Here is a 461,373-nt window from a genome sequence, read left to right as displayed (position 1 = left end):
GCGGCCCGGCGGTCCAGGAGGCCGAGTACGCGTGAACCCGCCGTCCCGTCCGGTGCCGTACGGGCTCAGAGCCAGCCGCGCCGCTTGAACTGCCGGTACAGGCCGAACACCGCGCAGCCCATCAGCGCGATGACCGCCGGGTAGGTCCACACCCAGTGAAGTTCCGGCATGTGGTCGAAGTTCATGCCGTAGATGCCCGCGACCATCGTCGGGACGGCGGCCATGGCGGCCCAGGCCGAAATCTTGCGCATGTCGTCGTTCTGCCGCACTCCCATCTGCGCCAGATGCGCCGACAGAATGTCCGAGAGCAGCCGGTCCAGACCCTCCACCTGTTCGTTGGCACGCGTCAGGTGGTCGGCGACATCGCGGAAGAACGGCTGCGAGTGCTCGTGCACGAACGGCACTCCGGCGCCCGCGAGCCGGGACATCGGTGCCGCCAGCGGCCCGGTCGCCCGGCGGAACTCCAGCACCTGCCGCTTGAAGGTGTAGATCTGGGCCGCGGTGTTCTTGGAATTGCCGACTCCGGTCGGCGCGAACACCTGGGTCTCCAGCTCCTCCAGGTCGACCTGGAGCTCCGCGGCGACATCGATGTAGTGGTCCACGACCGCGTCGCTGATCGCGTACAGCACGGCCGTGGGGCCGTGCTTGAGCACCTCGCGGTCGGCTTCCAGACGGCGGCGCACGGCCGCCAGCGGGGCGCCCTCGCCGTGCCGGACCGTCACCACGAACGAGTCGCCTATGAAGACCATCAGCTCGTCGGCGGTGACGGTGTCACCCTCGGGCTCGTAGACGACCGGCTTGATGACCGCGAACAACGAGTCGTCGTACACCTCCAGTTTGGGCCGCTGGTGCGCGCTCAGCGCGTCCTCCACGGCCAGTGGGTGCAGCCCGAACTCGTGGCGGACCAGATCGAACTCCTTCTCGGTCGGTTCGTGCAGCCCGATCCAGAGGAACGCGTCCCCGGTGGCCCGCGCCTCGTCGAGCGCATCGGAGAAGTCGGCGGGGCCCTCGGTGCGGCGCCCGTCGCGGTAGATGGCACAGTCCACGATCACGGCGGGCATTCTTCCTTGCCGCGGCCCGCTCCGCACCTTTGCCCGGCCATACCTCTGCCCGGCCCTCTACCCTGGCCCGTATGCCCACGCTGATCCTCGTACGCCACGGACGCTCCACCGCCAACACCGCCGGAGTGCTCGCGGGCCGCACTCCGGGTGTCTCCCTGGACGAGCGCGGCGCCGAGCAGGCCGCCGCCCTCCCCGGACGCCTGTCGGCGCTCACGCTCGCCGCCGCCGTCAGCAGCCCGTTGCAGCGCTGCCGCGAAACGCTCCAGCCCCTGCTCGACGCCCGCCCCGGCCTGCCCCTGCACACCGAGGAGCGGATCAGCGAGTGCGACTACGGGGACTGGTCGGGGCGCAAGCTCGCCGAACTCTCCGACGACCCCCTGATGACCGTCGTGCAGCAGCACCCGTCCGCCGCGGCGTTCCCCGGCGGCGAGTCCATGCGGGCCATGCAGGCCCGCGCGGTCGACGCCGTACGGGACTGGAACGCCCGTATCGAGGCCGAGCACGGTGACGACGCGACCTATGTGATGTGCTCGCACGGCGACATCATCAAGGCCCTCGTCGCCGATGCGCTCGGCATGCACCTGGACCTCTTCCAGCGCGTCCACGCCGACCCCTGCTCGGTCACCGCCATCCGCTACACCCGGCTGCGCCCCTTCCTCCTCCGGCTCGGCGACACCGGTGACCTCGCCTCGCTGGCACCGCGCGAGCAGGGTGTCGGGGCGGACGCCGCGGGGACCCCGGCACAGGACGGATCGGCGGACGCGGCGGTCGGGGGCGGCGCGGGGGCGCCGTGATCGCTTCGCACAGTAGGGTGGACGCGCCGTAGGCGCCCCCTCATCCGCCGTCAATTCTCAAGGGAGACAGGACGTGTCCCGTCAGGTGTTCCTCTACGACCCACCGGACCGATTCGTGGCCGGTACGGTCGGGTTGCCTGGCCGCCGAACGTTTTTCCTTCAGGCGTCCTCAAGTGGCCGGGTCACCAGCGTGTCCCTGGAGAAGACCCAGGTCGCCGCGCTGGCCGAGCGGATCGACGAACTGCTCGACGAGGTCGTGCGGCGGACCGGCGGCAACTCGCCGGTGCCCGCCGTGGCCCCCACGGACGTGGCCGACACCGCGCCTCTCGACGCACCCGTCGAGGAGGAGTTCAGGGTCGGCACGATGGCGCTGGCCTGGGACGGTGACGAACAGCTCATGATCGTCGAGGCGCAGGCCCTGGTCGAGCTGGACGCCGACTCCGAGGACGACCTCGCGGAGGCCGAGGAACGGCTCCTGCAGGACGAGGAGAACGGTCCGCCGATGCTGCGCGTCCGGCTGAGCGGCGCACAGGCGCGCGCCTTCGCCAAACGCGCCCTCGACGTCGTGAACGCCGGCCGCCCGCCGTGCCCGCTGTGCAGCCTGCCGCTCGATCCGGAAGGACACGTATGCCCGCGCCAGAACGGATACCGTCGCAGGGCCTGACGGACGCCGAGCTGCTCACCCTGCTCACCCAGGGGCAGCTCACGGTCCTCGGACAGGTGCGCGGCGCGTCCAACGCGGTGCTCCACTGCACGGTCGCGTACGAGGGCGAGGAACGCACCTGCGCCTACAAACCCGTCGCCGGGGAGCAGCCGCTGTGGGACTTCCCCGACGGGACGCTCGCCCAGCGCGAGGTGGCCGCGTACGAGGTCTCCCGGGCGACCGGCTGGGGACTCGTGCCGCCCACGGTGCTGCGTGACGGGCCCTACGGCGAGGGCATGTGCCAGCTGTGGATCGATTCCCCCGAGGGCGGGGGCGAGCCGTCGCTGCTCGCCCTCGTCGAGTCCGAGGAGCCCGGGGACGGCTGGAAGGCCGTGGGCTTCGCCGAGGTGGGGGAGGGCCGGACGGCGCTCCTGGTGCACGCGGACGACGCCCGGCTGCGACGGCTCGCCGTGCTCGACGCGGTGATCAACAACGGCGACCGGAAGGGCGGCCACCTGCTGTCCGCGCCCGGCGGCCTGCTGTACGGCATCGACCACGGGGTCACGTTCAACGCGGACGACAAGCTGCGGACGCTGCTGTGGGGCTGGGCGGGCGAGCCGCTGACCCCCGAGGCGCTGGAGGTGCTCGGCCTGCTGGCCGCGGAGCTGGCGCCGGGGGCGGGGCTCGCCACCCGTCTGGCGGAACTGATCACCGGGGCGGAGCTGGCGGCGCTGCGGGCCAGGGTCGCGGGTCTCCGGGGGACGGGACGGCATCCCGAGCCGAGCGGTGAGTGGCCGGCGATTCCGTGGCCGCCGGTCTGAGGACCGGGTGCGCGCCGGCGGCTCCGTACGGCGATCGAGCGCGAAGCAGCCGCGGTTGAGCACGGGGCGGCCGCGGTTCGCCGCCGTACGCCGGGGTGGGGCCGACGGCACCCCGGCGTGGGCGGGCATCGGCCCCGGAAGCCGTGGAAACGGGATGCGGACGAGCGCCTAGCCGAACGTCACACATCCGCGCAAGACCGCCTCTTCGGCCACGTTCCCCGATCCGGTTCGTATCCGGAAGCATCGTCCGGTTACGCTCATGACATGCATGCCTGGCCCGCTTCTGAGGTCCCCGCCCTGCCTGGCAAGGGCCGCGACCTTCGGATCCACGACACCGCGACCGGCGGACGGATCACCCTTGACCCCGGTCCCGTCGCCCGCATCTACGTCTGCGGCATCACGCCGTACGACGCGACCCACATGGGTCATGCGGCGACCTACAACGCGTTCGACCTCGTTCAGCGCGTGTGGCTCGACACCAAGCGGCAGGTTCATTACGTCCAGAATGTGACCGACGTGGATGATCCGCTGCTGGAGCGGGCCGTGCGCGACGGTGAGGACTGGACCGAGCTCGCCGAGCGCGAGACGGCGCTGTTCCGGGAGGACATGACCGCCCTGCGCATGCTCCCGCCGCAGCACTACATCGGTGCGGTGGAGGCGATACCCGGCATCGTTCCGCTCGTCGAACGCCTCCGGGACGCGGGCGCCGCCTACGAACTCGACGGAGATGTGTACTTCTCCGTCGAGGCCGACCCGCACTTCGGCGAGGTCTCGAACCTCGACGCCGAGGCGATGCGTCTGCTCTCCGCCGAACGCGGCGGCGACCCGGAGCGCCCCGGCAAGAAGAACCCCCTCGACCCGATGCTCTGGATGGCCGCCCGTCCGGGCGAGCCGAGCTGGGACGGCGCCTCGCTCGGCAGCGGCCGGCCCGGCTGGCACATCGAGTGCGTGGCCATCGCCCTGGAGCATCTGGGGATGGGCTTCGACGTACAGGGCGGCGGTTCCGACCTCGTCTTCCCGCACCACGAGATGGGTGCCTCGCACGCCCAGGCGCTGACCGGCGAGCACCCGTTCGCCCGTGCGTACGTCCACGCCGGCATGGTCGGGCTGGACGGCGAGAAGATGTCCAAGTCCCGCGGCAACCTCGTGTTCGTGTCCGCCCTGCGTCGCGACGGCGTGGACCCGGCGGCCATCCGCCTCTCCCTGCTCGCGCACCACTACCGGTCCGACTGGGAGTGGACCGGCACGGTGCTCACGGATGCGGTGGAGCGTGCCGGACGGTGGCGTGCCGCCGTCTCCCGCCCCGACGGGCCGTCCGCCGACGCCCTGGTCGAGGAGGTCCGCGAGGCCCTCGCGGACGATCTGGACGCCCCCGCGGCGCTGGCCGCGGTGGATCGCTGGGCGGCGCTGGCCAGTTCCGGGGCCGGTACGGACGAGAGCGCGCCGGGTCTCGTCTCGCGCACCGTCGACGCCCTGCTGGGTGTCGCGCTGTAGTCCCTGCGGGCCCCGCTCCGTAACAACCGATCGCCCGTGACAACCGTTCGCCCGTGACAACCGCTCGATCCGTGACAACCGCTCGATCCGTGAGCGACGACCGGCCCCGGACTTCTCCATGAAGTCCGGGGCCGGTCCGCCTTCCCGGGGAGCGAAAGGGGCGAGGGGCGCCGGACGGGACTGTTCGTCCCGTCCGGCGCCCCTCGTTCCGGTTGCTCCGGCGCCGCTCCCGCAGCGCTCCGGGACTCAGTCCTCGGACGAATCCTCGGATGTCTCGTCCGGGCCGCGGTCCTCCTCGGAGGGCGAGTCCGCCGACGAGGGCGGTGGGCCACCGGGCGACGAGGAGCCGGTGGCGTTCCCCGGGCCCGGTTCCGGCCGCGGTGGTCTGGGCGGTCTGGTGCGGCCGCTCGACGGGTCCCGCAGATACGAGACGTCACCGGTCTCCGTCGCATGACCGCCGGGCGCCTGTCCCGGACCGCCGTCCCGGCGCCGCAGATAGCGTTCGAATTCGCGGGCGATGGCCTCGCCGGACGCCTCGGGCAGCTCGGCGGTGTCCCGGGCTTCCTCCAGCGTCTGGACGTACTCCGCGACCTCGCTGTCCTCGGCGGCCAGCTGATCGACGCCGAGCTGCCAGGCGCGGGCGTCCTCCGGCAGTTCGCCGAGCGGGATGCGCAGCCCGATCAGGTCCTCCAGGCGGTTCAGCAGGGCCAGCGTCGCCTTGGGGTTGGGCGGCTGCGACACATAGTGGGGCACCGCCGCCCACAGGCTCACCGCGGGCACGCCCGCGTGGGTGCAGGCTTCCTGGAGGATGCCGACGATGCCCGTCGGCCCCTCGTACCTGGTCTCCTCCAGATCCATGGTCCTGGCCAGATCGGGGTCGGAGGTGACCCCGCTGACCGGTACCGGCCGGGTGTGCGGGGTGTCGCCCAGCAGTGCCCCGAGGATGACCACCATCTCGACGCCCAGCTCATGGGCGTATCCCAGGATCTCGTTGCAGAACGAGCGCCAGCGCATCGACGGTTCGATGCCGCGGACCAGGACCAGGTCGCGGGGTTTCTCCCCGCCGACGCGGACGACGGAGAGGCGGGTGGTGGGCCAGGTGATCTTGCGCACCCCGCCGTCCAGCCACACCGTGGGCCGGTTGACCTGGAAGTCGTAGTAGTCCTCGGCGTCGAGCGCCGCGAACACCTCGCCCTTCCACTCCCTGTCCAGATGTCCGACCGCTGTGGAGGCGGCGTCACCGGCGTCGTTCCAGCCCTCGAACGCGGCCACCATGACCGGGTCGATCAGCTCGGGTACCCCCTCGAGCTCGATCACCCAGGCCTCCTTCCGAAGTCTTCTTGTGTACGGAGCAACCTTACGGCTTCGGCCCCCTCCCGCCGCAGCCCCTTTGCACGGGTGGGTGAACCTTGCCACTGAAGGTGCATCAACGGTCGAAACAGGGCATCAGACTCCGGATTCATCCGAGCTGTGCTGACCGAATTTCCCCTCAACACTGGACGACCGGCCCTGTACGGCGCTATACATCGGATGACCACAACAGAGGTCCGATGTTATTCCCCTGGGGGCGCACATGAGTCAGACCGTCACGGATTTCGAGGTTCACGACATCCGTTTTCCCACCTCGGAACAGCTGGACGGCTCGGACGCCATGAACCCCGATCCCGACTACTCCGCCGCCTACGTCGTCCTGCGCACGGACATCCCCGGCGGCCCCGGCTCCTCCGCCGGTACCGGTACCCCGGACAGCGGCGGCGCCGGCATCGAGGGACATGGCTTCTGTTTCACCATCGGGCGGGGCAACGAGGTCATGGCCGCGGCCATCGAGGCGCTGCGGCCCTACGTGGTGGGGCGGCCGGCGCCCCGTACGGCGGCCGACCTCGGCGCGCTGCACCGCGAGCTCACCCATGACTCGCAACTGCGCTGGCTGGGACCGGAGAAGGGCGTGATGCACATGGCGGCCGGCGCGGTCGTCAACGCCGCCTGGGACCTCGCGGCCAAGGCCGCCGGACTGCCGGTCTGGCAGTTCCTCGCCGCGATGACGCCGGAGGAGCTCGTCTCCCTCGTCGACTTCCGCTATCTCACCGACGCGCTCACCCCCGAGGAGGCCCTCGCGATCCTGCGGGCCGCCGAGCCGGGCCGTGCCGAGCGTACCGAGCGGCTTCTCGCCCGGGGCTATCCCGCGTACACCACCTCGCCCGGCTGGCTGGGCTACTCCGACGAGAAACTCGTCAAGCTCGCCCAGGAAGCGGTCGCGGACGGCTTCGGCCAGATCAAGCTGAAGGTCGGCGGCGACCTGGACGACGACATCCGCAGACTCGCGCTCGCCCGCGAGGCCGTCGGCCCCGGCATCCGGATCGCCGTCGACGCCAACCAGCGCTGGGACGTCGCCGACGCGGTGGCCTGGATGAGCGCGCTCGCGCCCTACGACCCGCACTGGATCGAGGAGCCGACCAGCCCCGACGACATCCTCGGCCACGCCGCCGTGCGTGCCGGACAGTCGGTCAAGGTCGCCACCGGCGAACACGCCGCCAACCGCGTCGTGTTCAAGCAGCTGCTCCAGGCCGGTGCCGTCGACTTCGTCCAGATCGACGCCGCACGCGTCGCGGGCGTCAACGAGAACCTGGCGATCCTGCTGCTCGCCGCCAAGTACCAGGTGCCCGTCTGCCCGCACGCCGGAGGCGTCGGCCTGTGCGAACTGGTCCAGCACCTCTCGATGTTCGACTATGTGGCGGTCTCCGGAACCTGGGAGGACCGCGTGATCGAGTACGTCGACCATCTCCACGAGCACTTCGCCGACCCCACCGTCATCGAGGACGGACGCTACGTCGCGCCGCGCGCCCCCGGCTTCTCGGCCCGGATGCTTCCCGGATCGATCGCCGACCACCGCTACCCCCAGGGCCCCGTCTGGCAGGCCCGCCGCACGCCTCAGGAGGCCGACCGATGACCGGTACACAGGACTTCGACCAGATGTCCGCCCTGGTGACGGGCGGTGCGTCCGGGATCGGAGCCGCCGTGGCGACGATGCTCCTGGAGCGCGGCGCCCGGGTCGCGATCCTGGACCGGGAGACCACGGGCGCGCCCGCGGGTGTGCTCGCGCTCAAGGCCGATGTCAGGGACGACGCGGCCGTACGGGACGCGGTGGACCGGGCCGCCGCCGAGCTGGGTGGCCTGCACACCCTGGTGTCCAACGCGGGGATCGGTTCCATCGGCACCGTGGAGGACAACGACGACGACGAGTGGGCCCGGGTGCTGGACATCAACGTCCTCGGCATGGTCCGTGCCGCCCGCCATGCGCTGCCCCATCTGCGCCGCGCCGCGGCCGGCCGGCCGGGCTCCGCGTCGATCACCCAGACCTGCTCGATCGCCGCCACCGCCGGGCTGCCGCAACGGGCGCTCTACAGCGCGAGCAAGGGTGCGGTGCTCTCGCTGACCCTCGCCATGGCCGCCGACCACGTCCGTGAAGGGGTCCGCGTCAACTGCGTCAACCCGGGCACCGCGGACACTCCGTGGATCGGCAGGCTGCTCGGCCAGGCCGACGATCCGGGCGCCGAACGCGCCGCGCTCAACGCCCGCCAGCCGCTGGGCCGGCTGGTCTCGGCCGACGAGGTCGCCGCCGCCGTCGTCTATCTCGCGAGCCCGGCGGCAGCCTCCGTCACGGGCACCGCCCTCGCCGTCGACGGGGGGATGCAGGGCCTGCGGCTGCGCCCCGCCGACGCCTGAGACCACGTACCGGACGCCTGATACAGCGCACCACCAGCACCACCAGCACCGCCCACCCCACCAGCACCACCGGCGCTGCACGTACCACCAGCACCCCCCGCACCGCAGAATGAGCCGCCCCACCCGCACTGCCCCGCACCGCCGAAATGCTCCGAGCCAGTACTCCACGAAGGACGGGACCCCATGAGAGTGCGTACGACGAGTGCGGCAGCCTGCGCCGTACTGCTGGCCGTCACAGCCCTTGCGGGCTGCAACCGCGACTCCGCCGACAGCGGGGACGGTGGCGGAAAGGTCGGCATCGACCTGCCGCGCAGCGACAGCGATTTCTGGAACTCCTACCAGCAGTACGTGGAGAAGGGCGTCAAGGGCGGAGAGGTCGCGGCCCTTCCGCTGACCAACTCGCAGAACGACATCGGCAAGCTCGTCGCCAACGTCCAGACGTTCACCGACCAGGGCGCCAAGGCCGTCGTGATGGCCCCGCAGGACACCGGTGCGATAGCCGAGACGCTCAACACGCTGAACGAGAAGAAGATCCCGGTCATCAGCGTCGACACCCGCCCCGACAAGGGCAGCATCTACATGGTGGTGCGCGCCGACAACAAGGCGTACGGCGCCAACGCCTGCAAGTACCTCGGTGAGCAGCTCAAGGGCAAGGGCAAGGTCGTCGAGTTCCAGGGCGACCTCTCCTCGATCAACGGGCGCGACCGCTCCCAGGCGTTCAAGGAGTGCATGGACAAGGACTTCCCCGGCATCGAGGTCTTCGAGCTGGCCACGGAGTGGAAGGGCGATGTCGCCTCCGCCAAGCTCCAGTCGACGCTGGCCGCGCACCCCGACATCAACGGGATCTACATGCAGGCGGGCGGGGTGTTCCTCCAGCCCACACTCGCCCTCCTGGAGCAGAAGAAGCTGCTGAAGCCGGCCGGTACGCCGGGCCACATCACGATCATCTCCAACGACGGCATCCCGGAGGAGTTCGACGCCATCAAGGCCGGGAAGATCGACGCGACGATCTCCCAGCCCGCCGACCTCTACGCGAAGTACGCCCTGTACTACGCCAAGGCGGCCCTGGAGGGGAAGACCTTCAAGGAAGGTCCGACCGACCATGACTCGAACATCATCAAGATCCCGGGCGGTTTCGAGGACCAGCTCCCGGCGCCCCTGGTGACCAAGGAGAACGTCGACGACCCGAAGCTGTGGGCCAATCAGCTGGAGAAGAAGAGCTAGCCATGAACCAGGCACCACCACCTGCCGTACAGGCGACAGGCATCGTCAAACGCTTCGGACCCACGGTGGCACTGGACGGCGTCGAGCTCACGGTGCGGCCCGGCGAGTCCCACGCGCTCGTCGGCCGCAACGGCGCGGGCAAGTCCACCCTCGTCAGCGTCCTCACCGGACTCCACCGGGCGGACGAGGGCACCGTGACCTTCGGCGGGGAGCCGTCGCCCGCCTTCGGGGACACCATGGCCTGGCAGTCCAGGATCGCCTGCGTCTACCAGAAGTCCATGGTCGTCCCGGACCTGACCGTCGCCGAGAACCTCTTCCTCAACCGCTTCGACGACAACGCCCGCTGGATCAGCTGGGGCAGGCTCCGCAGACGTGCCGAGGCGCTGCTCGCCGAGTACGGGGTCCAGGTCGACCCCAACGCGCGCGCCCGGGACCTCGCCGTGGAGCAGCGGCAGTTCGTGGAGATCGCCCGCGCGCTGTCCTTCGGCGCCCGGCTGATCGTCCTGGACGAACCGACCGCACAGCTCGACGCCCGCGGGATCGGGCGGCTCTTCGACAAGCTGCGGGAACTCCAGGGCCAGGGAGTGGCGTTCCTGTTCATCTCCCACCATCTCCAGGAGGTGTACGAGCTGTGCACCGCCGTCACCGTCTACCGTGACGCCCGCCATGTGCTGACCGCCCCGGTCGCCGACATCGGCAAGGCCGATCTGGTCGCGGCGATGACGGGGGAGCAGGGCAGCGGCGCGGGCGCCTGGCACGCCACCGGCGCAGGCGCGGTCGACGAGTCCGCCGCCCCCGTGCTGCGTACCGAACAGCTGGCGCTGACGGGCGAGTTCGAGGCGATCGACCTCCAGGTGCGCCCCGGTGAGGTGCTCGGCCTCGCGGGCTCGGCGGCCAGCGGCAACACCGCGCTCGGCGAGACGCTGGCCGGGATGCGCAGGGCGACCGGCGGCACGGTCTCCGTGCACGGCAGCGCCGTACGGCCCGGCAGCGTGCCGCACGCCCTGGACGCCGGGATCGGGTACATCCCCGAGGACCGCCACGACCAGGGGCTCGTGCTGGACCGCAGCGTCGCCGAGAACGCCACCCTCACGGTCACCGACCAGCTCGGCCCGTGGGGGACCGTACTGCCCTCCCGCACCCGGCAGTTCGCCCGGTCCATGATCGCCTCGCTCGACATCAAGACCCAGGGGCCCGAGCAGCCGGTCTCCGGGCTCTCCGGCGGCAACCAGCAGAAGGTGGTGGTCGCCCGTGCGCTGGCCCGCGGACCGAGCGCGCTGGTCGCGGTCCGGCCCACGGCGGGGGTGGACATCAAGTCCAAGGACTCGCTGCTGGGTGTGGTCCGGCGGGTCGCCGACGAAGGAAACGCGGCAGTGATCATCTCGGACGAGCTGGACGATCTACGGGTCTGCGACCGGGTGCTCGCCCTGTTCCACGGGCGGGTCGTCGCGACGTTCGCAAGCGGGTGGACCGACGGGGAACTCGTCGCCGCCATGGAAGGTGTGGGGGAAAGGGAATGACCGGGACGATACCGCCGTCCGTCGCCGACGACGGCATCAAGAGCGGGGCGGGGGACACCGGCCCGCGCAGTCGGCTGGCGCTGATCCGGTGGAGCGACTTCTCGCTGGTGCCGGTGATCCTGGTGCTGATGGTGATCGGGTTCATCGTCTCGCCGGTGTTCCTCACCTCCAACAACCTGATCAGCGTCGTCCAGCAGTCCTCCGAGCTGAGCCTGCTCGTGCTCGGCCAGGCACTGATCCTCATCTGCGGCCGGATGGACCTGTCCCTGGAATCGACGATCGGCATCGCGCCCGTCGTCGCCATGTGGCTGGTGCTCCCCACGGACGGCGGCCGCTTCGCCGGTCTGGAGCTCTTCCCGGCCTGGTCGGCGATTCCGCTCTGCCTGCTCGTCGGCCTGCTCGTGGGCGTGATCAACGGCTTCCTGATCCTCAAGCTCCGGGTCAACGGCTTCATCGCCACGCTCGGCATGCTCACCATGCTGCGCGGCCTCCACATCGGTATCACCGAGGGCAAGTCGATCACCGACGTCCCGGAGTCCTTCCGCTACCTGGGCAAGAGCGAGTGGTTCGGCGCCCCGGCCGCTGTCTGGATCTGCCTGGCGCTGTTCGCGATCGGCGGCGCGGCGCTGGCCTGGCTGCGTCACGGGCGCTCGCTGTACGCCATCGGCGGCAACCCGGAGGCGGCGCGGGCGGCCGGAATCCGGGTCGACCGGATCACCTGGATCGTGCTGGCCGTCGGCGGGCTGCTGGCGGCCTTCGCGGGCATCCTCTACACCGGCCACTACGGATCGGTCGCGGCCACCCAGGGCAACGGCTGGATCTTCCAGGTGTTCGCCGCCGCGGTGATCGGCGGCATCAGCCTCAAGGGCGGGCGCGGCACGCTGTTCGGTGCCCTGACCGGCGTACTGACGCTTCAGCTGGTGGTCAATGTGATGACCCTCGGCGGTGTGCCGGCCCTGTGGAACCAGTTCCTCAACGGCGCGATCATCATCGTCGCGCTGGTCATCTCCCGCTTCGCGAGCGGCGAGAAGCAGGACTGAGCGGACCGCCTCGCGGGAGCGGGCGGGCCGTGCCGTACGGGCCGGTGGGTGAGGTGTCACCCACCGGCCCGTACGTATGTCATGGCGTCCGGAGAGGTTCGATGAGGCGTCCCCGGTGTCATGGACTCCGGGGCGGGCGCGGCCGCCGGGCCCGGACGAGCCTCACAGCGTGGACCTGAGCCACTGCTCCACGCTCGCCACATGCACCGTCGCCCAGGCGCGTGCGGCCTCCGCGTCCCGGTCCCGCAGCGCGGCGAGGATCGCCCGGTGCTCGTGCAGGGTGCGGCTGACGGCGTCCTCCTGCGTCAGACCGCGCCAGACCCGCGCCCGTGTGGTCGGCCCGGAGAGTCCGTCGAGCAGGGAGCAGAGCACCGAATTGCCGGAGGACTGCACGATCCCGCGGTGGAAGTCCAGGTCGGCCGCGACCAGCTCCTCGACCGACGGCTGTCCGCCCAGGGCATCCAACTGGGCCCCGAGCACGTCGAGTTGGGTCTCGCTGATCCGGCCCGCCGCCATCGCGGTCGCGGCCGGCTCCAGGATACGGCGCACCGCGAGGAATTCCAGCACCGTGTCGTCGCGGTGGAAGTCCACCACGAAGCTCAGCGCCTCCAGGAGCAGCTGCGGGTCCAGGCTGGTGACATAGGTGCCGTCGCCCTGCCGCACATCGAGGATCCGGATCAGCGACAGGGCGCGCACCGCCTCCCGCAGGGAGTTGCGCGACAGCCCCAGTTCCGCGGCGAGTTCACTCTCCTTGGGCAGCCGGTCGCCGGGACGTAGCGCACCCGAGACGATCATTCCCTTGATCTTCTCGATCGCCTCGTCGGTGACAGCCATGACGGTCCTCCTGGATTCGGACTGGATTAGACATCCGATGTCTGGCTCCATTATGCGGGTCCGGACACCCGAAAGAGCAGCCTCTGCCCCAGCCGTGGTGCTGGTCACTCCCAGAGGGAGGACGGTGCCTCGCGTCGTACGACGGGGGCGATCTCCTCGGCGAACCTCTCCAGGGTCTCCAGCTGTTCCTCCTGGCTCAGTCCGAAGCCGTCCACGGTGATCGACTGGAGGTCGTGACGGTACACCGCGTGGTAGCCGAGGATCTTGTCGATGATCTGCTGCGGGCTGCCGATCAGCTGAGGTCCGTTCTCCATCGCGTCCTCGATCGTCCGGAACGGGGTGTTGTACCCGGCCCGGCCCGCGAGATGGGGTTTGAACGTCTGCCGCACCCGTGCCTCGTACAGCTCCTTGTACCGTCCGACGGCCTCCCGCGGACTGTTCGCGATCAGCAGCCCGCCCGAGCCCGCCGCCACATGCGCGTCGGCCGGATCGTGCCCGTACGCCTCGAAGCGCTCCCGGTAGTGGTCGATCAGCCGCGCGTACGCCTCGCGCGGCTGGACGGCATTGGCCGTGAACAGCGGATCACCGTGCTTGGCCGCCAGCTCGGGGGAGTTGAGGCTGGTCGCCGAGCCGTGCCAGACGCGGGGCGCCCCGGCGTACGGACGCGGCACCGTCGTCACGTTCTTCAGCGGTGGACGGAACTCGCCCTCCCAGTCCACGCCCTCCTCCGTCCACAGCCGCCGCAGCAGTTCGTACTTCTCCTCCTGGAGGTCCCACTGACGGTCCTCGTCGAGTCCGAAGAGGTCGAAGTGCCCGGCCTCGGCGCCCTTTCCGACGACCAGTTCGAGCCGCCCCCGGGAGAGCTGGTCGAGCGTCGCGAAGTCCTCGGCGACCCGCACCGGGTCCAGGATCGCGACGACCGTGACCCCGGTCAGCAGCCTGATGACGCTCGTACGGGCGGCGATCGCGCCCAGCACCACGCTCGGGCCGGAGGAGAGGAACGGCCCGGCGTGCCGCTCGCCGATCGCGTACGCGTCGAAACCGAGGCGCTCCGCCGCCGCACCGGTTTCGATCACCTCCTCGAACCGGTCGGCGGCCGAGGGGAGTTCACCGGTCAGCGGGTGCGGGGAGTGGCCGATCAGGGAAAGTACGGAGAATTTCATGACCTCCACTGTCCCCGCGGCATATTGCGCGCGTATGGCGGCCGTGTGGCACATACCCGGGCAGGGGTGCGGCGCGGTGTCCCGGATGCGCGGACGGGGGCGCCTCCCCGCCAGTGGGAAGCGCCCCCGTGCACCCGCCCGGTGCCGGTCCGGTGATCAGCCCCGGCCGGCCAGCATGTCCTCGACCCTGCCGCGGATCTCGTCGGTCGCGAGCCCCCGGATCGTCAGCGTCGTACGGCGGCGCAGCACATCGTCCGCCGTCTCGGCCCACTCGTGGTCGCGGGCGTAGGCGACCTGGGCCCAGATCTCCGGCGCGTCCGGGTGGACGCGCTCGGCCAGCGCCGGGTTCTCGTTCGCCAGGCGCGCGATGTCGAAGGACAGCGAACCGTAGTGGGTGGCCAGGTGCCGTGCGGTGTCGGGCGACATCCGGGGACCGGGGGCACCGCCGTCGACCAGGAGCCGGTGCGCGACCGCGGCGGGGTTGGATATCCCGGGCAGCGGAAGCTTCCGCGGCAGCCGTGCCATCGGCTCCATGTCCTCCGCCAGCGGGTGCCCCGGCAGCGCGGCGAGCTTGTTCATCACGGTGCGGCCGATGTGGCGGAACGTCGTCCACTTGCCGCCGGCGACCGAGAGCATGCCGCCGCGGCCCTCCGTCACGACCGTCTCGCGCTTCGCCTTGGACGTGTCGCCGGGGCCGCCGGGCAGCACCCGCAGACCCGCGAAGGAGTACGTGATCAGATCGCGGGACAGTTGCTGGTCCCGGATCGAGAACGCCGCCTCGTCCAGGATCTGCGCCGTGTCCGCCTCGGTCACCGCGACATCGCCCGGGTCGCCCTCGTACTCCTCGTCGGTCGTACCGAGCAGCAGCATGTCCTCCCAGGGCAGGGCGAACGTGATGCGGTACTTGTCGATCGGGGTGGCCAGCGCCGCCTTCCAGGGGCGGGTGCGCTTGAGCACCAGGTGCGCGCCCTTGGACAGACGTATGGAAGGCGCCGCGTTCGGGTCCTCCATCTTCCGCAGGTGATCGACCCACGGTCCCGTCGCGTTCAGCACGAGCCGGGCGGTGATCCCGAACTCCGTGCCGTCCGTGCGGTCCGACAGATCGGCGCCCGTGACCCGGCCCCTGGTGAACCGGAGGCCGGTCACCGCCGCGTGGTTGAGGACGGCCGCACCCGCCTCGACGGCCGCACGGACCGTCATCAGCGCCATGCGGGCGTCGTTCATCTGGTCGTCGCCGTAGACCGCGACGGCCTTCAGGTTGTCCGTACGCAGCTCGGGGACGTCGCGCTGCGCCTTCGCGGGGCTGATCACATGGCCGAGGCCGTCACCGAACGCGGACAGCGCCGAGTACGCGAACACGCCCGCACCGAGCTTCGCCGCGCCGTGCGGCCCGCCCTTGTAGACCGGCAGGTAGAAGGTGAGCGGATTGGCCAGGTGCGGGGCGACCTCGCGGGAGACCGCGCGCCGTTCGAAGTGGTTCTCCGCCACCAGCTTCACCGCGCCGGTCTGCAGGTAGCGCAGACCGCCGTGGAGCAGCTTGGAGGAGGCGGAGGAGGTCGCCCCGGCGAAGTCACCGGCGTCCACCAGCGCCACCCGCAGTCCGGACTGCGCGGCGTGCCAGGCGGTGGAGATGCCCAGGATGCCGCCGCCGATGACCAGGAGGTCGTACGTCGCCTTGGAGAGCTGCTCCCGAGTCTCGGCGCGGCTCGGGAGGGAGCCGGAGGCCGGGTGCGTCCCGAGTGCCGGGACGCTCTGCAGGGTGGTCATGGTGATTACTCCTCGACTGTGCTGTCGTCGAGCCAGCCCATGGTCCGCTGCACGGCCTTGAGCCAGCTCTTGTACTCGCGGTCGCGGGTCTCCGCGTCCATGCGGGGGGTCCACTCCGCGGCCCGGCGCCAGTTGGCGCGCAGGGCATCGGTGTCCGGCCAGAAGCCGACGGCCAGACCGGCGGCGTAGGCGGCGCCGAGGCAGGTGGTCTCGGCGACCATCGGGCGCACCACGGGTGCGTCGAGGAAGTCGGCGAGCGTCTGCATCAGCAGGTTGTTGGAGGTCATGCCGCCGTCGACCTTGAGCGCCGCGAGCTCGACGCCGGAGTCCTTGGTCATGGCGTCGCTGATCTCGCGGGTCTGCCAGGCGGTGGCTTCGAGTACGGCACGGGCGATGTGCGCCTTGGTGACGTAGCGGGTGAGACCGGCGATGATGCCGCGGGCGTCGGGGCGCCAGTACGGGGCGAACAGGCCGGAGAAGGCGGGGACGAAGTAGGCGCCGCCGTTGTCCTCGACCGAGGAGGCCAGCGTCTCGATCTCGGCCGCGGACTTGATCAGGCCCATCTGGTCGCGCATCCACTGCACCAGCGAACCGGTGACCGCGATGGAGCCCTCCAGGGCGTACACCGGGCGCTGGTCACCGATCTGGTAGCCCACCGTGGTGAGCAGACCGTTGTACGAGTTCACCGGGGTGTGGCCGGTGTTCATCAGCATGAAGGTGCCGGTGCCGTACGTGGACTTGGCCTCGCCCTCGGCGAAACACGTCTGGCCGAACAGCGCGGCCTGCTGGTCACCGAGCGCGGAGGCCACCGGGACCCCGTCGAGCACTCCGCCCTTGGCGGAGCCGTACACCTCGGCGGAGGAACGGATCTCGGGGAGCACGGCGGCGGGGATGCCGATGGAGTGGAGGATCTTCTCGTCCCACGCCATCGTGTGCAGGTTCATCAGGAGGGTGCGCGAGGCGTTCGTGACGTCGGTGACATGGACGCCGCCGTCGGTGCCGCCGGTCAGATTCCAGATGACCCAGGAGTCCATGGTGCCGAAGAGGATGTCGCCGCGCTCGGCGCGCTCGCGGAGTCCCTCGACGTTGTCGAGCAGCCAGCGGACCTTGGGCCCGGCGAAGTACGAGGCGAGCGGCAGACCCGTCTCGCGGCGGAAGCGGTCCTGGCCGACGTTGCGGCCCAGCTCCTTGCAGAGCGCGTCCGTGCGGGTGTCCTGCCAGACCAGCGCGTTGTGGACGGGCTCGCCGGTGTTCTTGTCCCAGAGCAGGGTGGTCTCGCGCTGGTTGGTGATGCCGATCGCCTTGACGTCGGCGGAGGTGATGCCCGCCTTGACGATGGCCGAGGCGACGACCTCCTGGACGTTCTCCCAGATCTCGGTCGCGTCGTGCTCGACCCATCCCGGCTTCGGGAAGATCTGCTCGTGCTCCTTCTGGTCGACGGAGACGATCCGGCCGTCCTTGTCGAAGACGATGCAGCGGCTGGAGGTGGTGCCCTGGTCGATGGCCGCGATGAACGGCCCGGTGCCATGGGTCCCGGTGGTGTGTGCGTCGGTCACGGTGTGCTCCCGGAAAGTCTGTGTGTACGGCTCTGAATGGCTCAGGCGAAGGCGAGCTGGTAGATCCCGCCCGCGAGGGCGCCGCCGATCAGCGGACCCGCCACGGGGATCAGGGCATAGCTCCAGTCCGAGCCGCCCTTGTTGGGCAGTGGAAGCAGAGCGTGCACGATTCGGGGGCCGAGGTCACGGACCGGGTTGATCGCGTATCCGGTCGGGCCGCCGAGCGAGAGGCCCAGACCGACGACGACGAACGCGGTGATCATGGCGCCGAGCACGCCCGGACCCTTCGGATCGTCCGGACCGAGGCCGGGGATCGTGCTCTGGGTGAGGATGGCGAGCACCAGGACGGTGGTCGCGATGATCTCGGTCGCCATGTTCTGGCCGACGTTGCGGATCTCCGGCGAGGTGAAGAAGACGCCGTGCACCGGACCCGGGTTCGCCGTCTTCTGCTGCGCGACCTCGGGGTCGTTCAGATGTGCCTTGAAGTGACCGAAGTACGCGGCCCAGACGAGCACCGCGCCGATCATCGCGCCGAGGAGCTGCCCGGCGAAGTAGACCGGGACGTCGCTCCACTCGGTGGCGCCCTTGATCGCGAGGCCGACGGTCACCGCCGGGTTGAGGTGGGCGCCGGAGGTGCCGGCGGATATGTACGCGCCGGTGAGCACGGCGAAGCCCCACCCGAAGGTGATGGCGAGCCAGCCGGCGTTGAACGCCTTGGAGCGCTTCAGCGTGACGGCGGCACAGACGCCGCCGCCCAGCAGGATGAGTACGGCGGTACCTATGGTCTCGCCGATGAAGATGTCGGAGCTGGACACCCGCGACTCCTTTGTCGTTCGTCCAGGGGAAGGCGACTCACCGGGTCCCTCCGGTGAATCGCGCCCCAGGTGGGTACCCACGAAGTGTGGTCACTCCACCTGTAGGGCTTGGCCGGCCCTTGGCACTGTCACACCCTAACGCGGAAATTCCGTTAGGTGTTCGGCAATGCCGACCGTTGAACGGCAGTGTTTCTCCCGAATGAATGAAGCGTCAAGGGTGTGTGGCGTACGACTCGGTACGGGACCCGATCGTTACGGCCTCGGCCGGTGCCGGCGGGTGCGGGTGCGGGAGTCGGTGCGGCGGGTGCGGCGGCCTGCGCGGGAGTCGGCGCGGCGGGGCCGGTCGGATCAGAAGCGGCCGGCGCCCAGGTCCCGGGAGACCGCGCGGGCGCAGTCCCGTACCGCCGCGATCAGCTCGGGGCGCAGCTCGCCGCCCGGGCAGACCCGCTCCACCGCTCCGGTGACGGCCACCGCGCCCACCGGCATCCGCCGCCGGTCGTGGACGGGTGCGGCCACGGCGGCCACCCCTTCCCAGGTCTCCTCCACGTCGGTGGCCCAGCCGCGTGCCCGGATCAGGTCGAGCAGCGACTCGAACTCGTCCGCGGCGGTGACGGTGCGGTTGGTGAAGGACCGCCGCTCCGTCTCCATGACCTCGCTGTGCGCCACCGGGTCGAAGGCCGAGAGCACCTTGCCCAGCGCCGTGGAGTGCAGTGGCTGCATGGCCCCGACCTCCAGGACCTGGCGGCTGTCGTCGGGCCGGAAGACGTGGTGGACGATGAGGACGCCGTGCTGGTGCAGGACGCCCAGATGGACGCTCTCGCCGCTGGAGCGGGCCAGGTCGTCGGTCCACACCAGGGCGCGCGCCCGCAGTTCGTGGACGTCCAGATAGCTGTTGCCGAGCCGCAGCAGTTCGGCGCCGAGCTGATAGCGGCCGGACGCCGCGTCCTGCTCGACGAAGCCCTCCAGCTGGAGCGTGCGCAGAATGCCGTGGGCGGTGCCCTTGGCCAGCCCCAGGGAGGAGGCGATGTCGGAGAGGCCGAGCCGGCGCTCGCCGCCCGCCAGCAGACGCAGCATCGCGGCCGCCCGCTCCAGCGACTGGATGTTCTTGGCCATCGCGCCGTACTCCTCCACCTCGGTTCGACAATGCTGAACACTATCGGTCGATGCCGACCTGTGCTCGACCCCTGGGAAACTCTGCCCCACCACTCGCAACGTGCTGTTCCCCGGGCACAGCATGCAGTCCGCACCTTGAACGCACTGACGGGGCACGGCGGCGTCCGGCTACCCTGGCGGGGTGCGCCTTCCTACAGAGGGTCGCAAAGCCGACAGCCGTCGCATCCCTGGGAGATCATCCATGGCCTCGTTGCCGACATCCGCCGCCGAAAGCCGGACCCGAGTCGACGCCCTCCGAGAGGCGCTCGCCACCCGTGTGGTGGTGGCCGACGGTGCCATGGGCACCATGCTCCAGGCACAGGACCCCACCCTTGAGGACTTCGAGAACCTCGAAGGATGCAACGAGATCCTCAATGTCACCCGCCCCGACATCGTCCGCTCGGTGCACGAGGAGTACTTCGCGGTCGGTGTCGACTGCGTCGAGACGAACACCTTCGGGGCGAACCTCGCGGCCCTCGGCGAGTACGACATCCCCGAGCGCGTCCACGAGCTCTCCGAGTCCGGCGCCCGGATCGCCCGTGAGGTCGCCGACGAGTTCACCGCGTCGACCGGACAGCAGCGCTGGGTGCTGGGCTCCATGGGACCGGGCACCAAGCTGCCGACCCTGGGCCACGCCCCGTACGGCAAGCTCCGCGACGCCTACCAGCAGAACGCCGAAGGCATGATCGCCGGTGGCGCCGACGCCCTCCTGGTGGAGACCACCCAGGACCTGCTGCAGACCAAGGCGTCGATCATCGGTGCCCGGCGGGCCCTGGAGGCCACCGGCAGCAACCTGCCGCTGATCTGCTCCGTCACCGTCGAGACGACCGGCACCATGCTGCTCGGCTCCGAGATCGGCGCCGCGCTCACCGCGCTGGAGCCGCTCGGCATCGACATGATCGGCCTGAACTGCGCCACCGGCCCCGCCGAGATGAGCGAGCACCTGCGCTACCTCGCCCGGCACTCCCGGATCCCGATCTCCTGCATGCCGAACGCGGGACTCCCGGTGCTCGGCAAGGACGGCGCGCACTACCCGCTGGGCCCGTCCGAGCTCGCGGACGCCCAGGAGACCTTCGTACGCGAATACGGCCTCTCCCTGGTCGGCGGCTGCTGCGGTACGACGCCGGAGCACCTGCGCCAGGTCGTCGAGCGGGTCCGCGGCACGGCCCCCACGGTGCGCGAACCGCGCCCCGAGCCCGGTGCCGCCTCGCTCTACCAGACCGTCCCCTTCCGCCAGGACACCTCGTACCTCGCGATCGGTGAGCGTACGAACGCCAACGGCTCGAAGAAGTTCCGCGACGCGATGCTGGAAGCCCGCTGGGACGACTGCGTCGAGATGGCCCGCGACCAGATCCGCGAGGGCGCGCACATGCTCGACCTCTGCGTCGACTATGTGGGCCGCGACGGCGTCGCCGACATGGAGGAGCTGGCGGGCCGCTTCGCGACCGCCTCCACCCTCCCGATCGTGCTGGACTCCACCGAGCTGCCCGTGCTGCGCGCCGGCCTGGAGAAGCTCGGCGGCCGTGCCGTGCTGAACTCCGTCAACTACGAGGACGGCGACGGCCCCGAGTCCCGCTTCGCACTGGTCAGCGCGCTGGCCTCGGAGCACGGTGCCGCACTGATCGCCCTGACCATCGACGAGGAGGGCCAGGCCCGCACCATCGAGCACAAGGTCGCCATCGCCGAGCGGCTCATCGAGGACCTCACCACCAACTGGGGCATCCACGAGTCGGACATCCTCATCGACACCCTCACCTTCACCATCTGCACCGGTCAGGAGGAGTCCCGCGGCGACGGGATCGCCACCATCGGGGCCATCCGCGAGCTGAAGAAGCGCCACCCCGACGTCCAGACCACACTGGGCCTGTCCAACATCTCCTTCGGCCTCAACCCGGCCGCCCGCGTGGTGCTGAACTCCGTCTTCCTCGACGAGTGCGTCAAGGCGGGTCTCGACTCCGCGATCGTGCACGCCTCCAAGATCCTTCCGATCGCGCGCCTGGAGGAGGAGCAGGTCAAGGTCGCCCTCGACCTGATCTACGACCGCCGCGCCGAGGGCTACGACCCCCTGCAGAAGCTCATGGAGCTGTTCGAGGGCGTCAACATGAAGTCCATGAAGGCGGGCAAGGCCGAGGAGCTGCTCGCCCTGCCGCTGGACGAGCGCCTTCAGCGCCGCATCATCGACGGCGAGAAGAACGGTCTGCAGGCCGACCTCGACGAGGCCCTCCAGGACACGCCCGCCCTGGACATCGTCAACAACATCCTGCTCGAAGGCATGAAGGTCGTCGGAGAGCTCTTCGGCTCGGGCCAGATGCAGCTGCCGTTCGTGCTCCAGTCCGCCGAGGTCATGAAGACCGCGGTGGCCCACCTGGAGCCCCACATGGAGAAGTCGGACGCGGACGGCAAGGGCACCATCGTGCTGGCCACCGTCCGCGGCGACGTCCACGACATCGGCAAGAACCTCGTCGACATCATCCTGTCCAACAACGGCTACAACGTCGTCAACCTGGGCATCAAGCAGCCCGTCTCCGCGATCCTGGAAGCCGCCGAGGAGCACCGCGCCGACGTCATCGGCATGTCCGGTCTCCTGGTGAAGTCCACCGTGATCATGAAGGAGAACCTCCAGGAGCTGAACCAGCGCAAGCTGGCCGCCGACTACCCGGTGATCCTCGGCGGTGCCGCCCTCACCCGGGCCTATGTCGAACAGGACCTCCACGAGATCTACGAGGGCGAGGTGCGCTACGCCCGCGACGCCTTCGAGGGCCTGCGGCTGATGGACGCCCTCGTCGCCGTCAAGCGCGGAGTCCCCGGCGCCACGCTCCCCGAGCTGAAGCAGCGCCGGGTGCCCAAGCGGGAGGCGGCCGTCCTGGAGGTGTCGGAGCCGGAGGAGGGCGTCCGCTCCGACGTCGCGACGGACAACCCCATCCCCGAGCCGCCGTTCCGGGGCACCCGGGTCGTCAAGGGCATCCAGCTCAAGGAGTACGCCTCCTGGCTGGACGAGGGCGCGCTCTTCAAGGGTCAGTGGGGCCTCAAGCAGGCCCGTACCGGCGACGGACCGACGTACGAGGAGCTGGTGGAGACCGAGGGCCGCCCGCACCTGCGTGGCTGGCTCGACAAGCTCCACACCGAGAACATGCTGGAGGCGGCCGTCGTCTACGGCTACTTCCCCTGCGTCTCCAAGGGCGACGACCTGATCCTGCTCCACGAGGACGGCTCGGAGCGCACCCGGTTCACCTTCCCGCGCCAGCGCCGCGGCCGGCGCCTGTGTCTCGCCGACTTCTTCCGCCCCGAGGAGTCCGGTGAGGTGGATGTCATCGGCCTCCAGGTCGTCACCGTCGGCTCGAAGATCGGCGAGGCCACCGCCGAGCTCTTCGAGGCCAACTCCTACCGTGACTACCTGGAGCTGCACGGCCTGTCCGTACAGCTCGCCGAGGCCCTGGCGGAGTACTGGCACGCCCGGGTCCGCAGCGAGCTGGGCTTCGCCGGCGAGGACCCCGCCGACGTCGAGGACATGTTCGCGCTGAAGTACCGCGGCGCGCGCTTCTCCCTCGGCTACGGCGCCTGCCCCGATCTGGAGGACCGGGCGAAGATCGCCGAGCTCCTGGAGCCGGAGCGGATCGGGGTCAAGCTCTCCGAGGAGTTCCAGCTGCACCCGGAGCAGTCCACCGACGCGATCGTCATCCACCACCCCGAGGCGAAGTACTTCAACGCCCGGTGAGGCACTGTTCCCCGCGCGGCAGGACGCCGTTCCCCGCGCGGTAGCCGGACGAGTCGTACACTGGTCGGTCCAGTGCAGGCCGGTCGCCCTCCCCACCGGGACGGCGGCCGGCCTTCTCGTCCCTACGGAAGGTGTGCCGGATGACCAGTACGGTTCCCGCGTCCCTGACTCGCACGGCCGAAGGCGCCGCCCTGCAGGCGGTCCTTCTCGACATGGACGGAACCCTCGTCGACACCGAGGGCTTCTGGTGGGACGTCGAGGTGGAGGTCTTCGCCGATCTGGGTCACCGGCTCGACGAGGCATGGCGGGACGTGGTCGTCGGCGGGCCGATGACCCGCAGCGCCGGCTACCTCATCGACTCGACCGGGGCCGACATCACGCTCGACGAACTCACCGGGCTGCTCAACGACCGCTTCGAGAAGCGCATCGGACGCGGGGTGCCGCTGATGCCGGGCGCCGGGCGTCTGCTGGCCGAGCTCGCCGCGTACGACGTGCCGACCGCCCTCGTCTCCGCCTCGCACCGGCGGATCATCGACCGGGTGCTGGACTCGGTCGGCCACCACCACTTCGCCCTCACGGTCGCCGGCGACGAGGTCACCCGGACGAAGCCGCACCCGGAGCCCTACCTCACCGCCGCCGCCGGCTTCGGGGCCGACCCGTGGCGCTGCGCGGTCATCGAGGACACCGCCACGGGTGTCGCCGCGGCGGAGGCCGCGGGGTGCCGGGTGGTCGCCGTACCGTCCGTGGCGCCGATCGCTCCGGCATCGGGCCGGGTGATCGTGAGCTCGCTCGAAGAAGTCGATCTCGCGTTCCTCCAGGGACTGGTCACGGGAACGCGCTGAGAACACGAGCGCGGCGACCGCCCCGTCCACCCGCGCCGGGACCCGTGCCGTCACTGGGCGCCGGGGCGCACCAGACCGCTCTCGTAGGCGTAGACGGCGGCCTGCACGCGGTCCCGCAGGCTCAGCTTCGTCAGCACATGCCCCACGTGCGTCTTGACCGTCGTCTCGCTGACGAACAGGTCCGCGGCGATCTCCGCGTTGGACAGCCCGCGCGCCACCAGCTTCAGCACTTCCACCTCGCGCTCCGTCAGCGTGTGCAGCGCGTCCGGAACCGGGTCCTCGCCCGAGGGAAGGTGATCGGCGTACTTGTCCAGCAGCCGGCGCGTGATGCTCGGCGCCAGCATCGCCTCACCCGCCGCCACCACCCGGATGGCCTGAACCAGCTCATTGGCCGGAGCGTCCTTCAGCAGGAAGCCGCTCGCACCCGCGCGCAGCGCTTCCACCACGTACTCGTCGAGGTCGAACGTCGTCAGGACCAGCACCTTCGCCGGACCGTCCCGGCCCGGACCGGTGATCTGACGGGTGGCCTCCACACCGTCCATCCGAGGCATACGGATGTCCATCAGCACCACATCGGGCTGCAGCGCCCGGACCTGATCGATGGCCTGCAGACCGTCCCCGGCCTCACCGACCACCGCGAGGTCGCCCTCGGCCTCCAGAATCATCCGGAAGCCGGTGCGCAGCAGTGGCTGGTCATCGACCAGCAGGACCCGGATCGCCACGAAAACTCCTTAAGGGCCCTCAAGGGCCACTGGTTGGCCGGCCTCGGCCCGGACCGGTCCCATTCTGCCCTGGACATCCTCGCCGGACTCCGCCGGGCGTACCGACAACGGGTACACCGGGGGAGTCCCGCCGAATTCCGGACAGACCGCTCGGTGGTCGCACCAGCCGCACAGCTTCGTCGGACGCGGCCGCCACTCGCCCGTCTCCGTCGCCAGTGAGATCGCCTCCCACAGCGCCAGCAGCTTGCGCTCCACCCGCTCCAGGTCGGCCACCACCGGGTCGTACGTCAGCACGTCACCGCTGCCCAGATAGACCAGCTGGAGCCGCCGCGGCACGACGTCCTTCAGCCGCCAGATCACCAGGGCGTAGAACTTCATCTGGAACAGGGCACCCTCCGCGTACTCCGGACGCGGTGCCTTGCCCGTCTTGTAGTCGACGATCCGGACCTCACCGGTCGGCGCCACGTCGATCCGGTCGATCACCCCGCGCAGCTTCAGCCCGGACGCCAGCTCCGTCTCGACGAACAGCTCCCGCTCGGCGGGCTCCAGACGGGTCGGGTCCTCCAGCGAGAACCAGCGCTCCACCAGCTGCCCGGCCTCACCCAGCCAGCGCGCCAGCCGCTCGCCCTCCGTGTCCTGCGCGAACAGCTCGGTCAGCTCCGGCTTCGACTCCAGCAGCCGGTCCCACTGGCCGGGAATCAGCGCCCGCGCCCGCGGGGCCGTGCGGTCCGCCGCCGGTGCGTCGAAGAGCCGCTCCAGCACCGCATGCACCAGCGTGCCCCGGGTAGCCGCCTCACTGGGCTTCTCCGGCAGCTTGTCGATGACCCGGAAGCGGTACAGCAAGGGGCACTGCATGAAATCGCTCGCCCGCGACGGCGACAGGGACGAGGGCGGCTGGGGCGGCCGCGGTACGGAGCTCATGGCTCAGACCCTACGACCCGCCACTGACAGCGAGCGGCATACCATCGACCACAGAGCCTCGCACACTGCATGATCGTGGCGGACGCCACCGACCGAAGGGACCACGTGGACGAGAGCGGCGACAGCGGGCGGCCGCAGCCCGGCGCAGGGGGAACGGGCCCCGGCGCCGGACCCGAGAACGGCAAACCGCAACGCCCCGCAGAACCGGGCGGCGGCCTGCTCATGGGCCGCCCCTTCGGAGTGCCCGTATACGTCGCCCCCAGCTGGTTCGTCGTGGCCGCCCTCATCACCTGGGTCTTCGGCGGTCAGCTCGACCGGGTCCTGCCCGAGCTCGGTGGCCTCCGGTACCTGGTCGCGCTCTTCTTCGCGATCGCCTTCTACGCCTCCGTACTCGTCCATGAACTGGCCCACACGGTCGCCGCGCTGCGCTACAAGCTCCCGGTCCGCCGTATCCAGCTGCAGTTCTTCGGCGGCGTCTCGGAGATCGAGAAGGAATCCGAGACCCCCGGCCGCGAATTCGTCCTCGCCTTCGTCGGGCCGCTGCTCTCCCTCGTCCTCGGCGGTGTGTTCTACCTCGCCATGCAGTTCGTCGAGCCCGGCACCGTCCCAGGCGTCCTGCTCGCCGGACTGATGATCTCCAACCTCATCGTGGCCGCCTTCAACCTGCTCCCCGGCCTCCCGCTCGACGGCGGCCGGATGCTGCGCGCCGTCGTCTGGAAGATCACCGGCAAGCCCATGAGCGGCACCATCGCCGCCGCCTGGGTCGGCCGCGGCCTCGCCGTCACCGTCCTCGTCGGCCTCCCGCTCCTCACCCACACCGGAGCCCTCGGCAACGCCACCGACGAGATCAGCGGCATGGAGACCGTCACCGACGCCCTGCTCGCCGCGATCCTCGCCGGAATCATCTGGACCGGCGCCGGAAACAGCCTGCGCATGGCCCGCCTGCGCGAACACCTCCCCGACCTGCGCGCCCGCACCCTCACCCGGCGCGCCGTCCCCGTCGAATCGGCCACCCCGCTCTCCGAGGCACTCCGCCGGGCCAACGAAGCGGGCGCCCGCGCCCTCGTGGTCGTCGACGGACAGGGCAACCCCAAGGGCGTCGTCCGGGAGGCGGCCATCGTCGGCGTCCCCGAACACCGCCGCCCCTGGGTCGCCGTCAGCGGTCTCGCCCAGGACCTCACCGACGGCATGAGGGTCCCCGCCGAACTCGCCGGAGAAGCCCTGCTGGACCGGCTGAAGGCCACCCCGGCCACCGAATACCTCGTGGTCGAGGAGACCGGCGAGATCTACGGAGTCCTCTCCACCGTCGACGTCGAACGCGCATTCGTCGCCGCCATGGCCCGCCCCGGCGCCTGACCCGGCGGCGGGGCCCGGTCACCGCAGCCGCCGGCGCGGTCGGCGCCCCGGGAAACACCGGTACGCTGGTCACATGTCTGAACCGACCGGTGCCGCCCGCCGACGTGGGCCCTTCAAGGTCGGGGACCAGGTCCAGCTCACCGACCCCAAGGGACGCCACTACACCTTCACGCTCGAAGCCGGAAAGAATTTCCACACCCACAAGGGTTCTTTCCCGCACGACGAGCTGATCGGTGCTCCCGAGGGCAGTGTTGTCCGTACCACGGGAAACGTCGCCTATCTCGCGCTGCGCCCCCTGCTCCCCGACTTCGTCCTGTCCATGCCCCGCGGCGCCGCCGTGGTCTACCCCAAGGACGCGGGCCAGATCCTGGCCTTCGCCGACATCTTCCCCGGCGCCCGTGTCGTGGAGGCAGGCGTGGGGTCGGGCGCGCTGAGCACCTTCCTGCTCCGGGCCATCGGCGAGCAGGGCATGCTGCACTCCTACGAGCGCCGCGAAGACTTCGCCGAGATCGCCCAGCAGAACGTCGAGCGCTACTTCGGCTCCCCGCACCCCGCCTGGCAGCTCACCATCGGCGACCTGCAGGACAACCTCTCCGACACCGAGGTCGACCGCGTCGTCCTGGACATGCTCGCCCCCTGGGAGTGCCTGGAGGCCGTGTCCAAGGCGCTCGTGCCCGGCGGCATCCTCTGCGCGTACGTCGCGACCACCACCCAGCTCTCGCGGACCGTCGAGTCCATCCGTGAGATCGGCTGCTTCGCCGAGCCGCAGCCCTGGGAGTCGATGATCCGCAACTGGCACGTCGAGGGTCTGGCCGTCCGCCCCGACCACCGGATGATCGGTCACACCGGCTTCCTCGTCACCGCCCGCCGGCTCGCGGACGGCGTCGAGGCCCCGCTGCGCCGCCGCCGCCCGTCCAAGGGCGCCTACGGCGACGACTACGACGGACCCGGCAGCCAGAGCGGTTCCGCCACCCGCGGCTGACCCCGCACAACGCACCGGCGCCGCCGCGCAGTTGCCCGGACCGACCCGGGAACTGCGCGGCGGCGCCTTTTCGTTGCGGTGGGGGCGGTCGTACACCGGTGGGAACCGGCACCCGCGGGAACCGGCGCCCACCCCGCCGTTCCCACGCCGTGTGAGGTGTGGCACGATGCTGGCCACCCCCGCCAGCCGACGCCCATCCGGCACCGCCCTTCCCCCGGCTCCCCAGGAACCACAGGAGACATACCGCGTGCAGACCTCCGAGCTGCCGGACCTCGCGCACACCGACACCAAGCCGGTGCACTGGCTCGCCACGGCCGCGGCCATGGCCGCCGTCGTCGCCGGGGCGGGACTGCTCCAGCCCGACTCGGCCACCGCCACGGCGTCGGAGCACCGCAGTACCGCCCGGCACGGCACCGCGCCCGTCGCGGCCCCGGACCCGGCGACGGCGTCCTTCCCGCTGGACTGCGGCACTGCCGGGCGCACGGTGGCCAAGCAGGCCCCCGGAGACCTCGACGGGGACGGCAGGCCGGAAACGGTGGCGGTCGTCCACTGCGCGGCCGGCTCCGGCACGCCGCCCAGCGGCGTCTACGTCCTCACACAGGGGAGCGGGGCCGCGTCCAGGGTCGTGGCGACCCTGGTGGACCCCGCTCAGAAGATGACGGTCGGCGACTTCGCCGTGCGTGACGGCATCGTCTCGGCGACCCTGCTCGGCTACTCCTCGATCGATGTCCCGCGCTGCTGCCCGGACCAGCGGGAGAACGTCACCTGGCACTGGAAGGGCAACGCCTTCGTCCGCTCCTCGGGCGATCTCGCACGGAGTGCCTGAGCGGTTACTGCGCGTCCGGTCCGTAGACCTCGACACTGTCCGAAACGCGACGGACATGAATGCAGTCGCCGGGGCACTCCTTGGCCGAGTCCACGATGTCCTGGAGGAGCGGCAGCGGCACCGGCGTTGTGGCGCCCTTGTCCTGCAACAGCTCGTCGTCCCCGCTCTTCACGTACGCCAGACCGTCGATGTCCAGCTCGAAGACCTCAGGTGCGTATTGCACACAGATGCCGTCGCCCGTGCAGAGGTCCTGGTCGATCCAGACCTCCAGGTCCTGGGTGTCACTGTCGCCCGACGCGTCCTGCTGCACGGTCATGTGTCCTGCCGTTCCCTGCGTATCTGAACCAATTGGAGCCAGCCCTGACGGGTGTTGAACGCTTCGACGATACAACCGGCCGCTTTCCGATGCTCAAGGGTGGGTATTCCCTTCTCGTGAGGGAGAGCGCAAGGGTGAAGATCGGACACGTCCCGGAGTCTTTGTGATCTAGGGGTTTCAATCATCACCCACCCAGGTAGGGTCAGGAAGCGTCCAGCTCCCCATGGAGGAGGTGAGGACCGTGGCAGCCCACGACGACGACATCAACCGCGGCAACCGGCCCGGGCGGGGGTCAGAAGACCCAGCCGGCCAGGTCGCCTATCTCGAGCAGGAAATCGCCGTCCTGCGACGTAAGCTCGCCGACTCTCCGCGTCATACGAGGATTCTCGAAGAGCGGATCGTCGAGTTGCAGACGAACCTCGCAGGCGTGTCCGCACAGAACGAGCGGCTCGCCAATACGCTCCGCGAGGCCCGCGACCAGATCGTGGCCCTCAAGGAGGAGGTCGACCGGCTCGCACAGCCGCCGGCCGGCTTCGGGGTCTTCCTGCAAGCGAACGAGGACGGTACGAGCGACATCTTCACCGGGGGCCGCAAGCTCCGGGTGAACGTGAGTCCCAGCGTGGAGCTCGAAGACCTCCGGCGAGGCCAGGAGGTCATGCTCAACGAAGCGCTCAATGTGGTCGAGGCCATGGCGTACGAGCGTGCGGGCGACATCGTCACCCTCAAGGAGATCCTTGAGGACGGCGAACGGGCCCTGGTGGTCGGGCACACCGACGAGGAGCGGGTGGTGCGGCTCGCCGAGCCCTTGCTGGACATCACCATCCGCCCCGGCGACGCCCTTCTGCTGGAGCCGAGGTCCGGCTACGTCTACGAGGTGGTCCCCAAGAGCGAGGTCGAGGAGCTCGTCCTCGAAGAGGTCCCGGACATCGACTACGACAAGATCGGCGGTCTGGGCGACCAGATCGAGCTGATCCGCGACGCGGTCGAGCTTCCGTACCTGCACCCCGACCTCTTCCGGGAGCACGAACTGCGGCCACCGAAGGGCATCCTGCTCTACGGCCCGCCCGGCTGCGGCAAGACTCTTATCGCCAAGGCCGTCGCCAACTCGCTCGCCAAGAAGGTCGCCGAGGTCACCGGACAGCCCACGGGGAAGAGCTACTTCCTCAATATCAAGGGCCCCGAGCTCCTCAACAAGTACGTCGGCGAGACCGAGCGGCACATCCGCCTCGTCTTCCAGCGTGCCCGGGAGAAGGCGAGCGAGGGTACCCCCGTCATCGTCTTCTTCGACGAGATGGAATCCCTCTTCCGCACCCGCGGCAGCGGCGTCAGCTCGGACGTGGAGAACACCATCGTCCCCCAGCTGCTCGCCGAGATCGACGGGGTGGAGGGCCTGGAGAACGTCATCGTCATCGGCGCCTCCAACCGCGAGGACATGATCGACCCCGCCATCCTTCGACCCGGCCGCCTCGATGTGAAGATCAAGATCGAGCGTCCGGACGCCGAGGCCGCGAAGGACATCTTCGCGAAGTACCTGACCCCGTCCCTCCCGCTGCACGCGGACGATCTGGCCGAGCACACCGGCTCCAAGCCGGCCGCCGCCCACGCCATGATCCAGTCCGTCGTGGAGCGGATGTACACGGAGTCCGAGGAGAACCGCTTCCTCGAGGTCACGTACGCCAATGGCGACAAGGAAGTCCTGTACTTCAAGGACTTCAACTCCGGCGCGATGATCCAGAACATCGTCGACCGGGCAAAGAAAATGGCCATCAAGGCATTCCTCGAACAAGGCCAGAAGGGCCTTCGCGTCTCCCATCTCCTCCAGGCATGCGTGGATGAGTTCAAGGAGAACGAGGACCTTCCGAACACCACCAACCCGGACGACTGGGCCAGGATCTCCGGCAAGAAGGGTGAGCGGATCGTCTTCATCCGCACACTCGTCACCGGAAAGCAGGGCGCGGACACCGGCCGGTCCATCGACACGGTGGCGAATACCGGGCAGTACCTGTAGTGAGCGGTCCGGCTGCGGATGCCCGGTTCGGGCGTCCGCAGCCGGTTGCTTTCCGACCGTCACGACCCGGCCGGAACAATGACGTAATTGATCTCCCCACCGGCGCAGAGGCGCTCTAGGCTCTGCGGTACCGCCGAGTCGCGCAGTGCGGTGACGGGCACCGCACACGCACCGCACACGCACCGGACAAGCAGCGGTACTTGAGCGTCGCCCCCGCAGGGGAGCGGCGCCGGGCAAGGAGGGCCGCATGACCGTACGGCGAGTAATGGGCATCGAGACGGAGTACGGAATCTCCGTCCCCGGCCACCCCAACGCCAATGCCATGCTCACCTCGTCCCAGATCGTCAACGCCTACGCGGCGGCGATGCACCGGGCGCGCCGCGCCCGCTGGGACTTCGAGGAGGAGAATCCGCTGCGCGACGCGCGAGGCTTCGACCTCGCCCGTGAAACCGCCGACTCCAGCCAGCTCACCGACGAGGACATCGGCCTCGCCAATGTGATCCTCACCAACGGTGCCCGGCTGTACGTCGACCACGCGCACCCCGAATACAGCTCACCCGAGATCACCAATCCACGCGACGCGGTGCTGTGGGACAAGGCCGGCGAGCGCATCATGGCCGAGGCCGCCGAGCGGGCGGCCGCGATCCCCGGTGCCCAGCCGATCCACCTCTACAAGAACAACACCGACAACAAGGGCGCCTCCTACGGCACCCACGAGAACTACCTGATGCACCGGGAGACCCCGTTCTCGGACATCGTGCGCCACCTGACCCCGTTCTTCGTCTCCCGGCAGGTCGTCACGGGCGCGGGCCGGGTCGGCATCGGCCAGGACGGTCACGAGCACGGCTTCCAGATCAGCCAGCGCTCGGACTACTTCGAGGTCGAGGTGGGCCTGGAGACCACACTCAAGCGCCCCATCATCAACACCCGGGACGAGCCCCATTCGGACGCGGAGAAGTACCGCCGGCTCCATGTGATCATCGGTGACGCGAATCTCTCGGAGATCTCGACCTATCTGAAGCTCGGCACCACGGCCCTGGTCCTCTCCATGATCGAGGACGGCTTCATCAACGTCGACCTCGCCGTCGACCAGCCCGTACGGACCCTGCACCAGGTCTCGCACGACCCCACCCTGAAGCAGCTCGTCACGCTCCGCAGCGGCCGGACACTCACCGCCGTCCAGCTGCAGATGGAGTATTTCGAACTGGGCCGCAAGTACGTCGAGGAACGCTACGGCGCCGACGCGGACGAACAGACCAAGGACGTCCTGCTCCGTTGGGAGGACACCCTCAACCGGCTGGAGAACGATCCGATGAGCCTGGCGGGGGAGCTGGACTGGATCGCGAAGCGGGAACTCATGGAGGGCTACCGCCGGCGCGACGGCCTGGACTGGGACGCGCCGCGCCTGCACCTGGTGGACCTCCAGTACGCCGACGTACGGGCGGACAAGGGGCTCTACAACCGCCTGGCGGCCCGCGGCAGGATGAAGCGCCTGCTGGACGAGGACGAGGTCACCCGGGCCCGCACGAAGCCCCCCGAGGACACCAGGGCCTATTTCCGGGGCCGCTGCCTGGAGCAGTACGCGGACGACGTCGCCGCGGCCTCCTGGGACTCGGTCATCTTCGACCTGCCGGACCGTGACTCGCTGCAACGGGTGCCCACCATGGAGCCGCTGCGCGGCACCCGCGAACACGTCAAGGACCTCCTGGACCGGTGCCGCACGGCGGAGGAGCTGGTCCGGGTGCTGTCGGGCGGCTGAAAGGCCGCTCTGCTGGGAATCAATCAGATGACCTCCGGACGTTGAGACAAGTACCGGGCCAATGTCGGACCCCATGGGTAGGGTCTGATCAAGTGCTTCGAACCGAGCGGGGTGAGCTACATGGCGACCAAGGACACCGGCGGCGGACAGCAGAAGGCGACGCGCTCCACCGAGGAGACCGAGGAGCAGGCGCAGGATGCGCAGGCGTCCGAGGACCTCAAGGAACGCCAGGAGAAGCTGAGCGATGACGTCGACTCGGTACTGGACGAGATCGACGACGTCCTCGAAGAGAACGCCGAGGACTTCGTCAGGTCTTTCGTTCAAAAGGGTGGACAGTAGTTCGCGGATGTGAACGCCCGGAAGTGAACCCGGGCGCTCGCGGTGCACGGGGAGGCGGGGTGACGGGCTTGCGTGACAGAGGTGAGCCGTCGCCCCGCACGCGGCCGCACGATGAATTTCCGCTGCTCCCGCCGAACATGTGGATCACTGTCACGGGGCGGGTAGGGTCCGTGGCGTAATGTGCTTCAACTGCAATTCGGCCATCGGCAAGTTGGGGGATGATCCTGACACCTTGCGCAGGGCCATCGCATACCTGGAGGGAAACGCGTGGAAGCCAACACTCGTAGCACCGGGCGTCTACCAGCTGCCTTCCTGACGCCGGGTTCGTCCTCGTTCATGGACTTCCTGTCCGACCAGTCGCCCCAGATGCTTCCGGGCAACCGGAGTCTGCCGCCCCTGCAGGGGGCCATCGAGGCGCCGCACGGTACGACCATCGTCGCGGCTTCGTTCCCGGGCGGTGTCGTGCTGGCCGGTGACCGGCGCGCCACCATGGGCAACATGATCGCGCAGCGCGACATCGAGAAGGTCTTCCCGGCCGACGAGTACTCGGCGGTGGGCATCGCCGGTACGGCGGGTCTGGCCGTGGAGATGGTCAAGCTCTTCCAGCTGGAGCTGGAGCACTTCGAGAAGGTCGAGGGTGCTCAGCTCTCCCTGGAGGGCAAGGCCAACCGTCTCTCCACCATGATCCGCAGCAATCTGGCCATGGCCATGCAGGGTCTCGCGGTCGTCCCGCTCTTCGCGGGCTTCGACGTGGACCGCGAGAAGGGCCGGATCTTCTCGTACGACGTCACCGGCGGACGTTCCGAGGAGAGCGGGTACGCGGCCACCGGCTCCGGCTCGATCTTCGCCCGCGGGTCGATGAAGAAGCTCTACCGCGAGGACCTGACGGAGCAGCAGGCCCTCACCCTGGTCGTACAGGCGCTGTACGACGCCGCGGACGACGACTCGGCGACCGGTGGCCCGGATGTGGCCCGCCGGATCTACCCGATCATCACCGTCATCACCGACGAAGGCTTCCGGAGGCTGACCGATCAGGAGTCCGCCGAGATCGCGCGCTCGATCCTGGAGCGGCGCCTGGAGCAGCCCGACGGCCCGCGCGCCGCGCTGCTCTGACCGGTCCCTGAGGTTCCTTCGATGCACTCGTCACTGACAGAAAGGGACGGATAGCCGGTGTCGACGCCGTTCTATGTCTCACCTCAGCAGGCCATGGCCGACCGGGCGGAATACGCCCGGAAGGGCATCGCCCGTGGTCGCAGCCTGGTAGTGCTGCAGTACGCCGACGGCATTGTGTTCGTCGGCGAGAACCCGTCCCGTGCGCTGCACAAGTTCAGCGAGATCTATGACCGGATCGGCTTCGCGGCCGCCGGCAAGTACAACGAGTACGAGAACCTCCGCATCGGCGGCGTACGTTACGCGGACCTGCGGGGCTACACCTACGACCGCGACGATGTGACGGCCCGTGGGCTGGCCAACGTCTACGCGCAGACGCTGGGCACCATCTTCTCCAGCGCGGCCGAGAAGCCGTACGAGGTGGAGCTGGTGGTCGCCGAGGTCGGTGCCGCGGCCGAAGGCGACCAGATCTACCGGCTGCCGCACGACGGTTCCATCGTGGACGAGCACGGTTCGGTCGCGGTCGGCGGCAACGCGGAGCAGATCAGCAGCTTCCTGGACCAGCGCCATCGTGATGGCATGACGCTGGCGGAGGCGCTCAAGCTCGCCGTCCAGGCGTTGTCGCGCGAGCCCAACGGTGGCGAGCGGGAGATTCCCGCGGAGCGGCTGGAGGTCGCGGTTCTGGACCGTACGCGGCCGCAGCAGCGCAAGTTCAAGCGGATCGTCGGCCGGCAGCTGACGCGGCTGCTGGACGCGGACGCGGCGGGGACCACTCCGACGGACGCCCCGTCCGACATCGAGGACGCCGATTCCGCCGACGCGCCGGCCGAGTCGGCCGGTGCCAAGGAGGCCGGTGCCGAGGGGACGGGCGCCAAGAAGGCCGGCGCCAAGGGTGCCGGTGGATCCTCCACGGGCAAGGACGCTTCGGAGTCGTCGGAGTCGTCCGGAGCTTCGGAGACGCCGGAGTCGTCGCAGGAGTAGACCCCTGCGGTCAGGCTTGCTCCTGTGCCCCGGCCCGCGGTCCACCGCGTGCCGGGGCACAGTCATGAGCGGGCGGCGACTTCGGAAGGCGGGGCGGTGGAGCCGCGCACCACCAGTTCGACGGGCAGGCTGCCCGGTTCCGCGGGGCGGCCGTCCAGGACGGCGAGCAGCGCTCTCATGCCCCGTTCGCCGACCTGCTCGGCGGGCAGGCTCACCGTGGTGAGCTCCGGTTCCACCGCGGTGGCCAGGGCCAGATCGTCGAACCCGGTGACCGAGACGTCGTCCGGCACCCGCAGCCCGAGCCGGCGGACGGCCTTGCAGGCACCCGCGGCCAGGATGTCGTCGTCGCAGACGATCGCGGTCGGCCGGGGCCCGTCGGTGTCCAGTACCCGCGCGGTGGCCTCCCGCCCAGCGCGTACGTCGAGGGGCGCCCGGACGGTGTCGACTACGGCGTCCGGCACGTCCCGCAGAGCCTTGTGCAGGGCCTGGGCGCGGACCGCGAACGTCCAGGTGTCCACGGCGGACGCGAGGTGCACGAAGCGACGGTGCCCGAGGGACAGCAGATGCTCCACCACCTGCCGCATGCCGTCGGTGATGTCGAGGTTCACATGCGCGGCGGCTTCCGGGCCGGACGGGTCGCTGTCCAGCATGACCAGGGGCAGCTCGGCGCCGTGCAGCGCGCCGAGGGCATCGGCGGCCATGGAGGAGGCGATCACCCCGTCGAGAGCGGCGCGGGCGGAGGCGAAGGGGTCGCGGGCCGGGCCGGTGCCGTCGGGCGAGGGGTAGAGCACGACACCGAAATCGTGCTCGGCGGCGACGGCGGCGGCGCCGGTGTAGACCCGGGCGAAGAACTCGTTGGTCAGGGCGGGGACCACCAGCAGCGCGGTCCGGGTGCGGCCGAGGCGGAGGCTGCGGGCGGCGAGGTTCGGCCGGTAGTCGAGCTCCGTGGCGCGATCGCGTACCCGCTGCGCTGTGGCGTCCGACACCCGGCCGTGCCACTTGTCGCCGAGCACGAGGGAGACGGTGGCCTGGGAGACACCCGCCGCGCGGGCCACGTCGCGGCTGGTGGGCCGTGCCGGGGCGGGTGGCTGTGCGCTGGTCACTCGGGCCTCCGTGCGGGGTGGTGCGGGGTGACCGGGACGGGGCGGTGCGAGATCCCGGGGTGCCGCGAGGTGGACCCGCGGACTGCCGTCATGGTACGTATGTGCCTCGAAGTTATACGTAAAACCTCGGCGGGGCGGGAGTCCGGCCGGGGGTGAGGGGGCGGGAATGGCCGCGGGATATCTGGACATCCTCCGGGCGCGGCATGCCGCCCGGCTGCTGACCGGCACTCTGGTGGGGCGGCTGCCGAGCGGCACCGCGCACATCGCCATCGTGCTGTTCACCCGTGCCGAGGGCGGCAGCTACACACAGGCGGGCGCCCTCGCCGCCGCGTACGGCCTCGCGACGGCGGTCGGACAGCCGCTGCTCGGGCGGGCCGTCGACCTCTACGGGCAGCCGCGCATCCAGTTCCCCGCCGCGGTGCTCTCCGCGCTCGGTATGTCGCTGCTCGCCCTGGTGGGACTCGGCACGCTGCCGCTGGCCTACCTCGCGGTGATCGTCGCCGGACTCTTCACGCCGCCGCTGGAGGGCGGGCTGCGGGCCCTGTGGCCGAGCGTCCTGGGGCGCGAGGACCGGGTGCACCGGGCGTACGCCATGGACGCCGTGGCCCAGGAGGTGATGTTCACCGTCGGCCCGCTCCTGGTGACGGTCCTGGTCTCCCTCTGGTCGCCCGCCGCCGCGCTCCTCGTCATCAACGCGATAGGCGTCCTGGGCGCCCTGTCCGTCGTACTGTCGGAGCCCTCCCGCGCCTGGCGCTCGGCGCCCCGCGAGGCGCACTGGCTGGGTGCCCTGCGCTCGCCCGGACTCCTCGCGCTGCTCGGCGCGTTCTTCTTCGTCGGGCTCGCGCTGGGCTCGATCACCGTGGCGGGTGTCGCCTACGCGGACGACCACGGCAGGGAATCCGTGTACGGCTGGCTGATGGCCGCGCTCGGTCTCGGCGCGCTGATCGGCGGTGCGACCTACGGGGCACGGCAGTGGGCGGGCGCGCCGGAGCGGCGGCTGCGGGTGATCGTCGCTCTGCTGGCGCTGGGCTACCTGCCGTTGATGCTGACCCCCTCGGTGCCCGTGATGACGGCGCTCGCCGCGCTGGCCGGAGTGTTCCTGGCCCCGGCGATCGCCTGCTCCTTCATCGTCGTGGACCGGCATGCCCCGCGGGGCACGGTGACCGAGGCGTTCTCCTGGCTCGTCACCACGTTCGGCGTAGGCGCCGCGGCGGGAACGGCCGCGGCGGGCCCGGCGGTGGAGCTCGGCGGAACGGCGTGGAGCTTCGCGGTCGCGGGGGCCGGTGGGGTGGCCGCCCTGGTGGTTCTGCTGGCCACCGGAAGGGTCCTCGCAGATCCCGGGCGTACGACCGCTGTTGTGACGGGATCGGAAAATGATCGAAACGGTGCCGTCGAACCCGGTTTCAGCTCAGGCCATAAGGCGTAATGTTCAGTCATGGACCGCCGCATTTTCGGGCTGGAGAACGAGTACGGCGTCACGTGCACGTTCAGGGGACAGCGCCGACTGTCACCTGACGAAGTGGCGCGCTACCTCTTCCGCCGTGTTGTGTCATGGGGCCGCAGCAGCAACGTCTTTCTGCGGAACGGCGCCCGCCTCTACCTCGACGTGGGATCGCATCCGGAATATGCCACCCCCGAATGCGACAACGTGACCGAACTGGTCACGCACGACAAGGCCGGCGAACGCATTCTCGAAGGTTTGCTCGTCGACGCCGAACGCCGCCTGCACGAGGAGGGAATCGCGGGCGACGTCTATCTCTTCAAGAACAACACCGACTCGGCGGGGAACTCCTACGGATGCCATGAGAACTACCTCGTGGCCCGGCACGGAGAATTCTCCCGGCTCGCGGACATTCTCATTCCCTTCCTCGTCACCCGGCAGCTGATCTGCGGCGCGGGCAAGGTGCTCCAGACGCCGCGCGGAGCGGTCTACTGCGTCAGCCAGCGCGCCGAGCACATCTGGGAGGGCGTCAGCTCCGCGACGACCCGCTCGCGTCCGATCATCAACACCCGCGACGAACCCCACGCGGACGCGGAGCGGTACCGCCGCCTCCACGTCATCGTCGGTGACTCGAACATGTCCGAGACGACCATGCTCCTCAAGGTGGGCGCGACCGACCTGGTGCTCCGCATGATCGAGGCGGGCACCGTCATGCGGGACCTGACCCTGGAGAACCCGATCCGGGCGATCCGCGAGGTCAGCCACGACATCACCGGTCAGCGCAAGGTGCGCCTGGCCAGCGGCCGTGAGGCCTCGGCCATCGAGGTCCAGCGCGAGTACTACGAGAAGGCCGTCGACTTCGTCGAGCGCCGGGGCATCCGGACCGGCACCGTCGACCAGGTCCTCGAACTGTGGGGCCGCACCCTCGATGCCATCGAGGCCGAGGACCTCGACCGGATCGGCACCGAGATCGACTGGGTGATGAAGTACAAGCTCATCGAGCGGTACCGGGCCAAGCACAACATGACCATGTCGAATCCGCGGGTCGCCCAGATAGACCTCGCGTATCACGACATCCACCGTCGTCGCGGGCTCTACTACCTGCTGGAGCGCAAGGGCCAGGTCGCCCGCATCTGCAACGACATGAAGATCTTCGAGGGCAAATCGGTGCCCCCGCAGACCACCAGGGCGCGCCTGCGCGGTGATTTCATCCGCAGGGCGCAGGAGCAGCGGCGGGACTTCACCGTCGACTGGGTCCATCTCAAGCTCAACGACCAGGCGCAGAGAACGGTGTTGTGCAAGGACCCGTTCCGTTCCGTGGACGACCGAGTGGAGAAGTTGATCGCGGGTATGTGAGCCGACGACAGGACACGCCTCGGCTTCTCACACGACAGGGCCCCGTACGTTCCTCGTACGGGGCCCTGTGCACGGCCTAGAGTGTCCGGGACCCAACTACCGTGCCCCCTGAGATCTGAGGAACCAGTGCGCCGACTTGCCGGCCTTCTCGTCGTCCCCCTCCTGCTGCTGTCGACAGCGGCATGCGGCAGCGACGACAAGGCCTCCGACTCCGCCTCGTCGAAGAACGGAATGCCCGCGATCACCGCGGGTGCGAAGTTCGGCGAGAAGCCCACCCTCGCCAAGGGCAAGGGTGATCCGCCCAAGGAACTGAAGACCGAGGTCATCAGCGAGGGTGACGGCGCGAAGCTCAAGAACGGCGACGCGATCCAGGTCAACTATCTCGGGCAGTCGTGGGACTCCACCAAGCCGTTCGACAACAGTTTCGACCGTAAGCAGCCGTTCGACCTGACGCTCGGCGCCGGCATGGTCATCCAGGGCTGGGACAAGGGTCTCGTCGGGCAGAAGGTCGGCAGCCGTGTCCAGCTGGTCATCCCCCCGGCGCTCGGCTACGGCGAGCAGGGGCAGGGCGACATCAAGCCCAACGCCACCCTCGTCTTCGTCGTCGACGTCCTGAAGGCGACGCAGATCCCCGCCTCCGCCAAGGGCAGTGAGGTCGCCCAGGACAACATCGACCTGCCGAAGGTCGGTACGAAGACCGACGGCAAGGCGCCGACCGTCACGATCCCCAAGAGCGATCCGCCGAAGAAGCTGGTCTCCAACTACATCCTGGAGTCCGACGGTGCGGTCATCAAGGAGAGCGACAGTGTCGTCGTGAACTATGTGGGTCTGGTGTGGAAGGGTGGCAAGCAGTTCGACAGCACCTACGCACAGGGCAAGACCCAGACCTTCCCGCTGGCCCAGATCACCCTCAAGGGGCTCAAGGACGGTCTGATCGACAAGAAGGTCGGCAGCCGGGTGCTGCTCGTCATCCCGCCGGACCAGGCGTTCGGTGACAAGGCCCAGCAGAGCATCCCCGCCAAGTCCACGCTGATCTTCGCCGTGGACATCCTGGCGAAGATGTAAGACTGTCCCGGTTGCCCAGTTCATCATTTAGAGGAGCAGTTCAGTGAACATCGAGAAGCCCGAGATCGACTTCCCGGGTGGCGAGCCGCCGGTCGACCTTCAGATCAAGGACATCTGGGAGGGCGACGGCCCCGTCGCCAAGGCCGGCGACAGCGTCTCCGTCCACTACGTGGGTGTGGCCTTCTCCACCGGCGAGGAGTTCGACGCTTCGTGGAACCGCGGCACCCCGCTGCGTTTCCAGCTCGGTGCCGGTCAGGTCATCTCCGGCTGGGACCAGGGCGTCCAGGGCATGAAGGTCGGCGGCCGTCGCGAGCTGACCATCCCCGCGCACCTCGCGTACGGTGACCGCGGCGCCGGTGGCGGCTCCATCGCCCCGGGCGAGACGCTGATCTTCGTCTGCGACCTGGTCGGAGTCTGACCGGTCCGTCGGACGTGAGTGAGGGCCCATGCCGTACGGCATGGGCCCTCACGCTGTCCGGCGCGGGACCTCGCTTTTTGTTCGGACACCCGGGGGCGGTACGGTCGACGGTCATAGCATGGAGAGAAAGGGCGTCGATGGCGATTGCCAAGGCCGAGCGGCTGATGAACCTGGCGCTGTGTCTGCTGGGAACCCGGCGCCCGCTCAGTAAGCGTGAGCTTCGCGGCTCCATCGAGGCATACCTGGAAGCCGGCTCCGACGACTCCTTCAACCGGATGTTCGAGCGGGACAAGGACGACCTGCGGGAACTCGGACTGATCATCGAGACCGTGGAGAACCTGGACGGCGACACCGGGTATCTGGCACGCCGCGACAGCAACCGGCTGCCGCCCATCACGCTGGACGCCGAGGAGGCCGCCGCGCTCGGGCTCGCCGCCAAGGTGTGGCAGCAGGCCCGGCTCGCCGGGGCGGCCAGCGGCGCGCTGCAGAAGCTGCGGGCCGCGGGCATGCCGGAGGCGGAGGACGCGTACGAGGTCCACAGCGCCCTCGAACCCCGCATTCCGGTGCATGAGGCGGCCTTCGAGCCGCTGATGCTGGCCTGCCGTGACCGCCGCCCGGTCACCTTCGACTACCGCAAGGCGAACTCGGCCCGGCCCGCACAGCGCCAGGTCGAGCCCTGGACCCTGGAGTGCTGGCGCGGGCACTGGTACCTGGCGGGCTGGGACCGGGACCGGGGTGCGGAGCGGGTGTTCCGGCTGTCCCGGATCGCCGGCAAGGTGCGCTCCAGGTCCGGCGCCTTCACCGCCGAGGTGCCCGACGTGGTGACGGTGCGCGAGACCGTCGAGAGCTGGGCGGGGGAGACCGCGACCAGGACCGCGCGGATCAGGCTGCGGTCCGGTTCCGGCTACCCGCTGCGCTCACGCGCGATAGCGGTACGGGAACTCGGCGACGGGTGGGACGAGTTGGAGATCCCGTACGGGCACGGCCTGGACGCCTGGCTCGTCGAGTTCGGCCCGGACGTCGTCGTGGAGGAGCCCGCCGACCTGCGGGCCGATGTGGTGGACCGGCTGCGCGCCGTGGCCAAGGACTAGGGGACCGTACCGATGGCCACGAACGCGATCGACCAGACCCGCCGGATGCTCTCCCTGGTGACGTATCTGCGCGAGCGCCCCGGCGCGCACGTCCAGGACGTGGCCCGCGCCTTCGGGATCACCGAGGACGAGCTGATCTCGGACCTCGATGTGCTCCCCATGTGCGGGACCAGCTTCCGGGGCGGGGACCTGCTGGACATCGACACCGACGGTGACCGCATCTGGTGGCACAACCCCGACGACGTGGCCGAGCCGCTGCGGCTCGCCGCCGACGAGGCCACCGCCCTGCTCGTCGCGGCACGCGCCGTGGCGACCCTGCCCGGACTGCGCGAGAGCGACCGGCTGGCCCTGGTGCGGGCGACCGCCAAGCTGGAGACGGCGGCCGGTGAGGTCGGGGCGGCGAGCTCCCGGCTCTCGGTGACCTTCGAATCGGAGGGCGGGGTCTTCGCCGATGTCGACCGGGCGATCTCCGAGCGGCGCAGGCTCTGGCTGCGTTACTACTCGCCCGCGCGCGACGAGCTGACCGAACGCGAGGTGGACCCGATCCGGCTGTTCGCCGTCGGGCACACCTATATGGAGGGCTGGTGCCGGCTCTCCGAGGCCCGGCGCACCTTCCGGCTGGACCGGGTCGCCGAGATCCGGCTGCTCGACGCCCCGGCCGCGCCCCCTGAACTGGAACTGCGGGACCTGTCGGAAGGGCTGGTGCAGCCCTCGGCGCAGGACCCGGAGGTCGTCATCGAGGTGGGGCCCGGTGGCCGGTGGGTCGCCGAGTACTACCCGCACGACAGCGCGGAGGAGCGCCCCGACGGCGGGCTGCGGATCACGCTGCGGACCCCGGACCCGGCCTCGCTGCGCAGGCTCGCGCTGCGACTGGGCGGCGAAGGCCGCATCGTGTCCCCGCCCGAACTGGCGGAGAGCGCGCGGCGGGCGGCCCGGAACGCGCTGGCGGCCTACGACGGCGTGGCCTGAGCGGCGACCGGAGGAGATATGGATCATATGTCTGTGGTGTCGGGTGTGACGGTGCTGGCGGTGCCGTCCTCCGGGCCCGTTCCCGTCCCGGTCCCCGCCGCCGTTCGGTTCCGGGCCGCCTGCCCGGACTGCCGCGGGCGCTTCGAACTCGCCGCGGACGCCCTGCGCCTCGCGATCGGTGCCGGCCGCCGCACCACGTTCTACTCCTTCACCTGCCCCGAGTGCGGCGCGGCGGTCCGCAAGCCCGCCGGGGAACGCATCATCGAACTCCTCACCGGCGGCGGCGTCTCCACGCTGCGCCTGCACACCGCCCCGTAGGAAGAGGCTCTGCCGCATGTTCTGGCCCATGCTCGCCATCGCCCTGGGATTCCTGGGCATCGCCGTACTCGGTGTCCTCGCCATCAAGGTGTTCGTCGAAGCGCAGCGGCTGGGCCGTCAGGTGTCCGCCACCACGCGGCGCATCAACCGAGCGGCCGAGGACCTCGAACGAGCGGCGACCGACCTCGCCGCCACCGGGGATGCCCTGCGATAGCAGGGCCGCGGCCTGATGTTTCTCCACTTCGGGGGGTACGCTGCTGGGGTCGGCCCAGGCAGGGAGGTGCGGGCCGCAATCGGGAGTACGCACGGGCATTGCCTGACGTTTACCCCTGCGGGTTACGATCGCTGCCAGCGCACAGGTCGGACGTATGTCCTGCCGAACGGGTAGCGAGCCCACCCTCCAGTCGCCTCAGTGAGAAGGAAGTCGCACATGATCGGCAATCTGAAGCCCCTCGAGATCGTTCTGATCATCGCTGTCATCCTGCTGCTCTTCGGTGCCAAGAAGCTTCCCGACATGGCGCGTTCGCTCGGCAAGTCGGCCCGCATCCTCAAGAGCGAGGCCAAGGCCATGAAGAAGGACGACGCCGAGCCGGCGGCGCCCACGACGGAGACCGTCGCGGACCAGACCCCGCCGCAGTCCACCGCCGCACGCACCATCCAGGCCGCTCCGGGAGATGTCACCAGCTCCCGCCCGGTCAACGAGGCCAAGCCCACCACCCAGAGCTGACAGCTGACACGCTCCGCCGACAGCTGCTGCACGAGACGAGGGAAGTGGGTTGCTCAAGTCTGCCCGCAAGCAGGAGAAGGACGACGAGGGGCGCATGCCCCTCCTCGATCACCTGCGTGAGCTGCGTAACCGGCTTCTGAAGGCCGTCCTCGCGATCGTCGTGGTGACGATCGTCGCCGCCTTCTTCCAGAAGGAAATCTACGACTTCCTTCTGCGCCCGCTGCTGACTTCGGTCGGCTGCAAGGACGGCGTGGTCATCGCGATCAACGGGAAACCGTGCGCGCTGCTCAAGACCGACACCCTGATGGCGCCCTTCACCAACGCCCTCAAGGTCGCGCTGATGTCCGGCGTGCTGATCGCCACCCCGGTCTGGCTCTACCAGCTGTGGGCCTTCGTCGCGCCGGGACTGCACAACGGAGAGAAGCGGTACGCGTACGGCTTCGCCGTCGTGGGCGCCCCGCTCTTCCTCGCCGGTGGCTATCTCGCCTACGCGATCCTTCCGCAGACGGCCGAGATCATGCTCGGCTTCAGCCCCGAGAGCGTACAGAACCAGATCGGGCTCGACAGTTATCTGGATCTGCTCACCCGCATGGTGATCGTCTTCGGCCTGGCCTTCGAGCTGCCGCTGCTGCTCATCGCGCTGAACATGACGGGTGTCGTCTCCGGCAAGCGGATGCTCACCTGGTGGCGCGGCATGATCGTGGGGCTCACCGCGTTCGCCGCCATCGCGACCCCCGGCGGAGAGCCGGTGTCCATGCTGCTGCTCGCCGGACCGCTCGCGCTGCTGTACTTCATCGCGGTCGGCTTCTCCCTGCTGAACGACAAGCGGAAGAACCGCAACAACCCCGACGCCGAACTCGACGACGACGAAGCCTCGCAGCTCGACCTCACTCCCGAGGACGTCGGAGGGGTGGAGAACGTGTCCGCCTCGCGCAAGGCCCTTCCGGGACAGGCTTCCGGGGAGTCCGACCGTGCGGACGGGCACCGGCTGAACGGTTACGACGACATCACCTGACCTTGTAGGGTCCGGCGGGTGACCAGCGAGATCACCCTTTTCGTCAATCCCACCGCAGGACGCGGCCGGGGCGCGCACGCCGCGCAGCCGGCCGCTTCCGCGTTGCGGGACGCCGGATTCTCCGTCCGCACGGTTCTCGGTGAGGACGCCGACGACGCCCTGCACCGGGCCCGGCAGGCCGTGGCCGCCGGGACCGGGGCGCTGATAGCCGTGGGCGGGGACGGGCTGATGTCCCTCGCCCTCCAGGCCGTCGCCGGGACCACGACACCCCTCGGTGTCGTCGCCGTCGGCACCGGCAACGACTTCGCCCGTGCGCTGGGCCTGCCGGTCCGGGACCCGGCCGCCGCCGGACGGCTGGCCGCGAGGGCGCTCAAGTCCGGGGGTGTGCGCGACATCGACCTCGGCCGGGCCGGGGAGCGGTGGTTCGGGTCGGTGCTCGCCTCCGGCTTCGACTCGCGGGTGAACGACCGGGGCAACCGGATGCGCTGGGTCGGCGGCCGGTTCAAGTACGACCTCGCGATCCTCGCCGAGCTGGCCGCGTTCCGGCCGATCCCGTACCGGATACGGCTGGACGGCGGCGACGTCCGGGAGATCGAGGCGACACTGATCGCCGTCGGCAACGGGAGCACGTACGGCGGCGGCATGCGGATCTGCGCGGACGCCGTGATGGACGACGGGCTCTTCGACGTCACCGTGGTCGCGGACTGCGGCCGGGCCACGCTGCTCAAGGTGTTCCCGAAGGTCTACCGGGGGACGCACCTGAGCCACCCCAAGGTCACCGTGCACCGGGTCTCCTCGATCGAGCTGGCGGCGGCCGGTGTGACCGCGTACGCGGACGGTGAACCGCTGGGGCCGCTGCCGCTCACCGCCACCTGTGTGCCCGGCGCGGTCAGGGTGCTCACCGGGTGAACCGATCGGCGATTTAAAGATCGGGCTGACTGTCGGAGGTGGCGGGTAGGCTCGTATCAAGATGACAGAGGACCTCTCACCAGCTGAGCGATACCAGGCTTCTCGGGTCCGTGCGGCCGAGCAGGCCACGGCCCTCGGGCCCTTCCGAGACATGTACGAATTCGGACTGGACCCGTTCCAGATCGAGGCCTGCCAGGCACTGGAGGCGGGCAAGGGGGTGCTGGTCGCGGCCCCCACCGGGTCGGGCAAGACGATCGTCGGCGAGTTCGCCGTGCACCTGGCGTTGGCGCAGGGCCGCAAGTGCTTCTACACGACGCCCATCAAGGCCCTGTCCAACCAGAAGTTCGCCGATCTGGTCAAGCGCTACGGCGCGGACAAGGTCGGTCTGCTGACCGGGGACAACAGCGTCAACTCGGAGGCACCGGTGGTCGTCATGACCACCGAGGTCCTGCGGAACATGCTGTACGCGGGCTCCCAGTCCCTGACCGGCCTCGGCTACGTCGTGATGGACGAGGTGCACTACCTCTCCGACCGCTTCCGCGGCGCCGTGTGGGAAGAAGTGATCATTCATCTGCCCGAGTCGGTGACTCTGGTGTCCCTCTCGGCGACCGTGTCCAACGCCGAGGAGTTCGGTGACTGGCTGGACACCGTCCGCGGCGACACCGAAGTGATCGTCTCCGAGCACCGGCCCGTGCCGCTCTGGCAGCACGTCATGGCCGGGCGCAAGATGTACGACCTCTTCGAGGAGGAGACCGACCACGGCGGCCGCGGCGCCGGACGCCGTGAGGTCAACCCCGATCTCGTCCGGCTGGCCCGGATGGAGAATCAGCGTGGGTACAACCCGCGCGAGCGCCGCCGCGGCAAGATGGTGCGCGAGGCGGACCGCGAGCGCGAGCGGCGTCAGCGCAGCCGGATCTGGACGCCGGGCCGCCCCGAGGTCATCGACCGGCTGGACACCGAAGGGCTCCTGCCCGCCATCACGTTCATCTTCAGCCGGGCCGGCTGCGAGGCCGCCGTACAGCAGTGTCTGCACGCCGGGCTGCGGCTCAACGACGAGGCCAAGCGCCGGCTGGTGCGGGAGATCGTCGAGGAGCGGACCGCGTCCATCCCCGGCGAGGACCTCCATGTCCTCGGCTACTACGAATGGCTCGAAGGCCTGGAGCGGGGCATCGCCGCGCACCACGCGGGGATGCTGCCGACGTTCAAGGAGGTCGTCGAGGAGCTGTTCGTGCGCGGCCTCGTCAAGGCCGTCTTCGCCACCGAGACACTGGCACTCGGCATCAACATGCCGGCGCGTTCGGTGGTGCTGGAGAAGCTGGTCAAGTGGAACGGCGAGCAGCACGCCGACATCACGCCCGGCGAGTACACCCAGCTCACCGGCCGGGCCGGACGCCGGGGCATCGACGTCGAGGGCCACGCGGTGGTCCTGTGGCAGCGGGGGATGGACCCGACGGCGCTGGCGGGCCTCGCCGGTACGCGTACCTATCCGCTGCGCTCCAGCTTCCGCCCCTCGTACAACATGGCGGTGAACCTTGTGCAGCAGTTCGGGCGGCACCGTTCGCGTGAGCTGCTGGAGACCTCCTTCGCCCAGTTCCAGGCCGACCGGTCCGTCGTCGGGATCTCCCGGCAGGTCCAGCGGAACGAGGAGGGGCTGGAGGGTTACCGGGAGGGCATGACCTGTCATCTCGGCGACTTCGAGGAGTACGCGCGCATGCGGCGCGACCTCAAGGACCGGGAGACGGAGCTGGCCAAGCAGGGCGCCGCACAGCGGCGGGCCGCGGCCGCGTCGTCCCTGGAGAAGCTGAAGCCCGGTGATGTCATCCATGTGCCGACCGGCAAGTTCGCCGGGCTGGCGCTGGTGCTGGATCCGGGGCTGCCGGCCGGGCGGGCCAACGGGCATCGCGGATTCGACCAGCACGACGGTCCGCGCCCGCTGGTGCTGACCGCCGAGCGGCAGGTCAAGCGGCTGGCGTCGATCGACTTCCCGGTGCCGGTGGAGGCGCTGGAGCGGATGCGTGTCCCGAAGTCGTTCAATCCGCGCTCGCCGCAGTCGCGCCGTGATCTGGCGTCCGCGCTGCGGACCAAGGCGGGGCACATCGAGCCGGAGCGGCACCGCAAGCAGCGGGCCGCGGCGGCCGACGACCGGGAGATCACCAGGCTGCGCACCGAACTGCGCGCGCACCCCTGCCACGGGTGCGACGAGCGGGAGGACCACGCCCGGTGGGCCGAGCGGTACCACCGGCTGCAGCGCGACACCCGGCAGCTGGAGCACCGGATCGAGGGGCGGACGAACACGATCGCCCGGACCTTCGACCGGATCGTCGCGCTGCTCACCGAGCTGGACTACCTCCAGGGCAGCGAGGTCACCGACAACGGCAGACGGCTCGCCCGCCTCTACGGTGAGCTGGACCTGCTCGCCAGCGAGTGCCTGCGGGAGGGTGTCTGGGAAGGGCTGAACCCCGCCGAACTCGCCGCGTGCGTCTCGGCGTTGGTGTACGAGGCGCGGCAGGCGGACGACGCGGTGGCCCCCAAGCTGCCGTCCGGGCCCGCGAAGACCGCCATGGCCGAGATGGTCCGTATCTGGGGCCGGCTCGACGCCCTGGAGGAGGACTTCAAGATCAACCAGACCGAGGGGGTCGGACAGCGCGAGCCCGACCTCGGGTTCGCCTGGGCGGTCTACATGTGGGCCTCCGGGCGCACGCTGGACGAGGTGCTGCGCGAGGCGGAGATGCCGGCGGGGGACTTCGTACGGTGGTGCAAGCAGGTGATCGACGTGCTGGGGCAGGTCGCCGCCGCCGCTCCGCGGGACGGGAGTTCGGTGGCGAAGAACGCGCGCAAGGCCGTGGACGGGGTGCTGCGGGGCGTGGTGGCGTACAGCTCCGTGGGGTGATCGTCGGGCGGGGCGGGCAGGGGGTGTTCCCCCTCTGCCCGCCCCTTCCCGCGGCCGGGTGCGGCGGGGTTGCTCAGGCCGCTTGCCTGGACGCGTCCCGTTTGGCCACTTCCTCGCGGACGAGGGGAATCACGAACCGGCCGAAGTCGATGGCGTCGTCCAGCAGGTCGTAGCCGCGGGCGGAGAGGATGTCCACGCCCAGGTCGTAGTAGTCGAGCAGCGCCTGCGCCACCGTTTCCGGTGTGCCCACCAGCGCCGTCGAGTTGCCCCCGCCGCCCGTCTCGGCCGCGGTGGGTGTCCACAGCGCCCGGTCGTGGCGCTCGCTCTGCGCGGCCACTCTGAGCAGCCGCTGCGAACCGGAGTTCTCGGGGTTCGTCAACGGGTGGCGGCGGGCCGGTGGGGTGCCGGCCCTGCGGGCCTTGATGCGGTCGAGCGTGCGATGTGCCTTCTCCCACGCCAGTTCCTCGGTCGGCGCGATGATCGGGCGGAACGCGACCTGGATCTTCGGGACGTCCGTGCGGCCCGCGGCCTTCGCGGCGGCCTTCACCGACTCGATCTGTTCGGCGGTCTCGGCGAGCGGTTCGCCCCAGAGGCAGTAGATGTCGGCCTCGGCGCCTCCGGCCGCGTAGGCGGCGGCCGACGATCCGCCGAACGAGACGCGCGGATGCGGCTGTTGGACCGGGAAGGTGTCGCTCACGAAGTCGTTGAAGCGGTAGTGCGTACCCTCGTGGTCGAAGGGCTCGTGCGAGGTCCAGGCCTTCTTGATGATCTGGATGGCCTCGCGGGTACGCGCGTACCGCTCGTCCTTCGTGAGGAAGTCGCCCTCGCGCTGCTGCTCGTGGTCGTTCCCGCCGGTGATGAAGTGCACGGCGAGGCGTCCGTCGCTGATCCGGTCCAGGGTCGCGAAGGTCTTGGCCGCGAAGGTGGGGTACGAGACGTTGGGGCGGTGGGCCACCAGGATCTGCAGGGTCTCGGTCCGGGCGGCTATGTACGCGGCGGCGGGGGACGGGTCGGGGGAGCCCGAGCCGTAGGCGAACAGCACCCGGTCCCAGCCGTGGTCCTGGTGGGCGCGGGCCAGCTTGAGCGTGTACTCCTTGTCGAAGGACGCCCCCGAGCGGGCGGTCACTTCGGAACCTTCATTGGTCGCTGCGATGCCGAGGAACTCGACGGGCATGGCGAAGCCTCATCTCGTGCTGCGGTGGAAACCGGTCGTGTCGGGGAATGCCGTGACGTGGAGCGGTCAAGGACGACACGAGGATGACCACACTCGACCGAAGTCGATGTGGTCACGGGTGACCAGCCGCAGCTGAGGGCGCATTCGCCCAGTGGAACAGGCGTGTTGGTGTCTCGTCAACCATGGGCCGGTGGGCGGACCGGGCCGGTGGGCGGACCGGGCCGGTGGGCGGACCGGGCCGGTGGGCGGACCGGGCCGGTGGGCGGACCGGGCCGGTGGCGCCGGACACGCGGCCCGTGGTGCGGGCAGGGGTGGTGGCCGCAGCCCTCGTCCGAGAGCCCGCGGCCACGACGGTCCCCCGCCCGTGGTGCGGCTCGGTCAGATCTTCCTGCGGCTCCTCGCCGCCGTTCCCGCGCAGATCAGTCCCAGCAGGACGGTCAGCCCACCGACGACGACGTTGTTGATGATGACCCCGGTGTCCGGGCTGCTGCCCACGACCCAGGTCGACACGATGATCCAGGCACCCATGGCGCACATGGCCCAGCTCAGGCCGTACATGCGCTCAGGCATGACGGAGAATCCCAGTGCCAGCACGGCGATGGCGATACCCATCACGAGGTTGTGCGTCACGAGCGCGGGCTGGCTCGCGGTGAAGTGGAGCACCCACGGCGAGACGGCGCAGTACAGACCGACGAGGAACGCCGGTCCGTCCACCAGCGCCACGTCGCGGCCACCGAGCATACGGTCGTACCGCTCGCGCATTTCGGGGACATCCGGGTGACCGGCCAGGTCACGCCGGGTGTGTGAGACGTTGCTCATGAGTTTTCGTCTCCTTCGGTCCAACAGGCCCGACCGCTGTGGGGAGTGTGCGGAAAGTGCCTGCAGATACCATTCTGCTCTTATCTCTCCCTTATGCGTAGATTTATCTCACTGTGCGGTCGGCGGATGTACGGTCACGGGCCGTCGGACCCGGCATGGCACGGTCTTCCGGGTCGTCCCGCCGTCCAACGGTTCCGCCGTCCTGCCGTCCCGCCGTCCAGTTGTTCCGCCAGCGACACCAGATCGTCGGTCCTCAGTACCCGGTCCCCGTACCCGGGCAGGGGGACGTGCAGGGGCTCCGTCCAGCGTTCCGGGATCGCAGCGGCCCCGTACACCGCGCCCGCGAGGCCGCCCGTCACCGCCGCGACCGTGTCGGTGTCTCCGCCCACGTCGACGGCCGCCACCAGCGCGTTCTCGAAGCAGTCCGTCGTGCGCAGCGCCCACAGCGCGGTGCCCAGGCACGGCCACACCGCACCGTTGAACTCGGTCGCCCTGTCCGGGTGCCAGCCGGGCGCCAGGTTGGCGGCCCACCGCGCACGGTGATCCTCGTGTACGTGCTCCAGGACGTCGGGTACGGCGGCGAGCGGGTCGCCGCCGGCCAGCGCCACCCGGACCAGTTCGTGGAAGAGGGCGGTGCCTTCCCAGGCCGCCCGGTCACCATGCGTCAGCGCCGCGATCCGGCGGGCCGCGTCCATGGTCGCCGCTCGGCCCGCCCCCGCGAAGTACACCGCCGAGGTGGTGGCCCGCATCAGGCAACCGTTGCCCGCGGCCCGTCCGTTGACCTGGAAGTGCAGCGCGGCGGCCAGGTCCCAGGGATCACCGCTCGTCAGGACGTCCTCGGTCTGCAGACCGATGTCCTTCGGATCGCCCGCCGCCCACCGCCGGAACCGGCCGAACATCTCCGGCAGGTCCAGGGCGCCGCGCTCCAGCAGGGACTCCCCGACGAGAACCGCCATCTGCGTGTCGTCCGTCGCCTCGCCCGGATCCCAGCCGCCGCCCCCGCACATCGTGCCGACGCCGTCCGGGAAGCGGGCCGTGAACGCTCCGGCGGCGCCGAACTCGAACGGCGCCCCCAGCGCGTCACCGGCCGCCGAGCCGACGACGGCTCCCGACACCCGGGCCGTGCGGGATACCTGATCCAGCGGGTTCATCGGGCCAGGGTAGGGCGGGCGGCACGCCCCGCACGCATCGGGGGCCGTCACGGCTCGCACGAACCGCTTCGGGACTACTTCGGCGGCATCAGGACCGTGTCGATGATGTAGACCGTGGCATTGGCGGTCGGCACATTGCCGCAGACGACCTTCGAGGAGTCGTTCACCGTGTAGACCATCCCCGAACCGGACGTCGTCAGCTTGCTCTTCTCCAAGGTGTCGAAGGACCCGTTCTCCAGCTGCTTCGGCGTCAGCTTCTCGCCCACCACGTGATACGTGAGCACCTTGGTCAGCTCGGCCTTGTTCGCCAGCAGCTTGTCCAGGTCGGCCTTCGGGATCTTGGCGAAGGCCTCGTTGGTCGGCGCGAACACCGTGATGTTCTGCGCGTTGTTCAGGGTGTCGACCAGACCCGCCTGCTTGACGGCGGTGACCAGGGTGGAGAGGTCCGGGTTGTTCGACGCGGCCGTGGCGACCGGGTCCTTCGCCATGCCGGAGAACGAGCCCGCGCCGTCCTTCGGCACCGATGCGCACGCCGGGCCGAACGGCTCGTCCATGTTCATCGAGTCGCCGTCCGAGGCGGCCGACGACGCCGCGCTCGGTGTGGAACCGGCTGCGGCGTCCTTGGAGTCGTCGGAGGAACAGGCCGTCAGGGCCAGCGGCAGAACGGCTGCGGCGGACACGGCGACGGCGATGCGACGGAAGTGCAGGGTGTTCATGGTGTTCTCCTGGATGGGGTGGTGATCAATACGCTGGTCATGGGCGATAGGCGATGGGTGACGAGAGGTCAGGGCACCTTGACCACCACCGAATGCCAGCCGGTCGCGCCGTTGGGGACGGTGCCGACCCGTTTGCCGGTCTGGGTGGCGCCGGTGCGGTCCGTCGCACGGACCTCAAGGGTGTGGTTGCCGGACGTGGCCGGCCATTCCCACACCCACTGACGCCAGGTGTCCCGGCTGTCCTCCGTGCCGAGGCGGGCACGGTGCCACTCGCCGCCGTCCACCCGGACCTCCACCCGGTCGATGCCCCGGTGCTGGGCCCAGGCGACACCGGCGACGGGCACCGTGCCCGCCTTGGGGGACGCGAAGGGGCGCGGGGTGTCGATGCGCGACTCGGTCTTGATAGGACCCCGGCGCGACCAACTGCGCTTGACCCAGTAGGCGTCGTAGTCGTCGAACGTCGTCAGCTCGATGTCCTGGATCCATTTGCAGGCCGACACATAGCCGTACAGCCCCGGCACGAGCATCCGGACCGGGAAACCGTGCGCGAAGGGCAGCGGCTCGCCGTTCATACCGAGCGCGAGGAGCGCGTCCCGCCCGTCCATGACGTCCTCGACCGGTGTGCCGATCGTCATGCCGTCCACCGAGCGCGACACGATCTGGTCGGCGGGTCCGCCCCGCGACGGGGGCTTCACTCCGGCCTCGCGCAGCAGGTCGGCCAGTCGCACGCCGATCCAGCGGGCGTTGCCGACGTAGGGCCCGCCGACCTCGTTGGACACACAGGTCAGGGTGATGTCGCGCTCGATGATCTCCCGCGCCAGCAGGTCGCGGAAGGTGACGGTGAGGGGACGGGCGACGCCCTTGCCATGGATGCGCAGCCGCCACCGGTCGGCATCGACCTGGGGCACCACCAGAGCGGTGTCCACCCGGTAGAAGCTCTTGTTCGAGGTGATGAACGAGCTCACACCCCGGATGCCCAGATCGGCGCCGCGCGGGACGGCGGGCGCCGCCGAATCCGGCACCGGGAGGACGATCTCCGCGCGTGAGGCGGAGGCCCCGGCCTGTACGGACGCGGTGAGTCTCCGTCCCACCAGGCCCGCACCTGCCGAGGCCGCCGCGGCCGCGGTCGCCGCGATCACGAAACCGCGGCGGTCGAAGGAGCCCGGCGTCCCCCGGCCCGTCTCCCCAGCCGCGGGAGACGGGCCGGGAACCCGGATGAGCCGCCCGATCAGGAGATACAGCACTCCCGCGGCCACCACGGCTCCCACCACCGAAGGCAGCGCGTCGCCGGGCCCGCCCTCCGGCCGGGTGGTCGCCGCCACCGCCCCGACCACACCGAAGACCAGAACGGCCGCCGAACCGAGCAGCCGGTGCCGCAGCGCGAGCACCCCCACCGCCATGGCGAAGACCGCCAGCAGCACGAGGATTCCCAGCTGGAGCACCAGCTTGTCGTTGGTGCCGAAATTCCGTACGGCGAAGTCCTTCAGCGCCGGGGGAGTGCGGTCGATGACCGCCCCGCCCACCGCTGTGACCGGCCCCGCCTCGGGACGTACGGCGGCAGCGACCAGCTCGGCCACGCACAGGGCGCAGAACCCGGCGATCAGACCGCCGAGCGCGGCGAAGACTGCACGCGCCCAGCGGGACCTGCGGGACCCGGAGGTGCCGTGCGTCCGCGAATCGTTCTGAACTTTCCTCACGCCATGTATTCGGCACGGAACGGTCCGTGGATTGGTTGTTCACCCGATCGGGTCAGAGTCGAAGACCGACCAATCCGCCCCGTCCACGGCGACGAATCAACGGAAAGGGGCTTCGCAGCAGCGCCCCGGTCGGCGAAGAAGGACCCGAGGAGCAGGCAATGGCACGGGAGCGGCGGCGGATGGCCGTGGTGGGCGCCGGAGTGGCGGGACTGACCGCGGCGCACATCCTCCACAAGGCCCACGACGTGACGCTGTACGAGGCGGATGAACGCGTCGGCGGACACGCGCACACCCACGACCTGACCGGGTCGGACGGACGGACGCACCGCGTCGACTCGGGCTTCATCGTCCACAACCGGCGCACCTACCCGCACCTGCTGCGCCTCTTCGACGAACTCGGCGTCCCCACACAGGAGTCCGAGATGAGCATGTCCGTACGGTGCGAGGGGTGCGGCCTCGCCTACGCGGGCGCCCGCGGCCCCGCCGGGCTGTTCGCCCAGCCGGGCGCCGCGCTGCGCGGCCGCTATCTGCGGATGCTCACCGAGGTGCCGCGCTTCCACCGGGCCGCCCGCGCCCTCCTCGCGCGGCCGGACACCGCGGCCCCCGAGATGACGCTGGGCGAATTCACCGCACGCGCCCGCTTCTCGCCGTACTTCCACTCCCACTTCCTGACCCCGATGGTCTCGGCCGTCTGGTCCTGCGACCCGGCGACCGCACTGCGCTACCCGGCCCGCTACCTGTTCAGGTTCCTGGACCACCACGGGATGCTCACGGTCGGCGGCTCCCCGGTCTGGCGCACGGTCACCGGCGGCTCGCGCACCTACGTCGACCGCGTCGCCAAGCAGCTCAACGCCGTGCACACCTCCACACCGGTGCGGTCCCTGCGCCGCCACGCCGACGGCGTGGAACTCCTCACCGAGGACGGCACCACCCACACGTACGCCGCCGTCGTCATCGCCACCCACCCGGACCAGGCGCTGCGGCTGCTGGCCGACCCGACGGAGGAGGAGCGCCGCACCCTCGGCGCGTTCCGCTACTCCCGCAACCCCACCCTGCTCCACACCGACACGACGCTCCTGCCCCGCAACCGCGGCGCGCGGGCCTCATGGAACTACCTGATGCCCTCCTGCACCGCCGACAGCGACCGGGTCACCGTCAGCTACGACATGAACCGGCTCCAGCGGCTGGACGCCCCCGACACCTTCGTCGTCACACTCAACGGCGCCGACCGCGTCGATCCGGACCGGGTCCGGGCCCGCATGGTCTACGAACATCCCGTCTACACCCCGGAATCGGTGGCCGCCCAGGCCCGGCTTCCCGCACTGTCCGGACCCGTCACCGCCTACGCCGGGGCGTACCACGGCTGGGGGTTCCACGAGGACGGCTGCCGTTCGGGGGCCGCGGCGGCCGCGGCGCTGGGGGTGGCGTGGTGAGCGCCCTCTACCCGTGCACGATCACGCATGTGCGGACCATCCCCGGCCGGTACGCGTTCCGCCACCGCACCCATCTGTGGTTCATCGACCCCGATCGGCCGCCCCGGCTGCCGCGCGTCCTGCGCCCGCTGGCCCGTTTCGAGGCCCGCGACCACTTCGGCGGCACCGCGCCCACCATCCGCGCCGGCCTCGAACGCTTCCTGCGCGGCCACGGCGTGGACCTGGCCGACGGCACCGTCACGATGCTCACCCAGGCCCGCGTCCTTGGCCATGTGTTCAACCCGCTGACCGTCTACTGGTGCCGGCGCCGGGACGGGACCCCGCTCTGCGTCGTCGCCGAAGTGCACAACACCTACGGCGAGCGGCACGGGTATCTGCTCCGCCCGGACGCGGCTGACCGGGCGGAGACCCCCAAGGAGTTCTACGTATCGCCGTTCTTCCCCGTCGACGGCAGCTATCGGATGCGGTTGCCGGAGCCCGGCCCCGCCCTTGGCCTGACCATCCGTCTGGAGCGGGACGGAACAAGCCCGTTCACCGCGACCGTACGCGGCACCCGGCGCGAAGCCACTCCCGCCGAGCTGCTCCGGCTGTCCCTGCGTCACCCCTGGTCCACCGTTCTCGTCTCCGCCGCGATCCGGCTGCACGGAATCCGGCTGTATCTGCGGGGGCTGCCCGTGCGGCCCCGCCCCTCCCACCGCACACAGGAAGGCATGCAGTGAACGCGCCCACACCCGCGCTGTCCGCGCACCGCACCCCCGCTCCCGACCCGGAGCGCTGGCCCGACATCGTCACGCCGCCCCGGACCTCCCGGGCACGGACCGCCCTCGCTGAACGGATCGTCCGGAGCGCGCTGGCCCGGCTGCCGCTGCGGGCCCGGCTCGCCGACGGCGAGAGCCTGGGCCTGGGCGGTCCGCTCATGGACATCCGTGAACCGGAGCGGTTCTTCCGCAGGATCGGTGCGCACGGCCTCATCGGCTTCGGCGAGTCCTACATGGCGGGCGAGTGGGACTCGCCCGACCTGGTCGGCGTGCTGACCGTGCTCGCCGCAAACGCGGCCGAACTGGTCCCCCGCCCCCTGCAACGGCTGCGCGGACTGTGGGCGGCGCGCCGGCCCGCCGGACACACCAACACGCCCGAGCACGCCCGCGACAACATCAGCCACCACTACGACCTGTCGAACGACCTCTTCTCCCTCTTCCTCGACGAGACCCTGACGTACTCCGCCGCGTACTTCCGCGGCTTCCCCGCGGAGCGTTCGCTGCTGCCCGCCGCCCAGCACCGCAAGATCGACCGTCTGCTGGACCTGGCCGGTGCCGGCCCCGGCAGCGTTCTGCTGGAGATCGGCACCGGCTGGGGCGAACTCGCCATCAGGGCCGCCGGCCGAGGCGCCCGTGTCGTCACCGTCACGCTCTCCGCCGAACAGCGCGAACTGGCCGAGGCCCGCATCCGTGAGGCCGGGTTCGAGGACCTGGTCGAGGTCCGGCTGTGCGACTACCGCGAGATCACCGGGGAGTACGACGCGATCGTCAGCGTCGAGATGATCGAGGCGGTCGGCGAGGAGTACTGGCCGGTCTACTTCACCACCCTGGAACGGCTCCTGGCCCCTGGCGGGCGTATCGCCCTCCAGGCCATCACCATGCCGGACGACCGGATGCGCGCCAGCCGCACCACGTACACCTGGATCCAGAAGTACATCTTCCCCGGCGGCCTGCTGCCCTCCACCCAGGCCGTGGAACGGGTCACCGCCGACCACACCTGCCTGCGGATACGGCAGCGCACCCCCTTCGGCACGCACTACGCCGAGACCCTGCGCCTGTGGCGGGAACGGTTCACCGAACGGACCGACGAGATCGACGCCCTCGGCTTCGACGCGACCTTCCGCCGGATGTGGACGTTCTACCTCGCCTATTCGGAGGCGGGCTTCCGCTCCGGCTATCTCAATGTGCAGCAACTGCTTCTGACCCGCGAGGAGACCGTGTGACCACCTCCACCGAAACTCCCGGCAGGACCGCCCCGCGCGGCGCCGCCCGGCCGCACTCCGGGCCGCCGCCTGGGCGCCGGGCCGCGGTCCGGCGGATGTCCCGGGGCACGACGGAGCCGGAGCGGTGAGCGGGTTCCCCTGGGCGGCGTTCGCCGGTGGCCTCGCGGCCTCGGCGGCCGCCGCCCTCGCCGTCATGCTGGTCACCTTCCTGATCGCGCTCGGGAAGGGCGTGCACCGCGTCGTGGATGTCGCGTGGGGGATCGCCTTCGCGGCGGTGGCACTCGTCTCGTACGTCCTGTCGGCGGGCGAGGGCGACGACGGGCGGCGGCTGCTGGTGACGGTGCTCACCGTTGTCTGGGGCCTGCGGCTCGCCGCGCACATCGGCCGGCGCGGCCGGGGCCGGGGCGAGGACCCGCGCTACGAGGCGATGCTGGCCAAGGCCCCCGGCCGTCGGGAGCTGTACGCCCTGCGGAAGGTCTACCTCCTCCAGGGCGCTCTGGTCTGGCTGATCTCGCTGCCGGTGCAGGCCGCGCAGTACCTGACGGGGCCGCCGACCTGGTGGACCTGGGCCGGGACGGCGCTGTGGGCGGTGGGTCTCGTCTTCGAGGCCGTCGGGGACCGCCAACTGGCCCGCTTCACCTCCGACCCCGCCAACCGGGGCCGGATCATGGACCGGGGGCTCTGGTCGTGGACCCGTCACCCGAACTACTTCGGTGACTTCTGCGTCTGGTGGGGGCTGTTCCTGCTGGTGTGCGAACAGCCCGCGGTGGCGGGGGCGACGCTCGTGGCGCCGGTGGTGATGAGCTTCCTGTTGATCAAGGGAAGCGGGAAGGCGCTGCTGGAGCGGCACATGGCACAACGGCCCGGTTACGCCGACTACACGGCCCGGACCAGCGGATTCTTCCCATGGCCACCGCGCGGGAACTGAAACTGGCGTGACGGCGAAGGCGGTGGTGGCGGTGCCCCGGTGGTCCGCGTGAGCGTGCGGAGGGGGCACGCGTACCGGCGTCACGCGTACCGGCGTCGCCGCCCCGTCGGGCGGTGACGCCGGTCCCGGTCAGGCGGGGAAGTCCATCAGGGCCACCGGATCCGATGTGGGCCGCTCGGACCCGCCCGCCGGTTCGACGGTGATGCCCATGCCGGACGCCCCGTCGACCGGCCCGTCGAGCAGTACCGCCCCATCGGTCGCGGACGGGTTCATCAGGCCGGCGGAGCGCATCGTTCCGCTGTCGTTGAACCAGAGCTGGTACACCTTGCCGCCCGGCGGCCGGGCCATGCCCGAGGCCAGGAACACCGCGCGGTCCCGGCTCTGCGAGACGACGACAGTGCCCCGGGCGCCCCCGGCCAGCTCGCCCGAACTGGTCCTCGCGTCCGGCGCGGAGAGCACCTGGGCCAGCTGTTCGCTCTGCCGCTGGGCGTGGTCGGCCTCGTGCCGGGCGTCCTGCGCCACCTGGTTCTGCCACACCGCGATGCCGCCGAACGCGGCGGCAGCCGCGACACAGGCGGCGAGCGCGTACGCCGACCAGCGGCCGGTGCGGCCGGATCGCTCGTCGCGGGCGGAGCTGCCGCGGGCGTGGGCGGGCGACTCCTGTCGTACGGCCGTGATCTCCCGCAGTACACGGGCGCGCAGCTCATGGGGTGGCTGCACCGACACCGCGAGACCGAGCCGGGCGGCGGTGGCCGACAGCTCCCGTACCTCCTGGGCGCAGGCCTCGCAGTCGTCCAGATGGCGTTCGAACTCGTGGCGCTCGGAATCGGGCAGCGCGTGCAGGGCGTAGGCCCCGGTCAGCGTGTGCAGTTCGGCCGTGCTCATGTGCTCACCCCCAGGCAGTCGCGCAGCCGGATCAGGCCGTCACGCAGTCGAGTCTTGATGGTGCCCAGGGGTACGGCGAGGAGCTCCGAGACCTCGCGATAGGTCAGGCCCCGGTAATACGCCAGGGTCACCGACTGGCGCTGCAGTTCGGACAGGTTGCGCAGACAGCGCCGTACCTGTTCCCTCTCCAGCCGGGTCTCGACCTGTTCGGAGACCTCGTCGAACGCGGGCGTCCGCTCCAGCAGCGCGGCCCGGTGCTCCCGCGCAGCCGAGGCCTCCGCCGAGCGGACCCGGTCGACCGCGCGGTGGTGGGCGAGGGTCAGCACCCAGTTCACGGCCGATCCGCGGGACGGCTGGAAGCGGGGCGCGGTCCGCCACACCTCGACCCATACCTCCTGCGCGACCTCCTCGGACTGGGCGGGATCGCGGAGCACGCTGCGCACCACCCCGAGCACCGGCCCGCACACGGCGTCGTACACCGAGGCGAAGGCGTCCTGGTCACCCCGGGCGACCAGGACCAGAAGCTCCTGGAGATCGGGGCCCGGCACGGGCACTCCGCTGATCTGTACGGCTTCCTTCACGCGGGTCCTCCCAGGACGCTCATCGGTTCCAGGAGTCATTCGGAGCCGATGGCGGCGCGGATTGGTCAGCTCGCGCGATCCTTCCACGCCGCCGGATCTCCCCGGGGCCGCCCCGGGATCGTGCGCGAGTCGCGCCGGGGCCGCGCCGCCGGGACGGCCCCGGATCGTGCGGGAGTCGCGCCGGGACCGCGCCGCCGGGCGTCGGCCGTCAGCTCACCGCCGTGTCCCCGACCCGGCCGGGAACCCCGTCGCCGGGCCGGGGCGTCGCCACGTCGGCGCTCTTCGCCTTCCGCACCGCGCGAAGGGTGAGGAAGATCAGCAGTCCGAACGGCGACAGCAGGATCGTCAGCACCAGCAGCGGGCCCATCACCAGGGGCGACACCCCGAGCTTCCGCGCTTCGAGGAACATCCACTGACCCAGCAGCAGATCCCAGGCGATCACCTGCGCCCACAGCGCTCCCGCCCCGTTCGCGAGGGCCGCCAGGTCACGGAACGCATCGATGTCGGGGTTGCTCACCGCCGTCCAGAGCTCGGGGAAGACCGGTACGGCCAGCACGAGATAGACCGCCAGCACCGGCAGGACGGTCAGTGGTGAGGCGACGATCCGCGCGGTGGTGGCCCAGTTGGGCGCGAAGATCATGAGCAGCCAGAAGGGGGCCGTCAGATAGAACGTGATCTCGAAGAGTGCACCGGTCATGCCACGAGCTCCTTGTCGTAGGAATCGGAGTTCCGCCGTGCGGGTGCCGGCCGCAGCGCCGCCCAGGCGCCGATCGCGGTGGCGGCCAGGATCATGCCCGCGGCCGCGAGGGTCGACCCGTCCGGGTGAACCAGCGGCTGACCGCGGAGCGCCTGCCAGGTGACCAGGGCCACGACCGCCGCGTACGTGCCGGAGGCGACGACCACGAGCCGGAAGCGCACACGCGGGTCCCGCAGCCGGGCGGCCCGGGGCGCGAGCAGGAGCAGGAGGAGCAGGAAGAGGGGGATCAGCTGGAGTGCGTGCATGCCGACGAAGTGCGGAATGCGCAGATCGCCCCCGGTCGTCGACCAGCCGGTGATCGGCATGGAGGGGCCGCCGTCCGGTACGCCGACGCTGTGCGCGCCGACCACGTCGGCGGTGTCCAGGTCACCTGCCGCGCGCTGCCCCGCGCTCGGCTGCGACATCAGGAAGCCGAACCCCGCGCCCACCAGGGCGAGCAGCACTCCCGAGCGGATCGCCCAGGCGGAGGCGCGGTCGGCGATGCGGGCGCGGAGCAGCAGTATGGCGATCACCAGCGTGGCCGCCCACAGGGTGATGACGGTGTAGGCCATCACGTCGTAGAGCCTCGTATCGAACGGCGTCTCGTGATTGAAGTGGCTGCGCTTCCCGCGGATGACCTGCCCGGTGATGATCGCCATCTCGCCCAGGCTGGCCAGTACGACCACGTTGCCGGCCCACCGTCCTGTGCGACGGCCGTGCGTGAGCAGCGTCAGCATCCAGGCCAGCGCCATGCAGTACGGCACGAACGACACGGCGAACTTGAACGGCTTGGCCCAGATCGGCGCGCCCGCCAGCATCCGGTCGTCGGCCACGAGACCCACCGCGGAGACGACCGCCATCACGGCCATCGCGGCGGAGAACAGGACCAGCGGCCGGTGCCATAAACGCCACGTCGACATAGGTAACCCCCAGGAGAGCAAACGATTATGGATAGTAGGACTCCCCGCTATCCGATAGAGGGACTATCTATGATGAGGGCGGGATTTGGCAAGTACGAAAGGGCGGACACGCGGTGCGCATCGGTGAGTTGAGTCGCAGGTCCGGGGTCCCGGTGCCGACGATCAAGTACTACGTACGCGAGGGGCTGCTGCCCGCCGGGCAGCTGACCAGCCCGAACCAGGCGAGTTACGACGCCGGGCACGAGCGCAGACTGCGGCTGATCCGGGCGCTGCTGGATGTCGGGGGACTCTCGCTGTCCGCCATCGGTGATGTGCTGGAGGCTGTCGACGACCCCGAGCAGCCGGTGCACAAGGTGCTGGGCGCGGCGGCGGAGGGCGTCACGCCGACGGACGGCGAGGAGGCGGGGCCCGAGCTGGAGGACGCCCGCGACGAGGTCGCCGAACTGCTGGAGCGGCGGGGCTGGCACGTGGAGGAGGAGAGCACGGCCGGGGAGTCGCTGGCCGGGGTGCTGGTCGCGCTGCGGCGGGCCGGGCACGGCGGATTCACCGAGCTGCTGGACGTGTACGCGGACGCGGCCGAGCCGGTCGCCCGCGCCGACCTCGACTATGTGGCGCGGCGCGTGGCGCGCGAGGACCTGGTGGAGAGCGTGGTCGTGGGCACCGTGCTCGGTGAGGCGATGTTCGGGGCGCTGCGACGGCTGGCCCATGTCGACGCGTCCGCCCGCCTCTACGAGGAGACGGGGGCGGAGGGCGCGGCGGGAGCGGGTGCTGACGGTGCGGCGGAGGGGCCGGCGGAGGGCGGGGGCGCTGATGCTTCGGCGGAGGACGCGGACGGGGCAGGCGTTGCCGACGAAGCGACGCCGGGCACTCTCGGCGTAGCGCCGGAGGCCACCGGCGGGGCGCCGGAGGTTTCTGACGTGGCGCCGGACGGCATGGACACGGCGCCGGACGGTGCGGGGGAGAAGCGGAACGGCGTGCGCGGGCGGGACGCGGCGGCGCAGAGGTGAGCCCGCGCGCCTGACGGGCGAAGACCCCGGTCACCGCGGGAAACGGCGACCGGGGTCCATGTACGAGCTGTCAGGGGGCACACGCCGTCCTCGGGTCACGCCGCCACTGCCGGGGGGCGGCGTGCGACCGGGGCCGTCCCCGACCGGGGCAGTGCGCGTGACCGCGACCGTGCGTTACGCGGCGCTCTCCTGCTCGCGCTCCACCTGCTCGTTCCACTCGCGCTTGACCGCGCGCCAGGCGTCGTCGTTCTTCCCGAGGCGCCAGTAGCCGGAGATCGACAGCTGCTGGAGCGGGATCTTCCGGTCCAGTCGCAGATAGCGGCGGATCTCCTTCACGAAGCCCGCCTCGCCGTGCACGAACGCCTGTACCTCGCCCTCGGGGAAGTCCAGCGCCTTCACCGCCGCGGTCAGGGCCTCCCCGACCGGACGGTCGCCGCGGTGCAGCCAGGTCACCGCCACCCCGTCGGGCGTCACGATCTTCTGCTCCTCCGAGGCGTCCGGCACCTCGATGAACGCGTGCACCGGGGCGCCCGCGGGCATCTGCTCCAGCGCCGCGGCGATCGCGGGCAGCGCGCTCTCGTCACCGGCCAGCAGGTGCCAGCCCGCCGTGGCCCGCGGCCCGTACCCGCCGCCGGGTCCCAGGAACGTCACCTGCTCGCCCGGCCGCGCACGGGCCGCCCACGGTCCGGCGAGGCCCTCGTCGCCGTGCACCACGAAGTCGATGGCCAGCTCGCGGGTCACCGGGTCCCAGGAGCGCACCGTGTAGGTGCGGGTGGTGGGCCACAGCTCACGGGGATACGCCTCGCGGATCGCTTCCATGTCGAACGGGTGCGCGTAGTCGGCGCCCTCGGGTGCGAAGCACAGCTTGACGTAGTGATCGGTGAACCCGGAGAGCGCGAAGCCGGCCAGTCCGTCACCGCCGAGGATCACCCGCACCATGTGCGGGGTGATCTGCTCGGTACGCAGGACCTGCGCACCCTGGGCCTTGGGTGCCTGCCGCTCTGCCACGAAGTTCTCCCTGATCTGGACGTACGGGGGCCCGGCTACCACCGGGCCGGAGAAGTTAGGTTTACCTAAGCTAGCACCTCATGCCCGAAGTGTGGAGAGCAGCCGCTGCAGAGCGCCGCCCAGACCCCACTGGTCCGAGAGCGCCTCAAGGGCTGCCGGGTCACGCGGCTCGTCGGGCAGGGCCGGATCGAAGTCGGGCAGCGGGACGTCACCGGCGACCCGGACCACCTTCGGCGCGACGGCGACGTAATCGCGCGCCTCGTCCAGCCGCTTGCGCTGCGAAGGAGTGAGCTTCGCGGCGGGGTCGTCCACGGCGGCCATGATCCCGGCCAGATCGCCGAACGTGTCCAGCAGCTTGGCCGCCGTCTTCTCGCCGATGCCGGGAACACCGGGCAGGCCGTCGCTGGGGTCGCCGCGCAGCAGAGCCAGATCCACGTAACCGGAACCGTCCACGCCGTACTTCTCGCGCAGCCAGGCCTCATCCGTCATCTGGAGCATCCCGACACCCTTGAGCGGGTACAGCACCCGCACCTGCCGGGCGTCGTCGACCAGCTGGTAGAGGTCGCGGTCGCCCGTCACGATGTCGACGGGGCCGGTCGCCAGGCCGGTGAGCGTGCCGATCACATCGTCCGCCTCGTACGGCGCGACTCCCACCCGGGCGATCCCGAGCGCGTCCAGCACGTCCTCGATGATCGGCACCTGCGGGGACAGCGTGTCAGGGGTGTCCTCCTCGTCGGCCAGCCACTCCGCCGTCTCCACCGCCACCCGGTGCGCCTTGTACGTGGGGATCAGCTCGACCCGCCAGTGCGGCCGCCAGTCGGCGTCCCAGCAGGCGACCAGGTCGTCCGGCCGGTGGTCGTGCACCAGCCGGGTGATGAAGTCGAGGAGCCCGCGCACGGCGTTGACCGGGGTGCCGTCCGGTGCGCGCACCGAATCCGGAACGCCGAAATAGGCGCGGTAGTAGAGGGAAGCGGTGTCGAGGAGCATCAGGCGTCGCGTCACACCCCCGATGATGCCGCACCCCACTGACACCGGCTCAGAGGTGAGCTGAATCACTCTTGTGTTTGGTGTGCGTAAGTGCGGGCAGGCGCGCCATCGGAGCGGACCACGTCGCATTTTCAACCAATGCGCGTGCAGTGCGGACCGAATCCGCACCGCTCCACGGTCTGCCGGAGGGGGTGGCAGACCGTTTTCGGTTCAACGCGTGAGGTGTATGTGTCAAGGCTGCAAGCCGACCACTTGTACAAAGTGTTCGGCAGACGACCCGATCAAGCCGTGCAGAAACTCGAAAACGGCACCGGCCGCGACGAGCTGCGCGCCGACGGAACGACCGCAGCGGTGATCGATGCCTCGTTCACGGTCGAACCCGGCCAGATCTTCGTCGTGATGGGTCTCTCGGGTTCCGGCAAGTCCACCTTGCTGCGGATGCTCAACGGACTGCTCGACGCCACGGCCGGACGCGTGCTGTTCGACGGCCAGGACCTGACCGCCCTGAGCCCCCGTGAACTGCGCCACGTCCGCTCCTCCAAGATCAGCATGGTGTTCCAGCACTTTGCGCTCTTCCCCCACCGGAGCGTCCTGGAGAACGCCGCCTACGGCCTCGAAGTGCAGGGTGTGCCGCGCGCCGAGCGTGAGCAGCGCGCCGCCCAGGCGCTGGAGCTGACCGGCCTGGCCGGCTGGGAGAAGTCCTGGCCCGACGAACTTTCCGGCGGAATGCAGCAGCGCGTGGGCCTGGCCCGTGCGCTGGCCACCGACGCCGACCTGCTGCTGATGGACGAGTCCTTCAGTGCGCTGGACCCGCTGATCCGCCGCGACATGCAGGATCAGCTGCTCGAACTCCAGAAGCGGCTCAAGAAGACCATCGTCTTCATCACCCACGACCTCAACGAGGCCATGCGCCTCGGCGACCGGATCGCCGTGATGCGCGACGGGCGGATAGTCCAGCAGGGCACCGCCGAGGACATCCTGGTCCGTCCGGCCAACGACTACGTCGCCTCGTTCATCCAGGACGTCGACCGCTCCAGGGTGCTCACCGCCGGTTCGATCATGGAGCAGCCCGAGAAGGGCCGCTCGGACAAGGACCTGATCGCCGGGGCGCCCGCGACCGTGTCCGCCGAGACGCCGATCGCCGAGCTCTTCACGCCCTGTTCCACCAGTGGTGCGGCCGTTGCCGTCACCGGTGACCGGGGTCAGGTGATCGGTGTCGTGCCGCGCGCACGTCTGCTCGCCGCACTCGGCGAGGAACCGCGGGTCGAGCCCGTGGGCCCGTCCCGGTCCGACGTGAGGAAGGTGACCGCCGGTGCCTAGGTTCACCTTCGGTGAATGGGTCGAGGACGCGGTCGACTGGCTCCAGTCGAACCTCACCTGGATCTTCGACGCCATCAAAGCCGTGCTCGGCGGGATGTACGACGGCGTCAACGCCGTCCTCGGCGGCGGTGAGCCGCTGCTGATGGCCGCGATCTTCGCCGTCATCGCGTTCTGGCTGCGCGGTGCGGTTCCGGCCGTTCTCACCTTCGCGGGCTTCGCCCTGATCGACTCCCTCGCCCTGTGGGACGAGGCCATGGCCACGCTCTCGCTGGTCGTCGTGGCAGCCGTCATCACCATCGTGATCGCGGTGCCCACGGGCATCTGGGCCGCGCGGAACAACAAGGTCAGTGCCGCGCTCAGGCCGGTGCTCGACGTCATGCAGACGATGCCGGCCTTCGTCTACCTGATCCCCGGCGTCATGTTCTTCGGCGTCGGCGTCACCCCCGGTGTCATCGCCACCATCGTGTTCGCGATGCCCCCCGGCGTCCGGATGACCGAACTCGGCATCCGCCAGGTGGACAGCGAGCTGGTCGAGGCGGCCGAGGCGTTCGGCACCACACCCCGCGACACCCTGACCCGGGTCCAGCTGCCCCTCGCCCTGCCGACGATCATGGCCGGTATCAACCAGGTCATCATGCTCGCCCTGTCGATGGTGGTCATCGGCGGCATGGCGGGCGCGGGCGGTCTCGGCGAGAAGGTGTACGCCGCGATCACCCAGCTCCAGGTCGGTCTCGCCGCCGAGAGCGGTATCGCCGTCGTCATCCTCGCCATGTACCTGGACCGGATGACCGGGGCGCTCAACGAGCGGGTCTCCCCGCTCGGCCGCCGCGCGGCGGCCAAGATCGCGTCCGGTGCGCGGGGCCTCAAGGTCACCCACTACAAGCCGGGCACCGCGGTCGCGATGATCGGTGTGGTCGTCCTCGCCCTGATCGCCGGCGGGCTCAACATCGCCGGCTCGGACGACGGCAAGAACGCCGAGGCGGGCGACAGCGCGGACGTCGGCAAGGGCCAGAAGATCAACCTGGGCTACATCCCCTGGGACGAGGGCATCGCCTCCACCTTCCTCTGGAAGGAGCTCCTGGAGCAGCGCGGCTACACAACCGACATCAAGCAGCTCGACGCCGGTCCGCTCTACTCCGGCGTCGCCCGCGGGGACATCGACTTCCAGACGGACTCCTGGCTGCCGACCACCCACAAGGACTACTGGGACAAGTACAGCTCCAAGATCGACGACCTCGGTTCGTGGTACGGGCCGACGTCGCTGGAGCTGACCGTTCCCTCGTACGTCAAGGGCATCGACTCGCTCGATGACCTCAAGGGCCAGGGCAAGAAGTTCAACGGCAAGATCATCGGCATCGAGGCCAGTGCCGGGATGATGGGCACCCTCAACAAGAAGGTGCTCAAGGAGTACGGCCTGGAGGGCGAGTACAAGGTCGTCTCCTCCAGCACGTCCTCGATGCTGGCCGAGCTGAACGCCTCCATCAAGAAGAAGGAGCCGGTCGTGGTGACCCTGTGGTCGCCGCACTGGGCCTACGGCAAGCACGACCTGAAGAAGCTCAAGGACCCCAGGGGCGCCTGGGGCAAGGGCGAGAACGTACACACCGTCGCCCACAAGGGCTTCGCCAAGAAGGCGCCGCCGGTCGCCGAGTGGCTGAAGAAGTTCAAGCTCACCGAGGAGCAGCTCACCAGCCTGGAGAACGAGATCCAGACCGCCGGTCAGGGCAAGGAGCAGGACGGCGTACGCGCCTGGCTCAAGAAGTCCCCCGGCCTCGTCGACAAGCTCGCCCCGCTGCCCAAGGGCGCCGGTGGCGCCCAGCAGCAGGGCAAGGACGCGGGCAAGACCGTCAACATGGGCTACTTCCCGTGGGACGAGGCCATCGCGAGCACGTACCTGTGGCAGAACATGCTGGAGGACCGCGGCTACCGGACGACCGTCAAGCAGCTCGACCCCGGACCGCTCTACACGGGGCTCGCGCAGGGCCAGATGGACGTCCAGTTCGACTCCTGGCTGCCGACGACGCACAAGGTCTACTGGGACAAGTACAAGGACAACCTCACCGACCTCGGTTCGTGGTACGGGCCGACGTCGCTGGAGCTGACCGTTCCCTCGTACGTCAAGGGCATCGACTCGCTCGATGACCTCAAGGGCCAGGGCAAGAAGTTCAACGGCAAGATCATCGGCATCGAGTCGAGCGCCGGGATGATGGGCACCCTCAACGACAAGGTGCTCAAGGAGTACGGCCTGGAGGGCGAGTACAAGGTCGTCTCCTCCAGCACGTCCTCGATGCTGGCCGAGCTGAACCGCTCGATCAAGAAGAAGGAGCCGGTCGTGGTGACCCTGTGGTCGCCTCACTGGGCCTACGGCAAGCACGACCTGAAGAAGCTCAAGGACCCCAGGGGCGCCTGGGGCAAGGGCGAGGAGATCCACACGGTCGCCAAGAAGGACTTCGCGAAGGACTTCCCGGAGCTGACCGGCTGGCTGAAGGACTTCAAGCTCAGTGAGGAGCAGCTGGCCTCGCTGGAGGTGGAGATCCAGAAGGGCGGCGCGGGCAAGGAGAAGGAGTCCGCCCGTCGCTGGATGGACGCCAACCCCGACGTGGTGGAGAAGCTGACGCCCGTCGGCAGCTGATCTCGGCGCCTCGTCAACGAGGGGGACGGTCCCGGTGTCGCACCGGGGCCGTCCCCTTCGGCATGGCCGAAAGAACGCCCCGGGGAGGTTTCCCGCTTCTTCGCCCGTGCTCCATCTCGGCAAACGATGTGCGTAGTGTGCTGGCAACCGGGAGGATGGCCAGGCGGGAGGGAGCCCGGACATGGACGAGAAGGAAGCACCGCGAGTGGGTGCCGCGGTCCGCCGACGGCGCAGAACCCTGGGGCTGACGCTGGCCTCGGTCGCCGCGCGCAGCGGACTGTCCGTGCCTTTCCTGAGCCAGATCGAGAACGAGCGCGCCCGCCCCAGTCCCCGGTCCCTGGACCGCGTCGCCGAAGCGCTGGAGACCACGACCGCGCGGCTGCGCGCCGCCGCCGACTCGGCACGCTCGGTGGACGTCGTACGGGCGGGTGAGGGCGACGGGGTACGCCGCGTGGTGCGCGGCCGCCACCAGCTCAGCGCCCTGGAGTTCACCGGCGAGCAGGACCTCGGGCGCGAGTTCCAGCACCGGAACGACGAGGTGATGTACGTCGTCGAGGGCGCCGCCGAAGTGGAGGCCGAGGGGCAGGCGTACCGGCTGGAGCGCGGCGACACGCTCTTCCTGTCCGGCGGCGTACGGCACCGCTGGCGCGCCACCGTGCCGGAGACCCGGCTCCTGTTCGTCGCGGTGGCCGAGAACATCGACGCCACGTACGACTCCCGCCGCTGACCGCCTCGGGCTGCCGACCGAGGACCGCTGCCTGCCGAAGGCCGCCTCGGGCCGCTGACACAGACAGCCCCGGCCGCTGAGAGCCCGGCGCGGAGGGCCGCGAGCCCGCGCCGCCTCCGCAGCTGCCGTACGTCACCGAAAGGCCCGCCCGTGCGTGTCGTCTCCCTGGTCCCCTCGCTCACCGAGGCCGTCGCCGTCACCGCACCCGGGCTGCTGGCCGGGGTCACCGACTGGTGCACCCACCCGCCGGACCTCACCGCCGCCCGGATCGGCGGCACGAAGAACCCCGACGTGGCGGCCGTCGTCGCGCTGCGCCCCGATCTGGTCATCGCCAACGAGGAGGAGAACCGCGCACCGGACCTCGCCGCCCTGCGGGAGGCCGGACTCGATGTCATGGTCACCGAGATCCGCACCCTCGACGCGGCCTTCGCCGAACTGGAACGCGTCCTGGTCACCGGGTGCGGCCTCGCCCGGCCCCGCTGGCTGGACGAGGCCGAGGCCGCCTGGGCGGCGCTCCCGTCGCCGGGGACTCCGCGCCCCGCGATCGTGCCCGTCTGGCGCAGACCGTGGATGGTGCTGGGCCGCGAAACGTTCGCCGGTGATCTGCTGGCCCGACTCGGGGTGCGCAATGTCTACGCGGACCATGCCGAGCGCTATCCCCGTATCCCGCTCGCCGAGCTGAACGCGGCCGGAGCCGAACTGGTCGTGCTGCCCGACGAGCCGTACCGCTTCACCGCCGACGACGGACCCGAGGCGTTCCCCGCGCTGCCCGCCGCACTCGTCGACGGGCGCCACCTCACGTGGTACGGGCCGTCACTGGCAGCGGCGGCTTCGGCGCTGCGAGCAGCGCTCCGCTGACCAGCCCGCGCAGCGTGCGCGTCCCGGCCACGGCCCAGGCCGCCACCAGGAACACATACAGCGCGACGGCCGGCCAGGTGAAGACATCGAGACCGGTGTGCCTGGCCAGTCCCGCGACGCCGGTCACGCACGTACCGACCGGGAAGGTGAAGCCCCACCACGTCATCGTGAACGTCATGCCGCCCCGCACCGCCCGGACCACCATCGCGACGGCCAGCGCCAGCCACAGCAGCGCGAACCCCATCACCGGTACTCCGTACAGCACGGCGAACGCACCGAAGGCGGAGGCGTACGGCGCGGCGACCGCACCCGGCGCCACATCGGCCAGCTGATTGACCGCGGTCGTCGACTGGCCCAGCGGCCCCAGCACCAGGAACAGCGTCGGCGTCAGCGCGAGCGGCAGGGGGCCCTGGTGCACCAGCCGGGCGAAGACGACCGGCAGCACGACCAGCGTCGCCAGCAGCGAAATACCGAACATCCCGTAGCAGGCCATCAGCAGCGCCCCGCGCCACTGCCCCGCGGGCAGTTCGGGCACCAGCAGTGCGCCGAGCGAGGCGGAGACCATCGGCGCCACCAACGGCAGCAGCCAGACGGGTGAGGCCGTACCGGGTTCGAGACGGTGGCGTACGACCATCAGGTACGGGACGGCGACGGCGGCGACGAGCCCGACCACCGTGCCCGCGACGAACAGCACCGTGTGGACCGCGAGCGCGGCCTGCTGCCCGATGACGTCCTTGCCGACCACCATGGTGCCGCCGCCGACGGCGAGCAGCGCCATGGACAGACAGCCGTAGAACGGGGCGACGGCCGGATCGAGGAGGTGGGCGCGGGCCTGGTCGCGGTGGAAGATCCAGTGCCCGGTGCGGGCCGCGAGGACGGCGACGAGCAGAAGCGCGGAGAGCGCCCACACGACGGTGCACAGCGTGCGCAGACCCGGCAGGTGCGCGGGGAGCGCGACACCCGCGCTCGCGACGATCGCGGTCCCCATGACGGAGGCGTACCAATTGGGGCCGATGTGCCGCAGGGACGGCAGCCGGTGGGCGGCCGGGCGGGAGGCGAAGGACGACGGGGACTGCGGCTCGGTCCGGGGCTGGGTCTGCGGAAAGATGGCCATGCCACGATTCTTGGCGGCGGCACCGTCCCCCACCAGGGAGTCCGTCTCTATGAGGTCATAAGCTGGCTTTATGCCCAGCGACGCACATGTGCCCCTGTCCCACCGGGTCCCCGACCTCGGGGCGCTGGAGCTGCTGCTCGCCGTGGCCCGGCACGGCAGCCTCGGGCGGGCGGCCCGTGACGTCGGTGTCACCCAGCCCGCCGCGTCCAGCCGCATCCGGTCGATGGAGCGGCAGCTCGGTGTCGCGCTCCTGGACCGCTCCCCGCGCGGCTCCCGGCTCACCGACGCGGGTGCCCTGGTCACCGACTGGGCGCGCAGGATCATCGAGGCCGCCGAGGCGTTCGACGCGGGTGCCCAGGCGCTGCGCGACCGGCGCGACTCGCGGCTGCGGGTCGCGGCGAGCATGACGATCGCGGAGTACCTGCTGCCGGGCTGGCTCATCGCGCTGCGCGCCCAGCGCCCGGACACCGCCGTGTCGCTGCTCGCGGGCAATTCGGCGGCGGTGGCCCGGCGGCTCCTCGGCGGCGAGGCCGATCTGGGCTTCGTGGAGGGCCTGTCGATACCGGAGGGCCTGGACGGCACGGTGATCGCGCACGACCGCCTGGTCGTCGTGGTCGCCCCGTCCCATCCGTGGGCCCGCCGCCGGACGCCCCTCCTGCCCGGGGAGCTGGCCGCGACCCCGCTGATCCTGCGGGAGCACGGCTCCGGCACCCGGCAGGTCCTGGACGCCGCGCTCGCGGTGCACGGCGGGCTGGCCCAGCCGCTGCTGGAGCTGTCCTCGACCACCGCTGTCAAGGGTGCGGCGGAGAGCGGTGCCGGACCCTGTGTGCTCAGCGAACTGGCACTCGGCGAGGAGCTGTCGGCCCGCCGCCTGGTGAAGATCCCGGTCGCGGGCGTACGCCTGCGCCGCCAGCTGCGCGCCGTATGGCCCTCCGGCCACCGGCCCACCGGCCCCGCCCGCGACCTGCTGTCCCTGACGGCGCGCGACTCCCGCCCGCCGGGCGTCTGAGCGCTCCCCGCCGGGCCGGGGCGTCCGGCTGCCGGTGGGCGGGCCGAGCGTGGGATCCGGCCTGCGGTAGGTGTCCTGGCCGAGTGTGGGGTCCGGCCCGCGGTGGGTGTCCTGGCCGGACGGGGGCTCGTGCCTCGTGGCGTGTCAGGCCCGGGCGAGGGGCGGGACCGGGACGGCCCCGCCCCCGTGCCGGTCGCGCCTTGTGGCCGCGGCCGCCACCAGCGCCCGCGTCACGCGCAGGTCGTCACCCATCTCCGGATGCCACTGCACACCCAGTACCCACTGCGGCCCCGGGAGTTCGACCGCCTCGACGGTGCCGTCGGCCGCGTGGGCGGAGGCCGACAGTGACGGCGCGAGCCGGTCGACGGCCTGGTGGTGATAGGTCGGTACGACGGACGCCTCGGCGACCACCGACGCGTACCGGGTACCGGGCACCGGCGTCACCAAGTGCTCGCCGAGAATCCCGGTCGTACCGGGCGGACCGCAGTGCCCGTCGATGTGCTGGATCAGGGTGCCGCCCAGTGCCACGTTCAGCAGCTGCATGCCCCGGCAGATCCCGAGCACCGGGATGCCGGACGCCAGCGCCGCGTCGAGCAGGGCCTTCTCCCAGGCGTCGCGCTCAGGGGCCGGCGGACCGGTACGGGGGTCGCGCTCCGCCCCGTACAGCTCGGGCGCGACATCGGCGCCGCCCGCGACGACGAGGGCGTCCAGCCGGGCCACGGTGGCGGCGGCCCGCTCCGGCGCGTCCGGCGGGAGCAGCGCGGCCAGGCCGCCGGACCGCTGGACCAGCCGCGGGTACGCGGCGGGGAGGACGGCGGCGGGCAGCTCCCAGACGCCCCAGCGGGTCGTGGGTTCCAGATAGGTGGTGATGCCGACGAGAGGTTCGGGCACGGTGCGTTCCCTCCGGTGGGCCGCTGCGGGCGGGCCGAAGCCAATGGTGTCACCGCATACCTTATGGCTCCGGTGTGGTCGTGCAAGTGTCCGTGGGCCGGGGTCCGTTCAGGACAGGAAGCCACGCAGCAGCGCCGCAGTGCCCGCGCAGTGTTCGCGCGCCACGGCGCGGGCCGCCTCCTCGTCCCCGTCCAGCACCGCCCCGACGAGTGCCGCGTGCTGACGCTGGGAGTGCTCCAGGTTCCGCACGAGCAGCGGTATGCAGTCCAGCAGGTCGTTCACCGTGGCCCGGACCGCCGCGTACTGGGCGGTCAGCGTCGGTGATCCGGAAAGTTCGGCCAGTGTCAGGTGAAACAGGGTGTCGTGCCTGCGGTAGTCGGGCAGAGGTGTCTCGTGTGTCGCCGCCAGTGCCGTACGCAGCCGGTCAGCGCCCTCGCCGGTCAGCCCGTGCGCGGCGCAGAGTCCGGCGGCCCCGGTCTCCAGGACCTCGCGGAAGCGCAGGATGTCCTCCATGTCGACCGCCGCCACCCGGCGGCGCAGCTCGTCCCCGCCGGGCGTGCCGGTGCGTGGCGTCACGAACGTGCCGCCGTAGCGCCCGCGTCTGCTCTCCACCAGGCCCTGCTCCTGGAGCACCTTCAGGACCTCGCGCAGGGTGACCCGGCTGATCCCGAGCAGTTCGGCCAGCTCGCGCTCGGCGGGCAGCCGCTCGCCGTCCGCCACCAGGCCGAGCCGGATCACCTGGAGTATCTGCGCCAGGGCCTCCTCGAAGCCGTTGCCCGCGCGGACGGGGCGCAGCACGGGCCGCAGGCGGGCCGTCGCCGGTCTCCCACCGGATTCCTCGATCACGTTCCGCTTCCCTTTCATTCAATGGTTCCATCCCATACCTTAAGGCTCCCGGCCGGCCGATGGAGGAGTATCCCGTGGCAGAGCGAACACCCCCGCTCGGTACCGACGAACTACGCGTCCTCGTCGCGAGCGGCGAGATCGACACCGTCGTCCTCGCCTTCCCCGACATGCAGGGAAGGCTGCAGGGCAAGCGCTTCGCCGCCGGGTTCTTCCTCGACGAGGTCATGGAACACGGCACCGAGGGCTGCAACTACCTGCTCGCCGTGGACACCGACATGAACACCGTCGACGGATTCGAGATGTCCTCCTGGGACCGCGGATACGGCGACTTCGCCATGCGCCCCGACCTCAGCACCCTGCGCCGGGTGCCGTGGAACGAGGCGACGGCCATGGTCATCGCCGACCTCGCCTGGGAGGACGGATCGCCCGTCGTCGCCGCACCCCGTCAGATCCTGCGCCGCCAACTGGAGCGGCTCGCCGCACTCGGCCTCACCGCCCATGTCGGCACCGAACTCGAATTCATCGTCTTCAAGGACACCTACGAGCAGGCCTGGGACCGCAACTACCGCGATCTGACACCGGTCAACCAGTACAACATCGACTATTCGGTCCTCGGCACCGGACGCGTCGAACCCCTGCTGCGCCGCATCCGCAACGAGATGGCCGCCGCCGGACTCACCGTGGAGTCGGCCAAGGGCGAGTGCAACCCCGGCCAGCACGAGATCGTCTTCCGCTACGACGAGGCCCTGGTCACCTGCGACCAGCACGCCGTCTACAAGACGGGCTCCAAGGAGATCGCCGCGCAGGAAGGTGTCGCGCTCACCTTCATGGCCAAGTACAACGAGCGCGAGGGCAACTCCTGCCACATCCACCTCTCGCTCCAGGACGCCGAGGGCCGCAACGTCATGGCGGGCGACGACGGGGCCATGTCCCCGCTGATGCGCCACTTCCTCGCCGGACAGCTCGCCGCCCTGCGCGACTTCACCCTTCTCCACGCGCCGAACATCAACTCCTACAAACGCTTCCAGCCCGGCTCCTTCGCCCCGACCGCGGTCGCCTGGGGCCACGACAACCGCACCTGTTCCCTGCGCGTCGTGGGCCACGGCCGTTCGATGCGCTTCGAGAACCGGCTGCCGGGCGGCGACGTCAACCCGCACCTCGCGGTCGCCGGTCTCATCGCCGCCGGACTCCACGGCATCGAAGAGAAACTGGAACTCCCCGAGGCGTGCGAGGGCAACGCCTACACCGCCGGGTACGAGCAGGTCCCCACCACCCTCCGGGAAGCCGCCGGCCTCTGGGAACGGAGCGAGGTGGCCCGTGCGGCCTTCGGTGACGAGGTCGTGCGGCATTACCGCAACATGGCGCGCGTCGAACTCGAAGCCTTCGACGCCGCGGTGACCGACTGGGAGCTCCGCCGCTCCTTCGAACGCCTGTGAGGCACCCTGTGACCGCCGACCACCACCCCGCCGATGTCAGCGACCCCGTGAGCGCGGACCGGCCCGTGCACCCCGACGCCCATGACGTGATCAACCCGGCGACCGAGGAACACCTCGCCACCGTCGCGGCCACCACCCCCGCCGAGGTCGACGCCGCCGTGGCCCGCGCCGCGTCGGCCCAGCGCACCTGGGCCGCCCTGGCCCCGGCCGACCGGGCCCGTCTGCTGCGCCGCTTCGCGGCAGCGGTCGACGCCGAGATCGAGTCCCTGGCCCGGCTGGAGACGGCCGAGGCCGGTCACCCGCTCGGCAACGCCCGCTGGGAGGCGGGCAATGTGCGCGATCTGCTCGACTTCGCCGCCGGGGGAGTGGAACGGCTCAGCGGCCGGCAGATCCCGGTCCCCGGCGGAATCGACTTCACCCTCCTGGAACCCCTCGGCGTCATCGGGGTGATCGCCCCGTGGAACTTCCCCATGCCGATCGCCGCCTGGGGCGTCGCCCCCGCGCTCGCCGCGGGCAACGCCGTACTCCTCAAACCGGCCGAGACCACCCCGCTCACCGCCCTGCGACTGGCGCGGATCGGACGGGAGGCGGGTCTTCCCGAAGACCTCTTCCAGGTGCTGCCGGGAGCGGGCGAGGTGACGGGCAACGCCCTGGTCACCCACCCCGGCGTCGCCAAGATCGTCTTCACCGGCTCCACCCGCGTCGGCAAGCGGATCATGGCCCAGTGCGCCGACCGTGTGAAGCGGCTCACCCTCGAACTCGGCGGCAAGAGCCCCAACATCGTCTTCGCCGACGCCGACATCGAGGCCGCCGCGGCCGCCGCCCCCATGTCCTTCCTGGACAACGCGGGGCAGGACTGCTGCGCCCGCACCCGCATCCTCGTCGAGCGGTCCGCGTACGACCGGTTCCTGGAACTGCTCGCCCCCGCACTGGCCTCGGTCGTCGTCGGGGACCCCACCGACGAGAAGACCGCGATGGGACCGCTGATCTCCCGCGCCCACCTGCGCCGGGTCCGCGACTACGTCCCCGAGGGCGCGGCGGCCCTGCGCGGCAGCGCCCCCGAGGGCCCCGGATTCTGGTTCCCGCCGACCGTCCTCACCGATGTCGCTCCCAACGCGCCCGTCGCCACCGAGGAGGTCTTCGGGCCGGTGGCGGTGGTCCTTCCCTTCGAGGACGAGGCCGACGCCGTCCGGCTCGCGAACGCCACCGACTACGGTCTCGCGGGCTCCCTCTGGACCCGCGACGTGGGCCGCGCCCTGCGCGTCGCCCAGGCGGTCCGGGCCGGGAACCTCTCCGTCAACTCCCACTCCGCCGTCCGGTACTGGACCCCGTTCGGCGGCTACAAACAGTCCGGGCTCGGCCGCGAACTGGGCCCCGACGCCCTCACCGCCTTCACCGAAACCAAGAACGTCTTCCTCAGCACGGAGGCCTGAACCCGTATGACCACCGACACCGAGAACATCTGCCGCCGCCTGGTCGGCCGCACCGCCGTGATCACCGGAGCGGGCAGCGGCATCGGCCTGGCCACCGCCCGCAGGCTGGCGTCCGAGGGCGCCCACGTCGTCTGCGCCGACATCGATACGGCGGCGGGCTCGGCCGCCGCCGAGGAGGCCTCAGGCACCTTCGTCCAGGCCGATGTCACCGATCCCGGACAGGTCGAGGCGCTCTTCAAGGCCGCGTACGACACCTACGGGTCCGTCGACATCGCGTTCAACAACGCGGGCATCTCACCGCCCGACGACGACTCCATCCTCACCACCGGCCTGGAGGCGTGGAAACGCGTCCAGGACGTCAACCTCACCTCCGTCTACCTCTGCTGCAAGGCCGCCCTGCCCTACATGCGCCGCCAGGGCCGCGGCTCGATCATCAACACCGCGTCCTTCGTGGCCAGGATGGGGGCGGCGACGTCCCAGATCTCGTACACCGCGTCCAAGGGCGGTGTCCTCGCCATGTCCCGCGAGCTCGGTGTGCAGTTCGCCCGGGAGGGCATCCGGGTCAACGCCCTGTGCCCGGGACCGGTCAACACCCCGCTGCTGCGCGAACTGTTCGCCAAGGACCCGGAGCGCGCGGCCCGCAGGCTCGTCCACATCCCGCTCGGCCGGTTCGCCGAGGCGACCGAGATCGCGGCGGCCGTCGCCTTCCTGGCGAGCGACGACTCCTCGTTCGTCAACGCCACCGACTTCCTCGTCGACGGCGGCATCTCCGGGGCCTATGTGACCCCGCTCTGACGGCCCCGCCGCGGCCCCCGGCCCGGACCCTAGAGTGGGGGCATGAGCTTCGCGACACCGCCCGGCTGGTACCCGGACACGGGTGCGCCCGGCACCGAGCGCTGGTGGGACGGCACGGCCTGGACCGTCCACACCCGCCCGCTCGCTGCCGGGCACCCCGAACCGCGACAGCCGGACACGGCACCGTCGTTCGGGCCGCCCCTGCTTCCCCAGCAGCGCACCGGCAGCGGCATGCCCCGCGGCGGCACGTCCCGCGGCCGGGTCCTGGCGGTCGCGCTGTCCGCACTGGTGGTCGTCGGCGTCGCCGTCACCGGTGCGGTGCTGCTGGGCAGGGACGACGGCGGTACGCGGCCGAGTGCGGACCCCAGCGGTACGGCCGCGTCCCCCACGGCCCCGGCCACCGCCTCCCCGAGCGGTCCCGCCCCCGACGGCTCCCCGGCCCTCCTCACCGATCAGCTCAACGGGATCACCCTTCCGGTCCCCGCCGGCTGGGAGAAGCCCGGCAGCACCGTCGAGGACGTGCCCACCATGCGCACCGCCCCCTCCTACAGCTGCCCCGGCGACTCCGGCGCGTTCTGCTACCACGGCACGGTCACCACCCACACCCCGGCCCGTACCGACGCGGGCACCCCCGAGGCGCTGGCCGAGCGGGACATCGAAGCCGCCGCCGACAACGCGTACGAGGAGAACATCGTCGGCGACCGCATCCACGGCGGCATCGTGTCGCACAAGGTGCTGAAGTCCGAGCCGGTGAGCGTGGACGGGCGGACGGGCTACCTGGTGCGCTGGCAGGTCACCACCGGGAAGGGCCCCGGCGGCGTGGTGCAGTCACTGGCCTTCCCCTCGGCGGTGGGCAGCGAGACACCGGTCCTCGTCAGGTTCGCCTTCGACGCGGGCCGCCGGGAGCTGCCGCTCTCCCTCATGGACACGATCACCCGGGGCATCCGTCCGGTGGGCGACAGCGCGACGAGCGGCGGGGTGGGCAGCTCGGTCGCTCCCTGACACGGCCCGCGTGAAGACACGGCCCGCGTGAAGACAGTGCCCGCGCGAAGGCAGTGCCCGCGCGAACGCCCGGAGCCACACCGGAGCCCTCCGGGGCCGCCGGATCAGAGGAAGGTGCGGCCCTCGCCCCGGTACGTCGGTACCGTCGCCGTGATCCGGTCGCCCTCGATCAGGTGCAACTCGTCGAACCGCTCGCACAGTTCACCGGCCTTGGCGTGCCGGAACCACACCTTGTCGCCGATCAGGAGATCGTCCGCCGGGGCGCCCAGCAGCGGAGTCTGCACCTCGCCCGCGCCCTCCTGAGGGTCGTAGCGCAGTCCCTCCGGCAGATACGGCACGGGCAGCCGGTCCGCACCGGCCGCTCCGGACGCCGGATAGCCGCCGCCCAGCACCGTCACCACGCCCACCCCGGGCCTGCGCACCACGGGCTGCGCGAACAGCGCCGCCGGACGGCCGGTGAACGACGTGTAGTTGTCGAACAGCCGCGGAACGTACAGCCCCGACCCGGCCGCGATCTCCGTCACCGCGTGCTCGGCCGCGGTGTGCTGGACGCTGCCCGTACCGCCGCCGTTCACGAATTCCAGGTCCGGCACCACCGCCCGTACCGCCCGCACCACCTCGGCCCGGCGTGTCGCCAGCTCCTTGCGGGCCGCGGACTGCATCAGCCGGACCGCCCGGGAGCGCAGCGGGCGTCCCGCGATCGAGTCGCCGACCCCGGCGACATGACCCTCGTACGCCATCAGGCCCACCAGCCGGAATCCCGGCCTGCGGGCCACCGAGCGGGCCAGCTCCGCCAGCTGGACGGGGGAGCGCAGCGGGGAACGCAGCGCTCCGATCCTGACCCGGCCGCCCAGCAGCCGCAGCGAGGTGTCCAGCTCCAGGCAGACCCGGATCTCCTCACTCCCACCGGCCCGCGCCGCGTCGATCAGCTCCAACTGCGCCAAGTCGTCGACCATCACCGTCACCGCGGCGGCCAGCTTCGGGTCGGCGGCCAGCTCGGCGAACGCGGCGCGGTCGGCCGACGGGTAGGCCAGCAGCACGTCCTCGAAACCGGCGCGCGCCAGCCACAGCGACTCCGCCATCGTGAACGACATGATCCCGGCGAACCCGGGACGCGCGAGCACCCGTTCCAGCAGGGTCCGGCAGCGCACCGACTTGCTCGCCACCCGGATCGGTTTCCCCGCGGCCCGGCCGACGAGATCGTCGGCGTTGGCGTCGAAGGCCTCCAGATCGACCACGGCGATCGGGGCGTCGAGATGGGCGGTGGCCCGGTTGTAACGGGTCCGGTCAGCGGCGCGGGCAGTCATGGCCGCAGCTTGCCAGACACCCGTACCGCTGGGTAGGGGGACGATCGGGGCAGATCCCCCGGCCGCGGCGGCCCGTTCCCCTCGGCGGCCCCCCAGCCCGTAGAGTAAAGGGCACGCGAGGACCAACGGGCCTGCCTGTGACGCTGATCCGCGGGCGGTACGAGGACGTGAACCAGGGGGCGGGCCGGATGAGTACCGAAGCGCAACGCGCTCCCGTGCCGCCCCGCCCGACCACCCCGCCGCCCCACCCCGCGGGACCGCCGCCCGCCGTGCCTCCCACGCCCCCCGCGACGAAGGCCCCGCACAGACCGCAGCGGCAGCCGCAGACACAGCCGACGCGCACACCGGCCCCGCAGCCGCAGACACAGCCGACGCGCGCACCGGCCCCGCAGCAGCGGCCGACCGGCGCACCGGCCCCGCAGCCCCCGCCCGGCGCACCGAACCACCAGGCCCCTCCCGCACCGGCGGCCCCCGTCGCACCCGCGCGCCAGGCCCCTCCCGCGCCCGTCGCGCCCCCCGCGCCCACCCGCCGGGCCCCCGCCGCGCCCCCGCGCCCTGCCACCCCCGCCGTGAACCCGCCCGCCGGACACACTCCCGCCGAGACGACCGCCCGGCTGCGCCCCGTGCCGCCGTCCGCCCCCGGGACCACCGGCCCGCAGACCCCGCCGCTTCCGTCGTCCACGCAGTCGCCGCAGTACCCGCCGGTCGTGCAGTCCCCGCCGCCCGCGCCGAACGCACCCCCCGCCGTGCCGCCGCCTCCCGCGACCCGGCGCAGACCCGTCGGCGCGGTGGACCTCACGCCCCTCCCCGGTACGGCGCCCCGCCCCGGACCGCAGCCCGCGCCCCCGGGCGCGTACCCCGGCCCCTACCCGGTCCCGCACCGCTACGGCTTCCCCGAGACGCCCGTGGAGACCACCACCCGGCTGCGCCCGGTCCGGCCGCGGCACCGGGGCCGGACCGCGGCGGCCGCCGCCTGCGTCGTCCTCGGTCTCGGGCTGATCGGCGGCGCGGTCACCGGCACCTGGCTCACCGGCGACTCCTCGGCCGAACCCGGCACCCGCAGCACCTACACCACGGGCCGGACCCTCTGGCACAGCGTCCCCGTCGACACCCTCTTCCCGCGCACCCTCAAGGGCGACGGCGCGGGACCCGGCGCCGCGGGCCGGGTATGGACGCGGGTCGCGGTCGCCGCCGACAGCGGCTGCGCCAAGGGCCTCGACCCGCTGCTCCTTCGAACACTCCGCCCGGTCGGCTGCGAACGCATGGTGCGGGCCACCTACACCGACGCGACACGGAGCAGCGTCACCACCGTCGGAATGATCTTCACCGAGGCGGCCGAGGAGGGCATGCGCGCGCTCAGCAGCCGCTTCACCGAGCAGCGCCTCGCCACGCGCAAGGACCTCATGCCGCGCACGTACGCCGTCGAAGGGACGGTCGCCGCGACGTTCGGCGACGCGCAGCGCGCCAGCTGGACGGTCCATGTACTCACCGAGGTCCCGGTCGTCGTGTTCGCCGTCTCCGGCTTCGCCGACGGGCGTACCGTCGCCGACCCGCAGCCCGCCGCCGCGGCCATGGCCGCCGGTGCGACGACGCCCGCCGCCCAGGCCGGGCTCGGCCACGAGGCCGAGGGCATGGCCGACCGGGTGGAGCGCGGCCTGCGCAGGACCGTCACCGACCTCACGGAGAAGCCGGAATGAGCCGCGGACACCGTGCCCTCGCCGCGGTCTGCGCCGCCGCCGTCCTCGCCCTCACCGCCGCCGCCCCCGCCCACGCGGACGCCATCCGGGACCAGCAGTGGGGCCTGGGGGCCCTGCACACCGACCGGGCCTGGCAGACCACCAAGGGCAAGGGCATCATCGTCGCCGTCCTCGACACCGGGGTCGACGACACCCACCCCGACCTGGCCGGCGGAGTGCTCCCCGGCAAGGACCTCATCGGCTTCGGCGCCGGGCGGGGCGATGCGGCCTGGGCCCTGCACGGCACCGCGATGGCCGGGATCATCGCCGGCCGCGGCAGCGGCACGGGACGGGGCGACGGCATCCTCGGCATCGCTCCCGAGGCCAGGATCCTCCCGGTCCGGGTGATCCTGGAGTCCAACGACCCCTCCCGCGCCAAGGCCCGCAAGTCCCGCGGCACCGCGCTCGCCGACGGCATCCGCTGGGCCACCGACCACGGCGCCGACGTCATCAACCTCTCGCTCGGCGACGACAGCAAGTCCGCCCACCCCGAACCGGGCGAGGACGCCGCCATCCAGTACGCCCTGGCCAAGGGCGTGTCCGTCATCGCCTCGGCGGGCAACGGGGGAGAGAAGGGGGACCGGGTCTCCTACCCCGCCGCCTACCCCGGCGTGATCGCGGTCGCCGCCGTGGACAAGCACGGCACACACGCCTCGTTCTCCACCCGCCGCTGGTACGCCACCGTCAGCGCGCCCGGCGTCGACATCGTCGTCGCCAACCCCGACCGCAAGTACTACATCGAGTGGGGCACCTCCGCGGCCTCGGCCTTCGTCTCCGGAGCCGTCGCCCTGGTCCGCGCCGCCCACCCCGGCCTCACCCCCGCCCAGATCAAGAAGCTCCTCGCGGACACCGCCCGCGACGCCCCGGCCGACGGCCGCGACGACTCCCGCGGCTACGGCGTCGTCGACCCGGCCGAGGCCATCGAGACGGGGTCCCGGATGCGCCCGGCCGACCTCGGCGCCCAGTCCGCCGTGACCGGTTACCGCAAGCAGTACTTCGGCCCGGGACCCACCCCGCCGGACAGGGACGAGGCCCCGGCGAACTGGCTGGCCCCGGCGGCGGGCGGCCTCGGCGCCGTCCTGCTGAGCCTGGCCGTCGTCCTGTGGCGGGGCCGGAGGCTCACCGGGCGCCGCTGACCACGCCGACCGCGGCCTTCGCGACGGCCTCGACCAGCGTGATGCCGGCCTCCTTCGTCGGCTGCCCGTCACAGAGCACGGCCATCAGACAGTCGCGCCCGCCGGCCCGTACCCTCCCGATGCTGTTGATGTCCCAGAGCCCCGTCGTGGTGCGCGGCATCCAGCCGTTCTTCAGCGCCCACGCGTCGCCCGCCGCGGAGACCCCCCACTGCTGGTCCGCCTCGACCCGCCCCATCAGCCGCCGCACATAGGCCCGGGACGCCCGCGAGAGCACGGACACCCCGGCGGTCCCCTGTGCGGATTCACTGTCGCCGTTCCCGTCGAACACCGCCCGCAACAGCCGTACCTGATCCGCCGCGGTGGTCTGTGTCAGCCCCCAGGCCCGCGCGGCGGCGGTGCCGGTCAGGCCGAGCCGTACGTTCGCCGCGTCGAGCCCCTCCGCGCCCCCCATCACCCGCCAGAGCCTGGTGGCCGAGGCATTGTCGCTGCGCCCGATCATCGCGGCCGCGTACGTCCGCTCGGCGTCGCTCAGCCCGCGCCCCTCGTCCTGGGCCCGCAGCAGCAGTGCCGCCAGGATGTCCACCTTGACGATGCTCGCGGTGTCGTACGCCGCCCCGTCCCCGTACACCGCACCCGTCCCACTGCCGGTGTCCAGCACCGCGACCGACAGCCGGGCGTCACCGATCAGGGGCGCGACCACCCAGGCCAGCTCCGCGTCGAGATCCACCTCGGCCTCCTTTCCCCGCCGCCGGTGCCCGTGTGGCGGACGGTGAGGCGGACGATACGGAGGCCACGGCACCGCGCGAGGCATCCGGCGCGCGACCCACCTGATGCGCGCCCCCGGCGGTCGAACGGTCCGGCAGCACCGCGGCGGTCACCACGGCCCTCACCGCCGCGGGCGCCGGGCGGACCGGGTGGACCGACGGCACAACCCGTGCCGGCACCCGGTCCGGACGCCGGGAACCCCACCGGGCCGCGGCCTGTGCCCGACCTGTCGCCGGGGCGGGAAGGGGCAGGGACTACGCTCGTCCCGTGGCGCTCAAGAACATTCCGGACCCCGGTTTCTCCGACGACGACGGCACGGCCGATCCCGCACTGACCGAGGCGCTCGCCGCCTGGTCGGCGGACCGGACGGCGGTGGGCCCGGTCCTCGAAGCACTTCGGACCGCCCGGCTGCTCGTTCCGGTGGTCGCCGTTCTCGGCGAGGTCGAGGAGGACGAGAACGGGCTTCGCCGCGAGAAGACCAGTGACATGGCGGTCCCCACGCTCCAGGCCGGTGACCGGCGCGCGCTGCCCGCCTTCACCTCGACCGCTTCGCTGGCCCGCTGGGACCCCGAGGCCCGCCCCGTCGCCGTACCCCTGCACCAGGCACTCCAGGCCGCCGCGCACGAGAAGGCCGACACGGTGGTGCTGGACCTCGCCGGGCCCGTCGCGTTCGAGCTGACCGGTCCGGCCCTGCTGGCGGTGGCCGAGAACCGCACCAGCACGGACCCGCTCCAGGACCCGGCCGTCGTCGCGGCGGTACGGGACACGGTGGCGGCCGAGTCCGCCGTGATCCGGGCCCACCTCGGGCCGGGCCCGGCCGACGGCACGCTGGCACTCGTCCTGGCCCCGGACGCCGTGCCCGCCGAGGCGGCCCGCCGCGTCGCCGAAGCCCTGTCGGCCAGCGAGGTGCTGCGGGCCAGGCTGGTGCGCGGCCTCGATCTGGCGCTGCTGCCCGCCGGGGCGGTCGCTCCGGGTGAACCGCTGTTCACTCGCTGATCGCCGCTCTGCTCGACGCGCGCATCTCGCCTCGCACCATGAGAATGAGCGGGAAATCGGATCAAACCGACTGATCTCCCCAGATCTCGCGAGGTGGTTGTATGCAGACGCGGACAGTGGTGTCGGAATTCCTGGGAACGCTGCTGCTGGTCTTCTTCGCCGTCGGATCGGCGGTGCTCGCCGTCGAGTACATCGGAACGGTGGGCATCGCCCTCACGTTCGGCTTCATGCTGCTCGCGCTCGCCTACGCGCTGGGGCCGGTCTCCGGCTGCCATGTGAACCCGGCGGTCACGCTGGGCATGCTGGTGGCCCGCAGGATCGACCTCCGGACGGCGATCGAGTACTGGGTGGCCCAGTTCCTCGGCGCCATCGTGGGTGCGGCCCTGCTCTTCCTGCTGGCCAAGCAGGTTCCGGGGCTGAAGACGAGCGGAGCGTTCGGGAGCAACGGCTACGACGACCGGTCGGCCGTCGGCATCAACCTGGGCGGAGCGTTCCTCGCCGAGGTGGTGCTGACCTTCCTGCTGGTCTTCGTGGTGCTGGCGGTGACCCACAAGGTCGCGGTCATCGGCTTCGACGGGCTACCCATCGGGCTGTCCCTCGCGGCGATCCACCTGGTGGGCATCCCGCTGACCGGCACCTCGGTCAACCCGGCCCGCTCCCTCGGTCCGGCCCTGTTCGCGGGCGGTGCGGCCCTCTCCCAGCTGTGGCTGTTCATCGTGGCGCCACTGGTCGGCGGCGTGATCGCGGCGTACGCGCACCGGCTGACCCATCCGGTGCCGGCCCTGGAGCCCGCGCAGCTCGACGGAACCGCCTGAACCCGGCGCGGACACCCGGCCCCGGCCGGAACGGAAAGCGCGAGCCCGCCGCCGGTGTCACCGGCGGCGGGCTCGCGGGGTGGGTGCGGGGGAGGCGCGGTCAGCCGTAGACCGGGCCGGTGTACTTCTCGCCGGGGCCCTGGCCGGGCTCGTCCGGTACGAGGGACGCCTCGCGGAAGGCCAGCTGGAGCGACTTCAGGCCGTCCCGCAGCGGAGAGGCGTGGAAGGTGCTGATCTCCGTGGTGCTCGCGTCCAGCAGTCCGGCGAGCGCGTGGACCAGCTTGCGGGCCTCGTCCAGGTCCTTGTGCTCCTCGCCCTCCTCGGTCAGGCCGAGCTTGACGGCGGCCGCGCTCATCAGGTTGACGGCGACCGTCACGATCACCTCGACCGCGGGGACCTCCGCGATGTCGCGGGCCATGTCGTCGAAGCCGGGGGAACCGGCGGAATCGGTGCTGGGGGTCGCGTCGCTCATGTCCCACACGATAAGGCCAGGCCCGTACGCCACTGTCCGCGGGAGCCCGTTGCGCGCACCGGTCGGCGCCACTCCGGAGAAGCTGCTAACCTTGTGTAACGACCGGCCGGACATCTATGTGCCCGGCCCACAAGTGGAGGCTCCGATCTCCCACCTGGCTGTCCCTTGAGGACGGCGGGTCACCGGTCAGGTGGCGACCATCGTTCCGTACGGACGATGGAGCCGCCCGATGCGCCCCGCGGTAGACGCGGCGGTGTTCCGGTAGTTCCAGGAGCCCCGCCTGTGTCCCGTCCGGGGCATTTTTGCCGTTCCGGCTCGGTTGGTCTCACGAAACAGACGTTACGCGGCTGTCCGCCAGGCGGTCGCGTGGTGCTACCGAGGAGGATCCATCAGCGCCGAGCCCCGCATCAACGACCGGATTCGCGTTCCCGAGGTGCGACTTGTCGGTCCCAGCGGCGAGCAGGTCGGGATTGTTCCGCTTGCCAAGGCCCTGGAGCTCGCACAGGAGTACGACCTCGACCTGGTCGAGGTGGCGGCGACCGCCCGTCCGCCCGTGTGCAAGCTCATGGACTACGGGAAGTTCAAGTACGAGTCGGCCATGAAGGCCCGTGAGGCGCGCAAGAACCAGGCGCACACGGTCATCAAGGAGATGAAGCTCCGGCCGAAGATCGACCCGCACGACTATGACACCAAGAAGGGTCACGTCGTCCGGTTCCTCAAGCAGGGCGACAAGGTCAAGATCACGATCATGTTCCGTGGTCGTGAGCAGTCCCGCCCCGAGCTGGGCTTCCGACTGCTCCAGCGTCTCGCTTCGGATGTCGAGGACCTCGGTTTCATCGAGTCCAACCCGAAGCAGGACGGCCGGAACATGATCATGGTTCTGGGCCCGCACAAGAAGAAGACCGAAGCCATGGCCGAGGCCCGCGAGGCCCAGGCCGCCCGCAAGGCGGAGCGTCAGGGCTATGCGCCCGACGCCGAGTCCGAGGGTGAGGCTGCTGAGGCTCCGGCCGCAGCCGCCGAGGCTCCGACCGAGACACCTTCCGAGGCGTGATCCTCGGGGGCTGCCATCCAGGCGCCCCCGGGTCCCCACGGAATCCCATAGAGATCTGACGCCCCTGCAGTCCGGTGCCCGCACCGTGAGGGGCGCCACTGACGAGGAGAGAACGGCGCGATGCCGAAGAACAAGACGCACAGCGGTGCCAGCAAGCGCTTCAAGATCACCGGCTCCGGCAAGGTGCTCCGCGAGAGGGCCGGCAAGCGCCACCTGCTCGAGCACAAGTCGTCCAAGAAGACCCGCTCGCTGACCGGCACGGTCGTCGTGGCTCCGGCCGACGCCAAGAAGATCAAGAAGCTTCTCGGCAAGTGAGGTTCGGCCCCCGGTGACCCCGGGGGCACGACCTCGATCACACCGGGACCAATTCGTTTCCGGGCCGTGTGAGGACAACCACGGCCCCGCTACAAGGAGTTAACAAGTGGCACGCGTCAAGCGGGCAGTAAACGCCCACAAGAAGCGCCGGGCAATTCTCGAGGCCGCCAAGGGCTACCGCGGTCAGCGCTCGCGCCTGTACCGCAAGGCCAAGGAGCAGGTCACCCACTCCCTGGTCTACAACTACAACGACCGCAAGAAGCGCAAGGGCGACTTCCGTCAGCTGTGGATCCAGCGCATCAACGCCGCTGCCCGCCAGAACGGCATGACGTACAACCGCCTCATCCAGGGTCTGAAGGCCGCCAACATCGAGGTGGACCGCAAGATCCTGGCCGAGCTCGCGGTCAACGACGCCAACGCGTTCGCCGCCCTCGTCGAGGTTGCCCAGAAGGCCCTCCCGAGCGACGTCAACGCCCCGAAGGCCGCCTGATCCAGGCCGCTCTTCCAGGTATCTGAGCCGGACCCGCAGGCGCACGCCGTCTGCGGGTCCGGTGCGTTGCGCCACCTGATCCCCACCTCCGTACGCAGAGAGGCTCGCCGCCGACCATGGGCACCCCCGAACTGATCTCCCCGCGATCGCCGCGCGTCACCGCCGCCCGGCGGCTGGCCAAGCGAAACTTCCGCGGCAAGGAGCGCCGGTTCATCGCCGAGGGGCCGCAGGCCGTGCGCGAGGCCGCCGGCCACCGGGGCAGCGACGGTGAGCCGACGCTCATCGAGCTGTTCGCCACCGTCGAGGCCGCCGAGCGGTACGGCGACATCATCGACGCCGCCCACGCGGCGGGCGCCCGGGTGCATCTGGCCGACAGCGAGGTACTGGCCGATGTGTCGCAGACCGTCACTCCACAGGGCCTGATCGGCGTCTGCCGCTTCCTGGACTCGCCGTTCGAACAGATCCTCGCCGCGAAGCCCACGCTGGTGGCCGTGCTCGCCAACGTACGGGACCCGGGGAACGCCGGCACGGTGCTGCGCTGCGCCGACGCGGCGGGTGCCGACGCCGTCGTGCTCACCGATGCCTCGGTGGACCTCTACAACCCCAAGTCCGTGCGGGCGTCGGTCGGTTCGCTGTTCCATCTGCCGGTCGCCGTCGGAGTCCCCGTCGAGCAGGCCGTGCGGGGACTGCGGGACGCCGGGGTACGTATCCTCGCCGCCGACGGCGCCGGCGCCCACGACCTCGACGACGAGCTGGACGCGGGCACCATGGGAGGCCCCACCGCCTGGGTCTTCGGCAACGAGGCGTGGGGACTGCCCGAGGAGACCCGTGCGCTGGCCGACGCCGTGGTCCGCGTCCCCATCCACGGCAAGGCGGAGAGCCTCAACCTCGCGACCGCGGCGGCCGTCTGCCTGTACGCCTCCGCGCGGGCGCAGCGCCCGCGCCGTACCGCCTGATCCACCCCGGTCGGCGTCGCCCTCCGGCAGCCCGTGGACGCGGGGCGCGCCACCGGTCACCGACCGATACCGGCCACCGCGTGAGCCGTCCCACCGGCGCACCGGCGCAGTGCGCCCCCGCAGGGTGTCGCCGGCTCACCGACGACTAGTAGGGTGACGAACTCGGGGGCCCACTGCACCGGTTCGAGAGGTGGGGTACGGGAATATGGCTGTCGGTATGAGCGGTCCGCGTCAGGCACACACGGCCGTCGTACGCACTGCCGCGGACCGGGACGGTACGGGTCCGGACGTCATGGACACGGGCGGGGACGGCGCCGGCCGGCAGCTCGGGGAAGCCGGCCGGCACCTCGGGGGGACCACCGGCCGGGAATCCGCCGGAGACGTCCTCGACGACGTCGGTCCCGGCATCGACGCGGACGACCTTCCCGACGGCCTCGTCATCGCCGACGCGAGCGGCCGGGTCATCTGCTTCAACTCCGCCGCCGCCCGGATCACCGCCACCCCGCGCGCCGCCGCACTCGGCCGTTCCCTGGAGCACGCGCTGCCCCTGGAGGACCTCAAGGGGCAGCGCTGGTGGACCCTGACCGACCCGTACGGCGGGCTCGCCACCCGCGTGGGACAGCCCGAGTGCAACCTCCTGCTGCCCGGCGGCCGCGAGGTCCTGGTCTCCGCGCGGTACGTACGCGAGCGGCCGACCGGGCCGGTGCGCCGTGTCGTGGTCTCGCTGCGCGGCACCGAGGCCAGGCGGCGCACCGAACGCAGCCACGCCGAGCTGATCGCCACCGTCGCCCATGAACTGCGCTCCCCTCTGACCTCGGTCAAGGGCTTCACCGCGACGCTCCTGGCCAAGTGGGAACGCTTCACCGACGACCAGAAGCGGCTGATGCTGGAGACCGTCGACGCCGACGCGGGCCGCGTCACCCGGCTCATCGCCGAACTGCTCGACATCTCCCGGATCGACTCCGGCCGCCTGGAGCTGCGGCGTCAGCCGGTCGACATCTCCGCCGCGGTCGAACGCCACATCCAGGCCCTCACCGCGAACGGGCAGGAGCCCGACCGCTTCCTCGTCCGTACCCGGCAGCCGCTGCCCGACCTGTGGGCCGACCCCGACAAGGTCGACCAGGTGCTCGGCAATCTGCTCGAAAACGCGGTGCGGCACGGTGAGGGAACCGTCACTATTGACATTGCCCCCGCACCCGCGCCGGCGAAGAGTGACGCAACAGGAACGGCAGTCACCGTGAGCGACGAAGGCCCCGGCATCCCCGAGGAGTCGATGGGACGCGTCTTCACCCGCTTCTGGCGGGGGAGCAAGCGCGGCGGGACCGGTCTGGGCCTCTATATCGTCAAGGGAATCGTCGAGGCCCACGGCGGCACGATCACCGTCGACCGCGGACCCGGCGGCGGCGCCGAATTCCGATTTATTCTGCCCGTGAGCGCGCCGGCCTACTTGAACTGAGTGGGTCTGCGGAGCGATCGGGCAGCGTGTCGGTGGGCGACGGGCGGGCCCTGAGCCGCCCACGGCCCCCTCCACCCACCGCGGCCCTTAGACTCGACCTTTGGCACCTTTGTGTCCTCCAGGCGTCGAGCGGGGCCACGGGGGTCCGGGGGTATCCCCCGGTAAGAGCAGTATCAGCCAATCGGAAGCACGGGAAGAGATGTCGGCACCGAACAAGTCGTACGACCCAGTCGAGGTCGAGGCACTGAAACCGGAAGAGATCGAGCGCATGCGGGACGAGGCGTTCGCCGCCTTCGCCGCCGCGGGCGACCTCGACGCGCTCGCCCAGGCGAAGACCGCGCACACCGGAGGTACCTCGCCGCTGTCCCTCGCCAACCGGGAGATCGGCGCTCTGCCGCCGCAGGCCAAGGCCGAGGCGGGCAAGCGCGTGGGCCAGGCCCGCGGCGCCGTCTCCAAGGCCCTCGCCGCCCGTCAGGCGGAACTGGAGGCCGAGCGGGACGCCCGGGTACTGGTCGAGGAGGCGGTGGACGTCACCCTGCCCTACGACCGCACCCCGGCAGGAGCCCGCCACCCCCTCACGACCATCATGGAGCGCGTCGCGGACGTCTTCGTGGCCATGGGCTACGAGATCGCGGAGGGCCCCGAGGTCGAGGCGGAGTGGTTCAACTTCGACGCCCTGAACTTCGTGCCCGACCACCCGGCCCGGCAGACGCAGGACACCTTCTTCGTCCAGGGCACCACGCCCGACGGCAGGACGACCACGGGCGACGAGTCCGGCATCGTGCTGCGCACGCACACCTCGCCGGTCCAGGCCCGCTCCCTGCTGGAGCGCAAGCCGCCCGTCTACGTGGTCTGCCCGGGACGGGTCTACCGCACCGACGAGCTCGACGCCACGCACACCCCGGTCTTCCACCAGATCGAGCTGCTGGCCGTCGACGAGGGCCTCACCATGGCCGACCTCAAGGGCACCCTCGACCACATGGTCCAGGCGCTCTTCGGAGCGGACATGAAGACCCGGCTGCGGCCGAACTTCTTCCCGTTCACCGAGCCGTCCGCCGAGATGGACATGGTCTGCTACGTCTGCCGCGGCGAGTCCGTCGGCAACCCGGACCGCCCCTGCCGCACCTGCGGCAGCGAGGGCTGGATCGAGCTCGGCGGCTGCGGCATGGTCAACCCCAAGGTGCTCATCGCCTGCGGCGTCGACCCCAAGAAGTACAGCGGATTCGCCTTCGGGTTCGGCATCGAACGGATGCTGATGTTCCGCCACAACGTCGAAGACATGCGAGACATGGTCGAGGGTGACGTCCGGTTCACCCGGCCGTTCGGGATGGAGATCTGATGCGCGTCCCGCTTTCCTGGCTGCGGGAGTACGTCGACCTGCCGGCGACGGAGACCGGCCGTGACGTACAGGCCAAGCTCGTCGCCGTCGGCCTCGAGGTCGAGACCGTCGAGCAGATCGGCGCCGGGCTCAAGGGCCCCCTGGTCGTCGGACAGGTCCTGACCATCGAGGAGCTGGAGGGCTTCAAGAAGCCCATCCGCTTCTGCACGGTCGACGTCGGCACCGCCAACGGCACCGGTGAGCCGCAGGAGATCGTCTGCGGAGCCCGTAACTTCTCCGTCGGCGACAAGGTCGTCGTGGTCCTGCCCGGCGCCGTCCTGCCCGGCGACTTCGCGATCGCCGCACGCAAGACGTACGGCCATACCTCGCACGGCATGATCTGCTCCACCGACGAGCTCGGCATGGGCGACGACGGCACGCACGGCATCATCGTGCTGCCGCCGGAGCACGAGGTCGGCACCGACGCGATCGAGCTGCTCCAGCTCGTCGACGAGGTCCTCGACATCGCCGTCACACCGGACCGGGGTTACTGCCTGTCCATGCGCGGCGTCGCCCGCGAGGCGGCCATCGCCTACGGGCTGCCGCTGCGCGACCCGGCCCTCCTCGACGTGCCCGCGCCGAACGCCTACGGCTACCCGGTCAAGGTGGCCGACCCGATCGGCTGCGACCGCTTCACCGCGCGGACCGTCACCGGCCTCCAGCCCGAGGCACGCTCCCCGATCTGGATGCAGCGCCGTCTGCAGAAGGCCGGGATGCGTGCGATCTCGCTGGCCGTCGACATCACGAACTACGTGATGCTGGAGCTCGGCCAGCCGCTGCACGCCTACGACCGCACCCGTGTCGACGGGCCGATCGGGGTGCGCCGCGCCCAGCAGGGCGAGAAGCTGACCACGCTCGACGGCACCGTGCGGGTGCTGGACGCCGAGGACCTGGTCATCACCGACAACCGCGGGCCGATCGGCCTCGCCGGTGTCATGGGCGGTGCCAACACGGAGATCGCCGACGCCCGCAACGGCGAGACGCTCACCACCGAGGTCGTCATCGAGGCCGCGCACTTCGACGCGATCGCGATCGCCCGGACCGCGCGCCGCCACCGGCTGTCCTCCGAGGCGTCCAAGCGCTTCGAGCGCGGCGTCGACCCGCAGGCCGCCGCCGCTGCCGCGCAGCGCACCGTCGACCTGCTGGTGCTCCTCGCGGGCGGCACCGCCGAGGCGGGCGTCACCGAGATCAGCGCGCCCTCCGCGCCCCGCACCATCGCGATGCCCGCCGACCACCCCGACCGGGTCGCCGGTGTGGAGTACGGCCGCGAGACCGTCGTACGCCGCCTCCAGCAGGTCGGCTGCGATGTCTACGGGCAGGACGAACTGATCGTCACGGTGCCGTCCTGGCGCTCCGACCTCGCCGAGCCGAACGACCTGGCCGAAGAGGTCATCCGGCTGGAGGGTTACGAGAACCTCCCGTCCACGCTGCCGACGCCGCCGTCCGGCCGCGGTCTCACCGACCGCCAGCGGCTGCACCGCCGCATCGGCCGGGTGCTGGCCGGGGCGGGCTACGTCGAGGCGCTGAGCTACCCGTTCATCGGCGACGCCGTCCTGGACCAGCTCGGTCTGGACGAGGACGACGCCCGCCGCCGCACGGTCAAGCTCGTCAACCCGCTCTCCGACGAGGAGCCGGCGCTGCGCACCACGCTGCTGCCGGGCCTTCTCGGTGCACTGCGGCGCAACGACGGCCGCGGCAGCCACGATCTCGCGCTCTTCGAGACCGGGCTCGTCTTCCGGCCGACCGGCCATGAGACACAGGCCGTACGGCTGCCCGTCGACCGGCGCCCCTCCGCCGAGGAGATCGCCGGACTCGACGCGGCGCTGCCGCGCCAGCCGCGCCGCGCCGCCGTCGTCCTCGCGGGCGCCCGCGAGCAGGCCGGCTGGTGGGGCAAGGGCCGCCCCGCCGACTGGGCCGACTCCATCGAGGCCGCCCGCGCGATCGCCCGTGAGGCGGGCGTCGAGCTGACCGTCCGCGCCGACCGGCACGAGCCGTGGCACCCAGGCCGCTGCGCCGCGCTGTTCGTCACCGTGAACGGCGAGGAGACCCTCTTCGGTCACGCGGGCGAACTGCACCCGCGGGTCATCAAGGAGCTCCACCTGCCCGAGCGGACCTGTGCCATGGAGGTCGAGCTCGACGTCCTGGAGCGGGCCGTCGACGGCGCGCTCCAGGCGCCCCGGATCTCCACCTTCCCGGTGGCGACCCAGGACGTCGCGCTGATCGTCGCCGAGGACGTACCCGCCGCCGAGGTGGAGCGTTCCCTGCGCGACGGCGCGGGTGAACTCCTCGAATCGCTGCGGCTGTTCGACGTGTTCACCGGTGACCAGATCGGCGAGGGCCGCAAGTCCCTGGCGTACGCGCTGCGGTTCCGCGCCGCGGACCGCACGCTGACCGTCGAGGAGGCGTCGGCCGCCCGCGACAGCGCGGTCGCGCTGGCCGCCGAGCGCACCGGCGCGGTGCTGCGCGGCGCGTAGCACCCAGGCACCCGGCACAGCGGGGAGGGGCGTATCCGGTCACCGGATACGCCCCTCCTCATGTCCCGCCGAACGGCGGAGGGACCGCACGCGGAACCCGGAGACGGAACCGGGAGGAAATCGGTCCCGGACTCCGATCCGCAGCCACCCTCCTCTTCGTTGGGCAGTGGGTCGTGCGATCCGGCGCCGTCCGCCCTGCCTCGGAGCGTCGGGCAGGCCGGCAGGGCGGACGGCGCGGGTGCGGGTCGTCGTCTGTACGAGGGGGAGCCGACGACCCGGCCGCCTCTTGCGAGACGGCCAGTCAACCGATACGCGAACCGGCGCGACAGGGTGCACAGCAGGATGGTTCGGGCATTCCGTTCACACCCCGTGTGAATCGTGCTCCACTAGGGCTGTCCCGCCGCGGATCACGGGACAGCCCTTAGGCTCATCGCGACGCACGACGGGGGGGCCAATGGAGCCCAACATCCTGCTCGAAGCCCTGATCGACGAGGCCGGTGTCTCCCGGGCGGGGCTCGCCGGGCACATCAACCAGGCGGGCCGGGCCCGCGGCCTGTGCCTGCGCTACGAACACACCGCGGTGTCCCGGTGGCTGAAGGGACAGCGCCCGCGCGGCCAGGTGCCCGATCTGATCTGCGAAGTCCTCGGCACCCGCCTGGGACGCCCGGTCGCCCTCGACGACATCGGCATGGGCGCGTCCGGCGGGAACGCCACGGCGCACAGCATGTCGCTCTCCGGATTCGTCGACCGGGCCACCACGCTGTGGCGCTGGGACGAGCAGCGACGCCCGCACCTCGCCACCGCCCCCGCGGTCACCGGAACGACGGCGGTGATGCCGGTCTGGGAGTGGGAGAACCCGCCGGAGGACACCGATGTCTCCCGGCCGGGGCAGACCCGGGTGAGCACGGCCGACATCGTGACGCTCCGGGCGGCCCGCGACCACTACGAGCAGATGTACCGCAAGGCGGGCGGCATCGCGACCCGCTCCCGGGTCGTCGGCTTCCTCAACGCCCGGGCCGCGCCCCTGCTGCGCGGCGGCTGCGGCGACGAGCTGGGCCGGCGGCTGCACCGGGCGACGGCCGGGCTGGTGGCCGTCGCGGGCATCTGCGCGTACGACTCCGACGCCCACGGACTGGCGCAGCGCTACTTCCACCAGGCGCTGCGCCTGGCCAAGGCCGGCGGGGACCGGGGCCTGGGCGCCTATGTGATCGCCCTGCTGGTCAACCAGTCGCTCTTCCTCGCCGACCACCGCCGTGCCGTCGCCTTCGCCGAGGCGGCGCTGCGGGCCGCCGGAGCGCACATCACCCCGGCGCTGGCCGCTGATCTGTACGCCATGCAGGCCAAGGCGTACGCCCGGCTCGGGGACTCCGCCAGCACCCTGGCGTGCATCCGCCGTGCCGAGTCCGAGGCGGACCGCGTCCTGCCCGGCGGGGAGCCGGACGAGACGGGATACGTCCAGCCGGGGCTGGTCGACGTACAGGTGGCGGAGGCGCTGCTCACCCTCGGGGATGTGTCCGCCGCCCGGCAGCACGCGGTCTCGGCGGTGCGCGCCCCGGCGCACGACCGGGGCAGGGTGCACCGGCTGGCGATGCTGACCCAGATCGAACTGCTCCAGGGCGAGGCGGACCGCGCCGCGCGCACGGCCGCCGAAATGGCCGAAGGGGCCCGGGGGATGGACTCCCGGCGGCTGCGCGACCGGCTCCGCTCGGTGCGGGAGCAGCTGACGGCGAGCGGTTGCGCCGAAGCGGCGCGGACGGCCGAAGTCATCGACGGGGCACTGCGCGTGCCTCTGTGAGCTCCCCCGTACACCGCTCCGTGCGTTCCCCCGCGGGACGGACCCTGCTGCCATGTGCCATCGACGTGTCGAAAGGCGGCAGCACTGTGCAGTGGACAAACGCGAGCGAACAGAATGTGTATGAGAATCCCTGGTTCCGGGTGAACCTGGCGGACGTCGTCCTCCCCGACGGCCGTCATCTCGACCACTTCGTCATCCGGCTCAGACCCGTCGCCGCGGCCACCGTCGTCAACGAGGCCGATGAGGTACTGCTGTTGTGGCGGCACCGTTTCATCACCGACAGCTGGGGCTGGGAACTCGCCGCGGGCGTGGTCGAGGACGGCGAGGACATCGCCGCGGCGGCCGCCCGGGAGATGGAGGAGGAGACGGGCTGGCGCCCCGGCGAACTGCACCCGCTGATGACCGTGGAGCCGGCCAACGGGCTCACCGACGCCCGGCACCACCTCTTCTGGTCGCGGGAGGCCCACTACACCGGCCCTCCGCAGGACGGCTTCGAGTCCTCGCGCCGCGAGTGGATACCGCTCAAGCTGATCCCGGACCTGATCGCCCGGGGCGAGGTGCCCGCGGCCAATATGGCCGCCGCGCTGCTGATGCTGCGTCATGTGCGGCTGGGGTGAGAGCCCTGCCGGGATGCGCGCGGGGCCGCGCGGCGGGTGGAGACGGGACCGCGCGGCGGGTGAAGACGGGACCGCGCGGCGGGTACGCCGAGGGTGTGCGAAGGGCCGGTCGGGGGTGCCCGGCCGGCCCTTGGGGTGACAGCTCCGCAGCTCAGGCGTACGGGTAGAAGCCCGAGCCCGTCTTGCGGCCGAGCCGGCCCGCGTCGACCATCCGCTGGAGCAGCGGGGGAGCGGCGTACAGCGGCTCCTTGAACTCGGCGTACATCGAGTCGGCCACCGAGGCCACCGTGTCCAGACCGATCAGGTCGGCGAGCTTCAGCGGGCCCATGGGGTGGGCGCAGCCGAGTTCCATGCCGTTGTCGATGTCCTCGCGGCTGGCGATGCCCGACTCGAACATCCGGATCGCGGAGAGCAGATACGGGATGAGCAGGGCGTTCACGACGAAGCCGGACCGGTCCTGGGCACGGATCGCGTGCTTGCCGAGCACGTCGTGGACCACGGCCTCGGCGCGCGCGATGGTCTCGTCCGAGGTGGTCAGCGCCGGGATCAGCTCCACGAGCTTCTGCACCGGGGCCGGGTTGAAGAAGTGGATACCGATGACCCGGTCCGGGCGCGAGGTCGCGACGGCCAGCTTCACCAGCGGGATGGAGGAGGTGTTGGAGGCCAGGATCGCGTCCTGCCGGGTCACCACCTGGTCGAGCACCTGGAAGATCTCGGTCTTGACCTGCTCGTTCTCCACGACGGCCTCGATGACGAGATCGCGGTCGGCGAACTCACCGAGGTCGGTGGTGAAGCTGAGGCGGCCGAGGGTCTCGTCGCGCTCCTCTTCGGTGATCTTGCCGCGTTCGGCGGCCTTGGAGAGGGAGTTGTGCAGTCGGGTGCGGCCGATCTCCAGCGCCTCGCCGGTGGTTTCGGCGACCTTCACTTCGAGGCCGCTGCGCGCACACACCTCCGCGATACCTGCGCCCATCTGGCCACAGCCCACCACTCCGACGCGTGCAATGTCGGCCATAGAGTCCGTCACCTCGTGCCTTTCGCTGTTCTCCGTATCGCAGGGTCCCGTGTGATTCCGGTGCCCGCCTCGACCCCACGACGTTACTCCGCGATCCGGCCCCGCCGGTCCGCGGGTCATCCGGCCGTGAGCGGGCATGATCAGCGTCACGCACGGCTACCGATGCCGTACACAGAGGAAGCGAAACGGTGGGTGGGTGAAGATGTCGCAGGTGGGTCGAAGAGCTTTTGTGGCGGGCGCGGCCGGGGTGGTGGCCGCGCTGACGGCGGCCGGTGACGCGGTGGCGTCCTCGGGTGCGGCCGCGCGCGGTGCCGACTCCGCGCGGGGCTCCGCGAGGGGTCACGGGAGCGGCCATGGACACGGGCACGGGCACGGGCACGGGAAGGGCCACGGCCACGGTCACGGCTCCGTGGCGCGCGAGCTGCGCGGTATGTGGATCGCCACCGTCGCCAACCTGGACTGGCCCTCGGCGCCGGGCCGTCCGGCGGCGGAGCAGCGGGCGCAGCTGATCGCGTATCTGGACCGGGCGGTGGAGCTCCGGCTGAACGCCGTGGTCCTCCAGGTCCGGCCGACCGCCGACGCGCTGTGGCCCTCGCCGTACGAACCCTGGGCCCAGTGCCTCACCGGCGTCCAGGGGCAGGACCCGGGCTGGGACCCGCTCGGTACGGCCGTGAGCGAGGCGCACCGGAGGGATCTGGAGCTGCACGCCTGGTTCAACCCGTACCGCGTGGCGAACCACACCGACCCCTCCAGGCTCATCGCCACCCATCCGGCCCGGCTGCACCCGGACTGGGTCCTGCCGTACGGCGGGAAGCTCTACTACAACCCGGGTCTGCCCGAGGTCCGCCGTTTCGTCCAGGACGCGATGCTGGACGCCGTGCGCCGGTACGACATCGACGCGGTCCACTGGGACGACTACTTCTACCCGTATCCGGTGGCCGGCCAGGTCTTCGGCGACGACGCCGCGTACGCGCGGTACGGCGCGGGCTTCCCGGACCGGGCCGCCTGGCGGCGTGACAACACCGACCGGCTGGTGCGCGAGACCGCCGAGCTGATCAGGAGCGTCAAGCCGGACGTCCGGTTCGGGATCAGCCCCTTCGGGGTGTGGCGCAACGTCGCGAGCGACCCGCTCGGGTCGGACACCCGTGCCGGGGTGGAGACCTATGACGACCTGTACGCCGACACCCGTAAGTGGATCAAGGAGGGCTGGATCGACTACATCTGCCCGCAGATCTACTGGAACATCGGGTTCGCCGCGGCCGACTACGCGAAGCTGCTGCCCTGGTGGGACGAGGTCGTCCGGGGCACGGGTGTCGATCTGTACGTGGGGGAGGCGCTGTACAAGGCGGGTGACCCGGCCCAGCCCGCCGCCTGGCAGGACCCGGCCGAACTCTCCCGGCACCTCACGTTCGCCCGCGACCACGGCGAGGTGGACGGGCACATCTTCTTCTCGGGCAGGTCCGTGACGGCGGACCGGATCGGCGCCCTGGCGCGGGTGGTGGCCGACCACTACCCCAGCCGGGTACGTGCACCGGACTGAGCGGACGTACGGGGGCCGGGGCCGGAGGAATGTCCCGGCCCCGGCCCCCGGCCGCTCGCTAGTACGGCTCCCGGTCCTTCTGCGCGGTGTGCTGGACGACGCTGTCGGGCCCGGGTGACATCAGTGATTCGTGACCGTCCTCGAAGCGCAGCCGGTAGGGGGGCGCGCCCCCGTCGCCGAGCACTTCGATGATCTCCGCGACGCGGTCGTGCTGCCCCACGGTCCTGCCGTGCGTCAGCAGCCGGTCGCCGGTGTGTGCCTCCATCGGGAGTGACCTCCTCACGGGTGGCGGTCCATGTCGACAAGTCTATGACCGTACGGCGGGTTCGCCTCCTGCCCGGCCCTTCGCCCTGCCTTCGGTCCCGGCTTCCGCGCGGCCCTCCGCCCCGTCCTCTGTTCGCCCCCGCGTTCCCCCCCGGGGCCGGTCTCCCGTGCGCCCGCCCCGTCGGCCGCCCGCCCGCTGGGTGGCCGCGATGCAGACGAGCACGGCCACCGCGGCGACCGGTGCCGCCGCCGAGACCGTCTCGCCGAGGAGGAGGAACGACCACACCAGCGTCAGCAGCGGCTGGGCGAGCTGGAGCTGACTGGCCCGGGGTACGCCGATCTCCGCCATGCCCCGGTACCAGACATACAGGCCGAGGAAGGTCGACACCGCGGCCACCCACATCAGGCCGATGACGCCGTGCGCGGTCAGGTGCACCGGTTCGAAGGGCAGCGCGACCGCTGCGCCCGCCACCGCCAGGGGGAGGCAGAGGATCAGCGCCCAGCCGATCACCTGCCAGCCGGGCATCACCCGGGCCAGCCTGCCTCCCTCGGTGTACCCGGCCGCGCACACCAGCAGCGCGCCGAAGAGGTACAGGTCACCGGACGACACGGCCCCGCCGCTCTCCCGCACCGTGAAGGCGATCACCACGGCCGCCCCGGCCAGCGCGGCGATCCAGAACGTACGGGAAGGGCGTGCCCCGGTACGCAGCGACGCGAACACCGCCGTGGTCAGCGGCAACAGCCCCACCACCACCGCGGCGTGCGACGTGGTGGAGGTCCGCAGGGCAAGGGTGGTCAGCAGCGGGAAGCCCACCACCACACCGCCCGCGACGACCGCGAGCGGACCCCAGTGGCGGCGGTCGGGCAGCGGGACCCGGGCGGCCAGCAGCACGCTGCCCGCGATCAGTGCGGCGAGCACACTGCGCAGCGCGACCAGGGACCAGGGGCCGAAGCTCTCCAGCCCCCAGACGGTGGAGGGGAAGGTCAGCGAGAACGCGACGACGCCGAGCCCGGCGAGCACGGTGCCGCTGCGGGCCTCCGAGGGGTCCGGGGCCGCCGGTATGCCCACCGACGGGTCGGCCGCGGCCGACGGCCGGGTGGCCGCGCCGTCCGGAGCACCCGTCGACATCGAGGGAGCGACCGCTATCGAGGTCGCTCCAGTAGCGCTATCCTGTGCTGTCATGCAAGAGCGTAGCAGCGTCGCCGAACTGGCCGGTTCCCTCCGGGGGGAGCTGAACCGCTACTCACCCGGTGGGAAACTGCCATCCAGTCGTGCCCTCGTGGAGCGCTTCCGGGTCAGCCCCGTCACCGTCTCCCGGGCCATCGCCCAGCTCGCCGCCGAAGGGCTCGTCGTCACCCGGCCCGGCTCCGGAGCCTTCCGGGCGGAGCCCCGCGGTGCCGTCCCCGCCCCCGGCGACACCTCCTGGCAGGAGGTGTCCCTGAGCGGAGACGGCGGCCCGGAGGTGGTGCCGCGCACCGTCGACGCCTCCGGCGTCCTGGTCACCCTCGCCGCCCCGCCGCCCGGCGTCATCGAGTTCAACGGTGGCTATCTCCACTCCTCGCTCCAGCCCGAGCGGGCGCTGTCCGCCGCACTGGCACGGGCCGGGCGCCGGCCGGGCGCCTGGGGGAGGCCGCCCACCGACGGGCTTCCCGAACTGCGCGCCTGGTTCGCCCGCGAGATCGGCCCGGCCGTCTCCGGCGCCGACGTCCTGATCACCTCGGGCGGACAGAGCGCCCTGGCCACCGCCCTGCGCGCCCTCGCCCCGCCCGGCGCCCCGGTCCTCGTCGAATCGCCCACCTACCCCGGGATGCTCGCCGTGGCCCGCGCCACCGGACTGCGCCCCGTGCCCGTGCCCGCGGACTCCGACGGGGTGCGCCCCGATCTGCTCGCCGCCGCGTTCCGGGCCACCGGGGCCCGGGTCTTCGTCTGCCAGCCGCTCTTCCAGAACCCCAGCGGCGCCGTCCTCGCGGCAGGGCGACGCCCCGAGGTCGTCAGGATCGCGCGCGCCGCCGGAGCGTTCGTCATCGAGGACGACTTCGCCCGCCGCCTCGTCCACGAGGACGCGGGGCCGCTCCCGGCGCCGCTGGCCGCCGACGACCCGGACGGGGTCGTCGTCCACGTCTGCTCGCTCACCAAGGCCACCTCGCCCAACCTCCGGGTGGGCGCGCTGGCCGCCCGGGGCCCCGTCCTGGAACGGCTGCGGGCCATTCAGGTCGTCGACAGCTTCTTCGTCCCCCGCCCGCTCCAGGAAGCCGCGCTGGAACTGGTCGGCGCCCCGTCCTGGGGGCGCCATCTGCGGGTGGTGGCGGCCGAGTTGCGGAACCGTCGCACCGCCATGACCACCGCGCTCCTGAAGGTGCTGCCGGAGCTGGCGCTGCCGCTCGTCCCCTCGGGCGGCGGCAGCCTCTGGCTGCGGCTCCCCGGGGACGGCGCGGGTGCCGACGAGCCCGCCGTGATCTCCGCGGCCCTGCGCGCGGGAGTCGCCATCGCTCCGGGCCGGCCGTACTTCTGCGCCGAACCCCCGGCAGGACACGTCCGGTTGAGCTTCGCCGCGGTCTCCGGACCGGCCGAGATCGCGGAGGGCGTACGGCGTCTGCGCGCGGCCTGCGACGAACTCTTCGCCGGGCCGCCCCGGGGCGATAGCCTCCGGGCATGACCGAAACGCCCGAGCACCGTTACGAGATATCGTCCGCCCCGGACCGGCTCGACCCGGCCCGTATCCACAACTGGCTCTCCACCGACGCCTACTGGGCGCTGGGGCGCACCCGCGAACACCAGGACCGGGCCATCGCCGGATCGCTGAACTTCGGCGCGTACGACAGGGCATCGGGCGAACAGGTCGCCTACGCGCGGGTCGTGACCGACCTGGCCACCTTCGCCTGGCTCTGCGATGTGTACGTCGACCGGGCGGCCCGCGGTCACGGGCTCGGCATCCGGATCGTCGAGGCAGTCCGCGACCATCTCGCCCCCACCGGCGTCCATCGGCTCCTGCTGGCCACCGACGATGCCCACGGGGTCTACGAGAAGGTCGGTTTCACCGGACTGGACCACCCGGAGAGGTGGATGTCGCTGCGGCCGGCCTGACCCGGATTCCCGTGCGGCGCCCTCTTGACCGGCGTGACGTTCGGCCCCACGATCGCCGCCATGAGTGTTCGAGTCTCCCTGGTCGCCGCGGCCCGCAGCTCGTCCCTGCTGGCCGAGCGCTTCGACGACGACCGGCCGCTCGACCACGCCGGCTGGCACGAGATACAGCTCGTCGCGCACACCCTGGTGCCGCTCGGCGGGGCCGAACTGCGCTACTGCTCGCCCACCCCGCGCAGCCGGGCCACCAGGGACGCGCTGGGCTACGCCCCGATGGCGCAGCCCGCGCTGCGCGACTGCGACATGGGCCGCTGGCGGGGGCTGACGCTGGCCGAGGTCACCGCCCGTGAACCGGGTGCCGTCGACGCCTGGCTCGCCGATCCGCGCCACGCCCCGCACGGCGGAGAATCGCTGCTCGCCTTCATCTCGCGGATAGGGGGCTGGCTGGACACCCGCCCCGTCCGCGACGGCGCCATCGTCGCGGTCGCCGAACCCGCGGTGATCCGCGCCGCTCTCGTCTACGCGCTCAACGCTCCGCCGTCGGCGTACTGGAACGTGGACGTCCGCCCGCTCTCCACGCTCACGCTGACCGGTCTGCCGGGCTACTGGAGCCTGAACCTCGAAGCGGGCATCCGCTGATACCCCCAGCACCTGCCCACTGCTTCCCCGAGTGCCTCCCCACCGCTGCTCCCGGCGTCGCCCACTGATGCCCCGGCCGACTCCCGCCGCTGCTCCCGGCGTCTTCCCGCCCGTCCGACCAGTCGGTATGTTGCGGGGCGTCAGGGTTCCCACGGGCACGCGCCCGGGACGAGGAGGCCACCGTGCCGCGGATCCACGGTCACTGCGGCGAACGGTTCGCGGGGTGCGTGAGGCGTTCGGGCGGAACGTCACCGAACGCGACGAGCTGGGCGCGGCCGTCACCGTCCTGCTGGACGGCGCACCGGTGGCCGACCTCCGGGGCGGCTGGGCCGACGAGGCCCGGACCCGCCCCCTGGGAGCGGGAGACCCTGGTCCACGCCTGGTCCACGACGAAGGGCCCCACGGCGCTCTGCGCCCACATCCTGGCCGACCGCGGGCTGCTCGACCTCCAGGCACCCGTCGCCCGGTACTGGCCGGGGCGGGCAAGGAGTCCGTCCTCGTACGCCACCTCCTGTCGCACCGTTCCGGCCTGGCCGGTCTCCGGCAGCCGCACAGCCTGGCCGAGCTGTACGACGGGGAGCTGACCTGCACCCGGCCGGCGGCCACCGAACCCTGGTGGGAGCCCGGCACCCGGTCCGGCTACCACGCGATCACCTTCGGATTCCTGGTCGGCGAAGTGGTCCGCCGGATCACCGGCCTGCTGCCGGGGGAGTTCCTGCGGCAGGAGATCACCGGACCGCTCGGCATCGACTTCACGAGCGGCCTCCCGGAGAAGGACACGCACCGCGTCGCCGAACTCGTCCGGGCGAAGCCCGCGAGGGCCGCACAGGCCGCGCTCCTGGCGCACCTGGAGCCGGTGGCCGTCGCCCCGCCGCTCAACCTCGCCACGGGCCGGGCCGTGGCCAATACGCCCGAGTGGCGGGCCGCCGAGATCCCCGCGGCCAACGGCCACGGAACGGCCCGCGCGGTCGCGTCGCTGTACGGAGTCCTGGCCGGGCACGGCAAGCCTGGACGGCCGCCGGATCCTCTCCCGGCAGGCGGCGGAACGCGTCCGCGAGGGCCAGGGCGGCTGCCGGGACCTGGTCGTCGGCGGGGGCTTCGCACACGACGCCGAGATCGCACTCGGCGTGTGGCTGAGCGGCCCGAACCGGTCGTACGGTCCCCATCCCCGGGCTGTCGGCCACGACGGTGCGGGCGGATCCCGCGGCCCGGCCGATCCGGAGTCCGGCATCGCCCTCGGCTATGTCATGAACCGGATGGGTACCGGCATCGCCGACGACCCGCGGAAAATGGCCCTGGTCGAGGCGGCGTGCGCGGCGCTCCGACGCCCGTGAGACCGGCTCGGGCCCCCGGCGCTGTGATTCACCGGGTATCCCCGGGTTTCACCTGTGGTTGTCAGGAGTGTGAGGATGGCTCCATGACAACCAAGGTCTTCTTCGACATCACCATCAATGACGAGCCCGCAGGGCGCATCAACTTCAACCTGTTCGACGACGTCGTGCCCAGGACGGCGGAGAACTTCCGCGCCCTGGCGACCGGCGAGAAGGGCTTCGGCTACAAGGGCTCCTCCTTCCACCGGGTCATCCCGGACTTCATGCTGCAGGGCGGCGACTTCACCCGCGGTGACGGCACGGGCGGCAAGAGCATCTACGGCGAGAAGTTCGCCGACGAGAACTTCAAGCTCACGCACGACCGTCCGGGGCTGCTGTCCATGGCCAACGCCGGACCGAACTCCAACGGTTCGCAGTTCTTCGTCACCACCGTCGTGACCTCGTGGCTGGACGGCAAGCACGTCGTCTTCGGTGAGGTCGACGGCGACGACAGCATGGAGCTCGTCCGCAAGATCGAGAGCCTCGGCACGCCGAACGGCCGCACCCGCGCGAAGGTCACCATCGCCGACTGCGGCGTGCTCTGACCGGTCCAGGACCCTATCGGGCCCACGGCCGAGCCGGCCGGCCGACGGAACACGTCGGCCGGCTCCTCGGCCGGCCCCCCGTGCCCCGCACCACGCACTACCGGTGAGCGAGCACGAGGACTCCGCGTCGCCCGCACCGACGGGCTCGCGGTTCCATGATCCGTAGATCCGTAGATCCGTAGATCCGTAGATCCGTAGATCCGTAGATCCGTACGACCTCGAAGCCCGCGGCCCGCAGCGAGGAGCGGAGCTCGTCCTCGGTCCGGAAGCGGAGCGTCGTCGTACCGGCGAGTTCCGTACCGGCGAGTTCCGTACCGTCGGGGGACGCATAGTGATGCGTGAGGCCGACGCCCGCACCTTCCGCCCCCCGCCCCGGCCCCGGCCAGGACACCGGCCATGTGCCCGCCGCCGCCCCCGCGCCCGCGGTGTTCCGGACGGCCGTCGCTCCCTGTCCGTCCTTGTCCGTCCTTCGCGCGCGGGGGGGCCTTCGCCCCTGCCGTCCGGCGGCGCGCGGCCCGTTGTCGTACCCCCGTGGGAGGGTGCCACAAGGACGCCGAACAGGGCGCCCGCAGCCGTGTACCGGCCGCAGTCGCGCGGCCGTCGAAGGAGTGCGCATCATGTCCGGCACCGACGCCGTCGCCACGTCCCTGGAAGCCATCGCCACCCTGCTCGCGCCCGGCAGCCCGGCAGTCGCCGAACGGGTGCGGCACGCCCACGTCGACCCCGACGGCTATGTGCGTGACCACGCGGACCGGCTGGAGGACCGGGGTATCGAGGAGGCCGTTCCCAACCTCGCCTGGATAGCGCTCATCGACGCGCTCGACGAGCACCGGTTGCTCGCGGAGTTCGACTGGAAGGAGGACCCCACCGAGGTACGGGGCCGGTTGACCGCTCTCGCGTCCCGTCCGTCCGTGGACCCCTGGGTGCTCTTCGACGCCCATGAGATGCTCCTGCCGACCGCCGAGTTCCTGGACGCCTGCGGCCGCCACTACCGGGAGGTCGGCGCTGCGCTGGCCGTCCTCGACATCGAGTCGGACTGCTATCCGGTGGTGTGCCTGCGCGCCGCACGGACCGAGGAGCTGACCGCGCTCGCGGCGCGTGCGGGCTTTCCCGCCCGGAGCCTCGGTGTGTGAGAGGCCGTGCGCGCCGGGAGCGATCCGGGCGCGCTACGCCGGCGGGGGAGCGGCCGGCCCGCCCGGCATCGCGGCGTTGAGTGTGCCGTGGTCGAGGCCGTCCGCCAGCGTCGTGCTCGTCCCGGTGGTGAGGAGTTCGCGCGCACTGCGGTCGACCAGGGCGTAGGCGGCCTCGGCGATCGCCGAGCCCGCACTGACGCGGGCGACGCCGAGCTTCGCCAGCGTGGGGACCGGGAGCGCGCCCGGCCCGGTCAGCAGGTTCAGCGGGCCCGGTACCCCGTCGGCCAGGGCCGAGACGGTCGCCTCGTCGAAGGTCCCCAGGACGAACACCCCGTCCGCGCCCGCCTCGACGTAGACGCGGGCCCGGTCCAGGGTCTCCTTGAGCCAGGAGTCGCGATCCGCGGGGCGCAGCCGGTGGGTGTCGATCCGGGCGTTGAGGAAGAGCGGTACGCCCGCAGCGTCCGCGGCGGACCGTGCGGCCGTGATAGGGGCGGCCTGCTCGGCAGGCCGTCGCAACGGGTGTGCCCCGGAGCGGAGGGAGTCCTCAAGATTGACTCCGACGGCACCGGCGTCGAGCACCCCCCCCCGCACGGTGTCGGCCAGTTCGGCGGGGGTACGGGCGAAGCCGCTCTCGATGTCGGCGGTGACGGGGACGCTCACCGCGGCGGCGATACGGGAGATGAGAGCGAGGGCGGCATCGCGCTCCAGCCGGTCGCCGTCGGCCGATCCCAGCGACCAGGCGACGCCCGCACTGGTCGTGGCGACGGCCGCGGCTCCGGCCGCCTCGACGAGTCGCGCGGAGGCCACGTCCCAGGCGTTGGGCAGTACGAGGGGCCTGCCGGGCACGTGCAGCGAGCGGAGCAGGAGTGCCCGGTCGTGGAGGGACGTCATGGTGATCTCTTTCTCGGCTCAGGGGCCCCGTACCGCACACAGCCGCATGGCCGGACGGCCTGAGGGGAAGGCCGGGGCGATGGTCCGCCGCACGGGAGGGGCCATTTTCCCGCACGGGTCCCGGGAGTGCACCTGATTTCGCCCCCACCGGCGGCAGGGCCGCGGGCGCGCGGGGTCCGGGCGCCGGCGGTACGTGCCGTGTTCCGTCAACTCCGCGTCGGCGTCCGGGTCCGCTCCTACACTCCGGACATGAACGAAGTCGATCTGCTCGAAGGTGTCCTGTCCAAGACCGCCGATGTCATCGGCGGTGTCGCCGCCGACCAGTTGAATCTCCCCACCCCGTGCGACGAGTACGACGTCGGGACGCTGATCCGTCACATCGGCGGATGGATCCTCGTGTTCGAGGCGGGCAGCCACGGGCGTACGTACGAGGGTGACGCCGCGAACCACCGCTGCGGCGCCGACCCGGCGGCCGAGTTCCGTCAGGCCGCGGCGGGTGTGGTGTCCGGATGGAAGAAGTACGGCTTCGACCGCGAGGTCCCCGTCACCGGCCGCGAGATGCCGGCCGGGCAGGTGTTCAACATGACCCTCATGGAGTACCTGACCCACGGCTGGGACCTGGCGGTCGCCACCGGGCAGCCGGTCCCGTACACCGAGCAGGAGGCGACGGCCGGCCTCGCCCGCGCGCAGGCCACGCTGCCGCCGCAGTTCCGGGGCGAGGGCATGGCCTTCGGCGAGATCGTTCCCGTGGCCGAGGACGCGTCGGCGATGGACCGGTTCGTGGCGTTCCTCGGACGGGACCCGGTGCCGCCGACGGTCCGCTAGACCTCCGGAGTCGCCCGCCGCTTCCCCGGCGTGCGCGGGAAGCGGCGGGCGTGGGCGTACAGGGAGGGCGGGAGGGTGAGCGCGTCCCGCCCTCCGGGCCGCGACCGGGCGCTCAGCCGGTGGCGGCGCCGAACCACCGGGGCAGCCGGTCGGTCAGATCCTGCTGGTCGTCACCGGCCCACGCCACATGGCCGTCCGGGCGCAGCAGTACCGCGGGCGCGTCCAGTTCCTCGACGGCGTCGACGACATGGTCGACCCGGTCCGCCCACCCCGCCACCGACAGCCGGCCGGTCCGGTCGAGCAGCAGTCCGCGGCCGTCGCGCATGAGCTCGTAGAGGCGCCCCCGCTTCAGCTCCATGTCCCGCATCCGCCGGCCGAGCAGTTCGTGGCCCTCGCCGAAGTCGTAGCGGACCTCGACCGCGGTGATCATCCCGGTGACGTAGCGGTTCACCTCCTCGAAGTCCATCAGCTTCGAGAACAGCTCCCGCAGTGCGGTGGCACCCGGATCGGTCCCCAGCAGGGTGATCTGTGCCCGGGTGTTGCTCAGCACACGTGCGCCCACCGGGTGGCGTTCGGCGTGGTAGCTGTCGAGCAGCCCCTCCGGCGCCCAGCCGTTGACCTCGGCGGCCAGTTTCCAGCCGAGGTTGAACGCGTCCTGCACACCGAGGTTCATCCCCTGCCCGCCGGTCGGCGGGTGGACGTGCGCCGCGTCGCCGGCCAGCAGCACCCGGCCGACCCGGTAGTGCTCGGCCTGCCGGGTGGCGTCGCCGAACCGGGACAGCCAGCGCGGCGAGTGCGCGCCGAAGTCGGTGCCGGCGACCGCTCGCAGCTGCCGCTTGAACTCTTCGAGGGTCGTCGCGGTCGCACGGTCCTCGGACACCCCGTCGGCGGGCACGACGATGCGGCACACCCCGTCCTCGCCGGGGGCGACACCGAACCGCAGCTGGGTCTTGCGGACTTCCTCGACGACGGCGGCGATCGTCGCCGGGTCCGCGGTCACCTCCATCTCGCCGAGGAGCGTCTCGACCGTCGCGGGCTCGCCGGGGAAGCCGACGCCGAGCTGCTTGCGCACCGTGCTGCGGCCCCCGTCGCACCCGACGAGGTAGCGCGAGCGCAGGTGCGTGCCGTCCGTCAGCCCGACGGTCACTCCCTCCTCGTCCTGGCTCAGCCCGGCCACTTCGTGGCCGCGCCGGATCTCGGCACCGAGTTCGAGGGCCCGTGCGTGGAGCAGCCGCTCGCTGACCGGCTGCGGAGTGGCGAGACCGTACGGGTGCGCGGTGTCCAGCCGGTCGGGCCACGGCTTCATGATGCCGCCGAAGAGACCGCCGACCCGGAACTTCTCACTGACCGCGAGGAACCGGTCCAGGAGGCCGCGCTGGTCCATGATCTCGACGCTGCGCGCGTGGAGGCCCTGCCCGCGGGACTCCTTGGTCGGCTCGGTCAGCTTCTCCAGTACGACCACCCGCACTCCGGCCAACCGCAGCTCACCGGCCAGCATCAAGCCGGTCGGTCCGCCGCCGGCCACGATCACGTCAATCATCAGAACGCCCATTCAACGAAAGTGGAATTCGGCCGGCCGCTCAGCGCGGTCCGGCCGCTCAGCGCGGTCCAGCGGCTCGCAGATCCGCACCGGGGTGCCGAGTGCCCGTGAACGCACGGGGAGTTCCCCGGCGGTCCGATGGACCCATGCAACCCATGCATACATTGACAAAACATTGCATAGCTCGTGGATCTGTCATTTCCGCAGGTTCTGGCCTTGGCCGATCATTCTGCGGTACGACCGGGGCCTTGCCGCAAGCCCCCCGGTGGGCTATACCTTGAGAGTGGCAAGGAGTCCCTACTCCTTGCCCTTTGTCGTTTCCGGCGCGGTTCGGGGCGGGTTCCCCTCCCGGCCGCCGGACATCTTCGGTGGACCGGTGCGCACACCGCTGTGCCGTCCCGCTCCGCCCCGGCCCGGAATTTCGGTCCCCGATGTACGGGCCGTAACGTTCATGCTTCCGGTACAGTCCGCCGGTTCTTTGCATAAAAGTGCAGCGCTGCGTATAGTCATGCCATCGACGAGGAGGATATCGATGGTGGTACGTGCAGCGGTGGCAGGGGCAAGCGGATACGCCGGCGGGGAGCTGCTCCGCCTCCTGCTGGTCCACCCCGAGATCGAGATCGGCGCCCTCACGGGCCACTCCAACGCGGGGCAGTCGCTCGGTTCCCTGCAACCGCACCTGAGGCCGCTCGCCGACCGGGTGCTCCAGCCCACCACCGCCGAGGTGCTCGCCGGACACGACGTGGTCTTCCTGGCCCTGCCGCACGGCCAGTCCGCCGCGGTGGCCGAGCAGCTCGGCGATGACGTCCTCGTGGTCGACATGGGCGCCGACTTCCGGCTGAAGGACGCCGCCGACTGGGAGAAGTTCTACGGTTCCCCGCACGCCGGGACATGGCCCTACGGTCTGCCCGAGCTGCCCGGCGGCCGAGGGGCGCTGGAAGGCGCCAAGCGCATCGCCGTGCCCGGGTGTTACCCGACCGCCGTCTCCCTCGCGCTCTTCCCCGCGTACACGGCCCGGCTCGCCGAGCCCGAGGCGGTCGTCGTCGCCGCGTCCGGCACCTCCGGCGCGGGCAAGGCGGCCAAGCCCCACCTGCTGGGCTCCGAGGTGATGGGCAACATGACCCCGTACGGCGTCGGCGGTGTCCACCGGCACACGCCGGAGATGATCCAGAACCTCGGCGCCGCCGCCGGTGAGCCGGTCACCGTCTCCTTCACCCCGACCCTCGCGCCCATGCCCCGCGGCATCCTCGCCACGTGCAGCGCGAAGGCGAAGCCGGGCGTCGACGCGGGGGCCGTGCGCGATGCCTATGAGAAGGCGTTCGCGGACGAGCCGTTCGTCGACCTCCTCCCCGAGGGCCAGTGGCCCGCCACCGCGTCCGTGTACGGCTCCAACGCCGTGCAGATCCAGGTCGCGTACGACGAGGCGGCCGGCCGGATCATCGTGATCAGCGCCATCGACAACCTCGCCAAGGGCACCGCGGGCGGGGCCCTGCAGAGCATGAACATCGCGCTCGGACTTCCCGAGAGCACAGGTCTTTCCACGATCGGAGTGGCACCGTGAGCGTCACGGCAGCACAGGGATTCACGGCGGCGGGCATCGCCGCCGGAATCAAGGAGAGCGGTAACCCCGACCTGGCCCTGGTGGTCAACAACGGGCCGCGTCGCGCCGCCGCGGGCGTCTTCACCTCCAATCGCGTCAAGGCCGCCCCCGTCCTCTGGTCGGAGCAGGTGCTCAAGGGCGGCGAGGTCACCGCCGTCGTCCTCAACTCCGGCGGGGCCAACGCCTGTACGGGACCCCAGGGCTTCCAGGACACCCACGCCACCGCCGAGAAGGCCGCCGAGGTCCTCGAAGGACACAGCGCGGGCGAGATCGCGGTCGCCTCGACCGGACTCATCGGCCTGCTGCTCCCGATGGACAAGCTCCTGCCGGGCATCGAGAAGGCCGCCGCGTCCTTGAGCGAGCACGGCGGCGAGAAGGCCGCCATCGCCATCAAGACGACCGACACCGTGCACAAGACGGCCGTCGCGGGCGGCGCGGGCTGGACCGTCGGCGGGATGGCCAAGGGCGCGGGCATGCTCGCCCCCGGCCTCGCCACCATGCTGGTCGTCCTCACCACGGACGCCGACGTGGACGCCGCGGGCCTCGACTCCGCGCTGCGCGACGCCACCCGGACCACCTTCGACCGGGTCGACTCCGACGGCTGCATGTCCACCAACGACACCGTGCTGCTGCTCGCCTCGGGGGCGAGCGGAATCGCCCCGGAGCAGGCCGAGTTCGCCGAGGCCGTACGGACCGTCTGCGCCGACCTCGCCCGCCAGCTGATCGGCGACGCCGAGGGAGCCTCCAAGGACATCCGGATCGAGGTGATCAACGCCGCTACCGAGGACGACGCCGTCGAGGTGGGCCGCTCCATCGCCCGTAACAACCTGCTCAAGTGCGCCATCCACGGCGAGGACCCCAACTGGGGCCGTGTCCTGTCCGCGATCGGTACGACGAAGGCCGCCTTCGAGCCCGACCGGCTGAACGTCGCCATCAACGGCGTCTGGGTCTGCCGGGCCGGCGGCGTCGGTGAGGACCGCGACCTCGTCGACATGCGCTACCGGGAGGTCACGATCACCGCCGACCTCGCGGAGGGCACCGAATCGGCCGTCATCTGGGCCAACGACCTCACCGCGGACTACGTCCACGAGAACAGCGCGTACAGCTCATGAGTACGGCCCGCAAGCACACCGCACTGCCGAAGGCACAGATCCTCATCGAGGCGCTGCCCTGGCTGACCCGGCACCACGGCAGGACCGTCGTCATCAAGTTCGGCGGCAACGCCATGATCGACGAGGAGCTGAAGGCCGCCTTCGCCCAGGACGTCGTCTTCCTGCGGCACGCCGGCCTCAAGCCCGTCGTCGTGCACGGCGGCGGCCCGCAGATCAGCGCCCAGCTGGACAAACAGGGTCTGGTCAGCGAGTTCAAGGCCGGTCTGCGCGTCACCACGCCCGAGGCGATGGACGTCGTACGGATGGTCCTGGCCGGACAGGTCCAGCGCGAACTCGTCGGGCTGCTCAACCAGCACGGCCCGCTCGCCGTCGGCATGACCGGCGAGGACGCCCACACCATCACCGCCACCCAGCACCGGCCCACCATCGACGGCGAACTCGTCGACATCGGCCGGGTCGGCGAGATCACCGCGATCGACACCGGGGCCATCCAGGCGCTGCTGGACGACGGCCGCATCCCGGTCGTCTCCTCCATCGCCCGCTCCGCCGACGACAACCACGTCTACAACGTCAACGCCGACACCGCGGCCGCCGCGCTCGCCGCCGCGCTGAACGCCGAGACGCTGATGGTCCTCACCGATGTCGAGGGCCTCTACGAGGACTGGCCGCACAGCGACGACGTGATCAGCCGCCTGACCGCGACCGAGCTGGAGAAGCTGCTGCCGGACCTCTCCAGCGGCATGGTCCCCAAGATGCAGGGCTGCCTGCACGCCGTACGCAACGGTGTCGAGACCGCCCGGGTCATCGACGGCCGGGTCCAGCACTCGATCCTGCTGGAGATCTTCACCGACGAGGGAGTCGGCACGATGGTCGTGCCCGACGCACAGCACGCGACACAGGGGGAAGCATGACCAACGCCGGGCTTTCGCAGCGGTGGCAGGGCGCGCTCATGGACAACTACGGCACCCCCGCGCTGTCCCTGACCCGCGGCTCCGGCGCCCGCCTCTGGGACGCGGACGGCACCGAGTACCTCGACTTCGTCGGCGGCATCGCGGTGAACGCGCTGGGCCACGCCCACCCCGCCGTCGTCGAGGCCGTCTCCGCGCAGGTCGCCGCCCTCGGGCACGTCTCCAACCTCTTCATCGCCGAACCGCCCGTCGCGCTCGCCGAACGGCTGCTCCAGCTCTTCGGCCGGCCCGGCCGCGTCTACTTCGCCAACTCCGGTGCCGAGGCCAACGAGGCCGCCTTCAAGATCGGCCGGCTCACCGGACGCACCCACATGGTCGCCACCGACGGAGGGTTCCACGGCCGGACGATGGGCGCGCTCGCCCTCACCGGCCAGCCGAAGAAGCGCGAGCCCTTCCTGCCGCTGCCCGGCGACGTCACCCATGTCCCGTACGGGGACGTGGCGGCGCTGCGGTCCGCGGTGACCACCGACACGGCCCTGCTGATCATCGAGCCCGTCCAGGGCGAGAACGGTGTGGTCGTGCCGCCCAAGGGCTATCTGGAGGCGGCCCGGGAGATCACCCGGGCCACCGGCACCCTGCTCGTCCTGGACGAGGTGCAGACCGGTATCGGCCGCTGCGGCCACTGGTTCGAGCACCAGGCCCACCAGGGGGTCGAGCCCGATGTCGTCACCCTCGCCAAGGGGCTCGGCGGCGGACTGCCGATCGGCGCCGCCGTCGCCTTCGGACCGGCGGCCGACCTGCTCAAGCCCGGCCAGCACGGCACGACGTTCGGCGGCAACCCGATCGCCTGCGCCGCCGGACTCGCGGTCCTGGACACCCTCGCCGCCGACGGCACCCTGGACCAGGTGAAGCGGCTCGGCGAGCGGATCCGGGTGGGGGTCGAGGGACTCCAACACCCCCTGGTCTCCCATGTCCGCGGCTCGGGACTGCTGCTGGGTATCGTGCTCACCGGACCCCTCGCACCACAGGTGCAGCAGGCGGCCCAGGGAGCCGGGCTCCTGGTGAACGCGCCCGCCCCCGATGTCGTACGGCTCATGCCGCCGCTGATCATCGGTGACGACGAGGTGGACGCGTTCCTGCGGATCCTGCCGGGCGCTCTCGACGCGGCATACGGGGACGGACGATCCGGAGCATGACGATCCGGAGAATGAGGCGACGACGATGACCGAGGCGCAGGAATCCGAGCACGGCGGGCCGTCCGTGCCGCAGACCCGCACGGCCCGCCACCGCCGGATCGTGGACATCCTGAACCGGCAGCCGGTGCGCTCCCAGAGCCAGCTGGCCAAGCTGCTGGCCGACGACGGGCTGAGCGTCACCCAGGCGACGCTCTCCCGGGACCTCGACGAGCTGGGCGCGGTCAAGATCCGCAACACCGGCGGGGAGCTGATCTACGCGGTGCCGAGCGAGGGCGGATTCCGTACCCCGCAGGCGCCGCTGGGCGGCTCCGCCAAGGAGGAGCGGATGCGCAGGCTCTCCTCCGAACTCCTCATCTCGGCGGAGGCGTCGGCCAACCTCGTGGTGCTGCGCACACCGCCGGGCGCGGCCCAGTTCCTCGCCTCGGCCATCGACCAGGCCGAACTCCAGGCCATCCTCGGCACCATCGCGGGTGACGACACCCTGATGCTGATCAGCCGCGACCCGAACGGTGGCCAGGCCCTCGCGGACCATCTGCTGCGGCTGGCCCAGAACGACCGCTGAACCGGGGCCTTCCGTCCGGACCGGGCCGGGCGGAACCGCGTGGACACGGCCCGCGGGACCGCCCTCAGTAGCGGGTGATCGCGGTCGGGCCCGAGGCGGTCCCGATCGCGATGTGCGGGCGGCGGGCCGGGTTCGCCCAGGCCAGGATGCGGTCCATCGCGGCCGCCGGTACGGAGACGCAGCCGGCGGTCGCACCGCGCCCGTTCACATGCAGGAAGATCCCGGCGCCCCGGCCCCGTACCGGGCGGGCGTAGTTGAAGCCGATGACCAGGGCGCGGGCGTACTGGTCGGTGTACGTGACCAGATGCTCGGCCTCGTCCGCCCGGCAGTCCGCGGGCCGCGGTTCCACCCAGCGGTTGTAGGCCCGTGCCGCGTTGTCCTGGCACCACCAGGAGCGGTCGTCGACCCGCCGGTAGGGGTACGCCGTCCCCGGCGCGGGCGCCTTGATCCCGAAGGCGTACGGGAGGTCGTACAGCCCGGTGGGCGTGGTGTTCGTGCCCTGCTCGCGCGTGCGGCCCTCGGCGAGCCCCTTCGCGCCGAACCGGGCCGGCGCCGATCCCGCCGCCAGCCATCCGCCCCGTCGCCGTTCCCACCAGGTCACCGTGCCCGTGGTGGAGCCCGGGTCCGGGGCCTCGGCCGTGATCAGCTGGCTGCCGCCGCCGGTGTCGGCCAGCCGTGCGGGGAGCGGCGGCCCGCCGTCGGGCCGGGCCGCGACCGAGCCCAGCAGGGCGAGCAGTACTCCACCGGTCACCAGAGAGACGCGCATGGTCCGGACCGTACGGCGCCCGGTGCGGCGGCCCCACCGGGCCTGCTCCGTACGGCCCAGTCGCTCACCGCCCGGGAGGCGCTGCCGTCGGCGCCATCGGCGGCAGCGGGAGGGGGAGCCCCGGCAGCCCGTCGATGCTCGTGGCGATGTCCGGCTTCTTCTCGAAGTACGCACTGAGGCTCTCGTCGTCCTCGCGCCGGAACCGGTCGGCGTGCAGCGAGCGGTCCTGGTCGTACGAGAGGTGGGGCACCGCGAATCCGCAGGTGTCCCGGATCAGCTCGGCCCGCACGACGATGACCGCGCGCAGCCCGTGCGGGGTGGGGTCGACACCGGGGAAGTGGTCCAGGAGTCCGGTGAACCGCGGGTCGTCGCGGAAGACCGGCTCACCGCGGCCGTGCACCCGCACGATGTTGGGCGGCCCCTGGAAGGCGCACCACATCAGCGTGATGCGCCCGTTCTCGCGCAGGTGGGCGATGGTCTCCGCGTTGCTCCCGGCGAAGTCCAGGTAGGCCACGGTCCGTTCGTCGACCACGGCGAACGAGCCGCTGACGCCCTTGGGGGAGAGGTTGACCGTGCCGTCGGCGTCCAGGGGAGCGGTCGCCGTGAAGAACAGGGGCTGCTCCTCAATGAAGGTCCTCAGCCGTCCGTCGATGCGTTCATAAGTCTTTCCCATGGCGTCGAGTATCGGCGGCGAAGGCCCCTCTGCCGAGGGGCGAAGGCCCGCCCGCCGAGGGAAGGGGCACGGCACATCATCGCCACACGTCTCTGACCAGCAGTTTTGACAAAGCATACGGAGGACTGCATAGTTATACCCATCAGTGATTGCACCGTAAGGAGAAACCCGTGACCGAGCGCGTCGTACTCGCCTACTCGGGCGGCCTGGACACCTCCGTCGCCATCGGCTGGATCGCCGAGGAGACGGGCGCCGAGGTCATCGCCGTTGCCGTGGACGTCGGCCAGGGCGGCGAGGACCTGGACGTCATCCGCAAGCGCGCGCTCGCCTGCGGTGCCGTCGAAGCCGAGGTCGCGGACGCGAAGGACGAGTTCGCCGAGGAGTACTGCCTCCCCGCGATCAAGGCCAACGCCCTCTACATGGACCGCTACCCGCTGGTCTCCGCCCTCTCCCGGCCCACCATCGTCAAGCACCTCGTCGCCGCCGCGAAGAAGCACAACGCGGGCATCGTCGCCCACGGCTGCACCGGCAAGGGCAACGACCAGGTCCGCTTCGAGGCCGGCATCTCGGCCCTCGGCCCCGACCTGAAGTGCATCGCCCCGGTCCGTGACTACGCGATGACCCGGGACAAGGCGATCGCCTTCTGCGAGGAGAAGAACCTCCCGATCGCGACCACCAAGAAGTCCCCGTACTCCATCGACCAGAACGTCTTCGGACGCGCCGTCGAGACGGGCTTCCTGGAGGACATCTGGAACGCGCCGATCGAGGACATCTACGAGTACACCGAGAACCCGGCCGCCGTGCGCGAGGCCGACGAGGTCGTCATCTCCTTCAAGGAGGGCGTCCCGGTCGCCATCGACGGCAAGCCGGTCACCGTGCTCCAGGCGATCCAGCAGCTCAACGAGCGGGCCGGCGGCCAGGGCGTCGGCCGGATCGACATCGTCGAGGACCGGCTCGTGGGCATCAAGTCCCGCGAGGTGTACGAGGCTCCCGGCGCGATCGCCCTGATCACCGCCCACCAGGAGCTGGAGAACGTCACCGTCGAGCGCGAACTGGCCCGCTACAAGCGGCAGGTCGAGCAGCGCTGGGGCGAGATGGTCTACGACGGCCTGTGGTTCTCCCCGCTCAAGCGCGCCCTGGACGGCTTCATCAACGAGGCCAACCAGCACGTCACCGGTGACATCCGGATGACCCTGCACGCCGGCCGCGCCGTCGTCACGGGCCGCCGGTCCGAGCAGTCGCTGTACGACTTCAACCTCGCCACCTACGACTCGGGCGACACGTTCGACCAGTCCAAGGCGCAGGGCTTCATCGAGATCTTCGGCCTTTCGTCGAAGATCGCCGCCAAGCGTGACCTGGTCTGACCGCCACCTGTTACGTCACCGCCTCCCCGTGCCTTCGCGGCGGGGAGGCGGTCGCACATCCACCCCCTTGTTCTCCGAGGAGCACGCAGTGAGCAACGGCACCGGCAACGGCAACAGCGACGTACGCCTCTGGGGCGCCCGCTTCGCCGACGGCCCGGCCGAGGCGCTGGCCAAGCTGTCCGCGTCCGTCCACTTCGACTGGCGGCTCGCGCCGTACGACATCGCCGGCTCCCGCGCCCACGCGCGTGTCCTCAACAAGGCGGGGCTGCTCACCGAGGACGAGCTGACCCGGATGACCGACGGTCTGGACCGGCTGGAAGCCGATGTCGCCGACGGATCCTTCACCGGCACCATCGCCGACGAGGACGTCCACACCGCGCTGGAGCGCGGCCTGCTGGAGCGGCTCGGCCCCGACCTCGGCGGCAAACTGCGGGCGGGCCGCTCCCGCAACGACCAGATCGCCACGCTCTTCCGGATGTACCTGCGCGACCACGCCCGGCTCATCGGCTCACTGATCGCCGACCTCCAGGACGCCCTGGTCGGTCTCGCCGAGGCACACCCGGACGTGGCCATGCCCGGCCGTACGCACCTCCAGCACGCCCAGCCCGTCCTCTTCGCCCACCATGTGCTGGCCCACGTCCAGTCCCTGACCCGGGACGCCGAGCGGCTGCGCCAGTGGGACGAGCGGACCGCCGTCTCCCCGTACGGCTCCGGAGCCCTCGCCGGGTCCTCGCTCGGCCTCGACCCGGAGGCGGTCGCCGCCGACCTCGGCTTCGAGCACGGCTCGGTGGCCAACTCCATCGACGGCACGGCCTCGCGGGACTTCGTCGCCGAATTCGCCTTCATCACCGCGATGATCGGCGTCAACCTCTCCCGGATCGCGGAGGAGGTCATCATCTGGAACACGAAGGAGTTCTCCTTCGTCACCCTGCACGACGCCTTCTCCACCGGCTCCTCGATCATGCCGCAGAAGAAGAACCCGGACATCGCCGAGCTGGCGCGCGGCAAGTCCGGCCGACTGATCGGCAATCTGACGGGCCTGATGGCCACGCTGAAGGCCCTCCCGCTCGCGTACAACCGTGACCTCCAGGAGGACAAGGAGCCGGTCTTCGACTCCTGCGACCAGCTCGAAGTCCTGCTGCCCGCCTTCACCGGCATGATGGCCACGCTCACCGTCAACCGGGAGCGGATGGAGGAGCTGGCCCCGGCCGGCTTCTCGCTCGCCACCGACATCGCCGAGTGGCTGGTCAAGCAGGGCGTCCCGTTCCGGGTCGCGCACGAGGTCGCGGGCGAGTGCGTCAAGGAATGCGAGCGGCACGGCATCGAGCTGGACCAGCTCACCGACGAGCAGTTCGCGAAGATCTCCGAGCACCTCACCCCGGAGGTCCGCACCGTCCTCAACGTGCGCGGCGCCCTCGCCTCCCGCAACGGCCGGGGCGGTACGGCGCCCTCCGCCGTCGCCGTACAGCTCGCCGAGGTGAAGAGCGACCTGGCGGCCCAGCACGCCTGGGCGGCCGCACAGCGGTAGCGGCACGAGAGGGCGCGGCGCCCGCTCAACAGGTGTACGAACGGCATCGCGGGCTACGTTGGTCGGGAGCAACGGAACCGACCACGAGGAGCCCGCGATGCCCTTCGCCGCCCTGGCCGCCGCGACGACCCCGACCGCTCACATCGGGCTCGGCCTTGCCGCCGTCGGCAGGCCCGGCTACATCAATCTGCACCGCGACCGGGACCTGCCCGCCGACCGGGGGGTCGACGCGCTGCGCGCCCGCACCCATGAGCTCCTGGACGCCGCCTACGCCCAGGGCATCCGCTACTTCGACGCGGCCCGCTCCTACGGCCGCTCCGAGGAGTTCCTGGCCGGCTGGCTGACCGCCCACCCCGAGGTCACGGATGTCGTCATCGGCAGCAAATGGGGCTACACCTACACCGCGGACTGGAGCGTCGACGCCGAGGCGCACGAGGTCAAGGACCACAGCCTGTCCATGTACGAGCGTCAGCGCGCCGAGACCGCCGAGCTGCTGGGGGACCGGCTGGACCTCTACCAGATCCACTCGGTGACCGCCGACAGCCCGGCGCTCGACGACAAGGCACTGCACGAGCGCCTCGCCGCGCTCGCCGCCGAGGGCGTCACCGTCGGCCTCTCCACCAGCGGACCCGGGCAGGCCGACGCCATCCGGGCCGCCCTCACCGTCACGGTGGACGGCGAGCCCCTGTTCCGCACCGTCCAGGCCACGTACAACGCGCTGGAGACCTCGGCCGGACCGGCGCTCGCCGAGGCCCATGACGCCGGGCTCACCGTGATCGTCAAGGAGGGCATGGCCAACGGGCGCCTGGCCGGTTCCGAGGCCCCCGCCGTCGTCCAGGAGATCGCCGCCCGAGCCGACGTCGGCAGCGACGCGGTCGCCCTCGCGTTCGTCCTGCGACGGCCCTGGGCCGGTGTCGTCCTCTCCGGTGCGGCCACCGTGAACCAGCTCTCCGGCAATCTGCACGCCGCCGTCGTCGATCTCGACGAGGAAGGGCGCGACCGGCTCGACGCGCTGGTGGAGGAGCCGGAGGCGTACTGGCGCCACCGTTCCGCACTGCCGTGGAGCTGACCCGGCCCCGTCGTACCGGCCCTGCCCGCGGGGCCTGGACCCGACACTCCTGAAGGGCCGATCCCGCAACGGAGCAACCCGCCAAGGAGTGATTCCGCCCGGACCGGTCCCGCACGGACCATCCGTCAGGGGCCGGTGGCCCCGGCTCCCGCGGCCCAGCCGGCGAGCGCGTCGAAGTCGCCGCGCTCCAGACCGACGCGCGGATCGATCTGCCGCAGCAGCGCTCGCCCCGGGTGGTGGGCGGCGACCCACTCCCGGTCCCGGCCGGTGATCTCGTCGTCGACCCAGGCGAACGGCCTTCCGGCCGCGTACTCGACGACGTACCGCGTCTTCCAGTACGTCCCGTCGGGCGCGCTGCCGTGCATCTCGGGCCAGTCGATGTACGGCAGCGCGGGCAGCCCGAGGTGCGGGCCGATCCACTCGTTGGCCTCGTCCTTCCAGGTGGTGGCCCAGATCAGCTCGTACCGTCCGGCCAGGTTCAGCAGTTCGTCGCCGTGTCCCGGGTTGAGCAGGACGGGAAGGGGAGGGCCGTCGGTCCACCCCGTCGGGCGCATCCGGTGTCTGCGGTACCCGTCCGGTGCCTTGCGGCGGGACAGCGCCGCGTACGGATTGAGCGGACCGTCGATGTCGATCAGCAGCAGCGGCTTCATGCCCTTATGCTGCCCACTTCGCCGCCGCGGCGGCACCGGATATCGCCCAGGGGCATCTGTGGCGGTCTCCGCCGCCGCCAGGTCCGGACGTGGTGTGCGGGCAGGACGGCCCTCCCTCCCCCCTGGTGAGACGTTGATGTCTCACATGGGTTAAGGTCGTCTCATGACTCTCGACCGTGAGCAGGTGCTGCGCAGTGCCGCCGCCCTGCTGACCCATAAATCCACGGCCACCATGGATGAGGTCGCCAGGGCCGCGGGCATCGGCCGCGCCACCCTTCACCGTCATTTCGCCGGGCGGGACGCCCTGGTGAAGGCGCTGGAGGAGCTCGGCATCCGGGAATTCGAAGCGGCCCTGGATGCCGCCGCACTCGACGAGGGCACCGCCGAGGAAGGGCTGCGGCGCCTCGTCGAGGCCGTCGAGCCCGGTGCCGGACTGCTGTCCTTCCTCGTCACCGAGAACCAGCTCTTCGAAGGCGATGAGGTGAACGAGGGCTGGAACCGGCTCGATGCCAGGGTCTCCGCCTTTTTCCGGCGCGGCCAGGAGCGCGGCGAGTTCCGTATCGACCTCACCCCCGCCTGGCTGACCGAGGCCCTGTACGGGCTCATCGGCACCGGCGCCTGGTCCGTCCAGGTGGGACGGGTCGCCGCACAGGACTTCCAGTACATGATCGTCGAGTTGCTGCTCGGCGGAGCACGGCGGAGCGTGGAGCAATGACCAGCATCGACCAGCACCAGCACACCGCGGACGCCGTACGCCGCCCTGGGCGGTGGATCGCCCTGGCCGTACTCGTGCTCGCCGTGCTGCTGGTGGCCGTCGACGCGACCGTCCTCGGCCTCGCGACCCCGTTCCTCAGCGAGGACCTCGAACCGACCGGCACCCAGCTGCTCTGGATCGGCGATGTCTACTCCTTCGTCATCGCCGGACTCCTCGTCTCCATGGGCAGCCTCGGTGACCGTATCGGCCGCAAGAAGCTGCTGCTCATCGGCGCCGTCGCGTTCGGCGCGGTCTCCGTGCTCAACGCGTACGCGCAGACCCCGGAGATGATGATCCTGGCCCGAGCGCTGCTCGGTGTCGCGGGCGCCACCCTGATGCCGTCCACGCTGGCCCTGATCCGCAACCTCTTCCACGACCCGCGCGAACGCAGCCTCGCCATCGGCATCTGGGGCGCCATGGCCTCCGCGGGCGCGGCCGTCGGACCCGTCGTCGGCGGATTCCTCCTCGAACACTTCTGGTGGGGATCGGTCTTCCTCATCAACCTGCCCGTCATGGCGGTCCTCGTGGTCGTCGGCATCAAGCTGATCCCCGAGTCGAAGAACCCGGCACCGGGCCCCTGGGACCTGGTCAGTGTCGCGCTCTCCCTGATCGGCATGATCGCGGTCGTGTACGCCATCAAGGAGGTGGCCGCACACGGGGCGAGCTGGGAGGTCGCCGCCTCGGCCGTCATCGGCGTGGCCGCGCTCACCTGGTTCATCCGCAGGCAGCTCAAGCTGCCCGCGCCCCTGCTGGACATGCGGCTCTTCCACCACCGGGGCTTCTCGGGCGCGGTCCTCGCCGACCTCCTGACCATCCTCGGCCTGTCCGGACTGGTCTTCTTCCTCTCCCAGTTCCTGCAACTGGTCCAGGGCCGCGGCCCGCTGGAAGCCGGGCTCGCCGAACTGCCCGCGGCCGTCGGCGCGGTCACCGCGGGTCTGCTGGCCGGATTCGCGGCCCGCCGTTTCTCGGTCCGCTCCGTGGTCTCCGGCGGACTCGCGGCGGTCGGCCTGGCCCTGGCGTCCGTGACCGTGCTCAGCAAGGACACCGGATACCCGCTGCTCGGCGGCATGCTGCTGGTCGTCGGCGTCGGCGCCGGGTTCGCCTTCACCGTCACCGCCGATGTCATCCTCTCCAGCGTGCCGAAGGAGCAGGCGGGCTCCGCGTCCGCCGTCTCCGAAACGGCGTACGAACTCGGCGCCGCCCTCGGTATCGCCCTGCTCGGATCCATCGTCACCGGCGTCTACCAGGACTTCGTGACTCCGCCGGGCACCCCATCCGACACGGCTGCGGCCGCCCATGAATCCCTCGGCGGCGCCGTCGAAGCGGCCACCGACCTGCCGGCGGGGCAGGCGGATCCCCTGATCTCGGTGGCCCAGGAGGCGTTCGTCGACGGGCTTCAGCTCGCCGCGGGCGTCGGTGCCTCGGTACTCCTGGCGACCGCCGTCGCCGCCTGGTTCCTGCTGCGGGGCCAGAAGCTGGAGGAGGGCATCGAGCACCCGTAGAACCGCCCGTACGCGCAAGGGCCCGCACCCCCGAGGGGTGCGGGCCCTTCCGTCGCCGGGTTCAGGCGGCCTTGGCCTTCGTCGCGTAGATGTCCACGTACTCCTGGCCGGACAGCCGCATCACCTCGGCCATCACCGAGTCCGTCACCGCCCGCAGTACATAGCGGTCGCGGTCCATGCCCTCGTAGCGCGAGAACTCCATCGGCTCACCGAAGCGCACCGTGACCTTGCCCGGCCGGGGCAGTCCGGCGCCGCCCGGCTGGAGCTTGTCCGTGCCGATCATCGCGAACGGGATCACCGGCGCGCCCGTCATCAGCGTCAGCCGGGCGATACCCGTACGGCCCCGGTAGAGCCGGCCGTCGGGGGAGCGGGTGCCCTCCGGGTAGATCGCGAAGGCATGGCCCTCGTCCAGCACCCGGCGGCCCGTCATCAGCGCCGCCACACCACCGCGTCCGCCGTCCCGGTCCACCGGGATCATGCCGCAGCCGGTGAAGAACCAGGCCATCAGGCGGCCCTTGAGCCCCTTGCCCGTGACGTACTCGTCCTTGCCGATGTAGAACACCGGCCGGTCGCAGCAGATCGGCATGATCATCGAGTCGATGAACGTGAGGTGGTTGCCCGCGAGGATCACCGGCCCGGACCCGGGGATGTTCTTCGCGCCTTCCACCTGCGGGCGGAACATCAGGCGCAGGATCGGTCCGAGCACTGCCTTGATGACCGTGAGTCGGGACAACGGTTCCTCCGGTGTCGTGGCCGGGCCGGCCGAGGTGCGGTGAGGGTCTGTGCGGGTGAGGGTCTGTGCAGGTGAGGACGATACTCGCGGGTACCGCCTGATCGCACATCGGGTTCACGAAGTGGATACGCAGTGTTGACGCGTGTTTGCGCCATGTTCGCCCCGGGGCTGCCGGGCGGACGGCCCGGCTGCCTACGATCGGCCCTCGCTCGACAGGTGCCAGACACTACAGCGAGGAGCACTCATGACAGAGCGTGCGCAGACGAGCCCCGGCCGGCGAACCCTTCTGGGGGCGGCCGTCCTCGGTACGGCGGCCCTGGGACTGCCCGCCGCGGCGCAGGCCGCCGAGCGTGGCCGCGGCGGCCACGGCAACGGCCACGGCTCCCTCCGGGACCTGCCCGTACCGACCGTCATAGGCCACCGGGGCGCCAGCGGCTACCGCCCCGAGCACACCCTCGGCTCCTACCAGCTGGCCCTGGACATGGGCGCACACATCGTCGAGCAGGACCTCGTGCCGACGAAGGACGGTCACCTCGTGTGCCGCCACGAGAACGACATCACCGCCACCACCGATGTCGCCGACCACCCCGAGTTCGCGAGCCGCAGGGCCACCAAGAAGGTCGACGGGATTCCCCTCACCGGCTGGTTCACCGAGGACTTCACGCTGGCCGAGCTGAAGACGCTGCGGGCCAAGGAACGCATCCCCGGCAACCGCCAGAAGAACACCCTCTACGACGGCCGCTGGGAGATCCCCACCTTCGAGGAGGTCCTGCGCTGGGCCGACAAGGAGGGCCGCAGGCGCGGCAGGCCGGTCTGGCTGTACGTCGAGACCAAGCACCCCACGTACTTCCGCGGACTGGGCCTCGGCCTGGAGGAGCCGCTGGCCCGGCTGCTGCGCCGCTACCACCGCCACCGCGCGAACGCTCCGCTCATACTCCAGTCCTTCGAGCCGGGCTCCATCCAGCGGCTGTCCAGGCTCGTCGCCACCCCGCGCGTCGTCCTGCTGTCCGGACCCAAGGAGCGCCCCTGGGACTTCGTGGAGGCCAATGACCCCCGTACGGTCGCCGACCTCGTCAAGCCGGCCGGCCTGAAGTGGATGGCGTCGTTCGCGCAGGGCATCGGCCCCACCCTGGACCTGATCATTCCCAAGGACGCCTCGGGCCGGCTGACCACGCCGACCACGCTGGTGAAGGACGCGCACGCGCAGGGCCTGCTCCTCCACCCGTACACGATGCGCAACGAGAACACCTTCCTGCCCGCCGACTTCCGCCGGGGCACCGACCCCAACGCGTACGGAGACGCGTTCGGCGCCTTCCGGGCCTACTTCGCCACCGGTATCGACGGAGTGTTCTCCGACAACCCGGACACCGCGCTGCTCGCGGCGGCGGACTTCGCCCGGAACTGACGTACCCCGCCGGCCCGTCGGGTGCCGCACGCCGTCGGGCGCCACCGTCAGCGTGCGGTGCCGTCAGCCACCCGACCGTGCATGCCCCGGTCGGGTGGTGCTCCCGGCACACGGCAACCGGCCGCCCGCGGGGCACGTCCGCTGGGGCATGACCCTTCTCGATCATGCTCCGGCCGCCGCCACCACCGCCTCCGGGACCGCCGCCCCCGCCCTCGTCGTCCGCGCCCTGCGCCCCCTGGTGCGCGCGGAGGTCTCGGCCGAGGCGCCCGCCGCCGCCCTCGACCCCGCCGACCTCGAACAGGCCGTATGGCTGCGGCTGCTGGAACGTCTCGCGACGGCCGGACCACCGGACGACTCGGCGCGCTGGGTGCGCGACTCCGTACGGGCAGAGGCCCGCCGAGGCCGCCGCACGGCCCGGCACGAACACCCGTACGCCCGGGTGGAACCCCGCGCCGACCCGGCCGGCTGCCCGGAGCGGGCCGCCCTGGGCGCGGCCGAACGCCGGGCGCTGCGCGCGGCCGTGGCCCGGCTGCCCCGGCGCTGCTCCCGGCTGCTGGAGGCGATGCTCGCCCCCGGCGATCCGACCTACCGGGAAATCGCAGGGGAGTTGGGTATGTCACAGGGCAGTTTGGGTCCGATGCGTTCCCGTTGCCTTGGATGTCTGCGCAGAATGCTGGCGGCGGAGGTTGTTGCTCCTGAACCGCGGGGATAGGAGCGGTAGACAACCGGCGGACAGGTGAGCGGGAGGCATGCACACATGGGCATGAGTGTGACCATCTCGGCGGCGACGGCACAGGACGTCGAGCAGATCTTCAGGCTCCAGTACCTCTGCTTCCAGAGCGAGGCGGAGCTCTACGACAACTACCGGATAGACCCTCTCGTCCAGAGTCTCGAATCGGTGCGCGGTGAAGTCGCCGCGGATCTGGTGTTCGTGGCCAGGCTGGGTGAGGAAGTGGTCGGCTCGGTACGCGGATTCATCGACCGGGACGGTACGGGCCAGATCTCCAGGCTCTGCGTCCACCCCCGGCTCCAGGGACACGGCCTCGGCGCCCGTCTGCTGGGGGCCGCGGAGGCGGGCCTGGCCGCGGACCGGTCGGCCACCCGCTTCCGGCTGCACACCGGCCATCGCAGCGAGAACAATCTGCGGCTCTACCGCAGGGCGGGATACGCGCAGGTCGGGGCCGCCACCGGTGCGGACGGGGTGCGGATGCTCCTGCTGGAGAAGGACGCGGAGGCACGGGCCTACGTGGCCAGCGCCTGACGGATCACTCCGGCCCGTCCGGGGTCTCCCGGAACGGTGCGCGAGGCCCTAGACGGTCCTGGCGCGGCGCAGCCAGATCATCCCGGTGACCGGCAGGATCACCGGGATGAACAGGTAGCCCATCCCGAAGTCCGACCAGACGGTCGCATCGGGGAAGGCGGACGGCTCCACCAGCGTCCACGTACCGACGACGAGCACTCCCGCGAGTTCGGCGGCGCAGCACACCAGCGCCGCCCTTCGGGCCTTCTCCCCGCCCCGCACCAGCGAGTACGTGATGAAGCCGTACACGAGGGCCGCGACGGCCGACAGCACATAGGCCAGCGGCGCCTTGTCGAAGTCCATGATCATCTCGACGACGGAGCGGGATGCGGCCGCCACGGTGAACACGCCGTAGAACCAGACCAGTACCCGCCCGGGACCGGTGCCCAGCTCGAAGGACTGCTTCGGGGGAGCCTCGGGGCGTTCGGTGTCGGTCACGGTCAGTTTCCCCAGATGTCGTAGAGCCGCACTTCGAGCACCGCCAGCACGACCGCGCCCGCCGCCACCGTGACCGAACCCCAGCGGGTCCGCTCGGTCAGCGACAGGAATCCGGCGGCCGGTACGGCGGCGAAGGAGCCGATCAGATAGGCGATGAAGATCGTCATGCCCTGCTCCGGCCGCTCGCCGCGGGCCAGCTGCACGATTCCCACCACCAGCTGGGCCAGGGCCAGCACCGAGACGACGGCCATCCCGATGAAGTGCCAGTCCTTCGTGGGCTGGTCCCGGTAGGCGGCGAATCCGCACCAGGCGGCGAGGGCGAGCGCGGACACGGCGACCGCGACCGTCAGGGCGTCAAGCATGAGGCGAGGGTATTACGGAGCCGCCGGACCTCCGCGAGGGGCCCGGCGCCCCTCACGCCCGAAGGCCCGTGCCGCGGCAACGGTCACCGTCACGCCCACGGGCACGGGATCGTGGCCTTGGCCACAGCGGCCCTCCCCGTCACACCGCCCCGGGCGACCGCCCCCACCCCCCGTCCCCTTGTATCGGCGCAGGTCACAGACGCGCGAGGAAGGACTCCCGGCTTTCCCCGCACCGTTCCGCACGGCCATCCACGGCTGTCCGCTATCCGGACAGCGGGGATCGGGGAGTCGTTACGTCTGTTTTACTTGGGACATGACCACGACGAGCAGCCGCATCCTTGCGACCGAGGCGATCAGCACGCCCGGTGCTCGTTGTATGTGTCGAATGCGCGCCTTCTGAGGGCCCCAGCCTGAGCCTCGCGCCCCGAAGCGAGACCGAGCCTGCGCCGTTTGCACCCAATGGAACGAGCCCGCCCGAGCATGCGCTGCCTGTCGGCCTTCCGCCGCGGCCGGCCATGCCGAGACCCACCGGCAGACCAGCCCGAACAGTCTCTTCAGACGAATGCCCCGTGCCCGGCGGACACCGCGCCGCGCACTCGACAGTGACGGAAACCCCTGTGATCACCACTACGGGCCTCACGAAGGTCTACCAGTCGCGCGGCCGTGAGGTCACCGCACTCGACGGCGTCGACCTGCACGTCCGCGAGGGCGAGGTCTACGGCGTCATCGGACAGAGCGGCGCCGGGAAGTCCTCCCTGATCCGCTGCGTCAACCTGCTGGAGCGGCCCACGTCCGGCACCGTCACGGTGGCCGGACAGGACCTCACCGCGCTCGCCGGCCGAGGCCGCCGCGCCGGCCAGGAGCTGCGCGAGGCGCGCAGCCGTATCGGCATGGTCTTCCAGCACTTCAACCTCCTGGCCTCGCGCAATGTGCGGGACAACGTGGAACTCCCGTTGGAGATCCTCGGCGTCTCCGGCCAGGCCCGCACCCGCAAGGCACTCGAACTTCTCGACCTCGTCGGCCTCACCGACAAGGCGAAGGCCTACCCCGGCCAGCTCTCCGGCGGTCAGAAGCAGCGCGTCGGTATCGCCCGCGCCCTGGCCGGCGACCCCAAGGTGCTGCTCTCGGACGAGGCGACCTCCGCGCTGGACCCCGAGACCACCCGCTCCATCCTCTCGCTGCTGCGCGACCTCAACCAGCAGCTGGGCCTCACCGTGCTGCTGATCACGCACGAGATGGACGTCGTCAAGACGGTCTGCGACTCCGCCGCGCTGATGCGGCGCGGCCGCATCGTCGAGTCCGGCACCGTCGGGGAACTGCTCGCCACCCCCGGCTCCGAACTGGCCCACGAGCTGTTCCCGGTCGGCGGCGCCGCCTCCGGCCCCGACCGCACGGTCGTCGACGTCACCTTCCACGGGGAGGCCGCGAGCCAACCGGTGATCTCCCAGCTCTCGCGTACGTACAACATCGACATCTCCATCCTCGGAGCGGCGATGGACACCGTCGGCGGCAACCAGATCGGCCGGATGCGCATCGAGCTGCCCGGCCGCTTCGAGGACAACGTCGTACCGATCGGCTTCCTGCGTGAGCAGGGCCTCCAGGCCGAGGTCGTGGACGCCGAGGCCCCCGCCGTACCGGAACAGGCATCCGCCCCGCTCACCAAGGAGGTCGCCAAGTGACCTGGTCCGAAATGCAGCCACTGCTGACCCAGGGCACCGTCGACACCCTCTACATGGTGCTGTGGTCCGCGGTCGTCACCGTGCTGGTCGGCCTTCCGCTCGGTGTCCTGCTGGTCCTCACCGACCGGGGCGGACTCCTGCAGAACACGGCGGTCAACAAGGTCATCGGCGTGATCGTGAACATCGGCCGCTCGCTGCCGTTCATCATCCTGCTGATCGCCCTGATCCCCTTCACCACCTGGGTCGTCGGCACCTTCATCGGCCCGACGGCGATGATCGTGCCGCTCGCCGTGGGCGCCATCCCGTTCTTCGCCCGGCTCGTCGAGACGGCGGTCCGCGAAGTCGACCACGGGCTCGTCGAAGCCGTCCAGTCGATGGGCGGCTCCATCCCGACGATCGTCCGCAAGGTGCTGCTGCCGCAGGCGCTGCCCTCGCTCGTCTCCGGCGTCACCACCACCGTCATCGTGCTCATCGGCTACTCGGCGATGGCGGGCGCGGTCGGCGGCGAAGGGCTCGGCTCGAAGGCCGTCACCTACGGATTCCAGCGCTTCGACAACCAGTTCATGCTCATCACCGTCGCGCTGCTGATCGTCATCGTGACCGTGATCCAGCTGATCGGCGACGGAGTGGTGCGCCTGCTGGCCCGCCGGGGCCGCACCCTCTCCTGACGCCCTCCGACTCTCTCTCCTCCCAAGCCCGAACTCCTTGTCCGGGCGCACCACCTCATCACCGAAAGAGGCACTCTTCGTGCGTAAGAACATCAAGATCACCGCGGCTGCCGCCGCCACCGCCGCCCTCGCCCTGGGCCTCAGCGCCTGCGGTACGGACTCCGACCCGGCGTCCAAGGGCGACACCGGCGCCAAGGCCGACACCTCCAAGGCGCTCGTCGTCGCCGCGTCCCCGACCCCGCACGCCGACATCCTCGGCTTCGTCCAGAAGAACCTGGCGGCCAAGGAAGGTCTCAAGCTGGAGGTCAAGGAGTTCACGGACTACGTCCTGCCGAACACCGCCACCGAGACCGGCCAGGTCGACGCCAACTTCTTCCAGCACCAGCCCTACCTGGACGACTTCAACAAGAAGAACAACACCCACCTCGTCTCCGTCGGCACGGTGCACCTGGAGCCCCTGGGCCTGTACTCCAAGAAGGTCAAGGACCTGGGTGACCTCAAGTCGGGCCGGACCATCGCCGTACCGAACGACACCACCAACGAGGGCCGCGCCCTCCAGCTGCTCGCCCAGAACGGTCTGATCACCCTCAAGGACGGCGTCGGCACCGACGCCAAGCTGAGCGACATCACCGACAAGAAGGGCCTGGAGTTCAAGGAGCTGGAGGCCGCCACCGTGCCCCGCGCCCTGAACGACGTCGACGCCGCCGTCATCAACGGCAACTACGCCATCGAGGCGAAGCTCAAGCCCTCCAAGGACTCCCTGGCGCTGGAGAAGGCCGACGGCAACCCGTACGCCAACATCATCGCCGTGAAGAAGGGCAACGAGAAGGACGCCCGCGTCCAGAAGCTCATCAAGCTCCTCAACTCCGACGAGGTCAAGAAGTTCATCGAGGACACCTACCAGGGCTCGGTCATCCCGGCCTTCGGTACCCCCGCCAAGTCCTGACCTCCACCGGGTACTTGCGAACGGAGCCCCGCGCCCTCCCTCGGGGAGGGCGCGGGGCTCCGCCGTGCGGACCCGCCCATGCACAACGTCGGCCCGATGCTGCATGCTGTGCTTTTACCCGGTCTTCGGCATGGAGCTGCGCATGACTTCCACCTTTCCGTCCATCTCCATCAGCACGGACAGGTTGGTGATGCGCCCCTTCGAGATGGCCGACATCCCCGCGTACATCGAGATGATGAACGACGAACTCGTCACCGCCTGGACCGATGGGCCGCACCCGTACACCCAGGTCGACGCCGAACGCTGGGTCCGCAGGATCGCTCCCGCCGAGCGCACCGCGGGCAACGGCATCGTCCTCGCCGTCACCGAATTCCTCACCCAGCGCCTGGTCGGCTCCGTCCAGCTCCTGAACACCGACTGGCGCACCCTGGCCACCGAGGTCCGCTACATCACCGCCCCCTGGGCGCGCGGCGAGGGCTACGCCACCGAAGCCGTGCTGGCGCTCGCCGAATGGCTCTTCCGCGACCAGCGGTTCGAACGCATCGAGCTGCGCACCCCCGCCGACAACACCGCCTCCCAGCAGGTCGCCCAGAAGCTGGGCTGCATCAGCGAGGGAGTCCTGCGCAACGCCCGGATAGCGCGCACCCGGACCGAGAACGGCACGGACGGCGGCTGGACCGACATCCGGACCGACCTGATCGTCTGGGGCCTGCTCCCCGAGGACCTCGAAGGCGTCGCCGAGGAACTGGCCGACGCCGGTGGCTACGGCACCTACAACGACTGGAACTGACACCGCGCAGCCCCTCGCCGGGCCCCGGCACCGACCGGGTACTCTCACCCTGCCCGCCACCCGTGGGCAACCCCCGCCTGCTACACCCCCAGGAGACAGACGACGATGGCCGACCGGGTCACGGTGATCGGCTGGGACGGCTCGCCACTGACCAGAGCGGCGACGGCGGCGCTCTCGGCCGCCACGCTCGTCGCGGGCGCGGCCCACCACCTCGCACTGCCCGAAGTCCCCGAACGCGCCGAACGCATCCGCCTCGGCAGCGTCGACCTGGCCGCCCGCCGGATCGCCGGACATCGCGGCAGCCCCGTGGTCCTCGCCGACGGCGACCCCGGCTTCTTCGGCGTCGTACGCACCCTGCGCGCCCCCGAGCACGGCCTGGAAGTCGAAGTCGTGCCCGCCGTCTCGTCCGTGGCGACCGCGTTCGCCCGCGCCGGCATGCCCTGGGACGACGCACAGGTCGTCGTCGCCCACCCCCGCACGCTGCGCCGCGCCGTCAACGTCTGCCGCGCCCACCACAAGGTCGCCGTCCTCACCTCACCCGGCGCGGGCCCCGCCGAACTGGCACTCCTCCTCGAAGGCGTGCACCGCACCTTCGTGATCTGCGAGGAGCTCGGCACCGCACGCGAGCAGGTCACGGTCCTGACCTCGGACAAGGCGGCCGACCACGCCTGGCGCGACCCGAACGTCGTCATCGTCATCGGCGGCGGCCCCGAGACCAGCGCCACCGGTGCCTGGATCGCCGGCCGTCAGCCCGCCTACCCCCGCGGCGCCCGAGGCTGGGCGCTGCCCGCGGAGGCGTACCGGGACGGCGCGCCGGACCCCGGTGAGGAGAGCGGCGAGGGCGAGTCCCCGGGCCTGCGCGCCGCCCAGCTGGCCCGCCTGGGCCCGCGCACCGGCGACCTGCTCTGGGACATCGGTTCCGGCAGCGGAGCCCTGGCGGTGGAAGCGGCCCGCTTCGGCGCGGCGGTACTGGCCGTCGACAGCGACCGGGCGGCCTGCGACCGTACGGCGGCTGCCGCCCGCGCCTTCGGCGTACCCCTCCAGATCGTCCAGGGGCAGGCCCCGCACATCCTGGAACGGCTGCCCGAACCGGACGTCGTACGGATCGGGGGCGGCGGCGTCCCCGTCGTCACCGCCGTCGCCGACCGGCGCCCGGAACGCATCGTGACCCACGCGTCGACCCGCGACGAGGCGGAGGCGCTCGGAGCCGCGCTCGCGGGGAACGGATACACCGTCGAATGCTCCCTGCTCCAGTCCGTCGAACTCGACACCACCGCGTGGACCGAACGCGAACGGTCCGTGGTCTTCCTGCTCTCCGCACGGCGTTCGGACCTCGCCCCCTGACCTGTGCGGCGTGCCGCGCGGGGTAGGCTGGCCGATCGTTGTACCGCGCCCGGCCGTTCGTCGCTTCGTTCGTCAATGTCCGGAAAAGGGGACCGTTTTGGTCCGCACTGTGGTACGGCACATCCCGGGGGACGCGCGAAGTGGCGCAGTCCACAGAGAGCCGTGGCAGAACTTCCTGTCGCGGCGGCGTACGGCCGCGAGAATATGAAGAGGTCCGCGGGCGTTTCGTGCCGCGCGGCGAGCCCGCTCGTTCTTGTTGACGAGCACCGGCGTGCCGTGGTTCGGGCATCCCGGGCGAAGGGCCGAAGGAGCACTGACGATGGGCGAGGGGTACGCATGACTGACACCGGCCAGGTCCCGGGCGAGGGACTGCCGGAGAACGCAGGCATGGTGGAGCAGCCGGGCATCCCCGCCCCGGACGCGTACACCTTCCTCGATCCCTCCGAGCACACACCCGAGGACGACGACCTTCTGCTGATGCCGACCTCCCAGGGCGCCTGGAGCGACCCGCAGGCAGCCCCGGCCGTTCCGGGCCAGACCTCGGGAGCCGGCGTGTCCTACGCACCGGCACCGGGCCACGCACCCGCCCCGAACGCCGAGCAGGCCCCCGCCCAGGACCAGAACCAGGCACAGGTCAGGACCGCGCCGCAGTCCGCGGTGCCCGCGCAGGGCCAGGCCGCCTACGCCACCCAGGCAGCCGGCACCGTCCAGGGCACCCACGAGTCCGGTGGCCGCGACGCCGGTTCCGTCGACCTCGACGGCGTACGGATTCCGGGCCCCGCGCCCGCGCAGGCTCCCGCCCAGGTCCCGGTGGCCGCGCACGCCGCGGCTCCCGCCCGCCGCCCGCTGCACCGCGGCCCCGCGTCGGACGGGGCCCCGTCGTACGGCGGTACGCCCACCGGCGGTGTGGTCCGCTCGCTCGCCGACCGGGGGCCCGCCGGTGCGCCGCAGCCCTCGGCCCCGACGGCCGCACGGCACGCGGGACCGCCCGCGGCGGGCCCCGAGTACTTCGAGGCCCCGGCCGAGGAGGCTCCGGTGCTGCCCGGCCCGCAGCTGGGCGAGCTTCCGCCGCAGAGCGGGGCTCCGTGGGGTGCCCAGGCGCCGCAGCAGACGGCGGAGACACCCGCACCCGAGCAGGCCGTCCAGGCCGTCCAGCCGGAGGCCGCGGCCCAGCAGGACCAGGTGATCCCGCCCGAGCAGGCCGCTCCGGCAGAAACGGTCGTCCCCGAGCCGACGGAAGCGGAGGCTCCGGCGATCCCGGCGGAGGCACCTGCCGAGGCGCCGGCGGAGGTTGCCGTCGAAGTGCCGGCCGAGGTCCCCGCCGAGGCGGCCACGGCCCCCTCGGCGGACATCCCTGTCGAGGCAGCTGTCGAGGCATCTGTCGAGACCCCGGCGGAGGCTCCCGTCGAGGTCACGTCCGAGGTCGCCCCCACGGTGGAGGAGCCGGCGGAACCCCTCGTACCCGTGGAGGGCTCGGCGGCGACTCCGGACCCGGCTCCCGCTCCGGCCACCGCCCCGGCACCGGTCGCCGAGGCCGAGCTGCCGGAAGCCGTCGTCGAGCCGGAAGCCGCGCCCGAGCCCGAACCGGCCGTCGAGGCGCCCGCCGTCGCCCCCGTGGTGATCGAGCCCGCAGCGGCGCCGATCACGCCGGAAGCCGAGGAGCCCGGCCCCGTCGAGCCCGGCCCCGTCGAGCCCGGCCCCGTCGAGCCCGCCGTGGAGCCGGCGCCCATGGAGCCGGCGCCCGCCGAGGCCGGACCTGTGGTGACGCAGGAGGCGCCCGCGGTGGTGGCCGCTCCGGAGCGTGTGGTGGAGCCGGAGCCCGTGGTGGAGCCGGAGGCCGCCCAGGCCCCCCAGCAGGTCCCCGTACCCGAGGACTTCACGGGGCCCGAGATCATCGAGACCCCGGAGCTCGTGGAGCGGGAGCCGGTCGAGGTTCCCCCCGCGGCCGTGCGGCAGGCCCACGCCGTGGCCCCCGACGCCGTGGCCGCCGAGGAGCAGCCCGCGCAGGAGCAGCTCGTCGAGGAGCCGCCCGCGCAGGAGCAGCCCGTCACCCCGCCCGCTCCCGGGTACGACGACGCCGAACGCGAAGCGGTCCTGCGGGTCATGCGGGAGCGCCGCGACATCCGCAACGGTTTCCGCAGCGACCCGATCCCGCACGAGGTCCTGCTCCGTGTCCTCGAAGCCGCGCACACGGCACCGAGCGTGGGCCACTCGCAGCCCTGGGACTTCGTCGTCATCCGCTCCGCGGAGACCCGCCGGTCCATGCACGAACTGGCCCAGCGTCAGCGTGATGCCTACGCCAGCTCGCTCCCCAAGGGCCGGGCCAAGCAGTTCAAGGAACTGAAGATCGAGGCCATCCTCGACACCCCGGTGAACATCGTCGTCACCGCCGACCCCACCCGCGGCGGCCGGCACACCCTCGGCCGGCACACCCAGCCGCAGATGGCCCCGTACTCCTCCGCCCTCGCCGTGGAGAACCTGTGGCTCGCCGCACGCGCCGAGGGCCTCGGCGTCGGCTGGGTCAGCTTCTTCGACGAGCGCGAGATGGTCCGCGCGCTCGGACTGCCCGAGCACCTCGAAGTCGTCGCGTACCTCTGTGTCGGATACGTCGACGAGTTCCCCGAGGAGCCCGAGCTGATGCAGGCGGGATGGTCCAAGCGCCGCCCGCTGTCCTGGGTCGTGCACGAGGAGACGTACGGGCGGCGTGCCCTGCCCGGCGAGGAGCCGCACGACCTGCTCCAGGAGACCATCTCCAACATCCGCCCGCTGGACGCCAAGGCGCTCGGCGAGGCATGGGAACGCCAGAAGCGGATGACCAAGCCGGCCGGTGCGCTCGGCATGCTGGAGATCATCTCCGCCCAGCTGTCCGGGCTCTCCCGGATGTGCCCGCCGCCGATCCCCGAGCCCGCGGCCGTCGCGATCTTCGCCGGGGACCACGGGGTGCACGCCCAGGGTGTGACCGCCTGGCCGCAGGAGGTCACGGCCCAGATGGTGGCCAACTTCCTCGGCGGCGGAGCCGTCTGCAACGCCTTCGCGGCCCAGGTCGGCGCCGAGGTCTGTGTCGTCGATGTCGGTGTGGCCTCCGAGCTGCCCGCGACGCCGGGTCTCCTGCCGCGGAAGGTGCGCCCCGGCACGGCGGACTTCACCACCGGTCCCGCACTCAGCCGCGAAGAGGTCCTCGCGGCCATCGAGGTCGGCATCGAGACCGCCCGCGACCTGGTGGCCGCGGGCAACAAGGCGCTGCTGACCGGCGAGATGGGCATCGCCAACACCACCGCGTCGGCCGCCCTGATCTGCGTATACACCGGTATCGACGCGGCAGAGGTGACCGGCCGGGGCACCGGGATCAACGACGAGATGCACGCCCGCAAGGTCGATGTCGTCCGCCGGGGGCTCGACCTGCACCGGCCCGACCCGGCCGACCCGATCGGCGTGCTCGCCGCGGTCGGCGGCCTGGAGCACGCCGCGATGGCGGGCTTCCTGCTCGGCGGCGCGTCGCTGCGTACGCCGGTCATCCTCGACGGCGTGAGCGCGGGCGCGGCGGCCCTGGTCGCACGGGCCATCGCCCCCGAGGCCCTCGCCGCCTGCATCGCCGGCCACCGCAGCGCCGAGCCCGGCCACGTCGCCGCTCTCAACAAGCTGGGCCTGCGCCCGCTGGTCGACCTGGACCTGCGCCTCGGCGAGGGCACGGGCGCCCTGCTCGCGCTCCCGATCGTGCAGAGCGCGGCCCGCGCGATGCACGAGGTGGCGACGTTCGACGCCGCGGGCGTCACGGAGAAGTAACCTCGCCGGCGACCGACCGGCCGCCCCCGCTCCTCAAGCCCACCCGGCGCTTGCGGAGCGGGGCCGGGCCGGGCCCCGCAGGCGAACCCCGGCCCGGTCGGCCGACCCCGGCCCCCGTCGGCCGACCCAGCCCCTCCGGCGTTCGAGGACATCCTTTCCCCGAGCCCAGGCCTCACCGTCCCCAACTCCAGCCCGTCCGGCGTTTGAGGACACCGGGGCGCGGGGCCCGGGGCAGCCCGCCCCACTTCCAGCCCGTCCGGCGTTCGAGGACAGCTGGGTGCCGGGGGCCGGCGAACCCCACCCCCCACCCCCAGCCCCTCCGGCGTTTGAGGAGCGGGGTCCGGGGCGGTGCCCCGGTTTCGGGAAGGGGCGGGTAGGGGACAAGCCCGCCGCAGGCGACCGACCCCGTAACCGCCCCGCGTATCGTGGTCCCACGCGACACGCCCCCACGCCCTCGCCCCCCGCCCCAGCCGCTCCACCCCCACAGCGGCCCCCTACGCACCACCCCGCACGAGGAGCCCGCACCACCATGGCCGAGCACGCCGATCACCCCGCTTACCCCGTCGGACTGCGCCTGAACGGGCGCCGCGTCGTCGTCGTCGGCGGCGGCCAGGTCGCGCAGCGCCGCCTGCCCGCACTCATCGCGGCCGGTGCCGACATCACCCTGGTCTCCCCGTCCGCCACCCCGTCCGTCGAGGCGATGGCCGACGCCGGCGAGATCCGCTGGGAGCGCCGCCGGTACCGCGACGGCGATCTCGGCGACACCTGGTACGCCCTCGTCGCGTGCTCCGACCCGGTCGCCGCCGACGCCGCCTCCGCCGAGGCGGAGCGCTCCCGTACCTGGTGCGTCCGCAGCGACGACGCAGAGGCCGCCACCGCCTGGACCCCGGCCACCGGCCGCAGCGAGAACGTCACGGTCGCCGTCCTCACCACCACCTCGCAGGGCCGCGACCCCCGCCACTCCGCCGCCGTCCGCGACGCCATCGTGGAGGGCCTGCGCGACGGCACCCTCGCCGCCCCGCACCACCGCACCCGCGCCCCCGGCGTCTCGCTGGTCGGCGGCGGTCCCGGCGACCCCGACCTGATCACCGTGCGAGGCCGTCGTCTGCTCGCCGAGGCCGACGTGGTCATCGCCGACCGGCTGGGCCCCCGTGATCTGCTCGACGAACTCCCGCCGCATGTCGAGGTGATCGACGCCGCGAAGATTCCGTACGGCCGCTACATGGCCCAGGAGGCGATCAACCGGGCGCTGATCGAGCACGCCAAGGCGGGCAAGGCCGTCGTCCGGCTCAAGGGCGGCGACCCGTTCGTCTTCGGCCGGGGCATGGAAGAGGCCCAGGCACTGGCGGCCGAGGGCATCTCCTGCACGGTCGTCCCCGGGATCTCCAGCTCCATCTCCGTTCCGGGCGCGGCCGGTATCCCGGTCACCCACCGCGGCGTCGCCCATGAGTTCACCGTCGTCAGTGGTCATGTCGCCCCGGAGGACCCGCGCTCGCTGGTCGACTGGGCGGCGCTCGCCCGACTGCGCGGCACCCTGGTCCTGCTGATGGCCGTCGACAAGATCGGCGCCATCGCGGCCGCGCTGATCGCCCACGGCAAGGACCCCGGGACCCCGGTCGCCCTGGTCCAGGAGGGCACCACGGCCGCCCAGCGCCGGGTCGACGCGACCTTGGCGACCGTCGGCGAACGAGCCGTCACCGAAGAGGTGCGCCCGCCCGCCGTGATCGTCATCGGCGAAGTCGTCGCGGTCGGACCGGACTCCGTGGCACCCCCCGCCGGGTAACCCGCGGTAACCGATCTTCATCCAAGGCGTTGGCACCACACACCGGACAAGGCAGTATCACCCTGTGGCTGATCTCATCACCGTCGACGATCCCGACGACCCGCGCCTGCGCGACTACACGGGCCTGACCGATGTCGAACTCCGGCGCCGCCGTGAGCCGGCCGAGGGCCTCTTCATCGCCGAGGGCGAGAAGGTGATCAGACGGGCCAGGCACGCCGGGTACGAGATGCGGTCGATGCTGCTCTCCGCCAAGTGGGTCGATGTGATGCGCGACGTCATCGACGAGGTCCCGGCGCCCGTGTACGCGGTCAATCCGGAGCTCGCCGAACGCGTCACGGGCTACCACGTGCACCGGGGGGCCCTCGCCTCCATGCAGCGCAAGCCGTTGCCCACCGCCGACGAACTGCTGGCCACGGCCCGCCGCGTGGTCGTCATGGAGTCGGTCAACGACCACACCAACATCGGTGCGATCTTCCGCAGCGCCGCCGCCCTCGGCATGGACGCCGTGCTGCTCTCACCGGACTGCGCCGACCCGCTCTACCGGCGTTCGGTCAAGGTCTCGATGGGTGCGGTCTTCTCCGTTCCCTACGCCCGGCTCGACGCCTGGCCCAAGACGCTGGAGTCGGTACGGGAGGCGGGCTTCAAGCTCCTCGCCCTCACCCCCGACGAGAAGGCGTCCAGCATCGACGAGGCGGCACCGCACCGGCTGGAGCGGGTGGCGCTGATGCTCGGAGCCGAGGGCGACGGGCTGTCCACACAGGCACTGATGGCCGCCGACGAATGGGTCCGTATCCCCATGGCGCACGGCGTCGACTCGCTGAACGTGGGAGCGGCGGCGGCGGTCGCCTTCTACGCGGTGGCGACGGGCCGGCCCCGGGGCTGACCACGCTCCGGCGGTCGCCCGCCCCGGAACCTACCGTTCCGGAGGGTCACCCGCCGGAGTTCACTGCTCCGGAGGGGCACCCGCCGGAACCTACCGTTGCAGAGGGACACCCGCCTGCGCGTGCCGCGCGTCGGCGTTGTGCGTGTGCGGCTGCGAGGCGCCCAGCCCGCGCGCCGGACCCTGGCACCCCTGTGCGGCGGCGATGCCCAGCGCCACGAGCAGGGTCACGACGACGAAGACGACGAGCCGCTGCCGCAGCAGTCGCGGATTCGCCGGCCGCCGCCCCGCCGAGGTGGTCCGGGCCCCGCCTCTGGTGCCCGGCCGGCCGTTCTTCGTGCCGTTCGTCGCGCCGGGGCGCTTACCGGAACGCGTGGTGTTGCGCGGGGCCGGCTGGGAGCGCGAACCTCCGGTACGGGGCGCGGCCGGACGGGCCGGCGCGGTACGCCTGTTCTGCTGGGGGCGGGGCGCCGAGGGGCCGTCCGCGCGGCGGGTGTGCTGCTCGGTGTACGGACCGTCCAGGCGGCCGGTCGGCCGGTCCAGCTCCTGAGCGGAGCGCTGGGTGGGCGGCCGGCTCTCGTGCAGGCCCTGCGCCTCCCGGGCCGCGATCTCCTTGAGCCGCATGGAGAGCTGGAGCGTGCTCGGCCGCTCCTCCGGGTCCTTCGCCAGACAGGCCCGTACCAGTGGGGCGAGCGCGTCGTGCACGTCGTGCAGCTGCGGCTCCTCATGCACCACGCGGTACAGCATCACCTCGGAACTGCCGTGCCCGAAGGGCGAATCGGCCATCGCCGCGTAGGCGAGGGTGGCACCGAGCGAGAACACGTCCGTCGCGGGCGTCACCGCCGCGCCCCGGACCTGCTCGGGCGCGAGGAAACCGGGTGACCCCACCGCCGTACCGACATGGGTCAGCGTGCTCGCCCCGGTCGCCCAGGCGATACCGAAGTCGATGATCCGGGGGCCCTTGGGGGAGAGGAGGATGTTCGACGGCTTCAGATCACGGTGGACGACACCCGCCTCGTGCACCGCCACCAGCCCCTCGGAGAGCGCCGCCCCGATCGAGGCCACCTCGGCGGCGGCCAACGGGCCCTCCTCGGCGACCTTGTCGTGCAGGGAGGGACCGGGGACGTACTGCGTCGCGAACCAGGGGCGGTCCGCCTCCAGATCGGCGGCGACCAGACGCGCCGTGCAGCCTCCGCGGATCCGCCGGGCCGCCGACACCTCGCGTGCGAAGCGCGAACGGAACTCCTGATCCTCCGCCAGGTCGGGCCGGATCACCTTGAGGGCCACCCGCTGACCACGCCGGTCGGAACCCAGATAGACGACGCCCATGCCGCCCGCCCCGAGTCGCCGGTGCAGCCTGAACGAGCCGACGAGACGCGGGTCCTCGCGCCGGAGCCGCATCATCGCCATCGTCTGCCCATCCCCGCTGCCTGGTCCGCCTGACGAGGCACAGCTTACGTACCCGGCGCCCGGCGCGCTCAGAGGCCGCGCCCTCCCCGGAGATTCGATTGTCAGTGCCGGGTGGGAAAGGTGAAGAGTGGTCAGGAGGCCGTGGATCCGGGCCTCCCGCCCCGTGCGAGATCTCAAGGGACCGTCGCAGAAGGGGGATTGGATCGATGCGGGAGGATCGAAGGGAGAGGACCGTGGACGCGGGAGACACGACCGGTGCCTACGGGGCGGGGGCCTCCGGAGTGGGCCGCAGGGGGGAGACAGCCCTCCGCCGGGGGGTGGTGGAAGTGAGTGAAGTCACCCGGAGCGGCTCCGTGGTGCGTACCGCACCCTTCAGGGCGACCGGGGGCTCGCCCGGTCGAACAAGCGGTTCTCAGGGAGGACGCCTGCGAACGTCCCCTCCGGGATGACCCCAAGCCCTGACGCCCGATCTCCACCCAGGGGAGTACGTCGACTACCGACAGCTCATCCTCCGGGAGGCCCGGCATTCGGTACGCGGGCATGACGACCCCTGCCCGACGCTTCCCTAATGTTGAGGTCAAGCGGCGGGTGAAGCACTCGTCCCCCGAGGTCAACGCCCGCCGCCCCACATCAGGTCAGGAGAGGAACCATGTCGGACACGGCAACGCGGACCATGATCCGCACGCAGGGACGCAAGGCATACGCCTCGTTCGGCGCCCGCCCGTCCGGCACGCGTCACCCCTTGGTGGCGACGGCCATGGTTCTTCCTCTGGCGGCCCTGCTCGTAGTCGTCTTCGGCGGCTGGGACGCAGTGGTCACACAGGCGTCGTCCGTGGGCGTGATGCTGGGGCGCTGAGCGGCGCCCCGGGTCCGGAAGAGCGGTCCGGACCGGGACATCCGGCCAACAACCCCGTGGGGACGGGGGTGCGGCGGACGGCAGCGTTTGTCCGGTCAGCTGGGGAGCTGACCGGACATCGCGCTGTCCGGACCACGGCGGCCCCCCTCGTGGACGGAGCGGCGCGTCACCGACGGGACGGTGCGCGCAGACGAACCCTGTACAGCGCTCCGCGCGCTCGGCGGGCGTACGCGAACGCCCGCGGCCTCCGCCCGCCCCGCCGCGTACGCTCGTCGCGGGACCGGCGGCAGGGCCGGAGCGATCATCGCCGGGGGAGCCGTTGAGTACCACCGCAGTCGTACGGGAGCTGGGCGCACTCGCGCACGACAGCTCCCATCCGCCCGCCGTACGGTGCGTCTGCGGGCCGCCCCAGGTGCTGGCGGACCGCCCGGACGGCACCGTCGTCCGCAGCGGCCGGATCGTGGCCAAGGCGCACGCCGCGGACACGGACCGCGAGGCGCTCGCCGCCCGCGTCGCCCTGGCGGCCGACCCCCGGCTGACCGGCGTCCTGCTTCCCCCGCTGCCCGCACCGGCCCGGCCCCGTTCCGGCCGCCCCGTCACCCTCTGGCCGCACGGTGAACCCGTCGACCCGGCGGACCCCGACGCCGCGCCCTGGGAAGAAGCCGCCACTCTGCTCGCCCGCCTCCACCGCACCGGACCCCCACTGCCGCTCCCGCCGATGCGTGGCCCTGCCAAGGCCGCCCTCGCCGTGGCCCGGATGCGGGCGGCCCGGCCCGGTGAGCCGGCCACCTCCGCCGTCCTCGCCGCCTGGCGCTCCCTGCCCGCCTGGGCACGTGGCGAGGAACCGCCCCCCGCGCACCGCGCCGGCTTCCTCTGCCACGGGGATCTGCACCTGGGCCAACTCGTCCGGCACCCGGCTCCGCACGGCCCCTGGCTGCTCATCGATGTCGACGACGCGGGTCTGGGCGACCCGTCCTGGGACCTCGCCCGGCCCGCCGCCTGGTACGCCGCCGGGCTGCTGCCCCCCGAAGTCTGGCTGCGCTTCCTGGCCGCCTACCGGGGCGCGGGCGGTCCGGCCGTACCCGCCGGCGGGGACCCCTGGCCCGAACTGGATGTCCCGGCACGCGCCCTCACGGTGCAGACCGCGGCGCTCGCCTTCGCCAAGTCCGCCGCGGAGGGCCGAACTCCGGATGAGGTGGAGCAGATGATGATCGATGCCTGTGCCCGAATTGCGTCCCTCCCGCCCGAGTTGGCGGCCGAAGGCTCGTCGTAGGGTGAACCGACCGCCGTCGGGCAGGCATTCCGGCGACGGCACACCGAAGGCGAGGAGCCGAGCCGATGATGCAGTGCCCCAAGTGTCACGCGCAGATGCACACGTACAACCGCAATGGCGTCCAGATCGAGCAGTGCAGCGGCTGTCGCGGGATATTCCTCGACTACGGCGAGCTGGAGTCCCTGACCCGTCTGGAGTCGCAGTGGACGCAGCAGGCCCCGCCCGCGCCCCCCGCCCCGCAGGCCTACCCGGCGGCCGCGGCGCCCGCTCCCGCGTGGGGCGCCCCGCAGCACCACGGCGGTCACCACGGCCACCACCGTCAGAAGAGCTTCGGCCGGATGCTCTTCTCCTCCTGAATCCCTTGCCGTCCCGCGGGCCCCGGACGCGTCCTGTCCGGGGCCCGCGGGATCGTGCGCGGGGCGACGAGGGAACGGCAGAACCCCCGGTCGTCGAGACGACCGGGGGTTCTGGGCTGGTGCGCGATACTGGGATTGAACCAGTGACCTCTTCCGTGTCAGGGAAGCGCTCTCCCGCTGAGCTAATCGCGCAGGGTGACCCTGCGTGTACTGCGTGCGCGATACTGGGATTGAACCAGTGACCTCTTCCGTGTCAGGGAAGCGCTCTCCCGCTGAGCTAATCGCGCGGGGATCCTTGCGGACCGGTGGACGATACTGGGATTGAACCAGTGACCTCTTCCGTGTCAGGGAAGCGCTCTCCCGCTGAGCTAATCGTCCTTGGAGGTGGAGACGGGATTTGAACCCGTGTAGACGGCTTTGCAGGCCGTTGCCTCGCCTCTCGGCCACTCCACCAGGGATGGGGGTTCGGGAAGATCCCCCACCTTCTGCGAGCGGACGACCAGGTTCGAACTGGCGACCTCAACCTTGGCAAGGTTGCGCTCTACCAACTGAGCTACGTCCGCGTGTCTTTCCGGTGCGCTTGCGCGTCCCGGCGACGTGTTGAACTCTAGCGGATTCCTGGGCCAGTACAAAAACGCGTTTGCGCAGCGTGCTGCGGTGCCCCCGCCCCGGCGCAGGTCACCGCGCACCGTCCTAGACTCACCAGAGTGTTCGACCTTGCTCCGATAGCCCGCTTCGGCGGCCTCGTCGCCTCCGGTCTGCGGGATGTCACCAGTGACCCGGCAGCTCTCGACTCATCCGGTTTCTGGGCCGTATGTGCCGATTTCGAAGGCCGCCTCGTCTGCGCCCGCTTCTCCACCGTACGGACGGAGCCGGTGCCCGCTCCCGTGCCCGGTGCCTGGCGCGGCCCCGCCACGGGGGACTGGATCTCATCACTGGACCGGGACGCCTACACGGCGGGCGTACGGCGGATCCGTGAACACATCGCGGCGGGTGAGGTCTATCAGGCCAATCTCTGCCGGGTGATGTCCGCGCCGCTCCCCGATCCGGGCGGCGCCGACGTCGACGCCCTCACCGCGCTGCTGGCGCGCGGCAACCCGGCCCCGTACGCAGGAACGATCCGGCTGCCCGCGCACGGAGTGGAGATCGCCACCGCGTCGCCCGAACTGTTCCTCGCGCGGGACGGGCGGATGGTCGAGTCCGGGCCGATCAAGGGAACCGGGCGTACCGAGGACGATCTTCTGGACAAGGATCACGCCGAGAACGTGATGATCGTCGACCTGGTCCGCAACGACCTGGGGCGCGTCTGCGCGACCGGCAGCGTGAGCGTGCCCGACCTCTGCGCGGTGGAGAAGCATCCCGGGCTCGTCCACCTCGTCTCCACCGTCCGCGGACGGCTGGCCGACGGGGTGGGCTGGCCGGAGCTGCTGGCCGCGGTGTTCCCGCCCGGTTCCGTCACCGGGGCGCCCAAGTCCAGCGCGCTGCGGATCATCGAGGCGCTGGAGACCGCGCCGCGCGGACCGTACTGCGGTGGGATCGGCTGGGTCGACGCCGACCGGGCCACTGCCGGGCTGGCCGTCGGTATACGGACGTTCTGGATCGACCGGGACCCTCCCGTGCCGGTCCTCCGCTTCGGCACCGGGGCGGGCATCACCTGGGGCTCCGACCCGGAGCGCGAGTGGGACGAGACAGAACTGAAGGCGTCGAGGCTGCTCGCTGTGGCGTCGGGCGCCTTCGAGGAGACAGGAAGGACCGCGACATGAGGATTTGGGTCAACGGCGGACTGCGGGACGCCGACGACGCCAGGCTGTCCGTGCTCGACCACGGGCTCACCGTGGGCGACGGTGTCTTCGAGACGGTCAGGACCACCCATGGCCGCCCGTTCGCCCTGACCCGGCACCTGGACCGGCTGACCCGCTCGGCCCGTGGCCTCGGCCTGCCCGACCCCGACCTCGACGAGGTCCGCCGCGCCGCCTCCGCCGTCCTCGGCGCCGACCCGATGGCGCTCGGCCGGCTGCGGATCACCTACACCGGCGGGCTGTCTCCGCTCGGCTCCGAGCGCGGTGACGCCGGGCCCAGCCTGGTCGTCGCGCTGGGCGGGGCGGCGCGCCGTCCCGACACCACGGCCGTGATCACCGTCCCGTGGACGCGCAACGAACGCAGTGCGGTCGCCGGTCTCAAGACCACCTCGTACGCCGAGAACGTCGTCGCCCTGGCCCGGGCCCGTGAGCACGGTGCGTCGGAGGCGCTGTTCGCCAACACGGCCGGGCGGCTCTGCGAAGGCACCGGCTCCAATGTCTTCGTCGTCCTCGACGGGCAGATCCACACCCCGCCCGTCGCCTCCGGCTGCCTCGCCGGGATCACCCGCGCGCTGGCCGTGGAGTGGACGGGGGCTCAGGAGACGGACCTTCCGATGGACGTCCTGGAGCGCGCCGAGGAGGTCTTCCTGACCTCCACGCTCCGGGACATCCAGGCCGTCCACCGGGTCGACGCACGGGAGTGGGCCGGGAGCCCCGGGCCGGTGACGGCGAAGGCCATGCGCGTCTTCGGCGAAAGAGCGGGCAACGACCTCGACCCGTGACACGTGTCGCCGTCCGTGACAGGCGGCGCCGCCCGTAAACATGCGGCGCTGTCCGTAAAAGCGGGTGACGGATGGCCACCCAGCGGATAGAAAGCCCGTGATGACCACGACACTCCGGCCGACCGGGCCGATTCAGCAAGGCGCCGACGGCGCACGGGCGCGTATCTACGACGTGTGCGACAACGGACGGGCCGTCGGCGCTGTCGGGATCAGTACCGATGATTCGTTCGGCGCGACGGCGGGGGTTCTGCACTCGCTGCGGATCGACGAGGCGCACCGCAGGCGCGGTCGCGGCACCATCGCCGCGCTCGCCGCCGAGGAGGTGCTGCGGGGGTGGGGCTGCACCCAGGTGCGCGTCGAGGCCCCGGAGGGCAACGAAGGCGCCCAGCGGCTGGCCGCCGCGCTCGGCTACGTGGAGCGGAGCCGGAACATGATCAAGGAGCTCGGGCCGGACCCCGCCGAGCTGCCCGCCGGCCTCACGGGCCGCCCCATGAGTGCCGAGGAGTACGCCCGCTGGGACGTCTCCAGCATGAAGGCGTACGCACAGGACTGGATCGACCGGGGCGTACCGGAGGAGCAGGCCCGGCACAAGGCCGAGACCGACCAGGCCCGCAACCTCCCGGACGGCCGGGCCACCGACGGCATGCACTTCCACGTTCTGGTCCACGAGGACGAGGTCGTCGGCCATGTGTGGGTGGCGCGGCGGGAGACGCGGCCGGGGGAGACCGTCGGGTACGTCTACGACGTCGAGGTGCGCACCGGGCACCGGGGCAAGGGCTACGGCCGCGCCCTGATGCGTCTTGCCGAGGACATCACCCGCGAAGCCGGGTTCGACCGGCTCGGCCTGCACGTCTTCGCCGCCAACACCCCGGCGCTGCGGCTGTACGAGTCGCTGGGCTACACGACGACCCAGTACAACCTGGCCAAGGCGCTGTAGCGGCGCCGAAGGGCGGCCCGGTGGCGCGGCGCCCCCGGGGCCCCGCTCGCCCGGTGAGGCGGCGCCCCAGGGTCAGCCCCGCTCGGCGAGCAGCCGGTCGATGATCTCCTCGATCCGCTCGCGGAGCCCGTCCTGGCTCTTGCCGCCGTCCAGACGCTCGTCGCCGACCACATACGTCGGGGTGCCGGTGACGCCGATCGCCCTGCCCTCCGCCTGGTCGGCGTCGACGATCAGCAGATGCCGGCCGTCGATGAGCGCGGTGTCGAACTCCTCCGCGTCCAGGCCCAGTTCACGTGCCACGTCGAGAAGCAGCGGCTCGCCGGTGCGGGCGAGCTCGTCGGTCCTGGCCAGCACCGCTTCGATGTACGGCCAGTCCTTGCCCTGCGCGGCGGCCTCCTCGGCGGCCTGCGCCGCGGCGTACGCGTGCTTGTGCTTGTCCAGCGGGAAGTGCCGCAGCCGGACCTCGACGCGGTCGCCGTACCGGGCGCGCAGGGCGTGCACATCGCTGAGGGCCAGGTGGCAGTCGGGACATTCGAGATCGCACCAGATGTCGAGGACGACCGGGGCTGCGGGGGTGGAATCGCTCATGGGAACAGTCTTTCAGGCCGGGTGGAGGTCTTCCCATCGGGACCTGGGGAGGAGCGCGGCCCTGAAATGTCCCTGATGTGGCCGGGGGGCGTGGCCCGGACGCCGGTGATCGGTGCAGGATGGAGGGGACGTTTCCCCGCGCTCCTGGAGGCCCCGATGCTTGCCGAGACCATCTGTTCCGCGGCGTCGGTGGCCGGTCTCGGCATCGCCGCGGTCACCGCGTACCGCAAGCGGTTCCTCACGGCGACCAGGATCGCCGCCTACTCCCTCGTGCCGGTCGGGCTGGTCATGACCGGAATCGTCGAGTGGGTCTCCGGGATCGCGTTCAAGCCGAGCGTCTGGCTCGGTTTCGGTGTGCTCGGGGTGGCCTGGCTGCTGTTCATGACCACCCGCGCGATCGAGCGCCGCAGCGGCACCACCCGTAAGGAGCGCAAGGCGGCCCGCGCCGCCGCGCGGAACGAGGCGGTCGCCCCCGCGGCCTCGGCGCCCTCCCTCGGCTCCGGCGCCCCGGCCGCATCGGCCCGCCCCCAGGCCCAGCCGAAGAAGGGCCGGCAGCCGTCCGCGGCGCCCGGTGAGGACTTCAGCGACATCGAGGCGATCCTGAAGAAGCACGGCATCTGAGACCGTCCCGTGGGGCGCCTCTCCAGCATGAATCGATTTATGCCGGGTGTTCGGTTCGGGACTGGCGCCCGCGTGACCAGTGCCTTGACGTCGTACGAGGACGGAGTGAGCGTCCGCCGCGGATTGAAACAATTCATTCCCCGTCGTGCGTGGCGGTGTGCGTCCCTGTGCCGACGCGCATCGGCACAGGGCTCGCGGCGGTAGGGACACGGCGGCCGGGAAGGCCCGGTGCGGCACACCGGCGTCCGTACGATGGGAAGCGCCGCCCGTGAGTGCGGCGGCCGAACGCATCAGTGGGGCAGGCAAGTGGGGCGTGTGGCAGGGATCAAGGACGTGGCCCGGCGGGCCGGAGTCTCGGTGGGCACGGTCTCCAATGTGATCAACCGGCCCGAGGCGGTGCTGCCGGAGACGCGCGCCCGTGTCCTGGCCGCCATCGACGAGCTGGGGTACGTGCGCAGCGAGTCCGCACGCCAGCTCAGGGCGGGCCGCAGCCGGATCATGGCGCTGCTCGTCCTGGACATGGGCAACCCGTTCTTCGTCGACGTGGCCCGCGGGGCGGAGCGCGCCGCACGACAGGCCGGCCTCGGCGTCATGGTCTGCAACAGCGACCAGAGCCCGGCGGAGGAGGCCGAATACCTCGGACTCTTCGCCGAGCAGCGGGTGTGCGGCGTGCTCGTCACACCGGCGGACGCCACCGGGCGCAACCTGGAGGCGTTCAGCCGCCATCGGATCCCGTTCGTACTGGTCGACCGGGTGGCGCCCGGCGTCGAGTCCTGCGCGGTCTCCGTGGACGACGTGCGCGGCGGCGCCCTGGCCGTCGGGCACCTCGTCTCGGCGGGGCACCGCTCCGTCGCCTATGTCAGCGGCCCCGGTGACCTGCACCAGATCCGGGACCGCCGCGAGGGGGCCCTCGCCGCTCTCGCCGAGGCCGGTCTGCCCCCCGAGGCGCTCGTCGAGATCCCCTCCGACCGCCTGGACGTCGCGGCCGGCCGTGACGCCGGAGCCCGGCTGCTGGGACTCGTGCCACGCCCCACCGCCGTCTTCTGCGCCAATGACCTGCTCGCCCTGGGTGTTCTCCAGGCGCTGTACGCGGCGGGTGTGCGGGTGCCGCAGGACGTCGCCATCGTCGGGTACGACGACATCGAGTTCGCCGCGGCTGCCGCCGTACCGCTCACTTCCGTACGTCAGCCCGCCGTCGTGATGGGGCGGATGGCCGCGGAACTGCTGCTGGAGGAGGCGGACGACGAGGACGGCGGGCACCGTCACCGCAATGTGGTGCTCCAGCCGGAACTCGTCGTGCGCGCCTCCAGCGCGTCGCCACGCCGACCCGGGGGCGGAGTTCCGAAAGTGTGACGGCGTCTCGGACGCCGGAGCGAATCCGAGCAGCCACGGAGCGGTGAACTCCCGCGGAGAAGACGCGTGTTGATCGCCAAGAGGGGTCGGGGTGAGTCATGATCACTTCGAGATGGTGGACACATCCCGGGGCGAGGCCCCCGCACCCCCTGTCGAAGAGCCCCGTGGCTGCCTCTTCGCGCTTTCCCAGCCACCCCTGATGATCTTCCTCACGGTGATCGGCGTCCTGCTGCTGATGGCCGCGTTGCATGATCTCTTCATGCTGTGAGCCCGCGGTGATGCCCCGGTGGCGTTCCCGGGCAGGCGGTGGCCGCGATCCCGGAGGACCGGTCAGCCCGCGGCTTCCCGGCGCCGGGCCCGGTAGGCGGCGACGTGGAGCCGGTTGCCGCAGGTACGGCTGGAGCAGTAGCGGCGGGAGCGGTTGCGCGACAGGTCGACGAAGGCGCGCCGGCAGTCCGGTGCCTCGCAGCGCCGCAGCCGCTCCTGCTCGCCCGCGACGACGAAGAAGGCCAGCGCCATGCCGCAGTCGGCCGCGAGGTGGTCGGAGATCGAGGCGTCCGGCGCGAAGTAGTGCACATGCCAGTCGTAGCCGTCGTGATCGGTGAGCTGCGGTGTGGTGCCCGCCGCGGCCACCAGCCGGTTGACCAGGTCGGCCGCGGTCCGGGCGTCCGGCGCCGCGAAGATCTCCGCGAACCGGCTCCGTACGTCCTGTACCGCCCGCAGGTCCTTCTCGCCGAGCGTGCCGACACCACTGATGAGGTGGCGCTCCGCGAAGGCGTACAGCGACTCGATGTCGGCGAGTTGGTCGGCGGCCGCGCGGGTGGACGCGTCCGGGGGGCCGCCCGTCGGTCTCTGCCCGGTTATGTCCGCGGGCCCCCTGTCCGGCAGCCCGTTCTCCGGTGCGGTGTTCACCAGATCGACCACCGTGTCGAGGGCGATCCGGGTGTCGTGTGGGATCAGCACGATTTCGCTCCCTGGCCTCCGGCAGGCGGGCGCCCGCCGATGGCGGCTGACTCTACTGGCTCGGCGGACCCGCTCCCGGCCCGGTGCGGGCGTATAGGGGGCCGGGGGAGCCCTTTATCGGCCACGGGGGCCGCTGGGGCCTGTGGTGTCCGTACGGCGGGCGGGAGGGGGCTGTGGGGCTCATGCCGCCCGAGTGGCTCGGCCGGGCAGGAGCGGACCGCCCGCGGCCGATACCGGCCGGTTCCGGTCGGCCTCTGCCGTTACCGGTCGTTCTCAGCCGGTCCGGTCACTGTCGGCCGTTCTCGGCGGGTCCGGTGGGGCCGGACCCCGTGCACGCGCCGGCGCCGTCGCCGCGGTGGTTTCCGCGATGACGGCGCCGGTGTCTGCCGTATGAGGTTGTCCGCGCGACGCCGTCTCCCCGAGTCGGACGGCGTCCCGCAGCTCTCGGCCTGGCTCAGCTCTCGGCCAGGATGTGTGAGAGCTCCGTGTCGAGATCGAAGTGACGATGCTCGGTGCCGGGCGGAACCGCGGCGTCGGTCCTCTTCAGGAACGACTCCAGGGCTCGTGCCGGAGCTTCGAGCAGGGCTTCGCCCTCTGGGGAGCTCAGTGCGATGCAGACGACGCCCTGGCCGTGACTACGTGATGGCCAGACGCGGACGTCTCCGGTGCCGGTGGGCCGGTGCAGCCCCTCGGCAAGGAGGTCACGGGCGAATACCCATTCGACCGTCTCCTCCGCTCCGGTGTGGAAGGTGGCGTGCACGGCATAGGGATCGGCCGTGTCATACCGCAGGCCCGCGGGTACAGGCAGTGAGGACTCGCTCGACACAACGAGGCGCAGGTGCAGCTCGCAGCTGACCGTGGTGTTCATAAGCGCCAGGGCCTTTCGCTCAGTGTGCGCTCGGGGATTCGCACGTCGGCGAAATCGACATGCCACCTACGGTGGCGTTGTAAACCCCTCTGACCCTTTTGTGATCCTTCAGGTAGCTCGTACAGCGGTGTGTAACTTTGAGTTATGCGGCCATTCCGGTGACGAGGAGCGTTCGGGTAGGTTGGGATTCATGAATGCGGAGAGTGACGAGCGGAGCGAGGCTGCCGAGAAGGCGGTCGCGGAGTCCGCTGCGGGGGGCACGGCGAAGGCGGAGCGTGAGCTGGGCTCGCGTGCGCCGGGTTTCATCAAGTCGTCCAGGACGCTGCACCTGAGCTGGCAGGTCGGCGTCTTCATCGTCGGCCTCGCCGTGGTGGTGGCGGGCATCATCATGCTTCCGCTGCCCGGTCCCGGGTGGCTGGTGATCTTCGGAGGCATGGCGATCTGGGCGACCGAGTTCGTCTGGGCCCAGCTGGTGCTGCGCTGGACCAGGCGAAAGGTCACGGAGGCCGCCCAGCGGGCGCTCGATCCCAAGGTCCGGCGACGCAACATCATCCTCACCTCGGTGGGGCTGGTGATCATCGCGGTGCTCGTCGGGATCTACGTCTGGAAGTTCGGGATCACGATGCCGTGGAAGATCAGCGAGTGACCTGCGACTGGTCCTGGAGCGCCGCTGACATGGGGTAATGTTTGCGGTGCGCCCGGGCGATTAGCTCAGTGGGAGAGCGCTTCGTTCACACCGAAGAGGTCACTGGTTCGAAACCAGTATCGCCCACCCGGACAGAGGGTCCGTGAGACTGAGAAGTCTCACGGACCCTCTGCGTTTGTGTGCCTGCTCCGACACCGGGCCGTCGTCCCCGATGCGGGGCCGGCCCGGGGCGCCGGGGAGGACGTCCGGGCCGGCCCCGCCTCAGCGCATCCGGCCCAGGGCGTCCTTCAGCCGGCGCGCGTCGCGCTTGCGCTGCTCGTACGTCGCGCCCACCACCAGCAGCAGTGCCCCGGCCAGCGCCGGCGGCAGCCAGCGCGGCAGCGCGCCCACGGCCTGCACCACGTACGGCGCCAGTTCGTGCAGGGCGACCAGTGCCAGCACCGCACCGCCGAGCAGCAGCACCGCCTGGAGCCGGAACCGGGCCCCCAGCAACGTGATCACCAGCGCCGCCACCCCCAGGAGCAACGGCCGGACCCAGCCCGTGTCGGCCCACGCCGCGCAGAGGCTCGGCACCAGCGTGGCGGCGAGTCCCGCCCCGTACGCCGTCCACGACGACGCCGCCGGATCGCGCCGCCGCCTCAGCACCCCCACGACCAGCGCGGGCACCGTCACCGGCAGGGTGTACGCCTCCGGGTCGGACACCTCCCAGGCCGCCAGCCGTACCCAGGTCGCGGCGAGGAACAGTGCCGCCGCCACGTACCCGGCCACCGGCCGCCGCTCCGGGCGCACCGCCGTGCCCGCGGCGAGCACCGCGCACAGGGCCAGCACCAACGCCAGGAACCGGGCGTCCGGCACCGCGAGCCCCACCGCGATCACCGCTCCCACCGCCCCGGTGAGCTCCACCGGCAACGCCACCGGATGCCGCCGCAGCCGTGCCCCCAACAGCACCGTCACCGCGGGCACCACCAGCATCAACGGCGCGGCCCGATACCCGGGCAGTTCCAGGGAGGCCCCGGCGCCGAGGGTGAGAACGATCCCCCACACCACGGCCGCACACGCGAACAACGTCTGCTCCACCACCGCCCGAGCCCGTACCGCCGCCCCGGCGAACAGCACCGCCAGCAGCCCGAACACCGCGTAGGTGGCGACCTCGGAGGCCAGCGACAGCAGTCCCGCGCTCGCCGACCCCGCCAGCGAAGCGACCAGCGCGGTCACCGCCACACCCGAAGGACCGCCGCCCGCCCCGGCCGGACCCCGTACCGCCACCACCAGCGCCACCGCGACCAGCACCGACTCCAGCGCGAGTGCCACCGGGTACGGCACATCCAGCGCGGCCGCCGCCACCAGCAGCGCACCCCAGCCGAGAGCCGTCGCACCCGCACCCGCCGCGCCCCGCACCGGATCACCCGGCGACACCAGCGGCCCGGCGGCCCGCACCACGGCGGCCCACCACCGGTGGGCCGCCCCCAGCAGAGCCGCCACCAGCGCGAGGACCACCGGGGCCGCGGACATCCGCGACCACGGCACCGACGCCCCCAACGCCTCCCGGAAGCCGTCCGGCGCGCCCTGCCACACGTCGGACACCAGCGACAACGGCCCCATCAGCACCGCCGCGACCGGAGGCAGCGCCCACACCAGCGCACCGCCCACCACCGCGACCGAAGCCACCAGCACGCCCCGCCCTGCGGCCCGCGGCAGCCGGGTCCGTACCACCGCCAACAGCGCCGCACCGCACAGCAGATACCCCACCACCGGCCACTGGGGCGGCACCGCCGCCCGCAGCACACCGCCCACCGCGGCCACCGCCGCCAGTCCGGCCGCCGCACCGGCGACCGTCGCGAACCCGGCAGGCGCCCGCCACGCCCAGGCCAGCGCCACCGCGGCACCGGCGAGCAACAGCGCCCCCGGCGCCACCGCGTCGAGCGGCCCCCCGGCCGACAGCGACTCCGCCAGAGCGACCAGCAGCGCGCCCAGCCCCGTCACGGCCGCACCCGCGCACGCCGTGACCCGCACCGCCGGGCCCCTGGCCCACAGGGCGATCGCCCCGTCCAGCAGCGCCGTCACCAGCAGCGCCCACCCGAACACCAGGGCCGGCGCACCGGCCGCCCACGCCCACAGGAACAGGGGCCACTGGGCCATCGCCACGGCCGCGGGCAACGGCAGCCGCAGCCTGCCCAGCGCCAGACCGTAGACCGCCCAGGCCGACGCGAGCACCGCCGAGGCGGCCGCGGTGAAACCGAGCCCGTCCGTGTCCGGCGCCGCCACCGCGTGCACCGCGTACGCGTCGAGCACCGTCAGCACCAGCGCGAGCGCGCCCAGCGCCTCGGCGGTGGCGGACAGCTTGCGGTTCAGCAGAATCGCGGGCGTACCCAGTGCCAGAAGGGTCACCGTGCTCAGCACCGCGGAGCGCCCGCCGATGCCCATCGTGCCCCAGCTGACCAGGGTGAACGCGACGGCGGCGATCGCCAGCAGCAGCCCGCCGAGGGTGAGCAGCACATTCTGCGCACTGCGCGGCGCGGCGACCGGCGGCGCGGCCCAGGGGCGGGCCGCCGAGCCCGCCGGCGCCCCCCACGCACCCGGCCCGGACGCGGGCGGCGGACCCCAGGGGCGGATCCCGGACGCCGACTGCCGGGCCGTCGGCGCGGGCACCGGCTGCTGGAGAGCGCTCAGCAGCCAGGCGCGCCGGTGGAGCAGCCGGCCCCTGCGGATGTCCAGCTGAGCCAGTTCTCGGTCGAGGAGCGCCAATTCCTCGGCGGGTGGCGGCACATGTTCCATGGACGCAGTGTGGTCCCGCCCACATGTTCGTACATGCGCTCGGATACTCAGTTCCGGGCCTGAGTAGCAGCGGAGTGAGCAGACTGGAGTCATGGACTGGTGCCACTACCGCTTCACCGCCGTCTGGGACATATCCGCGCCGCCCGACACCGTGTACGCCGCGCTGGCGTGTGCCGAGGAGTACCCGCGGTGGTGGCCGCAGGTCCGCACGGTCACCACCGTCGACGACAGCACCGGCACCGCGCGCCTCCGTTCGTTCCTCCCGTACGAACTCGTCGTCACCGCCCGCCGGCGCCGCGACGACCCCGTCTCGCGGGTCGTCGAAGCGGCCATGACGGGGGATCTGGAGGGGTGGGCCCGCTGGACCGTCGGGGAGTACGGCGACGGCAGCCGGGCCCGGTACGAGCAGGAGGTCGATGTGCGTAAGCCGTTGCTGCGACGGCTCGCCGTACCCGGACGCCCGCTGTTCCGGGCCAACCACACCCTGATGATGCGGGCCGGACGCCGGGGCCTCGCGGCCCGGCTGGAAGGAGTTTGAACGAAGCCCGCCGAGCCCTGTATGGTTCAACCCGTTCCCGGGCGATTAGCTCAGTGGGAGAGCGCTTCGTTCACACCGAAGAGGTCACTGGTTCGAACCCAGTATCGCCCACCGGGAAGAGCCGGTCCGTCAGCATCAACGACGGACCGGCTTTCTCATGCGCCGGGCCCCGGCCTCAGGCCGCCGCGGGCAGCTCCGGGCGCAGCGGCCACGCGGGATCCACCGCCTCCGGCGTACCGCTCCTGGCGAACCACGCCTGCAGTCCGCGCGCCTGCGCCGCGTGCCACACCGCCTGCAGGGTGTGCAGCTCGGCCGGGGTCAGTCGCTCCAGGCGGGCCGAGAACCGCCTGCCCACCGCGCGCACCAGCTCCAGCGACGCCGTGGCATCGGCCGCCGCGTCGTGCGCCCCGTCCAGCACCACCCCGTACAGCTCGCAGAGATCCGTCAGGGTGCGGCGGCCCTTGCGGTAGCGGTCCAGATGCTTGTCCAGCACCCGCGGATCCACCACGCACAGCGGGGCGTTCTCCAGATAGCCGGCCAGCGACGACGCCCGGTGCCGCCGCAGCTCCCGGTCCAGCAGCGTCAGATCGAAGGGGGCGTTCATCACGACGAGCGGACGGCCCGTCGCGCACTGCTCGGCCACCGCCCTCGCTATCTCCTCCACCACGGGCGCGGGCCACCGGCCGTTGCGCTGCAGATGGTCATCGGTCAGACCGTGTATCTCGGTCGCCCCCGCGGGCACCGGCACCCCCGGGTTGACCAGCCAGCGGGTGACGCGGGTGCGCCCGCCCGCGGTGTCCTGGACGACGAGTGCGGCCGAAACGATCCGGTCCTCCTCGACGTCCACTCCTGTTGTCTCCGTGTCGAAAGCGGCCAGCGGCCCCTCGAACCAGTGCATCATCCCCGAACTCCTCGCACCTGCGCGGCAGATGGAGTTATTCCCCTGCCCGATATCGGTGATACCCGGCCTGTTTGCCTGATACGCCGTTTGCGGCCGGTCTCCTGCGGTGACAACACAGGTGACGGGCAAGGAAGTTGAACCGCCCGCCGACCCTTCCCGACAGACGCCGGTCCTCCTCGGTGGACGAGGGCCGGGCGACCGATCGGCACGCCCGGAAGGCACAGGGAGCCATGGCGCTCGCGCAGCCCGACCCAGGCCCCACCCGCGCCGAAGGCTACGGGGGAGGGCTGCTGTCCCAGCGGACCGCACCACTGCGGGGCACGCTCGCCACGACCGCCTGTATGGAGACCCTCCAGGTGGGTTACCTGCACGCGGTGGCGGCAGCGGCGGGATGTTCCCTCTCGCAGCCCTTTCCCGACAACGGCATCGACTGGCACGTCAGCCACGGCGCCCCCGCCCACACCGTCGACGACGAAGTGACCATCAAGGTGCAGCTCAAGTGCACCTACCAGATCCCTCCGCACCCGCCGGGCCGGTCGTTCTCCTTCACGCTCGACAACGCGCACCTCGTGAAGCTCGCCCGGACACCCGTGTCGGTGCACAAGATCCTGGTCGTGATGATCGTGCCCCGCAGCCAGGACGACTGGCTGAGCGCCGGGCCCGAACGGCTCGGCCTGCGGCACTGCTGCTACTGGACCAACCTGGCCGGCCACGCGGTGACGGGCCGGCACAGGACCACCGTGCGCATCCCGACCTCGCGGATCTTCGACGACCGCGCGCTCTGCGAGATCATGGCCCGGGTCGGGGCGGGAGGGAGACCCTGATGCACCGGTCGATGGACGAGCCCGGGGGCGGAACGGTGGCACCGGGCACCGGGGCGCACCCCGTTGACCACCCGGGGCACCCCGGCACGCCCCCCGGAGAGCTGCCCGATCCGGCGGGTGTGGACCCCGCCGTCCTCGGCGCGCTCCTGCGGCGGCACGGCTGGCAGCGGCGCGGGGGAGCGGCCGGACGCTACGGCCGCTGGACCCCGCCGGGCCCGGCCGCGGGCGCGACGAGCCTGCTCGTACCGGACACGGCGGCGTTCCGCGACAGTGAGGACCTGCTCGCCGAGGCGCTGACCGCGCTCGCCCGCAGCGCGGCCCCGTCCGCCCGCGAGATCCTCGTCTCCCTCGCCGTGCCCAGCGACGAGATCCGCTGGTGGCGCGATGTGCCCGAGTCCGCCGCCGGCGCGGCCGGAGCCGCGGGCTGGGCGGAGGCGGAGACACTGCGCTCGGCGGCCCGGCAGATCCTCCTCGCCGGGGCCCTCGCGGTACGCGGCCGGGCGGGCTACCACGGGGCACGCCGGCGCACCAAGGCGCTGGCGGCGCTGGAGGGGACGCTCATCGGGCCCGCGCCCGGCGGCCGCAGGCTCACCGCGTATGTGCCCGTCGCCGCCGGGCGGGCCCTCGCCGTCCAGCTCCACCGGGCACTGCACGCCACCCGGGAGGCCGTCGACTACCAGCGGGCGACCGGAGGCATGGAAGCCTTCGACGCCGCGGTCGCGGCAGGCGTCAGCCGCGAGCTGACCGAGGCCCTGATCGCCCTGGTGCGCGGCTCGGAAGGGATCGCGATCGCCCTGGACTGGGCGCCGGCCGCCGGTACCCCGGACGGCTGCCCCGCCGGCCCGGAACCCGTCGAGTTCTCCCCGGGCGACCTGCCGGCCCTGCGCCTGGCGGGCGCCCGCTACCTCCGGGACGAGCCCGCCGTGCCGGTGCGGATCACCGGCGCCGTCGTCCGCATGCGCCGCTCGGGCCCGCGCGGCGCCGGGACCGTACGGCTGCGGGTGCTCACGGGCGCCGAGGTCGCCCATGTCCGCATGGAGCTGGACGAGGAGGCGTACCGGATCGCGGGCCACGCGCACCTGGTCGGGCTGCCTCTCCGGGTGGAGGGGCGACTGGAGAACCGGGGCGGATTCCGGCGGCTCACCGGGGCCTCGCAGGTGTCACCCGTCCAGGTCGACGAGGCCGAACGGGACCGGCTGATGAAGTCGCTCCAGGAGAACGTGGACTTCTTCGAGGAGGCGTGCACGGGCGAGGAGGAGTAGCCGGGGAGTGTTCTCCCCGCAGGGGGGCGGGGCCCCGGCGCAACCCTTTCGCGTCGGAGGCCTCCGGCTCGGTACGATTCCCCTTGCGTGCGCAAGAGGAATGCGCCGCACCCCCTGAGTCAGGAGAGACCGGTGTCAGACGTCCGTGTGATCATCCAACGCGATTCCGAGCGGGAAGAGCATGTGGTGACGACGGGCACGACGGCCGCCGAGCTCTTCCCCGGTCAGCGCACCGTCGTGGCCGCCCGCGTCGAGGGGGAGCTGAAGGACCTCGCGTACGAGCTCAAGGACGGCGAGACGGTCGAGCCCGTCGAGATCTCCTCCGAGGACGGCCTCGACATCCTGCGGCACTCCACCGCGCATGTGATGGCGCAGGCCGTGCAGGAGCTCTTCCCGGACGCCAAGCTGGGCATCGGTCCGCCGGTCAAGGACGGCTTCTACTACGACTTCGACGTCGAGAAGCCGTTCACTCCCGAGGACCTCAAGGCCATCGAGAAGAAGATGCAGGAGATCCAGAAGCGGGGACAGAGGTTCTCCCGCCGGGTCGTCACCGACGAGGCCGCCCGCGAGGAGCTGGCCGACGAGCCGTACAAGCTGGAACTCATCGGCATCAAGGGCTCCGCGTCCTCGGACGACGGTGCGGACGTCGAGGTGGGCGGCGGCGAGCTGACCATCTACGACAACCTGGACCCCAAGTCCGGTGACCTGTGCTGGAAGGACCTCTGCCGGGGCCCGCACCTGCCCACCACCCGGTTCATCCCCGCGTTCAAGCTGATGCGGAACGCCGCCGCGTACTGGCGGGGCAGCGAGAAGAACCCGATGCTCCAGCGCATCTACGGCACCGCCTGGCCCACCAAGGACGAGCTGAAGGCGCACCTGGAGTTCCTGGAGGAGGCCGCCAAGCGCGACCACCGCAAGCTCGGCAGTGAGCTGGACCTCTTCTCCTTCCCCGACGAGATCGGCCCCGGTCTCGCCGTCTTCCACCCCAAGGGCGGCGTCATCCGCCGGGCCATGGAGGACTACTCGCGGCGCCGCCACGAGGAGGAGGGCTACGAGTTCGTCTACAGCCCCCACGCCACCAAGGGCAAGCTCTTCGAGAAGTCCGGCCACCTGGACTGGTACGCCGACGGCATGTACCCGCCCATGCAGCTCGACGACGGGGTGGACTACTACCTCAAGCCGATGAACTGCCCGATGCACAACCTGATCTTCGACGCGCGCGGCCGTTCCTACCGTGAACTGCCCCTGCGCCTCTTCGAGTTCGGCACGGTGTACCGGTACGAGAAGTCGGGCGTCGTCCACGGCCTGACCCGCTCGCGCGGCTTCACCCAGGACGACGCGCACATCTACTGCACCAAGGAGCAGATGGCCGAAGAGCTGGACCGGACGCTCACCTTCGTCCTGAACCTGCTCCGCGACTACGGGCTCACCGACTTCTACCTGGAGCTCTCCACCAAGGACCCGGAGAAGTTCGTCGGCTCGGACGAGGCCTGGGACGAGGCCACCGAGACGCTGCGCCGGGTCGCCGAGAAGCAGGGCCTCCCGCTGGTCCCGGACCCGGGCGGCGCCGCGTTCTACGGCCCGAAGATCTCGGTGCAGTGCAAGGACGCCATCGGCCGCACCTGGCAGATGTCGACCGTGCAGCTCGACTTCAACCTCCCGGAGCGCTTCGACCTGGAGTACACCGGCCCGGACGGCACCAAGCAGCGCCCGGTCATGATCCACCGTGCCCTGTTCGGTTCCATCGAGCGCTTCTTCGCGGTGCTCCTGGAGCACTACGCGGGTGCGTTCCCGGTCTGGCTGGCCCCGGTCCAGGCGGTCGGCATCCCGATCGGCGACGCCCACATCCCCTACCTCCAGGAGTTCGCGGCCAAGGCGCGGAAGCAGGGGCTGCGGGTCGAGGTGGACGCCTCGTCCGACCGGATGCAGAAGAAGATCAGGAACCAGCAGAAGGCCAAGGTTCCGTTCATGCTCATCGCCGGTGACGAGGACATGGCCAACGGTGCCGTCTCCTTCCGCTACCGCGACGGTTCGCAGGAGAACGGCATCCCGCTCGACGAGGCCCTGGCGAAGATCGCGAAGGCCGTCGAGGACCGCGTCCAGGTCTGATACCCGCCGCGGCCGCACCGGTACGAGCGCGTACGAGGAGCCCCCGGGGAGTCACCCACTCCCCGGGGGCTCCTTCTCGTCCTCGCGGGTGAACACCCGCAGCAGCCACGACGAGAACGAACCCGTCACGGCCCCCAGCAGCCCCAGGCCGCATGCCATCAGCAGGGCGGCGACGGCCCGCCCGCCCGGGGTGACCGGCACGGCATCCCCGTACCCGACCGTGGTCAGCGTCGCGCACGCCCACCACACCGCGTCCCCGAAGGTGCGGATCGAGGCACCGGCGGCGGCGTGCTCCTGGTGGTACACGGCCAGGGCGGCGCTGAAGCCGAGGAGCACGGCACTCAGACCGGCGTAGGCCATCACCCGGGCGTACAGGCTCAGCCGCGGCCGGTCCCGGCGATTCTGCACCGCCGTGTAGACCCGGATCACCCGCAGCGGACGCAACAGCGGCAGCACCAGCACCACGGTGTCGAGCCAGTGGACGCGGACGAAGCGCGCGCCGAGGCCGCTCTGCCGGAGCCGTACGACGTAGTCCACGGCGAACAGCAGCCAGGTCGAGCAGACCAGGGCGAGGGCGATGTCCCGCCAGGGCTCGGCGTCGTGGGGTGCGAGGACGCGGACCGCGTAGCCGAGCAGGAAGACCAGCGAGGCGACGAACAGCGGCACTTCCGTCCGCTGCTCCCAGCGGGTCAGCCGGGGCGGGGCCATCGGCGCGGAGGGGTTGCTCATGACCTCAGCCTCGCGGGGCGCCGGCCGGGGTGGCCCCGGCGACACGCACGGCGGGGGTGAAGCAATATGCTGATCGGCATGACGAGTGAGCCGGAGCAGCAGATCGGAGTGGGAACGCCCGACGCGTTCCAGCGCCTGTGGACGCCCCATCGGATGGCGTACATCCAGGGTGAGAACAAGCCGAGCGGTCCGGGGGCCGGGGACGGCTGTCCGTTCTGTGTGATCCCGCTCAAATCGGACGAGGACGGGCTCATCGTCGCACGCGGTGAGCACGTCTACGCCGTGCTCAACCTCTATCCGTACAACGGCGGCCATCTGATGGTCGTGCCCTACCGGCACGTGGCCGACTACACGGAGCTGGACGGTCCGGAGACCGCCGAGCTGGCCGACTTCACCAAGCGGGCGATGATCGCGCTGCGCGCGGCGTCCGGGGCGCACGGGTTCAACATCGGGATGAACCAGGGGGACGTGGCGGGGGCGGGCATCGCCGCGCATCTGCATCAGCATCTGGTGCCGCGCTGGGGCGGGGACACCAACTTCATGCCGGTGGTCGGCCACACCAAGGTGCTGCCGCAGCTGCTGGGTGACACCCGGACGATGCTGGCCGCCGCCTGGCCCGACGGAGAGCTGCCGGCCGGCTGATCCGCGCCGTCGTACCACCCGCACGTCGTACGGATGCGGTGCGCCCCGGCCGGATCGCCGGGGCGCACCGCATCCGTACGCACGGGGCCTACGCGTCGTACACGTCGGCCTTCCTCGGCGCCGGGTCCTGCACGAGGCCGCTGAGCATCATCGAGCGGTTGTCGAAGCGCTCGGTGTCGACGCCGTTCTCCGTGAGGACCCGCATCGCCGCCGAGTGCACGGCGCGCAGGACGGGGGTGGCGGCGCGCATCGCGTCGTCCGCCATGAAGCGGTGGTTCCACGGCTTGGCCGCCCAGGCGTGGCGCAGTCCGAAGGGTTCCGGGAGGACCAGCTTGCCGCCGAGGTAGTCCAGGAGCGGCGGGTACCAGGTGAGGGGGGCGCGCAGCGCGAGCCGGACCACCTCGTGCGCGTCGACGAGCGGCAGCTGGATCTTGCGGGTCTCCCAGAACCTGACGGTCTTGTTGACCGTCCTGGACTTCTCCTCCGGCTTGGAGAGGAAGAGCCCGTGGACCGGGCCGAGCGCGTGCCCGGTGACCTCGATGCGCAGGGTCTCGTGGAGCACGGTGACGGTGACCATCATCGTGATCACGAGCTGGCCGTCCCAGAGGGTGAACTGGACGCCCAGGTAGTGCCGGTCACCGCTGCCGAACTGCTGGTGGTTGCAGATCCGCTGTATCTCGTGCGGTTTGATCTGGAAGGTGGCGACGTCCTCGCCGGCGGGGCGGGAGACCGACCCGGCGTTCTCGCCGACGGGCGACACGATCCAGTGCTTGACGGACGGGGTGGGGAAGCCGCCGGTGTTCAGCGGGCCGCGCTCCAGCATCTTCAGCTGGTCGTGGATGATCCGGATCAGGTCCCAGCTGCGGAACTGGTGGATCTCCTTGGTGGGGTCCTTGGAGACCAGTTCCTCCGCGAGCTGCCAGCTGCCCCAGCGGGTGCCCATCCCGAGGACGCCCTTGGGGCCGGCGTAGAAGACCGAGTTGGACTGCTGTTCGGCGGACAGCTTCTCCAGGCCCTGGCGCAGGGCTTCACGGGCGGTCTCGTTCGGGTTCTTCGGTGCGGCCTCGGGGATCTTGGCGATGACTCCGGCACCGGAGAGCAGGCCGTCCCAGCGGGCCCGCAGGTCCTTGGCGGACGCCTCCGCGATCCGCTTCGCGATGAACCAGCCGATGACCGGCGCGATGATCGTCCCGCGCAGATAGAGCGCCAGGAACCCGTTCAGCGGGAGCTTGATCAGCAGGATCAGGGCGCCGATGCCGAAGACGAACAGCAGGGCGGTGCCCACGGACCGGAACACCTTGTCCTTGGACTTGTTGAGGGCGTCGCGCCCCCGGAAGACCAGCACCCACAGCAGCATTCCGGGCAGGAAGAGGATGCCGAACACCGTGGTGACCAGGGTCAGCCGGGTGTCCCGCTCCTTGCGCAGACCACTCGCGGAGAGGCAGTGCTCGACCACCGTCTGAGGGTCGGTCCCGAACGACTGGATGAGTGCGCCGCGGGCGCCGCCGAGCGTCCTTTCCTGGACGGCACGGGCGAATGCCTCGCCAAGATTCGGCTTGAAATAGTCGGACTTGAAGAGCTTGGAGGAGCCCGGCTTCACTTCCGACTTGTGCCACTCGCTGTTGGCTTCGAGGATCTTCTCCACCGGGCTGTCGCGGTAGGCGGCGGAGGCCAGGGCGTTGGTCGCCACCGCCTGCCCGCCCGATCCCTGCAGCGGAATCTGCGCTCCGGGTGAAAAGTCGAATCCGTCGTTGGCCACTGTCGCCCCCACTCGCCGCACGGTCTGCTCCTGCGGGTGTGCCCAACTACCGTACGCGGCATACCTTCTGAGCTGCGACCACAGAGTATCGTCCGGATCGCGACACCGCCCGGTCCCGGTGTCCGGGCGGGCGGTGATTGCGACACCCCGTCAGCCACCCGTCGCCGCGCCGTTCTTCCGCTCGTCCCGGATGCGTGCGGCGAGCTGGTGCGGCATCGCCTCGTGCCGGGCGTACGAGCGGTCGAAGCGGCCGGTGCCGTGCGACAGGGACCGCAGGTCGACGGCGTACCTGCCGATTTCGATCTCCGGCACCTCGGCCCGCACGAGGGTGCGTCCGCCCGGATTCTGCTCGGTGCCGACCACCCGGCCGCGCCGTCCCGACAGATCGCTCATCACGGGTCCCACACAGTCGTCGGGGATCAGCACCCGGACCTCGGCGACGGGTTCCAGGATCTGGATGCGGGTGTCAGCGGCGGCCTCGCGCAGGGCCTGCGCGCCCGCGGTCTGGAAGGCGGCGTCGGAGGAGTCCACCGAGTGGGCCTTGCCGTCGCGCAGGGTGACGCGCAGGTCGACGAGCGGGTGCCCGGCGACGATCCCACGAGCGGCCTGGGCCCGGACGCCCTTCTCGACGGCCGCGATGAACTGGCGGGGCACCGCTCCGCCGACCACCCTGTCGACGAACTCGATGCCGGTGCCGGGGGGCAGCGGCTCGACCTCGATCTCGCAGACGGCGTACTGGCCGTGACCGCCGGACTGTTTGACGTGCCGGCCGAGCCCCGACGCGGGGCCCGCGAACGTCTCGCGCAGCGGGACCAGGTGCGGTACGGCGTCGACCTGGACGCCGAACCGGCCGCGCAGGCGTTCCAGGGCGACGTCCCGGTGGGCCTCGCCCAGGCACCACAGGACGACCTGCTGGGTGTCCGGGTTCTGTTCGAGGCGCAGGGTGGGGTCCTCGGCGACCAGCCGGGCCAGGCTCTGCGACAGCTTGTCCTCGTCGGCCTTGCCATGGGCCCGGACGGCGAGCGGGAGCAGCGGATCGGGCATCGACCAGGGTTCCATCAGGACCGGATCGTCCACGGCGGAGAGGGTGTCACCCGTCTCGGCGCGGCCGAGCCTGGCGACACAGGCGAGGTCGCCCGCGACGCACCGGTCCAGGGTGCGCTGCTGTTTGCCGAACGGGGAGGAGAGCGCGCCGGCACGGACCTCCGCGTCGTGGCAGGGGCGCGGCTCGTGGGCGGGGTCGGTGAGGCCATGACCACACAGGTGCACGGTGTCGTCGGCGCGCAGGGTGCCGGAGAAGACACGGACGAGGGAGACCCGGCCCACGTACGGGTCGGAGGACGTCTTGACGACCTCGGCGACCAGTGGCCCTCCGGGATCGCAGCCGGGGGCGGGGCGGGGGGCGCCCCCGGGGGTGGTGACGGTGGGGAGCGTGCGCTCCAGGGGGGTGGGGAAGCCCGCGGTGATCAGTTCCAGGAGTTCGACGGTGCCGATGCCCTGGCGGGCGCCCTCGGCCGCGGGGGCGGCGGTGAGCACGGGGTGGAAGGTGCCGCGCGCGACGGCGCGTTCGAGGTCGTCGAGGAGGGTCCGGGTGCTGATGTCGCCGCCGTCGAGATAGCGGTCCATCAGTGTCTCGTCCTCGCTCTCGGCGATGATCCCCTCGATCAGCCGGTCGCGGGCCGCGAGGAGCCCCTCGCGCCGGTCGTCCGGGGGCGGCATCTCATTCCGCTCGCCGGAGGAGTAGTCGAGGACCCGCTGGGTGAGCAGTCCGGTGAGACCGGTGAGCGGGGCATGACCGTCCGGGCCCTCGGGTCCCTGGACCGGCAGATACAGCGGGAGCACGGCGTCGGGGTCGTCGCCGCCGAAGATCTCCGCGCAGACCCGGGTCATCTCGTCGAAGGAGGTACGGGCGGTGTCGAGGTGGGTGACGACGATCGCCCGGGCCATGCCGACCAGGGCGCACTCCTCCCACACGGCGCGGGTGGTCGCGGCGACGGCTTCCGCCTCCTGTGCGGCCGAGACGACGAAGAGGGCCGCGTCCGCCGCCCGCAGGCCGGCCCTGAGTTCCCCGACGAAGTCCGCGTAGCCGGGGGTGTCCAGCAGATTGATCTTGCAGCCGTTCCATTCCACGGGAACCAGGGAGAGCTGTACGGACCGCCGGCGGCGCTGTTCCGTCTCGTCGTAGTCGGAGACCGTCGCGCCGTCCTCGACCCGGCCGGCCCGGTTGACCGCGCCCGCGGTCAGGGCCAGGGCCTCGACCAGGGTGGTCTTGCCCGATCCGCTGGGGCCGACCAGCACCACATTCCGCAGGGAGGAGGGATGGCCGGCCGCCGGTGCCCTGCCGGCGGCTCCGGGGTGTGCGTGTGACGTGGTGCCCATGGTGCGTGCCTCCCGGTCGGGTGCGCGGTGCGAAGGGAGCACCTGCGCGAGGGGGGGAGAGGGTCACGGGCACGGGGGAGCCGCCGCGGCGGCTTCGGCGACGCCCGCGGTGTCGGTGGGCCGCTCCATGACGGTGAGCGCGCTCCCTGCCGCGGGGCGGTCCGTCTTCCGAGCTTTCCACTCCGGCCCGGTCGCGTCCATATGTCGTGCATCCGTCGTGGGCGGTCGACAGCGCGTGACGAAGACACCCCCGGGGACGGGTGCCCGTCCGGTGGACCGCGCGCGTCGTGACTACGATGGGCCAGCCGGTGGCCGAAGGGGCCGCTCGGCCAACCGAACCCTCGGGAAGGCCATGCTGAACAAGTACGCGCGTGCATTTTTTACGCGTGTCCTCACGCCGTTCGCCGCTCTGCTGCTCCGTCTGGGTGTCAGCCCCGACGCGGTCACTCTCATCGGCACGGCCGGAGTGATGGCAGGTGCGCTGGTCTTTTTCCCGATGGGAGAGTTCTTCTGGGGCACGATCGTCATCACGATCTTCGTGTTCTCCGACCTCGTCGACGGCAATATGGCGCGGCAGGCCGGGATCTCCAGCCGGTGGGGCGCGTTCCTCGACTCGACACTCGACCGGGTCGCCGACGGTGCCATCTTCGCCGGGTTCGCCCTCTGGTACGCGGGCAGCGGTGACGACAACGTGCTGTGCGCCGTCGCGATCTTCTGCCTGGCCAGCGGCCAGGTGGTCTCGTACACGAAGGCACGTGGTGAGTCGATCGGGCTGCCGGTCGCGGTGAACGGCCTGGTGGAGCGAGCCGAGCGGCTGGTGATCTCGCTGGTCGCGGCCGGTCTGGCCGGTCTGCACACGTTCGGTGTGCCCGGGATCGACATCCTGCTGCCGATCGCGCTGTGGATCGTCGCCGCGGGCAGCCTCGTGACGCTGATCCAGCGCGTGGTGACCGTACGCCGTGAATCCGCCGAGGCGGACGCGGCGGCCGCCGCCGCCGGACCGGCGGCGCGGGGGAGCGAGGCCGCGCAGTGAGCGGCACCGTGTCCGATCTGAGGGGACGGCTGACCGACGGCCTGTACGGGCTCGGCTGGGGCGCGGTCAAGAAGCTGCCCGAACCCGCCGCCGAGGCGCTGTTCCGCACCATCGCGGACCGGGTGTGGAAGCGGCGCGGCAAGAGCGTCCTGCGGCTGGAGTCGAACCTGGCACGCGTGGTGCCGGACGCGAGCCCGGCCCGTCTCGCCGCCCTCTCCAAGGCCGGTATGCGCTCGTACATGCGCTACTGGATGGAGTCGTTCCGGCTGCCGACCTGGAGTCCGCAGCGGATCAAGGACAGCATCGACGTCACGGACGCCCACCGGCTGACCGAGGGCCTGGACGCCGGGCGCGGGGTGATTCTGGCGCTGCCGCACCTGGGCAACTGGGACCTCGCGGGCGCCTGGGTCACCACCGACCTCAAGGTGCCGTTCACGACGGTCGCCGAGCGGCTCAAGCCCGAGACGCTGTACGACCGGTTCGTGGCCTACCGCCAGGGCCTCGGCATGGAGGTCCTGCCGCACAACGGCGGGGCGGCCTTCGGCACGCTGGCCCGGCGGCTGCGCGCGGGCGGTCTGGTCTGTCTGGTCGCCGACCGCGATCTGTCGGCCTCGGGGGTCGAGGTGACGTTCTTCGGCGCCGCCGCGCGGATGCCCGCGGGTCCGGCCCTGCTGGCCCAGCAGACCGGTGCGCTGCTGCTGCCGGTCACCCTCGCGTACGACGGGACGCCGGTGATGAAGGCGCGGATACACCCGCCGGTCGAGGTGCCGACGAGCGGCAGCCGCACCGAGATGACGTCCGTGATGACCCAGGCGCTGGCCGATGCCTTCGCCATCGGTATCGCCGAGCACCCGCAGGACTGGCACATGCTGCAGCGGCTCTGGCTCGACGACCTGGACCCCCGGGGGGAACAGCCGTGAAGATCGGCATCGTCTGCCCGTACTCCTGGGACGTACCCGGTGGTGTGCAGTTCCACATCCGGGACCTGGCCGAGCATCTGATCCGCCTGGGCCACGAGGTCTCCGTCCTGGCGCCCGCCGACGACGAGACCCCGCTGCCGCCGTACGTGGTGTCGGCGGGGCGGGCCGTTCCCGTGCCCTACAACGGCTCGGTCGCCCGGCTGAACTTCGGTTTCCTGTCGGCCGCGCGGGTGCGCCGCTGGCTGCACGACGGAACCTTCGACGTGATCCACATCCATGAGCCGACCTCGCCCTCGCTGGGCCTGCTGGCCTGCTGGGCAGCGCAGGGGCCGATCGTCGCCACGTTCCACACGTCCAATCCGCGGTCCCGGGCGATGATCGCCGCGTATCCGATCCTCCAGCCCGCGCTGGAGAAGATCAGTGCGCGGATCGCGGTGAGCGAGTACGCGCGCCGGACCCTGGTGGAGCATCTCGGGGGCGACGCCGTGGTGATTCCCAACGGGGTCGACGTGGGGTTCTTCGCGAAGGCCGAGCCCAGGTCCGAGTGGCAGGGCGGCACGATCGGCTTCATCGGCCGGATCGACGAGCCCCGCAAGGGCCTGCCGGTCCTGATGAGGGCGCTGCCCGCGATCCTCGCCGCCCGCCCGGAGACCAGGCTGCTGGTCGCGGGACGCGGTGACGAGGAGGAGGCGGTGGCCTCGCTGCCCGCGCAGATGCGCGAGCGGGTCGAGTTCCTCGGCATGGTGAGCGACGAGGACAAGGCACGGCTGCTGCGCAGTGTCGACGTGTACGTCGCGCCGAACACGGGCGGCGAGAGCTTCGGCATCATCCTGGTCGAGGCGCTGTCCGCGGGCGCGCCGGTGCTGGCGAGCGATCTGGACGCCTTCGCGCAGGTACTGGACCAGGGCGCGGCGGGGGAACTGTTCACCAACGAGGACGCCGACGCGCTGGCCGGGGCGGCGATCCGGCTGCTCGGCGACCCGGAGCGGCGTGCGGAGCTGCGCGAGCGGGGCAGCGACCATGTGCGGCGCTTCGACTGGTCGACGGTGGGGGCGGACATCCTCGCGGTCTACGAGACGGTGACGGACGGCGCCGCGTCGGTGGCGGCGGACGAACGGACGGGGCTGCGGGCACGACTGGGGCTGGCCCGGGACTGAGCGGTTGCGGGGTGTTGCCGGTTCCGTGTTGCCGGTTCTCCCCTCGGGGGTTCCCCGGCGGCCCGGGGCGCATGGACTCTTTGGGTGTGGGCATGACAAAGCCCAGTTCTCGACTCTTCCCCCCAAGGAGACACCACATGACCGGGCCACAGGGCGATCCCGACCGCCGACCCACCAGGAGAACGCTGCTGCGCGGTACGGCCGCGGCCATAGGAATCACCGCGGGCGCCGGACTGTTCGGCGCCCGCAGCGCGTACGCCGTCTCCTTCTATAACCCGTTCGGGGGATACCCGATCACCGGTAGCTGGCAGGACCACCTCAACGACGGTTCGCTGGGCGGCATCGACTACGGGATGGGCGTCGGCACCCGGCTGCCCGCCGCGGGCGGCGGCACCATCAGCAACATCCCGAACAACGGCACCGGCGGACACACCGTCACGATCCACCACGACAACGGGTACCGCACGCAGTACATGCATCTGTCGCAGTTCCTCCTCGCCGATGGTGCCTCCGTCGGCACCGGCGGTGTCGTCGGGCTCTCCGGCGGCCGGCCGGGCGACCCCGGCTCGGGCTCGTCCACCGGCCCCCACCTGCACTGGCACATGATCGATCCGAACGGCGTCCGGATCGATCCGCTGGTCTACCTCGGCGGCGGCTCCGGCGGCGGGCTGCCCAAGACCAGCACCGAACAGGACGGCGAGCCCGGCACCATCTTCTGGCAGCGGGCCCAGCGGTGGCTCTCCATCGAGTCCGGCTACACCGGACCGGTCGACGGCGACCCCGGTGTGAACACGTACGCGGCCCTCCAGCGCAACCTGCGTGACCACTACGGCTACACCGGCCCCATCGACGGCGAGCCCGGCCCCCACACCTGGGCGGCCCTCCAGCGCCTCGCCGCCGCCCACGGCTACACCGGTCCGATCGACGGCGAGATGGGACCCAATTCCTGGCGCGGCGTGGCCCGCTTCCTCAACCAGGACCGCTGGGACTGACACGGGAGTTCCGTACGACGGCTGTCACGACGGGGCGTGCGGGGCCGTGCCGGCCGGTTTCCGGGCTGTGCCGGTCCGCTTCCGTTCTGTTCCCGGCCGTGCCCCGGTCCACTGTGGCTTCCCGTCCGGTTCCTTCCGGCTCCCTTGCGGTTCCGCCCGCTGCCCGTGCGCTTCCGCTCCGGCCGACGGCCCGTGCGCTTCCGCCCCGCCGCCCGGCGGGGCGGGGCTCCCGCACGGGCCGCCCGTCCGCCGGAGAGCGCCCGGAGCGCGGGGCGCGGCCCGCCCGACGGTAGCCTTTGCGCCCGTGACCGAAACCCTCATCTGGATCGCCGTCGCGCTCTTCGCGATCGGCCTGTACCTCAGCTGGACCGCCGGACGGCTCGACCGGCTGCACGCGCGGATCGACGCGGCCCGCGCCGCGCTCGACGCCCAACTGCTGCGCCGCGCCTCGGTCACCCAGGAGCTGGCCACCTCGGGCGTCCTCGACCCCGCCGCGTCGATCGTCCTGTACGAGGCCGCACACGCCGCACGGCAGGCAGAGGAGGACCACCGCGAGGTCGCCGAGAGCGAACTGAGCACGGCGCTGCGGGCCGTCTTCGGCGAGCCGGCCCAGGTCGAGGCCGTGAAGGAGATCCCCGGCGGCGAGGAGGCGGCCACCGAACTGGCCGCGTCAGTGCGCCGGGTCCCGATGGCCCGGCGCTTCCACAACGACGCGGTGCGGGCGGCCCGCGCCCTGCGCAGGCATCGCACGGTGCGGCTGTTCCGGCTGGCCGGGCACGCACCCTTCCCGCTCGCCTTCGAGATGGACGACGCGCCGCCGGTGGCACTCGCGGACCGCCCCGGAACCTGACGCCCGGAGCGCCGACGGGGCCGTACTCCCTCAGGACCGTCCCGGGGAAAACGATCCACGGCCTGTCCATTGGCCCTTGCTGTGGACTGGTCCCGGAGCGTTTGCTCGGTCGTGCAGAATCCCGAGCGTCTTTCCACCGAGTGAGGTCCCGTGTCCACGCTTCCCAGCACCCCGCAGTCCACCGAGTCCCCGGCCACCGGCACCGCACGCGTCAAGCGCGGCATGGCCGAGCAGCTCAAGGGCGGCGTGATCATGGACGTCGTCGACGCCGAGCAGGCGAAGATCGCCGAGGACGCCGGCGCCGTGGCCGTCATGGCTCTGGAGCGGGTGCCCGCCGACATCCGCAAGGACGGCGGCGTGGCCCGGATGTCCGACCCGAACATGATCGAAGAGATCATCGCGGCCGTCTCCATCCCCGTGATGGCCAAGTCCCGCATCGGCCACTTCGTCGAGGCGCAGGTCCTGCAGTCCCTCGGCGTCGACTACATCGACGAGTCCGAGGTCCTCACCCCGGCCGACGAGGTCAACCACAGCGACAAGTTCGCCTTCACCACCCCCTTCGTCTGCGGCGCCACCAACCTGGGCGAGGCCCTGCGCCGCATCGCCGAGGGCGCGGCCATGATCCGCTCGAAGGGCGAGGCCGGCACCGGCAACGTCGTCGAGGCCGTCCGCCACCTGCGCCAGATCAAGAACGAGATCGCCCGGCTGCGCGGCTACGACAACAACGAGCTGTACGCCGCCGCCAAGGAGCTCCGTGCCCCGTACGAGCTGGTCAGGGAGGTCGCCGAGCTCGGCAAGCTGCCCGTCGTCCTGTTCTCCGCCGGTGGCGTGGCCACCCCCGCCGACGCCGCGCTGATGCGCCAGCTCGGGGCCGAGGGCGTCTTCGTCGGCTCCGGCATCTTCAAGTCCGGCGACCCCGCCAAGCGCGCCGCCGCGATCGTGAAGGCCACCACCTTCTACGACGACCCGAAGGTCATCGCGGACGCCTCCCGCAACCTGGGCGAGGCCATGGTCGGCATCAACTGCGACACGCTGCCCGAGGCCGAGCGCTACGCGAACCGCGGCTGGTAACCACAGATGAGCCCATCCCCTGTGATCGGAGTCCTGGCTCTCCAGGGCGACGTACGGGAGCACCTGATCGCCCTGGCCTCGGCCGATGCCCTGGCCAGGCCGGTCCGGCGCCCCGAAGAGCTCGCCGAGGTCGACGGCCTCGTCATACCCGGCGGCGAATCCACCACCATGTCCAAGCTCGCCGTCCTGTTCGGCATGCTGGAACCCCTGCGCGAGCGGGTACGGGCCGGGATGCCGGTCTACGGCACCTGCGCCGGAATGATCCTGCTCGCCGACAAGATCCTCGACCCGCGCTCGGGCCAGGAGACCGTCGGCGGCATCGACATGATCGTGCGCCGCAACGCCTTCGGACGGCAGAACGAGTCGTTCGAGGCCGCGGTCGAGGTCGACGGCATCGACGGCGGCCCGGTCGAGGGCGTCTTCATCCGGGCCCCCTGGGTCGAATCCGTGGGGGCGGCGGCCGACGTCATCGCCGAGCACGGCGGCCATATTGTCGCGGTACGGCAGGGAAACGCCCTGGCCACGTCGTTCCACCCCGAACTGACCGGGGACCACCGGGTTCACGCACTGTTCGTCGACATGGTGCGCGCAGTCGGCTGACCGGATCCCGGTAGGATCTCTCGGGTTCGGATCGATTTTGGTGACGCGAAGGAGAAGGCAGATGTCCGGCCACTCTAAATGGGCTACGACGAAGCACAAGAAGGCCGTGATTGACGCCAAGCGCGGCAAGCTCTTCGCGAAGCTGATCAAGAACATCGAGGTCGCGGCGCGTTCCGGCGGCGTGGACCCCGAAGGCAACCCGACGCTCGTCGACGCCATCCAGAAGGCGAAGAAGAGCTCCGTCCCCAACAAGAACATCGACTCCGCGGTCAAGCGCGGTGGCGGTCTCGAAGCGGGCGGCGCCGACTACGAGACGATCATGTACGAGGGCTACGGTCCCAACGGTGTCGCGGTGCTCATCGAGTGCCTCACCGACAACCGCAACCGTGCCGCGTCCGACGTACGTGTCGCGATGACCCGCAACGGCGGCTCGATGGCCGACCCGGGTTCCGTCTCGTACCTCTTCAACCGCAAGGGCGTCGTCATCGTCCCCAAGGGCGAACTGACCGAGGACGACGTCCTCGGTGCGGTGCTCGACGCGGGCGCCGAGGAGGTCAACGACCTCGGTGACACCTTCGAGGTCGTCAGCGAGGCCACCGACATGGTCGCGGTCCGTACCGCGCTCCAGGAGGCCGGCATCGACTACGACTCGGCCGAGGCCAACTTCCTGCCCACCATGCAGGTCGACCTCGACGAGGAGGGCGCGCGCAAGATCTTCAAGCTCATCGACGCGCTGGAGGACAGCGACGACGTGCAGAACGTCTTCGCCAACTTCGACGTGTCCGACGAGGTCATGGAGAAGGTCGACGCCTGAGGCGCGATCGGAGCGGCTTCCGCGGACGGGCCGACGGGGACACACCCCGTCGGCCCGTCGCATTGTCAGTGCGAGCCGATAGCCTGCCAGAACAGTTGACCGAGCGGTGAGGACAGGGGGGCTCCATGCGGGTACTCGGCGTGGACCCGGGGCTGACCCGGTGCGGTGTCGGCGTCGTCGAAGGGGTCGCGGGCCGCCCCCTGACGATGATCGGCGTCGGCGTCGTGCGCACCCCATCCGACGCCGAGCTGGGACAGCGCCTGGTCGCCATCGAGCAGGGCATCGAGCAGTGGCTCGACGAGCACCGCCCCCAGTACGTCGCCGTGGAACGGGTCTTCGCCCAGCACAACGTCCGTACGGTGATGGGCACCGCCCAGGCCAGCGCGGTCGCCATGCTCTGCGCCTCCCGGCGCGGCATCCCGGTCGCCCTGCACACCCCCAGCGAGGTCAAGGCCGCCGTCACCGGCTCGGGGCGCGCGGACAAGGCCCAGGTCGGCGCCATGGTGACCCGGCTGCTCCGGCTGGACGCCCCGCCCAAGCCCGCGGACGCCGCGGACGCCCTCGCCCTCGCCATCTGCCACATCTGGCGCGCGCCCGCGCAGAACCGGCTTCAGCAGGCCGTCGCCGCCCATCGCACGCTGAAAGGCCGTACCGCATGATCGCCTTCGTCTCCGGCCCGGTGGCCGCCCTCGCCCCGGCCACGGCCGTGATCGAGGTCGGCGGAATCGGCATGGCCGTCCAGTGCACCCCGAACACCCTGGCCCCTCTCCGCGTCGGCAAGGAGGCCAGGCTCGCCACCTCCCTCGTCGTACGGGAGGACTCGCTCACGCTCTACGGCTTCGCCGACGACGACGAGCGCCGGGTCTTCGAGCTGCTCCAGAGCGCCAGCGGCGTCGGCCCCCGCCTGGCCCAGGCCATGCTCGCCACCCACAGCCCGGACGCGCTGCGGCTGGCCGTCTCCACCGGCGACGAGAAGGCACTCACGGCGGTCTCCGGCATCGGGAAGAAGGGCGCCCAGAAGCTCCTGCTGGAGCTCAAGGACCGGCTCGGTGAACCCACGGGCGCCCATATCGGCCAGCAGGGCATCGGCACCGCCGTCACCTCCGGCTGGCGCGATCAGCTCCAGGCCGCGCTGATCGGACTGGGATACGCGACCCGGGAGGCCGACGAGGCGGTCTCCGCCGTCGCCCCGCAGGCCGAAGCCGCCCTCGCCGAGGGCGCTCAGCCCCCCGTGCCGCAGCTGCTGCGCGCCGCTCTGCAGACCCTCAACCGCGCACGCTGACCGGCACCGAAACACCCGAGGCGGGACTGACCGAATGAACTGGGACGAGACCGGACCCGACACCGACGAACGGCCGGTGGGGGAGTTCGACGACCGGCTGGTCGATGCCGGCGCGGACGGTGAGGACACCGCGGTCGAAGCGGCCCTGCGCCCGAAGGACCTGGACGAGTTCGTCGGCCAGGAGAAGGTGCGCGAACAGCTCGACCTGGTCCTCAAGGCGGCCCGCGCCCGCGGCGCCACCGCCGACCATGTGCTGCTCTCCGGCGCCCCCGGCCTCGGCAAGACCACCCTGTCCATGATCATCGCAGCGGAGATGAACGCCCCGATCAGGATCACCTCGGGGCCCGCCATCCAGCACGCGGGCGACCTCGCCGCGATCCTCTCCTCCCTCCAGGAGGGCGAGGTGCTCTTCCTCGACGAGATCCACCGGATGTCGCGGCCCGCCGAGGAGATGCTCTACATGGCGATGGAGGACTTCCGGGTCGACGTCATCGTCGGCAAGGGCCCGGGGGCCACCGCCATCCCGCTGGAGCTGCCGCCCTTCACCCTGGTCGGCGCCACCACCAGGGCCGGACTCCTGCCGCCCCCGCTGCGCGACCGCTTCGGCTTCACCGGGCACATGGAGTTCTACGCCCCCGCCGAGCTGGAGCGCGTCATCCACCGCTCCGCCCGGCTGCTGGACGTCGGCATCGACGTGGAGGGCGCCGCCGAGATCGCCGGACGCTCCCGGGGCACCCCCCGTATCGCCAACCGGCTGCTGCGCCGGGTCCGGGACTACGCCCAGGTGAAGGCCGACGGCACGGTCGACCGGGACATCGCCGCCGCGGCGCTCAAGGTGTACGAGGTTGACGCCCGCGGCCTCGACCGGCTGGACCGTGCGGTGCTCGGCGCCCTGCTGAAACTTTTCGGCGGCGGCCCGGTCGGCCTGTCCACCCTCGCGGTCGCCGTGGGGGAGGAGCGCGAGACGGTCGAGGAGGTCGCCGAGCCCTTCCTCGTACGGGAAGGACTGCTGGCCAGAACCCCGCGCGGCCGGGTCGCCACCCCGGCGGCCTGGGCCCACCTCGGGCTCGTACCTCCGCAGCACGGCGGAAAGGGACAACAGGGTCTCTTCGGGGCGTGATGCGTCACAGGTTGACCCTTACCGGAACCCCGGTGCCATGCTGGGCGTTGTTCCATCGATGCGGACTCGCTTAGACTCCGCCGATGCCGCCCTTACAGGTCGGTGTACCCACCCCCGTATATACAGGCCGCATTCCAGCGCGGTCGTGCGAAGGAAACCCGTCCCGTGAATCCCGTGACTCTCCTCCCCTTCATCGTGCTCATCGGGGCCATGTTCCTGATGACCCGGTCCGCCAAGAAGAAGCAGGCGGCGGCCGCGCAGATGCGTAACGACATGCAGCCCGGCACCGGCGTCCGGACGATCGGGGGCATGTACGCCACCGTCAAGGAGCTTCACGACGACACGGTCCTCCTCGAGGTCGCGCCGGGCGTCCACGCCGTCTACGCCAAGAACTCGATCGGTGCCGTCCTCGACGACGAGGAGTACAACCGCATCGTCCACGGCGAGGACGACCTGAACGTCGACGGCGCGGTCGTGCCCGACGACGCCTCCTCGCTCACCGGCGAGGGCGACGACGCCGCGGACGGCTCGGACGTCGCGAAGATCGACCTGGGCAAGAAGGCCGAGGACGAGGACGCCGGGACGACGGACTCCGTCGCCAAGGACGTCGCGGCCAAGGACGCCAAGGACGACGGCAAGACCGACGGCGAGGCCGGCGCGAAGTAGTTCACGATTCGGGGACGCCGCATGCCCACAGGCGTGCGGCGTCCCCCGGACCGTGCGGTTTTCTGCGGGGGCAGGTCCCCACAACACTTCGTGGCCGCTCGGGCGCGTACCCGGCGCGGGGCGGTTGGACAGGGAGAAACGAGAAGGTGGCAGCACCGAAGAAGGGCCGCGGGCCGGCCGGTGGTCAGAGCAGGCCGGGGCGTGCCCTGGTTCTGATCCTGATCGCCATGGTCGCGCTCACCGGCGGGATGTTCCTGTCCGGTCACACCACGCCCCGGCTGGGTATCGACCTGGCGGGCGGGACGTCGATCACGCTTGAGGCGAAGACGCAGCCCGGCAAGCCGAACGCGATCAATCCGACCAATATGAACACCGCGGTCGGCATTATCGAGCGGCGGGTCAACGGTCTGGGTGTCTCCGAGGCCGAGGTCCAGACCCAGGGCGCGAAGAACATCATCGTCAACATCCCCAAGGGGACGAACTCCGAGCAGGCCCGGGAGCAGGTCGGTACCACCGCCCAGCTCTACTTCCGGCCCGTTCTGACCGTCGCGGCCAGCGGCCCCGGGGAGCCGACGCCTTCGGGCAGCGAGAAGCCCTCGGACGGCGCCACGCCGAGCGCCGAGGAGTCCGCCAAGGCCGGGGACAAGGACAAGGGCGACAAGGCCACCGGTGACAAGGCCACCTCGCCCGACTCCCCGGCGGCGAGTGCCACCACCCAGGGGCGCGCGGTCACCGGCGCCCTGAAGAAGGACCCCACCCCGGGCGCCTCGGACACCTCGAAGCCGAAGTCGTCCACGTCGCCCGACGCGTCCACGCCGCCGGTCGACCCCGCGACGGCCAAGCTCCAGGAAGAGTTCGCCAAGCTCGACTGCACCGACCCGAAGCAGCGCGCTGCCGCGGGCAAGGACGCGAAGCCCACCGACTCCATCGTCGCCTGTGGCTCGAACACCCCCGGCCAGTACGAGAAGTACGTGCTCGGCCCGGCCGAGGTCTCCGGCAGTGACGTCAGCGACGCCCAGGGTGCGATCGACCAGACCACCGGCGAGTGGATCGTGTCGATGGAGTTCACCTCCGGCGGCGCCAAGAAGTTCAAGACGATCACCTCGCGGCTCTCGCAGCAGCAGCCGCCGATGAACCAGTTCGCGATCGTCCTCGACGGTGAGGTCGTCTCCGCGCCCTCCGTGCGGACGGCGCTCAGCGCGAACGCCCAGATCTCCGGCAGCTTCGACCAGCAGTCCGCCGAGGACCTCGGCAACATCCTGTCGTACGGCGCCCTCCCGCTCACCTTCGAGGAGGCGAGCGTCACCACCGTGACCGCCGCCCTCGGTGGCGAGCAGCTCCAGGCGGGTCTGATCGCCGGTGCCATCGGTCTCGCGCTCGTCGTCATCTACCTGGTGGCCTACTACCGCGGGCTCGCGTTCATCGCGCTCCTCAGCCTCCTGGTCTCCGGCATCCTGACGTACACGATCATGGCTCTGCTCGGCCCGGCCATCGGCTTCGCGCTGAACCTGCCCGCGGTGTGCGGCGCCATCGTGGCGATCGGTATCACAGCGGACTCGTTCATCGTGTACTTCGAACGTGTCCGTGACGAGATCCGCGAGGGCCGCACGCTCCGCCCGGCGATCGAACGTGCCTGGCCGCGCGCCCGGCGCACCATTCTGGTCTCCGACTTCGTGTCGTTCCTCGCCGCCGCGGTGCTCTTCGTGGTCACCGTCGGCAAGGTCCAGGGCTTCGCGTTCACGCTCGGCCTGACCACGCTGCTCGACGTCGTCGTGGTGTTCCTCTTCACCAAGCCCGTCATGACGCTGATGGGCCGGACGAAGTTCTTCTCCAGCGGCAACTCCTGGTCCGGGCTGGACCCGAAGCGGCTCGGCGCCAAGCCGCCGCTCCGCCGCTCGCGCCGTGCCAGCGGTTCCACCGACCCGAAGGAGGCGTGAGATGTCGCGACTCGGCAATCTCGGCGCCCGGCTCTACCGCGGCGAGGTCGGTTACGACTTCATCGGCAAGCGCAAGATCTGGTACGGCGTCTCGATACTGATCACCATCACGGCCATCATCGGCCTGGCGGTCGGTGGCCTCAACATGGGCATCGAGTTCAAGGGCGGCGCGGTCTTCACGACCGACGTCAAGGCCAAGATCTCGACCTCCCAGGCCCACGAGGCCGCGGTGGAGGCGTCCGGCCACGAGGCGATCGTGCAGGAGCTCGGCAACGGCGGTCTGCGCATCCAGATCACCGAGGTCGACACGGCCAAGGCCGACGCGATCAAGACGCAGCTCTCCAAGGACCTCGGGGTCCCGGCGGAGAAGATCAACGCGGACCTGGTCGGCCCCAGCTGGGGTGAGCAGATCGCCAACAAGGCATGGACCGGCCTCGGGATCTTCATGGTCCTCGTGGTGGTCTACCTGGCCATCGCCTTCGAGTGGCGGATGGCCATCGCCGCCCTCGTCGCCCTGATCCACGACATCACCATCACGGTCGGTGTCTACGCCCTGGTCGGCTTCGAGGTCACCCCCGGCACCGTGATCGGTCTGCTGACCATCCTCGGTTACTCCCTCTACGACACGGTCGTCGTCTTCGACAGCCTCAAGGAGGGCCAGAAGGGGATCACCAAGCAGACCCGCTTCACCTACAGCGAGATCGCCAACCGGTCGATCAACAGCACGCTGGTCCGTTCCATCAACACCACGGTCGTGGCACTGCTGCCGGTCGCGGGCCTGCTGTTCATTGGTGGCGGTGTCCTCGGCGCCGGCATGCTGAACGACATCTCGCTGTCGCTGTTCGTCGGTCTCGCCGCCGGTGCGTACTCCTCGATCTTCATCGCCACTCCGCTCGTCGCCGACCTCAAGGAACGCGATCCGCAGATGAAGGCGCTGAAGAAGCGGATCCTCGCCAAGCGTGCGGCGGCCGCCGCACGGGGCGAGTCCGCGGAGGACGAGCACGACGACCAGCCGCAGGACGCCTTCCCCGAGGACGCCGAGACGGCGGGTGCCGTGGTGGGCCAGCGCAGGCAGCCCAGGGGCCACGGCCGGACTCCCGGGAAGCGCTGATGACCAGCACCACCGAATCCACCCGTGAGCTGCTGCTCAGCAGGATCCGCGATGTGGCGGACTACCCGAAGCCGGGGGTGATGTTCAAGGACATCACTCCGCTGCTCGCGGACCCGGTGGCCTTCACGGCACTCACCGACGCCCTCGCGGAGCTGTCCGTCCGGCACGGCGCCACGAAGATCGTCGGCCTGGAGGCGCGCGGCTTCATCCTGGCCGCGCCGGTCGCGGTCCGGGCCGGGCTCGGCTTCGTACCCGTCCGCAAGGCCGGGAAGCTGCCCGGAGCCACGCTCCGCCAGTCCTACGAGCTGGAGTACGGCAGCGCGGAGATCGAGATCCACGCGGAGGACCTCACCGCCGACGACCGCATCATGGTCATCGACGACGTCCTCGCCACCGGCGGCACCGCCGAAGCCTCGCTGGAGCTGATCCGGCGGGCCGGTGCTCAGGTCGTGGGCGTCTCGGTCCTGATGGAGCTCGGTTTCCTCCCGGGCCGGGCCCGGCTGGAGCCCGCGCTGCGGGGCGCGCCGCTGGAGGCACTGATCACCGTCTGAGCGCCGCACACCGGCGACCGCGCGGCCGACCGCGCACAGCGGACGCGCGCAGGACACGCACACAGGACGGGCACCCGGGAACACCGGGTGCCCGTCCCGCGTTGTCAGGGCTCCCGGCGTCCCCGGGCGAGGTCCGGCCGGGGGGTCGATACCATGGGCCTTCCGGGTAGCCCGGATCCGCACGAGGAGCGCTCTTGCCAGACGAGGCCCAGCCAGTCGCCGCCCCGCAGCCCGACAAGCCCGGGACGGAACCCGCCACGCCCGAGAAGGCCCAGCCCTCGGGAGCGCCGAAGCCCGCGCCGCGCGAGGGCGCGGGCGGATCTGCGCAGGCCCCGGCTGCCGCCTCAGCGAAGCCCGGTGAGCCCGGTGAGCCCGGTGAGCCCGGTGAGCCCGGTGAGCCCGCGAAGCCGACCGCTCCGGCCGGGCCCGCCCCCGAGCGCCCCGCCCCCGTGAAGCCCGCGGCGGCGGCCCCCGCCGAGCCCGCTCCCAAGGCCCCTGCCCGGCCCGCCGCGAAGTCCCCGGCGCCGACCGGTCCGGTGGCCCGCTCCGGCGGCTCCTCCAACCGCGTCCGGGCCCGGCTTGCCCGACTGGGTGTGCAGCGCTCCAGCCCGTACAACCCGGTGCTCGAACCTCTGCTGCGCACCGTCCGCGGCAACGACCCCAAGATCGAGACCGCCACGCTGCGCCAGATCGAGCAGGCGTACCAGGTCGCCGAGCGCTGGCACCGGGGCCAGAAACGCAAGAGCGGCGACCCCTACATCACGCACCCGCTGGCCGTGACGACCATCCTGGCCGAGCTGGGCATGGATCCGGCCACCCTGATGGCGGGTCTGCTGCACGACACCGTCGAGGACACCGAGTACGGCCTGGACACCCTGCGCCGCGACTTCGGCGACCAGGTCGCCCTGCTCGTCGACGGGGTCACCAAGCTGGACAAGGTCAAGTTCGGTGAGGCCGCGCAGGCCGAGACCGTACGCAAGATGGTCGTCGCCATGGCCAAGGACCCCCGGGTCCTCGTCATCAAGCTGGCCGACCGGCTGCACAACATGCGCACCATGCGTTACCTCAAGCGGGAGAAGCAGGAGAAGAAGGCCCGCGAGACGCTGGAGATCTACGCACCCCTGGCCCACCGCCTGGGCATGAACACCATCAAGTGGGAGCTGGAGGACCTCGCCTTCGCGATCCTCTACCCGAAGATGTACGACGAGATCGTCCGCCTCGTCGCCGAGCGGGCCCCCAAGCGCGACGAATACCTCGCCATAGTGACCGACGAGGTCCAGTCCGACCTGCGCGCCGCCCGCATCAAGGCCACCGTCACCGGCCGGCCGAAGCACTACTACAGCGTCTACCAGAAGATGATCGTGCGAGGCCGGGACTTCGCCGAGATCTACGACCTGGTGGGCATCCGCGTCCTCGTCGACACCGTCCGCGACTGCTACGCGGCGCTCGGCACCGTCCACGCCCGGTGGAATCCGGTACCGGGGCGGTTCAAGGACTACATCGCGATGCCCAAGTTCAACATGTACCAGTCGCTGCACACCACGGTGATCGGCCCCAGCGGCAAGCCCGTCGAACTCCAGATCCGTACGTTCGACATGCACCGCCGCGCCGAGTACGGCATCGCCGCGCACTGGAAGTACAAGCAGGAGGCCGTCGCCGGCGCCTCCAAGGTGCGTACCGACGTCCCCAAGAACACCGGACGCGGCCAGGACACCGTCAACGACATGGCCTGGCTGCGCCAGCTCCTGGACTGGCAGAAGGAGACCGAGGACCCCAGCGAGTTCCTGGAGTCCCTGCGCTTCGACCTCTCCCGCAACGAGGTCTTCGTCTTCACGCCCAAGGGCGACGTCATAGCGCTCCCCGCGGGTGCGACGCCCGTCGACTTCGCGTACGCCGTCCATACGGAGGTCGGCCACCGGACCATAGGAGCACGGGTCAACGGGCGGCTCGTACCGCTCGAATCGACGCTGGACAACGGTGATCTGGTCGAGGTCTTCACCTCCAAGGCGGCCGGTGCCGGTCCGTCGCGGGACTGGCTGGGCTTCGTCAAGTCGCCACGTGCCCGCAACAAGATCCGCGCCTGGTTCTCCAAGGAGCGCCGCGACGAGGCGATCGAGCAGGGCAAGGACTCCATCGCACGCGCGATGCGCAAGCAGAACCTGCCGATCCAGCGCATCCTCACCGGTGACTCCCTGGTCACCCTCGCCCACGAGATGCGCTACCCGGACATCTCGTCCCTGTACGCGGCGATCGGCGAGGGCCATGTCGCCGCCGCAGGCGTCGTGCAGAAGCTCGTCCAGGCGCTGGGCGGCGAGGACGCCGCCAACGAGGACCTCGTCGAGAGCGCACCGCCCTCCCGCGGCCGCAACAAGCGCCGTGCCAACGCCGACCCGGGCGTCGTGGTCAAGGGCGTCGAGGACGTCTGGGTCAAGCTGGCCCGCTGCTGCACACCCGTCCCCGGCGACCCGATCATCGGCTTCGTCACCCGCGGCAGCGGCGTCTCCGTGCACCGGGCCGACTGCGTCAACGTCGACTCGCTCTCCCAGCAGCCGGAGCGCATCCTCGAAGTCGAGTGGGCCCCCACCCAGTCCTCGGTCTTCCTGGTCGCCATCCAGGTCGAGGCGCTGGACCGCTCCCGGCTGCTCTCCGACGTCACCCGGGTCCTGTCCGACCAGCACGTCAACATCCTGTCCGCGGCCGTCCAGACCTCCCGCGACCGGGTGGCCACCTCGCGCTTCACCTTCGAGATGGGCGACCCCAAGCACCTGGGGCACGTCCTGAAGGCGGTACGCGGCGTGGAGGGCGTCTACGACGTCTACCGGGTCACCTCGGCCCGCAGGCCGTAGCCCGCGGCCGGGCCACGGCATAAGGGAGGGGCCGCTGTACGTGTCACGTACAGCGGCCCCTCCCTTATGTCAGGACCGAACGGCAGGTGGTGCTAGCCGCCGAACTCCTCCAGGCCCTTGAGCGCTTGGTCCAGCAGCGCCTGGCGGCCCTCCAGCTCCTTGGCCAGCTTGTCCGCCCGCGCGTTGTTGCCCGAGGCACGCGCCGCGTCGATCTGGGTACGCAGCTTGTCCACGGCACCCTGGAGCTGACCGGTGAGACCTGCGGCGCGTGCCCGCGCCTCCGGGTTCGTCCGACGCCACTCGGACTCCTCTGACTCCTGGAGCGCCCGCTCCACCGTGTGCATCCGGCCCTCGACCTTCGGGCGGGCGTCACGCGGTACGTGGCCGATGGCCTCCCAGCGCTCGTTGATGGCCCGGAAAGCGGCCCTGGCCGCCTTCAGGTCCTTCACCGGCACCAGCTTCTCGGCCTCGGCGGCGAGCTCCTCCTTCAGCTTCAGGTTCTCGCCCTGCTCCGCGTCCCGCTCGGCGAACACCTCGCTGCGGGCCGCGAAGAAGACGTCCTGGGCGCCGCGGAAGCGGTTCCACAGCTCGTCCTCGGACTCGCGCTGCGCGCGGCCCGCGGCCTTCCACTCGGTCATCAGATCGCGATAGCGGGCGGCCGTGGTGACCCAGTCCGTGGAACCGGAGAGTGACTCGGCCTCCGTGACCAGCTTCTCCTTGGCCTTGCGGGCCTCCTCGCGCTGGGCGTCCAGCGAGGCGAAGTGGGCCTTGCGGCGCTTGGAGAACGCCGAACGGGCATGCGAGAAGCGGTGCCACAGCTCGTCGTCCGACTTGCGGTCCAGCCGCGGCAGGCCCTTCCACGTGTCCACGAGCGCCCGCAGCCGCTCGCCGGCGGACCGCCACTGCTCGCTCTGCGCCAGCTCCTCGGCCTCGGCGACGAGCGCCTCCTTGGCGTGCTTGGCCTCGTCGGTCTGCTTCGCCTTCTGGACCTTGCGCTCCTCGCGCCGCGAGTCGACCGTCGCGACGAGCGCGTCCAGCCGCTTGCGGAGCGCGTCGAGGTCGCCGACGGCGTGATGCTCGTCGACCTGCTGCCGCAGATGGCCGATCGCGGTCGTCGCGTCCTTGGCCGAAAGGTCGGTGGTCTTCACCCGCCGTTCGAGGAGGCCGATCTCGACCACAATGCCGTCGTACTTGCGCTCGAAGTAGGCCAGGGCCTCCTCGGGGGAACCGGCCTGCCACGATCCGACGACCTGCTCGCCGTCGGCTGTACGCACGTACACGGTGCCGGTCTCATCGACACGGCCCCACGGGTCGCTGCTCACAGCGCCTCCTCCACCTGATGCCTGCGAGGGGGTTCGCCCCCCCGGGCATCGTCCACAGTTTCCTGGGGCGGGCATCGCCCGCCCTGCACAACGCCAATCTAGGCGACCGGCCGCCCGGCTGTCCGCACTCAGCGCGGCCGAAATTCTCCGGTGCGCCCGGGTGACCGCGGCGGCGGCCGGGAGCACCCCGCCGTACCGGCCCGGTCAGTCCTTCTCGACGGTCGCCTTCTCGATGCTCACGGCCTTCTTCGGAGCACCGTCACCGGCGCCACCCTCGACACCGGCCTCGCCGACCTTCTGGACGGCCTTCAGGCCGGCCTTGTCGATGGTGCCGAACGGGGTGTAGGTGGGCGGGAGTTTGGTCTCCTTGTACACCAGGAAGAACTGGCTGCCGCCGGTGTGCGGCTGGCCGGTGTTGGCCATCGCCACCGTGCCGGCGGGGAAGGTCACGGTGCCGTCGGCGCCCGCCTTGCCGAGCGCGGTCAGGTTCTCGTCCGCGATCGTGTAGCCGGGACCGCCGGTGCCGTCGCCCTTGGGATCGCCGCACTGCAGGACGAAGATGCCCTGCGTGGTCAGCCGGTGACACTTCGTACCGTCGAAGTAGCCCTTGTCCGCGAGCGACTTGAACGAGTTCGTGGTGTGCGGGGTCTTCGCCGCGTCCATGGTGAACGCTATGTCGCCCTGGCTCGTCCTGAGCGACATCGTGTACTTCGCCTTTTTGTCGATCTTCATCGCGGGCTCGGGAGCTTTGCTCTCGCTCTCGGAAGGCGAAGCGGACGGGCTCTGGCTCGCGGCCGCGTCGTTCTTCTTGTCCTTGTCGTCGCTCCTGTCCGCCGCGACGAACGCACCCACACCCACCACCGCGGCCACGGCCACCGCGGAGGCGATGATCACGGTGAGACGCCTGGTCCTGCTGCGGGCTTCCTCCCGGCGCTGCTGCTGCCGCTGGAACTTCTCCCGGGCGAGCTGCCGCCGCCGCTGATCGCTGCTGACCACCGGTTGATCTCCTTGTACGTCGTGTCATCGGGCGTGGGTTGCCCCGTACCGTATATGGGTTAGCTGTGGAATGAGGAGCGCCGGTAGGCTCTGATCCGCCGCACCCTTTGCCGCGGCCTCCTCCGCCGGACGAACATTAAGGACGATCGTGCTCATTGCCGGGTTCCCCGCCGGGGCCTGGGGGACCAATTGCTACCTGGTCGCCCCCGCCGCAGGCGAGGAGTGCGTGATCATCGACCCGGGCCATCAGGCCGCCCAGGGCGTCGAGGAAGCGCTGAAGAAGCATCGGCTCAAGCCCGTCGCCGTCGTGCTCACCCATGGCCACATCGACCATGTCGCCTCGGTCGTCCCCGTCTGCGGCGCCCATGACGTTCCCGCCTGGATCCACCCGGAGGACCGGTACATGATGAGCGACCCGGAGAAGGCCCTCGGCCGCTCCATCGGGATGCCTCTCATGGGCGAGCTGACCGTGGGGGAGCCGGACGACGTCAAGGAGCTGACCGACGGCGCGCTGCTGAGGCTGGCCGGTCTGGAGCTCGGGGTCTCGCATGCGCCCGGCCATACGAAGGGGTCGGTGACGTTCAGGATGCCCGAGGCCGCGGACGTACCGCCGGTCCTCTTCTCGGGCGACCTGCTCTTCGCCGGCTCCGTCGGACGCACCGACCTGCCCGGTGGCGACCACGCCGAGCTGCTCGAGTCGCTGGCCCGTGTGTGCCTGCCGCTCGACGACTCGACCGTGGTGCTGTCCGGCCACGGCCCCCAGACGACCATCGGCCGCGAGCGCGTCTCCAATCCGTACCTGCACGGTATGGACGCGCCGCGACGAGGAATGTGACGAGAGACGTTTCTGTGAGCACCTTTCAGGCCCCCAAGGGCACGTACGACCTGACCCCGCCGGACTCCGCGAAGTACCTCGCGGTGCGCGAGGCCATCTCCGCGCCCCTGCGCAACTCCGGCTACGGCTACATCGAGACGCCCGGTTTCGAGGACGTGAACCTCTTCGCCCGCGGTGTCGGTGAGTCCACCGACATCGTCACCAAGGAGATGTACACCCTCACCACCAAGGGCGGCTCCGAACTGGCGCTCCGCCCGGAGGGCACCGCCTCGGTGCTCCGCGCCGCCCTGGAGGCCAACCTCCACAAGGCGGGCAACCTCCCGGTCAAGCTCTGGTACTCGGGCTCGTACTACCGCTACGAGCGCCCGCAGAAGGGCCGTTACCGCCACTTCTCGCAGGTCGGTGCCGAGGCCATCGGCGCCGAGGACCCGGTTCTCGACGCCGAGCTGATCATTCTCGCCGACCAGGCGTACCGCTCGCTGGGCCTGCGCCGGTTCCGCATCCTGCTGAACTCGCTCGGCGACAAGGAGTGCCGCCCCGTCTACCGCGAGGCGCTGCAGGGCTTCCTGCGCGACCTCGACCTCGACGAGGAGACCCGCCGCCGCATCGAGATCAACCCGCTGCGCGTCCTGGACGACAAGCGGGCCGAGGTGCAGAAGCAGCTCGTCGGCGCCCCGAAGCTCCGCGACTACCTGTGCGACGCCTGCAAGGCGTACCACGAGGAGGTCCGCGAGCTGCTGACGGCCGCCTCGGTCGTGTACGAGGACGACGAGAAGCTCGTCCGCGGCCTCGACTACTACACCCGCACGACCTTCGAGTTCGTCCACGACGGTCTGGGCTCGCAGTCCGCGGTCGGCGGCGGCGGCCGGTACGACGGCCTGTCCGAGATGATCGGCGGCCCCGCGCTCCCGTCCGTCGGCTGGGCGCTCGGCGTCGACCGTACGGTGCTGGCCCTGGAGGCGGAGGGCATCGAGCTGGACATCCCCGCCACCACCAGCGTGTACGCGGTTCCGCTCGGCGACGAGGCCCGCCGGACCCTGTTCGGCATCGTCACCGAGCTGCGCAGGAGCGGCGTCGCGGCCGACTTCGCGTTCGGCGGCCGGGGCCTGAAGGGCGCCATGAAGAGTGCGAACCGGTCGGGTGCGCGCTTCACGATCGTCGCCGGCGAACGTGACCTGGCCGAGGGCGTGGTGCAGCTCAAGGACATGGAGTCCGGGGAGCAGACGTCCGTACCGCTGGCCGAGGTCGCCGGGACAGTCCGCGCCCGCCTCGTGTGAAGGCCGGACGCCGCGTGACCGTCTGAACCGCCGTGGGCCCCGGGGCTTGTCCGCCCCGGGGCCCACGGCGTCCGCGCGACGGGGCCGGGTGGCCCGCGCGGGTCGTGAAGTGCGTCACCGTTCTGCGTACCGTCAACCCGGCGGGCGCGACATCACACTGCCGGGAGCCACCGATACCGCGGCGCCGTCTCGCAGCCACGGCCACGGCGAGTCCGCCCCGGCCGTCGGGCATCGCGCGGACAGCGCTGGCGCCCGGCCCGTGTGCGCACACCTTTATGTCCATCGAACGGTTGCCCAGTACGGCGGTGCGGCACAATGACCGTGCCCGGCTGGTTACTCATTGATGGAACGGCGATATGACGACTGCAGCGGTAGATCATCCCTCCTCGCACCAGGAAGAGGACGGCGGGAAGAGGACCATCGGCGGCAGTCGCGCGTTCGCACTGCTGCTGGTGATCACCGGTGCGGCCGGACTGCTCGCCGCCTGGATCATCACGATCGACAAGTTCAAGCTGCTGGAAGACCCGAGCTTCACCCCCGGGTGCAGCCTCAACCCGGTCGTGGCGTGCGGCAACATCATGAAGAGCGAGCAGGCGGCGGCCTTCGGCTTCCCCAACCCGATGCTCGGGCTCGTCACCTACGCGATGGTGATCTGCATCGGCGTGGGACTGCTCGCCGGAGCACGATTCCGCGGCTGGTTCTGGCTCGGCCTCAACGCGGGCACGCTGTTCGGCGTCGGCTTCTGCACGTGGCTGCAGTACCAGTCGCTGTACAACATCAACTCGCTCTGCCTGTGGTGCTGCCTCGCCTGGGTCGCCACGATCTTCATGTTCTGCTACGTGACCACGCACAACATCAAGCACCGCATCCTTCCCGCGCCCAACTGGCTGCGCAACGGCCTCACCGAATTCCACTGGGTTCCGCCGGTGCTCTGGATCGGCATCATCGGCATGCTGATCCTGACCCGCTGGTGGGACTTCTGGACCAGCTGACCGGCGCCGCCCCCGGCCGGGCGGTGACGACCCGGCCCGGCGGCGTTGTCAGTGCGGTGGCATAGGCTTCGAATCGTGGAGCCCGACCTCTTTACCGCAGCCGCCGAAGACCGCCAGGAGAAGGACCCGTCCAGCAGCCCCCTCGCTGTCCGGATGCGTCCCCGTGTCCTGGACGAGGTCGTCGGCCAGCAGCATCTGCTCAAGCCGGGCTCGCCCCTGCGCCGCCTCGTCGGTGAGGGGAGCGGCGGCCCGGCCGGCCCGTCGTCGGTGATCCTCTGGGGCCCGCCCGGCACCGGCAAGACGACCTTGGCGTACGTGGTCAGCAAGGCCACCAACAAGCGCTTCGTCGAGCTCTCCGCGATCACCGCGGGCGTCAAGGAGGTCCGGGCCGTCATCGAGGGGGCGCGCCGGGCCACCGGCGGCTTCGGCAAGGAGACCGTCCTCTTCCTCGACGAGATCCACCGCTTCTCCAAGGCCCAGCAGGACTCCCTGCTCCCCGCCGTGGAGAACCGCTGGGTGACCCTGATCGCCGCCACGACGGAGAATCCGTACTTCTCGATCATCTCCCCGCTGCTGTCGCGCTCGCTGCTGCTCACCCTGGAGCCGCTGACCGACGAGGATCTGCGTGCCCTGCTGCGGCGGGCCCTGACCGACGAGCGCGGGCTCGGCGGCGCGGTGACCCTGCCGGAGGACGCCGAGGCGCATCTGCTGCGCATCGCCGGCGGTGACGCCCGCCGGGCGCTGACGGCGCTGGAGGCGGCGGCGGGGGCCGCGCTGGCCACGCACGAGCCGGAGATCAGCCTGCGGACGGTCGAGGAGACCGTCGACCGCGCCGCCGTGAAGTACGACCGGGACGGCGACCAGCACTACGACGTGGCCAGCGCCCTCATCAAGTCCATCCGCGGTTCCGACGTCGACGCCGCGCTGCACTATCTGGCCCGGATGATCGAGGCGGGGGAGGACCCGCGGTTCATCGCCCGGCGACTGATGATCTCCGCGAGCGAGGACATCGGGCTCGCCGATCCGACCGCGCTGCCGACGGCGGTGGCCGCCGCTCAGGCCGTCGCCATGATCGGCTTCCCGGAGGCGGCGCTGACCCTCAGCCACGCCACGATCGCGCTGGCCCTGGCGCCCAAGTCCAACGCGGCCACCCTGGCGATCTTCGCCGCCCAGGAGGACGTACGGAAGGGACTGGCCGGCCCCGTCCCCGCCCATCTGCGCGACGGCCACTACCAGGGCGCGGCCAAGCTGGGGCACGCCCAGGGCTATGTCTATCCGCACGACGTGCCCGGTGGCATCGCCGCGCAGCAGTACGCCCCGGACGCCGTCCGCGACAAGCGTTACTACACCCCCACGCGGTACGGCGCCGAGGCGCGGTACGCCGATGTGGCGGACCGGGTCCGCGAGCGGCTCGGCCGGACCGGCGCCGACGGCGGGACGGACGGCGCGGGATCTCTCTGACCGGCCCGTTCGGGGAGCGGATCGCGCGGACCGCTCCGGTCGACCTCGGCCCGGCAGCACGCCCCGTCACGTCGGGTCGTCACCGCACCGGGGCAGCACGGCGAACGGCGCCGGTCACGGGCCCGTCAGTGGGATGCCGCTTCGAAGAGCGTGTGCATGGCACGGCGCAGTTCGCCGACATCCCGCACCGGTTCGGGGAACTCGAACCGGGCGTCGAAGCACGCCCCCCGGTCCTCGACGAAACGGACCCGCAGCCCGAAGCGGTCGAGGGCGACCGGGACGGCGGCGGGCTGATGGGCCGAGAAGGTCTCGGTGGTGCGCTCGCCGAGCAGCCCGCACAGCGTCCGCAGCTGTTCTCCGTGCGCCGCGTGCAGATGCTGGAGCAGTTCGGCCTCGTGGACGACGAGCGGATCGGGCGCCGCGTCCCGGAAGTCCTCCGGCTCGATGTTCTCGGCGCCCCAGAGGTCGTCGACGTACGCCTCCCCGAACTCCAGCCGCAGCATCATCCGGCCGGGTTCGGCGAGGCCGGGTACCGAGGTGAGCCAGCCGGAGATCCAGGCGCGGCCGCGGATGCGGTGCGGGACGGAGACCGGGGCGACATCCGTGATCTCCAGCACGGCGGTCAGCTCGTCGCCCTGGGCGTGGGTCGCGGCCCGTACGACGGGGGAATCCGACGGGAAGGCGAGGAACAGATCGCCCTCCGGTCCCACGCCTCGGGTGTCGGGGATCAGCTGCTCGGTACGGGCCACATCGAGCCCCGGTACGACCAGCACCGCGGAGCGGGTACTCTGTACGAGAGTTCGTGTGCGCTCGGCTGCTGACGGCATCCGAGTGTTTTCAAGCCCGCTGGGACGCGGCTGACCACGATCAGATCGGCCTTCCGTCGTAGCAGCACCTTCATGTGCGCTGCCGCTGTCTGTGCTGTCCGTGACGTGAGTGGTGTTCCCAGGGCGAGACATGCGATCTCCTTGAGTAAGGTAAGCCTAACCTAACCTACAACGGAGGTCTGGAGAACGTGCCTAACCAGTCGCGTCCCAAGGTCAAGAAGTCGCGTGCCCTCGGCATCGCTCTGACGCCCAAGGCTGTCAAGTACTTCGAAGCGCGTCCGTACCCGCCGGGCGAGCACGGCCGTGGCCGCAAGCAGAACTCGGACTACAAGGTCCGTCTGCTGGAGAAGCAGCGCCTGCGTGCGCAGTACGACATCAGCGAGCGCCAGATGGCGCGCGCCTACGACCGTGCCAAGAAGGCCGAAGGCAAGACGGGCGAGGCGCTGGTCGTCGAGCTCGAGCGCCGCCTCGACGCCCTGGTCCTGCGTTCGGGCATCGCCCGCACCATCTACCAGGCCCGTCAGATGGTCGTCCACGGTCACATCGAGGTCAACGGTGGCAAGGTCGACAAGCCGTCGTTCCGCGTCCGCCCCGACGACGTCGTCCAGGTCCGCGAGCGCAGCCGCGCCAAGGTCCCCTTCCAGGTGGCCCGCGAGGGTGGTTACGACACCGACGGTGAGACCCCGCGCTACCTCCAGGTGAACCTGAAGGCCCTGGCCTTCCGCCTGGACCGGGACCCGAACCGCAAGGAGATCCCGGTGATCTGCGACGAGCAGCTCGTCGTCGAGTACTACGCCCGCTGATCCAGGCGTAGCCGCTCTCACCAGCGCTCCGGCCCGCCCCTCCCTGTTGTACGGGAGGCGGCGGGCCTTCGCGTTTCCCCGGGCGCCGGTACGCTGCCCAGCCCCTGTGTGCCCGCGGGCGCCCGGGGTCCGCCGGTCAGTGCCCGGGAGACCGCCGCGTCCAGATCCAGCCGTCCCCCGGCGCGCAGCCCCGAGGTGTACGCCGCGTCCCCCAGTTCGCGGCGTGCGCGCTCCTCGCACTCCGCCTTCGGCCGGCCGTAGTACGCCGACCCGAACAGGGGCAGTCCCACCGACGGCCAGATCCGCTCCGTGGCCCCCTGCAGCACCGCCGCTTCCGCGGGGTCGCCCTCCACCACCGTGACCAGGGCCAGCAGCTCCAGCGAGAGGGCGGTGCCCAGCAGGTCGTTGAAGGCGCGGCCGATGGACAGACACTCCCCGAGCATCCGCCGGGCCCGGCCCGTCTCGCCCCGCCGCAGCGCCGCGTAGGCCAGGACGTACAGCGCGTACGCCATTGCCCACCGCTCCCCGTGGTCCTCGCAGATCTCCCGGACCTCGTCGCAGATCACGGCGGCGCCCTCCAGATCGCCGCGAAAGGCCACCGCCATCGCCAGTTCGATCTGGGCCATCAGCACATTGCTGTTCAGCTCCCCCAGCTCCCGGTAGCGGACGAGCGCGTCGCGCAGCAGCTCCTCGGCGCGCGGCATGTCGTCCGTGACGATCGCCAGGCACCCCGTCCGGTGCACCGCGTAGGCCGTCGCCGTGGCGTCGCCGGACCGCTCCGCCTCCTCCCGGCACTCGTGCAGCGCCGAGATCGCGCCGACCGCGTCCCCCTGCAGCACCGCCACATAGCCGAGGACCCACAGCGCCTTGAGCCGCGACGGATCGTGCGCTGTCCGCTCCTCCAGTACGTGATCCAGCCAGTGCCGGCCCTCCGAGAGCCGGCCGCAGCCCACCCAGTAGAACCAGAGCGTGCCCGCCAGGTACTGGGCCAGATGAGTCTCTTCCGGGCTCTCCATCGAGCACTCCATCGCCCGTCGGAGATTGGGCAGCTCGCAGTCGATACGGGCGGCCACCTCGACCTGCCGGGGGCTGAACCAGTCCAGCTCGCACCAGGTCGCCAGCCCCAGGAACCAGTCCCGGTGCCTGCGCCGCAGCCGCTGGGTGTCCCCGGTGGCCGCCAGCCACTCGGCGCCGTACTCGCGCACCGTGTCCAGCAGCCGGTACCGGGTGCCCGCCGGGGAGTCCTCCCGCAGCACCACCGACTGGGCGATCAGTTCGTCCAGCACATCGAGCACCGACTCGGTCGGCAGGTCGGCTCCGCCGCAGATGTACTCGGCGGCCTCCAGGTCGAACTGCCCCGCGAAGACCGAGAGCCGCGCCCACAGCAGCCGCTGCTCGGGCGCGCACAGCTCATGGCTCCAGCCGATGGCCGTACGGAGGGTCCGGTGGCGGGCCAGCGCGCTGCGGCTGCCCCCGGTGAGCAGCCGGAACCGGTCGTCCAGGCGCACCAGCACCTGATCGACGGAGAGCGCCCGCAGCCGTCCGGCGGCCAGCTCCAGGGCGAGCGGAATCCCGTCGAGGCGGCGGCAGAGCTCCAGCGTCGCGGCCCTGTTCCCGTCCGTCGGCCGGAACCCGGGCTGTACGGCGCGGGCCCGTTCCGTGAACAGCTCCACGGCGTCCTCGTCGGTCATCGGCGCGAGCGGGAACGTCAGTTCACCGTCCGTCCTGAGGGGTCGGCGCCCGGCGGCGAGCACCTGGAGCCGAGGGGCCCGGCGCAGCAGTTCCCGTACGAGTCCGGCGCAGGCGTCGATCAGGTGCTCGAAGCCGTCGATCACCAGCAGCAGTTGGCGCTCGGCCAGGTGCTCGACGAGGGTGACCCGGGGCGGTCTGCTGGTGTGATCGGTGAGGCCCAGCGCCTCGACCAGCGCGTGCTCCAGCAGCTCGGGGTCGTGGATGGCGGACAGCTCGGCGATCCAGACTCCGTCGAAGTACCGTTTCTCCAGCAGTGCGCCGAGCCGCGTGGCACACCGGGTCTTCCCGGCCCCCGCCACTCCGGCGATCGTGACGAGTCTGGATTCCTCCAGGAGCCGCCCCAGTTCGGCCAGCTCGGCGTCGCGGCCCACGAATCTGTTCAGTTCCGCCGGGAGGTTGCCGCCCGCGGCGGGGCGGAATCCCGGTCCGTCGGAGCTGGGGAAGGGGCGCTGGAGGCGTCGCATAAAACACGCAGAGTACTGGCTTGAAAGCTCTCCGTACAATCTCGTTATGCCGACTCACGCCCCGCACTGTTATGCGGTACGGCTGGAGATGCGCGGCGCGATAGGGTCGTGGGACGACGATTGGCTGCGCTGACGGCGGTCGGACGTGAGATGCGGAGACAAGTCCCGACAGGGGCGAGCGACAAGCAGAGAGCGGTGCACTGTGTCCGGTGGAGAGGTGGCCGGGATCCTGGTGGCCGTCTTCTGGGCGATCCTGGTTTCGTTCCTCGCCGTGGTGCTGGTGAGGCTGGCCCAGACGCTCAGGGCGACCACGAAACTCGTGGCGGACGTGACCGAACAGGCCGTCCCGCTGCTCGCCGACGCCTCCGCGACCGTGCGCTCCGCGCAGACCCAGCTCGACAAGGTCGACGCGATCGCGACGGACGTCCAGGAAGTCACCTCCAACGCCTCCGCGCTCTCCACCACCGTCGCGTCGACGTTCGGCGGGCCGCTGGTCAAGGTGGCCGCGTTCGGCTACGGCGTACGGCAGGCGATCGGTCGCAGGACCGCTCCCGAGCCCGAACCGGAGCGGGAGCGCAGGGGTCGCGGCTCCTCCCGTCGCACGGTGATCGTCGGCCGTACCGTGCCGTCCGCGCGAGGCAGGAAGCGCAACGGCCGAAGCTCCCGCGGACAGAAGGACTGACGCTGCGATGTTCCGCCGTACGTTCTGGTTCACGGCCGGCGCCGCCGCCGGCGTCTGGGCCACCACCAAAGTCAACCGCAAGCTCAAGCAGCTGACGCCCGAGAGCCTCGCGGCGCAGGCCGCCGACAAGGCGATCGAGACCGGCCACAAGCTCAAGGACTTCGCCCTCGACGTACGCGACGGCATGGTCCGGCGTGAAGCCGAACTGGGCGGCGCGCTGGGCCTGGACGCACCGGTCGACCCCGACCTCCCCGTGCAGCGCCACTTCGCCGTCGAAGCCGCCGACCCCGCCGACCGGGCGGGCGACGGCTCCCACCACCGCAAGCTCCCCTACAACTCGTACAACCGGAATGAGGACCACTAATGGAGTCGGCTGAAATTCGCCGCCGCTGGCTGAGCTTCTTCGAGGAGCGCGGTCACGCCGTTGTCCCTTCGGCGTCGCTCATCGCGGACGACCCGACTCTGCTGCTCGTCCCCGCGGGCATGGTCCCGTTCAAGCCGTACTTCCTCGGCGAGGTCAAGCCGCCCGCCCCGCGCGTCACCAGCGTGCAGAAGTGCGTCCGTACGCCGGACATCGAAGAGGTCGGCAAGACCACCCGGCACGGCACGTTCTTCCAGATGTGCGGCAACTTCTCCTTCGGGGACTACTTCAAGGAAGGCGCCATCAGCTACGCCTGGGAGGCTCTGACGAGCCCCGTGGCGGAGGGCGGCTTCGGACTCGACCCCGAGCGTCTGTGGATCACGGTCTACCTGGACGACGACGAGGCCGAGCAGATCTGGCGCGACAAGATCGGCGTACCGGCCGAGCGCATCCAGCGCCTGGGCAAGAAGGACAACTTCTGGTCCATGGGCGTCCCGGGTCCCTGCGGCCCCTGCTCCGAGATCAACTACGACCGCGGCCCCGAGTTCGGTGTCGAGGGCGGCCCGGCCGTCAACGACGAGCGGTACGTGGAGATCTGGAACCTGGTCTTCATGCAGTACGAGCGGGGCGCCGGTGACGGCAAGGAGGACTTCCCGATCCTCGGTGACCTGCCGTCGAAGAACATCGACACGGGCCTCGGCCTCGAACGTCTCGCCATGATCCTGCAGGACGTACAGAACATGTACGAGACGGACACCCTGCGCGTCGTCATGGACAGGGCCACCGAACTGACCGGCGTGCGCTACGGCGCCGAGCAGGGCACGGACGTCTCGCTGCGTGTGGTCGCCGACCACATCCGCACGTCCGTGATGCTCATCGGTGACGGTGTCACCCCCGGCAACGAGGGCCGCGGCTACGTGCTGCGCCGCATCATGCGCCGTGCCATCCGCAACATGCGGCTGATGGGAGCCACCGGCTCGGTCGTCAACGATCTGGTCGACGTCGTGATCAACACGATGGGGCTCCAGTACCCGGAGCTGATCACCGACCGCAAGCGCATCGAGACCGTCGCCCTCGCCGAGGAAGCCGCCTTCCTCAAGGCCCTCAAGGGCGGCACCAACATCCTTGAGACCGCCGTCACCGAGACCAAGGCCGCCGGTGGCCAGGTCCTCGCCGGGGACAAGGCGTTCCTGCTCCACGACACCTGGGGCTTCCCGATCGACCTCACCCTGGAGATGGCCGCCGAGCAGGGCCTGTCCGTGGACGAGGACGGATTCCGCCGCCTCATGCAGGACCAGCGGGACAAGGCCAAGGCCGACGCCCGCGCCAAGAAGACCGGTCACGCCGACCTGTCCGCCTACCGCGAGGTGGCCGACAACTCCGGCGCCACCGAGTTCACCGGCTACACCAGCACCGCGGGGGAGTCCACCATCGTCGGCCTCCTCGTCGACGGCGTGCCCTCGCCCGCCGCCACCGAGGGCGACGAGGTCGAGGTCGTCCTCGACCGCACCCCGTTCTACGCCGAGGGCGGCGGCCAGCTCGCCGACCAGGGCCGGATCAGGCTGGACACGGGCGCCGTCATCGAGATCCGCGACGTCCAGAAGCCGGTCCCCGGCGTCCATGTGCACAAGGGTGTCGTCCAGGTGGGCGAGGTGACGGTCGGAGCTTCGGTCTACGCCGCCATCGACAACACCCGCCGCCGCGCCATCGCCCGCGCCCACAGCGCGACCCACCTCACCCACCAGGCCCTGCGCGACGCACTGGGCCCGACGGCCGCCCAGGCCGGTTCGGAGAACTCGCCGGGCCGCTTCCGCTTCGACTTCGGCTCGCCCGCCGCCGTACCCGGCACGGTGCTGACCGACGTCGAGCAGCGGATCAACGAGGTTCTCTCCCGCGAACTCGATGTCCAGGCCGAGGTCATGTCCATCGACGAGGCCAAGAAGCAGGGCGCCATCGCCGAGTTCGGCGAGAAGTACGGCGAGCGGGTCCGGGTCGTCACGATCGGCGACTTCTCCAAGGAGCTGTGCGGAGGTACGCACGTCCACAACACCGCCCAGCTGGGTCTGGTGAAGCTGCTCGGCGAATCGTCCATCGGTTCCGGGGTGCGGCGCATCGAGGCCCTCGTCGGCGTCGACGCGTACAACTTCCTGGCCAAGGAGCACACGGTCGTCGCCCAGCTCCAGGAGCTGGTCAAGGGCCGCCCCGAGGAGCTGCCCGAGAAGATCTCCTCGATGCTCGGCAAGCTGAAGGACGCCGAGAAGGAGATCGAGAAGTTCCGCGCGGAGAAGGTCCTCCAGGCCGCCGCCGGACTCGTCGAGTCCGCCCAGGACGTACGGGGCGTCGCCCTGGTCACCGGCCAGGTGCCGGACGGCACCTCGGCCGACGATCTGCGCAAGCTCGTCCTGGACGTCCGCGGACGCATCCAGGGCGGCCGCCCGGCCGTCGTGGCCCTGTTCACCACTGCCAACGGCCGGCCGCTGACGGTCATCGCCACCAACGAGGCCGCCCGCGAGCGCGGTCTCAAGGCGGGCGACCTGGTCCGTACGGCCGCCAAGACCCTCGGCGGCGGTGGCGGCGGCAAGCCGGACGTCGCCCAGGGCGGCGGTACGAACCCGGGTGCCATCGGCGACGCCGTCGCCGCTGTCGAACGCCTCGTCACCGAGACGGCGTGACGCCGGAAATGACGCAGATGCGCCGTGGACGCCGACTCGCCGTCGACGTCGGGGACGCCCGGATCGGGGTCGCCTCGTGCGACCCCGACGGGATTCTCGCCACGCCGGTGGAGACCGTGCCGGGACGTGACGTCCCGGCCGCCCACCGGCGGCTCGGGCAGATCGTCGAGGAGTACGAGCCGATCGAGGTCATCGTCGGCCTGCCGCGCTCACTCGGCGGTGGTGAAGGTCCCGCGGCCGCCAAGGTCCGCGCCTTCGTGCAGGTGTTCGCCCGCTCGGTCGCACCCATTCCGGTGCGGCTGGTGGACGAGAGGATGACCACAGTGACCGCGAGTCAGGGGCTGCGCGCCTCGGGCGTGAAGTCCAAGAAGGGGCGTTCTGTCATCGACCAGGCTGCCGCTGTGGTGATCCTTCAGAACGCTCTGGAGTCCGAACGGGCGTCAGGCAGGCCCCCGGGCGAGGGCGTCGAAGTGGTTGTCTGATCGCGATACGGTAACGTTCCGCGCGATGCGGCGGTGTTCGAACAAACCGCACAGCGAAGCGAAGAGACGGAACGTCGTCTCGCGGCTCTAGGGGATCGATGACTGAGTATGGCCGGGGCCCTGGCTCCGAACCGTGGCATCCCGAGGACCCGTTGTACGGGGACCAGGGATGGGGAGGCCAGGAGGCTGCCCACGGCCAGAGCCAGTACGGCGGCCAGCAGCCCTATCAGCAGGACCCGTACGCCCAGCAGCACCAGCAGCAGTCGTACCCGCAGCAGCAGCAGCACCAGCAGCCGCCGTACCAGCAGCATCCGGAGCAACACCAGCAACAGCAGTACGGTGCTGAGCAGGATCCGTATGCGCAGCAGCCGCAGCAGCACCAGCCGCAGCACCCGCAGCAGCCGCAGTTCAACGGCGGCTGGGACACCGGTCAGCAGGCCGCGATGCCGTACGGGGCCCAGCCCCAGGACCCGTACGCGCAGCAGCCCGGCGGCTACGGCGAATCGCACGATTACTACGGCACCCCCGAGGCGTACCCGCCGCCGCAGCCCCCGGGCCGGCGCGAGGCGGTGCCCGAGCCGCAGTCGCCCGACTGGAACCCGGACGCGCCGCAGGAGGAGACTCATCCCTTCTTCACCGGCGCGGACGAGCCGTCCGGCCGGGACGGCGGTGAGGACCGGGGCTCCCGCGACGACGATGACGAGTACGACGACGACCCGCGCGAGTCGCGGCGCGGCGGCGGACGGGGCGGCCGCGGCGGGAACGAACGCCGGGGCAAGGGCAAGAAGAAGAACCGCAGCGGTTGCGCCTGCCTGGTCGTCTCGGTCGTCCTCGTCGGCGGCCTCGGGGGAGTGGGCTACGTCGGCTACTCGTTCTGGCAGGACCAGTTCGGCGAGGCGCCCGACTACGCGGGCGGCGGGTCCGGTTCGGTCGAGGTGGAGATCCCGAAGGGTTCCCTCGGCTCCGACATCGCGAACATCCTGAAGAAGCAGGGTGTCGTCAAGTCGGTCGACGCTTTCGTTTCCGCGCAGAACGGCAATCCCAAGGGGAAGTCCCTTCAGGCGGGTGTCTATCTCCTGAAGAAGGAGATGTCCGCGGACAGCGCCGTGAAGCTGATGCTGGACCCGAAGAGCCAGAACGCGCTGGTCATTCCCGAAGGCACCCGCAACGTCAAGGTCTACGAGAAGATCGACAAGCGGCTCGGCCTGAAGGAGGGCTCGACCGCCGAAGTCGCCAGGACGAAGGCGGAGAGCCTCGGACTGCCGGACTGGGCCGATGACGATCCGGACATCAAGGATCCGCTGGAGGGCTTCCTCTTCCCGGCCGCCTATCCGGTCGCCAAGGGCTCGAAGCCCGAGGACGCCCTGAAGCGGATGGTCCAGCGGGCCAACGAGGAGTACGACAAGCTCGACCTCAAGGGTGCCGCCAAGACGTACAACCTCGACGGCCCCTGGGCCGTGCTCACCGCCGCCAGCCTGGTCCAGGTGGAGGGCAAGACGCACGACGACTTCCGGAAGATGACCGAAGTCGTCTACAACCGCCTCAAGCCCAGCACGGTCGAGACACAGCAGAAGCTCCAGTTCGACTCCAGCTTCAATTACCTCCGCAAGCAGAGCAAGATCAACATCAGTGCGACCGAGATCAACAAGAACATGGACCCGTACAACACCTATACGCAGAAGGGGCTGCCCCCCGGCCCCATCAGCAACCCCGGTGTCGAGGCCCTCGCCGCGGCTCTGAATCCGACGAAGGACGGCTGGCTGTACTTCGTGGCGACCGACGGTCAGCACAAGACCGAGTTCGCCAAGGACTACGACACGTTCCTGGAGCTCAAGGCCAAGTTCGATGCCCTCGACTGAGTCACGCCGGGCCGCCGTGCTCGGCTCGCCGATCGCCCACTCGCTCTCCCCGGCCCTGCACCGGGCCGCGTACGCGGAACTCGGCCTCGATCACTGGTCCTACGACCGCTTCGAGGTCGACGAGGCGGCGCTGCCTGGGTTCATCGAGGGACTGGACTCCTCCTGGGCCGGGCTCTCGCTCACCATGCCGCTCAAGCGGGCGGTCATTCCCCTGCTGGACTCGGTCAGTGACACGGCGTCCTCGGTCGAGGCCGTCAACACGGTCGTGTGCACCGAGGACGGCCGCCGCGTCGGCGACAACACCGACATCCCGGGCATGATCGCCGCGCTGCGTGAGCGCGGGGTCGAGAAGGTCGAGTCCGCCGCCGTCCTCGGCGCCGGAGCCACCGCCTCCTCGGCCCTCGCCGCGCTCGCCGTGATCTGTACCGGACCGGTCACCGCCTATGTGCGCAGTCGCGAGCGCGGAGCCGAGATGCGGGCCTGGGGCGAGCGGCTCGGTGTCGATGTCAGGATCGCCGACTGGGCCGAGGGTGAGCGGGCGCTGGGCGCGCCCCTCGTCATCGCCACCACTCCGGCAGGGGCCGCGGACGGCCTCGCCACCGCCGTACCGGAGGCTCCCGGCACGCTGTTCGATGTGCTGTACGAGCCCTGGCCGACCGCTCTCGCCTCCGCGTGGTCCGCACGCGAGGGCGCAGTCATCGGAGGTCTGGATCTCTTGGTGCACCAGGCGGTGCTTCAGGTCGAACAGATGACGGGGTGCGTTCCGGCCCCGCTCGCCGCCATGCGGCACGCGGGGGAAACGGCGCTCGCCGCCCGCTGACTCCCGCGCGGCGGGCTCCGTACGCTCCCCTTCGGGCGGCCGGAACGTCCGTCTGCTGGACCGGCTGCCTGTCAGCGCCCCCGGTCGTGGGAGGATCGGGGGCGGCGGGCCAGGGCCGCGCACCCGGTCGCGCCACCGCAGTTTCAGGGCGCGAGCATGAGGAGCACCGTTGAGCAGGTTGCGCTGGCTGACCGCAGGGGAGTCGCACGGCCCCGCACTGGTGGCGACGCTGGAGGGTCTTCCCGCCGGTGTCCCGATCACCACGGAGATGGTGGCGGACGCGCTCGCCCGCCGGCGGCTGGGCTACGGCCGCGGCGCGCGGATGAAGTTCGAGAAGGACGAGGTCACCTTCCTCGGGGGGGTCCGGCACGGGCTCACCATGGGTTCCCCGGTCGCCGTGATGGTCGGCAACACCGAGTGGCCGAAGTGGGAGCAGGTCATGTCGGCCGACCCGGTCGACGCCGACGAGCTGGCCGCGCTGGCCCGTAACGCCCCGCTGACCCGCCCCCGCCCCGGCCACGCCGACCTGGCGGGAATGCAGAAGTACGGCTTCGACGAGGCCCGGCCGATCCTGGAGCGCGCCAGTGCCCGGGAGACCGCGGCCCGGGTCGCGCTCGGCGCGGTCGCGCGCTCGTACCTCAAGGAGACCGCGGGCATCGAGATCGTCAGCCATGTCGTCGAGCTGGCCGCGGCCAAGGCGCCCTACGGCGTCTACCCCGAGCCCTCCGACGTCGAGAAGCTGGACGCCGACCCGGTGCGCTGCCTGGACGCCGACGCGTCCAAGGCGATGGTCGCCGAGATCGACCAGGCCCACAAGGACGGCGACACCCTGGGTGGCGTCGTCGAGGTGCTGGCGTACGGAGTGCCCGTCGGCCTCGGCTCGCACGTGCACTGGGACCGCCGGCTCGACGCCCGGCTCGCCGCCGCCCTGATGGGCATCCAGGCCATCAAGGGGGTCGAGGTCGGCGACGGCTTCGACCTGGCGAGGGTGCCGGGCTCGAAGGCGCACGACGAGATCCTGGCCACCGCCGACGGCATCAAGCGCGCCTCCGGCCGCTCCGGCGGTACCGAGGGCGGTCTGACCACCGGTGAGCTGCTGCGGGTCCGCGCCGCGATGAAGCCGATCGCGACCGTGCCCCGCGCGCTCGCCACGATCGACGTGGTCACCGGCGAGGCGGCCAAGGCCCACCACCAGCGCTCCGATGTCTGTGCCGTTCCGGCCGCCGGGATCGTCGCCGAGGCGATGGTCGCCCTGGTCCTGGCCGACGCGGTCGCGGAGAAGTTCGGTGGCGACAGCGTCCCCGAGACCCACCGCAACGTGCAGTCGTACCTCGACCACCTGCAGATCCGATGAGCGGCCCACTGGTCGTTCTCGTCGGCCCGATGGGCGTCGGCAAGTCCACGGTCGGTGAACTGCTCGCCGCACGGCTGGGCACCGCCTACCGGGACACCGACGCGGACATCGTGGCGACCGCGGGCAAGCCGATCCCGGAGATCTTCTACGACGAGGGCGAGGAGCACTTCCGCGCGCTGGAGCGGCAGGCCGTGCACACGGCGCTCGCCGGGCACGCCGGTGTCCTCTCCCTCGGCGGCGGCGCCGTCCTCGACGCGACGACCCGCGAACTGCTCGCGGACCACCCGGTCGTCTACCTCTCGATGGACGTGGACGAGGCGGTCAGACGGGTCGGGCTGAACACCGCGCGCCCGCTCCTGGCGGTCAACCCCCGCCGTCAGTGGCGCGAGCTGATGGACGCCCGCCGTCCTCTCTACGAAGAGGTCGCCCGCACGGTCGTCGCCACCGACGAACGCACCCCCGAAGAGGTCGCCCAGGCGATCATCGACGTACTGGAACTGCCGGAGCGCGCGGGCGGGAACCCCGCACCCCCCGGCGGGGAGAAGACAGGCATGACGCAGCAGGGCCCCACCCGCATCCAGGTCGCCGGAACGGCGGGCTCCGACCCGTACGAGGTACTGGTCGGCCGTCAGCTCCTCGGCGAGCTGCCCCACCTCATCGGCAACCGCGCCAAGCGCGTCGCCGTCCTGCACCCGGAGGCGCTCGCCGAGACGGGCGAGGCGGTCCGCCAGGACCTCGCGAGCCAGGGTTACGAGGCCATCGCGATCCAGCTGCCGAACGCCGAGGAGGCCAAGACCGTCGAGGTCGCCGCCTACTGCTGGAAGGCGCTGGGCCAGACCGGCTTCACCCGTACCGACGTCATCGTCGGCGTCGGCGGCGGGGCCACCACCGATCTGGCCGGGTTCGTCGCCGCCAGCTGGCTGCGCGGGGTGCGCTGGATCGCCGTGCCCACCACCGTTCTGGGCATGGTGGACGCGGCCGTCGGCGGCAAGACCGGCATCAACACCGCCGAGGGCAAGAACCTCGTCGGCGCGTTCCACCCGCCGGCCGGGGTCCTGTGCGACCTCGCCGCGCTGGACTCGCTGCCGGTCAACGACTACGTCTCCGGCATGGCCGAGATCATCAAGGCGGGGTTCATCGCCGACCCGGCCATCCTCGACCTGGTGGAGGCCGACCCCGAGGGCGCCCGTACGCCGTCGGGACCGCACACCGCCGAACTGATCGAGCGGTCCATCCGGGTCAAGGCCGAGGTCGTCTCCAGCGACCTCAAGGAGTCCGGACTCCGGGAGATCCTCAACTACGGCCACACCCTGGCCCACGCGATCGAGAAGAACGAGCGCTACAAGTGGCGCCACGGCGCGGCCGTCTCGGTCGGCCTGGTCTTCGCCGCCGAGCTGGGCCGGCTCGCCGGCCGCCTCGACGACGCCACGGCCGACCGCCACCGGGCCGTCCTGGCGTCCGTCGGACTGCCGCTCACCTACCGCGGCGACCAGTGGCCCAAGCTCCTGGAGAACATGAAGGTCGACAAGAAGTCGCGCGGCGATCTGCTGCGCTTCATCGTCCTGGACGGCCTCGGCAAGCCCACCGTCATGGAGGGGCCTGACCCGGCCGTCCTGCTCGCCGCCTACGGGGAGGTCTCCGCGTGACCCGCAGGGTCTTCGTGCTCAACGGACCGAACCTCGGCCGGCTCGGCTCGCGCGAACCCGATGTGTACGGTGCCACGTCCTACGCCGGACTCGTGGACACCTGCCGGACGTTGGGCAAGGAGCTCGGCTTCGACGTCGACGTACGGGAGACCAATGACGAGGGCGAGTTGATCCGCTGGCTCCACGAGGCCGCGGACGGTTCGATTCCGGTCGTTCTCAACCCGGGCGCGTTCACGCACTACTCGTACGGCATGCGGGACGCGGCAGCCCAGCGCACCGCCCCGCTGATCGAGGTGCACATCTCGAATCCGTACGCACGGGAGGAATTCCGCCACACCTCCGTGGTCGCGCCCGTGGCCACCGGGACCGTGGCAGGGTTCGGCATCGGCTCCTACCGGCTCGCCCTGCGGGCCCTTGCCGATGAACTGACGGACTGACACCTGCCGCATCCGGGCTTGTCCGACGGGCACTTCGGGCGTTCCCGGGCCGTTCACCCTGTGACGGCCCGGGAAGGTACGGTGGCCGTCCGATCAGCGCCAGTTGCCTGTACGAGACGGAGTGGCACCGGATGCAGCACGCAGTGGGGGCCCCGCTGCCGCCGCCCCAAGGACCCGGAAACGGACCTGCCGGCTGGACGCACCAGGCTCAGCACCCCGGCCACCCCGGACCTCCGGGGCGGCCACCGATACCTCCGCCGCCTCTGCCCATGGGCCATGGGCAGGTCCCGGGGGGCCAGGGGCAGAGCGCCCCGGGACCGGCGCCGCAGCACGTTCCCGTTCCTCAGCACGTTCCCGCGCCTCCGCAGGCACCTGCTCCGCAGCACACTCCCGCGCCCGGCTCGCGGGAGACGTCCGGGCACGTGCAGCTGCCCCCGGGCGGCCCCGTACCGCTGCCCGCGTACCCCGCAGAGGCCGGCACCGGCGCGGCGACCCTCGCCGTCCTGCTGATCGGCCCGGCGGGCGCCGGAAAGACCACGGTCGCCAGGCTCTGGGCGGCCCGCCGCAGAGTCCCCACCGCGCATGTCTCCCTCGACGACGTACGCGAATGGGTCTGCTCCGGCTTCGCCGACCCGCAGGCCGGGTGGAACGACCACTCCGAGGCGCAGTACCGCCTCGCGCGCCGCACCTGTGGCTTCGCCGCCCGCAACTTCCTCGCCAACGGCATCTCCTGCATCCTCGACGACGCCGTCTTCCCGGACCGGCCCGTCGTCGGTCTCGGCGGCTGGAAGCGCCACGTCGGCCCGGGACTGCTGCCGGTCGTCCTGCTGCCCGGCCTGGAGATCGTCCTGGAGCGCAACGCGGCCCGCAGCGGCAACCGTCGCCTCTCCGACGAGGAGGTCGCCCGGATCCACGGCCGGATGGCCGGCTGGTACGGCTCCGGCCTGCCGATCATCGACAACTCCACGTACGACGTCGAGACCACCGCCCGGGTCCTGGACGACGTGCTCGCCCGGTCGATAGCCAGCCCGCCCGCATGGTAGGGCAGCGGTGACGCGCCCCCCGGTCGGATGCGCTGACCGGGCGAAGCTCCGCCCCCGCTCGTACGCTCGGGGCATGTCAGAGGTGTACGCCGTCCGACGCGGGCTGCTCCGCGACCGGTGCGCCGCCGTCGGATCCGCGGCCGCCCTGGTCTCCCGCCCCGCCAATGTCCGCTACCTCGCCGGCGGAGCGCCTCCCGGCGCCGTGCTGCTGCTCGGCGCCGACGAGGACGTGCTGCTCTGCCCGCGGGTCCCGACGGGCGATCCCGCCCACGGGCGGCCCGACGAGGCGCTGCGGCTGTCCGTGCTGCCCGCCCCGGACGGCGACCCGGTCGTCGCCGCCGCCGATCTGGCGACGTCCGCGGGCGCGGAGTCCCTCGCCGTCGAGGAGCACGATCTGACGGTCGCCCGCCACCGGGCCATCGGCTCGGTCGCCCCCCGGCTCCGCCTCGGCGATCTGGGCTGCACCGTGGAGCAGCTGAGGATCGTCAAGGACGAGGAGGAGATCGCCTGTCTGCGGATCGCCGCCGAGATCACCGATCAGGCCCTCGGTGAACTCCTCGAATCGATCCTCGTGGGCCGCACCGAACGTCACCTCGCCCTGGAGCTGGAGCGCCGTCTGGTCGACCACGGCGCGGACGGTCCCGCATTCGAGACATCCGTCGCCACCGGCCCCAATTCGGGGCAGGGGCGGCACCGGCCCTCGGACCGACGGGTCGAGGAAGGCGATTTCCTCTCCGTCTGCCTGGGGGCGAACTATCGCGGCTACCGCTGCGAGATCGGCCGCACCTTCGTCATCGGCACCGCTCCGGCGGACTGGCAGATCGAGCTCTACGACCTCGTTTTCGCCGCTCAGCGGGCCGGACGTGAGGCATTGACCCCCGGCGCCGCCTACCGTGACGTCGACCGTGCGGCCCGTCAGGTACTGGACCGAGCGGGCCATGGAGAGGGCCTCGTACCATGGACCGGTCACGGGGTGGGCCTCGAAATCGACGAGGACCCGCAATTGGCACCGACGGCCATGGGTAAACTGGACGCTTGTGTGCCGGTCACCGTCGAACCGGGGGTTCACCTCCCGGGCCGGGGCGGTGTCCGGATCGATGACACGCTCGTCGTGCGCCCCGAGGCGGACGGCGGACCCGAGCTACTCACCATGACGACCAAGGAGCTGCTCGCGCTCTAGCGCGCATCCTTGGCCGTTCCACCAGCTTCAGTCCAGGAGATTCCGCAACCGTGGCTTCCACGAACGACCTCAAGAACGGCCTGGTGCTCAAGCTCGACGGAGGCCAGCTCTGGTCCGTCGTCGAGTTCCAGCACGTCAAGCCCGGCAAGGGCCCCGCCTTCGTGCGCACCAAGCTCAAGAACGTGCTCTCCGGCAAGGTCGTCGACAAGACGTTCAACGCCGGTGTGAAGGTCGAAACGGCCACCATTGACCGCCGTGACATGCAGTTCTCGTACATGGACGGCGAGTACTTCGTCTTCATGGACATGAACACGTACGACCAGCTGATGGTCGACCGCAAGGCTGTCGGCGACGCCGCCAACTTCCTGATCGAGGGCTTCACCGCCTCCGTCGCCCAGCACGAGGGCGAGGTGCTCTACGTCGAGCTGCCCGCCGCGGTCGAGCTGACCATCCAGCACACCGACCCGGGCGTCCAGGGCGACCGCTCCACCGGTGGCAGCAAGCCCGCCACCCTGGAGACCGGTTACGAGATCGGCGTGCCGCTCTTCATCACCACCGGCGAGAAGATCAAGGTCGACACCCGCACGGGCGACTACCTCGGCCGGGTGAACAGCTAACCGTGGCTGCTCGGAACAAGGCCCGCAAGCGCGCCTTCCAGATCCTCTTCGAGGCCGACCAGCGCGGTGAGTCCGTGCAGACGGTCCTCGCGGACTGGGTTCGGCACTCGCGGACCGACGACCGTCAGCCGCCGGTCGGCGAATTCACGATGGAGCTCGTCGAGGGGTACGCGCAGTACGCGGACCGGATCGACGACCTCATCGTCACCTACGCCGTGGACTGGGAGATCGACCGGATGCCGGTCGTCGACCGGAGCATCCTGCGGCTCGGTGCGTATGAGCTGATCTGGATGGACGAGACCCCGGACGCCGTGGTGATCGACGAGGCGGTCCAGCTCGCCAAGGAGTTCTCCACCGATGACTCACCGTCCTTCGTGAACGGCCTGCTGGCCCGTTTCAAGGACCTCAAGCCGAATCTCCGCCGGGAGCAGTAGTCTCCGGCGGCGTTCTGCCGACGAAGGGCCCACGGTCGTGCGACCGTGGGCCCTTCGTCATGTCCCGGCAACGCCCGGCGGGCGGTTCCCGTGCGGCCGGCTCCTCCTCCGCGGGGAGCCGGGCAACGAGAACGCCGGGCGGGCGGGGCACCCTGTGGGGCCCCGCCCGCCCGGCGGTACTTCTCTGCTCTGCTGGGCTCTCCCGGGAGGCCCGCTCGCCCGAGGGGCTCAGCCCTCTTCGTGGGCGACCGCGCGACGCGCGTCGGCGTCCAGCACACCCCAGCTGATCAGCTGCTCCGTGAGTACGGACGGCGACTGGTCGTAGATCACGGCCAGCGTGCGCAGGTCGTCCTGGCGGATCGAGAGCACCTTGCCGTTGTAGTCACCGCGCTGGCTCTGGATCGTCGCGGCGTAGCGCTGCAGCGGTCCGGCCTTCTCCGGCGGGACGTGGGCGAGGCGCTCAAGGTCGAGGACGAGCTTCGGCGGCGGCTCGGCGGCCCCGCCCGGAGTCGTACCGGGCAGCAGCTCCTGCACCGGGACCCCGTAGAAATCCGCCAGCTCGGCGAGGCGCTGCACGGTGACGGCACGGTCGCCGCGCTCGTACGAACCGACCACGACGGCCTTCCACCGGCCCTGCGACTTCTCCTCCACGCCGTGGAGGGAGAGGCCCTGCTGGGTGCGGATGGCGCGGAGCTTGGCCCCGAGCTGTTTTGCGTATTCGCTGGACATAAGGCTCCCCGGACGCTGGAACATTCTGCGGCTCCGCCGCGTGGCTGGTAACTCACTGTGAGGTTACGCAGCGTTACTTGGATGCGTCAAGCCGAAAGGTTCGGACCGGTACCTCCCGGGGGTGCTGCCGGAGCCCTGTGCAAGCCCTGGTAACGTGGATGACGCAATTTCGACGTCCTTTAAGATCCGTCCAGTGAGGCGGAGAAGGAGGTCCGTTTCTTATGGACGCACAGCATGACCACACCGGCAACGCGGCACGCCCCGTTCTCGAGGCGCCCGACATCGCCCGTGTGCTGACCCGAATCGCCCACGAGATCGTCGAACGCGCCAAGGGCGCCGACGACGTGGTGCTGCTCGGCATCCCGACGCGAGGCGTGTTCCTCGCCCGTCGGCTCGCCGAGAAACTCGAAGAGATCACCGGCCGGAACATGCCGGTGGGATCGCTCGACATCACGATGTACCGCGACGACCTGAGGATGCGCCCGGCGCGCGCCCTGGCGCGTACCGAGATCCCCGGTGAGGGCATCGAGGGCAGCCTGGTCGTCCTGGTCGACGACGTGCTCTTCTCCGGCCGCACGATCCGCGCCGCACTCGACGCGCTCGGCGACATCGGCCGCCCCCGCGCCGTGCAGCTCGCGGTCCTCGTCGACCGCGGTCACCGCGAACTCCCCATCCGTGCCGACTACGTCGGCAAGAACCTCCCGACGTCGCTGCGGGAAACGGTCAAGGTCCAGCTCGCCGAGGAGGACGGCCGCGACGCCGTGCTGCTCGGTGTCCAGCAGACCGCCCCTGCGGACGGGCAGTAGCCACCCTCCCGTACGACCCCCGTCGGGCCGTACGGCCGCTTCCGCACGCCCGCATGCCTGAAAAACCTCCAGCAACCGGAGAACCCCAGATGATGCGTCACCTCATCTCGGCCGCCGATCTCACCCGCGACGACGCCGTCCTGATCCTCGACACCGCCGAGGAGATGGCCCGGGTCGCGGACCGGCCGATCAAGAAGCTTCCGACCCTGCGCGGCCGTACCGTCGTCAACCTCTTCTTCGAGGACTCGACGCGTACCCGCATCTCCTTCGAGGCCGCGGCCAAGCGCCTCTCCGCCGACGTCATCAACTTCTCCGCGAAGGGCTCGTCCGTCTCCAAGGGCGAGTCGCTCAAGGACACCGCCCTGACCCTGGAGGCGATGGGCGCGGACGCCGTCGTCATCCGGCACGGCGCCTCCGGCGCGCCGTACCGGCTCGCCACCTCCGGCTGGATCGACGGCGCCGTCGTCAACGCCGGTGACGGCACCCACGAGCACCCCACCCAGGCGCTCCTGGACGCCTTCACCATGCGCCGCCGGCTGGTCGGCGCCGACAGCGGCCTGGGCGGGGACCTCGAAGGCCGCCGGATCACCGTCGTCGGCGACATCCTGCACAGCCGGGTCGCCCGCTCCAACGTCCACCTGCTGACCACCCTCGGCGCGCACGTCACTCTGGTGGCCCCGCCGACCCTGGTGCCGGTCGGCGTGGAGGCATGGCCCTGCGACGTCAGCTACAGCCTGGACAAGGTGCTGCCGGACTCCGACGCGGTGATGATGCTGCGTGTGCAGCGTGAGCGGATGAACGCCGCGTACTTCCCGACCGAGCGCGAGTACTCCCGCCGCTACGGCCTGGACGGCGAGCGCATGGCGAAGATGCCCGGCCACGCCATCGTCATGCACCCCGGCCCCATGGTCCGCGGCATGGAGATCACCGCCGAGGTCGCCGACTCCGACCGCTGCACGGTCGTCGAGCAGGTCGCCAACGGGGTCTCGATCCGCATGGCCGTCCTGTACCTGCTGCTCGGCGGTTCCGGGACGGCAACGCCGTCCGCCGCCCCCGCCGCCAGTTCCGCCCGTACCGAGGAGAACACGAAACCATGAGCAAGATCCTTATCCGCGGCGCGAAGATCCTCGGCGGCGAGCCGCAGGACGTCCTGATCGACGGCGAGACCATCGAACGCGTCGGCACCGGCATCGAGGCCGGGGACGCCACGGTCGTCGAGGCGGCGGGCCGGATCCTGCTGCCCGGCCTGGTCGACCTGCACACCCATCTGCGCGAGCCCGGCCGCGAGGACTCCGAGACCGTCCTGACCGGCACCAAGGCCGCCGCGGTCGGCGGCTTCACCGCCGTGCACGCCATGGCCAACACCTTCCCGGTCGCCGACACCGCGGGCGTCGTCGAGCAGGTCTGGCGGCTCGGCAGGGAGTCCGGCTACTGCGACGTGCAGCCCATCGGGGCCGTCACGGTCGGCCTGGAGGGCAAGCAGCTCGCCGAGCTCGGCGCGATGCACGACTCCGCCGCCGGAGTGAAGGTCTTCTCCGACGACGGCAAGTGCGTCGACGACGCCGTGATCATGCGCCGCGCCCTGGAGTACGTGAAGGCGTTCGACGGAGTCGTCGCCCAGCACGCCCAGGAGCCCCGCCTCACCGAGGGCGCCCAGATGAACGAGGGCATCGTCTCCGCCGAGCTGGGTCTCGGCGGCTGGCCCGCCGTCGCCGAGGAGTCGATCATCGCCCGCGATGTCCTCCTCGCCGCCCATGTCGGCTCCCGGGTGCACATCTGCCACCTCTCGACCGCCGGCTCCGTGGAGATCGTGCGCTGGGCCAAGTCCAAGGGCTGGAACGTCACCGCCGAGGTCACCCCGCACCACCTGCTCCTCACCGACGAGCTGGTCCGTTCCTACAACCCGGTCTACAAGGTGAACCCGCCGCTGCGCACCGAGGCCGACGTCATGGCCCTGCGCGAGGCACTCGCCGACGGCACCATCGACTGCGTCGCCACCGACCACGCCCCGCACCCGCACGAGGACAAGGACTGCGAGTGGGCCGCGGCCGCCATGGGCATGGTGGGCCTGGAGACCGCGCTCTCCGTCGTCCAGCAGACGATGGTGGACACCGGCCTCATCGACTGGGCGGGCGTAGCCGACCGGATGTCCACGCGCCCCGCGGCCATCGGCCGCCTCGAAGGACACGGCCGCCCCGTCTCGGCGGGTGAGCCCGCCAACCTCACCCTGGTCGATCCGGCATACCGTGGGGTTGTGGACCCCGCAGGCTTCGCGTCCCGCAGCCGCAACACTCCGTACGAGGGTCGCGAGCTGCCGGGCCGTGTCACCCACACCTTCCTGCGGGGCCGTGCCACGGTCGTCGACGGGAAGCTCGCGTGACAACACTCACCCCCCTGTACCAGCTGGCCGCCGAACAGAAGTCGGCCGAAGTGACCGACTGGTCCGCCCGCATCAGCTGGGTCCTCGGACTGCTCGTCCTGGTCGCCTTCGTCTACTGGCTGATGCGCCAGGGCTGGAAGTGGCGCGCCACCCTCCAGTCCGGCCTGCCGGAACTCGCCACCACCCCGGACGGGTTCGCGGACGACGAGCCGCTGCTGACCCTCACCGGCCGCTACCACGCCTCGACGACCGCCGGGCAGTGGCTCGACCGGATCGTCGCGCACGGCCTGGGCACCCGCAGCAGGGTCGAGCTCACGCTCACCACGCAGGGCCTGGACGTCGTACGCCCCGGCGCGGCCGGATTCTTCGTGCCGGCCGCCGCCCTGCGCGAGGCCCGCCTCGACAAGGCGCTCGCGGGCAAGGTCCTCCCCGAGGGCGGCCTGCTGATCATCACCTGGGCGCACGGCGACCAGCTGATCGACTCGGGATTCCGCTCCGACCACGCGGCCGAACACCAGGCCTGGGCGGACGCCGTCAACCACCTCACCAGCACTACGGAAGGCACCGCACGATGACGATCTCCCACCCGGGGAACGCCTCGAAGAGGACAGCGGCGTCTCCCGCCGTACTCGTCCTGGAGGACGGCCGCTCCTTCCGCGGCCGCGCCTACGGCGCCGTCGGGGAGACCTTCGGCGAGGCGGTGTTCTCCACCGGCATGACCGGCTACCAGGAGACGCTGACCGACCCCTCGTACCACCGCCAGGTCGTCGTGATGACCGCCCCGCACGTCGGCAACACCGGTGTGAACGACGAGGACCCCGAGTCGCAGCGGATCTGGGTCTCCGGATACGTCGTACGCGACCCCGCCCGGGTGCCCTCCAACTGGCGCTCGCGCCGCTCGCTCGACGAGGAGCTGGAGCGCCAGGGCGTCGTCGGCATCAGCGGCATCGACACCCGCGCGCTCACCCGCCACCTGCGCGAGCGCGGCGCCATGCGCGTCGGCATCTTCTCCGGGAACGCCATCGCCGACGAGGGCGTGCTCCTCGCCAAGGTGCGCCAGGCCCCCGAGATGAGCGGCGCCGACCTCTCCGCCGAGGTCGCGACCAAGGAGGCGTACGTCGTCCCCGCGATCGGCACCAAGAAGTTCACCGTCGCCGCGATCGACCTCGGCATCAAGGGCATGACCCCGCACCGGATGGCCGAGCGCGGCATCGAGGTGCACGTCCTGCCCGCCACGGCCACCCTGGAGGAGGTGTACGCGGTCAAGCCCGACGGCGTCTTCTTCTCCAACGGCCCCGGCGACCCGTCCACCGCCGAGCACCCCGTCGCCGTCATGCGCGGTGTCCTGGAGCGGCGGACCCCGCTCTTCGGCATCTGCTTCGGCAACCAGATCCTGGGCCGCGCCCTCGGCTTCGGCACCTACAAGCTGAAGTACGGCCACCGCGGCATCAACCAGCCCGTGCAGGACCGCACGACCGGCAAGGTCGAGGTCACCGCGCACAACCACGGCTTCGCCGTCGACGCCCCGCTCGACAAGGTGTCCGACACCGAGTTCGGCCGCGCCGAGGTCTCCCACGTCTGCCTGAACGACCAGGTCGTCGAGGGGCTCCAGCTCCTGGACCGGCCGGCCTTCAGCGTCCAGTACCACCCCGAAGCCGCCGCGGGCCCGCACGACGCCGCGTACCTCTTCGACCGTTTCGTTTCCCTGATGGAGGGCCAGCGTGCCTAAGCGCTCCGATATCCAGTCCGTCCTGGTCATCGGCTCCGGCCCGATCGTCATCGGCCAGGCCGCCGAATTCGACTACTCCGGTACCCAGGCGTGCCGCGTCCTCAAGGCCGAGGGCCTGCGCGTCATCCTGGTGAACTCCAACCCGGCGACGATCATGACCGACCCGGAGATCGCCGACGCCACGTACGTCGAGCCGATCACCCCCGAGTTCGTCGAGAAGATCATCGCCAAGGAGCGCCCCGACGCGCTCCTCCCCACGCTGGGCGGCCAGACCGCGCTCAACACCGCGATCTCCATGCACGAGAACGGTGTCCTGGAGAAGTACGGCGTCGAGCTCATCGGCGCCAACGTCGAGGCCATCAACAAGGGCGAGGACCGCGACCTCTTCAAGGGCGTCGTGGAGGCCGTCAAGGCGAAGATCGGTTACGGCGAGTCCGCCCGCTCCGTCATCTGCCACACCATGGACGACATCATCAAGGGTGTCGACACGCTCGGCGGCTACCCCGTCGTCGTCCGCCCCTCCTTCACCATGGGCGGCGCCGGCTCCGGCTTCGCCCACGACGAGGAGGAGCTGCGCCGTATCGCCGGACAGGGCCTCACGCTCTCCCCGACCACCGAGGTGCTCCTGGAGGAGTCCATCCTCGGCTGGAAGGAGTACGAGCTGGAGCTGATGCGCGACAAGAACGACAACGTCGTGGTCGTCTGCTCCATCGAGAACTTCGACCCCATGGGCGTCCACACGGGTGACTCGATCACCGTCGCCCCGGCGATGACGCTCACCGACCGCGAGTACCAGCGGCTGCGCGACATCGGCATCGCGATCATCCGTGAGGTCGGCGTCGACACCGGCGGCTGCAACATCCAGTTCGCCATCGACCCGACCGACGGCCGGGTCATCGTCATCGAGATGAACCCGCGGGTCTCCCGCTCCTCGGCGCTCGCCTCCAAGGCCACCGGCTTCCCGATCGCCAAGATCGCCGCCAAGCTGGCCGTCGGCTACACGCTCGACGAGATCCCGAACGACATCACCGAGAAGACCCCGGCCTCCTTCGAGCCGACCCTCGACTACGTCGTGGTCAAGGCCCCGCGCTTCGCCTTCGAGAAGTTCCCCTCCGCCGACTCCACCCTCACCACCACCATGAAGTCGGTGGGCGAGGCCATGGCGATCGGCCGGAACTTCACCGAGGCGCTGCAGAAGGCCCTGCGCTCCCTGGAGAAGAAGGGCTCGCAGTTCGCCTTCACCGGTGAGCCCGGCGACAAGACCGAGCTGCTGGCCGAGGCCGTCCGCCCGACCGACGGCCGGATCAACACCGTCATGCAGGCGATCCGGGCCGGCGCCACCCAGGAAGAGGTCTTCGACGCCACGAAGATCGACCCCTGGTTCGTCGACCAGCTCTTCCTGATCAAGGAGATCGCCGACGAGCTGGCCGCCGCCGAGCGCCTGGACGGCGACCTGATCGCCGAGGCCAAGCGGCACGGCTTCTCCGACGCACAGATCGCCGAGATCCGCGGCCTGCGCGAGGAGGTCGTACGCGAGGTCCGCCACGCCCTCGGTATCCGCCCGGTCTACAAGACCGTTGACACGTGCGCCGCCGAGTTCGCCGCGAACACGCCGTACTTCTACTCCTCCTACGACGAGGAGAGCGAGGTCGCGAGCCGCACCAAGCCCGCCGTGATCATCCTGGGCTCGGGACCCAACCGGATCGGCCAGGGCATCGAGTTCGACTACTCGTGCGTCCACGCCTCCTTCGCGCTGAGCGACGCGGGCTACGAGACCGTGATGGTCAACTGCAACCCCGAGACCGTCTCCACCGACTACGACACCTCCGACCGGCTGTACTTCGAGCCGCTGACGCTGGAGGACGTGCTGGAGATCGTGCACGCCGAGTCGCTGGCGGGCCCCATCGCCGGTGTCATCGTCCAGCTCGGCGGCCAGACCCCGCTGGGCCTCTCGCAGGCGCTGAAGGACAACGGCGTGCCCGTCGTCGGTACGCCCCCGGAGGCGATCCACGCCGCCGAGGACCGCGGCGCCTTCGGCCGGGTCCTCGCCGAGGCCGGACTGCCCGCGCCCAAGCACGGCACCGCCACCACGTTCGCCGAGGCCAAGGCCATCGCCGACGAGATCGGCTACCCCGTCCTCGTACGCCCCAGCTATGTGCTCGGCGGACGCGGCATGGAGATCGTGTACGACGAGATCCGCCTCTCCTCGTACATCGCCGAGTCCACCGAGATCAGCCCCACCCGGCCGGTCCTGGTCGACCGCTTCCTCGACGACGCGATCGAGATCGACGTCGACGCGCTCTACGACGGCACCGAGCTGTACCTCGGCGGCGTCATGGAGCACATCGAGGAGGCCGGTATCCACTCCGGCGACTCGGCCTGCGCACTGCCCCCGATCACGCTCGGCGGCTACGACATCAAGCGGCTGCGCGCCTCCACCGAGGGCATCGCCAAGGGCGTCGGCGTACGCGGACTGATCAACATCCAGTTCGCTCTCTCCGGCGACATCCTGTACGTCCTGGAAGCCAACCCGCGCGCCTCGCGCACCGTCCCCTTCACCTCGAAGGCGACCGCGGTACCGCTCGCGAAGGCCGCCGCCCGCATCTCGCTGGGCGCGACCGTGGCCGAGCTGCGCGAGGAGGGGCTGCTCCCGAAGACCGGCGACGGCGGCACCCTGCCGCTGGACGCGCCGATCTCCGTCAAGGAGGCCGTCCTGCCGTGGTCGCGCTTCCGCGACATCCACGGCCGGGGCGTCGACACGGTCCTCGGCCCGGAGATGCGCTCTACCGGCGAGGTCATGGGCATCGACTCGGTCTTCGGCACGGCGTACGCCAAGTCGCAGGCCGGCGCGTACGGCCCGCTGCCCACCGAGGGCCGCGCGTTCATCTCCGTCGCCAACCGCGACAAGCGCTCGATGATCTTCCCGGCCCGCGAGCTGGTCGCGCACGGCTTCGAGCTGTTCGCCACCTCCGGCACCGCCGAGGTCCTCAGGCGCAACGGCATCCACGCCACGGTCGTGCGCAAGCAGTCCGAGGGCGAGGGCCCCAACGGCGAGAGGACCATCGTCCAGCTGATCCACGACGGCGAGGTCGACCTGATCGTCAACACGCCGTACGGCACGGGCGGCCGGCTCGACGGCTACGAGATCCGCACCGCGGCCGTCGCCCGGTCCGTGCCCTGCCTGACCACGGTCCAGGCGCTCGCCGCCGCGGTCCAGGGCATCGACGCGCTCAACCACGGTGACGTGGGCGTACGTTCCCTCCAGGAACACGCGGAACATCTGACCGCGGCCCGCGACTAGCAGCCAGCAGGGGGACACCGGAAACGGTGTCCCCCTCTCTGTGAGCCCCGCTCTCCGTGAGCCCCCGCCGAGCACCGTCGGCACGCCGAGCACCTGAGCACATCGAGGACACCCAGATGTACAAGTTCTTCTTCCAGCTGGTCTTCAAGCGGATGGACCCGGAGCAGGCGCACCACCTGGCCTTCCGCTGGATCCGCCTCGCCGCCCGTATCCCCGTACTGCGCACCTTCGTCGCCGCCGCGCTCGCCCCGCGCCACAGGGAGCTGCGGACCGAGGCCCTCGGACTGCGGATGCACGGCCCCTTCGGGCTCGCCGCCGGCTTCGACAAGAACGCCGTCGCGATCGACGGCATGTCGATGCTCGGCTTCGACCACATCGAGATCGGTACGGTCACCGGCGAACCGCAGCCCGGCAACCCCAGGAAGCGGCTCTTCCGCCTCGTCGCGGACCGCGCGCTGATCAACCGCATGGGCTTCAACAACGAGGGCTCCGCCGCCGTGGCCGAGCGCCTCGCCGCCCGCAACCCGGTCTTCCGGACCACGGTCGGCGTCAACATCGGCAAGACCAAGGTGGTACCCGAGGCCGAAGCGGTCGCCGACTACGTGAAGTCCACCGAGCGCCTCGCCGCGCACGCCGACTATCTCGTGGTGAACGTCTCCTCGCCCAACACGCCCGGCCTGCGCAACCTCCAGGCGACCGAGGCGCTGCGCCCGCTGCTCTCCGCGGTGCGCGAGGCCGCCGACCGCACGGTCACCGGCCGCCGGGTCCCGCTGCTCGTCAAGATCGCCCCGGACCTCGCGGACGAGGACGTCGACGCGGTCGCCGACCTCGCGGTCGAGCTCGGCCTGGACGGCATCATCGCCACCAACACCACGATCGCCCGTGACGGCCTCGGCCTGAAGTCCTCGCCCTCCCTGGTCAAGGAGGCGGGCGGGCTCTCCGGGGCACCCCTCAAGGAGCGCTCGCTGGAGGTCCTGAGCCGTCTGTACGCCCGTGTGGGCGACGAGATCACCCTCGTGGGCGTCGGGGGCATCGAGAACGCCGAGGACGCCTGGCAGCGCATCCTGGCCGGCGCCACGCTCGTGCAGGGCTACAGCGCCTTCATCTACGAGGGCCCGTTCTACGCCCGCGCCATCCACAAGGGGCTGGCCGCACGCCTGGCCGCCTCCCCGTACGCCACGCTCGCCGATGCCGTCGGCGCCGAGACCCGGAAGGTGTCGCAGTGACCCCCGAACCCTTCGGCGCACGCCTGCGCCACGCCATGGACACCCGCGGGCCGCTCTGCGTCGGCATCGACCCGCACGCCTCGCTGCTCACCTCCTGGGGCCTGAGCGACGACATCTCGGGTCTGGAGCGCTTCACCCGTACGGTCGTGGAGGCCCTGGCCGACCGGGTCGCCGTGCTCAAGCCGCAGTCCGCGTTCTTCGAGCGGTTCGGCTCGCGCGGGATCGCCGTGCTGGAGAAGGCCGTCGCCGAGGCGCGGGCGGCCGGCGCGCTGGTCCTGATGGACGCCAAGCGCGGCGACATCGGCTCCACCATGGGCGCCTACGCGGCGACCTACCTGGACAAGGACTCGCCGCTGTTCTCGGACGCGGTCACCGTCTCGCCCTATCTCGGCTTCGGTTCGCTGCGTCCGGCGCTGGACGCGGCAGCGGTCTCCGGCACGGGGGTCTTCGTGCTCGCCCTCACCTCCAACCCGGAGGGCGCCCAGGTGCAGCGGGCCACCGCGGCCGACGGCCGTTCGCTCGCCCAGCTGATGCTCGACCACATGGCGGCGGAGAACGAGGGCGCCACGCCGCTCGGCTCCGTCGGCGCGGTGGTCGGTGCCACGCTCGGCGACGCGGGGGTGAATCTGGCCATCAACGGCCCGCTGCTCGCCCCCGGCATCGGCGCCCAGGGCGCGACCCCCGCCGATCTGCCGGCGGTGTTCGGCGACGCGGTGGGCAATGTGGTGCCCAGCGTGAGCCGGGGCGTGCTGCGCCACGGTCCGGACGCGTCAGGGCTGCGCGAAGCGGCCGAACGGTTCGCGGACGAGGTCCGTGAGGCCGTGGCCGGGAGCTGACCCTGACACGTTTGCAGCGTGTTGACGAATTCCTGACCCGAAATCCCTGCTATTTCGCCGGAAATGTCCTGGTCGGCTGAGGCTGACCAGGACTTTTCGTCCGTTCTCGCTGACTCAGACGGCCTTGGCCGCTAGTCTCCGTCGAGAGCCAACGAGCACAGGTTGTTTCGTTGCTCACCAGGTGTGGGGCGACTAGGTTCCTCACCGGTCCGTATCCGACAGATCGACATCCGAGGTGACGTAGGCGTGGCTCTTCCGCCCCTTACCCCTGAACAGCGCGCAGCCGCGCTCGAAAAGGCCGCCGCGGCTCGCCGGGAGCGGGCCGAGGTCAAGAATCGACTCAAGCACTCCGGTGCCTCGCTCCAAGAAGTCATCAAGCAGGGCCAGGAGAACGACGTCATCGGCAAGATGAAGGTCTCCGCACTCCTTGAGTCCCTGCCGGGCGTGGGCAAGGTCCGCGCCAAGCAGATCATGGAGCGTCTCGGGATCTCCGAGAGCCGCCGAGTCCGGGGTCTCGGCTCCAACCAGATCGCATCCCTGGAGCGTGAGTTCGGCGGCACCGCCGCCTGACGTTCTCAGGCACTCCTGAGAACCTGGATAATCGCTCCATGGCTGCAACATCCCGGGGGACGTCCCCCGTACCCCCGGACGTACGTCCGCGGCTGACCGTGCTCTCCGGCCCCTCGGGTGTCGGCAAGAGCACGGTCGTCGCTCATATGCGCAAGGTTCACCCCGAGGTATGGCTCTCCGTGTCGGCGACGACCCGTAGGCCACGCCCCGGGGAGAGCAACGGCGTCCACTACTTCTTCGTGGACGACGAGGAGTTCGACAAGCTCGTCGCCAACGGTGAACTGCTGGAGTGGGCCGAGTTCGCGGGCAACCGGTACGGCACGCCGCGCCGGGCCGTCCTCGACCGCCTGGAGGCAGGTGAGCCGGTCCTGCTGGAGATCGATCTCCAGGGGGCCCGGCTGGTCCGCCAGTCGATGGCCGACGCGCGCCTGGTCTTCCTGGCTCCGCCGAGCTGGGAAGAACTGGTGCGCCGGCTCACCGGCCGCGGCACCGAACCGCCCGAGGTCATCGAGCGCAGGCTCGCCGCCGCCAGGATCGAACTGGCCGCCGAGGCCGAGTTCGATACGACGCTGGTCAACACCTCCGTCGAGGATGTGGCCCGTGAGCTGCTAGCCTTGATGTTGCAGGCTTCCGCCCACCGTGACAGCAGCGACTGAATCCCACGGAGCACCATCCGGCGGATGCCGCACTATCAAAGATTTCTTTGATCTTTACCCCCTTCGGAAGGCAGAGAGTGTCCTCTTCCATCACCACGCCCGAGGGCATCATCAACCCGCCGATTGATGAGCTCCTCGAGGCCACCGACTCGAAGTACAGCCTTGTGATCTACGCCGCCAAGCGCGCGCGCCAGATCAACGCGTACTACTCGCAGCTCGGCGAAGGTCTCCTTGAGTACGTCGGTCCGCTCGTCGACACCCACGTGCACGAGAAGCCGCTCTCGATCGCGCTCCGCGAGATCAACGCGGGTCTGCTGACCTCCGAGCCCATCGAGGGCCCCGCGCAGTAGGCGGCAAAGCACCTTCATCTCAGGCCCGGCGGGCATTCCGCCGGGCCTGAGGTGTGTCCCGGGGTCCCGTGCGGGCGGTCACCGGCCGGTGAGGCAGCATGGGGTGACACGTAGCCGAGTGCGGGGAGACGCAGTGCAGAAGCCGAAGGTCGTCCTGGGGGTCAGCGGAGGCATCGCCGCCTACAAGGCGTGCGAGCTGCTGCGCCGGCTGACCGAGTCCGGACACGACGTACGGGTCGTGCCGACCGAGTCCTCGCTGCACTTCGTGGGGGCCGCCACCTGGTCCGCGCTCTCCGGCCACCCCGTCTCGACCGAGGTCTGGGACGACGTCCACGAGGTGCCGCACGTACGCATCGGACAGGGCGCCGACCTCGTCGTGGTCGCCCCGGCCACCGCGGACATGCTCGCCAAGGCCGCCCACGGCCTCGCCGACGACCTCCTCACCAACACGCTGCTCACCGCCCGTTGTCCGGTGGTCTTCGCGCCCGCCATGCACACCGAGATGTGGGAGCACCCCGCCACCCAGGAGAACATCGCCACCCTGCGCCGCCGCGGTGCCGTCGTCATCGAGCCCGCGGTCGGCCGGCTCACCGGCGTCGACACCGGCAAGGGCCGGCTGCCCGACCCCGGCGAGATCTTCGAGGTCTGCCGGCGCGTCCTGACCCGCGGTCCCGCCGAGCCCGACCTCGCGGGCCGCCATGTGGTGATCAGCGCGGGCGGCACGCGCGAACCCCTCGACCCCGTCCGCTACCTCGGCAACCGCTCCTCCGGCAAGCAGGGGTACGCGCTGGCGCGCACCGCGGTCGCCCGCGGGGCCAGGGTCACGCTGATCGAGGCCAACACCGGACTGCCCGACCCGGCGGGCGCCGACGTGCTGCGGGCCGGAACGGCCGTCCAGCTGCGTGAGGCCGTACTGAAGGCCGCGGCGGACGCGGACGTCGTGGTGATGGCGGCGGCGGTGGCCGATTTCCGGCCCGCCGAGTACGCCCAGGGCAAGATCAAGAAGAAGGACGGTCAGGAGCCCGCCGCCGTCGCGCTCGTCCGGAACCCCGACATCCTCGCCGAGGTCGCCGCCGGCCGGGCCCGGCCGGAACAGATCGTCGTGGGTTTCGCCGCCGAGACCGACGACGTTCTCGCCAACGGGCGGCAGAAGCTCCGCCGCAAGGGCTGTGATCTGCTCGTCGTCAACGAGGTGGGGGAGCGCAAGACCTTCGGCTCGGAGGAGAACGAGGCCGTGGTGCTCGCGGCGGACGGCGGTGAGACCCCGGTGCCGTACGGACCCAAGGAAGCGCTTGCCGACACGGTCTGGGACCTCGTGGTGACAAGGTTCCGCCAGATTTCACATTCGCCGCTCCGGGGGTCCGAAAGCTAGCGAAAACGGGCCCATTCGCTGCCCTGACGGGTGAATCTTCGTACCGCCGAGGGCAGTGCCGCACATCACAGACGTGCCAAAGTGCGAGACGCGTGGCCCAAGCGACGGGTGCGACCGATAAACTGGACGACGGTACGTAGCCGGGCGCAGCTCCCGGGCGTACCACCAATGATCAGCCAGCAGCCGCTGCAACCCCAGGGAGCGATGTGTCCCGCCGTCTCTTCACCTCGGAATCCGTCACCGAGGGTCACCCCGACAAGATCGCTGACCAGATCAGCGACACGATTCTCGACGCGCTCCTGCGCGAGGACCCCGCCTCGCGCGTCGCCGTCGAGACCTTGATCACCACCGGTCTGGTGCATGTCGCGGGTGAGGTCACGACCAAGGCCTACGCCGACATTCCCAACCTCGTGCGCAACAAGGTTCTGGAGATCGGCTACGACTCCTCGAAGAAGGGCTTCGACGGCGCCTCCTGTGGCGTCTCGGTGTCCATCGGTGCACAGTCCCCGGACATCGCCCAGGGCGTCGACACCGCGTACGAGAAGCGCGTCGAGGGCGACGAGGACGAACTCGACAAGCAGGGCGCGGGCGACCAGGGCCTGATGTTCGGTTACGCGTGCGACGAGACGCCCGAGCTGATGCCGCTCCCGATCCATCTGGCGCACCGGCTCTCGCGCCGGCTGTCCGAGGTCCGCAAGAACGGGACCATCCCGTACCTGCGCCCGGACGGCAAGACCCAGGTCACCATCGAGTACGACGGTGACAAGGCGGTCCGCCTCGACACGGTCGTCGTCTCCTCGCAGCACGCGAGCGACATCGACCTGGACTCGCTGCTCGCGCCCGACATCCGTGAGTTCGTCGTCGAGCACGTCCTGGCGCAGCTCGTCGAGGACGGCATCAAGCTGGACACCGAGGGCTACCGCCTCCTGGTGAACCCGACCGGCCGCTTCGAGATCGGTGGCCCGATGGGCGACGCCGGGCTGACCGGCCGCAAGATCATCATCGACACGTACGGCGGTATGGCCCGCCACGGTGGCGGCGCCTTCTCGGGCAAGGACCCCTCGAAGGTGGACCGTTCGGCGGCGTACGCGATGCGCTGGGTCGCGAAGAACGTGGTGGCGGCGGGCCTCGCCTCCCGCTGCGAGGTCCAGGTCGCGTACGCGATCGGCAAGGCCGAACCGGTCGGCCTGTTCGTCGAGACCTTCGGCACGGCAGCCATCGAGAGCGAGAAGATCGAGCACGCCATCGGCGAGGTCTTCGACCTCCGCCCGGCCGCGATCATCCGCGACCTCGACCTGCTCCGGCCGATCTACGCCCGGACCGCCGCGTACGGCCACTTCGGCCGCGAACTCCCCGACTTCACCTGGGAGCGCACCGACCGCGTGGACGCCCTGCGCCGCGCCGCGGGCCTGTAGGACCGTCGCGCAGTCACGGCTTGCCGGGGCCCGGACACCGATCGTGGTGTCCGGGCCCCGGTGTTGTGACGCCCGGCGCCGCTGTCAGTGCCGTCTGGTAGGAATTTGGCTGTGAGCAGCGACGACGAGCGGTCCGCAGGACCCGAGGCCGGGGTCCCGGAGCAGCTTGCGCTGATCCGGGAGACGGTCCGCAGGGCGAAGGTGCCCCGGGCCAAGCCACGGACCTGGCGCGGCGCCGCGCTGGCCAAGGAGCTTCCGGTCGCCCGTGTCCTGGTGAACAAGGGCGTGCTCCATCTCGACCAGTACTTCGACTACGCGGTCCCGGAGGAGCTCGACGCCGAGGCACAGCCGGGTGTGCGGGTGCGCGTGCGGTTCGGGGCCGGGGGACGCAATGTGCGGGACGGGCGGCGTGAGGGCGGCGGGCTGATCGACGGGTTCCTCGTCGAGCGCGTGGCCGAATCGGACTATCAGGGGGCGCTCGCCGCGCTCGCCTCCGTCGTGTCGCCGGAACCCGTGCTCGGACCGGAGCTGCTCGCCCTGTCGCGGGCGGTCGCCGACCGGTATGCGGGCAGCCTCGCCGATGTGCTCCAACTCGCCGTGCCGCCGCGCAACGGGCGGGCCGAGTCCAAGCCCTCCCCGGAGCCCCTGCCACCGCCGCCGGCACCCCTGCCGGGCACGTGGGAGCGGTACGGGCAGGGGCCCGCGTTCCTGCGTGCGCTGGCCGAGGGCGGTGCGCCGCGGGCCGTGTGGGCGGCGCTGCCGGGCCCGCACTGGCCGCAGGAGATCGCTCTGGCGGTGGCGGCGACGCTCTCCTCGGGACGCGGCGCGCTGGTCGTCGTACCGGACGGGCGGGTCGCGGGCCGGGTGGACGCCGCGCTGACCCAGGTGCTCGGGGCCGGACGGCATGCCCTGCTCACCGCCGACTCCGGGCCCGAGAAGCGCTACCGCCAGTGGCTCGCCGTGCGCCGGGGTTCGGTACGGGCGGTCATCGGGACACGGGCCGCGATGTTCGCCCCCGTCGCGGATCTCGGTCTGGTCGCCATCTGGGACGACGGGGACTCCAGCCACAGCGACGACAACGCCCCCTTCCCCCATGTCCGTGAGGTCCTGGAGCTGCGGGCCGCGCACGGCCGGTGCGGCTTCCTGCTCGGCGGGACGAGCTGCACCGTGGAGGCCGCCCAGCTCGTGGAGAGCGGCTGGGCGCTGCCGCTCGGCGCGGACCGGGAGCGGTTGAGGAGCGCGGCGCCCCTGATCCGTACGGTCGGGGACGGCGAGCTGGCCCGGGACGGCGCGGCGAAGACGGCGCGGCTGCCCAGCCTGGCCTGGCAGACCGTACGGGACGGGCTGCGCGGAGGCCCCGTGCTGATCCAGGTGCCGCGCCGGGGCTACGCCCCCCGGCTCGCCTGCGAACGCTGCCGCACCCCGGCCCGCTGCCGGCACTGCGCCGGGCCGTTGGAGGCACCCGACCAGCAGGACCTCGACTGCTCCTGGTGCGGACGCGCCGAGCGTGCCTGGCACTGCACGGCCTGCGGGTCCACCCGGCTGCGCGCGCAGATCGTCGGGGCCCGCCGGACCGCCGAGGAGCTGGGCCGCGCGTTTCCCGCCGTGCCGGTACGGACATCGGGGCGTGACCACATCCTGGACGCGGTGCCGGGCGCTCCCGCGCTGGTCGTCAGTACGCCCGGGGCCGAGCCCGTCGCCGAGGGCGGGTATGCCGCCGCGCTGCTGCTCGACGGCTGGGCGATGCTCGGCAGACCCGATCTGCGGGCGGGGGAGGACGCGCTGCGCCGCTGGACGGCCGCGGCGTCGCTGGTCCGGGGGCAGGACGAGGGCGGCACGGTGGTGATCGTGGCCGAGCCGACGCTGCGGCCGGTGCAGGCGCTGGTGCGCTGGGATCCGGCGGGGTACGCCCGGCGCGAGCTGGCGGAGCGGGCCGAGCTGGGCTTTCCGCCGGTGTCCCGGATGGCTTCGGTGACCGGGCCGGAGGAAGCCCTGGCCGGTTTCCTCGCCACGGCCGGGCTGCCGCCGGAGGCCGAGGTCCTGGGCCCCGTACCGGTGCCGTCCGCCGAGCCGGGCCGGCCGCGCAGGCCGTGGGACGCCCCGCCCGGCGAGAGGTGGGAGCGGGCGCTGATCCGGGTGGTGCCGGGGCGCGGTGCGGCGCTGGCCGCCGCGCTGAAGGGGGCACAGGCGGCGCGGATGGCCCGGGGCGTCGGAGACCCGGTACGGATCAGGATCGACCCGCCGGACATCGGCTGAGGCCCCGGCGCCGCCCCGTGGACATCGGTACGGACGCGGTCGGTGGAGCGTGGAGACGGAACTGCCCCGCCGTGCGACCGGCACGGTGGGGCAGAGGGGACGGTGTGGGGTCAGCCGTTGCGCGGGCCGGGGAAGGCGCCGGGGCGCAGCTCCTCCCGTGCCGAGGGGGCGCCGACCGACGGCTGCGGAGGCATCGAGCGTGCCGCGGGCACCGCGGGCAGGGCGGGCCCGGACGGGATGACGGGGGCACCGGGCATGCCGGGGGACAAGGGGCGGGGCGCCGCGGCCTCGGCCGCGACGGCGGTGGAATCGGCGGCGCCGGGCTGCGGGGCGGCGCGACGGGATCCGTAACGGCGGTGCACCGCCTGCTTGGTGACGCCCAGGGCGGAGCCCACCGCGTCCCAGGAGAATCCGAGGGAACGGTCGAAGTCCACCGCCGCGGTGACCAGGGTCTCGACGCTGTCCCGCAGTTCCTGGGCGAGGCGGACGGTGGGGGCCGGGGCCCTGCCATAGACGACGAAGCCCGCTGAGGGGCCGGAGCGGCGCGGACGGTAGACATTGCCCAGCTGTGCGGTGAGGGTGCGCAGCGCGTCCACCTGCCGCCGGACCCGCTCGATGTCCCGCACCAGAAGATGCAGGCTGGCCCGCGCTTGGGCGTCGTGGGTTGCGTGGTCGGCCATGAAGAAGCCTCTCGAACCGGCGTTGAAAGGGATCGGGCCGCACCGTGGCGGCCCGCTTCGGTCAATCTCCTTTGACCAACGCGTCAGCCGGGTATGTGGTCACGCTATCGGGGCGTATGTGCATATGCGCGGGGCGCACAGGCGCGCGTACGCCCCCCGGCAGAAGCGGAACGTGAGCCCCTGGGAGCGGCCGTCACGCACCCGCGGGGGACAGCGGGAGAGCCCTTAGACTGGTGCGTTGCTCGTCACCGTACGTCTTGGCCCGAGAGGCAGTCAGCCACCCATGAAGCTCGTCTTCGCCGGCACCCCCGAGGTCGCCGTCCCCGCCCTGGACGCCCTGATCGCCTCCGACCGGCACGAGGTGGCCGCCGTGGTGACCCGTCCCGACGCACCCTCGGGGCGCGGCCGCCGGCTGGTCGCCAGCCCCGTCGCCGAGCGGGCGGCGGAGGCCGGGATCGAGGTCCTCAAGCCGGCCAGGCCGCGGGACGAGGAATTCCTGGCCCGGCTGCGGGAGATCGCGCCGGACTGCTGCCCCGTCGTCGCCTACGGTGCGCTGCTTCCCAAGGCCGCGCTCGACGTGCCCGCCCGCGGCTGGGTCAACCTGCACTTCTCGCTGCTGCCCGCCTGGCGCGGCGCCGCGCCGGTCCAGCACTCCGTGATGGCCGGGGACGAGGTGACCGGAGCGTCGACCTTCCTGATCGAGGAGGGGCTCGACTCGGGTCCGGTCTACGGCGTCCTCACCGAGGAGATCCGTCCCACCGACACCAGCGGCGACCTGCTCACCCGGCTCGCCTTCGCCGGTTCCGGGCTGCTCGCGGCGACGATGGACGGCATCGAGGACGGCACGCTGCACGCCGTCCCGCAGCCGGCCGAGGGCATCACCCTCGCCCCGAAGATCACTGTCGAGGACGCCCGGGTGCAGTGGTCCGACCCGGCTCTGCGGGTGGACCGGGTGGTGCGCGGGTGCACCCCGGCGCCCGGCGCGTGGACGCTCTTCCGGGGGGAACGGCTCAAGCTGGTCCAGGCCGTACCGGTCCTGGACCGTGCGGATCTGGCCCCCGGCGAGCTCTCCGCCGCCAAGAACAACGTGTACGTCGGCACCGGTTCGCACGCCGTCGAGCTGCTCTGGGTCCAGCCGCAGGGCAAGAAACCGATGAAGGCCGCCGACTGGGCGCGCGGGGTGCGGATCGCTCCGGGGGAGCTGCTCGGGGCGTAGGTGCCGGGGCCCGGGACGGCGACGTACGCTGGGGAGGTTCGCCCCCTCACCATCAGCGGAGCACCTTTCACGTGAACGACCAGCCGCGTCGCCGTCCCGCCAAGCCCCACCGCCGTCCCCAGAAGGACCCCGTCCGGTTCCTCGCCTTCGAGGCGCTCAGGGCCGTCGACGAGCGTGACGCCTACGCCAACCTCGTCCTGCCCCCGCTGTTGAAGAAGGCCCGTGCCAAGGGCGACTTCGACGCGCGGGACGCGGCCCTGGCGACCGAGCTGGTCTACGGGACGCTGCGCCGTCAGGGGACGTACGACGCGATCGTCGCCGCCTGCATCGACCGGCCGCTGCGCGAGGTCGACCCGCCGGTCCTCGATGTGCTCAACATGGGCGTCCACCAGCTGCTCGGCACCCGTATCCCGACCCACGCCGCCGTCTCCGCCAGTGTGGAGCTGGCCCGGGTGGTGCTGGGCGAGGGGCGCGCCAAATTCGTCAACGCGGTGCTGCGCAAGGTCACCGCGCACGACCTCGACGGCTGGGTGGAGCGCGTCGCCCCGTCCTACGAGAAGGATGCCGAGGACCACCTCTCCATCGTCCACTCGCACCCGCGGTGGGTCGTCTCCGCGCTCTGGGACGCCCTGGGCGGCGGCCGGGCCGGGATCGAGGACTTGCTCGAAGCCGACAACGAACGGCCCGAGGTGACGCTTGTCGCCCGCCCCGGCCGCTCCACCACCGATGAGCTGCTGGAGGCCCTCGGCGAGGAGAACGGCCTGCCCGGCCGCTGGTCGCCGTACGCGGTACGGATGGCCGAGGGCGGCGAGCCGGGCGCCCTGACCGCGGTCCAGGACGGCAGCGCGGGGGTTCAGGACGAGGGCAGCCAGCTCGTCGCCGCCGCTCTCGCCAACGCTCCGGTGGAAGGCAACGACACCCGCTGGCTGGACGGCTGCGCGGGTCCCGGGGGCAAGGCTGCCCTGCTGGCCGCGCTCGCGGCCGGCCGCGGCGCCGCCCTCCTCGCGGCCGAGAAGCAGCCGCACCGCGCCCGGCTGGTCGAGCGTGCGCTGGCCGGCAACCCCGGCCCGTACCAGGTGATCACCGCGGACGGCACCCGTCCGCCGTGGCGGCCCGGCACCTTCGACCGGATCCTGATGGACGTCCCCTGCTCGGGCCTCGGCGCGCTGCGCCGCCGTCCGGAGGCCCGCTGGCGGCGCCGGGCGGCGGACCTGGAGAGCTTCGCCCCGCTGCAACGCGGGCTGCTGCGCGAGGCATTGAAGGCCGTCCGGATCGGTGGGGTCGTCGGGTACGCGACCTGCTCGCCGCACCTCGCGGAGACCCGGGTCGTCGTGGAGGACGTACTCAAGGGCCGTGGCGGAGAACCGGTGCGGGCGGAGTGGGTCGACGCCCGTCCGCTGATGCCGGGAGTGCCCGCGCTGGGCGACGGACCCGACGTCCAGCTCTGGCCGCACCTGCACGGCACGGACGCGATGTACCTGGCCCTGCTGCGCCGGACCGGCTGAATTCCGCCTACGAAGCCGGTAAAAGAACAGTAAAGCGCAAGCAAAATGCCTGGATTGCGTGGACTGTGATGATCGTGTGAGGCTTTGGGGCGCATCGAGGCGGGGAACCGGCCGGGAACGTGGCAGGCTTGGGTGCATGGCCCAGATCAACCCCAGCATCCTGTCCGCCGATTTCGCGCGTCTCGCCGAGGAGGCGAAGGCCGTCGAAGGCGCCGACTGGCTCCATGTCGACGTGATGGACAACCACTTCGTGCCCAATCTGACGCTCGGGGTGCCGATCGTCGAGGCGCTGAGCAAGGCCACGGACACCCCGCTGGACTGCCATCTCATGATCGAGGACGCGGACCGCTGGGCTCCGCAGTACGTCGAGGCGGGCGCCGGCTCCGTCACCTTCCACGCGGAGGCGGCGGCGGCGCCGGTGCGGCTGGCCCGGGAGATCCGGGCGAAGGGGGCGCGCGCCTCGATGGCGCTCAAGCCCGCGACGCCCATCGAGCCGTACGAGGACCTGCTCCCCGAGCTCGACATGCTGCTGATCATGACGGTCGAGCCGGGCTTCGGCGGCCAGGCGTTCCTGGACATCATGCTGCCGAAGATCCGCCGCACCCGTGAGCTGATCTCCAAGCACGGCCTCGAACTGTGGCTCCAGGTGGACGGCGGAGTGTCGGCGGCCACCATCGAGCGGTGCGCCGAGGCCGGGGCGGATGTCTTCGTCGCCGGCTCGGCGGTGTACGGGGCGGCCGACCCGGCCGCCGCGGTGACGGCGCTGCGCGCGCAGGCGGACGCGGCCACGGCCGCGGCGCCCTGGGCGTGCGGCCACTGAACCAAGCGCAGATGAACGTGGCCCGACGGGGCCGATCAAGGATCGCCGGATCTGACAGGATGAGCGGCGTATCGGGCGTGTGAACAGCAGTGAGGAGATCGCGGTGTCTGGCATCTCGGCGGGTCGGTCAGCCATGCGGATGGGACCCGCGGAGCTGGTGCAGGCGGCGGCCATGGCCCGCCGGTTCTACCTTGAGGGAAAGTCGAAGATCCAGATCGCCGAGGAGTTCGGCGTCAGCCGCTTCAAGGTGGCCCGGGTCCTGGAGACGGCTCTTGAGCGTGATCTCGTACGGATCGAGATCCGGGTACCGGCCGAGCTGGACGCCGAGCGCTCGGACGCGCTCCGCGCGCGCTACGGACTGCGGCACGCGGTGGTCGTCGAGTCCCCGGCGGAGGAGAAGGAGGACGCGGCCGACCCGGAGAACCTGGGCGAGGTCGCGGCCGATCTCCTGGGTGAGCTGGTGAACGAGGGCGATGTGCTGGGCCTGGCCTGGGGCCGGTCCACCATCCACATGGCGGCGGCGCTCGACCAGCTCCCGCCGTGCACGGTCGTGCAGCTCACCGGGGTGTACGACGCGGGGACGGCCGAGCGCGGTTCGGTCGAGGCGGTCCGCCGGGCCGCCCAGGTGTCCGGCGGCGAGGCGCACCCGATCTACGCGCCGATGCTGCTGCCGGACCCTGCGACGGCGGCCGCGCTGCGCCATCAGACGGGTATCGCCCGCGCCTTCGAGTACTTCGACAAGGTGACGGTCGCCGCGGTCTCGATCGGTTCCTGGGAACCGGGCATCTCCACGGTCCACGACATGCTCTCGGACGAGGAGCGGTCCCACTACGCCTCGCTCGGGGTCGCCGCCGAGATGTCCGCGCACCTCTTCGACTCCGAGGGCCGCCGGGTCGGCCGTGACCTGGGCGAGCGCTGCATCACCGTGGAGGCGGACCGGCTGCGCCGGATCCCCGAGGTGGTGGCCATCGCGGGCGGCCAGCGCAAGGCGGCGGCGATCGGTGCCGTACTGCGCTCCGGGCTGGTCACCAGCCTGGTGACGGACACGGCCGCGGCCGACTATCTGCTCACCGAGTCGGCGGCCGGATCGCGCCCGGCGCTGGAGCGGGCCGACCCGGACGGCGAGTGACCCGAGCACTCGGGGACGGACGGACATGAAGGAGGCCGGGCGCTGTGCGAGCGCCCGGCCTTTGTCGTGCCGGTGTCTCAGACGGCGCGGTGCCCGTCCGCCGCGCCCTGGACCGCGTGGTCCCCGGCGACACCCAGCACCGTCTCCTCCAGATACTGCTCGGGGCTCTCGTACTGGCTGACGTCGGCCGGGTTGTAGCGCGGGGTCTGCCGGGACCAGTCCAGATTGCCGCGCATCCAGCTCCGCATGCCGTCGAGGTAGGGCACGAGCATCCCGGAGAGCTCGGGATAGAGCTCCAGCAGCTCGTCCTCCGCGGTCAGGAACCGCTCGGTCTCCGTCGCTATCCTCGCCGCGACGTGGTCCAGCGCCTGCTGTTCCCCGAGGCCCCGGTGGTGACGCACCAGGTGGACGAGGTTGTGGATCTCGCCGAGCACCTGCTCCTTCTCGAAGGAGTACACGTCATTGGCCCAGCACACGACATTGCACGAGGCTTCCAGGGCGGTGATGAACCGGGGATCGTTGTGGATCGACTCCGGCGCCTCGATTCCGGCCACGATCTCTATCAGGTCCATGCAGACCTGGATGGCCCCGGTGTGCCTCCGGTTGGCGATGTACGTCTCCTCGGACGGCACCACGTCGTCGGCCCTGTTCCCGGCCTCCCAGGTGGTGGCCGTCGTGAGGTACATGACCAGGTGCCAGGCGAAGCGGGTGCGCCAGTGCGGCGCGGCACTCGGAGTCGTACGTTCCCAGAGGTCGGCCAGGGCGGTCACGGCCGCCGGGACCTCCTCGCCGGGCAGCGGGGCGGGGGCGGTCCCGTCCACCACGGCGCGCATCCGGTCGACCACGTCGCGTACGCGTTCGGGGCTGCGGCCGAGGTGGCCGTCGTCGAGCTGGTCGTCGACGAGGAAGAGCCAGACGAACCAGTCGGCCACCAGATCGAGGTGTTCACCGTCGGCCGTCGGGTAGACCATGCCGACGAACGCGCCGAAATCGGCCTGTTCGAAGCGGTTTCTCGCCGACTCGCGGTGCACCAGTCCGGTACGGCGGGTCCAGGCGTCAATATGGTCCCGGGTGTGACCGACATGCGGGTTGGTCCGCTGCGGGAACGGGCAGTAGATGTCCGGCAGTTCGCTGTCCACAGGCGGATCTGGATCCTCTCCGGTCAAACGGGCGTGTCGGGTTCTTCGACAGCGCCTGCACGACGCTGCGGTGACCCCCGAGACCTGCGGATTTGAAGCTACCTGACCCCTTGTCACGGGTCCAGGGATGGTGATCACGAATGGTTCGATTTCCCTTCGGGTAGGGTCTGTGGGTAAGGCAGGTTCCACTTGCCCGGCCCCCCCGACCGCCTCCTTGGAGGAACACACGAAAGCGGGGGTCTTTTGCTGTGTCTTCGTGGAAACGACCTGCACCGTTTCGTATGAAAAAATGAGTGTTATGCGTTTTCTTGAGCCGGGCACCGGTCGTTACACAGAGTCCCCCTCGGTCCCTTACGACCTCACGTACGACGATGTCTTCATGGTCCCGGGCCGCTCGGCGGTCGGATCCCGGCAGGCCGTGGACCTCGCCTCGCCCGACGGCACCGGCACCACCATCCCGCTCGTCGTCGCGAACATGACCGCGATCGCGGGCCGCCGGATGGCGGAGACCATCGCCCGCCGCGGCGGCCTCGTCGTCATCCCCCAGGACATCCCGATCGAGGTCGTCACCGACGTCGTCACCTGGGTCAAGACGCGCCACCTCGTCCTCGACACCCCGATCGTGCTGGCCCCCGGCCAGACCGTCGCCGACGCCCTGTCGCTGCTGCCCAAGCGCGCCCACGGCGCCGGCGTCGTCGTCGACGCGGAGCAGCGCCCCGTCGGTGTCGTCACCGACCACGACCTGACCGGTGTCGACCGCTTCACCCAGCTGTCCGAGGTCATGTCCAAGGACCTGGTGCTGCTGGACGCGGACATCGACCCGCGCGAGGCGTTCAACAAGCTCGACGGAGCCAACCGCAAGCTGGCCCCCGCGGTCGACGCGGACGGCAGGCTCGTCGGCATCCTCACCCGCAAGGCCGCACTGCGCGCCACCCTCTACACCCCGGCCACCGACGCCGCGGGCAAGCTGCGCATCGCCGCGGCCGTCGGTATCAACGGCGACGTCGCGGGCAAGGCCAAGCAGCTGCTGGACGCGGGCGTGGACACGCTCGTGGTGGACACCGCGCACGGTCACCAGGAATCCATGATCAGCGCGGTCAGGGCCGTCCGGGCGCTCGACCCGAAGGTGCCGATCGTCGCGGGCAACATCGTCGCCGCCGAGGGGGTGCGCGACCTCATCGAGGCCGGCGCGGACATCATCAAGGTCGGTGTCGGCCCCGGCGCCATGTGCACCACCCGGATGATGACCGGCGTGGGCCGCCCGCAGTTCTCCGCCGTCCTGGAGTGCGCCGCAGAGGCGAAGAAGTACGGCAAGCACGTCTGGGCCGACGGTGGCGTCCGGCACCCCCGCGATGTCGCCATGGCCCTCGCCGCCGGCGCGTCCAACGTGATGATCGGCTCCTGGTTCGCGGGTACGTACGAGTCGCCCGGCGACCTCCAGCAGTCCGCCGACGGCCGCTACTACAAGGAGTCCTTCGGGATGGCCTCGGCGCGCGCCGTGAAGAACCGCACGTCGGAGGAGTCCTCGTACGACCGCGCCCGCAAGGCGCTCTTCGAGGAGGGCATCTCCACCTCGCGGATGTTCCTGGACCCGACCCGTCCGGGCGTCGAGGACCTGATCGACTCGATCATCGCGGGCGTCCGCTCCTCCTGCACGTACGCCGGTGCCGCCTCCCTGGAGGAGTTCGCCGAGAAGGCGGTCGTCGGGGTGCAGAGCGCCGCCGGTTACGCCGAGGGCAAGCCGCTGCACGCCAGCTGGAGTTGATCCCGCCCGATCCGCGACACGCCTGCCCCTCCCGGTGATTCATGCCGGGAGGGGCAGCCGCGTTCCGGGTGTTCGTGCGATGGCCGAAAGTGTCCGTTTCCGGCCGCCCGGAGAGCCTTTGATGCGCTTCAAGTCTGTTGAGATATAAGTAATATGAAGCACAATCAGCTGCCTTTCTCTCCGTGGTAAGGGATCTCATGTCCTTCTTCACCGATCTGGCCCATCAGTTCATCGACGGTGAGTGGAGGCCGGGGAAGGGGTCCTGGGACATCATCGACTTCAACCCGTACAACGGGGAGAAGCTCGCCTCCATCGCCGTCGCCACGGCCGACGAGGTGGACCAGGCCTACCGCGCGGCGGAGCGGGCCCAGCGGACGTGGGCCGACACCAACCCGTACGCCAGGCGGGCCGTGCTGGAGAAGGCCCTGCGGATCGTCGAGGAGCGCGAGCCGGAGATCAGCGAGGCGATCGTCGCGGAGCTCGGCGGCACCCGGCTGAAGGCGGCCTTCGAACTGCATCTGGCCAAGGAGTTCCTGCGCGAGTCCATTCAGCTCGCGCTGCGGCCGTCCGGGCAGATCCTCCCCTCGCCGACCGAGGGCAAGGAGAACCGGGTCTACCGGGTGCCGGTCGGCGTCGTGGGTGTCATCAGCCCCTTCAACTTCCCCTTCCTGCTCTCGCTCAAGTCGGTCGCTCCCGCGCTGGCGCTCGGCAACGCCGTCGTCCTCAAGCCGCACCAGAACACCCCGGTCTGCGGCGGCACCCTGCTGGCCAAGGTGTTCGAGGACGCCGGGCTGCCCGCCGGACTCCTGAACGTGGTGATCACCGACATCGCGGAGATCGGTGACACCCTGCTGGAGCACCCCGTTCCGCAGGTCATCTCATTCACCGGGTCGGACAAGGTCGGACGGCACGTCGCCACCGTATGCGCGGCCAACCTCAAGCGGGCCGTTCTCGAACTGGGCGGCAACAGCGCGCTGATCGTGCTCGACGACGCCGATGTGGACTACGCCGTCGACGCGGCGGTCTTCAGCCGTTACGTGCACCAGGGACAGGTCTGCATGGCGGCCAACCGGATCCTGGTCGACCGCGCGGTGGAGCGGGAGTTCACCGAGAAGTTCGTCGCCAAGGTCGCGTCCCTGACGGTCGGCGACCCGGCCGACCCGGCGACCCAGATCGGTCCGCTGATCAACTCCTCGCAGGCCGAGGCCATCTCCAAGCTCGTCGACCAGACCGTCGCGGCCGGTGCGACGGCCCTGCTGCACGGCCGGGCCGACGGCAACGTGGTCAGCCCGTCGGTGCTGACCGGCCTCGCCGCCGACTCGCCCGTCCTGCACCAGGAGATCTTCGGGCCGGTGGCCCTGCTGGTGCCCTTCGACGGTGAGGACGAGGCGGTCCGGATCGCCAACGACACCCCGTACGGGCTGAGCGGCGCCGTGCACACCGGCAACATCGAGCGTGGGGTGCGGGTCGGGCAGCGCATCCACACCGGCATGATCCACATCAACGACGGCACCGTCCACGACGAGCCCATCGTTCCGTTCGGCGGGGAGAAGAGCTCCGGTCTCGGACGGCTGAACGGCGAGTCGATGATCGAGGCGTTCACCACCCAGAAGTGGATCTCGGTACAGCACGGCCGCTCGCAGTTCCCGTTCTGACCGGTCACCCGCTGCGCCGGGCGCGCCCGGGAGGGGCGCCGCGTGGTCTACTGCGGGGGCGGCACCGCCGCCCCCGCCGCAGTCCCATCGCAGAGAAGTGAACCGCCCGACGTGCGCCTGAACGACCTCGACGAACGCATCGTCCACGCCCTCGCCGAAGACGCCCGGCGCAGCTACGCCGACATCGGCGCGATCATCGGGCTCTCCGCCCCCGCGGTGAAACGCCGTGTGGACCGGCTGCGGGCCGAGGGCGCGATCACCGGATTCACCGTGCGGGTGGACCCGGCGGCGCTGGGGTGGGAGACCGAGGGGTTCATCGAGATCTACTGCAGCCGCAACACGTCGCCGGAGGCGATCAAGCAGGGACTCGCCCGGTATCCGGAGGTCGCCGCCGCCTCCACCGTGACGGGGGACGCCGACGCGCTCGTACAGGTCTTCGCCGCGGACATGCGCCACTTCGAGCAGGTGCTGGAGCGGATCGCCGGCGAGCCGTACGTGGAGCGGACGAAGTCGGTGCTGGTGCTGTCGCCCCTGCTGCGGCGCTACTCGGCGGGGCCGCCACCCGCCTGACGCCCCTCGGGGCGGGCCGTCCCGATGCCCCTGCCGTCCCTGCCGCCCGTCCGGGGGCCTGTGCGTCCGTCCGGGCTCAGGGCTTCTGATCGCCAGGGCTTCGCAGGGGCGCTTCGTCCGCAGCCGCCGGCCCCCCACGGACCGTCGGACCCGCCCGCTGCGCCGAGACCCATGTCACCCTTCTGACCTGCGATGATGCCGCGCGCAACAAATCTTCGCGGGGCGCCCGTCACGCGCAACGAATCGACGGTGGATGCGCAACGGTCGCGCCTTGTCCGGGGTGATCGCCGCCCCGTACCTTCGATACGTCTCCCCACCCCGCCCCACCCCGCCCGAGGTCAGCCATGCCGCCGTTGCGTACCGCCCTGCTCCAGAGCTCCGGCCGGCCCGGTGCCGTGGCCGAGAACCTGAAGGTGCTCGACGAGGCCGCCGGCCGTGCCGCCGCGGCCGGGGCACGGCTGCTGGCCGGCCCGGAGATGTTCCTCACCGGGTACGCCATCGGTGACGCCGTTCCCCGGCTGGCCGAGCCCGCCGACGGCCCCGGCGCACAGGCCGTCGCGGACATCGCCCGACGGCACGGACTCGCCGTCCTGTACGGCTACCCGGAGCGCGCCGGTGAACTGATCTTCAACGCGGCCCAGCTCATCGGCCCCGACGGGACCCCGCTGGCGAACTACCGCAAGACCCATCTCTTCGGCGGCTTCGAACAGGAGTGGTTCACCCCCGGTGAGCGGACCGTCGTCCAGGCCGAGCTGGACGGAGTCCGCGTCGGCCTGCTCATCTGCTACGACGTCGAGTTCCCGGAGAACGTCCGGGCGCACGCCCTCGCCGGGACCGACCTGCTGCTGGTGCCCACCGCCCAGATGCACCCGTTCCAGTTCGTCGCCGAGTCCGTCGTGCCGGTACGGGCCTTCGAGAGCCAGATGTATGTGGCGTACGTCAACCGGACCGGCCCGGAAGGCGAGTTCGAGTTCGTCGGGCTGAGCTGCCTGGCCGGGCCCGACGGTACCGTGCGGGCCCGCGCCGGTCGCGGCGAGGAACTGCTCGTCTCCGATGTGGACCCCGCGTTCCTGAACGCCTCGCGCGCCGCCAACCCGTATCTGCACGACCGCCGCCCCGGTCTGTACGGCTCCCTCGCCTGAGCCCCGTCCCTTCTTCCTTCCGTACCCGCAAGGAGTCCGTACCCCATGACGTCCACGGTGCCCAACGCCGTCCAGCACACCGACGCGGCCCCGCCGATCACCATGTTCGGGCCGGACTTCCCCTACGCGTACGACGACTTCCTCGCCCACCCGGCGGGCCTCGGCCAGATTCCCGCGACCGAGCACGGGGCCGAGGTCGCCGTCATCGGCGGCGGGCTCTCCGGCATCATCACCGCGTACGAGCTGATGAAGATGGGCCTGCGGCCCGTCCTGTACGAGGCCGACGAGATCGGCGGCAGGCTGCGCACCGTCGGGTTCGACGGCTGCGACCCGGCGCTGACCGCCGAGATGGGCGCCATGCGCTTCCCGCCGTCGTCCACGGCGCTCCAGCACTACATCGACCTCGTGGGACTGGAGACCCGGCCCTTCCCCAACCCGCTCTCCCCGGCCACGCCGTCGACCGTCGTGGACCTGAAGGGCGAGTCGCACTACGCCGAGACCATCGACGATCTGCCGCAGGTCTACCGCGATGTCATGAACGCCTGGAACTCCTGCCTGGAGGAGGGCGCCGACTTCTCCGACATGAACCGGGCGATGCGCGAGCGCGATGTGCCGCGCATCCGGGAGATCTGGGCGAAGCTCGTCGAGAAGCTCGACAACCAGACCTTCTACGGATTCCTCTGCGACTCCGCCGCCTTCACGTCCTTCCGGCACCGGGAGATCTTCGGACAGGTCGGGTTCGGCACCGGGGGCTGGGACACCGACTTCCCCAACTCGATCCTGGAGATCCTGCGGGTCGTCTACACGGAGGCCGACGACCACCACCGAGGGATCGCGGGTGGCAGCCAGCAGCTGCCGCTGCGTCTGTGGGAACGCGAACCGCAGAAGATCGTGCACTGGCCGCTCGGTACGTCACTGGCCTCGCTGCACGGCGGCGAGCCCCGCCCCGCCGTGACCCGGCTCAACCGCACCGCCAAGAACCGCATCACGGTCACCGACGCCACCGGGGACATCCGCACCTTCCGGGCGGCCGTCTTCACCGCGCAGTCCTGGCTGCTGCTCTCCAAGATCGACTGCGACGACGCGCTCTTCCCCATCGACCACTGGACGGCGATGGAGCGCACCCACTACATGGAGTCGTCCAAGCTGTTCGTCCCGGTCGACCGGCCGTTCTGGCTGGACAAGGACGAGACCACCGGCCGCGACACCATGTCGATGACGCTCACCGACCGGATGACCCGGGGCACGTACCTCCTGGACAACGGCCCCGACGAGCCCGCCGTGATCTGTCTGTCCTACACCTGGTGCGACGACAGCCTGAAGTGGCTGCCGCTCTCCGCGAACGAGCGCATGGACGTCATGCTCAAGTCGCTCGGCGAGATCTACCCGAACGTCGACATCCGCAGCCATGTCATCGGCAACCCGGTGACGGTCTCCTGGGAGAACGAGCCCTACTTCATGGGGGCGTTCAAGGCGAACCTGCCCGGCCACTACCGTTACCAGCGGCGCCTGTTCACCCACTTCATGCAGGACCGGCTGCCCGCCGACAAGCGGGGGCTGTTCCTCGCGGGCGACGACATCTCCTGGACGGCCGGATGGGCCGAGGGCGCCGTACAGACCGCGCTCAACGCCGTGTGGGGTGTGATGACCCAGTTCGGCGGTGCCACGGACGCGACGAACCCCGGCCCCGGCGACGTCTTCGACGACATCGCCCCGGTCGAGCTTCCGGAGGACTGACCGCCGCTAGGGCGGGGCAGTGCTCAGGCGGGCCGCAGGACGCTGCGCTGCCGGCCGAGGCCCGAGATCTCGACCTCCATCACATCGCCGGCGGCCAGATACGGGAAGCGGCCGGACAGCGCCACACCCTGCGGCGTACCGGTGTTGACGATGTCGCCGGGCTCCAGTACCAGGTACTGCGACAGATGGTGCACCAGATGCGCCACGCTGAAGATCATGTCCTCGGTGCCGGAGTCCTGCCGCGGCTCCCCGTTGACGTGACTGCGCAGCCGCAGCCGCTGCGGGTCACCCACCTCGTCGGCCGTCACCAGGACCGGGCCGAGCGGGTTGAACGTCGCACAGCTCTTGCCCTTGGACCACTGCCCGCCCGACTCCTCCAGCTGGAACGCGCGCTCGGACACGTCGTTGCTGACGGCGTACCCCGCGATGTGCGCGGCCGCGTCGGCGGGGGAGTCGAGGTAGGAGGCACGGCGGCCGATGACGACGGCCAGCTCCACCTCCCAGTCGGTCTTCTTCGAGCCGCGCGGGATCAGGACGTCGTCGTACGGGCCGACGACCGTGTTCGGCGACTTGTAGAAGAGGATCGGCTGCTCGGGCGGCAGCGCACCCGACTCCGCCGCGTGGGCCGCGTAGTTCTGGCCGATGCAGAGCAGGGCCGAGGGGCGCGCGACGGGGGCCCCGATCCGCAGCCCGGTGATGTCGGTCTCCGGAAGCTTCGGCTCGTCCGGGATCAGATGGGGGTTCTCGGCGAGCGCGGCGAGGAAACCGCCGTCGATGTCGCCGGTGATGCCCGACAGGTCGTAGTGGCGGCCTTCGGGGCAGACGAGCACCGGGCGTTCGGAACCCGGCTCGCCGACGCGCATGAGACGCATGGGGGTGAACTCTCCTGGAAGTGAAGGGGGATGAGGTGGCTGCGTGGCCGGAGCCTCAGCGCAGCCGCACCAGGGCTTCGGCCGTGACGGCGTGCACCGGGGGACGGCCGTCCAGCAGCCGCAGCACCTCGTCGACGGCGCTCGCGCCCAGCCGCTGCCGGCACTCGACGCTGCCCGCCGCCTGGTGCGGGGTGAGCAGCACATTGGGCAGGGACCGGAAGGGGTGATCGGTGGGCAGCGGCTCCGCGTCGAAGACATCGATCGCCGCGTCCAGCCGGCCCGAGGCCAGCTCCGTGAGGAGCGCGTCCTCGTCGACCAGCCAGGACCTCGCGGTATTCACCAGGCCCGCGCCGTCCGGCATCAGCGCCAGTTGCTCGGCGCCGATCATCCGGTGCGTCTCCTCCGTCACCGGGGCGTGCACCGCGACGATCCGGCTGCGGGACAGCAGCGTGGGCAGGTCCACGGACTCCACACCGAGGTCCGCCGCGTCCGCCGGGGTGAGGAACGGGTCGCTCACGCTCACCCGCGCCCCCATCGCCCGCACCATCGCGATGTACGCCCGCCCGGTGCGGGAGGCGCCGATGACCCCGATCTCACTGCCATGGATCTCGTGACGCGGCGGCGCCTCGCTCGCGACCGCCCACTCGGCGCCACCCCGCAGGGCGTGGTCGAAGCGCTGGATGCGGTGGAGCAGGGAGAGGGTGAAGGCGAGGGCCACCTCCGCCACCGGCCGGCCCATCTCGTCCCCGGCCTGGGTGACCCGGACACCGCGCCGGAACACCTCCTCGGTGACGTACGGGGCGACCGCCGAACCGGTGTGCGCGACGAGCTCCAACCGGTCCGCGACATCGAGGAGTTCGGTGTCCGCCCGCGGGCTGCGCCACGACGTCACGAGCGCGCGGGCACCGGGCATGACCGCGAGCAGGGCGGCCCGGTCCCGGTGCTCGTCCAGCACGGTGAGATCGGCCGCCCGCTCCAGGGCCCGCCAGACCTCGGCGGTGAAGAACTGGGCCCGCAGGTGCGGAGGTACGGAGATGACCACCCGGGAGCGGTCGGCAGGATCAGGAGAGCCAGGCATCGAGGTGCTCCGCAACGAAGGCGTCATCGGTCAGCCAAGGGTATGCCTCGGCCACCCGGGTGATCTCCTCGGCCTGCCCCGGCGACAGCGTCTCGGCCGGGTCCAGGCAGCGGATGTTGGCCAACAGGCCCTGACGGTGCAGGACTTCGTGCACCCCGGCGATGCAGCCGCGGAACGCGCCGCGCACATCGAAGACCGCGCTGTTGGCATCGGTCAGCTCGGTGCGCCGGGCCAGGCAGCGCACCATCGCCGCGTGGTCCCCGGCGCGCGCCGCCCGCACGTCGTCCAGGAGCGTCGCGGCGGAGCTCGTCCAGACGGCCCACTGGCCCAGGAGCCCGCCCGCGAACCAGCGCCGCGTGCCGTTCGCCGTCTCGTACGGGGTGAGGAGGTCGCCGATGATGTCGTCGTCGTTGCCGGTGTACAGCGCGACCTCGTCCGCACGGTCGGCGGCGGCCACGGCCCGTACGACGTCGGCGGTGCGATAGCGGTCGAACGGGGCTATCTTCACCGCGGCGGTGGACGGCAGATCGGTGAACGCCGACCAGAAACCCGGCGACAGATAGCGTCCGCCGACGGCCTCCTGGAGGTAGAAGCCGATCACCGGCAGCACCTCGCCGACGGCACGGGCCCGCTCCAGCAGGCCCTTCTCGTCGGCGCCCGGCACCGCGGGGCTGAGCAGTACCGCGTCGTAGCCGAGGGCGGCGGCGGTCTCGGCCTCGGCGACGGCCTGCGCGGTGTAGCCACAGGCTCCGGCGACCTTGATGAAGGGGCGGCCGGCCTCCGCGTCGATGGTCTCGGCGGCCAGTTCGAGGACCGGGCGCAACAGCCCGACGCCGGGCTCCCGGATCTCGAACTGGGTGGTGTGCACGGCGACGGCCACGCCGCCCGCTCCGGAGGCGAGGTAGTAGCGGGTCAGCGCCCGCTGGCGGCGCTCGTCGAACGTACCGTCCGCGTGCAGCGCGAGCGGGTGGGCGGGGATCACCGCGCCGTGGGCGAGCGCGTCCAGCGCGGGCGTGGAGGCGGGGGAGGAAGCGGACACCGGGGACGGCGCGGACACAGGAGAAGGAGTGGACATGGGGTGGATCAGAACCTTCCGTCACGGACCTGGAACTTGGTGGGCTTGCCGGAGAGCGGCAGCCCGCGGCGCAGCCAGTCGGCCTGCCAGGCGACGAGGGTCCGCAGCGTCACGTCCGGGTAGCCGAACAGCGCGTGGCAGCGGCTCGCGTCGGAGAGCAGCGCGGTCGGCGCCTCGGCGCCCGCGAACACCGGCTCCCGGTCGAACTCCTCGCCGAACCACTGGGCCAGGCGACGGACCGAAGCGGTCTCCGGGCCGGTGAGGTTGAGGGTGAACGCCGTACCGTCGGTGGCGTGCAGCAGGGAGCGCAGGGCGACCTCGTTCGCGTAACCCTGCCACACCACGTTGGCGTGACCGGTCGTCACATCCACCGGCTCGCCCGCCGATACGCGTGAGGCGATGTCGGCGAGCACGCCGTAGCGCAGGTCGACCGCGTAGTTGAGGCGGATGTTGGCGACCTTCGTGCCACGGGTCAGCGCGGCGTGGTCGAAGATGCGCTCCCGGCCGAGGCAGGACATCGCGTACTCGCCCACCGGACCCACCGGGTCGCTCTCCGTGCAGCCGCCGGAGGAGACCGGGACCAGGGGGTACACATTGCCGGTGGAGAACGCGGCGATCCGGGCCGCGGGCCAGCGGTGCGCCACCCGGTCCGGCATCGCGGCGTTCACGGCCCAGGCGTGCGAGGGCGCCCCGGCCGAACCGAACTTGGCACCGACCATGAAGACGATGTTCCCGGCCTCGGGCAGCTCGCCGAGGTCGGCGCCCGGGTCCATCAGGTCGAAGGCGACGGTGGAGACGCCCGCGGCCTCCAGCTCCTCGGCTGCCGCCCTGTCCGACCAGCGGGACACCGCGTACACGGTGACGTCCGTCCGGCCGGCGGCGTCCAGTGCCCGGCGGGCCAGCCGGCACAGGCTCGGCCCCATCTTGCCGCCGGCGCCGAGCACCAGCAGATCGCCCTCCAGCCCGGCGAGGTCGGCGATCAGTGCGGAGGAGGGGGTGGCGAGCCGCTCTTCGAGCGCGGCCTCATCGGTGAACATGCGTGGCTATCCCTTGATTCCGGACGCGGAGACGCCCTCGGTGAAGTAGCGCTGGCCCACCAGGTACGCGGCGAAGATGGGCACGAACGCGATGACGGAGCCGGAGAGCACCACATTCAGCGGCACGTTCTGCTGCTGGAGCGAGGCGATACCGACGGTGAGGGTGCGCATATCGGTGGACTGGCCGATGACCAGCGGCCACAGGAAGTCGTTCCAGTGCCACAGGAAGACGAAGACACCCAGTGTGGCGAGGATCGGCTTCAGCAGCGGCAGCACGATCCGGTAGAAGATCTGCCACTCGCTGCACCCGTCGAGCCGGGCGGCCTCGAACAGCTCGTCGGGCAGCCCCTGGATGAACTGCCGCATCAGGAACACCGCCTGGGCGTTGGCCAGGGTCGGCACGATCAGGCCCCAGTAGGTGTCGACGCCGCCCATCTTCGCGATCATCGCGAAGGTCGGGATCATCGTGACGTGGTACGGGACCATGACCATCGACAGGAACGACCAGAACATCGCCTCCCGGCCCGGGAAGCGCTTCTTGGCGAACGCGTACCCGGCCAGTGAGGCCAGCAGCAGCACACCCACGACCGAGACGACCGAATAGATCAGGGTGTTGAGCAGCCAGCGCGGCACGGCCTGGGCGTTCATGACGGTGTCGTACGCCTCGCCGGTCAGCGGCCACGGCAGCAGACTGCCGGGGAACTCGACCGCCGCGGACGGCTTCAGCGAGAGCACGACCATCGCGTAGAACGGGAAGATCGTCACGATCGCGGCCACGGTCAGCAGCGCGCCGCGGGCGATCCGTCCGGCCGGGGTGGCGCGCATGCCGTGCGGGACGGTGTCCTGCTCGGCCTGCTTGCGCAGCTTGCGCTCGGCGCGGCGGCCGGCCCGGTCGCCGCCCGCGGGCGCCAGGGGCGCGGGCGGTGCCTTCTCGGTGTCCACAGGGCTTGCGGTCATGGTCACTGGTCCTTCCCGATCACGAGCCGCTGGATCACGGCCACCACCACGGTCAGCACGAAGAGCGCGACGCCGATGGCGGCGGCGTAACCGAGGTCGAAGTACTTGAAGCCCGCGTCGTAGAGCTGGAAGACGAGCGTGTAACTCGCGTTGGCGGGGCCGCCGCCGGTCATCGTGTAGACGGCGTCGAACACCTGGAAGGAGGCCGTCGTCTCGATCACCGCGAGGAAGAACAGGGCGGGCTTGAGCTGCGGCAGCACGATGTAGCGGAACCGCTGCCAGGGCCCGGCGCCGTCGGTGAGGGCGGCCTCCTCCAGCTCACGCGGGATGTCCTGCATCCGGGCGAGCAGGATGAGCATCCCGTACCCGAAGCGGGACCAGACACCGACGATCGCGAGCGCGGGCAGCACCAGGACGTCGTCGGAGAGCCAGGAGCCCTCGGACATCCCGAACCAGCCCATCAGGGTGGACCACGGGCCGCCGGTCGAGAAGATCCAGACGAACACGGTGGCGGCCAGCACCAGCGAGGTGACGACCGGCAGGAAGAACACCGAACGGAAGAACTTCGCGCCCCGGAAGGCCCGGCGGGTGATCAGCGCCAGCGAGACGGACGCGATCAGAGTGCCGGGCACGGCCAGCACGGTGTAGAGGACGGTGACCTTCAGCGCCTGCCAGAACAGCGGGTCGTCCCACAGACGGGTGAAGTTGTCGAGCCCTATGAAGCTGCCGCCGCCGGTGAGCGAGTAGTCCGTGAAGCTCATCAGCACACCGGCGACGCCGGGGCCGAACCGGAAGGCGAGGAAGAGCAGGAAACACGGAAGGACGAAGAGCAGGCCGATCCGGGCCTCGCGGCGCGCCTGCGGCCCGCTGCGACGGCCCCGGCGGGTGGGTTCCGCGACGACTGCCACGGGGATCTCCTTGCGGTACGGGGAAATTGCGGGGGTGTACGGTCCCGGCGCGATGCCGGGAGGGGCGGGGTCCGGGTGCGGCCCGGACCCCGTGGGAACGGGCTAGCGGCCGAGCATCGCCTGGGCGGCCTTCGCCGAGTCGTCGAGAGCCTGCTGCGGGCTCTTCTTGCCCAGCAGCGCCGCCTGGATCTCCGGCGCCAGCACCCCCATGACCTCGCGGGACTTGTCCTCCAGCGGGCCCACGGTCATGCTCGGCAGCGTGGCGCCGACGGCCTTCTGAAGGGCATCGCCGGGGTAGAGGTCGCCGCCGGACCTACGGGCGGGGAAGTAGCCCGCGCCCGTCTGGAGGCCGGCCGCGTTCTTCGACTCGGCGACGAAGTTCAGCCAGTCGCCGGTGTTCTTCTTGTCGGCGCCCTTCAGCATCGACAGGGCGCCCACGGTGCCGTAGCCGATGGACTCGGTCTCCTTCAGCGGCGGCTGGACGACGATGTTCTCCTTGCCCCAGAAGGGCTCGACGTCGGCCGGGGTGTTCTGCCAGGTGCAGGCGACCTTGCCCTTGGCGACCGGGGTCTGCTCCAGCTTCGGCGTCGTGGTGACCAGGTCCTTGTCGGTGTAGCCGCCCTCGACCAGCTTCTTCAGGTACGTCAGCGCCTTGACCCCGGCGGCGTCGTTGAACGTGACCTTCTTGCCGTCCTCGGAGAAGACGTCGCCGCCCGCCTGCCAGAGCAGCGGGTAGAAGGTCATGTTCAGCGTCTGCTGGGTGTCACCGCTGTAGCTGGTGGCGTAGAAGCCCTTGTCCTTCAGCTTCGGGGCCAGTGCCTCCAGCTCCGCCCAGCTCGTGGGGTAGGAGGTCTCACCGATCGCGGAGAACACCCGCTTGTCGCAGATCAGCGGGTTGGCGCTGGTCAGGACCGGGGTGCCGAGCTTCTTGCCGTCGTACTCCACGGACTTCAGCGCGAAGTCGGTGTAGTCCGCCTCGGCGTCGGCCGGCATGTAGTCGTCGGCCGGGACGATGTTCTTGGCGTACTTGGGCAGCTGGTCCGGGATGAGGTAGACGGCGTCCGGGCCCTTGCCGGAGGCGATCGCGGTGGCCAGCGCGGTGTCGCGGTTGGCCCAGGGGAAGGTCTCCACCTTCACGGTGACGCCGGAGTGCTCCTTCTCGAACGCCTTGACGAGACCGTCCCAGTAGGCCTTGTTCTTGGCCTCGTCGAAGATGACGGGGTAGGTCCACATGGTGACGGTGTTGCCGTCGCTGTCGCTGGAGCAGCCGGCCAGCACACCGGTGGCCAGCGCGGTGGCGAGGACCGGGGCGGCGAGGGCACGGACTCTGGAACGGCGCTTCAGTACACGGGACATGAGGGAGTCCTCCGAGGACGTGAGGGTGGTGCCGGGACAAAGGGGTGTCATGCGAGGGGCACCTGCTGGACGGTGCCGGTGTGGCGGGCGCGTTCGGCGGCGAAGGCCGCCAGATGGCTGCCGAGCGAAGTGGCGGGGCCGGAGCGGACGGCCCCGGCGTCCCCGGTGGCGACAGCGGTGACGAACGCCTCGACCAGCGCGGCGTCCCCGCCGCCGTGCCCGTCGGCCGCGTTCGAACCGGACTCGCCCAGTTCATGGACGGTCGTGGCGCCCGTGCGGAAGTCCTGCACGGTGACCCGTTCACCGTCACCGCGCAGCCAGCCGTGCGAGCCGAAGATCCGGGTCTGCCGGTGGGTCTGCTCGGTGAACGCCACCATCTGGAAGGTCGCGGTCACCCCGTCCGTCAGCTGCATGGCGATGACCTGGTGGTCCACCACGTCGTTGTCGCTGCGGTAGGCGCAGACGCCGTACGGGCCCTCCCGCAACGCCTGCACCAGCCCGGCCTCGTCCGTCGCCTCGGTGACATGGGTGACCGGCCAGACCGCGCCCTTCTCGCGCAGCGTGGGCATGTACAGCTTCAGCGCGCTGTACGGGCAGTCGGACTCCACCGCGCAGTCCAGACAGCGGTCGGCGGACCCGGCCGGGGCGTTCTCCGGCCGGAAGTGCTTCAGTCCGCCGAACCCGGTGACCTGCTCGATCCGGCCGCCCATGACATAGGTGATCCAGTCCAGGTCGTGGCAGGACTTGGCGAGCAGCATCGGGGACGAGTCCTTCTCGCTGCGCCACGGGCCACGCACATAGCTGTGCGCGTAGTGCCACCAGCCGACCGGCTCCAGGTGGTCGAGGGAGACCAGCTGGCCGAGGACGCCGGAGTCCACCACGCCCTTCACCAGGTCGGTGTAGGGCGTGTACCGCATGACGTGGCAGACGGCGAAGAGGACTCCGGCCCGCTCCACGCCCTCGACGATCCGCCGGGTCTCGTCCTCGGTCGGGGCGAGCGGCTTCTCGGCGAGGATCGCGTACCCGGCCTCGGCCAGGGCCAGTACGGGCTCGACATGGAAGCGGTCCTGGGTGGCGACGATGACGGCGTCGGCGATGCGGTTCTCGACGAGCGGCCGCCAGTCGTCGAATTCGACGGGGGCGCCCGCGGCGGCCCGCGCGGCCGGACGCGGGTCGGCGACGGCGACGAGTTCGGCGCGCTCCGGGTGGGCCTTGATCCACTCGGCGTACGTCAGACCGCGGTTACCGGCGCCGACGAGGGCGACCCGTACGGGCCGGCCGGTGATCGGGGTATGCGTGGACACGGGGATTGCCTCCTCGGACTCAGTGGTCGGGGCGCTCAGAAGCGCAGATTGGCCGCGGTGTGGGCGACGCGGTCGCCCTCGTCGGGCAGCGCGGTGCGCTCGGTGCCGTTCTCGACGCAGCCGGTGTGCAGCAGATGGCTGTCGGAACCGGCGAAGGCCGCGGGCCGCAGGTCGAGCCCGCCACCGGTGAAGGTGCACCCGGTGGCCCGGTAGCGGTTGGGGCCCTCGGCGAGGCGCAGATGGGCGGTGCCGCCGGGGGCGGTGGAGTCGAGCCCGGTCAGCTGCCAGTCGACGGCGCGGCCGGCTCCGGTACGGGAGAGGAGCGCGCCGTCCTTGTTGGTGCCGTTGATCCGGGTGCCGTCGACCCGCAGCCGCTGGTCCTTCGCCGAGGTCAGCTTCAGTCCCGTGTCGCGGAGTTCGCCGCCGAGCACCGTGATGTCCGTGTGCGCGAGGGAGACGGGAGCGGTGTCCTTCGAGCCGGACAGCGTGCACTGGTCGAGCACGAGGGGCCCGGTGCCGTTGAACACCGCGCCGTCGACGCCCTTGAGCACCGTCCGCGCGATCGTGACCGGGGCGGAGACACTGGCCTGGGTGATCTCGGCACCCGCGGCGAACGCGAACGAGGAGTCGGCGATCACATTGGGGCGGGTGGAGAGGTCCGAGGCGCGGGAGACGATCAGCGGTCCACTGGCGGTGCAGCCGCGCAGCTGTACACCGTCCGCGTTGACCCAGAGCATTCCGGAGCCCGCGAGCGACTTCTTGCCGACGACGTGCACGTCCTCCAGGGTCAGATCGGTGATCTTGACCCGGGCCACGAACCAGGAACAGGAGTGCCTGCGGACCGTGATCCGCTTGGCCCTGCCGCCCCACGCGGCACCGGAGTTGGCGAACGTCATCAGCCCGGAGTTGCCGGTGTAGACGAGATCGTGCTCGAACTGACCGTGCGTGACGAACGGGCCCTCGTCGTCACCGTCGCCGTGGCAGTTGGTCACGTAGCAGTACGCGGAGGCCGTGAAGTCGTTGAGGTGACGGGCGTTGGAGGTGTGACAGTCCTCCACGTGCCCGTACAGACAGTAGATCTGCTGGGTGAGATAGCCCGCCCCGCCGTAGGTCACGGACTTGGGGTTGGTCAGCGAGCACTGCTCGGTGCGGTAGTACGTGCACCAGCGGCGCATCACCACCGGCCAGAAGGTGCCGATGGCCTCGATCCCGGAGACGTCGCAGCGCACCGCGTACTCGTACGCGACCGGATGCGAGCCGGTCATCTCGTCCTCGCCCCAGCCCTCGAAGACCATGTTGCGGACATGGGCACGGTCGACGGGCTCGATACGGGTCCAGCTCAGGGTGCGCCCCGCGGCCAGGTCCCAGCCGATCTGGTAGTTGACCCGGATGTGCGTGGCGTCGACGATCCCGGTGACCTGGACGAGCCGCTGGATCTCCTTCTCGTACTTCCCCGCCAGCGCGTCGGTCTCCACGGCCCACCACTGGCCGACCGCGAACTTCCCCGAGTCGCCGACCTCGAAGAGGTCGGACAGGTCCGGCATCGGCGCGCCCAGCTTGTGGGTGTGCGTGGTGTCGGTGGTGGTGCCGCGGAAGGAGAGGACGGCGCCGAAGGGGTTGTCGTGGGTGTTCTTCTCGATGCCTTCGGTGTGGATGTGGTGTCCGCCGAAGTCGAGTTCGATGTGGGAGCGGGTGAAGAGGTGGCGTCGGGTGAGGAGGAGGTCGGTGTGGGCTTCGATGCGGTGGACGGTGGGGTCGTGGACCATCGCGTCGAGTGCGGTGTCGGCGGGGGTTTTGGCGTCGAAGTGTCCGAAGGTGCGGAAGTCGACGGTGCCGGTGTGGAGCTGGTGCCAGCGTCCGGTGGTGGGGTTCTTGGCGGGGGTGATGACGGTGCCGCCGTTGTGGGTGGCTCGGGAGGTCCTGTTCCAGCGGACGGCCATGGCTCCGCCGTCGGCGGGGGTGTGGTGGCCCGCGACGAGGACCACGGTGCCCTCGGTGAGGTGTTGGGTGTTCAGGGCGCGCAGTGCGGTGACGGTGTCGACGCGGGTGACGTCGGCGGCGTGTCCGGGAGCGGCCTGCGCGGAGCCGGAGGCCACGGCCGAACCGGCCACGACCAGACCGGCGAGACCCGAGGCCCGCAACAGATGACGGCGGCTGGACTGCGCGGGAGTGGGACTGGTGGGAACGCTCATGCGGACTTCGCCTTCCGAGAAGTGCCGAAAACGAGGGAGCGTTCCTGCGGGGGACTGCCATGAGGCGGATGGCTCAAAAGGGTCCGGCCGTCGGATGTCCACGACACGATGGGCAGGTGTCGGAAGCGGGCCGGAAGGGGTAAATCACCGGTGACCTGTGGGTGTCACCGGGGTTGGCAGGGAACCTACGGCCGGTGATGCCGATCGGTCAAGACCTGATCGCGTCGGAATCTTCCCGGGCGGCGTCGGAGGAGTCCTCCGCCGTGTCGTCGATCCAGCCCAGCGACCGGCTGATCCGCCGTGCCGCGTCGCGTACCTGGCCGCCCAGTTCCTGGTAGCGCCAGGCCGGCAGGCCGAGCTTCAGTCCGGTGATGCTGACCGCGCCCGCGCACACCGAACGGTCGTCGAAGACCGGCGCGCCGATGCAGATGATGCCCTCGGCGTCCTCCTCGTCGTCCAGGGCGTAGCCGACCCGGGCGATGTCGCGCAGGTGGGACAGGAACGTGGCCGGATCGGTGATGGTCCGTGCCGTGCGGCGGGGCAGTCCGAACCGCTCGATGACCGCGGCGGCCTCGCTCTGCCCCACGGCGGACAGCAGGGCCTTGCCCAGGCCCGTGCAGTGCGGCAGCTCGCGCTGGCCCATCCGCAGGTCCAGCCGGACGCGCTGGTCGAGCTCGACCTGGTCCACCACCACGGCATGCCCGTCCTCGGGCACGGCGAGCCGCGAGGCCATGCCGGTGAGGCCGGTGAGGTCGCGCAGGACCGGGTGGGCGACACCGCGCAGGGAGACCTGGGAGCGGGCCCGGTCGCCGAGTCTGGCCAGGCTCATGCCGAGCCGGTAGCGCCGGTTCATGCCCTCGCCGTCGTCCGAGACGAGGCCGTAGGCGCGCAGGGTCTGGAGCATGCCGAAGGCCGCGCTCTTGGAGATGGAGCAGACCTGGCCGACCTCGGTGACGCTCAGACCGTTCCCCTGGGAGGGGGCGGCGAGCGCTTCGAGGATGTCCGCTGCCCTGGCCACGCTCTTGACCCAGTACTTCGGTTCTTCTTGGGCAGCACTGTTCGTCATAGCAGAACAGCGTAGTGCCTGCCGGGGTCCGAGCGGACCCTCTGTGACCGTGAAGGTCCCGTGAGGGCCCAGGAAAGGCCAGTAATCGGCGTTTTGTTGTCCGGAAGGGGGTTGACCCCCCTCGGGGGCGGACGTAATATCCAGGCACTGTTCTGCTCTACAGAACAGCGTTTTGAAAATCTGAGACGCAGCACCACGAGCACCACGGATCACCCTCTTCCTGCGGCGACTGCCGGGCGGATGGCGCCAGGGACTCACGGGCCGGGCAGGGTCCGCGAAAACCGACGACTCTCGACGCAAGGAGCAAGCACCATGAGTTCAGGCCCGGTGGGCAACGAATCCGGAGCCCGACTCGCCGAGCGCGCCCGCCAGGTCGTACCCGGCGGCGTGAACAGCGGTCAGCGCAGCGTTCCCGGACTGACCGACCTGGTGGTCACCGGCACCGACGGCGCGCGGTTCCGTACCGCCGACGGACGCGAGTACACCGACTTCCACTCGGCGTTCGGCCCGCCGCTGCTCGGCCACAACGACCCCGACGTGGCCCGGGCCACCGCCGAAGCCGGCGCCACGCTCGGCCACATGGGCGTCGGCGTCACCGAGGGAGAGGTCCTCCTCGCCGAACAGCTCACCGAGCTGATCCCCTCGATCGAGAAGGTCCTGCTCACCAGCACCGGCAGCGAGGCCACGTTCCACGCGCTGCGCGTCTCCCGCGCAGCCACCGGCCGCCGCCTCGTGGTCAAGTTCCAGGGCTGCTACCACGGCTGGCACGACTCGGTCAGCCTCAACGTCATCTCCGCCCCGGACAAGGTCGGCGGCCACGACCCGATCTCCACCGGCATCCTGCCCGAGGTCCTCGAAGCCACCCTCGTCCTGCCGTTCAACGACAGCGAGGCCGTCCGCCGCACCTTCGCCGAACACGGCTCCGACATCGCCGCCGTCATCGTCGAACCCGTCCCGCACAACGTCGGCGCCCTCCTGCCCTATCAGGAGTTCCTCACCACGCTGCGCGAGGAGACCACCAGGGCCGGCAGCATCCTGATCTTCGACGAGGTCATCACCGGCTTCCGTCACAGCATCGGCGGCTGGCAGCAGATCTCCGGCGTCACCCCCGACCTCACCACCCTCGGCAAGGCCATCGCCAACGGCGCCCCCGTCGGCGCGATCGGCGGCCGCGCCGACCTGATGGACCTCTTCTCCACCCGCCCCGGCGCCCCCGCGTTCTTCGCCGGTACGTACAACGGACACCCGTCCGTCGTCGCCGCCGCGCTGGCCACCCTGCGCAAGCTCCGCGAGGAGCCGGTCCACGACCACGTCTTCCGGCTCGGCGACCGCGTCCGTACCGAACTGACCGCCCTGTACGGACGCCTCGGTGTCCCGGCGGTCGTCACCGGATACGGCTCCGTCTTCGTCAGCTACTTCATGCCGGGCGAGGCCCCCCGTACGTACGCCGACCTCCTGAACAACGACGCCTCGCTCTTCGTCGGCTACCGCCGCAAGCTGCTGGAGCACGGCCTGTTCGAGCTGCCGCTCAACCTCAAGCGCAGCCACATCAGCTACGCGCACACCGACGCCGATGTCGACCGCCTGATCGAGGGCACCGAGGCGGCCGTCACGGCGGTCCTCGCCGAGGGCGGCGCCCGCGACCTGGAGAACACCTCCACCATGGGCGGAGCGACCCTCTGATGCTGACCGTCAACCGCACCCGTCCGGCCGGCCCCGCCGGACGCATCACCCGCGTCGAGACCCTGATGCTCGGCACCTCCTGGCGGGACTTCGGATACGTCCGGGTCCACACCGACGAGGGCCTCAGCGGCATCGGCGAGATCACCCACCCCTACCGGGTACGTGAGGTCTGCGCCCTCACCGAGGCGCTCGCCCGGCGACACCTCATCGGCGCCGACCCCTTCGACATCGAGGAGCTCTGGCTCCGCGTCTACCAGGGCGACTTCCTGCGCGGCGGCGACATGGGCGGCGTCGCCCTGTCCGGCCTCGACCAGGCCATGTACGACCTGATGGGCAAGGCGCTCGGCGTGCCCGCGTACCGCCTGACCGGCGGCGCCTGCCGCGACACCGTACGCGTCTACGCCAACGGCTGGTACACCGGCGAGCGGGAGCCCGAGATCTTCGCGGCCAAGGCGAAGGAGACCGTGGCCAAGGGCTTCACCGCGCTCAAGTTCGACCCGTTCGGCCCCGGGCTGCATGAGCTGGAGCGCGCCGAACTGCGCCGCTCCGTCGACCTGGTGGCCGCCGTCCGCGAAGCCATCGGCCCGGACATCGACCTCTTCATCGAGGGCCACGCCCGCTTCGCCATGCCGACCGCGGCACGGCTGGTGCGCGAGCTGGAGCCCTTCGACATCGGCTGGTTCGAGGAGCCGATGCCCTGGACCCACATCGAGCGGTACGCGGAACTGCGCCAGCGCGCCGCCTTCCCGATCTCCGGTGGTGAGCACTTCCACAACCGCTACGAGTACAAGCAGCTCTTCGCCACCAACGCGGTCGACATCATCCAGCCCGACCTGTCGATGGCCGGCGGCTTCACCGAGGTGAGGAAACTGGCCGCGATCGCCGATACCCACGGCATGCTCGTCGCACCGCACAACTCCAACTCGCCGCTCTGCACCACCGTCTCCGTACACGCGGCGCTCGGAATCCCCAACTTCAAGATCCTCGAAACCTTCGACGGGCTCCTGGAGCCCTTCGTCTTCGACGCCCTGAAGGGCACCCTGCCGATGGCGGACGGCCACATCGGCCTGCCGACCGCCCCCGGTCTCGGAGTCGAACTCGTCGACGAGGTCTTCGAGGAACACCCGCCCAGCCACCGCTTCTGGAACATGTTCGCGGACGGCTGGGAGAAGCGGAACCGGACATGATCGTCGACGTCCACTCGCACCTCTTCCGGCACAGCCACGACTTCACCGAACCCTTCAGCTCCGACTCCGCCCGCGCCCACGAGGGCGAGGTCGATCTGACGGTGAAGTGGGAGGACTACGCGGCCACCGCGCCCGCGTCCACCCGCACCGTCGTCGTCGGCGGCAAGGCCCGCCGCAGCGGACTCTGGGTCGACGACGCCGCCGTGGCGTCGTACGCCGCGAAGCACCCCGACCGGCTGATCGGCTACCTCTCCCTCGACCCCACCCAGCCCGGCTGGCAGGACGAACTCCGCTACGGCCACCAGGAACTCGGTCTGCGCGGCATCAAGCTGATGCCGATGTACGCGGGCTTCGACCCGGCCGCCGAGGAGTACGACGAGCTGTACGCCTACGCCGAACGGCACGGGCTGCCGCTCCTCGTCCACACCGGCACCACCTTCGTGTCGAACGCCCCGCTGGAATGGGCGATGCCCCGCCACCTGGACGCGGTCGCCATCCGCCATCCGGAACTGCGCATGGTCCTCGCCCACCTCGGCCACCCCTTCGAGGGCGAGTGCATCGCGGTGATCCGCAAGCACCCGCACGTGTACGCGGACATCAGCGCCCTGCACTACCGGCCCTTCCAGCTCTGGCACAGCCTGCGGCTGGTCCAGGACTACGGGGTCTTCGACAAGGTGATGTTCGGCAGCGACTACCCGTTCACGACGGTCGACGACTCGGTGAAGGGTCTGCGGGAGATCGCCCGCATCCCCGGCATCCCCGGGCTGCCGCCCCTCGACGCGGACAAGGTGGAGGAGATCATCCACCGGCCGTCGCTGGACCTGCTGGGCCTGAACGGCTGACCGCGCCGTTCCCCGAACCGGCGGACCGCACACCGCGGCCCGCCGGTTCCCCCGAACGGCCGGGCCGTGTCCGACGGCCCGCCGGTTCCCCCGAACGGCCGGGCCGTGTCCGACGGCCCGGTCGCTCCGAACGGCCGGGCCGCACCCCGCGGCCCGCCGTTCCCCTCGACCTGTCGGCCTGGAGCCGGGACGCCCCCCGTCCCCTGGCACCGGCCGGCAGCAGGGCCGCCGCGTCCCCTTCCCTGGTCCGGCGCGGCGGCCCACCTCCCCGTACCGCTCCGCCTGGAGGAACCCGCCATGACCGCAGCCGTACCGCCCCGCGGCACCGAGCGCTTCGACCTCACCGGCCGCACCGCCCTCGTCACCGGGGCCGCCCGCGGCCTGGGCCGGTCCTTCGCCGTGGGCCTCGCCGAGGCGGGCGCCGACGTGGTCCTCGTCGACCTGCCCGGCGCCGACGGGATCACCGAGACCGCGGCGGCGATCGGCGCACTCGGCCGCCGGACCTGGACGTACGGGCAGGACCTCGCCGACATCGACGCGCTGGCCGGGTTCGCCGACACCGTACGGGCCGAGACCGGACCGCTGCACATCCTGGTCAACAACGCGGGCACGGCAGCCCTGGAACGGTTCAACGAGATCACCCCCGCGAGCTGGTCACACATCATGCGGGTCAACGTCGACGCGGTGTTCTTCCTCAGTCAGCGCATCGCCGAACACATGACGGCGGACGGCGTCGCGGGCCGCATCATCACCATCACCTCGAAGAACGCCCTGGTGGCGGAGGCCGGACTGGCCCACTACAACGCCTCCAAGGCCGCCGCCCAACTGCTCACGGAAACCCTGGCCGTCGAACTCGCCCCGCACGGCATCACGGCCAACACCCTGGCACCCGGCATGGTCGAGACACCCATCGACGGCGAGTTCCCCTTCGACCGGGAAGCCTTCGAGTCCGCGTACCGCGAGCGCATCCCGCTCGGCCGCTACGCGCGCCCCGACGAGTGCGTGGGCGCACTGCTGCTCCTGGCCTCGGACGCGGGCGCCTATCTCACCGGGGCGCGGATCGTCGTCGACGGAGGAGTCCTCGCCGACCAGATGCCGCGCATGCGGTTCATGCCGCCCTACCGCAACACGATCTGACGTCACCGGTCATCCGGTCCCACGACAACGCGAGGAGCACCTCCGTCATGTCAGTCCCAGCATCGTCACGCCGTCATCTGTTGCGGGCCTCGGGTCTCGCCGGTCTGGTCGTGGCCGGTTCGGCCGTGGCCTCCGGCTCCGCGCAGGCCGCTCCCGGACACGCCGCCGACGTCACCCGCGTCGACACCGTCACCGCACTGCGCGCCCTGAACACCCAACACCTCACCGAGGGCACCGTGGTCCTCGTCGCGGGCCACCACACCCCCGCCGACGGCGGAGCCATGGCCGTCCGCTGGAACAGGACCTCCCGAGCCACCCACAACGGCGGCACCGTCATCACCCCCGCCAAGAACCCCACCACCGGACGCTGGCACCAGCTCCACACCGGCACCGTCGACTTCCGCACCTTCGGACACTTCGACGCCAAAACCCCCGCCGACACCGCACTCGACGCGATGGTCCACGACCCCACCGTCCACCGCATCGAAGCCCACACCGACCTCCTCTTCACCCGACGCCACCTCTTCACCCGCTCCCACATCGAACTCGACTTCGGCGGACACCACATCCACACCGAAGGCATCGAGAAGAACACCCACGACAACCCCTTCGGCGCCGTCCTCTCCTTCCGCGGCACCACCACCGACACCAAGGTCGAGCACGCGCTCGCCGCCAAGGTCATCGAACTCACCGACACCTTCCCGGTCCCGGACTCCAGGGCCTTCGCGGTCGGCCAGTGGTGGGCCGTGCAGGTCGCCCCGGTCGAGGGCGGCGGCGCGGACGAGCGCGAGCTCCAGAAGATGGTCGAGATCACCGAGATCATCGACGCCACCCACATCAGGATCGGCTACCTCAACGGCTGGGAGCTGGCCGCCGGGCGCAGGCTGACCTGGAGGCGCGTGGAGCCGGTCGTGAACGCCCATGTCCGCAACATGGACTTCGAGGGCGCGGGCGACGACGAGTACACCGGCTCGCACCCCGTCAGCTACGAGTACGCCGTCGGGTGCGATGTCTCCGGCATCCACGCCACCGGCAGCTTCTGGCCGGTCATCATGCGCCGCTGGTGCACCCGGTTCCGTACCGAGCAGTGCTCCCTGAAGAACCCGCCGACCGTCGAGTACGGCGGCGCGGGCTATCTCACCCAGCAGATCTACTGCCTGTACGGACGGGTCGCCGACTGCACCACCAGCAACGTCCGCCACCTCAACGATCTGACCGCCTCCGCCTACTGCACCGTCGTCAACTGCCACGGTGACGGTGACGACGCCGGCGGCAACCCGTTCACCACCCACGGCCAGTACGAGCACGACCTGCTCTTCGACGGCAACTCCGGACTGATGGACCTCGCCAACTCCGGTGCGCAGTGGGGGATATCGGCCAAGCGCATCACCGTGCGCCGGCACGTCTGCTCCTGGTTCACCGCGAACACCAAGATCACCGATCTGACGCTCGAAGACATCACGGTGATCGCCCGCCCGACATTCGACCAGGCGGGCACTCTCACCGTGAACGCGGACGGCGCGCAGGTGCGCGGCTGCACCGCGAAGACCTTCGCCGTCGCCCAGCGCTCCGCCCGCTCCACCCGGCCCACCGTCATCAGCGACTGCTCCTTCGAGCCGCCCGCCGGAGCGGTCCTCGTCCAGACCCCGGTCACCGCCCCCGTCCACTTCGTGCGCTGCACGTTCAAGGGGGTCGACGGAGCGATCCTGCGCGGCGCCGGACCCGTGCGCTTCACCGACTGCACGGTCACCGGGGCCGACGACGCGGCCCCGCTCTCCGTGGGCTCGGCCGACCTCAGGATCGACGGCGGCAGCTACGGGAACACCGGCTTCGAAGTCAGCGCCGTACGCGACCAGTCCGTCACCGTCACCTCGGGCGCCCGGTTCACCGGCAGCAACAGGGCCGGGGCATTCCTCGGCCGCGCCGCGGGTCCGGCCACCGTCACCTGGGACATCACGGCCCTCAACAGCTCCACCACCGACGCCGCGACGGCCCATGTCCGCATCGAGGACGGCACCAACCACTACGCGGCGACCGGCAGCCGCTTCACCGGCGGCGTGCTCCATCTGGCACCCACCGCCCTGGCCTCCGCGCTGCACACCACCTGCGTGGAGCACGGCACCCGGCGCACCGCCATGCCGCAGAGCGGTGACTCGGCCCGCACGGACGGGAACCTCCTCCGGTGACCGTACGGCTGCGGACCACCACTCCCGCCGACGAACCCGCCCTGCGCGCCCTGTGGGGCACCTGCTTCGACGCCCCGCAGATCACCGCCCTTCACGCGCTGGACCCGGACCGCCACCGCCACACCTTCGTCGCGGAGTCCGGCCCGGACGGCGGCATCGACGCGGTCGTGGTCTACGTACCGCGCCTGATCCGGGACGCGCACGGCACTCCCCGGCGCGTCGGCGGCATCGGCAGCGTCGCCACCCGGCCGGAGGCCAGGGGCCGGGGACTCGTACGGCTGCTGCTCGCGGAGGCCGCGCGGACCATGGTGGCCGAGGAATGCGCCTGGTCGCTGCTGTTCACCGGCACTCCCGGGGTGTACCGGGGGTCGGGCTGGCAGGAGTTCCGCAGCACGTACACCGAAGGCGCGATCACCGGGTCGGAGCCCACCGGGGCGTACCGGGTCCGCGAGGCCACGGCCGCGGACCTGGCGGCGGTGACCGGCCTGCACGCCGCCGCCCACGCGACCCGGCCCCTGACCTCGCTGCGCGCCCCCGAGGACTGGGCGGTCCGCGTCCCCGCCTGGTACGGCCCGCTGGAACGGTCACTGGTGGCCGAGGACCCGGCGACGGGCGCCGTCGTCGGCCGGCTCGTGGCGCAGTACACGCAGGAGTGCGCGGAGGTACGCGAGTTCGCCGGCGCGGCCGGGTGCCTGGACGACCTGCTCGCAGCGGTCGCCGACCGGGCCCGCGCGGCGGGACTCGGCCGCGCACGGGTCCGGCTGCCCGGCACCGCCGACGCGTGGTCCGCGCTCCTTGTGGAGCCGCGCTCCGTGGACGAGTACGTCGGGATGGCCCGGCCCCTGCTCGCGACGGCCGCGGAGGTCCGGGACACGGTCACCGCCCCCGGAGCGGTCCACTGGTACGGCGACTGCTTCTGATCCGTGGGAGGGCGGGGAGGGGGGCCAAGTGCCGCTTCCCCGCCGCTGCTTGCGGGAGCCGCCTCCGGTGGCCGACGGGTGGGGCGCCGCTCGGCCGAACTGCGCGCCCAGGCACGGGCCGAGGGCGGTACCCGGCGGGCCGGCGGCCTCGTCGAGGCCGAACCGGGCTGAGCCGTACGTTCTCCGGCACCTGCCCGGCCCGCCCTCCGGGCCGGCGGCGCCGGGAGGGATCAGGACGGGTCGGGGCGGCCCCGGTCGTACCCCTGCTCGCCCGACTCGCCGATCGGCGGCTCGTGCGTCATGTGCGCGGGGGCCAGGACGCGCAGCGCGTGGTAGCCGATGACGACGATCAGCGTGCCCAGCGCGATGCCGCTGAGTTCGAAGTTGTCGGTGAGGCTCAGGCTGACATTGCCGATCCCGACGATGAGTCCGGCGGCCACCGGCACCAGGTGCAGGGGATTGGTGAGGTCGACGCGGGACCGGACCCAGATCTGGGCGCCGAGCAGGCCGATCATGCCGTAGAGGATGACGGTGATGCCGCCGAGGACACCGCCCGGGATGGCGGCCACGACGGCGCCGAACTTGGGGCAGAGCCCGAACAGGATCGCGAAACCGGCGGCGCACCAGTAGGCGGCGGTCGAGTAGACACGGGTGGCGGCCATGACACCGATGTTCTCGGCGTACGTGGTCGTGGCGGGCCCGCCGACGGACGTCGACATCACCGTGGCGGCGCCGTCGGCCATGATCGCCGTGCCGAGCTTGTCGTCCAGGGGATCGCCGGTCATCTCGCCGACGGCCTTGACGTGTCCGGCGTTCTCCGCGATGAGCGCGATGACGACGGGCAGGGCGACCAGAACCGCCGAGAGGGAGAAGCTCGGGGCGTGGAACGAGGGCAGCCCGATCCAGTCGGCCCGGCCCACCCCCGAGAGGTCAAGCCGCCAGTGGTCGACCGCCTCGGCGCCGCCCGCGGGGGAGTGGATCTTGCCGAAGACGCGGTCGAGGACCCAGGAGAGGCCGTACCCGAAGGCCAGCCCGAGGAAGATCGCGATACGCGACCAGAAGCCGCGCAGCACGACCAGGGCGAAGCCCGTGAAGAGCATCGTGAGCAGCGCGGTCCACTGGTCCTGGGGCCAGTAGGTGCCCGCGGTGACGGGAGCCAGGTTGAACCCGATGAGCATGACCACCGCACCCGTGACCACCGGGGGCAGCACGGCGTGGATGACACGGGCGCCGACCGCGCGGACGACCGCACCGCACAGGAAGAGCACCGCGCCGACGACCAGCAGCGCGCCGGTGAGGGTCGCCGCGTCGCCGCCCTGCGTCTTGATCACGGCGGCGACACCGATGAACGACAGGCTGCTGCCGAGATAGCTGGGGATACGGCCACGGGTGATCAGCAGGAAGAGGATGGTGGCCACGCCGGACGCCATCACGGCGAGGTTGGCGTCGAGGCCCATCAGGATGGGAGCGACGAAGCAGGCCCCGATCATCGAGACGACATGCTGCGCGCCCAGCCCGGCGGTGCGCCCCCAGGTGAGCCGTTCGTCCGGTCTCACGACCTCGCCCGGCGCCAGGTTCTTCCCGTCGCCGTGCAACGTCCAGCGCACGCCGAGGCTCATGGTTGCTCCCTGTAGGTCTGTGCGGAGTGCCGGCCCGGTGCGGACATCCGGGTTCACCAGCGGAAATGATCGGAGCCATGCTAAGGGCTGGTCGCGTGGCCGGACGCCAGGGGAGCGGTGTCCCGGTAGGTTCTACGGCACAACGGCAGGAGCGTTCCGCACGGGTGCGCCGGGAAGCGGCCACCGGGACGTCCACACAGGAAGGGGCCCCGCGTGAGCGGAGCGGACCGGACCACGGTGTCACGCGAGCAGGTCCTGGCCTACCGGGTCGCGGCGCACCAGCTCGACCGCTCCTCTCCCGAGCCGGCGGTGCTGGTCCTGGGAGCGCAGGACACCCCGAGCGGTTCGGCGCGGCTCGCACTCGCCGCGCGCGGCGCGTCCGCCGACGGGCTGGAGCTGCTCTGGTCGTTCCGCGGCGCGCCCCATCTGCACCGGCGTGCGGACCTCCCCGCTCTCGCGACCGCGCTCTGGCCGGTCGACGACGCCGACGCGACGGCGCGGATCAGCAGCACCGTGATCAAGGAGGGCGCGAAGCTCGGCCTGGCGGCCTTCCGCGCCACCGCCGAGGCGTTGCGTGCGGTGGTGACCGAGCCGATGGCCAAGGGCGAGGTGAGCACCGCGGTCAGTGCGGCGGTACCCCCCTCGCTGACGTTCCGGTGCGCCACCTGCGGTGCGCGGCACATCTCCGGACTGCTCTTCCAGCAGGCCGGGCTGCCCGGCGCCGTCGGGGTCACCATGCGGGGCACGACCACGCTCGCCCCACTGGAGCCGGGCTATCCGCTGCCGTCGGCGGCCGACGGGACCTCCGCCCTGGTCCGCGACTATCTGCGCTTCCTCGGACCGGCCGCCCCCGCCGACGCCGCGAAGTTCCTCGGCGTGAAACCGGCGGTGGCCAGGGCGGTGTGGCCCGACGGCCTGGCGGAGGTGACGGTCGGGGGGAAGCCGGCCTGGCTGCCCGCCGAGCGGCTGGAGGCACTGCTGACGGCCGAGCACCAGGACCTCGTCCGGCTGCTCCCGCCCGGCGACCCCTTCCTCCAGGCACGCGACCGCGGGCTCCTCGCCCCGGAGAAGTCCCACGAGAAGGAGATCTGGCGCGCGATCGGCTCTCCCGGTGTGCTCCTGGTCGGCTCGGAGCCCGCCGGTACCTGGCGCGCCAAGGCCGCCGGGCGCAGGGTCGATCTGACCGTCACGCCCTTCGGGCCGCTGACGACGGCCACCAGGAAGCGGCTGGAGGCCGAGGCCGCGACGGTGGCCGAGGCCCGCGGGGCCGCCGAGGCCCGTCTGCATATCGCCTGAGGGCCGTCCGTCCCGCGGCGGAGCCGCCCGGTCCCGGCGGTGAGCGGCCCGGCCGGGACCGTTCTCAGCGCGGGGAGAGGTCCTCGGGGAGCAGCAGCCGCAGATCGTCCAGGCTCGGTGCCGCGACCGTGCTCAGCCGGCCCGCCTGATGGGTCATCATCTGTTCCAGCGTCTGCCGTGCCAGCCGAGCGTTGCCGAAGGCCGTGCCCCTGGGGAGACCGTCGAAGTAGGTCCGCAGCGCGCCGGCCGTGCCCGGCGCGCACTCGTAGCCGCTGTCGGCCGCGTGCTGCCGGACGATCGTGACCAACTCGTCCGAGGAGTAGTCGGGGAACGCGATGTGCCGGGGGAAGCGCGAGGCGAGACCCGGATTGGACCCCAGGAACCGGTCCATCTCCGCGGTGTAGCCCGCCACGATCACGACCACCTCGTCCCGGTGGTCCTCCATCAGCTTCAGCAGCGTGTCGACCGCCTCCTGTCCGAAGTCCGAGGACCCGGCGCCCGAGGGGGGCGTCAGGGTGTACGCCTCGTCGATGAACAGGACGCCGCCCAGCGCCCGTTCGAAGACCTCGCGGGTCAGCTGCGCCGTGTGTCCCACCCAGCGGCCCACCAGGTCCGCGCGCGACACCTCCACGAGCTGGCCGCGCGGCAACACGCCCAGGGACGCCAGCAGTTCGCCGTACAGCCTGGCCACCGTCGTCTTGCCGGTGCCGGGCGGGCCCGCGAAGACCAGATGGTTGCTGATCCGGGGCGCGGGCAGACCTGCCTCCTTCCTGCGCCGCGCGGTGGAGAGCAGGTTGACCAGGTCCCCGACCTCACGCTTGACGGCCGCCAGACCTACCAGGGCCTCCAGCCGCAGCAACGGGTCCTCGTCCTGCCCGTCGTCCGGCGAGCCGCCCGCCGGGGCACCTACGTCCTCCGCGGTCAGCACGGCCAGGTCCCGCTCTCCGGCCTCCGGCAGGGTGGACAGCCGGGACGCCTGCCGGTCCACCATCTCCTCGAAGACCTTGCGGGCGGTCCGGCCGTTGCCGAAGCCCGCGTCGCGGGGAATGCGCTCGAAGCGGGTGCGCAGCGCCGTACGGGCCGCCGGGTCCAGTTCGTAGTGGTGGCCGGTGCACATCCGCTCCACGATCGTGACCAGTTCCTCCGAGGTGTAGTCGGTGAACTCGACACTGCGGGTGAAACGGGACGCGAGACCCGGGTTGGACGCCAGGAAGTCCGTCATCTCCTTGGGATAACCGGCCGCCACCACCACCACGTCCTCGCGGTGGTCCTCCATCAGCTTCACCAGTGTGTCGATCGCCTCGCGCCCGAAGTCGGCCCCGCTGCCGCCGCCGTCGGAGAGCAGGGTGTACGCCTCGTCGACGAACAGCACCCCGCCCAGCGCCTTGTTGAAGGTCTCGGTGGTCTTGATGGCCGTCCCGCCGATGATCTGCGCCACCAGGTCCGCCCGCGACACCTCCACCAGATGCCCCGAGCGCAGCACACCGAGCGAGGCGAGGATGGATCCGTACAGCCGGGCCACCGTCGTCTTGCCGGTGCCGGGCGGGCCCGCGAAGACCAGATGACGGCTCATCGGCGGGGCGGGCATGCCGATGCTGACCCTGCGCTGCGCCATCCGGTTCAGGTTGATCAGCGTCAGCACCTGCTGCTTGACCTCGTCGAGGCCGATCAGCGACTCCAGTTCGGCCACCGGGCCCGTACCGGAGGGGGGTTCGGCCGACGCCGGGGCCGAGCCACCGGGCAGCCGTCCGTCGCCCGCGGCCGCCGCGGCCTCCGCACTGCCCCAGGCGTCGGCGGAACCGTTCTCCGCGCTGGTCAGCCCCTCGACGGCGAGCCGGTCGCCGGCCACCGACTGGCGCACTCCGCTGCCCCGGTTGCCGCGGACGGTGCAACCGGTGAGCGACACCGCGTCGGTGCCCTCCACCCGTATGCCGTCGGCACCCGACCCGGTCACCTCGCACGCGCTGAGGGACGCCCGCGCGCCCGCGTCCACCAGTACGCCGTACTCACCGGAGCCCTTCACCACGGCGCGTACGGCGGCCACCTCACCCTCGGCCGCGATGTGCACGCCGGTGCCGCCGGAGCCCTCGACCTCGGTGTCGCGCAGCGTGAGTGTGCCGAGCGCCCCGATCTCGATCCCGGCCTTGGCGGAGGTACGCAGCCGGCCCTTGCCGACGTACAGGTTGCCGTGCCCCGAGACATGGACCGCCGAGCCGCCCGACTCCTCGACGACGCTCTCCTCCAGCCGCCCCCTGCCGTCCTTGACGACCTCCACGCCGTGCCCACCGGCCCGGGTGACGGCGGCCCGCAGCAGCAGCGGGTTGGCGCCGCTGCGGATCACGATGCCGGAGGCGCCGCAGTCCCGGACCTCCAGACGGTCGAACTCGGCGGCCGAGTCCTCGTCGAGCAGCACCCCGGTGCCCTTGGCGTCCTGGACCACGGTGGCCGTCAGCACCGGCGAGGAGAAGCCGGTGACCCGTACGGCGGGCTTCTCGGCGGTGGCGAACACGCATTCCTCGAACACGCCGCGGCTGCGCTCGGTCACCAGCAGACCGTGTCCGCCGGTCCGTTCGGTGCGGCAGCGGGTCAGCGCCGGTGAACTGCCGCCGCCCAGAACGAAACCGTGCCCGGTGACATCACCGACGGAGACGTCCTCCAGGACGACCGGCCCGGCGCTGTTCACGAAGACCCCGACGACGGCCTTGCGGATCGTGCCGCGCACCATCCGGACCGAACTCTCCTCTTCGACGGCGACGCCCGGCTTGCCGGTCGCCGATATCGCGCAGTCCTCCAGCAGGACGTGGGCCTGCCCGTTGGTGAGCACCCCGTTGCCCTGTGTGTCCCGCAGCTTGCTGAAGCGCGCGGTGATCCGCCCCCGTTCACCGGCCACCACGGCGGACGTCCCGAGGTGCTCGACGACGCAGTCCTCCAGGAAGCTCTCGGCCGAGGAGGTGGAGACCACACCGGCGCCCGCCGGGTTGCTGATCCGGCACTGACGCAGTGCCAGCGAACCGCCGTCCCGTGCGAAGAGCGCGGACCAGGCCGCACCGTGGACGTCGCAGCGGTCCATCGCGAGCTGACCGCGCGGCGCGTCGACCACCGGCAGTTCGTCGTCGTGGCCGCGCAGCACCAGGTCCCTGACCATCACGGCGTCCCCGGTGAGGGTCAGTGCCGTGCCGCGCCGGGGCGCCAGCTCCACCGTTCCCCGGCCCTCGGCAGCGGTCAGGGTGATCGCGGCGGGGACCGTCACGCTCTCCTCGTACCGCCCCGGAGCGATGCTGACGACCGCTCCGGCACGGGCCCGTGCGACGGCCTCTCCTACGGTGCGGTGGTCGCCCGTCCCGTCGGCGGCGACGGTGAGCATCTGACGTGACACGTTCTGACCTCCCGGACCCCGGCGCCGTGGGTACGGGGCGGAGACGCGCGGCATGTAGGGCGTGGGAAACTGCTGGGCTCATCATGCCTGTTGCCGCAGGTCGCCCGCCATGGTGGTCGGCATTCCCGGACCGCGAAGGGCCTGCCCGCCGCGCGTCGCGGGGCAGGTTCCGCCCGTGCGGCGCGCGTCGCTACCATCGGCGCATGCGATCTTCGAGGTCCTCGGTGTCCCGTGCACTCGGACCGGTAGCACTGGCCGCCCTGCTCCTGATACCCGGCACCGCGGCGCCGGCCGGTGCGGCGGAGGAGGCGGACAGCCCCTCGTTGCCGGGAATGCCCGTCACCCTTGCCGACGGCCGCCCGTGCACTCCGGCCTCGGCCAAGAGATCGGCCCAAGTCCCCTGGGCGCAGAGCTTCCTGGGGATCGACCGGGCATGGGAACTCAGCCGGGGCGCGGGGGTGAAGGTCGCCCTCGTCGGTACCGGGGCCGATCCGGCGCGGGTACCCGCGCTGAAGGGCCGGGTGACCGGCGGTCCGGACGTGGTGGCGGGCGGCACCGTACGGGACGACTGCGTCGGCTACGGCACGTTCCTGGCCGGCATCGTGGCGGGCGCGCGGCAGCCGGGTCTGAAGGCGGCCGGGGTCGCTCCCGAGGCCGAGGTGGTCGCGGTGCGGGCCACCGACCGGTACGGCGCGACGACGCCCGGGGCGCTGGCCGAGGCGATCCGGGCGGCCACGGCCTCCAAGGCGCGGATCGTCCATGTGGCGCTGAGCGTCCCTTCCGCACCGAAGGAGTTGAAGGCCGCCGTCCGTGCCGCGCAGGAGGCCGGGGCCCTGGTGGTGGCGCCCGCCTCGGCCCGGGAGTGGGAGAGCGGCGCGGGGGCGCCCGACGCGGTGAACGGCCCCGCCTACCCGGCGGCGCTGCCCGGGGTGCTCGCCGTGTCCTCGGTGGGGCCGGGCGGGGCGCCCGAGGAGAACGGCACCGTGAAGGGGCGGCGTACGCAGCCCGTTCTGAGCGCTCCCGGCGTCTCGGTGATGGGTCCGGGGCCCGGCGGCCGGGGGCAGTTCGTCGGCCGCGGGGACGCGGTGGCCGGTGCCTTCGTGGCCGGTACGGCGGCCCTGGTCCTCTCCTACCACCCGCGGCTGACCGCGGATCAGTTGGCGCACCGGCTGGAGTCCACCGCCTACGGAGCCGTGGGTGACGCGCCGGACGCCGACCTCGGCGCGGGGATCGTCGACCCGGTGCGGGCGCTGTCCGCCGTACTGCCCGAGGAGCTCGCGCGGCCCCCGGCCGGACCGAAGAGCGCGGCGGCACCGGCCGTGCCGCCGCTCGACCCGCCGCACATGCGCAACAGCGCGCTGGCCGTGGCGGGTTCGGCGACGGGGCTGGTGCTGCTGGTCGCCTTCCTGGCGGTCGTGCTGCCCCGGGGGCGCCGCCGCGGATGGCGTGCGGGCCGGACCTCGGGGCCCGTCACGGAGACGGACTGAGCGCCGGCCCCCCGTCACGGCCCGGAACGGGCTCGACGTCCCACGGTCCGCCGGGTCGCGCTCATCGCGCCACGATCCGGCGCGGGCTCGACGTCCCACGGTCCGCCGGGTCGCGCTCATCGCGCCACGATCCGGCGCGGCCACCGGGAGCGGGCTTCGCGGTCGTCCTGGCCGAGGGCCGCCCGCGGAGCGAGGGTGCCGAAGCCGTGGAAGGCGCCCGGCCACACCTGTCGTTCGGCCTCGCCACCGGCCCGCCAGATCCCGTCGGCGTACGCCACGGCCTCGTCCCTGGAGGTCTCGGCCGACCCGGCCTCGACGCAGGCCGGGGGCAGCGGGACAGATCCGTGGCGCGGGCGGGGCGGCGTGGGGCGGCACTCCGGCAGTGCCGTACCGGTCGCCGGGCACCGCGTGCCACGCGGTCGCGTGGGAGGTCCGGTCCCAGGTGTCGAGGCCCGCCATCCGGTGGCTGGAGAAGGTGGCGCCCGGGTCGTCGGGCATCGGGCTCAGGAGCAGCCGGCCGATCGGAACCGGCCCGCCGCGGTCACGGGTCAGCAGCGCGAGCGCCGCGGCGAGACCACCGCCCGCGCTCTTGCCCCCGAGAACGACGCGGCCCGCGTCGAGGCCCGCCCCGGCCGCGTGACCGGCCGCCCGGACGAGTCCGGCGTAGCAGTCCTCCACGGGACCGAGGTACGGCGCCCCCGGTGCCGGCCGGCCGGTACTCGACGGAGCTGACGGCGAGCCCCGGCGGAAGCGCCCATTCCCGGAGCAGCCGCGGAAGCACGGACCGGGCGTTGCCCATGATCATGCCGCCGCCGTGCAGGCAATGCCGTGCAGGTAATACAGCAGCGGCAGGGGTCCGGCGGCCCCGGCGGGCCGCGCGCTGACGAGGGTGACCTCCCGCCCGTCCCGGTCCGCGGCTGCCCGCAGCTCCTCCACCTCGAACCGGCCGCCGGTCCGCAGCGCGCGAGGCGTCGGACGGGGCCGGGCGGAGGCGTCCCGCCGCTGCCCGGCCGCGAGACCCTCCGGCGTGACCGGCTCCCGTGCCGGTGCCCCCGTGGCCGCCGGCGCGGCACTCAACTCCGGGTCGAACGGAGGTGCGTGCCGCGCCGGCGCGTCAGGCCGGCGCTCCATCGGCCTTCCACCGGTGCCCCACGACGGGACAGCCCTCAGTCCTCGCCCTCGGTGTCCGGCAGCAGCGGGGTCTGCACCTGGACCACACCTCTGCGGGTGATCAACTGGGCCCGGCCGGGCGGCAGCTGCCTCGGCTTGGTGTCGTTGAACAGATAGCCCTCCGAGGGCGGGCAGGAGAGCAGCGCGGCGGGCGTGTTCACCTCCAGGAGGCGGCGCAGCAGCGGGTCGTTCATCGCCCGCGCCGCACCGTTGGCGCTGCGCGCCACGATCAGGTGCAGGCCGAGTTCCGCGCCCTGGGCCAGGTAGTCCAGCAGCGGGGCGAAGTGGTTGGACATACCGCTGGACACCATGTCGTAGTCGTCCACGACCAGGAAGACCTGTGGGCCGTTCCACCAGTCGCGCCGCTTCAGCTGGGCGGGCGAGACGTCCGCGCCCGGCAGCCGCTCCTTCATGGCCCGTGCGACGCCGTCCACCACCTGCTTGAGCACGTCGACGGAGACGGCGTAGCCCAGCCGGTGCGACTCGGGAACGCTCTCCAGCAGCCCGCGCCGGTAGTCGATCAGCATCACCCGCGCCTCGGCGGGCGTGTAGCGCTGGGCGATCGCCCGGCAGACCGAGCGCAGCAGGTTGGTCTTGCCGGTCTCCGCGTCGCCGACCACCACCAGGTGCGCGGTCTGCGCGAAGTCGTGCCACATGACGTCGAGCCGGCCGCCCTCCAGGCCCAGCGGCAGCCGCAGGTCGCCGTCCGTGCCGACCTCCGCGTCGGGCAGGTCGGCGGGGTCCAGGACCGTGGGCAGGGTGCGGACCGCGGGTGCGGGCGGGCCCTCCCAGTGCTCGGCCACCTGCGCCACCGCGTCGGCGACGCCCGCTCCGAGGTCCGCGGCGCTCTCGCCGCCGTCCACCCGCGGCAGGGCGGTGAGGAAGTGGTGCTTGGAATCGGTCATGCCACGGCCGGGCGACTTGGGGATGGTCGCGGCGGCCCGCATGTTGATCATGGAATCCATGCTGTCGCCGAGCCGCAGCTCGAAACGCGTGCCGAGCTGGTCCCGCAGCGCGGTGGGAATCTCCGACCAGCGGCCCGCCGCCACGATGAGATGGACACCGTAGTTGAGACCGCGTGCCGCCAGCGCCGTGAAGGTGTCCATGATGTCCATGAAGTCCTGGCGGACCGTGCCCCATCCGTCGACCACGAGGAACACGTCGCCGTACGGCTCGTCCGGCATCTCCCCGGCCGCCCGGCGGGCCCGCAGCGTCGCCATGGAGTCGATGCCCAGCTCGGCGAACTGCTTCTCGCGCCGGGCCACCAGCCCGTGCACCTCGGCCAGGGTGCGCTGCACCCGCTCCAGGTCCAGTCGGCCCGTGACACCGCCCACATGCGGCAGGTCGCGCAGCGCGCCGAGCGAACCACCGCCGAAGTCCAGGCAGTAGAACTGGATCTCGCGCGGTGTGTGGGTGAGGGCGAGCGACATGATCAGGTCACGCACGAGGGTGGACTTGCCGCTCTGCGGCCCGCCCGCGATGCCGACGTGACCGCCCGCCCCGGACAGCTCGGCCAGCAGGGGTTCGCGGGTCTGGTCGAAGGGCCGGTCGATGATGCCCACCGGCACCGTCAGCCCGCCGTGCAGAGCGGAGTCGACGGTGGTGAGACCCCGCTCGGCGTCCACCTCCAGTCCCATCAGCAGGGTGTCCAGCGACAGCGGAGCGTCCAGCGGCGGCAGCCAGACCCGGTGCGCGGGCCTGCCGCCCTCCCGCATCCGGGCCACCGCCAGAGCGAGCAGGGTCTCCTCGCTCTCCTCCTCCGTCGCCGCGGCCGGCTGCGGGTCCGGATCGGGCGCGGGAACGCGGGGCGCGGTCCACTCCGTGCGGTACGGGACCACCTGACCGGCCACGGCCGACGCGCCGACCCTGCGGACACCCTGGTAGGGCCCGGAGACGTACGCGGCCTTGAACCGGACGAGGGTCCCGGTGTCCTTCTTGAGGATGGCGCTGCCGGGGACGGACGGCAGCTGGTAGGCATCCGGCACACCCAGGACGCCCCGGCTCTCCATGGAGGAGAACGTGCGCAGCGCGATCCGGTACGACAGGTGCGACTCCAGCTGGGTCATGCGGCCCTCGTCCAGCCGCTGCGAGGCGAGCAGCAGATGAACCCCCAGGCTGCGGCCCAGCCGCCCCACCATCACGAACAGGTCCATGAAGTCGCGGTGCGCGGAGAGGAGTTCACTGAACTCGTCGACCACCACGAAGAGCGTCGGCAGCGGCACCAGATCGGCGCCCGCCGCCCGCGCCGTCTCGTACTCGAAGGCCGACGTGTAGTTCCCGGCGCTGCGCAGCAGCTCCTGGCGGCGCATCAGCTCACCGTGCAGGGCATCCTGCATGCGCTCGACCAGCGAGGACTCGTCGGCGAGGTTGGTGATCACGGCCGAGGTGTGCGGCAGACCGTCCAGGCCGAGGAACGTGGCGCCGCCCTTGAAGTCCACCAGGACGAAGTTGAGCTTCTCCGACGAGTGGGTGAGCGCCAGGGCGAGCACCAGGGTCCGCAGCAGCTCCGACTTGCCGGAACCCGTCGCGCCGATCAGCACGCCGTGCGGGCCCATACCGCCCTGCGCCGCCTCCTTGATGTCCAGTTCCACCGGGGTGCCGTCCCCGGCGAGCCCCAGCGGCACCCGCAGCCTGGCCCGCTCGCTCCGGTCGGCGCGCACGCCGTCCAGATCGACGGTGTGCAGGTCGGGCAGGCCGAGCAGGGTGGTCAGCTGCACGTCCGAGGTGAGGGCCTCACCGTTGTCCGTGGTGATGCCCATCCGATAGGGGGACAGCAGCGTGGCCAGCGCCCTCGCCCGCCGGGGACCCAGCGCGTCGGGCCTGCCGAGCGCCGCCGTGGTCTCCTTCCCCGACCGGTCGGTGCTCACCAGCTCCAGCTGCCGCTCGGAGATCCGCAGCCGCAGCGTGTGGCGGGACTGACGCCAGGGCAGCGAACCGGCCACGTCCAGCGTCACGGTGTTGCGGTACCCGTCGGTGGCCAGCCGGGAGTCGGCGGGCGTCCGGGAGCTGTCCAGCACCACGACGCAGTAGGGCTCCTCGGCGCTCGGCGAGGCGTCCGCCTCGAAGGCGGGCCGGCCGGTCAGCTCCTCACCGAGCAGCGATTCGAGACCCAGGACGGAATCGGTGACCAGCCGTACGGGTCCGCCACCGTCGACGTCCGTCGGATGCTGGGCGTGCGGCAGCCACTTCACCCACTCCCAGGCATCCCGGCGGTCGTGGTCCGCCAGCACCACGATCCGCAGGTCCTGCGGCGCGTGGAACACGCTCAGCTGGGCCAGCAGGGCCCGCACCATCGCCTGTGCGGCCTGCTCGTCGCCCTGCAGCAGGACGCGCGCGTAGGTCCGCAGGTAGACCGCGACCGGCTGGTCCGGCACCGTGCCGTACGCCTTGATGAAGCGGCGCAGCGCATGCGCGGACAGCGGCTCCAGATCCTCCACCGGTTTGGTGCTCAGCGGCGTCAGCTTCGTGCCCAGCTGCTGCTCGCCCACCGCGATCCGCACCTCGGCGAAGTCCGCGTGCGCGGCCCGCCGCTCCCACAGCCTGGCCGTGGGCACCAGGCCCCACAGCGACGCCGGGTCCGGGTGCGACCACGCCTGCGCCTCCCGCTGCTGCGTGATCACCTTGCGGATGCGCCTGCGGCTGATCGACAGGTAGCGCATGTAGTCGCGCCGCTCACCGAGCAACGCCCGCTTGCGGTCCCCGGAGGCCCGCACGATCTGCGACACCAGCATGCCGACGGCCGACAGCCCCATCAGCCCGATCGCGACGTACATCATGGGTCCGCCGCCGCTGCCGGGGCGCAGGAAGATGAGCACCATGCCGAGCGAACTGAGCGCCATCGGCATGTACGTGATCATGTTGCCCATCGCGCTCTGGGTCTCCGGCACCGTGGGCGGCTCCTGGAGGCTCAGTTCGCCCTGGGGCATCTCGGGGCCAAGACGCCGGGGAGGCCTCTTGAAGAGGACCACGCTCAAAGGGAATCGCCTTCCTGAGGGGTGCCGGCGGTTACTGTGACGCCGCTTCGGGGTGACAGCACGTCAAACGCCTGCGGTACGGCCGACGACACAGGTCCGCAGGCCGGGGGGTGGGCGGGAACGGGGTTGCCGATCATCGCGGCACCCCACAACGTACAGACTGCACGCACAAGTTAATGTGATCAATCTGACCGCGTCGACCACTGTCCTGGAAGGCGATGAAACGCGCTTGACCGACATATCCGCGGCACCCCTGTGCCGCCTCACGGTGCTGACGCCCGATCGCTCCGTCGAACTCGCGGTGCCGTCCGACATCGTGCTCGCCGACCTGATGCCGACCATCGTCGACCACGGGGGCACCGACCTCTACGAACGGGGAGCACAGGCCGGCGGCTGGGTGCTCCAACGCCTCGGCCAGGAGCCGCTCGACGACGAGAACACGCTCGGCGACCTGGGCCTGCACGACGGCGAGACGGTCCACCTGCGCCTGCGCGGGGACGCCCTGCCCGAGATCCACTACGACGACCTCGTCGACGGGCTCTCCAGCAGGCTGCGCGAACGCCCCGACTCCTGGCGGCCCGTGTGGTCGCACCACCTCATGACCACGCTCGCCCTGAGCGCCCTCGCCACGGGTCTGCTGCTCCTGCTGCTGCCCGGTTCCCCGGGAATCAGAGCGGTCTGCGCGGCGGGCACCGCGATCCTCCTGCTGGCCGGCGCCGGAGCCGCCTCACGCGCGGTCGGGGACGTCGGCGCGGGCGGCGCGCTCGGCGCGGCCGCCATCCCCTTCCTCGCCGTGGCCGGTGCGCTCGTGCCCCAGGGCGCCGGATCCGACGCCGAACTGGGCGCACGGCTGCTGGCGGGCTGCTCCGCGGCGGCGGGCGCCGCCGTGCTCGCGGTGGCCGCCGTGGGCGCGTGCGCCCCGCTGTTCCTGGCCGCGGCACTGGCCGCGGTGCTCGGGGCGATCGGCGGCGCCGTGATGCTCTTGGGCGTCACGCCCACCGGCGCGGCCGCTCCGCTGATCCTGGCGGTCGTCCTGCTGGGGCACTTCCTGCCCTCCCTGGCGTTCCGCCTGTCCGGCCTGAAGGTCCCGCTGCTGCCCACCAACGCGGGCCAGCTCCAGGAGGGCATCGACCCCACCCCGGACGAGCAGATCGCCGCCCGCGGCGCCGTCGCCGACGGCTACCTCACGGGCCTCTACGGCGCCACCGGTCTGGTGGCCGCGGGCTGCCTCACGATGCTGGCGTTCGAGACGTCCTGGGCGCCGCTCACCCTGGCCGCGGTCCTGTGCGCGCTCCTGTTCACCCACGCACGGGGGATCGGCGGCGCCTGGCAGCGCCTCGCCGTCGTCCTGCCGGCCGCCTACGGTGCCGTACTGCTCACGGTGCTGCTGGTCCTGCGGCTGGACGCGGACTCCCGGCCGCTGCTGCTCGCCGGACTGCTGGCCGTCGCGGCCGTTCTCGCCATCACGGGCTGGACGCTGCCGGGCCGCCGTCTGGTGCCCTACTGGGGGCGCGCGGTCGATCTGCTCCACCTGCTCTTCGCCATCGCCCTCGTCCCGCTGGCCCTGCTCGTCGCCGGTCTCTACTCGTATCTGCGGGGCCTCAACAGCTGAGCCCGCGGTCCGGCGTCCGCCGCCGGACCAGCAGGCCGATCCCGGGGTCCCGGGGGCGCAAGCCCCGGACCCCGGGACCTCGCGCGCCGGGCCGATGCCCGGTCGGAAAGGCAAGGAATGCAGTCCAGGCGGGACCAGGTCCACGCGCACATGTTCGTCATGAGCCGACTGTCACTGGGAATGCTCCGGGACGACCCGGACGCCCCCGAGTCCGCGCACCGGCGGACCTCGAAGGGCTTCGTCATCGGCCTCGTGGTCGCGGCGCTGGCCGCGCTCATCGTCGCGGTGTACGGGCTGGTGGTGCCCGGCGGTTCGAACGCGTGGAAGGCCACCGGGACACTGGTGATCGACGAACGCTCGGGCGCCCGCTACCTCACGCTCGACGGAGTCCTCCACCCGGTCCTGAACGAGACCTCGGCCAGACTCCTGGCGGGCGACCGGATGAAGGTGGTGAGCGTCAAGCCCGCCTCGCTCCAGGACGCACCGCGCGGCGCGACCCTGGGCATCGTCGGCGCGCCGGACCCCCTGCCGCAGCCGGGCTCGCTCAGCCGCGCGGCCTGGTCGGTGTGCGCCACCCGGACCGACGCGGCGAAGGCGCCGCTCCTCACCGTGGCCGTCGGTCTGACGGCCGAGGGCCGGCCCGTCACCTCGGACCGGGCCACCCTGGTCCGCAGCGTCCCGGGCGATGCCACGTACCTGCTCTGGCACGGCACCCGGCTGCGGCTGAACACCGCGAACTACGCCGTCCAGTCGCTGGGCTACGACCCCGACGGGGCGTACCCCGTCCCCGACGCCTTCCTCAACGCCCTGCCCGCAGGACCGGATCTGGCGGTGCCGGAGGTGACGGGACGCGGAAAGGCGGGGCCCTCGCTGGCGGGCCGCGCCACCCGGGTCGGGCAGCTCTTCGAGGCCTCCGGCCGCCACTACCTGCTGACGGAGCGCGGTCTGACCCGGATCACCGCCCTGGAGGAGGCGCTCCTGAAGGGCGATCCCCGTACCCAGCGGACGGCCTACGCCGGGGGACCCGTCGAACTTCCCAGGGTCGGCCCGGACGACCTGGCACGCCACCAGGACCCGAAGGAGGCCCGGCTCGTGGGTGCCTCGGGAGGCGCCGTTCCGACCGAGCTTCCCGGCCCGAGGCCGGTCGCCGCGGGCGAGGGCGTCTGCGCCGTCATCGGTACCGCGGACGGCAGGCCGACGATCTCGGTCGTCCTGCCCCGCGCGGACGCGGTGGGCGGCCGGGCGGTGTCCAACCAGCCAGGAATCACCGCGGGGTCCGGAGCCGCCGATCTGTTCGCGGTACGCCCGGAGGGCGGCGCACTCGTCACGGCCCTCTCCTCCGCGGGCACGGGCACGGCCCACTACCTGGTCACCGAGTCGGGGGCCAAGTACCCGGTCCCCGGCGGCGACAAGGGACTCCAGCGGCTCGGCTACAGCGCCGAGCAGTCCGTCCCCGTGCCGTCCGGCGTCCTCGGGATGCTCGCGTCCGGGCCCGCGCTGGACGACACCACCCTGCTGGCGCAGGGGCTGGTGGAAGTGGCGGAGAACGAGGCGCCGCAATAGCGGACTTCCCTCCGCCTTAAGGGAATTGAGCTTTCTTTGAGGATAGGGAAGCCGGGAGGCAGGCGCTTTCTACGGCATTGCCGCAGCTCACGCACGCCTCGAAGGTGAACACTCAGAATTGACGTGGAACATCCGTGCCAAGATCCCGTACGGCGTATTAACCTGATGATCCGTCGACTACCGGAGGGCGTGATTCCCGGTGTGGTCGACGTGCCGTGCACCCGTCGTGCCGTCGTGTTCCCGCAGCGTCCAGGAGGACCCCCCATGTCTGATGTCTCCGGCTTCAACGTCAACTCGGCCGACGGCCTGTCCAATGATGAAACAGCGATGCTGGAGACGCTGAAGACGCTGGACCAGCACCTTCGCGACATGGATGAGGCCGGCCGCAAGGTCAGGACCATCCAGGGCCAGGTCCGCGGTGCCTACCAGGCGGTTTCCTCCGAGACCCACGCGGCGGGCATCGACGAGTGGCTCAGGGCCCACGCCCGGGTCATGGAGCGCACCCAGTTCTTCCGTGAGGGCACCGCGATGGCCAACCGGCTCCTCGTGGACGCCGAGCACGAGGCGAACACCTACGCCGGCGGTATCGCCGACGTGATCAACCCCAGGTGACCGGCCTTACCGCCCTTCTCCCCTTTCGTTCCCCGCTCTCTTAACGCCCCACGAGGAGTTCCGTCATGACCGTCAAGATCAGTCACCAAGGGGTCCTGGACGCCGTCAAGAACATGGACGCGGCCCAGCAGGAGATGAAGGAAGCGCTCGCCTGGATGGAGAAGAACTTCGGCGCGCTGCGCGACACCCTGAGCGGTCAGACCCGTACCTCCTGGGAGGAATTCCAGGCGGAACTCGCCAAGATCAAGCTCCAGCTCGACGAGCAGTACGGTGTCGCCCGGACGACTCTCCAGCGGATGCACTCCCGGCAGATCGACGGGGACATCGACGGCGGCCGCGGCCTGAACGGTCTCCAGGGCAGCTGACCAGGCCGAACGAACCGACTTCTGTGAGGTGTGAGCATGGCTGGTGACGAGAGTTCGGGCGACATCTTCCAGTCGACCGACGGCGTCTATCTCAGGTACGCGAATCAGGAGCTCCCCACGTTCCGCCGCGACCTCACGGTCAAAGCGGAATATGTGAGCCTCGGAGCGAAGATCCCGCTGGCCGTCGGAAACCCCGAGAAGTGCACGCAGGCGAAGGCACTTGAGGGCCAGATGGAGACGTACCGCGCCAGCATGCGCACCCGGTACGAGACGGCCATCACGCTCATGAACAACTTCTCCGCCAGCCTGCGGGACGTGGAGACCAAGCACAAGGACGCCGAGGACGACTCCACGAGCATCGGCGGCACCCTCGCCGACGAGTTCTCCGAGATCCTGACGCCGAAGGGAAAGTGAAACCATGGTCGAGGTGCCCCCCGGGATGCCGGCCAAGTGGGAGGACATCCTCGCCATGTTTCACGACGGGACCACCAAGCTTCCGGACCGGAACCTGGTGGCGGGCTCGGGTGCCAAGAAGTGGATCACCAAAGAGGTGAACGGCCAGTGGTTCAGCGGCACTCCGAAGCTCAAGGCGAAGGAGTGGGGGCTGGACGGCTGGTACGCCTTCGCTTTCCCGACCAGGGCGAACGAGCAATGGCTCATGTTCGGGTTCGGATACAACTGGGCCGACTTCGGAAATGACTCCGGGGCGCTGATGGAGTTCACCGGCGCGCCCGGCCCGATCTTTGGATCGGTGGTGTCCGGGACGAACAAGGATGCCAATGCGGCGTCGTCGCGCAAAGCGTCCGAGATCCTCAACAGCATGGAAGTCTGGACGGGCGGTTGGGCGGCCAAGTTCAATGAGTGGGCCGAAAAGGTGGGGAACGGCTCGGAGGAACTGCAAGGGGAGTCCGCCGAACTCTTCGAAGCCGTTCTGCTGGCGGTGAAGCGTTCGCTCCAGGAGACCCAGTCCTTTTACCTGGGCGGCACGCTCAAGGACAATCTCGTGAAGGTGAGCGAGCAATTGTCGACCACCATAGACGTGCTGAGGAAGAACTCCTGGAACTGGTTCGACAAGCGGGAGACCGTGGGGGCGAGCCCTGTCGAGCACCGTGAAGCCGGGTCCATCGCCATGGCGTTCACCCACCTGAACGCGCAGTTCCTGAAGGTGATGATCACCCAGAACCCCAAATCGGACCATGACGCGACGAAGAGTGGTCCTGACTGGGAGGGCATCGAGCGCGAGGCGAAGGCGAGCTGGCTCGACGGTGTCAGGACCGAGCTCGACGAGAAGTCCGCGCAGACGATGCTCGACCTGGCGACGGCCTACGACACGGCGAGCGGCAAGTTCTCCGACGCGAACTCCATCGTGAAGCCGACGTTCACCATCTCGCTGACGGCCGAGGAACAGAAGGACTTCTACGGCGACACGGGTACGGGCGGCGGTGACGGCGGTCCCGGCAGTGCCGACGACTTCCTCAACAAGTTCAAGGAGATGCTCGGCGGCGGCGCCGGCGGTGATGGCGCGGGCGGTGACGGCGGCGGCGGTGCGGGCGGCGGCGATCTGGGCCTCGGCGGCCCGCCTCCGGTGACCGGGCCGAGCGGGGGCACTTCCGGGACCAACCTCCCCAAGACCGGCAACCTCGGCCTCGTCCCGCCGCCGGTCACGGGATCCAGCGGCGGTACCTCCGGCACGGGCTCCGGCGGGTCCCTGACGGTCCCGGCCGGATCGCGTATCGACCCCAAGACCGGTGCCGTCACCGACGCCAAGGGCAAACCGGTCCTCGGTGCGGACGGCAAGCCCCTGATCGTGCCGCCCGGCTCCACCATCGGCCCCGGCGGTAAGATCATTTCACCCTCGACGGGCGGCCCGAAGCCACCGACGCTTCCGAGCGGCTCCACTTCCGGGGACTCGATACGGGGCTTCGGGGTCGACGCCGAGGGCAATGTCATCGTCCCCAAGGGCACCAGGGTGGACGCTCAGGGAAACCTGATCGGCGCGGACGGCAAGCCCCTGACCAACATGTACGGCGGGAAGCTCAGCGTTCCGCCGGGTTCCCGGATCAACGCCGACGGCACCATCACCGACCCGCAGGGCAAGCACATCACCGAGAGCAGCAACAACCTGAAGACCCGCACCCCCAAGTCGCTCGACGATCTGCTGAACGGTCAGCGTCGTCCGTACACGTCGAGCGGCGACCTCTTCGGGGGTTCGAAGGGCGCCTCCGAGAACCTCCGCAAGCTGTTCGACGGCAGTGGCAACGGCAACGCGAACCGTGAGCCGACCTCGGTGGTGTCCGGGCTCAGCAACCGGGCCCGGGCCGCGATGGGGCTGCCCGCGACCCCGGCCGTCCCGCCGGTACAGGGCAACGTGTCCACCCAGTCGCTCGGCGCCCTCGGACGGGGCGGAGCGGGCGGCGGGACGGGGAGCGGCATGCCCTTCATGCCGCCGATGGGCATGGGCGGTGGCGGCGCCCCGGGCGGCGGGGGCAACGGCGGCGACCGGCAGCGCAACGTATGGCTCTCGGAGGACGAAGAGGTGTGGGGCACCGAGCCCGATGCCGGAACGGGCGTGATCGGACGATGAGTTCCGCAGGGGCAGACACCGGTGGGGCGACGGCGGCGGGCGCGGATTCCGCCATGCCGCCGGTGCCCGACGACATCCGTGCGGCGGCGCGCACCGCACCCGACCACTGGTTCGGCACGGTGGACCCGGCGTGGCGCGGTGACGGCGAACCCCCGCTGTGGGCGGTGATCGGGCAGTGGCGTTCGGACGCCGACGGCGAGATCGTCGAGTGGCAGCGGAACGCCGACTACCGGCCCTCGCCCGGCATGCTCGGCTGGCCCGAGCCCGCCGACGAGGTGGATGCCGCCATGCAGCTCGCGGCCACCGGTTACGGCCCGGTCGAGAACGTCGCCCTGGCCGTGGTCAGCGCGGAGCTGGCCGTCCTGGTCGCGCCCGGCGGCGGCGCGGTCAGCGCCTGCACCCCGGACGGTGACCCGGTGGTGCCCGTCTTCACCTCGCCCGTCCATCTGGAGCGGGCCGGTGCGCTCGCCCACCGGGTGCTGTCGGTGTCCGAGGCGTTCGCCCTCGTACCCGAAGGCCAGGACATGTACCTCAACCCGACGGGCCCCGTGGCTCTGCGGCTGTCCGCCGAGGACCTGTCCCGCGCAGTCGACGTACTGGAAGCGGCGGCGGCCGCGGCGGAAGGCAAGGAGGAGCAGGACTGATGGTGTCGTTCCAGGAACAGCTCGCGGAGGCCATGGCCGGCCTCGCGGAGCAGACGAAGAAGATCCAGCAGGTCCAGGAGGAACTGGCCAGGGCATCCGCCTCGGCGACGTCCAAGGACCGGATGGTGACCGCCTCGGTCAACGCCCACGGCGAGATCCTGTCCTTCAAGTTCCACACCGAGGGCTACCGCACGATGCCCGGCGCCCAGCTCGCCGAGGTACTGAAGTCCACGGTCAACGCGGCGCGCCTGGAGATGAATTCCAAGGTCAGTGGCTCGGTACGGCCGCTGATGGGAAGCCAGGAGGACCTGGCGAGCGGACTCTTCGGCGGTGGTCAGCTCGACGACCTGCTCGCTCCGTTGCGTGAGATGCAGCCCGGCGGCCTGACCGAGACGGTGCTGGGGGACGACCGCGGGAAGACCGGGAACCGCGGCGAGGAGGACGAGTTCTATGGCTGACGGGACCCTCAGCGTTCCCGAGGACCTGCCGCGGAGGTTCACCCAGTTCGGCGAGATCTCGCGGATCGTCGGTGAACTCGGAGTCCTCAACGACCGCATCAATGTGGAGAACAGGACCGCGGGCGGCAGGGACGACGTGTACGCGAAGGAGTACCACAAGTTCGTCGACTCGACGGGCAAGGGACTCACGTACGGCCTCGAAGGTCTCTCCGATCTGCTCGAAATGGTCGGTATCAAGGGCAACAAGGCGTCGGTCATCCTGAACGACGCCGAGAACGACGCCAACCACATCGCCGCCGGCTGAGCCGGCCGAACTCCGAAGACGCGGAACCACACAATGGCGATTGAGGTCTCCGAGGGGTGGGGGAAACTCCTCAAGACGCTGACCGGCATGCCCTTCCCGCAGGCGAACGAGGACACCCTGCGGGTGGTCAGTGACGAGTATCGCCAGATGGCCGAGAAGTTCCGTGAGGTGGAGGAACTTCTGCGGCAGGTCGTCGGCCGCGTCGACGAGGACTTCGAGGGTGAGACCGCGACCAGGTTCGTGGCGTACGCCCGGCAGTTCGTCGAGAGGACGAACGGCAACGAGAGCATTCTCGAACGTGCCTACGAGGACGCGCTCAAGCTGTCGAAGAACGCGCACAAGACGGCCGCCGACATCGAGTACACCAAGTGGATGATCTTCGGCCAACTCGCCCTGCTCGTCGTGCAGATAGCCCTGGCCCAGGCCCTGATGCCGGTGACCGCCGGGCTGTCCGAGATCTGGGCGGCCGCCGCGATCGCCGCGTTCCGTGCCATGGCGATGCTGATCCTCAAGTTCCTGCTGACCCAGATCATCATGCAGACCATCACCGGTCTGGTCGGCGGCCTGCTGCTCGACTCCATCCTCCAGCTCACCCAGATGGGCCGCGGCGACCGCACGGAGTGGAACAAGAACTTCACCGCTGACGCCGCGAAGTTCGCCGCCATCGGCGGCGCGCTGGGCGGGCCGTTCGCGCTGCTCGGCGGTGGGCTCGGCAAGCTGCTCGGCAATCTGACCGGCAAGGGCCTCGGCAAGATCCTCGGCAACGACGCGGGGAAGGTGCTGGGAAAGGGGCTGGCCGGGGGCGGCAAGGGAGCGGGCGGCGCCGCGGGCGGTGCGGGCAAGGCCGCGGGTGGTCTGGGTAAGAGTGCCGGTGGCGCGGGTGCGGGTGGTCTGGGCAAGGGCGCCGGTGGCGCGGGTGCGGGTGGTCTCGGCAAGGGCGCCGGTGGCGCGGGTGCGGGTGGTCTCGGCAAGGGCGCGGGCGGCGCGGGTGCGGGTGGTCTGGGCAAGGGTGCCGGTGGCGCGGGTGCGGGCCTCGGCAAGGGTGCGGGTGCCGCTGGTGACGGCGCGGCCGGAGCGACCGGCAGGGCCGGAGCGGGCGCCGCGGGCCAGGCGATCTCGGAGGAGTCCGCCCGCAAGCTCGGCGAGCGCCTGGGCAACATCATGGGCCGGACCAACGAATCCCTGAACCACGTGGGGGCGGACGGGGCCAGGGGGGCGGCCGCGGGCGCGGTCGGCCGGGAGGTCGTCAAGGACTTCGCGAACGCCTTCGAGAAGAACCTCGGGGACTCCCTCGGCAACGAGACCGCCCGGAACCTGGGCCGCGACTACGGCGAGGCACTGGTCAAGAACTGGGGCGGCAAGGCCGACTGGCAGGGTCTGACCCATTCGCTGGACGACGCGCTCAAGCCGTACGTGAAGGACCTGGGGGAGAGCGGAGTGCGTGCGCTCTCGCACGACCTGCCCGGCTCCTTCGTCCAGACCATCAGCAAGAACATCGAAGGGAACATCGGCTTCCGGATCGGTAACTTCGTCGGTGAGATCGCCGGCGAGTCGGGCCACGCAGTGGTCACCGAGGGCATGTACAACCTGATCTTCGGGCCCGAGCACAAGTTCACGGTCAGCGGCTGGACAGCGGCCGCGGGCGCGGCGGGCGGCGTCATGGGCCGGGGAATCGGCCATGGCTTCCAGACCCTCCACCACGCGGTCCAGGGCCCGCCGGCCGCGCCGCCGCCGCGCCCACCGGTCTTCTCCTCCGACTCGCCCACCCCGCCGTCCACCGCCCCCCGGCCGACCACCGAGTCGAACCCCGGGGTGCGCGACGGTTCGGGCCCGAAGAACGACTCCGACAACCGCACGCTCACGGATTCGTCCTCGGAGTCCGGCTCGGACAGCGCCTCGCTGCGCAGCACCGACGACAACGGCTCGGACGGCGACAGCCTGTACTACCTGGACACGGACGACTTCTCGGACAGCCGTACGCTGTTCTCCGGCGACGACGACACGAACGCCGGAGCGTACGAAGGGCCCGGCCCGTCCGCCCCCGCCTTCGCCACCAGCTCGAACGACACGAGCTTCACGAACAGCACCGACAACACCAGCACCACGGACCGTTCGACCGCGCATCCCTTCACCCCCGCCCCCGTACCGCCGGCCGTGGCGCCGGAGCTGGACCTCCTGCTGAACAGCCTCCCGGACGTACCCGAGACATCGCCCTCCCCGGACCAGGCGTCCGAGACCGTGACGCATGGGTCCACGGACGTGGACCGGCTCCTGGAAGACCTTCCGGACGTACCCGAGACACCGCCGGGCGAGAAACTGACGCCGGAACTGGAGCAGCTCCTGGCGGACCTGCCCGATGTGCCACGCAACGATCCTCCGGTGACGTCCGACGACGGCGAGGGCGGGCTGTCCACCGACCGGTCGGACAACTCCGGACAGGGAAAGCGGACCGCGGACGACCTCGATCGCCTCCAGGAGCGCCTGGACCGGCTCAAGGACCGGCAGAACCCCGGCGACTCGGACTCCGACCTGGCGGCACGGCTGGCCAAGCTGCGGGCGGACGACTCCGGCGGCCTCGGCCGCCCCGCACGGGTCGACGAACTGCGTGAGCAGTACCGCGCGGCCCTGGAGGAGGACGGCACCGACGGGACGACGACGGGCGAGGGCGACGGCGCTCTCCCCCACGGCGGCGCTCTCCCGTACAACGGCGCGGGCGGCAGCACCCCGCCGCCGCGCCCCCTGCCGACCGTGTCCACGGCGCAGGGTGCCGGCAGCGCTCCCGGCGGGCCACGGCACCCGGCACCCGCCGGGCCCTCCCCGGACGGGTCGGACCTGACGTTCCCCGACATCCCGCAGAACGAGCCCGGCGGCCGGCTCTTCACGGCGGACGAACCGGATCTCGTGTTCCCGGACGTTCCCGAGGGCCCGCCGGGGACGGAGCGGACCGAGAGCGAGAGCGAAGGGCACGGACCGGCCACCGAGGACTCGTCGAACCCTCTCCGTACGGAGACGCAGGACGACCTGCCCTTCCCCGACGGCTTCGACCCGCACGACGACGGCGGCGGCGTCGACGCGCTGATCACGCGCCTGGACGAACTGGGCGGCACCGGCGACGGCCCGGTGAACCGGCTGGACCAGCTGCCCGACGTCCCCGACGGACCGACGCCCACCGAACAGCGCAGACTGACCAGGGACGTGGACCGGGAGGCCGACGCCCTGCTGGCCGATGCCCGCCGGGTCGGCGTCGACAGGGAGACGCGGCAGCGGCTGAGCGAGAGCATCAGGGCCGACGTCCGGGCGGGCAGGCACGCCGACGCCGCCGACGGCCTGCGGGAACTGGGCGACCTCGTGGCCGTGCACGGTCTCGGTGAGCGCCTGCGGCAGTTGCGCGGTCATGTGGACGGCGGATACGAGCTGCGGGCCGCGCAGTTGGGCATGCGCCGCACCGAGTGGCTGCGCCATGCCCTGGACATCGAGCAGTCGGCCCTCGGCAGCGATCCCCGTCGGACGACCCAGCTGCTGGACGAGTTCGAGAACCGGCTCGGCACCCTCGGGTCCGAACTGGGCACCCGCGCCGACAGCAGCCCCGAGGTGCTCCGCGAGCAGTTGGCCGACAACAGGCGGGCCGACGCGGAAGAAGCGGGCATGGACCGCGAGCGGTTCCTCGCATGGGAGGACCGCCGGGAGCAGGCGGCGACCCCCGAGGACCTCGACAGGATCCAGGCCGACTACGACGCCGAGCTGACGGCATCACGACGGCTCGCGACCCTGCGCGATCTCGGGGCGTCCGAGAGGGAACTGGCCGACTGGAAAAGCCGGTTCGAGGGACAGACGCGGAGCGACGACCTCGACGCACAGTACGAACGCCGTACGGCCACCCTGGGCAGAGAGGCCGAACTGGCCTCCTTCCGGGCACGGCTTGACGCCCTGCGCGAGGGCGGACACCAGCAGGACTCCGAGCAGCCGCCGCCCCCGCCGCAGGACGGCCCCGACGGCGACGGCACCCCGGACCGGGACCGTTCCGAGGACGCCGCGGCGGAGAACGACCGGCTCCTGGAGGAACGGCTCGACCGGCTGCGCGAGGGAATGGACGGCACGGGTCTGTCGCGCGAGGAGCGGCAGCAGTGGGAGGACCGGCGCGCGAACGCCGAGGACGACGGGGCGAGGCGGACCGTCGAGCAGGAGCAGTTCGACCGGATGGCACAGCTGGAGCGCGACCGCCGGCTGAAGGCCCTGTCCGACGCCGATCCCGCCGGGGCGGAGCGCAGCCCCGAACGCCGAGCCGAGTGGCAGAAGCGGCTGGACGAGGCGGCGGGCGACCACCGGTCGACCGACCGGATCCTCGACAGCTACGACGCGGAGACGGCGGAGCTGCGGCGCGAAGGACAGGAGCGCCTGGAGCAGGAGCTCCGCGCGCCGGACCGACTGCGGGACCTCGACGGGCGTATCGACCGATCCCTGGGCAAACTGCCCGACGAGATACGCCGGCAGGCGGCCCACGACGCCCGCTCGCTGGTGGAACGGCTGCGGAACCTGGCCACGGCCGATCGCACGACCGACCGCACGTCCGGCGGTCCCAAGACGGACGACTCCGTGTCGGAGAAGAGCAAGGACGTCCGCGACACGGACCTCACGGACGGCGAGGGCTCGTCCAAGGCCGGGCCGTCGACGACCGTACGCACTCCCGCCGCCCGGACGAACGTCGAGGGGGAGTCCGACAGCTCCGCGAAGACTCCGCGGCCGACCGGCTCCGAACAGGACAGGCGTGCTCCGGTGCAGCCGGGCGAGCAGCTGATGGAGACTCCGCGGCAGCGGGACGACTCGTCGGAGTCCGGAGGGAAGGACGGGGACAGCCTCCACACACGGGACCGGGACGACCTGCCGTCGCCGAACGGCCGCCGCATACGTACCCAGAGCGAGGACGACACACGGTCCCTGACCGAGGACGACACACGGTCCCTGACCGATACGAGGACCAACTCGGAATCCGAACCGGACAATGACCACGCACTCAAGGCCGATGACACGTCCGACTCCAAGGACGAGCCGAAGAACGAGTCCGAGTCCAGGGACGAGTCCGAGCCGAAGAACGAGTCCGAGTCCAAGGCCGATGACGATGACGCCGACTCCGTGGCCTCCGTCCCCGAGGACTCCGAGATCCCGGTGAAGGGCGAGGAGAACGAGGAGCCGCCGGGAGGTCCCGGTGGCGGCCCCTCACGGGCGGACGCGTCGAGCCTGCGGCAGCGGCCCACGGCCCGCGACAAGGCTCTGGACGCGCTCGCGGCGGACGAGTACGAGCAGCGGATGTACCGGGCGCGCCGCGATCGTCCGGACCTGACGAGCGAGGAGGCCCTCCGGGACGAGGTGTACCGCCGGATCGGGAACCCGGGCGAGAAGGTGGTGAAGGCGGCCTTCGCCGCCCCGCTGCTGGAGAGCGACGTCGCTCCCCTCACGCGGGAGCAGACCGACGGGTTCGTCACGTACGACGACAACGCGATGCTGCCGAAGTCGCTGCGGGGCCAGGGCCACGGGCGGATCACCGTCAGAGGTGTCGACGCGCTGGCCGATTCCCTCGCGACGGGATGGCGTCTGCGGCCCGACGGGCTCGAAGAGCTGAGGCGCGTGCTCAGCCAGAGCCCGCACACCCTGCTCAGCCCCCGGACCTTCGTCCTGCCGACCGTGGACGGCGGCCACCGGGAGATCTCCCTCTCGCTGGAGAGCTACGGGAACTGGCGCCGCCATGCCGAGCCGTCGTCCCTGGCCCCGGTGGAGGGCAGCTCGACCGCCAAGGACGAAGCCGCCAAGGACAAGCTCACCGAAGCCGCCAAAGACGAGGCCGACGGGTCGAAGACCGACGGGTCGAAGACCGACGGGTCGACGTCGGACAGGACGAAGACCGGTGCGAAGGCCACCGACGCCCCCGTCAAGATCGAGACCGAACTCCGCACGCGCCCCGGCGCGACGGAGACCAAGTCCCTCGGCACGTCGCGTGCTTTCGGAGTGGCGATCCCGCTCGGCCCCTCCGCGGGGAACGTCGGCGGGTTGGGATCGCTGTCCCTCGGCGGTCGGCGCATGGAGGCCGGCTACACGTACACCCAGGAGAGCCGCGCCCAGAGCAGTGTGACCGCGGTCGGCAAGGACGGCAGCCATCTGCATGTGAGCGACCTGCACATCGCCGTCGAGTCCTCGCGCGTCTGGGACAGCAAGGGCCGTGAGGCGGCCACGGAGCAGCAGCCCGGCACCGTCACGCGGCGGGGCTACCGCATCCAGGACGGTGTCACCTGGCGGGTCCCGGACAGCGTCACCGACCCGGCGATCCCGGACCGGCTGCCCACGGCCTTCACGTTCGCGCCGGGCGCCCGCCCGCACCTCCTCGCGCCGCTGAACGTCACCACGGAGACCCGGCTGCTGGACTGGGCACTCGTGAACTTCCCCGAGGCGACCCCCGGCAGCTTCCTCCGTCGCCAACTGGCCGATCTGTTCGGCGAGGAGAGCCTGCGCACCATGATCGCGCAGAGTTCCGGCGAGACGGTGGTCAGCGCCCCGCTCTTCGCCGGTCTCGGCAACCGGTCCCTGGGCTCCGTGGAGCTCCGGCTCGTCCCGGTCGACGCGACGCTGCTCCAGGCGTCCGACAAGACCGAGGTCAAGAAGGCCGACGCGCAGCGCTCCACCGCCACCACGGAGAAGAAGAACACCCAGGGCGCCTCGATCGGCATCTCCGCGGGCCCTCAGGTCGCGCTGCTCCAGCCCGTGGGCACCCTGAGCCTCCAGGTCGCGGGTTCGGCCGCCCTGACGACCCAGCGTGCGGAGAGCAGTTACAGCGGCAACACGGCCGAATCCGTACGGACGCTCAACAGCCGCGGCCACTCGGGGCTCTACGACGTCCGCTTCCGGATCGAACTGCGCAGGCAGGGCGGTGTCTGGGAGTCGCCCGAGCCGGCCGGCCGGACGACCGGCGCCGACCGGAACGCCGGGAACGCGGAAGGCGCGTTCCTCACCGCCACCGTGCAGTTGCCGCGGGCCGACGCACGCAGACTGGCCGGCTGGGACGACGGCACCTCCCCCCTCCCGGCCGCCGAGGCCCCGCCCGCCCCCGCCTATCTGTCGCCGTCGAACCCGGCGACCTTCGGCCTGCACGCGGTCCTGGACCTCACGGCGGCCCACGCCCAGGAAACAGCTCCGTCCCGGGTCTCCCTGACGGACGTGCTGGTCGACCGCATCCAGGCCGGGCTGCACCGCGCCTACCCCGACCTGGTGCTTCCCTCCCGGCCGGACACCGACGCCACCGGCGACCGGAGCGGCGGCAGCGACCGGAAGTACAACAACGCGGTACGCAACACCCATCTGCTGCGCCAGGCACTCTCCCGTACGGTGCTGGAAGGTTCCCTCGACCGGCTGACGAGCACCGGACTGCGCATCCAGCTGGAGCAGCTCGACTCCGTCAACAAGCGCTATGTCGTGCTCACCGTGCGGGCCGAGGCGACGAACCGTCAGTTCGCCGGCACGCACCACGATCTGGGCCTGGCGAACAACGTCCTCTCCACGCGCCGCGCGGACAGCGCGACCACCCGTACCCACGGCTGGTCGGCCGGCGTCGACATCGGACTGACCGGGATCAAGGGCTTCGGCGGTACCGGGAGCATCGGCTACCGGTACGGCAGGCAGAGCGCCTACGGCATGACGTACGGGCCTACGCTGACCCCGGACGGCGGCATCACCAGTTCCGGGTCGCAGCACCTGTGGTCGTACGACCTGGCCTTCACGGCCCGGGCCACCAGCTTCACCCGGCCGCGTCAGATCGCGCGGACCATGACCGGCGAGCTGCTCAGCACCCGGTGGTTCGTGAAGCAGGCCGCCGGGAGCGTCGACGTCCTGGGCACCGGGCAGGGCGGCGGACGGACGGCCCCGGCCCCCGTCACCGGCCGTGTCACCCTCGCCGTACCCGCGTCGCTGTCCGTCGTCCCCGACCTGCCCGTCATCAGGCCGGAAAGAGTCCTGGCGCCGGAGCCCGTGCCGATGGATCCGGCTCTGGCCGACCTGCTCTCCTCCGGGAAACCGGTCTCCACGGATCACTGGACGCCCCACGCCCTCTTCGACGGGCTGCACTCCGTGCAGAGCGTCAATTCCCCCGAGGTCGTGCTGCACCACCTCAAGGAACTCCTCGCCGCCGTCTCCGGCAACTCCTGGATCTACGGAACCGACGGGACCCCCGCCTCCGGCGCGCTGACCGAGGCGTTCACCTCCGGCCGCAACGAAGCGGACTTCAGCGACGCGGCGCAGACGGGCAAGCACATCAGCGACCTGTTCGGAAGGACGGCCGTCACCGACATCACCGCGTCGGTCAGCGCCTGGCCCCAGGTGCGCGGGACGCGTGTGCTCGCCGTCGTCGACTCCAGCGACCTCGCGCTGTCCAACGTCGGCTCGGGCACCGGCGGGGCGGGGCACTCGGTCGCCCATGTCCGCAGTCATACGGTCTCGGGCCTGCTGGCTTTCCGGGCCAAGCACACCGACGCGCTCCAGACCGCCGGCACCTACGGACTCACCGCATCGCCCTACCAGCGCACCAGCACCGCGACCACGGCCGAGACCTTCTCGGCGAACCCCGCCCACACGGTCCAGTACACCGGCCCGATGGTCCTGGTCGGCGCCGATGTGGCCTGGCACCTCGCGGCCCGCTCCCAGCCGTCCGGTCTGCTCCGGGCACCCATGGAGGCGATGCGCGGACGGCCGCCCCAGGGCCGGGTCGTGGAGATCCCCGACGGCCTGCTCGTGTGGATGCCGCTCGCCGAGGCGCGGAAGGCCGGTCTCTTCGACGACGGTCTCACCGCTCCGCCGCCCCAGCAGCTCTACACCGCCGTCGAGGCGGCCCCGCACGCCACGCTCACGGTCGGCCGCATCGATATGTCGCGAGCGATCCATGAGTTCACGAACCGCATGCTGGAGACCCTGCCCCGGCACAAGAGCTGGCTCGGGCCCAAGAGCCTGCTGGCCGACCAGCTCGGCGGCCTGGCACGGCAGATGACCACCCTGTCGCCGTCCGGCATCCGCGCCCTGCAGTCGGGCATGGAGAACGGCGGCACCTCCCTGCGCCTGGCCCGGAACAAGATCGGACCGGCCAAGGACGCCAGTTTCACCGTGACCCTGACCCGGGACGGCTTCACCCCCGGTGCGCTGCGCCACGACGTGAAGCCCACGATCGCCCGGCCCACGTCCACGGGGGAGACGGTCACGGAGAAGCTGGCGCGCGGGTACGAGGCCGGATACCGGCTCGGAGAGGTGCCCACCGTCTTGGACCGCCCGGGTCTGCGCAGCGGTGGCTTCACCCTCGACGACCGCGTCGGGTCCACCCGCTCGTCCTCCCTGGCCCACGCGGTCACCGACGCCGTGAGCGCCCAGGTGGCCTTCGAGGGGCCGGTGGTGACCGGCCGTACGAGGTTCAGCGTCACGTTCACGCTGGAGTTGCCGGACGGGACCGTGGTGCGCCACACGTACCCCGTCGGTGATGCCGAGGTGGTGCTGCCGCTGAGCCTCGCCCGACCGCAGAGCACGGAACAGCGGACCGCCGAACAGCAGCAGACCGAACAGCAACAGACCGAACAGCAGCAGACCGAACAGCGCAGGACGGAACCGAAGCAGCCCCTGTCGCAGGCGGTCGGCACGCCCCCGGAGCCCGCCCGCCCGATGCTGCTTCCCCCCGACCAGCAGCAGGCCGTGCCGCTCCGGCAGCGGAACGAGGCGGGCCGGAAACTGTTCGCCACCGGCCCGGAGAGTGTCGTCGTCACCACCGTCGGCGGTATCACCGTCCTCCGCGACGCCGCGGCGTACGCCGTCGACCTCGCCGTCAAGGGCCGTGGCACCACGACCGACGCCGCGACGGTGATGCCCACCGACGGGAACGGCCGCTATGTGCGCCGGACGGTGTTGACGCGGCCCGGTACAGCCGCCGGTGAGGTGCTGAAGGGCGGCATCAGCACCGATGTGCTGAGCGCCTACCTTCCGCAGATGGTCCGCGACGGCCTGACCGTCACGCTGCACGACACCACATCGACGATCGGCGGGACGGACGCGACGCTGAAGATCTCCGCCGACGTCGATCTGTCGCGGGCCCGGCTGCTGGCGGTGGACCCGGGCGCGGGGCTCGGCGGCAGCCGGCGGACCATGGACAACGACACCTACACGGGTGACATCACCGAATCGCACGCACCGGCGATGACCGCGGGACCGGCCTTCGAGACACAGCCCCTGGTCCAGTCCACGGCCGCCGTCCCGGGCTGGACGGACTCCGACGCGTCGGGCGGCGCCGCCGACCGCCGGACCTCCGCGCTGACCACGCTCAAGCCGTTCGCCGGTGGCGCGGTGCTCATCCAGGCGCCCCTGCACGTACTGCAGACCGCGAAGGCGTCGCACCGCATCGCGGACCTGCCCGTCGTCCCGCCGGCGCTCAGGCCCGGATCCAGGCCGCCGGTCACCGTCGAGCACACGGTGCAGGACGGAGTGACGATGTGGGTGTCGTTCGACGTCGCGCGGGAGCACGGACTGCTGCCGCCCGAGGTCGAGGCCGCCGCCGACATCGTCAAGGAGCAGACCAAGAAGTACACCGAGGCCGCCACGGAGGCGGAGGGCACCGAGCGGCGCCTGCGCGCACTCGGCAGCGAGGTCTCCGCGCTCCACACGGAGCTGCGGCGCCTTCTGGAGACGCCGGCTCCTCCCGGCCCGGACGTGACGGCGGCGCGGCAGCGGCTCGCCACGGCACGGTCGCGGTACGCCGAAGCCCAGCAGGACCTCGCCAACCAGCGCCGTGTCCTCGCGACCGCCGAGCGGCACCTCGCGGGAGCCTCCGAGGCCGCCTGGAAGGCCGTCGACCACTACACGGTCACCGGTGCCCGCCCCACCGGCACGCCGCCGGTCCCCTGGAGCGAGCCGCCCGCCGTCGAGGCGGTCGAGACCCCGGTCGCCGCCGTCGGCTACCCGCCGCTCACCGAAGTCCTGGCGGCACTGGAGTCCCTCGGAGGCCAGGCGTCCCAGGAGGGCCCGGCATCGCTCGACGGCCCGGCATCGCTCGACGGCCCGGCCACGACCGGCCTCACCCAACTGCCGGGCCTCGTCCCGAGGGAGGACGTCCTCGCCCGCACGGGGGTCTGGCTCGACGACGCCGGACCGCTGTCGGACACGGACGCCGTACGCCGCGAACAGATCAAGGCGGCGGGCTGGGCGCAGCGCCTGCGGGCGGCGGACGCCGCCTACCGGTCGTCGCTGGAGGCCGTGCGGGCCGCCCCGCAGGCCGACCGCGACACCGTCGCGATGCACGAGCGGCGGGCCGGGAAGTCACGGACCGAGGAAGAGGCCCGCAAGCACCTCGACGCGGCACGGGACGCCGGGTCGGCCTACGACCGGGCGGTCACCCGGCTGACGGCCGACTTCCGTGAACTCGCGGTCGTCCAGGCGAACTTCGACGCGGTGGACGCGTCCACCCGCGGAGTCCGGGGCCCGCGGACGGAAGGAAGCGCCACCGGGACACGGGGCGTGAGGCCCTGGCACCCCGCACCGGAACCCGAGGGCTACGTCCGTCCGTCCGCCGTGAAGTCCGCCCCCGAGCCCTACGTCGCCCAGGGGGAGGACACGCAGGGCCGGCCGACCGGTCTGAAGGCACCGGACGGCCGCGTCCTCCAGCTCGTGGAGCCGCCCTCCACCGGGCCCGCCCACCTCGACACCGGGACGAGTTTCCACCGCTCCCTCCTCGACGCCGTCGGCCGCGCGCATCCCCGGCTCCTCGCCGAGCTGGGCCTCCACGGACCGGGCAGGAGTCTCTCCGCCGAGGACGTCGGGCATCTGAGGCAACGGCTGGCCGACCGGCTGATGGAGGACGGCGAGGAACTCGCGGAATTCCTCGCGATCGACCCCCAGGAGCGGTTCACCGCACAGGAACTGGCCGACGCGGCCATCGTGCTCGGCGCGGCGGAAGCCGCCGAGCACGCCGACTCGCGCGGACGCCTCCCGGACACCGTGGCCGCCCGGCTGACCCCCGTACAGCGCCTGGAGCTTGCCCGTACGACACTGCTGCGGCCGGGCGACGGGCAGATCGGTGACCGCAAGGACACCGGCTGGAACCACTCCGCGGGCGACCTGGCGGCACTGCTCGCGGCCCGGGTGCTCGGCGTTCCCGTGACGGTGGTCCAGCCGGACCTGAGCCATCTGACGTTCGCCGCACCGGTGACGGACGCGGCCGGGAACACGCGGTCGGGTGTCGTGCTGCACCTCGCCGACGACCGGTACCGGGCCGCCGTACCGGTCGCGGCACCGGACCTGCTGCTCAACGCCGACGCGGAGATCACGCAGCAGCACACCGCATCGGTCCTGACCGAGAGCGTCGAGCCCGCCGCGCTCCCCGCCACGGCTCCCACCGGTCCCACCTACTACGTGGGCTCCGGCAGCGAAACGTCCACCGCGGTACCCAAGGAGCTCAATTTCGTCTGGCTGGGCGGCGAGCTGAAAGAGGCCGCCCGCGGCAATCTCCAGGCCTGGGCGGACAAGGCGCGGGAGGCCGATTGGAAACTCTCGATCTGGACGGACGAAGACGGACGGAAGAACAACAAGGAATTCCTCAAGGACTTCGCGGACTCCGCGACCGTCCAGCACAGGTCGGTCAAGGACCTGTTCGCCAAGGACAAGAATTTCGGCGGGGAGCGGGTACCGGCCAAGGCGTTCGCCCTGCACGAGGCCGCGCTGAAGAAGGACAGCCTCGCGATGGCTTCCGACGTCGCCAGATACGCCCTCCTCTACAAGCACGGCGGGGTGTACCTCGATGTGGACCTGGGCCCCGGAGCCGTGATGCTGCGCCCCGAGGGCATCCTGCTGCCGAAGGGCGACGACACCCTGCCGATGTTCGGGCCGATGCTGCAGAACATGGCCAGCGCGCGAAAGGTACTCGGACTCGACGAGAACGCCCCCGTGGCGGACCGCCTTCAGGAAGCCGCCGCCGCGGCGTACGAACAGGGTCTGTTCGGGAATCAGTTCATCGTCGCTCATCCCGAGAGTCCTTTCATGAAACGGGTCCTGGACGCCCTGCCGGACATCAAGGGCAAGGACGAATACGTCCGCGGCGTACTCAAAGCGGCCATGAAGTCGAAGAACGTGGCCGGGAGCACCGGTCCGGGTTTCCTCTCGCGGCAGCTCGACGAGCACACCAAGTCCCTCCGGAGCGCGGACGAGACGACATACACCTTCCGGCGGCCGCCCTCCCAATTCCGCATCCGGGCATCCGACTGGGAGGACTGGACGCGGCTGGACTGGCTGACGGCCGAGAGCGAGAACCTGGAAGTCCCCGGGACGACGTCCGCGCCGTCCCGGCAGGGAACCCTCATCGGGCGCCTGGCCGACACGGTCAGACACCCGAGCCGGTGGGGGAGCGGAACGTTCAGGTCGCGTCCGGCTCTGCTGCCGAACGAGGGCACGCTGCTGACCGGCATCGACGCGTCGTCGGAGCGCCCCGTGCAGGGCGGGAAGCCGAAGGGCGAGCTCGTCGGCAAGGACGGCAGGACGGTTTCGTACGAGCGTGTCCACGAGAGCCTGCGGACGATCCGCGACGCCTCCGGGAACACCATCGGGTACGCGTCGCACAGCGACACGGACTGGGCCCCCCGCAAGGACTTCTACGCCAAGTACCGGGCGGAGGAGACGTCCTTCGCGACCTACCGGAAGACGGACGGCGGAAAGTTCGCCCCGGTGGCCGACGACGAATCGTCACCCCGTACCGTTCCGTGGCACTCCGACACGAGCGCGCCTCCCGGGCAGAAGGCCCCGAAGCCGCTCTTCTTCGACGCGCACGGTTCCCGCGACGGGGTCAAGCTCCAGATCCGCGGCGAGCTTCCGCTGGTCGTCGACGGCGCCCAGTTCGCGCGCTTCATGGAGACGTTGAGGGACCCGTCGCAGCCCCCCGCCCCGGTGGTGCTGGTCGCCTGCGAGACCGCCGGTCCCCGGGCGGCGGACGGCGGAAGCGTCCTCGCGGACGCGGTAAAGGCCGTGCCCGGACGGCGCTGGTACGCACCCGATGTCCCGGTCGGCCATGCGTCGAAGGCGAGCGCGACGGGGGAGAACGGAGCCACGGGTGTGCTGGCGCTGCTGGCGGACCCCGCCACGCAACGACGGGGCCAATGGGTGACCGCGGGCGGGCCGGCCGACGCGGGGGACGGGCTCATACGTCCGGATCATGAGGTGAAGGAGAGCGTGCTCTCCCCGAACCCCACCGACACCCCGAATGCCCAGCACGGCGCGGACAAACTCCTGCTCAACACCCCGTCCGAAGATCAGCCGCCGTCCGACCCCGGCGTGCTGCGCCTGGGCGGCGGCACGGGCGAGGCCCTGCCCATTCCCAAGAAGCTCAACTTCATCTGGATGGGCGCGGCGATGACGCCCGCCGCGCAGACGAACCTGCGGACCTGGGCGGTCAAGGCCCGGGAGTCCGGCTGGGAGATGAGGATCTGGACCGACGAGAACGGCGCGGCCAACAACCGCCGATTCCTGGACAGGCTCGCGCAGGGCGAATCGGTCGTGAACGCTCCCATCGACTCACTGTTCGAGAAGAAGTGGCACAACGCGCTCACCAAGGACCCGCTGTCGAAGGCGCGGGTCCTCTACGGAGAAGGTCAGAAGCACAGGAGCTTCGCGATGGCCTCGGACGCCGCCCGGTACGCCATCCTCTACGAGCAGGGCGGTGTGTACCTGGACGTCGACCTGGCGCCCGGCGGGGTCGACCTGCCGCCTGACGGCGTGCGGATGCCCGTCGACGATGCCCTGCCCATGTTCGGGCCCCGCTTGAGGGACGAGAGCAGCGTGCGCAGGCATATCGGCCCCGCTGCGACAGGGGAGCCGGAACAGCCGCTGACCCCGGAGAACATCCGCGCCGCGGCCGTGGACTGCTACGCCACGGGGGAGTTCAACAACGCTCTGATCGCCGCCCACCCGCGGAACCGCTTCCTCAAATACCTGCTCAAGAACCTCGTGGACCTGGGAGCCCTGTCGCCGGAACAACGGGCGGTGAAGGAAGGGGAGATCAAGAGGCGGGACGTGGCCAGCATCACCGGGCCGGTGTTCATCGACACGAAGATGAACGACTACAACCGCAAGTGGGTGAGGGAGAACCCCTCCCGGCCGACGACCACCATGAGGGGATCACGCAGATTCAGCCCCACGGACGCGGCCCGGGACACCTGGATCGATCTGACCTGGGTGACCGCGGAGAGCGCGAACCAGGAAACGGCGTCCCTGGCCGGCTCGGACGACACTGATCCTGCACCGCCGCCCGTCGAGCGCACCGCCACGGTGCGGGAGAAGCTGAAGAAAATCGCCGGCACGCTCCGGGGCAATCCCACGGGCGGCGGAGGCAGAGGCAGCGGCGGCGGGGGCTCCTTCTCCGGAGCGCCGGGGTTCCTCACCAACAGCCCGGTCACCCTCTCGGCAGGCGACGGGCTCTCCGCCACGCACCCGCCCCTCTCCTCGCCCTCGGCCGAATCGCTGCTCGCACGGACCGTCGCCAGCCCGACGCCGGACGCCGTGCTCACGGGCAGGGACGGGCGCAGGGTCACCTACGGCCAGGTCCACGAGGGACTCCAGCTGATCCGTGGTGCCGACGGCAGGACACTGGGTTTCGCCTCGCACACCCCGCAGGACTGGGCTCCGCGCAAGGACTTCTACGCCACGTACCGCTCGGACGAGAACCTGTTCGCGCACTACCGCACCGCGGACGACGGGACGTACGTCCCCCACACCGACGAAGCCTCCCCGAGCGGAGAGGTCCCCTGGCAGACCGGCGCGCCGACGAAGGAGGCGCCGAATCCCCTCACGCCGCTGTTCTTCGACGCGCACGCCACCGTGAACGGCATCGAACTCCATGTGGTGGGCGAAAAACCGCTGGAGGTCGACGGCGCCCAGTTCGCGCGTTTCATGGAGACACTGAGGGACCCCGCGCAGCCCCCGGCTCCGGTCGTGCTGGTCGCCTGCGACACCGGAAAGCCCCGGCCCACCGACGGCGGGAGCATCGCGAGCGACGCGGCACACGCCCTGCCCGGACGTCTCTGGTACGCCCCCGACGTCGAGGTCGGTCACGCGCGCCCGGCGACCGGGGCCGAAGGTGCCACCGGAGTCCTGGGTCTGCTCGCGGACCCGGTCACCCACCACCGCGGCCGGTGGATCACGGCGGGGGAGGCCCTCGAATCCGGCCCCGCCGTGGCACCCGTCCCGAAGCGGGCCGACCAGCCCGCTCCCACGTACTCGGACATGATCTTCGAAGCCCTCAACACCGCCCCGCAGAGCAGCACGGAGCAGGGGGAGGCGCAGACGACGTCCGACGACCAGGCGCCGGGCGGGACGCAGACCGAGCAGACGGCGCCCGTACCTCCGCAGCCGGACCACGACGCGGCCGCCGAGCCGGCGCCCGAACCGTCACTGGACATCTCCTACCGGGAGGACGGCGTGGCCCCGCAGCTCCTGCGCGCCGACGACGAGGAATCGGTACGCAAGTACGTCTTCACCTCGCTCGCGCGGGGCGACTACGACGCCGTGCACCTGCTCCTGGACCGGTTGGGGGCGTCGGACGTCCCGCCGGGCTATCTGGAGAATCTGCGCGTTCAGTTCGACGCGCTCGCGACGGATGCCCCGCCGGCTCCCCCCGTTCCGCGCGAGATCCATTTCGTCTGGCTCGGCGGCGACATGCCCACGGCCGCGCTCACCAACATCTTCGCGTGGGTCCGCGCGGCTCGCAGCGCCGGTTGGAACACCAACCTGTGGACGGACGGCAACACGAAGCTGAGCCGGACCACCCTGCTCAGGATCCGGACCACGACGGGGCTGACGCGGATGCAGATCGATACCGTCATCGACCCGCGCCTGGCGGACTCCTTCGCCGTGGCCAGTGCGGGCGGCGCGTACCCGTTCGCCTCCGACCTCGCCCGCTACAGCATCCTCAGGACGCACGGCGGGGTGTACGCCGATGTGGACCTGGGCCCCGGGACGATCGACCTCGCCGACGCCGGGAACACCCCGGGGCTCCGGCAGAACGACCTGCCCGTGTTCGGCCCGCTCATCCGTGACGTGGCGGGTCTGAATCTCACACTGGAGCGGAAGGCGGAGCTGGAAGGTGTCGCCTATGTGCCGCCGACCGGGCCGCCGACCGCGCAGCAGGTTCGCGCCGTGGTCGATCACCTGCTCGACACCGGCGGCTACGGCAACCACTTCATCTCCGCGCAGCGGGAGTCGGCGTTCATCGAGCGGCTGATCGTGAAGGTCGCCGACAAGATCCGCGGACTTGAGGAAGCGGACGAGATGAAGCTGGCGGGCCCGGCCTCCTCGGGGCCGTTCCCCATGCTCCAGGTGCTCAACGAGCACCTGGAGGCCGAGTTCGGGGTGAGGAACCTCCAACGGGGCGAGTACGGCCGGTTCCAGGGCCAGGGCAGGCATTTCCACGAGGCCATCGAGTGGCTGACAGCGGAGAGCGAGAACCAGGGTTACGAAAGGTGACAGGTCGTCATGTGTAATGGTTCGGGCGGGAATTGAGCTCGCCGTAGAGCGATCGAGAGGATGAGGAAAGTCGATGGCAGGGAAAGAGGGCTCACCCGTGAAGCGAGTGCGATCCACCGAGGAGAGCGAGCCCGCGCGCAACCGGGGTGAGGCCGTGGGCACTCCGGCGCCCGACAGCGAGGCGCTCTCCGGAGCCCCGGGAAGCATAGGCGCCCCGTCCTCGCCGCCGTCCCCCACGTCGACGGAGGGCGGCGACGGCGGCATCACCGGCGGTAAGGACACCGGCGGCGCGAGGACGCCGACCGCCTCGAAACCCGGTCCGGAGAAGCCCGACGAGCCCGCGGCGGAAACCCCGGCGGTGGTGCACGCGGCCGGAGTCTCCATCGGCAGGGGCACCTCCGGGTCCGAGCGACGACCGGACGGCGAGAGCGCCGCGGCGGCCGAGGAAGAGCCGGCGCCGACGGCCGGCAAGGTTGCCGCGGTGCCCACCACCGGTTCGGGGAGCGCCACGCCCTCCGCCTCATCGGGTGCTGCGGAGAGCGCCGCCGGGGAGCCGGCCGAAGCGAAGACACCGCCGGCCACCGCGGCATCGACCCCCGCGAGCGAGCCCTCCGCCTCCGGGACGACGGCCGGCGCCGCAGAGGCGACCGCCTCCGCCACAGAGACCGCCTCCGCCACAACGACCGTTGCCGCCACGGCGACCGCGGTCGCCGCAGCCTCCTCCGGTCCCCCCGGCGGGGCCTCGGCGGCTGAGGGGGGCGCCCCGGAGCGCCCCGGCCGGGTCTCGCGCCCGATGGTCGTCGCGGCCGCCTTCGCCGGCGCGCTGCTTCTGGCGACCCCCTTCGTCGTGGCGGGTGCCCAGAAGGACGAGGCCAAGCCGAAGAGCCGGGAACAGGCGGCGGCCTGGAAGGCGGACGGCCGGGCCGGCGGCTACGTACCGGGCACCGATCCCGACCGTACCGAGGGCAAGCGGCAGGCCGGCGGCGATGATCCGGGCAAGACTCCGGCCCGGCTCGACAAGGGCACGGGCACGGGCGGGGACGTCCGGGCCGACAGCGGGGTGGGCGGGAAATCCGCGGACGGTTCCACCGGGACGAAGGACAAGGGCACCAAGGGCGAGGGCGACAAGGCGTCGAAGAGCGGAACCGGCGACAAGGCCCCCGACCCCAAGAGCTCGAAGACTCCGGCCAAGGCCCCCGCGGCCGGTACGGCGCCCAAGTCGGCGCCCACCGTGGTGTACAGCGGTGTGTCCGGACCGGAATGCGACACCCAGCGCTTCCAGAAGTCCGGCTACTACAGCGACGGCAAGGAGGGCTGGGCCACCCACACCGGTGGCTTCGGAGGGTACGGCTGCGACGGCAAGTACCTCTCCATGCCCATGTCCGGCAGCTCCTCCAAGGACTCGGGCGGATCGGCGACCTGGCTGTTCGACCTGCCCGACAGCGCCAGGAAGTGCAGCATCTCCGTCCACGTACCCGGGAGTTCCGACATCGTGCGGGTGGGCGGCAACCCGAGCTACTACACCGTCTACGACAGGTTCCTGCCCAGGACCAGCAACCTGGTCGGCTCCTACTACGTCCGCCAGAAGGAGCGTCGCGGCACCTGGTACAACGTGCCGGGCACCTTCGCGGTGGACGCCAAGAAGCTCTCGGTGCAGCTGCACGACCGCGGTGAGGACAACAACTACGAGCACCACGCGATATCCGCTCTGAAGGTCACCTGCACCGGCTGAGAGACCGGCGCGGCACCACACATCGTGTGAGCGGGACTCACGCACCACCGCACGCACGGGCCCAGGCACGCAATGCGCAGGCCCACGCACGCAATGCGCAGGCCCACGCACGCATGAGCGGGTCCCTGGCACCCGTATGAGCGCGGCAGGTACTCCCGGCTCCCGGGGGCGGTTCTCACCTCCGGGAGCCGGGGCGCCTGCCGCGTTCGCGTCGGAGCGGTGCCCCGGGCCGCCTCAGCTCCCGCTCGGTTCCGCCCCGCTCTTCGCCGGCGCGGTGTCCGGGCCGGCCGGGCCGGTGACCTTGCGGTCGCCCGCCCGCAGCACCCCGGCCCCCAGCACCAGACCGAACGCCAGCACCGTCACCAGGCCGAACGACACGACCAGTGAGGTGGCCTCGGCCAGCGAGCCGATCGCCGACGGGGCGATCAGCCCCGAGGTGTACGTGATGGTGGCCACGCCCGCGATGGCCTGGCTCGGGTTCGGTCCGCTGCGCCCGGCCGCGGCGAAGGCGAGCGGGACCACGACGGCCACACCGAGGCCCAGCAGTCCGAAGCCGCACAGCGCCACCGCCGGGTCGGGCGACAGCACGACCAGCAGACCGCCGGCGGTCGCCAGCGCGCCCCCGACCCGCACGGTACGGACCGCCCCGAACCGGTCGACGATCCGGTCACCGGCGATCCGGGCCACCGCCATCGTCAGCGCGAACGCCGTGGTGGACGCGGCCGCCAGACCCGCGGAACTGCCCATGATGTCCCGGAGATAGACCGCCGACCAGTCCATGCTGGCACCTTCGGCGAACACCGCGCAGAACCCGATCGCGCCGATGATCAGGGCGGACCTGGGCGGCAGGGTGAAGCGCGGCGGCGGGTCCTCGTCCGGCTCGCTGCGCAGGTCGAGCACCCCCTGACAGGCGATCAGCCCCAGTACGGTGAGGACGGCGGCGGCCATCGTGTGATGCAGCCGCGCGTCGGTGCCGAGATGGGCGGCGACCGTTCCGGCCGCCGAACCCGTCAGTGCGCCCACGCTCCACATCCCGTGCAGGCCGGACATGATCGACTTGTTGAGCCGGTTCTCCACCTCGACGCCCAGTGCGTTCATCGCCACGTCGGACATCCCGGCCGTCGCCCCGTACACGAAGAGCGCCGTGCAGAGCGTCAGCAGGCTCGGCGCCATCGCGGGCAGCACCAGGGCGAGCGTCCACAGCATGAGCAGCCAGCGCAGCGCGGTTCTGGTGCCGAAACGGTGACTGATCCGCCCGGCCAGCGGCATGGCGAGCGAGGCGCCGATCGCGGGGAAGGCAAGTGCGAGACCGAGCTGACCGGCGCTGACCCCGGCGTGGTCCTGGATCCAGGGCACCCGGGTCGCGAAGCTGCCGGTCACCGCCCCGTGCACCGTGAAGACGGTGGCGATGGCGATCCTGGCCCGCCCGACCCGTTCCGTGCCGAAGCCCGTCACTGTGGAATCCGTTGTCATACCGCTGTGCCCTCCCCTGGAAATACTGGCCCACCGGCTCTGCTCCGGCGCCTCTGCCCTCGATCCGGGGCGTAAACTATCAGGAACCCTGCCTGATAAATAGCCCGCATCAACAGCCCGGCGAACGGTCCGGCGAGCACCCGGCGAACGGCCCGCGGCGGCCGTGCGCACCGGTCGTCCCGTGGTCCCCACCGGCCGCCCATGGAAGGAGTGCGACGTGATCTGGAAGGATCCCGGCATGCCCGCTTCACCGAGCACCGCTCGGGCCATCAACGACCGGCTCGCCCTGCGACTGCTCCAGCAGGACGGCCCGCTGACGGCCACGCAGCTGAAGACGTTGACCGGCCTCTCCCGCCCCACGGTCGCCGACCTGGTCGAGCGATTGCGGGACGCCGGCCTGATCCAGGTCGTCGGCGAGAGCGGCGCCCAGCGCCGGGGCCCCAACGCCCGGCTGTACGGGATCGTCGCCGACCGCGCCCACCTCGCGGCCCTCGACGTGCGCACCGGCAGCGTCGCCGTGGTCGTCGCCGACCTGCTGGGAGCCACGCTCGCCGAGGCGACCATGCCCATCGGCAGCGACACCGGCACGGAACCCGCGGTCGAGCAGGCCGTCGCCCTCCTCGAACGCACCGCTCGCGAGGCCGGGACCGCCCCCCTGCACAGCGTCGGCATCGGCGCCCCCGGGCTGATCGACCCGGTCACCGGCGAACTGCGCGACACCAGCGGCCTGCCCGCCTGGCACCGCGGCCTGGTCCGGGTGCTTCAGCGGCGGCTGCCCGCGACCGTCCTGGTGGAGAACGAGACCAATCTGGCGGCCGTCGCCGAGCACCGGGTCGGCGCCGCGCGCGACCGCGACACCTTCGTCCTGCTCTGGCTCGGACACGGCATCGGCGCCGCCGTGATGCTGGACGGGAAGCTGCGCCGGGGGGCCTCGGGCGGTGCGGGGGAGATCGGGTTCCTGCCCGTGCCCGGCACGGCGGGGATTCCCTCGGACGTCAGCTGCGACGGGGGCTTCCACTCCCTGGTGGGCTCGGCGGCCATCTGCGAACTGGCCGCCGACCACGGCATCAAGGTGCCTCCGTACGCGCGGGCGGGAGACGGGGAACCGGACGCCGCCGCCGCCGTCCGGGCGGCGCTCGCACCGGGGGCGGAGGGCGGCCCGTTCCTGAACGCCCTCGCCGACCGTCTGGCGCTCGGCGCCGCCGCCGTGGCCTCGGTGCTCGACCCGGGCTGCGTGGTCCTGTCGGGCGAGGTCGGTCATGCGGGCGGTGCCGGGCTCGCCGACCGGGTCGAGGAACGGCTGGCCAGGATGTCGCCGCTGCGCACCGAGGTCCGCGCCGGATCACTCGGCGGCGCCGCCGTGCTGCGCGGCGCGCTGCTCACGGCGCGCGAGGCGGCCCAGGACGCGCTGTTCGCCCCCGGCGGCTGAGAGGCCCTGCGCCGAGCGGCTGGGGATGCCCCTCCCCGGACCGCTCACACCGGGCGGTGGTACCTCCTCGCGAGGAACTCCTCGAACGTCCCGGTCCCCACGGCCCGTTCGGGTGTCAGGTGATCGCCGCGCCGGTACCCGGCGTACGCCCTGCCCGCCAGCCGCACGGGCACCACGCGCCGCTTGCGGCCGGTCGCCCCGAGGTGGACGCGGGCCAGGTCGGCCAGTTCCCGGACCTCGGGGCCGCCCATCTCCGGCACCCGTCCCGCCGGGGCACCGAGCGCCAGCGTGGCCAGCCGCTCCGCGACCTCGCCGCTGTCGATGGGCTGGACCGACACCCCCGCGGGCACCGGCAGCACGGGCAGCCTGGCCGCCGCGGAGAGGATGCCGAGGACCAGGTCGTGGAACTGTGTGGCCCGCAGGATCGTCCAGCCGAGACCCGATTCCTCGATCATCCGTTCGACCCGATGCTTGACGGTGTAGTAACCGAGCGGGATCCGGTCCACACCGACGATCGAGATATCGACCAGATGGGGCACGCCCGCCCGCCGCGCGGCCCCGATGAGATGCCCGGCCGCCCTGTCGTCCCCGCCCCGCGGCGACGTGGCGCAGTGCACGATCGCGTCCACCCCGTCGAGTGCGGCGTCCAGCCCTCTGCCGTCGCGCAGATCGACGGCGTACGAAGGGGAGCGGCGGCTCAGTACCCGTACGTCCTGTCCGGCGTCGCGCAGTCGCGCGGTGACCTGCCGGCCGAGTGTTCCGGTACCGCCGGTCACCAGAATCGTCGTCATGGACGCAAGCCTGCCAGAGCGGCGGGACGCGGGGCGGCGAGCGGGCGACCCGTGGGGGCGCCCCTTCTCCCAGGTTGCTCTGTGAGTCAGCACACAGCCATCACCTGCATGGCCGACGGTCGTCCGTGGCAGACTGATTGCGTACCAATAGCAGCGCACTCCGGGGTCGGTGCAATTCCGAACCGGCGGTTATAGTCCGCGACCCGTCCGCAGCCAGCGGCCGGTTGACCAGGTGTGATTCCTGGACCGACGGTGAAAGTCCGGATGGGAGGCAGTGCGCGGCGGGTCGTCACAGGTACGCCGCCCCAGGCGGACGCGTGTTCCGTATCACCGGGACTGCCGTGTCCGTGTACCCGGGTTTTGGCGTTCCCGGTGTCGTACCGCTTCATCTGTCGTCATCGACAGGCCCCGGAGTCCGTGCCCGAAGAGGCAGGAGGACCCGGTGGCCACCGCAGCCGATATCACCGCCATGCGCCGAGCGATCGCGCTCGCAGCCCGCGGGCTCGGCTCCACCAGCCCCAATCCGGTCGTCGGATGCGTGATCACCGACGCCTCCGGAGAGCGGGCCGGAGAAGGCTTCCACCAGCGCGCCGGAGGGCCGCACGCCGAGATACACGCGCTGCGTGCCGCCGGTGAGCGGGCCCGGGGCGGTACCGCCTACGTCACCCTCGAACCCTGTAACCACACCGGACGCACCGGCCCCTGCGCCCAGGCGCTCCTGCACGCCGGGATCAGCCGGGTCGTGTACGCGGTCGGCGACCCGAATCCGCAGGCCACCGGCGGCGCGGACACCCTGCGCCGGGCCGGGATCCAGGTCGAGCAGGGGCTCCTCGCCGACGAGGCCGAGACGGGCAACGCCGCCTGGCTGACCTCGGTGCGCCTCGGCCGCCCGTACGTCCTCTGGAAGTACGCGGCGACGCTCGACGGCCGGGTCGCGGCCGCCGACGCCACCAGCCGCTGGATCACCTCGCCCGAGGCCCGCGCCGACGTCCACCGGCTGCGTGCCGAGGCCGACGCCGTCGTGGTCGGTTCCGGCACCGCCCGTGCCGACGACCCCCAGCTGGCAGTACGCGGCATCGAGGGCGCCACCCAGCCGCTGCGGGTGGTCGTCGACACCGGCGCGACGGCCGTCAAGCCCGGCGCCCGCGTCCTCGACGCGACCGCGCCCACCCTGATCGCGGTCGCCGACGACGCACCCGCCGCCCATCTCCCCGACGCGGCCGTCCTGCGGCTGCCGCGGGCCGCCTCCGGCCGGGGCCTGGACCTGCCGGCCCTGCTCGCCGCCCTCCATGGGCGGGGCGTGCGCTCCGTGCTCCTCGAAGGCGGGCCGACCCTGGCCGGTGCCTTCGTCGCCGCCGGAGCGGTCGACAAGGTCGTCGGCTATCTCGCCCCCGTTCTGCTCGGCGCGGGCCCCGCCGCCCTCGCCGACGCCGGAATCCCCACACTTGCGCGGGCGTTGCGCCTCGATGTGACCGAGACCGTCACTCTCGGCCCCGATCTGCGCATCACCGCCGTCCCCGTCACTGCTCGGAAGGGAAACTGAGTGTTCACCGGAATTGTCGAAGAACTGGGTGAGGTCACTGCCGTCGAGAAGCTCGACGACGCCTCCCGCTTCCGACTGCGCGGCCCCGTCGTCACCGAAGGCGCCAAACACGGCGACTCCATCGCCGTCAACGGGGTCTGCCTCACCGTCGTGGACCTCGGCGAGCACGAGTTCACCGCGGACGTGATGGCGGAGACGCTCGACCGCTCCAGCCTGGGCGCCCTCACGACCGGCTCCCGGGTCAACCTGGAGCGGCCCATGGCCCTCGGCGGCCGGCTCGGCGGACACATCGTCCAGGGCCACGTCGACGGCACCGGCCGCATCGTGGAGCGCAGGATCTCCGAGAACTGGGAGATCGTGAAGGTCTCCCTGCCCGCGGAGCTGGCCCGCTACGTGGTGGAGAAGGGCTCCATCACCGTCGACGGCGTGAGCCTGACCGTCGTGGACGCCGGGCCCGACTACTTCACCATCAGCCTCATCCCCACCACCCTCGCCCTGACCACGCTCGGCATCAAGCAGCCCGGCGACCCGGTCAACCTCGAAGTGGACGTGATCGCGAAGTACGTCGAGCGGCTGCTCGGTGCCGATGCGATCCCGGGTGCCGCCCCCGGCGCTGCCCGGGGTGTGGTGCCGGAGCCCGGGGAGCCGGTGACATGAGCGCGCTGACCTGGCTGAACTCGGAGGCGTTCACCGTCCTGGGGCAGCACATCATCTGGTCCGACATGCTCGGCAACACGATCGGTCTGGCGGCGCTCACCCTGGGCTGGCTCCGTTCCATCTGGACCTGGCCCGCCCAGCTCCTCTCCGGCGTCGTCCTGGTCGCGGCCAATGTCTCCGTGCACCAGGCGGGCAGCGTCGGCAAACAGCTGGTCGTCATCGCCGTCGCCGTCTGGGGCTGGCAGCAGTGGACCCGCGGCAGGCAGCAGGCCCAGGACGGCAGCATCGCCGTACGGTTCGCCACCTGGCGCGAGCGCGGCCTGCTGGTCGGCGGCGCGGCGGTCGGCACCCTGGCCGTCGGCGGTCTCTTCACGGCGTTCCCGTCCCTGTCCTGGAGCCCCTGGGCGGACGCCTACATCTTCGCGGGCACGCTCGTCGCGATGCTCGCCCAGGCGCGCGGCATGGTCGAGTTCTGGTTCGCCTGGCTCCTCGTGGACCTGGTCGGCGTCCCGCTCAATTTCCACAGCGGGCTCGCCTTCTCCGGTCTCATCTACGTCGTCTACGGGGCCCTCGTCCTGTGGGGCATGCGCGACTGGTGGCTGCGCACGCGGTCACCCGCTCTGGAAGGAGCCACGGCATGACTGCCCAGCCCACCTGGTTGCACCGGAACCACGACCCCCTCGTCGAGAACCTCTCCCTCGACCCCGTCGAGCAGGCCATCCGCGACATCGCGGCCGGCCGGCCCGTCGTCGTCGTGGACGACGAGGACCGCGAGAACGAGGGCGACCTCGTCATCGCCGCCGAGAAGGCGACCCCCGAGCTCGTCGCGTTCATGATGAGCGAATGCCGCGGGCTGATCTGCGCGCCCATGGAGAGCGACGAGCTGGAACGGCTCGAACTGCCGCAGATGGTCGAGCACAACACCGAGTCGATGAAGACCGCCTTCACCGTCTCCGTCGACGCCGGTGCCGTCCACGGCGTGACCACCGGCATCTCCGCCGCCGACCGCGCCACCACGCTGCGGCTGCTGGCGGGCGGCGTGGCCGGACCCGGCGACTTCGTCCGCCCCGGCCATGTCTTCCCGCTGCGGGCCCGCTCCGGCGGAGTCCTCGTACGCAACGGCCACACCGAGGCCGCCGTCGACCTGGCCCGGCTCGCCGGACTGCGGCCCGCCGGGGCGATCGTGGAGATCGCGGGCGAGGACGGTGTGATGCTGCGACTGCCCGAACTGGTCCCCTTCGCCCGCAAGCACGGCCTGACGATCATCTCCATCGAGGACCTGATCGCCTACCGGCGCAGCGCCGAACCGACCGTCCGCCGCGAGGCCGAGGTCCGGCTGCCGACCGCGTTCGGCGAGTTCACCGCGTACGGCTACCGCTCCACCGTCGACGGGGTGGAGCATGTGGCGCTCGTCCACGGGGACATCGGCGACGGCGAGGACGTCCTCGTACGGATCCACTCGGAGTGCCTGACCGGCGACATCTTCCAGTCCCAGCGGTGCGACTGCGGCCCCCAGCTGCACGCCGCCATGGAGCGCGTCACCGCGCGGGGCCGCGGCGTCGTCGTCTATCTGCGCGGCCACGAGGGCCGCGGCATCGGACTGCTCTCCAAGCTGCGCGCGTACGAACTCCAGGAGCGCGGGGCCGACACCCTCGACGCCAATCTGGAGCTCGGTCTGCCCGCCGACGCCCGCGACTACGCGGCGGGCGCCCAGATCCTCGCGGACCTCGGGGTCGGCAGTCTCCGGCTGATGACCAACAACCCCGACAAGACCGCCGCGGTGCTGCGGTACGGGCTCGCCGTCACCGGCCGGGAACCCATGCCGATCCAGGCCGGGGAGCACAATCTGCGATACCTGCGCACCAAGCGCGACCGCATGGGCCACGACCTGCCCTGGCTCGACGGCGCCACCGCGTCGACGTGCAGCAACCAGTGACCTGCCCCGTATCCCTGATCCACCCCACCCACCACCCCGTAACCCCACGGAACGAGCAGTAGGAGAGACATGAGCGGCAAGGGCGCACCCGAACTGTCCGTACGCAACTGCGGTGACCTGCGGGTGGCCGTGATCGCCGCCCAGTGGCACGAGAAGATCATGGACGGACTCGTCGACGGCGCCCTGCGCGCGCTGCACGAGCTGGGCATCGACGAGCCGACCCTGCTCCGGGTCCCCGGCAGCTTCGAGCTTCCCGTCGTCGCCAAGGTCCTCGCGGGCCGCGGCTACGACGCGATCGTCGCCCTCGGCGTGATCATCCGCGGTGGAACCCCGCACTTCGAGTACGTCTCCCACGGGGTCACCGCGGGCCTCACCCAGGTCACCGTCGACACCGGGGTGCCGGTCGGATTCGGCGTCCTGACCTGTGACACCGAGGAGCAGGCGCTGGACCGGGCCGGTCTCGAAGGGTCCAACGAGGACAAGGGCCACGAAGCGGTCACCGCGGCCGTCGCCACCGCCACCACACTGCGCACCGTCAGTGAACCCTGGCGCTGAGTGCGGGCCGGCGACCCCGTATTCTAAGGACCATCATGGCGAACAAAACCTTCGAAGAGCTCTTCGCCGAGCTGCAGCTCAAGGCCGCCAACGGCGACCCCTCCACCTCCCGCACCGCCGAACTGGTGGACAAGGGAGTGCATGCCATCGGCAAGAAGGTCGTCGAGGAGGCGGCCGAGGTGTGGATGGCCGCCGAGTACGAGGGCAAGGAAGCCGCCGCCGAGGAGATCTCGCAGCTGCTGTACCACGTCCAGGTGATGATGGTCGCCCGCGGCATCTCCCTCGACGACGTCTACGCCCATCTCTAGGCCGACCGCGCTCCCCGCACATCCGCACGTCCGCAATCCCACCCCTTCGCACCAAAGGACCTGACCCCATGCTGCGCATCGCCGTCCCCAACAAGGGTTCACTCTCCGGGCCTGCGATGGCGATGCTCCATGAGGCCGGATACCAGCAGCGCAAGGAGTCCAAGGAGCTCGTTCTCGTCGACCCGGAGAACGAGGTCGAGTTCTTCTACCTGCGGCCCCGCGACATCGCGATCTACGTCAGCTCCGGCCGTCTCGACATCGGCGTCACCGGCCGCGACCTGCTGCTGGACTCCGGGGCCGACGCCGAGGAGATCCTCCAGCTCGGCTTCGCCCGCTCGACGTTCCGCTACGCCACCAAGCCCGGCACGGCCCACGGCCCGCAGGACTTCGACGGCATGACGATCGCCACCTCCTACGAGGGCATCGTCGCCAAGCACCTGGCCGACGCCGGCGTGACCGCCTCCGTCGTCCACCTCGACGGCGCGGTCGAGACCGCCATCGAGCTGGGGGTCGCCCAGATCATCGCCGATGTGGTGGAGACCGGCACTAGCCTGCGCAACGCCGGACTCGAAGTGATCGGCGAGCCGATCATGAAGTCGGAGGCCGTCGTCATCCGGCGCACCGGCGCCCCCGACGACGACCCGAAGGTGCAGCAGTTCCTCCGCCGCCTCCAGGGCGTCCTGGTCGCCCGCTCCTACGTGATGATGGACTACGACTGCCGCGTCGAGCACCTGGAGCGTGCCGTGGCCCTCACCCCGGGCCTGGAGTCGCCGACCATCTCCCCGCTGCACCACGAGGGATGGGTCGCCGTCCGCTCCATGGTCGCCGCCAAGGAGGCACAGCGGATCATGGACGATCTGTACGAGCTCGGTGCCCGCGCCATCCTCACCACGGCCATCCACGCCTGCCGTCTCTGACGGCCGGGGCGACCGAGAACACCGACAGACAAGAAGAGCGCCTGATGTCCGCCTCCGCCCCCCGGCCCGAACTGCCCGCCCTCCCGGTCACCTTCAGGCCCACCCTCACCCGGGTGGTCCTGCTGGCCGTGGGTCTGGCGATGTTCCTCGTCATCACAGTCATCGCCCTGACCCTGGAGAAGCTGAACCCGGGGGAGCGGACCAGCTTCATCTTCGTGGCCGCCCTCTTCTTCGGTGTCCTGGCCCTGCTCAGCAGGCCCAAGGTCGTCGCCGATGACACCGGGGTCACCGTCGTCAACCTCACCCGCACCCGCAGGCTGGCCTGGGAGGAGATCCTCCGGGTCAACCTGCGGGTCGGCGACCCCTGGGTCTTCCTCGACCTCAGCGACGGCACCAGCCTGCCCGCGCTCGGCATCCAGCCCGGAATCGCCAAGCAGCAGGCCATCCGGGACGCCCGTACGCTGCGCGTCCTCGCCGAATCCCGCGGCACCGGAGCGGACGCCGTCACGGACAACGGCTGAGCCCCCTGCCCCGTACGGCCTCTTCTTGATTACTCTGGAGGGCGGCGGCGCCAGGTGCGCCCCGCCCCGCCCCAGAGGCCCCCCGGGCCGGCGGGGTTTTTCCTGCGACCCAAGGAGTGACTCCCTCCAGCAATGGACGGATCGTCCGGTAGTACCTGCGCCGCCCCTTCCCCGGAGGCGGCGGCATGACCACCCCACTGCTGCTTCTCAGTGCGGCATTCCTTCTCATCCTCGCCAACGGATTCTTCGTGGCAGCCGAATTCGGGCTCGTCACCGTGGAGCGGCCGGACGCCGAACGCGCGGCCGCCGAGGGCGACCGGCGGGCCCGTACCGTCGTCGAAGCCCTGCGCGAACTCTCCTTCCAGCTCTCCGGCACCCAGCTGGGCATCACCATCACCTCGCTGGTCGTCGGCATGCTCGCCGAACCGGCGCTCGCCCAGCTGCTCGCCGGCCCCCTGACCGCCACCGGACTGCCCGAAGGGGCCGTACCCGGTGTCAGCGTGGTCATCGGGATGCTGCTCGCCTCCGCCGTCCAGATGGTGATCGGCGAGCTCGTCCCGAAGAACTGGGCGATCTCACGGCCGCTCCAGGTCGCCCGCTTCGTCGCCGGACCCCAGCACCGTTTCGCGACCGTGCTGCGCCCCGTGATCACCGCACTGAACACCCTCGCCAACCGGCTGGTGCGCCTGCTGGGCGTGGAGCCCACCGACGAGCTGGCCTCCGCCCGTACCCCGGGCGAGCTGGTCTCGCTGGCCAGGCACTCGGCCGAGGCCGGCACCCTGGAACAGGACACCGCCGACCTCTTCGTACGGACCCTGTCGCTGGCCGGACTCACCGCCCAGCACGTCATGACCCCCCGGGTGAAGGTGAGCGCCCTCCAGTCGTCCGCGACCGCGGCGGACGTCCTCAACCTCACCCGCGCCACCGGCCTCTCCCGCTTCCCGGTCTACCGGGACCGCATCGACGAGGTCGTCGGCATGATCCACCTCAAGGACGCCCTCGCCGTCCCCGCCCAGGAGCGGCTGCGCACCCCGGCGGGCCGGATCGCCGTACCACCGCTTCTGGTGCCGGAGAGCCTGCCCGTCGAACAGCTCCTCCAGCGGCTGCGCAAGGAGCAGCCGATCGCCGTCGTCGTCGACGAGTACGGCGGCACCGCCGGAGTCGTCACCCTTGAGGACATCATCGAGGAACTCGTCGGCGAGGTCCGCGACGAGCACGACGCGGAGGGCGCCGACCGGCCCGAGCTGGCCACCGCCGTCGGTGAGGACGGCCGTACCGTCTGGGACGCCGAAGGCAGCTGCCGGGTCCTCACCCTGCGCCGGATAGGTCTCGACGTACCGGACGGACCGTACGAGACCGTGGCCGGACTGGTCGCCGATCTGCTGGGCCGCATCCCCGCCCCCGGGGACCGCGCGGAACTGCCCGGCTGGCGGATCTCCGTCCGCCAGGTCGGCCACTACCGTGCCGAACAGGTCCGCTTCACCCGCACGGCGGACCTGCCGGAGAACGTCACGGCCGCGGACCCCTCCGCGCGAGTGCTGCTGGAGGCCGTGCGATGAGCCTGGTCCAGCTGCTGTTCGCCGGGCTCCTGGTGCTGGCGAACGGCTTCTTCGTCGGCGCCGAGTTCGCTCTCGTCTCCGTACGCCGCAGCCAGGTCGAACCGCTCGCCGCGAGCGGATCGAGCCGGGCCCGCCAGGTCCTGTACGGACTGGAGAACCTGCCGCAGATGATGGCCGCCGCCCAGTTCGGCATCACCATCTGCTCACTCACCCTGGGCGCCGTCGCCGAGCCGACCGTGGCCCACCTCCTCGAACCGGTCTTCCACGCGGCGCATGTTCCCGAGGGGCTCATCCACCCGCTCGGCTATGCGCTGGCTCTCGTCTTCGTGGTCGTCCTCCACCTCGTCATCGGCGAGATGGTCCCGAAGAATCTCGCGATGGCCGCCCCCGAGCGGACCGCTCTGTGGCTCAGCCCCGGACTGGTCGGTTTCGCCCGGCTCTGCCGCCCGGTCACCACAGGACTGGGCGCCTGTGCCCGGATCGTGCTGAGGCTCTTCCGGGTCGAGCCCAAGGACGAGGTCGAGGCGGTGTTCACCAGCGAGCAGCTCAACCGGCTCGTGGAGGACTCCGGACAGGCCGGACTGCTGGAGCCGGAGGCCCAGGAGCGCCTGGAGGACGCGCTCGAACTGGGCAGCCGGCCGGTCACCGACGTACTCCTGGAGCGGGCGTCGCTGGTGACGGTGGACCCCTCCGTCACCCCCCGCAGGATCGAGGAGCTGACCGTACGGACCGGCTACTCGCGCTTCCCCGTCTGCGCTGAGGGCGGCGGCCCCTTCATGGGCTACCTGCACGTCAAGGACGTCCTGGACCTGGAGGACGGCGAACGCGCCGTCCCGCAGCAGATCTGGCGCCCGATGGCGACGGTCCGCGCGGAACTCCCCCTCGACGACGCCCTCACCGTGATGCGCCGCGCCGCGACGCATCTGGCCCAGGTGGCCGACGCGTCGGGGCGGGTGCTGGGCCTGGTCGCCATGGAGGATGTCCTGGAAATGCTGGTGGGAGAGGTCCGCGACCCGGCCCACCGCGTCTCGGTGCCCCGCCGCACGGTGGACGTACCGACGGCCCCTCAGGAGCAGAAGGCCCTGGCGGGCCGGGCCTGACGGACCGGGGGTCCGGTGCCGCCCGGCGCGGCCGGCACCGGACCTCTCGGCCGCCGTGCTCCGTCACCGCGCGCCCTCACGCCGACCCCGGCTCCTGGGGCCCGCGGTTCACCGGCCCCCGCCCGGACAGCACCTCCCCGTACGCCTGCATCAGATCCGGCAGCCGCAGCGTCGCCAGATCGTCGCGCGTCGGCACGGCCGCGTATCCGGACAGCCGCAGATCCCGGTAGGCGCAGCTCTTCTCGTACAGCGTCCGCAGGAACCGCCCGTTGCCCAGTTCGTCGATCCAGCCCTGCTCGATGACATGCCCGCTGATGCTGCGCAGCTCGTCCACGGACTCCTCGTCCCACACATCACCGTTCTCGGCGGCCAGCACCCCACCGATCGCGGTGAGTTCCAGGGGGCGGTAGCTCGGGAAGTCCACCCGGCTGGTGAAGCGGGAGGAGAGCCCGGGATTGGTGGCGAGCAGCCGGTCCATGCCCTCCGGGTAGCCCGCGAGGATGACGACGAGATGGTCCCGGTTGTCCTCGGCCCGCTTCAGGAGGACCTGAAGCGCCTCGTCGCCGTACGCATCACCCTTGCTGTAGCCCGAGTTGGACAGGCTGTACGCCTCGTCGACGAAGAGCACCCCGCCGAGCGCCGAGTCGATCAGCTCATTGGCCTTGACCGCCGTCTGGCCGAGGAACTCCCCGACCAGATCGGCCCGTTGCGCCTCCACCAGGTGGTCGCCGCCGAGCAGTCCCAGGGCGTAGAAGACCCGGCCGAGAATGCGGGCGACGGTCGTCTTGCCGGTGCCGGAGGGGCCGGAGAAGACGAAGTGGCGCTTCGGCGGCTGGACGGGCAGTCCCTGCTCGGCCCGCAGCCGGGCCATGTTCAACTGCGCGGACAGGGCCTTGACCTGGCGCTTGACCGGTTCGAGGCCGACCATCCGCTCCAGCTCCGCCAGCGCTTCGGCGAGCAGTACGGGATCGCTGGGCCCGGCGGGGAAGGTCGGCCGCTTCGGCGTCGGCGCCGCCTTGTGGCGTACGCCCTCGACCGGGGGAGGCACGGCCGGTCCCGGATCGGGGACCGGGACCGGCCACGGTTCCCGGCTCTCCACGAGATCCGTGCCGAGCGGCGATTCGCTCTCCGGCTGGGTCTCCGCGCCCGTACCGTCCACGCCGAATCCGGTCAGCGACACGGCGGCCATATCGGCGGAGTCGTCGTACCCGTCGCCCTCGGAGATCGCCGCGAGCCGGGCCGAGGTGTCCATGAAGGCCGGGTCGACGCGGTGCACCGCCCGGTAGAGGGGAAGCGCCGCCGCGCTGCGCCCCGTCCCCTCGTGGGCCCTGGCCAGCCAGTAGCGCAGCTCCTTGCGCTGCGGCTGCTCGCTGCGGCAGCGCATCAGGGCGGCCGAGAGCAGCGGTTCGGCCTGCCCGTACATCTCCAGGCGCACCCGCGCCATGCCGCCGAAGAGCCCCGCCTCGATGCCGAGCATCGGATCGTCGACGAGCTGTTCGGTGTAGCGGACGAGCTGGTCCCAGTCCTTGACCAGGTAGGAACGGCAGGCGTGCAGGAACCGTACCTGGGAGTCGGTGTCCACCGGCGGCAGCCCGGCCAGCGCCCGGTCCAGCTCCGGGACATGGCGGCCGTCCAGCCAGTGCGAGGCGTGCGCGAGCAGCAGGTCGCGCGGGCTCTCCAGCACCGGTTGTACCCACCAGCCCAGCCAGTACCACGAGTTGAGCGTGCGGCGGTGGCGGGAGCGCTGCTCGCCGAAGCGTTCACGGTGGCGGTACATGCGCAGCAGCGCCGTGGTGGTGTCGACGCGCAGCGCGTGGAGGCCGAGCCAGCCGTCCGCCATGCCGGGATCGCACCGCACCGCGGCTCTGAACTCCTCCTCGGCCTGCGGATACGCGCCCATGGTGTAGGCGTCCACGCCGCGCAGCCAGGCGAGGTCGGCGGGGGCCTGTGCGCCCTGCGTGCCGATGTCCATCAGGTCCCCCACAAACCGTGCCCCCAGGATGTCCCGCCCGCTCAGCATGCCCACCGGAGCGCGCCGAATCACTGTGCTGAGGAGGGGAATTGACCGCACCGAAGTGCATCGTACCTGCACAGAGGGTGAGCGGCTAAGGGGCCTTCGGCGCAGCGGGGAACGTGACCGAGGGTGAGCGTATCGCCCTGCGTGGTCGCGAAGGAAACGGTGCGGGAGCAGAACGAAGCCCCCGATCACGGGGGAACAATCGGGGGCTTCGCGTCCGTGGGGGCTCCGAAAAGCCTCACAATGAGAACGTAAGACCTGTACGGCCCCTCGGTCAAGCCGAGTTGGAGGACTTCCGGGGCGAATGCCGGCCGCTCGACGGGGGTGGCTCCGCTACTCACCCTGGGTGACGAAACGAGTCATTCCTGCTGCCGCACGAGGCCCCTCCAGCCACTCGTATCCCTCGGGCAACTGGCGTACCAGGACATCGGCGAACGGGCGGGAGGGATCGGCGGCGAAGTGCCGCTCCTCGGCGGCGGTCCAGCCGTCCCAGAACTCCGAGAGCCCCGGCCCGTCGCGCCGGCGCCCGCGCTCCCAGGACAGGCCGCGGTCCCACTCCATCCAGCACAGCGCGGCCAGCCGAGGACGCACTGTCCGGCGGCCGGAACCGACGCCCTCGACCAGCACCACGGGCGCGGGCTCCAGCGTCCTGGGCGGACCGAAGCGCCGGGCCGTCCAGTCGTACGGGGCATAGCGGGCGCACTCCCCGCGTGAGAGCGGCAGGAGCACCTGCTCGCGCAGCCGGTCCGTCCAGTCGAAGAGCTGATCGTGGGTGGCGAGATCGTCCAGGTGCAGTACGGGCGCGTCACCGAGGGCCGCCGCGAGCCGGGCCGCGAAGGTGCTCTTGCCCGAGCCCGCGTGCCCGTCGATCGCGATCAGCCGCACCGGCCCGCAGGAGGGGGGCAGGGTGCGCAGGGCTGCCGCATGGCCGGCCAGGTCGTTCATGCGTCCAGCGTACGGGCCGGTCTTCGAACGGCCCGGGGCAATCGCAGGTCACGTCAGTGGACCAGACCAATATTGATGGTGCGGCACAGGACGAATCACTGGCAGAACCCGGCCGGGACCCGCGATAGTTGGCGCACCGATCGGTACCGCAGCCCCACCACCGCTCACGACCGGGGGTCTCGCCCATGACCAGACCGACTTCACGCAGAACCGTACTGACCGCCGCACTCGCGGCAGCGGCGGCGGCCGGCCCGGTGGTGTCCGCCGGTCCCGCGGCGGCCGCGGCTCCCTCCTCCGGCTCCTCCCGCCGGACCCCTGCACCCTGGGCGGCGGCCTCCGACGTGGACAACCGTTTCTGGAGTACGTACACCGACTGGCGCCGCGGCTCCGGTGACGGGACCCGTGCCACGGCGGGCCGCAGGCCGGGTCTGGTGATCGCCGCTCCCACCGGGACCACCGACTACACCGACCCGCACACCGGGAAGTCCGCCACCTGGGAGTACGCGGCCTGGACCTCGCCGGTCCACCGCTCCACGGTGCCGGCGACCGAGGTGATCGCCTCCTGGAACGCCGACACCCCGGCGGGCACCTGGATCCGGATCGAGCTGAGCGGCGAATACTCGGACGGGACCGCGACGCCGTGGTTCGTGATGGGGCGCTGGGCGGCGGGCGACGGCGACATCCGGCGTACCTCCGTCGACGACCAGAGCGACGGCAGGAGTTCCGTCTGGACCGACACGTTCGCCGTGGACGACCCGGCGAGCGGGCTGAGGCTGTCCTCGTACCGGCTGCGGGTGACCCTGTACCGCACCCCCGGCAGCGGGCTCACCCCGACGGTCCGGCGGCTCGGCGCGATGGCCTCGGACGTCCCCGACCGTTTCACCGTCCCGGCCAGCACCCCCGGGCTCACCCGTGAACTGCGGGTGCCGCGCTACTCGCAGAACGTCCATGTGGGGGAGTACCCCGAGTACGACAACGGCGGCGAGGCCTGGTGCAGCCCCACCTCCTCGCAGATGATCATCGAGTACTGGGGGCGCAGGCCCACGGCGGAGGACCTCGCCTGGGTGAAACCGGGCCTCGCCGACCCGCAGATCTGCCACGCGGCCCGGAACACCTTCGACTATCAGTACGAGGGGTGCGGCAACTGGCCCTTCAACGCCGCCTACGCGGCCACGTACCACGACATGAGCGCGGTCGTCACCCGGCTCGGCTCCCTCACCGACGTGGAGAGACTGGTCCGGGTGGGCATCCCCGTGATCACGTCCCAGTCCTTCCTCAAGGAGGAGCTGACCGGGGCGGGCTACGGCACCTCCGGCCATCTGATGACGGTGATCGGCTTCACCGCCCAGGGCGACATCGTCGCCAACGACCCCGCGTCACCCGACAACCCGGCCGTGCGCCGTGTCTACCGGCGGCGTGAGTGGGAGAACATCTGGCTCCGCACCAAGCGCTACGACGCGAACGGCAAGGTCAGGAGCGGTACGGGCGGGGTCTGCTACGTCTACTGGCCGGCGCGGCCGACGGCGGCGCAGACCTGGGTGCTGCGAAGGCTGGGCATCGGCTGAGGGCACTCGGCGTCGGCGGGGCGCGTCGTCGGGGTGTGGTGTCGGGGTGTGGTGTCGGGCACAGCGGACCCGTGCCCGACGGGCCTCGGCGCCCCCGTATCCCGTGCGGCAGCGGGGCGCCCCGCCCCGCGCCCTCCCGTCCGTCGGGCTCCGCAGTGACGGGGATCTCCTTCTCCCGGGACCGCTTCTGCGGCACTGTGGTCGGGTCACCGGGGGACGTCCACAACCGCACGAACGAGTGGGATGCCATGACCGCGACAGCCGCCGCCGAGAACGCGAACCATGCCCGCCGCGCCCGTACCGGGGGCCCCGGGGACCGGTCCAAGCTGCTGGAGAGCATTCTGGGCTGGACGCTCGTGGTCGTGCTCGCCATGTTCGTCACCCAGGCCGGCCTGATGTGATCCGCGCAGATATGTCCGCGCGCGGGTGATCCGTGCGCGCGGGAGGGGGCGGGGAGCCCGCCCGGCTCCCCACCCCCTCGTGTGCGATCCGTCGGTGCTAGTTGATCGCCTTGATCAGTTCGCCGTCGGCGGTGTCACCGCTCAGCTCCCAGAAGAAGGTGCCTCCCAGGCCCTGCTCGTTCTTGTACTGCATCTTCGAGCCGATGGTGGCCGGGGTGTCGTAGCTCCACCAGTTGGTGCCGCAGTGGGCGTACGCCGTTCCGGCGACGGTGCCCGTCGCCGGGCAGCTGCTCTTGAGGACCTTGTAGTCCTCGATGCCCGCCTCGTACTTGCCCGCTGCCGCACCCGTCGCCGTACCGCCCGGCTCGGACTGGGTGACCCCGGTCCAGCCGCGGCCGTAGAAGCCGATGCCGAGCAGCAGCTTCTCGGACGGGATGCCGAGCCCCTTGAGCTTGGAGATCGCGGCGTCGGTGTTGAAGCCCTCCCGCGGAATGCCGGTGTAGGAGGTCAGCGGGGAGTGCGGAGCCGTCGGGCCCTTCGCGTCCCAGGCGCCGAAGAAGTCGTACGTCATCGGGTTGTACCAGTCGAGGTACTTCGCCGCTCCCGCGTAGTCCACGGCATCGATCTTGCCGCCGTCCGAGCCGTCGGCGGTGATCGCCGAGGTGACCAGGTTGCCGGTGCCGAACTTGGTGCGCAGCGCGGACAGCAGATTGCCGTAGGCGTCGCGGCCGCTGGTGTCGCAGGTCAGGCCACAGGCGTTGGGGTACTCCCAGTCGATGTCGATGCCGTCGAAGACATCGGCCCAGCGGGGGTCCTCGACCAGGTTGTAGCAGGACTCGGCGAACGCGGCCGGGTTCTTGGCCGCCTCACCGAAGCCGCCCGACCAGGTCCAGCCGCCGAAGGACCAGAGGATCTTGAGGTCCGGGTGCAGCTTCTTCAGCTTGCGCAGCTGGTTGAAGTTGCCGCGCAGCTCCTGGTCCCAGGTGTCGGCCACCCCGTCGACCGACTGGTCTGCGGTGTACGCCTTCTCGTAGTCGGCGTAGGAGTCGCCGATGGAGCACTTGCCTCCGGTGACGTTGCCGAAGGCGTAGTTGATGTGCGTGAGCTTGTTCGCGGAACCCGACGTCTCGATGTTCTTGACGTGGTAATTGCGGTCGTAGACACCCCAGTTGGTGAAGTATCCGACCACCTTGCCGCCGGCCGCGGTGGGGGCGGCCTCGGCGGCGGCGGGAGCTGCCGCCTGTTTCTGGGGGGCGGGGGCCGCGCCGGCTGATGAGGTACCCGCGACGCCGAGCAGGGTGGCGCCGAGGGCGGCCGTACAAGCGGCCGCGGCGAGCGCCCGGAACCGGGCGCGGGGACGGTGCGATGTGAACATCGTGGCTCCTCGTGGGGGAGGGCTTGAGCGTGGGGGGTGCAAGGTCGGGCGCCGCACGGGAGGCTCCGCGAGCACAGGTGGGTCCGGTGCGCCGTCGAGCTCCGTGCGAGTTGGCATGAACGCGGTAAGGCGTTCGGTGGAACCGTAGAAGGACTAGACCAGTTGGGTCAATGGTTCGTACCAATTTCCATGACCGCAGGTCCTGCGGGCACCCCGTGACGCAAGCGCTCCCATCGGGCATACTCAACCCGCCACAGCCGCTGGCCAGCGCCTCTCGTGATCCGAGAAGGCAGGATCGGTTGCGGAGTACCGCTTTTCCCGGGCGCGGCCCGGGAGATCACCCGGCGGCGCCGCGCACACCCCGCGCGCGCGACCGCCGCAACGCCCGACAGGGAGGAGAGCGCCGTCATGTCCGACCGTGCCCCGCAGCTGGTGGAACGCCGTCTGCCCACCGAGGAGTCCCGGCAGCTCGTCGCGCTCGTGCGCGACATCGTGTCGAAGGAGATCGCTCCCCGGGCCGCCGAGGAGGAGGAAGCGGGCACGTTCCCGCGCGAGGTCTTCACCCTGCTCTCCGAGTCCGGGCTGCTCGGACTGCCCTACGACTCCGCGCACGGCGGCGGCGATCAGCCCTACGAGGTCTATCTCCAGGTGCTGGAGGAGCTGGCCGCGGCCCGGCTCACGGTCGGCCTCGGCGTCAGCGTCCACTCGCTGGCCTGCCACGCGCTCGCCGGATACGGCACCGAGGAGCAGCGGGCCTCGCACCTCCCCGCCATGCTCTCGGGCGGTCTGCTGGGCGCCTATTGCCTCTCCGAACCCTCCTCGGGCTCCGACGCCGCCTCGCTGCGCACGAAGGCGGTACGGGACGGCGACGACTGGATCATCACCGGCACCAAGGCCTGGATCACGCACGGGGGCATCGCCGACTTCTACACCGTGCTGGCCCGCACCGGTGCGGAGGGCCCGCGCGGCATCACCGCCTTCCTCGTCCCCGGCGACGCCGAGGGCCTGAACGCGGCCGTTCCCGAGAAGAAGATGGGCATGAAGGGCTCGCCCACCGCCCAACTCCACTTCGACGGCGTACGGATCGGCGACGAGCGCCGCATCGGCGAGGAGGGGCAGGGCTTCGCCATCGCGCTGTCCGCGCTCGACTCCGGGCGGCTGGGGATCGCCGCCTGTGCCATCGGTGTCGCGCAGGCGGCCCTGGACGAAGCGGTCGGATATGCCACCGGGCGGCGCCAGTTCGGCCGTCCCATCGCGGACTTCCAGGGACTGCGCTTCATGATCGCCGACATGGCCACCCAGATCGAGGCGGGCCGCGCGCTCTATCTGGAGGCGGCCCGGCTGCGTGACGCGGGTCAGCCCTTCTCGCGGCAGGCGGCCATGGCGAAGCTGTTCTGCACGGACGCGGCGATGCGGGTGACCATCGACGCGGTGCAGGTGCTCGGCGGCTACGGCTACACCCTCGACTTCCCGGTCGAGCGGCTGATGCGCGAGGCCAAGGTGCTGCAGATCGTCGAAGGCACCAATCAGATCCAGCGCATGGTCATCGCCCGCCACCTCGCGGGTCCCGAGACGCGCTGACCCGGAAAGGCCCCTCCGACCACACGGGTGTGGCCATGATCCGGGTCCGATCCCGGTCATGGCGGCCGGCAGAGTCCGTCCGGCGCTCTCCCGGTGCCGCGGCACGGCCAGGTGGACGGGCGGTTCGGCGGCGGGCGCCGTGCAGGACCGCCCGGTCGCCCTATGCATGGGCCGCGGGACGGAACGCGGCAGTGACCGGGCGGCGGGGCGGGGCGATGACGGGTGGGCCGCGGGTGCGCTGGGGACACCGGGCTGCGACGCTCAGGCGGACCCGGTCGCGGCACCGGCCGCGGAACCGATTCTTCGGAAGCCGGGGGTACGGGACGGCGGCGACCGGAGCCGTCCGTTGCCTGCAGCATCGTCATGACGCGCCGACGCCGGCGGGCGCCGACGGGTCGCTGTCCGCCCGATTCGGGCGCCAGTTCGTCACTGTCCGTGCGGCGGGACGCGCACGCACGCGGACGCCGAGGGCTGTCCCGAGCGCACCGGGGAGCCGCTTGCTGCGGGCACCACGTCGGCCGGTCCGTCGTGGTGCGGCGCAGGAGTGAGGAGCCGTCAGGCGGCGTGTCGCCGCATCGGCGACACCTGCAGCGGGCGCGAGCCGGGGCCGCCGGCGTGGGAGAAGGGCTGCATCCGCCAGTCGAGGCCCTGAGGGAGCGTCAGCAGCAGCGCCGTCTCCTGCTCCTGGACCTCCAGCGACTCGTCGGCGGCCCGCGCGTCCGAGGCGCCGCGCCCGGTTCCGGCACACACCGTGAGGACGAACGGGTTCCACGGAGTGGGGCACAGCGCGTGCTCCGGGAGGACGTCCTCGTCGGCCAGGAGCGCGATCGGCTGCGAGCAGTCCGGGCAGATCACTCGGAACATCTCGAACGTGTCGTACGCGTCGGGCGCGCCGTCCTCGTCCGGATCGGCGGGTTCGGGTTCGGTACGTCCGGTGAGCTTCAGGCTCTGCATGGGAATTCCCCCCTCGGGTGGGCCGGCAAGGCGCCACGCCCTCGGCCACAGCAAGCACTTCCCGTCGCGCGCGGGCCGTAACCGCGAGGCCGTTGCCTACCCACCCGTAAACCTGTGGCATTCATCACATGCCGCCCGCAGGTGCCCTTCCTGGGCCCCCACGGGTGTGCCGCGAGGGACCTGGGGCAATAGGTTGATCCGCATGGAGGAGCTGGACCGTCAGATTGTGGAGTTGCTCGTCAAGGACGGGCGGATGAGCTACACCGACCTGGGCAAGGCCACGGGCCTGTCCACCTCGGCCGTTCATCAGCGCGTCCGCCGGCTGGAGCAGCGCGGGGTGATCCGCGGTTACGCCGCGGTCGTCGACCCCGAGGCCGTCGGCCTGCCCCTCACCGCGTTCATCTCGGTGAAGCCGTTCGACCCGAGCGCGCCGGACGACATCGCGGAGCGGCTCGCCGGGGTGCCGGAGCTGGAGGCGTGCCACAGCGTGGCGGGGGACGAGAACTACATCCTCAAGGTGCGTGTGGCGACCCCGCTGGAACTGGAGCACCTGCTCACCCGGATCCGCACGCTGGCCGGTGTCTCCACGCGTACGACCGTCGTCCTGTCCACCCCGTACGAGGCGCGGCCGCCGCACATCTGAGGTCCCGGAGGCCGCGGGCGGCCCGGGGGCCGTTCCGTCCACGAGGGGGGCGCGGAGCGGAAGGCTCCGTGCAGGCGCGAGACTGGTCCCATGACCGACAGCACCGCCTCCCAGAGCGCCCCCGAACACCGCACCGTGCTGCTGCGCGGTGGAGACGTCCACAGCCCGGCCGATCCCTTCGCCACTGCGATGGTCGTCGAACGCGGGCATGTCGCCTGGGTGGGTTCCGAAGGGGCCGCCGATGCCTTCGCGAGCGGCGTCGACGATGTGGTCGACCTCGAAGGAGCCCTTGTCACCCCGGCTTTCACGGACGCCCATGTGCACACCACGGCGACCGGTCTGGCCCTGACCGGACTCGACCTCTCCGGTGCCCGCACGCTCGCCGAAGCCCTTGATCTCGTACGTGCGTTCGCAAAGAGTCGCCCCGCCGACCGGGTGCTGCTCGGACACGGCTGGGACGCGGCCCGCTGGCCGGAGCGGCGCCACCCGACGCGCGGTGAACTCGATGCGGCGGCAGGCGGCCGGGCCCTCTACCTGCCCCGGATCGATGTGCACTCCGCGGTCGTCACGACCGCCCTGCTGGACCTCGTTCCGGGCGTCACGGCGATGACCGGATATCACCCCGACGAGCCGTTGACCGGCGCCGCCCACCATGCCGTGCGGTCCGCCGCGCACGGCGCGCTCTCGGCGGGGCAGCGCGCGGACGCCCAGCGGGCCGCGCTGAGCCACGCCGCCTCGCTCGGCATCGGCACCGTCCATGAGTGCGCGGGGCCCGACATCTCCGACGAGGAGGACTTCACGGGCCTCCTGAAGCTCGCCGCCGAGCATCCCGGGCCGCGGGTCTTCGGGCTCTGGGCCGAGCCGGTCGCCGACGAGAAGGGCGCGCGCCGCGTCCGGGAACTCGGCGCGATCGGCGCGGCCGGGGACCTCTTCGTCGACGGTTCCCTCGGCTCGCACACCGCCTGCCTGCACGAGCCGTACGCGGACGCCCCGCACACGGGTACCGCGCACCTGGACGCCGCGCAGATCGCCGCCCATGTCACCGCGTGCACCGAGGCGGGGCTCCAGGCGGGCTTCCACGCCATCGGCGACGCCGCCGTCTCCGCCGTCGTCGACGGCGTACGGGCCGCCGCCGGGACGCTCGGGCTCGCCCGTATCCGCGCGGCACGCCACCGGGTCGAACACGCCGAGATGCTCACCCCCGAGACCGTCGCCGCCTTCGCCGAACTGGGCCTCACCGCCTCCGTCCAGCCCGCCTTCGACGCGGCCTGGGGCGGCGCGGACGGCATGTACGCCCAGCGCCTCGGTGCCGAGCGGGCGGCGACCCTCAACCCGTACGCGGCCCTGCTGCGCGCCGGTGTGCCGCTCGCCTTCGGCTCGGACAGCCCGGTCACCCCGCTGGACCCGTGGGGGACGGTGCGGGCCGCCGCCTTCCACCGGACGCCCGGGCACCGGATCTCCGTACGGGCCGGTTTCACCGCCCACACCCGTGGGGGCTGGCGGGCCGTCGGCCGCGACGACGCGGGGCTCCTGGTGCCCGGCGCCCCGGCCGACTACGCGATCTGGCGGACCGAGGAACTGCTGGTCCAGGCGCCCGACGACCGGGTCGCCCGCTGGTCGACCGACCCCCGGTCCGGCACCCCCGGCCTGCCCGATCTCACCCCCGGAGCCGAACTCCCCGTCTGCCTGCGCACGGTGGTGTTCGGACAAACTGTCTACGTACGGCCGAACGAGTGACGTGCGGACATTTCGTACCGCCGATCGAAGGCGTACGCACTCTGCCGCGACCTGCGGATCTCCGGCACTGACCAGGCAATTTGGGCAAAAGCCGCAGGTCGAGCGACTGTTGACAGAACGCGCCCACGGGCCGGTAGGTTCGGCCGAGTCCACCACAGGACGTCCGACCGGTTAAACCTCCACGCAGTCGTCGAACGCCGCTGGGTCATGGGGTGGTGTGCCGCACCGGCGCACCACCACTGACAGCCAGGTTCAGCGTCCGCGCCTCGGGGGCGAGGGAAGGTTTCAGCCGGACGGAGGGTGTGACCCGGGTGGGGCCCGGACGTTCAGTAGACAACGGCTTTCGGTCGACCCGCAGCCAGCGGGTCCCAGGTCGGCCCGAAGGGCGCCGGGCCCCGATCCGCAGTGCTGTCCGCGGCTCCGGCCGTCAGTTCTGTCCCTGGTTCCACGGATCTGCCCCGACCTGCGTGGCGCCGGTGTGCGACCGCGTCGGAGTCCGGCCGCGATGCGCTCGATATGGTGTGCGTCTGCGTACGGACTTTAAGGGGCAGCAGTGAACGACGGCGGTCAGAGGCAGTACGGCCCGCTCGGCAAGGTCTTGGTGATCATTCCGACCTACAACGAGGTCGAGAACATCAGGCCGATCGTCGACCGCGTGCGCGCCGCCGTGCCGGAGGCCGACATCCTGGTCGCCGACGACAACAGCCCCGACGGCACGGGCAAGGCCGCCGATGAGATCGCGGCCCAGGACGACAAGGTCCATGTCCTGCACCGCAAGGGCAAGGAAGGGCTCGGCGCGGCCTATCTGGCGGGCTTCGACTGGGGCTCCGAGCACGGCTACGGCGTTCTGGTCGAGATGGACGCGGACGGCTCCCACCAGCCCGAGGAGCTGCCCCGGCTGCTCACCGCGCTCAAGGGCGCGGACCTGGTCCTCGGCTCCCGCTGGGTTCCGGGCGGCCGGGTGGTCAACTGGCCCAAGAGCCGCGAAATGATCTCCCGGGGCGGCAGCCTGTACTCCCGCCTGGCCCTCGGCCTCTCGGTCCGGGACGTCACCGGCGGCTACCGCGCCTTCCGCACCGAGACCCTCAAGGGCCTCGGTCTCGACGAGGTCGCCTCGCAGGGCTACTGCTTCCAGGTGGACCTCGCCCGCCGCGCCGTCGAAGCGGGCTACCACGTGGTCGAGGTGCCGATCACCTTCGTGGACCGCGAGGTCGGCGACTCGAAGATGAGCCGGGACATCCTCGTCGAGGCGCTGTGGCGGGTCACCGGCTGGGGCATCACGACCCGGACCAACAAGGTCCTGGGCCGCAAGCACTCCTGAGACTCACGGCCGCTCGGGGGGCTCCGGCCGCCCGAGGGTCCGCCGCCGTCGCGTCATGATCACCCCCTTACGCCACTTGCACGCCCTTACGGGCACACTGGGGGCATGACGACCGGCACACCGCCCCCGACCCGTCCGAAGCGTTCACGCGCCCGCACCTTCCTGCCGCTCGGCATCGCCGCCTGGCTGGTGCTGGAGATCTGGCTGCTGACCGTGGTGGCCGGCGCGGCGGGCGGGCTCACCGTCCTGCTGCTCCTGGTGGCCGGCGGCGTCCTCGGAGCCGTGGTCATCAAACGGGCCGGGCGGCGCGCCTTCCGCAATCTCACCGAGACCCTTCAGCAGATGCCGGGGCAGCCCGGCGCCCCCGCCACCCCGCCCGCCGCGCCCACGGGCACCAAGGGCAACGGCTTCCTGATGCTGGGCGGCCTGCTGCTGATGATCCCCGGCATGATCTCGGACGTGGCCGGGCTGCTCCTGCTGGTGCCGCCGGTCCGCACGATGCTCGGCCGGTACGCGGAGCGTTCCCTGGAGCGCCGGATCCGGGCCGCGTCGCCCGACAGCCTCTCGGGCGCCTTCCAGCAGGCCCGTATGCACCGGCCGGACGGAAAGGTCGTCCAGGGCGAGGTCATCCGCGAGGACGGCGCACAGGCGCCCTCACGCCCCGACGACGGCCCCCGGGGTCCGCGCCCGCCCCTGAATCCCTGAGGGCCGCGACCGGGCCAGGAGCGCCCCGTCCGGGCCCCGCCCGCCGGGGCGCTCCGACGCCCGAGCCGCAGGCCGGAGCGTGTGCGCGACCGCGACCGGGAAGCCACGGGTCCGGGAGGAGCGCACGGCGAGGGTGAGCGCACAGCAAAGAGCCGCGGGCCCGTGACACACGATCTGTGTCACGGGCCCGCGGCTCTTCTATGCGGTGTTACGCGGTCAGGCAGATTTCCTGCTGTCCCGCGGGTGCACGGCAATGTTCATGGCTCCGGAGCGCAGAACCGCCAGCCTCTCGGCCAGCACCTCCTCCAGCTCCTCGCGGGTGCGCCGCTCCATGAGCATGTCCCAGTGCGTACGCGCAGGCTTGCCCTTCTTCTCCTCGGGGCCATCCCCGTCCACCAGGAGTGCCTGGGCGCCGCACGCCTTGCACTCCCACTCCGGCGGAATTTCCGCCTCTACCGAGAACGGCATCTCAAATCGATGTCCGTTCTGGCATGCGTACTCCACCGCCTGGCGCGGGGCCAGATCGATGCCGCGGTCCGTCTCGTAGCTGGTAACCACGAGTCGCGTGCCGCGGAGAGCTCGCTCACTCATGAATCGTGCCTCCCGGGCTTGTCGCCCACAGGACAGAAGTCGCTGTCGTCGTCATCCGGTCAACGTCCGGTCGGCGGTAAAGATTCCCGTTGCCGGTCATGCGTCGCCCGTCGTGCCGCTGCTTTTTCAGGGTTGAGTACCCACCAATGCCCGGTTTGTCACATCTGGTGGAAGGTGTCACCCAACGGTTCAGTTGCTTCCACTCGCAGTAACGGTCCTCCGGGCAGGCCAAAGGCGTACACTACCGGCCTTTCACTTCAACGTCTAAATCCGGTCCGGAACAGGGTTGCCCGCGGCCGCCACGGCCTGCCGTACCGGGACCCTCGCGAGCAGTACCGAACCGAGTACGAAGAAGAGGACCAGCGAGATGATCGCCTCCCGGTAACTGCCGGTCAGCTGGTACGCCACACCGAAGACCAGCGGCCCCAGCCAGCTCAGGCCGCGGTCGCTCATCTCGTACGCGGAGAAGTACTCGGCCTCCTTCCCGCGCGGCACCAGGTGCGAGAAGAGCGACCGGGACAGTGCCTGACTTCCGCCCAGCACCAGGCCGATCGCCGCCGCCAGCGCGTAGAAGAAGGCGGGCGCGTCGGCGGGCAGGAAGTAGGCGGCGACCAGGATCAGCGTCCAGATCACCAGTGAGGCCAAAATCGTGTGCTTCGCGCCGTACACCCGGGCGAGCCGCCCCATCCCCAGGGCACCCGCCACCGCGAGCACCTGCACCAGCAGTACGGCCGTGATCAGCGTCGTCTGATCGAGGCCCAGCTCCTCGGAGCCGTACACCGAGGCCTGCGAGATCACCGTCTGCACCCCGTCGTTGTAGACGAGGTACGCGAGCAGGAAGGACAGTGTGAGGGGGTGGCGGCGCATGTCGCGCAGGGTGGCCATCAGCTGGCGCCAGCCCGAGCCGACCGCCCCCTCGCCGTCCGGCGCCACCCGGCGGTCGCGCAGCCGGCGCAGCGGTACGAGGGTGAAGGCGCCCCACCAGACACCCGCCGAGGCGAGACAGACGCGCACCGCGTCGGACTCCGAGAGCCCGAACGAGTCGTGGCCCGTGTAGAGGACCAGGTTCAGCATCAGGACCAGCGCGCCCGAGGTGTACCCGAAGGCCCAGCCGCGGGAGGAGACCGCGTCCCGTTCCTCCGGCTCGGCGATCTGCGGGAGATAGGAGTTGTAGAGCACCATCGACACGGAGATCGACGCGTTGGCGACGATCAGCAGGAAGGCGCCCAGCAGATAACGGTGGCCGTCCAGGAAGAACATTCCGGTCGTCGCCGCCGCGCCGACATAGGCGGCAGCCGCGAGCAGCGGCTTCTTGCGGCCCGTACGGTCCGCGGCGGCGCCCACGATCGGCATCAGCACCACGGCCACCACGACGGACGCCGAGACGGCGTACGCGAACAGCGAACCGGCCCGCACGGGTATGCCCAGCGGGTGGACGAACCCGTCCGGGTCGGCCGCGGCCTTGGCTATCGACGTCAGATAGGGGCCGAGGAAGACGGTGAGCACGCTGGTGGAGTAGACGGAGCAGGCGAAGTCGTAGAAGTACCAGCCGCGTTGCTCCCGCAGGCGGGCGGCCGCCGCTCCGGTGTCCGGCGGCAGCTCCGCCGGACCGGCCGTCCCTGTGGTTCCCGTGCTCAACCCGCGCCCCCTCGGTCGTCCCCGTGCGTACGTGGACGGACCGGCGTCATGCCCAGGCCCCCCGCTCACTCAGCACCGTTCGCAGCGTCTCGATGTGATCGGTCATGATGCCATCCACTCCGAGGTCCAGGAGCGCTGTCATCCGTTCCGGTTCGTTCACCGTCCAGACATGGACCTGAAGCCCGCGCGCATGCGCCGTACGGACGAAACTCCGGTCGACGACCCGGATACCGTTCTGGCTCTCGGGAACCTGCGCGCACACGGCACCCGCGCGCAGCGCCGCCGGAATGCCGTACGAGCGGAGCCGCAGGCCAAGGACGCCGCGCACCCCGTACGACGTGGCCAGCCGCCCACCGGCCGCGCGCTGCGCCCTGGCCACCCTCGCCTCCGAGAACGAGCCGACGCACACCCGGTCCCAGGCGTCGGCGCGGCGGATCAGGTCGAGGAGCGGCGCGAGCGCGGACTCCGTCTTCAGGTCGACGTTCCAGCGGGCCCCGGGGAACTCCTCCAGCAGCTCCTCGAAGAGCGGCAGCGGTTCGCTGCCCGCCACCCTGGCCCGCCGCACCTGACTCCACGGCAGTTCGGATATCCGTCCCCGGCCGTCCGTCACCCGGTCCAGCGTGGCGTCGTGGAAGGCGACCAGCCGGCCGTCGGCCGTGGTGTGCACATCGGTCTCGAAGTAGCGGTAGCCCGCCGCGGCCGCCCGGCGGAACGCGGCCGCGGTGTTCTCCACCCCGTCCGCCGCCCCGCCGCGATGGGCGAACGGAATCGTCGTGGGGTGGTCCAGATAGGGGTGGCGTCCAGAGTTCACTGCGGCAGTATGGCCCGCTCCGGTGTCGGGGCGGCAACGGCCCCGGGGTCCTCGGCGGGCGACGGGACGGCGAAGACGCGAAGGAAGACCTGCGCGAGCGGGCCGATCGCCAGCGCGTACAGGACCGTGCCGATGCCGAGCGAGCCGCCGAGCAGGAAGCCGGTGACCACGACGGCCACCTCGATCGCCGTGCGGACCAGCCGGATGGACCGTCCGGTGACCCGGTTCAGGCCGGTCATCAGTCCGTCGCGCGGGCCGGGGCCGAACCGGGTGGTGATGTAGAGGCCCGTCGCCACCCCGTTGAACAGGACACCGGCGAGCATCAGCGGGACACGCGCCGCGAGCCCGTGCGCCTCCGGCAGCAGGGCGAGGGTGCCGTCCATGGCCAGGCCGACCACGAAGACGTTCGACACGGTGCCGAGCCCGGGGCGCTGCCGGAGGGGGATCCACAGCAGCAGCACGACCGCGCCGACGATGATCGAGACGACGCCGATGGAGATGCCGGTCAGTTCGGTGAGGCCCTGGTGCAGCACGCCCCACGGCTCCAGGCCGAGGCCGGCCCGTACGAGAGCTGCCGCACTCGCGCCGTACAGCGCCAGGCCGACGTACAGCTGGACCAGCCGCCGGGTGAGACGGGTGCCGCTCCGGGCGGTTGTCCTGAACACGTGGTGCCCCCTGCTGTGGTGGTGGTGGACTGCTGCGTGTCACTCTGTGGCAGGGGATTGGCTGCCAACTATGGCCAATCCGAGGAAGGTGGACTGATTTCGATGGTGCAGTGGACTTCGACGGTCGGTGCGGCGCAGCTCGCCCGGCAGCTCCAGGCCCAGCAGCCCCGGCCCGCCGGACCGGGCAGCCGCAAGCCGCCCGCCTACCGCGCGCTCGCCGACGGGGTGCGGCTGCTCGTCCTCGAAGGCCGGGTCCCGGTCGCCGCCCGGCTCCCCGCCGAACGGGAGCTGGCCCTGGCCCTGGCCGTCAGCCGGACGACCGTCGCCGCCGCCTACGAGGCGCTGCGGGCCGAAGGATTCCTGGAGTCCCGGCGCGGCGCCGGCAGCTGGACGGCGGTCCCGGCGGGCAACCCGCTGCCCGCCCGCGGGCTCGAACCGCTGCCCCCGGAGTCGCTCGGCTCGATGATCGACCTGGGGTGCGCCTCGCTGCCGGCCCCCGAACCGTGGCTGACCCGGGCCGTTCAGGGGGCGCTGGAGGAGCTGCCGCCGTACGCGCACACGCACGGCGACTACCCGGCCGGTCTGCCCGCGCTGCGGCAGCTGATCGCCGACCGCTACACCGAACGCGGCATCCCGACGATGCCGGAACAGATCATGGTCACCACCGGCGCGATGGGCGCCATCGACGCGATCTGCCATCTCTTCGCCGGACGCGGTGAGCGCATCGCCGTGGAGTCGCCCAGTTACGCCAACATCCTCCAGCTGATGCGTGAGGCGGGCGCCCGGCTGGTACCGGTGGCGATGGAGGAGGGGCTCGGCGGCTGGGACATGAACCGCTGGCGGCAGGTGCTGCGCGACTCCGCACCCCGGCTCGCCTATGTCGTCGCCGACTTCCACAACCCCACCGGCGCCCTGGCCGACGAACAGCAGCGCAGGGCCCTGGTCGACGCGGCCCGCTCCGCCGGAACGGTCCTGGTCGTCGACGAGACCATGAGCGAGCTGCGCCTGGACGCCGATGTCGCCATGCCGCGCCGGGTCTGCGCGTTCGATCCCGCGGGCAGCACGGTCCTGACCGTCGGCTCGGCCAGCAAGGCGTTCTGGGCCGGCATGCGGATCGGCTGGGTGCGGGCCGCCCCGGATGTGATCCGCAGCCTGGTGGCCGCCCGCGCCTACGCCGACATGGGCACACCCGTTCTGGAGCAGCTCGCCATCAACTGGCTGATGCGTACCGGAGGCTGGGAGCAGGCGGTGGAGGTCCGGCGCGGCCAGGCACGGGATAACCGGGACGCACTGGTCACGGCGCTGCGCCGGGAGCTGCCCGACTGGGAGTTCGGGGTGCCGGGCGGCGGGCTGACCCTGTGGGTGCGTACGGGCGGCCTCTCCGGCTCCCGGCTGGCCGTGGCGGGCGAGCGGGTCGGCGTGCGGGTGCCGTCCGGTCCCCGGTTCGGCGTCGACGGGGCGTTCGAGGGTTACGTACGGCTGCCGTTCACCGTGGGGGGTCCGGTGGCGGACGAGGCGGCCGTCCGGCTCGCGGCCGCCGCGGAGCTGGTGCGGTCGGGGGCGGGCGCCGGGGTCGAGGCGCCGCGGAGCTTCGTGGCCTGAGAGCCGCGTACCTCGCGGGACGGCGGGCGGACGGCAGGTCACCGGACCCGCCGCCCGCCCGCCGTCGTGTGCGCGGAGGGAGTCACCCCTCGGCCACCGCCGGCTGGGGCTTGCCCTGCGGCTCCGAGGGCCTGAGGTCCATCGCCACGGCCTCGACCGGCACCGTCTCCATGGGTTCGGCCTCGGCCCGGATCACCTCGGCCGTGACCGTCTCCTCCGGCATCGACCGAGGCATCGACAGGGACATCGGCGGAGACACCGGCGGGGGTTCCGCGGCATGCTCCCCGTCCGTCTCCCGGCCGGGAACGTCCGTGTCCAGGGGGTTCAGGGGGTTCTGGGGGTTCTGGCGGGCCGGCAGCAGGTCGAGCACCGCCTGCCGGTGCGCGGCGCTCGTGGCGTCGTCGTACGGGTCGGGTGTGGCCGGGACCTGGAGCCGCAGCACCGGCCCCGCGCCGAGCCTGGCGTACCCACGGCCGGCCGGGACCTCCGCGGTCGGGGTGGTGTGCGGCTGGATCCCGAGGACGGACTCGATCTGCTCGCGCGAGGCCGGGCCGAGGACGGCACGGGCCCGGGTGTGGGTCCGTACGGTCTCGCTGAGGGTGTCCAGGCTGTCGAACTGGTCGGTCAGCACCACGGTGACCCCGGCCGCCCGGCCGTGCCGCAGCGGAACCTGGAGCAGCTCCTGCGGATCGGGCCTGCCGTCGGCGGCCGCGAGGTGCCCGAGGGCGCTCGGCCGGTCCAGCAGGACCCAGAGCGGGCGCGTGATGTCGTCGGGAGCGGGGTGCCCGGCCTGCCGTGCGCGGTTGGCGGCGATCAGGCGGCGTTCCGTCTCGTGCGCGGCCCACTCCAGGGCCGCCAGCGCTCCGGTCAGTCCGCACTCCACGGCGAGGACTCCGGCCCGGCCTGTCAGAGCGCCGTACTCACCGGCTCCGCTGCCTTCGACGACGAGGATGTCGCCGTGCTGGAGGGCCTGGAGGGCGATCGAGCGGAGCAGGGTCGTGGTGCCGCTGCCGGGCTGCCCGACGACCAGCAGATGGGGTTCCGTGCAGCGGGCGCCGGTCCGCCAGACGACGGGGGAGGCGTCGCGGGTCTCGTCGCCGTCCCGCACGGGAGCGGTGCGGGAGACCGCGCCCGAGTCGGTGAAGCCGAGGACGGTCTCGCCCGGGGCGGTGACGAAGCGCTGGGCCGCGATCGAGGTGGGCAGCGGGTCGAGCACCGTCATCACGAGCTGGTTGGCCTCCTCGTCCCAGGCGAAGTGGTACTCGCGGCCGCGGCCCGACTTGGCGTGCAGCAGCTGCTCGATCCGGGTCCGGGAGGCGGCCTCGCCGTCGGTGAAGTACGCCGGGTAGGACACCTGGAGACGGGTGGGACGGCCGTCGTCGTCGAACGCGAAACCGCCGAAGACCTTCTCCCAGTCGCCGCCGTGGGAGAACAGCGGACTGGGGTCGTCGGCCACGGAGAAGTACGGCACGAGCGCCTCGTAGAGGGACCGCAGCCGCCCGGTCTCGGTGTCGTCGGGGCCGGTCTTCACGGGCGTGCGTTCCCGTCCCTTCCAGGCGGCAGCGCCCATCACCGAGACCAGGGCCAGCACGGGCCCGTGCGGGATGAGCGCCACCACGAGCACGCAGGCCGCAGTGAGGAACAGCTTGGGACCGCGCCGCTCCTTGGGTGTCGCGATCCATTTCTGCCGTCCTGCCACGGCCAGCAGCCGCAGACCACGAACGACCGTGATCAGCGGATGGAGTACGTCGGTGGCGCTGTCGGCGGCCGTACGCGCGATCTCCCGACTGCGAGTGATCGAAGCGCTGCCGCTGCTCAGAATGCGGGGGAGTGGTCGCCGGGCCACGTCTGTCTCCTGAAGGTGGAAGCGGTTGCGGAGCGTCAGAACTTGATCCCGCCCAGCAGGCCGGCGAGGCTCGCCCCGCCCGCTGTGATGCTCGGTGCGATGGCGGTGCCGGCCAGATAGAAGCCGAACAGGGCGCAGATGAGGGCGTGCGACGCCTTGAGCCCGTCCTTCTTGAAGAACAGGAAGACGATGATGCCGAGCAGGACGACGCCCGAGATGGAAAGGATCATGAGTGTTCTCCTGGTTGAGGGGACAGTCACCATGAGTCCTTCCAGGCTCACAGGAAGTATCTATACGATAAAGGGGGCATTCAGGTGAAAAAGATGCATTTTCACCTGGTTGGCGGAGGGAAGTCGGGTGTCCGGGGGGAGCATTTCGGCGCCCCCGCAGGGCAGGAGTCACTCGCGGTGATCTGTTGCCGCATCCGGGCCGGGTCATGTCGGCCCCGGAGCAGTACCCTGTCGATTCACTCGTACGGCCCCGTGCCGTACTCCCCACCAGGTCAGCGGCAGCAGTAACGGTGATGAAAGGCGGTCCGTCCGATGAGCGAAACCCCCGATCCCGAGGTGGTCGAGCTGGCGACCAAGGTCTTCGACCTGGCCCGCCGCGGTGAGGCGGACGCGCTCGCCGCGTACGTCGACGCCGGCGTACCCGCGAATCTCACCAACGACCGGGGCGACTCGCTCCTGATGCTCGCCGCCTACCACGGGCACGCCACGGCGGTCACCGCCCTCGTCGCCCGCGGCGCCGACCCGGACCGGGCCAACGACCGGGGCCAGACCCCGCTGGCCGGAGCCGTCTTCAAGGGCGAGAACGGCGTGATCGACGCACTCCTCGCCGCGGGCGCCGACCCCGCCGCCGGAACGCCGTCCGCGCTGGACACGGCGCACATGTTCGGCAAGACCGACCTGCTGGAACGCTTCGGTGCCCGCTGAGGCGTCCGCGGGCACGGTGTGCGGCATGCCCACCGGTATGTCCGCTGACCGGTCCGTCGTAAATGTGGTCGCGGTGGCGAAATGGCTGGGTCATCATGACGTCGCGGGTCCGCTCAGGACCACCGACGAGAGGCAGAGGAAGATGGTCTACACCAGGCAGAAGACGGCGGTCGGCCGATCATGTTGCTGCGCGGCATAGTGCCCACGGGCACGTGGAACGGCACAGTCCCGGTTGCGTCGACAGCTTGATGTGAGGCATTTTCCATGTTCGATCCGTTCATAGCGCCGAGCGGTACCCTGCTCGGCCTGTTGCAGAGGGGCCGCGGCGACGGCACCCTCCACGCGCTCGCCGCGCCGCGCCCCGAGGCCCTCGCGGCTCTCAACCACTGCGTTCTGAGCGACCCGCGGCACGACTGGCAGGTCGAGAACCGCTCCCTCTACTACGCGCGCCTGTACCTCGATCTCGACGGCGGCATCGAAGAGATCGAGCAGCACCTGCGCGACCCCGACGACCACGTCGACACCGACGACTCACGCACGGGCCTGGCCCTCGCGGTCCTCGGACACCTCGCCTCGTACGGGCGCGACGACGCGCTCGCCCTGCTGCGGCGGTACGCGGCCACCGGCGCCAACTGGGCCTGGGCACTGGACGAGCTGGCCCTGCGCGACGACGACGCCGGGCTGCGCTCCCTCGCCGTGCCCGTGCTCGGCCGCTTCCCGGCCACCCCGGAGGGCGCCGCCGAACTGGCCGTCGCCGTACGGGACGCCTATGAACCGCGCCCCTGGCGGCTGTGGGCCGACGATGCGCGCGAAGCGGTCGGCGCCCGGGTCAGAGCCGCCACCGAACAGGGCTCGTTCGACCGCTGGCAGCGTCAGATGCGCGCCGGCGGCCCCCGCCCCGGCTGGAGCGTCCAGGCCGTCTTCGACTGGGCCGAGCAGGCACGGGAACGCGGCAGCGAACTGCACGTCCCCGCCGCCCGCTGCCTCGCCGCGGTCGCCGGTCCCGACGACCGGCCGATGATCGTCGAGGCCGCCCGCAGCGGTCCCGAAGGCGCCCGCTGCGCCGCACTGCACTACCTCGTGGAGGCCAGGGACCCGGCCGTGCTCGACCTGGTCGAGGCCGCCGCCGCCGACCCCTCGCGCACCGTCGCCGAAGCGGCCGTCGCCGCCTTCGAGCGGATGCCCGGCGAAGCCGCCGTGGACCGGGCCCGGCGCTGGGCGCACCGGCCCGACGCGCTCGGCGCCTCCGCCGCCGGACTCCTCGCCTGCCGGGGAACGGCCCAGGACGCTCCGCTCGTGCTCGGCGCCCTGCGCGAAGCCGTACGCGGCGACGGGCCCGACGCCCGGCGGCTGTGGACCCTCGTCGACGGCACCGGCCGCCTGGGCATCGCCTGCGCCGCCCCCGTACTGCGCCACGTCTACCGCGAGACGTCCTCCTCGCACCTGCGGGGCCGGGCGGCACGGGCGCTGGCCGCCACCGACCCGTCGTTCGCCACCGGATTCGCGGTGGAGTGCCTGTGGGACTGCGAGGAGACCACGCGCGAGGTCGCCGCGCTCCATGCGGAGACCGGGGACATCCGGGTCGCCGAGCGCCTGCGCCGGCTGGCCGCGGACCCGGCCGAGGAGGCCGAGGTGCAGACCGCCGTGCGCAGCCGGATCGGTCCCGACGCACCGGCCGTCTGACGCGCGGACCCGGGGCCGGGCGGTGGTGGATTCCGGCACCTGTCGGGATCCGCGCGCCGCGGGAGCCCCGGCCGTTGTCGTACCCCCGATCTAGGCTCTCGGTCCATGGATACCGAAGACTGGTGGGACATCGTCGAGCGGGCGCGCGGGGCGGCCGGTGACCGGGCGGACGACCGCGACCCGCCCGACGACCCGCTGCCCGACCGCCTGACCGAGGTGCTCGCCGCACGGCGGCCGACGGAGATCGTCGACTTCTCCGTGAAGGCGATAGAGGTCGCCGCCGCCGCGTACCGGTGGCCGCTGTGGAACGCGGCCTATCTGATCGAGGGCGGCTGCGGCGACGACGGGTTCAGGGACTTCCGCGACGGGCTGATCCTGCTCGGACGGGAGACGTTCACCCGCGCCGTGGCCGATCCCGACTCCCTGGCCGAACTGCCCGTGGTGGTCCGGATGAGCGACGGGAACGGCTGGATCGGCTACGAGTCGCTGAGCGTGCCGACAACGGAGGCGTACCGCAGGATCAAGGGCGAGACCGCGTCCCTCGACGCGGCGGTGGAGGCGGCCCTGGCGGGAAGGGCGCACCCCGTCCAGCCCTCCGGAGACGACTGGGACGCCGAGGACGACGACGAGACGCGGCGCCGCCTCCCCCGGCTCGCGGCACTCTTCCTGCGCTGAGCCGGGTGCGCCTGCCCGGACCGGTGCCGCGTGCGCGCGGGGACGGACACGGGCGGGCGCGCGAGGAGTGCGCCGGAGGGGCCGGCTGCGCCACGCCCTGCGCGGTCCCGTCCCCGCGCGCTCCCGCACCCGGCGCCACAATGGCGGGATGACCGGACGCTGGGAGTTCTGGATCGACCGGGGCGGCACCTTCACCGATGTGGTGGGCCGCCACCCCGACGGCCACCTGATCACCCGCAAGCTCCTCTCGCACGACCCCGGGCGCTACCGCGACGCCGCCGTCGCCGGGATCCGGCTGCTCCTCGGCCTCGGCCCCGCGGACCCGGTGCCCGCCGACCGGATCGCGGCCGTGAAGATGGGTACCACCGTGGCGACCAACGCCCTGCTGGAGCGGCGCGGCGAACCCACCGTCCTCCTCATCACCCGGGGTTTCCGGGACGCGCTGAGGATCGCGTACCAGAACCGCCCCCACCTCTTCGACCGGCACATCGTGCTTCCCGAGGCCGTCCACGACCGGGTGATCGAGGTCCCGGAGCGGATCGACGCCCACGGCCGGACCGTGGAACCCCTCGATCTCGCCCCGGTGGCCGGACAGCTGAGAGCCGCGTACGACGACGGCATCCGCAGCGCGGCCGTCGTCCTCATGCACGGCTACCGGTACCCCGCCCACGAACGGGCCGTCGCCGCCGCCGCACGCGCGGCGGGCTTCACCCAGGTCAGCGGTTCCCACGAGGTCAGCCCGCTGATCCGCCTCGTACCGCGCGGCGACACCACGGTCGTGGACGCCTACCTCTCGCCGATCCTGCGCCGGTACGTCGACGAGGTCGCCGCCGAACTGGGCGGCATCCGGCTGATGTTCATGCAGTCCAACGGCGGCCTGCGGGCGGCCGCCCACTTCCGCGGCAAGGACGCCGTGCTCTCCGGCCCGGCGGGCGGCGTCGTGGGCATGGCCCGCACGTCGCAGCAGGCCGGATACGACCGGGTCATCGGCTTCGACATGGGCGGCACGTCCACCGACGTGTCGCACTACTCGGGCGAGTTCGAGCGGGAACTCGGGACCCAGGTGGCCGGGGTACGGATGCGCGCGCCCATGATGCGCATCCACACGGTCGCGGCGGGCGGCGGTTCCCTCCTGCACTTCGACGGCCGCCGCTACCGCGTCGGGCCCGACTCGGCGGGCGCCGTGCCCGGACCGGCCTGCTACCGGCGCGGCGGACCGCTCACCGTCACGGACGCCAACGTGATGCTCGGCCGGGTCCAGCCCGCGCACTTCCCGGCCGTGTTCGGCCCGGACGGGGACCTGCCCCTCGACGCGGGCCTGGTACGTGAGCGCTTCGAGGACCTGGCCGCCGAGGTGGCCTCGGCCACCGGGAAGCGGCCCACCGCCGCGGAGGTCGCCGCGGGCTTCCTGGAGATCGCCGTGCTCAACATGGCGACCGCGGTCAAGAAGATCTCCGTACAGCGCGGCCACGACATCACCCGTTACGCCCTGACCGGCTTCGGAGGGGCGGGCGGCCAGCACGTCTGCGCGGTCGCCGACGCCCTCGGCATCGACACCGTCCTCGTACCACCGCTCGCCGGGGTGCTCTCCGCGTACGGGATCGGTCTCGCCGACGCCACCTCGATGCGTGAACAGTCCGTCGAGGCCGAACTGGACGGGACGGTCCGGGAACGGGTGGCCCGGCTCTGTGCCGAACTGGCCGGCCGTGCCCGTGCCGACCTCCGGGGCGACGGGGTGCCCGACTCCGCCATCGGCACCGCGGCCCGAGCGCTGTTGCGGTACGCGGGCACGGACGCCGCGCTGCCGGTCGCCCTGGACACCGTCTCCGCCATGACCGAGGAGTTCACCTCCGTCCACCGGGCCCGCTTCGGGTTCACCATGGACAAACCGCTCGTCGTCGAGACGGTCTCGGTGGAGGCGACCGGAACGGCCGGGCCGCACACCCCGCACCGGGCCGACGCCACCGCACGCGAGGGCGCGCTGCGACCGAGGGACACCGTACGGATGTTCGCCGACGGCGGATGGCGGAGGACCCCGCTCCACCGGCGGGAGGACCTGCGCCCCGGGGACACCGTGACCGGCCCCGCCGTCGTCGCCGAGGACGACGCCACCACGGTCGTCGATCCCGGCTGGCAGGCCGAGGCCGGCCCGACCGGGCATCTGGTGCTGACGCGGGCCCGCCCCCGCCCCGAACGGACCGCCGTCGGCACCAGGGTGGACCCGGTGATGCTGGAGGTGTTCAACAACCTCTTCATGTCGATCGCCGAGCAGATGGGCGTACGTCTGGAGAACACCGCCCACTCCGTCAACATCAAGGAACGGCTGGACTTCTCCTGCGCCCTCTTCGACGCGGACGGCAACCTCATCGCCAACGCGCCGCACATTCCGGTGCACCTCGGATCGATGGGGGAGTCCATCAAGGAAGTGCTGCGGCGCAACGAGGGCACCATGCGCCCCGGCGACGTGTACGCCATCAACGACCCGTACCACGGAGGCACGCATCTGCCCGATGTGACGGTCGTGACGCCCGTGTTCGACCTCGACGGAAGCAGCGGAGGGGACGGGGGAGAGGAAGGGGCCGGAGGGGGCGGCGAAAAGGTCGGGGGAGAGGAAGGGGGCGGAGGAGACGGAGAGGCAGCCGGGGGAGCGACGGGCACCCTGCGCTTCCTGGTGGCCTCGCGCGGACACCACGCCGAGATCGGGGGCATCACCCCCGGTTCCATGCCCGCCTTCAGCCGCACGATCCACGAGGAGGGCGTGCTGTTCGACAACTGGCTCCTGGTGCGCGACGGCCGGCTCCGCGAGACCGAGACCCGCGACCTCCTCACCTCCGCCGCGTACCCCTCCCGCGACCCGGACACCAACCTCGCCGACCTGCGCGCCCAGATCGCCGCCAACGAGAAGGGCATCGCCGAACTGCGCCGCATGGTGGACCAGTTCGGGCTGGACGTCGTCGACGCCTACATGGGCCACGTCCAGGACAACGCCGAGGAATCCGTACGCCGCATCATCGCGGGACTGGAAGACGGCGCCTGCCGCTACGAGACCGACAACGGTGCCGTGATCGACGTGACGCTGACCGTGGACCGGGCCACCCGTGACGCCGTGATCGACTTCACCGGCACCTCCCCCCAGCAACCGGGCAACTTCAACGCCCCCAGGTCCGTCGTCATGGCCGCGGTCCTGTACGTCTTCCGGACCCTGGTCGCCGAGGACATCCCGCTCAACAGCGGTTGCCTCAAGCCCCTGGACGTAAGGATTCCCGACGGCTCGATGCTGTCACCCGTCCACCCGGCGGCGACCGTCGCGGGCAACGTGGAGACGTCCCAGGCCGTCACCGGAGCCCTCTACGCGGCCCTGGGGGGCCAGGCCGAGGGATCCGGCACGATGAACAACCTCTCCTTCGGCAACGACCGTGTCCAGTACTACGAGACGGTCGCGAGCGGGTCCGGAGCGGGGGACGGCTTCGACGGCACCGACGCCGTACAGACCCATATGACGAACTCCCGGCTCACCGACCCGGAGATTCTGGAGTGGCGCCTGCCCGTCCTGCTGGAGAGCTTCCGCGTGCGCGAAGGCAGCGGAGGGGCGGGCCGGTGGCACGGCGGCCGGGGCGTGGAGCGCCGGATCCGCTTCCTCGAACCGGTCACGGTGGCCCTGCTCTCCAGCCACCGCCGAGTCCCCCCGTACGGCATGGCGGGCGGCGAACCCGGAGCCCTGGGAAGCCAGCGCATCGAGCGCGCCGACGGTGTCACCGTCACGGAACTGAAGGGCTGTGACACCGCGGACCTGGACGCCGGTGACATCCTGGTCGTCCGTACACCGGGAGGCGGCGGATACGGCGCCCGCGCCGAGTGACGCGGCGGTTGTCACCGCGGAGTCCGGGGGCCGGTGGGAGCGGAAGCCTCCGGTACGGTTCAGGGCCGGTGGAGGCGCCGCGCCCGGTACGGTTCGCACCGGGCGAACGGAGCCGCTCCCGGCCTCCGCAACGGCCGGGCCGGGGCGGTCGCTTCTGCGCCGTTTCGACCGTTGTCGGTACGAGGACCTAATCTGTCCCACGTGACTTCGCCTGCCTACACGGACAACGCTGCGCCCCAGCTCAGCGCGGGGCCGCGGCCCGCCCCGGGCCCCGCCGCCGACGAGGGGCTCTCGCGGCGGCTGCGCGCCCTCGCCTGCACGGCGCCGCTGCACGACCTCGACGTGCGCAAGGCGAACCTGGCCGGTGAGTACACGGTCTACGCGATGGCGGAGGTCGCCCTCGCCGCGATCGACCTGGTCACGCTCAACATGGACTTCGACACGGGCGCCGACCACGACCAGATAGTGGCCAGACTCCTGCCCCGCGTCGGTGCGCAGGCCCCGCGGCGCCCCGTCGCCGAGCACGAGCGGGTCGCCCGCTGGGTCCTGGAGAACCTGATCAACGTCGGGAGCGTCGACCGCGGGTTCCGCGCGGTGTACGGCACCTTCGGCCCGGACGGCGCGTACGTCCGCCGGGACTACGACTTCAAGCTCATCGAAGAGGTCCCGGGCTACGGCGGCAGCGTCTACCTCCGCACCACCGACGAGGCGGTCAACGTCCTGGTCGGCGCCCTGGACACCGACGTCACCAGCGCCCAGATCGCGGCCGAGGTGAAGCTGGAGGTCCTGATCAGCCGGGGCCGCCTCGCCGACGCCCAGCTCGCCGCCGAACAGGCCCGCTACCGCACCGTGCAGTACGCCGAGACGCTCCGCAGGACCCTGGAGGCGACCCGGCGCAACGTGCGCGCGGTCGACTGGCTCAACGCCGTCCCGGACATGATCGACGAAGCCCTGGACCACGTGGCCGACCGCTACCGCCACGAGAACGCGATCCTCACCAACATCCGCAAGGCACGCGACGAGGCCGAGGACCCCGAGCACAAACGGCGCGCCGCCGAGCTCGTCGACATCGTCAAGGACTGCATCCGCCGCCACACCCAGCTCCAGTCACGCCTGCTGGAGGCGGGACCGCTGTTCCGCGCCGAACAGGACCGGCAGGCGTTCGCCGCCCCCACCGCGCGGGTCGGCCTCGACCTGTACGGGCAGCTCGTCGCCCCGCTGCTCCCGCTCCCCGTCGAACAGTCGATCCGCGCCACCGACGCCTTCTTCGCGCACGGCACCGGACTGCGCACACCCACGTCCGTACGGGTGGGCGACCTGGTCGACATGCTCCTCACCCCGCCCCTGGAGCGTGAGCACCTCGGCGCGGAGATGCCCGAGCCCGATCTCATCGCCACCCCGGACGACAGCCGGTTCAGCGAGGAACAGCTCGCGAGCGCCATGACCCTGCTCGAACTGGAACACGACGCGCCGCGACGGCTCTCCGGCCTGCTCGCCGAGGCCCGCCTCAGCGACCCCGAACTGCCGTATCTGGTCGCCCTGCTCGCCGTCCACGCGGCGAGCCCGCCCGTCGGCACCGCCTACCGGCAGGGCGAGCGGCGCCTGCTGTTCGCGGTCGACGACGGTACGCAGCTGGACGACCCGGAGTTCGGCGGCGCCGACCTCATAGTGGGCACGGCCCTGCTGGACGCGGCCGGAATGGCCGCCGACCGCAAGGAGGCGTCTTGACCGCCGCCGACCGCCCGCCGCCGGGTTCCGGGCCCCACTCCGTACCGAAGATCCTCCGCAGCAAGGAGCCACGGCCGTGAGCGACCACCACGCCGAGCACACCGACGCGTGGGGCGAGCCGTCCGGCACGCACCCCACGTACGGCACCGACACCACCGCGCCCGAGGAAGCGGTCGCCGCGACCCCCGTCACCCCGGCCGACGCCGCCGACGCCGCACGGCTGGTCTCCTTCGGACTGCAGCCCAAACTGCTGCCGGCCCGGGACGCCGAGTACGCCGAACTGCTCCGCCGCTACCGGGAGGAGCCCGCCTTCGCCCGGCTCGCCGACGCCGTCGCCACCGGGCTCGGGCTCATCGTCCTGGAGGTGTCGGCGCGGGCAGGCATGGCGGTGACCGCGGGCGAGGACTCGGTCTTCGCCGTACGCATGGGCGACTATGCCCGCCGCGCCTCCTCCGACGCCGCCGACCGCTTCCTGCACGGCCTCGCCCACCTGGCGGTCGCGGCCATGGCCTTCCCCCGCCCCGAGGACCTCGCCGACGACGCGTACATCGGCCGGATCACGGTCAACGGCGTCGATGCCTTCGTCCGCCAGGCCTGTCACCGTCTGGAGGAACGCGCCGAGGAACAGGGCGACAACAGCGACCCGGCCACCGACACCCCGGGGCTGGAAGCCGGATGGCGGATCTACGCCCGCCGCAGCGCCACCGGAGCGACCAAGGACGCCCGGCGACTGGCCGGCTCCACCACCGGCATCATCGGCAAGGCCGTCGCCTTCCTCACCGACTCCGGCTTCCTCCAGCGCACCGGGGACGACGCGGGCGGCGCCTACCGCACCACCGCCCGCTATCAGCTCCAGGTACGCGACATGGCGGGCGGCGCGGCCATGGCCGAGCTGCTGGAGCTCGGCGTCGTGCCCGTCACGGACGGCACCGCCACCCTGCTGCCGCCGCCCGACACCGACGACCTGGAGCTCGCCGCCGACGCGGGCCTGCCCTTCCACGCCTGAGGCAGCCACCACCCGCCGCCTCCCGCCCACCGCTGCCCGCCCCGCATCCGCCGCTCCGCCCCGCACCTGCCGCTCCGCACCCGCTTTCCGAACGACGAGAGTCCGCCGCCATGTACGAGTTGTCCCGGGTCCGCCTCTACTCCATCGGGCCTGCCGGTGCGCGCTACGCCGACACCGTCCTCGACCTGCGCGGTGTCGGTGAGCCCGTACCCAGTCCCGCGCCGGCCCAGGCCGAGTTCTTCGAGGACGAGCCGGTCGGCCCGCCGCGCCGCCCGGCCCCCGCGGGTGTGCTCTTCCTGGAGAACGGCGGCGGCAAGTCCGTCCTGCTCAAGCTGATCTTCTCGGTGATGCTGCCCGGTCACCGCAACACCCTGGGCGGCGCCAGCTCCGGCGTCCTGCGCAAGTTCCTGCTCGCCGACGACTGCGGCCATGTCGCCCTGGAATGGCAGCACACCCTCACCGGCGAATGCGTCGTCGTCGGCAAGGTCAGCGAATGGCGCGGCCACCAGGTCTCCAACGACCCGCGAAGGTTCGCCGAGGCCTGGTACTCCTTCCGCCCCGGCCCCGGACTCAGCCTGGACAACCTCCCGGTCGCCGAGGCCACCTCCGTGGGCCGCCCCGTCGAGGGAGCCTCCGGCGCGCAGGGCAGGCGCCGCACCATGAAGGGCTTCCGCGACGCCCTGATGGACGCGGGCAAGTTCTACCAGCACCTCGACGTGCACTGGGAAGAGATCCACGACCGCTGGAACGAACACCTCGGCGACCTCGGGCTCGACCCCGAACTCTTCCGCTACCAGCGCGAGATGAACGCCGACGAGGGTGAGGCCGCCGGTCTCTTCGCGGTCAAGAAGGACTCCGACTTCACCGACCTGCTGCTCCGCGCCGTCACCGACACCCGCGACACCGACGGCCTCGCCGACCTCGTCAGCGGCTTCGGCAACAAGCTGGGACGCCGCGCCGAACTCACCGCCGAACGCGACTTCACCGCGGGCTCCGTCGATCTGCTGGGCAGGATCGTCGACGCCACCGCGACCCGCTCCCGCGCCCGCGACATCCACGCGGGCGCCGAACGCCGCACCCGTACGCTCGCCCGCCGCCTCGCCGCCCGCGCCGCCGAGGAGCGCGGCCGCACCGCCGAGCTGGCCCAGCAGGTCACCGCCGCCGCCCACACCGTCACCGAGGCCGAGGCGACCCGCAGCCGCCGCGCCCTGATCGCGGCCGAACTGGCCTACCGGCACGCGTCGCTGGCCCTGACCGTGGCCGAGAAGAGCGCCGCGGCCCAGCGCCGCGAACTCGGCGAGGCCAGGACCCTGCACTCCGCCTGGCAGGCCGCCGAAGCCGTGCTGCGCCACCGTGCCGCCGCCGACCGCTCGGCCAGGGTCGCCGTCGCGATCCGTGAGGCCGAACGCGACGCCGCCCCCGCGCTCGCCGCCCGTGCCACCGCCGCCGCCGACCTCGTACGCGCCCTGCACACCGCCGCCGAGAACGGCGAACGCGTGGCCAACGAGGAGGAGGAGCGCTCCGACACCCTCCAGGCCACCGGCGAGCGGGCCCACCGCGACGCCACGATCGCGGCCACCGAGGCCCAGCGCGCCCGCAGTGAGGCCGGCCACCTGCGCCAGCGCCTGGCCGAGGTCGAGCAGGAGACCACCGAAGCGGTCCGGGCCGGCTGGCTCGACGACACCGCGCCCGATGCCGACCCGGCCCGCGCGGCCCTGGCGGCGAGCGACGCCGAGCAGGCGGCCGTCGCGTCCTGGGACACCGCCCGGGACGCCGCGAGAGCGGCCGCCGACCACGCCAGGGAGGCGGCGGCCGAGGAGAGCCGCACCGATCTCGCCGCGGCCCGCGCCGCCGACGCCGCGAACGCCGCGGAACAGTCGTACGAGGACGAGCTCGGGGCCGCCGAATCGATCGCCGCCGACCACCGCCTCGCGGACCTGCTGGGCCTGCCCTCCGCCTCCGGGGTACCGCACCCCCGCCGCGGCGCCCACGCTCCGGGGGCCGAACCGGACCCGGCCACGGGCGACCCGCACGGCACCGCGCACCGGGACACCACCGGGATCCGGGAGACCACCGGGATCCGGGAGGACGACGCCCGGTCCACCGCGTCCGGCCCCGACCGCCAGGGAACGGTCGCCGTCGACGACCGGTCCGCGACCGCACAGCAGCCCCTGAGCGCCGAGGAGTTCGACCGCAGCGCCGACGAACTGCGGGACCTCCTCGACCAGGGCGTCGCCGCCGCCGAGCGCAGGCTCTTCGACCTGCGCACCGCGGCCGCCGACGACGCGCGGATCCTCGGCGCGCTCGGCGACGGCGGTCTGCTGCCGCCGGGACCCGACGTCCTCGCCACTGTCGAATACCTCGGTGAGCACGGCATCCCCGCCCTGCCCGGCTGGCGCTACCTCGCCCAGGCCGTCGACCCGGCCGACCACGCCGCGGTGCTCGCCGCCCGCCCCGAGCTCGTCGACGGCGTCGTGATCACCGACCCCGACTCGCACGCCCGCGCCCGCGAGGTCCTGGGCGCCGCGGCCCTGCTGCCCCGCTCGGCCGTCGCCGTCGGCACCACCGCGGCGCTCCTCGCCCCCGTCCCGGCCCCCGGCACCGGGCCGGACGCGCACACGGACGGCGTCTTCCTGGTCCCGCCGAACCCGGCCATGCACGACGAGCACGCCGCGGACGAGGAGCGGCAGGCGCTCAGGAGCCGGGCCTCCGCCCGCGACGAGGACATCCGGACCCTCGCGGCCCGCCTCGCCGGCGACCGCTCGCTCGCCGCCCGTATCGGCTCCTGGCGCGCCGACTGCCCGCCCGGCATGCTCGCCGAGCTGGCAACCGCCGCCGCCACCGCCCGTACCGCCGCCGAAGCGGCCGAGGCCGCACTCGCCGAGGCCCGCACCGTCCGCGCCGAGGCCGACGAGGCCGCCGCCGACACCGCCCGCGTCCGCGACGAACGCCAGGAGGCCGCCCAGCGCGCCCGCCGCGCCGCCGACGCCCTCGCCGGGCTCGCCTTCCGCCTCCGCGAGCGAGCCGGCTGGCAGGCACGCCTGCGCGAACTGGTCGACGAGGCCGCCGAGTCCGAAGCCCGCGCCACCGTCTGTCTGGACCGGGCCCGTGCCGCCGACGAGGACCGCCGGGCCGCCCAGCGCGCCGGGGACGACGCCCGCCGTACGGCCCGTGCCCTGCGCGCCGAACGCACCGAGATCGCCGGTGCCCCGGAAGTGCTTCCGGAGCCCGACGCGGACCGCGTCCGCACCGCCCTGCCCACCCTGCGCGAGGCGTACCGGGCCGCGTCCCAGCTCTACGAGAAGGTGGGCGTCGGCGCCGACCTGCGCGCCGAACAGGCCCGTGCGGAGAGCGACGAGAGCGCCGCGCTCGCCGAGCTGGACCGCCTCACCAACAAGGTCCGCACCCGTGCCGCCCAGCTCCTCGAAGGGACCGACGGCGCCGACGGCCCCTCCCGGCAGGCGGCCGCGTCCCGGGCCGAGTCCCTCGTCCAGCTCCTGGAGACCCGCGCCTCCACCGCCAGCGAACAGCTGGGCCGGTTGCGCGGCGAAGCGGAAAGGCTCGCACCGCAGGACGACGAAGCACGCCACACCGAGCTGCCCGAGGAATTGGTCCCGGCCGACGCCGAGCAGGCCCAGAGCCTCCTGCGTACGGCCACGGCCGAACGGGCCCTGGCCACCGCGGCCCTGGACACCGCCCGCGCCTTCCACGCCGATCTGCTGCACGCCCACCGCACCGCGGAGGACTCGGCGGGCGGCTTCGACGAGACCGCCGCGCTCCTGCGCGACCTGCTCAGGGACCACAGCGCGGACGACGACGCGGAGAGCCCCGACACGTATCCCGGCAGCCTCGACGAGGCCCGGCAGTCCGCCACCGAGGCCCGCCGCTCCCTGCGCGGCTGCGCCGGCGACCTCTCGGCGGCCGAGAGCGCCGTACGGGAAGCGAGCGACATCCTCGTACGGCACGCCAACTCCACCCGCTACGAACAGGTGCGCACCCCCGCGCGGCAGCAGATCCGTGAGCTCCCGGCCGCCGCGCTGCCCGACCACGCGGAGAAGTGGGCCGCCGCGTTCGCCCCCCGGCTGCGCGTCCTCACCGACGAACTGGTGCAACTGGAGCGCAACCGCGACTCCATCGTCGACCGGCTCCGTGGCCTCGTGGAGTCCGCCCTCACCACCCTCCGCTCGGCACAGCGGCTCTCGCAGCTCCCCGAAGGGCTGGGGGAGTGGTCGGGTCAGGAGTTCCTCCGGATCCGCTTCGAGGAGCCCGACCAGGCCACGCTCACCGAACGCCTCGGGGAAGTCGTCGACGAGGCCACGCGCGCCGCGCTCAAGAAGAACTCCGACCTGCGCCGCGACGGCATGTCCCTGCTGCTGCGCGGCGTTCAGGCGGCGCTCCAGCCCAAGGGCATCGCGGTGGAGATCCTCAAGCCGGACGCGGTGCTCCGCGCCGAGCGGGTCCCGGTGGGACAGATGGGTGACGTCTTCTCCGGCGGCCAGCTGCTCACCGCCGCCATCGCCCTCTACTGCACGATGGCAGCACTGCGCAGCAATGACCGCGGACGCGACCGTCACCAGCACCGGCACGCCGGGACGCTGTTCCTCGACAACCCCATCGGCCGCGCCAACGCGACCTATCTGCTGGAGCTCCAGCGTGCGGTGTCGGACGCGCTCGGTGTCCAGCTGCTGTACACGACCGGGCTGTTCGATACGACGGCGTTGGCCGAATTCCCGCTGGTCATCAGGTTGCGCAATGACGCGGACCTCAGGGCGGGACTGAAGTACATCAGCGTGGAGGAGCACCTGCGGCCCGGACTGCCTCAGCAGCACCCGGACGGCGAGGCGGTCCACGGCGAGATCACGGCGACCCGCATGTTCAAGCGGAGCACGTCGGCCCCGGCGGCGGCGGACGTCCAGAGCCCGGAGCCGACCACCGGCTGACCCGGACCGCCCGGCGGCGGCCCCACGGTCCGTACAGCGACGTGGGGCCGGCCCCGGACTCGTGGGCCACGGGCTCTTGGGTCACGGGCTCTCAGGCCCGGGACAGGTCGCCGGACTTCTCCCGGCGTTGCCGTATCCCTGTACCGTCCCGCTCCGCGGTTCGTGCCGCCCGTCGTGCCCGGCGGCGCTCGCGGCGCATCCGCCGCGCCGTGCTGCTGGGCACGGACACCACACCGTTGCGCTGATTCCACACCTGACGCGTCACCCAGACATCCAGCACGGACCAGGTCGCGACCACCGTGCCGGCGACTCCGCCGAGCACCATCGGGAAGGCGAGCCAGGAACCCGTCAGGGTGCACAGAAACGCCACCATGGCCTGGATGAGCGTGAGCGACATGATCAGTACGGCCCGCACGGCCGATGTCCGTACCGCGTCAGGCATCCGTCTCTTCGACGCCGGCTCCTCGACCCACAACTGCCGAGGAATCCGAGCCCCCCGTGCGGTCTCGGCCGTCGCGGCGACGGCCGGTCTCCCGGTCTTCCGGCGCTCGTCCGTGTTCAAGGACCTTCAACTCCCCACCACTGTCCGACTTCAGGGTGGCTGCCCGGCTTGCGCCCGTTCTACGCGGACGGATCGAGTCCGTTGTGCCGCGCAGGCCCCGCTGTGCCATCTACCCCCATACAGAAGGACGAACGAACAGTCCCGAAGATTCCCGCGGAAAGCCCCCAGGAAGGCCGGATCGTCACGGAGCGAAAAATTCCAGCCAACTGCCACGCGCGGGTATACGGCGCTCTGTCACGCATCCTCTGTCGCTTTCGCGAATTTCATCTCAGGGAATACCAGGACAACTCACGATCAAATCGCCTTGGGGCGGCTGAAAAATCATCCGGACGTGCCTTCGAGTTGCCTGTGTGTCAGTAGTAGGCTCGCGCCGTTTATTGACGCAGGACCGACGGTCGCCGACGCAAGGCCGACCGACGGACGTCGGCGCACGAGCGGCGGACGTCGAAGCAGGACCGACGGAACACCACCCCCGCGGTGCGGGGTCTATCTGGGGGAGGCCATGCGCTTTCGCGGGAAGTCCATCCGCAGGAAGATCGTGGCGTTGCTCCTGGTGCCGCTCGTATCCCTCACGGGCCTCTGGGTCTTCGCCACCTTCCTCACCGGCCGTCAGGCCAACGACCTGATGAACGCGAGCGCCATCGTGGAGAAGGTGGGCCACCCCCTGGAGGAGACCGTCCGCGCGGTGCAGGGAGAACGCCGCCAGACCCTCGCCTTCCTCGCCGACCCCCGCGCCTCCGACGCCCTGCCCCTGCTGCGCCGCCAGCGCGCCGCCACCGACCGGGTCGTGGCGGAGGTCAGGGACACCGCACAGCAGACGGACATCCGTGACGCGCTGCGCCCCGCGGCCGAGACCCAGCTGGACTCGATCCTGAGCGCCGTCGACGGCCTCGACGCCCTTCGCGACTCGGTCGAGAGACGCACCATCAGCCGCACCCAGGCCCTGGACTTCTACAACGGCCTCGTCGATCCCTGCTACCGCTTCCTGAACGGTCTCCACACCATGGAGAACGTGTCGATGGACAAGCAGGTCCGCGCCCTGGTCGGCATCTCCCGGGCCCGTGAAATGCTGTCCCGGGAGGACGCGCTGATCGGTTCCGGACTGATCGCGGGCCGCCTCACCGCCCCGGACCTGCGCGCGATATCCGACCTCGTCGCCAACCGGAAGCTGCTGTACGAGACCAACCTGGAGCTCCTGCCCGAGTCGGAACGCCGGCGCGTCGAGCAGTACTGGGGCAGCCCCGACACCGAACCGCTGCGCACGGCGGAGAGCACGCTGATCGACGCCGGTCCGGCGAAGGAGCCGGGCACCGTCGACGCCGAGCGGTGGCAGGAGGTGGCCCCGCCCGTACTGGACCGGCTGGCCAACGACTCCACCGAGATGACCAACCGCTTCCAGGACCGCGCCGAACCGGCCGGCTACCGGGTCCTCATCCAGGCCGGTGTCGCGGGCGTCCTCGGCTTCCTCGCCCTGCTCGTCTCGGTCTTCGTCTCCGTCCGCATCGGCCGTGAGCTGATTCGCGACCTGTCCCGGCTCCGCAAGGACGCCCACGAGGTGTCCGGGGTGCGGCTGCCGAGCGTGATGCGCCGGCTCGCGGCCGGGGAACAGGTCGACGTCGAGACCGAGGCACCGCACCTCCAGTACGAGCGGGACGAGATCGGCCAGGTCGGCCAGGCCCTCAACACCCTCCAGCGGGCCGCCGTCGAGGCCGCCGTCAAACAGGCGGACATGCGCCGCGGCGTCTCCGAGGTGTTCGTCAACCTCGCCCGCCGCAACCAGGTGCTCCTGCACCGCCAGCTGACGCTCCTGGACGCCATGGAACGCCGCACCGAGAACAGCGACGAGCTGGCCGACCTGTTCCGCCTCGACCACCTCACCACCCGCATGCGGCGTCACGCCGAAGGTCTCGTGATCCTTTCCGGGGCCGCCCCGTCCCGGCAGTGGCGCAAGCCCATCCAGCTGATGGACGTGGTGCGGGCCGCGGTCGCCGAGGTGGAGGACTACGAGCGCATCGAGGTCCGGCGGCTGCCGCGGATCGGCGTCGGCGGCCCGGCCGTCGCCGACCTCACCCACCTGATCGCCGAACTCCTGGAGAACGCCACCGTGTTCTCCCCGCCGCACACCGCGGTCCAGGTGCACGGCGAACGCGTCTCCAACGGCTTCACCCTCGAAATCCACGACCGCGGCCTCGGCATGGCCCCGGACGTGCTGCTGGACGCCAATCTGAGGCTCGCCGAGACCCCAGACTTCGAACTCTCCGACACCGACCGGCTCGGCCTCTTCGTGGTCAGCCGCCTCGCCCAGCGCCAGAACGTCCGGGTCTCCCTCCAGAAGTCGCCGTACGGAGGCACGACCGCGGTCGTCTTCATCCCGGCGGCCCTGCTGACCGAAGCCCCCGACACCCACGGCACCGGATTCCGCCTCGACCGCCGGGCCGAGCGGGCGATCATCGGCGGCCGCCCGGCGGACGGCGCGCCGGGCAGCGACAAGGCCAGGAGGGACGGCATGCCGGAGAGCGAGGACCGCGCGGCGGGCGGCACCGGCAGAGCCACGTCCCTGTCGCCCGTCCCCACCGGTCTCACCGACCCGGCCGTCCTCGACGGCCCCATCGAACTCGAAGGCCCCGTCGGACCGCTGGACTTCGCGAACGGCCCGCTCGACCGGTCCCTCGACCCGGCGCTCGGTCCCGTCCTCGACGGCGTCCTCGACCTGGAGGACACCGAGAGCGAACGCGGTGGCATCTTCCGCGCCAGGGATCTGCGCCGTGACGGCGACCGCGAGCACCAGCAGGCCCACGACCACGGCGGCGCGACGGCGGACGTCCGCCCCATGCGGCCGGCCGGCCCGGTGCCGCTGCCCCGCCGCAAGCCGCCGACGCTCGTCACCGACCGGGGGCGCCGGGTCGACGACGCGGGCCGCGCCCGGCCCATGGGCGAGGAGTCCGGGACATCGTCCCGTGGCCGGTCCCGCACGACGACCGGCCCGGTCGCGCACACCGGCACCTCCCGCGCACCGGAGGGCCCGTACGCACCCAAGGCGGCCGAGGCTCCCCACGAGCTCCGGATCCCCGGGGAACCGCCGGCCCCGGACACCGTGGGCGGTCTGCCGAAACGGGTCCGGCAGGCGAGTCTCGCCCCCCAGCTCCGTGGTGATTCCGGCGACCGGTCTCCCCATCAGGACCCCGTGGACAGCGCCGACGACATCGAGCGCGACGCGGACGAAGTACGCGACCGTATGGCTTCGCTCCAACGAGGCTGGCAGCGCGGCCGTCGGCAGAACGCCGAGGACGTGACCGGCCCCGGCGATACAGCACCAGGAACCACTCCGGGAGGGGACGGTCGATGACCGCACCGAACGCCGCAGCACACAACTCCGAACGTCAGGGGTCCGGCGAACTCAACTGGCTGCTCGACGAACTCGTGCAGCGTGTCGCCAGTATCCGCAAAGCACTCGTGCTCTCCAGTGACGGTCTCGCCACCGGCACCTCGCAGGACCTGACCAGGGAGGACAGCGAGCATCTGGCCGCGGTCGCCTCCGGTTTCCACAGCCTCGCCAAGGGCGTGGGGCGGCACTTCGACGCCGGCCGGGTACGCCAGACCGTCGTCGAACTCGACGAGGCGTTCCTCTTCGTCACCGCCGCCGGCGACGGCAGCTGTCTCGCCGTCCTCGCCGATGCCGACTCCGACGTGGGCCAGGTGGCGTACGAGATGACGCTGATGGTCAAACGCGTGGGGGCCCATCTGGCCAACGCCCCACGGACGAGCGGTCTGTCCGCCGGAGGGTGAGTGGATGGCATGAGCGCTGACTCCTCCCGCGGCACCGTCCCCGGCACTCCGGACGCCCCCGGCGGCCCCCCGTCCTCACGTTGGTACGACGCGGACGCGGGACCGGTGGTCCGTCCGTACGCGATGACCCGGGGGCGTACCAGCAGCGCGTCCCGCCACCGACTCGACCTGATCGCGGTCGTCGTCCCCGAACCCGCGGCCGACGACCCCGGCCGGGACCAGACGCTCTCCCCGGAACACGTGGAGATCGTCGAACTGTGCAGCGACATGCCCCAGTCGATCGCCGAGCTCTCCGCCGGCCTGGACCTCCCGGTAGGGGTGGTACGGGTGCTGGTGGGCGATCTCGTCGAGGACGAACTGGTGCACGTAACCCGTCCCGTTCCGCCGGCCGAGCTGCCGGACGTGAACATTCTTCGCGAGGTGATCAATGGCCTTCGGGCGCTCTAGCCGCAAAAGGCGGCCCGTTGAGCCCGTTACCCTGAAAATCCTGGTGGCGGGCGGCTTCGGAGTGGGCAAGACGACATTGGTGGGTGCGGTCAGCGAGATCAGACCGCTGCGCACGGAGGAGAGGCTCAGCGAGGCGGGCCGCCCCGTGGACGACCTGGAGGGGGTCGAGAGCAAGACCACCACCACGGTGGCCATGGACTTCGGACGGATCACGCTCCGCGAGGACCTGGTGCTGTACCTCTTCGGTACACCGGGCCAGGACCGGTTCTGGTTCCTCTGGGACGAACTGGCCCAGGGATCCCTGGGCGCCGTCGTCCTCGCGGACACCCGGCGACTGGAGGACTGCTTCGCGGCGGTCGACTACTTCGAGCGCCGGGCGATCCCGTTCACCGTGGCGGTCAACGTGTTCGAGGGAGCGGACCGGTTCCCCGCCGAGACGGTACAGGCGGCGCTCGACCTCGACCCCGGGGTGCCGGTCCTCGTGTGCGACGCACGCGACCGGTCCTCCGTACGCGATGTGCTCGTCACGGTGGTCGAGAACGCCCTGGCCCGCGCCGGCCGGCCCAGGGAACCCGCCACCACCTGACACCCGGACAGCACGCGGCCCGTACCCCCGTCCGACCGGCAGGGGGTACGGGCCGCGTGCCGTCGGTCCGGTGGAACCGGGCGGCCGCTGCCGACGGGAGGCCGCGCGGTCCTCCCCGTGAGCCCGCGGCCGCTCAGCGGTGGTCGGCGAGCCACTTCTGCGCGGTCTCCGCCAGCTCGTGGTCACGCCCCGCCAGCATCATGCGGATCATCTGCGCATCGCCGCGCAGTGACCACCCCGGATGCCCGAACGTGGCCGGGTTGTTCTTCTCGATGAAGAAGTGCGCCGGCCAGGCCGTGCCGTACCCGATCAGGGGCAGAGCCGCCGCATACCGCTTCCGGCCCCGGGCCAGCCCGTAGGCGGCGATCGTGAGACCGGTCAGCGTGCCGGTCAGATGCACCCAGCGGGTCGCGGCCCGCGAGTGCATCGCCACGTAGTAGGGCCAGAACTCCTCGTACGAATCGAACGTCTGCTGTGACATACGGGCACCGTAATGGCTGGGACGGCAACCCGATACGGCAGTTCCGCGTCCGAGAAGAAGAACGGGCGGCCGGAGCCCACGGGGGTGGTCCCGGTCGCCCGTTCCGCTCGCCCGCCGACGGGCCGGGATCAGTGCCCCGCGACGGCCCGCCGGGTCACCGGGAAGTCGAAGTACGTCTCCGGGAACAGCTCCGGCCGGTAGGTGTAGTGCCACCACTCCTCGGCCAGATTCACGAAGCCGAGGTCCGTGAGCGTCCTCTTCAGAAACTGCCGGTTGGCACGCTGCACCCCCTGGACCCGCGGGTCATCGGTGTGCGACAACGTGTCGAAACAGTCATAGCCCGTCCCCATGTCCACCGAACTGTCCGGGAAGCGTTCACCCTTCGGCGCGTAGCAGGGAGCGAGCGTCTCGCCCGGCCGGTACGGCCTGGTCGGCAGGGTCGGCAGCCTGACCACGGTCAGGTCGACCGTACTGCCCCGGCTGTGGCCGGACTTCTCCGCGATGTAACCGTCCTCGAACAGCCGGGACTTGTTCACGCGCGGGTAGAACTCGGCCTTCATGGCCTGGTCGTCGAGGTCCTTCGCCCAGCGCACGAAGTGATCCACCGCCCGCTGCGGCCGGTAGCAGTCGTACACCTTCAGCGAATACCCCTGGCGCAGCAACCGCCGCTGCGCCGCGTGCAGCGCCCGCGCGGCCGGCCGGGTCAGGATGCAGACCGGCTGCCGGTATCCGGCCACGGGCTCGCCCAGGAAGGTGTGTGCGGTCGGGTAGCGCATCTCCTGGATGACCGTCGGATCCACGGAACGCAACGCGACGAACTCCCCGGGGGCCTTCGGTTCGGGTGCGGCGTGGCCCGACGGGGCGGCGGCGGTCACGGCGAGCAGGGCGGCGGCGGCCGCCAGGGCACGGACAACGGTTCGCATTCCTGTCATGGGCACATCGTTTATCAGTTCCGGGGCCCGCACGACAGAGCGATCGGATACAGTCCGCCCGTGTCTGCGCCCAGGAACGGGCCGGTCGAGGCCGTAGAGCCCGTCCCGCCCCGCAAGAACTCCCACTGCGGCAGTTGCGGAGCCCCGTACTCCGCCCTGCGGTCGGCCGATGCGTGGCCCCGGTCCTGCACCCGGTGCGGCACCACGGCCTACCGCAACCCGTTGCCCGTGGCCGTGGCCCTGCTCCCCGTCACCGACCGGCAGGGCACCGGACTCGTCGTCATCACCCGCACCATCGAACCGCAGCGGGGCGGCGTCGCGCTCCCCGGCGGCTTCATCGACCACGCCGAGGACTGGCGGCACGCGGTCGTACGGGAACTCCGCGAGGAGACCGGTATCGAGGCCGCCGAAGAGGACGTCCGCCTCGCCGACGCCCTCAGCGACCCGGAAGGCCACCTCCTCGTCTTCGGACTGCTCCCGCGACGCCCCGGCGCAGAGCTGCCGCCGTCCGTGCCCACCGACGAGACATCCGGCTACGACATCCTGCGCGGCCCGCGGAAGCTGGCCTTTCCCCTGCACACCGAGGCGGTACGCGCCTGGTTCGCGGGCCGCTACACCTGACCCGAGGGCCGGATCCCCCGTACCCGCACAGGACAGGTCACCCCGCTCTCCCCGCCGTCCCGCTCGACCACCACGCGCCCGTCCACCAGCCGTGACGTGTACCGCTCGACCTCCGCCGGCTCCCACCCGTCACCCGCGTCCCGCACGACCAGGCCACCCCCACCGAGCCCCGGCGGCGGAGCCCACACCTCCAGCTCCGTCCCGCCGTCCGCACCCCGCACCGGAATCACCGCACCGGCCCGCGCCAGCACCGGAGTACGCGAGAGCGGCGCGTCCACCAGGATCTGTCCCGGCCCCTCGTACGCCACCCCGGTCGCCGTGTCGTACCACCGCCCGCGCGGCAGCCGCACCGCCCGCCGCTCCGCCCCCCGCTCCAGGACCGGCGCCACCAGCAACGCGTCACCCAGCAAGAACGCGTCCTCGCACTCCCGAAGCGCCCGGTCCCCGGGCGCGCCCCACCACAACGGGCGCACATACGGGGCCCCCGTGAGCCGGGCCAGCTGCGCCAGCGTCACGAAATACGGATGCAGCCGCTCCCGTTCCGTCAGCGCCGCCCTCGCGTGCTCCAGCACCTCGGGCCCGAACTCCCACGGCTCCCTGCGCCCCGCGTCGATCGCCGCATGGGTACGGAACAACGGCAGATAGGCGCCCAGCTGGAACCACCGCAGATACAGCTCGGGCGAGGGAGACCCGTCGAACCCGCCCACGTCCGGCCCGGAGTACGGCACCCCGCACAGCCCGAGACCCAGCACGAGAGCGAGCGACGCCCGCAGCCCCGGCCACCCCGTCGCCACGTCACCGGACCAGGTGCCTCCGTACCGCTGCATCCCGGCCCACCCGGACCGCGAGAACAGGAACGGCCGCTCGTCCGGCCGCAGCCGGAGCAGCCCCTCGTACCCGGCACGCGCCATCGCGAGCCCGTACACATTGTGGGCCTCGCGGTGATCGCCGCCACGTCCCTCCAGACAGTGCCTGGCCGAGCGCGGCAGCGTCGGGTCCCCGAAGGCCGTGAAGGACACCGGCTCGTTCATGTCGTGCCACACGCCGGAGAACCCCTGGGCCAGCCGTTCCTCGTACAGAGACCCCCACCAATCCCGCACAAGCGGATCAGTGAAGTCCGGATATCCGCAGGCCCCCGGCCACACTTCCCCGATCACCACCCGCCCCTGGGCATCCCGGACGAACGCACCACCCTCCCCGACCGCCGCACCGCTGTCGAACACCGGCACGCCCGGCTCCGCCTTCACCGCGGGATCCACGATCGACACCAGCCGGACCCCGTCCGCACGCAACTCCTCGGCCAGAGCGGGCAGATCGGGAAACCGCCCACGGTCGACCGTGAACACCTGGTGCGCGTCGTAGTGATCGATGTCCAGATGGAGTACGGACAGGGGCAGCCCACGCTCCCGGTACCCGGCCACGACCCGCCGCACCTCCCGCTCGCTGCCGAACCCCCAGCGGGCGTGCTGCGGCCCCAGCGCCCACGACGGCGGCAGCGCCGGCGCACCCGTCAGAGCCGTCCAGCCCTGCAGCACCCGGGCCGGCGTACCGGCGACCACCCAGCAGCGCAGCGGCCCCCCGTCCATCCGCACCTCACAGGTCCCCGGCCGGTCATGCCCGGAACCCGCCCCCACCTCCCCCTCCCGGAGCGTCACCCGCCCGGCCCAGGAATTGTCGTGGAAGGCCAGATGAGTCCCCGCGTCCGAGACCACCACCTGCACCGGCATCGTCAGATACAACGGATCGTCACCGGGGCCGAAGCGACCGCCGGGGTCGGTGTTCCACAGTCCGTACACCCCGTCGCGCAGCCGCGGCCCCGACGCCCGCCCGCCGAGCCCGAAGAACCGCGCGTCCGCCGGAACCTCGGACCGCTGCACCCACCGCGCCGGCCCCCCGTCCACCGGTTCCCACCAACGCGGCGGCGACTCCCGCCGCAGCACCACACCGCCCGGCGTCCGCAGCTCCACCGCCCCGTTGCGCGACACCGCCACCGTCAGCCGCTCGGACACGACCTGCCAGCCACCGTCCTTGTCCGGCTCCAGCTCCGCCCGCGGGTCCGCCTCGGGCGCCGGACCCGGCAGGGCGTACGACGGCAGCGGCTCGGCACCGTCCCAGGACCAGAACACCGCACCGCCCACCGCCACCCGGATGCGCAGCTCCGAACGGGCAAACCGCACCACGCCCCCGCCCGGCTCCGGGTCCGCCCCCAGGACCGGCCCCGGCACCCTGGCCCGCTCCGTACCCCGCGCCGGCAGCGTCCGCGTATCCGAACGCCGACGCCGCCAGGCCGAGCGCACCGTGCGCAGCCCCCGCACCGAACCGAGCAATTTCACCGAGCGCACCAGGTCACGACCGTCCATGCGGATCACCCTGCCACCCGGTCACCCCGAAGCACGCTCCGTTCAACTTCCGTTCACCATGGCCGGAGCGCACAGCCCGAGCGCATGGCCGGAGCACATAGCCGGACAAGCGGCCATGGGCGGGCAACCCTGGTGCACGGGACGATCACATGGCATCGTCCGTAGCAGCCGCTCACGCGCACACCCCAGCACGTGCGCGGAGACGCCCACCCCGCGTACCCGTACAGCCAGGGAGCCGACCCATGACCTCAGCCGCGAACGAAGCCCCCCTCTGGCAGCCAGGCCCCGACCGCATCGCGGCCGCCGCCGTCACCCGCTTCCAGAGCTGGGCCGCCGAACGCTACGGCGCCCCGGCCGAGGGCGGCTACGCGGCGCTGCACCGCTGGTCCGTCGACGAACTCGACACCTTCTGGAAGGCCGTCGCCGACTGGTTCGACGTACGCTTCTCCACCCCGTACGACAGCGTCATCGGCGACCAAACCATGCCCGGCGTCACCTGGTTCCCCGGCGCCACCCTCAACTACGCCGAGCACGCGCTGCGCACCGCCGAGGACGCCTCCCGTGCCGACGCCCCGGCGCTCCTGTACGTGGACGAGACCCACACCCAGATCCCGGTCAGCTGGTCCGGGATCCGCCGCCAGGTCGGCTCGCTCGCCGCCGAACTCCGCGCCCTCGGCGTCACCCCGGGCGACCGGGTCAGCGGCTACCTCCCCAACATTCCGCAGGCGGTCGTCGCCTTCCTCGCCACCGCCGCCGTCGGCGGGGTCTGGACGTCCTGCGCCCCCGACTTCGGCGCCCGCAGCGTCCTCGACCGCTTCCAGCAGGTCGAACCCGTCGTCCTGTTCACCGTCGACGGCTACCGCTACGGCGGCAAGGAACACGACCGGACCGGGACCGTCGCCGAACTGCGCGCCGAACTCCCCACCCTGCGCGCCGTCGTCCACATCCCGCTGCTCGGCACCGCCGCGCCCGAAGGCGCCCTCGAATGGTCCGCCCTCACCGCCGCTGACACCGAGCCGGTCTTCGAGCAGGTCCCCTTCGACCACCCGCTGTGGGTCCTCTACTCCTCCGGCACCACCGGCCTGCCCAAGGCCATCGTCCAGTCCCAGGGCGGCATCCTGCTCGAACACTTCAAGCAGATCGGCCTGCACTGCGACCTCGGACCCGAGGACCGCTTCTTCTGGTACACCTCCACCGGCTGGATGATGTGGAACTTCCTCGTCTCCGGCCTGCTCACCGGCACCACCGTCGTGCTGTACGACGGCAGCCCCGGCTATCCCGACGTCAGCGCGCAGTGGCGCGTCGCCGAACAGACCGGAGCCACCCTCTTCGGGACCTCCGCCGCCTATGTCATGGCCTGCCGCAAGGCAGGCATCCACCCGGGCCGGGACCACGACCTCTCCCGCGTCCAGTGCGTGGCCACCACCGGCTCCCCGCTCCCGCCCGACGGATTCCGCTGGCTGCACGACGAGGTGGCCGACGACCTGTGGATCGCCTCGGTCAGCGGTGGCACCGATGTCTGCAGCTGCTTCGCCGGAGCGGTCCCCACCCTCCCCGTACACATCGGTGAGCTCCAGGCACCCTGTCTGGGCACGGACCTCCAGGCATGGGACCCGGCGGGCAAGCCGCTCATCGGCGAGGTCGGCGAACTCGTCGTCGCCAAGCCCATGCCCTCCATGCCGGTCCACTTCTGGAACGACCCCGACGGCAGCCGGTACCACGACAGTTACTTCGACATGTACCCCGGCGTCTGGCGACACGGGGACTGGATCACCCTCACCGACCGGGGCTCGGTGATCATCCACGGCCGCTCCGACTCCACCCTCAACCGCCAGGGCGTACGGATGGGATCGGCCGACATCTACGAAGCCGTCGAGCGGCTCCCCGAGATCCGCGAGTCCCTCGTCATCGGCCTCGAAGAGCCCGACGGCGGCTACTGGATGCCGCTCTTCGTCCACCTCGCCGACGGCGCCACCCTCGACGACGACCTGCGCGACAGCATCAAGCGGACGATCCGCGAGAACCTCTCCCCGCGCCACGTACCGGACGAGGTCATCGAGGTGCCCGGCATCCCGCACACCCTCACCGGCAAGCGCATCGAAGTCCCGGTCAAGCGCCTGCTCCAGGGGACGGCCCTGGCCAAGGCGGTCAACCCGGGCTCCGTGGACAACCTCGAACTCCTCCAGTTCTACGCGGACCTGGCCCGCACCCGCCGCTGACGGCCCGTTGTCAGACCCCCTGGTTACGCTGAGTGAGCAACGACGCACAGCGCACAGGGGGACACATGGCGCACACGAAGTACGGCACATCCATGCGACGCACGCTGCGCCGCGAAGCACCCAGCATCGTCGGCCTCCTGGTCGACGAGCAGGACTTCGCGGCCATGCGGCGCTACCGCACCTTCGCCTTCGAGGACCATTCGGTCTACCTCAAGCAGGTGGAGGGCCTGCTCAAGACCTTCGTCGCACAGGGCATGCACACCACCGTGGCCCTCTTCGACCCCGAGGACTACACGGAATTCTGTACGGAGTCCGGCCTCGACCCCGATGCCCGGACCAGCCGCAGCCGCTTCACCGCCGAGGTCGCGGCGGCGGGCGCCACCGTGCGCTACAGCGGACAGCCCATCGACGACCTCATCCCCCTCCTGGTCTCCCGAGCGGTCCGCCGGGCCACCTGGGAATATGCCACGCTCGTCCTGGCCGACCTCGGCGAATGCGCCGACTGCGGCCAGGACATCGGCCGCGCAGCCTTCGACCGGGCCTCGCACCTGCTGATGCGGCTGCTGGACACCGCGGGGCCGGGCACACACCACCTCGTCTGCAGCACCCCCACGGAAAGCGAGCAACTGCTCGCCGTCCTCCACACGGAACGGGACACCCAGGACCCGGCCCGACTCGCAACCCCGGAAGGAGCGGAGTTCGCCACCGTGCTCGCGGTGGCCGTCGCGCTGGAATCCCGCGGGGGAGTGGTGCTGCGTACGAGCACTCCCGGCGCCCCGGACCGGGTCCACGGCTGGCGGCTGACCCGCGGCAGCCTCGTCCCGCTCAGCGCGGGCGAGGTCTTCACCGCCTACTGCACCGACGCGGACACCGGTGAGCCGGTCTCCCCGGAACCCGATGTGGACTACTGCGCGGGCTTCGACATCGGCGCCGACGAACCGGAACCGCACCACTGACAGAGCCGACGGACAGAGCGGAACGCAGGGAGGGCAACGGAAAGAGGGGCTTCCCGCCGACCCGACGGAAAGCCCCTCCACCGCACGGTCCCACCGGACCGTTCGGACCTACTCGCCCGACAGCACCGCCTGAGCGGCGACCCGCGCCTCTTCGGCGGAGTCCGCCGCACGTGCCGCGGAAGCCGCACGCTCGCACTGGGCGAGCGAGTACTTCGCCAGCGTGGCGCGGACATAAGGAATGGACGCCGCACCCATCGAGAGGGAGGTGACACCCAGACCGGTCAGCACACAGGCGAGCAGCGGGTCGGCGGCAGCCTCACCGCAGACACCGCAGCTCTTGCCCTCGGCCCGCGCGGCATCGGCGGACAGCGCGACAAGATCCAGCAGCGCCGGCTGCCACGGGTCCTGGAGCCGGGACACCGCGCCCACCTGACGGTCGGCGGCGAAGGTGTACTGCGCCAGGTCGTTGGTGCCCAGCGACAGGAACTCCACCTCCTGAAGGATCGAGCGTGCCCGCAGAGCGGCGGACGGAATCTCCACCATCGCGCCGAACTTCGCCCGCAGCCCCGCCTCGCGGCACGCGTCCGCGAACGCCTTGGCGTCGATACGGTCGGCGACCATCGGAGCCATGACTTCCAGGTACACCGGCAGCCCCTCGGCCGCCTTCGCCAGCGCGGTCAGCTGAGTACGCAGCACGTCGGGGTGGTCCAGCAGGCTGCGCAGCCCGCGGACACCGAGCGCCGGGTTCGGCTCATCGGCGGGAGTGAGGAAGTCCAGCGGCTTGTCCGCGCCGGCGTCCAGCACCCGCACGACCACGCGCCCCTCGGGGAACGCCTCCAGGACCGCACGGTAGGCGGCCACCTGCTTCTCCTCGGACGGCGCGTGCTTGCTGTCGTCCAGGAAGAGGAACTCCGTGCGGAACAGACCGACGCCCTCCGCCCCGGCCTCCACGGCGGCCGGCACATCGGCGGGACCGCCGATGTTGGCGAGCAGCGGCACCTTGTGCCCGTCGGAGGTGGCTCCGGGACCGCTCGAAGCGGCCAGAGCCGCCTTGCGCGCGGCGGCGGCGCTCTCCATCTCGGCACGCTTCTCATCGGTCGGGTCGACGAAGATCTCGCCGGTGCTGCCGTCCACCGCGATCACCGTGCCCTCGGCCAGCTCACCGGCACCGGGCAGGGCCACCACGGCCGGAACGCCGAGCGCCCGCGCCAGAATCGCACTGTGGCTGGTGGGTCCACCCTCCTCGGTGACGAAGCCGAGCACCAGGGTCGGGTCCAGCAGTGCGGTGTCGGCGGGAGCCAGGTCCCGGGCGATCAGCACGTACGGCTCATCACTGTCCGGGACACCGGGCATCGGCACACCGAGCAGTCGGGCCACGATCCGGTTCCGTACGTCGTCGAGGTCGGCCACCCGCCCCGCCAGGTACTCGCCGGCATTGGCGAGCAGCGCCCGGTACGAGGCGAACGCGTCGTACACCGCGCGCTCGGCGGTGCTGCCGACGGCGATACGCCGTTCGACATCAGCCATCAGCTCGGGGTCCTGCGCCATCATGGCCTGGGCCTCCAGCACGTGCTGAGCCTCACCGCCGGCCAGATTGCCACGGGCAATCAGGTCGGCCGCCACCGCCTCCACAGCCTGCCGGGCGCGCCCCTGTTCGCGCTCGGCCTCCTCGGCGGGAATCTGTTTGGCGGGCGGCTCCAGCACCGCCGTACCCATATGCCGAACCTCGCCGATCGCCACACCGTGGCTCACGCCGACGCCTCGCAGCGTTGTCTCCATTTCACCCGTCTCCGATTGTGCGGTGGTCGTGCCACCGCGGTGGATGTCCAACTGGCTGTTATCGCGACGCAGGTGTCACTGCCAGCCGAACAGCGTGTCGCCGACCTTCACGTCGCCGTCCTCGCGGACGTCGGAGAGGGAGTCGGGCGTGGCCTCGAGCGCCACGATCGGACAAATGGGTGACTTGCCGGCTGCTTCGACGCCGGACGGGTCCCAGCGCACGATGCTCTGGCCACGCGTCACGGTGTCGCCCTTGTTCACGAGGAGCTCGAAGCCCTCGCCATTGAGCTGGACGGTGTCGATCCCGAGGTGTGTCAGTACACCGTGTCCCTGCTCGTCCACGACCACGAACGCATGGGGGTGGAGGGAGACAACGATGCCGTCGACGGGCGACACGGCCTCGGACGGCTCGCGCACGGGGTCGATGGCGGTTCCGGGACCCACCATCGCGCCGGAGAAGACCGGGTCGGGAACCGCGGTGAGTCCGATGGCGCGTCCGGCAAGAGGGGACGTCACGTTGGTCATGGGGAGCCTCCCAGGGGGTGGAGATTCATGGTGTCGCCGCCGCGGCTGATGGGGGACGGCGTACTGCTCAGCAGCGTAAGTCATATGAAGTCCCGGTTCCGCCCGAGACCTACCGGTTGACGGACCTAGGGGTGCACCAGCAGCGATTTGCCTCGACTCCCGGCGGCCTGTACTGTCGTACTTCTGCCTGACCCCAACGCGACTTTGAGTCGGGGGTCGGCGGCGACTATTAAGCCCAGACTCTAACCCCGGTTGGCGCTTCTGCATGTCTGCAGGAGGTTGGTCAGGGAAACGGAAAAGGGCTGATAGAGTCGGACTCGCCGGAAAGGGAAACGCGAAAGCGAAGAACTGGAAAGCGAAAACTGCTCGGCCCGCTTCGACCGGGAATCGGACACGAAAGAGTCTGATAGAGTCGGAAACGCAAGAACACGAAGGGAAGCGCCCGGAGGGCCCCGGTGAAACGGGACCGAAGGAAGCGTCCGTTCCTTGAGAACTCAACAGCGTGCCAAAAGTCAACGCCAGATATGTTGATACCCCGGCCTGCTTCGGCAGGTTGGTGGTTCCTTTGAAAGTCCTGCCGGGCCTTACGGTTCCGGTGGGCAATTACACAGCGAGGACGCTGTGAACGACTGGTCTTATTCCGACCGGTCGTTCCGCTCTCGTGATGTGTGTCCCGATTACGGGAAAACATTCACGGAGAGTTTGATCCTGGCTCAGGACGAACGCTGGCGGCGTGCTTAACACATGCAAGTCGAACGATGAAGCCTTTCGGGGTGGATTAGTGGCGAACGGGTGAGTAACACGTGGGCAATCTGCCCTTCACTCTGGGACAAGCCCTGGAAACGGGGTCTAATACCGGATAACACTCCTGCCTGCATGGGCGGGGGTTAAAAGCTCCGGCGGTGAAGGATGAGCCCGCGGCCTATCAGCTTGTTGGTGGGGTAATGGCCTACCAAGGCGACGACGGGTAGCCGGCCTGAGAGGGCGACCGGCCACACTGGGACTGAGACACGGCCCAGACTCCTACGGGAGGCAGCAGTGGGGAATATTGCACAATGGGCGAAAGCCTGATGCAGCGACGCCGCGTGAGGGATGACGGCCTTCGGGTTGTAAACCTCTTTCAGCAGGGAAGAAGCGAGAGTGACGGTACCTGCAGAAGAAGCGCCGGCTAACTACGTGCCAGCAGCCGCGGTAATACGTAGGGCGCAAGCGTTGTCCGGAATTATTGGGCGTAAAGAGCTCGTAGGCGGCTTGTCACGTCGGATGTGAAAGCCCGGGGCTTAACCCCGGGTCTGCATTCGATACGGGCTAGCTAGAGTGTGGTAGGGGAGATCGGAATTCCTGGTGTAGCGGTGAAATGCGCAGATATCAGGAGGAACACCGGTGGCGAAGGCGGATCTCTGGGCCATTACTGACGCTGAGGAGCGAAAGCGTGGGGAGCGAACAGGATTAGATACCCTGGTAGTCCACGCCGTAAACGTTGGGAACTAGGTGTTGGCGACATTCCACGTCGTCGGTGCCGCAGCTAACGCATTAAGTTCCCCGCCTGGGGAGTACGGCCGCAAGGCTAAAACTCAAAGGAATTGACGGGGGCCCGCACAAGCAGCGGAGCATGTGGCTTAATTCGACGCAACGCGAAGAACCTTACCAAGGCTTGACATATACCGGAAAGCATCAGAGATGGTGCCCCCCTTGTGGTCGGTATACAGGTGGTGCATGGCTGTCGTCAGCTCGTGTCGTGAGATGTTGGGTTAAGTCCCGCAACGAGCGCAACCCTTGTTCTGTGTTGCCAGCATGCCCTTCGGGGTGATGGGGACTCACAGGAGACTGCCGGGGTCAACTCGGAGGAAGGTGGGGACGACGTCAAGTCATCATGCCCCTTATGTCTTGGGCTGCACACGTGCTACAATGGCCGGTACAATGAGCTGCGATGCCGCGAGGCGGAGCGAATCTCAAAAAGCCGGTCTCAGTTCGGATTGGGGTCTGCAACTCGACCCCATGAAGTCGGAGTTGCTAGTAATCGCAGATCAGCATTGCTGCGGTGAATACGTTCCCGGGCCTTGTACACACCGCCCGTCACGTCACGAAAGTCGGTAACACCCGAAGCCGGTGGCCCAACCCCTTGTGGGAGGGAGCTGTCGAAGGTGGGACTGGCGATTGGGACGAAGTCGTAACAAGGTAGCCGTACCGGAAGGTGCGGCTGGATCACCTCCTTTCTAAGGAGCATTTCTTACCAGGCTTCGGTTTGGTCAGAGGCCAGTACACCGGCGAATGTTCGGTGCTGGTTGCTCATGGGTGGAACGTTGACTACTCGGCACGACAGGTTGTTTTTCACTAGTACTGCTTCGGCGTGGAACGTGGGGAGGGATCGGTCGGGTCGGGCACGCTGTTGGGTATCTGAGGGTACGGACTCGTTTGAGTCTGTCCTTCGGTTGCCGGCCCCAGTGCACTCACCTGTAAGGGTGGGGTGATGGGTGGCTGGTCGTTGTTTGAGAACTGCACAGTGGACGCGAGCATCTGTGGCCAAGTTTTTAAGGGCGCACGGTGGATGCCTTGGCACCAGGAACCGATGAAGGACGTGGGAGGCCACGATAGTCCCCGGGGAGCTGTCAACCAAGCTTTGATCCGGGGGTTTCCGAATGGGGAAACCCGGCAGCCGTCATGGGCTGTCACCCGCTGCTGAACACATAGGCAGTGTGGAGGGAACGAGGGGAAGTGAAACATCTCAGTACCCTCAGGAAGAGAAAACAACCGTGATTCCGGGAGTAGTGGCGAGCGAAACTGGATGAGGCCAAACCGTATGCGTGTGATACCCGGCAGGGGTTGCGCATGCGGGGTTGTGGGATCTCTCTTTCATAGTCTGCCGGCTGTGAGACGAGTCAGAAACCGTTGATGTAGGCGAAGGACATGCGAAAGGTCCGGCGTAGAGGGTAAGACCCCCGTAGCTGAAACATTAACGGCTCGTTTGAGAGACACCCAAGTAGCACGGGGCCCGAGAAATCCCGTGTGAATCTGGCGGGACCACCCGCTAAGCCTAAATATTCCCTGGTGACCGATAGCGGATAGTACCGTGAGGGAATGGTGAAAAGTACCGCGGGAGCGGAGTGAAATAGTACCTGAAACCGTGTGCCTACAAGCCGTGGGAGCGTCGCTGGCAGCACTTGTGCTGTCAGTCGTGACTGCGTGCCTTTTGAAGAATGAGCCTGCGAGTTTGCGGTGTGTTGCGAGGTTAACCCGTGTGGGGAAGCCGTAGCGAAAGCGAGTCCGAACAGGGCGATTTAGTAGCGCGCTCAAGACCCGAAGCGGAGTGATCTAGCCATGGGCAGGTTGAAGCGGAGGTAAGACTTCGTGGAGGACCGAACCCACCAGGGTTGAAAACCTGGGGGATGACCTGTGGTTAGGGGTGAAAGGCCAATCAAACTCCGTGATAGCTGGTTCTCCCCGAAATGCATTTAGGTGCAGCGTCGTGTGTTTCTTGCCGGAGGTAGAGCACTGGATAGGCGATGGGCCCTACCGGGTTACTGACCTTAGCCAAACTCCGAATGCCGGTAAGTGAGAGCGCGGCAGTGAGACTGTGGGGGATAAGCTCCATGGTCGAGAGGGAAACAGCCCAGAGCATCGACTAAGGCCCCTAAGCGTACGCTAAGTGGGAAAGGATGTGGAGTCGCAGAGACAACCAGGAGGTTGGCTTAGAAGCAGCCACCCTTGAAAGAGTGCGTAATAGCTCACTGGTCAAGTGATTCCGCGCCGACAATGTAGCGGGGCTCAAGCGTACCGCCGAAGTCGTGTCATTCCAGCACATACCCCCAACGGGGGCTGGGATGGGTAGGGGAGCGTCGTGTGCCGGGTGAAGCAGCCGCGGAAGCGAGTTGTGGACGGTTCACGAGTGAGAATGCAGGCATGAGTAGCGATACACACGTGAGAAACGTGTGCGCCGATTGACTAAGGGTTCCTGGGTCAAGCTGATCTGCCCAGGGTAAGTCGGGACCTAAGGCGAGGCCGACAGGCGTAGTCGATGGACAACCGGTTGATATTCCGGTACCCGCTTTGAAACGCCCAGTACTGAATCAGGCGATGCTAAGTCCGTGAAGCCGGCCCGATCTCTTCGGAGTTGAGGGTAGTGGTGGAGCCGATGAACCAGACTTGTAGTAGGTAAGCGATGGGGTGACGCAGGAAGGTAGTCCAGCCCGGGCGGTGGTAGTCCCGGGGTAAGGGTGTAGCCCGTGTGGTAGGTAAATCCGTCACACATATAAGGGTGAGACCTGATGCCGAGCCGATTGTGGTGAAGTGGATGATCCTATGCTGTCGAGAAAAGCCTCTAGCGAGTTTCATGGCGGCCCGTACCCTAAACCGACTCAGGTGGTCAGGTAGAGAATACCGAGGCGTTCGGGTGAACTATGGTTAAGGAACTCGGCAAAATGCCCCCGTAACTTCGGGAGAAGGGGGGCCATCACTGGTGATCCGATTTACTCGGTGAGCTGGGGGTGGCCGCAGAGACCAGCGAGAAGCGACTGTTTACTAAAAACACAGGTCCGTGCGAAGCCGTAAGGCGATGTATACGGACTGACGCCTGCCCGGTGCTGGAACGTTAAGGGGACCGGTTAGTGCACTTTCGGGTGTGCGAAGCTGAGAACTTAAGCGCCAGTAAACGGCGGTGGTAACTATAACCATCCTAAGGTAGCGAAATTCCTTGTCGGGTAAGTTCCGACCTGCACGAATGGCGTAACGACTTCTCGACTGTCTCAACCATAGGCCCGGTGAAATTGCACTACGAGTAAAGATGCTCGTTTCGCGCAGCAGGACGGAAAGACCCCGGGACCTTTACTATAGTTTGATATTGGTGTTCGGTTCGGCTTGTGTAGGATAGGTGGGAGACTTTGAAGCGGCCACGCCAGTGGTTGTGGAGTCGTCGTTGAAATACCACTCTGGTCGTGCTGGATGTCTAACCTGGGTCCGTGATCCGGATCAGGGACAGTGTCTGATGGGTAGTTTAACTGGGGCGGTTGCCTCCTAAAGAGTAACGGAGGCGCCCAAAGGTTCCCTCAGCCTGGTTGGCAATCAGGTGTTGAGTGTAAGTGCACAAGGGAGCTTGACTGTGAGACCGACGGGTCGAGCAGGGACGAAAGTCGGGACTAGTGATCCGGCAGTGGCTTGTGGAAGCGCTGTCGCTCAACGGATAAAAGGTACCCCGGGGATAACAGGCTGATCTTCCCCAAGAGTCCATATCGACGGGATGGTTTGGCACCTCGATGTCGGCTCGTCGCATCCTGGGGCTGGAGTCGGTCCCAAGGGTTGGGCTGTTCGCCCATTAAAGCGGTACGCGAGCTGGGTTTAGAACGTCGTGAGACAGTTCGGTCCCTATCCGCTGTGCGCGTAGGAATATTGAGAAGGGCTGTCCCTAGTACGAGAGGACCGGGACGGACGAACCTCTGGTGTGCCAGTTGTCCTGCCAAGGGCATGGCTGGTTGGCTACGTTCGGAAAGGATAACCGCTGAAAGCATCTAAGCGGGAAGCCTGCTTCGAGATGAGTATTCCCACCCTCTTGAAGGGTTAAGGCTCCCAGTAGACGACTGGGTTGATAGGCCAGATGTGGAAGCCCGGTAACGGGTGGAGCTGACTGGTACTAATAGGCCGAGGGCTTGTCCTCAGTTGCTCGCGTCCACTGTGTTAGTTCTGAAATAACGAACGGCCGTGTTGTGTTCCGGTGTTGGTTAATTTCATAGTGTTTCGGTGGTCATTGCGTTAGGGAAACGCCCGGTTACATTCCGAACCCGGAAGCTAAGCCTTTCAGCGCCGATGGTACTGCAGGGGGGACCCTGTGGGAGAGTAGGACGCCGCCGAACAATTTTTCCGGGAAAGCCCCGTGCCTTGTGGCACGGGGCTTTTCTGCGTTCACCGGCCTTTCGCCGGTGCTCTCGTACCCCTGTGCATCCGTCGGCGGTCGCTGAGGGTAGGGTCAGGGGGCATCATTGGCACGTTCTTCACAGGAGGCCCCCGGGTGGAGGTCCAGGAGACTCGGGTTCAGACGGACCGGGTCCTCACCATCCCCAACATCCTCAGCATGGCTCGCCTGGTCGGCGTACCGCTCTTCCTGTGGCTGATTCTCCGCCCCGTGTTCGGTGGGCCGACCAGTGACGGCTGGGCGCTGTTGGTGCTGATGTTCAGCGGCATCAGCGACTATCTCGACGGCAAGCTCGCGCGCCGGTGGAACCAGATCAGCAGCCTCGGGCGGCTCCTGGACCCGGCTGCTGACCGCCTCTACATCCTTTCGACTCTTGTCGGGCTCACCTGGCGGGAGATCCTGCCGCTTTGGCTCACGGCCGCACTTCTGGCCCGAGAGCTGATGTTGCTGGTGATGGTGGGAATCCTGCGTCGCCATGGCTATCCGCCGCCGCAGGTGAACTTCCTCGGGAAAGCTGCAACGTTCAACCTGATGTACGCGTTCCCCTTGTTGCTGCTCAGCGATGGAAGTGGTTGGCTGGCAACGCTGGCCGCCATTTTCGGATGGGCGTTCGCAGGATGGGGTACAACTCTCTATTGGTGGGCAGGGATCCTCTATGTGGTTCAGGTCCGCCGGCTCGTCAAGGCGGATGCAGTAGCCGATTGAGCTCGTTGATGCGGTGTCGCGCAGTGTGGCCGACCCGCGGTTGATCTCTTGCAACCTGCCCCGACGGGCATAGTCGGCTAGCCGTCGTCTCTTCTAGGAGGACGTTTCCGACATGAAGGCCGTCGTGATGGCTGGTGGAGAAGGCACGCGCCTTCGCCCCATGACCTCAAGCATGCCCAAGCCGTTGTTGCCCGTGGCCAATCGGCCGATCATGGAGCATGTGCTGCGGCTGCTCAAGCGGCATGGGCTCAATGAGACAGTCGTAACCGTCCAGTTCCTCGCCTCTCTCGTCAAGAACTATTTCGGCGACGGCGAAGAACTCGGGATGGAGCTCACCTATGCCAACGAGGAGAAGCCACTCGGCACCGCAGGGAGCGTGAAGAATGCCGAGGAAGCGCTCAAGGACGATACGTTCCTCGTCATTTCCGGTGACGCACTCACGGACTTCGACCTGACCGACCTCATCGCCTTCCACAAAGCGAAGGGCGGGCTGGTCACGGTCTGCCTGACGAGGGTCCCCAATCCACTGGAATTCGGGATCACGATCGTGGACGAGAACGGACAGGTCGAGCGTTTCCTGGAGAAGCCCACCTGGGGCCAGGTCTTCTCGGACACCGTCAATACGGGCATCTATGTCATGGAGCCCGAGGTCTTCGACTACGTCCAGGCCGACACCTCCGTGGACTGGTCGGGTGATGTCTTCCCCCAGCTCATGAAGGAAGGCAAGCCGATCTACGGCTATATCGCCGAGGGCTACTGGGAAGACGTGGGCACCCACGAGAGCTATGTGAAGGCCCAGGCCGATGTGCTGGAGCGCAAGGTCGACGTCGAGATCGACGGCTTCGAGATCTCGCCCGGCGTATGGGTGGCCGAGGGCGCGGAGGTCCACCCGGACGCCGTGCTGCGCGGGCCGCTCTACATCGGTGACTACGCCAAGATCGAGGCGGATGTCGAAATCCGCGAGCACACGGTCATCGGGTCGAACGTCGTCGTGAAGACGGGGGCGTTCCTGCACAGGGCGGTGGTACACGACAACGTGTACATCGGGCAGCACAGCAACCTGCGCGGCTGTGTGATCGGAAAGAACACCGACATCATGCGGGCGGCCCGCATCGAGGACGGCGCCGTCATCGGCGACGAATGTCTGGTCGGTGAGGAATCGATCATTCAGGGCAATGTGCGGGTGTACCCGTTCAAGACCATCGAGGCCGGCGCCTTCGTCAACACCTCCGTGATCTGGGAGTCCCGCGGGCAGGCACATCTGTTCGGCGCCCGTGGCGTCTCCGGGATCCTGAACGTCGAGATCACCCCCGAACTGGCGGTGCGGCTGGCAGGTGCCTATGCCACGACGCTGAAGAAGGGCTCGACGGTCACCACGGCGCGTGACCACTCGCGTGGTGCCCGTGCGCTGAAGCGGGCGGTCATCTCCGCTCTCCAGGCCAGTGCCATCGACGTCAGGGACCTGGAGAACGTGCCGCTGCCCGTGGCCCGCCAGCAGACGGCACGGGGCAGCGCGGGCGGCATCATGATTCGTACGTCCCCCGGAGTGCCCGACTCGGTGGACATCATGTTCTTCGACGAACGGGGCGCCGATCTCTCCCAGGCGCGACAGCGCAAGCTGGACCGCGTCTATGCCCGCCAGGAATACCGCAGGGCCTTCCCCGGTGAGATCGGGGACCTGTACTTCCCGTCCAGCGTCTTCGACTCGTACACCGGTTCCCTGCTCCGTAACGTCGACACCACCGGTATCGCCGAGGCGGCGCTCAAGGTCGTCGTCGATGCCTCCAACGGCAGTGCCGGGCTCGTTCTGCCCAGCCTGCTCGGGCGGCTCGGTGTGGACGCGCTGACCATCAACCCGGGGCTCGACGAGTCGCGGCCCACCGAGTCGGCCGAGACCCGGCGGGCCGGGCTCGTGCGGCTCGGCGAGATCGTGTCCTCGGCGCGGGCCGCGTTCGGGGTGCGGTTCGACCCCGTGGGCGAGCGTCTGTCGCTGGTCGACGAGCGTGGCCGGATCATCGAGGACGACCGGGCCCTGCTCGTGATGCTCGATCTGGTGGCCGCCGAGCGGCGCAGCGGGCGGGTGGCCCTGCCCGTGACGACCACACGTGTCGCCGAGCAGGTGGCGGCGTACCACGGCACACAGGTGGAGTGGACGACCACCTCGCCCGACGACCTGACCAGGGTGGGCCGCGAGGAGACCACCATCTTCGGAGGAGACGGGCGCGGCGGCTTCATCGTTCCCGAATTCAGCAGCGTCTTCGACGGCGCCGCCGCTTTCGTGCGGCTCATCGGACTCGTCGCGCGTACGCAGCTCACGCTCAGCCAGATCGATGCCCGCATCCCGCGCGCCCATGTGCTGCGACGCGACCTGGCGACGCCCTGGGCGGTCAAGGGGCTCGTCATGCGGCGTGTGGTCGAGGCCGCGGGCGACCGCAGCGTGGACACCACGGACGGGGTCCGGGTGGTCGAGGCGGACGGACGGTGGGTGATGGTGCTGCCCGACCGGGCGGAGGCCGTCACGCATCTGTGGGCCGAAGGGCCCGACGACGCCTCGGCGCAGGCCCTGCTCGACGAGTGGTCGGCGATCGTGGACAGCGCGGGCAACTGATGTGAGGGCGGTGCACCGGGAGTTGTCGTGCCGCGGCTCCCGGTGCACCGGTGGGGCCATTCGGCGGTAGCCGTAGTGACGTGCGACGATGTGCGGCATGTCGCAGCAGCCCCCCGATCGGAGCACCGTCCCGCCACCCGCACGCCCCGACGCTTCCATGTCGCTGCTGACCAATGTGATGGACCACAGTCTCGACGACGGGTACGCCGAGGCGACGGCCCGTCGCAAGGCCGACGGGAGCGCGGGGCTGCCCCGCACGCTCAAGTCGAAACTGGGTCTGGCGGCCGGACTGGTGCTGGCGGCTCTGGTGGTCACCCTCGGTGCCGCCGAGGCGAGGGTGTCGGCGCCCGTCGTGGCCAAGGAGCGCGAAGAGCTGATCGACCGCATCGACGCGGAGACCAGCGCGGCGGACACGCTGGAGTCGGACGTCGAGGAGCTGCGCGCCGATGTGGGCGAGCGGCAGCGCAAGGCGCTCGAACAGCACGGCGGGGACCAGGGCCAGCTCGTAGCCCTGCTGTCCGGTGCCACCCCGGTCGAGGGGCCCGGGGTGAAGCTCGTCGTCGACGACGCCAAGGACACCGACCAGGGCGGTGGCGGGCCGCGTGAGTCGACCGGCTTCGCCGACACCGGGCGGGTGCGCGACCGGGACATGCAACGCGTCGTCAACGGCCTCTGGGAGTCCGGCGCGGAGGCCATCGCCATCAACGGCCAGCGGCTGACAGCGCTGTCGGCGATCCGCGCCGCGGGCGACGCCATACTGGTCGACAACAGACCGCTCGTGCCGCCGTACACGGTGCTCGCGGTGGGGGACGGCAAGAAGCTCAGCGCCGCGTTCCAGGACAGCGCCGACGGCCAGTATCTGCACGCGCTGCAGGAGAGCTTCGATATCCGTACCAGCATTTCCGATCAGGGGAAGGTGCGGCTTCCGGCCGCGCCGAGCCTGATCGTCCGTACAGCAGAGCCGAAGTCCGCCGGCACCGGCAGTGGCGCGGCAGACACAGGGAAGGGCACATCGTGATCGCCGTACTGGGCCTCGTGGTGGGAGTCGTGGTCGGACTGTTGGTCCGGCCCGAGGTGCCGGCGGTGGTTGAGCCCTATCTGCCGATCGCCGTGGTGGCCGCGCTCGACGCCGTATTCGGAGGGCTGCGGGCCATGCTCGACGGCATCTTCGTCGACAAGGTCTTCGTGGTGTCGTTCCTGTCCAACGTCGTGGTGGCCGCACTGATCGTGTTCCTCGGCGACAAACTGGGTGTCGGTGCCCAGCTCTCCACCGGTGTGGTGGTGGTGCTCGGCATCCGGATCTTCTCCAACGCCGCCGCCATCCGCCGGCACGTCTTCCGGGCTTGAGGCCGATGAGTAACGAAGAATCCCCCCGCAACGGGGAGCGCACCGGCGACGAGCCGGTCGACGCACCCCCGCCCGCACGCCAGGAGGTCTCCGGACGCCAGCGGCTGCTGGCCGGTCTGTGGCCGCCCCGGGTGAGCCGTGCCCAACTCATCGTGGCGCTCCTGTTGTTCGTCCTCGGTCTGGGGCTGGCCATCCAGGTCCGGTCCAACAGCGACAACAGCGCCCTGCGCGGCGCGCGGCAGGAGGACCTGGTCCGGATCCTGGACGAGGTCGACGACCGGACGCAGCGTCTGGAGGACGAGAAGCAGCGTCTGGACGCTCAGCGCACGGAGCTGGAGAACAGCTCCGACCAGGCCGAGGAGGCCCGGAAGCAGACGCTGGAAAAGGAGCGGCAGCTCGGTATCCTCGCCGGTACTGTGGCCGCGCACGGCCCCGGCATCACGTTGACGATCGACGATCCCGGTGGTGCTGTCGCGGCCGACATGCTGCTCGACGCCATCCAGGAGCTTCGCGCGGCCGGTGCCGAGGCGATCGAGGTCAACGGCGTGCGCGTGGTGGCCAATACGTACTTCGCCGGGGACGGCGGTGACATCCAGGTCGACGGGAAGAAGATCGAAGCACCTTATGAGTTCAAGGTGATCGGTAAGCCGCAGGATCTGGAGCCGGCGCTCAACATTCCCGGCGGTGTGGTCCAGACGCTGGAGAAGGAGCAGGCCACCGCTGTTGTCGAGCGGTCGGAAGACATCGTCGTGGACGCCTTGCGACCGGCGAAGCAGCCTGACTACGCTCGGTCGTCGTCGCAGTGAGCCACCGGCGCATGGGGGCGGAAGGACACGGGCAGGAGGTTGCGGGGGGTCGGCGCTACGGATTGGTGGCGCGTGGTGGAAACTGTCGGGTGGATACGGACGTTGTGAAGATGTCCGGGTCGGCAGGTGTGTTCATTCAGGGTTCGTCCTGCCCCACGGGCGGGTCTATGTCGGTCAAGGGGAATCGCCCGTGAAGTTTTTTGCGAAGTTGTTCGGAAAGAGTGCACGCGAGGACGGCAACAGCGCTGCCCGCCACCGTGCTCCGCGCCAAGGCCAGGGTGAGGAGCAGGGCGGGGAGCGTCCGCTCTTCCGTGATGAGGTATCCGGTCCGGCCGGTGACGTCCCGGGTGCGCCCGGCGTGTCGTCCGGTGACCCCGCCGGTGCCGGACGCATAGGTTCCGGCGCACCGTCGGGCTCGTCCGCGCCGGTCTGTACGAGGTGTGGTCACCGCAACGCGGAGGCCAGCCGTTTCTGCTCCAACTGCGGTGCGCCGCTGCGGGGCGGGATCCCCGAGCGTGCCTCGGAGACGACGTCGACGATCTCGATCTCCGGTCTTGAGGCGTACGAGGCGGAGGCGACGGGCCAGACCGCCCTGCCTTCCCTTTCGCCGGAGGCCCAGGCGGCCGTCGACGCCCTGCCGGGCGGTTCCGCGCTGCTGGTGGTGCGCCGCGGCCCGAACTCCGGCAGCCGCTTCCTGCTGGACGGGGATCTGACCACGGCCGGCCGGCACCCGCAGAGCGACATCTTCCTCGACGATGTGACCGTGTCGCGGCGTCATGTGGAGTTCCGCAGGAACCCGGACGGTAGTTTCACCGTGAGTGATGTCGGCAGCCTCAACGGCACCTACGTCAACCGTGAGCGCATCGATTCCGTCGCGCTGTCCAATGGCGACGAAGTCCAGATCGGTAAGTACCGGCTGGTCTTCTACCCGAGCCAGCGGGGCGTGTGACCCTTCCCCCGCTCCGTCCGGGGGGACCCCCAGGAAGGCCCATGCTGCGAACACCGACAGGCGGTGCCGGTCACGGCACCGCCACCGCGGACGCCCGCTCGATGAGCATCGGTACGGTGCTTCTCCAGCTGCGCGACGAGTTTCCCGAAGTCACCATCTCCAAGATCCGATTTCTGGAAGCCGAGGGGCTCATCGAGCCGCAGCGCACGCCTTCCGGGTACCGGAAGTTCAGCCCCGGCGATGTCGAGCGGCTCGCGCAGGTGCTCCGCATGCAGCGGGACCACTATCTTCCGCTGAAGGTCATCCGGGGGCATCTCGAAGCCCTGGCCAGGGGGGAGCAGCCCGTGCTGCCCACCCCGGGCGGCCAACGGGATCTCGCCGAGGGACTGTGGGACTCCGGCCTCGGCACGCCGACCGCCGTGCGGATCGGGCGTGCCGAGCTGCTCGCGGCGGCCGAGGTCGGCGAGGAGCAGCTCGACGAGTGGGAGTCGTACGGGCTGATCGTGCCGATGCCGGAGGGCGGCTACGACGCCGAGGTGGTCACCGTGGCGAGACTTGTGGCGGATCTGGGGCGATTCGGCCTGGAACCTCGTCATCTGCGGGCCATGAGGGCGTCTGCCGACCGTGAGGCCGGACTGATCGAACAGGTGGTCGCGCCCTTGCGCCGGCACCGGAATCCGCAGACCAGAGCCCATGCGGAGGCCACCGCTACGGAGCTCGCGGAGCTCTCCGTGAGGCTGCACGCAGCCCTGGTGCAGACGGCTCTGCAGGTCCGGCTCCACTGACCGTGGAGGAGCCCGACTACCCAAACATGGCGGGCACGTCCTAGGGTTGCTGTGTGAACGAGCTTGACGTTGTCGGTGTCCGGGTGGAAATGCCCTCCAACCAACCGATCGTTCTCCTGCGTGAAGTGGGAGGCGACCGGTACCTCCCCATTTGGATCGGTCCTGGGGAGGCGACCGCTATCGCCTTCGCTCAGCAGGGAATGGCTCCGGCCAGGCCGCTGACCCATGATCTCTTCAAGGATGTGCTCGAGGCCGTCGGCCAGGAGCTCACCGAAGTCCGCATCACGGACCTCCGCGAAGGCGTCTTCTACGCGGAGCTGGTCTTCGCCAGCGGGGTCGAGGTGAGCGCCCGGCCGTCCGACGCCATAGCGCTCGCCCTGCGGACCGGAACGCCGATCTACGGCAGTGACGGTGTGCTGGACGATGCGGGGATCGCCATCCCCGACGAGCAGGAGGACGAGGTGGAGAAGTTCCGCGAATTCCTCGACCAGATCTCGCCGGAGGACTTCGGTACCAACAGTCAGTGACCGTCCCGCAGGGGTGTCGTCAGCGCATCCGACAAGCCTTTCCCGGTAGCGAGACACGGGAAACCACCCTCAGGGTGATTATCACTCGGCGTGCCGAGTGTGGCGATCGTTGACGCACCCCAAGTGACTGCCTACCTTCGAGTGGGCAGGTCAAGGACGGAGGTCGGCGTGAGAAGCAGCGGCGACGGTACGGCAGCGGGCGGGCCGTATCCGCAGCACGGCAGTGCAGCCGACCACACCATCAGGCAGCCGGTTCAGCCGGCCGCGGTGGCGGTGGACGGCGTGGCAGCAGCGAGTGATATCGGCTATCGCGGACCGACGGCATGTGCGGCGGCGGGGATCACCTACCGCCAGCTCGACTACTGGGCGCGCACGGGGCTGGTGGAGCCGAGCGTGCGTCCGGCGTACGGCTCGGGTACCCAGCGTCTCTACAGTTTCCGGGACGTGGTCCTTCTCAAGATCGTCAAGCGGTTCCTGGACACCGGGGTCGCTCTGCAGAACATCCGCACGACGGTTCAGCATCTACGGGCCCGGGGGTTCCAGGACCTTGAGCGGATGACCCTGATGAGCGACGGTGCGACGGTCTACGAGTGCTCCTCGCCCGCCGAGGTCGTGGCCCTGCTGCAGGGCGGGCAGGGGATCTTCGGGATCGCCGTCGGTGTGGTGTGGCGGGACGTGGACGCGGCGCTGTCCCAGTTGCACGGCGAACGGATCGACACCGGCGAGACGCTGGTCGGCAACAACCCCACCGATGAACTCGCGCGGCGGCGCAATCGCGCCGGATGAGCGGCTGACCGGACGGCGGCAGCGGCCAGAACCGCCCGGCACCCCGCACGGGGTGCCGGGCGGTCGCATTGTCAGTGGCGTAGGGCAGCATCGGTGAGGTGAGAGCCGCGCCCACCATCCTCCACCTGGACATGGATGCCTTCTACGCCTCGGCGGAGCAGGCATCCAAGCCGAGTCTGCGCGGCAAGGCGGTGGTCGTCGGTGGGCTCGGGCCGCGCGGAGTGGTCGCCACCGCGTCGTACGAGGCGCGGCGCCTGGGCGTGCACTCGGCGATGCCGACGGCGCAGGCCCGCAGGCTGGCACCGAACGCGGCCTACCTCGTGCCGCGCTTCGCGCTGTACCGGACCGTGAGCGACCAGGTGATGGAGCTGCTGGGCAGGCTGTCACCGTTGGTGGAGCCGCTCAGCCTGGACGAGGCTTTCGTCGATCTGGAGGCGGGCGGGGTCGCGGACGACGCGGAGTCGGCCCGGGTGATGGGCGAGCAGCTGCGTGCCGCCATCCACGCGGTGACGGGGCTCAGCGGATCCGTCGGGCTCGCCGGGTCCAAGATGCTGGCCAAGATCGCCTCGGAGGAGGCCAAGCCGGACGGGCTGCTGCTGATCGAGCCGGGCACCGAACGGGAGCTGCTGGCGCCCATGCCGGTACGGATCCTGCCGGGAGTGGGCCCTGCCACCGGGGACCATCTGCGGCGGGCCGGCATGACCACCGTCCAGGACCTGGCCGAGGCGGGCGAGGCGGAGCTCGTACGGCTGGTGGGCAGGGCTCACGGTGTCTCGCTGTACCGGATGGCCCTGGGGCTGGACGACCGTCCCGTGGTCGCCGAGCGGGACGCCAAATCCGTATCGGTCGAGGACACCTTCGACATCGACCTGCACGACCGGGTGCGGGTGCGCACGGAGGTGGAGCGGCTGGCGGGCCGGTGCGTGGAGCGGCTGCGGGCCGCGCAGCGCTCCGGGCGCACGGTGGTGCTCAAGGTGCGCCGGTACGACTTCTCGACCCTGACGCGCTCCGAGACCCTCAGAGGGCCCACGGACGACCCCACAGTGGTGCGTGAGGCGGCCGCGAGGCTGCTGGAGGCAGTGGACACCACCGGGGGCGTACGGCTCCTGGGAGTGGGCGTCACGGGGCTCGCCGACTTCACCCAGGAGGATCTCTTCGCCCAGGCGGCCGATGCCCGGCACGCGGCGGAGGCGGAGGCCCAGGAGGGCACGGCGGTGGACGGCGGCACGACGGACACCGGGGCCACCGTGGAGGAAACGGCGCCGGAGAGCGCCGAGCTGCCGTCCGCCCGGCGCTGGCCGTCCGGGCACGACGTACGGCACGCGGTGCACGGCCACGGCTGGGTGCAGGGGAGCGGGGTGGGCCGGGTGACGGTCCGGTTCGAGGAGCCGGGCGACGAACCCGGCCGGGTGCGTACGTTCCGTATCGACGACCCGGAGCTGAGTCCGGCCGATCCGCTGCCGCTGGTGCGGGACCCCGCGGACTACTCCTCCTGGCCGGCCAGCCTGCCGAAGTCCCGGTCCGGCCCGGTCTCCTCCGTGGGCGGGGAGTCCAGCCCGTAATGGCGGTAGAGCTGCAGTTCCTGCTCCGGGGAGAGATGCCGGCCGACGCCGAAGTCCGGCGCGTCCTTGATCAACGCCCGGTCGAAGGGGATCCGCAGCGAATCCCCGACGAACTCGCTCGGTTCCAGCGGGACGAAGGCGTCTCTGCTGAAGAGTCCGGTGCGCACGGCCGCCCACTCCGGGACTCCGGTCGCATCGTCCAGATAGACCTCATCAACCGTTCCGATCTTGGCGCCCTTGCGGTCGAACGCCTTGCGGCCGATCAGGCTGCGCGGATCGATGTCGGTCTGCACGGTGCCTCCCACTGGTCGCAACTGCTCGGGTGGTCGCAACTACTCCACAAGCACTACAAAAGTGCAGATCTCGGGCATCGGCCACTCGAGAAATCCGGCCCGGACCCCGCTGGTAGGCTGGCATATGGCTGCTGACCCCGTGCGGGAGAGTCCTCCGGTGCAGAATCCGGAGGCGCCGAAGGAGCAAATCCTCCCCGGAATCTCTCAGGCCCCCGTACCGCACGGACGAGGTCACTCTGGAAAGCAGGGCGGGTTTCGTGCGGGCATGTGCCGGGACGGATCCCTCCCTCACCGACGGTGAAAGCCGGTGTGCCGTGAGGCGGGCCGGTGAAGCTCTCAGGTTGAGATGACAGAGGGGGAGGCCGTTCGGGCACCCACGCCGTGGTGCCCCTCGCAGGTCGTGACAGACCAGGAGGCCTCCATCATGACCCCCCGTCGCACCCCGCTCTCCCAGCTGGAACAGGGCATTCCGTTCGAGCAGCGCCACATAGGGCCCGATGGTGCGGCCCAGGCGAAGATGCTCGCCCAGGTCGGCTACGGCTCGCTCGACGAGCTCACCGCCGCCGCGGTGCCCGACGTGATCAAGAGCACGGAGGCCCTGAACCTTCCGTCGGCCCGTACCGAGGCCGAGGTGCTGGCCGAACTGCGCTCGCTCGCCGACCGCAACCAGGTGCTCGCCCCGATGATCGGGCTCGGCTACTACGGCACGTTCACCCCGCCGGTGATCCTGCGCAACGTCATGGAGAACCCCGCCTGGTACACGGCCTACACGCCGTACCAGCCGGAGATCTCCCAGGGGCGGCTCGAAGCCCTCCTCAACTTCCAGACGATGGTCGCCGAGCTGACCGGGCTGCCCACCTCCGGCGCCTCCCTGCTCGACGAGGGCACCGCGGCCGCCGAGGCCATGGCGCTGGCGCGGCGCGTGGGCAAGGTCAAGAACGGCGTCTTCCTGGTCGACGCCGACACCCTGCCGCAGACCGTCGCCGTGATCGAGACCCGCGCGGAGCCGACCGGTGTCGAGGTCGTCGTCGCCGACCTCACCGGCGGTATCCCGGCCGAGCTCGTGGAGCGCGGGGTCTTCGGCGTGCTCCTCCAGTACCCGGGTGCCTCCGGAGCCGTCCGGGACATCAGGCCCGTGATCGAGCAGGCCCATGAGCTCGGTGCGATCGTCACCGTGGCCGCCGACCTGCTGGCGCTCACCCTGCTCACCTCGCCCGGCGAGCTGGGCGCGGACATCGCGGTCGGCACCACCCAGCGCTTCGGTGTACCGATGGGCTTCGGCGGTCCGCACGCGGGCTTCATGGCCGTCCGCGAGAAGTTCGCCCGCAGCCTGCCCGGCCGCCTCGTCGGCGTCTCCGTCGACGCCGACGGCAACAAGGCCTACCGACTGGCCCTGCAGACCCGCGAGCAGCACATCCGCCGCGAGAAGGCCACCAGCAACATCTGTACCGCACAGGTGCTGCTCGCCGTCATGGCCGGGATGTACGCCGTCTACCACGGTCCCGACGGGCTGCGGACGATCGCCCGGCGCACCCACCGCTACGCCACGATCCTGGCCGAGGGCCTGCGGCGGGCCGGCGCCGACGTCGTGCACGGCGCGTTCTTCGACACGCTGACCGTGCGGGTGCCCGGCAAGGCCGCCGCCGTGGTCGCCGACGCCCGCGAGCGCGGGGTCAACCTGCGTCTCGTCGACGCCGACGTGGTCTCCCTCTCCTGCGACGAGACCACGACCCGTACCCAGGTCTCCGCCGTCTGGGCCGCCTTCGGTGCCGACGGCGACATCGAGGCGCTGGACGCCGCGGCCGCCGACACGCTGCCCGAGACCCTGCTGCGCGACGACGACATCCTCACCCACCCGGTCTTCCACCAGCACCGCTCCGAGACCGCGATGCTGCGCTACCTGCGCAAGCTCGCCGACCGGGACTACGCGCTGGACCGCGGCATGATCCCGCTCGGCTCCTGCACCATGAAGCTGAACGCGACCGCCGAGATGGAGTCGATCACCTGGCCCGAGTTCGGCGCGCTGCACCCCTTCGCGCCCGCCGAGCAGGCCCAGGGCTTCCTCACCCTCATCCGTGAGCTGGAGGAGCGGCTCGCCGAGGTCACCGGCTACGACGCCGTGTCGATCCAGCCCAACGCGGGTTCGCAGGGTGAGTTCGCCGGTCTGCTGGCCGTACGGGCGTACCACCGGGCCAACGGCGACGACCGGCGCACCGTGTGTCTCATTCCGTCCTCGGCCCACGGCACCAATGCCGCGAGCGCCGTCATGGCGGGCATGAAGGTCGTCGTGGTGAAGACCGCCGACGACGGTGAGGTCGACATCGCGGACCTGCGCGCGAAGATCGAACTGCACCGCGACGAGCTGGCCGTGCTCATGATCACCTACCCGTCGACGCACGGCGTCTTCGAGGAGCATGTCGCCGCCATCTGCGGTGAGGTGCACGACGCGGGCGGCCAGGTGTACGTCGACGGCGCCAACCTCAACGCGCTGGTCGGCCTGGCCAAGCCCGGCAAGTTCGGTGGCGACGTCTCGCACCTGAACCTGCACAAGACCTTCTGCATCCCGCACGGCGGGGGTGGCCCCGGTGTCGGCCCGGTCGGCGTCCGCGCGCACCTCGCGCCGTACCTGCCCAACCACCCGCTCCAGCCCGCCGCGGGCCCGGAGACGGGCGTCGGCCCGATCTCGGCCGCCCCGTGGGGCTCGGCCGGCATCCTGCCCATCTCGTGGGCGTACGTCCGGCTGATGGGCGGCGAGGGCCTGAAGCGCGCGACGCAGGTCGCCGTGCTCGCCGCCAACTACATCGCCAAGCGCCTGGAGCCGCACTTCCCGATCCTGTACAACGGCCCGGCCGGACTGGTCGCGCACGAGTGCATCGTGGATCTGCGGCCGATCTCCAAGGCGACCGGTGTCAGCATCGACGATGTCGCCAAGCGTCTGATCGACTACGGCTTCCACTCGCCGACCATGTCGTTCCCGGTGGCCGGGACGCTGATGATCGAGCCGACCGAGAGCGAGAACCTGGCCGAGCTCGACCGTTTCTGCGACACCATGATCGCCATTCGCGGCGAGATCGAAAAGGTCGCATCGGGCGAGTGGAGTGCGGACGACAACCCGCTGAGCAACGCCCCGCACACGGCGGCAGCGCTCGGTGACGAGTGGACGCACGCCTACAGCCGTGAGGAGGCCGTCTTCCCGGCCGGGGTGTCGGCCGCGGACAAGTACTGGCCGCCGGTGCGCCGGATCGACGGTGCCTTCGGCGACCGCAACCTGGTCTGCTCCTGCCCGCCGCTGGACGAGTACGACAACTGAGCGATGCCGTAAGGCGTGCGCGGACATGCGTCGGGGCCGGTGCGGAGATTCTCCGGGCCGGCCCCCTTCGTACGGCCGCGGTCAGGCGGCTTTCATCACCCGGCCGGCCCCCAGCGGCCGGTGCGGGGCGATGATCTGCCCGTCCGGCAGCAGCTCACCGGTGTCCTCGAAGAGCAGGACGCCGTTGCACAGGAGGCTCCAGCCCTGTTCCGGGTGGTGGGACGTCAGGCGCGCGGCTTCCCGGTCGGCGGAGTCGGCGGTCGGGCAGGGTGGCTGGTGCTGGCACATGGCTGGGTTCTTTCGCTGCGTCGATTCGAATGTCCTGCGGCTGGCTGAGTCGTTCATGGCCGCCCCCGTATCAGTCGGCCGGGTCCCAGTGTTGCCCTACGGGCGTCATTCCGCAGGGATTTCACCGCAGCTCCTGTCTTCCTCTCATGACGCATCACCCGGCAGGACGGTTCAGCGCAACAACACTGTCCCTTTGGGTGGTTCGGGGTGGCCGGACCGGGCTAGTCCGGACGGGTAGGAATGCGCCCCCGCCGTTCCCCGTCCCACCACCTCGTGTTCGGTGGGACGGGGAGCCGCGGGGGCGTACGTGCGTCGGAAGGGCAGGCCGGCTCAGGCCGAACTGAGCAGCGGACCCGGAGTGACGCGCAGGGTCATCACCGGAAGCAGATCGGCGACGCGGTGCGGACGGTGCGCGGCGATGCCCGGCGGGGCGGGCGCCAGGGGCACCAGCACATCGGTCGGGGCCAGCGTACCGCCGGAGGCATCGGCGTCGGTGTCACCGTGCAGCCACAGCGTGAGCATGTAGAGCTCCGGGATGGACAGCAGGCGCGCCTGGTACGCGGAGGTCGACGCCTCCGCCTGCCGTACGGCCAGTTCCGTCGAGGCGAGGTAGGGCCCCTCGAAGAAATGGGAGAAGGCCCAGCCGTCCGGGGTGAGCATCGTGTCCGCCGCCGCTACGGCGCGCTCCTCACTGCGGATCAGGAACCGCCATGCGGCGAGGCGGGTACGGGGCGCGGTGTCACCCGCGGTGATCCGTTCCAGTACGTGGACGGGGAGCGGGAGTTCGGGGCTCAGCGGTCCCTGGACGGACCGCAGGGCGGGTGTACGGGCTTCGCGGACTGCGGTGGGAGAACCGAGTGCGGCGAGAACGCTGCGCAGCGCGGGCGCGGGAGCCGGAGGAACATGCAGCGGCATGGTGGGTTGCCTCTCACTTCGGAGACACGGTGATGCGTGGGTGGGTGCAGACGGCGCTGTCGGCATGCGGGGGCCAGAGGAGGCCGGGACCGGGCCGGTTGCGTCAACTCTCTGCCTCGCCCGCGGAGTTTATACGAAAAGTGTTCCCTCGATGCTTCCACTAGCCGTTTCGGATATGTCCCACAAGGTGGCATCAGGACTTTGAATTGTGGAGTTTATGATGATTCCGTCCGCCTCGTTCGTCCCTCGCCTGGGACTTTTTCGATGCAGCGGTAGGCCGAAACTCATCGGTGATTCCACCACGTGCTTCTCGACCGAAACCCCACATTGCCGCATGCCGACGGAATGTGCCCGCCCGATCCCGTCGAAGACTAGCGGGTGTCCGGCGCCCGCGGGGCGTTATGGATCACCTCGACTGGGCATTATCGATCGTGATGCGAGCGGCCTGGTCCACGGGCCGCGCACACTGGAGGAGGGACCCTTCGATGGGGGAGAAGGTCGTGGCGGGAGCCTTTGACCTGTCCGATCGGCAGACGTACCGCAGAAAGCTCAACCAGTGCCTGGAGGGGCTGGGGAGACTGCTGGCGGAGCGGAGCTTCGATCGCCCCAGGAACCTCATGGGGCTGGAGATAGAGCTGAATCTGGCGGGCTCCGACGGTATGCCGAGGATGCGGAATGCGCAGGTGCTCCAGCGCATCGCGAGCCAGGATTTCCAGACCGAACTGGGGATGTTCAATCTGGAAGTGAATATTGTTCCGCACCGCCTCGGCGGACGGGTTTTCGACCAGCTGGCGGAGGAGCTGCGCACCGGGCTCGCCTATGCCCATCGGAAGGCGGGCGAGGTCGATGCGGGGATCGTGATGATCGGAATCCTGCCGACGCTCGGCAGGCAGGACGTGGTGTCGGCGAACCTCTCCGAAGCGGAACGCTACACGTTGCTCAACGATCAAATGTCGGCGGCCCGCGGGGAGGATTTCGCCCTCGATATCGAGGGTGTCGAGCGACTGGTCTGCACCTCGCCCTCGATCGCTCCCGAATCGGCCTGTACCTCGGTGCAATTGCACCTTCAGGTGACGCCCGAGCGGTTCGCGGACGTCTGGAACGCCGCCCAGGCCGTCGCGGCCGTCCAGATCGCGCTCGGCGCCAACGCGCCCTTCCTGTTCGGCAAGGAGCTGTGGCGGGAGTCGCGGCCACCGCTGTTCCAGCAGGCCACCGACGTACGGCCGCCCGAGCTGCGGAATCAGGGGGTACGGCCGAGGACCTGGTTCGGGGAGCGGTGGATCAGTTCCGCGTACGAGCTCTTCGAGGAGAATCTGCGGTACTTCCCGCCGCTGCTGCCGATCTGCGACGACGAGGAACCCCTGCGGGTCCTGGACGAGGGCGGGGTGCCGACGCTCGCCGAGCTCGTGCTGCACAACGGCACGGTCTACCGCTGGAACCGGCCGGTGTACGGGCTCGCGGACGGCGTTCCCCATCTGCGCGTGGAGAACCGGGTCCTGCCGGCCGGGCCCACCGTGACGGACGTGATCGCCAACGCCGCGTTCTACTACGGGCTGGTGCGGGCCCTGGCCGGGGAGTCCCGGCCGGTGTGGACGAAGCTGCCCTTCGAGGCCGCCGCGGAGAACTTCGACGCCGCCTGCCGCCACGGCATCGAGGCCGAACTGCTCTGGCCGTGCACCGGCCGTTCCGGCGGGATCACCAAGGTGCCGGCCCTCAAGCTCGTACGCGACGAACTGCTGCCGCTCGCCGCCGCCGGGCTCGATGCCTGGAACATCGAGCCCGCGGACCGTGACCTCTACCTCGGGGTCATCGAAGAGCGGTGCAGACGACGCGTCAACGGAGCCTCCTGGCAGGTCGCCACGTACCACCGGGCGCTGGAGGCCGGACTGGAACGGGACGGGGCACTGGCGGCCACCACCCGGCGCTACGCCGAGCTGATGCGGACGGGCGATCCGGTGCACACCTGGCCGACCGGGTTCCCGGCGCCCTGACGCGGAGCGCCCGCCCGGACCGCGGACCTGCGGTGGCCCCGTGCCGGGCAGGGGGCGCACCGGGGCCGGGAGGCGGGTCCGCGGCTGCGCGGTTCCGTCCGGCCCCGAGGGCCGCGCGGTTCCGCCCGGTCCTGAGGGCTACTCCTGGGAGGCGCGCCCGTTCTCTCCGGCGGTCATGATGGCCTGGAGGATCACCGCCTGGATCTCCGCCGGGTCGCTCACCTCGTAACCGCCGCCGCCGGTCACCTTCGCCACCGCCGACACCTCGTCGCGGTCGGCGTCCGGGCCCACCGCGATGGCGATGATCGGCACCGGCCGCTGCGGGTCGGCGAGCTGCTTCAGCCGGTCGATCAGCGCGCTGCGGGAGATGCCGTGGGCGTCCTGGTTGGAGCCGTCGGTGAGGATCACCAGGGCATTGAACTTGCCCTTCACATACGAGGACTGGGCCGCCTCGTACGAGGCCAGGGTGGTGTCGTACAGACCGGTCGCCCCGCCCGGTACGGGCTGGAGCCCCGCGAACGCCGCCGACAGCTTCTCCCGGTGGGTGCCGCCGCCCTTCGCCGGGTCGCCGAGCCTTCTGGCCGGCATCAGCTCGCGGTAGTCCTTCTCGCCGTCCAGGGTCGTCGCGAACTCCCACAGCCCGATCTCGTCGTCCGCGGTGAACTGGCCGAGCGCCTGGATCAGGGACGCCTTCGTCACGTCCATCCGGGACTGGTCGCGGCCCGGCACCGGGGTGGCCATGGAACCGGAGACATCGACAACCGTGGTCAGCCGGGCGCTCTGCACGGTGATCGTCCACATACCGAGCGTCTCCTGGAGGGCCCGCGCGGACGGGGCCTCGGCCGCCGAGGTGGCGTACGGCTGAGGATCTCTGCCGCCGGCCGACGCGACGACCGAGTCCACGGCGGTCCCGTCCACGGGCCGGAAGCCGTGCCGGGTGAGGATGGTCCGCGAGCCCGGGTCGTTCAGCAGGGTCATGAAGCGCAGGGCCGCCCGCGACTGGTGGGTGCTCAGTTTCGGCTCGTCGACCAGGGTGTACGGGTAGTTGAGGAGCGGGGTGCCGTCCTTCGGGTAGAACAGGTCGAGCTTGCCCCCTCCGGTCGCCTCCGCGTTGTGGGTGAACGCCGCCTGCTCGGAGACGAGCACCGCCTGGTTGCGCTTCGGGTTGCCGTCCTCGGCGCCCGAGCTGTCGTGGGCCAGCGTCTCCAGTACCTGGGCGTCACTGTCGGACATCCGCTGGGCCAGCACCTTCGCCGTCTCGGCGACCCTGGTGTCGCTGTCCCCGCCCTGTTTGTCGGACGAGGCCCCGATGCCGGCCAGCGCGAGCAGCCCGGTGGCACTGCGCGCCGGGTCGGCGGCACCGAGGCGTACCTTGTCCGACCGCATGGCCGACGCGACCAACTCGGCCCAGGAGTAGGTCTTCTCGGGCCAGTCCAGTTCCTCGGACGCGGACGGCACCATGCCGAGCGCCACCGGTGAGGAGGCGACGGAGTCGGCCGGGGTGATCGGGATGCCGTCGCCGAGGCCCTTGGCCCGGTCCAGCCAGAGGTCGGAGTCGGGCAGCCAGACCTGGTAGTCGACGGACTTGCCGCCGGTGGCGAGCGCGTCGGCGACCTTGTAGGCGTCGCGGGCCACCACATCGACGTCCAGGCAGCGGCCGTCGGATCTGACCTCGTCCGCGCGCGCCTTGTCGGCGATGGCGCGCATGGCGGGGGCGATGTCGGGGGAGGCCGCCATCGACAGACGCACGGTGGAGTCCTCGCAGGACTCGGAGAACGACAACAGGCCGCCCTGGGCCGCGACCGCCGTTCCCGCCGCCACAGCGAGTACCAGCATGGTGGCGATGGCAACAGTGCGGCGGCGACGCGGGGGAGGGCCGTCCCGGTGTCCCTCCGCCTCGTAGTCGTCAGGCAAGCTATGACGTCCCATGTCGGTGGTGCCCCTCCTTGAGGATGTACAAGGAAAAAGGGGGACCGCACCATCGGCGATGGTGGTCGTCCCCCGGCCTGTCGCGCATGATCTTCGTACCTGCATTCGAGACCCTAGTGGGACGGCGGGCGGGATGAGACGCGATTGCACAACTAAAGGCAGGTGTACAGGTGGAGACGGGGCGCGTGGCTGATTCTTTTCCCCAAGAGGCCGTGTCACAGCGGATCCTGCGGTCCGAGACGGTGTTGGTGCTGGCTCTCTCGCTGGGCGCGAGCGGGGTGTCTGCCCTGATCAGTTTTGTCGGATCGCTGACCAAACCAGGGGGTTTGAAGGACCAGGCGGCCACGCTCAACGGTTCGCACGCTCCGGGGCGCCCATGGCTGGATCTGGCATGGCAAATGTTCGGAATCGCAACGGCTCTGGTGCCGGTCGCCCTGGTCGCGCATCTGCTGATCAGGGAAGGAGCGGGCCTGCGGGTCCTCGGATTCGACCGGACCAGACCCGGGCCCGACCTCGGCCGCGGCACCCTCGTCGCCGCGGGCATCGGCAGCGCCGGGCTCGCCTTCTACCTGGTGGCGCGGGCGACCGGCTTCAACCTCACCGTGGTTCCGGAGTCGCTGCCCGACGTGTGGTGGAAGTTTCCCGTACTGATCCTCTCCGCGGTGCAGAACTCCGTACTGGAGGAAGTGATCGTCGTCGGCTACCTGCTGCGCAGACTGGGGCAACTGGGCTGGACGCCGATGGCCGCGCTGGTGGCGAGCTCGGTGCTGCGCGGTTCGTATCACCTGTATCAGGGCATCGGCGGCTTCATCGGCAACATGGTGATGGGCGTCGTCTTCGTGCTGCTGTACCGGCGCTGGGGGCGGGTCGGACCGCTGGTCGTCGCGCACGCGCTGCTCGACATCGGGGCGTTCGTGGGATACGCGCTGCTCGCCGGAGAGGTGGACTGGCTGCCCACGCCGTGAGCGGACGTTCGCCGGGGGGCGTACGGGAATTCTTCCCGCGCCCCATCCTTTTCGTGCCAGGCACGGACGTCCCGCCGCACGGAGTGCGACGCGCAGGTGGCTCGGGGACGGGACAGCCCTCAGACGGGCGGCTCGGGGAAGAGTCTCAGCAGCCACTTGGCGCCTTCCGCGGAACCTGTCCCGTCTGCCGTGCCGGACGCTCCGGGGAAGAGCCGGCCCCAGGAACAGGCCCGGCCGATCGCGCCGAGCCGCTCTGCCAGGGCCAAGGCGCGCCGCAGTTCCGCCGCTGTCCGACCGGTTCCTGTCCACGGTTCCAGGTAGGCGTCACGCAGTCGGGGCAGCACCCCGGGCCCGTACCGGTCGCAGGCGCTCCGAGCAGGGACGAGGAAGCTGCAGAAAGGATGGGAGACGGCGGCGTCGCCCCAGTCGAAGAAGGTGAACCGGCCCGGCCCGGGAGCGAAGAGCTGACCGTCGTGCAGATCGGCATGGTCGAGTGTGTCCGGGATGCCCACGTCGGCAAGCTCCGTGCACCACTCCACCAGGCGCGGCCGCAGCCGGCCCAGCTGGGTGAGCTCGTCCGGCCGCAGTGCGGTGTTCCCGGCGATGACCTGGTCGAAGACATCGGGAAGCGCGGTCGTCCGGGCGCTGGGGACGCCGAGCAGTTCGAGCTCCTCGGCGTGCGGGACGAGCGCGCGCTGCATCTGCGCGTACTGACTCAGCGGCTCTTCCCAGGCCCCCGGATCAACGGGGCTTCGGTCGAGTACGTCCCTGAGGAGATCGCCACCGTCGGGGAGCAACGACCATCCGCGTTCGGCGTCGATCGCGAGCGGGTCCAGCACGTGCCCGGGAACCCAGCGGGCCAGCGCGGAGGTGAGCGCGGCCTCGAAGGCGCTCGCGGGCGGATTGGCCTTGAACCAGACCGAGCCGTGACCTTCGACGGGCATACGGACCAGGACGGACCACGGTCGGAGCCGGACTCTCCGTCGCCCTGTTTCACGCAGGCCACGAGCGGCGAGCCCGCGCTCGGCCCAGGCGAGCGCGGCCTCCCGCCAGGCCGCCTGCTCCCAGGGCGTCTGCGCGTCCTGGTAGGTCCCCCGGTCCACCACCACCGACATGTCGTGCCGCATCGCGCCATCCCAGCACGGAGTCCACCCGGCCTCCATCCATTTCTCTCGCGGGGTCCGCCCCACACGCGCCACCACGCCGCCTGATCGATGGCGGCCCTTCCGGCCGGCACGTTTCACGGCGGCCTCCGGTCCGGGACACCCGGCAGGAGCGCATCGGCCGCCTCCGCACCACCGGCAGGCACGCGCCACGCCTCTGCCCGCACACCTCGAACCCGCCCGGCCGTCCAGCAGGCCGACGACACCGTTTCCGCCACCCGGTATGGAGCCACGCGATGACCACCCCTCATGCCTTTCCCTTGGAGCCCACCCCGATCCATGTGTCCGACCGCGTCCTCGACGACCTGCGGGCCCGTCTCGCCCTGACCCGTCCACCGCTGGACGAAGGGAACGAGGACTGGTCCTACGGAGTCCCGGACAGCTTCCTCCGTGAGCTGGTCGCCTACTGGCGGGACGGCTACGACTGGCGCAGGGCCGAGGCCGCCATGAACCTCCACGAGCACTACCAGGTGAGCGTCGCCGGTGTCCCGGTGCACTTCATGGGCAAGTCCGGCCGGGGCCCTCGCCCGATCCCGTTGATCCTCACCCATGGCTGGCCGTGGACGTTCTGGCACTGGTCGAAGGTGATCGACCCGCTCGCCGACCCGGCCGCGTTCGGCGGCGACCCCGCCGACGCGTTCGACGTCATCGTGCCGTCCCTGCCCGGCTTCGGTTTCCCCGGCCCGCTCACCGGCTTCCCGGACGTCAACTTCTGGAAGGTCTCCGACCTCTGGCACACCCTGATGACCGAGACCCTGGGATACGAGAAGTACGCCGCCGGGGGCTGCGACATCGGAGGGATCGTCTCCAGCCAGCTCGGCCACAAGTACGCCGACGAGCTGTACGGCATCCACATCGGCTCCGGGCTGCCGCTCGACTTCTTCACCGGTCCCCGCGCCTGGGACTTCGCGCGGAACCGGCCCCTCACCGACGACCAGCCCGCCGGCATCCGCGCCCGGATCACCGAGCTGGACCACCGCTCGGCTTCCCACCTCGCCGTGCACATGCTCGACGGTGCCACCCTGGCCCACGGGCTGAGCGACTCACCCGCCGGACTGCTCGCGTGGCTGCTGGAGCGCTGGAACGCCTGGAGCGACAACGGCGGCGACCTGGAGTCCGTCTTCACCGAGGACGACCTGCTCACCCACGCCACGATCTACTGGGTGAACAACTCCATCGCCACGTCGATGCGTTACTACGCCAACGCCAACCGCTACCCCTGGACCCCCGCCCACGACCGCACCCCGGTCGTGCAGGCCCCGGTCGGCCTCACCTTCGTCACGTACGAGAACCCGCCCGGCATCCACACCACCACCGACCGCGTCCAGGCGTTCAGGACCGGCCCGCAGGCCGATTGGTTCAACCACGTCAACGTCAACGCCCACGACCACGGCGGCCACTTCATCCCCTGGGAGAACCCCGACGCCTGGGTGAGCGACCTGCGCCGTACCTTCCGCGGCCGCAGGCCCTGAACGACCCCGTGGGCGCGTCCGGCGACGGGCCGGGCGCACGCCGCCGATCGGACGAGGAGTGTGGCCGATCGGCAGAAGCGATGGCGCGGTGGGTGCGCCTAGCGTTGTTCGAACCAGGTCGGCACGCTGTGAGGGGAAATTGATGAGTCAGCGAGGGACGGCCGGAGCGGCCGACGGCATGACGGTGACCGGGGCGACCACGGAGTTCGAACCGGACGTCATGGACCTGTTCGTGGAGACACTGCGCCGTGCGGCCAGGCGTGAGTTGCCGGTGGTGGGGACGGACACCCTGCTGGGGGAGCTGGTGATGGGGGACACGGGCGCAGGTGCGGCGATCGCCCCGGGTGTGCGGAAGGCCGGTTCGCTCAGCGGGTTGATCACCGGCAGGGCCGGCCGAGGCTGGGTGAGCGAGGACGAGGCACCCGGTGCGCCGGTCGGGGCGGGCACCGGTGTGGAAGCTGATCAGGTTACCGACGGGCGGGAGGTGGATGCCGCGTGGTCTGAGGCTCGGTGGCGCGTCGGGCTCGGGGCACGCGGATCGGCCGCGGACGGCGGCGGGGTGCTGTCCGGGATGAGCGGGGCGCTGCGCGCGTGCCTGTTGCTCGCTCTCAGGTCGGCTCATGCCGAGGGGACGGTCTCCGTGCGTTGCAGGCATGTGGCCCGTGCCTTGCTGGACCTGCCGGACAGCCGGGCGCGGGAGGCCCTGCTGCTGCAGCGGCTGGACGTGGCCGCCGCGTCGAGTGTGCTCGACCGCCTGGACGCGAGCGCCCCGGCGGAGACCGAGGGACCGGAATCCCGCGGCGTGACTCTGCTCCGCCGGGCCGGAACGGTGGGCAGGAGCGGCAACCGCTTGACCCGCGCGCTGACTTCATGGACCTCCGGAAGCACCGAGAACGGCTCACCGGTCCTGTTCGCGGTGTCCGTCGAGGCCATGCGGCAAGCGGTACGGTGCGGACGCGCCGAGGTGGAGCCGGTGGATCTCCTGCTGGGAACGCTGGCGCTGGACCGGGCACTGCACGTCGCCGGGCGCTCGCTTCCCGGGAGCCTGGAGGACGCCAACTCCGCTGCTGCCCTGCTGCGCCGACACGGCGTACGGCAGGTCTCCCTGGTCTCCTCGGCCTCGGCGGAACCGTCCGCCGCCGTCCCCGCCGACGGTGTGCGGCGGTCCGCCGCCGCCGAGCGGGCCGTGTCGATGGCGCGGCTGTCCGCCGCCGAGCACGGGTCGCCCACGGTCGGTACGGTCCACCTGCTGTCCGCGCTGCTCGACGAGCCGGCGGCGGATGCGGACGGTGGGGCCGGTGGCGCGGTCGTCGCGCTGCTGGCCGCCGACCGGGTGGACGTGGCCGCGCTGCGGGCGGAGCTGAGCCTCCGGCAGGGCGCATGACACCCGGGCCCGCCGGGCGGCGACCGCTGCGGCTACCGTTCCTCGCGGGAGACCCAGCGGCGGGGCAAGGGAGATCATGAGTCAGGCGCCCGAATCCACACGGCTGTCGCGCCCGTCCGTACGGCTGAGGCGCACGTCGGCCGGTGCGACGCGGTGGCTGCGCCGTGAGGCGGTGGAGAGCTGGTCCGCGGTGCGTGCGGCCGAGCGCCGTACGGTCGTGACCGAGGCGCTTCTCTGCGCTCTGGTGGCGGCCGCCGGTCTGATGCCGCTGTTGCTGGCGCCCCCGGACCGGCCGGTGCCGGCCGTCGCGGAGGCGTTGTGGGCGGCGGTACTCGTCCCCGCCCGGCGCGGCCGGCCGGTCGCCGCGGTCCTGGGTTGCTCCGTGCTGGTCGCGGGCGACAACGTGTGGACCCTGGCGGTGGCACCACTGATCGTGCTCTCCGCCACCCGTCGTATCGCACCGCCCCGGCGTGTGTGGCAGCTCGTCGGGGTGGCCTGCGCCGCGGTCGGTGCCCTGAGCCTCGCTCGTGCCGTGGTCGGGCCCGGGACCCTGCTGCCGGAACTGTCCGAGAACGCCGTCTCGGCGGTGCTGCTTCTTCTGCTTCCGGCCCTGGCCGGCACCCTGCTGGGGCGGCGGCGGCCCCTGGTCAGCCTGCTGCGGGAACGCAACGCCTATCTGGAGCAGGCCCGTGTGCTGACCGCCGCGACGGCCCGGATGGAGGAACGGACCCGGATCGCGGGAGAGATGCACGATCTCCTGGGACACCGGCTGAGCCTGATCTCGGTGCACGCCGGCGCGCTCGAACTCGGCGCCGCGCGGCAGGCCCCCGCCCTCGTCGGACAGGCCGAGTTGCTCCGCACGACCGCCGGCTTCGCCATGGAGGAACTTCGCGAGATCCTCGGCGTCCTGCGGTACGAGGACATGACCGGCCCGGCGGACGGGACCCGGGAGGAGAGGGGAACGCGTGCGGACATCACCGCGCTCGTGACGGAATCCCGGCAGACGGGCAGCACCGTCGAGTTGGACTGGTCCGTCCCCGACACGTCCGAGGTGGGTCCCCGTACGCGTCAGGCGATCCACCGGGTGGTCCGCGAAGGGCTGACGAACGTGCTGAAACACGCCTCCGGCGCGCCCACCAGGGTCGTGGTGAGAGGCGCGGACAGAGGTGTCGAAGTGTCCGTCACCAACGAGGCGCCCCGCGCGTCCGGCCAGTCCCACGGCGGAAGTCACAGCGGGCTGGCCGGCTGCCAGGAACGGATCTCGTTGCTCGGCGGCACGTTCCGGGCCGGTACCTTGACCGACGGCGGATTCCGCTTGGCGGCCTGGCTGCCCGCACACGGCAACGAGCCCGTGGGATTCGCCGCGCTCCAGGGGGCCACCGCCGATCCGCTTCCGCAGCCGGCCCGCCGCCGATCCGACGGCATCGAACAGAGAGGGGCACGAGCCCCGCTGCCGGACGAGGTCCTGACCTGGCCGCGAGTCCTGGGATCGGGCTGCCTGGCACTGCTCGTGACCCTGCCCACGGTCGCCTTCCTCATCATCCTGGTGGTTCACGCGGCCCTAGGATGACCTGATGATCCGAGTTCTGGTCGCCGACGACGAGGCGCTGATGCGCGCGGGAATCCGGATGATTCTGGAGAACGCCGAGGACATCGCGGTGGTCGCCGAGGCGGGCGACGGCCGTGAGGCCGCCGCGGCATGCCGCGACCAGGACATCGATGTCGCCCTGCTCGACATCAGCATGCCGGTCAGAGACGGGATCGCGGCGGCCGAGGACATCACCCGCCTCTCGCCCCGCACCTGTGTCGTGATGCTGACGGCGTTCAGTGAGGAAGCGAGCGTGACGCGCGCCCTGCGGGCCGGTGCGAGCGGATTCCTCCTCAAGGACACCGGGCCCGCCGAACTGATCCGCGCCGTGCGACGCGCCGCCGGCGGCGAACCGGTACTGGCCCCCCGGATCACCCGGCAGCTGCTGGAACGGCACGTGAAGTCCGGCCGGGACACCGAGGCGGCGCTGCGCCGGACCGAAGAACTGACCCCGGCCGAACGGGATGTCCTACGGCTGCTGGGCACGGGCCTGTCCAACGCGGAGATCGCCGACCAGCTCTATCTGAGCGCGGGCACGGTCAAGGCCCACATCAGCCGGATCCTCACCCGCACCGGCTGCGCCAACCGCGTACAGGCCGCCGTCCTCGCCCACGACGCCGGGCTGCTCACCGATCGTTGAGCCGGTTCTCCGCGGTCCCGCACCGGCGGACGCGAGCGGCACACACCGGATCGGGGCGGCACGCGGCGCCTCCGTACCCGCACCGGCGGAACCGGGTTCACCGATCGAACGCCTCGATCGGACGGCGGCGGACGGCCTCAGCCGGACCGGACAGCGAGAACGCCTCCCCGCGGTGACAGGAGGCCCCGTTCCGCCGCCGGGCCGGTGACCTTCCGCGTCCTGCGGCTCAGCCACCGCAATTCCACACGACGACACACGAACGCTGGCACAGGGGTTTGCCAGGCGATAGTTTCCGATATATCGTTGACGCATCGCGACAGATCAACGATGGAAGGAGCGTAGCGATGCGTTCACATGGGCACGAGCATGAGCACGGACATGGACACGGGCACTGCGGGCCCGGTCACCCGGGCCGGGGCGACTTCGAGGGGCGACGGGCGGCCTTCGGGCAGTTCGGGCCGCCGTTCGGTGGCGGTCCCTTCGGCGGTGGCCCCTTCGGTGGCGGGCGTGGGCGTGGTGGCGGCCGGGGAAGGGCGCGGCGTGGTGACGTACGCGCGTCGATCCTGGCCCTGCTGAAGGACCGGCCGATGCACGGCTACGAGATGATTCAGGAGATCGGTGAGCGCAGCGGCGGGGCCTGGCGGCCCAGTCCCGGCTCCGTCTACCCGACCCTCCAGCTGCTGGAGGACGAGGGCCTGATCGTCAGTGCCAGCGAGGGCGGCAAGAAGCTGTTCACGCTCACCGAATCCGGGCGCGGTGAAGCCGAAACCGGCCCCGACGCACCGTGGGAGGAGGCCGGGCGCGGCGTCGACTGGGAGAGCGTGAACGAGATCCGTCAGGCCGGCTTCGGTCTGATGGAGGCGTTCGGGCAGGTCTGGAAGACCGGCTCGGCCGATCAGCGGGAGAAGGCGCTGTCGGTCATCAACGACGCTCGTAAGAAGCTCTATCTGATCCTTGCCGGCGAGCACTGATGGTCCGGTGCGTCGTCATCGGTACGAAGGGCCCCGCGGTCGATCCGCGGGGCCCTTCGATGCTTCCGTGTCCCGTCGGTGTACGGAAGGTCATGCGGCGGCGAGGCCGCCGAGCTTGCGCAGCGACTCGTGCAGCGCCGCCGTCGCCGAGTCCTTGAGCTTGCCCGCCATCAGGGAGACCGCGGCCCCGGTGAACTCCCCGTCGATGCGCATCGTGGTGGCGTCCCCGTCCGGGGTCAGTGAGTACCGCATGCACAGGGCGACCCCCATCGGGCCCTTGCCCCGGGTGGTGAGCAGCCGGCCGGTCTCCAGCTCGTCGACCGTCCAGGTCACCTCGGCGGGGAAGCCCATGAGTTTCATGTTCTCCTCGTAGGTGGCGGCGAGTTCCAGTACGGCGGGGCCGCCCTTGGGGAAGCTGGTGTGGGTGGCGTTCCACTCGCCGTACGTGGTGAAGTCCGTGAGTTGTGCCCAGACCTTGTCGGCGGGTGCCTCGATGCGCGCCTCGGCGCTGACCTCGGCCATGCGACCACCCCTTGCTCGTCGGGTTACGGTGTCGCGGAACGTAGCGTCGGCGGCGGGAACAAGCAATGCTGATGGGCCGTCAGATCTGTTGGGTCTGCCGGTTCCGCCAGATCACCGCCGAATCGAACCAGTCCGATGCGCGCGGATGCGGACCCTCGTCGTGGCAGTGGAACGCCGCCCAGAAGAGGTCGGCGGGCAGGGCGTCGTCCGGTGCGTACACCCGGTAGACGTACTGCAGTCCGTCCTGCGCCAGCAGGGCGACCATCCAGAACACCGCCGCCGCGCTCCTTCCGGGTGCTGTGAGTTCGCTGTTGCGTGAGGGACGTGTACCACGGGGCTCGCGGTTGCCCGGGGGTGTGGGGCAAGGCGGCGCGCGCCCTTTTTCGGCTTGGTTGTGCGCCTGGCGAGATCTCATCCGGAAGGATGAGGGGGTGATCTGATGTGCCCAACTTGGGTGGGATGGGTAAATGGGCCCCTCCGGGGATGTTCCGGCACCGGGGGACTGATGGGGTAAGAGGTGTGCAAAACCGGACGCCGCGGATACCCGAACAGCCCGCACCGAACCCTGTCGATATCGACGCCGGACTCACCGTTGAGCTGGCCTCGGTGGTGACCGGCGCGCGCAGGCGGGCCCTGCGCGACGGTGACCGTCAGATCGACACGGCCCATCTCCTGCACTCCCTCATCGAGTCGGACCCGGCGGTCCGGGAAGCCTTCGACGGCGGGCCGCAGCTGGCCAGGGTGCTCGGCTACCTCGTGCAGCGCAGTATCGGCTACGGGCTCCGCTGGCAGGGTTCCGTCGAGGACTCGGGTGCGGTCCCGGTGGTCCGGGAGGCGGCGGTGGACGGCTGGTCGCCCTCGGCCGTGTCCGCGATGGAAGCGGCCGGCCACAGTGCCGGACTCCGCGGCGAGTCGCGGGCGGGCGGTCTCGACCTGCTCTCCGCGCTGGCGGCCGACACGGAGTGCCGGGCCGTGGAGGTACTGGCACGGGCGGGTGTGGACGCGGCGTGGCTGGCGGCCCGCGCGGCGGAACGGACGGCCGAGGCGTCTCGACAGGTGTGACAGGGGTGACGGTGCTGATCGCAACTGTCATGATGTGCCGATGCACGCGTCTCAGGGGAGAAGCGCCGGCCTGGGACTAGCCCTTGCCTCGGCCCTCGCATTCGGTGGTTCAGGGGTGGCGGCCAAGCCGCTGATCGAGGCCGGGCTCGACCCGCTGCATGTGGTGTGGCTACGGGTGGCCGGCGCCGCACTCGTCATGCTGCCGGTCGCCTGGCGCCACCGGAACCTCGTGCGTGAACGGCCCGCTCTGCTGGCCGGGTTCGGCCTCTTCGCCGTCGCCGGTGTCCAGGCCTTCTACTTCGCCGCGATCTCCCGCATCCCCGTCGGTGTGGCGCTCCTGGTCGAGTACCTGGCCCCGGCGCTGGTTCTCGGCTGGGTCCGCTTCGTCCAGCGCAGACCCGTCACCCGGGCCGCCGCGCTCGGCGTGATCCTCGCGGTCGGCGGTCTGGCCTGCGTCGTCGAGGTGTGGTCCGGACTGAGTTTCGACGCCGTCGGACTGCTGCTCGCCCTCGCCGCCGCCTGCTGCCAGGTCGGCTACTTCGTCCTGTCGGACCAGGGCAGCCAGGACACCGCGGGCGGTGGCGGGAAGGGCGTCCCGCCGCCTCATCCGGTCGGGGTCATCGCCTACGGGCTGCTGATCGGCGCCGCTGTGCTGACCGTGGTCGCCCGGCCCTGGGGCATGGACTGGGCGATCCTCGGCGGGACCGCGGACATGAACGGGAACGCGGTCCCCGCGTGGCTGCTGATCGGCTGGATCGTGCTGCTCGCCACCGTGCTCGCCTATGTCACCGGAGTGATCTCGGTGCGGCTGCTCTCCCCACAGGTGGCGGGCGTCGTCGCCTGTCTGGAGGCGGTCATCGCGACCGTGCTCGCCTGGGTACTGCTCGGCGAGCATCTCTCCGCACCGCAGCTCATTGGTGGCGCGGTCGTCCTGATCGGTGCGTTCATCGCCCAGTCCTCGGCGCCGAAACCGCCCTCCGGGCCGGTCGCGCCGGCACTCGCCCCGCCCGAGGGGGCCGTCGGCGGCACCGCCGAGGGGGAGTTGTCCGTGGGACGCACCTCGCCGTAGTGTGCCGAGCATGCATCTGACCGTACTTCCGCCGCCTGCCGCCTAGCGCGGGCGGCCACTCCTGACGAAGACCGGGCTCGGGCAGTCCCCGAGCGGTTCGTCGCTGCCCGCGTGCGGAGCCGAGCGACCACCACCCCGTCCTCCTCTGGAGAAGTCACGTGTCGAACCCTGCTACCGGCCTGCCCGTCGTTCCCGGCCTGCCCGTCGGGCGGAGCCTGCTGTACCTCGTCGTCGCCGGAGTCGCCTGGGGCACCGCCGGAGCGGCCGCCTCCCTGATCTTCCGGGTCAGTGATCTCGGGCCTCTCGCCCTGTCGTTCTGGCGCTGCGCCGGCGGCCTCGTCCTGCTGGCCGGAGCACTGGCCCTGCGGCCGCGCCGTACCCCCGGCCCCGCGGAGACCGGGCGCCGCCGGCTGCTGCGCATCCTCGGGACCGGGATCGGTCTCACCCTGTTCCAGAGCGCGTACTTCGCGGCCGTCGAGGTGACCGGCCTCGCGGTCGGGACCGTCGTCACGCTGGGGGCCGGGCCGGTCCTCATCGCCGTGGGCGCGCGGCTGACCATGGGCGAGCGCCTCGGCCGCGGCGGGCTGGCCGGGGTGACCGGTGCGCTCGCGGGACTGGCCGTGCTGGTCCTCGGCGGTGACGGCGCCGAGGTACGGCCGCTGGGCGTCGCCCTGGCGCTGCTCTCCGCCGCCGGATACGCCGCGATCACCCTGCTCACCCGGTGGCTCGGGCGGGACGGCGGGGGTGGCGACGCGCTCGCCACCAGTGCCTGGGCGTTCGGGATCGGCGCCGTGGGGCTGCTGCCGATGGCCGCTGCCGAGGGGCTCGTGCCGCACACCGCGGAGACCGGTCAGGTGCTGTGGCTGCTGGTGTACGTGGCCGCGGTGCCGACGGCGCTGGCGTACGCCCTGTACTTCGCCGGCGCCGCGGCGGTCCGGTCGGCGACCGTCTCCGTGATCATGCTCCTGGAGCCGGTGAGCGCGGCACTGATCGCCGTGACCGTGCTGCGGGAGCGGCTGACGGCGGCCACCGTCGTCGGCACCCTGCTCCTGCTCACCGCGGTGGCGGGGCTCGCCGTGGCCGAGGCACGCGGCGCGGCGGCCGGCCGTCGGAAGGCGGCCGTCACGGTGTGACCGCCGGGCCGTTGCCGCGCGGCGGGTCCGCCGTCCGGTCGGTCCGACGCGCGTGACCGGTCGGCGTCGCAGGTCACGGCTCCGAGACACACCGGCAGGTGTCGCGGGTCAGTGTGGCGAGATACGCCGACCAGCCGCCGCAGGCCCCGTGGCGAAACGCGTCGGCAGGTGTCGCGGGTCAGCGTGACAGATACGGCGGCACCGCGATGGCCGGGTCGAGATCGTCCGCCGGGACGGGCTCGGCGTATCCACGGGTGAGCGGGACGATGCCCGCCCAGTGGGGCAGCCCGACATCGGCCGGTTCGTCGCCGGGGCCGCCGGTGCGCACCTTCGCGGAGACTTCGTCGAGGTCGAGCCGGATCACCGCCGTCGCGGCCAGTTCCTTCGCGTCGGCGGGCCGCGCGTCCCGCGACCTGCCGGGGACGACCTGGTCGACGATCGCGTCCAGTGCGATGCGCCGCTCCTCGGGGTCGGTCACCGTGACCGCCACCCCGTGGACCATCACGGAGCGGTAGTTCAAGGAGTGGTGGAAGGCGGACCGGGCCAGCACCAGGGCGTCGACATGCGTGACCGTGAGGCAGACCGGCAGACCGGGGTCCGCCCCGTCCGCCGCGCGCAGCGGCCGGGAGCCGGTCGAGCCGTGGACGTAGAGCCGTTCGCCGATCCGGCCGAACAGGGTCGGCAGCACGACCGGCGCACCGTCGCGGACGAAGCCCAGATGGCAGACGTACGCCGCGTCCAGTATCGAGTGGACCAGCTTTCGGTCGTAGGAGGCCCGCTCCTTGCTCCGGGTGGGAACCGTGCGCTCGGTGGGCAGATACGGGGCGGCGGCGTCCGGGCGCGTGCTGTCGGGCGTTGCGGTCTCCGGCATTGCGTACTCCATTGCACTAGTGCATAATGTGGTTTGTGCTAGGAGAGTATCGGATCAGTGGGCGGCGCGCATCGGAAATCGCCGCCAGTGTGGAGCGAGGCGTCGGCTCGGGAGATCTCGCGCCCGGACAGGTCCTGCCTCCCATGCGGGAGTTGGCGGAGCTCCTGGAGGTGAATCCGAATACGGTGGCGGCCGCCTATCGCACCCTGCGCGAGCGCGGGGTGATCGAGACGGCGGGACGCCGGGGGAGCCGGGTGCGACCGCGCCCCGCCAGTACCGCGCGCGGCTCACTGCGGATCGAAGCCCCACCGGGCGTACGGGACCTGGGGGAGGGCAACCCGGACCCGGAGCTGCTGCCGGATCTGGGGGAGGCGCTGGCCGTGTCCGCCGCCGCGTACGCGCGGCAGCCGGGTCTCTACGGCGAGGCGCCGGTGGTCGCGGAGTTCGCCGCGTTCGCGCGTGCCGCGATGGATGCGGACGGGGTGCCGCCGGGGCCGCTGGCCGTCACCTCCGGATCCCTGGACGCGATCGAGCGGGTGCTGTCCGCGCACCTCAGGGCGGGTGACGCCGTCGCGGTCGAGGATCCGGGATGGGGCAGCCTGCTCGATCTCGTACCGGCGCTCGGGATGCGGGCCGTGCCGGTGGGCGTGGACGACGAGGGCCCGTTGCCCGCGGACGTGGAGCGCGCCCTGCGGGCGGGTGCCAGGGCGCTCATCGTCACCGACCGGGCGCAGAACCCGACGGGGGCCGTGATCGGTGCGGAGCGGGCCGGGCAGTTGCGTGCCGTGCTCGCGGGCCACCCCGGGGTGCTGCTGATCGAGGACGACCACGGGCACGCCATCGTCGACCTGCCGCTGCACCCGCTGGGCGCGGTCACGGACCACTGGGTGTTCGTACGGTCCGCGGCGAAGGCGTACGGCCCCGATCTGCGGGTCGCCGTGCTGACGGGCGACGCGGTGACCGTCGACCGGGTGGTGGGGCGGCTCGGCCTGGGGCCCGGCTGGGTCAGCAAGTTGTTGCAGCGGGCCGTGCTGCATCTGTGGACCTCGGGCGCCGTCGATCCGGTAGCGGTCGCGGGGTCGTACGCGGAGCGGCGCGACGCCCTCGTGCGGGCACTGGCGGAACGGGGCGTGCGGGCGCACGGCCGCAGCGGGATGAACGTGTGGGTGCCGGTGAGCGACGAGACCGGAGCCGTGGCCCGGCTGTTGCGCGCGGGCTGGGCGGTGGCGCCCGGGGCGAGATTCCGGCTCGCCGCGCCCCCGGCGGTGCGGCTCACCGTGTCGACGCTGGGCGCGGCGGACATCGAGCCGCTGGCGGACGCGGTGGCCGAGGCAGCGGGACCGGCACGCCCGATCAGTTACGGCTGAGAGGCGGCGGTGCGGCCCGGTCGGATACACGGCAGGGCCGGGGAGCCAGGCCCCTGTTCCGCGGCCGGGCGCCCGGTCACGGTGCGGCGGCGCGGTCCGGTCGGCGGCGGCCGGGCCGTCGCGACGGGCGGGTCGCCGCCGACCCGGCCCGGCTCTGTGTGAGAGCGGCGCCCGCGAGGACGATCAGGGCGCCGGCCGGGGTGTTCCAGTTCAGCTCCTCGCCGAGGAGGGCGACCCCGGCCGCGGTGGCGATCACCGGGATGAAGTAGGTGACCATCTGCGCGGTCGTCGGGCCGACCTCCGTCACCAGGCCGTACTGGAGCAGCACCGCGAGGCCCGTACCCAGAGCGCCCAGCGCGACGACGGCGAGCGTCGGCAGAACGGGAAAGGCCGTCGGTGCGGAGGTGAACAGCGGTGTCACCACGGCCAGTTGGAGCGTTCCGACGAACAGTTGGCTGCCGGTCAGGGCCAGCGTGGACGAACCCGTGCCGGCCAGCGTCCTACGGACGTAGATCCAGCCGATCGGGTAGCTGAGGGAGGCCAGCAGGGCCATCGCCGTACCGCTGGGATCCAGGCCGGAGAACCCCTGCCATGCGCCGAGCACGGTCAGCACGCCGAGGAAGCCGAGGCCGAGGCCCGCGACGCGGCGGCGGGTCGGCCGGTCCTCGGACAGCGCGACGATCGAGAGCGCCATGCCCCACAGCGGCGACGTCGCGTTGCAGATTCCGGCCAGCGTGGACGGAATCGTCGTTTCGGCGTAGGCGAAGAGCGAGAACGGCAGCGCGTTGAGGAAGAACGCGGCGACGCTGAGATGGCCCCAGGTCCGTGCCGAGCGCGGCAGCCGCTCGCGCCGTACGGCCATGGCGACGGCGAGCACCGCCGTACCGGACAGCAGGCGGCCGAAGGTCACCTGGAACGGGGCGTAGGCATCGGTCCCCACCTTGATGAGCAGGAAGCTGAAGCCCCAGATGAGTGAGAGCGCCCCGAACCGGATGCGCCAGTCGGTCACCGGCCGCCGGGCGGGCGCGGATGCGGACAGGTGCGGGTGAGGGGGCGTGCGCGGGGGTGCCGACGCGGCGCCCGTCGACGGTGCACGGGGCGCGGTCGGTGCGGTCGCCGGTTCGGAGGGGGCTCTCATGGGGACAACGATGACGAAGGCAATCGCGTAGAACAAGTGAAAGTTACTGGCACCGTCCGCGTAGCATCACTTACATGTTGAACCTGGAGCGCCTTCGTACGCTGGACGCCCTAGCCCGCCACGGCTCGGTGAGCGGAGCCGCCGGAGGGCTGCACGTCACCACCTCGGCGGTCTCCCAGCAGATGGCCAAACTGGAACGCGAGGTGGGTCAGCAGCTGCTCGCCAGGAACGGCCGCGGGGTTCGCCTCACCGACGCGGGCCGGCTGCTCGCCGACCATGCCGCACGGATCCTGTCCCAGGTGGAACTGGCCCAGTCGGACATCGAGGCCCAGCGGGGCGAGGCGGTGGGCGAGGTGCGGATCTCGGCCTTCCCGACCGCGGCGCGCGGGCTGCTCCCCGCGACGCTGGCCGGGTTGCGCGCGGACCATCCGGAACTGAAGGTCCGCACGACGGAGCTGGAGCCGGAGCAGGGCATTCTGGCGGTGTTCCGCGGTGATGTCGACCTGGCCGTGGTGCTCGACTGGAGCAACAAGCGGCTGCCCGTGCCCGGCGGGCTGACCAAGGCCGAACTCCTCGCCGACGCCCCGGACATCGCCATGCCGGCCGGTCATCCGCTCGCGGACCGTGCCGAGGTGGCCCTGGCGGACTTCGCCGAGGACGAATGGGTGTCCTGGCCCGAGGGCGAGTTCTGCTACGAGTGGCTGATGTTCACCCTGCGCTCCGAGGGAATCGAGCCGCGTATCGCGCATCTGGCGGGCGAACACCACACCCAACTGGCCCTGGTGAACGCCGGGTTCGGCGTCTGCGTCGCGCCGCGTCTGGGGCGCGGTCCGGTGCCGGACGGTGTGCGGCTCGTGCCGGTACGGCAGACCGTGCGGCGGCACATCCACGTCGTATGGCGCACGGACGCCGACCGGCGCCCGTCGATCAGGGCGGCGGTCGAGGCGCTGCGCGGAGCGGGCCGGGCCGCGGAGGCCGCCGGGGAGCGTCCCTGAAGACTGCCCCCGCCGTCCCCGGGGGGACGGTCCTCGGTCGGGACCGCCCTGCGGAGGGCTCTCGCCCTCCGGTGCCCGGCGCGGGCCCGTCAACCGGTCAGCTTGCGGAAGTCCCAGGAGGTGACCGTGTCCGGCGTGAGCCGCAGCCAGGCGTGCCGCCCGTCGTGCGGCATGGCCTCCATACCGAAGTACTTGGGCGGGAAGAGCCGTTCCGGTACCTCCAGTTCGGCGCAGGCCGCACCCGTGCGAGGTGCCTCGCCCACGAACTCCACCGCGCCGGACAGCTCCACGCCGCGCAGTTCTCCGTACTCGACCCCGTCGTCGACCACCACGGCGATCCGCCGATCGTGACGCAGCTGGGCCCAGCGAAGGCTGCGGGTGAGGGAGTACAGCCAGAGCGAGGTGCCGTCCCAGACGAACCAGAGCGCCCCGGCGTGCGGCCGTCCGTCGGCGGCGAGGGTGGCCACGCGGCAGGTGCGCTGCTCGGTCAGGTAGGCGTCCCGTTCGCCGTCGGTCATCATGATCCGGCGGCCTCGTCGCTGAGTGACGGCCATGGAGTGTCCCCTCCTGGTGTCTGACTGTGTGTCAGAAATCATGGGGGCTCTTCCCTCGTCGCGCAATGCCCGTTACCCTCGCGCGCCCGGTCCGTCCGGGCGATTCCGTCCCTCACCGGGGCGGCCGGCCGACAGGAAGCGAGGCACCGTGCCGTCCAAGGATTCGCGGGAGCGGCTCGTCGCGCAGCTCGACCCCGCCACCACCGCGCTGCTGACCGTCGAGTGCCAGCAGGGCGTCGTGGGCCGGGACAGTGCCCTGCCCGAACTCGCCCGGGAGGCCCGGTCCTCCGGCGCACTGGCGAACGTGGCCAGACTGGTCTCCGCGGCGCACGAGGCCGGTGTCCAGGTGGTGCACGCGGTCGCCGAACGCCGCCCCGACGGCCGCGGCGCCGGAGACAACGCCCGGCTCTTCCGGGCAGCCGCCCGGCTGCCCGTCCAGCAGTACTCCGGCAGTACGGCCGTGCGCGTCGCCGAACCCATCGAGGTGGCCGACGAGGACCTCGTCGTACGACGGCTGCACGGTCTGTCTCCCCTCGCCGGTACGGAGGTGGACGCGCTGCTCCGCAACCTGGGCTGCCGGACCCTCGTCATCACCGGGGTGTCGGCCAATGTCGCCATCCCCAACGCCGTCTTCGACGCCGTGAACCTCGGCTACACGGCGGTCGTGCCGTCGGACGCCATCGCGGGGGTGCCCGCCGAGTACACCCCCGCGATGATCCGCAACACGCTCGCCCTGGTCGCCACGATCACCACCACCGACGACGCGCTCGCCTGCTGGAAGCGCCGCCGCGGACAGGGGGCGGCCATGTCGGGGTGATCACTCCGGGGCGGCTGGGCCAGGGTGATCGCGGCTAGGCCAGGGTGATCGCGGCTAGGCCAGGGTGATCGCACCGTCCTGCACCGTGATCCGCCGGGCGGGCAGCGGCCGGGTGGCGGGCCCGGCGGTCACCCCGCCCGTCGCCGCGTCGAACGTCGAATCGTGGCACGGGCAGTTGATGGATCCGTTGGAGACATCCTTCACCGCGCAGCCCTGATGGGTGCACTTGGAGGAGAACGCCTTGAACTCACCGGCCTTGGGCTGGGTCACCACGACACCCTGCTTCGCGAACACCGTCCCGCCACCCTCGGGAATGTCCGCGGTGTTCGCGAGGACCTCTCCGCTCTTTCCCGCTCCGGCCTGTTCGACCGTGTCCGAACCCTCCGAGCCGTCCGATCCGCCGCAGGCGGTGAGTGCGGCGGTCACTCCCGCCGCGCCCACGGCCGCGACGACGGTGCGGCGTCCGAGGAGGACCCTGCGCTCCTGCGATGCGCTCATTGCGGCATTCCCTTCATCGGTGTCCATGGCTTCGTCCGGGGATACGTTCCGGTGGGCGTCCGCGTTCACGCTGCGCCCGGGAATCAGCCGGACCGGACGCCTCCATGTACCGGTCCCCGGTCATCGGACGCGGGGCCCGTCCGGTCCGAGGGGCAGCCGTTAGCCTGGGGAAATGCTGAAAGAGGTCACAGCGACCCGTTACGTCACGCCCCTGCGTGAGGGCGGCTCGCTCCCGGGCATCGTCGAGGCCGACGATCTCGGTACGTATGTCATGAAGTTCACCGGCGCGGGGCAGGGCCGCAAGACGCTGGTCGCGGAGGTCATCTGCGGAGAGCTCGGCCGACGGCTGGGGCTGCGCGTCCCCGAGCTCGTGACCATGCAGCTCGACCCCGTGATCGGGCTCGCCGAGCCGGACCAGGAGGTGCAGGAGCTGCTCAAGGCGAGCGGCGGACTGAATCTCGGGATGGACTATCTGCCCGGCTCGATAGGGTTCGACCCGCTCGCCTACGAGGTCGGTCCGGGCGAGGCCGGCCGGATCGTCTGGTTCGACGCGCTGATCAACAACGTCGACCGGTCGTGGCGGAACCCCAACATGCTGGTCTGGCACGCCGATGCCTGGCTCATCGACCACGGCGCGACCATGATCTGGCACCACAACTGGCCGGGCGCCGAGGCGTCGGCGGCCAAGCCGTACAACGCCTCCGACCATGTCCTCGCGTCCTTCGGGCCGGACATCGCGGCCGCCCACCGCGAGCTGGCCCCGCTCGTCACCGAGGAACTGCTCACGGAGGTGGCCGCCGACGTGCCCGACGCATGGCTGACCGATGAGCCCGGCTTCGGCTCGACCGACGAGCTGCGCCGGGCCTATGTGCGGCCGCTGCTGGCGCGCGCCGCCACGATCCATGAGCGGATCTCGCTGGACACCCCCACCAGGACCACCCCCTCCCGGGCTCCGGGGTGGCTCGCCGAACGCCTCACCCCCGGGCCGCACCCCACGAAGAACGACCGCGCCGCACAGGGCGTCGCCGGTCCGGACGGCGCCGCGCGCAGCGGCAAGGAGAACGGCTGATGAGCAAGCGCGATGTCTTCGAGTACGCGCTGCTGCGGGTCGTCCCGAGGGTCGAGCGCGGCGAGTGCTTCAACGCCGGTGTACTGGTGTACTGCCGGGCCCGGTCCTTCGTCGCGGCCCGTACGTACCTCGACGAGGGCAAGCTGAAGGCGCTGGACCCCCACGCCGACGTGGTCGGGGTGCGGGCGGCCCTGCGGGCGGTCGAGGGGGTCTGCGGAGGCGGCGACGATGCCGGGCAGGCGGCGGGCGACGACGCCGGGCGGCGCTTCCGCTGGCTGATCGCGCCACGCTCCACGGTCGTCCAGCCGGGCGCCGTGCACAGTGGTCTCACCCTGGATCCGGCGGGCGAGGTCGACCGGCTGCTCGACCTGCTGGTGCGCTGATCCGGCCCCGGTGGCGGCGTCCGGGCGGTGCCCGGCGCCGCGCCCCCGGGTGTGACATGCGGCCTCTGCGCCCGTGGGCCGTTGACACCGGGTGCCAGGGCTTCTAGCGTCACGTCTGCTGAAGGTACTAAGCGGTTGCTCAGCCATCGGGATTCTTCTGTCAGGGAATGTCCCAGGAGTGTCCCGACGTCCGCTGAGCCCCCGATCCAAGGGCGAGGAGAACCAAGCATGTCCACCACCGAGCAGCGCGTCGCCATCGTGACAGGAGCGGCGCGGGGCATTGGCGCCGCGACCGCGGTACGCCTGGCGGCCGAGGGCCGCGCCGTCGCCGTACTCGACCTCGACGAGGCGGCCTGCAAGGACACGGTCGAGAAGATCACCGCCGCCGGGGGGAGCGCCCTCGCCGTCGGCTGCGACGTGTCGGACAGCGCCCAGGTGGAGGCCGCCGTCGCGCGGGTGGCCGCCGAGCTCGGCGCGCCGACGATTCTCGTCAACAACGCGGGCGTGCTCCGCGACAACCTGCTCTTCAAGATGAGTGAGCTGGACTGGGACCTCGTGATGAACGTGCACCTCAAGGGCGCGTTCCTGATGGCGAAGGCCGTCCAGTCGCACATGGTGGAGGCGAAGTTCGGCCGCATCGTGTCCCTGTCCTCCTCCTCGGCCCTCGGCAACCGCGGGCAGGCGAACTACTCCGCTGTGAAGGCGGGTCTCCAGGGCTTCACCAAGACCCTCGCCAAGGAGCTCGGCAAGTTCGGCGTCACCGCCAACGCCGTCGCCCCGGGATTCATCGTCACCGAGATGACGGCGCAGACCGCGGCCCGGGTCGGCATGGGCTTCGAGGAGTTCCAGGCCGCCGCGGCCACCCAGATCCCGGTGCAGCGCGTCGGCCGCCCCGAGGACATCGCCAACGCGATCGCCTTCTTCACGGGCGAGGACGCCGGGTTCGTCTCCGGACAGGTCATGTACGTCGCCGGTGGACCCCTCAACTGACCCGAAGGGCAGCGGACATCATGACTGTGCAGGACAGTGGCAAGGTCGCCCTCATCACGGGCGCCAGCCGGGGCATCGGCTACGGCATCGCCGAGGCGCTGGTCGCCCGCGGCGACCGGGTGTGCATCACGGGCCGCGGTGAGGACGCCCTGAGGGAGGCCGTCGAGCGGCTCGGTTCCGACCGGGCGGTCGGCATCGCGGGCAAGGCCCACGACGAGGCCCACCAGGCGGCGGCCGTCGAGTGTGCCATGGAGGCGTTCGGCCGGGTCGACTTCCTCGTCAACAACGCCGGTACGAACCCGGTCTTCGGCCCGATCGCCGAGCTCGACCTCAATGTCGCCCGCAAGGTGTACGAGACCAATGTGATCTCGGCGCTCGGCTTCGCCCAGCAGACCTGGAAGGCGTGGCAGAAGGAGAACGGCGGGGCGATCGTCAACATCGCCTCCGTCGCCGGAATCTCCGCCTCGCCCTTCATCGGCGCCTACGGCATGAGCAAGGCGGCCATGGTCAATCTGACCCTTCAGCTGGCCCACGAGTTCGCGCCGGTCGTCCGGGTCAACGCGATCGCTCCGGCCGTGGTCAAGACCAAGTTCGCCCAGGCCCTCTACGAGGGCCGTGAGGCCGAGGCGGCGGCGGCCTATCCGCTCGGCCGGCTCGGGGTCCCTCAGGACATCGGCGGCGCGGCGGCCTTCCTCACCTCCGAGCAGTCCGACTGGATCACCGGACAGACCCTCGTGGTCGACGGCGGGATCTTCCTGAACGCGGGCGTGGGCTGAGAGTGGCCTGAGCCGGTTTGGCCCCGATTGACTCAAGTGCCCCGCCGGGCCAGCGGATTGACCCGGTGGGGCGCTGCGGTATGGTCTGCCGACCCATGGCTGATCGAGGAGCGTGCACGTGTTCTACCGGGCCAGTCTGCAGGCTGCTGCAGCCCTTGCTTCCCTGTCTTTGCTGGCCGGCTGCGGTCTGCTGTCCGGCAGCGAGTCGGACACGGACCAGAAGATAGTCGTCGGTTCGACGAGCTCGCCCTCGACCCTGGATCCGGCGGCTGCCTGGGACAGCTCGTGGGAACTGATGCGGAACGTGTTCCAGACGCTGGTGAGTTTCCCCACCGGCACCACGAGTCCCGAGCCCGACGCTGCCGACAACTGCAAGTTCACCGACTCCACGAGCATGGCCTACCGGTGCACGCTGCGGAAGAACCTCAAATTCTCCAACGGCGAGAAGCTCGACGCCGAGGCCGTGAAGTACAGCATCGACCGGATCGTGAAGATCAAGGTCAAGGGCGGCCCGGCCGGCATGCTCGGCTCCCTCGACCGGGTGGAGACCAAGGGAGACGACACCGTCATCTTCCACCTGAACACCTCCGACGCCACCTTCCCCTTCATCCTGGCCACCCCCGCGATGTCGATCGTCGCGCCCGGTGACTACCCGAAGGACAAGATCCGCGACGACGGCAAGGTCACCGGATCCGGCCCGTACCTCCTGGACTCCTACAAGCCCGCGGTCGCGTCGGAGATGACGAAGAACCCCGATTACCGGGGCTTCGCCAACCGCAAGAACAACGCGGTCACCGTGCGGTACTTCAAGGAATCCACCCGGATGGTGACCGCCCTCAAGAAGAAGAAGATCGACGCCATCTACCGGGGTCTCACCGCCGACGAGGTCGTCAGCCTGGAGGACAACAAGGCGGACAACGACGGCCTGCAGATCGTCGAGACGGTCGGCGCGGACATCCGCTTCCTCGTCTTCAACCCGAAGGACCCGGCCGCCGGAAAGCCCGCCGTCCGCCAGGCCATCGCCCACCTCGTGGACCGGGACGCCCTGGTCGCCAAGGTCTACCAGGGCACCGCGGAGCCGCTGTACTCCATGGTGCCCAAGGGCATCGCCGGACACACCACGAGTTTCTTCGACACCTTCGGCGACCCGAGCGTGACCAAGGCGAAGGACATCCTGACCGACGCGGGTATCACCAAGCCCGTCAAGATGACCTTCTGGTACACCACCGACCGCTACGGCTCCTCCACGAAGCCCGAATTCGAGGAGCTCAAGCGTCAGCTGGAGGATTCCGGCCTCTTCGAGATCACGCTGAAGGGCGAGCCGTGGACGACCTTCCAGGAGGGTTTCACCAAGGGGGAGTACCCCGTCTTCGGCCGAGGCTGGTTCCCTGACTTCCCGGACCCCGACAACTTCATCGCGCCCTTCGTGGGCAAGGAGAGCGTCACCGGGACCCCGTACCTGAACAAGGAGATCACCCAGCAGCTGATCCCCGCCACCCGGCAGGAGAGCGACCGGGGTGCCGTCAGCCAGCAGTTCGAACGGGCCCAGGAGATCCTGGTGGAGGACGTCCGGCTGCTGCCCCTGTGGCAGGGCAAGCTGTACGTCGCGTCCGGCGAGGACATCGGCGGCGGTGAGCGCGCACTGGACCCGCAGACCGTCATGCAGCTGTGGGAGCTGTACCGCAAGACCAGCTGGTAGGGCTCGCGGGGGCCGTTGTCAGTGGTCCCCGGTAGGTTCTGTGGTCAAGAACCGATTGCTTACCGGAGGTTGTGGACGTGACCGACACCGACCTGCTGCCCGAGTCCTGGCGCGGCGTCCTCGGCGAAGAGCTGCAGAAGCCGTACGTCAAGGAGCTCGCGGACTTCGTCGAGGAAGAGCGGGCCAAGGGGCCGGTGTATCCGCCGCGCGAGCAGGTCTTCGCCGCGCTGGACGCCACCCCGTACGACCGGGTGAAGGTCCTCATCCTCGGCCAGGACCCGTATCACGGCGAGGGCCAGGGGCACGGACTGTGCTTCTCCGTGCGGCCGGGCGTGAAGACGCCGCCCTCGCTGCGCAACATCTACAAGGAGATGAAGGAGGAGCTCGGCCTGCCCGTCCCGGACAACGGGTATCTGATGCCCTGGGCCGAGCAGGGAGTCCTCCTCCTCAACGCCGTGCTGACGGTACGGGCCGGAGAGGCCAACTCCCACAAGGGCAAGGGCTGGGAGAAGATCACCGACGCGGTGATCCGCGCGGTGGCCTCGCGGCCGGACCCCGCGGTCTTCGTGCTCTGGGGCAACTACGCGCAGAAGAAGCTTCCGCTGATCGACGAGGAGCGCCATGTGGTGGTGAAGGGCGCCCACCCCTCGCCGCTCTCCGCCAAGAAGTTCTTCGGCTCCCGCCCCTTCACCCGGATCAACGAGGCCGTCGCCGCCCAGGGGCACGAGGCCATCGACTGGCGCATCCCCGACCTGGGCTGAGTGTGCGGGCCCGGCCCGGCGGCCGGGCCCGCACCCGCGCGGGAATGCCGACGGCCGCGGAGCCGGCGGTGTCCCGCCGTCCCGACGGATCACGGCCCGGTTCATCCCCTGCGGATCGGGACCCCGCCGGGGATGAACCGCCCCGGTGGATCGGCGCGCGGCGGCGGATACGGTGCGTCAGAAGGCGGAGGAACGTCCGCATACTGGATGTATCGGGGCGTTCCGACAGCGCCACGAGTCGCCGTAGCTGTCGCCGTGCGCCCACCGGGGCTCGTGGGACATCCCTTTGGCGTCGGCACGACCGCGACCGGCTGTACGGGCACGAGGGAGAGCGCAGTGATGGAGCAGCGGGAGGCGTCCCCGGACGCCGTCATGACCAGGATCGGCCAGGCGATCATGCTGCTCCACGGCGGCGACCGGGAAGAGGCGCGCAACCGTTTCGCCGTCATCTGGTCGGAGATCGGTGCGGACGGCGACGCCCTCCACCGCTGCACCCTCGCGCACTACATGGCCGATACGCAGGACGACCCGGCGGATGAACTGGCCTGGGACCTAAGGGCGTTGGCAGCCGCGGACGGGCTGAGTGACGAGCGGGTCGCGGAGCACCAGGACGCCCTGGCGGTGCGCGCCTTCTACCCCTCCCTGCATCTCAACCTCGCGGCGGACTATCTCAAGCTCCGGCGCCCCGACGCGGCCCGGACCCATCTGCACCGGGCCAGAGCGGCGGCCGAAGCGCTCCCGGACAGCGGGTACGGCACAGGGGTCCGCACGGCCATCGAGCGGCTGGAGCTGCGGATGCGGCAGCCATGAGCTCGCCGTGGCCCACCGGCTTCCGGCCGGTGGGCCACGGCGATGAGACTCCGGGGACGCTGCGGTGGGCCCTCAAGGGCTCGGTGGGCCGGGGCGAACCGTGGGGGCGTGGACCGGGCGTGGGCGGGTGCGGGGGCTCAGCCGCCGTACGTCCGGTCACAGATGGTGGACTGGGGGCTGCCCGCAGGCCAGCCCCCGTACCCCCGGCCGAGCGCGCAGACACCCGCGCCGGTGGCGGGGGCACGCGGTACCGCGCGTGATTCGGGACGCGGGATGCGCGGCAACTGGAGCGGTGCGCGCTGCCGGGGCGGGTCTGCGGCCTCCCGCTGCCGAGGAGTGCGCGGCACGAAGCGCGGGGTGCCGGACGGCGCCCCGGTGGAGCCGGCGGAAGGGGGAGGGGCGGAGGAAGGGGAGGGCGTCGGGTCCGGGAGAGCTTCCAGGACCTCGCGGGCGGGTGGCTGCACGATCTGCGGTGCCACGTCCTGGACCGGTCTGCCGACGCCGGGCCGCGGCGGGAGTTCCGCCGCCGGCTCCACCGACACGCAGCCGGAGACGGCCGTGACAGCCACTGCGACCAGGATCTTCGCGGTGATTCTCGTTCGATGCACCCGGGCAACTCTGCTGTGCGCGGAGGCTGTCCGGGGAGCGGGTGCGGCAGGATTGGCCCGCACGAGTGACCCGGCCCGCCCCCGACCCCCGGCAGACGGACCGCACCGCACCGCACCGGGACCCGTTGCGGGTGTGTCCGGGGGACCCGCGGTGCCGTGGGCGTCAGACGCCGGTGGCGCCGTCGATCCGTTCGCGGACGAGGTCGGCGTGGCCGTTGTGCCGGGCGTACTCCTCGATCATGTGCGTGTAGATCCACCGGAGGTTGTACGTCTCGCCCCTGCGGCTCAGCCCCGCGGACATCTCGTCGAGGCCGACCTTCGCCGCGTTCTCCCGTGCCTGCGCGATCTCCGCACGCCAGGTGGCCTCCGCCTCCGCCCAGGTGTCCGCCTCGGTGAGATGGAACTCGGCGTCCGGGTCCTCGTCGGTGCCGTAGATCGGCGCCGCGTCCTCGCCGGCCAGCACGATACGGAACCAGCCACGCTCCACCTCGGCCATGTGCCGGACGAGCCCGAGCAGCGTGAATTCCGACGGCGGCACGGACGCCTCCCGCAGCTGGGCGTCGGTGAGCCCGGCGCACTTCGTCGCGAGCGTCTCGCGGTGGAAGTCCAGCCAGCCCTCCAGCATCGGGCGTTCGGCGGCGTCGACGGCGGGTTCGGAGCGTTCAGGAGCAGTCATGGCGGTCATCCTCGCTCATCGATCATGGTCGCGGACAGGCAATATCGCCGCCGCACCCCGCACAGGCCGCGCCGCGGCCCGACGAAACGGGTGCGCGTCCGGCCCCGGTCGGCATCGCCGACCGGCCGCCGTCGCGGCGCACGTATGCTGCCGGAACCACGTCAGGCATATGACACAGCGATAGGGGACCCTTGTGAAGGTCGGTTGCATCGGGCTCGGCGACATTGCGCGGAAGGCATATCTGCCCGTGCTGACCACGTTGCCGGGAATCGAGCTGCATCTGCAGACCCGCACCCCCGCCACGCTCGCCGAGGTCGCCGAGACGCACCGGATTCCGGCAGGCCAGTGCCACACCTCCCTCGACTCGCTGCTCGCCCAGGGACTCGACGCCGCCTTCGTGCACGCCCCGACCTCCGTGCACCCGGAGATCGTCGGCCGGCTCCTGGAAGCCGGTGTACCCACGTACGTCGACAAGCCGCTCGCCTATGAACTCGCCGGTTCCGAGCGGCTGGTCAGCCTCGCCGAGGAGCGCGGTACCAGCCTCGCCGTCGGCTTCAACCGCAGGCTCGCCCCCGGCTACGCGCAGTGCCTGGAGCACCCGCGCGAACTGATCCTGATGCAGAAGAACCGCGTCGGTCTGCCCGAGGACCCGCGGACCATGGTGCTGGACGACTTCATCCATGTCGTCGACACACTGCGCTTCCTGGTCCCCGGCCCCGTCGACCACACGTCCGTACGGGCCCGGATCGTCGACGGTCTGATGCACCATGTCGTGCTCCAGCTGTCCGGCGACGGGTTCACCGCCATCGGCCTGATGAACCGGCTCAGCGGATCGACCGAGGAGATCCTCGAAGTCTCCGGCCAGGACACCAAGCGCCAGGTGGTGAACCTCGCGGAGATCATCGACCACAAGGGCCGGCCCACCGTGCGCAGGCGGGGCGACTGGGTGCCGGTCGCCCGGCAGCGCGGCATCGAGCAGAGCGTGCTGACGTTCCTGGACGCCGTACGGGCCGGGGAGACGCTCAGTGCCCGGGACGCCCTGGCGACCCATGAGCTGTGTGAGCGAGTGGTGCGGGAGTCGCTGGAGCAGGCTTCCTGAGGGACCGCAGCCCCTCGGCGGCGAGCAGGGCCGCCAGTGCCGCCAGCGCGCCGTACACGGGCCAGTCGCCGAAGCGGACGTAGAGCGTGGTGCCGCGGGCCAGCGGTACGTCGAAGACGGCGGCCGCGCTCGAACCCGTACCGAGCCGTCCGCCCACCCGCTCTCCGCGCGGCCCGTACACCGCACTGGTGCCGGTGAGCGTCGCGTGCACCATCGGACGGCCGCTCTCGGCGGCCCGCAGCGCCCCGAGCGAGGCGTGCTGGCCGGGCGCCCAGCTGTGCTGGAACGAGGACGTCGACGACTGGGCGATCAGCAGTCCCGCGCCGTCCCGGATCAGCTGCCTGCTCATGTCGGGGAACGCCGACTCGAAGCACACCAGCGGGCCGAACCGCAGCCCCCGCTCGCCCGACAGAGCCATCACCACCGGCCGGGTGCCGCGCAGCCGGTCCTCGCCCGCCGCCCTGCCGACCGAGGTCGCCCAGCCGAGCGCCGCCCGCGCGGGGACGTACTCGCCGAACGGCACCAGCCGCATCTTGTCGTAGCGGTCCCCGGTGGGCCCGTCCGGCCCGATCAGCACCGCGGACTTGAAGATCCCGGTCCGGCCCGACGCGTCCGTCTGCCGGGCGTCCACGTTCACCAGCACCTCGGCACCCACCAGCCGCGAGAGCGCCGCGAGGCGCGACGCGGTCTTCGGGCTCCTCAGCGGATCAACGCCGACACTGCTCTCGCCCCACACCACGAGATCGAGATCCCGGCCCGCCAGCGAACGCGTCAGCTCCTCACCGCGCGCGAAGCGGCGCTCAACACTGTGGGGCCCCTCCACCACACCCGGCTGCACGACGGCGATCCGGGCCGTCGCGACGCGCTCCGGCCGCGGCGCCCAGCTCCAGATCGCCGCCACGGCGAGGGCGCACGCCACGAGGGAGACCCCGGTGGCGGCGCGGGCGGCGGGCGCCACGAGCAGCAGAACGACGCCGGTGTTGACCGCCAGTACCAGCAGGCTCACCAGCCACACGCCGCCCACCGACGCCACCCGGAGCGCAGGCGCGAACTCCCACTGGGAGGCGCCGAGCAGCCCCCAGGGGCCGCCGAGGCCCTCCCAGGAGCGGACCAGCTCGATCATCAGCCAGCCGGACGGTACGAGGACGACCGCGGCCACCGAACGCGGAGCGGACGGGGCGCCGCCGAGCAGCCGGGACACCAGCAGACCCCACGGGGCCCAGAGCAGGCCGAGCAACGCCGCCAGGACCACGATGAACACATGCAGGCTCGGCATCAGCCAGTGATGCACGGCGATCATGAAACCGGTGCCGCCGATCCAGGCGTCCAGTGCCGCGCGCCGCGGCGTCACCGCCGACCGGATCAGCAGGAGCAGGGGCACCAGCGCGACATGGGCGAACCACCAGAGCCCCGGAGCGGGGAACGCGAGGGCGGGCAGGGCGCCGGCGAGCAGGGCGGCACCGCCGCGCACCCAGGGGGAGGCGGGCAGCCGCCGACCCGCTGCACGCGGACCGCCGGGTGCCCGCGCGGCAGGGGTGGTACCGGTCGGAACGCGCCCGTCCCGCATTCGCATGGCGTGCCCTCCTCGTCCTGCCCCGGGCGAGCAGTGTGTTTGCGCCGGACATCGTCTTCGTGTCCCGTGACAACGTCTATGTGCCCAGTGTGGGGGAGGGGAACCGGGGGCGACAGGGCACCCGGCCGCGGCGCGTCGCCGTCCGGACGGCGCGGAATGGACAGCGCGGGCCGGACGGTACAGGAGACGGGCGGCGCGGAATGGACAGCGCGGCGAGGTGGGCGGCGCGGGCCGGGAGCCGGGCGGCGGGACGGACGGCGCGCGGGACTCAGACCGGGGCGGGGCCACCCGGTGTACGTCGCCACTTCTCGTGGACGACGACGGAGCGGATCCGCCAGCCCGACTCCGTACGCAGCAGCTCGAAGGAGTACCGGCCGCCGGAGACGAAGTCCGGTGCGGTGTCGCCGCCCTCGGCCGTGCCCGGACGCGACCCCGCCACCAGCCGCATGGGGTTGAGGTAGTCGGCCTGTACGTCGGCCCGGTCGCCCGGATAGCCGCCGAGATCCTGGAGGCCGATGCGGCGGTTGACGATCAGATGCTGCCGGACGGGGAAGAGCCGCATCGTTTCCGTCAGCCACTGCGCGACCTCGGTGGCCGGGCCCTCCACACCGCCGGCTTCCCGGTAGTCGGCACGGCCGTCCGGGGTGAACAGACCGCCGTAGCCGGGCCAGTCGCCGTCGTCGACCGCCACCGCGTAACCAGTGATCACTGCATCGATGGCGAGCTGGTCCATTACGGTCGCGAGTGCCACACGCTGCGTCATTGGCCAAGTCTCTGTGAAGACGCGCGTGAGGCCAAGGGTTCCGCGCTGCCGGTCGCACGGGCGGGCCGGGTGCCCGGCCCGCCCGTGCGCTGCGCCGCTGCCCCGCCGCGCGCTGCGCCGCTGCCCCGCCGCGCGCTCCGCTCTTCGCCTCCTGAACCGATGTCAGCAGGGGACGACGGCCACCGGCCCCAGCGCGTGTGTGACCGTCGTCTGTGCCACCGGCGACAGGCCCAGCCCCAGCGACTCGCCCCCCTTGCGACGCCCGATCACGGTCAGTGCCGCCGTGGCCGACGCGGTCACCAGGGTGCGCGAAGCGGAACCGCTCACCGGCTCGCGTACGACGTCCACCTGCGGGTACTTCTCGTGACGGCCCGCGGTGAGCTCCGCGAGTGTCCGCTCCGCCGCGCCCGCCGCGGCCTCCCGGTCGAAGACCGGACCGCCCGAGAGCATCGAGGAGAACATCGTCCAGCCGTGCACGATCCGCAGACGTGCGCCCGGACGGGAGGCGGCGGTCTCGAAGGCGAAGTCCAGCACCGCCTCGCTGCTCTCGTCGGCGGCCACCCCCGCCACGATGTCGGGGAAGGCGCTCTCGGCGGCCTCCGCCTCGTCCTCGTCCGCGCGGCCGCTGTGGACGACCACCACGGGACACGGGGCCATCGACGCGGTCGCCAGGCTGTTGGAGCCGATCATCAGCGAGCGGAATCCGCCGAGCCCGCGCGAACCCACCACCACCATCGAGGCGTCCCGGCCGAGCGAGACCAGCGCGGCCGACGGGAAGTCCAGCGGGGCGAGGGTGGAGGGATGCAGCTCGGGAGCGATCAGTGCGGTCCGGCGTACGGACTCGGTGAGCAGCTCCTCGGCCTCGCGCAGCTGGGTCTCCTGACTGATCCGCCGGGTGAGTGGCCGGACGTGCACGATCGTCAGCGGCAGCCCTCGTCGCACGGCTTCGTGAGTGGCCCAGTCGAGCGCGTCCCAACTGTGCGACGAACCGTCCACAGCGGCGATGACGGGAAGCTCGGTGGTGGTCATGAATCCCTCCAGGGTCCGGGTCCTGCACGTCCCAGCCTTGTCCTTCCCGGCACGGAACGGGAGGGACTTTCGGCCCTGACAGCGGGTCGGAAGCCCTCAGCTGTGTGCCGCACGTCCCGGCCGGGCGCCCATATGTCCCGGGAAAGCGCCTTTTCCGTACGCTACGGCCGGTCGGCGCCCGGCGCCCTGGCGAGGTGTGCCTGCCGTGAGGAGCGAGGCGTGTCAGTCGTGGTTGTGACTGGAGGACGTGTCGTCCGGCGGAACGGTCCGGCCGCCGTCATTCCCGCTGACCACGACGGCGACGAGGGCCACGAGGACCCCGGCCACGGCGAGCCGGCCGCCCAGGCGCAGGGCCCAGCCCGTTCGGGACCCCGAGGAGTCGCCGGGCCGCGCGGACAGCTTCTCCGAGCGGCGGGCGGGCCGCAGCAGCCGGAGGAGCAGCAGCGCCGCGATCGGCAGCTGGAGGAGCCACACGGAGGTGCGGAACCAGCCGTCGTACCAGACGTTCGTCCCGTACAGCAGGGTGTGCCAGACGCTCAGGACGTAGACGACGATCACGCAGCGGTGCAGGATGCGCCAGGTTCTGGGGCCGATGCGGTGCCTCACGTAGAAGAGCAGGCCCAGCGGTACCGCGAGGTACAGGGCCGCCTGCCCCACGGGGATGGCGATCCGCCCGGTGCCCGAGTCGTAGCCGCCGGGTACGAAGGCTTCCGTGAGGGCGGTGGCGAGCGCCGAGTTCCAGCCCGCCGTGTCGTGCCGTATCAGCTCCGCGGCGAACAGCAGCGCGTGGGCCGCGATGAGCGCGATCGTGTTGAGGCTCGTCGTGCGGTGCAGGCGCTCCAGCCGGGGGCCCGACAGCGGCAGGCGCCCCGGACGCGGGCCCGACAGCAGCAGTCCGAGGATGACCGTCCCCCAGGCCCAGAGCAGTGCGGACCAGCCGAACGCCTGGCTGAGGAAGTACATCCAGAAGCCGCCCACGTCGGCCATGAACGGCATGACGGAGACCGTCGAGGAGGACTTGTCGCGGATCCGGACGTAGAGCACGGCGAAGACGGCGGCGGTCACCGCGAGGGCGACCAGGCCGTCGGGCAGGGAGGCGCGCAGGTCGGAGCGGAGCGTGGGGCGTGGCTGCCGGGTGCCGGGAGAGGTGGGGCCCTCGACGGGTGCGGGTGCCTCGGTGCCGACCGGTGCGGGTTCGGGGGGCGGGTTCGTCATGCGGCCTCTTCGGGGGCGTCGGCTGGCGGGCGGATGCGTGTCCTCGGCCACGAGGTCCGCGCACACGCGTTGTTGGAGCAGTCGGGAAGAGGAGGAGGAAAGTTCCCCGCACGCAGGTGTGACATGGATCACTGATCGCGGGTGTCATCCGATATCCGATGAACCCGACCCATTTACTGACCTGTTGGTCTTCTCGCGGGGGCGGGTGACGCTGGCACGATGGCCGCCATGAGAGGCGGAACCGCCCCCCGCGCAGTACGGACCGTGGTGTTCGCGGCCGTGTGCGTCGCGGTGTCCGGACTCGGCCATGCGCTCATGTCCGGGGGGTCCCTTCCGCTGCCCAGCCTGGCCTCCGCCTTTCTGCTGGTGTGCGGAGGCGGTTGGTGGCTGGCGGGCCGGGAGCGGAGCGCCCCGGTGACCGCGGCGGCGAGCGCCGTCGGCCAGTTGTCGTTGCACACCTTCTTCACCTCGGTGCAGCCCTGTCTGCCGGGCCTCGTGGGCCCGGACGGTCACGGGGGCTCCGGTCACCCGTCCGGCGTCATGACGCACTCGGCCCATGACGCGATGGCCGGAACCCCCGCCGACGCCATGACCCTGGCCGCCTTCGACGTCACCGCGGCCGGCACGGGCATGGTCGCGGCCCATGTGATCGCCGGACTGCTCTGCGGCTGGTGGCTGTGGGGAGGCGAGGCGGCGCTCGTCCAACTCGGCCGCTCCCTGGCCCTGTTCGTGTGCGCCCCGCTGCGGGCCGCGTGGCGGCTCTGGTGCGCCGGAGGAGCCGACCGCACCCCGGTGACACGGTGGCGGACCCGCCGCAGGCCGGGGCGCCCCCTTCAGGATCTCCTCGCGCTGCACGGACTCTCCCGTCGGGGACCGCCCCTTCGCGTCCGTACGCACTGACCTTCACCCGCCCCCGGGCCCGATCCGGGCCGGGGCGGCTCAGGTGCGCGCCCATGAGACGGGTGAACACCTGTGACAGGCATGCCGACTTCCCGGGACGCCGATATCGCCCGGAGGCCGGTCACGAGGAGCCGCGCGCTATCGCGGCGGCTCCGCGAGGACGCTAAGGAACCGTAGTGACGCCCCCTGCCCCGATGCCCCCTGCGCGATTGTTCCCCGCCCCCCTCCTGTCCGGGCGGCCCACGTCCGCCGCGCGGGTGCCCGTCAGCCCGTTACCCGCCGTCCGCGTGCCCGCCGCGCGGATACCCGCCGCTCCGGTGCCGCCCGTGCGGCCGTCCCGGCCCCGGGTGTTCGCCGCCCGGCAGAACGACGCACAGATCACCGACTGGGCACTGGCCGCCGGTGGCGGCGACCGGGAGGCCGCCGAGCACTTCGTCCGCGCCACCTACGACGACGTCAGGAGGTTCGTCGCCCACCTCAGCGCCGATGCCCCCGGCGCCGACGACCTGGCCCAGGAGACCTATCTGCGGGCCATGAGCGGCCTGGCGAGGTTCGCGGGCCGGTCCTGTGCCCGAACCTGGCTGCTGTCCATCGCGCGGCGGGTCGTCATCGACCGCCACCGCACGGCCGCCGCCCGGCCGCGGATCGCGGACACCGCCGACTGGCAGGCGGTGGTGGAGCGTGCCCAGCCGTCCCAACTGCCCGGATTCGACGAGTCCGTCGCGGTGTTCGACGCACTGCGGAGCCTGGAGCCCGCGCGGCGCCAGGCCTTCGCGCTGACCCAACTGCTGGGCCTCTCCTACGAGGAGGCGGCGGCCGCCGCCGGATGCCCCATCGGAACGGTGCGTTCCCGGGTCGCGCGGGCCAGACGGGATCTCGCGCTGCTGTGGAGCGAGGAGACGGCCGGCCGGACGGCTCCGCGGGAGCGGCAGGGATGTTCCTAGCGCGGTGAGCGGAACGGGCCGCCGGGACCACCCGGCGGCCGGTCCGTGCCCGGTGCGCGTACCGGGCGCGATGGCCGGTCCGTGCCCGACGGGCTCTCCGTGACTGACGGGCGCCCGGCACCGGCGTCCGGGCCGGAGTGCCGGCCGAGGAGGAACAGGGGCAGCAACAGCCCCTGCACACACACCGCCACCCAGAATCCCGGTACCGCGTCGGCCGCCTCCGCCGCCCCGTACAACTGGCCGCCGACGACGCCGCTCCCGAACGCGCCGATCCCCGCCGCCAGCCGCTGGCGCCCGAAGACCGAAGCCGCGGGGGCGGAGGAGCGGGCCAGGGCCTCCAGGTCGTTCTTCAGGAAGAGGACGATCTCGCCCAGGCACATCAGGGCGCTGCCCGCGCCGATGCCCACGTACCCGCCGCAGGCGATGCTCGCCGCCCCCGCCGCCATGGCGGCGAATCCCACCCGCATCGCACCCCGGTACGTCAGCGCCGCGATCCGGTGGGCCAGCAGCGGCTGGGCGACCACGAGGAGACCGGCGTACCCCATCAGCACGCCGCCGTAGAAGGCCGTCGAGGTGCGCGGGACCGCGTACAGCGCCACATAGTGCTGGAAGAACATGAAGACGTACACGCTCAGAACCGTCACCGCGAAGGGGGAGGGCCCGGCCCGCCGTTCCCGGCGCCGGTCCTCGTGGCGGCCGGCACTCCGCCCGCCGGGCCCCTCCTTCCCGTCCCCGCCGGCCGGGCCCGCCGTCGTGGCGCCGTTCCCCGGCGGCAGCAGCGCGTGGCAGGCGCCGACCAGCGCGAACAGAGCGGCGACGCAGGAGAAGACCACCGAGGGCGAGCCCAGCACGAACGGTGCCGCGAGCGGCGGCCCGAGCGCCATCCCCGCGTTGAACGCCGAGCCGCTCGCCGACAGCAGCCGGGGCCGCTCGGCCTCGGCGGCGCCGTCCACGAGGTACGCCTTGTTGGCGGGCAGATAGAGCGCTGCCCCGGCCGACACCAGAAACAGGGCACCGACCGCGAGGAACGGACTGGTCAGCCCCGGTACGAACGCCGCGAATCCGGCCGTACGCAGCGCCAGCGCCACCCACATCGCGCGCCGCAGCCCGATGCGCCCGGCCACCGGGCCCGCGACCACGCCCCCGGAGAACTGCAGCAGCGAGGCGACGGCCAGGACGAACCCGACCGTGCCCAGCCCCAGCCCGAGCCGCTGGTGCAGCAGCACCGACATGTAGGGCAGCACGGCGAAACTGCCCAGCGTGATCAGGAACGAACCGGCCAGCAGAAACACTTGCGGGCCCGTGAACCGCCTTCCACCGGCCGCCCGTTCAGCACCCACCCGCGCCTCCCGCCCGGCGTACGCTCATGCCCGCTCACGCCCGCTCACTGTTTCCGCCCGGCGTACGCTCAGGCCTCGCCGACGACGATCGGGCGCACCCGGGTCGCCGCACTCCACGCCCGGTGCTGTGCCAGCTCCGCCGTGGCCCCCTCGGCGAGCACGATGCCGGTGCAGCCGCGCTGGTCGCCGACATGGGCCAGGGACTCCCCGGGCTCCCGGGTGGGATACCAGCACACGGAGCCGGGGAACGCGGCCAGTTCGCCGAGACCCTGCCAGCCCTTGAGCACCCCGGGCCGGTCCGCGTGTACGAGGACGAAGCCGTACGCGGGTCCCTTGCGGTCCAGCGGATCGTCCATCAGACGCGGCCGCCTGCCGAGGGCCTCCTCCATCATGGCCGTGTACACATTGGTCCCCAGCGAACGGCACAGCACCTCGCCCACCAGCGCCCCGCCGATCCTGCGGTTGATCTCGACCAGCTCCGGGCCGTCCGCGGTGAGGATGAACTCCACATGGGCGAAGCCCCGGCGGTGCCCCGCCGCGTCCAGGACGCGGCCGACCCACCGCTCGATGCCGCCCCGGCTGTCCGCCTGCCCGTCCGCGCGTCCGCCGTCCGGCCCGTCGTCGGGCAGCGCGACCGGAAAGGCGGCCGCCTCCTCCCGTACCGCTGGTTCCCGGGACGTCTGTCGGCTGAGCACCCCGAGCAGCCGGGTGGTGCCGTCCCAGCTCAGCGTCTCCGCGCTGTACAGCGGCCCGGCCAGGAATGCCTCGGCGAACAGCGTTCCCATGAAAGGCCGTCGCCCGGCCTCGTCGAGCGCCCGGTGCAGCGACTCCTCGTCCTGGACGATCCAGACATTGCGCGACGAGGTGCCCGCCGAGTCCTTGAGCACCGCGGGCAGACCCACCCGGCTCAGCACCTCACCGGCCGACGCCCGGTCCGGGACGACACGTACGGCGGTGCTCGTGCTCAGCCCCCGCTCGTGCAGCAGGGCGCGTACCCGGGACTTGTCGCGCAGCAGCCGGACGGCCTCCGGGTCGGGGCCCGGCAGCCCGAAGTCGGCGGCGAGTTCGGCGGCGGGCACGCCCCAGGTGTCGGTGGTGTTGATCAGCCCCGCCGGAGCGGGTACGGCGGCCAGCGCGCGACGGGTCGCCTCCGGGTCGCCGGTGTCGACGTCGACGACGGTCAGCGCGTCCGGCGGCAGCGTGGCGAGTTCGTGCCGGTACACCGACCGGTCACCGGTGAGCAGGCACAGCCGGTGCCCGGTCTCCGCGGCGGCGGAGACCATCCGGCCGAGCCCGAAGGACAGGGACTCCAGTGCGACGAGGGTCATGGTTGCAGCTCCACGCTCGGTACGGGGGTGGGGGCGTTGTCGTCGTGGCCGGCCCGGTGAGCGGTCTCCGGCGCGGGGCGTCCCGCCCACTCCAGCACCGACCAGGGCGGTCGCAGGGCGTCGAGCGTATCGATGCGCCGGGGCCGCAGCGCCGCCATGTCCAGCGCCTCACGGTGGCGGGCGAAGACCCGCTCCGCGTAGCGGTGGCCGGTGTCGGCACCCAGGACCAGATGCGTCCGCCCCGGAGCACGGGCCGCCTCCCAGGAGGCGACGAGGTGCGCCGCACCGGTGGAAAGCCCCGCGAAGACCGCGTGCTTGCGCAGCAGACCGACGGCACCGGCCATGGCGTGCCGGAAGTCCAGCCAGTGGACGGTGTCGTACAGCTCGTGGCGGACGTTCTCGAACGGGATGGAGCTGCCGATACCCGCGATGATCGCCTCCGGGTCGCTGAACCCCTCGCTGCCGAAGGTGACGCTGCCGAACGGCTGGATGCCCACCAGACGCACCGGGCGCCCCGACTCCCGCAGGGCCTGGACGAGCCCGCCGGTGGACGCCCCGGTGCCCACCGCTCCCACGACGGTCACCGGCCCCTCGGGCAGGGACCCGGTGATGAGATCGGCGAACTCCCGGTACCCCTCGTAGTGGACGGCGTCGTGGTACTGCCGCATCCAGTGGAAGTCGGGGCGTTCGTCGAGGAGCCGGCGCACATGGCGTACGCGGCGCTCCTGGTCCAGGCGCAGGCTCTGCGAGGGCGGCATCTGGTCGACGGTCGCGCCCAGGATCTCCAACTGGGCGCGCATCACCGAGTCGACCGTCGTGGACGCCACGATGTGGCACCGCAGCCCGTAGCGGTGGCAGGCCATCGCCAGGGCCAGGGCGTAGATGCCGCTCGAACTGTCGATCAGCGTCTGTCCGGGCACGACGCGCCCACGGCGCAGGAGCGAGCGGACGGCGCCGAGTGCCGCGTACACCTTCATCGTCTCGAAGCGGGCGAGCACCACATCGCCGTCCAGCCGGATCAGGTCCGGTGCCTTGACCGCGTCGGTGATGTGTTCGTGGACGACGGCGCGGGCGGCACGCGGGCCGCGCTCCGCACGGGGCCTCACTTGCGCCGCCCGCGGACGATCAGCCGCGCGGACCGGTGGTCGTAGCCGGATCCGTCGAAGCCGCCGAAGCACTCCACATCGGTGAATCCGGCCTCCTCGAACAGGGCGTGCAGTTCGGCGGCGCTGTAGAGCCAGGACGTCAGCGACGCGGTGCGTGCCGATGCGCCCCGCACCAGCGTCCAGTCGGTGCGCAGTCTGCGCCAGCTGTCGAGGACGACGTCCCGCTGGACCACGTACGAGCCGTCCGGCAGATCGACGGCCTGAGGGCGCCCGATCCAGCCGGCCAGGACCTCCTTGCCCATCACGTCGACCAGGAGCTGCCCGCCCGGGGCGAGGCTCCGGTGGGCGTTGCGGAGCACCTGGAGGTTGTCCTCGGCGTCGTCGAAGTACCCGAACGACGTGAACACGTTGAGTACGACATCGAATGCGCCGGGAACCGCGTACGCGAGCATGTCCGCGCGCTCCAGATGTGCTTCGGCACCCGCCTGCTCGCAGGCGCTCCGGGCCCGCTCCAGCATCGAGGGCGAGAGGTCGACGCCCGTGACGTCGTAGCCGCGCAGGGCGAGCGGCACCACGAAGAGCCCCGGTCCGCAGCACAGGTCGAGGACCCGTGAGCCCGGTGGGAAGTCCAGCAGGGGGGAGGAGTGCACCAGATCCGCGGCGGCCTCGGCTCGGGCGGGCGGAAACATCGTGGATGCGAAATCGGACCAGAGCGCGTCGTCCTCGTACCAGTGCATGCCTCTCGGCCTCCTCCCGGGCCCCGGGGCCCTGGTTCCGCGCGTGCCGGTGATCGTCCTCCCAGTAGTCGGCGCGGTGGCACGTGGAGTTCCCGAGGACTCCGCAGGACTGTCCGCCACCCGTACGGCACGGTCCCGCCCAGCGGGACTCCGGTTCTGCCGTCGGGCGGTCAGGAGCGGGCCGTTCCCCTTCGCGCTGCCGACTCAGCAGGCCGCGAAAGGCACCTGAACGCACGCCTGGAAGCGACCGGACCCGGTCGCTTCCAGGAGGAGATGCCCGAGGTCCCGCAGCTCTCGCCGCGCGTCCTCGCGGGGGGCCCAGGGAGCGCCCTCAGCCCGCGGACTCGCCCGCGTGCGGGCTCAGCACACCGGCCGCGACCAGGGCGAACAGGACGATGCCGAGGATCACGCGGTAGATGACGAACGGCATGAAGCTCTTGGTCGTGATGAACTTCATGAACCACGAGATGACGGCGTAACCGACGGCGAACGCGATCACCGTGGCGAAGATCGTCGGGCCCCAGGACACATGGCCCTCGCCCGCGTCCTTCAGCTCGAAGACGCCGGAGGCCAGCACCGCGGGGATCGCGAGGAGGAACGAGTACCGTGCCGCCGCCTCGCGGGTGTAGCCCATCAGCAGACCACCGCTGATCGTGGCGCCCGAGCGGGAGACTCCGGGGATCAGCGCCATCGCCTGGCAGAAACCGAAGATCAGACCGTCCTTGATCCCCAGCTCCTTGAGGGACTTTCGCTCCTTCACCGCACGGTGCTTGCCGCCGACCTCGTCGCGGGCGGCCAGCCGGTCCGCGATACCGAGGACGATGCCCATCACGATGAGTGTCGTCGCGATCAGCCGCAGATCCCGGAACGGGCCCTCGATCTGGTCCTTGAACGTCACACCGAGCACACCGATGGGGATCGAGCCGACGATGACGAGCCAGCCCATCTGCGCGTCGTGATCGCTGCGCATCGAGGCGTTGGTCAGTGAGCGGAACCAGGCCGACAGGATCCGCGCGATGTCCTTGCGGAAGTAGATGAGCACCGCCGCTTCCGTGCCGATCTGGGTGATGGCGGTGAACGCCGCGCCCGGGTCGTGCCAGCCGGCGAACGCCGCGGTGAGCCGCAGATGGGCGCTGGAGGAGATCGGCAGGAACTCGGTCAGTCCCTGAACGAGGCCCAGGACGAATGATTCGAACCAGCTCATGGGGCTTTGGCCATCCCGGAGGTGATCGTGCATCGGCCGAGGGACTCGAAGGCCGTCGGCAGCGTGCGGATTGCGGTCAAAGAGAGAAGGGACGCCTCGGGGTATCGGCCCCGGAGTCCCTTTGTGGGTCGCGGGCAGCGTATCGCCTACAGGTGAACGTTCCTTCCGCTGCCCCCGGCCGCCCGCCGCTCGGGTCCCGCGTCGCCCGGATCATCCGGCGCCCAGCCGGTGGCGCTTGCGCCAGGCGACGAGCGCCCCGCCGATGCCCGTCAGCACGATGAAGCCCATCGCGGCCAGGAACGCGGGCGAGGTCGGGGAGGCCGCCTCGCTGCCCGCGATGACGTACGCCGCCGTGTTGGGGATCGAGCCGAGTCCCGTGGCCAGCAGGAACGGCGGGTAGCCCATGCGGGAGGTGGCCGCGCAGTAGTTGGCCGCGGCGAACGGCACTCCGGGAAAGAGCCGGAGCGCCAGCATGGACCGGAAGCCGTGCCGGCTCAGCAGCCCGTCCGCGGCCTTGAGCCAGCGCCCGCGCAGCAGCGTGCGCAGTGCGTCCTGGCCCAGTACCCGGCCCAGCATGAACGAGACACCCGCGCCGAGCACCGTGCCCGCCAGGGCGGCGGCCAGACCCGCCTGCGCGCCGAACAGGGCGCCCGCGGCGATGTTGAGCAGGGGGCGCGGTACGAACGCCACCGTGCAGACCCCGTACGCGAGCCCGAACAGCATGGCCGCGGCCCCGCCGGTCAGCTGGGGCGGCCACCCGGCGGCCAGCAGCCGCTGTGGTTCGAACAGCAGCATCGTCGACGCGGCGGCCAGCAGCACCACCACGAGCAGCGAGAACCGGGACCAGGGCGAGAGCAGCACCCTCGAACAACGCACGGCGAGACCACCGGTGGGCCGGGCGGCGGGGACGGGGTCGAACATTCGGGGAGAGTAACCGAAATGAGTGTGTGATCGTCGTAACGCCCATGTGAGGTGCTTTCGTCGCGCGGTGCGGAAAACCATTCGACGCCCTCCTCCCGCCCGGCCATGATCGAGGCATGTTCCGGTACGCCTTCCTCGCAGCGCGGTCCGCAGTCGCGGCCGCGCCGAAGGCTGCCGTGAGCGCCGTCGCGGTCCCCGCGGCAACGGCACTTTTCGCAGCGGCTCCCGCCGCTGCCGCGGCGCCCCTCGGCGGCGCCCGAAGCTGACCCTCCCCCGACAGTCCGGCGGACCCCGTAAGGGGAGGGTCGGCAGGGCACTGGGGTCTCTTGCTCTCAGCTTCGAACACCAAGGAACGAGCCATGCCCAAGACGGCATACGTGCGTACCAAGCCGCACCTCAACATCGGCACCATGGGCCACGTCGACCACGGCAAGACCACGCTCACCGCCGCCATCACCAAGGTCCTCAGCGAGCGTGGCGGCAGCAGTACCTCCTACGTGTCGTTCGACCGGATCGACCGGGCGCCCGAGGAGGCCCGGCGCGGCATCACGATCAACATCGCGCACGTCGAGTACGAGACCGACACCCGGCACTACGCGCACGTCGACATGCCCGGCCACGCCGACTACATCAAGAACATGGTGACCGGCGCGGCGCAGCTCGACGGGGCGATCCTCGTCGTCTCCGCGCTCGACGGGATCATGCCGCAGACCGCCGAGCACGTCCTGCTCGCCCGTCAGGTCGGCGTCGACCACATCGTGGTCGCCCTCAACAAGGCCGACGCGGGCGACCCCGAGCTGACCGACCTGGTCGAGCTGGAGGTCCGCGAACTGCTCACCTCGCACGGCTACGGCGGTGACACCGTCCCCGTCGTGCGGGTCTCCGGACTCAAGGCGCTGGAGGGGGAGCCCCGGTGGACGGCGGCGATCGAGGGGCTGCTGGACGCCGTCGACACCTACGTACCGATGCCGGTGCGTTACACCGACGCGCCGTTCCTCCTCCCGGTGGAGAACGTCCTGACCATCACCGGACGGGGCACGGTCGTCACCGGCGCGGTGGAGCGCGGCACCGTCCGCGTCGGTGACCGGGTGGCGGTGCTCGGCGCGGACATCGACACGGTCGTCACCGGCCTGGAGACGTTCGGCAGGCCGATGGAGTTGGCGGAGGCGGGCGACAACGTGGCGTTGCTGCTGCGCGGTGTGGAGCGCGACCGGGTCCGTCGGGGCCATGTGGTGGCGGCGCCGGGAAGTGTGACTCCCAGCCGCCGCTTCACGGCGCAGGTGTACGTCCTGTCGGCGCGGGAAGGCGGCCGGACCACCCCGGTCACCACCGGCTACCGGCCGCAGTTCTACATCCGTACGGCGGACGTCGTCGGAGACGTGGACCTCGGCGAGGTGGCGGTCGCGCGCCCCGGCGACACGGTCACCATGACCGTCGAGCTCGGCCGTGACGTTCCGCTGGAGTCCGGTCTCGGCTTCGCGATCCGTGAGGGCGGCCGCACGGTCGGCGCCGGCACGGTCACCGGACTGCTCTGAGAGACCCGGACCGCCATGTGCGACCCGCCTCCCGCCAACCCCGGGGAGGCGGGCCGCACGGGGGCGCGGCGGGTCCGAGCGGCGCGGACCAGCCCGCCGCACGCCTCACAATGGGGGAGTGAACGAGCCGATACCCGTCATCCGCGACGTCGACCGCGGCACCGCCCGCCTGCTGCCCGATGTGGACCGCGACCGGGCCTGGCTGCTGACGGTCGACGAGGCGCCCCAGTCCTACGTCGACCTCGACGACCCCACGTACCTCGAATTCGAGTACGTCCGCAGGCTCGCCCATGTCGTGGACCGCGCCGCCGGCCCGGGCGCCCCGCTCGACGTCCTGCACCTCGGCGGCGGCGCCCTCACCCTGCCCCGCTATGTCGCCGCGACCCGGCCCGGATCGCGGCAGCACGTGGTGGAGGCGGACAGGGGGCTGCTGGACCTGGTCGGCGAACACCTGCCGGTGCCCGAGGACAGCGGCATCACGGTGCACGGCACGGACGCCCGCGCGTGGCTGGAGCAGGCGGCGCCGGACTCGGCCGACGTCCTGGTCGCGGATGTCTTCGGCGGCTCGCGGGTACCGGCCCACCTCACCTCCGTCGAGTACGCGCGGGCCGCCGGGCGGGTCCTGCGCGGGGACGGGATCTACGCCGCCAACCTGGCCGACAGCGCGCCCTTCGGCTTCCTGCGCTCCCAGCTGGCCAATTTCGCGGCGGTCTTCGGGGAGCTCGCGCTGATCGCCGAACCGGCCGTGCTGCGCGGGCGCCGCTTCGGCAACGTCGTTCTCGTCGCCTCGCACACCGCGGTCGACACGGCGGCGCTCACCCGCCGCTGCGCCGCCGACGCCTTCCCGGCGCGGGTCGAGTACGACGACGCGCTCGCCCGGCTCATCGGAGGGGCTGAGCCGGTCGGGGACGCCGACGCGGTCGGCTCGCCCGTGCCGCCCGACGGGGCGTTCAGCATCGGCTGAGGCGCGGGGCAGTAGCGCGGCATCCGGTTCGGCCTCATGGTTGCTCGCGCCGCGCGCCCGCGCGCCCGCGCCCCCGCCACCGCCTGAGAACGGCGAACGCCGCCGCGATCAGCGAGCTCCGGAAGTCCGTGACTCGCATGGATCGTCGGCGGCGTCCTGCTGTCCTCAGGTGCGGCCCGGACAGCGTGGGAGGTCGGCCGTCCTATCCGGCCGATGCCTCCGCGAGCCGCACCGTGCTGAGGATCTGCTGGATGGTGGTGTCGGGGAGCTCGTCCTTGACCGCCGCGTTGGCGTAGAGCACCCATGTCGAGTACTCCGTCTTGGCGTTCTTGAAGCTGAAGGCGATCGACTTGCCGTCGGTGTCGCACTTCTCCTTCTTGGACACTCCCGACGCGGTGGCCGTCACGACACTCCCGGTCAGGCCCGACTTCGTCGTGAACGGCTTGGCCTTGCCGACCTTGACGGTGCCCTTGGGCTCGGTCTGGGCATAGGCGGCCCACACCCAGTTGCCCGCCTCGTTCGTCGCGGCCTCGTCGGTGCTCTTGGCACCCTGGGCGCCCTTGGTGCCGACGCCGGCCAGACCGGTGTCCTCCTTGGTGCCGTCCTTGTCGGAGTCGTCGATGCACCACTTGCTCTTGTAGTAGGCCGGTGCGGAGAAGCCGACGACGGGCGGACCCTCGGGCTTCTTGGCGTCCTCGAATCCGGCGAACACTCCCGAGCCCGCGACCTCCCAGTCACCGGGCACGTCGAACTGGGTGCCCCACTTGGGGTTGGTGACGACCTTCCAGCCCGGGATCACCGGCTTGGGGTCCCCGTCGGCACCTCGCGGATTCTCCGGCGCGGTGGCGGAATCGGACGGCTTCGCGGTCGGCGACGACGACTTCTTGTCGTCGGCGACCGTCGGGCCGTCGCCCTTGTCGCCGTTCTTGTTCATCACGACCACGCCGGTCACGACGGCAGCCGCGACGACCGCGGTCGCCGCGACGATCGCGACGAGGGTCGTCTTCTTCTTGCTGTCGGGCTGCGGCCCTCCGGGCGGACCCGGAACGGCGTGCTGCGGCATGGTCGGCTGCTGGTACGGGTTGGGCTGCGGGTACCCCGGCTGCTGGCCGGGCTGTCCCTGCGGATATCCCGGCTGCTGACCGGGCGCTCCCTGCTGCTGGTACCCCGGCTGCTGATAGGGGTTCGGCTGCTGGTATCCCGGCTGCTGATACGGGTTCTGATTCTGGTCCTGCGGGTTTTGCTCGCCCCCGGGCGGCTGCTGTCCTGGCCACATGGCCAGTAACCATAGAGGGGCGGCACGTCCCCTGCTACGCCCGCCCCCGGGAGGGGATGGCCAAACGGTTCTACCGGTGAGTAACATGCGGACGCATGAGCGCTGAACAGATGTCCGTCGGCGAGATGCTCGTCGCGACGGTTCCGATGGCCCGGACCCTCAACCTCGACTTCCTGGAAACGACCGCCGAGCGGGCGGTCGTGCGGCTGCCGGACCAGGCGGAATACCACAACCACGTCGGCGGACCGCACGCCGGAGCGATGTTCACGCTCGCCGAGTCGGCCAGCGGCGCGATCGTCATAGCCGCCTTCGGCGACCAGATGACGCGCGCCGTACCGCTCGCCGTCCGGGCGGAGATCGGCTACCGGAAACTGGCCATGGGCGAGGTCACCGCGACCGCGACCCTCGGCCGTCCCATCGCCGAGGTGGTCGCCGAACTGGACGGGGGCAAGCGGCCGGAGTTCCCCGTCACCGTCGAGATCCGGCGCGGTGACGGCGCGGTGACGGGCGAGATGACGGTGGTCTGGACGCTGCGCCCCAACAGCTGACCGGCGAGGACGGCGAGCGGGGCCGTCGCGCATCCCCCGTCCGGGAGCGCGGCGGCCCTTCGCACTGCCGGGGCAGGTAGGCTTCCCGCCTGCGCCGCGGCACCCGCGGCCGCACAACCTGCACGGGAGGCACCGGCGTTGCACGTTCAGGAGTGGCTGGAGACGGTCCCGGCGATCAGTGTCTACCTCCTTGTGGGGGTCGTCATCGGACTGGAGAGCCTGGGCATTCCGCTGCCGGGCGAGATCATCCTCGTCAGCTCGGCGCTCCTGGCCTCGCAGCACGGTGAGATCGACCCGGTGGTGCTCGGCGCCTGTGCGACCGCCGGGGCGATCATCGGTGACTCGATCGGCTACGCGATCGGCCGCAAGGGCGGCCGGCCGCTGCTCGCCAGGCTCGGCCGGAAGTTCCCGAAGCACTTCGGCGAGGCCCAGATCGCCATGGCGGAGCGGTCGTTCGAGAAGTGGGGCATGTGGGCGGTGTTCTTCGGCCGCTTCGTCGCGCTGCTGCGGATCTTCGCGGGGCCGCTCGCGGGAGTCCTGCGGATGCCGTACTGGAAGTTCCTGACCGCCAACGTGCTCGGCGGCATCATCTGGGCGGGCGGCACCACGGCCGTCATCTACTCGGTGGGAGTCGTCGCCGAGGCCTGGCTGAAGCGCTTCTCGTGGCTGGGTCTCGTGGTCGCGGTGCTGTTCGGGCTGGCGTCGATGCTCGTGCTGAAGAACCGGGCGAAGAAGGCGGCGGCGCAGTCCGGCGGTCACCCGGCGGCCGAACCCGCGGTGGCACCGGCCACGGACTGACCGCGCGAGGGAGCGTGGCCGGAGACGAAGCCGGGGCCGGGGCCGGAGACGGGCCGGAGAAGGAGCGGCGGGGGCGGAGAAGGAGCGGCGGGGGCGGAGAAGGAGCGGCGGGGGCGTCCTCAGCTCTCGTGCGCCGCGCGGTGTGCCTTGGCCAGCTCCACATAGCCGACCGCGTTGAACTTGATGCCTTCGAGCTCCTCCTCGGTCAGCGCGCGCTTCACCTTGGCCGGCACCCCCGCCACCAGCGAACCCGGCGGCACCCGCATTCCCTGCGGGACCAGCGCCTGCGCCGCGACCAGTGAGCCTGCGCCGATGTGCGCGCCGTTGAGCACCGTGGCACCCATGCCGACCAGGACGTCGTCCTCGATCGTGCAGCCGTGCAGCACGGCGTTGTGGCCGACGGAGACCCGGGCGCCCACCGTGAGCGGGAACCCGGGGTCGGTGTGCACGCTGCAGTTGTCCTGGATGTTGCTGTCCGGGCCCAGCGTGATCGGGCCGCAGTCGGCGCGCAGGACGGCCTGGTACCAGACGCTGGAGCCCGCGGCCAGGGAGACCTCGCCGATCACCACGGAGGTCGGTGCCACAAAGGCATCCGCATCGATGTCCGGCTCCTTGCCGCCCATGCCCGTGATCAACGCCTGCTCCGCCATGGCCTGCTCCTCCGTGCTCGGGTGTGCCGCGCTCGCGCCACGGAAACGGTAAGCGACGGTGCTTCGCGGACGAAACGCAGTGGGGTGAACATCACAGGTCACCGCGCGGATGGCCCGATGCGCCGCGGACTACCGTGAGCGCGTGCCGAACAACCGGAACGTGTTCTCCTCCCTCGCCCACTGGCGGCGCCGTGCCGTGTCCCGCGCGGTCCATCGCGGCTGGGCCTGGGTGCGGGATTCCGGCGCGGTCACCGCCCAGTACCCCGGACGTCTGCGCTTCGGCCGCATCGGGGCGGGGACCCGGCTCGCGTTCCCGCAGGGGACGGTGTTCGGCGAGCCGTGGATCGTGCTGGGCGAGCACTGCGTCATCGCGGAGCAGGTGACACTCACCGCCGGAATGATGCCCGGCCTCGATCTGGGACCCGATCCGATCCTGACCCTCGGGGACGGTGTGGTGCTCGGCCGGGGCAGTCATGTCATCGCCGACACGACGGTACGGATCGGCTCGGACACGTACTGCGGCCCGTACGTCTACATCACCTCGACGAACCACAGCTACGACGACCCGCACGAGCCCGTCGGCAAGCAGTGGCCGCGGATGGAGCCGGTCGAGATAGGCCCCGGCTGCTGGATCGGCACGGGGGCCGTGGTCCTGCCGGGCGCCAGGCTCGGACGCAATGTGGTGGTCGCGGCCGGAGCGGTCGTGCGGGGGGACGTCCCCGACCACGCGGTGGTGGCGGGCGCTCCGGCGCGCGTCGTACGACGCTGGGACCCGGACACCGGGTGGCAGCCGCCCCTGCGTACGCCGGCGCCCGTACCGATCCCCGCGGGCATCACGTCCGAGCAGTTGGTGGCCCTGGCCCGGTCGGAGGAGTCCCCGGAGGCGGCCGAGTAGCGCTGCGCCGGCGCGAGCGGGACCGCTCCCACCAGGGCCGGTCCGGCCCCCGCCGCCTCGTAGAAGCTGAGCAGCGCGACCGGCCCGACGCGTCCGCCGCGACCGCGAACCACAGCTGACCGCCCGCCTCGCTCCAGGCGCCCGTGCAGGCCGGTGGCCAGGGCCAACAGCGCCTGGCACGGCATGCCTCGCAGTACAGCGTCGGCACCACGGTCAAGGGTGTCGATCCCGCCCGGACGCTGAGACGCCCGACCGGAGGGGGAAGGGCCGCTGTTAGCGTGAGCCCATGCGCGCTCCCCTCGGCACCTTCGACGACGCCTCTCCCGCTTCGGAACGGCTCGATCTGCTTCCCGCCCCGGTCGCCGAGGCGCTGACCGCCGGATGGGGCGGCATCAGCGCCGCGCAGATCATCCACGTCGACACGGACCCGGCGATCGCCGACACCGCCGTCTTCGCCGAGCACCACGGGGCCGACCTGCTCGACACGTCCGCCAACTGCGTCGTCGTGGCGGGCAAGCGCGGCGGCGAGGTCACCCTGGCCGCCTGTGTCGTGCTCTCCCGCACCCGGGTCGATGTGAACGGTGCCGTACGCAGACACCTCGGCGCCCGCAAGGCGTCCTTCGCCCCGATGGAGGTGGCGGTCGGCGAGAGCGGCATGGAGTACGGCGGCATCACCCCGATCGGCCTCCCCGGCTCCTGGCCCCTGCTGCTCGACCCCGCCGTCGTGGACGAGGAATGGGTCCTGCTCGGCAGCGGCAGGCGACGCGGCAAGCTGATCGTCCCCGGCAAGGCACTCGCCGCGCTGCCGGGCGCGGTGCTCGTCGAGGGTCTCGGCGTCTGACCGGAGCGGCCCGCGCCGAAGCCCCGGTCCTCAGCCGGGGGCGGGCCGGTGGGCCGGGAACCAGGCGGCGGCGAAGTCCACGGCCGCGGTGAGGCGGACGAGCCGGCACGGCGCCGACCCGACCCGACCGGTGCGTACGGCCCCGTCGTCGGCCGCGTCCGCGAAGGCGGCCCCCAGCGCCCCGAAGTCGCCGTCGTCCAGTGCGATGTCCTCGTACTCCCACCACTGCCGCAGCCCGTCGCGCGTCACCACACAGCGGTAGCGACGGCGGGGCGGATCGGGGACCCGGTACTCGCCGAGGTGGAAGGCCGTGCAGGTGCCGAAGCCCGTTCCCAGCATCAGGATGCGGGCATCGGCCTCGTACAGCCGGGCCAGCGGCGAGTCCTCCCCGAGGTGGCAGTCCGGGCGGTGCCCCGCGAGCAGCGTCCGCGCGGCCGGGCCGATCGCGGCGAACGAGGTCTGCGGATGGCCACTGCGCTCGGCCCCCGGCGCGGTCCGCACGGTCTCGGCGAGGCGGCCCATCGACGGCGCCGCCGAGGTGGCCCGGTCGAACGGCGGTATCGAGGCGCGCAACGCCTCTCTGGCCCCGGCGTCCAGTCCGCGTGCCAGGTCGCGGTAGTGCGGAGAGGTGTCGGAGTTCTCCGGGGTGAAGGTGGGAACCACCACGGTTCCCGCCGGCCCCAGAACCCCGCGCAGGGCGTCCAGAACCGTCCGGGCACCCCCGTCGACGGGTCCCACCGCCCGCAGCGAGGCGTGCACGATCAGGACCCCGCCGGGGCGTACACCCAGTGCGGTCAGATGGGCGGCGGCCAGGTCACCGTCGAGAGGAACGCTCACGGTGGTGATTCTTCCCGTCCCGGTACGGGTGCCACACCGGCGGCAGCCCGCCCGGACCCGCGGAGCCCGGGGAGCTGATGCCCCGGACCCGCGGAGCCCACGAGCCCTCGGCGGACGCGGGGAGCCGAATGTCCCCGCGCCCGCGGAGCCGAAGGTCCCCGCGCCCGCGGAGCCGACGCTCTCCGGGGAGGCGTCGCTCTCAGGCCCGCGGAGGCAGCGCGGGAATTTCGATCGCGGGGCACCTGTCCATGACCATGTCGAGCCCCGCCGCGCGGGTGCGCTCGTACGCCCGCTCGTCCGTCACCCCCAGCTGGAACCAGACCGCCTTCGCGCCCACCGCGACCGCCTCGTCCGCGACGGCGCCCGCCAGCTCGCTGTTGACGAACACGTCCACCACATCGACGGGGAACGGAATCTCCGCGAGCGAGGCGTACCCCCGCTCGCCATGGACCGCCTCCGCCTTGGGATGCACGGGCACCACGCGCTTGCCGAAGCGCTGGAGGACCTCGGCGACGCCGTAGGCCGCCCGGGAACGGTTGTTGGACAGACCCACGACCGCCCAGGTGTCGCCCGAGTCCTGAAGAATCCGCTGGATCGTCTCTTCGTCTGCGTACATGCCCGGACAACGGACAGCCCCCGCGCACCATTCCCGCCCGAACGCGGGCGGGGACCGGCGCATAGGGTGGCCGGATGCAGGAGCAGTACCGGACAGTCGCCCGCGCGGGCGTGCACGAGACCGAGATCAACCGATCGCGCTTCCTCTGCGCGCTCGCCCCCGCCGCCACCGAGCAGGAGGCGCAGGAGTTCGTCGCACGCGTCCGCAAGGAACATCCCACCGCCTCGCACAACTGCTTCGCGTACGTGATCGGCGCCGACGCCTCCGTACAGAAGGCCAGTGACGACGGTGAGCCCGGCGGAACCGCGGGCGTCCCCATGCTCCAGATGCTGCTGCGCCGCGAGGTGCGGTACGTCGTCGCGGTCGTCACCCGCTACTACGGTGGCGTCAAACTGGGCGCGGGCGGCCTGATCCGGGCGTACGGGGGAGTGGTCGGCGAAGCACTCGACGCGCTCGGCACCCTCACCCGGCAGCGGTTCCGGCTCGCCACGATCACGGTCGACCACCAGCGGGCGGGCAAACTGGAGAACGATCTGCGGGCCACCGGCCGGGACGTGCGCGAGGTGCGGTACGCGGAGGCCGTCACCATCGGGATCGGACTCCCGGACTCCGACGTCCCGGCGTTCACGGCCTGGCTGGCCGACGCGACCGCCGGCTCGGCGACGCTCGAACTGGGCGGCGAGGCGTACGGCGACGCCTGACACCGGGCCCGCACCGTGGGAAAACCGTGATCGATGAGGGTTCGGGGGCGCAGCGGCGTTAGCGTGGTCGATGCTGACAGCGTGATCACGGGCCGAAGGGCACGGATCCGGTGCGGGGCCGATCCGGCCCATGGGGTGGAGGACGAGGAACATGCAGGTCGGAGTCGGCGGAGTGATGTCTTGAGGATTCTGCACACCTCGGACTGGCACCTGGGACGGTCCTTCCACCGCGTCCCGATGCTCGACGCCCAGGCGGCCTATCTCGACCACCTGGTGGCGACCGTGCGGGAGCGGGACGTCGATGTGGTCCTGGTCTCGGGCGATGTCTACGACCGCGCCGTACCGCCGCTCCCGGCCGTCGAGCTCTTCGACACCGCCCTGCACCGGCTCGCCGACGCCGGGATCCCGACCGTGATGATCTCCGGCAACCACGACTCGGCGCGCAGGCTGGGCGTCGGCGCGGGTCTCTTCGGGCGGGCCGGCATCCATCTGCGTACCGACCCCGAGGGCTGCGCCACACCGGTCGTCCTGTCCGACGACCACGGGGACGTGGCGTTCTACGGCCTGCCCTACCTGGAGCCCGCCCTGGTCAAGGACGCGCTGGGGGCCACGAAGGCCGGGCACGAGGCCGTCCTCACCGCCGCGATGGACAAGGTCCGCGCCGACCTCGCGGGACGGTCCGCGGCCACGGAGAGCAGCCCGGGACCGTCCGCGGCCAGGGAGGACACCTCGGGACGGACCGGGACCGCCGGAAGCGGCACCACCCGGTCCGTGGTCCTCGCCCACGCCTTCGTCGCGGGCGGGCGGCCCAGCGACAGCGAGCGCGACATCACCGTCGGCGGGGTCGCCGCCGTCCCGGCCGGAGTCTTCGACGGCGTCGACTACGTGGCACTCGGGCACCTCCACGGCTGCCAGACGGTCACCGAGCGCGTCCGCTACTCCGGCTCACCCCTCGCCTACTCCTTCTCCGAGTCCGACCACCGCAAGACCATGTGGCTGATCGACCTCGACGGCTCCGGCGACCTCACCGCCGAACGGGTCGACTGCCCGGTCCGGCGCCCGCTCGCCCGGCTCCGCGGCCGGCTCGACACCCTGCTGGAGGACCCGGCCCTGGACCGTCACGAGAACTCCTGGGTCGAGGCCACGCTCACCGACCCGGTACGCCCCGCCGAACCGATGGCCCGTCTCGCCCGGCGTTTTCCGCACGTCCTCAGCCTCGTCCTCGATCCCGAGCGGGCCCCCGAGGACCCCCTCGCCTCGTACGCCCAGCGGCTCAGGGGGCGCGACGACCAGCAGATCGCGGAGGACTTCGTGGCGCATGTCCGGGGCGGCAGCGGGCCCGACGAGCGCGAACGCACCGTGCTGCGCGCGGCCTTCGACGACGTACGGGTGGACGACAGCGTGCACGAGGTGTCCCGTTGAGACTGCACCGCCTGACCCTCACCGCCTTCGGCCCGTTCGGCGCCACCCAGGAAGTCGACTTCGACGCACTCTCCTCGGCCGGACTCTTCCTGCTGCACGGACCGACCGGTGCCGGGAAGACCTCGGTCCTCGACGCCGTCTGCTACGCCCTGTACGGAGCGGTGCCCGGCGCCCGGCAGAGCCCCGGCACGTCGCTGCGCAGCGACCACGCCCCCGCGGGGCTGCCGACCGAGGTCCTGCTGGAGCTGACCGTCGGCGGCCGGCGCCTCGAAGTCACCCGCAGGCCCGCCCAGCCCCGCCCCAAGAAGAAGGGTGACGGCTTCACCACGGAGAAGGCCCAGAGCTGGCTGCGCGAGTACGACCCCGAGAACGGCTGGCGGGCGCTCAGCCGTTCGCACCAGGAGATCGGCGAGGAGATCACCCAGCTCATCGGCATGAGCCGGGACCAGTTCTGCCAGGTCGTGCTGCTGCCCCAGGGAGACTTCGCCCGGTTCCTGCGCGCCGATGCCGAAGCCCGCGGCAAACTTCTCGGCCGGCTCTTCGACACCCGCCGGTTCGCCGCCGTGGAGGAGCGTCTGGCCGAACTGCGCCGGGGGGCCGAGGCCAGGGTGAAGTCGGGCGACGAACAGATCCTCGCGGTCGCCCAGCGGATCGCCCAGGCCGCGGGACCGGCGGCCGGGGAGGCGCCACTGCCCGCCGCCCAGCCCGGCGAGCCGGGACTCGCCGAGGGCGTCCTGGAATGGGCCGCGATCGCCCGCAGCGCGGCGCACGAACGGCTCGACATCGCCCGCTCCGTCCTGTCCGAGGTGGAGAACGGGCAGGCCGCCGCCCGCCGGGCGCTGGACGCCGCGCAGGAACTGTCCAGGCTCCAGCAGCGGTACGAGGAGACCCGGCGCCGCGCCGCCGCGCTGGAGGAGCGCCGCCCCGAACGGGACCGCTGCCACGCGCGGCTGGAGCGCGCCCGCAAGGCGGACCGCGTCGCTCCGGCGCTGGAGCTCCGGGACGAGGCCGAGCGGGTGTACCGCACGGCGAGCGAGGCCCGCGAACGGTCGCGCGCCCGACTTCCCGCGAGCCTCGTCGACGCGGGCGCCGAGCAACTCGCCGAGCTGGAACGCCGATTCCGCCAGGAACTCGGCGGCCTCGACGCCGCCCGCCGTGCCGAGCGGCGCAGTGCGGAGATCGACAGCGAGCGCGTCCGGCTGGAGCGGCAGTCGCGGGCCGACGACGAGCTGATCCGGGAAGCGGCCGACTGGCTGACGGGCTGGGACGCCACCCATCAGGAGCTGCGGGAACGGATCGAAGCGGCGCAGGAGTCCGCGACCCGCGCCGAACAGGTGGCCGGACGCCTGGCCCCGGCCCGCAGGCGGCTCGACGCGGCGCGTCGGCGCGACGCGCTCGCCGTGGAGGCGGCCGACGCCCGGGACCGGCTGGACGAGGCCCGTGAGCACGCACTCGGCGCCCACGAGAGCTGGCTCGGACTCCGCGAGCGGCGGCTGCGCGACATCGCGGCCGAGCTGGCGGCCCAACTCGTCGACGGCGCGGCCTGCACGGTGTGCGGCTCGGCCGAGCACCCGGCACCCGCCAGCGCGGGCGACGGCCATGTCGACCGGGCGACGGAGGAGGCGGCGCTCGCCACCCACCGCCGCGCGGAGGAGACCCGCGCGCGGGCGGAACACGCCCTGGGAGTCGTACGCGAAAGGCATGCCGCGGCGCGCGGGGAGGCTGCTGGGACGGAGGCGCCGGAGGCACCGGGGGCCGGGAACGCCGCCCAAGCGATGACCGGCGGTGCCGCCCGCGACTCGGCCGTCGACCCCTCGGCCGTCGACCCCTCCGTCGTGGAACTGCGGGCGCTCGTGGACCGGTTGACCCGGGAGCACGCCGAGGCACACCGCCTCGCGGCCGGGACCCATGCCGCGCGCGAAGCCCTCGCCGCAGCCGAACGGGAGCACCTGGGCCGCCTCGACCAGCAACAGCAGGCCGAGCGGAGGGCCGCCGCCCGGACCTCGCAGCGGGAAGCCCTCGACCGCGAACAGACCACGTTGGAAGAAGAGCTGGCGACGGCGAGGGGTGAGTCGGACTCGGTCGCCGCACACGCGGACCGGCTCGCGCGCCGGGTCGCCCTCCTCGCCGAGGCGGCCGAGGCCGTACGCACCGAACAGGACGCCGCGCAACGGCGCAAGGAGGCCGACGACCGGCTCTCCGACGCCGCGTTCCGAGCGGGGTTCGACACCCCGCAGGAGGCCGCGGCGACCCTCCTCGACGCCGTCGGCCAGCGTGACCTGCAACAGCGGATCGACACCTGGCAGGCCGAGGCAGCCGCAGTCGCCGACCGGTGCGCCGAGCAGGACGCGCGCGCCGCAGCCGAGCGCCCGCGAGCGACCCCGGACCTCGCTCGGGCCGCGTCCGACCGGGCGGAGCGGCAGCTGCGCGACGCCGCCGCGGCACTCGCCGCCGCGCGGGAACGCTGCGCCGAACTCGACCGCCTCTCCCGGCGCGCCGCCGAGGAGGTCCGCAGGCTCGGCCCGGTGCGTCAGGAGTACGAGCGCGTCGCCCGGCTCGCCGGACTGACCGCGGGAACGGCGGCCGACAACGAACGCAAGATGCGGCTGGAGGCGTACGTACTCGCCGCCCGGCTCGAACAGGTGGCCGCCGCCGCCACCGCCCGTCTGCAGCGGATGTCCTCGGGCCGCTACACCCTGGTCCACTCCGATGCCCGTACCGGTGGCCGCCGGGCCGGCCTCGGCCTGCACGTGGTCGACGCGTGGACGGGCAGCGAGCGCGACACGGCGACGCTCTCCGGCGGCGAGACCTTCTTCGCCTCGCTGGCCCTGGCACTCGGCCTCGCCGATGTCGTCACCGACGAGGCGGGCGGCGCCGGGCTGGACACGCTCTTCATCGACGAGGGCTTCGGCAGCCTGGACGACCAGACCCTCGACGAGGTGCTCGACGTGCTGGACTCACTGCGTGAGCGGGACCGCAGCGTGGGCATCGTCAGCCATGTCGCCGATCTGCGCCGCCGTATCCCCGCCCAGCTCGAAGTGGTGAAGGAGCGGCACGGATCCGCGGTGCGTCACCGTGTGACCTGAGGTCTCAGCGGCTGATCGCGCGCCGGGGGAGCGGTGAGGAGTACACGACGCTGGTGGTGACGGAGCCGAGGGCGCCGATCCGTCCCGCGACCTCCTCCAGGTGGCTCATCGACCGCGTGGTGACCTTCAGGACGAAGCAGTCGTCCCCGGTCACATGGTGGGCCTCCACGATCTCCGGCGTGGTGTCGAGCAGATCGTGGAACGGCTTGTAGTTGCCGTTCGGATAGCGCAGCCGCACCAGCGCGAGGATCGGCAGCCCGAGCCGGTCGGGGTCCACCACCGCGGCGTATCCGCTGATGATCCCCACCTCTTCGAGACGGCGCACACGCTCGGTCACCGCACTCGGGGACATCGCCACGGCGCGGGCCAGCTCGGCGAACGTCGCCCGGCCGTCGCGCTGGAGTACGTCGAGGATGCGCCAGTCGGTGGCGTCCGGGGAATAGTCGGTCATGCACCAGAAGTAGCAGCAAGATCCCCGGCGGATCAAGGCGAGCACCGGGGATCTCCGCTTCCGGCCGAGGGGTGCTGACCATAGATTTCTGGTCATGACCTCACCGCTCACCGCCACTGCCGGTAACCCTGTCCTGCGTGTTCCGCCCGCCTCCCCGGCCGTGGCCGCCGCCTACTTCGGTGCCTCGCTCGCCTTCCACGCCGATGTATCCGACGTCGCCGCGGCACTCGCCTCCGAGGACGCGCCCGGGTTCGTCGTCCTGGATTCCCGGTCCACCGCCTCCTGGGACCAGGGGCACGTTCCCGGCGCGGTCCACCTGCCGACCGCCCTCGTCCCGGAGCGGGCGGCCGCTCTCCTCGACCCTGCCGTGCCGGTGGTCACCTACTGCTGGGGCCCCGGCTGCAACGGTGCGACCCGCGCGGCCCAGGCCCTCGCCGAACTCGGCTACCAGGTCAAGGAGATGCTCGGCGGGTTCGAGTACTGGGCACGGGAGGGCTTCGCGTACGAGACCTGGGAAGGCGTCGGACAGCGCACGGCCGACGCGCTCACCGCTCCGGTGGACGCCGAGGACTGCGGCTGCTGACCGGTGTGCGGCGCCCCGCGTCCGTCAGGGCGGCGACCAGGGGAGCGGCGTCGGCCCCGGCGGGCAGCCCGCTGACCTGTCCGTCACCGACCTCCACCACGCGCCAGACTCCGTCCTCCCGCAACGCCAGATCGGTGGTCACCCACCGTCGCCCGAGCCGCCGCACCGCTTCGCGCACGGCGGTCAGGTCCGGTGCGGGCAGGTGATGCGGAGTGTCGGGGTGCGCGGTGACCAGCACCGGTTCACCGGCGACCCACCACACCCGTGCCTCGCCACCCGGCACGAACGCCTCGAACGCGCGCAGCACCACGCCCCCGGCGAGGTGGTCGCCCTGCAGCTCGACGAACCGGCCGACGACCGCGGCGAGCCGTTCCGGGTCGGTCAACTCCGTTATGTAGCAAGCCTCGTGCCACTCGTGCTTGCGGGACTTCACGTAGTCCTTCACGATGCCGGGCCCCGGACCGAGCGGTGCGGCGAGCGCGCACAGGGACGAACCGCCGGGGGCCGGGCTCCCCGGAGCCATGGCTCGCCAGACGCTGAGCGGTGTCAGCCCGGCGAACGTCTCGTACCAGCCCGGGAGTTCATGTGCTCCTCGGTACGCGACCGCGTCCGTGTACAGCGAACAGCCCCGTGCGCCGAGCGCCCGTTCCAGCTCCCCGTACCGGGCGGTGGGAACCATCCAGCCCCGGTACCAGTACGGCCCGGAGCCCCGCTCGATCCGGGCCGTCGCCCCGGCGGCGTCACCGGCGAGCAGTGCGTCATGGTCGAGCGTCGAGCAGGGCGACCCGGCCGCCGGACGCCCGCACGGCGGCGGCCTCCCCGGCGAACTCGGGGTCGGGCCGGCCGGCGCGCAACGGGTCGGCGCAGAAAAGGAATCTGGTCGTCGTGGACATGGCGTGCGACCTCGCTTCGGTGAACACCCGTCCTCGGTCGAGGGAGGCGACTGGTAGAACGTGGTGATGAAGATCGAGATCAGCCCGCCGCTGACCGACCCGGAACTCAACGCCCTCTTCGCCGCCGCCTGGCCCGGTCACCGGCCGACGGAGTTCGGCCCCGTTCTGGCCCGCAGCCTGCTGTGGCTCGCAGCCCGGCGGGGCGGGCCGAGCGAGGAGCGGGGCGACGCGCCGGCCGCAGGGCAGGGCAACGGACGCGGCGAAGGACCGGGCAACGGACGTGGCGAGGGGGAGGGAGACGAACGCGGCGAGAGGAAGGGAGCCGGACGCGGCGAAGGATCGGGCGGCGGACGGCTTGTGGGTTACGTCAATGTCGTCGGTGACGGCGGTGTGCACGCGTTCGTGCTCGACACCACCGTCCATCCCGACGAGCGGCGCCGCGGGCTCGGCCGCCGACTGGTCACGACGGCGGCCGAGCAAGCCCGCGCGCGTGGTGCCCGATGGCTGCACGTCGACTACGAACCCGCACTGGCCGGTTTCTACGCCGGTTGCGGCTTCCGGCCGACGGCGGCCGGGCTCATGGCCCTGGACTGAACAGAACGGAACCGAACCCGGCCGCGCGGGAGCCATGCGCGCAGGATCAGAGCTTCGACAGCTCGTCCACCAGGTCGTCCAGACCCAGCGATCCCTGCGAGAGCGCCGCCATGTGCCACGCCTTGAGGTCGAACGCGTCGCCGTGCGCCTTGCGGGCGTTCTCCCGGCCGAGCAGCCACGCACGCTCGCCCAGCTTGTAGCCGATGGCCTGCCCCGGCATCGACAGATAGCGGGTCAGTTCGCTCTCCACGAAGTCGGCCGGCCGGCCGCTGTGGTTGCCGAAGAACTCCTGGGCCAGATCCGGGGTCCAGCGCTCGCCCGGGTGGAACGGTGAATCCGCCGGGATCTCCAGCTCCAGGTGCATGCCGATGTCCACGATCACCCGGCAGGCCCGCATCATCTGGGCGTCCAGATAGCCGAGCCGACGTTCGGCGTCGGGCAGGAAGCCCAGCTCGTCCATCAGACGCTCCGCGTACAGCGCCCAGCCTTCGGCATTCGCGCTGACCTGCCCCACCGACGCCTGGTAGCGGGACAGGCTGTCGGCGACATGCGTCCACTGGGCGATCTGCAGGTGATGGCCGGGAACGCCCTCGTGGTACCAGGTGGAGACCAGGTCGTACACCGGGAAACGGGTCTCACCCATGGTCGGCAGCCAGGTGCGGCCGGGGCGCGAGAAGTCCTCGGACGGGCCGGTGTAGTACGGGGCGGCGGCGCCACCGGACGGGGCGATCCGGGACTCGACCTTCCGTACCCGCTCGGCGAGTTCGAAGTGGGTGCCGTCGAGCGCCTCGATGGCCTCGTCCATCAGGTTCTGCAGCCAGTCACGGACCTCGTCGACGCCCTCGATGTGCTTGCCGTGCACATCGAGGTGGGCGAGCGCCTCCCACGGACCCGCGCCGGGCAGGATCTTCGCGGCCTCGGTCTTCATCTCGGCGAGCAGCCGGTGGTATTCGGACCAGCCGTACGTGTACGCCTCGTCGAGATCCAGGTCGGTGCCGTTGAACTGCCGCGACCAGCGGGCATAGCGCTCACGGCCCACCGTGTCGGGCGCACCCTCGACCGCGGGGGCGTAGACCTCGCTCATCCAGTCCCGCAGCTCAACGAGCGCGGCCGTGGCCCGACGCGCGGCGTCGTCCAGGTCCTCGCGCAGCGCGGCCGGACCGGGGGCGGCGAAGTCCTCGAAGAACGACGGGCCGTTGTTCCCGATCCACTCCGTCAGCTGCTCGATGAACGTGGCGGTCGGGCGCGGTCCGCCGTACAGCTTGCGCTCCAGACCGAGGGCGAGCGAGGCCCGGTACCCCTCCAGCGCCGCGGGAACCGCGCGCAGGCGGTCCACCACCGCCGCCCAGTCCTCGTCGGTCTCGGTCGGGGTGACCGTGAACACCTCACGGACGCTGTGCGGGGGCGAGTGCATGTTGGAAACGGCCCGCAGCCCCTCGTCGGCTTCGTGGACGGCCAGTTCCGCGGTCAGGCGCTCGCGCAGCAGCCGCCCGCACCGGCGTTCCGCGTCGCTGTCCGCGCCGGGCAGCAGCTCCGCGGCATCGAGTTCGGCCAGCGTGGCGCGGGCGAGAGCGGCGACGGCGGCCTGACCGGCCGGTGAGAAATCAGGCAGGCGGCGCGAGCTCTCCGGCACGCCCAGATAGGTGCCCGTGATCGGGTCGAGTTCGATGATTGCGTCGACGTAGGCGTCGGCGACCTGACGGGGCAGCGCGCGGCTCGATGTGTCTGGCATGCGGACATCCTCGTACGGCGCGGCCCTCCGCGTCACCACCATTCGGTGTCAGGCATCCGGATCCGCGTCGTTGCCGGGCGCCGGGGATCCGGACCGGGGCCTGTCGGCCGGCGCTCCGCCGGGTGGCAGCAGGGGGCCGCACTCCCACTCCTGGAAGATCAGCCGGGTCTCCACCCGGGCCACCTCGCGGCGTGAGGTGAACTCGTCCAGCACCAGCCGCTGGAGATCGGCGGTGCCGGCCACCGCGACATGGACGAGATAGTCGTCCGGGCCGGTGAGGTGGAACAGTGCACGGGACTCCGGCAGGGCCCTGATCCGCTCGACGAACGGGCCGATGAGCTCCCGTCGGTGCGGCCGGACCTGCACCAGAAGCAGGGCTTCCAGACCGCGGCCGAGCTTCGCGGGGTCCAGGCGCAGCTGGTGGCCGAGAATGACACCGGAGCGGCGCAGCCGGGTCACCCGGTCCAGACAGGTGGAGGGCGCCACGCCCACTTCGGCGGCGAGCTCCCGGTACGTGGTCCGTGCATCGTTCTGCAGCAGTCGCAGAATATGCAGATCCACCGGATCCAGGACGACAGAATCAGCCATCGGCCGAACGTAGCACGGGGTTTTCGCCCTACGTTCCGGTAGCTGTTCAGAGTGAACCCATGGACAACGAAGTCTCGATCACCGCCTCGGCCCCATCCCGGTCCAGGGCGCTGGCCACCGAAGCCGTGCACGCCGGACGCGACGATCTCGCCTCACTCGGCCTGCACGCCCCGCCGCTCGACCTGTCCACCACCTACCCCTCGTACGACTCCCGGGGTGAGGCCGAGCGGATCGACACGTTCGCCACCACCGGCGCGCGGCTCGACGGGCCGCCGGTCTACGCCCGGCTGGACAATCCGACCACCGCCCGTTTCGAGACGGCACTGGCCCGGCTGGAAGGGACCGACAGCGCCGTCGCGTTCGCCAGCGGAATGGCGGCGCTCACGGCGGTCCTGCTGGCCCGCGCGAGCATGGGGCTGCGCCATGTCGTGGCCGTCCGCCCCCTCTACGGGTGCAGCGACCACTTGCTGGGAGCGGGACTGCTGGGCACCGAGGTGACCTGGACCGACCCGGCGGGCATCAGCGACGCGATCCGGCCGGACACCGGCCTGGTGATGGTCGAGACGCCCGCCAACCCCACCCTGGCGGAAATCGACATCCGGGCCGTCGCCCACTCCTGCGGCACGGTTCCGCTGCTGGTCGACAACACCTTCGCGACGCCCGTGCTCCAGCGGCCCGCCGAACACGGGGCCCGGATCGTCCTGCACAGCGCGACCAAGTACCTGGGCGGGCACGGCGATGTCATGGGCGGCGTCGTGGCCTGCGACGAGGAGTTCGCGGCCCGGCTGCGCCAGGTGCGCTTCGCCACCGGCGGCGTACTGCATCCGCTGGCCGGCTACCTGCTGCTGCGCGGGCTCTCCACCCTCCCGGTGCGGGTACGCGCGGCGTCGGCGAGCGCCGCCGAACTCTCCCGCCGGCTCACCGCCGACCCCCGGATCTCGCGGGTGCACTACCCGAAGCTGGGCGGGGCGATGGTCTCCTTCGAGGTGTACGGCGACCCGCACCGGGTGATCGCCGGGGTGCGGCTCATCACTCCTGCCGTCAGCCTCGGCAGTGTGGACTCGCTGATCCAGCATCCGGCCTCCATCAGCCACCGCATTGTGGATGAGGGGGACCGCCAGGCGTCCGGTGTCGGGGACCGGCTGCTGCGGATGTCGGTCGGTCTGGAGGACGTCGAGGACCTGTGGGCGGATCTGTGCCAGGCGCTCAGCGACGGGTCCGCTCAGCCCGTGCGGCGTGTTCGCTCCGCTGAGCCCGAGCCCGCTGTTCGGCCTGCTGCGACGGAGTGGTCGGAGCGGTCGATGTCGTCGGAGCCGTCCTCAGCCGGGCGGTGATGACCAGGGTGCCTTCCTCGATCTGGTAGTCGAGGGGCAGTTCGAGCGCGCGCATGGCCGCGACCATGCCGGTGTTGTGGGACTGCGTCACGGCGTAGACGCTCTCGCAGCCCGCCTCCACGGCGAGTGCCACCAGGCGGCCGAGCAGTTCGGATCCGATGCCCCGGCGCTGCCAGTCGTCCTCGACGAGGAGCGCCACCTCGGTCTCGTCCCCGTCCCAGAGGAGGTGGCCGAGTGCCACCAGCCGGCCGGAGGCCGTCTGTGCGGCGAGGGTGCGGCCGAAACGTGGGCTCAGCAGGTGGTCCAGGTACCGGTTCGCGTCGCCGACCGGGCCGTGGTACCGCAGCCCCAGCGTGCGCGGGGAGCAGCGGTCGTGCATCGCGCGGGCGGCGGCGAGGTCGTCGCCGTCCGCGCGGCGCACGGTGATCTCGTCGCCCTTGGGGAGGGTGAGCACGTCCTCACCGCGGGGGACGCGGGGGCCGAGCCGGGCGTCGAGCTCGACCAGGGCACGGGCACGGGCGAACTCGGTCGGTGTGAAGGGCAGATAGGGGCGTTCGACGGTGATGACCCCACCGGACGGGTCGCGCAGCCGCATCACGGTCTCCTCCAGCACGCCTTCCACCGGTGCGCTCTCACCGGTCGGGCGGCCGGTGATCGAGACCGCCGGCAGTGAGTGGATGGTGCATCGACCGAGCAACTGTCGCAGGGCCAGTGGGAGTTCCGCCGCGTCCAGGGCGGTACGGGTGGCCAGCCCGAGGACGCGGGTCGGGGTGTCCACGAGATCGTGGGCGTCCGCCCGTTCGATCCAGGTGGAGCTGCCGCCCGCCGCGGAGATCTCCCGGGTCAGCTCCTGGGCCTGGAGCGTCGCGGGCGCGCGGAGCAGGAACTCGTCGACGGTGCCGCGCGCCAGCGGGTGCGTCTGCAGGGTGAGGATGTCGATCCTGAGCCGGGCGAGCGCGGTGCACAGCGCGGCCAGGCTGCCCGGGTTGTCCCGGACCGTCGTCCGCATCCGCCACAGCACCGTGTCCTCGGCGGACGGTGACGGCTCCTCCCCGGTGGACGCCGCGACCGCCGCGCCGCGATCCCCGGCGGCGCCCGCCGCGCCGGGGTTCGGCGGTGGGGCGTGGCTGTGTCGCCGGGCCCACCAGGTGTGGAACGTGGCCGTGGCAACCAGCGCCACGGCCGACGCGATCAGGAGATAGGGCCCGTCCGGCTGGTGACCGATCAGGTTGGCGATCGCGTCGGCCACGGCGACCGCTGTGAACAGTGCGGCCAGTTCGATCAGGTCCCGGCGCCAGTGGTGCGGACGCCGGGCGGTCTTCGCGGATGTCACATCAGTCATGACCTCACTGTGACTGAGCGGTGTTGCCTGATCACGAACGCCTTGTGACTGATGGGTTAAGTGTGGATCTGGTCGCCTATCGTCGCTTTTTGGTCAGATTCCACGGCCTGATTTCGCCTGCTTGCCGCATCGACCCCGCTGATGCCCTCGTCGTTCGCGGTGCTGGTGCTGGTGCTGGTGCTGGTGCTGGTGCTGGTGCTGGTGCTCTGCGAGTCGGTCCCAGGGCCGGCGCCGGTGGTGGATTCTGTGGTGGGTCCGGCATCGGGGCCGCAGGCGGCGAGCAGGCGGCCGGCCTGACACACCAGCTGCGAGGAACCCTTGCGCCCCGCCATGGCCGCGAGCCCCTCGACCGGCGCGAGGTCCTGGGCACCGCTGCGTTCCGCGCAGTCGGCGGTCACGGCCAGTACCTCCCCGAGGCCGTGCGGAGGCTTCGGATAGGTCAGGAGCGAGGGCAGCAGTGCCACCAGCACGGACAGCACCGTCCGGTACGCGCCGGTGGCGGCAGCCGTCCGCGCCGAGTCGGCGATCCGGCTGGGTTTCACCAGGTCGTGATCGATGAGGATCGCCAGCTCCCGGCCGAGCAGGGGCGCGTCCAGGCGGCCCTGGGCTGCCAGCACCAGCAGGGCGTCCACCGCCGACAGCCGGTCCTGGGGGTGTCGGGCCCCCAGGCCATAGGCCAGCGCCAGATGTATCGCACCACCGGCCGGGCCGCCGGCCTCGGCGAGGACCGGGAGGGTCCAGGCCGCCCCCTGCGTGCCCTCGTCCGCACAGTGCATCAGGTTGGGCATCAGCCAGGCGGCCAAGGTCTCCCCGTCCTCCGGCAGCGCGGCGATCCAGTTCTCGGCACGCCCGTCCATCCAGTGGTAGCACTGGCGCGCGTCGGGAAGATGCGGACGGCCCAGCCAGTGGAAGGAACGCGGGAACTCCTGCTGGATCACCAGACGCTCCTTGGTGGCGAGCAGCACCCGCCGGGTACCGGTGGCCGAGCGCTGCCACCAGTTGCCGGACGAGGGCGGGCCGCTGGGCGGGCGGTGCCGCAGCACCGGCGCGAGCGGCTGGTCCGCACGTATCCAGGCGGCCAGCCGGTCGCCCTCCGCGGTGCCGAGCAGGGCGGCGGCCGCTGCCGCCTCCTGCTCCCCGCTCCGGCGCACGCGCAACAGGGCCTGGGCGAAGTCCACGGGGCCGGGACCGGCGCCGAGCCGCTGGTACGTCCGCAGCCGCTCGACCAGCTCGGCCGGGTCCAGCGAACCGGTGTGCCAGGTCGGCGTCGCCAGCAGGAACGGAATCCGTGCGGTCCGCACGGCAGTGGCTGCCTCCCACATCCGGGCGAACAGCACGCCGTTCAGCGCGGCATGGGCGCAGGTGCCCGTTCCGGTCCAGCGGGCACCTCCGTCGCGTACGGCGCCGGGCGACACCAGGCCGAGAAGGGAGGCCACGACCAGGTCCAGCCCGCCCGGGTCCCTGGTGAATCTCCGGTCCACCTCGTCCTGCGGGACTCCGCCGAGGAACCAGTGCCCGGCCAGCGCCTCACGCAGCGCGGACTCCAGCGCCGAGCGGTCCGTCCGGGCGTGCCGGATCAGCCCGTCCAGCGCCCGCTCGAAGACCGTGGTCTCCCGCGAACCGGACTTCACCAGGGCCGCCACCTCCTCGACGAGCTCGGCGACACTCTCCGGTGCCGGTTCGAGTCGCCGCAGGGCGGGCGCCGGTGGCAGCAGCTCCTCGTAGGGGCCGCTGTCGGCGGTCTCGTCTGGGAGATCACCGAACAGCTCGGCAGCCGCCGCCCGGTGCATCTGCCCGACCTGGCCTGCGGCGAGGGTGAGCTCCTCGCGGACCGCGGGGTCCACAGTGGGGAGATACCGGGCCACCAGCTTCAGTGCCCGCTCCTGGATGTCCGTGTCCTCGTGACCGAAGGCTTCCGCGACGACGGGCAGCAGTTCGTTCGCCGTCGACGCGTCCCGGCGCAACACCTTGCCCAGAAGGACCAGTTGGCTGCGGACGAGCTTCTTCTCCCGGCGGAAGAGCACCGACCCCGAGACATCGGCGAGATCACGTGTGGTCAGCCTGCCGAGGCCGTCCAGTCGGGTGAGGACGGCCTGGGCGTGGCCCGCCACCGTCGAGATGCCGTCCGCCGCCATACCCATCCAGTCGGCGAGCCGCGCCGTCTCCTCCTGTTCACTCAGAGCGAGCTGACGCAGCAGCACCAGGAAGAAGCGCTGCTCGCCGGGCTTCCCGCCGCGCAGCAGCCGGGTCACGCAGCCGTCGACCAGTACGCCCCGGTCCAGCAGCCCTTCCCCGGCCAGCGCGATGAGCGAGGCCGGCCAGTGCCTGAGCGAGTCGGCGTCCTCGTACCAGCTGAGTTGGGGCGGCAGTTCGGGCAGTTCGAAGATCCGGGGCGTGAGAACGGCCAGATGCGGGTCGGCGCGCAGCACATCCAGCAGCGATGTGGCGGACGAACTCTGCCATCGCGCGAGACCGCAGCGCTCGGTCCAGCCCCGGACCAGGCCGTCCGTGGCGGGAATCGGGCACTGGGCGATCCGTACCAGCTCGCAGACGAACCAGTATTCGGACTCCGAGGTGACCGACCGCTCGGCCAGCCGGTGTGCCAGGTCGCCGAGCCAGACCGGATCGCGGTCGGCCAGCGCTTCCAGGACGAAGGGATACGGGGACCTCACCCAGTCACGCATCTCGCGGGAGCCGATCCAGGTGGCGCAGCCGGCCGCGCCCGAGTGGCAGCCCGCACCGGCCACCAGGAGGGCCTTCCGCATCTTTTCGCGCTTCCGCCACTCCCAGGTCCGCGACTCCTTGCGCAGCTCCTTCAGTTCCACCAGTGCTGCCCTGCGACCGGCCGGGTCCAGCCGGAGCACCAGCGCGGGGACGTCTTCCTTGCGGCCTTCCCGTACCGCCGTGAGCAGCTCACTCATCGCACACCTCCGGCAACCGTCGCACCGCGGCGGACCATCCGGACAGCCAGCGCGTGCTTGCACGGCCCCCGCCGCCCCCGGTAGTCCGCCCACCACTGGCAGGTACAGCTCAGCACGCCGTCCTTCTCCCGGACTCGGTATCCGCGCTCTCCGGAAGCTACCGAGGCCAGCTCTCCGTCCAGGGTCACCGCGCCCGAACCGGCGAGCTGCCGGGCGGCCACGAGCCGGGGATTGTGACGTTCGGCCCGGTCCGCGTCATAGGGCAGCTCCCGGTGGAAGTACGCGGTGTCCGCCAGGTCGTAGCCCACCCGGCCGGCCGTGCCGAGCCGGGTCAGCGCGGCCCGTACCCGCTCGACCGTCAGTCCCGACTGCTCGGCCAGACCGGCCGGCTCGATCCGGGGCTCCCAGGCGAGCAGCACGGACACCAACTCCGCGTCCGCGGCGGCATCGTCGGTGGCCAGTGCCTCAAGGACGCCGCCCTCACCGGAGAACCCGCGTGAGGCATCGGGCGACAGCGTCAGTGTGAGCCGCATCCCCGGCAGCACCACCTCCCAGGCGCTCGCCGTCGCCACGCCGTCGGCCACCGGCCCGTACACCCGGAGGGCCGACGCGTGACGCAGCACCCGCTGAAGAGCCACCAGCCGCTCGGGCCCCGGCAGGCACACCGCCCCCGGAACCGGGCGGGTCGTCGGCCGCAGACCCGTACCCGTGGCAACCACCCACTGGGCGCCGCGCGAGGCATTTCCCGAGGAACGCGGCAGGGACCGGAGGAACCTGACGGCCTCCGCCGCAGACAGCTCGGCCCGCAGGTCGAAACCGGCCGAGGCCACCTGCGCCTCGGCGAATCCGCGCAGCCACCGGTCCGGCAGCGGAACCTTCTTCTCCACCACCGGGCCGTCCAGTGTGGTGACCGCCATCTCCTCGGGTCCGACCCGAAGATGCAGCGGATCATCCGCCGTTATCCGCGAAAGTGCTTCCCGCAAGGGATTGTTGACGTCGACATTCGTCGTGCCGTGCCCCGTCCGTGCCCCGTCCAGACCTTCCTGCAGCACATCGAGACGCGCGTACACCCCGCAGCAGCCGGAGAACGACTCGAAGCGCAGCCGGTCGCCGTTCCCCGTCACCACCGGGTCGAGGGACGCGGCCAGTGCCCGCTGGTAGTAGCGCGTGGAAGCCACGTCGGCCACCGCCAGCAGACCGCGGGCAGCGATGCGCGGCGAGGTGAGAAAGCCGTTGAAGAACCGGGGATGGGCCTCGGCCCCGCGCGGGGTGAGACCACCTGCGGTCTCCAGCCCGAGCAGGGCCCCGGTCTGGGAGGACTCCAGAGCGGACGGGCGTGAGTAGGCCAAGGCCTGAACGGATCGGGTCATGGAAAAACCGTAGAGCCCACCACTGACAATCGGCCTCGGCAGACGGTCCGGGCCCGCCCGACGGCGCGCGCCCACAGCCCTGTCAGCGATCCCTCACACCCGCGGGGGCATGGGCCGGAACGCGCGCGGACTCACTGCCCTGTCAGCCCAGGCCGGAGAACCTTGCTGAACAGCACGGAGCCGCCCTGCGCGCGCAGCCGTACTGTCAGTTCTCCACTGTCGCCGTCGATGTCGACCTCGCCGAAGAACTGCGGTGACTCCATCGGGGACACGTTCGCCCGGTCCGGGGCGCGTACGAAGACCCGCTCGGGACCGAAGGTGCCGTCGAGCGCGTTGGCGGGGAATCCACCGGCGGCCAGCGGGCCCGAGACGAATTCCCAGAACGGCGCGAAGTCCTTGAAGGCCGCACGCTCGGGGGCGTAATGCTGAGCCGAGGTGTAGTGCACATCCGCCGTCAGCCAGAGCGTGCCGGTGATCCGCCGGTGCTTGATGAACCGCAGCAGCTCGGCGATCTGCAGTTCCCGGCCGAGCGGAGCGCCGGGGTCGCCCTGTGCCACCGCCTCGAAGTCCGTCGCGCCGTCGGTGACGACGAGCCCGAGCGGCATGTCCGCCGCGATCACCTTCCACACCGCCCGGGAGCGCGACAGTTCCCGCTTGAGCCAGCGCAGTTGATCGGCACCGAGGATGCCGCTCGTGTCATCGGGCTGCCGGCCGGGGGAGTTGGCGTTGCGGAAGGAGCGCATGTCGAGGACGAACACATCGAGCAGCGGACCGTGCCGTACGACGCGGTGCACGCGGCCCTCGCGCGACGGACCGTGGAGCGTGGAGACCGGGACGTACTCACGGAAGGCGCGCATCGAACGCGCGGCCAGTATGTCCACGTTCTTCTCCGTGTAGCGGGCGTCGTCCAGGATCTGACCGGGATACCAGTTGTTGCGTACCTCGTGGTCGTCCCACTGGACGACCGAGGGAACCTGCGCGTTGAACCTCCGGAGATTCTCGTCCAAGAGGTTGTAGCGGAAATTGCCCCGGTACTCGTCGAGGCTCTCGGCGACCTTCGCCTTCTCCTCGGTGGTGATGTTGCGCCAGATCCGCCCGTCGGGCAGCGTCACACTGGGCTCGATCACGCCGTCCGCGTAGATGTTGTCGCCGCTGCACAGAAAGAAGTCGGGGTCGAGGCGGCGCATTTCCTCGTACACCCGGTAACCGCCGATGTCCGGGTTGATGCCCCAGCCCTGTCCGGCGATGTCACCGGACCACAGGAAGCGCACGCCGTCCCGGCGCCGGGCGGGAGCGGTACGGAACGTTCCGTACACCGGCCTGCCCGTACGGCGCGGATCATGCGGGTCCGAGAGCGTGACGCGGTAGTGCACCTGCTCACCCGGGGGCAGGCCGTACAGGGGAGTGGTGCCCGTGAAGTCGGTGCCCGAACCGACCAGCGGCCCGTGCCATCGCCTGGCCCGGCGGAAGGACTCGGTGGCCGAGGTCTCCACCAGCATCCGCGCCGGCCGGTCCGACCGTACCCACACGAGCGCGGACGACGACGTCACATCGCCCACCTGTACACCCCACGCGGCCTCGGGCCGCCCCGAGAGCGCGAAGGCTGGCGCGGCGACGGCGGCGGGCAGGGTGACAGCCGCCGAGGCGAGGAGCGAGCCGCGCAGGACGGTTCGGCGGCCGGGGGATTGCGTACGCGGGCGGTTCGGCATCTTTGCGCCTCCAGGGCGAGGAGTCAGAGGGCGAGGAGTCAGAGGGTGAGGCAGGGCGGTGGTACAGCGGTGGCGGTGCACGGGGCGATCATTGAACGGCTGATCGCCGAGTCATGCCTAGTGCCCGACGGCGGCTGCCACACCAACCCCAGGTGAACAACCGGGCCGGTCCCGCACTCCCGTCTACGCAGGACGACCGCGCTGGTTTCGTCCTCCCGTCTACGCAGGACGACCGGGCCGGTTCCGCACTCCCACCCGATCAGCCCGCTGCGAGTCGGCCAACAGCCCCACCCCCCGGCGGATTTCGGCCGGGGGAAGATGGGCATAGCCGAGCACGAGGCGAACGGTGCTGTATTCGGCCCCCGTCGTCCCGGAACCGGCGGTACCCGTTCCCGCTGCCCCGGAACCGGCCGTACCCGTTCCCGCCGTCCCGGCCGCCCCCCGGCCGAGCGCATCTGCCCCCGTCGTCCCGCAGTCGCGCAGCGGCCGCAGTGCGATCCCCGCCCCGGCCGCCCGTTCCAGGAACCGGGTTTCCGGACCGTAGCGTTCGGGAAGCCGCGCGATGATGTGCAGCCCCGCCGCGATGCCACTGACCTCGGTACCGGGAAAGTGTTCGACGAGCGCGCCGACCATGGCGTCGCGACGCTCCCGGTAGGCGCGCTGGCAGCGGCGCAGCTGCCGGTCGTAGCCGCCCCGCGCGATGAAGTCGGCCAGCACCGCCTGGTCGATGGCGGGGTTGCCCAGGTCCATCGTCCGTTTGCGCGCGATGATTCCCTCGGTCAACGACGCGGGCGCGATCAGCCAGCCCAGCCGTAGTCCGGGGGCCAGCGACTTGCTCACCGAACCGGTGTACGCGACATGTTCGGGATCCAGTCCCTGAAGTGCGCCGACGGGCGCCCTGTCGTAGCGGAAATCCCCGTCGTAGTCGTCCTCCATGATCACTCCGTCATTGCCGCGCGCCCAGTCGAGCAGTCGGCTGCGGCGCTTCGCGGAGTAGCCGATTCCGGTGGGGAACTGATGGGCGGGTGTGGTGACGACCGCGCGCACGCCCGAACGCAGCAGCGGTTCCACCGCCAGCCCCTCGTCGTCGAGCGGCAGCCGGACGACGCCGAGACCGGTCGACGCGAACAGCGAAGCGTGCTCCGGGCTGCCCGGATCCTCGACACCTACGGCCGACAGTCCCCGGTCGCGCAGGACGAAGCCGAGCAGGGTGGTGGCCTGCGCCACGCCCGAGCAGACCACCAGCCGTTCGGGATCGGCCACGACCCCGCGCCGCCGGGTCAGCAGGGCGGCCACGGCTTCGCGCAACTCCGGCAGCCCACGCGGATCCGGGTACCCCAGGGCGCTGTGCGGCAGCCGGTCGAGAACCGCGCGCTGCGCCGCGGCCCAGGCCGCGCGCGGGAAGAGCGAGAGATCAGGGGTGCCCGGCCGGAAGTCCACCCGTGCCCCGGGCGCACGCGGTGCCAGGTCCCGCGCCCCGCGTGCCGCTGCCCGGACCCCGCCGCTCACCCAGGTACCCGCTCCCTGACCGCTGCGCAGGTAGCTCTCCGCGACGAGTTGCTCGTACGCCTCGGTGACCAGGCCGCGTGACACCCCGAGATCGGCGGCGAGCTCACGACTGGACGGCAGCCGGGTCCCCGCCGCGAGACGGCCCGAGCGCACCGCCTCGCGCAACGCCGACTGGAGCGCACGACCGCGTTGCCGCGCCGGTGCGGCAGCTGCGGGGAGCAGCAGCTCCCACGCCGCGGAAGCGGAGTCCGGCGGTCGGCCGTCGGCCACCCGGCCACCGTTTGCCAGGCTGCCGAGCGGCGAATTGGTCCCCGAAGACGTCATGGAAGTGGACCTTAAGCCGAGCCGGTTCGGAATCTAGCGTCGGCCGCATGAACGCATCCTCTCTACGCGGGGTACTCCTCGCAGCCCTTGCCTGTGTCCTCGTGGGAGCTTCCTTCACGGCCAACAGCGTGCTGGGCGACTATCCGTATGCCGGAGGCCAGGCACTGCGCTATGGCCTGGCCGCACTCCTGCTCGTACCGCTGCTGCGCCGAAACGGACGCTCCGGCCTCGCTCCGCTCCGTACCCTCACCCGACGCCAATGGGGCAGGCTCACTCTTCTCGCGGCAGTCGGCATGGTCGGGTTCAACCTGGCCGTGCTGGCCGCCGAACAATCGGCGGAACCAGCGGTTCCAGGCGTTCTCGTCGGCTGCGCGCCCATCGTCGTGGGCGTCCTCGTGCCGGTGCTGGAGGGACGCCGTCCGTCCCGCGCCGTCCTGTACGCGGCCGGGCTCGTGGCGGCCGGGGCCTTCACCGTCCAGGGCTGGGGGCGTACGGACCTCGCGGGAATCCTGTTCTCGGTGGGTGCGCTCGCGGGTGAGGTCGGGTTCGCCGTGCTCGCCGTGCCGGTGCTGCGCCCGCTCGGACCGAAACTGCTGTCGGCGACCGTCTGCGGCATCGCCGCGCTGGAGGCCGCACTCCTCGGTGTCCTGCTGGACGGGGGCGGATTCCTGCGGATGCCGACGCCCGGCGAGACGACGGCATTGCTCTGGCAGGCCGCCGTCGTCACGGTCATCGGTTTCGTCTGCTGGTACAGCGGGATCCAGCGCATCGGTGCCGAACGCGCCACGCTCTTCTCCGGTCTGATCCCGGTCTCGGCCGCCCTCACCGCGCCCCTCGTCGGAGCCGGTGCGTACGGCATCGCTCAAGGGGTGGGAAGCCTGCTGGTCGGCGCCGGGGTGGCGCTCGGCTCCGGTGTCCTGGGACGCCGCACGCCCTCCACGGACGCGGCGGGGCGTGCCGCCGGGTCAGCGGCTCGTGTCGAGGACGACGCGCGCCACCAGCGCCGGGTCGTCGTTCATCGGGACGTGGCCGCAACCGGGCAGCCGCACGAGCCGGGCGCGGGGGATCCGGTGCTTGGCCCGGATCCCCTGGCGGCGCAGCAGCAACCGGTCGCGGCTGCCCCAGGCGACGGTGACGGGAAGCCCCGGCACATCATCGGTGAACCCGCCGTTCCGGCCGACGGCCAGCGTCTGGTGAAATCCCGTCGCCTCGCGCAGAGCCAGGGTCTCGGCGACCACGGCCTCGGGTGAACGCTTCCCGGGCCTCGCGTAGATGGTGCTGGTCAGAGCCGCCCGCCCGGCCGCGCTCCGCGACATCCGTTCGATCATCGTCAACGGCAGCGACAGTGCTCCCCTGCGCATCGCGCGCAGGGTCGCGAAGGCGTAGCGCCGCTCGTGTTCCGTCCAGAATCCGGCCGGGGACAGCGCGGTCACTGAACGGGCGAGCCCCGAGCGGCCCATCTCCAGGGCGAGCAGCCCGCCGAGCGAGTTGCCCGCCACATGCGGACGGTCGAGGCCGAGCTCCGCACAGAAGGCGCCGAGAACGGGGGTCACCGACTCCAAGGTGTATGGGACACCGTCCGGCAGCGCCGGGGAAGCCCCGAATCCCGGCAGGTCCACGGCGATGACATCGTGCTCGGTGGCCAGGATCCGCAGCACCGGGTCCCACGCCTGATGGTGGTGTCCGATGCCGTGGAGCAGCAGCAACGGTTCGCCGGAACCGATCCGTTCGTACGTCACGGAGACGGGGCGTGGGCCGTGGGCCGATTCGATGGTGAACGAGACCGTGGTGACCATGTCGCTGCTCCCTGAGGTGAGTAGACGTCGCGTCAATAATAATTACCGTTCGGTAGCTTGCAGTTCAAGGGGCCCGGCGATTCCCGCTGGACAGTGTCCGGCGTGTCGGCTGGGATGGGGGAGTGACAGCCGACACCGCGACCGACCTCTTCGAGGAACACCGCCCCGTGCTCACCGGGGTCGCCTACCGCATGCTGGGCCGCGTCGCGGACGCCGAGGATGTGGTGCAGGAGGCATGGCTGCGATGGTCGTCCACGGCGCATGAGGAGGTACGGGAACCGAGGGCGTTCCTCGTACGGATCACGACCCGTCTCGCCATCGACCGGCTCCGGCAGCTCCGCTCGCGCCGCGAGGCGTACATCGGGCCCTGGCTGCCCGAACCGGTCGTCACCGACTTCGGGCCGTCCGTGCCCGACACCGCGGAACGGGCCGTACTCGCCGATTCCGTGTCCTTCGCCGTGCTGGTCGTCCTCGAATCGCTCTCGCCGCTGGAGCGTGCCGTCTTCGTCCTGCGCGAGGCCTTCGGGTTCCCGTACGCCGAGATCGCGCTCGCCCTGGACCGCACCGACGCCGCCGTCCGCCAGCTCGCCGGACGCGCCAGGCGTCATGTGGAGGAGCGCAAGCCGCGCTACGACGTGGATCCGGCGGAGCGGCGCGACCTCACCGAACGGTTCCTGGCGGCCGCGTCCGGCGGTGACATCGAGCAGCTCCTCGCACTGCTGGCCCCCGATGTCCGGCTCGTCAGCGACAGCGGGGGCAAGTCGAAGGCGCCGAGGCGGATCATCGAGACCGCGGACAAGGTCGGCAGGTTCCTCTTCGCGGTGGCGCACGAGATGGAGCCCGGTATGGAGGTCCGGTTCGCGGAGTTCAACGGCGGTCCGGGCGTGGTGCTGTTCTCCGGAGGAAAGCCCGACAGTTTCTTCCAGGTGGATGTTCGTGACGGAGCCATTCAATGCGCCTATATTATTCGAAATCCGGACAAGCTTGCCGCTCTGTCCATCGAATAGTGGCCCGTCCCAGCGGTAAGGGCTGACTTCTCGCGCCTCACAGGTTCCCAACGTTCCTGGTCAGAGCCCCACGGGCCGCCGCGCTCGTGGGGCTTTGTGCTGCGCGCGGCTCACCGTGTCAAGAACGTCCTGTGAACGCTCTGCGCCAAAGCCCCGTTTCGCTCCGTTACGGAATAAGGATTGGTCTTGACCAAGGGGGTGCGTCACCCTAAGGTCACCTTAAGACAGGAACCTTTAATAAATAACGTCGCGGAATAGACGCTGGGCGATTGCGGAGGACAGGGTGGGGACCACGCAGCTGGAATCGGTTCAGGAGCCGAAGTACTGGCACCTCAAGACCGTGCTCAGCGAGGCACTCGACTCGGACTTTGCGGTGGGAGCGGTCCTGCCCAACGAGCGTGACCTCGCGGCACGGTTCGGTGTCGCACGAGCCACGCTCCGCCAGGCGCTGGAGCAGCTCGAACTCGAAGGCAGGCTGCATCGCCGCCGTGGTGTGGGGACGACCGTCGCCCCGCCGCGCGTAGGCGTCGCGGTCTCCACCGCGCAGCACGACTGGACCGGCGGAGTCGCCGGCGAGGCGTGGCAGCCCATCGACTGCACCACCGACACGGCCCCGGCCGCGGTGACCGCCATGCTCGACGCGAGCGCGGAGGAGCAGGTGCACGTGGTGCGCCGGATCCGTGTCACCCATGGGCAGTCGGTCGCCGCGGAGCTGCTGTACGTCCCGGCGTCGTCCGTGCCGGAACTCTCCGCGATCGACTCACCGTCCGGTCCCGCCCGCGCCCGGAGTGTGCTGCGCGAGCTGCACCGGCTGGGCCTCGAAGGACAGGACCGTTCCGTCGAGCTCGGGTCCGCCCGTGCGGACGACGCCAAGGAGCTCGACAGGCTCCCCGGCGCGCCCGTCCTCGTGGTCACCACCCGCTACTTCGCCGCGGGCGGCACTGCGGCCGTCTCCGTCGCCACGTACCGGGCCGACACCTGCCGGCTCACTTTCGGGGACTCGGGCGCGCTGGAGATCACCCACGACGAGCAGGAGCGCCAGGCATCCTGACGCGGCCCGGCTCCGGGTTGGAGCGCCCGAGCCGCCCGGGTCCCGTACGCACGGGTCCCGGGTGATCGAGCCCACCCGCCCCACCGGCTACGCGTCGCAGCGCACGGCCCGTCGCACTCAGCGGCGGGCCGTTACCGTGCCGTCCACCGCGAACAACTGCTCCTCGACATGATCGAGTGCCAGTCGCAGGGCACCGGTGGCGACAGCCGCCTCGCCCAGGAGCGACAGCGCCACTCTCGGAGGGCGCAGACAGTAACGCGCCAGCTCGTTGCGGAGCGGGTCCAGGACACCGTCCAGACCGGCCGCCCAGCCCCCGATCACGACCAACTCCGGGTCGAGTGCCAGCACGAGAGCCGCCACATCGTGCACCAGCCGCTGAATGAACCGCTCCACGGCCGCCTGCGCTCCGGCATCGCCGTGCCGGGCCTTGGCGAACACAGCGGTCACGGCGTGCTCGTCCAGAGGCACCAGCGGTGTGTCCGTCGTCGACAGCAGATGCTCCGGGGTCACATCCCTGCCCAGAAGGTGCAGGGCGCCGATCTCACCGGCCGCGCCGCCGAAACCGCGGTGCAGACGCCCACCGATCAGCGACCCGGCACCGGGGCTCAGCCCCGCCAGTACGAAGACGATGTCGTCGGACTCGGTCGCCGCACCCTTCCAGTGCTCGGCCACCGCCGCGGCATTGGCGTCGTTCTCCACGAGCACCGGGCAACGGAACGAACGCCGCAGCCGCTCCCCGAGAGGCAGGCCGGTCCAGTCCGGCAGGGCGGTTCCCAGCCGCACGGTCCCGTCCGCCTCCACGATGCCCGGACTGCCCACACCCACCGCACGCAGACTGCTCCTGGCCACGCCCGTGCGCCGCAGAACATCCGCGATCACGGCCCTGACCTGGTCGAGCCGGTCGTCCGCGCCCGCGGTCTCGGACACCGCACGCGACCCGGCACCGATGATCCGGCCGTCCAGCCCCGAGAGCATCGAGGAGACCCGGTGCGGACCGATCTCGATGCCCAGCAGATGCCCCGCCTCGGCACGGAACCGGAACCGTCGCGCCGGCCGCCCCTGACGCCGGGCCTCACTCTCGTCGGGCACGGCCTCGACGACCAGGCCCGCTTCGAACAGCCCCTCGATCACGCCCTCGACCGTCGGCCGGGACAGACCCGTGATCCGGGTCAGATCGGTCAAGGTCGGAGTGCCGGCCCCTCTCAGGGCGTGCAGCACCACCGCGGAATTGATCCGCCGCAACAGCGAAGGGTCTCCACCGGTCAGCCGGCCCACCGTGTGTCCTCCCACCTCGTGCGCGCATGTCTGCCGGATCGTACTCGCTGGCCAGGGGCTCGGCGACCCTCGGCCGCAGCCGGTACCGAGCCGCAACCTACGTCATCGCGGAGCGACGAAACCTGACTCGTACGCGGCGATGACCGCCTGCGTCCGGTCCCGCGCGCCCAACTTGCCGAGCACGGCGCTGACATGCGTCTTGACCGTCTCGACGCCGACCACCAGCTTGCCCGCGATCTCCGCGTTGGACAGCCCCCGGGCCATCAGCCTCAACACCTCGCCCTCGCGCTCCGTGAGCGCGGCCCGGTCCATGGCCGCTCTGGCCTTGCTCGTGCCGTACTCGGCCGCGAGCTGCCGGACCGCCGCGGGGAACAACAGCGACTCGCCCTCGGCCACCAGGCGCACCGCGTGCACGATCTCGGCGGGCCGGGCGCGCTTGAGCAGAAAGCCGTCGGCCCCCGCCCGCAGCGCCTCATAGACGTACTCATCGTTCTCGAACGTCGTCACCACAAGGATCTTCGGCGGATCCGGCACCGTCCGCAGCACCACCCGGGTCGCCTCGATGCCGTCCATCAGGGGCATCCGCACATCCATCGCCACTACATCGGGTCGCAGCTGACGCACC

384 protein-coding genes, 7 tRNA genes, 3 rRNA genes, 8 pseudogenes and 2 riboswitches (2 of these 404 only partly in view) are annotated in these 461,373 nt (G+C 71.2%); of the genes and pseudogenes, 268 read left to right on the top strand and 134 right to left on the bottom strand.

What is annotated here, in order from left to right; translation table 11 throughout:
- Nucleotides 1-35, top strand: partial view of a ferritin-like domain-containing protein gene (locus tag OG251_RS07650; RefSeq protein WP_326676437.1) — the 3' end only. 754 nt of this gene lie to the left of the window's left edge; 35 of the gene's 789 nt are visible here — the last part of the coding sequence; its start codon lies off the left edge, out of view; it ends in the stop codon at nucleotides 33-35.
- 30 nt (nucleotides 36-65) lie between these two features.
- Here the strand turns inward: OG251_RS07650 and corA are convergent, their stop codons facing one another.
- Nucleotides 66-1,061 (bottom strand): magnesium/cobalt transporter CorA, encoded by a 996-nt coding sequence (gene corA, locus OG251_RS07645; RefSeq protein ID WP_326676436.1) that lies wholly within the window; start codon nucleotides 1,059-1,061, stop codon nucleotides 66-68.
- Between the two features lie 71 nt (nucleotides 1,062-1,132).
- On the opposite strand from corA, the gene OG251_RS07640 reads away from it, so the two are divergent.
- From OG251_RS07640 to mshC, 4 genes are all read left to right on the top strand, one after another.
- Nucleotides 1,133-1,855: a histidine phosphatase family protein gene (locus tag OG251_RS07640; protein WP_326676435.1), complete on the top strand. Its 723-nt coding sequence runs from the start codon at nucleotides 1,133-1,135 to the stop codon at nucleotides 1,853-1,855.
- Between the two features lie 73 nt (nucleotides 1,856-1,928).
- A complete protein-coding gene (locus tag OG251_RS07635) occupies nucleotides 1,929-2,519 on the top strand; it encodes a DUF3090 domain-containing protein (protein WP_326676434.1) in 591 nt (196 codons plus the stop codon).
- Nucleotides 2,483-3,319, top strand: a complete 837-nt coding sequence (locus OG251_RS07630) for an SCO1664 family protein (protein WP_326676433.1) — start codon at nucleotides 2,483-2,485, stop codon at nucleotides 3,317-3,319. The genes OG251_RS07635 and OG251_RS07630 overlap by 37 nt, the downstream gene beginning before the upstream one ends.
- Nucleotides 3,320-3,583: 264 nt before the next feature.
- Nucleotides 3,584-4,813: a cysteine--1-D-myo-inosityl 2-amino-2-deoxy-alpha-D-glucopyranoside ligase gene (gene mshC / locus OG251_RS07625; protein WP_326676432.1), complete on the top strand. Its 1,230-nt coding sequence runs from the start codon at nucleotides 3,584-3,586 to the stop codon at nucleotides 4,811-4,813.
- Between the two features lie 246 nt (nucleotides 4,814-5,059).
- Here the strand turns inward: mshC and OG251_RS07620 are convergent, their stop codons facing one another.
- Complete coding sequence (locus OG251_RS07620; protein ID WP_326676431.1) at nucleotides 5,060-6,130, bottom strand: PAC2 family protein; 1,071 nt, start codon at nucleotides 6,128-6,130, stop codon at nucleotides 5,060-5,062.
- A gap of 256 nt (nucleotides 6,131-6,386) precedes the next feature.
- Between OG251_RS07620 and OG251_RS07615 the strand changes: the two genes are divergently transcribed.
- The 5 genes from OG251_RS07615 to OG251_RS07595 all read left to right on the top strand — a co-directional run bounded on the left by OG251_RS07615 (nucleotide 6,387) and on the right by OG251_RS07595 (nucleotide 12,320).
- Nucleotides 6,387-7,760: an enolase C-terminal domain-like protein gene (locus OG251_RS07615; protein ID WP_326676430.1), complete on the top strand. Its 1,374-nt coding sequence runs from the start codon at nucleotides 6,387-6,389 to the stop codon at nucleotides 7,758-7,760.
- Nucleotides 7,757-8,536 carry an SDR family NAD(P)-dependent oxidoreductase gene (locus OG251_RS07610; protein WP_326676429.1) on the top strand — a complete coding sequence of 260 codons (780 nt, stop codon included), beginning with the start codon at nucleotides 7,757-7,759 and terminating at the stop codon, nucleotides 8,534-8,536. Before OG251_RS07615 ends, OG251_RS07610 begins: the two co-directional genes overlap by 4 nt.
- Before the next feature lie 183 nt (nucleotides 8,537-8,719).
- Nucleotides 8,720-9,760, top strand: coding sequence for a sugar ABC transporter substrate-binding protein (locus OG251_RS07605; RefSeq protein WP_326676428.1), 1,041 nt, complete (start codon nucleotides 8,720-8,722; stop codon nucleotides 9,758-9,760).
- A 2-nt stretch (nucleotides 9,761-9,762) separates the two neighbouring features.
- Nucleotides 9,763-11,280 (top strand): sugar ABC transporter ATP-binding protein, encoded by a 1,518-nt coding sequence (locus tag OG251_RS07600; protein WP_326676427.1) that lies wholly within the window; start codon nucleotides 9,763-9,765, stop codon nucleotides 11,278-11,280.
- On the top strand, nucleotides 11,277-12,320 hold the full coding sequence (locus tag OG251_RS07595) for an ABC transporter permease (RefSeq protein WP_326676426.1): 1,044 nt from the start codon (nucleotides 11,277-11,279) through the stop codon (nucleotides 12,318-12,320). Before OG251_RS07600 ends, OG251_RS07595 begins: the two co-directional genes overlap by 4 nt.
- 162 nt (nucleotides 12,321-12,482) lie before the next feature.
- Here the strand turns inward: OG251_RS07595 and OG251_RS07590 are convergent, their stop codons facing one another.
- The 6 genes from OG251_RS07590 to OG251_RS07565 all read right to left on the bottom strand — a co-directional run bounded on the left by OG251_RS07590 (nucleotide 12,483) and on the right by OG251_RS07565 (nucleotide 19,568).
- Nucleotides 12,483-13,154: a FadR/GntR family transcriptional regulator gene (locus OG251_RS07590; RefSeq protein WP_073729173.1), complete on the bottom strand. Its 672-nt coding sequence runs from the start codon at nucleotides 13,152-13,154 to the stop codon at nucleotides 12,483-12,485.
- Between the two features lie 104 nt (nucleotides 13,155-13,258).
- Complete coding sequence (locus OG251_RS07585) at nucleotides 13,259-14,317, bottom strand: LLM class flavin-dependent oxidoreductase (RefSeq protein WP_326676425.1); 1,059 nt, start codon at nucleotides 14,315-14,317, stop codon at nucleotides 13,259-13,261.
- 156 nt (nucleotides 14,318-14,473) lie between these two features.
- Nucleotides 14,474-16,084, bottom strand: a complete 1,611-nt coding sequence (locus OG251_RS07580; protein WP_326676424.1) for a glycerol-3-phosphate dehydrogenase/oxidase — start codon at nucleotides 16,082-16,084, stop codon at nucleotides 14,474-14,476.
- 5 nt (nucleotides 16,085-16,089) lie between these two features.
- A complete protein-coding gene (gene glpK, locus OG251_RS07575) occupies nucleotides 16,090-17,640 on the bottom strand; it encodes a glycerol kinase GlpK (RefSeq protein ID WP_326676423.1) in 1,551 nt (516 codons plus the stop codon).
- 41 nt (nucleotides 17,641-17,681) lie between these two features.
- Complete coding sequence (locus OG251_RS07570; RefSeq protein ID WP_326676422.1) at nucleotides 17,682-18,455, bottom strand: MIP/aquaporin family protein; 774 nt, start codon at nucleotides 18,453-18,455, stop codon at nucleotides 17,682-17,684.
- Between the two features lie 348 nt (nucleotides 18,456-18,803).
- Complete coding sequence (locus tag OG251_RS07565; protein ID WP_326676421.1) at nucleotides 18,804-19,568, bottom strand: IclR family transcriptional regulator; 765 nt, start codon at nucleotides 19,566-19,568, stop codon at nucleotides 18,804-18,806.
- A 241-nt stretch (nucleotides 19,569-19,809) separates the two neighbouring features.
- Here OG251_RS07565 and metH point away from each other — a divergent pair, with 241 nt between their 5' ends.
- Both metH and OG251_RS07555 read left to right on the top strand, forming a co-directional pair.
- The gene (gene metH / locus OG251_RS07560) at nucleotides 19,810-23,322 is read left to right on the top strand and encodes a methionine synthase (RefSeq protein WP_326676420.1); all 3,513 of its coding nucleotides are present in this window, start codon (nucleotides 19,810-19,812) and stop codon (nucleotides 23,320-23,322) included.
- A gap of 140 nt (nucleotides 23,323-23,462) precedes the next feature.
- A complete protein-coding gene (locus OG251_RS07555) occupies nucleotides 23,463-24,164 on the top strand; it encodes an HAD family hydrolase (RefSeq protein WP_326676419.1) in 702 nt (233 codons plus the stop codon).
- Nucleotides 24,165-24,214: 50 nt separating this feature from the next.
- Here the strand turns inward: OG251_RS07555 and OG251_RS07550 are convergent, their stop codons facing one another.
- Both OG251_RS07550 and OG251_RS07545 read right to left on the bottom strand, forming a co-directional pair.
- Nucleotides 24,215-24,886 carry a response regulator gene (locus tag OG251_RS07550; protein ID WP_073729189.1) on the bottom strand — a complete coding sequence of 224 codons (672 nt, stop codon included), beginning with the start codon at nucleotides 24,884-24,886 and terminating at the stop codon, nucleotides 24,215-24,217.
- A gap of 9 nt (nucleotides 24,887-24,895) precedes the next feature.
- Entirely contained in the window at nucleotides 24,896-25,741 is an 846-nt protein-coding gene (locus OG251_RS07545) for a RecB family exonuclease (RefSeq protein ID WP_326681181.1), read from the bottom strand.
- A gap of 171 nt (nucleotides 25,742-25,912) precedes the next feature.
- Here OG251_RS07545 and OG251_RS07540 point away from each other — a divergent pair, with 171 nt between their 5' ends.
- The 3 genes from OG251_RS07540 to OG251_RS07530 all read left to right on the top strand — a co-directional run bounded on the left by OG251_RS07540 (nucleotide 25,913) and on the right by OG251_RS07530 (nucleotide 28,971).
- The gene (locus tag OG251_RS07540; RefSeq protein ID WP_073729586.1) at nucleotides 25,913-27,163 is read left to right on the top strand and encodes a site-2 protease family protein; all 1,251 of its coding nucleotides are present in this window, start codon (nucleotides 25,913-25,915) and stop codon (nucleotides 27,161-27,163) included.
- A gap of 73 nt (nucleotides 27,164-27,236) precedes the next feature.
- Entirely contained in the window at nucleotides 27,237-28,145 is a 909-nt protein-coding gene (locus OG251_RS07535; RefSeq protein ID WP_073729193.1) for a tRNA (adenine-N1)-methyltransferase, read from the top strand.
- A 247-nt stretch (nucleotides 28,146-28,392) separates the two neighbouring features.
- On the top strand, nucleotides 28,393-28,971 hold the full coding sequence (locus OG251_RS07530) for a hypothetical protein (protein ID WP_326676418.1): 579 nt from the start codon (nucleotides 28,393-28,395) through the stop codon (nucleotides 28,969-28,971).
- A gap of 4 nt (nucleotides 28,972-28,975) precedes the next feature.
- Here OG251_RS07530 and OG251_RS07525 read toward each other — a convergent pair whose 3' ends face one another.
- Nucleotides 28,976-29,287: a ferredoxin gene (locus tag OG251_RS07525; RefSeq protein ID WP_073729197.1), complete on the bottom strand. Its 312-nt coding sequence runs from the start codon at nucleotides 29,285-29,287 to the stop codon at nucleotides 28,976-28,978.
- A 241-nt stretch (nucleotides 29,288-29,528) separates the two neighbouring features.
- Here OG251_RS07525 and arc point away from each other — a divergent pair, with 241 nt between their 5' ends.
- The 6 genes and pseudogenes from arc to prcA all read left to right on the top strand — a co-directional run bounded on the left by arc (nucleotide 29,529) and on the right by prcA (nucleotide 35,484).
- Nucleotides 29,529-31,295 (top strand): proteasome ATPase, encoded by a 1,767-nt coding sequence (arc, locus tag OG251_RS07520; RefSeq protein WP_326676417.1) that lies wholly within the window; start codon nucleotides 29,529-29,531, stop codon nucleotides 31,293-31,295.
- Between the two features lie 247 nt (nucleotides 31,296-31,542).
- Complete coding sequence (gene dop / locus OG251_RS07515) at nucleotides 31,543-33,054, top strand: depupylase/deamidase Dop (protein ID WP_326676416.1); 1,512 nt, start codon at nucleotides 31,543-31,545, stop codon at nucleotides 33,052-33,054.
- A gap of 120 nt (nucleotides 33,055-33,174) precedes the next feature.
- Nucleotides 33,175-33,393: a ubiquitin-like protein Pup gene (locus tag OG251_RS07510; protein ID WP_030782898.1), complete on the top strand. Its 219-nt coding sequence runs from the start codon at nucleotides 33,175-33,177 to the stop codon at nucleotides 33,391-33,393.
- Between the two features lie 124 nt (nucleotides 33,394-33,517).
- Nucleotides 33,518-33,709: pseudogene (locus OG251_RS07505) on the top strand (endonuclease domain-containing protein); the annotation flags it as partial.
- Complete coding sequence (prcB, locus tag OG251_RS07500) at nucleotides 33,661-34,506, top strand: proteasome subunit beta (RefSeq protein ID WP_326676415.1); 846 nt, start codon at nucleotides 33,661-33,663, stop codon at nucleotides 34,504-34,506. The pseudogene OG251_RS07505 and the gene prcB, both read left to right, overlap by 49 nt.
- Before the next feature lie 57 nt (nucleotides 34,507-34,563).
- Complete coding sequence (prcA, locus tag OG251_RS07495) at nucleotides 34,564-35,484, top strand: proteasome subunit alpha (protein ID WP_326676414.1); 921 nt, start codon at nucleotides 34,564-34,566, stop codon at nucleotides 35,482-35,484.
- A 62-nt stretch (nucleotides 35,485-35,546) separates the two neighbouring features.
- On the opposite strand, the gene OG251_RS07490 is transcribed toward prcA, so the two are convergent.
- Nucleotides 35,547-36,587 (bottom strand): LacI family DNA-binding transcriptional regulator, encoded by a 1,041-nt coding sequence (locus OG251_RS07490; RefSeq protein ID WP_326676413.1) that lies wholly within the window; start codon nucleotides 36,585-36,587, stop codon nucleotides 35,547-35,549.
- Between the two features lie 166 nt (nucleotides 36,588-36,753).
- Here OG251_RS07490 and OG251_RS07485 point away from each other — a divergent pair, with 166 nt between their 5' ends.
- From OG251_RS07485 to OG251_RS07430, 12 genes are all read left to right on the top strand, one after another.
- On the top strand, nucleotides 36,754-38,013 hold the full coding sequence (locus OG251_RS07485; RefSeq protein ID WP_326676412.1) for an MFS transporter: 1,260 nt from the start codon (nucleotides 36,754-36,756) through the stop codon (nucleotides 38,011-38,013).
- Between the two features lie 9 nt (nucleotides 38,014-38,022).
- Nucleotides 38,023-39,384, top strand: a complete 1,362-nt coding sequence (gene pafA / locus OG251_RS07480; protein ID WP_073729211.1) for a Pup--protein ligase — start codon at nucleotides 38,023-38,025, stop codon at nucleotides 39,382-39,384.
- A 126-nt stretch (nucleotides 39,385-39,510) separates the two neighbouring features.
- Nucleotides 39,511-40,449: an FKBP-type peptidyl-prolyl cis-trans isomerase gene (locus tag OG251_RS07475; RefSeq protein WP_073729213.1), complete on the top strand. Its 939-nt coding sequence runs from the start codon at nucleotides 39,511-39,513 to the stop codon at nucleotides 40,447-40,449.
- A gap of 43 nt (nucleotides 40,450-40,492) precedes the next feature.
- Nucleotides 40,493-40,867 (top strand): FKBP-type peptidyl-prolyl cis-trans isomerase, encoded by a 375-nt coding sequence (locus tag OG251_RS07470; protein WP_326676411.1) that lies wholly within the window; start codon nucleotides 40,493-40,495, stop codon nucleotides 40,865-40,867.
- A 137-nt stretch (nucleotides 40,868-41,004) separates the two neighbouring features.
- A complete protein-coding gene (locus OG251_RS07465; RefSeq protein WP_073729217.1) occupies nucleotides 41,005-41,958 on the top strand; it encodes a helix-turn-helix transcriptional regulator in 954 nt (317 codons plus the stop codon).
- A gap of 12 nt (nucleotides 41,959-41,970) precedes the next feature.
- Nucleotides 41,971-42,927: a helix-turn-helix transcriptional regulator gene (locus OG251_RS07460; RefSeq protein ID WP_326676410.1), complete on the top strand. Its 957-nt coding sequence runs from the start codon at nucleotides 41,971-41,973 to the stop codon at nucleotides 42,925-42,927.
- A gap of 18 nt (nucleotides 42,928-42,945) precedes the next feature.
- Nucleotides 42,946-43,245, top strand: coding sequence for a hypothetical protein (locus OG251_RS07455; RefSeq protein ID WP_326676409.1), 300 nt, complete (start codon nucleotides 42,946-42,948; stop codon nucleotides 43,243-43,245).
- A 16-nt stretch (nucleotides 43,246-43,261) separates the two neighbouring features.
- On the top strand, nucleotides 43,262-43,459 hold the full coding sequence (locus OG251_RS07450) for a hypothetical protein (RefSeq protein WP_326676408.1): 198 nt from the start codon (nucleotides 43,262-43,264) through the stop codon (nucleotides 43,457-43,459).
- A 216-nt stretch (nucleotides 43,460-43,675) separates the two neighbouring features.
- Nucleotides 43,676-43,972 (top strand): Sec-independent protein translocase subunit TatA, encoded by a 297-nt coding sequence (tatA, locus tag OG251_RS07445; RefSeq protein WP_073729225.1) that lies wholly within the window; start codon nucleotides 43,676-43,678, stop codon nucleotides 43,970-43,972.
- Nucleotides 43,973-44,021: 49 nt separating this feature from the next.
- Nucleotides 44,022-44,987 carry a twin-arginine translocase subunit TatC gene (tatC, locus tag OG251_RS07440; protein WP_326676407.1) on the top strand — a complete coding sequence of 322 codons (966 nt, stop codon included), beginning with the start codon at nucleotides 44,022-44,024 and terminating at the stop codon, nucleotides 44,985-44,987.
- An 18-nt stretch (nucleotides 44,988-45,005) separates the two neighbouring features.
- Nucleotides 45,006-45,896, top strand: coding sequence for a diacylglycerol kinase (locus OG251_RS07435; protein ID WP_326676406.1), 891 nt, complete (start codon nucleotides 45,006-45,008; stop codon nucleotides 45,894-45,896).
- A gap of 61 nt (nucleotides 45,897-45,957) precedes the next feature.
- Complete coding sequence (locus OG251_RS07430) at nucleotides 45,958-48,786, top strand: DEAD/DEAH box helicase (protein WP_326676405.1); 2,829 nt, start codon at nucleotides 45,958-45,960, stop codon at nucleotides 48,784-48,786.
- 73 nt (nucleotides 48,787-48,859) lie between these two features.
- On the opposite strand, the gene OG251_RS07425 is transcribed toward OG251_RS07430, so the two are convergent.
- The 5 genes from OG251_RS07425 to OG251_RS07405 form a co-directional block, all read right to left on the bottom strand.
- Nucleotides 48,860-49,960, bottom strand: a complete 1,101-nt coding sequence (locus tag OG251_RS07425; RefSeq protein WP_326676404.1) for an LLM class flavin-dependent oxidoreductase — start codon at nucleotides 49,958-49,960, stop codon at nucleotides 48,860-48,862.
- Between the two features lie 378 nt (nucleotides 49,961-50,338).
- Nucleotides 50,339-50,779, bottom strand: a complete 441-nt coding sequence (locus tag OG251_RS07420) for an SPW repeat protein (protein ID WP_326676403.1) — start codon at nucleotides 50,777-50,779, stop codon at nucleotides 50,339-50,341.
- Nucleotides 50,780-50,913: 134 nt separating this feature from the next.
- Nucleotides 50,914-51,930, bottom strand: a complete 1,017-nt coding sequence (locus tag OG251_RS07415; protein WP_326676402.1) for an ADP-ribosylglycohydrolase family protein — start codon at nucleotides 51,928-51,930, stop codon at nucleotides 50,914-50,916.
- 74 nt (nucleotides 51,931-52,004) lie between these two features.
- Nucleotides 52,005-52,646, bottom strand: a complete 642-nt coding sequence (locus OG251_RS07410; protein ID WP_326676401.1) for a fasciclin domain-containing protein — start codon at nucleotides 52,644-52,646, stop codon at nucleotides 52,005-52,007.
- Nucleotides 52,647-52,714: 68 nt separating this feature from the next.
- The gene (locus OG251_RS07405; protein WP_326681180.1) at nucleotides 52,715-54,250 is read right to left on the bottom strand and encodes a molybdopterin-dependent oxidoreductase; all 1,536 of its coding nucleotides are present in this window, start codon (nucleotides 54,248-54,250) and stop codon (nucleotides 52,715-52,717) included.
- Nucleotides 54,251-54,501: 251 nt separating this feature from the next.
- On the opposite strand from OG251_RS07405, the gene OG251_RS07400 reads away from it, so the two are divergent.
- The 4 genes from OG251_RS07400 to OG251_RS07385 all read left to right on the top strand — a co-directional run bounded on the left by OG251_RS07400 (nucleotide 54,502) and on the right by OG251_RS07385 (nucleotide 58,685).
- Nucleotides 54,502-55,776: an NAD(P)/FAD-dependent oxidoreductase gene (locus tag OG251_RS07400; RefSeq protein WP_326676400.1), complete on the top strand. Its 1,275-nt coding sequence runs from the start codon at nucleotides 54,502-54,504 to the stop codon at nucleotides 55,774-55,776.
- Nucleotides 55,770-56,495, top strand: coding sequence for a DUF1365 domain-containing protein (locus OG251_RS07395; RefSeq protein ID WP_442818312.1), 726 nt, complete (start codon nucleotides 55,770-55,772; stop codon nucleotides 56,493-56,495). The genes OG251_RS07400 and OG251_RS07395 overlap by 7 nt, the downstream gene beginning before the upstream one ends.
- Entirely contained in the window at nucleotides 56,492-57,757 is a 1,266-nt protein-coding gene (locus OG251_RS07390) for a cyclopropane-fatty-acyl-phospholipid synthase family protein (RefSeq protein WP_326676398.1), read from the top strand. The genes OG251_RS07395 and OG251_RS07390 overlap by 4 nt, the downstream gene beginning before the upstream one ends.
- A gap of 124 nt (nucleotides 57,758-57,881) precedes the next feature.
- Nucleotides 57,882-58,685: a DUF1295 domain-containing protein gene (locus OG251_RS07385; RefSeq protein WP_326676397.1), complete on the top strand. Its 804-nt coding sequence runs from the start codon at nucleotides 57,882-57,884 to the stop codon at nucleotides 58,683-58,685.
- A 129-nt stretch (nucleotides 58,686-58,814) separates the two neighbouring features.
- On the opposite strand, the gene OG251_RS07380 is transcribed toward OG251_RS07385, so the two are convergent.
- The 4 genes from OG251_RS07380 to OG251_RS07365 form a co-directional block, all read right to left on the bottom strand.
- On the bottom strand, nucleotides 58,815-59,570 hold the full coding sequence (locus OG251_RS07380) for an anti-sigma factor (RefSeq protein WP_326676396.1): 756 nt from the start codon (nucleotides 59,568-59,570) through the stop codon (nucleotides 58,815-58,817).
- The gene (locus tag OG251_RS07375; RefSeq protein ID WP_326676395.1) at nucleotides 59,567-60,151 is read right to left on the bottom strand and encodes a sigma-70 family RNA polymerase sigma factor; all 585 of its coding nucleotides are present in this window, start codon (nucleotides 60,149-60,151) and stop codon (nucleotides 59,567-59,569) included. Before OG251_RS07375 ends, OG251_RS07380 begins: the two co-directional genes overlap by 4 nt.
- Before the next feature lie 208 nt (nucleotides 60,152-60,359).
- Nucleotides 60,360-60,848: an ABA4-like family protein gene (locus OG251_RS07370; protein ID WP_326676394.1), complete on the bottom strand. Its 489-nt coding sequence runs from the start codon at nucleotides 60,846-60,848 to the stop codon at nucleotides 60,360-60,362.
- The gene (locus OG251_RS07365) at nucleotides 60,845-61,807 is read right to left on the bottom strand and encodes a hypothetical protein (protein WP_326676393.1); all 963 of its coding nucleotides are present in this window, start codon (nucleotides 61,805-61,807) and stop codon (nucleotides 60,845-60,847) included. The genes OG251_RS07370 and OG251_RS07365 overlap by 4 nt, the downstream gene beginning before the upstream one ends.
- A 113-nt stretch (nucleotides 61,808-61,920) precedes the next feature.
- On the opposite strand from OG251_RS07365, the pseudogene OG251_RS07360 reads away from it, so the two are divergent.
- Nucleotides 61,921-62,619: pseudogene (locus OG251_RS07360) on the top strand (MerR family transcriptional regulator); the annotation flags it as partial.
- A 369-nt stretch (nucleotides 62,620-62,988) separates the two neighbouring features.
- On the opposite strand, the gene OG251_RS07355 reads toward OG251_RS07360, so the two are convergent.
- Entirely contained in the window at nucleotides 62,989-63,822 is an 834-nt protein-coding gene (locus OG251_RS07355) for a siderophore-interacting protein (RefSeq protein WP_326676392.1), read from the bottom strand.
- 78 nt (nucleotides 63,823-63,900) lie between these two features.
- Nucleotides 63,901-64,809 carry a 5'-3' exonuclease gene (locus OG251_RS07350; protein WP_326681179.1) on the bottom strand — a complete coding sequence of 303 codons (909 nt, stop codon included), beginning with the start codon at nucleotides 64,807-64,809 and terminating at the stop codon, nucleotides 63,901-63,903.
- 228 nt (nucleotides 64,810-65,037) lie between these two features.
- On the opposite strand from OG251_RS07350, the gene OG251_RS07345 reads away from it, so the two are divergent.
- The 4 genes from OG251_RS07345 to OG251_RS07330 all read left to right on the top strand — a co-directional run bounded on the left by OG251_RS07345 (nucleotide 65,038) and on the right by OG251_RS07330 (nucleotide 70,343).
- Nucleotides 65,038-66,129 (top strand): quaternary amine ABC transporter ATP-binding protein, encoded by a 1,092-nt coding sequence (locus OG251_RS07345; protein ID WP_326676391.1) that lies wholly within the window; start codon nucleotides 65,038-65,040, stop codon nucleotides 66,127-66,129.
- Nucleotides 66,122-68,758 (top strand): ABC transporter permease/substrate binding protein, encoded by a 2,637-nt coding sequence (locus OG251_RS07340; protein WP_326676390.1) that lies wholly within the window; start codon nucleotides 66,122-66,124, stop codon nucleotides 68,756-68,758. The genes OG251_RS07345 and OG251_RS07340 overlap by 8 nt, the downstream gene beginning before the upstream one ends.
- A gap of 181 nt (nucleotides 68,759-68,939) precedes the next feature.
- Nucleotides 68,940-69,485: a helix-turn-helix domain-containing protein gene (locus OG251_RS07335; protein ID WP_073729260.1), complete on the top strand. Its 546-nt coding sequence runs from the start codon at nucleotides 68,940-68,942 to the stop codon at nucleotides 69,483-69,485.
- 150 nt (nucleotides 69,486-69,635) lie between these two features.
- A complete protein-coding gene (locus OG251_RS07330) occupies nucleotides 69,636-70,343 on the top strand; it encodes a helical backbone metal receptor (protein WP_326676389.1) in 708 nt (235 codons plus the stop codon).
- On the opposite strand, the gene OG251_RS07325 is transcribed toward OG251_RS07330, so the two are convergent.
- Nucleotides 70,282-71,457: a TDT family transporter gene (locus OG251_RS07325; RefSeq protein ID WP_326676388.1), complete on the bottom strand. Its 1,176-nt coding sequence runs from the start codon at nucleotides 71,455-71,457 to the stop codon at nucleotides 70,282-70,284. The genes OG251_RS07330 and OG251_RS07325 overlap by 62 nt on opposite strands.
- 70 nt (nucleotides 71,458-71,527) lie before the next feature.
- Here OG251_RS07325 and OG251_RS07320 point away from each other — a divergent pair, with 70 nt between their 5' ends.
- A complete protein-coding gene (locus OG251_RS07320) occupies nucleotides 71,528-72,466 on the top strand; it encodes a LysR family transcriptional regulator (RefSeq protein WP_326676387.1) in 939 nt (312 codons plus the stop codon).
- Nucleotides 72,467-72,610: 144 nt separating this feature from the next.
- Here the strand turns inward: OG251_RS07320 and OG251_RS07315 are convergent, their stop codons facing one another.
- The gene (locus OG251_RS07315; protein ID WP_326676386.1) at nucleotides 72,611-73,357 is read right to left on the bottom strand and encodes a gamma-glutamyl-gamma-aminobutyrate hydrolase family protein; all 747 of its coding nucleotides are present in this window, start codon (nucleotides 73,355-73,357) and stop codon (nucleotides 72,611-72,613) included.
- Nucleotides 73,358-73,465: 108 nt separating this feature from the next.
- Nucleotides 73,466-74,203: a FadR/GntR family transcriptional regulator gene (locus OG251_RS07310; protein ID WP_442818311.1), complete on the bottom strand. Its 738-nt coding sequence runs from the start codon at nucleotides 74,201-74,203 to the stop codon at nucleotides 73,466-73,468.
- A gap of 74 nt (nucleotides 74,204-74,277) precedes the next feature.
- Here OG251_RS07310 and OG251_RS07305 point away from each other — a divergent pair, with 74 nt between their 5' ends.
- The 4 genes from OG251_RS07305 to OG251_RS07290 are packed head-to-tail and all read left to right on the top strand — an operon-like array spanning nucleotide 74,278 to nucleotide 78,869.
- Complete coding sequence (locus OG251_RS07305) at nucleotides 74,278-75,639, top strand: glutamine synthetase family protein (protein ID WP_326676384.1); 1,362 nt, start codon at nucleotides 74,278-74,280, stop codon at nucleotides 75,637-75,639.
- A gap of 47 nt (nucleotides 75,640-75,686) precedes the next feature.
- Entirely contained in the window at nucleotides 75,687-77,072 is a 1,386-nt protein-coding gene (locus tag OG251_RS07300) for an aldehyde dehydrogenase family protein (RefSeq protein ID WP_442818414.1), read from the top strand.
- A 6-nt stretch (nucleotides 77,073-77,078) separates the two neighbouring features.
- The gene (locus OG251_RS07295) at nucleotides 77,079-77,867 is read left to right on the top strand and encodes a 3-oxoacyl-ACP reductase (protein ID WP_326676383.1); all 789 of its coding nucleotides are present in this window, start codon (nucleotides 77,079-77,081) and stop codon (nucleotides 77,865-77,867) included.
- 42 nt (nucleotides 77,868-77,909) lie between these two features.
- Entirely contained in the window at nucleotides 77,910-78,869 is a 960-nt protein-coding gene (locus OG251_RS07290) for a DUF2510 domain-containing protein (RefSeq protein WP_326676382.1), read from the top strand.
- Nucleotides 78,870-78,973: 104 nt separating this feature from the next.
- Here the strand turns inward: OG251_RS07290 and OG251_RS07285 are convergent, their stop codons facing one another.
- Nucleotides 78,974-80,176: an amino acid deaminase/aldolase gene (locus OG251_RS07285; RefSeq protein ID WP_326676381.1), complete on the bottom strand. Its 1,203-nt coding sequence runs from the start codon at nucleotides 80,174-80,176 to the stop codon at nucleotides 78,974-78,976.
- Between the two features lie 788 nt (nucleotides 80,177-80,964).
- Here OG251_RS07285 and OG251_RS07280 point away from each other — a divergent pair.
- Together OG251_RS07280 and mycP are read left to right on the top strand one after the other, a co-directional pair.
- A complete protein-coding gene (locus tag OG251_RS07280) occupies nucleotides 80,965-81,873 on the top strand; it encodes a hypothetical protein (protein WP_385896626.1) in 909 nt (302 codons plus the stop codon).
- Nucleotides 81,870-83,048, top strand: coding sequence for a type VII secretion-associated serine protease mycosin (gene mycP / locus OG251_RS07275; protein ID WP_326676380.1), 1,179 nt, complete (start codon nucleotides 81,870-81,872; stop codon nucleotides 83,046-83,048). Before OG251_RS07280 ends, mycP begins: the two co-directional genes overlap by 4 nt.
- Here mycP and OG251_RS07270 read toward each other — a convergent pair.
- Entirely contained in the window at nucleotides 83,032-83,775 is a 744-nt protein-coding gene (locus tag OG251_RS07270) for a serine hydrolase (RefSeq protein ID WP_326676379.1), read from the bottom strand. The two genes, mycP and OG251_RS07270, sit on opposite strands and share 17 nt — an antisense overlap.
- A 305-nt stretch (nucleotides 83,776-84,080) precedes the next feature.
- On the opposite strand from OG251_RS07270, the gene OG251_RS07265 reads away from it, so the two are divergent.
- Nucleotides 84,081-84,809: an SseB family protein gene (locus OG251_RS07265; RefSeq protein WP_326676378.1), complete on the top strand. Its 729-nt coding sequence runs from the start codon at nucleotides 84,081-84,083 to the stop codon at nucleotides 84,807-84,809.
- A 101-nt stretch (nucleotides 84,810-84,910) separates the two neighbouring features.
- Nucleotides 84,911-85,624 carry an MIP family channel protein gene (locus OG251_RS07260; RefSeq protein ID WP_326676377.1) on the top strand — a complete coding sequence of 238 codons (714 nt, stop codon included), beginning with the start codon at nucleotides 84,911-84,913 and terminating at the stop codon, nucleotides 85,622-85,624.
- 100 nt (nucleotides 85,625-85,724) lie between these two features.
- Here the strand turns inward: OG251_RS07260 and OG251_RS07255 are convergent, their stop codons facing one another.
- Nucleotides 85,725-86,096, bottom strand: a complete 372-nt coding sequence (locus OG251_RS07255; protein ID WP_326676376.1) for a DUF1844 domain-containing protein — start codon at nucleotides 86,094-86,096, stop codon at nucleotides 85,725-85,727.
- 319 nt (nucleotides 86,097-86,415) lie between these two features.
- On the opposite strand from OG251_RS07255, the gene infC reads away from it, so the two are divergent.
- The 9 genes from infC (at nucleotide 86,416) to OG251_RS07210 (ending at nucleotide 96,628) form a co-directional block, all read left to right on the top strand.
- Nucleotides 86,416-87,147 (top strand): translation initiation factor IF-3, encoded by a 732-nt coding sequence (infC, locus tag OG251_RS07250; protein WP_326676375.1) that lies wholly within the window; start codon nucleotides 86,416-86,418, stop codon nucleotides 87,145-87,147.
- A gap of 120 nt (nucleotides 87,148-87,267) precedes the next feature.
- Nucleotides 87,268-87,462 (top strand): 50S ribosomal protein L35, encoded by a 195-nt coding sequence (gene rpmI, locus OG251_RS07245; protein ID WP_003970213.1) that lies wholly within the window; start codon nucleotides 87,268-87,270, stop codon nucleotides 87,460-87,462.
- Nucleotides 87,463-87,568: 106 nt separating this feature from the next.
- A complete protein-coding gene (gene rplT / locus OG251_RS07240) occupies nucleotides 87,569-87,952 on the top strand; it encodes a 50S ribosomal protein L20 (protein ID WP_007457565.1) in 384 nt (127 codons plus the stop codon).
- Between the two features lie 116 nt (nucleotides 87,953-88,068).
- On the top strand, nucleotides 88,069-88,908 hold the full coding sequence (locus tag OG251_RS07235; RefSeq protein ID WP_326676374.1) for a TrmH family RNA methyltransferase: 840 nt from the start codon (nucleotides 88,069-88,071) through the stop codon (nucleotides 88,906-88,908).
- Nucleotides 88,909-89,113: 205 nt separating this feature from the next.
- The gene (locus OG251_RS07230) at nucleotides 89,114-90,364 is read left to right on the top strand and encodes a sensor histidine kinase (protein WP_326676373.1); all 1,251 of its coding nucleotides are present in this window, start codon (nucleotides 89,114-89,116) and stop codon (nucleotides 90,362-90,364) included.
- 199 nt (nucleotides 90,365-90,563) lie between these two features.
- Nucleotides 90,564-91,703: a phenylalanine--tRNA ligase subunit alpha gene (gene pheS, locus OG251_RS07225; RefSeq protein WP_326676372.1), complete on the top strand. Its 1,140-nt coding sequence runs from the start codon at nucleotides 90,564-90,566 to the stop codon at nucleotides 91,701-91,703.
- Nucleotides 91,703-94,216, top strand: coding sequence for a phenylalanine--tRNA ligase subunit beta (gene pheT, locus OG251_RS07220; RefSeq protein WP_326676371.1), 2,514 nt, complete (start codon nucleotides 91,703-91,705; stop codon nucleotides 94,214-94,216). The genes pheS and pheT overlap by 1 nt, the downstream gene beginning before the upstream one ends.
- A gap of 454 nt (nucleotides 94,217-94,670) precedes the next feature.
- The gene (locus OG251_RS07215; protein WP_326676370.1) at nucleotides 94,671-96,011 is read left to right on the top strand and encodes a transcriptional regulator; all 1,341 of its coding nucleotides are present in this window, start codon (nucleotides 94,671-94,673) and stop codon (nucleotides 96,009-96,011) included.
- A gap of 86 nt (nucleotides 96,012-96,097) precedes the next feature.
- Nucleotides 96,098-96,628 carry an NUDIX domain-containing protein gene (locus OG251_RS07210; RefSeq protein ID WP_326676369.1) on the top strand — a complete coding sequence of 177 codons (531 nt, stop codon included), beginning with the start codon at nucleotides 96,098-96,100 and terminating at the stop codon, nucleotides 96,626-96,628.
- Between the two features lie 151 nt (nucleotides 96,629-96,779).
- Here the strand turns inward: OG251_RS07210 and OG251_RS07205 are convergent, their stop codons facing one another.
- Entirely contained in the window at nucleotides 96,780-97,640 is an 861-nt protein-coding gene (locus OG251_RS07205) for a 3-hydroxybutyryl-CoA dehydrogenase (RefSeq protein WP_073729305.1), read from the bottom strand.
- 202 nt (nucleotides 97,641-97,842) lie between these two features.
- Between OG251_RS07205 and OG251_RS07200 the strand changes: the two genes are divergently transcribed.
- Nucleotides 97,843-99,180 (top strand): glycoside hydrolase family 10 protein, encoded by a 1,338-nt coding sequence (locus OG251_RS07200; RefSeq protein WP_326681176.1) that lies wholly within the window; start codon nucleotides 97,843-97,845, stop codon nucleotides 99,178-99,180.
- A 58-nt stretch (nucleotides 99,181-99,238) separates the two neighbouring features.
- Here the strand turns inward: OG251_RS07200 and OG251_RS07195 are convergent, their stop codons facing one another.
- Nucleotides 99,239-99,445 (bottom strand): DUF1918 domain-containing protein, encoded by a 207-nt coding sequence (locus OG251_RS07195; RefSeq protein ID WP_326676368.1) that lies wholly within the window; start codon nucleotides 99,443-99,445, stop codon nucleotides 99,239-99,241.
- Nucleotides 99,446-99,487: 42 nt separating this feature from the next.
- Nucleotides 99,488-100,627: a DMT family transporter gene (locus OG251_RS07190; RefSeq protein ID WP_326676367.1), complete on the bottom strand. Its 1,140-nt coding sequence runs from the start codon at nucleotides 100,625-100,627 to the stop codon at nucleotides 99,488-99,490.
- Here OG251_RS07190 and OG251_RS07185 point away from each other — a divergent pair.
- The 6 genes and pseudogenes from OG251_RS07185 (at nucleotide 100,626) to OG251_RS07160 (ending at nucleotide 106,213) form a co-directional block, all read left to right on the top strand.
- Nucleotides 100,626-102,101: an aminotransferase-like domain-containing protein gene (locus OG251_RS07185; protein ID WP_326676366.1), complete on the top strand. Its 1,476-nt coding sequence runs from the start codon at nucleotides 100,626-100,628 to the stop codon at nucleotides 102,099-102,101. The genes OG251_RS07190 and OG251_RS07185 overlap by 2 nt on opposite strands.
- On the top strand, nucleotides 102,098-102,529 hold the full coding sequence (locus OG251_RS07180) for a GNAT family N-acetyltransferase (protein ID WP_326676365.1): 432 nt from the start codon (nucleotides 102,098-102,100) through the stop codon (nucleotides 102,527-102,529). The genes OG251_RS07185 and OG251_RS07180 overlap by 4 nt, the downstream gene beginning before the upstream one ends.
- A 60-nt stretch (nucleotides 102,530-102,589) precedes the next feature.
- Complete coding sequence (locus OG251_RS07175) at nucleotides 102,590-103,165, top strand: histidine phosphatase family protein (protein WP_326676364.1); 576 nt, start codon at nucleotides 102,590-102,592, stop codon at nucleotides 103,163-103,165.
- Nucleotides 103,166-103,392: 227 nt separating this feature from the next.
- Nucleotides 103,393-104,499: pseudogene (locus OG251_RS07170) on the top strand (serine hydrolase domain-containing protein).
- 83 nt (nucleotides 104,500-104,582) lie between these two features.
- Nucleotides 104,583-105,080: a peptidylprolyl isomerase gene (locus OG251_RS07165; protein WP_326676363.1), complete on the top strand. Its 498-nt coding sequence runs from the start codon at nucleotides 104,583-104,585 to the stop codon at nucleotides 105,078-105,080.
- A 617-nt stretch (nucleotides 105,081-105,697) separates the two neighbouring features.
- Nucleotides 105,698-106,213, top strand: a complete 516-nt coding sequence (locus OG251_RS07160) for a DUF6630 family protein (RefSeq protein WP_326676362.1) — start codon at nucleotides 105,698-105,700, stop codon at nucleotides 106,211-106,213.
- A 33-nt stretch (nucleotides 106,214-106,246) separates the two neighbouring features.
- On the opposite strand, the gene OG251_RS07155 is transcribed toward OG251_RS07160, so the two are convergent.
- Nucleotides 106,247-107,104 carry an isocitrate lyase/PEP mutase family protein gene (locus OG251_RS07155; RefSeq protein ID WP_326676361.1) on the bottom strand — a complete coding sequence of 286 codons (858 nt, stop codon included), beginning with the start codon at nucleotides 107,102-107,104 and terminating at the stop codon, nucleotides 106,247-106,249.
- A 249-nt stretch (nucleotides 107,105-107,353) separates the two neighbouring features.
- Here OG251_RS07155 and OG251_RS07150 point away from each other — a divergent pair, with 249 nt between their 5' ends.
- Nucleotides 107,354-107,929, top strand: a complete 576-nt coding sequence (locus OG251_RS07150; RefSeq protein WP_326676360.1) for a TIGR03086 family metal-binding protein — start codon at nucleotides 107,354-107,356, stop codon at nucleotides 107,927-107,929.
- 112 nt (nucleotides 107,930-108,041) lie between these two features.
- Here the strand turns inward: OG251_RS07150 and rox are convergent, their stop codons facing one another.
- Nucleotides 108,042-109,469: a rifampin monooxygenase gene (gene rox, locus OG251_RS07145; protein ID WP_326676359.1), complete on the bottom strand. Its 1,428-nt coding sequence runs from the start codon at nucleotides 109,467-109,469 to the stop codon at nucleotides 108,042-108,044.
- Between the two features lie 532 nt (nucleotides 109,470-110,001).
- Here rox and argC point away from each other — a divergent pair.
- Genes argC through OG251_RS07120 form a run of 5 tightly spaced genes read left to right on the top strand, consistent with a single transcriptional unit; the run spans nucleotide 110,002 to nucleotide 114,847 of the window.
- Nucleotides 110,002-111,030 carry an N-acetyl-gamma-glutamyl-phosphate reductase gene (gene argC / locus OG251_RS07140; protein WP_326676358.1) on the top strand — a complete coding sequence of 343 codons (1,029 nt, stop codon included), beginning with the start codon at nucleotides 110,002-110,004 and terminating at the stop codon, nucleotides 111,028-111,030.
- Nucleotides 111,027-112,181: a bifunctional glutamate N-acetyltransferase/amino-acid acetyltransferase ArgJ gene (argJ, locus tag OG251_RS07135; RefSeq protein WP_326676357.1), complete on the top strand. Its 1,155-nt coding sequence runs from the start codon at nucleotides 111,027-111,029 to the stop codon at nucleotides 112,179-112,181. The genes argC and argJ overlap by 4 nt, the downstream gene beginning before the upstream one ends.
- Nucleotides 112,178-113,092, top strand: coding sequence for an acetylglutamate kinase (argB, locus tag OG251_RS07130; protein ID WP_326676356.1), 915 nt, complete (start codon nucleotides 112,178-112,180; stop codon nucleotides 113,090-113,092). Before argJ ends, argB begins: the two co-directional genes overlap by 4 nt.
- Nucleotides 113,089-114,285: an acetylornithine transaminase gene (locus tag OG251_RS07125; RefSeq protein WP_326676355.1), complete on the top strand. Its 1,197-nt coding sequence runs from the start codon at nucleotides 113,089-113,091 to the stop codon at nucleotides 114,283-114,285. Before argB ends, OG251_RS07125 begins: the two co-directional genes overlap by 4 nt.
- A 25-nt stretch (nucleotides 114,286-114,310) precedes the next feature.
- Entirely contained in the window at nucleotides 114,311-114,847 is a 537-nt protein-coding gene (locus OG251_RS07120) for an arginine repressor (protein ID WP_073729331.1), read from the top strand.
- Between the two features lie 64 nt (nucleotides 114,848-114,911).
- Here the strand turns inward: OG251_RS07120 and OG251_RS07115 are convergent, their stop codons facing one another.
- Both OG251_RS07115 and OG251_RS07110 read right to left on the bottom strand, forming a co-directional pair.
- Nucleotides 114,912-115,613, bottom strand: coding sequence for a L,D-transpeptidase family protein (locus tag OG251_RS07115; RefSeq protein ID WP_326676354.1), 702 nt, complete (start codon nucleotides 115,611-115,613; stop codon nucleotides 114,912-114,914).
- 64 nt (nucleotides 115,614-115,677) lie between these two features.
- Complete coding sequence (locus OG251_RS07110; RefSeq protein ID WP_326676353.1) at nucleotides 115,678-116,286, bottom strand: pyridoxamine 5'-phosphate oxidase family protein; 609 nt, start codon at nucleotides 116,284-116,286, stop codon at nucleotides 115,678-115,680.
- Nucleotides 116,287-116,456: 170 nt separating this feature from the next.
- On the opposite strand from OG251_RS07110, the gene OG251_RS07105 reads away from it, so the two are divergent.
- The 3 genes from OG251_RS07105 (at nucleotide 116,457) to OG251_RS07095 (ending at nucleotide 120,247) form a co-directional block, all read left to right on the top strand.
- The gene (locus OG251_RS07105) at nucleotides 116,457-117,650 is read left to right on the top strand and encodes an argininosuccinate synthase (protein ID WP_326676352.1); all 1,194 of its coding nucleotides are present in this window, start codon (nucleotides 116,457-116,459) and stop codon (nucleotides 117,648-117,650) included.
- An 88-nt stretch (nucleotides 117,651-117,738) separates the two neighbouring features.
- Entirely contained in the window at nucleotides 117,739-119,178 is a 1,440-nt protein-coding gene (gene argH / locus OG251_RS07100) for an argininosuccinate lyase (protein ID WP_326676351.1), read from the top strand.
- A gap of 97 nt (nucleotides 119,179-119,275) precedes the next feature.
- A complete protein-coding gene (locus OG251_RS07095; protein ID WP_326676350.1) occupies nucleotides 119,276-120,247 on the top strand; it encodes an aldo/keto reductase in 972 nt (323 codons plus the stop codon).
- 125 nt (nucleotides 120,248-120,372) lie between these two features.
- Here the strand turns inward: OG251_RS07095 and OG251_RS07090 are convergent, their stop codons facing one another.
- Complete coding sequence (locus tag OG251_RS07090) at nucleotides 120,373-120,897, bottom strand: hypothetical protein (protein ID WP_326676349.1); 525 nt, start codon at nucleotides 120,895-120,897, stop codon at nucleotides 120,373-120,375.
- Between the two features lie 163 nt (nucleotides 120,898-121,060).
- Between OG251_RS07090 and OG251_RS07085 the strand changes: the two genes are divergently transcribed.
- The gene (locus tag OG251_RS07085; RefSeq protein ID WP_326676347.1) at nucleotides 121,061-121,612 is read left to right on the top strand and encodes a TetR/AcrR family transcriptional regulator; all 552 of its coding nucleotides are present in this window, start codon (nucleotides 121,061-121,063) and stop codon (nucleotides 121,610-121,612) included.
- Nucleotides 121,609-123,153: an MFS transporter gene (locus OG251_RS07080; RefSeq protein WP_326676346.1), complete on the top strand. Its 1,545-nt coding sequence runs from the start codon at nucleotides 121,609-121,611 to the stop codon at nucleotides 123,151-123,153. Before OG251_RS07085 ends, OG251_RS07080 begins: the two co-directional genes overlap by 4 nt.
- 61 nt (nucleotides 123,154-123,214) lie before the next feature.
- On the opposite strand, the gene OG251_RS07075 is transcribed toward OG251_RS07080, so the two are convergent.
- Entirely contained in the window at nucleotides 123,215-123,886 is a 672-nt protein-coding gene (locus OG251_RS07075) for a lysophospholipid acyltransferase family protein (RefSeq protein ID WP_073729349.1), read from the bottom strand.
- 244 nt (nucleotides 123,887-124,130) lie between these two features.
- Between OG251_RS07075 and OG251_RS07070 the strand changes: the two genes are divergently transcribed.
- From OG251_RS07070 to OG251_RS07060, 3 genes are all read left to right on the top strand, one after another.
- Nucleotides 124,131-125,291, top strand: coding sequence for a glycerophosphodiester phosphodiesterase (locus OG251_RS07070; RefSeq protein ID WP_326676345.1), 1,161 nt, complete (start codon nucleotides 124,131-124,133; stop codon nucleotides 125,289-125,291).
- Between the two features lie 148 nt (nucleotides 125,292-125,439).
- Entirely contained in the window at nucleotides 125,440-126,003 is a 564-nt protein-coding gene (locus OG251_RS07065) for a sigma-70 family RNA polymerase sigma factor (protein ID WP_326676344.1), read from the top strand.
- A 45-nt stretch (nucleotides 126,004-126,048) separates the two neighbouring features.
- A complete protein-coding gene (locus tag OG251_RS07060; protein WP_073729353.1) occupies nucleotides 126,049-126,552 on the top strand; it encodes a GNAT family N-acetyltransferase in 504 nt (167 codons plus the stop codon).
- 48 nt (nucleotides 126,553-126,600) lie between these two features.
- Here the strand turns inward: OG251_RS07060 and OG251_RS07055 are convergent, their stop codons facing one another.
- Both OG251_RS07055 and OG251_RS07050 read right to left on the bottom strand, forming a co-directional pair.
- Complete coding sequence (locus OG251_RS07055) at nucleotides 126,601-127,029, bottom strand: hypothetical protein (RefSeq protein ID WP_326676343.1); 429 nt, start codon at nucleotides 127,027-127,029, stop codon at nucleotides 126,601-126,603.
- Between the two features lie 2 nt (nucleotides 127,030-127,031).
- Nucleotides 127,032-127,391, bottom strand: coding sequence for a hypothetical protein (locus OG251_RS07050; RefSeq protein ID WP_073729357.1), 360 nt, complete (start codon nucleotides 127,389-127,391; stop codon nucleotides 127,032-127,034).
- Between the two features lie 617 nt (nucleotides 127,392-128,008).
- On the opposite strand from OG251_RS07050, the gene OG251_RS07045 reads away from it, so the two are divergent.
- The 8 genes from OG251_RS07045 to OG251_RS07010 all read left to right on the top strand — a co-directional run bounded on the left by OG251_RS07045 (nucleotide 128,009) and on the right by OG251_RS07010 (nucleotide 139,267).
- On the top strand, nucleotides 128,009-129,070 hold the full coding sequence (locus OG251_RS07045; RefSeq protein ID WP_326676342.1) for a methionine ABC transporter ATP-binding protein: 1,062 nt from the start codon (nucleotides 128,009-128,011) through the stop codon (nucleotides 129,068-129,070).
- Nucleotides 129,067-129,738: a methionine ABC transporter permease gene (locus OG251_RS07040; protein ID WP_326676341.1), complete on the top strand. Its 672-nt coding sequence runs from the start codon at nucleotides 129,067-129,069 to the stop codon at nucleotides 129,736-129,738. Before OG251_RS07045 ends, OG251_RS07040 begins: the two co-directional genes overlap by 4 nt.
- A gap of 79 nt (nucleotides 129,739-129,817) precedes the next feature.
- The gene (locus tag OG251_RS07035) at nucleotides 129,818-130,684 is read left to right on the top strand and encodes a MetQ/NlpA family ABC transporter substrate-binding protein (RefSeq protein WP_326676340.1); all 867 of its coding nucleotides are present in this window, start codon (nucleotides 129,818-129,820) and stop codon (nucleotides 130,682-130,684) included.
- A 103-nt stretch (nucleotides 130,685-130,787) separates the two neighbouring features.
- Nucleotides 130,788-131,474 carry a GNAT family N-acetyltransferase gene (locus tag OG251_RS07030; RefSeq protein WP_326676339.1) on the top strand — a complete coding sequence of 229 codons (687 nt, stop codon included), beginning with the start codon at nucleotides 130,788-130,790 and terminating at the stop codon, nucleotides 131,472-131,474.
- Nucleotides 131,475-131,579: 105 nt separating this feature from the next.
- Nucleotides 131,580-132,818: a precorrin-6y C5,15-methyltransferase (decarboxylating) subunit CbiE gene (cbiE, locus tag OG251_RS07025; RefSeq protein WP_326676338.1), complete on the top strand. Its 1,239-nt coding sequence runs from the start codon at nucleotides 131,580-131,582 to the stop codon at nucleotides 132,816-132,818.
- A gap of 336 nt (nucleotides 132,819-133,154) precedes the next feature.
- A complete protein-coding gene (gene cobT / locus OG251_RS07020) occupies nucleotides 133,155-136,601 on the top strand; it encodes a nicotinate-nucleotide--dimethylbenzimidazole phosphoribosyltransferase (protein WP_326676337.1) in 3,447 nt (1,148 codons plus the stop codon).
- A gap of 529 nt (nucleotides 136,602-137,130) precedes the next feature.
- Nucleotides 137,131-138,384 carry a uroporphyrinogen-III C-methyltransferase gene (cobA, locus tag OG251_RS07015; RefSeq protein ID WP_326676336.1) on the top strand — a complete coding sequence of 418 codons (1,254 nt, stop codon included), beginning with the start codon at nucleotides 137,131-137,133 and terminating at the stop codon, nucleotides 138,382-138,384.
- Between the two features lie 64 nt (nucleotides 138,385-138,448).
- Entirely contained in the window at nucleotides 138,449-139,267 is an 819-nt protein-coding gene (locus OG251_RS07010) for a TrmH family RNA methyltransferase (protein ID WP_073729373.1), read from the top strand.
- A gap of 90 nt (nucleotides 139,268-139,357) precedes the next feature.
- Here the strand turns inward: OG251_RS07010 and OG251_RS07005 are convergent, their stop codons facing one another.
- Nucleotides 139,358-140,674 (bottom strand): serine/threonine-protein kinase, encoded by a 1,317-nt coding sequence (locus tag OG251_RS07005; RefSeq protein ID WP_326676335.1) that lies wholly within the window; start codon nucleotides 140,672-140,674, stop codon nucleotides 139,358-139,360.
- Nucleotides 140,675-140,880: 206 nt separating this feature from the next.
- Here OG251_RS07005 and OG251_RS07000 point away from each other — a divergent pair.
- The 4 genes and pseudogenes from OG251_RS07000 to OG251_RS06985 all read left to right on the top strand — a co-directional run bounded on the left by OG251_RS07000 (nucleotide 140,881) and on the right by OG251_RS06985 (nucleotide 143,159).
- Nucleotides 140,881-141,136: pseudogene (locus OG251_RS07000) on the top strand (hypothetical protein).
- A 187-nt stretch (nucleotides 141,137-141,323) separates the two neighbouring features.
- Nucleotides 141,324-141,530 carry a hypothetical protein gene (locus OG251_RS06995; protein WP_073729377.1) on the top strand — a complete coding sequence of 69 codons (207 nt, stop codon included), beginning with the start codon at nucleotides 141,324-141,326 and terminating at the stop codon, nucleotides 141,528-141,530.
- A gap of 319 nt (nucleotides 141,531-141,849) precedes the next feature.
- The gene (locus OG251_RS06990; RefSeq protein WP_326676334.1) at nucleotides 141,850-142,803 is read left to right on the top strand and encodes a phosphotransferase enzyme family protein; all 954 of its coding nucleotides are present in this window, start codon (nucleotides 141,850-141,852) and stop codon (nucleotides 142,801-142,803) included.
- A gap of 65 nt (nucleotides 142,804-142,868) precedes the next feature.
- Nucleotides 142,869-143,159, top strand: coding sequence for a TFIIB-type zinc ribbon-containing protein (locus OG251_RS06985; RefSeq protein WP_326676333.1), 291 nt, complete (start codon nucleotides 142,869-142,871; stop codon nucleotides 143,157-143,159).
- A 117-nt stretch (nucleotides 143,160-143,276) separates the two neighbouring features.
- On the opposite strand, the gene OG251_RS06980 is transcribed toward OG251_RS06985, so the two are convergent.
- From OG251_RS06980 to OG251_RS06960, 5 genes are all read right to left on the bottom strand, one after another.
- Nucleotides 143,277-143,351, bottom strand: a tRNA-Val gene (locus OG251_RS06980).
- 23 nt (nucleotides 143,352-143,374) lie between these two features.
- Nucleotides 143,375-143,446: transfer RNA gene (locus OG251_RS06975), tRNA-Val, on the bottom strand.
- 19 nt (nucleotides 143,447-143,465) lie between these two features.
- A tRNA-Val gene (locus tag OG251_RS06970) sits at nucleotides 143,466-143,537 on the bottom strand.
- Between the two features lies 1 nt (nucleotide 143,538).
- A tRNA-Cys gene (locus OG251_RS06965) sits at nucleotides 143,539-143,612 on the bottom strand.
- Nucleotides 143,613-143,649: 37 nt separating this feature from the next.
- Nucleotides 143,650-143,722, bottom strand: a tRNA-Gly gene (locus OG251_RS06960).
- Nucleotides 143,723-143,866: 144 nt separating this feature from the next.
- Between OG251_RS06960 and OG251_RS06955 the strand changes: the two genes are divergently transcribed.
- The 3 genes from OG251_RS06955 (at nucleotide 143,867) to OG251_RS06945 (ending at nucleotide 146,677) form a co-directional block, all read left to right on the top strand.
- Complete coding sequence (locus OG251_RS06955; RefSeq protein WP_326676332.1) at nucleotides 143,867-144,922, top strand: chorismate-binding protein; 1,056 nt, start codon at nucleotides 143,867-143,869, stop codon at nucleotides 144,920-144,922.
- Entirely contained in the window at nucleotides 144,919-145,740 is an 822-nt protein-coding gene (locus tag OG251_RS06950; RefSeq protein WP_326676331.1) for an aminotransferase class IV, read from the top strand. Before OG251_RS06955 ends, OG251_RS06950 begins: the two co-directional genes overlap by 4 nt.
- Nucleotides 145,741-145,840: 100 nt before the next feature.
- Entirely contained in the window at nucleotides 145,841-146,677 is an 837-nt protein-coding gene (locus OG251_RS06945; RefSeq protein WP_326676330.1) for a GNAT family N-acetyltransferase, read from the top strand.
- A 72-nt stretch (nucleotides 146,678-146,749) separates the two neighbouring features.
- Here OG251_RS06945 and OG251_RS06940 read toward each other — a convergent pair whose 3' ends face one another.
- Nucleotides 146,750-147,265 (bottom strand): DsbA family protein, encoded by a 516-nt coding sequence (locus tag OG251_RS06940; RefSeq protein WP_326676329.1) that lies wholly within the window; start codon nucleotides 147,263-147,265, stop codon nucleotides 146,750-146,752.
- Between the two features lie 156 nt (nucleotides 147,266-147,421).
- On the opposite strand from OG251_RS06940, the gene OG251_RS06935 reads away from it, so the two are divergent.
- The 3 genes from OG251_RS06935 (at nucleotide 147,422) to OG251_RS06925 (ending at nucleotide 149,507) form a co-directional block, all read left to right on the top strand.
- Nucleotides 147,422-147,886 (top strand): hypothetical protein, encoded by a 465-nt coding sequence (locus OG251_RS06935; RefSeq protein ID WP_326676328.1) that lies wholly within the window; start codon nucleotides 147,422-147,424, stop codon nucleotides 147,884-147,886.
- A gap of 315 nt (nucleotides 147,887-148,201) precedes the next feature.
- A complete protein-coding gene (locus OG251_RS06930) occupies nucleotides 148,202-149,239 on the top strand; it encodes a LacI family DNA-binding transcriptional regulator (RefSeq protein ID WP_385896529.1) in 1,038 nt (345 codons plus the stop codon).
- Between the two features lie 91 nt (nucleotides 149,240-149,330).
- Nucleotides 149,331-149,507: a hypothetical protein gene (locus OG251_RS06925; RefSeq protein WP_158074513.1), complete on the top strand. Its 177-nt coding sequence runs from the start codon at nucleotides 149,331-149,333 to the stop codon at nucleotides 149,505-149,507.
- A gap of 62 nt (nucleotides 149,508-149,569) precedes the next feature.
- Here OG251_RS06925 and OG251_RS06920 read toward each other — a convergent pair whose 3' ends face one another.
- Both OG251_RS06920 and OG251_RS06915 read right to left on the bottom strand, forming a co-directional pair.
- Entirely contained in the window at nucleotides 149,570-150,202 is a 633-nt protein-coding gene (locus OG251_RS06920; protein WP_326676326.1) for a CGNR zinc finger domain-containing protein, read from the bottom strand.
- Nucleotides 150,203-150,656: 454 nt separating this feature from the next.
- Complete coding sequence (locus OG251_RS06915; protein ID WP_003959770.1) at nucleotides 150,657-151,070, bottom strand: SsgA family sporulation/cell division regulator; 414 nt, start codon at nucleotides 151,068-151,070, stop codon at nucleotides 150,657-150,659.
- A 190-nt stretch (nucleotides 151,071-151,260) separates the two neighbouring features.
- Here OG251_RS06915 and OG251_RS06910 point away from each other — a divergent pair, with 190 nt between their 5' ends.
- Together OG251_RS06910 and OG251_RS06905 are read left to right on the top strand one after the other, a co-directional pair.
- On the top strand, nucleotides 151,261-151,716 hold the full coding sequence (locus tag OG251_RS06910; RefSeq protein ID WP_326676325.1) for a TIGR02611 family protein: 456 nt from the start codon (nucleotides 151,261-151,263) through the stop codon (nucleotides 151,714-151,716).
- Nucleotides 151,717-151,770: 54 nt separating this feature from the next.
- Nucleotides 151,771-151,842: transfer RNA gene (locus OG251_RS06905), tRNA-Val, on the top strand.
- Nucleotides 151,843-151,977: 135 nt separating this feature from the next.
- On the opposite strand, the gene OG251_RS06900 is transcribed toward OG251_RS06905, so the two are convergent.
- On the bottom strand, nucleotides 151,978-154,491 hold the full coding sequence (locus OG251_RS06900; protein ID WP_326676324.1) for an SCO7613 C-terminal domain-containing membrane protein: 2,514 nt from the start codon (nucleotides 154,489-154,491) through the stop codon (nucleotides 151,978-151,980).
- 91 nt (nucleotides 154,492-154,582) lie between these two features.
- Here OG251_RS06900 and OG251_RS06895 point away from each other — a divergent pair, with 91 nt between their 5' ends.
- Both OG251_RS06895 and OG251_RS06890 read left to right on the top strand, forming a co-directional pair.
- Nucleotides 154,583-155,029, top strand: a complete 447-nt coding sequence (locus OG251_RS06895; RefSeq protein ID WP_326676323.1) for an SRPBCC family protein — start codon at nucleotides 154,583-154,585, stop codon at nucleotides 155,027-155,029.
- A gap of 39 nt (nucleotides 155,030-155,068) precedes the next feature.
- A tRNA-Val gene (locus OG251_RS06890) sits at nucleotides 155,069-155,140 on the top strand.
- A 64-nt stretch (nucleotides 155,141-155,204) separates the two neighbouring features.
- Here the strand turns inward: OG251_RS06890 and OG251_RS06885 are convergent.
- Nucleotides 155,205-155,930 carry a 3'-5' exonuclease gene (locus tag OG251_RS06885; protein WP_326676322.1) on the bottom strand — a complete coding sequence of 242 codons (726 nt, stop codon included), beginning with the start codon at nucleotides 155,928-155,930 and terminating at the stop codon, nucleotides 155,205-155,207.
- Nucleotides 155,931-156,160: 230 nt separating this feature from the next.
- Here OG251_RS06885 and OG251_RS06880 point away from each other — a divergent pair, with 230 nt between their 5' ends.
- The 3 genes from OG251_RS06880 (at nucleotide 156,161) to thrS (ending at nucleotide 160,125) form a co-directional block, all read left to right on the top strand.
- Nucleotides 156,161-156,754, top strand: coding sequence for a DUF4365 domain-containing protein (locus tag OG251_RS06880; protein ID WP_326676321.1), 594 nt, complete (start codon nucleotides 156,161-156,163; stop codon nucleotides 156,752-156,754).
- Nucleotides 156,754-158,016, top strand: a complete 1,263-nt coding sequence (locus OG251_RS06875) for a hypothetical protein (protein WP_326676320.1) — start codon at nucleotides 156,754-156,756, stop codon at nucleotides 158,014-158,016. Before OG251_RS06880 ends, OG251_RS06875 begins: the two co-directional genes overlap by 1 nt.
- Before the next feature lie 132 nt (nucleotides 158,017-158,148).
- Nucleotides 158,149-160,125 (top strand): threonine--tRNA ligase, encoded by a 1,977-nt coding sequence (thrS, locus tag OG251_RS06870; protein WP_326676319.1) that lies wholly within the window; start codon nucleotides 158,149-158,151, stop codon nucleotides 160,123-160,125.
- Nucleotides 160,126-160,176: 51 nt separating this feature from the next.
- Here the strand turns inward: thrS and OG251_RS06865 are convergent, their stop codons facing one another.
- Complete coding sequence (locus tag OG251_RS06865; RefSeq protein WP_326676318.1) at nucleotides 160,177-160,854, bottom strand: potassium channel family protein; 678 nt, start codon at nucleotides 160,852-160,854, stop codon at nucleotides 160,177-160,179.
- A gap of 66 nt (nucleotides 160,855-160,920) precedes the next feature.
- On the opposite strand from OG251_RS06865, the gene OG251_RS06860 reads away from it, so the two are divergent.
- Nucleotides 160,921-161,496: an HIT family protein gene (locus tag OG251_RS06860; RefSeq protein ID WP_326676317.1), complete on the top strand. Its 576-nt coding sequence runs from the start codon at nucleotides 160,921-160,923 to the stop codon at nucleotides 161,494-161,496.
- 88 nt (nucleotides 161,497-161,584) lie between these two features.
- Here the strand turns inward: OG251_RS06860 and OG251_RS06855 are convergent, their stop codons facing one another.
- Both OG251_RS06855 and OG251_RS06850 read right to left on the bottom strand, forming a co-directional pair.
- Nucleotides 161,585-163,255, bottom strand: a complete 1,671-nt coding sequence (locus OG251_RS06855; RefSeq protein ID WP_326681175.1) for a hypothetical protein — start codon at nucleotides 163,253-163,255, stop codon at nucleotides 161,585-161,587.
- 150 nt (nucleotides 163,256-163,405) lie between these two features.
- Complete coding sequence (locus OG251_RS06850; RefSeq protein WP_326676316.1) at nucleotides 163,406-165,634, bottom strand: elongation factor G-like protein EF-G2; 2,229 nt, start codon at nucleotides 165,632-165,634, stop codon at nucleotides 163,406-163,408.
- Nucleotides 165,635-165,986: 352 nt separating this feature from the next.
- Here OG251_RS06850 and pgsA point away from each other — a divergent pair, with 352 nt between their 5' ends.
- The 16 genes from pgsA (at nucleotide 165,987) to OG251_RS06770 (ending at nucleotide 182,584) form a co-directional block, all read left to right on the top strand.
- Nucleotides 165,987-166,667: a phosphatidylinositol phosphate synthase gene (gene pgsA / locus OG251_RS06845; RefSeq protein ID WP_326676315.1), complete on the top strand. Its 681-nt coding sequence runs from the start codon at nucleotides 165,987-165,989 to the stop codon at nucleotides 166,665-166,667.
- Between the two features lie 8 nt (nucleotides 166,668-166,675).
- Nucleotides 166,676-167,587, top strand: a complete 912-nt coding sequence (locus OG251_RS06840) for a phosphatidylinositol mannoside acyltransferase (RefSeq protein ID WP_326676314.1) — start codon at nucleotides 166,676-166,678, stop codon at nucleotides 167,585-167,587.
- Nucleotides 167,584-168,744 (top strand): glycosyltransferase family 4 protein, encoded by a 1,161-nt coding sequence (locus OG251_RS06835; protein ID WP_326676313.1) that lies wholly within the window; start codon nucleotides 167,584-167,586, stop codon nucleotides 168,742-168,744. The genes OG251_RS06840 and OG251_RS06835 overlap by 4 nt, the downstream gene beginning before the upstream one ends.
- A gap of 137 nt (nucleotides 168,745-168,881) precedes the next feature.
- Nucleotides 168,882-169,736 (top strand): peptidoglycan DD-metalloendopeptidase family protein, encoded by an 855-nt coding sequence (locus tag OG251_RS06830; protein ID WP_326676312.1) that lies wholly within the window; start codon nucleotides 168,882-168,884, stop codon nucleotides 169,734-169,736.
- A gap of 304 nt (nucleotides 169,737-170,040) precedes the next feature.
- On the top strand, nucleotides 170,041-170,586 hold the full coding sequence (locus OG251_RS06825) for a hypothetical protein (RefSeq protein WP_326676311.1): 546 nt from the start codon (nucleotides 170,041-170,043) through the stop codon (nucleotides 170,584-170,586).
- Between the two features lie 150 nt (nucleotides 170,587-170,736).
- Complete coding sequence (pdxS, locus tag OG251_RS06820; RefSeq protein WP_073729423.1) at nucleotides 170,737-171,657, top strand: pyridoxal 5'-phosphate synthase lyase subunit PdxS; 921 nt, start codon at nucleotides 170,737-170,739, stop codon at nucleotides 171,655-171,657.
- 6 nt (nucleotides 171,658-171,663) lie between these two features.
- Nucleotides 171,664-172,257 (top strand): pyridoxal 5'-phosphate synthase glutaminase subunit PdxT, encoded by a 594-nt coding sequence (pdxT, locus tag OG251_RS06815; RefSeq protein ID WP_326676310.1) that lies wholly within the window; start codon nucleotides 171,664-171,666, stop codon nucleotides 172,255-172,257.
- A gap of 61 nt (nucleotides 172,258-172,318) precedes the next feature.
- On the top strand, nucleotides 172,319-173,071 hold the full coding sequence (locus tag OG251_RS06810; RefSeq protein WP_326676309.1) for a YebC/PmpR family DNA-binding transcriptional regulator: 753 nt from the start codon (nucleotides 172,319-172,321) through the stop codon (nucleotides 173,069-173,071).
- A 125-nt stretch (nucleotides 173,072-173,196) separates the two neighbouring features.
- Nucleotides 173,197-173,730: a crossover junction endodeoxyribonuclease RuvC gene (gene ruvC, locus OG251_RS06805; protein WP_326676308.1), complete on the top strand. Its 534-nt coding sequence runs from the start codon at nucleotides 173,197-173,199 to the stop codon at nucleotides 173,728-173,730.
- Nucleotides 173,727-174,353 carry a Holliday junction branch migration protein RuvA gene (ruvA, locus tag OG251_RS06800; protein ID WP_326676307.1) on the top strand — a complete coding sequence of 209 codons (627 nt, stop codon included), beginning with the start codon at nucleotides 173,727-173,729 and terminating at the stop codon, nucleotides 174,351-174,353. Before ruvC ends, ruvA begins: the two co-directional genes overlap by 4 nt.
- Before the next feature lie 34 nt (nucleotides 174,354-174,387).
- Nucleotides 174,388-175,473, top strand: a complete 1,086-nt coding sequence (gene ruvB, locus OG251_RS06795) for a Holliday junction branch migration DNA helicase RuvB (RefSeq protein WP_326676306.1) — start codon at nucleotides 174,388-174,390, stop codon at nucleotides 175,471-175,473.
- A gap of 165 nt (nucleotides 175,474-175,638) precedes the next feature.
- On the top strand, nucleotides 175,639-176,139 hold the full coding sequence (gene yajC, locus OG251_RS06790) for a preprotein translocase subunit YajC (protein ID WP_326676305.1): 501 nt from the start codon (nucleotides 175,639-175,641) through the stop codon (nucleotides 176,137-176,139).
- Between the two features lie 146 nt (nucleotides 176,140-176,285).
- Nucleotides 176,286-178,076 (top strand): protein translocase subunit SecD, encoded by a 1,791-nt coding sequence (gene secD, locus OG251_RS06785; protein WP_326676304.1) that lies wholly within the window; start codon nucleotides 176,286-176,288, stop codon nucleotides 178,074-178,076.
- A gap of 1 nt (nucleotide 178,077) precedes the next feature.
- Entirely contained in the window at nucleotides 178,078-179,187 is a 1,110-nt protein-coding gene (gene secF, locus OG251_RS06780; RefSeq protein ID WP_326676303.1) for a protein translocase subunit SecF, read from the top strand.
- Nucleotides 179,187-179,738 carry an adenine phosphoribosyltransferase gene (locus tag OG251_RS06775; RefSeq protein WP_326676302.1) on the top strand — a complete coding sequence of 184 codons (552 nt, stop codon included), beginning with the start codon at nucleotides 179,187-179,189 and terminating at the stop codon, nucleotides 179,736-179,738. Before secF ends, OG251_RS06775 begins: the two co-directional genes overlap by 1 nt.
- Nucleotides 179,739-179,932: 194 nt before the next feature.
- Nucleotides 179,933-182,584 (top strand): RelA/SpoT family protein, encoded by a 2,652-nt coding sequence (locus OG251_RS06770; protein ID WP_326676301.1) that lies wholly within the window; start codon nucleotides 179,933-179,935, stop codon nucleotides 182,582-182,584.
- A gap of 92 nt (nucleotides 182,585-182,676) precedes the next feature.
- Here OG251_RS06770 and OG251_RS06765 read toward each other — a convergent pair whose 3' ends face one another.
- Nucleotides 182,677-183,906: a DUF349 domain-containing protein gene (locus OG251_RS06765; RefSeq protein ID WP_326676300.1), complete on the bottom strand. Its 1,230-nt coding sequence runs from the start codon at nucleotides 183,904-183,906 to the stop codon at nucleotides 182,677-182,679.
- 204 nt (nucleotides 183,907-184,110) lie between these two features.
- Nucleotides 184,111-184,902 (bottom strand): peptidylprolyl isomerase, encoded by a 792-nt coding sequence (locus tag OG251_RS06760; protein ID WP_326676299.1) that lies wholly within the window; start codon nucleotides 184,900-184,902, stop codon nucleotides 184,111-184,113.
- Nucleotides 184,903-185,050: 148 nt separating this feature from the next.
- Between OG251_RS06760 and OG251_RS06755 the strand changes: the two genes are divergently transcribed.
- The 4 genes from OG251_RS06755 (at nucleotide 185,051) to OG251_RS06740 (ending at nucleotide 189,467) form a co-directional block, all read left to right on the top strand.
- A complete protein-coding gene (locus tag OG251_RS06755) occupies nucleotides 185,051-185,737 on the top strand; it encodes an MBL fold metallo-hydrolase (RefSeq protein WP_326676298.1) in 687 nt (228 codons plus the stop codon).
- 14 nt (nucleotides 185,738-185,751) lie between these two features.
- Nucleotides 185,752-187,014, top strand: coding sequence for a histidine--tRNA ligase (gene hisS / locus OG251_RS06750; RefSeq protein WP_326676297.1), 1,263 nt, complete (start codon nucleotides 185,752-185,754; stop codon nucleotides 187,012-187,014).
- Nucleotides 187,015-187,370: 356 nt separating this feature from the next.
- Nucleotides 187,371-188,006 carry a vitamin K epoxide reductase family protein gene (locus OG251_RS06745; RefSeq protein ID WP_073729454.1) on the top strand — a complete coding sequence of 212 codons (636 nt, stop codon included), beginning with the start codon at nucleotides 187,371-187,373 and terminating at the stop codon, nucleotides 188,004-188,006.
- A gap of 75 nt (nucleotides 188,007-188,081) precedes the next feature.
- A complete protein-coding gene (locus OG251_RS06740; RefSeq protein WP_326676296.1) occupies nucleotides 188,082-189,467 on the top strand; it encodes a replication-associated recombination protein A in 1,386 nt (461 codons plus the stop codon).
- A 125-nt stretch (nucleotides 189,468-189,592) separates the two neighbouring features.
- Here OG251_RS06740 and OG251_RS06735 read toward each other — a convergent pair whose 3' ends face one another.
- Nucleotides 189,593-190,294 carry a DUF2470 domain-containing protein gene (locus OG251_RS06735; protein WP_326676295.1) on the bottom strand — a complete coding sequence of 234 codons (702 nt, stop codon included), beginning with the start codon at nucleotides 190,292-190,294 and terminating at the stop codon, nucleotides 189,593-189,595.
- A gap of 188 nt (nucleotides 190,295-190,482) precedes the next feature.
- On the opposite strand from OG251_RS06735, the gene rpsD reads away from it, so the two are divergent.
- Nucleotides 190,483-191,097: a 30S ribosomal protein S4 gene (gene rpsD, locus OG251_RS06730; protein WP_073729460.1), complete on the top strand. Its 615-nt coding sequence runs from the start codon at nucleotides 190,483-190,485 to the stop codon at nucleotides 191,095-191,097.
- Between the two features lie 17 nt (nucleotides 191,098-191,114).
- On the opposite strand, the gene OG251_RS06725 is transcribed toward rpsD, so the two are convergent.
- Nucleotides 191,115-193,313 carry an ATP-binding protein gene (locus OG251_RS06725; RefSeq protein WP_326676294.1) on the bottom strand — a complete coding sequence of 733 codons (2,199 nt, stop codon included), beginning with the start codon at nucleotides 193,311-193,313 and terminating at the stop codon, nucleotides 191,115-191,117.
- Between the two features lie 217 nt (nucleotides 193,314-193,530).
- Here OG251_RS06725 and OG251_RS06720 point away from each other — a divergent pair, with 217 nt between their 5' ends.
- The 13 genes from OG251_RS06720 (at nucleotide 193,531) to nusB (ending at nucleotide 206,900) form a co-directional block, all read left to right on the top strand.
- On the top strand, nucleotides 193,531-193,995 hold the full coding sequence (locus OG251_RS06720; RefSeq protein ID WP_326681174.1) for a DUF948 domain-containing protein: 465 nt from the start codon (nucleotides 193,531-193,533) through the stop codon (nucleotides 193,993-193,995).
- A gap of 7 nt (nucleotides 193,996-194,002) precedes the next feature.
- A complete protein-coding gene (locus tag OG251_RS06715; RefSeq protein ID WP_073729464.1) occupies nucleotides 194,003-194,359 on the top strand; it encodes a DUF6167 family protein in 357 nt (118 codons plus the stop codon).
- Nucleotides 194,359-197,028, top strand: coding sequence for an alanine--tRNA ligase (gene alaS, locus OG251_RS06710; RefSeq protein WP_326676293.1), 2,670 nt, complete (start codon nucleotides 194,359-194,361; stop codon nucleotides 197,026-197,028). Before OG251_RS06715 ends, alaS begins: the two co-directional genes overlap by 1 nt.
- 8 nt (nucleotides 197,029-197,036) lie before the next feature.
- Nucleotides 197,037-197,510, top strand: coding sequence for a Holliday junction resolvase RuvX (ruvX, locus tag OG251_RS06705; protein ID WP_326681173.1), 474 nt, complete (start codon nucleotides 197,037-197,039; stop codon nucleotides 197,508-197,510).
- A 98-nt stretch (nucleotides 197,511-197,608) separates the two neighbouring features.
- Nucleotides 197,609-199,369 (top strand): endolytic transglycosylase MltG, encoded by a 1,761-nt coding sequence (gene mltG, locus OG251_RS06700; RefSeq protein WP_326676292.1) that lies wholly within the window; start codon nucleotides 197,609-197,611, stop codon nucleotides 199,367-199,369.
- Nucleotides 199,356-200,189: a shikimate dehydrogenase gene (locus OG251_RS06695; RefSeq protein WP_326676291.1), complete on the top strand. Its 834-nt coding sequence runs from the start codon at nucleotides 199,356-199,358 to the stop codon at nucleotides 200,187-200,189. Before mltG ends, OG251_RS06695 begins: the two co-directional genes overlap by 14 nt.
- A 169-nt stretch (nucleotides 200,190-200,358) precedes the next feature.
- Nucleotides 200,359-201,543 carry a chorismate synthase gene (gene aroC / locus OG251_RS06690; RefSeq protein ID WP_326676290.1) on the top strand — a complete coding sequence of 395 codons (1,185 nt, stop codon included), beginning with the start codon at nucleotides 200,359-200,361 and terminating at the stop codon, nucleotides 201,541-201,543.
- Nucleotides 201,540-203,189, top strand: coding sequence for a 3-dehydroquinate synthase (gene aroB, locus OG251_RS06685; protein ID WP_326676289.1), 1,650 nt, complete (start codon nucleotides 201,540-201,542; stop codon nucleotides 203,187-203,189). The genes aroC and aroB overlap by 4 nt, the downstream gene beginning before the upstream one ends.
- Nucleotides 203,186-203,626: a type II 3-dehydroquinate dehydratase gene (gene aroQ, locus OG251_RS06680; RefSeq protein ID WP_073729478.1), complete on the top strand. Its 441-nt coding sequence runs from the start codon at nucleotides 203,186-203,188 to the stop codon at nucleotides 203,624-203,626. Before aroB ends, aroQ begins: the two co-directional genes overlap by 4 nt.
- Before the next feature lie 131 nt (nucleotides 203,627-203,757).
- Nucleotides 203,758-204,669 (top strand): Pro-rich N-terminal domain-containing protein, encoded by a 912-nt coding sequence (locus OG251_RS06675; protein WP_326676288.1) that lies wholly within the window; start codon nucleotides 203,758-203,760, stop codon nucleotides 204,667-204,669.
- A 73-nt stretch (nucleotides 204,670-204,742) separates the two neighbouring features.
- The gene (locus OG251_RS06670; RefSeq protein WP_326676287.1) at nucleotides 204,743-205,849 is read left to right on the top strand and encodes an aminopeptidase P family protein; all 1,107 of its coding nucleotides are present in this window, start codon (nucleotides 204,743-204,745) and stop codon (nucleotides 205,847-205,849) included.
- 50 nt (nucleotides 205,850-205,899) lie between these two features.
- Nucleotides 205,900-206,466, top strand: a complete 567-nt coding sequence (gene efp / locus OG251_RS06665) for an elongation factor P (RefSeq protein ID WP_031097761.1) — start codon at nucleotides 205,900-205,902, stop codon at nucleotides 206,464-206,466.
- Between the two features lie 2 nt (nucleotides 206,467-206,468).
- On the top strand, nucleotides 206,469-206,900 hold the full coding sequence (gene nusB, locus OG251_RS06660; RefSeq protein ID WP_073729486.1) for a transcription antitermination factor NusB: 432 nt from the start codon (nucleotides 206,469-206,471) through the stop codon (nucleotides 206,898-206,900).
- Between the two features lie 228 nt (nucleotides 206,901-207,128).
- On the opposite strand, the gene bldD is transcribed toward nusB, so the two are convergent.
- On the bottom strand, nucleotides 207,129-207,629 hold the full coding sequence (gene bldD, locus OG251_RS06655; RefSeq protein WP_014044812.1) for a transcriptional regulator BldD: 501 nt from the start codon (nucleotides 207,627-207,629) through the stop codon (nucleotides 207,129-207,131).
- 221 nt (nucleotides 207,630-207,850) lie between these two features.
- Between bldD and pyrR the strand changes: the two genes are divergently transcribed.
- The 14 genes from pyrR (at nucleotide 207,851) to OG251_RS06585 (ending at nucleotide 224,526) form a co-directional block, all read left to right on the top strand.
- Entirely contained in the window at nucleotides 207,851-208,435 is a 585-nt protein-coding gene (gene pyrR, locus OG251_RS06650; RefSeq protein WP_326676286.1) for a bifunctional pyr operon transcriptional regulator/uracil phosphoribosyltransferase PyrR, read from the top strand.
- Nucleotides 208,436-208,524: 89 nt separating this feature from the next.
- A complete protein-coding gene (locus OG251_RS06645; protein WP_073729490.1) occupies nucleotides 208,525-209,532 on the top strand; it encodes an aspartate carbamoyltransferase catalytic subunit in 1,008 nt (335 codons plus the stop codon).
- Nucleotides 209,529-210,815, top strand: a complete 1,287-nt coding sequence (locus OG251_RS06640) for a dihydroorotase (protein WP_326676285.1) — start codon at nucleotides 209,529-209,531, stop codon at nucleotides 210,813-210,815. Before OG251_RS06645 ends, OG251_RS06640 begins: the two co-directional genes overlap by 4 nt.
- The gene (locus OG251_RS06635) at nucleotides 210,812-211,390 is read left to right on the top strand and encodes a PH-like domain-containing protein (protein ID WP_326676284.1); all 579 of its coding nucleotides are present in this window, start codon (nucleotides 210,812-210,814) and stop codon (nucleotides 211,388-211,390) included. The genes OG251_RS06640 and OG251_RS06635 overlap by 4 nt, the downstream gene beginning before the upstream one ends.
- Entirely contained in the window at nucleotides 211,387-212,544 is a 1,158-nt protein-coding gene (gene carA, locus OG251_RS06630; RefSeq protein ID WP_326676283.1) for a glutamine-hydrolyzing carbamoyl-phosphate synthase small subunit, read from the top strand. Before OG251_RS06635 ends, carA begins: the two co-directional genes overlap by 4 nt.
- Complete coding sequence (carB, locus tag OG251_RS06625) at nucleotides 212,537-215,845, top strand: carbamoyl-phosphate synthase large subunit (protein WP_326676282.1); 3,309 nt, start codon at nucleotides 212,537-212,539, stop codon at nucleotides 215,843-215,845. Before carA ends, carB begins: the two co-directional genes overlap by 8 nt.
- Nucleotides 215,846-215,961: 116 nt before the next feature.
- The gene (locus OG251_RS06620) at nucleotides 215,962-217,071 is read left to right on the top strand and encodes a quinone-dependent dihydroorotate dehydrogenase (RefSeq protein ID WP_326676281.1); all 1,110 of its coding nucleotides are present in this window, start codon (nucleotides 215,962-215,964) and stop codon (nucleotides 217,069-217,071) included.
- Nucleotides 217,068-217,907: an orotidine-5'-phosphate decarboxylase gene (gene pyrF, locus OG251_RS06615; RefSeq protein ID WP_326676280.1), complete on the top strand. Its 840-nt coding sequence runs from the start codon at nucleotides 217,068-217,070 to the stop codon at nucleotides 217,905-217,907. Before OG251_RS06620 ends, pyrF begins: the two co-directional genes overlap by 4 nt.
- Nucleotides 217,908-218,153: 246 nt before the next feature.
- A complete protein-coding gene (locus OG251_RS06610; RefSeq protein WP_014044803.1) occupies nucleotides 218,154-218,477 on the top strand; it encodes an integration host factor in 324 nt (107 codons plus the stop codon).
- Nucleotides 218,478-218,515: 38 nt separating this feature from the next.
- Complete coding sequence (gmk, locus tag OG251_RS06605; protein WP_326676279.1) at nucleotides 218,516-219,133, top strand: guanylate kinase; 618 nt, start codon at nucleotides 218,516-218,518, stop codon at nucleotides 219,131-219,133.
- A gap of 77 nt (nucleotides 219,134-219,210) precedes the next feature.
- Nucleotides 219,211-219,483, top strand: a complete 273-nt coding sequence (gene rpoZ, locus OG251_RS06600; protein ID WP_015607348.1) for a DNA-directed RNA polymerase subunit omega — start codon at nucleotides 219,211-219,213, stop codon at nucleotides 219,481-219,483.
- Nucleotides 219,484-219,616: 133 nt separating this feature from the next.
- A complete protein-coding gene (coaBC, locus tag OG251_RS06595; RefSeq protein ID WP_326676278.1) occupies nucleotides 219,617-220,855 on the top strand; it encodes a bifunctional phosphopantothenoylcysteine decarboxylase/phosphopantothenate--cysteine ligase CoaBC in 1,239 nt (412 codons plus the stop codon).
- Nucleotides 220,856-221,061: 206 nt separating this feature from the next.
- Nucleotides 221,062-222,270 carry a methionine adenosyltransferase gene (gene metK, locus OG251_RS06590; RefSeq protein WP_326676277.1) on the top strand — a complete coding sequence of 403 codons (1,209 nt, stop codon included), beginning with the start codon at nucleotides 221,062-221,064 and terminating at the stop codon, nucleotides 222,268-222,270.
- 111 nt (nucleotides 222,271-222,381) lie between these two features.
- Nucleotides 222,382-224,526 carry a primosomal protein N' gene (locus OG251_RS06585; RefSeq protein WP_326676276.1) on the top strand — a complete coding sequence of 715 codons (2,145 nt, stop codon included), beginning with the start codon at nucleotides 222,382-222,384 and terminating at the stop codon, nucleotides 224,524-224,526.
- 110 nt (nucleotides 224,527-224,636) lie between these two features.
- Here the strand turns inward: OG251_RS06585 and OG251_RS06580 are convergent, their stop codons facing one another.
- Nucleotides 224,637-225,206, bottom strand: a complete 570-nt coding sequence (locus OG251_RS06580; RefSeq protein WP_326676275.1) for a hypothetical protein — start codon at nucleotides 225,204-225,206, stop codon at nucleotides 224,637-224,639.
- Between the two features lie 283 nt (nucleotides 225,207-225,489).
- On the opposite strand from OG251_RS06580, the gene fmt reads away from it, so the two are divergent.
- From fmt to OG251_RS06560, 4 genes are all read left to right on the top strand, one after another.
- Nucleotides 225,490-226,422, top strand: coding sequence for a methionyl-tRNA formyltransferase (fmt, locus tag OG251_RS06575; protein WP_326676274.1), 933 nt, complete (start codon nucleotides 225,490-225,492; stop codon nucleotides 226,420-226,422).
- 71 nt (nucleotides 226,423-226,493) lie between these two features.
- The gene (locus OG251_RS06570; protein ID WP_326676273.1) at nucleotides 226,494-227,927 is read left to right on the top strand and encodes an RsmB/NOP family class I SAM-dependent RNA methyltransferase; all 1,434 of its coding nucleotides are present in this window, start codon (nucleotides 226,494-226,496) and stop codon (nucleotides 227,925-227,927) included.
- A gap of 136 nt (nucleotides 227,928-228,063) precedes the next feature.
- Nucleotides 228,064-228,747 (top strand): ribulose-phosphate 3-epimerase, encoded by a 684-nt coding sequence (rpe, locus tag OG251_RS06565; protein WP_326676272.1) that lies wholly within the window; start codon nucleotides 228,064-228,066, stop codon nucleotides 228,745-228,747.
- A gap of 133 nt (nucleotides 228,748-228,880) precedes the next feature.
- Nucleotides 228,881-229,876: a sugar-binding transcriptional regulator gene (locus OG251_RS06560; RefSeq protein WP_442818413.1), complete on the top strand. Its 996-nt coding sequence runs from the start codon at nucleotides 228,881-228,883 to the stop codon at nucleotides 229,874-229,876.
- A 77-nt stretch (nucleotides 229,877-229,953) separates the two neighbouring features.
- On the opposite strand, the gene OG251_RS06555 is transcribed toward OG251_RS06560, so the two are convergent.
- Nucleotides 229,954-231,015: a terpene synthase family protein gene (locus OG251_RS06555; protein ID WP_326676271.1), complete on the bottom strand. Its 1,062-nt coding sequence runs from the start codon at nucleotides 231,013-231,015 to the stop codon at nucleotides 229,954-229,956.
- A 298-nt stretch (nucleotides 231,016-231,313) separates the two neighbouring features.
- On the opposite strand from OG251_RS06555, the gene OG251_RS06550 reads away from it, so the two are divergent.
- The 5 genes from OG251_RS06550 (at nucleotide 231,314) to OG251_RS06530 (ending at nucleotide 237,884) form a co-directional block, all read left to right on the top strand.
- Nucleotides 231,314-232,780, top strand: coding sequence for a GuaB1 family IMP dehydrogenase-related protein (locus OG251_RS06550; protein WP_326676270.1), 1,467 nt, complete (start codon nucleotides 231,314-231,316; stop codon nucleotides 232,778-232,780).
- A 197-nt stretch (nucleotides 232,781-232,977) separates the two neighbouring features.
- The gene (locus OG251_RS06545; RefSeq protein ID WP_326676269.1) at nucleotides 232,978-234,435 is read left to right on the top strand and encodes an aldehyde dehydrogenase family protein; all 1,458 of its coding nucleotides are present in this window, start codon (nucleotides 232,978-232,980) and stop codon (nucleotides 234,433-234,435) included.
- A 111-nt stretch (nucleotides 234,436-234,546) separates the two neighbouring features.
- The gene (locus tag OG251_RS06540) at nucleotides 234,547-235,005 is read left to right on the top strand and encodes an Lrp/AsnC family transcriptional regulator (protein WP_266808992.1); all 459 of its coding nucleotides are present in this window, start codon (nucleotides 234,547-234,549) and stop codon (nucleotides 235,003-235,005) included.
- Between the two features lie 344 nt (nucleotides 235,006-235,349).
- Nucleotides 235,350-236,147, top strand: coding sequence for a carbon-nitrogen hydrolase family protein (locus OG251_RS06535; protein ID WP_326676268.1), 798 nt, complete (start codon nucleotides 235,350-235,352; stop codon nucleotides 236,145-236,147).
- A 45-nt stretch (nucleotides 236,148-236,192) separates the two neighbouring features.
- Nucleotides 236,193-237,884, top strand: a complete 1,692-nt coding sequence (locus OG251_RS06530; protein WP_326676267.1) for a flavin monoamine oxidase family protein — start codon at nucleotides 236,193-236,195, stop codon at nucleotides 237,882-237,884.
- Nucleotides 237,885-237,907: 23 nt separating this feature from the next.
- On the opposite strand, the gene OG251_RS06525 is transcribed toward OG251_RS06530, so the two are convergent.
- From OG251_RS06525 to OG251_RS06480, 10 genes are all read right to left on the bottom strand, one after another.
- Nucleotides 237,908-238,756, bottom strand: coding sequence for a fumarylacetoacetate hydrolase family protein (locus OG251_RS06525; protein WP_326676266.1), 849 nt, complete (start codon nucleotides 238,754-238,756; stop codon nucleotides 237,908-237,910).
- Between the two features lie 55 nt (nucleotides 238,757-238,811).
- Complete coding sequence (locus tag OG251_RS06520; protein ID WP_326676265.1) at nucleotides 238,812-239,834, bottom strand: hydroxyacid dehydrogenase; 1,023 nt, start codon at nucleotides 239,832-239,834, stop codon at nucleotides 238,812-238,814.
- Nucleotides 239,818-240,909 carry a dihydrodipicolinate synthase family protein gene (locus OG251_RS06515; protein WP_326676264.1) on the bottom strand — a complete coding sequence of 364 codons (1,092 nt, stop codon included), beginning with the start codon at nucleotides 240,907-240,909 and terminating at the stop codon, nucleotides 239,818-239,820. The genes OG251_RS06520 and OG251_RS06515 overlap by 17 nt, the downstream gene beginning before the upstream one ends.
- Before the next feature lie 8 nt (nucleotides 240,910-240,917).
- Nucleotides 240,918-241,946, bottom strand: coding sequence for an NAD-dependent epimerase/dehydratase family protein (locus OG251_RS06510; protein ID WP_326676263.1), 1,029 nt, complete (start codon nucleotides 241,944-241,946; stop codon nucleotides 240,918-240,920).
- 6 nt (nucleotides 241,947-241,952) lie between these two features.
- Complete coding sequence (locus OG251_RS06505; RefSeq protein ID WP_442818310.1) at nucleotides 241,953-242,903, bottom strand: carbohydrate ABC transporter permease; 951 nt, start codon at nucleotides 242,901-242,903, stop codon at nucleotides 241,953-241,955.
- Between the two features lie 2 nt (nucleotides 242,904-242,905).
- Nucleotides 242,906-243,811 (bottom strand): carbohydrate ABC transporter permease, encoded by a 906-nt coding sequence (locus tag OG251_RS06500; protein WP_073729543.1) that lies wholly within the window; start codon nucleotides 243,809-243,811, stop codon nucleotides 242,906-242,908.
- Between the two features lie 102 nt (nucleotides 243,812-243,913).
- Nucleotides 243,914-245,167 carry an ABC transporter substrate-binding protein gene (locus tag OG251_RS06495; protein WP_326676261.1) on the bottom strand — a complete coding sequence of 418 codons (1,254 nt, stop codon included), beginning with the start codon at nucleotides 245,165-245,167 and terminating at the stop codon, nucleotides 243,914-243,916.
- Nucleotides 245,168-245,214: 47 nt separating this feature from the next.
- Nucleotides 245,215-246,471 (bottom strand): Gfo/Idh/MocA family protein, encoded by a 1,257-nt coding sequence (locus OG251_RS06490; protein ID WP_326676260.1) that lies wholly within the window; start codon nucleotides 246,469-246,471, stop codon nucleotides 245,215-245,217.
- Nucleotides 246,472-246,506: 35 nt separating this feature from the next.
- Entirely contained in the window at nucleotides 246,507-248,663 is a 2,157-nt protein-coding gene (locus tag OG251_RS06485) for a peptidase C14 (RefSeq protein ID WP_326676259.1), read from the bottom strand.
- 208 nt (nucleotides 248,664-248,871) lie between these two features.
- Nucleotides 248,872-249,729 (bottom strand): IclR family transcriptional regulator, encoded by an 858-nt coding sequence (locus OG251_RS06480; protein ID WP_326676258.1) that lies wholly within the window; start codon nucleotides 249,727-249,729, stop codon nucleotides 248,872-248,874.
- 312 nt (nucleotides 249,730-250,041) lie between these two features.
- Between OG251_RS06480 and OG251_RS06475 the strand changes: the two genes are divergently transcribed.
- From OG251_RS06475 to OG251_RS06450, 6 genes are all read left to right on the top strand, one after another.
- Nucleotides 250,042-251,412, top strand: coding sequence for an aspartate aminotransferase family protein (locus tag OG251_RS06475; protein WP_326676257.1), 1,371 nt, complete (start codon nucleotides 250,042-250,044; stop codon nucleotides 251,410-251,412).
- On the top strand, nucleotides 251,412-252,599 hold the full coding sequence (locus OG251_RS06470) for a mandelate racemase/muconate lactonizing enzyme family protein (RefSeq protein WP_326676256.1): 1,188 nt from the start codon (nucleotides 251,412-251,414) through the stop codon (nucleotides 252,597-252,599). The genes OG251_RS06475 and OG251_RS06470 overlap by 1 nt, the downstream gene beginning before the upstream one ends.
- On the top strand, nucleotides 252,596-253,441 hold the full coding sequence (locus OG251_RS06465; protein ID WP_326676255.1) for an amidohydrolase family protein: 846 nt from the start codon (nucleotides 252,596-252,598) through the stop codon (nucleotides 253,439-253,441). The genes OG251_RS06470 and OG251_RS06465 overlap by 4 nt, the downstream gene beginning before the upstream one ends.
- Nucleotides 253,442-253,738: 297 nt before the next feature.
- Entirely contained in the window at nucleotides 253,739-254,578 is an 840-nt protein-coding gene (locus tag OG251_RS06460) for an SDR family NAD(P)-dependent oxidoreductase (protein WP_326676254.1), read from the top strand.
- 47 nt (nucleotides 254,579-254,625) lie between these two features.
- Complete coding sequence (locus tag OG251_RS06455; RefSeq protein ID WP_326676253.1) at nucleotides 254,626-256,764, top strand: peptidase C14; 2,139 nt, start codon at nucleotides 254,626-254,628, stop codon at nucleotides 256,762-256,764.
- The gene (locus OG251_RS06450; protein ID WP_326676252.1) at nucleotides 256,761-257,684 is read left to right on the top strand and encodes a GNAT family N-acetyltransferase; all 924 of its coding nucleotides are present in this window, start codon (nucleotides 256,761-256,763) and stop codon (nucleotides 257,682-257,684) included. Before OG251_RS06455 ends, OG251_RS06450 begins: the two co-directional genes overlap by 4 nt.
- Before the next feature lie 230 nt (nucleotides 257,685-257,914).
- On the opposite strand, the gene OG251_RS06445 is transcribed toward OG251_RS06450, so the two are convergent.
- The gene (locus OG251_RS06445; RefSeq protein ID WP_326676251.1) at nucleotides 257,915-259,303 is read right to left on the bottom strand and encodes a uracil-xanthine permease family protein; all 1,389 of its coding nucleotides are present in this window, start codon (nucleotides 259,301-259,303) and stop codon (nucleotides 257,915-257,917) included.
- A 213-nt stretch (nucleotides 259,304-259,516) separates the two neighbouring features.
- On the opposite strand from OG251_RS06445, the gene OG251_RS06440 reads away from it, so the two are divergent.
- Entirely contained in the window at nucleotides 259,517-260,599 is a 1,083-nt protein-coding gene (locus OG251_RS06440; protein ID WP_326676250.1) for a DNA glycosylase AlkZ-like family protein, read from the top strand.
- Nucleotides 260,600-260,663: 64 nt separating this feature from the next.
- On the opposite strand, the gene OG251_RS06435 is transcribed toward OG251_RS06440, so the two are convergent.
- Nucleotides 260,664-263,963: a right-handed parallel beta-helix repeat-containing protein gene (locus OG251_RS06435; RefSeq protein ID WP_326681172.1), complete on the bottom strand. Its 3,300-nt coding sequence runs from the start codon at nucleotides 263,961-263,963 to the stop codon at nucleotides 260,664-260,666.
- Nucleotides 263,964-264,178: 215 nt separating this feature from the next.
- Between OG251_RS06435 and OG251_RS06430 the strand changes: the two genes are divergently transcribed.
- Nucleotides 264,179-265,462 carry a S8 family serine peptidase gene (locus OG251_RS06430; protein ID WP_326676249.1) on the top strand — a complete coding sequence of 428 codons (1,284 nt, stop codon included), beginning with the start codon at nucleotides 264,179-264,181 and terminating at the stop codon, nucleotides 265,460-265,462.
- A gap of 116 nt (nucleotides 265,463-265,578) precedes the next feature.
- On the opposite strand, the gene OG251_RS06425 is transcribed toward OG251_RS06430, so the two are convergent.
- From OG251_RS06425 to eccCa, 4 genes and pseudogenes are all read right to left on the bottom strand, one after another.
- The gene (locus OG251_RS06425) at nucleotides 265,579-265,740 is read right to left on the bottom strand and encodes a hypothetical protein (RefSeq protein ID WP_326676248.1); all 162 of its coding nucleotides are present in this window, start codon (nucleotides 265,738-265,740) and stop codon (nucleotides 265,579-265,581) included.
- A gap of 193 nt (nucleotides 265,741-265,933) precedes the next feature.
- Nucleotides 265,934-266,140: pseudogene (locus tag OG251_RS06420) on the bottom strand (alpha/beta hydrolase fold domain-containing protein); the annotation flags it as partial.
- Between the two features lie 123 nt (nucleotides 266,141-266,263).
- Nucleotides 266,264-266,593: a hypothetical protein gene (locus OG251_RS06415; protein WP_326676247.1), complete on the bottom strand. Its 330-nt coding sequence runs from the start codon at nucleotides 266,591-266,593 to the stop codon at nucleotides 266,264-266,266.
- Between the two features lie 35 nt (nucleotides 266,594-266,628).
- Nucleotides 266,629-270,558: a type VII secretion protein EccCa gene (eccCa, locus tag OG251_RS06410; RefSeq protein WP_326681171.1), complete on the bottom strand. Its 3,930-nt coding sequence runs from the start codon at nucleotides 270,556-270,558 to the stop codon at nucleotides 266,629-266,631.
- A 277-nt stretch (nucleotides 270,559-270,835) separates the two neighbouring features.
- On the opposite strand from eccCa, the gene eccD reads away from it, so the two are divergent.
- From eccD to OG251_RS06355, 11 genes are all read left to right on the top strand, one after another.
- On the top strand, nucleotides 270,836-272,218 hold the full coding sequence (gene eccD / locus OG251_RS06405) for a type VII secretion integral membrane protein EccD (protein WP_326676246.1): 1,383 nt from the start codon (nucleotides 270,836-270,838) through the stop codon (nucleotides 272,216-272,218).
- Nucleotides 272,219-272,335: 117 nt separating this feature from the next.
- Nucleotides 272,336-273,781 (top strand): type VII secretion protein EccB, encoded by a 1,446-nt coding sequence (gene eccB / locus OG251_RS06400; RefSeq protein WP_326676245.1) that lies wholly within the window; start codon nucleotides 272,336-272,338, stop codon nucleotides 273,779-273,781.
- Nucleotides 273,782-274,045: 264 nt separating this feature from the next.
- Nucleotides 274,046-274,393, top strand: coding sequence for a hypothetical protein (locus OG251_RS06395; protein ID WP_073722548.1), 348 nt, complete (start codon nucleotides 274,046-274,048; stop codon nucleotides 274,391-274,393).
- Between the two features lie 65 nt (nucleotides 274,394-274,458).
- Nucleotides 274,459-274,758 carry a hypothetical protein gene (locus OG251_RS06390; protein ID WP_073722547.1) on the top strand — a complete coding sequence of 100 codons (300 nt, stop codon included), beginning with the start codon at nucleotides 274,459-274,461 and terminating at the stop codon, nucleotides 274,756-274,758.
- 36 nt (nucleotides 274,759-274,794) lie between these two features.
- Nucleotides 274,795-275,172, top strand: a complete 378-nt coding sequence (locus tag OG251_RS06385) for a hypothetical protein (RefSeq protein WP_326676244.1) — start codon at nucleotides 274,795-274,797, stop codon at nucleotides 275,170-275,172.
- Nucleotides 275,173-275,176: 4 nt separating this feature from the next.
- A complete protein-coding gene (locus tag OG251_RS06380; RefSeq protein WP_326676243.1) occupies nucleotides 275,177-277,342 on the top strand; it encodes a hypothetical protein in 2,166 nt (721 codons plus the stop codon).
- Nucleotides 277,339-277,986 carry a type VII secretion system-associated protein gene (locus tag OG251_RS06375; protein WP_326676242.1) on the top strand — a complete coding sequence of 216 codons (648 nt, stop codon included), beginning with the start codon at nucleotides 277,339-277,341 and terminating at the stop codon, nucleotides 277,984-277,986. Before OG251_RS06380 ends, OG251_RS06375 begins: the two co-directional genes overlap by 4 nt.
- Nucleotides 277,986-278,444 carry a YbaB/EbfC family nucleoid-associated protein gene (locus tag OG251_RS06370; protein WP_326676241.1) on the top strand — a complete coding sequence of 153 codons (459 nt, stop codon included), beginning with the start codon at nucleotides 277,986-277,988 and terminating at the stop codon, nucleotides 278,442-278,444. The genes OG251_RS06375 and OG251_RS06370 overlap by 1 nt, the downstream gene beginning before the upstream one ends.
- Complete coding sequence (locus OG251_RS06365) at nucleotides 278,437-278,748, top strand: hypothetical protein (RefSeq protein WP_326676240.1); 312 nt, start codon at nucleotides 278,437-278,439, stop codon at nucleotides 278,746-278,748. Before OG251_RS06370 ends, OG251_RS06365 begins: the two co-directional genes overlap by 8 nt.
- Nucleotides 278,749-278,781: 33 nt before the next feature.
- On the top strand, nucleotides 278,782-296,259 hold the full coding sequence (locus OG251_RS06360) for a glycosyltransferase (protein WP_326676239.1): 17,478 nt from the start codon (nucleotides 278,782-278,784) through the stop codon (nucleotides 296,257-296,259).
- Nucleotides 296,260-296,356: 97 nt separating this feature from the next.
- Nucleotides 296,357-297,991 (top strand): hypothetical protein, encoded by a 1,635-nt coding sequence (locus tag OG251_RS06355; RefSeq protein WP_326676238.1) that lies wholly within the window; start codon nucleotides 296,357-296,359, stop codon nucleotides 297,989-297,991.
- 234 nt (nucleotides 297,992-298,225) lie between these two features.
- On the opposite strand, the gene OG251_RS06350 is transcribed toward OG251_RS06355, so the two are convergent.
- Nucleotides 298,226-299,464 (bottom strand): MFS transporter, encoded by a 1,239-nt coding sequence (locus OG251_RS06350; RefSeq protein WP_326676237.1) that lies wholly within the window; start codon nucleotides 299,462-299,464, stop codon nucleotides 298,226-298,228.
- A 238-nt stretch (nucleotides 299,465-299,702) separates the two neighbouring features.
- Here OG251_RS06350 and OG251_RS06345 point away from each other — a divergent pair, with 238 nt between their 5' ends.
- A complete protein-coding gene (locus OG251_RS06345) occupies nucleotides 299,703-300,893 on the top strand; it encodes an ROK family transcriptional regulator (RefSeq protein WP_326681170.1) in 1,191 nt (396 codons plus the stop codon).
- A gap of 44 nt (nucleotides 300,894-300,937) precedes the next feature.
- Here OG251_RS06345 and OG251_RS06340 read toward each other — a convergent pair whose 3' ends face one another.
- Nucleotides 300,938-301,684 carry an SDR family oxidoreductase gene (locus OG251_RS06340; RefSeq protein WP_326676236.1) on the bottom strand — a complete coding sequence of 249 codons (747 nt, stop codon included), beginning with the start codon at nucleotides 301,682-301,684 and terminating at the stop codon, nucleotides 300,938-300,940.
- Nucleotides 301,685-301,835: 151 nt separating this feature from the next.
- Nucleotides 301,836-301,966: riboswitch (FMN riboswitch) on the top strand.
- Between the two features lie 160 nt (nucleotides 301,967-302,126).
- On the opposite strand from OG251_RS06340, the gene ribD reads away from it, so the two are divergent.
- The 10 genes from ribD to OG251_RS06290 all read left to right on the top strand — a co-directional run bounded on the left by ribD (nucleotide 302,127) and on the right by OG251_RS06290 (nucleotide 310,780).
- Nucleotides 302,127-303,227: a bifunctional diaminohydroxyphosphoribosylaminopyrimidine deaminase/5-amino-6-(5-phosphoribosylamino)uracil reductase RibD gene (ribD, locus tag OG251_RS06335; protein WP_326676235.1), complete on the top strand. Its 1,101-nt coding sequence runs from the start codon at nucleotides 302,127-302,129 to the stop codon at nucleotides 303,225-303,227.
- Nucleotides 303,228-303,884 carry a riboflavin synthase gene (locus OG251_RS06330; RefSeq protein WP_326676234.1) on the top strand — a complete coding sequence of 219 codons (657 nt, stop codon included), beginning with the start codon at nucleotides 303,228-303,230 and terminating at the stop codon, nucleotides 303,882-303,884. It abuts the gene before it with no gap.
- Entirely contained in the window at nucleotides 303,881-304,525 is a 645-nt protein-coding gene (locus OG251_RS06325) for a nicotinamide mononucleotide transporter family protein (RefSeq protein WP_326676233.1), read from the top strand. Before OG251_RS06330 ends, OG251_RS06325 begins: the two co-directional genes overlap by 4 nt.
- Nucleotides 304,522-305,820: a bifunctional 3,4-dihydroxy-2-butanone-4-phosphate synthase/GTP cyclohydrolase II gene (locus tag OG251_RS06320; protein WP_326676232.1), complete on the top strand. Its 1,299-nt coding sequence runs from the start codon at nucleotides 304,522-304,524 to the stop codon at nucleotides 305,818-305,820. Before OG251_RS06325 ends, OG251_RS06320 begins: the two co-directional genes overlap by 4 nt.
- A gap of 69 nt (nucleotides 305,821-305,889) precedes the next feature.
- Entirely contained in the window at nucleotides 305,890-306,375 is a 486-nt protein-coding gene (gene ribH / locus OG251_RS06315; RefSeq protein WP_326676231.1) for a 6,7-dimethyl-8-ribityllumazine synthase, read from the top strand.
- 35 nt (nucleotides 306,376-306,410) lie between these two features.
- On the top strand, nucleotides 306,411-306,683 hold the full coding sequence (locus OG251_RS06310; protein WP_056787177.1) for a phosphoribosyl-ATP diphosphatase: 273 nt from the start codon (nucleotides 306,411-306,413) through the stop codon (nucleotides 306,681-306,683).
- Nucleotides 306,684-306,751: 68 nt separating this feature from the next.
- Complete coding sequence (gene hisG, locus OG251_RS06305; protein WP_326676230.1) at nucleotides 306,752-307,600, top strand: ATP phosphoribosyltransferase; 849 nt, start codon at nucleotides 306,752-306,754, stop codon at nucleotides 307,598-307,600.
- Between the two features lie 44 nt (nucleotides 307,601-307,644).
- Nucleotides 307,645-308,121 carry a PH domain-containing protein gene (locus tag OG251_RS06300; protein WP_326676229.1) on the top strand — a complete coding sequence of 159 codons (477 nt, stop codon included), beginning with the start codon at nucleotides 307,645-307,647 and terminating at the stop codon, nucleotides 308,119-308,121.
- A 185-nt stretch (nucleotides 308,122-308,306) separates the two neighbouring features.
- Nucleotides 308,307-309,680, top strand: coding sequence for a hemolysin family protein (locus tag OG251_RS06295; protein WP_326676228.1), 1,374 nt, complete (start codon nucleotides 308,307-308,309; stop codon nucleotides 309,678-309,680).
- On the top strand, nucleotides 309,677-310,780 hold the full coding sequence (locus OG251_RS06290; protein ID WP_073722530.1) for a hemolysin family protein: 1,104 nt from the start codon (nucleotides 309,677-309,679) through the stop codon (nucleotides 310,778-310,780). Before OG251_RS06295 ends, OG251_RS06290 begins: the two co-directional genes overlap by 4 nt.
- A 76-nt stretch (nucleotides 310,781-310,856) precedes the next feature.
- On the opposite strand, the gene OG251_RS06285 is transcribed toward OG251_RS06290, so the two are convergent.
- Both OG251_RS06285 and OG251_RS06280 read right to left on the bottom strand, forming a co-directional pair.
- Nucleotides 310,857-312,752, bottom strand: coding sequence for an AAA family ATPase (locus OG251_RS06285; RefSeq protein WP_326676227.1), 1,896 nt, complete (start codon nucleotides 312,750-312,752; stop codon nucleotides 310,857-310,859).
- Nucleotides 312,753-313,130: 378 nt separating this feature from the next.
- A complete protein-coding gene (locus OG251_RS06280; RefSeq protein ID WP_326676226.1) occupies nucleotides 313,131-313,742 on the bottom strand; it encodes a uridine kinase family protein in 612 nt (203 codons plus the stop codon).
- A 185-nt stretch (nucleotides 313,743-313,927) separates the two neighbouring features.
- Here OG251_RS06280 and OG251_RS06275 point away from each other — a divergent pair, with 185 nt between their 5' ends.
- Together OG251_RS06275 and OG251_RS06270 are read left to right on the top strand one after the other, a co-directional pair.
- A complete protein-coding gene (locus OG251_RS06275; protein ID WP_326676225.1) occupies nucleotides 313,928-315,307 on the top strand; it encodes a peptidase C39 family protein in 1,380 nt (459 codons plus the stop codon).
- A 248-nt stretch (nucleotides 315,308-315,555) separates the two neighbouring features.
- Complete coding sequence (locus tag OG251_RS06270; RefSeq protein WP_326676224.1) at nucleotides 315,556-315,708, top strand: SCO1431 family membrane protein; 153 nt, start codon at nucleotides 315,556-315,558, stop codon at nucleotides 315,706-315,708.
- A gap of 97 nt (nucleotides 315,709-315,805) precedes the next feature.
- Here the strand turns inward: OG251_RS06270 and OG251_RS06265 are convergent, their stop codons facing one another.
- The gene (locus OG251_RS06265) at nucleotides 315,806-317,083 is read right to left on the bottom strand and encodes a glycoside hydrolase family 18 protein (protein ID WP_326676223.1); all 1,278 of its coding nucleotides are present in this window, start codon (nucleotides 317,081-317,083) and stop codon (nucleotides 315,806-315,808) included.
- A 408-nt stretch (nucleotides 317,084-317,491) separates the two neighbouring features.
- Between OG251_RS06265 and OG251_RS06260 the strand changes: the two genes are divergently transcribed.
- Nucleotides 317,492-318,664 carry an acyl-CoA dehydrogenase family protein gene (locus OG251_RS06260; RefSeq protein WP_326676222.1) on the top strand — a complete coding sequence of 391 codons (1,173 nt, stop codon included), beginning with the start codon at nucleotides 317,492-317,494 and terminating at the stop codon, nucleotides 318,662-318,664.
- A gap of 555 nt (nucleotides 318,665-319,219) precedes the next feature.
- On the opposite strand, the gene OG251_RS06255 is transcribed toward OG251_RS06260, so the two are convergent.
- Complete coding sequence (locus OG251_RS06255; RefSeq protein WP_326676221.1) at nucleotides 319,220-319,618, bottom strand: hypothetical protein; 399 nt, start codon at nucleotides 319,616-319,618, stop codon at nucleotides 319,220-319,222.
- A gap of 202 nt (nucleotides 319,619-319,820) precedes the next feature.
- Between OG251_RS06255 and OG251_RS06250 the strand changes: the two genes are divergently transcribed.
- The 4 genes from OG251_RS06250 (at nucleotide 319,821) to fxsA (ending at nucleotide 324,024) form a co-directional block, all read left to right on the top strand.
- The gene (locus OG251_RS06250; RefSeq protein ID WP_326676220.1) at nucleotides 319,821-320,261 is read left to right on the top strand and encodes an Lrp/AsnC family transcriptional regulator; all 441 of its coding nucleotides are present in this window, start codon (nucleotides 319,821-319,823) and stop codon (nucleotides 320,259-320,261) included.
- A gap of 90 nt (nucleotides 320,262-320,351) precedes the next feature.
- Nucleotides 320,352-321,998 (top strand): amidohydrolase, encoded by a 1,647-nt coding sequence (locus OG251_RS06245; RefSeq protein WP_326676219.1) that lies wholly within the window; start codon nucleotides 320,352-320,354, stop codon nucleotides 321,996-321,998.
- Between the two features lie 553 nt (nucleotides 321,999-322,551).
- The gene (locus tag OG251_RS06240) at nucleotides 322,552-323,319 is read left to right on the top strand and encodes a polyprenol monophosphomannose synthase (RefSeq protein WP_326676218.1); all 768 of its coding nucleotides are present in this window, start codon (nucleotides 322,552-322,554) and stop codon (nucleotides 323,317-323,319) included.
- Between the two features lie 105 nt (nucleotides 323,320-323,424).
- Nucleotides 323,425-324,024 (top strand): FxsA family membrane protein, encoded by a 600-nt coding sequence (gene fxsA, locus OG251_RS06235; protein ID WP_326676217.1) that lies wholly within the window; start codon nucleotides 323,425-323,427, stop codon nucleotides 324,022-324,024.
- Nucleotides 324,025-324,240: 216 nt separating this feature from the next.
- On the opposite strand, the gene OG251_RS06230 is transcribed toward fxsA, so the two are convergent.
- The 4 genes from OG251_RS06230 to yczE form a co-directional block, all read right to left on the bottom strand.
- Nucleotides 324,241-324,615 carry an RNA polymerase-binding protein RbpA gene (locus OG251_RS06230; RefSeq protein WP_003959706.1) on the bottom strand — a complete coding sequence of 125 codons (375 nt, stop codon included), beginning with the start codon at nucleotides 324,613-324,615 and terminating at the stop codon, nucleotides 324,241-324,243.
- A 264-nt stretch (nucleotides 324,616-324,879) separates the two neighbouring features.
- Nucleotides 324,880-326,253, bottom strand: coding sequence for an MFS transporter (locus OG251_RS06225; protein ID WP_326676216.1), 1,374 nt, complete (start codon nucleotides 326,251-326,253; stop codon nucleotides 324,880-324,882).
- 46 nt (nucleotides 326,254-326,299) lie between these two features.
- Complete coding sequence (locus OG251_RS06220; RefSeq protein WP_326676215.1) at nucleotides 326,300-327,064, bottom strand: glycerophosphodiester phosphodiesterase family protein; 765 nt, start codon at nucleotides 327,062-327,064, stop codon at nucleotides 326,300-326,302.
- Nucleotides 327,061-327,729: a membrane protein YczE gene (yczE, locus tag OG251_RS06215; protein WP_326676214.1), complete on the bottom strand. Its 669-nt coding sequence runs from the start codon at nucleotides 327,727-327,729 to the stop codon at nucleotides 327,061-327,063. Before yczE ends, OG251_RS06220 begins: the two co-directional genes overlap by 4 nt.
- A 102-nt stretch (nucleotides 327,730-327,831) precedes the next feature.
- Here yczE and OG251_RS06210 point away from each other — a divergent pair, with 102 nt between their 5' ends.
- Entirely contained in the window at nucleotides 327,832-329,331 is a 1,500-nt protein-coding gene (locus OG251_RS06210; protein ID WP_326676213.1) for an SCO1417 family MocR-like transcription factor, read from the top strand.
- An 82-nt stretch (nucleotides 329,332-329,413) separates the two neighbouring features.
- On the opposite strand, the gene OG251_RS06205 is transcribed toward OG251_RS06210, so the two are convergent.
- Both OG251_RS06205 and OG251_RS06200 read right to left on the bottom strand, forming a co-directional pair.
- Nucleotides 329,414-331,177 carry a hypothetical protein gene (locus OG251_RS06205; RefSeq protein ID WP_326676212.1) on the bottom strand — a complete coding sequence of 588 codons (1,764 nt, stop codon included), beginning with the start codon at nucleotides 331,175-331,177 and terminating at the stop codon, nucleotides 329,414-329,416.
- A 35-nt stretch (nucleotides 331,178-331,212) separates the two neighbouring features.
- A complete protein-coding gene (locus tag OG251_RS06200; RefSeq protein ID WP_073722514.1) occupies nucleotides 331,213-331,407 on the bottom strand; it encodes a hypothetical protein in 195 nt (64 codons plus the stop codon).
- Nucleotides 331,408-331,719: 312 nt separating this feature from the next.
- On the opposite strand from OG251_RS06200, the gene OG251_RS06195 reads away from it, so the two are divergent.
- The 7 genes from OG251_RS06195 (at nucleotide 331,720) to OG251_RS06165 (ending at nucleotide 346,003) form a co-directional block, all read left to right on the top strand.
- On the top strand, nucleotides 331,720-332,112 hold the full coding sequence (locus tag OG251_RS06195) for an ankyrin repeat domain-containing protein (protein ID WP_326676211.1): 393 nt from the start codon (nucleotides 331,720-331,722) through the stop codon (nucleotides 332,110-332,112).
- Nucleotides 332,113-332,376: 264 nt separating this feature from the next.
- The gene (locus tag OG251_RS06190) at nucleotides 332,377-333,795 is read left to right on the top strand and encodes a HEAT repeat domain-containing protein (RefSeq protein WP_326676210.1); all 1,419 of its coding nucleotides are present in this window, start codon (nucleotides 332,377-332,379) and stop codon (nucleotides 333,793-333,795) included.
- A gap of 105 nt (nucleotides 333,796-333,900) precedes the next feature.
- Nucleotides 333,901-334,470 (top strand): DUF4240 domain-containing protein, encoded by a 570-nt coding sequence (locus OG251_RS06185; RefSeq protein ID WP_326676209.1) that lies wholly within the window; start codon nucleotides 333,901-333,903, stop codon nucleotides 334,468-334,470.
- 148 nt (nucleotides 334,471-334,618) lie between these two features.
- Nucleotides 334,619-338,329, top strand: a complete 3,711-nt coding sequence (locus OG251_RS06180) for a hydantoinase B/oxoprolinase family protein (RefSeq protein ID WP_326676208.1) — start codon at nucleotides 334,619-334,621, stop codon at nucleotides 338,327-338,329.
- A 201-nt stretch (nucleotides 338,330-338,530) separates the two neighbouring features.
- A complete protein-coding gene (locus OG251_RS06175) occupies nucleotides 338,531-340,057 on the top strand; it encodes a hypothetical protein (RefSeq protein WP_326676207.1) in 1,527 nt (508 codons plus the stop codon).
- Nucleotides 340,058-340,133: 76 nt separating this feature from the next.
- Nucleotides 340,134-341,063, top strand: a complete 930-nt coding sequence (locus tag OG251_RS06170; protein ID WP_326676206.1) for a hypothetical protein — start codon at nucleotides 340,134-340,136, stop codon at nucleotides 341,061-341,063.
- A 110-nt stretch (nucleotides 341,064-341,173) separates the two neighbouring features.
- Nucleotides 341,174-346,003 carry a hypothetical protein gene (locus OG251_RS06165; RefSeq protein ID WP_326676205.1) on the top strand — a complete coding sequence of 1,610 codons (4,830 nt, stop codon included), beginning with the start codon at nucleotides 341,174-341,176 and terminating at the stop codon, nucleotides 346,001-346,003.
- A 91-nt stretch (nucleotides 346,004-346,094) separates the two neighbouring features.
- Here the strand turns inward: OG251_RS06165 and OG251_RS06160 are convergent, their stop codons facing one another.
- Complete coding sequence (locus OG251_RS06160) at nucleotides 346,095-346,445, bottom strand: hypothetical protein (RefSeq protein ID WP_326676204.1); 351 nt, start codon at nucleotides 346,443-346,445, stop codon at nucleotides 346,095-346,097.
- A 622-nt stretch (nucleotides 346,446-347,067) separates the two neighbouring features.
- Between OG251_RS06160 and OG251_RS06155 the strand changes: the two genes are divergently transcribed.
- Genes OG251_RS06155 through OG251_RS06140 form a run of 4 tightly spaced genes read left to right on the top strand, consistent with a single transcriptional unit; the run spans nucleotide 347,068 to nucleotide 351,384 of the window.
- On the top strand, nucleotides 347,068-349,911 hold the full coding sequence (locus OG251_RS06155) for a sensor histidine kinase (protein ID WP_326676203.1): 2,844 nt from the start codon (nucleotides 347,068-347,070) through the stop codon (nucleotides 349,909-349,911).
- Nucleotides 349,908-350,351: a roadblock/LC7 domain-containing protein gene (locus OG251_RS06150; RefSeq protein WP_073722499.1), complete on the top strand. Its 444-nt coding sequence runs from the start codon at nucleotides 349,908-349,910 to the stop codon at nucleotides 350,349-350,351. The genes OG251_RS06155 and OG251_RS06150 overlap by 4 nt, the downstream gene beginning before the upstream one ends.
- A 9-nt stretch (nucleotides 350,352-350,360) precedes the next feature.
- Nucleotides 350,361-350,798, top strand: a complete 438-nt coding sequence (locus OG251_RS06145; protein ID WP_073722559.1) for a DUF742 domain-containing protein — start codon at nucleotides 350,361-350,363, stop codon at nucleotides 350,796-350,798.
- The gene (locus tag OG251_RS06140) at nucleotides 350,779-351,384 is read left to right on the top strand and encodes a GTP-binding protein (protein ID WP_326676201.1); all 606 of its coding nucleotides are present in this window, start codon (nucleotides 350,779-350,781) and stop codon (nucleotides 351,382-351,384) included. The genes OG251_RS06145 and OG251_RS06140 overlap by 20 nt, the downstream gene beginning before the upstream one ends.
- A gap of 133 nt (nucleotides 351,385-351,517) precedes the next feature.
- Here OG251_RS06140 and OG251_RS06135 read toward each other — a convergent pair whose 3' ends face one another.
- Together OG251_RS06135 and OG251_RS06130 are read right to left on the bottom strand one after the other, a co-directional pair.
- Nucleotides 351,518-351,865: a DUF962 domain-containing protein gene (locus OG251_RS06135; protein ID WP_326676200.1), complete on the bottom strand. Its 348-nt coding sequence runs from the start codon at nucleotides 351,863-351,865 to the stop codon at nucleotides 351,518-351,520.
- A 128-nt stretch (nucleotides 351,866-351,993) separates the two neighbouring features.
- Nucleotides 351,994-352,797 carry a M15 family metallopeptidase gene (locus tag OG251_RS06130; protein ID WP_326676199.1) on the bottom strand — a complete coding sequence of 268 codons (804 nt, stop codon included), beginning with the start codon at nucleotides 352,795-352,797 and terminating at the stop codon, nucleotides 351,994-351,996.
- 60 nt (nucleotides 352,798-352,857) lie between these two features.
- Between OG251_RS06130 and OG251_RS06125 the strand changes: the two genes are divergently transcribed.
- The gene (locus tag OG251_RS06125; protein WP_326676198.1) at nucleotides 352,858-353,418 is read left to right on the top strand and encodes an NUDIX domain-containing protein; all 561 of its coding nucleotides are present in this window, start codon (nucleotides 352,858-352,860) and stop codon (nucleotides 353,416-353,418) included.
- Here OG251_RS06125 and OG251_RS06120 read toward each other — a convergent pair.
- The gene (locus OG251_RS06120; RefSeq protein WP_326676197.1) at nucleotides 353,409-355,778 is read right to left on the bottom strand and encodes a glycoside hydrolase family 31 protein; all 2,370 of its coding nucleotides are present in this window, start codon (nucleotides 355,776-355,778) and stop codon (nucleotides 353,409-353,411) included. The genes OG251_RS06125 and OG251_RS06120 overlap by 10 nt on opposite strands.
- Nucleotides 355,779-356,020: 242 nt before the next feature.
- Between OG251_RS06120 and OG251_RS06115 the strand changes: the two genes are divergently transcribed.
- Together OG251_RS06115 and OG251_RS06110 are read left to right on the top strand one after the other, a co-directional pair.
- Nucleotides 356,021-357,997, top strand: coding sequence for an acetoacetate--CoA ligase (locus OG251_RS06115; RefSeq protein ID WP_326676196.1), 1,977 nt, complete (start codon nucleotides 356,021-356,023; stop codon nucleotides 357,995-357,997).
- A gap of 65 nt (nucleotides 357,998-358,062) precedes the next feature.
- A complete protein-coding gene (locus OG251_RS06110) occupies nucleotides 358,063-358,953 on the top strand; it encodes a hypothetical protein (RefSeq protein ID WP_326676195.1) in 891 nt (296 codons plus the stop codon).
- Between the two features lie 108 nt (nucleotides 358,954-359,061).
- On the opposite strand, the gene ptsP is transcribed toward OG251_RS06110, so the two are convergent.
- Both ptsP and OG251_RS06100 read right to left on the bottom strand, forming a co-directional pair.
- Nucleotides 359,062-360,732 (bottom strand): phosphoenolpyruvate--protein phosphotransferase, encoded by a 1,671-nt coding sequence (ptsP, locus tag OG251_RS06105; RefSeq protein WP_326676194.1) that lies wholly within the window; start codon nucleotides 360,730-360,732, stop codon nucleotides 359,062-359,064.
- A 75-nt stretch (nucleotides 360,733-360,807) separates the two neighbouring features.
- A complete protein-coding gene (locus tag OG251_RS06100; RefSeq protein WP_073722483.1) occupies nucleotides 360,808-361,257 on the bottom strand; it encodes a PTS sugar transporter subunit IIA in 450 nt (149 codons plus the stop codon).
- Between the two features lie 690 nt (nucleotides 361,258-361,947).
- Between OG251_RS06100 and OG251_RS06095 the strand changes: the two genes are divergently transcribed.
- From OG251_RS06095 to OG251_RS06035, 13 genes are all read left to right on the top strand, one after another.
- Nucleotides 361,948-363,473 (top strand): 16S ribosomal RNA (locus tag OG251_RS06095).
- Nucleotides 363,474-363,778: 305 nt separating this feature from the next.
- Nucleotides 363,779-366,904, top strand: a 23S ribosomal RNA gene (locus OG251_RS06090).
- A gap of 79 nt (nucleotides 366,905-366,983) precedes the next feature.
- Nucleotides 366,984-367,100, top strand: a 5S ribosomal RNA gene (gene rrf / locus OG251_RS06085).
- The 16S, 23S and 5S rRNA genes sit together here, the layout of an rRNA operon.
- A 155-nt stretch (nucleotides 367,101-367,255) precedes the next feature.
- A complete protein-coding gene (locus OG251_RS06080; RefSeq protein ID WP_326676193.1) occupies nucleotides 367,256-367,864 on the top strand; it encodes a CDP-alcohol phosphatidyltransferase family protein in 609 nt (202 codons plus the stop codon).
- 112 nt (nucleotides 367,865-367,976) lie between these two features.
- Entirely contained in the window at nucleotides 367,977-370,472 is a 2,496-nt protein-coding gene (locus OG251_RS06075; RefSeq protein ID WP_326676192.1) for a mannose-1-phosphate guanyltransferase, read from the top strand.
- 97 nt (nucleotides 370,473-370,569) lie between these two features.
- Nucleotides 370,570-371,490 carry a DUF881 domain-containing protein gene (locus OG251_RS06070; RefSeq protein WP_326676191.1) on the top strand — a complete coding sequence of 307 codons (921 nt, stop codon included), beginning with the start codon at nucleotides 370,570-370,572 and terminating at the stop codon, nucleotides 371,488-371,490.
- Nucleotides 371,487-371,819: a small basic family protein gene (locus tag OG251_RS06065; protein WP_003970459.1), complete on the top strand. Its 333-nt coding sequence runs from the start codon at nucleotides 371,487-371,489 to the stop codon at nucleotides 371,817-371,819. The genes OG251_RS06070 and OG251_RS06065 overlap by 4 nt, the downstream gene beginning before the upstream one ends.
- Before the next feature lie 5 nt (nucleotides 371,820-371,824).
- Nucleotides 371,825-372,625: a DUF881 domain-containing protein gene (locus OG251_RS06060; protein ID WP_326676190.1), complete on the top strand. Its 801-nt coding sequence runs from the start codon at nucleotides 371,825-371,827 to the stop codon at nucleotides 372,623-372,625.
- A gap of 190 nt (nucleotides 372,626-372,815) precedes the next feature.
- Complete coding sequence (locus tag OG251_RS06055; RefSeq protein ID WP_326676189.1) at nucleotides 372,816-373,574, top strand: FHA domain-containing protein; 759 nt, start codon at nucleotides 372,816-372,818, stop codon at nucleotides 373,572-373,574.
- A gap of 41 nt (nucleotides 373,575-373,615) precedes the next feature.
- On the top strand, nucleotides 373,616-374,359 hold the full coding sequence (gene ftsR, locus OG251_RS06050; RefSeq protein WP_326676188.1) for a transcriptional regulator FtsR: 744 nt from the start codon (nucleotides 373,616-373,618) through the stop codon (nucleotides 374,357-374,359).
- A 53-nt stretch (nucleotides 374,360-374,412) separates the two neighbouring features.
- Entirely contained in the window at nucleotides 374,413-374,886 is a 474-nt protein-coding gene (locus OG251_RS06045) for a bifunctional nuclease family protein (RefSeq protein ID WP_006123076.1), read from the top strand.
- A 168-nt stretch (nucleotides 374,887-375,054) separates the two neighbouring features.
- Complete coding sequence (locus tag OG251_RS06040; protein ID WP_266809145.1) at nucleotides 375,055-375,672, top strand: MerR family transcriptional regulator; 618 nt, start codon at nucleotides 375,055-375,057, stop codon at nucleotides 375,670-375,672.
- Nucleotides 375,673-375,770: 98 nt separating this feature from the next.
- Nucleotides 375,771-377,234: a DNA polymerase IV gene (locus OG251_RS06035; protein ID WP_326676187.1), complete on the top strand. Its 1,464-nt coding sequence runs from the start codon at nucleotides 375,771-375,773 to the stop codon at nucleotides 377,232-377,234.
- Here OG251_RS06035 and OG251_RS06030 read toward each other — a convergent pair.
- Nucleotides 377,156-377,527, bottom strand: coding sequence for a PRC-barrel domain-containing protein (locus tag OG251_RS06030; RefSeq protein ID WP_073723006.1), 372 nt, complete (start codon nucleotides 377,525-377,527; stop codon nucleotides 377,156-377,158). The genes OG251_RS06035 and OG251_RS06030 overlap by 79 nt on opposite strands.
- A gap of 132 nt (nucleotides 377,528-377,659) precedes the next feature.
- A riboswitch (glycine riboswitch) is annotated at nucleotides 377,660-377,757 on the top strand.
- A 194-nt stretch (nucleotides 377,758-377,951) separates the two neighbouring features.
- Between OG251_RS06030 and gcvP the strand changes: the two genes are divergently transcribed.
- Nucleotides 377,952-380,837 carry an aminomethyl-transferring glycine dehydrogenase gene (gene gcvP, locus OG251_RS06025; RefSeq protein ID WP_326676186.1) on the top strand — a complete coding sequence of 962 codons (2,886 nt, stop codon included), beginning with the start codon at nucleotides 377,952-377,954 and terminating at the stop codon, nucleotides 380,835-380,837.
- Between the two features lie 81 nt (nucleotides 380,838-380,918).
- On the opposite strand, the gene OG251_RS06020 is transcribed toward gcvP, so the two are convergent.
- Both OG251_RS06020 and OG251_RS06015 read right to left on the bottom strand, forming a co-directional pair.
- Complete coding sequence (locus OG251_RS06020) at nucleotides 380,919-381,125, bottom strand: DUF5999 family protein (RefSeq protein ID WP_326676185.1); 207 nt, start codon at nucleotides 381,123-381,125, stop codon at nucleotides 380,919-380,921.
- Between the two features lie 330 nt (nucleotides 381,126-381,455).
- A complete protein-coding gene (locus OG251_RS06015; protein WP_326676184.1) occupies nucleotides 381,456-382,040 on the bottom strand; it encodes a hypothetical protein in 585 nt (194 codons plus the stop codon).
- A gap of 485 nt (nucleotides 382,041-382,525) precedes the next feature.
- Here OG251_RS06015 and OG251_RS06010 point away from each other — a divergent pair, with 485 nt between their 5' ends.
- Nucleotides 382,526-384,031 (top strand): glutamate-cysteine ligase family protein, encoded by a 1,506-nt coding sequence (locus OG251_RS06010; RefSeq protein WP_326676183.1) that lies wholly within the window; start codon nucleotides 382,526-382,528, stop codon nucleotides 384,029-384,031.
- A gap of 138 nt (nucleotides 384,032-384,169) precedes the next feature.
- On the opposite strand, the gene OG251_RS06005 is transcribed toward OG251_RS06010, so the two are convergent.
- Complete coding sequence (locus OG251_RS06005) at nucleotides 384,170-385,960, bottom strand: substrate-binding and VWA domain-containing protein (protein ID WP_326676182.1); 1,791 nt, start codon at nucleotides 385,958-385,960, stop codon at nucleotides 384,170-384,172.
- A gap of 185 nt (nucleotides 385,961-386,145) precedes the next feature.
- On the opposite strand from OG251_RS06005, the gene OG251_RS06000 reads away from it, so the two are divergent.
- Complete coding sequence (locus OG251_RS06000) at nucleotides 386,146-386,925, top strand: CPBP family intramembrane glutamic endopeptidase (protein WP_326676181.1); 780 nt, start codon at nucleotides 386,146-386,148, stop codon at nucleotides 386,923-386,925.
- Between the two features lie 119 nt (nucleotides 386,926-387,044).
- Here OG251_RS06000 and OG251_RS05995 read toward each other — a convergent pair whose 3' ends face one another.
- Nucleotides 387,045-388,052, bottom strand: a complete 1,008-nt coding sequence (locus OG251_RS05995; protein WP_326676180.1) for a phosphotransferase — start codon at nucleotides 388,050-388,052, stop codon at nucleotides 387,045-387,047.
- 272 nt (nucleotides 388,053-388,324) lie between these two features.
- Between OG251_RS05995 and OG251_RS05990 the strand changes: the two genes are divergently transcribed.
- From OG251_RS05990 to OG251_RS05970, 5 genes are all read left to right on the top strand, one after another.
- A complete protein-coding gene (locus tag OG251_RS05990; RefSeq protein ID WP_326676179.1) occupies nucleotides 388,325-389,560 on the top strand; it encodes an epoxide hydrolase family protein in 1,236 nt (411 codons plus the stop codon).
- Between the two features lie 142 nt (nucleotides 389,561-389,702).
- The gene (locus tag OG251_RS05985; protein ID WP_326676178.1) at nucleotides 389,703-390,944 is read left to right on the top strand and encodes a Clp protease N-terminal domain-containing protein; all 1,242 of its coding nucleotides are present in this window, start codon (nucleotides 389,703-389,705) and stop codon (nucleotides 390,942-390,944) included.
- A 76-nt stretch (nucleotides 390,945-391,020) separates the two neighbouring features.
- On the top strand, nucleotides 391,021-392,514 hold the full coding sequence (locus OG251_RS05980) for a sensor histidine kinase (RefSeq protein ID WP_326676177.1): 1,494 nt from the start codon (nucleotides 391,021-391,023) through the stop codon (nucleotides 392,512-392,514).
- 4 nt (nucleotides 392,515-392,518) lie between these two features.
- On the top strand, nucleotides 392,519-393,172 hold the full coding sequence (locus OG251_RS05975) for a response regulator transcription factor (RefSeq protein WP_326676176.1): 654 nt from the start codon (nucleotides 392,519-392,521) through the stop codon (nucleotides 393,170-393,172).
- Between the two features lie 344 nt (nucleotides 393,173-393,516).
- Nucleotides 393,517-394,143, top strand: a complete 627-nt coding sequence (locus OG251_RS05970; protein ID WP_326676175.1) for a PadR family transcriptional regulator — start codon at nucleotides 393,517-393,519, stop codon at nucleotides 394,141-394,143.
- A 90-nt stretch (nucleotides 394,144-394,233) separates the two neighbouring features.
- On the opposite strand, the gene OG251_RS05965 is transcribed toward OG251_RS05970, so the two are convergent.
- Together OG251_RS05965 and OG251_RS05960 are read right to left on the bottom strand one after the other, a co-directional pair.
- Nucleotides 394,234-394,665 carry a type II toxin-antitoxin system Rv0910 family toxin gene (locus OG251_RS05965; RefSeq protein WP_073722924.1) on the bottom strand — a complete coding sequence of 144 codons (432 nt, stop codon included), beginning with the start codon at nucleotides 394,663-394,665 and terminating at the stop codon, nucleotides 394,234-394,236.
- 79 nt (nucleotides 394,666-394,744) lie between these two features.
- Nucleotides 394,745-394,939 carry a hypothetical protein gene (locus tag OG251_RS05960; protein WP_073722926.1) on the bottom strand — a complete coding sequence of 65 codons (195 nt, stop codon included), beginning with the start codon at nucleotides 394,937-394,939 and terminating at the stop codon, nucleotides 394,745-394,747.
- A 245-nt stretch (nucleotides 394,940-395,184) separates the two neighbouring features.
- Here OG251_RS05960 and OG251_RS05955 point away from each other — a divergent pair, with 245 nt between their 5' ends.
- The 3 genes from OG251_RS05955 to OG251_RS05945 all read left to right on the top strand — a co-directional run bounded on the left by OG251_RS05955 (nucleotide 395,185) and on the right by OG251_RS05945 (nucleotide 397,929).
- Nucleotides 395,185-395,727, top strand: a complete 543-nt coding sequence (locus OG251_RS05955; protein ID WP_326676174.1) for a Clp protease N-terminal domain-containing protein — start codon at nucleotides 395,185-395,187, stop codon at nucleotides 395,725-395,727.
- 40 nt (nucleotides 395,728-395,767) lie between these two features.
- Nucleotides 395,768-396,796: an EamA family transporter gene (locus tag OG251_RS05950; protein ID WP_326676172.1), complete on the top strand. Its 1,029-nt coding sequence runs from the start codon at nucleotides 395,768-395,770 to the stop codon at nucleotides 396,794-396,796.
- A gap of 158 nt (nucleotides 396,797-396,954) precedes the next feature.
- A complete protein-coding gene (locus OG251_RS05945) occupies nucleotides 396,955-397,929 on the top strand; it encodes a DMT family transporter (RefSeq protein WP_326676170.1) in 975 nt (324 codons plus the stop codon).
- 178 nt (nucleotides 397,930-398,107) lie between these two features.
- On the opposite strand, the gene OG251_RS05940 is transcribed toward OG251_RS05945, so the two are convergent.
- The gene (locus OG251_RS05940) at nucleotides 398,108-398,800 is read right to left on the bottom strand and encodes a pyridoxamine 5'-phosphate oxidase family protein (protein ID WP_326676167.1); all 693 of its coding nucleotides are present in this window, start codon (nucleotides 398,798-398,800) and stop codon (nucleotides 398,108-398,110) included.
- Between the two features lie 35 nt (nucleotides 398,801-398,835).
- Here OG251_RS05940 and OG251_RS05935 point away from each other — a divergent pair, with 35 nt between their 5' ends.
- Entirely contained in the window at nucleotides 398,836-400,167 is a 1,332-nt protein-coding gene (locus tag OG251_RS05935; RefSeq protein ID WP_326676166.1) for an aminotransferase class I/II-fold pyridoxal phosphate-dependent enzyme, read from the top strand.
- 76 nt (nucleotides 400,168-400,243) lie between these two features.
- Here the strand turns inward: OG251_RS05935 and OG251_RS05930 are convergent, their stop codons facing one another.
- Nucleotides 400,244-401,305, bottom strand: a complete 1,062-nt coding sequence (locus tag OG251_RS05930; protein ID WP_326676164.1) for a DMT family transporter — start codon at nucleotides 401,303-401,305, stop codon at nucleotides 400,244-400,246.
- Nucleotides 401,306-401,379: 74 nt separating this feature from the next.
- Between OG251_RS05930 and OG251_RS05925 the strand changes: the two genes are divergently transcribed.
- Nucleotides 401,380-402,300, top strand: coding sequence for a LysR family transcriptional regulator (locus OG251_RS05925; RefSeq protein WP_326676162.1), 921 nt, complete (start codon nucleotides 401,380-401,382; stop codon nucleotides 402,298-402,300).
- A gap of 89 nt (nucleotides 402,301-402,389) precedes the next feature.
- On the opposite strand, the gene OG251_RS05920 is transcribed toward OG251_RS05925, so the two are convergent.
- The gene (locus tag OG251_RS05920; protein ID WP_326676161.1) at nucleotides 402,390-402,854 is read right to left on the bottom strand and encodes a pyridoxamine 5'-phosphate oxidase family protein; all 465 of its coding nucleotides are present in this window, start codon (nucleotides 402,852-402,854) and stop codon (nucleotides 402,390-402,392) included.
- 148 nt (nucleotides 402,855-403,002) lie between these two features.
- On the opposite strand from OG251_RS05920, the gene OG251_RS05915 reads away from it, so the two are divergent.
- The gene (locus tag OG251_RS05915) at nucleotides 403,003-403,671 is read left to right on the top strand and encodes a cysteine hydrolase (protein WP_326676159.1); all 669 of its coding nucleotides are present in this window, start codon (nucleotides 403,003-403,005) and stop codon (nucleotides 403,669-403,671) included.
- Between the two features lie 54 nt (nucleotides 403,672-403,725).
- Here the strand turns inward: OG251_RS05915 and OG251_RS05910 are convergent, their stop codons facing one another.
- On the bottom strand, nucleotides 403,726-404,169 hold the full coding sequence (locus OG251_RS05910; protein ID WP_326676158.1) for a Rieske (2Fe-2S) protein: 444 nt from the start codon (nucleotides 404,167-404,169) through the stop codon (nucleotides 403,726-403,728).
- Nucleotides 404,170-404,341: 172 nt separating this feature from the next.
- On the opposite strand from OG251_RS05910, the gene OG251_RS05905 reads away from it, so the two are divergent.
- The 7 genes from OG251_RS05905 to OG251_RS05875 all read left to right on the top strand — a co-directional run bounded on the left by OG251_RS05905 (nucleotide 404,342) and on the right by OG251_RS05875 (nucleotide 410,657).
- A complete protein-coding gene (locus OG251_RS05905) occupies nucleotides 404,342-405,238 on the top strand; it encodes a HipA family kinase (protein ID WP_326676157.1) in 897 nt (298 codons plus the stop codon).
- A complete protein-coding gene (locus OG251_RS05900) occupies nucleotides 405,238-405,621 on the top strand; it encodes a DUF3037 domain-containing protein (RefSeq protein WP_326676155.1) in 384 nt (127 codons plus the stop codon). The genes OG251_RS05905 and OG251_RS05900 overlap by 1 nt, the downstream gene beginning before the upstream one ends.
- A 228-nt stretch (nucleotides 405,622-405,849) precedes the next feature.
- Nucleotides 405,850-406,611: a 3-oxoacyl-ACP reductase FabG gene (gene fabG, locus OG251_RS05895; protein ID WP_326676154.1), complete on the top strand. Its 762-nt coding sequence runs from the start codon at nucleotides 405,850-405,852 to the stop codon at nucleotides 406,609-406,611.
- 20 nt (nucleotides 406,612-406,631) lie between these two features.
- The gene (locus OG251_RS05890) at nucleotides 406,632-407,387 is read left to right on the top strand and encodes an SDR family oxidoreductase (protein ID WP_326676152.1); all 756 of its coding nucleotides are present in this window, start codon (nucleotides 406,632-406,634) and stop codon (nucleotides 407,385-407,387) included.
- 118 nt (nucleotides 407,388-407,505) lie between these two features.
- Complete coding sequence (locus OG251_RS05885; RefSeq protein ID WP_326676150.1) at nucleotides 407,506-409,086, top strand: ABC transporter substrate-binding protein; 1,581 nt, start codon at nucleotides 407,506-407,508, stop codon at nucleotides 409,084-409,086.
- Between the two features lie 77 nt (nucleotides 409,087-409,163).
- Nucleotides 409,164-409,847, top strand: coding sequence for a uracil-DNA glycosylase (locus OG251_RS05880; RefSeq protein ID WP_326676148.1), 684 nt, complete (start codon nucleotides 409,164-409,166; stop codon nucleotides 409,845-409,847).
- A 336-nt stretch (nucleotides 409,848-410,183) separates the two neighbouring features.
- Nucleotides 410,184-410,657: a hypothetical protein gene (locus OG251_RS05875; protein WP_326676147.1), complete on the top strand. Its 474-nt coding sequence runs from the start codon at nucleotides 410,184-410,186 to the stop codon at nucleotides 410,655-410,657.
- A gap of 137 nt (nucleotides 410,658-410,794) precedes the next feature.
- Here the strand turns inward: OG251_RS05875 and OG251_RS05870 are convergent, their stop codons facing one another.
- Nucleotides 410,795-411,265 carry a hypothetical protein gene (locus OG251_RS05870; RefSeq protein ID WP_326676146.1) on the bottom strand — a complete coding sequence of 157 codons (471 nt, stop codon included), beginning with the start codon at nucleotides 411,263-411,265 and terminating at the stop codon, nucleotides 410,795-410,797.
- Between the two features lie 163 nt (nucleotides 411,266-411,428).
- The gene (locus tag OG251_RS05865) at nucleotides 411,429-411,941 is read right to left on the bottom strand and encodes a DinB family protein (RefSeq protein ID WP_326676144.1); all 513 of its coding nucleotides are present in this window, start codon (nucleotides 411,939-411,941) and stop codon (nucleotides 411,429-411,431) included.
- A 193-nt stretch (nucleotides 411,942-412,134) separates the two neighbouring features.
- Here OG251_RS05865 and OG251_RS05860 point away from each other — a divergent pair, with 193 nt between their 5' ends.
- Nucleotides 412,135-413,040 carry a Gfo/Idh/MocA family protein gene (locus tag OG251_RS05860; protein ID WP_326676143.1) on the top strand — a complete coding sequence of 302 codons (906 nt, stop codon included), beginning with the start codon at nucleotides 412,135-412,137 and terminating at the stop codon, nucleotides 413,038-413,040.
- Here OG251_RS05860 and lnt read toward each other — a convergent pair.
- The 4 genes from lnt to OG251_RS05840 form a co-directional block, all read right to left on the bottom strand.
- A complete protein-coding gene (gene lnt / locus OG251_RS05855; protein WP_326676142.1) occupies nucleotides 412,964-414,613 on the bottom strand; it encodes an apolipoprotein N-acyltransferase in 1,650 nt (549 codons plus the stop codon). The genes OG251_RS05860 and lnt overlap by 77 nt on opposite strands.
- A gap of 268 nt (nucleotides 414,614-414,881) precedes the next feature.
- A complete protein-coding gene (locus OG251_RS05850; protein WP_326676141.1) occupies nucleotides 414,882-415,376 on the bottom strand; it encodes a nuclear transport factor 2 family protein in 495 nt (164 codons plus the stop codon).
- A 162-nt stretch (nucleotides 415,377-415,538) separates the two neighbouring features.
- Nucleotides 415,539-416,405: a universal stress protein gene (locus tag OG251_RS05845; RefSeq protein ID WP_326676139.1), complete on the bottom strand. Its 867-nt coding sequence runs from the start codon at nucleotides 416,403-416,405 to the stop codon at nucleotides 415,539-415,541.
- A gap of 222 nt (nucleotides 416,406-416,627) precedes the next feature.
- Nucleotides 416,628-417,620, bottom strand: a complete 993-nt coding sequence (locus tag OG251_RS05840; protein ID WP_326676138.1) for a ferric reductase-like transmembrane domain-containing protein — start codon at nucleotides 417,618-417,620, stop codon at nucleotides 416,628-416,630.
- 228 nt (nucleotides 417,621-417,848) lie between these two features.
- Here OG251_RS05840 and OG251_RS05835 point away from each other — a divergent pair, with 228 nt between their 5' ends.
- Entirely contained in the window at nucleotides 417,849-418,520 is a 672-nt protein-coding gene (locus OG251_RS05835; RefSeq protein ID WP_326676137.1) for a hypothetical protein, read from the top strand.
- A gap of 347 nt (nucleotides 418,521-418,867) precedes the next feature.
- Nucleotides 418,868-419,464, top strand: a complete 597-nt coding sequence (locus OG251_RS05830; RefSeq protein WP_442818412.1) for a sigma-70 family RNA polymerase sigma factor — start codon at nucleotides 418,868-418,870, stop codon at nucleotides 419,462-419,464.
- On the opposite strand, the gene OG251_RS05825 is transcribed toward OG251_RS05830, so the two are convergent.
- From OG251_RS05825 to OG251_RS05800, 6 genes are all read right to left on the bottom strand, one after another.
- The gene (locus tag OG251_RS05825; protein ID WP_326676136.1) at nucleotides 419,461-420,804 is read right to left on the bottom strand and encodes an MFS transporter; all 1,344 of its coding nucleotides are present in this window, start codon (nucleotides 420,802-420,804) and stop codon (nucleotides 419,461-419,463) included. The two genes, OG251_RS05830 and OG251_RS05825, sit on opposite strands and share 4 nt — an antisense overlap.
- Before the next feature lie 68 nt (nucleotides 420,805-420,872).
- Nucleotides 420,873-422,132 carry an ATP-grasp domain-containing protein gene (locus OG251_RS05820; RefSeq protein ID WP_326676134.1) on the bottom strand — a complete coding sequence of 420 codons (1,260 nt, stop codon included), beginning with the start codon at nucleotides 422,130-422,132 and terminating at the stop codon, nucleotides 420,873-420,875.
- On the bottom strand, nucleotides 422,129-423,238 hold the full coding sequence (locus tag OG251_RS05815) for a pyridoxal-phosphate dependent enzyme (protein WP_326676133.1): 1,110 nt from the start codon (nucleotides 423,236-423,238) through the stop codon (nucleotides 422,129-422,131). The genes OG251_RS05820 and OG251_RS05815 overlap by 4 nt, the downstream gene beginning before the upstream one ends.
- Nucleotides 423,235-423,975: a class I SAM-dependent methyltransferase gene (locus tag OG251_RS05810; RefSeq protein WP_326676132.1), complete on the bottom strand. Its 741-nt coding sequence runs from the start codon at nucleotides 423,973-423,975 to the stop codon at nucleotides 423,235-423,237. The genes OG251_RS05815 and OG251_RS05810 overlap by 4 nt, the downstream gene beginning before the upstream one ends.
- A 331-nt stretch (nucleotides 423,976-424,306) precedes the next feature.
- Nucleotides 424,307-425,179: an undecaprenyl-diphosphate phosphatase gene (locus OG251_RS05805; RefSeq protein ID WP_326676131.1), complete on the bottom strand. Its 873-nt coding sequence runs from the start codon at nucleotides 425,177-425,179 to the stop codon at nucleotides 424,307-424,309.
- A gap of 210 nt (nucleotides 425,180-425,389) precedes the next feature.
- Complete coding sequence (locus OG251_RS05800) at nucleotides 425,390-426,100, bottom strand: TVP38/TMEM64 family protein (protein WP_326676130.1); 711 nt, start codon at nucleotides 426,098-426,100, stop codon at nucleotides 425,390-425,392.
- A 359-nt stretch (nucleotides 426,101-426,459) separates the two neighbouring features.
- Here OG251_RS05800 and tuf point away from each other — a divergent pair, with 359 nt between their 5' ends.
- Together tuf and OG251_RS05790 are read left to right on the top strand one after the other, a co-directional pair.
- Entirely contained in the window at nucleotides 426,460-427,635 is a 1,176-nt protein-coding gene (gene tuf, locus OG251_RS05795; protein ID WP_326676128.1) for an elongation factor Tu, read from the top strand.
- Between the two features lie 118 nt (nucleotides 427,636-427,753).
- Nucleotides 427,754-428,599 (top strand): spermidine synthase, encoded by an 846-nt coding sequence (locus OG251_RS05790; RefSeq protein ID WP_326676127.1) that lies wholly within the window; start codon nucleotides 427,754-427,756, stop codon nucleotides 428,597-428,599.
- Nucleotides 428,600-428,801: 202 nt separating this feature from the next.
- Here OG251_RS05790 and OG251_RS05785 read toward each other — a convergent pair whose 3' ends face one another.
- Nucleotides 428,802-429,875, bottom strand: a complete 1,074-nt coding sequence (locus tag OG251_RS05785; RefSeq protein ID WP_326676126.1) for a hypothetical protein — start codon at nucleotides 429,873-429,875, stop codon at nucleotides 428,802-428,804.
- A 110-nt stretch (nucleotides 429,876-429,985) separates the two neighbouring features.
- Between OG251_RS05785 and OG251_RS05780 the strand changes: the two genes are divergently transcribed.
- Together OG251_RS05780 and OG251_RS05775 are read left to right on the top strand one after the other, a co-directional pair.
- Entirely contained in the window at nucleotides 429,986-430,423 is a 438-nt protein-coding gene (locus tag OG251_RS05780; RefSeq protein WP_326681168.1) for a DUF4442 domain-containing protein, read from the top strand.
- Nucleotides 430,424-430,561: 138 nt separating this feature from the next.
- Complete coding sequence (locus OG251_RS05775) at nucleotides 430,562-431,221, top strand: DedA family protein (RefSeq protein WP_326676125.1); 660 nt, start codon at nucleotides 430,562-430,564, stop codon at nucleotides 431,219-431,221.
- A 119-nt stretch (nucleotides 431,222-431,340) separates the two neighbouring features.
- Here OG251_RS05775 and OG251_RS05770 read toward each other — a convergent pair whose 3' ends face one another.
- Nucleotides 431,341-431,871, bottom strand: a complete 531-nt coding sequence (locus OG251_RS05770) for a gamma carbonic anhydrase family protein (RefSeq protein ID WP_073718751.1) — start codon at nucleotides 431,869-431,871, stop codon at nucleotides 431,341-431,343.
- Between the two features lie 142 nt (nucleotides 431,872-432,013).
- Here OG251_RS05770 and OG251_RS05765 point away from each other — a divergent pair, with 142 nt between their 5' ends.
- Both OG251_RS05765 and OG251_RS05760 read left to right on the top strand, forming a co-directional pair.
- The gene (locus OG251_RS05765; protein WP_326676122.1) at nucleotides 432,014-432,766 is read left to right on the top strand and encodes an acyltransferase; all 753 of its coding nucleotides are present in this window, start codon (nucleotides 432,014-432,016) and stop codon (nucleotides 432,764-432,766) included.
- Between the two features lie 286 nt (nucleotides 432,767-433,052).
- Nucleotides 433,053-433,607: a YbaK/EbsC family protein gene (locus OG251_RS05760; RefSeq protein ID WP_326676120.1), complete on the top strand. Its 555-nt coding sequence runs from the start codon at nucleotides 433,053-433,055 to the stop codon at nucleotides 433,605-433,607.
- A 30-nt stretch (nucleotides 433,608-433,637) separates the two neighbouring features.
- Here OG251_RS05760 and OG251_RS05755 read toward each other — a convergent pair whose 3' ends face one another.
- Together OG251_RS05755 and OG251_RS05750 are read right to left on the bottom strand one after the other, a co-directional pair.
- Nucleotides 433,638-434,444 (bottom strand): aminoglycoside N(3)-acetyltransferase, encoded by an 807-nt coding sequence (locus OG251_RS05755; RefSeq protein WP_326676119.1) that lies wholly within the window; start codon nucleotides 434,442-434,444, stop codon nucleotides 433,638-433,640.
- A gap of 199 nt (nucleotides 434,445-434,643) precedes the next feature.
- Nucleotides 434,644-435,060, bottom strand: a complete 417-nt coding sequence (locus OG251_RS05750) for a CoA-binding protein (protein ID WP_266809255.1) — start codon at nucleotides 435,058-435,060, stop codon at nucleotides 434,644-434,646.
- Nucleotides 435,061-435,134: 74 nt separating this feature from the next.
- Here OG251_RS05750 and OG251_RS05745 point away from each other — a divergent pair, with 74 nt between their 5' ends.
- From OG251_RS05745 to OG251_RS05735, 3 genes are all read left to right on the top strand, one after another.
- Complete coding sequence (locus OG251_RS05745) at nucleotides 435,135-435,761, top strand: YigZ family protein (RefSeq protein WP_073718757.1); 627 nt, start codon at nucleotides 435,135-435,137, stop codon at nucleotides 435,759-435,761.
- Between the two features lie 180 nt (nucleotides 435,762-435,941).
- The gene (locus OG251_RS05740; RefSeq protein WP_326676114.1) at nucleotides 435,942-437,183 is read left to right on the top strand and encodes an exonuclease SbcCD subunit D; all 1,242 of its coding nucleotides are present in this window, start codon (nucleotides 435,942-435,944) and stop codon (nucleotides 437,181-437,183) included.
- Nucleotides 437,180-440,269: an SMC family ATPase gene (locus OG251_RS05735; RefSeq protein ID WP_326676113.1), complete on the top strand. Its 3,090-nt coding sequence runs from the start codon at nucleotides 437,180-437,182 to the stop codon at nucleotides 440,267-440,269. Before OG251_RS05740 ends, OG251_RS05735 begins: the two co-directional genes overlap by 4 nt.
- Before the next feature lie 4 nt (nucleotides 440,270-440,273).
- Here OG251_RS05735 and OG251_RS05730 read toward each other — a convergent pair whose 3' ends face one another.
- Nucleotides 440,274-440,720 carry an Lrp/AsnC family transcriptional regulator gene (locus OG251_RS05730; protein WP_326676111.1) on the bottom strand — a complete coding sequence of 149 codons (447 nt, stop codon included), beginning with the start codon at nucleotides 440,718-440,720 and terminating at the stop codon, nucleotides 440,274-440,276.
- 88 nt (nucleotides 440,721-440,808) lie between these two features.
- Here OG251_RS05730 and OG251_RS05725 point away from each other — a divergent pair, with 88 nt between their 5' ends.
- Nucleotides 440,809-441,303 (top strand): rhodanese-like domain-containing protein, encoded by a 495-nt coding sequence (locus tag OG251_RS05725; RefSeq protein WP_326681167.1) that lies wholly within the window; start codon nucleotides 440,809-440,811, stop codon nucleotides 441,301-441,303.
- Here the strand turns inward: OG251_RS05725 and OG251_RS05720 are convergent.
- Nucleotides 441,266-442,196: pseudogene (locus OG251_RS05720) on the bottom strand (ATP-grasp domain-containing protein). The gene OG251_RS05725 and the pseudogene OG251_RS05720 overlap by 38 nt on opposite strands.
- Before the next feature lie 66 nt (nucleotides 442,197-442,262).
- Between OG251_RS05720 and OG251_RS05715 the strand changes: the two are divergent.
- On the top strand, nucleotides 442,263-442,790 hold the full coding sequence (locus tag OG251_RS05715; protein ID WP_326676109.1) for a GNAT family N-acetyltransferase: 528 nt from the start codon (nucleotides 442,263-442,265) through the stop codon (nucleotides 442,788-442,790).
- A gap of 46 nt (nucleotides 442,791-442,836) precedes the next feature.
- Here OG251_RS05715 and OG251_RS05710 read toward each other — a convergent pair whose 3' ends face one another.
- Nucleotides 442,837-444,522: a DUF885 domain-containing protein gene (locus OG251_RS05710; RefSeq protein WP_326676107.1), complete on the bottom strand. Its 1,686-nt coding sequence runs from the start codon at nucleotides 444,520-444,522 to the stop codon at nucleotides 442,837-442,839.
- A gap of 48 nt (nucleotides 444,523-444,570) precedes the next feature.
- A complete protein-coding gene (locus OG251_RS05705) occupies nucleotides 444,571-445,110 on the bottom strand; it encodes an Lrp/AsnC family transcriptional regulator (protein WP_326676106.1) in 540 nt (179 codons plus the stop codon).
- Between the two features lie 59 nt (nucleotides 445,111-445,169).
- On the opposite strand from OG251_RS05705, the gene OG251_RS05700 reads away from it, so the two are divergent.
- Nucleotides 445,170-446,444 (top strand): trans-sulfuration enzyme family protein, encoded by a 1,275-nt coding sequence (locus tag OG251_RS05700; RefSeq protein ID WP_326676104.1) that lies wholly within the window; start codon nucleotides 445,170-445,172, stop codon nucleotides 446,442-446,444.
- Here the strand turns inward: OG251_RS05700 and OG251_RS05695 are convergent.
- From OG251_RS05695 to pdxR, 5 genes and pseudogenes are all read right to left on the bottom strand, one after another.
- Nucleotides 446,374-447,777 (bottom strand): annotated as a pseudogene (locus OG251_RS05695) (GNAT family N-acetyltransferase); the annotation flags it as partial. The gene OG251_RS05700 and the pseudogene OG251_RS05695 overlap by 71 nt on opposite strands.
- 65 nt (nucleotides 447,778-447,842) lie before the next feature.
- Nucleotides 447,843-450,707, bottom strand: a complete 2,865-nt coding sequence (locus OG251_RS05690; RefSeq protein ID WP_326676102.1) for a DUF7824 domain-containing protein — start codon at nucleotides 450,705-450,707, stop codon at nucleotides 447,843-447,845.
- Nucleotides 450,704-452,077: an SWIM zinc finger family protein gene (locus tag OG251_RS05685; RefSeq protein WP_326676100.1), complete on the bottom strand. Its 1,374-nt coding sequence runs from the start codon at nucleotides 452,075-452,077 to the stop codon at nucleotides 450,704-450,706. Before OG251_RS05685 ends, OG251_RS05690 begins: the two co-directional genes overlap by 4 nt.
- A 131-nt stretch (nucleotides 452,078-452,208) precedes the next feature.
- On the bottom strand, nucleotides 452,209-453,786 hold the full coding sequence (locus OG251_RS05680) for an alkaline phosphatase D family protein (protein WP_326676099.1): 1,578 nt from the start codon (nucleotides 453,784-453,786) through the stop codon (nucleotides 452,209-452,211).
- A 219-nt stretch (nucleotides 453,787-454,005) separates the two neighbouring features.
- On the bottom strand, nucleotides 454,006-455,619 hold the full coding sequence (gene pdxR, locus OG251_RS05675) for a MocR-like pyridoxine biosynthesis transcription factor PdxR (RefSeq protein ID WP_442818309.1): 1,614 nt from the start codon (nucleotides 455,617-455,619) through the stop codon (nucleotides 454,006-454,008).
- Nucleotides 455,620-455,666: 47 nt separating this feature from the next.
- Here pdxR and OG251_RS44960 point away from each other — a divergent pair.
- Nucleotides 455,667-456,032, top strand: a pseudogene (locus OG251_RS44960) (EamA family transporter); the annotation flags it as partial.
- A 552-nt stretch (nucleotides 456,033-456,584) separates the two neighbouring features.
- Here the strand turns inward: OG251_RS44960 and OG251_RS05665 are convergent.
- Nucleotides 456,585-457,415 carry an alpha/beta fold hydrolase gene (locus tag OG251_RS05665; protein WP_326676097.1) on the bottom strand — a complete coding sequence of 277 codons (831 nt, stop codon included), beginning with the start codon at nucleotides 457,413-457,415 and terminating at the stop codon, nucleotides 456,585-456,587.
- Between the two features lie 122 nt (nucleotides 457,416-457,537).
- Here OG251_RS05665 and OG251_RS05660 point away from each other — a divergent pair, with 122 nt between their 5' ends.
- Complete coding sequence (locus OG251_RS05660) at nucleotides 457,538-458,422, top strand: RNA polymerase sigma-70 factor (protein ID WP_326676095.1); 885 nt, start codon at nucleotides 457,538-457,540, stop codon at nucleotides 458,420-458,422.
- 283 nt (nucleotides 458,423-458,705) lie between these two features.
- Nucleotides 458,706-459,473 (top strand): GntR family transcriptional regulator, encoded by a 768-nt coding sequence (locus OG251_RS05655; protein WP_326676094.1) that lies wholly within the window; start codon nucleotides 458,706-458,708, stop codon nucleotides 459,471-459,473.
- A 117-nt stretch (nucleotides 459,474-459,590) separates the two neighbouring features.
- Here OG251_RS05655 and OG251_RS05650 read toward each other — a convergent pair whose 3' ends face one another.
- Together OG251_RS05650 and OG251_RS05645 are read right to left on the bottom strand one after the other, a co-directional pair.
- Complete coding sequence (locus tag OG251_RS05650; RefSeq protein ID WP_326676093.1) at nucleotides 459,591-460,748, bottom strand: ROK family transcriptional regulator; 1,158 nt, start codon at nucleotides 460,746-460,748, stop codon at nucleotides 459,591-459,593.
- Between the two features lie 102 nt (nucleotides 460,749-460,850).
- On the bottom strand, nucleotides 460,851-461,373 hold the 3' portion of the coding sequence (locus tag OG251_RS05645) for a response regulator (RefSeq protein WP_073718773.1). It continues 128 nt past the right edge of the window; 523 of the gene's 651 nt are visible here — the last part of the coding sequence; its start codon lies beyond the right edge, outside the window; it ends in the stop codon at nucleotides 460,851-460,853.

It is taken from the genome of Streptomyces sp. NBC_01237 (genome assembly GCF_035917275.1).
In the GTDB taxonomy this organism is placed as follows: domain Bacteria; phylum Actinomycetota; class Actinomycetes; order Streptomycetales; family Streptomycetaceae; genus Streptomyces.
The sequence above is the reverse complement of the archived record's forward strand: the minus strand, read 5'-3'. Positions and strand labels throughout refer to the sequence as shown.

Excerpts from the sequence above, each read along its gene's own strand:
- OG251_RS06455 (WP_326676253.1), top strand. The coding sequence starts at position 254,626 with ATGTCAGTCCCAGCATCGTCACGCCGTCATCTGTTGCGGGCCTCGGGT.
- OG251_RS07525 (WP_073729197.1), bottom strand. The coding sequence starts at position 29,287 with ATGACCGTGCAGCAGGACGCGTCGGGCGACAGTGACACCCAGGACCTG.
- OG251_RS07510 (WP_030782898.1), top strand. The coding sequence starts at position 33,175 with ATGGCGACCAAGGACACCGGCGGCGGACAGCAGAAGGCGACGCGCTCC.
- OG251_RS07640 (WP_326676435.1), top strand. The coding sequence starts at position 1,133 with ATGCCCACGCTGATCCTCGTACGCCACGGACGCTCCACCGCCAACACC.
- OG251_RS07005 (WP_326676335.1), bottom strand. The coding sequence starts at position 140,674 with ATGGCGATGATGCGGCTCCGGCGCGAGGACCCGCGTCTCGTCGGCTCG.
- OG251_RS07585 (WP_326676425.1), bottom strand. The coding sequence starts at position 14,317 with ATGAAATTCTCCGTACTTTCCCTGATCGGCCACTCCCCGCACCCGCTG.
- OG251_RS05745 (WP_073718757.1), top strand. The coding sequence starts at position 435,135 with ATGCAGGAGCAGTACCGGACAGTCGCCCGCGCGGGCGTGCACGAGACC.
- OG251_RS06280 (WP_326676226.1), bottom strand. The coding sequence starts at position 313,742 with ATGAACGACCTGGCCGGCCATGCGGCAGCCCTGCGCACCCTGCCCCCC.
- OG251_RS05840 (WP_326676138.1), bottom strand. The coding sequence starts at position 417,620 with ATGACGAACCCGCCCCCCGAACCCGCACCGGTCGGCACCGAGGCACCC.
- ribH (WP_326676231.1), top strand. The coding sequence starts at position 305,890 with ATGAGCGGCAAGGGCGCACCCGAACTGTCCGTACGCAACTGCGGTGAC.
- mshC (WP_326676432.1), top strand. The coding sequence starts at position 3,584 with ATGCATGCCTGGCCCGCTTCTGAGGTCCCCGCCCTGCCTGGCAAGGGC.
- OG251_RS05925 (WP_326676162.1), top strand. The coding sequence starts at position 401,380 with ATGTTGAACCTGGAGCGCCTTCGTACGCTGGACGCCCTAGCCCGCCAC.
- OG251_RS07600 (WP_326676427.1), top strand. The coding sequence starts at position 9,763 with ATGAACCAGGCACCACCACCTGCCGTACAGGCGACAGGCATCGTCAAA.
- OG251_RS07400 (WP_326676400.1), top strand. The coding sequence starts at position 54,502 with ATGGCACGGGAGCGGCGGCGGATGGCCGTGGTGGGCGCCGGAGTGGCG.
- OG251_RS07125 (WP_326676355.1), top strand. The coding sequence starts at position 113,089 with ATGACCAACGCCGGGCTTTCGCAGCGGTGGCAGGGCGCGCTCATGGAC.
- OG251_RS05890 (WP_326676152.1), top strand. The coding sequence starts at position 406,632 with ATGACTGTGCAGGACAGTGGCAAGGTCGCCCTCATCACGGGCGCCAGC.
- OG251_RS07455 (WP_326676409.1), top strand. The coding sequence starts at position 42,946 with ATGGATCATATGTCTGTGGTGTCGGGTGTGACGGTGCTGGCGGTGCCG.
- OG251_RS05985 (WP_326676178.1), top strand. The coding sequence starts at position 389,703 with ATGAGTCAGCGAGGGACGGCCGGAGCGGCCGACGGCATGACGGTGACC.
- lnt (WP_326676142.1), bottom strand. The coding sequence starts at position 414,613 with ATGCGAATGCGGGACGGGCGCGTTCCGACCGGTACCACCCCTGCCGCG.
- OG251_RS05730 (WP_326676111.1), bottom strand. The coding sequence starts at position 440,720 with ATGACCGACTATTCCCCGGACGCCACCGACTGGCGCATCCTCGACGTA.
- OG251_RS05785 (WP_326676126.1), bottom strand. The coding sequence starts at position 429,875 with ATGTGGCCAGGACAGCAGCCGCCCGGGGGCGAGCAAAACCCGCAGGAC.
- OG251_RS05665 (WP_326676097.1), bottom strand. The coding sequence starts at position 457,415 with ATGGTCACCACGGTCTCGTTCACCATCGAATCGGCCCACGGCCCACGC.
- OG251_RS07630 (WP_326676433.1), top strand. The coding sequence starts at position 2,483 with ATGCCCGCGCCAGAACGGATACCGTCGCAGGGCCTGACGGACGCCGAG.
- OG251_RS05970 (WP_326676175.1), top strand. The coding sequence starts at position 393,517 with ATGCGTTCACATGGGCACGAGCATGAGCACGGACATGGACACGGGCAC.
- OG251_RS06715 (WP_073729464.1), top strand. The coding sequence starts at position 194,003 with ATGTTCCGCCGTACGTTCTGGTTCACGGCCGGCGCCGCCGCCGGCGTC.
- OG251_RS06525 (WP_326676266.1), bottom strand. The coding sequence starts at position 238,756 with ATGCGTCTCATGCGCGTCGGCGAGCCGGGTTCCGAACGCCCGGTGCTC.
- mycP (WP_326676380.1), top strand. The coding sequence starts at position 81,870 with ATGAGCCGCGGACACCGTGCCCTCGCCGCGGTCTGCGCCGCCGCCGTC.
- OG251_RS06895 (WP_326676323.1), top strand. The coding sequence starts at position 154,583 with ATGGACTGGTGCCACTACCGCTTCACCGCCGTCTGGGACATATCCGCG.
- OG251_RS07120 (WP_073729331.1), top strand. The coding sequence starts at position 114,311 with ATGACCGAGGCGCAGGAATCCGAGCACGGCGGGCCGTCCGTGCCGCAG.
- OG251_RS06255 (WP_326676221.1), bottom strand. The coding sequence starts at position 319,618 with ATGCAGAGCCTGAAGCTCACCGGACGTACCGAACCCGAACCCGCCGAT.
- pheT (WP_326676371.1), top strand. The coding sequence starts at position 91,703 with ATGCGCGTCCCGCTTTCCTGGCTGCGGGAGTACGTCGACCTGCCGGCG.
- OG251_RS06350 (WP_326676237.1), bottom strand. The coding sequence starts at position 299,464 with ATGACAACGGATTCCACAGTGACGGGCTTCGGCACGGAACGGGTCGGG.
- OG251_RS06670 (WP_326676287.1), top strand. The coding sequence starts at position 204,743 with ATGTCAGAGGTGTACGCCGTCCGACGCGGGCTGCTCCGCGACCGGTGC.
- OG251_RS06185 (WP_326676209.1), top strand. The coding sequence starts at position 333,901 with ATGGATACCGAAGACTGGTGGGACATCGTCGAGCGGGCGCGCGGGGCG.
- OG251_RS06530 (WP_326676267.1), top strand. The coding sequence starts at position 236,193 with ATGACGTCCACGGTGCCCAACGCCGTCCAGCACACCGACGCGGCCCCG.
- tuf (WP_326676128.1), top strand. The coding sequence starts at position 426,460 with ATGCCCAAGACGGCATACGTGCGTACCAAGCCGCACCTCAACATCGGC.
- OG251_RS07215 (WP_326676370.1), top strand. The coding sequence starts at position 94,671 with ATGGAGCCCAACATCCTGCTCGAAGCCCTGATCGACGAGGCCGGTGTC.
- OG251_RS07465 (WP_073729217.1), top strand. The coding sequence starts at position 41,005 with ATGGCGATTGCCAAGGCCGAGCGGCTGATGAACCTGGCGCTGTGTCTG.
- OG251_RS06640 (WP_326676285.1), top strand. The coding sequence starts at position 209,529 with ATGAGCAAGATCCTTATCCGCGGCGCGAAGATCCTCGGCGGCGAGCCG.
- hisG (WP_326676230.1), top strand. The coding sequence starts at position 306,752 with ATGCTGCGCATCGCCGTCCCCAACAAGGGTTCACTCTCCGGGCCTGCG.
- OG251_RS05930 (WP_326676164.1), bottom strand. The coding sequence starts at position 401,305 with ATGAGAGCCCCCTCCGAACCGGCGACCGCACCGACCGCGCCCCGTGCA.
- OG251_RS05900 (WP_326676155.1), top strand. The coding sequence starts at position 405,238 with ATGAGCAAGCGCGATGTCTTCGAGTACGCGCTGCTGCGGGTCGTCCCG.
- OG251_RS06940 (WP_326676329.1), bottom strand. The coding sequence starts at position 147,265 with ATGAGCGATTCCACCCCCGCAGCCCCGGTCGTCCTCGACATCTGGTGC.
- ptsP (WP_326676194.1), bottom strand. The coding sequence starts at position 360,732 with ATGGAGACAACGCTGCGAGGCGTCGGCGTGAGCCACGGTGTGGCGATC.
- OG251_RS07610 (WP_326676429.1), top strand. The coding sequence starts at position 7,757 with ATGACCGGTACACAGGACTTCGACCAGATGTCCGCCCTGGTGACGGGC.
- OG251_RS07555 (WP_326676419.1), top strand. The coding sequence starts at position 23,463 with ATGACCAGTACGGTTCCCGCGTCCCTGACTCGCACGGCCGAAGGCGCC.
- OG251_RS06380 (WP_326676243.1), top strand. The coding sequence starts at position 275,177 with ATGGTCGAGGTGCCCCCCGGGATGCCGGCCAAGTGGGAGGACATCCTC.
- OG251_RS06160 (WP_326676204.1), bottom strand. The coding sequence starts at position 346,445 with ATGCCTGACGCGGTACGGACATCGGCCGTGCGGGCCGTACTGATCATG.
- OG251_RS07180 (WP_326676365.1), top strand. The coding sequence starts at position 102,098 with ATGACCGAAACGCCCGAGCACCGTTACGAGATATCGTCCGCCCCGGAC.
- dop (WP_326676416.1), top strand. The coding sequence starts at position 31,543 with ATGACCGTACGGCGAGTAATGGGCATCGAGACGGAGTACGGAATCTCC.
- OG251_RS06880 (WP_326676321.1), top strand. The coding sequence starts at position 156,161 with ATGGCGCTCGCGCAGCCCGACCCAGGCCCCACCCGCGCCGAAGGCTAC.
- OG251_RS05715 (WP_326676109.1), top strand. The coding sequence starts at position 442,263 with ATGAAGATCGAGATCAGCCCGCCGCTGACCGACCCGGAACTCAACGCC.
- alaS (WP_326676293.1), top strand. The coding sequence starts at position 194,359 with ATGGAGTCGGCTGAAATTCGCCGCCGCTGGCTGAGCTTCTTCGAGGAG.
- OG251_RS06830 (WP_326676312.1), top strand. The coding sequence starts at position 168,882 with ATGACCGGGCCACAGGGCGATCCCGACCGCCGACCCACCAGGAGAACG.
- ruvC (WP_326676308.1), top strand. The coding sequence starts at position 173,197 with ATGCGGGTACTCGGCGTGGACCCGGGGCTGACCCGGTGCGGTGTCGGC.
- OG251_RS05910 (WP_326676158.1), bottom strand. The coding sequence starts at position 404,169 with ATGAGCGCATCGCAGGAGCGCAGGGTCCTCCTCGGACGCCGCACCGTC.
- OG251_RS05760 (WP_326676120.1), top strand. The coding sequence starts at position 433,053 with ATGCGCGCTCCCCTCGGCACCTTCGACGACGCCTCTCCCGCTTCGGAA.
- OG251_RS07590 (WP_073729173.1), bottom strand. The coding sequence starts at position 13,154 with ATGGCTGTCACCGACGAGGCGATCGAGAAGATCAAGGGAATGATCGTC.
- OG251_RS06295 (WP_326676228.1), top strand. The coding sequence starts at position 308,307 with ATGACCACCCCACTGCTGCTTCTCAGTGCGGCATTCCTTCTCATCCTC.
- OG251_RS07295 (WP_326676383.1), top strand. The coding sequence starts at position 77,079 with ATGACCACCGACACCGAGAACATCTGCCGCCGCCTGGTCGGCCGCACC.
- OG251_RS07160 (WP_326676362.1), top strand. The coding sequence starts at position 105,698 with ATGTCCGGCACCGACGCCGTCGCCACGTCCCTGGAAGCCATCGCCACC.
- OG251_RS05980 (WP_326676177.1), top strand. The coding sequence starts at position 391,021 with ATGAGTCAGGCGCCCGAATCCACACGGCTGTCGCGCCCGTCCGTACGG.
- OG251_RS07150 (WP_326676360.1), top strand. The coding sequence starts at position 107,354 with ATGAACGAAGTCGATCTGCTCGAAGGTGTCCTGTCCAAGACCGCCGAT.
- OG251_RS06510 (WP_326676263.1), bottom strand. The coding sequence starts at position 241,946 with ATGTTCACCGATGAGGCCGCGCTCGAAGAGCGGCTCGCCACCCCCTCC.
- OG251_RS06475 (WP_326676257.1), top strand. The coding sequence starts at position 250,042 with ATGAGTTCAGGCCCGGTGGGCAACGAATCCGGAGCCCGACTCGCCGAG.
- OG251_RS07065 (WP_326676344.1), top strand. The coding sequence starts at position 125,440 with ATGACCCTTCTCGATCATGCTCCGGCCGCCGCCACCACCGCCTCCGGG.
- OG251_RS06275 (WP_326676225.1), top strand. The coding sequence starts at position 313,928 with ATGACCAGACCGACTTCACGCAGAACCGTACTGACCGCCGCACTCGCG.
- OG251_RS06270 (WP_326676224.1), top strand. The coding sequence starts at position 315,556 with ATGACCGCGACAGCCGCCGCCGAGAACGCGAACCATGCCCGCCGCGCC.
- OG251_RS05750 (WP_266809255.1), bottom strand. The coding sequence starts at position 435,060 with ATGTACGCAGACGAAGAGACGATCCAGCGGATTCTTCAGGACTCGGGC.
- corA (WP_326676436.1), bottom strand. The coding sequence starts at position 1,061 with ATGCCCGCCGTGATCGTGGACTGTGCCATCTACCGCGACGGGCGCCGC.
- OG251_RS06395 (WP_073722548.1), top strand. The coding sequence starts at position 274,046 with ATGTCTGATGTCTCCGGCTTCAACGTCAACTCGGCCGACGGCCTGTCC.
- OG251_RS06910 (WP_326676325.1), top strand. The coding sequence starts at position 151,261 with ATGAATGCGGAGAGTGACGAGCGGAGCGAGGCTGCCGAGAAGGCGGTC.
- cbiE (WP_326676338.1), top strand. The coding sequence starts at position 131,580 with ATGGCCGACCGGGTCACGGTGATCGGCTGGGACGGCTCGCCACTGACC.
- OG251_RS05995 (WP_326676180.1), bottom strand. The coding sequence starts at position 388,052 with ATGCGGCACGACATGTCGGTGGTGGTGGACCGGGGGACCTACCAGGAC.
- OG251_RS07195 (WP_326676368.1), bottom strand. The coding sequence starts at position 99,445 with ATGGAGGCACACACCGGCGACCGGCTGCTGACGCACGGCAGGACCGTG.
- OG251_RS05850 (WP_326676141.1), bottom strand. The coding sequence starts at position 415,376 with ATGACGCAGCGTGTGGCACTCGCGACCGTAATGGACCAGCTCGCCATC.
- OG251_RS06005 (WP_326676182.1), bottom strand. The coding sequence starts at position 385,960 with ATGGGACGTCATAGCTTGCCTGACGACTACGAGGCGGAGGGACACCGG.
- OG251_RS06145 (WP_073722559.1), top strand. The coding sequence starts at position 350,361 with ATGAGCGCTGACTCCTCCCGCGGCACCGTCCCCGGCACTCCGGACGCC.
- OG251_RS05990 (WP_326676179.1), top strand. The coding sequence starts at position 388,325 with ATGACCACCCCTCATGCCTTTCCCTTGGAGCCCACCCCGATCCATGTG.
- fxsA (WP_326676217.1), top strand. The coding sequence starts at position 323,425 with ATGACGACCGGCACACCGCCCCCGACCCGTCCGAAGCGTTCACGCGCC.
- OG251_RS05800 (WP_326676130.1), bottom strand. The coding sequence starts at position 426,100 with ATGTTCGACCCCGTCCCCGCCGCCCGGCCCACCGGTGGTCTCGCCGTG.
- OG251_RS07290 (WP_326676382.1), top strand. The coding sequence starts at position 77,910 with ATGAGCTTCGCGACACCGCCCGGCTGGTACCCGGACACGGGTGCGCCC.
- OG251_RS06245 (WP_326676219.1), top strand. The coding sequence starts at position 320,352 with ATGACCGACAGCACCGCCTCCCAGAGCGCCCCCGAACACCGCACCGTG.
- OG251_RS06865 (WP_326676318.1), bottom strand. The coding sequence starts at position 160,854 with ATGAGCAACCCCTCCGCGCCGATGGCCCCGCCCCGGCTGACCCGCTGG.
- OG251_RS07325 (WP_326676388.1), bottom strand. The coding sequence starts at position 71,457 with ATGGCCATCTTTCCGCAGACCCAGCCCCGGACCGAGCCGCAGTCCCCG.
- OG251_RS05680 (WP_326676099.1), bottom strand. The coding sequence starts at position 453,786 with ATGCCGAACCGCCCGCGTACGCAATCCCCCGGCCGCCGAACCGTCCTG.
- OG251_RS06390 (WP_073722547.1), top strand. The coding sequence starts at position 274,459 with ATGACCGTCAAGATCAGTCACCAAGGGGTCCTGGACGCCGTCAAGAAC.
- pgsA (WP_326676315.1), top strand. The coding sequence starts at position 165,987 with ATGCTGAACAAGTACGCGCGTGCATTTTTTACGCGTGTCCTCACGCCG.
- OG251_RS07230 (WP_326676373.1), top strand. The coding sequence starts at position 89,114 with ATGGCTGTCGGTATGAGCGGTCCGCGTCAGGCACACACGGCCGTCGTA.
- OG251_RS05845 (WP_326676139.1), bottom strand. The coding sequence starts at position 416,405 with ATGACCACCACCGAGCTTCCCGTCATCGCCGCTGTGGACGGTTCGTCG.
- OG251_RS07090 (WP_326676349.1), bottom strand. The coding sequence starts at position 120,897 with ATGAAGCCGCTGCTGCTGATCGACATCGACGGTCCGCTCAATCCGTAC.
- OG251_RS07235 (WP_326676374.1), top strand. The coding sequence starts at position 88,069 with ATGGGCACCCCCGAACTGATCTCCCCGCGATCGCCGCGCGTCACCGCC.
- OG251_RS06515 (WP_326676264.1), bottom strand. The coding sequence starts at position 240,909 with ATGTCCACTCCTTCTCCTGTGTCCGCGCCGTCCCCGGTGTCCGCTTCC.
- OG251_RS06675 (WP_326676288.1), top strand. The coding sequence starts at position 203,758 with ATGCAGCACGCAGTGGGGGCCCCGCTGCCGCCGCCCCAAGGACCCGGA.
- rpmI (WP_003970213.1), top strand. The coding sequence starts at position 87,268 with ATGCCGAAGAACAAGACGCACAGCGGTGCCAGCAAGCGCTTCAAGATC.
- ruvX (WP_326681173.1), top strand. The coding sequence starts at position 197,037 with ATGACGCAGATGCGCCGTGGACGCCGACTCGCCGTCGACGTCGGGGAC.
- OG251_RS06945 (WP_326676330.1), top strand. The coding sequence starts at position 145,841 with ATGACCACGACACTCCGGCCGACCGGGCCGATTCAGCAAGGCGCCGAC.
- OG251_RS06875 (WP_326676320.1), top strand. The coding sequence starts at position 156,754 with ATGCACCGGTCGATGGACGAGCCCGGGGGCGGAACGGTGGCACCGGGC.
- OG251_RS06210 (WP_326676213.1), top strand. The coding sequence starts at position 327,832 with ATGGTGCAGTGGACTTCGACGGTCGGTGCGGCGCAGCTCGCCCGGCAG.
- OG251_RS07365 (WP_326676393.1), bottom strand. The coding sequence starts at position 61,807 with ATGTCGACGTGGCGTTTATGGCACCGGCCGCTGGTCCTGTTCTCCGCC.
- OG251_RS06505 (WP_442818310.1), bottom strand. The coding sequence starts at position 242,903 with ATGACCGCAAGCCCTGTGGACACCGAGAAGGCACCGCCCGCGCCCCTG.
- cobA (WP_326676336.1), top strand. The coding sequence starts at position 137,131 with ATGGCCGAGCACGCCGATCACCCCGCTTACCCCGTCGGACTGCGCCTG.
- OG251_RS07165 (WP_326676363.1), top strand. The coding sequence starts at position 104,583 with ATGACAACCAAGGTCTTCTTCGACATCACCATCAATGACGAGCCCGCA.
- OG251_RS06850 (WP_326676316.1), bottom strand. The coding sequence starts at position 165,634 with ATGGGCACCACGTCACACGCACACCCCGGAGCCGCCGGCAGGGCACCG.
- OG251_RS06250 (WP_326676220.1), top strand. The coding sequence starts at position 319,821 with ATGGAGGAGCTGGACCGTCAGATTGTGGAGTTGCTCGTCAAGGACGGG.
- OG251_RS07415 (WP_326676402.1), bottom strand. The coding sequence starts at position 51,930 with ATGAACCCGCTGGATCAGGTATCCCGCACGGCCCGGGTGTCGGGAGCC.
- argB (WP_326676356.1), top strand. The coding sequence starts at position 112,178 with ATGAGTACGGCCCGCAAGCACACCGCACTGCCGAAGGCACAGATCCTC.
- OG251_RS06985 (WP_326676333.1), top strand. The coding sequence starts at position 142,869 with ATGATGCAGTGCCCCAAGTGTCACGCGCAGATGCACACGTACAACCGC.
- OG251_RS05975 (WP_326676176.1), top strand. The coding sequence starts at position 392,519 with ATGATCCGAGTTCTGGTCGCCGACGACGAGGCGCTGATGCGCGCGGGA.
- OG251_RS07425 (WP_326676404.1), bottom strand. The coding sequence starts at position 49,960 with ATGCCCGTCGAGTTCCTCGGCATCGCAGCGACCAATGAAGGTTCCGAA.
- OG251_RS06950 (WP_326676331.1), top strand. The coding sequence starts at position 144,919 with ATGAGGATTTGGGTCAACGGCGGACTGCGGGACGCCGACGACGCCAGG.
- OG251_RS06320 (WP_326676232.1), top strand. The coding sequence starts at position 304,522 with ATGACTGCCCAGCCCACCTGGTTGCACCGGAACCACGACCCCCTCGTC.
- OG251_RS06430 (WP_326676249.1), top strand. The coding sequence starts at position 264,179 with ATGCGATCTTCGAGGTCCTCGGTGTCCCGTGCACTCGGACCGGTAGCA.
- pafA (WP_073729211.1), top strand. The coding sequence starts at position 38,023 with ATGGACCGCCGCATTTTCGGGCTGGAGAACGAGTACGGCGTCACGTGC.
- OG251_RS06620 (WP_326676281.1), top strand. The coding sequence starts at position 215,962 with ATGTACAAGTTCTTCTTCCAGCTGGTCTTCAAGCGGATGGACCCGGAG.
- ruvB (WP_326676306.1), top strand. The coding sequence starts at position 174,388 with ATGAACTGGGACGAGACCGGACCCGACACCGACGAACGGCCGGTGGGG.
- OG251_RS06140 (WP_326676201.1), top strand. The coding sequence starts at position 350,779 with ATGGCCTTCGGGCGCTCTAGCCGCAAAAGGCGGCCCGTTGAGCCCGTT.
- pdxR (WP_442818309.1), bottom strand. The coding sequence starts at position 455,619 with ATGACGTCTTCGGGGACCAATTCGCCGCTCGGCAGCCTGGCAAACGGT.
- OG251_RS06195 (WP_326676211.1), top strand. The coding sequence starts at position 331,720 with ATGAGCGAAACCCCCGATCCCGAGGTGGTCGAGCTGGCGACCAAGGTC.
- OG251_RS07535 (WP_073729193.1), top strand. The coding sequence starts at position 27,237 with ATGTCTGAACCGACCGGTGCCGCCCGCCGACGTGGGCCCTTCAAGGTC.
- argC (WP_326676358.1), top strand. The coding sequence starts at position 110,002 with ATGGTGGTACGTGCAGCGGTGGCAGGGGCAAGCGGATACGCCGGCGGG.
- OG251_RS07085 (WP_326676347.1), top strand. The coding sequence starts at position 121,061 with ATGACTCTCGACCGTGAGCAGGTGCTGCGCAGTGCCGCCGCCCTGCTG.
- OG251_RS06415 (WP_326676247.1), bottom strand. The coding sequence starts at position 266,593 with ATGGAGCGCCGGCCTGACGCGCCGGCGCGGCACGCACCTCCGTTCGAC.
- OG251_RS05780 (WP_326681168.1), top strand. The coding sequence starts at position 429,986 with ATGTCCGTCGGCGAGATGCTCGTCGCGACGGTTCCGATGGCCCGGACC.
- OG251_RS07370 (WP_326676394.1), bottom strand. The coding sequence starts at position 60,848 with ATGACCGGTGCACTCTTCGAGATCACGTTCTATCTGACGGCCCCCTTC.
- OG251_RS07450 (WP_326676408.1), top strand. The coding sequence starts at position 43,262 with ATGTTCTGGCCCATGCTCGCCATCGCCCTGGGATTCCTGGGCATCGCC.
- OG251_RS06010 (WP_326676183.1), top strand. The coding sequence starts at position 382,526 with ATGGGGGAGAAGGTCGTGGCGGGAGCCTTTGACCTGTCCGATCGGCAG.
- OG251_RS06325 (WP_326676233.1), top strand. The coding sequence starts at position 303,881 with ATGAGCGCGCTGACCTGGCTGAACTCGGAGGCGTTCACCGTCCTGGGG.
- OG251_RS05700 (WP_326676104.1), top strand. The coding sequence starts at position 445,170 with ATGGACAACGAAGTCTCGATCACCGCCTCGGCCCCATCCCGGTCCAGG.
- OG251_RS07430 (WP_326676405.1), top strand. The coding sequence starts at position 45,958 with ATGACAGAGGACCTCTCACCAGCTGAGCGATACCAGGCTTCTCGGGTC.
- OG251_RS06340 (WP_326676236.1), bottom strand. The coding sequence starts at position 301,684 with ATGACGACGATTCTGGTGACCGGCGGTACCGGAACACTCGGCCGGCAG.
- OG251_RS07285 (WP_326676381.1), bottom strand. The coding sequence starts at position 80,176 with ATGACTGCCCGCGCCGCTGACCGGACCCGTTACAACCGGGCCACCGCC.
- OG251_RS06900 (WP_326676324.1), bottom strand. The coding sequence starts at position 154,491 with ATGGAACATGTGCCGCCACCCGCCGAGGAATTGGCGCTCCTCGACCGA.
- OG251_RS07070 (WP_326676345.1), top strand. The coding sequence starts at position 124,131 with ATGACAGAGCGTGCGCAGACGAGCCCCGGCCGGCGAACCCTTCTGGGG.
- OG251_RS06775 (WP_326676302.1), top strand. The coding sequence starts at position 179,187 with ATGACCAGCACCACCGAATCCACCCGTGAGCTGCTGCTCAGCAGGATC.
- OG251_RS06365 (WP_326676240.1), top strand. The coding sequence starts at position 278,437 with ATGGCTGACGGGACCCTCAGCGTTCCCGAGGACCTGCCGCGGAGGTTC.
- OG251_RS06560 (WP_442818413.1), top strand. The coding sequence starts at position 228,881 with ATGCGGATGGGACCCGCGGAGCTGGTGCAGGCGGCGGCCATGGCCCGC.
- OG251_RS06580 (WP_326676275.1), bottom strand. The coding sequence starts at position 225,206 with ATGGCCGACCACGCAACCCACGACGCCCAAGCGCGGGCCAGCCTGCAT.
- OG251_RS05965 (WP_073722924.1), bottom strand. The coding sequence starts at position 394,665 with ATGGCCGAGGTCAGCGCCGAGGCGCGCATCGAGGCACCCGCCGACAAG.
- pheS (WP_326676372.1), top strand. The coding sequence starts at position 90,564 with ATGTCGGCACCGAACAAGTCGTACGACCCAGTCGAGGTCGAGGCACTG.
- OG251_RS07350 (WP_326681179.1), bottom strand. The coding sequence starts at position 64,809 with ATGCTCCTCGACACCGCTTCCCTCTACTACCGCGCCTATTTCGGCGTT.
- OG251_RS05685 (WP_326676100.1), bottom strand. The coding sequence starts at position 452,077 with ATGACCCGATCCGTTCAGGCCTTGGCCTACTCACGCCCGTCCGCTCTG.
- OG251_RS06520 (WP_326676265.1), bottom strand. The coding sequence starts at position 239,834 with ATGCCTGGCTCTCCTGATCCTGCCGACCGCTCCCGGGTGGTCATCTCC.
- OG251_RS06345 (WP_326681170.1), top strand. The coding sequence starts at position 299,703 with ATGCCCGCTTCACCGAGCACCGCTCGGGCCATCAACGACCGGCTCGCC.
- OG251_RS05710 (WP_326676107.1), bottom strand. The coding sequence starts at position 444,522 with ATGCCAGACACATCGAGCCGCGCGCTGCCCCGTCAGGTCGCCGACGCC.
- OG251_RS06725 (WP_326676294.1), bottom strand. The coding sequence starts at position 193,313 with ATGCGACGCCTCCAGCGCCCCTTCCCCAGCTCCGACGGACCGGGATTC.
- OG251_RS06230 (WP_003959706.1), bottom strand. The coding sequence starts at position 324,615 with ATGAGTGAGCGAGCTCTCCGCGGCACGCGACTCGTGGTTACCAGCTAC.
- OG251_RS06190 (WP_326676210.1), top strand. The coding sequence starts at position 332,377 with ATGTTCGATCCGTTCATAGCGCCGAGCGGTACCCTGCTCGGCCTGTTG.
- OG251_RS07155 (WP_326676361.1), bottom strand. The coding sequence starts at position 107,104 with ATGACGTCCCTCCACGACCGGGCACTCCTGCTCCGCTCGCTGCACGTG.
- OG251_RS07060 (WP_073729353.1), top strand. The coding sequence starts at position 126,049 with ATGGGCATGAGTGTGACCATCTCGGCGGCGACGGCACAGGACGTCGAG.
- OG251_RS07190 (WP_326676367.1), bottom strand. The coding sequence starts at position 100,627 with ATGACAGCACAGGATAGCGCTACTGGAGCGACCTCGATAGCGGTCGCT.
- cobT (WP_326676337.1), top strand. The coding sequence starts at position 133,155 with ATGACTGACACCGGCCAGGTCCCGGGCGAGGGACTGCCGGAGAACGCA.
- OG251_RS06285 (WP_326676227.1), bottom strand. The coding sequence starts at position 312,752 with ATGGACATCGGCACGCAGGGCGCACAGGCCCCCGCCGACCTCGCCTGG.
- OG251_RS06260 (WP_326676222.1), top strand. The coding sequence starts at position 317,492 with ATGTCCGACCGTGCCCCGCAGCTGGTGGAACGCCGTCTGCCCACCGAG.
- OG251_RS07335 (WP_073729260.1), top strand. The coding sequence starts at position 68,940 with ATGGACGAGAAGGAAGCACCGCGAGTGGGTGCCGCGGTCCGCCGACGG.
- OG251_RS06545 (WP_326676269.1), top strand. The coding sequence starts at position 232,978 with ATGTCCTTCTTCACCGATCTGGCCCATCAGTTCATCGACGGTGAGTGG.
- OG251_RS07050 (WP_073729357.1), bottom strand. The coding sequence starts at position 127,391 with ATGCTTGACGCCCTGACGGTCGCGGTCGCCGTGTCCGCGCTCGCCCTC.
- OG251_RS05920 (WP_326676161.1), bottom strand. The coding sequence starts at position 402,854 with ATGGCCGTCACTCAGCGACGAGGCCGCCGGATCATGATGACCGACGGC.
- aroB (WP_326676289.1), top strand. The coding sequence starts at position 201,540 with ATGAGCGGCCCACTGGTCGTTCTCGTCGGCCCGATGGGCGTCGGCAAG.
- OG251_RS05810 (WP_326676132.1), bottom strand. The coding sequence starts at position 423,975 with ATGCACTGGTACGAGGACGACGCGCTCTGGTCCGATTTCGCATCCACG.
- OG251_RS05905 (WP_326676157.1), top strand. The coding sequence starts at position 404,342 with ATGCTGAAAGAGGTCACAGCGACCCGTTACGTCACGCCCCTGCGTGAG.
- OG251_RS06460 (WP_326676254.1), top strand. The coding sequence starts at position 253,739 with ATGACCGCAGCCGTACCGCCCCGCGGCACCGAGCGCTTCGACCTCACC.
- OG251_RS07595 (WP_326676426.1), top strand. The coding sequence starts at position 11,277 with ATGACCGGGACGATACCGCCGTCCGTCGCCGACGACGGCATCAAGAGC.
- OG251_RS07615 (WP_326676430.1), top strand. The coding sequence starts at position 6,387 with ATGAGTCAGACCGTCACGGATTTCGAGGTTCACGACATCCGTTTTCCC.
- OG251_RS07565 (WP_326676421.1), bottom strand. The coding sequence starts at position 19,568 with ATGGCCAAGAACATCCAGTCGCTGGAGCGGGCGGCCGCGATGCTGCGT.
- carA (WP_326676283.1), top strand. The coding sequence starts at position 211,387 with ATGACGATCTCCCACCCGGGGAACGCCTCGAAGAGGACAGCGGCGTCT.
- OG251_RS06885 (WP_326676322.1), bottom strand. The coding sequence starts at position 155,930 with ATGATGCACTGGTTCGAGGGGCCGCTGGCCGCTTTCGACACGGAGACA.
- secF (WP_326676303.1), top strand. The coding sequence starts at position 178,078 with ATGTCGCGACTCGGCAATCTCGGCGCCCGGCTCTACCGCGGCGAGGTC.
- bldD (WP_014044812.1), bottom strand. The coding sequence starts at position 207,629 with ATGTCCAGCGAATACGCAAAACAGCTCGGGGCCAAGCTCCGCGCCATC.
- OG251_RS05940 (WP_326676167.1), bottom strand. The coding sequence starts at position 398,800 with ATGCCGGAGACCGCAACGCCCGACAGCACGCGCCCGGACGCCGCCGCC.
- ftsR (WP_326676188.1), top strand. The coding sequence starts at position 373,616 with ATGCTGCGAACACCGACAGGCGGTGCCGGTCACGGCACCGCCACCGCG.
- OG251_RS07185 (WP_326676366.1), top strand. The coding sequence starts at position 100,626 with ATGCAAGAGCGTAGCAGCGTCGCCGAACTGGCCGGTTCCCTCCGGGGG.
- OG251_RS06735 (WP_326676295.1), bottom strand. The coding sequence starts at position 190,294 with ATGCCGTCAGCAGCCGAGCGCACACGAACTCTCGTACAGAGTACCCGC.
- OG251_RS06020 (WP_326676185.1), bottom strand. The coding sequence starts at position 381,125 with ATGTGCCAGCACCAGCCACCCTGCCCGACCGCCGACTCCGCCGACCGG.
- OG251_RS05835 (WP_326676137.1), top strand. The coding sequence starts at position 417,849 with ATGAGAGGCGGAACCGCCCCCCGCGCAGTACGGACCGTGGTGTTCGCG.
- OG251_RS06445 (WP_326676251.1), bottom strand. The coding sequence starts at position 259,303 with ATGAGCCTCGGCGTGCGCTGGACGTTGCACGGCGACGGGAAGAACCTG.
- gmk (WP_326676279.1), top strand. The coding sequence starts at position 218,516 with ATGGCTGCAACATCCCGGGGGACGTCCCCCGTACCCCCGGACGTACGT.
- OG251_RS06995 (WP_073729377.1), top strand. The coding sequence starts at position 141,324 with ATGTCGGACACGGCAACGCGGACCATGATCCGCACGCAGGGACGCAAG.
- OG251_RS07200 (WP_326681176.1), top strand. The coding sequence starts at position 97,843 with ATGTCGCAGGTGGGTCGAAGAGCTTTTGTGGCGGGCGCGGCCGGGGTG.
- OG251_RS06130 (WP_326676199.1), bottom strand. The coding sequence starts at position 352,797 with ATGACAGGAATGCGAACCGTTGTCCGTGCCCTGGCGGCCGCCGCCGCC.
- OG251_RS05690 (WP_326676102.1), bottom strand. The coding sequence starts at position 450,707 with ATGAGTGAGCTGCTCACGGCGGTACGGGAAGGCCGCAAGGAAGACGTC.
- OG251_RS05705 (WP_326676106.1), bottom strand. The coding sequence starts at position 445,110 with ATGGCTGATTCTGTCGTCCTGGATCCGGTGGATCTGCATATTCTGCGA.
- OG251_RS07320 (WP_326676387.1), top strand. The coding sequence starts at position 71,528 with ATGCCCAGCGACGCACATGTGCCCCTGTCCCACCGGGTCCCCGACCTC.
- OG251_RS06915 (WP_003959770.1), bottom strand. The coding sequence starts at position 151,070 with ATGAACACCACGGTCAGCTGCGAGCTGCACCTGCGCCTCGTTGTGTCG.
- tatA (WP_073729225.1), top strand. The coding sequence starts at position 43,676 with ATGATCGGCAATCTGAAGCCCCTCGAGATCGTTCTGATCATCGCTGTC.
- OG251_RS07110 (WP_326676353.1), bottom strand. The coding sequence starts at position 116,286 with ATGGGAAAGACTTATGAACGCATCGACGGACGGCTGAGGACCTTCATT.
- OG251_RS06435 (WP_326681172.1), bottom strand. The coding sequence starts at position 263,963 with ATGCTCACCGTCGCCGCCGACGGGACGGGCGACCACCGCACCGTAGGA.
- OG251_RS06375 (WP_326676242.1), top strand. The coding sequence starts at position 277,339 with ATGAGTTCCGCAGGGGCAGACACCGGTGGGGCGACGGCGGCGGGCGCG.
- OG251_RS07175 (WP_326676364.1), top strand. The coding sequence starts at position 102,590 with ATGAGTGTTCGAGTCTCCCTGGTCGCCGCGGCCCGCAGCTCGTCCCTG.
- OG251_RS06645 (WP_073729490.1), top strand. The coding sequence starts at position 208,525 with ATGATGCGTCACCTCATCTCGGCCGCCGATCTCACCCGCGACGACGCC.
- OG251_RS06290 (WP_073722530.1), top strand. The coding sequence starts at position 309,677 with ATGAGCCTGGTCCAGCTGCTGTTCGCCGGGCTCCTGGTGCTGGCGAAC.
- OG251_RS06100 (WP_073722483.1), bottom strand. The coding sequence starts at position 361,257 with ATGACCAACGTGACGTCCCCTCTTGCCGGACGCGCCATCGGACTCACC.
- OG251_RS07205 (WP_073729305.1), bottom strand. The coding sequence starts at position 97,640 with ATGGCCGACATTGCACGCGTCGGAGTGGTGGGCTGTGGCCAGATGGGC.
- OG251_RS06860 (WP_326676317.1), top strand. The coding sequence starts at position 160,921 with ATGCTGATCGGCATGACGAGTGAGCCGGAGCAGCAGATCGGAGTGGGA.
- OG251_RS06070 (WP_326676191.1), top strand. The coding sequence starts at position 370,570 with ATGTCGCAGCAGCCCCCCGATCGGAGCACCGTCCCGCCACCCGCACGC.
- OG251_RS06060 (WP_326676190.1), top strand. The coding sequence starts at position 371,825 with ATGAGTAACGAAGAATCCCCCCGCAACGGGGAGCGCACCGGCGACGAG.
- OG251_RS06550 (WP_326676270.1), top strand. The coding sequence starts at position 231,314 with ATGCGTTTTCTTGAGCCGGGCACCGGTCGTTACACAGAGTCCCCCTCG.
- OG251_RS06310 (WP_056787177.1), top strand. The coding sequence starts at position 306,411 with ATGGCGAACAAAACCTTCGAAGAGCTCTTCGCCGAGCTGCAGCTCAAG.
- OG251_RS06265 (WP_326676223.1), bottom strand. The coding sequence starts at position 317,083 with ATGTTCACATCGCACCGTCCCCGCGCCCGGTTCCGGGCGCTCGCCGCG.
- OG251_RS06745 (WP_073729454.1), top strand. The coding sequence starts at position 187,371 with ATGACGACTGCAGCGGTAGATCATCCCTCCTCGCACCAGGAAGAGGAC.
- OG251_RS05865 (WP_326676144.1), bottom strand. The coding sequence starts at position 411,941 with ATGACTGCTCCTGAACGCTCCGAACCCGCCGTCGACGCCGCCGAACGC.
- eccCa (WP_326681171.1), bottom strand. The coding sequence starts at position 270,558 with ATGCCCCAGGGCGAACTGAGCCTCCAGGAGCCGCCCACGGTGCCGGAG.
- OG251_RS06015 (WP_326676184.1), bottom strand. The coding sequence starts at position 382,040 with ATGCCGCTGCATGTTCCTCCGGCTCCCGCGCCCGCGCTGCGCAGCGTT.
- OG251_RS07605 (WP_326676428.1), top strand. The coding sequence starts at position 8,720 with ATGAGAGTGCGTACGACGAGTGCGGCAGCCTGCGCCGTACTGCTGGCC.
- OG251_RS07460 (WP_326676410.1), top strand. The coding sequence starts at position 41,971 with ATGGCCACGAACGCGATCGACCAGACCCGCCGGATGCTCTCCCTGGTG.
- OG251_RS06935 (WP_326676328.1), top strand. The coding sequence starts at position 147,422 with ATGCTTGCCGAGACCATCTGTTCCGCGGCGTCGGTGGCCGGTCTCGGC.
- OG251_RS06470 (WP_326676256.1), top strand. The coding sequence starts at position 251,412 with ATGCTGACCGTCAACCGCACCCGTCCGGCCGGCCCCGCCGGACGCATC.
- ruvA (WP_326676307.1), top strand. The coding sequence starts at position 173,727 with ATGATCGCCTTCGTCTCCGGCCCGGTGGCCGCCCTCGCCCCGGCCACG.
- OG251_RS06360 (WP_326676239.1), top strand. The coding sequence starts at position 278,782 with ATGGCGATTGAGGTCTCCGAGGGGTGGGGGAAACTCCTCAAGACGCTG.
- OG251_RS06495 (WP_326676261.1), bottom strand. The coding sequence starts at position 245,167 with ATGTCCCGTGTACTGAAGCGCCGTTCCAGAGTCCGTGCCCTCGCCGCC.
- OG251_RS06535 (WP_326676268.1), top strand. The coding sequence starts at position 235,350 with ATGCCGCCGTTGCGTACCGCCCTGCTCCAGAGCTCCGGCCGGCCCGGT.
- OG251_RS06180 (WP_326676208.1), top strand. The coding sequence starts at position 334,619 with ATGACCGGACGCTGGGAGTTCTGGATCGACCGGGGCGGCACCTTCACC.
- OG251_RS06165 (WP_326676205.1), top strand. The coding sequence starts at position 341,174 with ATGTACGAGTTGTCCCGGGTCCGCCTCTACTCCATCGGGCCTGCCGGT.
- OG251_RS06810 (WP_326676309.1), top strand. The coding sequence starts at position 172,319 with ATGTCCGGCCACTCTAAATGGGCTACGACGAAGCACAAGAAGGCCGTG.
- OG251_RS06075 (WP_326676192.1), top strand. The coding sequence starts at position 367,977 with ATGAAGGCCGTCGTGATGGCTGGTGGAGAAGGCACGCGCCTTCGCCCC.
- OG251_RS07080 (WP_326676346.1), top strand. The coding sequence starts at position 121,609 with ATGACCAGCATCGACCAGCACCAGCACACCGCGGACGCCGTACGCCGC.
- OG251_RS06370 (WP_326676241.1), top strand. The coding sequence starts at position 277,986 with ATGGTGTCGTTCCAGGAACAGCTCGCGGAGGCCATGGCCGGCCTCGCG.
- OG251_RS06695 (WP_326676291.1), top strand. The coding sequence starts at position 199,356 with ATGCCCTCGACTGAGTCACGCCGGGCCGCCGTGCTCGGCTCGCCGATC.
- OG251_RS05950 (WP_326676172.1), top strand. The coding sequence starts at position 395,768 with ATGCACGCGTCTCAGGGGAGAAGCGCCGGCCTGGGACTAGCCCTTGCC.
- metH (WP_326676420.1), top strand. The coding sequence starts at position 19,810 with ATGGCCTCGTTGCCGACATCCGCCGCCGAAAGCCGGACCCGAGTCGAC.
- OG251_RS07095 (WP_326676350.1), top strand. The coding sequence starts at position 119,276 with ATGCCCTTCGCCGCCCTGGCCGCCGCGACGACCCCGACCGCTCACATC.
- OG251_RS06120 (WP_326676197.1), bottom strand. The coding sequence starts at position 355,778 with ATGGACGGTCGTGACCTGGTGCGCTCGGTGAAATTGCTCGGTTCGGTG.
- OG251_RS07030 (WP_326676339.1), top strand. The coding sequence starts at position 130,788 with ATGCTGTGCTTTTACCCGGTCTTCGGCATGGAGCTGCGCATGACTTCC.
- rpe (WP_326676272.1), top strand. The coding sequence starts at position 228,064 with ATGGCCCAGATCAACCCCAGCATCCTGTCCGCCGATTTCGCGCGTCTC.
- pyrR (WP_326676286.1), top strand. The coding sequence starts at position 207,851 with ATGGACGCACAGCATGACCACACCGGCAACGCGGCACGCCCCGTTCTC.
- OG251_RS05820 (WP_326676134.1), bottom strand. The coding sequence starts at position 422,132 with ATGACCCTCGTCGCACTGGAGTCCCTGTCCTTCGGGCTCGGCCGGATG.
- OG251_RS05805 (WP_326676131.1), bottom strand. The coding sequence starts at position 425,179 with ATGAGCTGGTTCGAATCATTCGTCCTGGGCCTCGTTCAGGGACTGACC.
- OG251_RS07420 (WP_326676403.1), bottom strand. The coding sequence starts at position 50,779 with ATGAGCAACGTCTCACACACCCGGCGTGACCTGGCCGGTCACCCGGAT.
- OG251_RS06200 (WP_073722514.1), bottom strand. The coding sequence starts at position 331,407 with ATGATCCTTTCCATCTCGGGCGTCGTCCTGCTCGGCATCATCGTCTTC.
- OG251_RS06485 (WP_326676259.1), bottom strand. The coding sequence starts at position 248,663 with ATGAGCGTTCCCACCAGTCCCACTCCCGCGCAGTCCAGCCGCCGTCAT.
- rox (WP_326676359.1), bottom strand. The coding sequence starts at position 109,469 with ATGATTGACGTGATCGTGGCCGGCGGCGGACCGACCGGCTTGATGCTG.
- fmt (WP_326676274.1), top strand. The coding sequence starts at position 225,490 with ATGAAGCTCGTCTTCGCCGGCACCCCCGAGGTCGCCGTCCCCGCCCTG.
- OG251_RS06300 (WP_326676229.1), top strand. The coding sequence starts at position 307,645 with ATGTCCGCCTCCGCCCCCCGGCCCGAACTGCCCGCCCTCCCGGTCACC.
- OG251_RS06115 (WP_326676196.1), top strand. The coding sequence starts at position 356,021 with ATGACCTCAGCCGCGAACGAAGCCCCCCTCTGGCAGCCAGGCCCCGAC.
- eccB (WP_326676245.1), top strand. The coding sequence starts at position 272,336 with ATGCAGTCCAGGCGGGACCAGGTCCACGCGCACATGTTCGTCATGAGC.
- OG251_RS07410 (WP_326676401.1), bottom strand. The coding sequence starts at position 52,646 with ATGAACACCCTGCACTTCCGTCGCATCGCCGTCGCCGTGTCCGCCGCA.
- OG251_RS07545 (WP_326681181.1), bottom strand. The coding sequence starts at position 25,741 with ATGCAGTGCCCCTTGCTGTACCGCTTCCGGGTCATCGACAAGCTGCCG.
- OG251_RS06110 (WP_326676195.1), top strand. The coding sequence starts at position 358,063 with ATGGCGCACACGAAGTACGGCACATCCATGCGACGCACGCTGCGCCGC.
- OG251_RS05770 (WP_073718751.1), bottom strand. The coding sequence starts at position 431,871 with ATGGCGGAGCAGGCGTTGATCACGGGCATGGGCGGCAAGGAGCCGGAC.
- fabG (WP_326676154.1), top strand. The coding sequence starts at position 405,850 with ATGTCCACCACCGAGCAGCGCGTCGCCATCGTGACAGGAGCGGCGCGG.
- OG251_RS06385 (WP_326676244.1), top strand. The coding sequence starts at position 274,795 with ATGGCTGGTGACGAGAGTTCGGGCGACATCTTCCAGTCGACCGACGGC.
- OG251_RS06150 (WP_073722499.1), top strand. The coding sequence starts at position 349,908 with ATGACCGCACCGAACGCCGCAGCACACAACTCCGAACGTCAGGGGTCC.
- pdxT (WP_326676310.1), top strand. The coding sequence starts at position 171,664 with ATGAGCCCATCCCCTGTGATCGGAGTCCTGGCTCTCCAGGGCGACGTA.
- OG251_RS07255 (WP_326676376.1), bottom strand. The coding sequence starts at position 86,096 with ATGAGCGACGCGACCCCCAGCACCGATTCCGCCGGTTCCCCCGGCTTC.
- OG251_RS07115 (WP_326676354.1), bottom strand. The coding sequence starts at position 115,613 with ATGCGCGTCTCTCTGGTGACCGGTGGAGTACTGCTCGCCCTGCTGGGC.
- mltG (WP_326676292.1), top strand. The coding sequence starts at position 197,609 with ATGACTGAGTATGGCCGGGGCCCTGGCTCCGAACCGTGGCATCCCGAG.
- OG251_RS07380 (WP_326676396.1), bottom strand. The coding sequence starts at position 59,570 with ATGAGCACGGCCGAACTGCACACGCTGACCGGGGCCTACGCCCTGCAC.
- OG251_RS07485 (WP_326676412.1), top strand. The coding sequence starts at position 36,754 with ATGGCCGCGGGATATCTGGACATCCTCCGGGCGCGGCATGCCGCCCGG.
- OG251_RS07580 (WP_326676424.1), bottom strand. The coding sequence starts at position 16,084 with ATGACCACCCTGCAGAGCGTCCCGGCACTCGGGACGCACCCGGCCTCC.
- OG251_RS06480 (WP_326676258.1), bottom strand. The coding sequence starts at position 249,729 with ATGACGAACAGTGCTGCCCAAGAAGAACCGAAGTACTGGGTCAAGAGC.
- OG251_RS06135 (WP_326676200.1), bottom strand. The coding sequence starts at position 351,865 with ATGTCACAGCAGACGTTCGATTCGTACGAGGAGTTCTGGCCCTACTAC.
- OG251_RS07260 (WP_326676377.1), top strand. The coding sequence starts at position 84,911 with ATGCAGACGCGGACAGTGGTGTCGGAATTCCTGGGAACGCTGCTGCTG.
- OG251_RS06465 (WP_326676255.1), top strand. The coding sequence starts at position 252,596 with ATGATCGTCGACGTCCACTCGCACCTCTTCCGGCACAGCCACGACTTC.
- gcvP (WP_326676186.1), top strand. The coding sequence starts at position 377,952 with ATGACCCCCCGTCGCACCCCGCTCTCCCAGCTGGAACAGGGCATTCCG.
- OG251_RS06155 (WP_326676203.1), top strand. The coding sequence starts at position 347,068 with ATGCGCTTTCGCGGGAAGTCCATCCGCAGGAAGATCGTGGCGTTGCTC.